The organism is Mesorhizobium sp. B2-4-18, from assembly GCF_006441385.1.
Lineage (GTDB): Bacteria > Pseudomonadota > Alphaproteobacteria > Rhizobiales > Rhizobiaceae > Mesorhizobium > Mesorhizobium australicum.
In genome coordinates, this window is the sequence record NZ_VFUW01000001.1 from 228,368 (window position 1) to 683,231 (window position 454,864).

The 454,864-nt window shown below is 63.5% G+C and carries 409 protein-coding genes, 5 tRNA genes, 1 other RNA gene, 4 pseudogenes and 1 riboswitch (2 of these 420 cut by a window edge); of the genes and pseudogenes, 208 read left to right on the forward strand and 211 right to left on the reverse strand.

Annotated elements, in window-relative coordinates; translation table 11 throughout:
* On the reverse strand, window positions 1-183 hold the 5' portion of the coding sequence (locus tag FJ527_RS01035; RefSeq protein WP_348642606.1) for a DUF429 domain-containing protein. 639 nt of this gene lie to the left of the window's left edge; only the first 183 of its 822 coding nucleotides appear in the window; it begins with the start codon at window positions 181-183; the stop codon falls past the left edge of the window.
* A 676-nt stretch (window positions 184-859) separates the two neighbouring features.
* Here FJ527_RS01035 and FJ527_RS01040 point away from each other — a divergent pair.
* From FJ527_RS01040 to FJ527_RS01055, 4 genes and pseudogenes are all read left to right on the forward strand, one after another.
* Window positions 860-1,159, forward strand: a complete 300-nt coding sequence (locus FJ527_RS01040; RefSeq protein ID WP_140821264.1) for a hypothetical protein — start codon at window positions 860-862, stop codon at window positions 1,157-1,159.
* Window positions 1,156-1,812: a hypothetical protein gene (locus FJ527_RS01045; protein ID WP_140821266.1), complete on the forward strand. Its 657-nt coding sequence runs from the start codon at window positions 1,156-1,158 to the stop codon at window positions 1,810-1,812. Before FJ527_RS01040 ends, FJ527_RS01045 begins: the two co-directional genes overlap by 4 nt.
* 20 nt (window positions 1,813-1,832) lie before the next feature.
* Window positions 1,833-2,687 (forward strand): hypothetical protein, encoded by an 855-nt coding sequence (locus FJ527_RS01050; RefSeq protein WP_140821268.1) that lies wholly within the window; start codon window positions 1,833-1,835, stop codon window positions 2,685-2,687.
* A 70-nt stretch (window positions 2,688-2,757) separates the two neighbouring features.
* Window positions 2,758-3,227 (forward strand): annotated as a pseudogene (locus FJ527_RS01055) (ribonuclease H).
* Between the two features lie 56 nt (window positions 3,228-3,283).
* Here the strand turns inward: FJ527_RS01055 and FJ527_RS01060 are convergent.
* The 3 genes from FJ527_RS01060 to FJ527_RS01070 form a co-directional block, all read right to left on the reverse strand.
* Entirely contained in the window at window positions 3,284-4,399 is a 1,116-nt protein-coding gene (locus FJ527_RS01060; RefSeq protein ID WP_140821269.1) for a hypothetical protein, read from the reverse strand.
* A 26-nt stretch (window positions 4,400-4,425) separates the two neighbouring features.
* Entirely contained in the window at window positions 4,426-4,866 is a 441-nt protein-coding gene (locus FJ527_RS01065) for a DUF6538 domain-containing protein (RefSeq protein WP_140821271.1), read from the reverse strand.
* Between the two features lie 80 nt (window positions 4,867-4,946).
* Window positions 4,947-5,021 (reverse strand) — tRNA-Thr (locus FJ527_RS01070).
* A gap of 160 nt (window positions 5,022-5,181) precedes the next feature.
* On the opposite strand from FJ527_RS01070, the gene FJ527_RS01075 reads away from it, so the two are divergent.
* From FJ527_RS01075 to yacG, 9 genes are all read left to right on the forward strand, one after another.
* Entirely contained in the window at window positions 5,182-5,358 is a 177-nt protein-coding gene (locus FJ527_RS01075) for a hypothetical protein (protein ID WP_015316270.1), read from the forward strand.
* Window positions 5,359-5,488: 130 nt separating this feature from the next.
* Window positions 5,489-6,781, forward strand: coding sequence for a UDP-N-acetylglucosamine 1-carboxyvinyltransferase (murA, locus tag FJ527_RS01080; RefSeq protein ID WP_023772782.1), 1,293 nt, complete (start codon window positions 5,489-5,491; stop codon window positions 6,779-6,781).
* Between the two features lie 168 nt (window positions 6,782-6,949).
* Window positions 6,950-7,384 (forward strand): DUF2948 family protein, encoded by a 435-nt coding sequence (locus FJ527_RS01085; protein WP_015316268.1) that lies wholly within the window; start codon window positions 6,950-6,952, stop codon window positions 7,382-7,384.
* Window positions 7,385-7,391: 7 nt separating this feature from the next.
* The gene (gene hisD / locus FJ527_RS01090; protein WP_015316267.1) at window positions 7,392-8,684 is read left to right on the forward strand and encodes a histidinol dehydrogenase; all 1,293 of its coding nucleotides are present in this window, start codon (window positions 7,392-7,394) and stop codon (window positions 8,682-8,684) included.
* Between the two features lie 6 nt (window positions 8,685-8,690).
* The gene (locus FJ527_RS01095) at window positions 8,691-9,176 is read left to right on the forward strand and encodes a UPF0262 family protein (protein ID WP_015316266.1); all 486 of its coding nucleotides are present in this window, start codon (window positions 8,691-8,693) and stop codon (window positions 9,174-9,176) included.
* Window positions 9,164-9,625, forward strand: coding sequence for a low molecular weight phosphatase family protein (locus tag FJ527_RS01100; RefSeq protein ID WP_140614683.1), 462 nt, complete (start codon window positions 9,164-9,166; stop codon window positions 9,623-9,625). Before FJ527_RS01095 ends, FJ527_RS01100 begins: the two co-directional genes overlap by 13 nt.
* Window positions 9,626-9,712: 87 nt before the next feature.
* Window positions 9,713-9,931, forward strand: a complete 219-nt coding sequence (gene infA / locus FJ527_RS01105) for a translation initiation factor IF-1 (protein ID WP_006329283.1) — start codon at window positions 9,713-9,715, stop codon at window positions 9,929-9,931.
* A 24-nt stretch (window positions 9,932-9,955) separates the two neighbouring features.
* Window positions 9,956-10,582 (forward strand): Maf-like protein, encoded by a 627-nt coding sequence (locus FJ527_RS01110; RefSeq protein ID WP_015316264.1) that lies wholly within the window; start codon window positions 9,956-9,958, stop codon window positions 10,580-10,582.
* Window positions 10,579-10,776, forward strand: a complete 198-nt coding sequence (gene yacG, locus FJ527_RS01115) for a DNA gyrase inhibitor YacG (RefSeq protein ID WP_023772777.1) — start codon at window positions 10,579-10,581, stop codon at window positions 10,774-10,776. Before FJ527_RS01110 ends, yacG begins: the two co-directional genes overlap by 4 nt.
* Before the next feature lie 11 nt (window positions 10,777-10,787).
* On the opposite strand, the gene FJ527_RS01120 is transcribed toward yacG, so the two are convergent.
* The 6 genes from FJ527_RS01120 to FJ527_RS01145 all read right to left on the reverse strand — a co-directional run bounded on the left by FJ527_RS01120 (window position 10,788) and on the right by FJ527_RS01145 (window position 19,786).
* A complete protein-coding gene (locus tag FJ527_RS01120; RefSeq protein ID WP_140821273.1) occupies window positions 10,788-12,158 on the reverse strand; it encodes an alpha-glucosidase/alpha-galactosidase in 1,371 nt (456 codons plus the stop codon).
* A gap of 19 nt (window positions 12,159-12,177) precedes the next feature.
* Window positions 12,178-13,845 carry an ABC transporter ATP-binding protein gene (locus tag FJ527_RS01125; protein ID WP_140821274.1) on the reverse strand — a complete coding sequence of 556 codons (1,668 nt, stop codon included), beginning with the start codon at window positions 13,843-13,845 and terminating at the stop codon, window positions 12,178-12,180.
* 10 nt (window positions 13,846-13,855) lie between these two features.
* On the reverse strand, window positions 13,856-14,992 hold the full coding sequence (locus FJ527_RS01130) for an ABC transporter permease (protein WP_140821276.1): 1,137 nt from the start codon (window positions 14,990-14,992) through the stop codon (window positions 13,856-13,858).
* Entirely contained in the window at window positions 14,993-16,000 is a 1,008-nt protein-coding gene (locus FJ527_RS01135) for an ABC transporter permease (RefSeq protein ID WP_140821278.1), read from the reverse strand.
* Window positions 16,001-16,134: 134 nt separating this feature from the next.
* Window positions 16,135-18,216 (reverse strand): ABC transporter substrate-binding protein, encoded by a 2,082-nt coding sequence (locus FJ527_RS01140; protein WP_140821279.1) that lies wholly within the window; start codon window positions 18,214-18,216, stop codon window positions 16,135-16,137.
* Window positions 18,217-18,319: 103 nt separating this feature from the next.
* Window positions 18,320-19,786 carry an alpha-glucosidase/alpha-galactosidase gene (locus FJ527_RS01145; RefSeq protein ID WP_140821281.1) on the reverse strand — a complete coding sequence of 489 codons (1,467 nt, stop codon included), beginning with the start codon at window positions 19,784-19,786 and terminating at the stop codon, window positions 18,320-18,322.
* Window positions 19,787-20,035: 249 nt separating this feature from the next.
* Between FJ527_RS01145 and FJ527_RS01150 the strand changes: the two genes are divergently transcribed.
* Window positions 20,036-20,911 (forward strand): AraC family transcriptional regulator, encoded by an 876-nt coding sequence (locus tag FJ527_RS01150; RefSeq protein WP_140821283.1) that lies wholly within the window; start codon window positions 20,036-20,038, stop codon window positions 20,909-20,911.
* A gap of 17 nt (window positions 20,912-20,928) precedes the next feature.
* On the opposite strand, the gene FJ527_RS01155 is transcribed toward FJ527_RS01150, so the two are convergent.
* The 5 genes from FJ527_RS01155 to FJ527_RS01175 form a co-directional block, all read right to left on the reverse strand.
* Window positions 20,929-22,956 (reverse strand): aldo/keto reductase, encoded by a 2,028-nt coding sequence (locus FJ527_RS01155; RefSeq protein ID WP_140790426.1) that lies wholly within the window; start codon window positions 22,954-22,956, stop codon window positions 20,929-20,931.
* A 36-nt stretch (window positions 22,957-22,992) separates the two neighbouring features.
* Entirely contained in the window at window positions 22,993-24,072 is a 1,080-nt protein-coding gene (ugpC, locus tag FJ527_RS01160) for a sn-glycerol-3-phosphate ABC transporter ATP-binding protein UgpC (protein ID WP_140614691.1), read from the reverse strand.
* 8 nt (window positions 24,073-24,080) lie between these two features.
* Window positions 24,081-24,917, reverse strand: a complete 837-nt coding sequence (locus FJ527_RS01165) for a carbohydrate ABC transporter permease (RefSeq protein WP_015316253.1) — start codon at window positions 24,915-24,917, stop codon at window positions 24,081-24,083.
* On the reverse strand, window positions 24,914-25,774 hold the full coding sequence (locus FJ527_RS01170; RefSeq protein WP_140614692.1) for a sugar ABC transporter permease: 861 nt from the start codon (window positions 25,772-25,774) through the stop codon (window positions 24,914-24,916). Before FJ527_RS01170 ends, FJ527_RS01165 begins: the two co-directional genes overlap by 4 nt.
* Window positions 25,775-25,868: 94 nt before the next feature.
* The gene (locus FJ527_RS01175; RefSeq protein WP_140660714.1) at window positions 25,869-27,140 is read right to left on the reverse strand and encodes an ABC transporter substrate-binding protein; all 1,272 of its coding nucleotides are present in this window, start codon (window positions 27,138-27,140) and stop codon (window positions 25,869-25,871) included.
* 104 nt (window positions 27,141-27,244) lie between these two features.
* Here FJ527_RS01175 and FJ527_RS01180 point away from each other — a divergent pair, with 104 nt between their 5' ends.
* The 3 genes from FJ527_RS01180 (at window position 27,245) to FJ527_RS01190 (ending at window position 29,261) form a co-directional block, all read left to right on the forward strand.
* Complete coding sequence (locus tag FJ527_RS01180) at window positions 27,245-28,117, forward strand: helix-turn-helix domain-containing protein (protein WP_140821285.1); 873 nt, start codon at window positions 27,245-27,247, stop codon at window positions 28,115-28,117.
* Between the two features lie 172 nt (window positions 28,118-28,289).
* Window positions 28,290-28,365 (forward strand) — tRNA-Phe (locus FJ527_RS01185).
* Window positions 28,366-28,826: 461 nt separating this feature from the next.
* Window positions 28,827-29,261 (forward strand): hypothetical protein, encoded by a 435-nt coding sequence (locus FJ527_RS01190; protein WP_015319225.1) that lies wholly within the window; start codon window positions 28,827-28,829, stop codon window positions 29,259-29,261.
* Between the two features lie 9 nt (window positions 29,262-29,270).
* Here FJ527_RS01190 and FJ527_RS01195 read toward each other — a convergent pair whose 3' ends face one another.
* From FJ527_RS01195 to FJ527_RS01205, 3 genes are read right to left on the reverse strand one after another with little or no spacing between them, the layout of a single operon-like run.
* Window positions 29,271-30,131, reverse strand: a complete 861-nt coding sequence (locus FJ527_RS01195; RefSeq protein WP_140821287.1) for an alpha/beta hydrolase-fold protein — start codon at window positions 30,129-30,131, stop codon at window positions 29,271-29,273.
* Between the two features lie 28 nt (window positions 30,132-30,159).
* Entirely contained in the window at window positions 30,160-32,208 is a 2,049-nt protein-coding gene (gene fhuB / locus FJ527_RS01200; RefSeq protein ID WP_140821288.1) for a Fe(3+)-hydroxamate ABC transporter permease FhuB, read from the reverse strand.
* Window positions 32,201-33,127 carry an ABC transporter substrate-binding protein gene (locus FJ527_RS01205; RefSeq protein ID WP_015319228.1) on the reverse strand — a complete coding sequence of 309 codons (927 nt, stop codon included), beginning with the start codon at window positions 33,125-33,127 and terminating at the stop codon, window positions 32,201-32,203. The genes fhuB and FJ527_RS01205 overlap by 8 nt, the downstream gene beginning before the upstream one ends.
* 271 nt (window positions 33,128-33,398) lie before the next feature.
* Here FJ527_RS01205 and FJ527_RS01210 point away from each other — a divergent pair, with 271 nt between their 5' ends.
* Window positions 33,399-33,740 (forward strand): hypothetical protein, encoded by a 342-nt coding sequence (locus FJ527_RS01210; RefSeq protein WP_015319229.1) that lies wholly within the window; start codon window positions 33,399-33,401, stop codon window positions 33,738-33,740.
* Between the two features lie 81 nt (window positions 33,741-33,821).
* Here the strand turns inward: FJ527_RS01210 and ggt are convergent, their stop codons facing one another.
* The 3 genes from ggt to FJ527_RS01225 form a co-directional block, all read right to left on the reverse strand.
* Window positions 33,822-35,555, reverse strand: coding sequence for a gamma-glutamyltransferase (ggt, locus tag FJ527_RS01215; RefSeq protein ID WP_140821290.1), 1,734 nt, complete (start codon window positions 35,553-35,555; stop codon window positions 33,822-33,824).
* 215 nt (window positions 35,556-35,770) lie between these two features.
* Entirely contained in the window at window positions 35,771-37,063 is a 1,293-nt protein-coding gene (gene rhaI, locus FJ527_RS01220) for an L-rhamnose catabolism isomerase (protein ID WP_140821292.1), read from the reverse strand.
* A gap of 112 nt (window positions 37,064-37,175) precedes the next feature.
* A complete protein-coding gene (locus FJ527_RS01225; protein ID WP_140821294.1) occupies window positions 37,176-39,278 on the reverse strand; it encodes a bifunctional rhamnulose-1-phosphate aldolase/short-chain dehydrogenase in 2,103 nt (700 codons plus the stop codon).
* 187 nt (window positions 39,279-39,465) lie between these two features.
* On the opposite strand from FJ527_RS01225, the gene FJ527_RS01230 reads away from it, so the two are divergent.
* The 7 genes from FJ527_RS01230 (at window position 39,466) to FJ527_RS01260 (ending at window position 46,609) form a co-directional block, all read left to right on the forward strand.
* Window positions 39,466-40,269, forward strand: a complete 804-nt coding sequence (locus FJ527_RS01230; protein WP_140821296.1) for a DeoR/GlpR family DNA-binding transcription regulator — start codon at window positions 39,466-39,468, stop codon at window positions 40,267-40,269.
* A 54-nt stretch (window positions 40,270-40,323) separates the two neighbouring features.
* On the forward strand, window positions 40,324-41,319 hold the full coding sequence (rhaS, locus tag FJ527_RS01235) for a rhamnose ABC transporter substrate-binding protein (RefSeq protein ID WP_015319234.1): 996 nt from the start codon (window positions 40,324-40,326) through the stop codon (window positions 41,317-41,319).
* A gap of 83 nt (window positions 41,320-41,402) precedes the next feature.
* The gene (locus tag FJ527_RS01240) at window positions 41,403-42,944 is read left to right on the forward strand and encodes a sugar ABC transporter ATP-binding protein (RefSeq protein ID WP_140821298.1); all 1,542 of its coding nucleotides are present in this window, start codon (window positions 41,403-41,405) and stop codon (window positions 42,942-42,944) included.
* Window positions 42,941-43,921, forward strand: a complete 981-nt coding sequence (locus FJ527_RS01245) for an ABC transporter permease (RefSeq protein ID WP_015319236.1) — start codon at window positions 42,941-42,943, stop codon at window positions 43,919-43,921. Before FJ527_RS01240 ends, FJ527_RS01245 begins: the two co-directional genes overlap by 4 nt.
* The gene (locus tag FJ527_RS01250; protein WP_140821300.1) at window positions 43,918-44,919 is read left to right on the forward strand and encodes an ABC transporter permease; all 1,002 of its coding nucleotides are present in this window, start codon (window positions 43,918-43,920) and stop codon (window positions 44,917-44,919) included. Before FJ527_RS01245 ends, FJ527_RS01250 begins: the two co-directional genes overlap by 4 nt.
* On the forward strand, window positions 44,919-45,236 hold the full coding sequence (rhaM, locus tag FJ527_RS01255; RefSeq protein WP_140660704.1) for an L-rhamnose mutarotase: 318 nt from the start codon (window positions 44,919-44,921) through the stop codon (window positions 45,234-45,236). The genes FJ527_RS01250 and rhaM overlap by 1 nt, the downstream gene beginning before the upstream one ends.
* Window positions 45,233-46,609 carry an FGGY-family carbohydrate kinase gene (locus tag FJ527_RS01260; protein ID WP_140660703.1) on the forward strand — a complete coding sequence of 459 codons (1,377 nt, stop codon included), beginning with the start codon at window positions 45,233-45,235 and terminating at the stop codon, window positions 46,607-46,609. Before rhaM ends, FJ527_RS01260 begins: the two co-directional genes overlap by 4 nt.
* On the opposite strand, the gene FJ527_RS01265 is transcribed toward FJ527_RS01260, so the two are convergent.
* The gene (locus FJ527_RS01265) at window positions 46,610-48,436 is read right to left on the reverse strand and encodes an alanine racemase (protein WP_140660702.1); all 1,827 of its coding nucleotides are present in this window, start codon (window positions 48,434-48,436) and stop codon (window positions 46,610-46,612) included. It abuts the gene before it with no gap.
* Window positions 48,437-48,580: 144 nt separating this feature from the next.
* Between FJ527_RS01265 and FJ527_RS01270 the strand changes: the two genes are divergently transcribed.
* Complete coding sequence (locus FJ527_RS01270; protein ID WP_140821302.1) at window positions 48,581-48,790, forward strand: hypothetical protein; 210 nt, start codon at window positions 48,581-48,583, stop codon at window positions 48,788-48,790.
* 7 nt (window positions 48,791-48,797) lie between these two features.
* On the opposite strand, the gene FJ527_RS01275 is transcribed toward FJ527_RS01270, so the two are convergent.
* Complete coding sequence (locus FJ527_RS01275) at window positions 48,798-50,048, reverse strand: D-amino acid dehydrogenase (protein WP_140821304.1); 1,251 nt, start codon at window positions 50,046-50,048, stop codon at window positions 48,798-48,800.
* Between the two features lie 118 nt (window positions 50,049-50,166).
* Window positions 50,167-51,162: a UDP-glucose 4-epimerase GalE gene (gene galE / locus FJ527_RS01280; RefSeq protein WP_140614724.1), complete on the reverse strand. Its 996-nt coding sequence runs from the start codon at window positions 51,160-51,162 to the stop codon at window positions 50,167-50,169.
* A gap of 279 nt (window positions 51,163-51,441) precedes the next feature.
* On the opposite strand from galE, the gene hemA reads away from it, so the two are divergent.
* Window positions 51,442-52,719 carry a 5-aminolevulinate synthase gene (gene hemA / locus FJ527_RS01285; RefSeq protein ID WP_140787201.1) on the forward strand — a complete coding sequence of 426 codons (1,278 nt, stop codon included), beginning with the start codon at window positions 51,442-51,444 and terminating at the stop codon, window positions 52,717-52,719.
* A gap of 65 nt (window positions 52,720-52,784) precedes the next feature.
* Here the strand turns inward: hemA and FJ527_RS01290 are convergent, their stop codons facing one another.
* Both FJ527_RS01290 and mscL read right to left on the reverse strand, forming a co-directional pair.
* On the reverse strand, window positions 52,785-53,951 hold the full coding sequence (locus tag FJ527_RS01290) for a pyridoxal phosphate-dependent aminotransferase (protein ID WP_140821306.1): 1,167 nt from the start codon (window positions 53,949-53,951) through the stop codon (window positions 52,785-52,787).
* A 109-nt stretch (window positions 53,952-54,060) separates the two neighbouring features.
* Window positions 54,061-54,483, reverse strand: a complete 423-nt coding sequence (gene mscL / locus FJ527_RS01295; RefSeq protein ID WP_015319245.1) for a large conductance mechanosensitive channel protein MscL — start codon at window positions 54,481-54,483, stop codon at window positions 54,061-54,063.
* A 241-nt stretch (window positions 54,484-54,724) separates the two neighbouring features.
* Between mscL and FJ527_RS01300 the strand changes: the two genes are divergently transcribed.
* A complete protein-coding gene (locus FJ527_RS01300) occupies window positions 54,725-58,234 on the forward strand; it encodes a PAS domain-containing hybrid sensor histidine kinase/response regulator (RefSeq protein ID WP_140821308.1) in 3,510 nt (1,169 codons plus the stop codon).
* Window positions 58,235-58,366: 132 nt separating this feature from the next.
* Here FJ527_RS01300 and FJ527_RS01305 read toward each other — a convergent pair whose 3' ends face one another.
* Both FJ527_RS01305 and FJ527_RS01310 read right to left on the reverse strand, forming a co-directional pair.
* The gene (locus FJ527_RS01305) at window positions 58,367-59,026 is read right to left on the reverse strand and encodes a response regulator transcription factor (protein WP_015319247.1); all 660 of its coding nucleotides are present in this window, start codon (window positions 59,024-59,026) and stop codon (window positions 58,367-58,369) included.
* Window positions 59,027-59,148: 122 nt separating this feature from the next.
* Window positions 59,149-59,583 (reverse strand): hypothetical protein, encoded by a 435-nt coding sequence (locus FJ527_RS01310; RefSeq protein ID WP_015319249.1) that lies wholly within the window; start codon window positions 59,581-59,583, stop codon window positions 59,149-59,151.
* 107 nt (window positions 59,584-59,690) lie between these two features.
* Here FJ527_RS01310 and FJ527_RS01315 point away from each other — a divergent pair, with 107 nt between their 5' ends.
* Together FJ527_RS01315 and FJ527_RS01320 are read left to right on the forward strand one after the other, a co-directional pair.
* Window positions 59,691-60,041, forward strand: coding sequence for a DUF952 domain-containing protein (locus FJ527_RS01315; RefSeq protein WP_140614728.1), 351 nt, complete (start codon window positions 59,691-59,693; stop codon window positions 60,039-60,041).
* Window positions 60,038-61,117 carry a quinone-dependent dihydroorotate dehydrogenase gene (locus FJ527_RS01320; protein ID WP_140821310.1) on the forward strand — a complete coding sequence of 360 codons (1,080 nt, stop codon included), beginning with the start codon at window positions 60,038-60,040 and terminating at the stop codon, window positions 61,115-61,117. Before FJ527_RS01315 ends, FJ527_RS01320 begins: the two co-directional genes overlap by 4 nt.
* On the opposite strand, the gene FJ527_RS01325 is transcribed toward FJ527_RS01320, so the two are convergent.
* The gene (locus FJ527_RS01325; protein WP_140821312.1) at window positions 61,110-62,450 is read right to left on the reverse strand and encodes an MATE family efflux transporter; all 1,341 of its coding nucleotides are present in this window, start codon (window positions 62,448-62,450) and stop codon (window positions 61,110-61,112) included. The genes FJ527_RS01320 and FJ527_RS01325 overlap by 8 nt on opposite strands.
* Window positions 62,451-62,582: 132 nt before the next feature.
* Between FJ527_RS01325 and FJ527_RS01330 the strand changes: the two genes are divergently transcribed.
* Entirely contained in the window at window positions 62,583-63,485 is a 903-nt protein-coding gene (locus FJ527_RS01330) for a histone deacetylase (protein ID WP_140821314.1), read from the forward strand.
* A 3-nt stretch (window positions 63,486-63,488) separates the two neighbouring features.
* Here FJ527_RS01330 and FJ527_RS01335 read toward each other — a convergent pair whose 3' ends face one another.
* On the reverse strand, window positions 63,489-63,752 hold the full coding sequence (locus FJ527_RS01335) for a DUF6460 domain-containing protein (RefSeq protein WP_140614732.1): 264 nt from the start codon (window positions 63,750-63,752) through the stop codon (window positions 63,489-63,491).
* Window positions 63,753-64,094: 342 nt separating this feature from the next.
* On the opposite strand from FJ527_RS01335, the gene FJ527_RS01340 reads away from it, so the two are divergent.
* The 5 genes from FJ527_RS01340 to FJ527_RS01360 all read left to right on the forward strand — a co-directional run bounded on the left by FJ527_RS01340 (window position 64,095) and on the right by FJ527_RS01360 (window position 69,365).
* Entirely contained in the window at window positions 64,095-65,123 is a 1,029-nt protein-coding gene (locus FJ527_RS01340; RefSeq protein WP_210241244.1) for a glycosyltransferase family 2 protein, read from the forward strand.
* Window positions 65,124-65,155: 32 nt separating this feature from the next.
* Window positions 65,156-65,614, forward strand: coding sequence for a GtrA family protein (locus FJ527_RS01345; RefSeq protein WP_015319256.1), 459 nt, complete (start codon window positions 65,156-65,158; stop codon window positions 65,612-65,614).
* Entirely contained in the window at window positions 65,611-67,101 is a 1,491-nt protein-coding gene (locus tag FJ527_RS01350) for a hypothetical protein (protein ID WP_140821316.1), read from the forward strand. Before FJ527_RS01345 ends, FJ527_RS01350 begins: the two co-directional genes overlap by 4 nt.
* Window positions 67,102-67,307: 206 nt before the next feature.
* Window positions 67,308-69,239, forward strand: coding sequence for an acyltransferase family protein (locus FJ527_RS01355; RefSeq protein ID WP_140821318.1), 1,932 nt, complete (start codon window positions 67,308-67,310; stop codon window positions 69,237-69,239).
* 52 nt (window positions 69,240-69,291) lie between these two features.
* Window positions 69,292-69,365, forward strand: a tRNA-Gly gene (locus FJ527_RS01360).
* 66 nt (window positions 69,366-69,431) lie between these two features.
* Here FJ527_RS01360 and FJ527_RS01365 read toward each other — a convergent pair.
* Entirely contained in the window at window positions 69,432-70,193 is a 762-nt protein-coding gene (locus FJ527_RS01365; RefSeq protein WP_140614736.1) for a Stf0 family sulfotransferase, read from the reverse strand.
* 364 nt (window positions 70,194-70,557) lie between these two features.
* On the opposite strand from FJ527_RS01365, the gene FJ527_RS29230 reads away from it, so the two are divergent.
* Window positions 70,558-70,824 (forward strand): hypothetical protein, encoded by a 267-nt coding sequence (locus tag FJ527_RS29230; RefSeq protein ID WP_181166261.1) that lies wholly within the window; start codon window positions 70,558-70,560, stop codon window positions 70,822-70,824.
* 85 nt (window positions 70,825-70,909) lie between these two features.
* On the opposite strand, the gene FJ527_RS01375 is transcribed toward FJ527_RS29230, so the two are convergent.
* A complete protein-coding gene (locus FJ527_RS01375) occupies window positions 70,910-71,899 on the reverse strand; it encodes a LysR family transcriptional regulator (protein WP_140722844.1) in 990 nt (329 codons plus the stop codon).
* Between the two features lie 291 nt (window positions 71,900-72,190).
* Here FJ527_RS01375 and chvE point away from each other — a divergent pair, with 291 nt between their 5' ends.
* From chvE to araD1, 4 genes are all read left to right on the forward strand, one after another.
* On the forward strand, window positions 72,191-73,261 hold the full coding sequence (gene chvE, locus FJ527_RS01380; protein ID WP_015319282.1) for a multiple monosaccharide ABC transporter substrate-binding protein: 1,071 nt from the start codon (window positions 72,191-72,193) through the stop codon (window positions 73,259-73,261).
* Window positions 73,262-73,423: 162 nt separating this feature from the next.
* Window positions 73,424-74,956 (forward strand): multiple monosaccharide ABC transporter ATP-binding protein, encoded by a 1,533-nt coding sequence (gene mmsA / locus FJ527_RS01385; protein ID WP_140660687.1) that lies wholly within the window; start codon window positions 73,424-73,426, stop codon window positions 74,954-74,956.
* Window positions 74,953-76,245, forward strand: a complete 1,293-nt coding sequence (mmsB, locus tag FJ527_RS01390; protein WP_140713981.1) for a multiple monosaccharide ABC transporter permease — start codon at window positions 74,953-74,955, stop codon at window positions 76,243-76,245. Before mmsA ends, mmsB begins: the two co-directional genes overlap by 4 nt.
* Before the next feature lie 203 nt (window positions 76,246-76,448).
* Window positions 76,449-77,441 carry an AraD1 family protein gene (gene araD1 / locus FJ527_RS01395; RefSeq protein ID WP_015319285.1) on the forward strand — a complete coding sequence of 331 codons (993 nt, stop codon included), beginning with the start codon at window positions 76,449-76,451 and terminating at the stop codon, window positions 77,439-77,441.
* Between the two features lie 141 nt (window positions 77,442-77,582).
* Here the strand turns inward: araD1 and FJ527_RS01400 are convergent, their stop codons facing one another.
* Window positions 77,583-78,677: a 2'-deoxycytidine 5'-triphosphate deaminase gene (locus FJ527_RS01400; protein WP_140821320.1), complete on the reverse strand. Its 1,095-nt coding sequence runs from the start codon at window positions 78,675-78,677 to the stop codon at window positions 77,583-77,585.
* A 158-nt stretch (window positions 78,678-78,835) separates the two neighbouring features.
* Window positions 78,836-78,913: riboswitch (SAM riboswitch) on the forward strand.
* 56 nt (window positions 78,914-78,969) lie between these two features.
* Between FJ527_RS01400 and FJ527_RS01405 the strand changes: the two genes are divergently transcribed.
* Window positions 78,970-80,160: an O-succinylhomoserine sulfhydrylase gene (locus tag FJ527_RS01405; protein WP_140821322.1), complete on the forward strand. Its 1,191-nt coding sequence runs from the start codon at window positions 78,970-78,972 to the stop codon at window positions 80,158-80,160.
* 30 nt (window positions 80,161-80,190) lie between these two features.
* Here the strand turns inward: FJ527_RS01405 and FJ527_RS01410 are convergent, their stop codons facing one another.
* On the reverse strand, window positions 80,191-81,342 hold the full coding sequence (locus FJ527_RS01410) for a ceramide glucosyltransferase (RefSeq protein WP_140821324.1): 1,152 nt from the start codon (window positions 81,340-81,342) through the stop codon (window positions 80,191-80,193).
* Window positions 81,343-81,561: 219 nt separating this feature from the next.
* Between FJ527_RS01410 and apaG the strand changes: the two genes are divergently transcribed.
* Window positions 81,562-81,954, forward strand: coding sequence for a Co2+/Mg2+ efflux protein ApaG (gene apaG / locus FJ527_RS01415; RefSeq protein WP_023772981.1), 393 nt, complete (start codon window positions 81,562-81,564; stop codon window positions 81,952-81,954).
* Window positions 81,955-82,028: 74 nt separating this feature from the next.
* Here apaG and FJ527_RS01420 read toward each other — a convergent pair whose 3' ends face one another.
* The 3 genes from FJ527_RS01420 to FJ527_RS01430 all read right to left on the reverse strand — a co-directional run bounded on the left by FJ527_RS01420 (window position 82,029) and on the right by FJ527_RS01430 (window position 85,335).
* The gene (locus tag FJ527_RS01420) at window positions 82,029-83,060 is read right to left on the reverse strand and encodes an Hsp33 family molecular chaperone (RefSeq protein ID WP_140821326.1); all 1,032 of its coding nucleotides are present in this window, start codon (window positions 83,058-83,060) and stop codon (window positions 82,029-82,031) included.
* Window positions 83,061-83,207: 147 nt separating this feature from the next.
* A complete protein-coding gene (gene argF, locus FJ527_RS01425; RefSeq protein WP_140660683.1) occupies window positions 83,208-84,119 on the reverse strand; it encodes an ornithine carbamoyltransferase in 912 nt (303 codons plus the stop codon).
* Between the two features lie 16 nt (window positions 84,120-84,135).
* Window positions 84,136-85,335 carry an aspartate aminotransferase family protein gene (locus tag FJ527_RS01430; protein WP_140821327.1) on the reverse strand — a complete coding sequence of 400 codons (1,200 nt, stop codon included), beginning with the start codon at window positions 85,333-85,335 and terminating at the stop codon, window positions 84,136-84,138.
* A gap of 356 nt (window positions 85,336-85,691) precedes the next feature.
* Here FJ527_RS01430 and FJ527_RS01435 point away from each other — a divergent pair, with 356 nt between their 5' ends.
* The gene (locus FJ527_RS01435) at window positions 85,692-86,210 is read left to right on the forward strand and encodes a GcrA family cell cycle regulator (protein WP_140821329.1); all 519 of its coding nucleotides are present in this window, start codon (window positions 85,692-85,694) and stop codon (window positions 86,208-86,210) included.
* Between the two features lie 85 nt (window positions 86,211-86,295).
* Here the strand turns inward: FJ527_RS01435 and FJ527_RS01440 are convergent, their stop codons facing one another.
* The 3 genes from FJ527_RS01440 to FJ527_RS01450 all read right to left on the reverse strand — a co-directional run bounded on the left by FJ527_RS01440 (window position 86,296) and on the right by FJ527_RS01450 (window position 89,506).
* Window positions 86,296-87,303: a magnesium and cobalt transport protein CorA gene (locus FJ527_RS01440; RefSeq protein ID WP_015319294.1), complete on the reverse strand. Its 1,008-nt coding sequence runs from the start codon at window positions 87,301-87,303 to the stop codon at window positions 86,296-86,298.
* A 97-nt stretch (window positions 87,304-87,400) separates the two neighbouring features.
* The gene (phoU, locus tag FJ527_RS01445) at window positions 87,401-88,126 is read right to left on the reverse strand and encodes a phosphate signaling complex protein PhoU (protein ID WP_015319295.1); all 726 of its coding nucleotides are present in this window, start codon (window positions 88,124-88,126) and stop codon (window positions 87,401-87,403) included.
* 114 nt (window positions 88,127-88,240) lie between these two features.
* Window positions 88,241-89,506 carry an ATP-binding protein gene (locus tag FJ527_RS01450; protein WP_140821331.1) on the reverse strand — a complete coding sequence of 422 codons (1,266 nt, stop codon included), beginning with the start codon at window positions 89,504-89,506 and terminating at the stop codon, window positions 88,241-88,243.
* 156 nt (window positions 89,507-89,662) lie between these two features.
* Here FJ527_RS01450 and ppk2 point away from each other — a divergent pair, with 156 nt between their 5' ends.
* On the forward strand, window positions 89,663-90,571 hold the full coding sequence (ppk2, locus tag FJ527_RS01455) for a polyphosphate kinase 2 (protein WP_140821333.1): 909 nt from the start codon (window positions 89,663-89,665) through the stop codon (window positions 90,569-90,571).
* A gap of 52 nt (window positions 90,572-90,623) precedes the next feature.
* Here the strand turns inward: ppk2 and FJ527_RS01460 are convergent, their stop codons facing one another.
* The 3 genes from FJ527_RS01460 to FJ527_RS01470 all read right to left on the reverse strand — a co-directional run bounded on the left by FJ527_RS01460 (window position 90,624) and on the right by FJ527_RS01470 (window position 92,838).
* The gene (locus FJ527_RS01460; protein WP_140821335.1) at window positions 90,624-91,373 is read right to left on the reverse strand and encodes an enoyl-CoA hydratase-related protein; all 750 of its coding nucleotides are present in this window, start codon (window positions 91,371-91,373) and stop codon (window positions 90,624-90,626) included.
* Window positions 91,370-92,008 carry an acyl-homoserine-lactone synthase gene (locus tag FJ527_RS01465; RefSeq protein ID WP_015319299.1) on the reverse strand — a complete coding sequence of 213 codons (639 nt, stop codon included), beginning with the start codon at window positions 92,006-92,008 and terminating at the stop codon, window positions 91,370-91,372. Before FJ527_RS01465 ends, FJ527_RS01460 begins: the two co-directional genes overlap by 4 nt.
* Before the next feature lie 98 nt (window positions 92,009-92,106).
* Window positions 92,107-92,838: a LuxR family transcriptional regulator gene (locus FJ527_RS01470; protein ID WP_041163567.1), complete on the reverse strand. Its 732-nt coding sequence runs from the start codon at window positions 92,836-92,838 to the stop codon at window positions 92,107-92,109.
* Between the two features lie 257 nt (window positions 92,839-93,095).
* On the opposite strand from FJ527_RS01470, the gene FJ527_RS01475 reads away from it, so the two are divergent.
* Complete coding sequence (locus tag FJ527_RS01475) at window positions 93,096-93,947, forward strand: transporter substrate-binding domain-containing protein (RefSeq protein WP_015319301.1); 852 nt, start codon at window positions 93,096-93,098, stop codon at window positions 93,945-93,947.
* Between the two features lie 39 nt (window positions 93,948-93,986).
* Here FJ527_RS01475 and FJ527_RS01480 read toward each other — a convergent pair whose 3' ends face one another.
* Window positions 93,987-94,400 (reverse strand): tellurite resistance TerB family protein, encoded by a 414-nt coding sequence (locus FJ527_RS01480; RefSeq protein WP_015319302.1) that lies wholly within the window; start codon window positions 94,398-94,400, stop codon window positions 93,987-93,989.
* A 156-nt stretch (window positions 94,401-94,556) separates the two neighbouring features.
* Between FJ527_RS01480 and FJ527_RS01485 the strand changes: the two genes are divergently transcribed.
* Window positions 94,557-96,203 carry a lysine--tRNA ligase gene (locus tag FJ527_RS01485; RefSeq protein WP_140821337.1) on the forward strand — a complete coding sequence of 549 codons (1,647 nt, stop codon included), beginning with the start codon at window positions 94,557-94,559 and terminating at the stop codon, window positions 96,201-96,203.
* Here FJ527_RS01485 and FJ527_RS01490 read toward each other — a convergent pair.
* From FJ527_RS01490 to FJ527_RS01530, 9 genes are all read right to left on the reverse strand, one after another.
* Window positions 96,169-97,041 carry a thermonuclease family protein gene (locus tag FJ527_RS01490; protein WP_348642576.1) on the reverse strand — a complete coding sequence of 291 codons (873 nt, stop codon included), beginning with the start codon at window positions 97,039-97,041 and terminating at the stop codon, window positions 96,169-96,171. The two genes, FJ527_RS01485 and FJ527_RS01490, sit on opposite strands and share 35 nt — an antisense overlap.
* Window positions 97,042-97,050: 9 nt before the next feature.
* Window positions 97,051-97,686, reverse strand: a complete 636-nt coding sequence (locus FJ527_RS01495) for a helix-turn-helix transcriptional regulator (protein ID WP_015319305.1) — start codon at window positions 97,684-97,686, stop codon at window positions 97,051-97,053.
* Between the two features lie 137 nt (window positions 97,687-97,823).
* The gene (locus tag FJ527_RS01500; RefSeq protein WP_015319306.1) at window positions 97,824-98,129 is read right to left on the reverse strand and encodes a hypothetical protein; all 306 of its coding nucleotides are present in this window, start codon (window positions 98,127-98,129) and stop codon (window positions 97,824-97,826) included.
* A 143-nt stretch (window positions 98,130-98,272) separates the two neighbouring features.
* Window positions 98,273-98,476, reverse strand: coding sequence for a hypothetical protein (locus FJ527_RS01505; protein WP_224593633.1), 204 nt, complete (start codon window positions 98,474-98,476; stop codon window positions 98,273-98,275).
* A gap of 9 nt (window positions 98,477-98,485) precedes the next feature.
* The gene (locus tag FJ527_RS01510) at window positions 98,486-100,705 is read right to left on the reverse strand and encodes a 3-hydroxyacyl-CoA dehydrogenase NAD-binding domain-containing protein (RefSeq protein WP_140821338.1); all 2,220 of its coding nucleotides are present in this window, start codon (window positions 100,703-100,705) and stop codon (window positions 98,486-98,488) included.
* A gap of 13 nt (window positions 100,706-100,718) precedes the next feature.
* Window positions 100,719-101,927 carry an acetyl-CoA C-acetyltransferase gene (locus FJ527_RS01515; RefSeq protein WP_140821340.1) on the reverse strand — a complete coding sequence of 403 codons (1,209 nt, stop codon included), beginning with the start codon at window positions 101,925-101,927 and terminating at the stop codon, window positions 100,719-100,721.
* 34 nt (window positions 101,928-101,961) lie between these two features.
* Entirely contained in the window at window positions 101,962-103,134 is a 1,173-nt protein-coding gene (locus FJ527_RS01520) for an acyl-CoA dehydrogenase family protein (protein ID WP_140821342.1), read from the reverse strand.
* Window positions 103,135-103,180: 46 nt separating this feature from the next.
* Window positions 103,181-104,971: an acyl-CoA dehydrogenase gene (locus tag FJ527_RS01525; RefSeq protein WP_140821344.1), complete on the reverse strand. Its 1,791-nt coding sequence runs from the start codon at window positions 104,969-104,971 to the stop codon at window positions 103,181-103,183.
* A gap of 266 nt (window positions 104,972-105,237) precedes the next feature.
* On the reverse strand, window positions 105,238-105,699 hold the full coding sequence (locus FJ527_RS01530; RefSeq protein ID WP_140821727.1) for a MerR family DNA-binding transcriptional regulator: 462 nt from the start codon (window positions 105,697-105,699) through the stop codon (window positions 105,238-105,240).
* Between the two features lie 452 nt (window positions 105,700-106,151).
* Here FJ527_RS01530 and FJ527_RS01535 point away from each other — a divergent pair, with 452 nt between their 5' ends.
* The 4 genes from FJ527_RS01535 to FJ527_RS01550 all read left to right on the forward strand — a co-directional run bounded on the left by FJ527_RS01535 (window position 106,152) and on the right by FJ527_RS01550 (window position 113,547).
* On the forward strand, window positions 106,152-110,216 hold the full coding sequence (locus FJ527_RS01535) for a peptidoglycan-binding protein (protein WP_140821345.1): 4,065 nt from the start codon (window positions 106,152-106,154) through the stop codon (window positions 110,214-110,216).
* 192 nt (window positions 110,217-110,408) lie between these two features.
* A complete protein-coding gene (locus FJ527_RS01540) occupies window positions 110,409-111,332 on the forward strand; it encodes a sulfite exporter TauE/SafE family protein (RefSeq protein ID WP_140821347.1) in 924 nt (307 codons plus the stop codon).
* On the forward strand, window positions 111,332-112,120 hold the full coding sequence (locus tag FJ527_RS01545) for a TIGR02186 family protein (protein WP_015319314.1): 789 nt from the start codon (window positions 111,332-111,334) through the stop codon (window positions 112,118-112,120). The genes FJ527_RS01540 and FJ527_RS01545 overlap by 1 nt, the downstream gene beginning before the upstream one ends.
* A 170-nt stretch (window positions 112,121-112,290) precedes the next feature.
* Complete coding sequence (locus FJ527_RS01550) at window positions 112,291-113,547, forward strand: Hsp70 family protein (protein ID WP_140821349.1); 1,257 nt, start codon at window positions 112,291-112,293, stop codon at window positions 113,545-113,547.
* 8 nt (window positions 113,548-113,555) lie between these two features.
* Here FJ527_RS01550 and FJ527_RS01555 read toward each other — a convergent pair whose 3' ends face one another.
* The gene (locus FJ527_RS01555) at window positions 113,556-114,452 is read right to left on the reverse strand and encodes a LysR family transcriptional regulator (protein ID WP_140821351.1); all 897 of its coding nucleotides are present in this window, start codon (window positions 114,450-114,452) and stop codon (window positions 113,556-113,558) included.
* A 278-nt stretch (window positions 114,453-114,730) separates the two neighbouring features.
* Between FJ527_RS01555 and FJ527_RS01560 the strand changes: the two genes are divergently transcribed.
* The 3 genes from FJ527_RS01560 to FJ527_RS01570 are packed head-to-tail and all read left to right on the forward strand — an operon-like array spanning window position 114,731 to window position 119,334.
* A complete protein-coding gene (locus FJ527_RS01560; protein ID WP_181166262.1) occupies window positions 114,731-117,661 on the forward strand; it encodes a molybdopterin oxidoreductase family protein in 2,931 nt (976 codons plus the stop codon).
* Window positions 117,658-118,392 carry a 4Fe-4S dicluster domain-containing protein gene (locus FJ527_RS01565; protein ID WP_140821353.1) on the forward strand — a complete coding sequence of 245 codons (735 nt, stop codon included), beginning with the start codon at window positions 117,658-117,660 and terminating at the stop codon, window positions 118,390-118,392. Before FJ527_RS01560 ends, FJ527_RS01565 begins: the two co-directional genes overlap by 4 nt.
* 6 nt (window positions 118,393-118,398) lie before the next feature.
* Complete coding sequence (locus tag FJ527_RS01570; protein ID WP_140821355.1) at window positions 118,399-119,334, forward strand: DmsC/YnfH family molybdoenzyme membrane anchor subunit; 936 nt, start codon at window positions 118,399-118,401, stop codon at window positions 119,332-119,334.
* 3 nt (window positions 119,335-119,337) lie between these two features.
* Here FJ527_RS01570 and pdeM read toward each other — a convergent pair whose 3' ends face one another.
* The 5 genes from pdeM to FJ527_RS01595 form a co-directional block, all read right to left on the reverse strand.
* Window positions 119,338-120,054, reverse strand: coding sequence for a ligase-associated DNA damage response endonuclease PdeM (gene pdeM / locus FJ527_RS01575; protein ID WP_140821357.1), 717 nt, complete (start codon window positions 120,052-120,054; stop codon window positions 119,338-119,340).
* Window positions 120,051-122,585 (reverse strand): ligase-associated DNA damage response DEXH box helicase, encoded by a 2,535-nt coding sequence (locus FJ527_RS01580; protein ID WP_140821359.1) that lies wholly within the window; start codon window positions 122,583-122,585, stop codon window positions 120,051-120,053. The genes pdeM and FJ527_RS01580 overlap by 4 nt, the downstream gene beginning before the upstream one ends.
* A 68-nt stretch (window positions 122,586-122,653) precedes the next feature.
* The gene (locus tag FJ527_RS01585) at window positions 122,654-123,514 is read right to left on the reverse strand and encodes an NlpC/P60 family protein (RefSeq protein WP_140821361.1); all 861 of its coding nucleotides are present in this window, start codon (window positions 123,512-123,514) and stop codon (window positions 122,654-122,656) included.
* A 29-nt stretch (window positions 123,515-123,543) separates the two neighbouring features.
* Entirely contained in the window at window positions 123,544-123,894 is a 351-nt protein-coding gene (locus tag FJ527_RS01590) for a MarR family winged helix-turn-helix transcriptional regulator (protein WP_023773016.1), read from the reverse strand.
* A gap of 71 nt (window positions 123,895-123,965) precedes the next feature.
* Window positions 123,966-125,330 (reverse strand): leucyl aminopeptidase family protein, encoded by a 1,365-nt coding sequence (locus FJ527_RS01595; RefSeq protein ID WP_140821362.1) that lies wholly within the window; start codon window positions 125,328-125,330, stop codon window positions 123,966-123,968.
* A gap of 126 nt (window positions 125,331-125,456) precedes the next feature.
* Here FJ527_RS01595 and FJ527_RS01600 point away from each other — a divergent pair, with 126 nt between their 5' ends.
* Window positions 125,457-126,287, forward strand: coding sequence for a tetratricopeptide repeat protein (locus FJ527_RS01600; RefSeq protein WP_140821731.1), 831 nt, complete (start codon window positions 125,457-125,459; stop codon window positions 126,285-126,287).
* Window positions 126,288-126,376: 89 nt separating this feature from the next.
* Here FJ527_RS01600 and FJ527_RS01605 read toward each other — a convergent pair whose 3' ends face one another.
* The 9 genes from FJ527_RS01605 to FJ527_RS01645 all read right to left on the reverse strand — a co-directional run bounded on the left by FJ527_RS01605 (window position 126,377) and on the right by FJ527_RS01645 (window position 135,478).
* Window positions 126,377-127,393 carry a type II secretion system F family protein gene (locus tag FJ527_RS01605; protein WP_015319327.1) on the reverse strand — a complete coding sequence of 339 codons (1,017 nt, stop codon included), beginning with the start codon at window positions 127,391-127,393 and terminating at the stop codon, window positions 126,377-126,379.
* A gap of 9 nt (window positions 127,394-127,402) precedes the next feature.
* Window positions 127,403-128,416: a type II secretion system F family protein gene (locus FJ527_RS01610; RefSeq protein ID WP_015319328.1), complete on the reverse strand. Its 1,014-nt coding sequence runs from the start codon at window positions 128,414-128,416 to the stop codon at window positions 127,403-127,405.
* A gap of 29 nt (window positions 128,417-128,445) precedes the next feature.
* Window positions 128,446-129,957, reverse strand: a complete 1,512-nt coding sequence (locus FJ527_RS01615) for a CpaF family protein (RefSeq protein WP_140660662.1) — start codon at window positions 129,955-129,957, stop codon at window positions 128,446-128,448.
* Window positions 129,958-129,980: 23 nt separating this feature from the next.
* Window positions 129,981-131,270, reverse strand: a complete 1,290-nt coding sequence (locus tag FJ527_RS01620; RefSeq protein WP_140787154.1) for a CpaE family protein — start codon at window positions 131,268-131,270, stop codon at window positions 129,981-129,983.
* Window positions 131,271-131,317: 47 nt separating this feature from the next.
* A complete protein-coding gene (locus FJ527_RS01625) occupies window positions 131,318-132,049 on the reverse strand; it encodes a CpaD family pilus assembly protein (RefSeq protein WP_140714022.1) in 732 nt (243 codons plus the stop codon).
* Window positions 132,050-132,063: 14 nt separating this feature from the next.
* A complete protein-coding gene (locus tag FJ527_RS01630; RefSeq protein ID WP_140614761.1) occupies window positions 132,064-133,578 on the reverse strand; it encodes a type II and III secretion system protein family protein in 1,515 nt (504 codons plus the stop codon).
* Entirely contained in the window at window positions 133,575-134,384 is an 810-nt protein-coding gene (gene cpaB, locus FJ527_RS01635; RefSeq protein WP_140614762.1) for a Flp pilus assembly protein CpaB, read from the reverse strand. The genes FJ527_RS01630 and cpaB overlap by 4 nt, the downstream gene beginning before the upstream one ends.
* 210 nt (window positions 134,385-134,594) lie before the next feature.
* Entirely contained in the window at window positions 134,595-135,113 is a 519-nt protein-coding gene (locus FJ527_RS01640) for a prepilin peptidase (RefSeq protein WP_015319334.1), read from the reverse strand.
* 188 nt (window positions 135,114-135,301) lie between these two features.
* Window positions 135,302-135,478 carry a Flp family type IVb pilin gene (locus tag FJ527_RS01645; protein WP_140614764.1) on the reverse strand — a complete coding sequence of 59 codons (177 nt, stop codon included), beginning with the start codon at window positions 135,476-135,478 and terminating at the stop codon, window positions 135,302-135,304.
* Between the two features lie 358 nt (window positions 135,479-135,836).
* Between FJ527_RS01645 and FJ527_RS01650 the strand changes: the two genes are divergently transcribed.
* The 3 genes from FJ527_RS01650 (at window position 135,837) to FJ527_RS01660 (ending at window position 137,658) form a co-directional block, all read left to right on the forward strand.
* Window positions 135,837-136,256: a pilus assembly protein N-terminal domain-containing protein gene (locus FJ527_RS01650; protein ID WP_140660658.1), complete on the forward strand. Its 420-nt coding sequence runs from the start codon at window positions 135,837-135,839 to the stop codon at window positions 136,254-136,256.
* 138 nt (window positions 136,257-136,394) lie between these two features.
* Window positions 136,395-136,976, forward strand: coding sequence for a TadE/TadG family type IV pilus assembly protein (locus FJ527_RS01655; RefSeq protein WP_140821364.1), 582 nt, complete (start codon window positions 136,395-136,397; stop codon window positions 136,974-136,976).
* A 40-nt stretch (window positions 136,977-137,016) separates the two neighbouring features.
* Window positions 137,017-137,658, forward strand: coding sequence for a TadE/TadG family type IV pilus assembly protein (locus FJ527_RS01660; RefSeq protein WP_140660893.1), 642 nt, complete (start codon window positions 137,017-137,019; stop codon window positions 137,656-137,658).
* A gap of 5 nt (window positions 137,659-137,663) precedes the next feature.
* On the opposite strand, the gene FJ527_RS01665 is transcribed toward FJ527_RS01660, so the two are convergent.
* Complete coding sequence (locus FJ527_RS01665) at window positions 137,664-138,584, reverse strand: phosphate/phosphite/phosphonate ABC transporter substrate-binding protein (protein ID WP_140821366.1); 921 nt, start codon at window positions 138,582-138,584, stop codon at window positions 137,664-137,666.
* Between the two features lie 135 nt (window positions 138,585-138,719).
* On the opposite strand from FJ527_RS01665, the gene FJ527_RS01670 reads away from it, so the two are divergent.
* The 9 genes from FJ527_RS01670 (at window position 138,720) to FJ527_RS01710 (ending at window position 148,294) form a co-directional block, all read left to right on the forward strand.
* A complete protein-coding gene (locus tag FJ527_RS01670; protein WP_140821368.1) occupies window positions 138,720-139,961 on the forward strand; it encodes a phosphopentomutase in 1,242 nt (413 codons plus the stop codon).
* Complete coding sequence (gene mutM, locus FJ527_RS01675; RefSeq protein WP_140821369.1) at window positions 139,954-140,844, forward strand: bifunctional DNA-formamidopyrimidine glycosylase/DNA-(apurinic or apyrimidinic site) lyase; 891 nt, start codon at window positions 139,954-139,956, stop codon at window positions 140,842-140,844. The genes FJ527_RS01670 and mutM overlap by 8 nt, the downstream gene beginning before the upstream one ends.
* Window positions 140,845-140,877: 33 nt before the next feature.
* Window positions 140,878-141,651, forward strand: coding sequence for an enoyl-CoA hydratase (locus FJ527_RS01680; protein WP_015319342.1), 774 nt, complete (start codon window positions 140,878-140,880; stop codon window positions 141,649-141,651).
* Window positions 141,652-141,830: 179 nt separating this feature from the next.
* On the forward strand, window positions 141,831-142,097 hold the full coding sequence (rpsT, locus tag FJ527_RS01685) for a 30S ribosomal protein S20 (RefSeq protein ID WP_015319343.1): 267 nt from the start codon (window positions 141,831-141,833) through the stop codon (window positions 142,095-142,097).
* A gap of 855 nt (window positions 142,098-142,952) precedes the next feature.
* Window positions 142,953-144,497: a chromosomal replication initiator protein DnaA gene (dnaA, locus tag FJ527_RS01690; protein WP_031241021.1), complete on the forward strand. Its 1,545-nt coding sequence runs from the start codon at window positions 142,953-142,955 to the stop codon at window positions 144,495-144,497.
* A 200-nt stretch (window positions 144,498-144,697) separates the two neighbouring features.
* Window positions 144,698-145,816: a DNA polymerase III subunit beta gene (gene dnaN / locus FJ527_RS01695; protein ID WP_015313988.1), complete on the forward strand. Its 1,119-nt coding sequence runs from the start codon at window positions 144,698-144,700 to the stop codon at window positions 145,814-145,816.
* Window positions 145,817-145,882: 66 nt separating this feature from the next.
* Window positions 145,883-147,022, forward strand: a complete 1,140-nt coding sequence (gene recF, locus FJ527_RS01700; RefSeq protein WP_015313989.1) for a DNA replication/repair protein RecF — start codon at window positions 145,883-145,885, stop codon at window positions 147,020-147,022.
* Between the two features lie 31 nt (window positions 147,023-147,053).
* A complete protein-coding gene (locus FJ527_RS01705) occupies window positions 147,054-147,806 on the forward strand; it encodes a molybdopterin-synthase adenylyltransferase MoeB (protein WP_015313990.1) in 753 nt (250 codons plus the stop codon).
* Between the two features lie 2 nt (window positions 147,807-147,808).
* Window positions 147,809-148,294 (forward strand): GNAT family N-acetyltransferase, encoded by a 486-nt coding sequence (locus FJ527_RS01710; protein ID WP_181166263.1) that lies wholly within the window; start codon window positions 147,809-147,811, stop codon window positions 148,292-148,294.
* A 35-nt stretch (window positions 148,295-148,329) separates the two neighbouring features.
* On the opposite strand, the gene FJ527_RS01715 is transcribed toward FJ527_RS01710, so the two are convergent.
* The gene (locus FJ527_RS01715; protein ID WP_140660652.1) at window positions 148,330-149,331 is read right to left on the reverse strand and encodes a D-glycerate dehydrogenase; all 1,002 of its coding nucleotides are present in this window, start codon (window positions 149,329-149,331) and stop codon (window positions 148,330-148,332) included.
* Between the two features lie 148 nt (window positions 149,332-149,479).
* On the opposite strand from FJ527_RS01715, the gene FJ527_RS01720 reads away from it, so the two are divergent.
* Window positions 149,480-150,040, forward strand: a complete 561-nt coding sequence (locus FJ527_RS01720) for an SH3 domain-containing protein (RefSeq protein WP_140821371.1) — start codon at window positions 149,480-149,482, stop codon at window positions 150,038-150,040.
* Here the strand turns inward: FJ527_RS01720 and FJ527_RS01725 are convergent.
* Together FJ527_RS01725 and irrA are read right to left on the reverse strand one after the other, a co-directional pair.
* Complete coding sequence (locus FJ527_RS01725; protein ID WP_140821373.1) at window positions 150,030-150,410, reverse strand: DUF4260 domain-containing protein; 381 nt, start codon at window positions 150,408-150,410, stop codon at window positions 150,030-150,032. The two genes, FJ527_RS01720 and FJ527_RS01725, sit on opposite strands and share 11 nt — an antisense overlap.
* Before the next feature lie 28 nt (window positions 150,411-150,438).
* Window positions 150,439-150,870 (reverse strand): iron response transcriptional regulator IrrA, encoded by a 432-nt coding sequence (gene irrA, locus FJ527_RS01730; protein ID WP_015313995.1) that lies wholly within the window; start codon window positions 150,868-150,870, stop codon window positions 150,439-150,441.
* Between the two features lie 242 nt (window positions 150,871-151,112).
* On the opposite strand from irrA, the gene fabA reads away from it, so the two are divergent.
* From fabA to FJ527_RS01750, 4 genes are all read left to right on the forward strand, one after another.
* A complete protein-coding gene (gene fabA / locus FJ527_RS01735) occupies window positions 151,113-151,631 on the forward strand; it encodes a 3-hydroxyacyl-[acyl-carrier-protein] dehydratase FabA (RefSeq protein ID WP_127276870.1) in 519 nt (172 codons plus the stop codon).
* Window positions 151,632-151,680: 49 nt separating this feature from the next.
* Entirely contained in the window at window positions 151,681-152,901 is a 1,221-nt protein-coding gene (gene fabB, locus FJ527_RS01740; protein ID WP_140821374.1) for a beta-ketoacyl-ACP synthase I, read from the forward strand.
* A gap of 31 nt (window positions 152,902-152,932) precedes the next feature.
* The gene (gene fabI / locus FJ527_RS01745; RefSeq protein ID WP_140660650.1) at window positions 152,933-153,745 is read left to right on the forward strand and encodes an enoyl-ACP reductase FabI; all 813 of its coding nucleotides are present in this window, start codon (window positions 152,933-152,935) and stop codon (window positions 153,743-153,745) included.
* A 131-nt stretch (window positions 153,746-153,876) separates the two neighbouring features.
* Complete coding sequence (locus FJ527_RS01750) at window positions 153,877-155,421, forward strand: bifunctional diguanylate cyclase/phosphodiesterase (protein ID WP_140614773.1); 1,545 nt, start codon at window positions 153,877-153,879, stop codon at window positions 155,419-155,421.
* A gap of 116 nt (window positions 155,422-155,537) precedes the next feature.
* Here FJ527_RS01750 and FJ527_RS01755 read toward each other — a convergent pair whose 3' ends face one another.
* The 10 genes from FJ527_RS01755 to rimP form a co-directional block, all read right to left on the reverse strand.
* A complete protein-coding gene (locus FJ527_RS01755) occupies window positions 155,538-156,548 on the reverse strand; it encodes a class I SAM-dependent methyltransferase (RefSeq protein ID WP_140821376.1) in 1,011 nt (336 codons plus the stop codon).
* Window positions 156,549-156,617: 69 nt separating this feature from the next.
* A complete protein-coding gene (pnp, locus tag FJ527_RS01760) occupies window positions 156,618-158,765 on the reverse strand; it encodes a polyribonucleotide nucleotidyltransferase (protein ID WP_015314001.1) in 2,148 nt (715 codons plus the stop codon).
* 279 nt (window positions 158,766-159,044) lie between these two features.
* Window positions 159,045-159,314 (reverse strand): 30S ribosomal protein S15, encoded by a 270-nt coding sequence (gene rpsO, locus FJ527_RS01765; protein WP_015314002.1) that lies wholly within the window; start codon window positions 159,312-159,314, stop codon window positions 159,045-159,047.
* Between the two features lie 181 nt (window positions 159,315-159,495).
* Window positions 159,496-160,590, reverse strand: coding sequence for a magnesium/cobalt transporter CorA (gene corA, locus FJ527_RS01770; protein ID WP_140787140.1), 1,095 nt, complete (start codon window positions 160,588-160,590; stop codon window positions 159,496-159,498).
* A 52-nt stretch (window positions 160,591-160,642) separates the two neighbouring features.
* Window positions 160,643-161,623, reverse strand: a complete 981-nt coding sequence (gene truB / locus FJ527_RS01775) for a tRNA pseudouridine(55) synthase TruB (RefSeq protein WP_015314004.1) — start codon at window positions 161,621-161,623, stop codon at window positions 160,643-160,645.
* Window positions 161,623-162,033 carry a 30S ribosome-binding factor RbfA gene (rbfA, locus tag FJ527_RS01780; protein ID WP_015314005.1) on the reverse strand — a complete coding sequence of 137 codons (411 nt, stop codon included), beginning with the start codon at window positions 162,031-162,033 and terminating at the stop codon, window positions 161,623-161,625. The genes truB and rbfA overlap by 1 nt, the downstream gene beginning before the upstream one ends.
* 140 nt (window positions 162,034-162,173) lie before the next feature.
* A complete protein-coding gene (gene infB / locus FJ527_RS01785; RefSeq protein ID WP_015314006.1) occupies window positions 162,174-164,750 on the reverse strand; it encodes a translation initiation factor IF-2 in 2,577 nt (858 codons plus the stop codon).
* Window positions 164,747-165,397 (reverse strand): RNA-binding protein, encoded by a 651-nt coding sequence (locus FJ527_RS01790; protein WP_140614777.1) that lies wholly within the window; start codon window positions 165,395-165,397, stop codon window positions 164,747-164,749. The genes infB and FJ527_RS01790 overlap by 4 nt, the downstream gene beginning before the upstream one ends.
* 38 nt (window positions 165,398-165,435) lie before the next feature.
* Window positions 165,436-167,031 carry a transcription termination factor NusA gene (nusA, locus tag FJ527_RS01795; protein WP_015314008.1) on the reverse strand — a complete coding sequence of 532 codons (1,596 nt, stop codon included), beginning with the start codon at window positions 167,029-167,031 and terminating at the stop codon, window positions 165,436-165,438.
* Between the two features lie 49 nt (window positions 167,032-167,080).
* Window positions 167,081-167,728 (reverse strand): ribosome maturation factor RimP, encoded by a 648-nt coding sequence (gene rimP / locus FJ527_RS01800; RefSeq protein ID WP_140614778.1) that lies wholly within the window; start codon window positions 167,726-167,728, stop codon window positions 167,081-167,083.
* A gap of 285 nt (window positions 167,729-168,013) precedes the next feature.
* Between rimP and FJ527_RS01805 the strand changes: the two genes are divergently transcribed.
* Window positions 168,014-168,178, forward strand: coding sequence for a hypothetical protein (locus FJ527_RS01805; RefSeq protein ID WP_015314010.1), 165 nt, complete (start codon window positions 168,014-168,016; stop codon window positions 168,176-168,178).
* A gap of 52 nt (window positions 168,179-168,230) precedes the next feature.
* Here the strand turns inward: FJ527_RS01805 and FJ527_RS01810 are convergent, their stop codons facing one another.
* From FJ527_RS01810 to FJ527_RS01895, 18 genes are all read right to left on the reverse strand, one after another.
* Window positions 168,231-168,932, reverse strand: coding sequence for a tRNA (guanosine(46)-N(7))-methyltransferase TrmB (locus FJ527_RS01810; protein ID WP_140714044.1), 702 nt, complete (start codon window positions 168,930-168,932; stop codon window positions 168,231-168,233).
* 27 nt (window positions 168,933-168,959) lie between these two features.
* Window positions 168,960-170,225 carry a methionine adenosyltransferase gene (gene metK / locus FJ527_RS01815; protein WP_140660644.1) on the reverse strand — a complete coding sequence of 422 codons (1,266 nt, stop codon included), beginning with the start codon at window positions 170,223-170,225 and terminating at the stop codon, window positions 168,960-168,962.
* 168 nt (window positions 170,226-170,393) lie between these two features.
* Window positions 170,394-170,813 carry a helix-turn-helix transcriptional regulator gene (locus tag FJ527_RS01820; protein WP_127279029.1) on the reverse strand — a complete coding sequence of 140 codons (420 nt, stop codon included), beginning with the start codon at window positions 170,811-170,813 and terminating at the stop codon, window positions 170,394-170,396.
* 138 nt (window positions 170,814-170,951) lie between these two features.
* On the reverse strand, window positions 170,952-172,544 hold the full coding sequence (gene lnt / locus FJ527_RS01825) for an apolipoprotein N-acyltransferase (protein ID WP_140821386.1): 1,593 nt from the start codon (window positions 172,542-172,544) through the stop codon (window positions 170,952-170,954).
* A gap of 87 nt (window positions 172,545-172,631) precedes the next feature.
* Window positions 172,632-173,102 (reverse strand): VOC family protein, encoded by a 471-nt coding sequence (locus tag FJ527_RS01830; RefSeq protein WP_140821388.1) that lies wholly within the window; start codon window positions 173,100-173,102, stop codon window positions 172,632-172,634.
* Between the two features lie 14 nt (window positions 173,103-173,116).
* Window positions 173,117-174,211 carry a hemolysin family protein gene (locus tag FJ527_RS01835; RefSeq protein WP_015314016.1) on the reverse strand — a complete coding sequence of 365 codons (1,095 nt, stop codon included), beginning with the start codon at window positions 174,209-174,211 and terminating at the stop codon, window positions 173,117-173,119.
* A 28-nt stretch (window positions 174,212-174,239) separates the two neighbouring features.
* Window positions 174,240-174,746, reverse strand: coding sequence for an rRNA maturation RNase YbeY (gene ybeY, locus FJ527_RS01840; protein WP_140821390.1), 507 nt, complete (start codon window positions 174,744-174,746; stop codon window positions 174,240-174,242).
* Window positions 174,747-174,764: 18 nt separating this feature from the next.
* Window positions 174,765-175,757: a PhoH family protein gene (locus tag FJ527_RS01845; protein ID WP_031241013.1), complete on the reverse strand. Its 993-nt coding sequence runs from the start codon at window positions 175,755-175,757 to the stop codon at window positions 174,765-174,767.
* An 83-nt stretch (window positions 175,758-175,840) separates the two neighbouring features.
* A complete protein-coding gene (gene miaB, locus FJ527_RS01850) occupies window positions 175,841-177,262 on the reverse strand; it encodes a tRNA (N6-isopentenyl adenosine(37)-C2)-methylthiotransferase MiaB (RefSeq protein ID WP_140821392.1) in 1,422 nt (473 codons plus the stop codon).
* Between the two features lie 62 nt (window positions 177,263-177,324).
* Window positions 177,325-178,125, reverse strand: a complete 801-nt coding sequence (locus FJ527_RS01855; protein ID WP_140722964.1) for a 1-acyl-sn-glycerol-3-phosphate acyltransferase — start codon at window positions 178,123-178,125, stop codon at window positions 177,325-177,327.
* A gap of 121 nt (window positions 178,126-178,246) precedes the next feature.
* Window positions 178,247-178,741: a ribosomal protein S18-alanine N-acetyltransferase gene (gene rimI, locus FJ527_RS01860; RefSeq protein ID WP_015314021.1), complete on the reverse strand. Its 495-nt coding sequence runs from the start codon at window positions 178,739-178,741 to the stop codon at window positions 178,247-178,249.
* Between the two features lie 82 nt (window positions 178,742-178,823).
* Window positions 178,824-179,501 carry a tRNA (adenosine(37)-N6)-threonylcarbamoyltransferase complex dimerization subunit type 1 TsaB gene (gene tsaB, locus FJ527_RS01865; protein WP_140821394.1) on the reverse strand — a complete coding sequence of 226 codons (678 nt, stop codon included), beginning with the start codon at window positions 179,499-179,501 and terminating at the stop codon, window positions 178,824-178,826.
* 107 nt (window positions 179,502-179,608) lie between these two features.
* Window positions 179,609-180,715, reverse strand: a complete 1,107-nt coding sequence (locus FJ527_RS01870) for a DUF1513 domain-containing protein (RefSeq protein WP_140821396.1) — start codon at window positions 180,713-180,715, stop codon at window positions 179,609-179,611.
* 352 nt (window positions 180,716-181,067) lie between these two features.
* Complete coding sequence (locus tag FJ527_RS01875) at window positions 181,068-182,147, reverse strand: imelysin family protein (protein WP_015314024.1); 1,080 nt, start codon at window positions 182,145-182,147, stop codon at window positions 181,068-181,070.
* The gene (locus FJ527_RS01880; RefSeq protein WP_015314025.1) at window positions 182,147-183,748 is read right to left on the reverse strand and encodes a di-heme oxidoredictase family protein; all 1,602 of its coding nucleotides are present in this window, start codon (window positions 183,746-183,748) and stop codon (window positions 182,147-182,149) included. Before FJ527_RS01880 ends, FJ527_RS01875 begins: the two co-directional genes overlap by 1 nt.
* 12 nt (window positions 183,749-183,760) lie before the next feature.
* Window positions 183,761-184,246, reverse strand: coding sequence for a bacterioferritin (gene bfr, locus FJ527_RS01885; RefSeq protein WP_015314026.1), 486 nt, complete (start codon window positions 184,244-184,246; stop codon window positions 183,761-183,763).
* Window positions 184,212-184,523, reverse strand: a complete 312-nt coding sequence (locus tag FJ527_RS01890; protein WP_140821398.1) for a (2Fe-2S)-binding protein — start codon at window positions 184,521-184,523, stop codon at window positions 184,212-184,214. Before FJ527_RS01890 ends, bfr begins: the two co-directional genes overlap by 35 nt.
* A gap of 48 nt (window positions 184,524-184,571) precedes the next feature.
* Window positions 184,572-185,861, reverse strand: coding sequence for an imelysin family protein (locus FJ527_RS01895; protein WP_140821400.1), 1,290 nt, complete (start codon window positions 185,859-185,861; stop codon window positions 184,572-184,574).
* Window positions 185,862-186,293: 432 nt separating this feature from the next.
* Between FJ527_RS01895 and FJ527_RS01900 the strand changes: the two genes are divergently transcribed.
* Complete coding sequence (locus tag FJ527_RS01900) at window positions 186,294-187,547, forward strand: FAD-dependent oxidoreductase (protein ID WP_140821402.1); 1,254 nt, start codon at window positions 186,294-186,296, stop codon at window positions 187,545-187,547.
* 112 nt (window positions 187,548-187,659) lie between these two features.
* Here FJ527_RS01900 and FJ527_RS01905 read toward each other — a convergent pair whose 3' ends face one another.
* Both FJ527_RS01905 and FJ527_RS29535 read right to left on the reverse strand, forming a co-directional pair.
* A complete protein-coding gene (locus FJ527_RS01905; protein WP_015314032.1) occupies window positions 187,660-188,937 on the reverse strand; it encodes a 4-aminobutyrate--2-oxoglutarate transaminase in 1,278 nt (425 codons plus the stop codon).
* Window positions 188,938-188,996: 59 nt separating this feature from the next.
* A complete protein-coding gene (locus FJ527_RS29535) occupies window positions 188,997-189,320 on the reverse strand; it encodes a hypothetical protein (protein ID WP_224585246.1) in 324 nt (107 codons plus the stop codon).
* On the opposite strand from FJ527_RS29535, the gene FJ527_RS01910 reads away from it, so the two are divergent.
* Genes FJ527_RS01910 through FJ527_RS01920 form a run of 3 tightly spaced genes read left to right on the forward strand, consistent with a single transcriptional unit; the run spans window position 189,319 to window position 194,455 of the window.
* Entirely contained in the window at window positions 189,319-190,302 is a 984-nt protein-coding gene (locus FJ527_RS01910; RefSeq protein ID WP_246677669.1) for an efflux RND transporter periplasmic adaptor subunit, read from the forward strand. The two genes, FJ527_RS29535 and FJ527_RS01910, sit on opposite strands and share 2 nt — an antisense overlap.
* Window positions 190,299-191,369, forward strand: coding sequence for an efflux RND transporter periplasmic adaptor subunit (locus tag FJ527_RS01915; RefSeq protein ID WP_140821406.1), 1,071 nt, complete (start codon window positions 190,299-190,301; stop codon window positions 191,367-191,369). Before FJ527_RS01910 ends, FJ527_RS01915 begins: the two co-directional genes overlap by 4 nt.
* Complete coding sequence (locus FJ527_RS01920; protein WP_140821408.1) at window positions 191,366-194,455, forward strand: efflux RND transporter permease subunit; 3,090 nt, start codon at window positions 191,366-191,368, stop codon at window positions 194,453-194,455. The genes FJ527_RS01915 and FJ527_RS01920 overlap by 4 nt, the downstream gene beginning before the upstream one ends.
* Before the next feature lie 40 nt (window positions 194,456-194,495).
* Here the strand turns inward: FJ527_RS01920 and FJ527_RS01925 are convergent, their stop codons facing one another.
* The 12 genes from FJ527_RS01925 to ffs form a co-directional block, all read right to left on the reverse strand.
* Window positions 194,496-195,257 (reverse strand): ABC transporter ATP-binding protein, encoded by a 762-nt coding sequence (locus tag FJ527_RS01925; RefSeq protein ID WP_140821410.1) that lies wholly within the window; start codon window positions 195,255-195,257, stop codon window positions 194,496-194,498.
* Window positions 195,254-196,117, reverse strand: a complete 864-nt coding sequence (locus FJ527_RS01930; protein ID WP_140821412.1) for an ABC transporter ATP-binding protein — start codon at window positions 196,115-196,117, stop codon at window positions 195,254-195,256. The genes FJ527_RS01925 and FJ527_RS01930 overlap by 4 nt, the downstream gene beginning before the upstream one ends.
* Entirely contained in the window at window positions 196,114-197,040 is a 927-nt protein-coding gene (gene nikC, locus FJ527_RS01935; protein WP_015314038.1) for a nickel transporter permease, read from the reverse strand. The genes FJ527_RS01930 and nikC overlap by 4 nt, the downstream gene beginning before the upstream one ends.
* Before the next feature lie 196 nt (window positions 197,041-197,236).
* Window positions 197,237-198,298: an ABC transporter permease gene (locus FJ527_RS01940; protein WP_140821414.1), complete on the reverse strand. Its 1,062-nt coding sequence runs from the start codon at window positions 198,296-198,298 to the stop codon at window positions 197,237-197,239.
* Window positions 198,299-198,317: 19 nt separating this feature from the next.
* On the reverse strand, window positions 198,318-199,961 hold the full coding sequence (locus FJ527_RS01945; RefSeq protein ID WP_140614797.1) for an ABC transporter substrate-binding protein: 1,644 nt from the start codon (window positions 199,959-199,961) through the stop codon (window positions 198,318-198,320).
* A 260-nt stretch (window positions 199,962-200,221) separates the two neighbouring features.
* The gene (locus tag FJ527_RS01950) at window positions 200,222-201,499 is read right to left on the reverse strand and encodes a lytic murein transglycosylase (protein WP_140821416.1); all 1,278 of its coding nucleotides are present in this window, start codon (window positions 201,497-201,499) and stop codon (window positions 200,222-200,224) included.
* A gap of 188 nt (window positions 201,500-201,687) precedes the next feature.
* Window positions 201,688-202,293: a recombination mediator RecR gene (recR, locus tag FJ527_RS01960; protein WP_015314042.1), complete on the reverse strand. Its 606-nt coding sequence runs from the start codon at window positions 202,291-202,293 to the stop codon at window positions 201,688-201,690.
* A 78-nt stretch (window positions 202,294-202,371) separates the two neighbouring features.
* Window positions 202,372-203,379: a cell wall hydrolase gene (locus FJ527_RS01965; RefSeq protein WP_140821418.1), complete on the reverse strand. Its 1,008-nt coding sequence runs from the start codon at window positions 203,377-203,379 to the stop codon at window positions 202,372-202,374.
* 250 nt (window positions 203,380-203,629) lie between these two features.
* Entirely contained in the window at window positions 203,630-204,037 is a 408-nt protein-coding gene (locus FJ527_RS01970; protein ID WP_140821420.1) for a hypothetical protein, read from the reverse strand.
* A gap of 82 nt (window positions 204,038-204,119) precedes the next feature.
* A complete protein-coding gene (locus FJ527_RS01975; protein ID WP_015314045.1) occupies window positions 204,120-204,443 on the reverse strand; it encodes a YbaB/EbfC family nucleoid-associated protein in 324 nt (107 codons plus the stop codon).
* A 31-nt stretch (window positions 204,444-204,474) separates the two neighbouring features.
* Window positions 204,475-206,310 carry a DNA polymerase III subunit gamma/tau gene (locus tag FJ527_RS01980; protein ID WP_140821422.1) on the reverse strand — a complete coding sequence of 612 codons (1,836 nt, stop codon included), beginning with the start codon at window positions 206,308-206,310 and terminating at the stop codon, window positions 204,475-204,477.
* Window positions 206,311-206,414: 104 nt separating this feature from the next.
* Window positions 206,415-206,511, reverse strand: an RNA gene (ffs, locus tag FJ527_RS01985) — signal recognition particle sRNA small type.
* A 144-nt stretch (window positions 206,512-206,655) separates the two neighbouring features.
* Here ffs and FJ527_RS01990 point away from each other — a divergent pair.
* From FJ527_RS01990 to FJ527_RS02000, 3 genes are read left to right on the forward strand one after another with little or no spacing between them, the layout of a single operon-like run.
* Window positions 206,656-207,075 carry an HIT family protein gene (locus FJ527_RS01990; RefSeq protein WP_015314047.1) on the forward strand — a complete coding sequence of 140 codons (420 nt, stop codon included), beginning with the start codon at window positions 206,656-206,658 and terminating at the stop codon, window positions 207,073-207,075.
* 50 nt (window positions 207,076-207,125) lie between these two features.
* Window positions 207,126-208,070 (forward strand): NAD(+) diphosphatase, encoded by a 945-nt coding sequence (gene nudC, locus FJ527_RS01995; protein WP_140714078.1) that lies wholly within the window; start codon window positions 207,126-207,128, stop codon window positions 208,068-208,070.
* 30 nt (window positions 208,071-208,100) lie between these two features.
* Window positions 208,101-208,400, forward strand: coding sequence for a Dabb family protein (locus FJ527_RS02000; RefSeq protein WP_140723014.1), 300 nt, complete (start codon window positions 208,101-208,103; stop codon window positions 208,398-208,400).
* Between the two features lies 1 nt (window position 208,401).
* Here FJ527_RS02000 and FJ527_RS02005 read toward each other — a convergent pair whose 3' ends face one another.
* Both FJ527_RS02005 and FJ527_RS02010 read right to left on the reverse strand, forming a co-directional pair.
* On the reverse strand, window positions 208,402-209,265 hold the full coding sequence (locus FJ527_RS02005) for a prephenate dehydratase (protein ID WP_140714083.1): 864 nt from the start codon (window positions 209,263-209,265) through the stop codon (window positions 208,402-208,404).
* A gap of 9 nt (window positions 209,266-209,274) precedes the next feature.
* Entirely contained in the window at window positions 209,275-210,003 is a 729-nt protein-coding gene (locus FJ527_RS02010) for a 3-deoxy-manno-octulosonate cytidylyltransferase (protein ID WP_140660621.1), read from the reverse strand.
* Window positions 210,004-210,196: 193 nt separating this feature from the next.
* Here FJ527_RS02010 and FJ527_RS02015 point away from each other — a divergent pair, with 193 nt between their 5' ends.
* The 7 genes from FJ527_RS02015 to FJ527_RS02045 all read left to right on the forward strand — a co-directional run bounded on the left by FJ527_RS02015 (window position 210,197) and on the right by FJ527_RS02045 (window position 219,694).
* Window positions 210,197-210,898, forward strand: coding sequence for a cytochrome c family protein (locus FJ527_RS02015; RefSeq protein WP_140660620.1), 702 nt, complete (start codon window positions 210,197-210,199; stop codon window positions 210,896-210,898).
* Window positions 210,899-211,063: 165 nt separating this feature from the next.
* A complete protein-coding gene (locus FJ527_RS02020) occupies window positions 211,064-212,941 on the forward strand; it encodes an extracellular solute-binding protein (RefSeq protein WP_140614807.1) in 1,878 nt (625 codons plus the stop codon).
* A gap of 14 nt (window positions 212,942-212,955) precedes the next feature.
* On the forward strand, window positions 212,956-214,824 hold the full coding sequence (locus FJ527_RS02025) for an extracellular solute-binding protein (protein ID WP_140821424.1): 1,869 nt from the start codon (window positions 212,956-212,958) through the stop codon (window positions 214,822-214,824).
* 30 nt (window positions 214,825-214,854) lie between these two features.
* A complete protein-coding gene (locus FJ527_RS02030; RefSeq protein ID WP_015314055.1) occupies window positions 214,855-215,949 on the forward strand; it encodes a microcin C ABC transporter permease YejB in 1,095 nt (364 codons plus the stop codon).
* The gene (locus FJ527_RS02035) at window positions 215,949-217,094 is read left to right on the forward strand and encodes an ABC transporter permease (RefSeq protein ID WP_015314056.1); all 1,146 of its coding nucleotides are present in this window, start codon (window positions 215,949-215,951) and stop codon (window positions 217,092-217,094) included. Before FJ527_RS02030 ends, FJ527_RS02035 begins: the two co-directional genes overlap by 1 nt.
* Window positions 217,091-218,722: an ABC transporter ATP-binding protein gene (locus FJ527_RS02040; protein WP_015314057.1), complete on the forward strand. Its 1,632-nt coding sequence runs from the start codon at window positions 217,091-217,093 to the stop codon at window positions 218,720-218,722. The genes FJ527_RS02035 and FJ527_RS02040 overlap by 4 nt, the downstream gene beginning before the upstream one ends.
* Before the next feature lie 30 nt (window positions 218,723-218,752).
* Window positions 218,753-219,694 carry a glyoxylate/hydroxypyruvate reductase A gene (locus FJ527_RS02045; protein WP_140787079.1) on the forward strand — a complete coding sequence of 314 codons (942 nt, stop codon included), beginning with the start codon at window positions 218,753-218,755 and terminating at the stop codon, window positions 219,692-219,694.
* 13 nt (window positions 219,695-219,707) lie between these two features.
* Here the strand turns inward: FJ527_RS02045 and FJ527_RS02050 are convergent, their stop codons facing one another.
* The 3 genes from FJ527_RS02050 to FJ527_RS02060 form a co-directional block, all read right to left on the reverse strand.
* Window positions 219,708-220,235: an AAA family ATPase gene (locus tag FJ527_RS02050; protein WP_140821426.1), complete on the reverse strand. Its 528-nt coding sequence runs from the start codon at window positions 220,233-220,235 to the stop codon at window positions 219,708-219,710.
* 14 nt (window positions 220,236-220,249) lie between these two features.
* On the reverse strand, window positions 220,250-220,609 hold the full coding sequence (locus FJ527_RS02055) for a hypothetical protein (protein WP_140821428.1): 360 nt from the start codon (window positions 220,607-220,609) through the stop codon (window positions 220,250-220,252).
* 100 nt (window positions 220,610-220,709) lie between these two features.
* The gene (locus FJ527_RS02060; RefSeq protein ID WP_140821430.1) at window positions 220,710-221,630 is read right to left on the reverse strand and encodes a methyltransferase domain-containing protein; all 921 of its coding nucleotides are present in this window, start codon (window positions 221,628-221,630) and stop codon (window positions 220,710-220,712) included.
* Window positions 221,631-221,780: 150 nt separating this feature from the next.
* On the opposite strand from FJ527_RS02060, the gene FJ527_RS02065 reads away from it, so the two are divergent.
* Together FJ527_RS02065 and FJ527_RS02070 are read left to right on the forward strand one after the other, a co-directional pair.
* Window positions 221,781-222,791, forward strand: a complete 1,011-nt coding sequence (locus tag FJ527_RS02065) for a ligase-associated DNA damage response exonuclease (RefSeq protein WP_140821432.1) — start codon at window positions 221,781-221,783, stop codon at window positions 222,789-222,791.
* Between the two features lie 4 nt (window positions 222,792-222,795).
* Entirely contained in the window at window positions 222,796-224,397 is a 1,602-nt protein-coding gene (locus FJ527_RS02070; RefSeq protein WP_140821733.1) for a cisplatin damage response ATP-dependent DNA ligase, read from the forward strand.
* Window positions 224,398-224,431: 34 nt separating this feature from the next.
* On the opposite strand, the gene FJ527_RS02075 is transcribed toward FJ527_RS02070, so the two are convergent.
* Window positions 224,432-225,577 (reverse strand): hypothetical protein, encoded by a 1,146-nt coding sequence (locus FJ527_RS02075; protein ID WP_140821434.1) that lies wholly within the window; start codon window positions 225,575-225,577, stop codon window positions 224,432-224,434.
* 290 nt (window positions 225,578-225,867) lie between these two features.
* Here FJ527_RS02075 and FJ527_RS02080 point away from each other — a divergent pair.
* The 10 genes from FJ527_RS02080 (at window position 225,868) to FJ527_RS02125 (ending at window position 232,337) form a co-directional block, all read left to right on the forward strand.
* Window positions 225,868-225,943 (forward strand) — tRNA-Thr (locus tag FJ527_RS02080).
* A gap of 287 nt (window positions 225,944-226,230) precedes the next feature.
* Complete coding sequence (locus FJ527_RS02085; RefSeq protein WP_181166264.1) at window positions 226,231-226,458, forward strand: hypothetical protein; 228 nt, start codon at window positions 226,231-226,233, stop codon at window positions 226,456-226,458.
* A 146-nt stretch (window positions 226,459-226,604) separates the two neighbouring features.
* Complete coding sequence (locus FJ527_RS02090; protein ID WP_015314066.1) at window positions 226,605-226,793, forward strand: DUF2158 domain-containing protein; 189 nt, start codon at window positions 226,605-226,607, stop codon at window positions 226,791-226,793.
* Between the two features lie 209 nt (window positions 226,794-227,002).
* Window positions 227,003-227,425 (forward strand): acid-shock protein, encoded by a 423-nt coding sequence (locus tag FJ527_RS02095; protein WP_140614816.1) that lies wholly within the window; start codon window positions 227,003-227,005, stop codon window positions 227,423-227,425.
* Window positions 227,426-227,470: 45 nt separating this feature from the next.
* Window positions 227,471-228,013, forward strand: coding sequence for an RNA polymerase sigma factor (locus FJ527_RS02100; RefSeq protein ID WP_140821438.1), 543 nt, complete (start codon window positions 227,471-227,473; stop codon window positions 228,011-228,013).
* A gap of 110 nt (window positions 228,014-228,123) precedes the next feature.
* Window positions 228,124-228,576, forward strand: coding sequence for a hypothetical protein (locus FJ527_RS02105; RefSeq protein ID WP_140821440.1), 453 nt, complete (start codon window positions 228,124-228,126; stop codon window positions 228,574-228,576).
* Window positions 228,573-229,028, forward strand: coding sequence for a periplasmic heavy metal sensor (locus FJ527_RS02110; RefSeq protein WP_140821442.1), 456 nt, complete (start codon window positions 228,573-228,575; stop codon window positions 229,026-229,028). Before FJ527_RS02105 ends, FJ527_RS02110 begins: the two co-directional genes overlap by 4 nt.
* Before the next feature lie 109 nt (window positions 229,029-229,137).
* Entirely contained in the window at window positions 229,138-229,419 is a 282-nt protein-coding gene (locus FJ527_RS02115; RefSeq protein ID WP_140821444.1) for a hypothetical protein, read from the forward strand.
* Between the two features lie 118 nt (window positions 229,420-229,537).
* On the forward strand, window positions 229,538-231,052 hold the full coding sequence (locus FJ527_RS02120) for a DUF1800 family protein (protein ID WP_140821445.1): 1,515 nt from the start codon (window positions 229,538-229,540) through the stop codon (window positions 231,050-231,052).
* 46 nt (window positions 231,053-231,098) lie between these two features.
* Window positions 231,099-232,337, forward strand: a complete 1,239-nt coding sequence (locus FJ527_RS02125) for a DUF1501 domain-containing protein (RefSeq protein ID WP_140821447.1) — start codon at window positions 231,099-231,101, stop codon at window positions 232,335-232,337.
* A gap of 53 nt (window positions 232,338-232,390) precedes the next feature.
* Here the strand turns inward: FJ527_RS02125 and FJ527_RS02130 are convergent, their stop codons facing one another.
* Window positions 232,391-235,801: an acyl-[ACP]--phospholipid O-acyltransferase gene (locus tag FJ527_RS02130; protein WP_140821449.1), complete on the reverse strand. Its 3,411-nt coding sequence runs from the start codon at window positions 235,799-235,801 to the stop codon at window positions 232,391-232,393.
* 512 nt (window positions 235,802-236,313) lie between these two features.
* Here FJ527_RS02130 and FJ527_RS02135 point away from each other — a divergent pair.
* Window positions 236,314-238,068 (forward strand): sulfatase-like hydrolase/transferase, encoded by a 1,755-nt coding sequence (locus tag FJ527_RS02135; protein ID WP_140821451.1) that lies wholly within the window; start codon window positions 236,314-236,316, stop codon window positions 238,066-238,068.
* 4 nt (window positions 238,069-238,072) lie between these two features.
* On the opposite strand, the gene FJ527_RS02140 is transcribed toward FJ527_RS02135, so the two are convergent.
* The 5 genes from FJ527_RS02140 to FJ527_RS02160 form a co-directional block, all read right to left on the reverse strand.
* On the reverse strand, window positions 238,073-239,650 hold the full coding sequence (locus FJ527_RS02140; protein ID WP_140821453.1) for an indolepyruvate oxidoreductase subunit beta family protein: 1,578 nt from the start codon (window positions 239,648-239,650) through the stop codon (window positions 238,073-238,075).
* Window positions 239,643-241,796 carry an indolepyruvate ferredoxin oxidoreductase subunit alpha gene (locus tag FJ527_RS02145; RefSeq protein WP_140821455.1) on the reverse strand — a complete coding sequence of 718 codons (2,154 nt, stop codon included), beginning with the start codon at window positions 241,794-241,796 and terminating at the stop codon, window positions 239,643-239,645. The genes FJ527_RS02140 and FJ527_RS02145 overlap by 8 nt, the downstream gene beginning before the upstream one ends.
* A gap of 44 nt (window positions 241,797-241,840) precedes the next feature.
* Window positions 241,841-242,323 carry a MarR family transcriptional regulator gene (locus FJ527_RS02150; RefSeq protein ID WP_023772620.1) on the reverse strand — a complete coding sequence of 161 codons (483 nt, stop codon included), beginning with the start codon at window positions 242,321-242,323 and terminating at the stop codon, window positions 241,841-241,843.
* Window positions 242,323-243,894, reverse strand: a complete 1,572-nt coding sequence (locus FJ527_RS02155) for an NAD(P)/FAD-dependent oxidoreductase (RefSeq protein ID WP_140821456.1) — start codon at window positions 243,892-243,894, stop codon at window positions 242,323-242,325. Before FJ527_RS02155 ends, FJ527_RS02150 begins: the two co-directional genes overlap by 1 nt.
* A 152-nt stretch (window positions 243,895-244,046) precedes the next feature.
* The gene (locus FJ527_RS02160) at window positions 244,047-244,838 is read right to left on the reverse strand and encodes a cyclase family protein (RefSeq protein ID WP_140723067.1); all 792 of its coding nucleotides are present in this window, start codon (window positions 244,836-244,838) and stop codon (window positions 244,047-244,049) included.
* A gap of 118 nt (window positions 244,839-244,956) precedes the next feature.
* Here FJ527_RS02160 and FJ527_RS02165 point away from each other — a divergent pair, with 118 nt between their 5' ends.
* The 13 genes from FJ527_RS02165 (at window position 244,957) to FJ527_RS02230 (ending at window position 259,183) form a co-directional block, all read left to right on the forward strand.
* On the forward strand, window positions 244,957-246,531 hold the full coding sequence (locus tag FJ527_RS02165; RefSeq protein WP_140821458.1) for an NAD(P)/FAD-dependent oxidoreductase: 1,575 nt from the start codon (window positions 244,957-244,959) through the stop codon (window positions 246,529-246,531).
* Window positions 246,532-246,643: 112 nt separating this feature from the next.
* Complete coding sequence (locus FJ527_RS02170) at window positions 246,644-248,173, forward strand: ABC transporter substrate-binding protein (protein ID WP_140821460.1); 1,530 nt, start codon at window positions 246,644-246,646, stop codon at window positions 248,171-248,173.
* A gap of 89 nt (window positions 248,174-248,262) precedes the next feature.
* Window positions 248,263-249,270, forward strand: a complete 1,008-nt coding sequence (locus FJ527_RS02175) for an ABC transporter permease (RefSeq protein ID WP_140821462.1) — start codon at window positions 248,263-248,265, stop codon at window positions 249,268-249,270.
* Window positions 249,263-250,111 carry an ABC transporter permease gene (locus tag FJ527_RS02180; protein ID WP_140821464.1) on the forward strand — a complete coding sequence of 283 codons (849 nt, stop codon included), beginning with the start codon at window positions 249,263-249,265 and terminating at the stop codon, window positions 250,109-250,111. The genes FJ527_RS02175 and FJ527_RS02180 overlap by 8 nt, the downstream gene beginning before the upstream one ends.
* Window positions 250,108-250,986, forward strand: coding sequence for an ABC transporter ATP-binding protein (locus FJ527_RS02185; protein WP_140821466.1), 879 nt, complete (start codon window positions 250,108-250,110; stop codon window positions 250,984-250,986). The genes FJ527_RS02180 and FJ527_RS02185 overlap by 4 nt, the downstream gene beginning before the upstream one ends.
* The gene (locus tag FJ527_RS02190; RefSeq protein WP_140821468.1) at window positions 250,979-251,812 is read left to right on the forward strand and encodes an ATP-binding cassette domain-containing protein; all 834 of its coding nucleotides are present in this window, start codon (window positions 250,979-250,981) and stop codon (window positions 251,810-251,812) included. Before FJ527_RS02185 ends, FJ527_RS02190 begins: the two co-directional genes overlap by 8 nt.
* An 80-nt stretch (window positions 251,813-251,892) precedes the next feature.
* Window positions 251,893-252,492, forward strand: coding sequence for a VOC family protein (locus FJ527_RS02195; RefSeq protein ID WP_140821470.1), 600 nt, complete (start codon window positions 251,893-251,895; stop codon window positions 252,490-252,492).
* Between the two features lie 142 nt (window positions 252,493-252,634).
* Window positions 252,635-254,929, forward strand: a complete 2,295-nt coding sequence (locus tag FJ527_RS02200) for a bifunctional salicylyl-CoA 5-hydroxylase/oxidoreductase (RefSeq protein ID WP_140821472.1) — start codon at window positions 252,635-252,637, stop codon at window positions 254,927-254,929.
* Window positions 254,930-255,299: 370 nt separating this feature from the next.
* Window positions 255,300-256,055, forward strand: a complete 756-nt coding sequence (locus FJ527_RS02205) for an SDR family NAD(P)-dependent oxidoreductase (RefSeq protein WP_140821474.1) — start codon at window positions 255,300-255,302, stop codon at window positions 256,053-256,055.
* The gene (locus FJ527_RS02210; RefSeq protein WP_140821476.1) at window positions 256,052-256,522 is read left to right on the forward strand and encodes a MarR family transcriptional regulator; all 471 of its coding nucleotides are present in this window, start codon (window positions 256,052-256,054) and stop codon (window positions 256,520-256,522) included. The genes FJ527_RS02205 and FJ527_RS02210 overlap by 4 nt, the downstream gene beginning before the upstream one ends.
* Window positions 256,519-257,331: an enoyl-CoA hydratase family protein gene (locus tag FJ527_RS02215; RefSeq protein WP_140821478.1), complete on the forward strand. Its 813-nt coding sequence runs from the start codon at window positions 256,519-256,521 to the stop codon at window positions 257,329-257,331. Before FJ527_RS02210 ends, FJ527_RS02215 begins: the two co-directional genes overlap by 4 nt.
* A 231-nt stretch (window positions 257,332-257,562) precedes the next feature.
* On the forward strand, window positions 257,563-258,711 hold the full coding sequence (locus FJ527_RS02225; RefSeq protein WP_140821480.1) for an acyl-CoA dehydrogenase family protein: 1,149 nt from the start codon (window positions 257,563-257,565) through the stop codon (window positions 258,709-258,711).
* 76 nt (window positions 258,712-258,787) lie between these two features.
* Window positions 258,788-259,183 (forward strand): RidA family protein, encoded by a 396-nt coding sequence (locus tag FJ527_RS02230; protein ID WP_135916832.1) that lies wholly within the window; start codon window positions 258,788-258,790, stop codon window positions 259,181-259,183.
* 242 nt (window positions 259,184-259,425) lie between these two features.
* Here the strand turns inward: FJ527_RS02230 and FJ527_RS02240 are convergent, their stop codons facing one another.
* Entirely contained in the window at window positions 259,426-260,517 is a 1,092-nt protein-coding gene (locus FJ527_RS02240; RefSeq protein ID WP_140723096.1) for an LLM class flavin-dependent oxidoreductase, read from the reverse strand.
* Window positions 260,518-260,638: 121 nt separating this feature from the next.
* On the opposite strand from FJ527_RS02240, the gene FJ527_RS02245 reads away from it, so the two are divergent.
* From FJ527_RS02245 to FJ527_RS02260, 4 genes are all read left to right on the forward strand, one after another.
* Window positions 260,639-261,415 carry an HpcH/HpaI aldolase/citrate lyase family protein gene (locus FJ527_RS02245; protein ID WP_140821482.1) on the forward strand — a complete coding sequence of 259 codons (777 nt, stop codon included), beginning with the start codon at window positions 260,639-260,641 and terminating at the stop codon, window positions 261,413-261,415.
* A gap of 428 nt (window positions 261,416-261,843) precedes the next feature.
* Complete coding sequence (locus FJ527_RS02250) at window positions 261,844-262,641, forward strand: ABC transporter substrate-binding protein (RefSeq protein ID WP_015314095.1); 798 nt, start codon at window positions 261,844-261,846, stop codon at window positions 262,639-262,641.
* Between the two features lie 161 nt (window positions 262,642-262,802).
* A complete protein-coding gene (locus FJ527_RS02255; protein WP_140614842.1) occupies window positions 262,803-263,477 on the forward strand; it encodes an amino acid ABC transporter permease in 675 nt (224 codons plus the stop codon).
* Between the two features lie 38 nt (window positions 263,478-263,515).
* Window positions 263,516-264,778: a cysteine desulfurase-like protein gene (locus FJ527_RS02260; protein WP_181166265.1), complete on the forward strand. Its 1,263-nt coding sequence runs from the start codon at window positions 263,516-263,518 to the stop codon at window positions 264,776-264,778.
* Between the two features lie 252 nt (window positions 264,779-265,030).
* Here the strand turns inward: FJ527_RS02260 and FJ527_RS02265 are convergent, their stop codons facing one another.
* The 5 genes from FJ527_RS02265 to FJ527_RS02285 all read right to left on the reverse strand — a co-directional run bounded on the left by FJ527_RS02265 (window position 265,031) and on the right by FJ527_RS02285 (window position 270,293).
* Window positions 265,031-265,861, reverse strand: coding sequence for a dipeptide ABC transporter ATP-binding protein (locus FJ527_RS02265; protein WP_140714153.1), 831 nt, complete (start codon window positions 265,859-265,861; stop codon window positions 265,031-265,033).
* Window positions 265,858-266,715 carry an ABC transporter ATP-binding protein gene (locus FJ527_RS02270; protein ID WP_015314099.1) on the reverse strand — a complete coding sequence of 286 codons (858 nt, stop codon included), beginning with the start codon at window positions 266,713-266,715 and terminating at the stop codon, window positions 265,858-265,860. The genes FJ527_RS02265 and FJ527_RS02270 overlap by 4 nt, the downstream gene beginning before the upstream one ends.
* Window positions 266,716-266,717: 2 nt before the next feature.
* Window positions 266,718-267,572, reverse strand: a complete 855-nt coding sequence (locus FJ527_RS02275) for an ABC transporter permease subunit (protein ID WP_174361976.1) — start codon at window positions 267,570-267,572, stop codon at window positions 266,718-266,720.
* 70 nt (window positions 267,573-267,642) lie between these two features.
* Window positions 267,643-268,650 carry an ABC transporter permease subunit gene (locus FJ527_RS02280; RefSeq protein WP_015314101.1) on the reverse strand — a complete coding sequence of 336 codons (1,008 nt, stop codon included), beginning with the start codon at window positions 268,648-268,650 and terminating at the stop codon, window positions 267,643-267,645.
* Window positions 268,651-268,700: 50 nt separating this feature from the next.
* Complete coding sequence (locus tag FJ527_RS02285) at window positions 268,701-270,293, reverse strand: ABC transporter substrate-binding protein (RefSeq protein ID WP_015314102.1); 1,593 nt, start codon at window positions 270,291-270,293, stop codon at window positions 268,701-268,703.
* A 466-nt stretch (window positions 270,294-270,759) separates the two neighbouring features.
* On the opposite strand from FJ527_RS02285, the gene FJ527_RS02290 reads away from it, so the two are divergent.
* Both FJ527_RS02290 and FJ527_RS02295 read left to right on the forward strand, forming a co-directional pair.
* Window positions 270,760-272,784 (forward strand): long-chain fatty acid--CoA ligase, encoded by a 2,025-nt coding sequence (locus FJ527_RS02290; RefSeq protein ID WP_140821486.1) that lies wholly within the window; start codon window positions 270,760-270,762, stop codon window positions 272,782-272,784.
* A 71-nt stretch (window positions 272,785-272,855) separates the two neighbouring features.
* On the forward strand, window positions 272,856-273,509 hold the full coding sequence (locus tag FJ527_RS02295) for a 50S ribosomal protein L11 methyltransferase (protein ID WP_246677677.1): 654 nt from the start codon (window positions 272,856-272,858) through the stop codon (window positions 273,507-273,509).
* Here FJ527_RS02295 and FJ527_RS02300 read toward each other — a convergent pair.
* Window positions 273,493-274,215 (reverse strand): HAD family hydrolase, encoded by a 723-nt coding sequence (locus FJ527_RS02300; RefSeq protein ID WP_015314105.1) that lies wholly within the window; start codon window positions 274,213-274,215, stop codon window positions 273,493-273,495. The genes FJ527_RS02295 and FJ527_RS02300 overlap by 17 nt on opposite strands.
* A 5-nt stretch (window positions 274,216-274,220) precedes the next feature.
* A complete protein-coding gene (gene pgi / locus FJ527_RS02305; protein ID WP_181166266.1) occupies window positions 274,221-275,897 on the reverse strand; it encodes a glucose-6-phosphate isomerase in 1,677 nt (558 codons plus the stop codon).
* A 304-nt stretch (window positions 275,898-276,201) separates the two neighbouring features.
* Between pgi and FJ527_RS02310 the strand changes: the two genes are divergently transcribed.
* The 3 genes from FJ527_RS02310 (at window position 276,202) to FJ527_RS02320 (ending at window position 280,758) form a co-directional block, all read left to right on the forward strand.
* On the forward strand, window positions 276,202-277,695 hold the full coding sequence (locus FJ527_RS02310) for a PLP-dependent aminotransferase family protein (RefSeq protein ID WP_015314107.1): 1,494 nt from the start codon (window positions 276,202-276,204) through the stop codon (window positions 277,693-277,695).
* Between the two features lie 191 nt (window positions 277,696-277,886).
* Window positions 277,887-279,470 carry a trimethylamine methyltransferase family protein gene (locus FJ527_RS02315; RefSeq protein WP_140714163.1) on the forward strand — a complete coding sequence of 528 codons (1,584 nt, stop codon included), beginning with the start codon at window positions 277,887-277,889 and terminating at the stop codon, window positions 279,468-279,470.
* A 58-nt stretch (window positions 279,471-279,528) separates the two neighbouring features.
* Window positions 279,529-280,758, forward strand: a complete 1,230-nt coding sequence (locus FJ527_RS02320) for an aromatic ring-hydroxylating dioxygenase subunit alpha (protein ID WP_015314109.1) — start codon at window positions 279,529-279,531, stop codon at window positions 280,756-280,758.
* A gap of 38 nt (window positions 280,759-280,796) precedes the next feature.
* Here the strand turns inward: FJ527_RS02320 and FJ527_RS02325 are convergent, their stop codons facing one another.
* The 4 genes from FJ527_RS02325 to FJ527_RS02340 all read right to left on the reverse strand — a co-directional run bounded on the left by FJ527_RS02325 (window position 280,797) and on the right by FJ527_RS02340 (window position 285,605).
* Window positions 280,797-281,195 carry a hypothetical protein gene (locus tag FJ527_RS02325; RefSeq protein WP_140614852.1) on the reverse strand — a complete coding sequence of 133 codons (399 nt, stop codon included), beginning with the start codon at window positions 281,193-281,195 and terminating at the stop codon, window positions 280,797-280,799.
* A gap of 168 nt (window positions 281,196-281,363) precedes the next feature.
* A complete protein-coding gene (gene chrA / locus FJ527_RS02330) occupies window positions 281,364-282,755 on the reverse strand; it encodes a chromate efflux transporter (protein ID WP_140821492.1) in 1,392 nt (463 codons plus the stop codon).
* Window positions 282,752-283,570: a chromate resistance protein ChrB domain-containing protein gene (locus FJ527_RS02335; RefSeq protein ID WP_140714428.1), complete on the reverse strand. Its 819-nt coding sequence runs from the start codon at window positions 283,568-283,570 to the stop codon at window positions 282,752-282,754. Before FJ527_RS02335 ends, chrA begins: the two co-directional genes overlap by 4 nt.
* Before the next feature lie 229 nt (window positions 283,571-283,799).
* A complete protein-coding gene (locus tag FJ527_RS02340) occupies window positions 283,800-285,605 on the reverse strand; it encodes an IlvD/Edd family dehydratase (RefSeq protein ID WP_015314113.1) in 1,806 nt (601 codons plus the stop codon).
* Window positions 285,606-285,756: 151 nt separating this feature from the next.
* Between FJ527_RS02340 and FJ527_RS02345 the strand changes: the two genes are divergently transcribed.
* The gene (locus FJ527_RS02345; RefSeq protein WP_140614856.1) at window positions 285,757-286,206 is read left to right on the forward strand and encodes a carbon monoxide dehydrogenase subunit G; all 450 of its coding nucleotides are present in this window, start codon (window positions 285,757-285,759) and stop codon (window positions 286,204-286,206) included.
* Window positions 286,207-286,224: 18 nt separating this feature from the next.
* Here the strand turns inward: FJ527_RS02345 and FJ527_RS02350 are convergent, their stop codons facing one another.
* Entirely contained in the window at window positions 286,225-287,403 is a 1,179-nt protein-coding gene (locus FJ527_RS02350; protein ID WP_140714167.1) for an Mrp/NBP35 family ATP-binding protein, read from the reverse strand.
* A gap of 146 nt (window positions 287,404-287,549) precedes the next feature.
* Here FJ527_RS02350 and FJ527_RS02355 point away from each other — a divergent pair, with 146 nt between their 5' ends.
* The 11 genes from FJ527_RS02355 (at window position 287,550) to FJ527_RS02405 (ending at window position 298,253) form a co-directional block, all read left to right on the forward strand.
* A complete protein-coding gene (locus FJ527_RS02355; protein WP_140821494.1) occupies window positions 287,550-287,927 on the forward strand; it encodes a VOC family protein in 378 nt (125 codons plus the stop codon).
* A 146-nt stretch (window positions 287,928-288,073) separates the two neighbouring features.
* Window positions 288,074-288,973 (forward strand): LysR family transcriptional regulator, encoded by a 900-nt coding sequence (locus FJ527_RS02360; RefSeq protein WP_015314117.1) that lies wholly within the window; start codon window positions 288,074-288,076, stop codon window positions 288,971-288,973.
* A 134-nt stretch (window positions 288,974-289,107) separates the two neighbouring features.
* Window positions 289,108-289,587 carry a formate dehydrogenase subunit gamma gene (locus FJ527_RS02365; protein WP_023783362.1) on the forward strand — a complete coding sequence of 160 codons (480 nt, stop codon included), beginning with the start codon at window positions 289,108-289,110 and terminating at the stop codon, window positions 289,585-289,587.
* Entirely contained in the window at window positions 289,584-291,140 is a 1,557-nt protein-coding gene (locus FJ527_RS02370; RefSeq protein ID WP_140786990.1) for an NADH-quinone oxidoreductase subunit NuoF, read from the forward strand. Before FJ527_RS02365 ends, FJ527_RS02370 begins: the two co-directional genes overlap by 4 nt.
* Before the next feature lie 10 nt (window positions 291,141-291,150).
* Window positions 291,151-294,063, forward strand: coding sequence for a formate dehydrogenase subunit alpha (gene fdhF, locus FJ527_RS02375; protein ID WP_140614861.1), 2,913 nt, complete (start codon window positions 291,151-291,153; stop codon window positions 294,061-294,063).
* Window positions 294,064-294,065: 2 nt separating this feature from the next.
* A complete protein-coding gene (gene fdhD, locus FJ527_RS02380) occupies window positions 294,066-294,896 on the forward strand; it encodes a formate dehydrogenase accessory sulfurtransferase FdhD (protein ID WP_140821496.1) in 831 nt (276 codons plus the stop codon).
* Window positions 294,886-295,197: a formate dehydrogenase subunit delta gene (locus FJ527_RS02385; RefSeq protein WP_015314122.1), complete on the forward strand. Its 312-nt coding sequence runs from the start codon at window positions 294,886-294,888 to the stop codon at window positions 295,195-295,197. The genes fdhD and FJ527_RS02385 overlap by 11 nt, the downstream gene beginning before the upstream one ends.
* A 110-nt stretch (window positions 295,198-295,307) precedes the next feature.
* A complete protein-coding gene (locus tag FJ527_RS02390; protein ID WP_140821498.1) occupies window positions 295,308-296,861 on the forward strand; it encodes an alpha/beta fold hydrolase in 1,554 nt (517 codons plus the stop codon).
* Between the two features lie 108 nt (window positions 296,862-296,969).
* Complete coding sequence (locus tag FJ527_RS02395) at window positions 296,970-297,449, forward strand: carboxymuconolactone decarboxylase family protein (protein ID WP_015314124.1); 480 nt, start codon at window positions 296,970-296,972, stop codon at window positions 297,447-297,449.
* Window positions 297,450-297,532: 83 nt separating this feature from the next.
* The gene (locus FJ527_RS02400) at window positions 297,533-297,895 is read left to right on the forward strand and encodes a nuclear transport factor 2 family protein (RefSeq protein ID WP_140821500.1); all 363 of its coding nucleotides are present in this window, start codon (window positions 297,533-297,535) and stop codon (window positions 297,893-297,895) included.
* 43 nt (window positions 297,896-297,938) lie between these two features.
* On the forward strand, window positions 297,939-298,253 hold the full coding sequence (locus FJ527_RS02405) for a hypothetical protein (RefSeq protein WP_140821502.1): 315 nt from the start codon (window positions 297,939-297,941) through the stop codon (window positions 298,251-298,253).
* 153 nt (window positions 298,254-298,406) lie between these two features.
* Here FJ527_RS02405 and FJ527_RS02410 read toward each other — a convergent pair whose 3' ends face one another.
* From FJ527_RS02410 to FJ527_RS02440, 6 genes are all read right to left on the reverse strand, one after another.
* Window positions 298,407-299,834: a gamma-aminobutyraldehyde dehydrogenase gene (locus FJ527_RS02410; protein ID WP_140821504.1), complete on the reverse strand. Its 1,428-nt coding sequence runs from the start codon at window positions 299,832-299,834 to the stop codon at window positions 298,407-298,409.
* A gap of 124 nt (window positions 299,835-299,958) precedes the next feature.
* A complete protein-coding gene (locus tag FJ527_RS02415) occupies window positions 299,959-300,774 on the reverse strand; it encodes an ABC transporter permease (RefSeq protein ID WP_140723137.1) in 816 nt (271 codons plus the stop codon).
* Window positions 300,764-301,714: an ABC transporter permease gene (locus FJ527_RS02420; RefSeq protein WP_210241247.1), complete on the reverse strand. Its 951-nt coding sequence runs from the start codon at window positions 301,712-301,714 to the stop codon at window positions 300,764-300,766. The genes FJ527_RS02415 and FJ527_RS02420 overlap by 11 nt, the downstream gene beginning before the upstream one ends.
* Window positions 301,715-301,728: 14 nt before the next feature.
* The gene (locus tag FJ527_RS02425) at window positions 301,729-302,727 is read right to left on the reverse strand and encodes an ABC transporter ATP-binding protein (protein WP_140821508.1); all 999 of its coding nucleotides are present in this window, start codon (window positions 302,725-302,727) and stop codon (window positions 301,729-301,731) included.
* Window positions 302,728-302,971: 244 nt separating this feature from the next.
* Window positions 302,972-304,126, reverse strand: coding sequence for an ABC transporter substrate-binding protein (locus FJ527_RS02435; RefSeq protein ID WP_140821510.1), 1,155 nt, complete (start codon window positions 304,124-304,126; stop codon window positions 302,972-302,974).
* 207 nt (window positions 304,127-304,333) lie between these two features.
* Window positions 304,334-305,179, reverse strand: coding sequence for a class I SAM-dependent methyltransferase (locus FJ527_RS02440; protein ID WP_140821512.1), 846 nt, complete (start codon window positions 305,177-305,179; stop codon window positions 304,334-304,336).
* Between the two features lie 76 nt (window positions 305,180-305,255).
* On the opposite strand from FJ527_RS02440, the gene FJ527_RS02445 reads away from it, so the two are divergent.
* Window positions 305,256-305,747 carry a helix-turn-helix domain-containing protein gene (locus FJ527_RS02445; protein ID WP_140821514.1) on the forward strand — a complete coding sequence of 164 codons (492 nt, stop codon included), beginning with the start codon at window positions 305,256-305,258 and terminating at the stop codon, window positions 305,745-305,747.
* On the opposite strand, the gene FJ527_RS02450 is transcribed toward FJ527_RS02445, so the two are convergent.
* From FJ527_RS02450 to FJ527_RS02460, 3 genes are all read right to left on the reverse strand, one after another.
* A complete protein-coding gene (locus FJ527_RS02450; RefSeq protein ID WP_015314134.1) occupies window positions 305,744-306,649 on the reverse strand; it encodes a LysR substrate-binding domain-containing protein in 906 nt (301 codons plus the stop codon). The two genes, FJ527_RS02445 and FJ527_RS02450, sit on opposite strands and share 4 nt — an antisense overlap.
* Before the next feature lie 79 nt (window positions 306,650-306,728).
* Window positions 306,729-307,346, reverse strand: coding sequence for a DedA family protein (locus tag FJ527_RS02455; RefSeq protein ID WP_140821516.1), 618 nt, complete (start codon window positions 307,344-307,346; stop codon window positions 306,729-306,731).
* Window positions 307,343-307,942: a phospholipid methyltransferase gene (locus FJ527_RS02460; RefSeq protein ID WP_140821518.1), complete on the reverse strand. Its 600-nt coding sequence runs from the start codon at window positions 307,940-307,942 to the stop codon at window positions 307,343-307,345. The genes FJ527_RS02455 and FJ527_RS02460 overlap by 4 nt, the downstream gene beginning before the upstream one ends.
* Window positions 307,943-308,241: 299 nt before the next feature.
* Here FJ527_RS02460 and FJ527_RS02465 point away from each other — a divergent pair, with 299 nt between their 5' ends.
* The 4 genes from FJ527_RS02465 to FJ527_RS02480 all read left to right on the forward strand — a co-directional run bounded on the left by FJ527_RS02465 (window position 308,242) and on the right by FJ527_RS02480 (window position 311,696).
* Window positions 308,242-308,916: a response regulator transcription factor gene (locus FJ527_RS02465; RefSeq protein ID WP_140723151.1), complete on the forward strand. Its 675-nt coding sequence runs from the start codon at window positions 308,242-308,244 to the stop codon at window positions 308,914-308,916.
* Between the two features lie 10 nt (window positions 308,917-308,926).
* Window positions 308,927-310,288, forward strand: coding sequence for a HAMP domain-containing sensor histidine kinase (locus FJ527_RS02470; protein WP_140821520.1), 1,362 nt, complete (start codon window positions 308,927-308,929; stop codon window positions 310,286-310,288).
* Between the two features lie 69 nt (window positions 310,289-310,357).
* Window positions 310,358-310,807: an Rrf2 family transcriptional regulator gene (locus FJ527_RS02475; RefSeq protein WP_140786980.1), complete on the forward strand. Its 450-nt coding sequence runs from the start codon at window positions 310,358-310,360 to the stop codon at window positions 310,805-310,807.
* Window positions 310,797-311,696: an NAD(P)/FAD-dependent oxidoreductase gene (locus FJ527_RS02480; protein WP_140821522.1), complete on the forward strand. Its 900-nt coding sequence runs from the start codon at window positions 310,797-310,799 to the stop codon at window positions 311,694-311,696. Before FJ527_RS02475 ends, FJ527_RS02480 begins: the two co-directional genes overlap by 11 nt.
* Here the strand turns inward: FJ527_RS02480 and FJ527_RS02485 are convergent.
* Entirely contained in the window at window positions 311,693-312,460 is a 768-nt protein-coding gene (locus tag FJ527_RS02485) for a DeoR/GlpR family DNA-binding transcription regulator (RefSeq protein ID WP_140821524.1), read from the reverse strand. The genes FJ527_RS02480 and FJ527_RS02485 overlap by 4 nt on opposite strands.
* A gap of 416 nt (window positions 312,461-312,876) precedes the next feature.
* Here FJ527_RS02485 and FJ527_RS02490 point away from each other — a divergent pair, with 416 nt between their 5' ends.
* A complete protein-coding gene (locus tag FJ527_RS02490; RefSeq protein ID WP_015314142.1) occupies window positions 312,877-313,764 on the forward strand; it encodes a phosphotransferase family protein in 888 nt (295 codons plus the stop codon).
* Window positions 313,761-316,214 carry an FAD-dependent oxidoreductase gene (locus FJ527_RS02495; protein ID WP_140821526.1) on the forward strand — a complete coding sequence of 818 codons (2,454 nt, stop codon included), beginning with the start codon at window positions 313,761-313,763 and terminating at the stop codon, window positions 316,212-316,214. The genes FJ527_RS02490 and FJ527_RS02495 overlap by 4 nt, the downstream gene beginning before the upstream one ends.
* Here the strand turns inward: FJ527_RS02495 and FJ527_RS02500 are convergent.
* Window positions 316,211-316,843: a class I SAM-dependent methyltransferase gene (locus tag FJ527_RS02500; protein ID WP_140614880.1), complete on the reverse strand. Its 633-nt coding sequence runs from the start codon at window positions 316,841-316,843 to the stop codon at window positions 316,211-316,213. The genes FJ527_RS02495 and FJ527_RS02500 overlap by 4 nt on opposite strands.
* Before the next feature lie 91 nt (window positions 316,844-316,934).
* Here FJ527_RS02500 and FJ527_RS02505 point away from each other — a divergent pair, with 91 nt between their 5' ends.
* Complete coding sequence (locus FJ527_RS02505) at window positions 316,935-317,837, forward strand: phosphotransferase family protein (RefSeq protein ID WP_140821528.1); 903 nt, start codon at window positions 316,935-316,937, stop codon at window positions 317,835-317,837.
* Window positions 317,838-317,855: 18 nt separating this feature from the next.
* On the opposite strand, the gene FJ527_RS02510 is transcribed toward FJ527_RS02505, so the two are convergent.
* Window positions 317,856-318,779 carry a DMT family transporter gene (locus FJ527_RS02510; RefSeq protein ID WP_140614882.1) on the reverse strand — a complete coding sequence of 308 codons (924 nt, stop codon included), beginning with the start codon at window positions 318,777-318,779 and terminating at the stop codon, window positions 317,856-317,858.
* 108 nt (window positions 318,780-318,887) lie between these two features.
* Entirely contained in the window at window positions 318,888-320,168 is a 1,281-nt protein-coding gene (locus tag FJ527_RS02515; protein ID WP_140821530.1) for an amidohydrolase family protein, read from the reverse strand.
* Window positions 320,169-320,319: 151 nt separating this feature from the next.
* Between FJ527_RS02515 and FJ527_RS02520 the strand changes: the two genes are divergently transcribed.
* On the forward strand, window positions 320,320-322,074 hold the full coding sequence (locus FJ527_RS02520; protein WP_140714208.1) for an ABC transporter ATP-binding protein: 1,755 nt from the start codon (window positions 320,320-320,322) through the stop codon (window positions 322,072-322,074).
* Between the two features lie 76 nt (window positions 322,075-322,150).
* Here the strand turns inward: FJ527_RS02520 and ilvD are convergent, their stop codons facing one another.
* The gene (gene ilvD, locus FJ527_RS02525; RefSeq protein WP_140723177.1) at window positions 322,151-323,995 is read right to left on the reverse strand and encodes a dihydroxy-acid dehydratase; all 1,845 of its coding nucleotides are present in this window, start codon (window positions 323,993-323,995) and stop codon (window positions 322,151-322,153) included.
* 257 nt (window positions 323,996-324,252) lie between these two features.
* Between ilvD and FJ527_RS02530 the strand changes: the two genes are divergently transcribed.
* On the forward strand, window positions 324,253-324,723 hold the full coding sequence (locus FJ527_RS02530; protein ID WP_015314150.1) for a VOC family protein: 471 nt from the start codon (window positions 324,253-324,255) through the stop codon (window positions 324,721-324,723).
* 88 nt (window positions 324,724-324,811) lie between these two features.
* On the opposite strand, the gene FJ527_RS02535 is transcribed toward FJ527_RS02530, so the two are convergent.
* Together FJ527_RS02535 and FJ527_RS02540 are read right to left on the reverse strand one after the other, a co-directional pair.
* Entirely contained in the window at window positions 324,812-326,404 is a 1,593-nt protein-coding gene (locus tag FJ527_RS02535; protein WP_140614886.1) for a peptide chain release factor 3, read from the reverse strand.
* Between the two features lie 160 nt (window positions 326,405-326,564).
* A pseudogene (locus FJ527_RS02540) lies at window positions 326,565-326,687 on the reverse strand (alpha/beta fold hydrolase); the annotation flags it as partial.
* A 99-nt stretch (window positions 326,688-326,786) separates the two neighbouring features.
* On the opposite strand from FJ527_RS02540, the gene FJ527_RS02545 reads away from it, so the two are divergent.
* Window positions 326,787-327,860 carry an FAD-binding oxidoreductase gene (locus FJ527_RS02545; RefSeq protein WP_140821531.1) on the forward strand — a complete coding sequence of 358 codons (1,074 nt, stop codon included), beginning with the start codon at window positions 326,787-326,789 and terminating at the stop codon, window positions 327,858-327,860.
* Here the strand turns inward: FJ527_RS02545 and FJ527_RS29235 are convergent.
* The 3 genes from FJ527_RS29235 to FJ527_RS02560 all read right to left on the reverse strand — a co-directional run bounded on the left by FJ527_RS29235 (window position 327,854) and on the right by FJ527_RS02560 (window position 329,256).
* Window positions 327,854-327,994, reverse strand: coding sequence for a hypothetical protein (locus tag FJ527_RS29235; protein WP_157163613.1), 141 nt, complete (start codon window positions 327,992-327,994; stop codon window positions 327,854-327,856). The two genes, FJ527_RS02545 and FJ527_RS29235, sit on opposite strands and share 7 nt — an antisense overlap.
* Window positions 327,995-328,191: 197 nt before the next feature.
* Window positions 328,192-328,992, reverse strand: a complete 801-nt coding sequence (locus FJ527_RS02555) for a class II glutamine amidotransferase (protein ID WP_140821533.1) — start codon at window positions 328,990-328,992, stop codon at window positions 328,192-328,194.
* 15 nt (window positions 328,993-329,007) lie between these two features.
* On the reverse strand, window positions 329,008-329,256 hold the full coding sequence (locus FJ527_RS02560; protein WP_015314154.1) for a DUF6356 family protein: 249 nt from the start codon (window positions 329,254-329,256) through the stop codon (window positions 329,008-329,010).
* A 115-nt stretch (window positions 329,257-329,371) separates the two neighbouring features.
* Between FJ527_RS02560 and FJ527_RS02565 the strand changes: the two genes are divergently transcribed.
* The 6 genes from FJ527_RS02565 (at window position 329,372) to FJ527_RS02585 (ending at window position 333,226) form a co-directional block, all read left to right on the forward strand.
* Window positions 329,372-329,842, forward strand: coding sequence for an Lrp/AsnC family transcriptional regulator (locus tag FJ527_RS02565; protein ID WP_023772539.1), 471 nt, complete (start codon window positions 329,372-329,374; stop codon window positions 329,840-329,842).
* Window positions 329,843-329,927: 85 nt separating this feature from the next.
* Complete coding sequence (gene dut / locus FJ527_RS02570) at window positions 329,928-330,413, forward strand: dUTP diphosphatase (protein WP_140821535.1); 486 nt, start codon at window positions 329,928-329,930, stop codon at window positions 330,411-330,413.
* 54 nt (window positions 330,414-330,467) lie between these two features.
* The gene (locus tag FJ527_RS02575; RefSeq protein WP_140821537.1) at window positions 330,468-331,139 is read left to right on the forward strand and encodes an HAD family phosphatase; all 672 of its coding nucleotides are present in this window, start codon (window positions 330,468-330,470) and stop codon (window positions 331,137-331,139) included.
* 65 nt (window positions 331,140-331,204) lie between these two features.
* Complete coding sequence (locus FJ527_RS29785; RefSeq protein ID WP_281406491.1) at window positions 331,205-331,333, forward strand: hypothetical protein; 129 nt, start codon at window positions 331,205-331,207, stop codon at window positions 331,331-331,333.
* A 75-nt stretch (window positions 331,334-331,408) separates the two neighbouring features.
* A complete protein-coding gene (locus tag FJ527_RS02580) occupies window positions 331,409-332,212 on the forward strand; it encodes an oxaloacetate decarboxylase (RefSeq protein ID WP_140821539.1) in 804 nt (267 codons plus the stop codon).
* Between the two features lie 15 nt (window positions 332,213-332,227).
* Entirely contained in the window at window positions 332,228-333,226 is a 999-nt protein-coding gene (locus tag FJ527_RS02585) for a proline racemase family protein (protein WP_140821540.1), read from the forward strand.
* Between the two features lie 6 nt (window positions 333,227-333,232).
* Here FJ527_RS02585 and FJ527_RS02590 read toward each other — a convergent pair whose 3' ends face one another.
* Together FJ527_RS02590 and FJ527_RS02595 are read right to left on the reverse strand one after the other, a co-directional pair.
* Complete coding sequence (locus tag FJ527_RS02590; RefSeq protein WP_140614893.1) at window positions 333,233-333,943, reverse strand: sulfate transporter family protein; 711 nt, start codon at window positions 333,941-333,943, stop codon at window positions 333,233-333,235.
* 119 nt (window positions 333,944-334,062) lie between these two features.
* A complete protein-coding gene (locus FJ527_RS02595) occupies window positions 334,063-334,965 on the reverse strand; it encodes an EamA family transporter (RefSeq protein WP_140821542.1) in 903 nt (300 codons plus the stop codon).
* A gap of 198 nt (window positions 334,966-335,163) precedes the next feature.
* On the opposite strand from FJ527_RS02595, the gene FJ527_RS02600 reads away from it, so the two are divergent.
* Both FJ527_RS02600 and FJ527_RS02605 read left to right on the forward strand, forming a co-directional pair.
* A complete protein-coding gene (locus tag FJ527_RS02600; protein WP_140821544.1) occupies window positions 335,164-336,156 on the forward strand; it encodes an adenosine kinase in 993 nt (330 codons plus the stop codon).
* A gap of 272 nt (window positions 336,157-336,428) precedes the next feature.
* Window positions 336,429-337,145, forward strand: coding sequence for an antitoxin Xre/MbcA/ParS toxin-binding domain-containing protein (locus tag FJ527_RS02605; protein ID WP_140821546.1), 717 nt, complete (start codon window positions 336,429-336,431; stop codon window positions 337,143-337,145).
* Between the two features lie 13 nt (window positions 337,146-337,158).
* Here the strand turns inward: FJ527_RS02605 and FJ527_RS02610 are convergent.
* Window positions 337,159-337,338 (reverse strand): annotated as a pseudogene (locus tag FJ527_RS02610) (arginase family protein); the annotation flags it as partial.
* A gap of 41 nt (window positions 337,339-337,379) precedes the next feature.
* On the opposite strand from FJ527_RS02610, the gene FJ527_RS02615 reads away from it, so the two are divergent.
* A complete protein-coding gene (locus tag FJ527_RS02615; protein WP_181166267.1) occupies window positions 337,380-337,598 on the forward strand; it encodes a hypothetical protein in 219 nt (72 codons plus the stop codon).
* Window positions 337,599-337,622: 24 nt separating this feature from the next.
* Here the strand turns inward: FJ527_RS02615 and FJ527_RS02620 are convergent, their stop codons facing one another.
* Window positions 337,623-339,902 (reverse strand): NADP-dependent malic enzyme, encoded by a 2,280-nt coding sequence (locus tag FJ527_RS02620; protein WP_015314164.1) that lies wholly within the window; start codon window positions 339,900-339,902, stop codon window positions 337,623-337,625.
* Between the two features lie 132 nt (window positions 339,903-340,034).
* Window positions 340,035-341,252 (reverse strand): glycosyltransferase, encoded by a 1,218-nt coding sequence (locus FJ527_RS02625; protein WP_246677670.1) that lies wholly within the window; start codon window positions 341,250-341,252, stop codon window positions 340,035-340,037.
* Between the two features lie 136 nt (window positions 341,253-341,388).
* On the opposite strand from FJ527_RS02625, the gene mutS reads away from it, so the two are divergent.
* On the forward strand, window positions 341,389-344,121 hold the full coding sequence (gene mutS, locus FJ527_RS02630; protein WP_140821548.1) for a DNA mismatch repair protein MutS: 2,733 nt from the start codon (window positions 341,389-341,391) through the stop codon (window positions 344,119-344,121).
* On the opposite strand, the gene FJ527_RS02635 is transcribed toward mutS, so the two are convergent.
* The 3 genes from FJ527_RS02635 to FJ527_RS02645 form a co-directional block, all read right to left on the reverse strand.
* Window positions 344,122-344,967: an aldo/keto reductase gene (locus FJ527_RS02635; protein ID WP_140821550.1), complete on the reverse strand. Its 846-nt coding sequence runs from the start codon at window positions 344,965-344,967 to the stop codon at window positions 344,122-344,124.
* A 97-nt stretch (window positions 344,968-345,064) separates the two neighbouring features.
* Entirely contained in the window at window positions 345,065-345,457 is a 393-nt protein-coding gene (locus FJ527_RS02640; protein ID WP_140714231.1) for a DUF305 domain-containing protein, read from the reverse strand.
* Window positions 345,458-345,500: 43 nt separating this feature from the next.
* A complete protein-coding gene (locus FJ527_RS02645) occupies window positions 345,501-348,014 on the reverse strand; it encodes a heavy metal translocating P-type ATPase (RefSeq protein ID WP_140821552.1) in 2,514 nt (837 codons plus the stop codon).
* A 239-nt stretch (window positions 348,015-348,253) separates the two neighbouring features.
* Between FJ527_RS02645 and FJ527_RS02650 the strand changes: the two genes are divergently transcribed.
* The 6 genes from FJ527_RS02650 to FJ527_RS02675 all read left to right on the forward strand — a co-directional run bounded on the left by FJ527_RS02650 (window position 348,254) and on the right by FJ527_RS02675 (window position 356,254).
* Window positions 348,254-349,093: a glycosyltransferase family 25 protein gene (locus FJ527_RS02650; RefSeq protein ID WP_140821554.1), complete on the forward strand. Its 840-nt coding sequence runs from the start codon at window positions 348,254-348,256 to the stop codon at window positions 349,091-349,093.
* Window positions 349,094-349,126: 33 nt separating this feature from the next.
* Complete coding sequence (locus FJ527_RS02655) at window positions 349,127-351,928, forward strand: [protein-PII] uridylyltransferase (protein WP_140821556.1); 2,802 nt, start codon at window positions 349,127-349,129, stop codon at window positions 351,926-351,928.
* Between the two features lie 46 nt (window positions 351,929-351,974).
* Window positions 351,975-353,582 carry a murein biosynthesis integral membrane protein MurJ gene (gene murJ, locus FJ527_RS02660; protein ID WP_140821558.1) on the forward strand — a complete coding sequence of 536 codons (1,608 nt, stop codon included), beginning with the start codon at window positions 351,975-351,977 and terminating at the stop codon, window positions 353,580-353,582.
* A 172-nt stretch (window positions 353,583-353,754) separates the two neighbouring features.
* Window positions 353,755-354,822 carry a tryptophan--tRNA ligase gene (gene trpS / locus FJ527_RS02665; RefSeq protein ID WP_140821560.1) on the forward strand — a complete coding sequence of 356 codons (1,068 nt, stop codon included), beginning with the start codon at window positions 353,755-353,757 and terminating at the stop codon, window positions 354,820-354,822.
* Between the two features lie 92 nt (window positions 354,823-354,914).
* Window positions 354,915-355,406: a universal stress protein gene (locus FJ527_RS02670; protein ID WP_010913128.1), complete on the forward strand. Its 492-nt coding sequence runs from the start codon at window positions 354,915-354,917 to the stop codon at window positions 355,404-355,406.
* 278 nt (window positions 355,407-355,684) lie between these two features.
* On the forward strand, window positions 355,685-356,254 hold the full coding sequence (locus FJ527_RS02675; RefSeq protein WP_015314175.1) for a NifU family protein: 570 nt from the start codon (window positions 355,685-355,687) through the stop codon (window positions 356,252-356,254).
* A gap of 159 nt (window positions 356,255-356,413) precedes the next feature.
* Here FJ527_RS02675 and FJ527_RS02680 read toward each other — a convergent pair whose 3' ends face one another.
* The gene (locus tag FJ527_RS02680) at window positions 356,414-357,031 is read right to left on the reverse strand and encodes a L,D-transpeptidase (protein WP_140821562.1); all 618 of its coding nucleotides are present in this window, start codon (window positions 357,029-357,031) and stop codon (window positions 356,414-356,416) included.
* Between the two features lie 225 nt (window positions 357,032-357,256).
* On the opposite strand from FJ527_RS02680, the gene cueR reads away from it, so the two are divergent.
* From cueR to rhuM, 3 genes are all read left to right on the forward strand, one after another.
* Window positions 357,257-357,742 carry a Cu(I)-responsive transcriptional regulator gene (gene cueR, locus FJ527_RS02685; RefSeq protein WP_140821564.1) on the forward strand — a complete coding sequence of 162 codons (486 nt, stop codon included), beginning with the start codon at window positions 357,257-357,259 and terminating at the stop codon, window positions 357,740-357,742.
* Between the two features lie 108 nt (window positions 357,743-357,850).
* Window positions 357,851-358,321: a nucleoside deaminase gene (locus tag FJ527_RS02690; protein WP_140723228.1), complete on the forward strand. Its 471-nt coding sequence runs from the start codon at window positions 357,851-357,853 to the stop codon at window positions 358,319-358,321.
* 688 nt (window positions 358,322-359,009) lie between these two features.
* On the forward strand, window positions 359,010-360,020 hold the full coding sequence (gene rhuM, locus FJ527_RS02695; RefSeq protein ID WP_140821566.1) for a RhuM family protein: 1,011 nt from the start codon (window positions 359,010-359,012) through the stop codon (window positions 360,018-360,020).
* Here rhuM and FJ527_RS02700 read toward each other — a convergent pair.
* Complete coding sequence (locus tag FJ527_RS02700) at window positions 360,017-360,196, reverse strand: hypothetical protein (protein ID WP_140821568.1); 180 nt, start codon at window positions 360,194-360,196, stop codon at window positions 360,017-360,019. The genes rhuM and FJ527_RS02700 overlap by 4 nt on opposite strands.
* Window positions 360,197-360,201: 5 nt before the next feature.
* Between FJ527_RS02700 and FJ527_RS02705 the strand changes: the two genes are divergently transcribed.
* The gene (locus FJ527_RS02705) at window positions 360,202-361,020 is read left to right on the forward strand and encodes a DUF3800 domain-containing protein (RefSeq protein ID WP_246677678.1); all 819 of its coding nucleotides are present in this window, start codon (window positions 360,202-360,204) and stop codon (window positions 361,018-361,020) included.
* 255 nt (window positions 361,021-361,275) lie between these two features.
* Here the strand turns inward: FJ527_RS02705 and FJ527_RS02710 are convergent, their stop codons facing one another.
* Window positions 361,276-362,226 carry an IS1595 family transposase gene (locus FJ527_RS02710; RefSeq protein WP_140821572.1) on the reverse strand — a complete coding sequence of 317 codons (951 nt, stop codon included), beginning with the start codon at window positions 362,224-362,226 and terminating at the stop codon, window positions 361,276-361,278.
* Between the two features lie 110 nt (window positions 362,227-362,336).
* Here FJ527_RS02710 and FJ527_RS02715 point away from each other — a divergent pair, with 110 nt between their 5' ends.
* On the forward strand, window positions 362,337-362,837 hold the full coding sequence (locus FJ527_RS02715) for an MmcB family DNA repair protein (RefSeq protein ID WP_015314183.1): 501 nt from the start codon (window positions 362,337-362,339) through the stop codon (window positions 362,835-362,837).
* A 47-nt stretch (window positions 362,838-362,884) separates the two neighbouring features.
* Here the strand turns inward: FJ527_RS02715 and nhaA are convergent, their stop codons facing one another.
* From nhaA to FJ527_RS02740, 5 genes are all read right to left on the reverse strand, one after another.
* Window positions 362,885-364,078, reverse strand: coding sequence for a Na+/H+ antiporter NhaA (nhaA, locus tag FJ527_RS02720; RefSeq protein ID WP_140821574.1), 1,194 nt, complete (start codon window positions 364,076-364,078; stop codon window positions 362,885-362,887).
* 230 nt (window positions 364,079-364,308) lie between these two features.
* The gene (locus FJ527_RS02725) at window positions 364,309-364,872 is read right to left on the reverse strand and encodes an ActR/PrrA/RegA family redox response regulator transcription factor (protein WP_015314185.1); all 564 of its coding nucleotides are present in this window, start codon (window positions 364,870-364,872) and stop codon (window positions 364,309-364,311) included.
* A gap of 64 nt (window positions 364,873-364,936) precedes the next feature.
* On the reverse strand, window positions 364,937-366,268 hold the full coding sequence (locus FJ527_RS02730) for an ActS/PrrB/RegB family redox-sensitive histidine kinase (protein WP_140614913.1): 1,332 nt from the start codon (window positions 366,266-366,268) through the stop codon (window positions 364,937-364,939).
* A 26-nt stretch (window positions 366,269-366,294) separates the two neighbouring features.
* Window positions 366,295-368,757 (reverse strand): ATP-dependent helicase HrpB, encoded by a 2,463-nt coding sequence (gene hrpB, locus FJ527_RS02735; RefSeq protein ID WP_140821576.1) that lies wholly within the window; start codon window positions 368,755-368,757, stop codon window positions 366,295-366,297.
* 57 nt (window positions 368,758-368,814) lie between these two features.
* Window positions 368,815-369,705 (reverse strand): DMT family transporter, encoded by an 891-nt coding sequence (locus FJ527_RS02740; RefSeq protein WP_140660529.1) that lies wholly within the window; start codon window positions 369,703-369,705, stop codon window positions 368,815-368,817.
* 25 nt (window positions 369,706-369,730) lie between these two features.
* Between FJ527_RS02740 and FJ527_RS02745 the strand changes: the two genes are divergently transcribed.
* The 15 genes from FJ527_RS02745 (at window position 369,731) to FJ527_RS02815 (ending at window position 383,843) form a co-directional block, all read left to right on the forward strand.
* Window positions 369,731-370,420: a PIG-L deacetylase family protein gene (locus FJ527_RS02745; RefSeq protein ID WP_140821578.1), complete on the forward strand. Its 690-nt coding sequence runs from the start codon at window positions 369,731-369,733 to the stop codon at window positions 370,418-370,420.
* 264 nt (window positions 370,421-370,684) lie between these two features.
* Window positions 370,685-372,016 (forward strand): extracellular solute-binding protein, encoded by a 1,332-nt coding sequence (locus FJ527_RS02750; RefSeq protein WP_015314190.1) that lies wholly within the window; start codon window positions 370,685-370,687, stop codon window positions 372,014-372,016.
* Window positions 372,017-372,139: 123 nt separating this feature from the next.
* Window positions 372,140-373,087, forward strand: a complete 948-nt coding sequence (locus FJ527_RS02755) for a sugar ABC transporter permease (RefSeq protein ID WP_041163577.1) — start codon at window positions 372,140-372,142, stop codon at window positions 373,085-373,087.
* Complete coding sequence (locus FJ527_RS02760) at window positions 373,084-374,034, forward strand: carbohydrate ABC transporter permease (RefSeq protein WP_015314192.1); 951 nt, start codon at window positions 373,084-373,086, stop codon at window positions 374,032-374,034. The genes FJ527_RS02755 and FJ527_RS02760 overlap by 4 nt, the downstream gene beginning before the upstream one ends.
* A 217-nt stretch (window positions 374,035-374,251) precedes the next feature.
* Window positions 374,252-374,455 carry a hypothetical protein gene (locus tag FJ527_RS02765; RefSeq protein WP_140821580.1) on the forward strand — a complete coding sequence of 68 codons (204 nt, stop codon included), beginning with the start codon at window positions 374,252-374,254 and terminating at the stop codon, window positions 374,453-374,455.
* Between the two features lie 2 nt (window positions 374,456-374,457).
* Window positions 374,458-375,570, forward strand: coding sequence for an ABC transporter ATP-binding protein (locus FJ527_RS02770; RefSeq protein ID WP_140714262.1), 1,113 nt, complete (start codon window positions 374,458-374,460; stop codon window positions 375,568-375,570).
* Window positions 375,563-376,576 (forward strand): ABC transporter ATP-binding protein, encoded by a 1,014-nt coding sequence (locus FJ527_RS02775; protein ID WP_140723247.1) that lies wholly within the window; start codon window positions 375,563-375,565, stop codon window positions 376,574-376,576. The genes FJ527_RS02770 and FJ527_RS02775 overlap by 8 nt, the downstream gene beginning before the upstream one ends.
* Before the next feature lie 70 nt (window positions 376,577-376,646).
* Entirely contained in the window at window positions 376,647-378,290 is a 1,644-nt protein-coding gene (locus tag FJ527_RS02780) for a dihydroxyacetone kinase subunit DhaK (protein WP_140821582.1), read from the forward strand.
* A gap of 72 nt (window positions 378,291-378,362) precedes the next feature.
* Window positions 378,363-378,965, forward strand: a complete 603-nt coding sequence (gene dhaL, locus FJ527_RS02785; RefSeq protein WP_140821584.1) for a dihydroxyacetone kinase subunit DhaL — start codon at window positions 378,363-378,365, stop codon at window positions 378,963-378,965.
* The gene (gene dhaM / locus FJ527_RS02790; RefSeq protein WP_015314198.1) at window positions 378,962-379,351 is read left to right on the forward strand and encodes a dihydroxyacetone kinase phosphoryl donor subunit DhaM; all 390 of its coding nucleotides are present in this window, start codon (window positions 378,962-378,964) and stop codon (window positions 379,349-379,351) included. Before dhaL ends, dhaM begins: the two co-directional genes overlap by 4 nt.
* A 21-nt stretch (window positions 379,352-379,372) precedes the next feature.
* Window positions 379,373-379,675, forward strand: a complete 303-nt coding sequence (locus FJ527_RS02795; protein WP_140660521.1) for an HPr family phosphocarrier protein — start codon at window positions 379,373-379,375, stop codon at window positions 379,673-379,675.
* Between the two features lie 41 nt (window positions 379,676-379,716).
* The gene (gene ptsP / locus FJ527_RS02800; protein WP_140821586.1) at window positions 379,717-381,291 is read left to right on the forward strand and encodes a phosphoenolpyruvate--protein phosphotransferase; all 1,575 of its coding nucleotides are present in this window, start codon (window positions 379,717-379,719) and stop codon (window positions 381,289-381,291) included.
* Between the two features lie 11 nt (window positions 381,292-381,302).
* Window positions 381,303-381,725 (forward strand): hypothetical protein, encoded by a 423-nt coding sequence (locus FJ527_RS02805; protein WP_015314201.1) that lies wholly within the window; start codon window positions 381,303-381,305, stop codon window positions 381,723-381,725.
* Between the two features lie 38 nt (window positions 381,726-381,763).
* On the forward strand, window positions 381,764-382,750 hold the full coding sequence (gene dhaK, locus FJ527_RS02810) for a dihydroxyacetone kinase subunit DhaK (RefSeq protein WP_140821588.1): 987 nt from the start codon (window positions 381,764-381,766) through the stop codon (window positions 382,748-382,750).
* 52 nt (window positions 382,751-382,802) lie between these two features.
* Complete coding sequence (locus FJ527_RS02815) at window positions 382,803-383,843, forward strand: nucleotidyltransferase family protein (protein WP_246677671.1); 1,041 nt, start codon at window positions 382,803-382,805, stop codon at window positions 383,841-383,843.
* Window positions 383,844-383,851: 8 nt separating this feature from the next.
* Here the strand turns inward: FJ527_RS02815 and FJ527_RS02820 are convergent, their stop codons facing one another.
* Genes FJ527_RS02820 through FJ527_RS02830 form a run of 3 tightly spaced genes read right to left on the reverse strand, consistent with a single transcriptional unit; the run spans window position 383,852 to window position 385,574 of the window.
* Window positions 383,852-384,838 carry a serine kinase gene (locus tag FJ527_RS02820; RefSeq protein WP_140821590.1) on the reverse strand — a complete coding sequence of 329 codons (987 nt, stop codon included), beginning with the start codon at window positions 384,836-384,838 and terminating at the stop codon, window positions 383,852-383,854.
* A complete protein-coding gene (locus FJ527_RS02825; protein WP_140614927.1) occupies window positions 384,835-385,272 on the reverse strand; it encodes a lasso peptide biosynthesis B2 protein in 438 nt (145 codons plus the stop codon). Before FJ527_RS02825 ends, FJ527_RS02820 begins: the two co-directional genes overlap by 4 nt.
* Window positions 385,272-385,574, reverse strand: coding sequence for a PqqD family protein (locus FJ527_RS02830; RefSeq protein WP_015314206.1), 303 nt, complete (start codon window positions 385,572-385,574; stop codon window positions 385,272-385,274). The genes FJ527_RS02825 and FJ527_RS02830 overlap by 1 nt, the downstream gene beginning before the upstream one ends.
* A gap of 764 nt (window positions 385,575-386,338) precedes the next feature.
* Here FJ527_RS02830 and FJ527_RS02835 point away from each other — a divergent pair.
* Window positions 386,339-388,246: a propionyl-CoA synthetase gene (locus tag FJ527_RS02835; RefSeq protein ID WP_140821592.1), complete on the forward strand. Its 1,908-nt coding sequence runs from the start codon at window positions 386,339-386,341 to the stop codon at window positions 388,244-388,246.
* 147 nt (window positions 388,247-388,393) lie between these two features.
* The gene (locus FJ527_RS02840; protein WP_015314208.1) at window positions 388,394-389,476 is read left to right on the forward strand and encodes an acyltransferase; all 1,083 of its coding nucleotides are present in this window, start codon (window positions 388,394-388,396) and stop codon (window positions 389,474-389,476) included.
* A gap of 128 nt (window positions 389,477-389,604) precedes the next feature.
* Here the strand turns inward: FJ527_RS02840 and FJ527_RS02845 are convergent, their stop codons facing one another.
* The 6 genes from FJ527_RS02845 to FJ527_RS02870 form a co-directional block, all read right to left on the reverse strand.
* Entirely contained in the window at window positions 389,605-391,989 is a 2,385-nt protein-coding gene (locus FJ527_RS02845; protein WP_015314209.1) for a polysaccharide biosynthesis tyrosine autokinase, read from the reverse strand.
* 148 nt (window positions 391,990-392,137) lie between these two features.
* Window positions 392,138-393,034, reverse strand: a complete 897-nt coding sequence (locus FJ527_RS02850) for a UTP--glucose-1-phosphate uridylyltransferase (protein WP_140821594.1) — start codon at window positions 393,032-393,034, stop codon at window positions 392,138-392,140.
* Window positions 393,035-393,108: 74 nt separating this feature from the next.
* A complete protein-coding gene (locus FJ527_RS02855) occupies window positions 393,109-394,077 on the reverse strand; it encodes a glycosyltransferase family 2 protein (protein ID WP_140821596.1) in 969 nt (322 codons plus the stop codon).
* Complete coding sequence (locus FJ527_RS02860) at window positions 394,067-395,017, reverse strand: glycosyltransferase family 2 protein (RefSeq protein ID WP_140821740.1); 951 nt, start codon at window positions 395,015-395,017, stop codon at window positions 394,067-394,069. Before FJ527_RS02860 ends, FJ527_RS02855 begins: the two co-directional genes overlap by 11 nt.
* Window positions 395,017-396,006, reverse strand: a complete 990-nt coding sequence (locus tag FJ527_RS02865; protein WP_140714284.1) for a glycosyltransferase family 2 protein — start codon at window positions 396,004-396,006, stop codon at window positions 395,017-395,019. Before FJ527_RS02865 ends, FJ527_RS02860 begins: the two co-directional genes overlap by 1 nt.
* Before the next feature lie 15 nt (window positions 396,007-396,021).
* Window positions 396,022-397,194 (reverse strand): glycosyltransferase family 4 protein, encoded by a 1,173-nt coding sequence (locus FJ527_RS02870; protein WP_140791611.1) that lies wholly within the window; start codon window positions 397,192-397,194, stop codon window positions 396,022-396,024.
* 185 nt (window positions 397,195-397,379) lie between these two features.
* On the opposite strand from FJ527_RS02870, the gene FJ527_RS02875 reads away from it, so the two are divergent.
* Both FJ527_RS02875 and FJ527_RS02880 read left to right on the forward strand, forming a co-directional pair.
* Window positions 397,380-398,876, forward strand: a complete 1,497-nt coding sequence (locus FJ527_RS02875) for a lipopolysaccharide biosynthesis protein (RefSeq protein WP_140660022.1) — start codon at window positions 397,380-397,382, stop codon at window positions 398,874-398,876.
* Window positions 398,877-398,930: 54 nt separating this feature from the next.
* The gene (locus tag FJ527_RS02880; protein ID WP_140821598.1) at window positions 398,931-399,953 is read left to right on the forward strand and encodes a phosphoribosyltransferase family protein; all 1,023 of its coding nucleotides are present in this window, start codon (window positions 398,931-398,933) and stop codon (window positions 399,951-399,953) included.
* 27 nt (window positions 399,954-399,980) lie between these two features.
* Here FJ527_RS02880 and FJ527_RS02885 read toward each other — a convergent pair whose 3' ends face one another.
* The 8 genes from FJ527_RS02885 to FJ527_RS02920 form a co-directional block, all read right to left on the reverse strand.
* Window positions 399,981-401,060: a glycosyltransferase gene (locus FJ527_RS02885; protein WP_140821600.1), complete on the reverse strand. Its 1,080-nt coding sequence runs from the start codon at window positions 401,058-401,060 to the stop codon at window positions 399,981-399,983.
* Between the two features lie 67 nt (window positions 401,061-401,127).
* Complete coding sequence (locus FJ527_RS02890) at window positions 401,128-401,577, reverse strand: hypothetical protein (protein WP_015314218.1); 450 nt, start codon at window positions 401,575-401,577, stop codon at window positions 401,128-401,130.
* Between the two features lie 18 nt (window positions 401,578-401,595).
* Entirely contained in the window at window positions 401,596-403,038 is a 1,443-nt protein-coding gene (locus FJ527_RS02895) for a GMC family oxidoreductase (protein WP_140821602.1), read from the reverse strand.
* 65 nt (window positions 403,039-403,103) lie between these two features.
* Entirely contained in the window at window positions 403,104-404,435 is a 1,332-nt protein-coding gene (locus FJ527_RS02900; RefSeq protein ID WP_015314220.1) for a UDP-glucose/GDP-mannose dehydrogenase family protein, read from the reverse strand.
* A gap of 50 nt (window positions 404,436-404,485) precedes the next feature.
* Window positions 404,486-405,352, reverse strand: a complete 867-nt coding sequence (locus FJ527_RS02905; protein ID WP_083882941.1) for a family 16 glycosylhydrolase — start codon at window positions 405,350-405,352, stop codon at window positions 404,486-404,488.
* A gap of 143 nt (window positions 405,353-405,495) precedes the next feature.
* Entirely contained in the window at window positions 405,496-405,894 is a 399-nt protein-coding gene (locus FJ527_RS02910; RefSeq protein WP_140723285.1) for a hypothetical protein, read from the reverse strand.
* 291 nt (window positions 405,895-406,185) lie between these two features.
* Window positions 406,186-407,208: a glycosyltransferase family 2 protein gene (locus FJ527_RS02915; RefSeq protein ID WP_015314223.1), complete on the reverse strand. Its 1,023-nt coding sequence runs from the start codon at window positions 407,206-407,208 to the stop codon at window positions 406,186-406,188.
* A gap of 64 nt (window positions 407,209-407,272) precedes the next feature.
* Entirely contained in the window at window positions 407,273-408,403 is a 1,131-nt protein-coding gene (locus FJ527_RS02920; protein WP_140614938.1) for a nucleotidyltransferase family protein, read from the reverse strand.
* Window positions 408,404-408,909: 506 nt separating this feature from the next.
* Here FJ527_RS02920 and FJ527_RS02925 point away from each other — a divergent pair.
* From FJ527_RS02925 to FJ527_RS02950, 6 genes are all read left to right on the forward strand, one after another.
* On the forward strand, window positions 408,910-409,062 hold the full coding sequence (locus tag FJ527_RS02925; protein WP_140821604.1) for a lasso peptide: 153 nt from the start codon (window positions 408,910-408,912) through the stop codon (window positions 409,060-409,062).
* Between the two features lie 135 nt (window positions 409,063-409,197).
* The gene (locus FJ527_RS02930) at window positions 409,198-409,497 is read left to right on the forward strand and encodes a PqqD family protein (protein ID WP_015314226.1); all 300 of its coding nucleotides are present in this window, start codon (window positions 409,198-409,200) and stop codon (window positions 409,495-409,497) included.
* 109 nt (window positions 409,498-409,606) lie between these two features.
* Window positions 409,607-409,999 carry a lasso peptide biosynthesis B2 protein gene (locus tag FJ527_RS02935; protein ID WP_224584338.1) on the forward strand — a complete coding sequence of 131 codons (393 nt, stop codon included), beginning with the start codon at window positions 409,607-409,609 and terminating at the stop codon, window positions 409,997-409,999.
* Complete coding sequence (locus FJ527_RS02940; RefSeq protein WP_140821608.1) at window positions 409,996-411,918, forward strand: lasso peptide isopeptide bond-forming cyclase; 1,923 nt, start codon at window positions 409,996-409,998, stop codon at window positions 411,916-411,918. Before FJ527_RS02935 ends, FJ527_RS02940 begins: the two co-directional genes overlap by 4 nt.
* A complete protein-coding gene (locus tag FJ527_RS02945; RefSeq protein ID WP_140723297.1) occupies window positions 411,915-412,892 on the forward strand; it encodes a serine kinase in 978 nt (325 codons plus the stop codon). Before FJ527_RS02940 ends, FJ527_RS02945 begins: the two co-directional genes overlap by 4 nt.
* The gene (locus FJ527_RS02950) at window positions 412,885-414,729 is read left to right on the forward strand and encodes an ABC transporter ATP-binding protein (RefSeq protein ID WP_140821610.1); all 1,845 of its coding nucleotides are present in this window, start codon (window positions 412,885-412,887) and stop codon (window positions 414,727-414,729) included. Before FJ527_RS02945 ends, FJ527_RS02950 begins: the two co-directional genes overlap by 8 nt.
* A 22-nt stretch (window positions 414,730-414,751) precedes the next feature.
* Here FJ527_RS02950 and FJ527_RS02955 read toward each other — a convergent pair whose 3' ends face one another.
* Entirely contained in the window at window positions 414,752-415,027 is a 276-nt protein-coding gene (locus FJ527_RS02955) for a hypothetical protein (RefSeq protein WP_015314231.1), read from the reverse strand.
* A gap of 599 nt (window positions 415,028-415,626) precedes the next feature.
* Between FJ527_RS02955 and FJ527_RS02960 the strand changes: the two genes are divergently transcribed.
* Window positions 415,627-416,304: a sugar transferase gene (locus FJ527_RS02960; RefSeq protein ID WP_015314232.1), complete on the forward strand. Its 678-nt coding sequence runs from the start codon at window positions 415,627-415,629 to the stop codon at window positions 416,302-416,304.
* An 85-nt stretch (window positions 416,305-416,389) separates the two neighbouring features.
* Window positions 416,390-417,646, forward strand: coding sequence for a polysaccharide biosynthesis/export family protein (locus tag FJ527_RS02965; RefSeq protein WP_041163581.1), 1,257 nt, complete (start codon window positions 416,390-416,392; stop codon window positions 417,644-417,646).
* Window positions 417,647-417,836: 190 nt separating this feature from the next.
* Here the strand turns inward: FJ527_RS02965 and FJ527_RS02970 are convergent, their stop codons facing one another.
* On the reverse strand, window positions 417,837-419,135 hold the full coding sequence (locus tag FJ527_RS02970) for an O-antigen ligase (RefSeq protein WP_015314234.1): 1,299 nt from the start codon (window positions 419,133-419,135) through the stop codon (window positions 417,837-417,839).
* Window positions 419,136-419,598: 463 nt separating this feature from the next.
* Here FJ527_RS02970 and FJ527_RS02975 point away from each other — a divergent pair, with 463 nt between their 5' ends.
* The 5 genes from FJ527_RS02975 to FJ527_RS02995 all read left to right on the forward strand — a co-directional run bounded on the left by FJ527_RS02975 (window position 419,599) and on the right by FJ527_RS02995 (window position 426,211).
* On the forward strand, window positions 419,599-420,351 hold the full coding sequence (locus FJ527_RS02975; RefSeq protein WP_015314235.1) for an SDR family NAD(P)-dependent oxidoreductase: 753 nt from the start codon (window positions 419,599-419,601) through the stop codon (window positions 420,349-420,351).
* A 103-nt stretch (window positions 420,352-420,454) separates the two neighbouring features.
* Window positions 420,455-421,894: a glycosyl hydrolase gene (locus tag FJ527_RS02980; protein WP_246677673.1), complete on the forward strand. Its 1,440-nt coding sequence runs from the start codon at window positions 420,455-420,457 to the stop codon at window positions 421,892-421,894.
* Complete coding sequence (locus tag FJ527_RS02985) at window positions 421,887-423,227, forward strand: glucoamylase family protein (RefSeq protein WP_140821614.1); 1,341 nt, start codon at window positions 421,887-421,889, stop codon at window positions 423,225-423,227. Before FJ527_RS02980 ends, FJ527_RS02985 begins: the two co-directional genes overlap by 8 nt.
* A complete protein-coding gene (locus tag FJ527_RS02990) occupies window positions 423,217-424,746 on the forward strand; it encodes a mercuric reductase (RefSeq protein WP_140791589.1) in 1,530 nt (509 codons plus the stop codon). Before FJ527_RS02985 ends, FJ527_RS02990 begins: the two co-directional genes overlap by 11 nt.
* A 205-nt stretch (window positions 424,747-424,951) precedes the next feature.
* Window positions 424,952-426,211 (forward strand): glycosyltransferase family 4 protein, encoded by a 1,260-nt coding sequence (locus tag FJ527_RS02995; protein ID WP_246677674.1) that lies wholly within the window; start codon window positions 424,952-424,954, stop codon window positions 426,209-426,211.
* A 149-nt stretch (window positions 426,212-426,360) separates the two neighbouring features.
* Here the strand turns inward: FJ527_RS02995 and FJ527_RS03000 are convergent, their stop codons facing one another.
* Both FJ527_RS03000 and FJ527_RS03005 read right to left on the reverse strand, forming a co-directional pair.
* A complete protein-coding gene (locus tag FJ527_RS03000) occupies window positions 426,361-426,936 on the reverse strand; it encodes a DUF1349 domain-containing protein (protein WP_015314240.1) in 576 nt (191 codons plus the stop codon).
* Between the two features lie 64 nt (window positions 426,937-427,000).
* Window positions 427,001-428,440: an aldehyde dehydrogenase family protein gene (locus FJ527_RS03005; protein ID WP_140660037.1), complete on the reverse strand. Its 1,440-nt coding sequence runs from the start codon at window positions 428,438-428,440 to the stop codon at window positions 427,001-427,003.
* A gap of 276 nt (window positions 428,441-428,716) precedes the next feature.
* Between FJ527_RS03005 and FJ527_RS03010 the strand changes: the two genes are divergently transcribed.
* The gene (locus tag FJ527_RS03010; protein ID WP_181166268.1) at window positions 428,717-429,376 is read left to right on the forward strand and encodes a TetR/AcrR family transcriptional regulator; all 660 of its coding nucleotides are present in this window, start codon (window positions 428,717-428,719) and stop codon (window positions 429,374-429,376) included.
* An 81-nt stretch (window positions 429,377-429,457) separates the two neighbouring features.
* Here FJ527_RS03010 and FJ527_RS03015 read toward each other — a convergent pair whose 3' ends face one another.
* From FJ527_RS03015 to ssuD, 10 genes and pseudogenes are all read right to left on the reverse strand, one after another.
* The gene (locus tag FJ527_RS03015; RefSeq protein ID WP_015314243.1) at window positions 429,458-429,943 is read right to left on the reverse strand and encodes a hypothetical protein; all 486 of its coding nucleotides are present in this window, start codon (window positions 429,941-429,943) and stop codon (window positions 429,458-429,460) included.
* A gap of 167 nt (window positions 429,944-430,110) precedes the next feature.
* Window positions 430,111-431,358, reverse strand: coding sequence for an SfnB family sulfur acquisition oxidoreductase (locus FJ527_RS03020; RefSeq protein WP_140821616.1), 1,248 nt, complete (start codon window positions 431,356-431,358; stop codon window positions 430,111-430,113).
* 24 nt (window positions 431,359-431,382) lie between these two features.
* A complete protein-coding gene (locus tag FJ527_RS03025; protein ID WP_140821618.1) occupies window positions 431,383-432,174 on the reverse strand; it encodes an ABC transporter ATP-binding protein in 792 nt (263 codons plus the stop codon).
* Window positions 432,175-432,241: 67 nt separating this feature from the next.
* Window positions 432,242-433,578 (reverse strand): annotated as a pseudogene (locus FJ527_RS03030) (ABC transporter substrate-binding protein).
* A gap of 78 nt (window positions 433,579-433,656) precedes the next feature.
* The gene (locus FJ527_RS03035; protein WP_140821620.1) at window positions 433,657-434,697 is read right to left on the reverse strand and encodes a branched-chain amino acid ABC transporter permease; all 1,041 of its coding nucleotides are present in this window, start codon (window positions 434,695-434,697) and stop codon (window positions 433,657-433,659) included.
* 3 nt (window positions 434,698-434,700) lie between these two features.
* Window positions 434,701-435,600 (reverse strand): branched-chain amino acid ABC transporter permease, encoded by a 900-nt coding sequence (locus FJ527_RS03040; protein WP_140821622.1) that lies wholly within the window; start codon window positions 435,598-435,600, stop codon window positions 434,701-434,703.
* The gene (locus FJ527_RS03045) at window positions 435,597-436,523 is read right to left on the reverse strand and encodes an ABC transporter ATP-binding protein (protein WP_140821624.1); all 927 of its coding nucleotides are present in this window, start codon (window positions 436,521-436,523) and stop codon (window positions 435,597-435,599) included. The genes FJ527_RS03040 and FJ527_RS03045 overlap by 4 nt, the downstream gene beginning before the upstream one ends.
* A 124-nt stretch (window positions 436,524-436,647) precedes the next feature.
* Window positions 436,648-437,751, reverse strand: a complete 1,104-nt coding sequence (gene sfnG, locus FJ527_RS03050) for a dimethylsulfone monooxygenase SfnG (protein ID WP_140714317.1) — start codon at window positions 437,749-437,751, stop codon at window positions 436,648-436,650.
* Between the two features lie 159 nt (window positions 437,752-437,910).
* Window positions 437,911-439,368 carry an FAD/NAD(P)-binding protein gene (locus FJ527_RS03055; protein ID WP_140821626.1) on the reverse strand — a complete coding sequence of 486 codons (1,458 nt, stop codon included), beginning with the start codon at window positions 439,366-439,368 and terminating at the stop codon, window positions 437,911-437,913.
* Window positions 439,365-440,537, reverse strand: coding sequence for an FMNH2-dependent alkanesulfonate monooxygenase (ssuD, locus tag FJ527_RS03060; protein WP_140821628.1), 1,173 nt, complete (start codon window positions 440,535-440,537; stop codon window positions 439,365-439,367). Before ssuD ends, FJ527_RS03055 begins: the two co-directional genes overlap by 4 nt.
* A gap of 393 nt (window positions 440,538-440,930) precedes the next feature.
* Between ssuD and FJ527_RS03065 the strand changes: the two genes are divergently transcribed.
* From FJ527_RS03065 to FJ527_RS03080, 4 genes are all read left to right on the forward strand, one after another.
* Window positions 440,931-441,605, forward strand: a complete 675-nt coding sequence (locus FJ527_RS03065; RefSeq protein ID WP_140614973.1) for a GntR family transcriptional regulator — start codon at window positions 440,931-440,933, stop codon at window positions 441,603-441,605.
* A 189-nt stretch (window positions 441,606-441,794) separates the two neighbouring features.
* Window positions 441,795-442,496, forward strand: coding sequence for a Crp/Fnr family transcriptional regulator (locus tag FJ527_RS03070; RefSeq protein WP_140821631.1), 702 nt, complete (start codon window positions 441,795-441,797; stop codon window positions 442,494-442,496).
* Window positions 442,497-442,579: 83 nt separating this feature from the next.
* On the forward strand, window positions 442,580-442,825 hold the full coding sequence (locus tag FJ527_RS03075; RefSeq protein WP_015314254.1) for a hypothetical protein: 246 nt from the start codon (window positions 442,580-442,582) through the stop codon (window positions 442,823-442,825).
* Between the two features lie 9 nt (window positions 442,826-442,834).
* A complete protein-coding gene (locus FJ527_RS03080; RefSeq protein WP_015314255.1) occupies window positions 442,835-443,062 on the forward strand; it encodes a hypothetical protein in 228 nt (75 codons plus the stop codon).
* Window positions 443,063-443,146: 84 nt separating this feature from the next.
* On the opposite strand, the gene FJ527_RS03085 is transcribed toward FJ527_RS03080, so the two are convergent.
* Window positions 443,147-443,222 (reverse strand) — tRNA-Ala (locus tag FJ527_RS03085).
* Between the two features lie 173 nt (window positions 443,223-443,395).
* Window positions 443,396-443,785 carry a TIGR02300 family protein gene (locus FJ527_RS03090; RefSeq protein ID WP_015314256.1) on the reverse strand — a complete coding sequence of 130 codons (390 nt, stop codon included), beginning with the start codon at window positions 443,783-443,785 and terminating at the stop codon, window positions 443,396-443,398.
* 206 nt (window positions 443,786-443,991) lie between these two features.
* Between FJ527_RS03090 and aroA the strand changes: the two genes are divergently transcribed.
* The 4 genes from aroA (at window position 443,992) to FJ527_RS03110 (ending at window position 450,053) form a co-directional block, all read left to right on the forward strand.
* Window positions 443,992-445,353, forward strand: a complete 1,362-nt coding sequence (gene aroA, locus FJ527_RS03095) for a 3-phosphoshikimate 1-carboxyvinyltransferase (protein ID WP_140821633.1) — start codon at window positions 443,992-443,994, stop codon at window positions 445,351-445,353.
* A 146-nt stretch (window positions 445,354-445,499) separates the two neighbouring features.
* Window positions 445,500-446,150, forward strand: a complete 651-nt coding sequence (gene cmk, locus FJ527_RS03100) for a (d)CMP kinase (protein WP_140614979.1) — start codon at window positions 445,500-445,502, stop codon at window positions 446,148-446,150.
* A 206-nt stretch (window positions 446,151-446,356) separates the two neighbouring features.
* Window positions 446,357-448,054, forward strand: a complete 1,698-nt coding sequence (gene rpsA, locus FJ527_RS03105; protein ID WP_015314259.1) for a 30S ribosomal protein S1 — start codon at window positions 446,357-446,359, stop codon at window positions 448,052-448,054.
* A gap of 130 nt (window positions 448,055-448,184) precedes the next feature.
* Window positions 448,185-450,053, forward strand: a complete 1,869-nt coding sequence (locus tag FJ527_RS03110; protein ID WP_140821635.1) for a hypothetical protein — start codon at window positions 448,185-448,187, stop codon at window positions 450,051-450,053.
* Here FJ527_RS03110 and FJ527_RS03115 read toward each other — a convergent pair.
* From FJ527_RS03115 to FJ527_RS03130, 4 genes are all read right to left on the reverse strand, one after another.
* Entirely contained in the window at window positions 450,038-450,745 is a 708-nt protein-coding gene (locus tag FJ527_RS03115; RefSeq protein WP_140614983.1) for an SDR family NAD(P)-dependent oxidoreductase, read from the reverse strand. The genes FJ527_RS03110 and FJ527_RS03115 overlap by 16 nt on opposite strands.
* Window positions 450,746-450,994: 249 nt before the next feature.
* Window positions 450,995-452,575, reverse strand: coding sequence for a 5-guanidino-2-oxopentanoate decarboxylase (locus tag FJ527_RS03120; RefSeq protein WP_140821637.1), 1,581 nt, complete (start codon window positions 452,573-452,575; stop codon window positions 450,995-450,997).
* An 80-nt stretch (window positions 452,576-452,655) separates the two neighbouring features.
* Window positions 452,656-453,327: a TetR family transcriptional regulator C-terminal domain-containing protein gene (locus FJ527_RS03125; RefSeq protein WP_015314263.1), complete on the reverse strand. Its 672-nt coding sequence runs from the start codon at window positions 453,325-453,327 to the stop codon at window positions 452,656-452,658.
* Complete coding sequence (locus tag FJ527_RS03130) at window positions 453,297-454,169, reverse strand: dimethylarginine dimethylaminohydrolase family protein (protein WP_140614989.1); 873 nt, start codon at window positions 454,167-454,169, stop codon at window positions 453,297-453,299. The genes FJ527_RS03125 and FJ527_RS03130 overlap by 31 nt, the downstream gene beginning before the upstream one ends.
* Before the next feature lie 213 nt (window positions 454,170-454,382).
* Here FJ527_RS03130 and FJ527_RS03135 point away from each other — a divergent pair, with 213 nt between their 5' ends.
* A protein-coding gene (locus FJ527_RS03135) for an ABC transporter ATP-binding protein (protein ID WP_015314265.1) crosses the window boundary here: on the forward strand, window positions 454,383-454,864 show its 5' portion. 334 nt of this gene lie beyond the right edge of the window; 482 of the gene's 816 nt are visible here — the first part of the coding sequence; the start codon lies at window positions 454,383-454,385; its stop codon lies beyond the right edge, outside the window.

The following is a 454,864-nucleotide window of genomic DNA, read 5'->3' on the forward strand; positions in this document are numbered from 1 at the left end:
CAATGCTTCGGAAGCTTCGCCAATCAAGCCGGACCGCCTAGTATTCCCTGAAAGAGCACAGAAGGCACTGTAGGAGGATGCTGTCGCTCGCAATTGCCAACCGCCGGGCACCTCAACTGCGAGTGCAACGCCGCTCGGCTGGGCCGCCGTCCAGGCCGCATCTATTCCCAAGACTGCTCGCAAATCGTCCCCTCTCCGAAGGAGACTATGGCCAACAGGGTCGCCGTCAGCAACTTTTTTCGGGCACAATTTCGGGCACAACCCGGGCACAGTGTCTGCCCGAACCGTTGCAAATGCTGGGCCGGCACTGGATTAGGTTCCAAAGTGTCCACAAATTCCGCCTAAGCTATTGTATTATATTATTTTTTTCATTGACGGACAGGCGTCGGCAATCCATATTGCATCAGTGGCTGCATCGGGGTCCGGAGGGGACGCCAAGCCAGCCACAATCGCTCGTCCATCGAAGCGAAACAATTCAAAACAGGTGGCTGCGGCCCGGTCGATTGCATCTATGCCAAGCGGTTCTCGCAAGGGAGCCGTAAGCGAGACCGTGATGGGGGAAGACGATGTCCCCCAATCGAACCATAAAATGGAGCGGGTCCGGATACGGGACCGGTTGCAGGCAGCAAGGGTGACCTCGCTAACTACACCGGGCATCCGGACTGCGCATAGCCGCCAAGCCGGGTAGTTCCCGGCAAGGGCAGCGGAGAGTGGGCAGTATTGCGCACAGGGACCGCGAACCGGTTTCGGTCAGCACGACCGACCGGCGGCACATCAAAAGAATAGGCCGGCACCCCCGGTCTCTTTTCATATCAACCATTCCCGTCCCTCTGGGGGCGGGTACAAAAAAGGACAATCAATGAACCACATAAACGACAACTACTACCCCAACGAGCTTTATGAGGACGTGTTCATCGAAGCGATAGCGGAGATGGAGCAGTCCCTTGAGGAAATGCAAGCGGGCCGTGCCCCACCACTGACTGCGATGGAAAGGTCGGTGCTGCTCGCGTCCGCGAACGCCGCAAGGAGCCTTTACGACGCCGCGTTCGCAATCGCCGCCGGCAAGCCGGTGACGGACGCCGAAGTCTCGAGTTGCCTCGATAGCGCAGCCCAAGAGATGCGATCCGCATATTGCTTGGCAAAGACGGGCAACCGATGAGCGCGGTCTGCCGTGTCCCGCACTGTGGCTTGCCAACGGCTTCGCGCTATTCTGGGCACTGCCGCCGCCATAAAAGCATCATCCGGCGACAAGGACATCATGAGCAGCAGGCAATAAGACGATCGGAACTTCGCCCGTATTGCGACCGAGCGCACGGGCGCATCGCCAAGAATGCTGGAAGTCCGATCTGGGCTCAACTGGAAAGCCGTTGGCAGGACCTCGTCGCCTCGGCTCGAACCGACGCCGGGCGGCGCATCGGTAATAGATACCAAAGGGCCGCCGCAAACGAACTGGTGAATATCGCGGGTGACGTTCCCTTCCTGTCGATCACTGTCACTGTCTGCGCAATGTTCATGTTGCGGCACGATTTGCCTCACCGGTTCGCTTCAGACGCCGCGTTCCGCATCCAACTCGCGAGGCGCGTACGAAGTCTATCGAGCCAGCACAGAGGCACCTGCTACGACGACAAGAGCGGTAAGCAGCACTGGGTCTATCGAGAGCTGCGCCCGAAGGTAGGGGCAATTCTGGGTCAGAACCTATCGGTCGTGTTCGGTGCCGTTGGTCTTCACCTGGGAGCCTTGGAGGAACGCGACCGCCAACAAAAACAGGCCGAGAAACGGAGGTTTTATGAAGCAATGAGAGGCTTGAAGTAGTGCAAGGAGAACCAGCCAAGTTGGCGTCAGATCACGGCGGACTGACGGAGGGGTTGCCTACGCCGCACGAACGGACCCTGGACGTCGTTGAGCGCCTTCAGCGTCTTATGAAACAATCCGCCGGGGAGCAGCCGCAGCGACCCGATACGCTCCCGCTGGCCGCCATCAGGACCGCTCCTGGGTTGTTTCAGGCCCGCGAGGGAAATGCCAAAGAAGGCGATGTGGACGCTGGCCACGTCCAGGCGCTAGTCCGCGCCCTTGAGGCCAAACCGTCCAGCGCACGGACGCTTGACCCGGTGACCGTGTTCGCCGTCGGAGGCGACGCGTATTGCATCGACGGGCACCACCGTTTGGGAGCATATCGGGCCTTCAAGGTGACCCCTTCAATTCCCGTAGAGTGGTTTCAAGGGAGCCTGGAGGAAGCGATTACGGAGGCTATCGAGCGGAACCAGAAGGCGAAGCTGCCGATGAAGCCAATGGAGAGGATGGAGGGCGCTTGGACGCTCGTGCTCATGGGGGCGCATTCCAAAGCCAGGATAGCCACCACGGCGGGCGTCAGCGAGCGCACCGTTGCCAATATGCGCAGCCTTCTGCGGTCCTATCGGGAGAAATTCCCGGCCGAACGTCCTGGCAAGTTCCAAGAGGTACGAAACGAAATGGCCGACCGGATGCCGACTGGATTTTCGGACGAAATGAAGGAAGCGATGATCGAGCGCTTTCGGTCCACCATCGCAGAGAAATTCGGCAGGCAGGCCGCCAAACACAATGGCCTCTTTGCCGAGGCGCTGCTCCGGTATGGCGGCCAGAGCTTTGTGACCATGCTTGCTGATTACTGGGGCTTCATCCCGGAGGACGACCCAGAATGCGACTTTTGAGCATTTCACTTGTGCACCGCTTGGGAGGTGCACCGTGCACACCCGACCACCAACTTACAGAAAGGAAGCCATGAAAACAGGCACTCGAATTCGACCCACCCGCCGCCATATTCTTGTTCACACAGACGGCGGATGCAGCCCAAATCCTGGAAAGGGCGGCTGGGCTGCGGTGCTTCGCAGGATGGATGGTTCAGCGGAGATTAAAGCAAAACGCCTCAAGGGCAGCGAGCCAGACACGACCAATTGACGGCCGCCATTCGTGCCCTTGAGTTTCTAAAGGCCGACGAGCCGGACCCCATAGTGCTCGTGAGCGACAGCCGCTATCTGATCGACGGGATGACAATGTACCTTGCCAGTTGGAAAGCGCGGGCTTGGCGCAAGAGTGACAAGAAACCGGTCGAGAACCCTGATCTCTGGCAGGCACTCGACGCGCTAGCGAAGGGACGCGACATTGTATGGGAGTGGGTGCGGGGCCACAGCGGCGATCCCTACAATGATGAGGTAGACCGGCTCGCGACTATGGCGCCGACCCCGGCCTGATGTTCGGGCGTTGCGAGAGCGGGGAAATCAACCCCCGCTTTCGCCCGTCGGCGACTTCACAAAAGCCGCTTCAGCTTCTTTATCTCGCGTGCCAGTCCCGGCAACATCGCGTCACTGCGACCGTACCGGTCCCGCGAGGTGCCCGTTCCCCGTCCAGTGATGTAGGCCCGGGCGTCGTCCGAAACGCCTGCGGCAGTGCAAATGTCCTCAAAAAGATGGCGCCACCCGTGACTGGGCGGAACATTTCGCTCTATCTTGACGGTGCTCCGCACGAAACGCGAAATGTCTTGGGACGGCGACCTGGTAAAAAGCCGCACGCCTGACTTCGCCTTTTCGAGAAAATCGATGAGCCCTTCATCGACAAGAGCTGGGTGGACAGGGACACGGCGCTCGCTGTTGCTGTTCTTGATCGATCGGCTGGGTTTAGCCCTTATGTGATAGAACCAGTTCCTTCCGGATTTGAAGAAATCCTCCCGGCGCAGTCCGGCAATCTCCTCCACCCTTGCCCCGGAGTAAGCGCACAACCAGGGCAGCCAACGAGTGTTGTGATTGGTGGATCTACGTGCAGCCGTGAGCACTCGTTTCGCTTCTTCAAGAGTGTAGGTGAGTTCACTGCTAGGCCGCGAATGGGCCTCGGGCGGGGTCACACCGGAGACGGGGTTGGCCAAGGGGTGAAATACCTCAGGATGCTGTTGCCTGCCCCACTGAACGACCGTCCGAAGGCTCGACAGCATGTCCTTGACCGTGCGGTTGCTCACCTGCGCCTTAACAAGCAGGTCTTCCATCCAATCGCGGACGAGCTTGGTTGTGATTGTAGATGCGTCGTCTGTTTTCGCGAATACGGTGAAGCTGGCCGAGTGCCGTCGAAATTTCTGCTCCGTCTTGGCATTGAGCCCAATCGCATCTTTTCCCAATGATCGGCGTCGCTTCTGCTCGTCAATGATGGACGACAGTGAAATCTTGGACGTAGCACCGCCCAGGCCCGGCCTTGCGTCGGACTTTTCAAACGCCGGGTAGACAGCTGTGACCCCGGTTCCAGAGTAGTCTCCACCGGCTTTTGCGAGATTGGTGGACGCCGCGCGGTCAAGCGCGTCCGACACTGTGATCAGGACGTTGCGGCGGCTCTGGTCATCAATAACAAGGCCCTTGGTGGCAATCAGACCAGAGACCAATCCACCAAATCGCGCTTCGACGTCTTTTAGTCGTTGTCGTTGGTCGGGAATGGCGAGCGGATTGAGTTTGCCCGCCCTCGCTCGCTATTGGCCCGCAACATCCTTTCCCAGCGTTCGGTGGAGCCCGGGTTATCGTCAAATGCGGCAACAAAAGCGGCATAGGCCTCGCCGGCGAGGGCGAAGGTCTGCTTCTGCGAAAGAGCAGACGGACCATTCCGGAGCGCGGCCCAGAAAGCGGTCAGTGCCGCATAGGCGGCCGCGTATCTTTCCTTGGCCTCATTGGGGTCCCGGGTTCCGAGCGATACTTTTACCGCGTCCCCAATCGTCACCTGCTTTATGCTGCCGCCGACAGGCAGTCCGACGACTTTCCCACGAGCAATTGCTACAAGGTCGGCGGGAACCCGGACACGAAGTTGAAAAATGAAGGTCTTGGGGTTTCGTACTGGGGTCGGCATCAATAGGCCCATGAGTATCGCTCCTGTGTACCACTGGAGACGGCCGATACCATAGCGAATTCAGTTAGTTGTTCCCAATCAATGGGATAGACTGGTGCTGCGAGAGAGGATTGAACTCTCGACCTCTCCCTTACCAAGGGAGTGCTCTACCACTGAGCTACCGCAGCCGCTGATGGCGGGGCTTCTGCCATATCGAACCGGCAAGCGCAAGGCCAAGAACAACGCTTCTGTGAATGGCTTTGCCGGATAGCTTTTATTGACATGGCGGCGCCACAATGTTGGCTATCCCTGAAAGCGGGTTGGCCGGGCGCCAGCCGTGGCGGGACAATGAACGACAAGACAAATCCACCGAAGAACAGCGGAACAACCCGCAAGAACCGGCTCGCCGAGCAGTTGCGGGCCAACCTGCAGAAGCGCAAGGCGCAGTCGCGCTCGCGCCGGACAGGCGAGGCCGACCAGCGGCCCGACGGGCTCGGCGCGGCCAAGGAAATGAAGAAAGATTAACTCAAATCGGCCACTCTCAGGCCGGGGTGGGCGAAATCCTATTTCTTGAACCAAATTGGTCAATGGTCTAGACGGGCCGATACTCAAACGATTGAACCGGCCCTTTTCTGGCCGAGAGGGACAGTCTCCAATGGATCGCATCAGAATTGTCGGCGGCAACAAGCTTGCCGGAAGCATTCCGATCTCGGGCGCGAAAAACGCCGCCCTGCCGCTGATGATCGCCTCGCTTCTGACCGACGACACGCTGACACTGGAAAACGTGCCGCATCTGGCCGATGTCGAGCAGTTGATCCGCATCCTCGGCAATCATGGCGTCGACTATTCGGTCAATGGCCGCCGTGAGAAGCAGAATGAGGGCTATTCGCGCACCATCAACTTCTCCGCCCGCAACATCGTCGACACGACGGCGCCTTACGAACTGGTGTCGAAAATGCGCGCCTCGTTCTGGGTGATCGGCCCGCTGCTGGCCCGCATGGGCGAGGCCAAGGTGTCGCTGCCCGGCGGCTGCGCCATCGGCACGCGCCCGGTTGATCTGTTCCTCGAAGGCCTGCAGGCGCTGGGCGCCGACATTGATGTCGATACCGGCTACGTCATCGCCAAGACCCGGAACGGCCGCCTTGTCGGCAACCGCTATGTCTTCCCGAAAGTCTCGGTCGGCGCCACCCATGTGCTGATGATGGCGGCGTCGCTGGCCAAGGGCGAGACGGTGCTTGAAAACGCCGCCTGCGAGCCGGAGATCGTCAATCTCGCCGAATGCCTGAACGCGATGGGCGCCAGGATTTCCGGCGCCGGCACGCCGACCGTCACCATCGACGGCGTCGAAGCGCTGTCGGGCGCGCGCGTGCGTGTCATCCCCGACCGCATCGAGACCGGCACCTATGCCATGGCGGTGGCAATGACCGGCGGCGACGTCGTGCTGGAAGGCGCACGGCCGGAGCTGCTGCAGACGGCGCTCGACGTGATTTCCCAGACGGGCGCGGAGATCACCCAGACCAATTCCGGCATCCGCGTGAAGCGCAATGGCGCCGGCATTTCACCCGTCGACGTGACGACGGCCCCCTTCCCGGCCTTCCCGACCGATCTGCAGGCGCAGTTCATGGGCCTGATGACCATGGCCAAGGGCAAATCGCGCATCACCGAGACGATCTTCGAAAACCGCTTCATGCACGTCCAGGAACTGGCTCGGCTCGGCGCCCACATCACGCTCTCGGGGCAGACGGCGATCGTCGACGGCGTGGCGAAGCTGAAGGGCGCGCCAGTCATGGCGACCGATCTTCGCGCTTCCGTGTCGCTGGTCATCGCCGGCCTGGCGGCCGAAGGCGAAACCACGGTCAACCGTGTCTACCATCTCGACCGCGGTTTTGAGCGGCTGGAGGAAAAGCTATCCAATTGCGGCGCGGTGATCGAACGTATTTCCGCCTGACGGTCGGACGGCAGCAGCTTCCAGCAAAGGGCGGCTCATAGCGCCGCCGCCCGTCTGCCCGCAGCGCAAACCCGAGGCAATGCCTCGGGCGGACGTCGTGGGGTGGTTGCACCGGCCGGAAAGACCGCCTAACAGAGGCTGAAACCAACCTGTAGGTCGAAAATCCGGATGACCGCCCTCAAGCTTATCGCGCTCGACGACCAGGATCTGAGCATCGTCTCGGCCCATCTCCAGGACGCCGTGATGAAGGTCTCGGACCTCGAATTCCTGCCCAAGGCCAAACGCTTCGTCCTGACCATGAACCGTTTCGTGTGGGAGGCCAAATCCGGCCTGTTTCGCCAGCACAATGAACGACGGCAGGCCGTGCTGCATTTCGACCGGGTGCTGGGCGCCAAGACCAACGGTATCGCCCGCGACAAGCCCGCCGAAATTCTCTCCTTGCTGGCGATCAGCTTTATCGAGATCAGCAAGCCCGCGGGCATCGTCGAACTGATCTTTTCGGGCGGCGGCACGATCATGCTCGATGTCGAATGCATCGAGGCCCGCCTTGCCGATATTGGCGGCGCGTGGGAAGCCACGTCGCGCCCCATCCACAGGGCTTGAGCATACGATGGCCATCACGCTTGCCCAGTCCGACACCGATTTCGAGCAGCGTTTCGCCGCGTTTCTCACGACCAAGCGCGAGGTGTCGGCCGACGTCGACGCCGTGGTGCGAGACATCATCGCGCGCGTGCGTGCCGAGGGCGATGCGGCACTGATCGACTACACGCGGAAATTCGGCGGAGGCGACCTCGCCAAACTCGGCATTGCCGTCTCGGCGGAAGACATCGCCGGCGCCTATGCCGAGGCCGATCCGGCCACGGTCGAGGCGCTGAAATTCGCACGCGACCGCATCCGGTCCCATCACGAGCGGCAAAAGCCTCAGGACGAACGCTACACGGATCCCGCCGGCGTCGAGCTCGGCTCGCGCTGGACGGCGATCGAGGCGGTCGGGCTCTATGTGCCGGGCGGCACGGCAAGCTATCCGAGCTCGGTGCTGATGAACGCCGTGCCAGCCAAGGTAGCCGGCGTCGAGCGCATCGTCATGGTCGTGCCGGCACCGCACGGCGTCGTCAACCCGCTGGTGCTGGTGGCGGCGGATATATCGGGCGTCTCCGAAATCTACCGCGTCGGCGGCGCGCAGGCGATCGCGGCACTCGCCTATGGTACGCAGACGATAAAGCCCGTCGCCAAGATCGTCGGTCCAGGCAATGCCTATGTCGCCGCAGCCAAGCGGCAGGTGTTCGGCACGGTCGGCATCGACATGATCGCCGGCCCTTCCGAAGTGCTCGTCGTGGCGGACGGCGACAACGATCCGGACTGGATCGCCGCCGATCTGCTCGCCCAGGCCGAACATGACGTGTCGGCGCAGTCGATCCTGATCACCGACGACCCGGCATTCGGCAAGGCGGTCGAACGGGCGGTCGAACGCCAGCTGCGGAGCCTGCCGCGCGCGGAAACGGCGGCCCAGAGCTGGCGCGATTTCGGCGCCGTCATCCTGGTTGCGACGGTCGAGGCCGCGCCGCCGCTGGTCGACCGCATCGCCGCCGAACATGTCGAGCTGGCCATCGAGGATGCCGAAGGCTTCCTGGCGAAGATGCGCAACGCGGGCGCGGTTTTTCTCGGTCGCCACACGCCCGAGGTCATTGGCGACTATGTCGGCGGCTCCAATCACGTGCTGCCGACGGCGCGCTCGGCGCGCTTCTCGTCGGGCCTGTCCGTGCTCGACTTTGTCAAGCGCACCTCGGTCCTCAAACTCGGACCGGAGCAGTTGCGCGTGCTGGCACCCGCGGCGATCGCACTCGCGCAGGCGGAAGGGCTTGACGCGCATGGCCGCTCTGTCGCCATACGGCTGAACATGTAGGCGGGTATGACGGGCTCCGGTCAAACCCGCGCAAAACTGATCGATGTCGAACTCGATGAGTCGATCGGCCGTTCGACGCCCGATGTCGAGCATGAGCGGGCGGTGGCGATCTTCGACCTGATCGAGGAGAATAGTTTTCAGCCTGTCAACGACAGCGGTGCGGGTCCCTACCGGCTGAAGCTGTCGCTGGCCGAGTCCCGCCTGGTCTTTGCCGTGGCGCGCGAGGACGGCACCGCCGTCGTCACCCACATCCTGTCGCTGACGCCGCTCAGGCGCATCGTCAAGGATTACTACATGATCTGCGAGAGCTATTACGACGCCATCCGCTCCTCGACGCCGAGCCATATCGAGGCGATCGACATGGGCCGCCGTGGCCTGCACAATGAGGGCTCGCAGACGCTGATGGATCGGCTCTCCGGCAAGATCGACATCGACTTCGACACGGCGCGACGGCTGTTCACGCTGGTCTGCGTGCTGCACTGGCGGGGCTGATCCTGGCCCCCGGCGCCCTGCCCCGCTCGGTTCTGTTCCTGTGCGGCATGAATGCCGTCCGCTCGCCGATGGCCGAGCAGCTGGCGCGCCGCATGCTGCCCGCCACCGTCTTCGTCGCCTCGGCCGGCGTGCGCGCCGGCGAGCGCGACCCGTTCGTCGATGCCGTGCTTGCCGAGGACGGGCTGTCGTTGGGTGAGCGTCATCCAAGGACGCTGAACGATCTCGAGGACGACTATTTCGACCTGATCGTGACACTGGCGCCGGAGGCCCACCATGCCGCGCTCGAACTCACGCGCTCGCTTGCCGTCGAGGTGGAATACTGGCCGACGCCGGATCCGACCGATGCCGGCGGCACGCGCGAACACATCATGGCCAGCTATCGCGACGTGCGCGAGCGGCTGAAAGCCCGGATCTACAGCCGGTTCACCGTTCCGAGGCCTGGCGATTAAGCGTGTTCACAAGCGACAGATTATCATATAGGTTCCGCCGAAATTCCAGCCGGGGCGCTGGAACTGCCATCCATGCAAAGGTATCGAATGCCGAAGGAAGAAGTCCTCGAGTTTCCGGGTATCGTCACGGAATTGTTGCCCAACGCGATGTTCAGGGTGAAGCTCGAAAACGAACACGAGATCATCGCCCATACCGCCGGCCGCATGCGCAAGAACCGCATCCGCGTGCTGACCGGCGACAAGGTTCTGGTCGAGATGACGCCATACGACCTGACCAAGGGCCGCATCACCTACCGCTTCAAGTAAGATCAAGACCCGGCCGGTAAAGCGATGAGCATTTTGCAAAAGCTGGTGCTTGCCTCGGGTTCGCCGCGCCGCATCGAACTCCTGCAGCAGGCCGGCATCGAGCCGGACCGCATCCTGCCAGCCGATATCGACGAAACGCCGCTGCGTGCCGAGCATCCGCGCTCGCTGGCCAAACGGCTGTCGAAGGAAAAGGCCGAGAAGGCGTTCGCGTCGCTGAAGTCCGAGACGGACCATGCGCCGAGCTTCGTGCTGGCGGCCGACACGGTGGTCGCCGTCGGGCGGCGCATCCTGCCCAAGGCCGAGACGCTGGATGACGCCGCCAACTGCCTCGGGCTGTTGTCCGGACGTTCGCACCGAGTCTATTCCGGCATCTGCCTGATCACGCCGGGCGGCAAACTGCGCCAGCGACTGGTCGAGACGCGGGTGCGTTTCAAGCGGCTGCCGCGCGAGGAGATCGACGCCTATGTCGCGTCCGGCGAATGGCGCGGAAAGGCCGGCGGCTATGCCGTGCAAGGATTGGCCGGCGCCTTCGTCGTCAAGCTCGTCGGCTCCTACACCAACATTGTCGGCCTGCCGCTCTACGAGACGGTGGCGCTGCTGTCGGGCGAAGGTTTCAAGACGCATCAAAACTGGTTGTCCGCGCGACCATGAGCCTCGACGACAAGGTCACGCCCCTGCGGCCCAAGCGCCCGTGCCCGGAATGCGGCAAGCCATCGGCGCGCGAGACCTATCCATTCTGCTCGACGCGCTGCAAGGACATCGACCTCAACCGCTGGCTGAAGGGTGCCTATGTCATCTCGGCCCGCGACGACGAGGAAGAACCGGACGCCGACGAGCCGAAGTAGACGAGCGCCGGTCAGGCGGCTTCGTTCTTGCGTTTGACGCGCGCCCAGGCCGGCAGCCAGTCGCCATGTGCGGCCAGGAGATCATCGACCAGTGACCAGATCTGGTCGAGATCGAGTTCGGCCGCGGTGTGCGGATCCATCATCGCCGCGTGATAGATGTGGTCGCGGTTTTCGCTCATCAGCGCCCGCACCGTCAGTTCCTGTACGTTGATGTTGGTGCGGATCAGCGCCGTCAATTGCGGCGGCAGGTCGCCTATATAGGTCGGCTGGATGCCGGACGCATCGACCAGGCACGGCACTTCGGCGGCGCAATCACGCGGCAGCGAGGTGATGCAGCCATTGTTGCGCACATTGCCGTAGATGACCGACGGTTCGCCGGTCCAGACCGAATTCATGATCGAGGAGGCATATTCCTTCGACTCTTCGACCTCGATGCGCTGGGCCGAGCGGTAGGCCTGCGCCTGGTCCTTCCAACGCTCGATCTGCTCGACGCAGCGCTTGGGGTATTCATCGAGCGGAATGCCGTATTTCTCGATCAAATCGGGGCGGCCGTCCTTGATGAAATAGGGCGTGTACTCGGCGAAATGCTCCGAGCTCTCGGTGACGAAATAGCCCAGCCGCGTCAGCATCTCATAGCGCACCTTGTTCGGACAGCGCGGATTCCAGCTGGGTTTCGGCGCGCGGCCTTCGCGATAGGCCCGCACGAGATCGGGATAGAGGTCGCGATAGGATCCGTCCGGCTGGCGATGCTCGAACTGCAGGTAGAAGGCCATGTGGTTGATGCCGGCCGAGCGGTAGCGGATCTCGTCATAGGGAAGGTCGAGATCGTGTGCCAGCTCCATCGCCGTCCCTTGCACCGAATGGCACAGCCCGACCTGCCTGATCTCGGGATATTTCTCCGAGATCGCCCAGGTGTTGATCGCCATCGGGTTGACATATTGCAGCATGATGGCCCGCGGGCAGACGGCAAGCATGTCCTCGCAGATCTTCCACAGATGCGGCACGGTCCTGAGGCCGCGCATGATGCCGCCGACGCCGAGCGTGTCGGCGATGGTCTGGCGCAGGCCATATGTCTTCGGCACCTCGAAATCCATGACGGTGCAGGGCTCATAGCCGCCGATCTGGAAGGCGACGACGACGAAATCGGCGTCCGCCAGCGCCTTGCGCTGGTCCGTGTAGGTCTCGGCCATCGCCTTGACGCCGAGTGTGGCGATCAGTTTGTTGACGACGACGGCGCTTTCTTCCAGCCGCTGCGGATTGATGTCCATCAGCGCGATCGTGGCGCCCGAAAGTGCCGGGCGCTGCAGCACGTCGCCGACGATGTTCTTCATGAACACCGTCGAGCCGGCGCCGATGAAAGTGATCCTGGGATGTCTTGCCACGTTAACCTCCGGCATCTGTTCAGGCCACGTCGAAAGCGGCCCTGACGAGCCGTTCGGTGTAGGCGGTCTTGGGATTGGTGAGGACCTGGTCGACGGGTCCCTGCTCGACGATCTTGCCGTGCTGCATGACGATGACGCGGTGGCAGAGCGCCCGCACCACCTTGAGGTCGTGCGAGATGAAGAGATAGCTCAGACCACGCTCGTCCTGCAGCTTGCGCAGCAGGTCGATGATCTGCGCCTGGACGGAGAGATCCAGCGCCGATGTCGGCTCGTCGAGCAGGATGAATTCGGGTTCGAGCGCGATGGCCCGGGCGATGGCGATGCGCTGCCGCTGGCCACCGGAAAATTCATGCGGAAACCGCGACAGGATATCGCCCGGCATGCCCGCGCTGACCAACGCCTCGCGCACCCGTTCGACCCGCTCGCGGCGCGTTGCGCCGATGCCGTTGACGACCAGCCCTTCCTCGATGATCTGGCCGATCGTCATGCGTGGGTTAAGCGAGGAGAACGGGTCCTGGAAGACGATCTGCATGCGCGACCGCAGCGGCCGCATCTGCGTTCGCGACAGGCCATGGATCGGCTGGCCATCGAAGCGGATCTCACCGCGTTTCGCTTCGGTCAGCCGGAGCAGCGCCTGGCCGAACGTGGTCTTGCCGGAGCCGGATTCGCCGACCAGCCCAAGCGTCTCATGGCGGCAAAGCTTGAGGTCGAGGTCGTCGACCGCGACCAGTTCACGCCAGTCCGGCTTCAAGAACGTGCCGTGGCGCAGCATGAAGCAGACGCGCACGCCATTCGCTTCGAGGATGGTGCCAGAGCCCGCGGGCAACGGTTGCGGCCGTCCTCTTGGTTCGGAAGCAAGCAATCGCTGCGTGTAGGGATGCCGCGGATCGGCGAACAAGCGTTCAGTGACGTTGTGCTCGCACATTTCGCCATGCTGCATCACATAGACGTAGTCGGAAAACTTGCGCACCACGGTGAGGTCGTGGGTGATCAGGATCACCGCCATCCGCAGCTCTTTCTGCAGATTCCGGATCAGGTTGAGGATCTGCGCCTGCACCGTGACGTCGAGCGCGGTCGTCGGCTCATCGGCGATCAGCACGTCCGGATCGTTGGAGAGCGCCATGGCGATCATCACGCGCTGCCGTTGCCCACCCGAGAGCTGGTGCGGATATTGCTTGAGCCGCGCCTCGGGCTCGGGAATCTGCACATGCCGCAGCAGTTCCAGCGCCCGCGCCCAGGCTTGCTTGCGGCTCACCTTGCGATGCACCCGTATTGCTTCGACGATCTGGCTGCCGACCGTGTAAATCGGGTTGAGCGAGCTCATCGGCTCCTGGAAGATCATCGAGATGCGATTGCCGCGCAACTTGCGCCGGGCGCTCTCGGGGAATTTCAGAATGTCCTGTCCGTCATAGCAGACGCTCGATTTCGGTGACACGGTTGCGCGGCGCGACAGCAGGCCCATGACGGTGCGCGCCGTCACCGACTTGCCGGAACCGGATTCGCCGACGATCGCGATCGTCTCGCCGCGATAGAGCTGGAACGATATGTCCTTGACCGCCTCGACGGTACCGTGCTCGACCTTGAAGGCGACCTCGATGTTGCGGGCGTCGATGACGGGCTCTCCCTGGCGCCCATCATGGTCGAGGCGAAAGGCTGGTGCGAAGGGCTCGGCGAGTACGACGGTCATTCCTGTCCCCTCAATACGGATCGACGGCATCGCGCAGGCCGTCGCCGAGCGCGTTGAAGGCGAAGACGGTGACCAGCACGAAACCGACCGGCGACAGTATCCAGGGATAGGTACCGATGACGGAATAGGTCGCGGTGTCCTGAAGCATCAGCCCCCAGGAGATCAGCGGCGGCTTGACGGCAAAACCGAGGAAACCGAGGAAGGATTCGAGCAGCACCACCGTCGGGATCGCCAGCGTCACGGCGACGATCACGTGGCTCATCACATTGGGGAAGATGTGCTGCAGGATGATACGCCGGTCTGTCGCGCCGACCGCCATGGCGGCGCGCACATATTCGATGCGCGCCAGCGCCAGTGTCTTGCCGCGCACCTCGCGCGACATCTGCGCCCAGCCCAACACCGACATGACGATGATGACAAAGCCGAGGAACACATTGGTCGGGGCGGTGACAGGGATCAGCGTCGTCAACGCCAGATAGAGCGGCAGTTGCGGGAAGGCGAGCACCAGTTCGACGAAGCGCTGCATCCAGACGTCGAACCGGCCGCCGAAATAGCCCGACACCATGCCGACAGTGGTGCCGATGACCGTGATGATGAAGACCACCGTCAGCGCGATCATGAGCGAGACGCGCGAGCCATGGATGGCGCGCGACAGCACATCCCGGCCGAATTTGTCGGTGCCGAGGAAATGCACCGGCTGGCCGTCCGTCGAGGCGAACAAGTGCCGGTTCGCCGGGATCAGCCCGAAGAGCTTGTAAGGCGCGCCCTCGACGAAGAAGCCGAGCAGTCGCGGGTGATCGTAGTCGGGGCCGACGATGGGCTGGAAGGTCACCGGATCGAGATCGGCCGAATCGGCCAGCGCGTAGACCCTCGGCCGCGCGACGAAATTGCCGTCCTTGTCGTGGAAGGACGGCAGCTGCGGCGGGGCGAAGCCGACATCGGTCGCCTTCGGATCCATCGGCGCCAGGAATTCGGCGAACACGGCCATCACCAGCAGCAGCACGACCAGCCAAAGCCCAGCCATCCCGGTCCAGGAGCGCTTCAGCCGGCGCCAGACAAGCGCCATGTAGCTCTCATTGCCGCGTGCGGGCGCTACTGTGGCTCGCTCGGCCGGCAGTGGCGGTGGTGAAGGCTCTCGCGCCAGCATCTAGCCCTCCCCGAACTGGCGCACGCGCGGATCGAGCAGGACGAGCAGCATGTCGGCGATGATGTTGCCGACGATCAGCGTCGCCGACAGCACCATCATGAAGGTGGCTGTGACATAGACGTCGCCGACCGCCATCGAACCGACGATCGCCGGACCGACGGTCGGCAGCGCGAAGATGATCGCCGTCTCGATCTCGCCGGTCAGCATGTATGGCAGCACCACGCCCTGATACATGACGAGCGGATGCAAGGCATTGGGCACGGCGTGGCGCATGACGACGGCGCTGCCCGTCAGGCCCTTGGCCTTGGCTGTCTCGACATATTGCGCGTTGAGCGTGTCGAGCAGATTGCCGCGCATGACGCGCATATTGTAGGCAAGGCCGCCGAAGGTGGCGATCGCCACCACCGGCCAGACATGCTTGACCAGGTCGACGAATTTGGCCCACGACCATGGCGCGCCGCCATATTGCGGTGAGAAGAATGAGCCGATCTCCGACACGTTGAACTGGAAGACCAGGAGATAGACGATGATCAGCGCCATCAGGAAGCGCGGCACCGTCATGCCGAGGAAGGCGATGGCCGACAGCGTGGAATCGATCCAGGTGTATTGCCGGGTCGCGGCCCATATGCCGAAAGTGATGCCGAGCACCGAGGCGAGCAGATGGCAGACCAGCGCGAGCAGCAGCGTGCGCGGCAGGCGCTCGCCGACGACCTCGGCCACCGGCTTGTTGTAATAGAGGCTGTAGCCGAAATCGCCGCGGGTGACGACGCCGCCGATCCAGTTGAGATACTGGACGGGCAGCGGCTTATCGAGGCCGTGTTCGACGCGATAGGCCTGGGCCTGTGCGTCGGCCTCCGCGAAGGAGGCTCCGCCCTGGTTGATCAGCTGCGAGCGGATGTAATCGGCATAATCGCCAGGCGGCGCCTGGATGATGGCAAAGGTGACGAGACTCAAAATAGCGAGAACCGGGATTGCCGACGCTATGCGCATGAGCAGGAATCGCAGCATGGACGGTCCGCTTCCTCATCTCGCCGGACGCTCCCCTGGAGGGGCGTTCGGAGGGTTGGTTTGTCCCGGCCGCGCCATCGACGCGGCCGGGTGTCTCTCTGTCAGGGGAGGTAAACTTGCATCGGCCCTTAAACTTACATCGGGCCCTTGTCTCCAGGCTTGCCGGGAAGCTCTTCGGGGAACAATTCGTATTTCGCCTGTTTGTCGGCCGCGACGAAGACCCGTTCGCGGATGATCGAATCCTCCGCCCAGTTAAACATGAAGATCGGCGTGCCCTGCGGGATGTTGGAGAAGCGCTTGTTGACGATCAAGGCGCCGGGATATTCCGTCAGGCCGACATTGTAGACGTGCTCGGTCGAGATCTTCTGGAAGTCCCGCATCAGACTGGCGCGCTGGTTGTTATCCGCCGACGAGACGAACTTGTTGACGATGTCGACGAGGTCCTTCTCGAAAGGCATCAGGTCGACCTCGCCGCTTTCCGGCGCGCGGTGATCCCAGCTGGTCTTGGGACCGACCGGAGCGAGTTGCACGGTGTTCTGCACCACGGAGGTCAGCTCCTGCTCATTGCGCCGGATCAGCCAGTCGAAGCGGCCTGAATATTGCGTGGCATCGCGCTGGGTGCCGTTAAGCCCGTTGAGCACGATCCGGAGGCCAAGCTTCTCCATCTGCGCGACCACGCCTTCGGCGAGGCTCTTGTCGGTCGTGTAGTCGTTGTTGACCAGCATTACGATTTCGACGTTCTTGCCGCCGGCGGTACCGGCCGGAAAGTTGACGATGCCGTCGCCGTCTGTGTCCTTCAGACCGGCCTTGGCGAGTTCGGCCTTGGCGCCCTCGAGGTCGAAAGGATAGTAGACGGTGGATTTACGGTCATAAAAGCTGGTGCCCGAGGAAAGGCCGCCTGGATAGATGGCGGTGAACGGCCCCTTGACGAGGGAATCGCCCAGCGCCTTGCGATCAAGCGCCATGGTGACGGCCTTGCGGAAATCCTCGTTGCGGTTCAGTTCGCGGATCGCCTGGCCGCGCTCGTCCGGGTTGCCCCAGCCATTGGCGGAGAAGTTCAGGCGCAGATTGTAGCCGATCAGCCGCGGGCCGAAGGCCAGGCGCGCCGGCGCGTTCGCCTCCGCCGCGCGCTTCAGCGAGGCGACGAAGTTTTCCGGCTGCTCGAGGTTGGAGAAGTCGCCGGCGCCGGCGACCGCCTGAACGTCGCGGTCGGCCCAGGTCGACAGTTTGTAATGCAGCTCGTTGAGATAGGGCAGCTGGTTGCCCTTCTCGTCCACCTTCCAATAGTAGGGATTGCGGCGCATGACGATGATGTCGTCGGCCCGATATTCGACCGGCACCCAGGCGCCCATGACAGGCATGTTCATATATTCGGGCGGGAAAGCGTTCTTGAACTGGTCGTAGGTGTTCTTCGAATATTTCGGGTGCTGCGGCTTCAAAATGTGTGCGGGACCGGGACAGAAGGTGCCATAGGCCATTGCGTAGAGGTGCTGTTTCGGGAAGGCGTCCTTGAAGGTCCATTCGACCGTGTAGTCGTCGATCTTCTTCAGCGTCGTGCCGACGCCGAAGGTTTCCTGGGTGGCGCCATTGAGCGGCGAGACGTTGGGATCCATGACCTCGTCGTCCCAGTAGAACATGACGTCGTCGGCGTTGAACGGCACGCCGTCCGACCATTTGGCACCTTCGACGAGATGCATGGTCAGCTTGTGGCCATCGGCTGACCAATCCCAGCTTTTGGCGAGATTGGGCAGCGGCTCGGTGTCCTTCGCCTCGACCTGGAACAGCGGCGCGGTGCGCGTCAGGCACTCGGAAAGGCCGATGTCGATGCCGCCCCACCCTTGGGTCTGGCCGGCGCCGTAGTTCCAGCCTTCGGGCCGGCCGCCGATGACATGGCGCATCGTATCGCCGTAGACGCCGACGCCGTCCGGCATGTTGGCGGTCTTGAAGACAAGCGGCTCTTTCGGCAGCCGACCTTTCACCGGCGGCAGCTTGCCGGCCTTGACGTATTTTTCCGTGACCCAATCGGGCTCGTGATAGTCGGGCAGCGCCTTGAACTCCAGGATGGAGTCGCGCGGCACGTACTTGATCTTGCCCTCGGCCGGAAACGTCGCCGGAACCGGTGGGACGGTCGGCTCGGAAGCGAAAGCGTTGAGCGCCGGAACGGAGACGCTCAGCGCCAGTCCGGCGGCAATGCCAATGCTGCGTAGGTTGCTCATTGTCTCTTCCCTCGTATTCAGACGTTTGCTGCTGCTCGTATTTGGCCTGGACGGCAGGCTGCGGTGGATCCGCCTCCCGTGGATCCGCCGCCGCGCCCGGTTCTCAGACGGCCTGTTTCAGCGCGGCCTTTTCGGCGCGCAGTTCCTCGATCGAGCGCACGCTTCGCCGCGCGGCTCCGGCCCATTCCCGCGTCTTGACCGTGGATTTCGACAGCCTCTCCTTGGCTGCCGGAACCGCATGGGCATATTGCGGCAGCCATTGCGCCTGGGCGACGACCATTTCGTCGACCATCTGCCAGACCTCCTCCGGCGTCGACACCGCGCCGACCAGCGGGTCATGCAGCACGGCAAGCTTCAGAAGATTGATGTCGCCAGATATCGCCGCGTGGACCGACATGCGCTGGACGTTGATCGAGGCCATGCAAGTAGCGGCACAGGCTTCCGGCAACGTGATGCCGGCGGCCATGTTGATGCCGAAACGATCGACGAAACCGGGTGACTCGATGATGGCGTCCCGTGGCAGATTGGTGATGACGCCGTCATTCCTGACGTTGAAGTGGCCACGATAGACGCGGTTGGTTTCCAGCGCCTCCAATATGTGGCTCGCATGCTCGTTCGAGCGCCTTGACGCGTCGATCGGTTTCGATGCCGCTTCGAGGAATTGCGGATATTCGGTCTCGAACCAGTTGCGGGTTTCCGTGGAATAGCGGAGGTAGCCGCCGGTCTCGCCATGGATCCAGTCGGACATGTCGATCCAGCGCGTGATCTCGTCGGGGCGCTTGCGGTACCAAGGCAGATATTCGGAGAGATGGCCGTTGCTTTCGGTCGAATAGACGCCGAAGCGCTTCAGCACATCGATGCGCAGCTTTTCCTGCTGGGAATAGACCGGATGTGCCTCGAAGGCGGCAATTAGCTCATCCCTGTCGATCTTGCGGCCGTTCAGCCGCAAATCGATGAACCAGGTCTGGTGGTTGATGCCGGAACAGACATAGTCGAGTTCCCGTGGCGATTTCGCGCCCAGCACCTCGGCGATCTGCTCGGCGCCGTGCTGGACGCCATGGCAGAGACCGACCGTGTCGACCTTGCCGTATTCGATCGCCGCCCAGGTGTTCATCGCCATCGGGTTGGCATAGTTGAGGAATTTGGCGTTGGTATCGGCGACTTCGCGGATGTCCTTGCAGAAATCCAGGATCACCGGAATGTTGCGCTGACCGTAGAGAATACCGCCGGCGCAGATCGTGTCGCCGACGCATTGGTCGATGCCGTATCTCAAGGGAATGCGGATATCATCGGCATAGGCTTCGAGGCCGCCGACCCGCACGCAGCTGATGATGTAGCGCGCGCCCTCGAGCGCCTTGCGGCGGTCGGTCGTCGCGGTCACCCTCGTTGGCAGATTGTTTGCCTCGACAATTCTGTCGAGGATCGCCTTGATCATCGCGAGATTGTGCTCGCTGACGTCGGTCAGCGCGAATTCAATGTCCTTGAATTCCGGCACGCACAATATGTCGGTGAACAGCTTCTTCGTGAAACCGACGCTGCCGGCGCCGATAATAGCGATTTTGAAACTCATCACCTTCACCTCGGTCCAATCGAATGCTAGGCAAGGAGCAGCAAGGGAAGAAAGATGGCCACACGCCTTTTGGGCGCATGCCATTCAAGCCGGAATCCGGCTTTTCTCTCCTCCCGCCCGCTCCTCGTTCGCGGGCTATTCGCGTTCGTCGAGGCGCGATTATGCGCTTATTCGCGGGCGCGACCAGAGAAGGATTATGCTTTCAGGGGTAATTTTGTGCTGCGGGATTTGATCGCCAACGGAGAGTCGATGCGGACCGTCTCGCTGCCGCGCGGCCGCCAGCGCCTGCATGCCATGCCGACGAGCACGGGCTATGAGGTGCGCGAGGACGTGACCTATGACTGGGACGGGCGAAAGCGCGGTCAGACACCGTTCACCGTCCTGCAGCATACGATCGGCGGTACCGGCCGGTTGCGCTACGAAAACCGCGATTACCGCCTGCAGACGAACGACACGCTGCTGGTGCTGGTGCCGCACAACCACCGCTACTGGCTGGCCAGGGGCGAGCGCTGGGAATATTTCTGGATCTCGATGAACGGCGAGGAGGCGTTGCGCGTCCACAAGTCGATCCTCGACGTGTCGGGACCGGTCTTTCGGCTGCAGCCGGCGACGATCGATCATCTTGCCGATTGCAGTCTGCGTCTTATCAAAGGGGCCGCTTCTCCAGGCGCTGCTTCGGCGATCGCCTACGAGGCGGCGATGGCGCTCTACGACGATGTGTTCGGCTCGCACGCCTTTGCCGAAAAACAGAGTGCCATGCAGCCGGTCATCGATCATATCAACGCCAATCTCGACAAAGCCCTGCCGGTGGCGGACCTTGTCCAGATCAGCGGACTGAGCCGGGCTCATTTCTCACGCTGCTTCGCCGAGAGCGAAGGCCTGCCGCCCGCCGAGTTCGTGCTGCAGCAGCGGCTGCAGCGGGCGGCGAAATTGCTGACCAAGGCCGATTTCCTGCCGGTGAAGGAAGTGGCCATCCTGTGCGGGTTCGAGGATGCGAATTATTTTTCGAAGGTTTTTCGCCGCCTCTACGGCACGACGCCCAGCCAGTTCCGCACCACCGGCATGTATGCCAGCTTGCGAACGCCGGCCAGGCGCGGCGCCAGGGTGTCGGACGACGAGACCTGATGCCGCTTGAGACCTAATCAGGCCGCGTGCAGGCTGCCCCCGTCCAGCCACTCGAGTTCGGCTGGCGAAAGCGCGATGTCCAGCGCCCGCAGGCTGTCGTCCAGTTCGCCCAGCGTGCGCGGCCCGATCAACGGGACCGATGGGAAAGGCTGGTTGAGGACATAGGCCAGCGCAATATGGATCGGGCTCTTGCGCAGCCTGGCGGCGAGTTCGATCGCCCGGTCGCGGCGGCCGAAATTGCGCTCTGAGTACCAGACCCGCACCAGTTCCTCGCTGTCCAGCCTGTCGCGCCCGGCGCGGTCGGTGAAGAAGCCGCGTCCCTGGCTCGACCAGGCGAAATTCGGCATCTGCCTGGATGTCAGCCAGGCTTTCCAGTCGTCGGTGGAGGAGGTGATGCAGCCGGCCCAGATCGGCTCCAGCATTTCGGCCAGCGAAAAATTGTTGGAGAGCGCGCCGGGCTTCTGCTTGCCAGTGCGCTCGGCATAGGCAATGGCCTCGTCCATGCGCTGCATCGTCCAGTTGGAGCCGCCGAAGGGACCGCGAATACGCCCGGCCTTGACCTCCGCGTCCATGGCGTCGACGAACTCGCCGACCGGCACGTCCGGATTGTCGCGATGCATGAAATAGATGTCGACATGGTCGGTCTGCAGACGGTCGAGCGACTGGGCAAGCTGCTTTGCGATCACGTCGGGATAGCAGAGCGGCGAGTGCGCGCCTTTGGCGATGATCACCGACTGCTCGCGCACGCCACGGTTTCTCAGCCATTGGCCGAGCAGCGTCTCGGTGTAGCCGCCGCCATAGACGTAGCCGGTGTCGAACAGATTGCCGCCAGCCTCGAAAAAGGCATCGAGCAGGATCGACCCGGAGGAGAAGGTGCGGAAATCCTCGAAGCCGAGCGCCACCACGGAGGTCGGTTTCGGCAGGCCCGGAATGGTGCGCTTGCCTATCGCGGTGCCGCCGGGCCGCAGAGGTCGGCCGGAGATGGTGTTGGTGCGCAGCGAGGCCTTCTCGATCTCGTACTCCAGCCCCACCGCCGCGCGCCATCTGTCTAGCACGCGCAAGGTGCCGAGGCTGTCGGCCCAGCCCATCCCCGGCCAGGCGAATTCCTGTCGCCCGGCGCGGATCGCCTCGCCGGCGGCATCGACCTCGAAGGAATAGACATGGCGCTTCTCGTTGACGCTGATGGTCTCTTGCGCGCCGTCGGCGCCGATCACGTCGATCCGGCCGAGGCCGACATCGCGGTCGCCGCCGGCGAACCAGAAGTCCGGCACCTCGATGCGGCCCTTGGTGCCGAAGATGCGCAGGACGTTGTCCTGGTTCAGCGAGATACTGCAGGAAACCTCGGCGACGATGCCACCGGGGAAATGCAGGACAGCGGAGGCCCATTCGTCGACGCCGGACTGGCCAAGGTGGGCGCCGCCCACCACCTTGTCGGGTTCGGCGAATGGCTTTCCCGCGGCAGCGCCGGCAATGAGGCGCACCATCGACACGGGATAGCCGCCGACGTCGAGGATGCCGCCGCCGGCGAGGTCGTTGGCATAGAGCCGGTGCTCCGGCATGAAATCAGGCATGGCGAAGCCGAAGCTCGACTTGATCATCCTGATCTCGCCGATGACGCCGGACTTGACCAGGCCCACCAGTTGCTGCGTCTGCGGGTGCAGACGGTACATGAAGGCCTCGCCGAGAAAAGTGCCGGCCTTCCGCGCCGCATGCATCATGGCGTCGGCCTCGAACGCGGTCAGCCCCAGCGGCTTTTCGCAAAGCACATGTTTTCCGGCTTCCGCCGCCCGGATCGCCCATTGCGCGTGGCCGGGATGCGGGACCGCGATATAGACCGCGTCGATTTCCGGATCGGCGAGAAGAGCGTCATAACCGTCGAGGATGCGGGCGCCGGGGAAGCTCTCGGCCAGACCCGGCTTGCCGGGGTTGCGCGCGCCGATGGCGACCAGTTTCCCGGTGCGGGAACCGGCGACGCCGCCGGCAAAGGCCTTGGCGATGCCGCCCGGCCCAAGAATCCCCCAGCGAATGGGCGTTGATGCAGTCATGTAATTCTCCTTGCGGGCTTGGAAAGGGGCGGCCGGTCAGCGCAGCCGCAGCCCCTTTTCGTCGAACAGGTAGGATTTGCGGATGGAAACGGTGACCTCCGAGGTGTCGGGAACCTTTGCCGCGTCGCGCTGGATCACCACATCCTCGCCATGGGTCGTTCGGGCATAGAGGAAGCTCGTGCCGCCGAGGTGCTCGACCACGTCGATGGCGGCGGTGAGGTCGGCGTCGCCTTCACCGGCGCTGCCAAAATGTTCCGGCCGCACGCCGACGATGACTTTGCTACCCAGTTCAGGCCCTGCGCATTTCAACGGTTGCGTGATGCGGGTTTTCTCCTCGCCGGCCAGCTCGACCACGACCCCTTTTTCATCACGCCCGACAATATGGGCCTTGATGAAATTCATCTTCGGCGAACCGACAAAGCCGGCCACGAACATATTGTCGGGATTGTCATAGAGCTCCAGCGGCCTGCCGATCTGCTCGATATGGCCGGCGCGCAGCACGACGATTCGGTCGGCCAGCGTCATCGCCTCGGTCTGGTCGTGGGTGACATAGACCATGGTGGCGCCGAGTTCCTTGTGGAGCCTTGAAATCTCGACCCGCATCTGGACACGCAGTTCGGCATCGAGATTGGAGAGCGGCTCATCGAACAGGAACACTTGCGGCTCGCGCACGATGGCGCGGCCGATGGCGACACGCTGGCGCTGGCCACCAGAAAGTTTTTTCGGACGACGATCCATCAATTCGCTGATGCGCAGGATCTCGGCCGCGCGCTTCACCCGCCGCTCGGTGTCGGCCTTGGGGTTGCCGGTCATGCGCAGCCCGAAGGAGAGATTCTGCTCGACGCTCATATGCGGATAGAGCGCGTAGGACTGGAACACCATGGCGATGCCGCGGTCGGCCGGCTCGACATCGTTGACCACCTTGCCGCCGATGGCGATCTCGCCGCCGCTGATGTCCTCCAGCCCGGCGATCATCCTGAGCAGCGTGGACTTGCCGCAGCCCGACGGGCCGACGAAGACGACGAACTCGCCGTCGGCGATGTCGATGTTGGCGCCGTGGACGACTTCGAACGCGCCGAAGCGCTTGGCGACATTGGTGAGGATAACGGTTGCCATTCTGCCCCTTACTTGACCGCGCCGGCGGCGATGCCGGCGATGAAATGACGCTGCAGGAGCACGAAGACGACGAGCATCGGCACGGTCAGCATGACCGCGCCCGCCATGATGCCGCCCCACGACACTTTGGTCAGGCCGATCAGCGTGCCGAGCGCCACGGGTGCTGTCATCGAACCCGGCTGGCTGTTGATCAGAAGTGGCCACAGATAGTTGTTCCAGGAGGCGAGGAACAGGATGATGCAGAGCGCCGCCAGCATCGGCCGCGCCAGCGGCAGGGCGATGAAGACGAATATCCGCCACTCCTTGACGCCCTCGACGCGGGCGGCATCGAACAGATCGTCCGGCATCATCGAAAAACTCTGGCGCATGAACAGCACGCCCAGCGAATTGAACAGCGGCGGCACGATCAGCGCCACCCAGGTGTTGGCAAGCTTGAAGTCGCGCGCCACCATGATGAATTGCGGGATCAGCACCACCGCATAGGGCAGCGTGATGGTGCCCAGGATGATGGCCACGACCACGCTTTTACCGAAGAACTGGTAGCGGGCCAGCGCCCAGCCGGCCATCGAGGTCAACAGCACCGACAAGACGGTGTAGGTCACCGCCACGCAAACGGAAATGACGATGGCGCCGACGAAGTCTGTGTCGCGCTGCAGATTGTTGAAATTGTCGACGAAATTGCCGCGCGGCAGCAGTTCGATGCCCGGGCTGAATATGCCATTGTCGGGCATGGTCGAGAACACCACCATCATCCACAGCGGAAACAACCAGATCAGCGCCAGCGGCGTCAGGAAGAGGTGCAGTGCGATGCTTCGTTTCAGTCTTGCCGATGAGAGCGAGCTCATTTCGGTTCCCTCGTCAGCCATAGCTGCACCAGTGTGATGGCGATCGCCAGCCCGGCCATGGTGTAGGCGACGGCAGAGGCATAGCCGAAATTGAGCGAGCGGAAGCCCTGGCGGTAAAGCAGCAGACCGAGCGTCTCGGTGCCGCCGCCCGGCCCGCCGCGCTCGGTGATCAGGAACGGCTCGGTGAACAATTGCATGGTGCCGATGATCGACAGCACCGCGCAGAAGACGATGACCGGCTTCAACAGCGGCAGGGTGATGTAGAAGAATTGCTTGAGCTTGCTCACCCGGTCGAGCGTCGCTGCCTCGTAGACATCCTCGGGAATGGACTGCATGCCGGCCAGCAGGATGATGGCGTTGTAGCCGGCCCAGCGCCAGGTGACCGCGATCATGATCAGCGCCATGGCCGGCGTGACATTGGAAAACCAGTCGACCTTGGGCAGGCCGATGCTGTTCAGCAGCTTGTTGACGATCCCGAAATCGAGGCTGAACATCAGCCGGAACACCGCCGAATAAGCGACCTCGCCGACCACCACGGGGGCGAAGAAGGCGAAGCGGTAGAGGCCGCGCGCCTTGAGCAGCGGCGAATTCAGAAGCACCGCCATCACCATGGCCAGCGCGATCATCACCGGAACCTGGATGACGAGGATGAGCAGCGTGTTCTTCAGCGCGTTGAAGAAGGCGGGGTCGCCGATCAGCCGGCCCCAGTTGAAACCGGGCGCGAAGCGCCACGGCACGGTGCGCGTCGCCTGGAACGAGATCAGGAACGAGGAGATGATCGGCCACACCCAGAAGATGGCGAAGATCAGGAGATAGGGCGTAAGGAAGCGATAGGCCGTGGCATTGCGTGCGCGCATCTTTTGTCCTCCTTCATCCCTGGTGTTGAAAGCAAGCGTGCAAGCGGCGGGTCCAGGACGACATAGCTGCCGTCCCGGACCCCGTCCTGGGAGTTCAGGACTTGACAGGCAGCCCAGTCGCCGAGGCGATCTGGCTGGCGGCATCGTCGAGTGCCGCCTTGGCGTCGGGATATCCGCCGGCGAGATATTTGGTCTGCACGGCGCGCACGATGATCTCGGCATCGCTCTGGAACTGCGTGCCGCGGCTCGGAACGACCTTGGGCAAGGTGCCCAGAATATCCTTCCACACCGCCTGGCCGCCCCAGTAGGGCTGGCCCTGGCTGACATAAGGGTCGTTCAGGGCCGAGACCAGCGATGGGACGAGGCCGAACTCCTTCAGCATGGTGATCTGGCCTTCATTGGTGCCGAGCGTGTATTTCAAATACTCGTAGGCCGCTTCCTTGTTCTTAGACGCCGAGGTGATGGCGAGCGACGAACCGCCGAGATTGGCGGCGTGCGGCCCGTCCGCGGTCAGGCTCGGCATCAGGTAGACGCCCCATTTGCCGTTTTCGCCGGCCGATTCGGTGCGGATGGTGCCTTCGTACCAGCCGCCATAGACCTGGGTTGCGACGGTTCCGGCGGTGTTGTTGGTGATCTTGGTGCCCCAGTCGGCCGACGAGACGATGCCCGCGTCCTTCATCTCCTTGACCTTGGTCATGGCGTCGACGCATTTGGGCTGGTTGACCGTGATCGACTGGCCGTCCTCGGCGAAATAGGCGCAGCCCTGTTCGTTGGAGATCATGCGGAAGAATTCACTGTCGCCGTTGAAATCGGCATTGGTCATCGAGACCCCTGGATTGGCGGCCTGGATCTTCTTGCCGGCGGCGATGAAATCGTCCCAGGTCTTGATCGATGCCGGATCGACGCCGGCCTTTTCATAGAAGTCGCGGCGATAGAAGGCGGCGACCGGGCCGGAATCCCACGGCATGGCATAGGCCTTGTCGCCGACTTCGAGTTCGGTACGCTTGAAATCGGGGAATTTCTTCTGGTCTTCCGCCGTGTAGCCCAACGTGTGCAGGTCGACGAAACAGTCGGGGAACTGGCTCCAGTAATTCTCGGCCTCGCCGTTCTCGATGGTCACGATATCGGGCAGGCCGACGCCGCCGGCCGCGCATCCGGCGATCGACTTGTCATAGGTCGGCTGGTTGCCGAGATCCTGGACCGTGACCTTGATGTCGGGATGGACCTTGTTGAAACCGGCAACCGTTGCCTTCAGCGACGAGGCGGCGATGTTCCAGCTCCAGATGGTGATTTCGCCGGATTGCGCGAAGGCCGGGGCTGAGCCCAAGGCAAGCGCTAGCGCGGCGCAGGACAGTGTGATGCGCATTGAAATCCTCCCATTTCATTTGCTCTCTCTGCGAGCTTGACTAGACTAGGCACCGGCAAAGGCCTGTCCCCGACAAAGGGAATACGAAATTGGCGGAAAGTAAGATGCCCGAACGGCCGTTTTACCAGCCTGGTGCCAGCAGTGTGGAAGGCCTGCCGCTGCTGTTGCAGATGTTCCACACCAATCCGCTGGTGATGCTGAAGCCGCATTGGCATGCCCAGGTCGAGGTGAATTTCATCGTCCGCGGCTCCGTCCACTACCGCATGAACGAGCACGAAATCTCGCTCTCGGCCGGCGAGATGTGCCTGTTCTGGGGCGGCCTGCCGCACCAGATGGACGATTTGAGCGACGACGCCGTCTATGCCGGCGCGCACCTGCCGCTGGTGCATTTCTTCCGGCTGCACCTGCCGGCGGATATACGCCACCGGCTGATGACGGGTGCGACGCTGGTGACAAGCGCCACCGATCAATCCGACAATGACAATTTCGCCCGCTGGAACCGCTACGCCCGTTCGGGCGACCCGGCCAAGACCGAGCATGCCGTCAACGAACTCCTGCTGCGGCTGGAGCGGGTGCGGTTCGAGCCCTATCGGCTGGTGCCGGAAAACGCCGCCGGGCAGGAGGCGGGCAGCCCCTTCGACCAGCAGTCCTCACGCAATGTCGGGCGCATGTGCGATTTCATCGCCGAAAATTTCCTCTACGACATCGATTGCATGAACATAGCGGCCGCCGCCGATATCCACCCCAAATACGCCATGAGCCTGTTCAAGAAATCAACCGGCATGACGCTCAACGAATACGTCAACCTGTTGCGGCTGAGCTACGCGCAGGCGCTTCTGATGCATCAGGACGCCAATGTGCTGCGGGTCGCCATGGACTCGGGCTTCGGCTCGCTCAGCGCCTTCAACAAATCCTTCCGCAAGCTGGCTGGCATGACCCCATCCGACTTCCGCAAGGGGCTGCCAAGCACCAGATAGGCGGGCGCACGGCATGGAAACCAGCCCATCGGGCGACATTCCTTTTCCTGCGGGAAATCCACATCTGGGCGCTGGACAGGCCGGATTCCCATGCTATAACCCACGCGCTTTCAAGGGGCGCCCATGGTGCCTTCATGAAATCCGGAGCGCGAGTTTTCGTTAGCCGGAACAGGCCCAGATAGCTCAGTTGGTAGAGCAGCGGACTGAAAATCCGCGTGTCGGTGGTTCGAATCCGCCTCTGGGCACCATCATTTTAAAAATCCAAGCGCTTATGGCGTGACCACCTGATCGCTATCATCGCATGCGCCTATTGCACGGCGTTCGCGTGTCGTCGCTTAGGTTTTCTTGTCGCCATCGGGATTTGGTGCCGGTGCCTCTCGCACGTCTCGTGGTGGCGGATCGACATGCTCAGGCTCTGACGGTGCTTCCTTGTCCGGCCGACGGACGGGTGGCTGCGGGCCGGGCTTCGGCTGTGGTTCTTGGATCTTGGCTGGCATATCCAGTTAACCGCAACCACAGGCTCTTGTTCCCTTGTGTCTTAAAGAACCGGGAGGCCGAAGCCTTCTGTCGGCTTGGTGCGGGTGCCCGCCCTGTCACAAAGATCGATGGACGGAACGACTTTGCCTTCGCCGGGCTTGTGGAGGATTCAATTTGCTTGGTGATCCCACAACCCTAGGGCAAACTCCCTGCCGGGGCTGCAGGAGGTGAAATGAGAGCACGCGCAGCAACGCTTGGGGATCTCGAGGATGTCTTCCATGGCCTGTCCAAGCGGATGTCGGACGAGTACGCGGCGGCCGGCAAGGACAGCAAGATCGCCTACGACAATCTGATGATGAATTTGAAGGAAGGCCGCGCGCACGCGCTTGTCGAGGGCGAGAAGGCCGTGGCGATCATCGCCTGGCATGAAAACAGCGACGCCGCCGATACGCTGTTCGCCGCGCGGGAGGATTTCTTCCGCGGCTCGACCGTCCGTTTCTGCAAGCGGCATATCAGGCATATCCAGGCGCTTGCCGGCAACCTTCCAATCCACTCGCGCAGTTGGCTCCAAGGGCCCGACGTCGCCAGGTGGTTCGGCATTATCGGCTATGTCGAGCGCGGCCAGGAAAACGGCGCAAAGCTGTTCGAACTGCCGCCTGCGCGCTGAATAGAAATTCTACCGCACCGCGAACGCCGCCTGCACCGCCCGGTTGACCGTCACCGGCAGGATCGACATGTGGTTTTCGCCGGCATGGAGTTCGAAGCTTGCCCGCAGGCCCGGGAGCGCGTCGAGGCGTTCTGCCATCGCCCTGGCGAATTCGTCGGTAAGGATGAGCTTTTTCTGCGCCAGGCGCTTTTCCTCGTCTTCCGCGCCGACCTGGAACGGCGCCAGCTTTTCGGTCTCATACTCTCCGGCCGACAGGATTACGTCGGCCTTCAGGCCGTCGGGAACAGCGGCTTCGAACCTTTCGAGAAAGCGGTCGATAACGCGATCTTCCCAATAGATGGCAGGGCTGGCCGCAATGAAGGTGTTGAATGAGAGCGGGCGGGTAAACAGGGCGTAGAGCGCGAACAGGCCACCGAAAGAGTGGCCGTAAAGTGCCTGGCGGCTCTCGTCGATCCTGGTCCGGGTGGCGACCCACGGCTTCAGCTCGGCTTCGATGAAGGCCAGAAAATCCCCCGCCCCGCCGGTCCTGACTTCCGGCGTGCCCTCGTGGAAGGGCGGATAGGTCCTGCCCGGCGGTGGCCCCAGATCCCATGAGCGGCGCAGCGGGTCATAGGCGCCCTCGACGGGGTAGCCGATGGCGATGATGACGCCCCAGCCGACATTGGTGCCGGCGGGATAGAAGGCCTGCGCGCGCATCGCGTCGACCGCAGTGCCGATAACGGCGTTGCCGTCGGTCATGTAGAGCACCGGCCAGCCGGCCTCGGGCATTGGCCCCGACGGCACATGGATGAAGACCCGCCAGGGATCGCCTCCGCTTTTGCCAACGAAGTCGTGGACGGTGGTGTCGGCAATCAAGGCTGGCGTCGCCATCGGCTTGGATATCTCCACGGGACAAGGCTCAGCGGCGGCGCAAGAGCCACATCAGGACGGGGCCGCCGATCAGCGTCGCGACGAGGCCGGCCGGAATCTGGCGCGGGAAGATGGCGGTGCGGCCGATCCAGTCGGCGCAGACCATGATCAGCGCGCCGGCAAGCATCGCGCCGATCGCTTGCGGCAGCGCACGCGACAGGCCAAGGCGCCACGCCAGGTGCGGCGCCATAAGGCCGATGAAGGTCAGCGGCCCGACGACCAGGGTCGAGGCGGCGGTGAGCGCTGCCACCATCAAAAGCACCAGCAGCCGTGTTGCCTTGAGGTTGACCCCGAGGCTTTGCACCGCGGCGGAGCCGAGCGGCAGCATGTCCAACCAGCGCAGGAAGAACGGTGCGAGCAGGAACAGGCAAAAGGCAAACGTCGAGGTCAGAAGCGCCGAGCCGGCGTCGACGCCGTAGGTCGAGCCGGTGAGCCAATTGAGCAAAAGCATGGCGCGCGGATCGCCCGTGGCGGTGAGCACCAGGATCAGCGCGTCGAACAGGGCCGTCAAGGCGACACCGGCAAGCAGCAGCCGCTCTGGCGCATAGGCGGTACGGCGACCGATCGCCAGCGTCACCAGAAGGGCGGCGAAGGCGCCGATCGTGGCGGCCAGGGTCTGTACCGGGCGGCTGGCATCGGCGAGCGCGAACAGCGCCACCATCATGCCGAGCGCAGCGCCGGCGCTGATGCCGAGCACCTCGGGGCTGGCCATCGGATTGCCGGTCAGCCGCTGCATCATCAGCCCGGCCAGCGCCAGCATGGCGCCGGCGGCAAGTGCCGCGGACACTCGAGGCAGCCGCCAGGCCAGCAAGGGCCGCAGCTGATCGCCGGACGCGAATGTCCAACCATCGGTGCCCGGCCCGTAGAGCAGCGCCAGCACGAGCAGCAAAAGCAGGAGGCCGCCGATCGCCGCCAGCACAAGGCCGGGCCTTTTCGTTCTGGGCAAGCGCTCGGCGGCGAGTGCCGGTGCTTCCGCGCCAAGCGCGAGGCGCGGCAGAAGCCAAAGAAGCAGAGGCGCGCCGAGAAGCGCCGTCATCGCGCCGGTCGGCAGCAGGTCGCCCTGTGGCCCGGTCGCGACCTGCACTCCCTGGTCCGCGGCCCACAGCAGTGCCGCGCCGATCAGCGGCGCCATCACCAGTTGCTGGCCTAGCCGGTGGGCGCCGCCGATGCGCGCGAGCGTGGCGGCGGCAAGGCCGACGAAGCCGATGACGCCGATGGCGGCAACGACGAAAGCGATCAGGGCGACCGCCGCCGCCAGTCCGGCGAAGCGATAGGCACCGAGCGGGACGCCGAGGCTGCGCGCGCCTTCGTCGTCGAGGCCAAGCAGGGTCAGCGGCCGCACCATGAGGCCGATCGCCAGCGCGGCACCGCCAAGGCGCGGCAAGAGCCACCGCGTCACCGACCAGTCCTGCTGGCCGAGCGAACCGGCGCCCCAGAGGAACAGGCTGGCCAGCCATTCATGCCGAAGCACCACAAGCGCAGCACCGATGGCGCCGGCATAAAGGCTGACGACCAGCCCGGCCAACACGACCGAAAGCGGCGACAGGCCCTTGTGCCAGGAGAGCGCCAGGACCGCCGCAAGGGCAGTGAAGGCGCCGGCAAGCGCCACCCATTCGCGGCCGAAGGCAAGCAGCGACGGCGCCAGAAGCGTCGCCAGCGCCAGCGCCAGATAGGCGCCGGCCGAGACGCCGACGGTTTCGGGCGAGGCGAGCGGATTGCGCAAAACCTGCTGCAGCACCGTCCCGGCCAGTCCGAGGGCCGCACCGCAGAGAAGGCTGACGGCGAGCCGGGGCAGGAAAGCGTAGTGGACGAGCACCTGCCTGATATCCTCGACATCGGGGCTTGCGAGCGCCCCCAGCCAGAGTGCCGGCGGCAATTGCACGCTCATGTTGGAGAGGGTCGCGGCGCCGGCCGCGCAGAGAAGCACGACGCAAAGCAGGATCGCGCCCAGGGGATATCCGCCTGGTATGCGAGGCGACGGGGTGCGACCGCGGACGAGGACGGCATTGTCGGGCAAGATCGCTTCCTGCTCAACCACGGGCGGTCTCCGCCGTCAGCGCCGCGGCCAGCAGGCGGGCAAAACGGCTCGCCGAGGGCAGCGTGCCGAACATCAGCACCGCAGGCAGGCGCATGATCGAGCGCTTGCGCACGAACGGCATGGCATTCCAGACCGGGCTCTCGGTCAGCGTTCCGCCCGCCCCTTCGGGCAAGGGTTCGAGATAGGCAAGGCGCGCATCATCAGACGTTGCCAGCCCGTCGATACCGACGGTTGCAAATCCCCAGTAATTAGTCTCTCCGGCCCAGGCGTTGCGGATGCCGATGCGGTCGAACACCGCCTGAAACAGGCTTTTTTCGCCATAGACGCGCACATTGCGCGGATCGAGGAAGCTGACGACATAGATCGGCCGCGCCGAAAGCGGTTCCAGCTGCTGCTTGATGGTCGAAAAATGCGCCTCCGTCGCCGCTATCAGCGCCTCGCCCTCCCTTTCCTTGCCGACAAGCCTGGCCAATTGCCGGGTCGCCTCGATGGCGCGCTGATAGGGCTGACCGCCCGGCGTATAGATGCCGATCGTCGTCACCGGTGCCACGCGCTCGAGCAGCGGCTTGATGCCGTCGAGATAAGGGATGGAGAGGATGATGTCGGGACGAAGCTGTTGCAGGAATTCGAGATTGGGCTCCAGGATCGTGCCGATGTCGGCGACTTGGGGCGGCAGCGGCGGCTCCACAACCCACCTTTCCCAGACCTCACGGTCGGCGATAGCGACCGGCGTGATGCCGAGCATGAGCAAGGTCTCCGCCAAGCCGTCATCGAGGCAGACGATGCGCGGCGGGCTGGCCGCGGCTGGCGTCACGACGCCGGTGAACGGCAGAGTGAACAGCGCGAGCGCGTGGCGACGCGTGATCCGGACGCGCGGACGATTGACCTCTCCTGGCCGGGGTTGATGATCTGTATTCAACTTGGCTTGCCTGTTGCCCGGGGCCCTGGTCTCCGGCGACCAATCCGAGTTGACTATTAAACAGGATATTCTTAGTCAAGTTTTAAGACGAGGCCGGCGGCGACAAACCCCAAGAAGGCAGGTGACGCGATCCGGCAACAGCTCCTAAAATCCGTCAGCAAACTATCCCCGAAAAGGGGCCGGAGGCGGTGCCGGGCGCATCCGCCACAGCGTGATCGGGTTGCGCTCGGCAGGCGTTGATGGTTTGTTGCCGGTCAGCGGAGATCAAGTGATGCGAGAATCCATGGGTCAAGACGAATACGGGTCGGCGAACCCCTTCGATCCGGACGACCTGCCGAATTTGAACGCGATCGGACCAGGGATCGGCAATAACGACTTCGAGAAGTACGCGGTCGCCGTGATCATCGTGTTCGGCGCCCTGATCATCGGCGGCTTGATGGCCGCGTCGATGACTTTCGGCCACCGCAACGGGTTCCTGTTCGCGCTGGGCGGTGCCACGTCGGCCTGGATATCGGGAAACGCGCTGCTGCTCGACCGGCCACGCATCTATGCGCTGTTCGTCGGCATCGCCGCCTTGATGCTGATCGCGTCGACCATCACGCTAGTGACCTGACGGCTCCCGGGCCATGAGGCGGAGGCCGGTCCCGAAAGGCGGAATCCGGCCTCATCCGGAAAGCAACGGTCTTGCGGCCTATCAATATCCGAGCGCTTCGCCGGCTGCCGCGCGGCTGTCGATGGCGCCATTGTAGCGCGCGCCGCCGCCCTTCTCGATTTCCGCCAGGCTCTTGCCGCCGACGAGAATGCCCGCCGCCTGGCCCCAGCTCTGGTCACTGAGATCAAGGCGATAGCCCATCCCGGCCAGCAGTCTTTCTGTATCCGGCGAAAGGCCGAACGGCTCGACATAGACGGTATCGGGCAGCCATTGGTGATGAATGCGCGGCGCGTCGATCGCCTCCTGGATGTTCATGCCGTGGTCGATCACGTTGACGATGGCTTCCAGCGTGATGGTGATGATGCGCGAGCCGCCTGGGCTGCCGATGACCATGAACGGCTTGCCATCCTTGGCCACCACGGTCGGGCTCATCGAGGACAGCGGCGTCTTCTTCGGCTGGATGGCATTGGCCTCGCCCTGGACGAGGCCATAGAGGTTGGGCACGCCGGGTTTCTGGGTGAAGTCGTCCATCTCGTTGTTGAGCAGGATGCCGGTGCCGTCGGCGACCACGCCGGCACCGAACGAACCGTTGAGCGTGTAGGTGACCGCGACCGCGTTGCCGTCCTTGTCGATGATCGAATAATGCGTCGTCTCCTTCGACTCGCCGAAGCCCTTCGGCATTAGATCCTGCGACACGCCGGCGCGGAACGGATCGATCTTGTCGCGGATGTCCTTGGCATAGGCTTTGTCCAGCAGCCTGGAGACGGGGTTGTCGACGAAATCGGGATCGCCGAGCGCGGAGTTGCGGTCGACATAGGCGTGGCGCATCGCCTCGACCATGACGTGGACGGTCTCGGCCGAGCCGGCGCCGAGATAGGACAGCGGATAGCCTTCCAGCACGTTGAGGATTTCGCAGATGATGACGCCGCCTGAGCTCGGCGGCGGCGAAGAGATGATCTCGTAGCCGCGATAGGAGCAGGTGACGGGCTTCAACTCGCGCACCGCGTATTGTTCGAAATCACCCTTGGCCAGGATACCGCCCTTGGCGCCGCTCGCCTTGACGATGGCGTCGGCGATGGCGCCCTTGTAAAAGGCATCGGGACCTCTCTCGGAAATGGCCGAGAGCGACGCGGCAAGGTCGGGCTGAACCAGCTTCTCGCCGACGCCATAGGGCTTGCCATCGGTTTTGAGGAAGGCCGCCGCCGCCGCTGGGTCCTTCGCCAACCTTTCGGCGCTGCCGGCGAACGAAGCCGCATCGCCCTGGTTGAGGACGAACCCATCTCTGGCATAGGCGATCGCCGGCGCCATCAGGTCCTGCCTGGACAAGGTGCCATATTTCTGGCGCGCCATCTCGAAACCAGCCACCGAGCCTGGTACGCCGACCGCGAGATAGCCGTCCAGGCTAGCGCCCTTCACCGGGTTGCCGTCCTTGTCGAGATACATGGTCTTGGTCGCGGCAAGCGGCGCCCGCTCGCGGAAATCGAGGAAGGTCGATTTGCCGTCCTTGAAGCGGATGGTCATGAAGCCACCGCCACCGATATTACCGGCATTGGGATAGACGACGGCCAAGGCATAGCCGACGGCGACCGCCGCATCGACGGCATTGCCGCCCTTTTTCAACACCTCGACGCCGACTTCGGAAGCCAGATGCTGGGCCGTGACGACCATGCCGTTCTCGCCCTTGGCCGGTGCCGGCGACGCGGCGAAAGCCGATGGCGAAAAGGCGAAGGCGATGGAAAGACCGAGGGCGATCAATGTCCTACGGGTGAGATGCATGGCGGGTTCTCCAAGTGGTGCTTGCCTAGAAGAGCTACTTGGAGCGATCGAGTCCATCTTCAATAAAGACATTCACGGGTTGGTGACTGCTCGCTTGTGGTGGAGATGCAGGGCAGAGGAGGCGTGAAGGATCGCCAACTTTCGGAGGTCGGCGTGACAGCGTCCCCTCTGTCCTGCCGGACATCTCCCCCGCAAAGGGGAAGATCGGCTCTACCTCAAACGATCCCGCCGGAACCACCTGCGACGGCTGGCCGCTCCGCCGCGATCTTGGCGCGATAGCCCGCCGCCCGGTATGCGGCGACCGGATCGATGGCGCCACCTGTCTTCAGCCGTGCCATGGCAAGGATCGGCTCGACATCGGTTCGGTAGGCCGCCTTCAGCGTCTGCGTCGCCATCAGCGCGTCATTGCCGTCCTGGAACCCTTCAAGCGCCTTTCGGTCGACCAGCAGCGCCTGCGCATAGGCGCGCTGCACCTCGACCGCCGACAGCATCAGGCTTTCGATCGGATCGGTGACATTGTGGCTCTGGTCGAGCATATGGGCGGGGTCGAACCCCTCGGGGCCTGACAGCTCGGCATCGACCAATTCGTTGAAAACCAGGAACAGCCGATAGGGGTCGATCGACCCGGCATCGAGGTCGTCGTCGCCATATTTCGAATCGTTGAAGTGGAAGCCGCCGAGTTTTTTGAACTGAATCAGCCGTGAGACGATCATCTCGATGTTGACGTTGGGCGCATGATGGCCGAGGTCGACCAGGCAGAAGGCCTTGTCGCCGAGCTCCCTTGATATGATGTAGTTGGTGCCCCAGTCCTGCACGACGGTGGAGTAAAAGGCAGGTTCATACATCTTGTGTTCGGTGAACAGCTTCCAGTCGTCCGGCAGCCCGGCATAGATCTCCTTCATCGCGTCGAGATAGCGCTCGAACGCCTTGGCGAAATTGACCTGGCCGGGGAAGTTGGAGCCGTCGCCGATCCACACCGTCAGCGCCTTCGACCCAAGCGTCTTGCCGATCTCGATGCATTCGAGATTGTGCTCGACCGCCTGACGACGCGTGTCGGCGTCGGCATGCGACAGCGAACCGAATTTGTAGGAAAGCGTCTGGTCCTTCGCGTCCGAAAAGGTGTTGGAGTTCATCGCATCGAAGCCAAGCCCGAAGCGGGAGGCCGCCTGCTTCAGCCGGTTCGGATCGGCCTTGTCCCAAGGAATGTGCAGCGACACGGTCGGCGTCGCCTGCGTCAACTGCTGGATGACGGCGCAATCCTCGATCTTGTCGAAGATGTCGCGCGGCTCACCGGCGCCGGGAAAGCGGGCGAAGCGGGTGCCGCCGGTGCCGACGCCCCAGGACGGGATCGCGACCGCGAAGTTTTCCACCTTGTCGCGGATAGAGTCGATGGCGATGCCGCGTCGGTCGAGGCGCTCGCCGAGCGAGGCATAGTCACGCTCGAGGTCAATCTTGCGCGCGGCGTTACTGCTGGCGACGATGTCGGCGGAGATGATGGATTCGGACACTGCTGTTCCTCCCAGAATGCATTCGGTCGGCGGCGCCCCTCATCCGCCTGCCGGAAACTTCTCCCCGTATAGCGACGGGAGAGAAGGGGCCAGCGTGAGCGCCGGCGAGCGGCTACCGCGTAAAGCTCTGTGCGTTGCCGGCGTCGACGTTGATGATGTTGCCTGTCGACTTGGCCGACATGTCGGAGGCGAGGAAATAGATCGCCTCGGCGATGTCTTCCGGGAAGACGGAGCGCTTCAGCATCGAACGCGAGCGGTAGTGCTCTTCCAGATCGTCGGTCGACATCTTGTAGGCGGCGGCACGCTGTTCCTTCCACTCGCCGGTCCAGATCTTCGAGCCGCGCAGCACCGCATCCGGGTTGACGACATTGACCCTGATCTGGGCTTCCGCGCCCTCCAGCGCCAGGCAGCGGGCGAGATGAATTTCGGCGGCCTTGGCGGTGCAGTAGGCGGCGGCGTTGGGCGATGCCGCCAGGCCATTCTTGGAGGCGACAAAGACGACGTTGCCGCCGATCTTCTGTACCCGGAACAGCCGGAATGCTTCCCTGGAGACCAGGAAATAGCCTGTGGACAGGATGTCCATGTTCTTGTTCCACAGCGCCAGGGTCGTCTCCTCGATCGGCGCCGACGATGCCAAGCCGGCATTCGAGACCAGAATGTCGATGCCGCCGAACTCGACGGCCGTCTCGGCGAAGCCGGCGACGACCTGGTCCTCCGAGGTGACGTTGATGAGAACTGGGCGGACGAAATCCCTGCCATAGGCTTTTGCCAGTTCCTCGTTGGCGCCGGCGAGTGCCGCCTCGTCGATATCGGCCAGCACGACGCAGGCGCCTTCGCGCAGCAGGCGGTTGGCCGTGGCGCGGCCGATGCCGCCGGCGCCGCCGGTGACCAGCGCGACCTGGCCGGCGAGAGACTTCGGCTTCGGCATGCGCTGCAGCTTCAAATCCTCGAGCAGCCAATACTCGATATCGAAGGCTTCCTGCGCCGGCAGGCCGACATAGGACGAGACGGTCGACGCACCGCGCATGACGTTGATGGCGTTGACGTAGAATTCGCCCGAGATGCGCGCTGTCGCCTTGTCGCCGGCGAAGGTGAACATGCCGACGCCGGGCATCAGATAGACCACCGCGTTGGGGTCACGGATAGCAGGCGAGTCCGCATGCTTGCAGCTGTCGTAGTAGGCTTGGTAGCCGACACGATATTCGGCAATGTCGTCGGCGAGTCGCGCGATGACGGCATCGACGTCGGGCTTTGCGGGATCGAATTCGATCACCAGCGGGCGGATCTTGGTGCGCAGGAAGTGGTCCGGGCACGAGGTGCCGAGGGCTGCCAGCGGGCGCAAATCCCTGGAGTTCACGAATTCGAGCACGGCGGGCGAGTCATCGAAGTGGCCAAGCTTGTGGCTCTTTTCCGAGACCAGGCCGCGAATCCTGGGCATCAGCTTGGCGGCAATCGCTCGGCGGGCAGCCGCATCGAGCGACTTCACCACCTCCCCACCGAAGATCGCCACGCTTTCGGAGCGGCGCTCGAACCACTCTATCGCTTGGTTGATCACCGAAATCGTCGTTTCGTAGCACTCCTTCGGCGTATCGCCCCAGGTGAACAGGCCGTGGCTTTCGAGGATGACGCCCCTGGCGGTGGGGTGTTCGACGCAGAATTTCTCCAGCCACAGGCCGAGTTCGAAGCCCGGCCGCTTCCACGGCAGCCAGCCAATGGCATCGCCGAATATCTCGTTCGTCAGCACCCTGGAATCCTTGGCGGCGGCGATGGCGATGATGGCATCGGGATGCATGTGGTCGACAAAAGGCTTCGGCACATAGGCGTGCAGCGGCGTGTCGATCGAGGCCGCGCGCGGATTGAGGTTGAAGGTGCAGTGGGGAAGATAGCCCACCATCTCGTCCTCGTGCTCGACGCCGCGATAAAGCCCCTTCAGCGCCCGCAGCTTGTCCATGTAGAGCGTTGCGAAGCCATCAAGCTTGATCGAGGCGCTGTCGCCGCCCGACCCCTTCACCCACAGCACTTCCACATCCTGGCCGGTGAGCGGATCCTTCTGCAATATCTTCGAGGATGTGTTGCCGCCGCCATAATTGGTGACGCGCTTGTCGGAGCCGAGCGTGTTCGAGCGATAGACCAGCAGCTCGGGCTCGCTCATCCCCTTCGCCTTCGCATCGTCCCACAGATTGGCGAGGCGCGAGCCGGAGCGCTTGTCGAGCATAGGTAATCCTCCCTTTGGAGCGCTCACCATGCGCTCCTTTTTCGCTCGGGAATGTCTACGCAACAGGCGCGCTTGTCAATCACAAACGATCAATATCAATCATATGCACTGCACAATGAAATTATATGATCGGAAATGATTGACACTGCTCGATTTGGGTGCCTAGATGCTCAGGCAGGGAGGAACCATGCACGAAAAAGAGCGCCACAGGATCATTCTGTCCGCCGTCCAGGAAAAACCTGTGGTGACGGTGCAGGAAATGGTCGACCTGACGGAATCGTCCGAGGCGACGATCCGGCGCGACATCGCGGCTCTCCATGTCCAAAAGCGCCTGCGCCGTGTGCGCGGCGGTGCTGAAGCAATATCGCCGCCGCAGTTCATCGGGCTGGCTGGCCGGCCCTTCTCCGTCAACGAAACGCTCAACGCGGCGCAGAAGCGGGCGATCGCTCGTGAAGCGGTCGAACTGTGCAAGGACGGCGAGCCGATCATCATCAATGGCGGTACCACCACCTTCCAGATGGTGTATTTCCTGACCGGCCTCCGCATGCCGATCTTCACCAATTCGTTCCCGATCGCCGAGCACCTGCTCAAGCACTCCAAGAACACGGTCATGCTGTCGGGTGGCACCATCTACCGCGAGCAGAACATCATCCTGTCGCCCTTCGACAATGACGTGACGCGCAATTTCTACGCACGCCGCATGTTCATGGGCGCTCAGGGACTGGGGCCTCTCGGCCTGATGGAAGGCGATCCACTGCTGATCCAGGCGGAGCAGAAGCTGATCGACCAGGCCGACGAGTTGGTGGTGCTGGTCGATTCCTCGAAATTCCGCAAACGCTCCAGCCTGATCCTGTGCGGTCTTTCGCGCATTGCCACCGTCATCACCGACGACGGCATCGAGGACCGCGAGGCAAAGATGCTGGAAGCCGCGGGGGTGACGTTGATCGTCGCCCGCAAGTCGACAAAAGAAGAATCTTCACTGCAGGCCTGAGACACCTCACGCCCGCAGCGGCGATGGAATGCAACGCTCAAGGGAGGAAATTCGATGAGCTTCTTGAAGAAATTGATGGTGACGGCGGCCTTCTCGGCCGCCATGTTCGTGAATGCCGCCTACGCGGAAAACGTCAAGATCGCGCTGGTGGTGAAGTCCCTCGGCAACGGCTTCTTCGATGCCGCCAACAAGGGCGCGCAAGAGGCGGCCAAGGAACTCGGCGACGTCGACATCATCTACACCGGCCCGACCAAGGCGACCGCCGAGGCGCAGATCGAAGTGGTCAATTCGCTGATCGCGCAGAAGGTCAACGCCATCGCGATTTCCGCCAATGACGCCGACGCTCTGGTGCCGGTGCTGAAGAAGGCGATGGAGCGCGGCATCACCGTCATCTCCTGGGATTCGGGCGTCGCCAAGGAAGGCCGCCAGCTTCACCTCAATCCGTCCGACACCGGCCTGATCGGCGAGACCATCATCAAGCTCGCCGCCGACTATCTGCCGGAAGGCGGCGATGTCGCCATCCTGTCGGCTTCCTCGACCGCGACCAACCAGAATTCCTGGATCGAAGCTGCCAAGAAGGTGCTGCCGGAGAAGTTCCCCAAGATCAAGCTGGTCGCCACCGTCTATGGCGATGACGATTCGGCCAAGAGCACGGACGAGGCCAAGGGCCTGTTGAAGTCCTATCCGAACCTCAAGGCGATCATCGCGCCGACCACCGTCGGCGTCGTCGCCGCCGCCCAGGTCGTCACCGACGAGAACCTGATCGGCAAGGTCAATGTCACCGGCCTTGCGCTGCCGTCGGAGTTCAAGAAGTTCATCGACAACGGCGCCAGCCAGGCGGTTGCGCTGTGGAACCCGATCGACCTCGGCTACTCCGCCGTTTACCTCGCCCACGACCTGGCGGTGAAGAAGGAAGAGGCCAAGCCGGGTGCGACGCTGTCGATCGGCCGCGTCGGCAAGGTGACGCTCGACGACACCAACTCGGCCGCGATGGCTCCGCCCTTCCAGTTCGACAAGAGCAACATCGAGAAGTTCTCCAAGATCTATTGATCTCGGAGCTTTCAAGCTGGCGCGGCGGGACTCACATCCCGCCGCGACTTCAAACGGACCTAGTTTCAGGGCTTGATACGGATATGGACACGACGGCCCGACACAGCGAGACTGACGAGCGGCTTCCGGCCTCCGCTCCGCGCCTGGCACTGTCCGGCATCTCCAAGAGCTTCCCCGGTGTCCGTGCCCTGCACAATGTCAGCCTGTCGCTCTATCCCGGCCAGGTGACCGCGCTGATCGGCGAGAATGGCGCCGGCAAGTCGACGCTGGTCAAGATCATGACCGGCATCTACCAGCCCGATGCGGGCACGATCAGCATCGACGGCCAGGCCGTCGCGCTGCCCAGCGCGCACGCCGCCTTCGGCCACGGCGTCACCGCCATCCATCAGGAAACCGTGCTGTTCGACGATCTCAGCGTCGCCGAAAACATCTTCCTCGGCCATGCGCCGCGCACGCGCTTCGGCACCATCGACTGGCGCACGATGCGCAAGAATGCGCGCGAAGTGCTCGACACCATGCATGCCGGCCATATCGATGCCGATGCGCGGCTCAGGGATCTCGGCATCGCCAACAAGCATCTCGTCGCCGTCGCGCGCGCCATGTCGATCGACTCCCAGATCGTCATCATGGACGAGCCGACCGCAGCCCTTTCGATGAAGGAGATCGAGGAGCTTTTCCTTTTGATCGAATTCCTCAAGGAGCAGGGCAAGGCGATCCTGTTCATCAGCCACAAGTTCGACGAGATCTATCGCATTGCCGATCGCTACACGGTGTTCCGCGACGGCGAGATGGTCGGCGAAGGCCTGATCAGGGATGCCGGCCAGAGCCAGATCGTGCGCATGATGGTCGGCCGTTCGGTCGACCACATCTTTCCGCAGCGCAAGGCCGAGATCGGCGCACCGGTGCTTTCCGTTTCCGGCCTGTCGCATCCGACCGAGTTCAGGGATATCGGGTTCGAACTGCACAAGGGCGAGATTCTCGGCTTCTATGGCCTGGTCGGCGCCGGGCGCAGCGAGGTGATGCAGGCGATTTCAGGCATTACCCGCATAAGCGCCGGCACGATCACGCTGGATGGCAAGGCGATCGCGCCGAAATCGGCCGCGGATTCGATCGAGGCCGGCATCGTCTACGTGCCGGAAGAACGCGGCAAGCAGGGCGTGGTTATCGGCCTGCCGATCTTCCAGAATGTTTCGCTGCCATCGCTCGACCGCACCTCCAAATCAGGCATGCTGCGGCTGGCGGAGGAGTTTTCGCTGGCCCGTTCCTACACGGAACGGCTCGACCTCAGGGCCTCCTCGCTCAGCCAGGATGTCGGCACGCTATCGGGCGGCAACCAGCAGAAGGTGGTCATCGCCAAATGGCTGGCGACCGCGCCCAAGGTAATCATCCTGGACGAGCCGACCAAGGGCATCGATATCGGCTCCAAGGCCGCCGTGCACGGCTTCATGGCCGAACTGGTGGCGCAGGGCTTGTCGGTAATCATGGTGTCGTCCGAACTGCCTGAAATTCTCGGCATGTCCGATCGCGTCGTCGTCATGCGCGAGGGCCTTGTCGCGGCGGTCTACGACAACAAGGGACTGGATGCCGAGACGCTGGTCAGGACAGCAGCAGGGATCGCGGCATGAAAGCTTTCCTCAAATACCGCGAAATCTGGCTGCTCGCGGCCATCGTCGCCTTGATCGGGCTGATCTCGACGCGCTTCCCCGCCTTTGCCGACCCCGGCAATCTGCGCCAGGTGTTCAACGACACCTCGATCCTGATGATCCTGGCGCTCGGCCAGATGGTCGTCATCCTGACGCGCTCGATCGACCTGTCGATGGCGTCGAACCTCTGTTTCACCGGAATGGTGGTGGCGATGCTGAACGCCGCGCACCCGGCGATCCCGATCCCGCTGCTGATCGTCATCGCGCTCGCAGTCGGGCTGGTGCTCGGCGCCATCAACGGCCTTTTGGTGTGGCGTCTGAACATCCCCTCGATCGTGGTGACGCTGGGCACGCTCACCATCTATCGCGGCGCCACTTTCGTCCTGTCCGGCGGCGCCTGGGTCAATGCCGACAGGATGAGTCCGGATTTCATCGGCTTCCAGCGCGCTGCTTTCCTCGGCATTCCGGTTCTGTCCTGGATCGCCATCCTGGTGATCGCGCTGTTCTTCGTGCTGATGACGCGCACCGCGCTCGGCCGCTCGATCTATGCCATCGGCGTCAATCCGACGGCGTCCGTCTATACCGGCATCGATGTCGGGCGGACCAAATTCATCGTCTTCTGCATCTCCGGCATGATCGGTGGCCTCTGCGGTTATCTCTGGATCTCGCGCTATGTGATCGCCTCGGTCGAGGTCGCCAACGGCTATGAGTTGAACATCATCGCCGCCTGCGTCATCGGGGGCATATCGATCGCCGGCGGCATCGGCTCGGTCGGCGGCGCCGTGCTCGGCGCGCTGTTCCTCGGCATCATCTCCAACGCTTTGCCGGTCATCAACATCTCGCCCTTCTGGCAGATGGCGATTTCGGGGAGCGCCATCATCCTGGCGGTCGTGCTCAACGCGCGCGGCGAACGCCAGCAGGGCCGCATCATCCTCAAGAAAGTGGAAGCGGTGACATGACCGACGTCCCTGCCCCTCGCCACATCCCCGACCGGCTCGACAAGCCGCTCTCTTCGGCGATCTTTTCCTGGGAAGCGCTGCTGGTCGTGGTGGCCATCGCCATCTTTGCCATCAACAGTTTCGCCTCACCCTATTTCCTCGATCCGTATTCGCTGTCCGATCTGACGTTCAATTTCACAGAGAAGGGCCTGATCGCGTTCGCCATGGCGCTACTGATCATTTCGGGCGAGATCGACCTGTCGGTGGCCGCCATCATCGCGCTCGCCTCGACCATGATGGGCATGGCGGTGCAGGCCGGCGCCGGCACGCCAGTGCTTGTCCTGATCGGCATCGTCGTTGGGCTCGGCTGCGGCGCCTTCAACGGACTGCTGGTCACGCGCCTCGGCTTGCCTTCCATCGTCGTCACCATCGGCACGATGAGCCTGTTTCGCGGCATCGCCTTCATCACTCTCGGCGACCAGGCCTACAAGGGCTATCCCGAAAGCTTCGCCTTCTTCGGCCAGGGTTATGTCTGGTGGGTGGTGTCGTTCGAACTGGTGCTCTTCCTCATCGCCGCGGTGGTCTACTGGGTCCTGCTGCACCGCACGAGTTTCGGCCGCCGGGTCTTCGCGATCGGCAACAATCCGGTCGCGGCGCAGTTTTCCGGCGTGCGCGTCGGCCGCATAAAATTCATCCTGTTTTGCCTGACCGGCCTGATGTCGGGCATCGCCTCGGTGCTGATCACGTCGCGGCTCGGCTCGACGCGCCCGTCGATCGCACAGGGCTATGAGCTGGAGGTCATCACCATGGTGGTGCTCGGCGGCGTCAGCATCCTCGGCGGCGCCGGCAGCATCGTCGGCGTGGTGCTTGCCGCCCTGATCATGGGGCTGGTGACCTTCGGCCTCGGCCTGCTCAACGTGCCCGGCATCGTCATGTCGATCTTCATCGGCCTGCTGTTGATCATCGTCATTGCGCTGCCGATCGTCTGGCGGCGGCTGCGCGGGGGATGCTTGGCCTGATGCCCGAGAAATACGCATTCAAGATGATGCTCAAACCCGGCATGAAGGCCGAGTACAAAAAGCGCCACGATGAAATCTGGCCGTCGCTGGTCGCGTTGCTGAAGCAGGCCGGCATCTCCGACTACTCCATCCATCTCGACGAAGAGACGAACATCCTGTTCGGCGTGCTGTGGCGGCGCGATGATCACGGCATGGACGATCTGCCTAAGCATCCGGTGATGCAGCGCTGGTGGGCTGAAATGGCCGACATCATGGAGGCGAAACCGGATAACGAGCCGGTGGCGGTGCCGCTGGAAATGATGTTCCATATGGAATGAGCGCGGTCCGCCACATCGCCGTCATCGACATCGGCAAGACCAATGCCAAGGTGGCGCTGGTCGATCTCGCCACATTGAGGGAGGTGACGCTGCGCCGGGTGGCGAACGCGCCGGTGCGACAAGCGCCCTACCCGCATCACGATGTCGACGCGCTGTGGGCGTTCATCCTCGACAGCCTTGCCGACCTCAATCGCGAACAGCGCATCGACGCAGTTTCGATCACCACGCATGGCGCGACCGGCGTGCTGGTCGATGCCACGGGCGAGCTGGTGCTGCCTGTCCTCGATTATGAATACGATGGGCCCGATGAGCTGGCGTCCGACTATGACGCGATCCGCCCGCCCTTCTCCGAGACCGGCACGCCGCGCCTGCCGCTCGGCCTCAATCTCGGCGCGCAATTCTTCTGGCAGCAGCAAAGTTTCCCGACGGAGTTCGCCAGGGCAGCCGCGATGCTGATGTACCCGCAATACTGGGCGCTGCGCCTGACCGGCGTGGCCGCCAACGAGGTCACCTCGCTCGGCTGCCACACCGATTTGTGGAACCCCTGGACGGGGGATTTTTCGGCGCTGGTCGATCGCCTGGGCTGGCGCGAGCTGATGGCGCCGGTGCGGCCGGCCAGGGACCGGCTTGGCTCGATCCTGCCCGCGCTTGCGGAGCGGACCGGGCTCGATCCACAAACCCCGGTCTTTTGCGGCCTGCACGATTCCAACGCCTCGCTGCTGCCCCACCTCCTGTCAGATGCGCCGCCCTTCTGCGTGGTCTCGACCGGCACCTGGGTGGTGTCGATGGCGGTCGGCGTCAAGACGGTGGCGCTCGATCCGGCAAGGGATACGCTGGTCAATGTCAATGCGCTCGGCGACCCCGTGCCCTCGGCGCGGTTCATGGGTGGCCGCGAATTCTCGCTGCTGACCGAGGGCTCGGCGCAGAGCTGGAGCGACAGCGATGTCACCGCGGTGCTGGCGCGCAAGACATTGCTTTTGCCTTCGATCCAGCAAGGCTCGGGGCCGTTTCCGCATCACACCGCCGCATGGCGCAAGGGCGAGGCGATCCCTCCCGGCCAACGCTTTGCCGCCATCTCCTTCTACCTGGCGCTGATGACGGCGACCTGCCTCGACCTCGTCGGCGGCGATGGCCCGACGACCGTCGAGGGGCCTTTCGCGCGCAATCAATTGTTCACGCGGATGCTCGCCGCGAGCACTGGCCGCGCCGTCATCGCATCGGAAGCCGCTACCGGCACCAGCATCGGGGCCGCCCTGCTTGCATCGGACCAGCGCGCGGCGCATGGCAAAGGTCAAACACTGGAGCCGCCGGCCGATCCGGCCTGGGCGGAGTATATCAGCGCATGGCGGGCGGCCGTCGAGGCTATTGGCTGATCAGAGAATCCGCTTGCCGAAGGCCGACATGACGAAGTTGACCGCGTCGCTACCGATCCTGGGCTCCAGATCGGCACCCAGGCCGGAGACATCCATCGAAAGCAGCCCGCCGGAAAGCGCGATCGCCTCCATCGCCTGATGCGTCTCGCGCACGGTGAGGCCGCCGGAGCCAGCCGCCCAGCCGGCGAATTCGGTCGCCGTGGGCGAATAGCTGACATGAAACCCTTGCGTGCCCGAGGTGGCGATGCGGATTGCCTCGTGCATCAGGTCGCGCATGCCCATCGCGTCGATATCGGTCATCGTGAAGGCCGAGACGCGCGAATCCTTCAGGACCCGCACTTCCGCCGGATCGGCTTGGCGCAGTCCGATGATGACGACGTTTTCCGGCGACAGCTGCGGCTGCAGCGCGCCGGCCTTGTGGTCGAGGCCAAGCGAGCGCGCCAGTACCGACGCCTCCGGCAGGTCGATGCCATCTTCGTCCTCCGGCATCAGCGCGGCGATGGAATCGATCCAGATCAGGCCGAAGGAATGGGTCGCGCGGGCCGTTGCGGTCAGCGCCTTGTGCGCGATGCGACGATCGGCGCCGGCGGCGAACCGGATCAGGCCCGAGGGCGGCCGATCGATATCGGCCAGTTCGACGACGTCGAAATTCATCGACTCCAGCCGGGCGCCGGTTGCTTCGCGCGCGAGGATGCGAGCCGCTTCCGCTTCGGCCGAGATCGACACCATCTTGCGGCCGGAGAAATCCGCGACATCGTGCATCGGTGCTTTTTCGACATATTCCGAGGTCATGGCCAGAAGCATGGCGCCGTAGCTCATGCGGAAGGCGACGCGGTCACCAACGGCGAGCGGCGGGTCGGCATCCTGCACATCGAGCAGCAGATGGTCACTGGAGGCGCCGAGCACCCTTATCCCCTTGGCGATCGGGATCAGCCCTTCGACCAGCACATCCTCGCGGCCGATATTGGCGATGGCGCGCAGCCTGTCGCCTTCGTCGGGAAAGACCGGCTGGTTGCCGAAGGCGTCGTAGCCGGAGGTGCCGATCGGCCGCGACGGCTTGAGCTTGACCTCGATGACGTCGCTGGTCAGCCGGCAGGCATCGGGTTCGAGTTCCGCCCATGGGACATCGCGGAAGGTCTCGACACCGCCCTGCAGGATCGCCTCGCCGATGCGCAAATTGTTGATGCCGGCCGGCAATTTGCCTTCGAGCAGCAGCGGCAGCGACGACGACGCGCCGCCGGAGATGAAGTCCAGGCTTTTCCCGGACAGGCGTTCGGTCTTGTAGGCATGAGCGACGAGCTGGCCGAGATTTTCCTCCGTCGGCATGATGGCGCCGAAGCAACCGAGATTGGTGCCGATGCCGGCGATGCGCACGCCCTTCATGTCGAGAATCCGCTCGACCGTGTGGATGAGGTCGTTCGGCCAGATGCCTTCGCGGAGGTCGCCGAGATCGATCATCAGCATGATGTCGTGGACGCGGCCCATACGCTCGGCGGTGCGCGAGATCTCGCGGATGATCGTCAGCTCCGACTGCAGGCTGACGTCGACGGTGCGCACCACCTCCTCGACGCGCGCCATCGGCGGGCTGCGCAACAGCATGATCGGCGCGCTGATACCGCTGTCGCGCAGCCGGCGGATGTTTTCGAAACGCGACTCGGCGATCCCGGAGACGCCGCCGCGCAGCATGGCGCGTGCCACCTGCGGCATGCCGCAAGTGCCCTTGGTGACGCCGAAAACCTTGATGCCGGACAATGCGCAGCGGTCAACAATGGTGCGTGCGTTGCGCTCGATACGGCCGAGGTCGATGGCGACTTGCGGTCCCGACATTTTTCCTCTCAGGGTTTGTATAATCTATCGGCCAGGTGCATCTTCAAGATCATCTTCTGATAACTGTCAAAGCTAGAAGTGACGGTCTCAATGTTGGAAACCAGAGCAATTGTATGTGGGCACGTCTTTCGATTGGAAAGACCGGTGGCACTGGTCGTCCGTCATTCCGATGGCGAGTGGCAACTGACGTGCGGCGAACACGATCATCCCGCGGACTGTGGAGATTTTGAAGTCGTAGGTCTCAAGCATCTAATTGACCGGCAAGAAAATCTGGCGGGGATTGCCAAACTTGAGCCTGGCTGGCTTGCAGAATGGATGCCCGGCAAATGGACTCGGTGTCGCCACGACGATTAGTTCTTGCTCAGCTCCTGTAGACCAGGCCTTGCGGGTCGATCTCCGGCTTGCGGCCGGCGACGAGGTCGGCGAGAAATTTTCCCGAGCCGCACGCCATGGTCCAGCCGACATGGCCGTGGCCGGTGTCGAGGTAAAGGTTGCGGTATTTCGCCTGGCCGATGACCGGCACCGAGTTCGGCATCATCGGCCGCAAACCCGCCCATAGCTCGGCCTTCTTCTCGTCGAAAGCACCGGGGAACAGGTCCTTGCCGGTTCTGAACATGGTGGCGAAGTCGCTGGGTTTGTGGGTGCGGTCGAAGCCGGTGAACTCGGCGGTCGAAGCCAACCGTAATCGATTGCCGAGGCGCGAATAAGCCATCAGCTGATCCTCGTCGGCGCCGCCCATGGTCGGGCCCTTGCTCTCATCCTCCAACGGAATCGTCGCGGTATAGCCCTTCACCGGATAGACCGGCAGGTCGAGGCCGTAGCGCCGGCCGAGCAGGCCGCTCTCCGGCCCCATCGATATGACCACTGCATCGCCGGCGATCGGCCCGGCCGAGGTCATCACGGCCCGCACCCGGTCGCCCTCGATATCGAGGCCTTCGACCGTCGTCCCATAAAGGAATCTCACGCCGAGCTTTTCGGCGGCATAGGCAGCGAGGTTTTCCACGAACTGCCGGGAATCGCCGGTCTGGTCGATCGGCGAGTAGACACCGCCGGCGATCTTTTCCTTTACCCCGGCAAGACCTGGTTCAAGCTCGACCAGCCGGTCGCGGCCGACGATCTCGATCGGCAGGCCATGCTCGGCCAGATAGCGGTAATTGTCGGTGCCGGTGTCGAGACTGTGCTGCGAGCGGAAGAAGTAGAGGATGCCCTTCTTGCGCTCGTCGTAGTGGATGCCGGTATCGGCGGATATGGCGTTGATGCAGTCGCGCGAATAGAGCGCCAGCCGCAGCTTGACCTGGCTGTTTGCCCGCAGGCGGGCCACCGTGCACTGGCGAAGGAAGCGCAGGCTCCAGGCGAGGAAATAGGGATCGAAGCGCAGCCGCACCTTGATGCCGAGATCATGATTGTAGAGCCCGCGCAGGAACGTCTTGAGTGCCGCGGGCGAGGCCCAGGCGGTGGCGTCACCTGGAGACACCAGCCCGGCATTCGACTGGCTGGTGCCTCGCGCCGGCGCGGCATGACGCTCGATGACGGTGACCTCGTGGCCGTCGGCGGCCAGATAGTAGGCTGCCGCCGTACCGACGACGCCGGCTCCAAGCACCGTTATCTTCATGCCATCCCCCAAAGCTCATTGCGGCACCGCGCCTCCACGCTGTGTCGCGAATACTTGCATAGCGCGTCGCCGCGCGCCTTGCGAGCCCTGGGCTTGTGAGCCCCTGGGGAAAGCGCGCTCAGCCCCGCGCGGAGTTCTTGCTGGTCAGGATGCGTTCCCAGGACAGCGCGTCGTTGACGATCTGGTCGAGATCGTCGCGTTGCGGGGTCCAGCCCAGTTCGGACCGGGCGAGATCGGAATTCGCAACCACCGCCGCGGCATCCCCGGGACGCCGGTCGCCCATCCTGACCTCGAAATCATGGCCGAAGGCACGCCGCACGCTTTCGATCACCTCGAGCACCGAATAACCGTGGCTGTAGCCGCAATTGGCGACGAGGCTGGCGCCCCCGGCGCGCAGCCGCTGCAAAGCCAGGCGATGCGCGGCGGCCAGATCGCTGACGTGGATATAGTCGCGCATGCAGGTGCCGTCCGGCGTCGGATAGTCGGTACCGAAGACCTGCATGAAGGGTCGCTTGCCGAGCGCGGTCTCGCAGGCGACCTTGATCAGATGGGTGGCGCCCGGAGTGGACTGGCCGGTGCGGCCCTTCGGGTCGGCGCCGGCGACGTTGAAATAGCGCAGCGCCGTGTAGCGGATGTCGTGCGCAAGGGCCGCGTCGCGCAGCATCCACTCGCTCATCAGCTTGGACAGGCCATAGGGCGATTCCGGCGCCAGGCGGGCATCCTCGCGCACCGGCTCCAGCCCGGCGCCGCCATAGACGGCGGCTGTCGAGGAGAAGATGAAATTCGGCACGCCTTCGCGGACCGCTGTTTCGATCAGCGTGCGGGTCTTCGAGGTGTTGTTCTCGTAGTAGGCGAGCGGATCGGCTACCGATTCCGGCACCACGATGGAGCCGGCGAAATGGATGATGGCGTCGACATGATTGTCCCGGATGATCCCGCCGACCAATTCCTTGTCGGAGACATCGCCGACAATCAGCTTTGCCTCCGGCGCCACTGCCCATTCGAAGCCGGTGGAAAGGCGGTCGAGAACGACCACGCTTTCGCCTGCATCCAGCAATTCCCAGACCATATGGCTGCCGATATAGCCGGCGCCGCCTGTCACCAAAACCGTCATCCCAAGTCCTCGCTTACCCAAGATTTATCGGAAACTGTCTCAACAACCGCCTTACTGGAAAGCCCCGCGCATGACCATTAGAACGAGAGGTAACCGGCGTTCACTTGATGTGGCATCATGCGGAAACAAAAGTGATCCACTGAGCGTGTCGTGAAGCGGAATAGGCCACGATCCGCCAACGTTAGGAACAGGTGCGGGGCGTGGCATTTTGACCAAAATGGCCCGGTGGACGGCCAAAAGGCCAATGATTATGATGCCGCGCAAAATTGGGAAGTCGACATGAACTATCAGCGGTTTTTCGAGGAAGCGATCGATCAGCTCCATGCCGAGCGTCGCTACCGCGTCTTCGCCGACCTGGAGCGTATCGCGGGCAAGTTTCCGCGCGCCGTCTGGCGTTCCAACGGCCGCGCCGAGGAAATCACCGTCTGGTGTTCCAACGACTATCTCGGCATGGGCCAGCATCCTGACGTGATCGCCGCATTCCAGAACGCGGCCGGCAAGATGGGATCGGGCGCCGGCGGCACCCGCAACATTTCCGGCACGTCCAACCCGCTGGTCGAGCTCGAGCATGAGCTGGCCGACCTGCACGGCAAGGAAGCCGCCTTGGTCTTCACCTCCGGCTTCGTCTCCAACGAGGCCTCGATCTCGACCATAGCGCGGCTTTTGCCCAATTGCCTGATCATCTCGGACGAACTGAACCATGCCTCGATGATCGAAGGCGTGCGGCGCTCGGGCGCCGAGAAAAAGATCTTCCGCCACAATGACGTCGCGCATCTGGAAAGCCTGCTGCAGACCGCGGGGCGCGAACGCGCCAAGCTGATCGTCTTCGAAAGCGTCTATTCGATGGATGGCGACATCGCGCCGATCAAGGAGATCGTCGAACTTGCCGAACGCTACAACGCCATGACCTATATCGACGAGGTCCATGCCGTCGGCATGTACGGACCGCGCGGCGGCGGCATCACCGAGCGCGAAGGCCTGGCCGACCGCATCGACATCATCGAAGGCACGCTGGCCAAGGCGTTCGGCACGCTGGGCGGTTACATTACCGGCACCAGCGCCGTCATCGACGCGGTGCGCTCCTACGCGCCGGGCTTCATCTTCACCACGGCGCTGCCGCCGGCGATCGCCGCGGCGGCCACCACCTCGATCCGTCACCTGAAGCGCTCGCAGGCCGAGCGCGACGCCCAGCAGCAGCAGGCGAGCCGAACCAAGCAGATCCTGTCGGCGGCCGGTCTGCCGGTGATGGAGTCGCCGACACATATCGTGCCGGTGCTGGTTGGCGATCCTGAACTCTGCAAGATGGCGAGCGACCGCCTGCTCGGCGTCCACGGCATCTACATCCAGCCGATCAACTACCCGACGGTGCCACGCGGTACCGAACGGCTGCGTATCACGCCGACGCCGTTCCATTCCGATGCGCTAATCGCCGAACTGCAGGACGCGCTGGTCGAAACCTGGGACGCGCTCGGCATCCCCTACGGTTCGGCGGGACGGCCCTCAGTGACCAAGAGCGACCGCATCATTCCACTGCTGGTGCCCAAGTCGGGCGGCTGAAGTCCGTTTGAAACTCTACTCCGACGGCCAGCTGACGCGGCTTTCAATTCGGGCTTCGTCAGAGTTCAGACAGTCTTCATCCACCTTGCCAGCCGGTTTGCCGCATCCTCGAGCTGGTCGAGGCGGCGGTGGAAGCACAGCCGCAGGAACGCTTCGCCACCGGGCCCGAAGGCGGTGCCGGGCGCCAGGCCGACATTGGCCTTGTCGACGATTTCGAAAGCGGCTGCCCGCGAGTCCGTGACGCCGTCGACGGTGAAGAACAGGTAGAAGGCGCCCTGCGGGACGGTGAAGCGCGCCTTGCCGGTTTCGCCCAGAATGCCGCAGACCAGGTCGCGCGCTTGCCTCGCCCGCTCCACCTGTTCGGCGACGAAGGCATCGCCCTCGTCGAGCGCCGCGACCGCGCCGCGCTGCATGAACTGGGCGACGCCCGAGTTCGAATACTGGATCAGGTTCTCGAACACCTGCTGCAGGCCTGGATGCGTCTTGATCCAGCCGACGCGCCAGCCGGTCATCGCCCAGTTCTTGGAGAAACTGTTGACGAACAGGATGCGGTCTTCCGCCTCCGCGATGTCGAGGAAGGACGGCGCGCGGCCGTGCCCATAGTGGAACAGCGAATAGATCTCGTCGGCGATGATCCACAGGCCTTTGGCGCGGGCGAGATCGAGGATCGCCCGCAAGGTCTCGTGATCGGCGGTCCAGCCGGTCGGATTGGACGGCGTGTTGATGAACAACGCCTTCGTGCGCGGTGTGACCGCCGCCGCTATTTTCTCGACGTCGCATGACCAGCCATTTCCGGAATGGTCGAGTGTGACCGGCACCGGAACGGCACCCGCGATGGCGGCGGCGGCGTCGAAATTCGGCCAGGCGGGCGACAGGTAGATCACCTCGTCGCCGGCTCCCGCAAGCGCATCGAGCGCCAACTGGATGGCATGCATGCCGGAGCCGGTGACGATGAATTGCTCCTCGGCGAAGGTCTTGGCGAAGTGCCTTTCGTAGTAGCGTGCCAGCGCCTGCCTGAGATCGGGAATGCCCCTCTGCCAAGTGTAGAACGTCTCGCCGCCGGCCAGCGCCTTCGACGCCGCATCGGTGATGAAGGACGGCGTCGGCAGGTCGCCCTCGCCGGCCCAAAGCGGGATCAGGCCTTCGCGCAATCTACCATAGTTGACGACGGCGACGATACCGCTTTCGGGCGCGGCCAGGGCCTCGGGGCGCAGGGTCTGGATCAAGGTCATGGGCAGGTCCATTGTCTCGGGGCGTTCGCAGGTGCTGTTTACCAGATGCGAAAACAGAAAACCCCGGCCGCGAACGACCGGGGTTTTGGTCCAGAAGAACCCTATCCGTCTATCGCCTGGCCAGCAGATCGCGGATTTCGGTCAAAAGCTGCACATCGGCCGGCGGTGGCGCGGCCGCTGGAGCCGGCTTTTCCCTTTCCAGGCGCCTGCGCATGTTGTTCACGGCCTTGACCATGAGGAAGATGATGAAGGCTAGGATGATGAAATTCAGCACCACGGTGATGAAGCTGCCATAGGCAAAAACAGCACCTTGCTTTTTGGCTTCCGCCAGCGAGGTGGCGTTGACGGCCGAGGAAAGCCCAAAGAAGTAGTTGTTGAAGTCCAAGCCGCCGAAGATCGCTCCGACAATCGGCATGATGATGTCGTTGACCAGGGAATCGACGATCTTGCCGAAGGCAGCGCCGATGATGACGCCGACGGCCAAGTCCATCACATTGCCCTTGGAAATGAATTCCTGGAATTCTTTCAGCATTCGACCCTCCTTATCATGGCGGGCCGCGCAGCCGTCCCATCCCGGAAGCACCGCCCCGGCGACACCATAACAAAAACCTCAAGTTGCAACATGGGCAAAAAGGAGAAAACAACCGGTTTCGCCTTACCCTGCGTTACCTCTTTGAAATCAGGTGCCCAAAGCCGTGATGGACTTGACGCCCAAGCTGTGATTGCGTCTGACCCGGCCAGGTGAAAATCGGCACAGGGAGGATCTTGCCGGCGTGCAGGGCTTGTTCATCGTCATCATCGCGATCGCCTATGTGACGCTGCTGTTCGCCATCGCCAGCCTGGGCGACCGCCGCTCGGCCTTGTCAGGGCCCAGCAGGGCGCGACCTTTCATCTATGCGCTCAGCCTTGCCATTTACTGCACGTCCTGGACCTTCTTCGGCTCGGTCGGCCTTTCCTCCGAACGCGGCCTCGAGTTCCTCGGCATCTATACCGGCCCGGTGCTGGTGTTCGTGTTCGGCTTTCCCTTGCTCAACCGCATCGTGCGGCTGGCCAAGACCGAGAAGATCACTTCGGTCGCCGACTTCCTCGGCGCCCGCTACGGCAAGAGCTTCACCGTGGCAGCCATCGCCACGCTGATCGCCACGATCGGCGCCGTGCCCTATATCGCGCTGCAATTGAAGGCGATCTCCGGCTCGGTCAGCCTGATGGTCGAGCATTATACGGGCTCGCCGCCGTCCTTCGATCCGTTCGTCAGCGACATCTCGCTGGTCGTCGCCATGCTGCTTGCGCTGTTCGCGGTCCTGTTCGGCACGCGCCACGCCGATGCCACCGAACACCAGGATGGGCTGGTGCTGGCGGTGGCGGTGGAGACCGTGGTCAAGCTCGCCGCCTTCCTGGCCATCGGCCTGATGGTCACCTTCCTGATCTTCGGCGGCCCCGGCGACATGTTCGACCGGCTGGCCGAGAATGGCCAGGTGCGGCAGGCAATGGGCTATTCGACATCGCTGGCCACCTGGCTGGTGCTGACGTGCCTGAGCGGCTTTGCCATCATCCTTTTGCCGCGGCAGTTCTACGTCACCATCGTCGAGAACCGCAGCGAGGCCGAACTGCGCACCGCGACTTGGGTGTTCCCGCTGTATCTCGTGGCGATCAACCTGTTCGTGCTGCCGATCGCCTTTGCCGGCCTGACGCTGGTCGGCGCGAGGACGAGCAGCGACCTTTACGTGCTGTCGCTGCCGCTGTTCAGCGGCCACGATTTCCTGGCCATGGCCGCCTTCATCGGCGGCTTGTCGGCGGCAACCGCCATGGTCATCGTGGAGAGCGTGGCGCTGTCGATCATGATCTCCAACGACCTGATCATCCCGCTGTTCGTGCGCCGGCTGTTGCGGACGACCACCTCGGAGAACGAGGATTGGTCGACGCTCATCCTCAATGTGCGGCGGGCGTCGATCTTCATCCTTTTGTTCATCGCCTTTCTCTATTATCGCGAGAGCACCAACAGCGCCCGGCTGTCCTCGATCGGCCTGATGTCCTTCGCCGCGATCGCGCAGTTCGCCCCTGCCCTGGTTGGTGGGCTGATCTGGCGCGGCGCCAATGGCCGGGGTGCGGCACTCGGCATGGTCGCCGGCATCCTGGTCTGGGGCTATACGCTGCTGGTCCCGTCGCTCGTCGCGCCCGATACAGGCATCATCGTCCACGGACTGTTCGGCTTCGAGGCACTGCGGCCGCAGGCACTGTTCGGCACCGTCGCCGAGCCGCTGAACCACGGCGTGCTGTGGAGCCTTTCGATCAACGCGCTGTTTTTCGTCTTCGGGTCACTGTCGCGCGCGTCGGTACCGCTGGAGCGCATCCAGGCATCGATCTTCGTGCCGCGCGAAGCCGGACCGATGCCGAGCCTGCGCCGCTTCCGCACCGCCATCACCGTCAACGACCTCAAGGATACGATCGCACGCTATCTCGGCGTCGAACGAACCGAGCGGTCGTTTCAATCCTTCGAGAAGAGCAATGGTACCTCGCTGCATGGCAACGAGCAGGCCAGCATGGACGTCATCCGCTTTTCCGAGCAGCTTTTGGCCAGCGCCGTCGGCTCCTCCTCGGCACGGTTGATCCTGTCGCTGCTGTTCCGGCGCCACGACCGCGAATCCCGCGACGCCTTCCGCCTGCTCGACGACGCCACGGAAGCGCTGCAGCACAACCGCGACCTGCTGCAGATCGCGCTGGACCAGATGGAGCAAGGCATTACCGTCTTCGACCGCGATTTCCGGCTGATCTGCTGGAACCGCCAATACCGGGCGCTGTTCGACCTGCCCGACGAGATGGGCCAGGTCGGCGTTTCGCTCGACCAGATCCTTCGCCATCTGGCCGAACGCGGCGACATTCCCGCCGACCAGCGCGTGACGATGCTCAACCGGCTGACCAGCTTCGTCAGCCCCTGGCAGATGGAGCTGAAGACCAGCGGCCGCATCCTCGAACTGCGCTCCAACCCGATGCCTGACGGCGGCATCGTCGCCACCTATGCCGACATTTCCGGCCGCGTCGAACAGGATCTCGCGCTGAAAAGCGCCAATGAATCACTGGAGCAGCGCGTCAAGACCCGCACCATCGAACTGACTGGGGTCAACGAGGAATTGACCCGGGTCAACGAGGAACTGGCGCAGGCCCAGATGCTCGCCGAGGAGGCCAATCTCGGCAAGACGCGCTTCCTTGCCGCCGCCGGTCACGACATCCTGCAGCCCTTGAACGCCGCCCGGCTCTATTGCTCCTCGCTGATCGAGAAGGCCGGCAAGGGTCCGGCCGGCAAGGCGGCCATCAACATCGAATCCTCGCTGGAATCGGTCGAGACCATTCTCGGCGCCGTGCTCGACATTTCGCGCCTCGATGCCGGCGCCATGAAGCCGGACGATACCGCCTTCAACCTCGACGGCCTGCTCAGCCAGATCGGCAATGATTTTCGACCGATGGCCGCAGCAAAGAAGCTCGAGCTGACCATCATTGCGTCCTCACTGACCGTGATGACGGACCGCAACCTTTTGCGCCGCCTGATCCAGAACCTAGTTTCCAATGCCATCAAGTACACCCGCCAGGGCCGCATCCTGGTCGGCGTGCGGCGGCGCGGCGAACTGGCGGAAATCCAGATCATCGACACCGGCATTGGCATCGCCGGTGACAAGCTGAACACCGTCTTCCATGAGTTTACCCGACTGGACGAAGGCGCACGCGAAGCAGAAGGTCTTGGTCTTGGCCTGTCCATCGTCGACCGCATCGCCAGGGTGTTGCGGCTTGAGATCCGTATCTTCTCCAACCCGGGCAAGGGCACGCGCTTTTCCGTCATCCTGCCCGTGGCGGCCGCGCAGGTGCCGCGACGCGAGGTCGAGACCAGGGCGCCGGCCCGCGCGGCGGCTTCGCTCTCCGGCCTGCATGTGCTGTGCATCGACAATGACATCCGTATCCTCGAGGGCATGCGGCTGCTGCTCGAGGGCTGGGGCTGCAATGTCGCCACGGTGACCGGCTCGGAGGATCTGGAGAGGGCCGCGATCGACCGTCCGGACATCGTGCTTGCCGACTACCATCTCGACCGCGAAACCGGTCTCGATATCATTATCAGGCTGCGAGCCACCCACGGCGACGACCTGCCGGCCGTGCTGGTCACGGCCGACCGTTCCAACGAGGTACGAGCAGCCGCGGCAGGCCTCGACATCCCGATGATCAACAAGCCGTTGAAGCCGGCGGTGCTGCGTTCGATGATGGCCAGGTTCAGGCCGATGGTGCGGGCGGCGGAGTGACGTCGAAGCGCCTGAATCAGGCCTGGTGCTCCAGGGTTTCGAGATAGGCGCAGAACATGTCGGCGAGCGCATCGGAACAGGTCGATGCGGCGAGCCGAAGTTAAAAGTTCCGACTGAGCCAGCAGCCGGCACTCAGCCCGCCGGCTGCAGCGGGTCGCTGCCTATCTTGGACAGCAGGATCACCGCCTGGGTGCGACTGTCGACGCCGAGCTTTTGCAATATGGCCGAGACATGCGCCTTGATCGTCGCCTCGGAGACGCCGAGTTCATAAGCGATCTGCTTGTTGAGCAGGCCCTCGGCCAGCATGCCGAGCACGCGGGTCTGCTGCGGGGTCAACGTCTGCAATCGTTTGATCAGGTCCGATATTTCGGGATCGCGTTCGACGCCGAGATCGACGCCGACAGGTGCCGCGATATCGCCGGCAAGCACCGACTGCACGGCGCCGCGGATTTCCTCCATGCTGGCCGACTTGGAGATGAAACCGGAGGCGCCGAGATCGAGCGCACGCCGTATGGTCGCCGGGTCGTCATGCGCCGACACCACGACCAGCGGCACCGCAGGATGGATACCGCGCAACGAGATCAGGCCGGAGAGGCCGCTGGCGCCGGGCATCGACAGGTCGAGCAGCACCAGATCGACATCTTCATTGGCCACGACCAGCGCCTTGGCGCTTTCGAAATCACCGGCCTCATGGATGGCGGCGACATTGCCGATGCCGGCAAGCGCCTCGCGCAGCGCGCCGCGAAACAGCGGATGATCGTCGGCGATCACGAAAGAATAGCCTGACGGCAAATGTCCCTCCCCGAATCCCCGATTTACTGCTTTTTGCGGGATCAGTTGGACGATTATGAGGGGCTGCGCACTGTTTTCAAGCGGCAAAGCCAGCGCGCCGCGTTTTCCCTCGTCTATGGCGCTCAGGTCTTCTGCGAGTTGGGCCGGGCGCCGTCGCCGCTGTCCTTGTCCATATCCTTGACGATGCCCATGAAGCTCTTCAGGAAGCGCTCCATGTAGCTCATCGTCGTGTTGAAATCCTCCTCGCTCGGCAGTTTCGATTCGAGACGGGCGGAGAGCGAATTCTCCAGCTTGGTGACGCGCTCGTCCATCGCCTTCATCGAGGCCTGCAAGCGATCGACCTCGTCCTGGTAGGCGGCGCGTTCGTCGGCCGCCATCTTGCAGACGAGCTGGCCCGAACGCTCCTCGCAGATCGACATCGCGCCGGTCTGCGTATCCATGCGGATATAGCCGGTGGCCGACTTTTCCAGCCGGTAGCGGTCCGTTTCTTCCGAATAAGCTGAAGCCGCGACCAGCGAAACGAGCGCGGCGGGGATCAAAATGTGCTGCAGACGCATGTTGTCCTCCATGGCCAAGGCCTCAAATATCGCATGTTTGCGCCGGAAATGGGGAAGACCCTTGGCGTGGCCTTCCCCGCGCGACTGGTTCGGATTATAGCGCAACCATGTCACAGATTATCTACAAGATAACTCCGCAAGCGCCTTGGCGCGAGGCCGAAGCCAAAGGCCGCTTCGCCGGAGCGCCGATCGACACCGCCGACGGCTTCATCCATTTTTCGACGGCGGCGCAGGCCAGGGAAACCGCGGCAAAGCATTTCCAGGGCCAGACCGACCTTCTGCTGGTCGCCGTCGACGAGGCCGTTCTGGGTGATGCGCTGAAATACGAAATCTCGCGCGGCGGCGCGCTGTTTCCGCACCTCTACGGCGTGCTCGACCTGAAAGCGGTGCTCTGGGTCAAGCCGCTGCCGCTTGGGGCCGACGGTACCCACCAGTTCCCGGCCCTGGAGGGGCAATGAGCGTGCTCGACCGGATCGGCCAGAAACTGCTGTTCACCTTCGATCCGGAAACCGCGCATGGCTTGTCGATCGCGGCACTGCGCTGCGGCCTGCCGGGCGGTGCGCGGACGGTACGCGATACGAGGCTGAAGGTCAGCCTTTGCGGTCTCAATTTCCCGAACCCACTTGGCATGGCGGCTGGCTACGACAAGAACGCCGAAGTACCCGACGCGCTGCTTGGCCTCGGCTTTGGCTTTGCCGAAGTCGGCACGGTGACGCCGCTGCCGCAGGCCGGCAACCCGAAGCCGCGCATCTTCCGGCTGACATCGGATGAAGCTGTCATCAACCGGCTGGGCTTCAACAATGAGGGCCATGCGGCCGCCGAAAAAAGGCTTGTGGCGCGCTTGGGGCGCGGCGGCATCGTCGGCGTCAACATTGGTGCCAACAAGGACAGCACCGACCGCGTCGGCGACTATGAGAGCGGCGTTTCCCGCTTTGCTCCTTATGCCAGCTATCTCACCGTCAACATTTCCTCGCCCAATACACCAGGCCTGCGCACCATGCAGGCGCGCGAGCAGCTCGGCGAATTATTGTCCCGAGTCAGGGCCGCGCGCACTGCAGCGTCCGCGCAGCCGCCGATCTTCCTCAAGATCGCGCCTGATCTGGTGGAGGCCGAACTGGAGGATATCGCCGCCGAGGTCATCGAAAAGCAGATCGACGGCATCATCGTTTCCAACACAACCATTTCCCGCCCGGCGCTACGCAGCAACGATGCCGCGCGGGAGACAGGCGGGCTTTCGGGAAAGCCGCTATTCGAGCGCTCGACCATCGTGCTGGCCAGGATGCGCAAGCTGCTCGGGCCCGAAATGGCCATCATCGGTGTCGGCGGTGTCAACTCAATGGAGACGGCTCTGGAAAAGATCCGCGCCGGCGCCGATCTCGTCCAGCTCTACACCGGCATGATCTATGGCGGACCGGCGCTGCCGGGCCGGATCGTCGCCGGGATGGCACGTTTTGCCGAAACGGAAAAACTCAAGTCGATGCGCGAGTTGCGCGACAGCCATCTCGACCGATGGGTGTCGAAGCCGCTCAGCTGAACGCGGTTTGCATCCGCAGCCGCAGAATTGTCAGCAGGCTCAATCCCCGCACCAGCAGAAAGACGTGCAGCGCCGCCCACAGGCCGTGATTGCCGAAGGTGGGCGCCAGCGTGATCAGCGCGGCGGCAAAGGCGAGGAATGACAAGAGCATCATGTTGCGCATGTCGCGCGACCAGGTGGCGCCGATGAAGACACCATCCATCTGGAAGGCGAGCACGCCGCTCAGCGCGGTGAACGCGGCCCAAGGCAGGTATGTGTCGGCCGCGGCGCGGACCTGCTGCGACGTCGTTACGACGGCAATCAGGTTGGTGCCGGCCATGAGCAGCACCAGCGTCGCGGCACCGGCCAGACCAAGGCCCCAGAACAGGGTCAGCCGCACCGCCTGCCGGAAAGGCTGTTCGGAGCGCGCGCCGACGGCGCGGCCGGCGAGTTGTTCGGCGGCGGTGGCGAAACCGTCGAGGAAATAGCCGGCGACGAGAAAGAAGTTCATCAGCACCGCATTGGCGGCCAGCGTCACCGTGCCGAACTGCGCGCCCTGGCGGGTGAACAGTGCGAAGGCGGCGAGCAGCGAGAACGAGCGGATCATGATGTCGCGGTTGAGCGACAGCATGCGCAGGAAGGCGCCCATATCGAGCAGGCGCTGCCGAGGCAAGGGCGGGGTGGATCGGAACCGGCGAACCACGATCGCGAGACCAAGCAGCATGGCGAGGAATTCGCCGGTGACGGTTGCCCAGGCGACGCCGGAAACACCCCAGCCGAGCTCAAGGCCGAGCAGGAAGCACAGCGCGATATTGGTGCCGTTCAGCACCAGTTGGAGGATCAAGCCGAGCCCGCCCTCGCCGCGCCCCAGCACGTAGCCGAGGATGGCGTAGTTGATCAGCGAGAACGGGGCGGCAAGCAGCCTGATCCTTATATAGACACCCATCGCGTCGCTGACGCGTGGCCCGGCGCCCATGAACCACTGGCCGCCAACGGCGATGAGTGGTGAAAGCGCTGCCAGCACGACGCCGGCAACGACCGCGATCAGCACGGCACGCCAGAACACCGCTTGTTCCTCCAGCGCGTCGCCACGCCCGAAGGCCTGGGCGACGAGACCGGTGGTGCCCGAACGCAGAAAATTGAAGGTGGTGAAGACGACGTCGAAAGCCAGCGCGCCGGCGGCCAGGCCGCCAAGCAAGGCGGCGTCACCGAACTGGCCGACAACAGCCGTGTCGACGAGGCCGAGCAGCGGCGTCGTGAGATAGGCGAGCGTCATCGGCACGGCGATGGCAAGCACCGACCGGTTGGTGACGGAAAATACTTTGGTGTCGGCTGGGATGGCGCCCTTGTCCAAAGGATTGCTGCCTTGCTGATTTGCGGCTTGATCGGGGAACCGATGTGCCCCATTTTCCGGCCACCGCGCAATCGCCCTTCCGCGGCGGCCAACCGAAATCCCGCTCTGGCGCGAAACCGTCCGACCCAGTTCATGCCCCTGCAGATCGTCCACCATCCCGACTACGACGCCGGCTTCGCGACCAGCCATCGCTTTCCGATGAGCAAATATCCGCTGCTGATGGAGGCCCTGCGAGCACGCGGCCTGGCCGGAGCCGGGGCGCTCAACACAGCCGAACCCGCGCCTGCGTCGTGGCTTAAGCTCGCCCATGCGGCAGATTATGTCGAGCAGGTCGTCGGTTGTTCGGTCCCTGAAAAAATCGAGCGAGAGATCGGCTTTCCGGTCGGCCCGCGCGTCTCGTTGCGCGCGCAGCTTGCCACCGGTGGCACGGTGGCGGCGGCGCGGCTGGCCTTGCGTCACGGCATTGCCTGCAATACCGCCGGCGGCAGCCATCATGCGCGGCGCGCGCAAGGCGCCGGCTTCTGCACTTTCAACGACGTCGCCGTCGCCTCGCTGGTGCTGCTTGAGGAGGGCGCGGCACACAATATCCTGGTGGTCGATCTCGACGTGCACCAGGGCGACGGCACGGCGGATATTCTGGGCGACGAGCCGCGCGCCTTTACCTTCTCCATGCATGGCGAGCGCAACTACCCCGCGCGCAAGATCGCCTCCGACCTCGACGTCGCCCTGCCCGACGGCACGGGCGACGCCGCCTATGTCGAAAGGCTCGATACCATCCTGCTGGAGCTGTCGGCCCAGGCGCGTTGGGACATCGTCTTCTACAATGCCGGCGTCGACGTCCATGCCGAGGACCGGCTCGGCAGGCTGTCGCTTTCCGACAAAGGCCTGCGCGCCCGCGACAAGATGGTCATCGGCCATTTCCGGGCGCTCGGCATTCCCGTCTGCGGTGTCATCGGCGGCGGCTATTCCACCGATGTGCCGGCACTTGCCGCGCGCCACGCCATCCTGTTCGAGGTCGCATCGGACTATGCCTGAAGGTCACTTCCGGTAGTTGGCGATCCTGAGCAGGATGAAGGCTGGCACGACGATCGCGGCACCGAGCAGGATGTAGCCGAGGAAACGGTCGATGGCGTGGAAGCCGAGATTCCATAGATCAATGAAGAACTTCTGGATGCCGTAGAACACGTCCATCGGCGACCAACCGAAAGCGTTCATGACCAGGCCGACGAGAAAGGATACCACCAGCAGCTTCAGAACAATCCTGAGCGGCGAGTCGCCGAGAAAGCGCGTCAGTGCGGACAAGGCCGTCTCCCGATTGAGATGCCCCGATTCATGGGCACGGCGCAGAGATACGTGCTTGGCGGCCATCCATCAAGCCGCCAGGGGCCGGTGCGGGGGAATTGATAAGCCGCGGCAGATGTTGGGCGCCATCGGGAGGCCGCTCTGCCCTGCTACAGCTGGTGAAAGCCGGATTCTGGCGGGCTTATGGCGCGGTGCCCGCATCCGCATGGAACTGCCGGTTCGTTCGTGACACGTGCCATCGGCGCCGCCAAAAGCGTGGCGGCCGCGCGACCCCGGCTTACCTGTTTTCTGTTTTCTAACCAATTGCCGCTATTGCCATTCCAAAGCGGGAGCCAGGCTTTGGTGGGAACGGGAAAAATCGGCGCGCACCGCGCACCCATGTTGTCGGTCGTCGTGCCTTGCTACAATGAGCGCGACGGCGTGGCGGAGCTTCATCGACGCGTCAGCGCGGCATGCCTCGAGCAAGGCCTCTCCTACGAGGTCGTGCTCGTCATCGATGGAGCGACCGACGGAACCCGTGAGGCCGTTTTCGAACTGGCCGAAAAAGACAACCATGTGGTCGCCATCGACCTTGCCCGCAACTACGGCCATCAGATCGCCTTGAGCGCCGGGCTGGAATTCTGCCGCGGCCAACGCATCCTCATTCTCGACGCCGACCTTCAGGATCCGCCCGAACTGCTTGGCGCGATGATGGCGAAGATGGATGAAGGCTTCGACGTGGTCTACGGCCAAAGGGTAAAACGGGAGGGCGAAAGCTGGTTCAAGCTGGCCTCCGCCTCGATGTTCTACCGCCTGCTCGGCCGGATGGTCGATGTCGAGATCGCGCCGGACTCCGGAGATTTCCGGCTGATGAGCCGGCGCGCGCTGGACCATCTGATCGCGATGCCCGAACGCTACAGGTTCATTCGCGGCATGGTGAGCTGGATCGGGTTGAGGCAGGTCGCCTTTCCCTATGAACGGCAGCGGCGCTTTGCCGGCGCAACGCACTACCCGCTGAAGAAGATGGTTCTTCTGGCGGTCGACGCTATGACCAGCTTTTCGATCGTGCCTTTGCGCTTCGCTTCGCTGCTGGGCATGATGTTCGGCCTGCTCGGCCTGGTCGTGCTTGGCTATACGCTGTTCGAATGGTCTATCGGCAATGTTCTGCCGGGCTGGACGAGCCTTGCCGCGATCATGCTTATCCTGGGCAGCGTCCAGCTTCTGGTGCTGGGCATTTTCGGCGAGTATCTCGGCCGCATGTACATGGAGACGAAGCGGCGACCGCTTTACTTCGTCAACGAGATCGTTTCACGAAGCCAGGCGGCGGCCGAGGACCAGGACCTGCCGGTCCACCGCCTCCAGGAAATAGTGAAACGGGCGGCGCGTCGTTGAGGTAAGGGTCGACCGTGGGTAACGGGAACGCCATGGGCAGGATATGGTCGACTGTTCCGGCCGGCTTTTCGCGGATGCTGCGGTTTGGCGCGGTCGGGCTGCTCAACACAGCACTGGGCTATTGTCTTATCCTGGCTGGGCTGAAGCTGGGCCTTGGCGACATCGCCGCCAACATGACCGGCTATGCCGGCGGCCTTGTCCTTGGCTTCTTCCTCAACCGCCGCTGGACCTTCGGCCGTGCGGGTGGTTTTCGCTCCGGCACGGCCGTGCGGTATGCGCTTGCCTTCGTTGTGGCTTATACCGCAAACCTGACGATAGTGGTCGCCGCCATGTCCGCCGGCGTCGTCGAAAATCCGTTTGTCCACCTGGCGGGAAACTGCCTCTACTCGGTCCTCTTCTATCTCGGCTCGGTCCGTTTCGTCTTCGTCGGCGCGGCAAAAGACGCTGTCTTGGTCGCGATCGACATGAAGTCCCCTGGAGCGGCGACATGAACAAGGTCGAGGCAATCGTTCCAGTGTTCTCGCCGCTCGAGGACGCACAGCGCGCCAGGCTGATATTCTGCCTGATCGGCGCGGGTGTCATGGCGACGGTTCTGGCAACCTTTGCCAGCGCAACCCTGCAGGACCCCGACAGCTGGTGGCATGTCAAAGTGGGGCTGGATTTCCTGGCAAACGGAACGCTTCCGACCGTCGACACCTATTCCTACACCTTCGCCGGCCAACCGTGGATTGCCAAGGAATGGCTGGGGCAGGTTCTGCTGGCCCTTGCCTACAGCGCGGGTGGCTGGAACGGCGTCGTCACGCTGATCATCGGCACGATCTGTCTCGCGGTCTTCCTGTCGGGATGGTTCCTCAGCGCGCACCTGAAACCGGTCCTGGCCGTAGCGCTGGCATTCGTCGCGGCCTTCCTGATCAGCCCGATCTATACGGCGCGCCCGCACGTCTTCACCTTACCGATTATCGTCGTCTGGACGACGATGCTGTTTCGTGCCGCGCAGGACGAGAAGGCCCCGCCGCTCTGGCTGCTCGGTCTGGTCGTATTGTGGGCGAACCTGCATGCCACGTTCACTCTGAGCTTCATCATCGCCGCCTTCGCCGGCCTCGATCTGCTGGCGCGCACCGGCCTGTCGAAACCCGCACTTTTGGCGAAGTGGGTGGCGTTTGGCCTGCTCTGTCCGTTGGTCAGCCTGATACACCCTTATGGCGTGCAGGCCATCCTGGCCACGCTCACCGTCGCCTATGGCAATGAGGCGGTGCCGCTGATCCTGGAGTGGCGGCCGTTCAATGCCCAGGAACAGGTCCTCCAGGAAGCCGCGATACTGCTGGCCTTTTTCGGGCTTCTGACATCGAGGCTACGGATCGGCTGGGCGAAGGCGTTGTTCATCGTCTTCACCTCGCACGTCTACCTTTCGCATCTGCGGTTCGTCTATCTGTTCTTCCTGCTTGTTCCCCTGGTGGTCGCGATCGAGGTCGCGCGCCAATATCCCGCCCTGTCCGCAGGCGCCTGGCTGAAAGAAGAGCGCGACGGACTGGAAAAATTCTTCGCCAGCCGGTTCCATCTGCTCCGCGGCGCGACGGCGGTGTCGCTGGTCGTTGCGATGCTTGCGCTCAACAACGCCTACCAGGTCGCGCCGAGCCCGAAGACATCAGCCAGCGGCGCCCTTGCGTTCGCCAGGGATCACCACCTCGCAGGCAATGTGCTGAATTCCTACAATTTCGGCGGCACACTGATTTTCCACGACATCAAGACCTATGTCGACGGCAGGACGGACCAACTGTTCCTGGGCGGGTTCACGAAAGCGGATGAGGCGACGGGGCAGACGGGCGGAAAACCACTGCTCGAGGCGCAGTTGAAGAAATACGCCATCGGCTGGGCACTGCTTACAGCCGCGGATACCCGCATCCCCTTCTTCGCCGAGTTGGGCTGGAAGCGGGCCTATGCCGATGACTATGCCGTGATCTACCTGCCGGCAACCTAATCGGCCGCTTCCAAACCGGCTGCGCCGGCGTCCAAAGCATGGCGTTCCGGCTTGACACTCATGTTGCAGTGCAGCAAAATCGTTTCGCAGAGGAGAGCCTGTGAACCCCACGCGTCACGATTTTTCGCACAACCAAGGCATCGTCGCATGAGCGGCGTGGCATGCTTCGCACGAGATCGGCGGGCCGCGAGCCGCGGACTGTCCGAATGAACTACAGGCGCGACATCGACGGCCTGCGGGCCGTTGCCGTGCTGCCCGTGGTGCTCTTTCATTTTGGCGTGTCCGCCATCCCAGGGGGATTCACCGGCGTCGATATTTTCTTTGTCATATCCGGCTATCTGATCAGCGGCAGCTTGCTGGATGATCTCGAGCGCGGCCAGTTTTCGATAGGCCGCTTCTACTGGCGCCGCGCACGGCGCATCCTGCCGGCGCTGACCTTCGTCATCCTGCTTGCAAGCATCGCGGCATGGTTCATCCTCCTGCCGTCGGACCTGCACGAATTCAGCCTCAGCGTGATCGCTGCCTCGACCTTCTGGTCGAACATCTATTTCTGGAAGACGACGAACTATTTTTCGATCGACGCCGAACTGCGGCCGCTGCTGCACACATGGTCGCTTTCCGTCGAGGAACAGTACTACATCTTCGCGCCGATCCTGGTTTATCTGATCTACCACTATGCCTCGAAGCGCTGGCTGACGATACTTCTGCCCATCACCATCGGCAGTTTTGCCCTGGCGGTGATGGCGACCACGCTGGCGCCGACCGCCGGCTTCTACCTGCTGCCGACACGCATCTGGGAACTGGCGCTGGGCGCCATGCTGATGCTGAAAAGGCCGCCGCCACTTGCCAGCCGGCCGGCGACGGAACTGATCGGCCTGGCCGGCTTTGCACTGCTCGGCTTCGGCTTCCTGACGATCTCGGAGAGCGACCCGTTTCCGGGCTATAACGCCCTGTTTCCCTGCGTCGGAACGGCCCTGCTGATCTATGCGGGCCAGAACCATGCGAACCGACCCGTGCCCCTCGCCACGCGTGTGCTTCAGTTCGCCCCGATGGTCTGGATCGGCCTCATCTCCTATTCGCTCTACCTTGTTCACTGGCCGATCAACTCCTTCGTCCACTACCTCTCGCTGAAGGCCATCTCGGTGCCGATGATCGTCGCGATGACGGTGGCCAGCGTCGCCCTGGCGACCTTCTCGTGGAAATATGTCGAGCAGCCTTTCCGGCGGAAGCGGGCCTTCACCGCCCCGCTGCCGATCTTCGCCTTTTCGGCGACGGCGATCGCCCTGCTGTGCGTCGGCGGTCTGGCCGGTGTGCTGGGCAAGGGCTTTCCGCAGCGGTTCCCGGATTTCTCGACGCAACGGATCCTGGTGGGCGACTGGCGCAATGGTGTCTGCTTCAATGAGGGTGCGAGCCGGATCGAGGATTGGAACCTTGCCGGCTGCACGCGCACGCACGGCTTTGCCACCAATGTGCTGCTGTGGGGCGATTCCTTCGCGGCTCACTACGTATCGGGCCTGGAAGCCAACGCGCAGAAAATCCAGGCCAACGTCGTCCAATATACCTATGCCGGCTGCCCACCCAACCTGAGCTATTTTTCCTATGCCCGGCCGGCCTGCACCCGCTTCAACGAACGGGCGCTGTCGATCATCCGTGATGCCAATATCCAGGCGGTGATCCTGAGCGGTCGATGGACCGACTACCAGGCCAGGGGCTTCGATGGCCTGCAGACGACGATCGACCGGCTACGCGACATGGGTGTCAAGGTCTATGTCATCGGCCAGTCTCCGGAGTTCATCGCCGACGTCCAGAAGATCGCTTTCTTTGCAAAACACGAGGGCGCCGCAAATACATCCTGGCCGATGGCCATGGATCCCGACATCAACAAGCAGGTGCAACTCTTCGCCAACGGCGCGACCTTCATCGACCCGCTCACCTATCTATGCGACGCAACCGGTTGCTCCTATGCGGATGCCGGCAGCAAGCAGTTTCTCTATTTCGACTATGGCCATTTCTCTTCCGCCGGCGCGACGCTGGCCATCTCGAAATACTGGCCGAGCTTCGCCGCCGGCGGCGAAGTCGCAAAGGCCAGGGAACCAACGCCGACCGTCACCGGTGAGCTGGCGAAGCCCGCCTTGTGAGACCGGTTTGCGATTGCCCGAGGCCATGCCGTCATGATAACGAGGCTGCAGCGCGGGTATGATGTAATGGTAGCCTGTCAGCTTCCCAAGCTGAACGCGCGGGTTCGATTCCCGCTACCCGCTCCAGCTTGATGCGAAAAGCCGATTGCCTAGCCCGGCCCCTGTCCGATTGGCAGCACTATCGGGATTCGCCTAGGCCTGTCCGGTTAGCATCTGCTTCTTGAGGAGGAACCGGGCGAGATTGTTGATGTTCCGCGGCGCCACCTTCCTGGGCAGATGCGCCAGCAAGTCTTCCGATTTGACGTCGTTGCGGAACCGCTCCGCCCAATCTTCGGTGAGATCGTCCCGCTGCAGGCGTAAATTCGTTTCGAACTCTCCGTCCGGCATTTCAACCGACAACTGCCGGGCCACCGACGCAACGTACGGCCGAGGATCGTCCAACAAATCCTCATAAAAAAAGTGATCGTATGCCAGGTCGGCCAGCCGCAGGTAAGCTTCCCAGAAGGCATAGCTCTGCTCGATTAGGAAATAGGCCTGGCAGATGCCGGCGAAGTCGTATCGCGGAACCAGATCGGCGCCGTCCATCGTACTTTTCCAGTGCCCCGACGCCTTTGCCCGGCAATAGGAAATCGCCTGGCGAAGGCGGTCCCGCCGCTCCAACAGGACCAAGCCCATGGCATGGCGCCGGCTGCATTCAGCGAGGAAGTCAACTCCATATCTGGCCTGCGACCAGTGAAGATGCCGCGGAAACAGTTTCACGGCGAACGTGCCGTTTGCGGTTCCGCCGCGATCGATCACGGCGGACATCAGGTCATCGAAGGATTTCGGCTTGCACCCCAGATTGGCCGTATCGAGCCACTCGGCCGACTTGCCCAACAATCCCGTGCTGTTCGTGAGACTGCCAAGCCATTCGGAGCCGCTGCGGGCTTCGGTCAGTATGGCGACGCCCTTCATGCGTGCCGCTTCTCCGCGGCACGCATGATCTTGATTGCAGAATGCCGTTCTTCTTGGTGGTCCCTCGGCATGGTCAAAGCTCCGCTTTAAACAGGCTTCAACGGACAAAGGCTCATATGGTTCCGCCGATTCGGCGGCAGCTAGGCAAAAGTGCGAGTCCCAAACACGTTACAGTTGGGTAATCAACGCCGGACTTGAAGAGCCTGAACACAGGTGCCGGCCACCTGCGGTGGCCGGCTTATGCGTCAGCAAGAAGAGATTACAGCCATACGCGGAGCCAGACGCGCTCGCGCCAGCAGCGGGTACGGCGGCGGCCATGGCGCCAGTAGCTGCGGCAAACTCGTCTCCAGCCGCGGCGACGCCCGTGGCGACGACGCCAGTAGCCATCGTGGCCATGATGGCGGCGAAAATGCCAGTCGCGATGCGAGACCTGCTCTACCTCGACCGCTTCATCCCCTTCGAAGACAGCCGGATCCGGCTTGTCCAGTTCATCGAGAATTCCGTTTCCCTGGGGAACACCGGCTACCGCGCGGCCTGGTCCGGCCACGCTCGCAAACGCCGCTGCCCCCGCGAGGCCAAGCATTCCAGTAAGAAACAACCGACGTTCCATAAAAACCTCCCGAGTTGTTAATCGTCGACACCTCGTTTCCTCGCCCGCAACGGGCTCCAGCGCGCATGCCGAACGGTTTGAACGCGCGGCAGCGGTTCTCGTTCCATTACCCCACTTCGCGCAGGATGAAATCATGCAGCATTTTGGCAGCCGGCGACAGTACGCGATTCCTGACGGTGATCAGGCTGTAAGGCCTGACCTCGATGTCGAATTCGGTTTGGACGACATCGATGGCGCCGGCAAGCCCGTCCGGGTTCTGGATGAACTTCGCCACCTGCACCGAGACCGGCGCGATGGCATCGGATTGCGCGACCATGACCAGCGTGAGCAACAGCGAACTGGTGTTCAAGATCCGGTCCGGCAGCGCGATGTTGCGGTTCAGGAAGTTGCTCTCCATCGCCTGACGCAAGGGCGAACCGCCCGACTGGAACACCCAGTCATAGGCAGCGGTGTCTTCCAGCCGCACCACATTGCCTCCGGCGAGCGGGTGGCCGCGGCGCACGATCAGGCAGGCCTTCTCGACGCCGATCACACGGGATTCGAACAGTCGTGGATTGAGGTCGTCGGGAATGCGGGCGATGATGAAGTCGTGGCGCGAGCCGATCAGCTCGCGGGCGAGCACGTTCGACGTCTCGACCTGCATGGTGATCTCGATGCGCGGATAGATGCGGCGGATTTCACGGATCGCCGGCACTGCCAATTCGATCGCCGGCGCGGTCACGGCGCCGAGGAACACCGAACCGCCCTTGCCGGCCTTGAGCTCGGCAATCTCGCGGTCGGCTTCGCGCATCTCGAGCAGGATCGAGCGGGCCCGCCTGGCAAGCGCCTGGCCATAGGGAGTGAGGGTCACTCCGCGCGGCAGCCGTTCGCACAGCTTCACGTCGAGCACCGCCTCCATCTCGGCGATCATGCGCGAAGCGGCCGGCTGGGAGATGTTCATGACCTGGGCTGCGGCGCTCACCCGTCCGTGATCGTCGAGGGCGGCGATCATGCGCATGTGGCGCAAGCTCAAACCACTGCGCAGGAGTGTCTCACCGTCTCCCGGGAGCTTCTCGTAACTTACTGGAATCGCATCGGGATCGCGCAATGCCGCCATGATCTCCAGCTTTCTCGCCGATTGCTTTCCGGATGCTAGATCATACCGGTTTCGGTATAGCAACCACCAAAGATCGCATTTGACAGTTATGGCAAAGGGACCCACCCTTCGCGCGTTCCGGGACGCAAGGGTCGGTAGCGATCAAAATCGTATCGATTGAAACTGCGTCGCGGAGCCGATTGGGAGGATACCGGAGATCGATAATGCCGACAGCGGCGCGTTTGCGCTCCTGTCTGGCTGCGCGGCCCGCGAAGCCCCGAGGTGTCGCGTCCATCAACCAGGGAGAGTAATGTGAAGATTATCAAGACGCTGGCCGCCGTGGCGGCCCTTGGCATCGCTGCCATGACCTATCAGGCGCACGCGGCCGACAAGGGTCTTGTCGGCGTGCTGATGCCGACCAAGACCTCGCAACGCTGGATCAATGACGGCGACGCCGTCAAATCCCAGCTCGAGGCGCTCGGCTACACTGTCGACCTGCAATACGCGCAGGACGACATCCCCAACCAGCTCAGCCAGCTGGAAAACGAAATCACCAAGGGTCCGAAGGCGCTGATCATCGCCTCGATCGACGGCACCACGCTGTCGGATGCGCTGCAGAAGGCCAACGACGCGGGCGTCGTCGTCGTCGCTTATGACCGCCTGATCAAGAAGACCAAGAATGTCGACTATTACACCACCTTCGACAATTTCGGCGTCGGCGTGATCCAGGCAAATTCCCTGGTCAAGGGCCTCAAGGAGCGTTTCCCGAACACCAAGCCGTGGAACGTCGAACTGTTCGGCGGCTCGCCCGACGACAACAACGCCTTCTTCTTCTACAATGGCGCGATCTCCGTCCTGCAGCCGCTGATCGACGACGGCTCGATCAAGATCAAGTCCGGCCAGACCGGCATGGACAAGGTCGGCACGCTGCGCTGGCTCGCCGCTACCGCCCAGGCGCGCATGGACAACCTTCTGTCGGCCAACTACTCGGACGGCAGCCGCGTCGATGGCGTTCTGTCGCCCTATGACGGCCTGTCGCGCGGCATCACCGCCTCGCTGCGCGCTGTCGGTTACGGCACCGACGCACAGCCCTGGCCGATCGTGACCGGTCAGGACGCCGAGACCGCCTCGGTCAAGCTGATCATCTCGGGCGAGCAGTACTCGACCGTGTTCAAGGACACCCGCGAACTGGCCAAGGCCACGGTGCAGCTGGTCGACAAGGTGCTCTCCGGCGGCAAGCCGGAAGGCCTCGACGAAAAGACCTACAACAACGACGTCAAGGTGGTTCCCTCGATCCTGCTGACGCCGCATGAGGTCGACAAGTCGAACTACCAGGCCCTGGTCGTCGACTCAGGCTACATCAAGGCCGAAGACCTGAAGTAATCCCGGTTACAAAGACAGGGGTCCTGCGCGACGCAGGGCCCCTTTTCGTTCACAAGCGGCCCCGGTATTGTCTCTGCCGGCCTAGAGCCATTCTCGGAAAATTGCGCAGCGGTTTTCCGTCAGGTATCGCCTAAAAAAGAAAGTCTAGGAGGAGCTTGCCTGATGACCTCGACGATTTTGGAGATGCGCGACATCACCAAGACGTTCCCCGGCGTGAAGGCGCTGTCGAACGTCAACCTCCACGTCGAGGAAGGCGAAATCCATGCCGTGGTCGGCGAGAACGGCGCCGGAAAATCGACACTGATGAAGGTGCTTTCGGGCGTCTATCCCTCCGGCACCTATGATGGCCAGATCATCTTTCAGGGCCAAGAATGCCAGTTCAAAGGCATTCATGACAGCGAACACAAGGGCATCGTCATCATCCACCAGGAGCTTGCGCTGGTGCCGATGCTGTCGATCGCCGAGAACATTTTCCTCGGCAACGAGCAAGCCAGATACGGCGTCATCGACTGGGACGCCAACGAGGCGCGCACGGCCGAGCTTTTGAAGAAAGTCGGGCTCAAGGAAGACCCCAAGACGCTGATCACCCATATCGGCGTCGGCAAGCAGCAGCTGGTCGAGATCGCCAAGGCGCTCAGCAAGGAAGTGAAGCTGCTGATCCTCGACGAGCCGACAGCATCGCTCAGCGAGAAGGACAGCCAGGCGCTGCTCGATCTATTGCTCGAGTTCAAGCGGCAGGGCATGACCTCGATCCTGATCTCCCACAAGCTCAACGAGGTGAACCGCGTCGCCGACAAGGTGACGGTGATCCGCGACGGGCGCACGATCGAGACATTGCCGAGGAAGGACATCAGCGAGGACCGCATCATCACCTCGATGGTCGGCCGATCCCTCGACGATCGCTACCCGCCGCGCGAACCTAGCATCGGCGACGTCATTTTCGAGGTCAAGGACTGGTCCGTCTACCACCCGATCCATGCCGAACGGCAGGTGATCAAGAGCATCGACCTCAAGGTGCGCAAGGGCGAAGTTGTCGGCATTGCGGGACTGATGGGCGCCGGCCGCACCGAATTCGCCATGAGCCTGTTCGGCCGCTCCTATGGCCGGCGCATCAGCGGCGAGGTGCTGCTCAACGGCAAGCCCGTGGACCTTTCCACAGTGGGCAAGGCCGTGCAGAACGGCATCGCCTATGTCACCGAGGACCGCAAGACCTATGGACTGAACCTCATCGACCATATCAAGCACAATGTGACGCTGGCCAACCTCGGCGGCGTTTCCAGTGGCGGCGTGATCGACGATATGCGCGAAATGAGCGTCGCCAACGACTATCGCAAGAAGACCAATATCCGCGCCTCCAGCGTCTATCAGCTGACCGGCAATCTCTCTGGCGGCAACCAGCAGAAGGTGGTGCTGTCGAAATGGCTGTTCGCCGACCCGGAAGTCCTGATCCTCGATGAGCCGACGCGCGGCATCGACGTCGGCGCCAAGTACGAAATCTATACAATCATCGCTCGCCTTGCCGCCGAGGGCAAAGCGATCATCGTCATCTCGTCTGAAATGCCGGAATTGCTCGGCATCACCGACAGAATCTATGTCATGAACGAAGGACGCATCGTCGGCGAGATGGCGGCAAGCGACGCCAGCCAGGAAAAAATCATGCGCGCCATTGTTCGCGGAGAAGGAAAAGCATCATGAGCACAGACAGCGCTCCCGCACCGCAAAGCGGCACCGCCGAGGACGTCAAGCAGGGTCCTCGCGTCGCCGTCTCGGCGCTGACGACGAACCTGCGCGAATACGGCCTGATCATCGCGCTGATCGTCATCATGCTGTTCTTCCAGTACACGACGTCGGGAACGCTGTTCAAACCGGTCAACCTCAGCAACCTGGTGCAGCAGAACTCGTTCATCATCGTGATGGCGCTCGGCATGCTGCTGGTCATCGTCGCCGGCTATATCGATCTCAGCGTAGGATCGGTCGCCGGCTTCATCGGCGCGCTTGCCGCCATGATGATGGTCATCTGGCCGCTCGGCATATTCAGCAATCCGCTCGTTGTCTCGATCGTCTGCCTCATCGTCGGAGGGTTGATCGGCGGCGCGCAAGGGTACTGGATCGCTTATCACCGCATACCAAGCTTCATCGTGACGCTCGCCGGCATGCTGATCTTCCGCGGCATCTGCCAGGCGCTGCTTGGCGGCGGCTCCTCGGTCGGCCCGCTCCCCGACAGTTTCAAGGCGCTGAGCTCCGGCTTCATTCCAGACGTGATCGGCCCGCTGACGCTGATCCCGCCGACGGTGAACGCGGCCGGCAAGACCATCTTGGGCAGCGGCCTGACGCTTCACATGACGACAGTCGTGCTGGGCCTGATCGCGGTGCTCGCCTACGCGTATTTCGGCTTCAGGACGCGACGCAAGCGCGAACTCCACGGTTACGAGGCCGAGCCTTTCACCCTGTTCGTCATCAAAACCCTGGTCGGCAGCGCGCTGGCGCTCTTCCTGATCTTCCAGTTCGCGACCTATCGGGGCCTGCCGATCGTGCTCCTGGTGATGGGCGTGCTGATCTCGCTGTTCGTCTTCGTCACCAAGCGCATGACCATCGGCCGCCGCATCTACGCCATGGGAGGCAACGCCAAGGCGGCGCAACTGTCGGGCATCAACACCGAAAGGCTGACGCTCTGGGTGTTCGTCAATATGGGCGTTCTGTCGGCGCTCGGCGGGCTGATCATCGCCGCACGTCTCGGCCAGGCCGTGCCGGCGGCCGGCCTCGGCAGCGAGCTCGACGTGATCGCGGCCGTCTTCATCGGCGGCGCCTCGGCGATGGGCGGCGTCGGCCAGGTCATCGGCGCGGTGGTCGGCGGCTTCATCATGGGCGTGATGAACAACGGCATGTCGATCATGGGCGTCAATGTCGATTGGCAGCAGGTGGTCAAGGGTCTGGTGCTGCTCGGGGCCGTCATCTTCGACGTCTACAACAAGAACAAGGCTTGAGGGCTGGGGGCGAGGACTAGGAGGCATACGGGTTCTAGATCGCGAAGCTGCCGGCAGCCCGTCGGCACCAAGAAGTCCGGGGAAGGACCAGGCTCGCGAACGCAATCCGGACGAAGCGTTTCAACCGTGGTGCGTTTCCGCGCCGCGCCGGTCAGGATTTGCCCATTGGCAGCCGGATACAGATAAATGAGAGAGGACTGATCATGCTGATCTCGCAGATTCTCGACGACGCCGAGACGATCCGTGTCGTTGCCCGCAGCGGCGGGAAGACCCGGATCATCAACGGGGCGCGCAGCGTCTATTCGCTGGCGATGGAGGCCGCCCGCACCGGCGTCGGCCTGGCCGCCCTGATCGAACGCAAGGGGCTTGGCGAGACGATCGATCTCGACGCCGCCTACAAGCGGGGGCGCCTGCTGTCGCCGATCAATCACCCCGACCCGGCGCATCTGCACCTGACCGGCACCGGGCTGACGCATCTGGGGTCGGCCGCGACGCGCGATTCCATGCACAAGAAGCTCAGCACCGACGGCGAGGAGCAACTCACCGATTCCATGAAGATGTTCCGCATGGGACTGGAAGGCGGCAAGCCCGCGAAAGGCCAGGTCGGCGTGCAGCCGGAATGGTTCTACAAGGGCAACGGGACCATGGCAGTCGCGCCTGGCGCGGCGCTCATGTCACCGGCCTTTGCCAAGGATGCCGGCGAGGAACCAGAGGTCGCCGGGATCTATGTCATCGGCGATGACGGGGCGCCATTCCGCGTCGGCTTCACCTTGTCGAACGAATTCTCGGACCATGTGACCGAGCGCGTCAACTATCTCTTCCTCGCCCACTCCAAGCTGCGCAATGCGTCCTTCGGTCCGGAGATCCTGATCGGAGACCTGCCTTCGGACATCCGCGGCACGTCGCGCATCCTGCGCGACGGCAAGGCATTGTGGGAAAAGCCCTTCCTGTCGGGTGAAACGAACATGTCCCACACCATCGCCAATCTCGAACACCACCACTTCAAATATTCGGCCTTCCGCCAGCCTGGCGACGTGCATGTGCATATGTTCGGCACAGCGACGCTATCCTTCGCCGACGGCATCAAGACGGAAGCCGGCGACGTGTTCGAGATCGAGGCCGGGGATTTCGGACTGCCGCTGCGCAACCCGCTCGAGATCGAAAAGCCGGTGAAGGTGTCGGTGAAGGCGCTTTGAAGCCATGAGCGCGTGATTCCCCTCTCGTGGGGAATGGCTGGCAAGCCAGAGCGGGGCGCTGTCCCGCCGATCTAGCAATAGGTTTCCGTCACGTCCCTGCCGGGCATCTCTCCCACAAGAGCGAGGTCGGCAGCTTCAACCTTAGCGCACGGCGCGGAAATGCTTCGACAGCTTCAGGCCCTGCGCCTGGTAGTTCGAGCCGAGATCGGTGCCGTAGAGCGCCTGCGGTCGCTTCAGCATATGCTCGTAGACCAGCCGGCCGACGATCTGGCCGTGGTCGAGAATGAACGGCACTTCGTGGCTGCGTACTTCGAGCACCGCCCGGCTGCCGGTGCCGCCGGCCGCCGAATGGCCGAAACCCGGATCGAAAAAGCCGGCATAGTGGACGCGAAACTCGCCGACCAGCGGATCGAACGGCGTCATCTCGGCGGCGTAGAGCGGCGGCACATGCACCGCCTCCTGGCTGACGAGGATGTAGAACTCGTCGGGATCGAGCACCAGTTCGCCGGCGCGGCTCTTGTGGATCGGCTCCCAGAAGTCGAGGACATCCTGCGCGGCGCGCTTGTCGACATCGACGAGGCCGGTGTGGTGCTTGCCGCGATAGCCGACCAACCCATCCTTGTCGCCATTGAGGTCGATCGACAGCGCGATGCCGCCGCCGGAAATGTTCGGCGGCTCCGTGGCGACCAGCATCTCGGCACGATGCAGCTCATGCAACTCGGCTTCCGAAAGCAGCGCGTTGCCGGTGCGAAAGCGGATTTGAGACAGGCGCGAACCCGTGCGCGCGATGATCGGAAAGGTGCGCGGGCTGACCTCGAGATAGAGCGGACCGTTGTAGCCGGCGGCGATCTTATCGAACTCATGGCCCCGATCGGTCATGACGCGGGTGAAGATGTCGAGCCGCCCGGTCGAGCTCTTCGGATTGGCCGAGGCCGAAATGTCAGTCGGCAGGGCCAGACTTTCGAGCAGCGGCACAATATAGACGCAGCCGGTTTCGAGGACCGCGCCTTCGGTCAGACTGATCTCGTGCAGTTGCAGCCGATCGAGCTTTTCCGACACCTTGTGGTTGGGACCGGGCAGGAACGAGGCGCGAACCCGCCAGGCCTTTTCGCCCAATCTGAGATCAAGGCTTGCCGGCTGGATCTGGTCGGCATCGAGCGCGCGCGGCGACTTCAGCGCGCCGGACCGGAACAGCGCCGAAATGTCCTGATCGGGAAGAATGCCTGTCTGCCGCAAAGTCTGGCTCCGCCCCAAGACTGGTCTCTTTCGTTGCAGGTTCTTGTTTGTTGCAGGTTCTTGCCGCAAAACCGCCGGGCACTTTTGCGGAACCTGCCTTGGTACAAACGTCTTAATGAAGCCGGCAATTGACGCAAGCGTGGCGCGGGTCTAAAGGGTCGTTATCCCGTGGTGATTTGGCCGGTCGGCTTGCAGCCACGTTAAACAAGTCGCTAAAGGACCGTCGGGCCGCAAGGCCGTATGGACCGGTTGCGACTTTCGCGGCCGGTTTTTTTGTGTCTGGAACAAAGCGATGAGCACCAAGAAGCGCAACTGGAAACCTCAGACGGCACTCGTGCATGGCGGAACCCTGCGTTCCGGCTTCGGCGAAACCTCCGAGGCGATGTACCTGACCCAGGGTTATGTCTATCAGACGGCGCAGGCCGCCGAGGCCCGCTTCAAGGGCGAAGAGCCTGGTTTCATCTATTCGCGCTACGCCAACCCGACCGTCGACATGTTCGAAAAGCGCATGTGCGCGCTTGAAGGCGCCGAAGACGCGCGCGCCACGGCGTCGGGCATGGCGGCGGTGACGGCTGCCCTTCTGTGCAGCGTCAAGGCCGGCGACCACATCGTGGCCGCGCGCGCGCTATTCGGCTCCTGCCGCTGGGTGGTCGAGACGCTGGCGCCGCGCTATGGCATCGAGGCGACCTTGGTCGACGGCACCGAGATCGCCAATTGGGAAAAGACGGTCAGGCCGAACACCAAGCTGTTCTTCCTGGAAAGCCCGACCAACCCGACGCTCGAGGTCGTCGACATCGCCGCCGTCGCCTCGCTTGCCAATTCGATCGGCGCGCGGCTGGTCGTCGACAATGTTTTTGCCACGCCGCTGCAACAGAAGCCGTTGCAGCTTGGTGCGCACATCGTCGTCTACTCGGCCACCAAGCACATTGACGGCCAGGGCCGCTGCCTGGGCGGCGTCATCCTGTCGGACAAGAAGTGGATTGACGAGAACCTGCACGACTATTTCCGCCACACCGGTCCCAGCCTGTCGCCGTTCAACGCCTGGACGCTGCTGAAGGGCCTGGAAACCTTGCCGCTGCGCGTGCGCCAGCAGACCGAGAGCGCCGGCAGGATCGCCGACTTCCTGGCCGGGCAGCCGCAGATCGCCCGCGTCATCTATCCCGGCCGCGCCGACCACCCGCAGGCCGATATCGTCAAGAAGCAGATGTCGGGTGGCTCGACGCTTATCTGCCTCGACCTCAAGGGCGGCAAGCCGGCGGCCTTCGCCCTGCAGAACGCCCTCGACATCGTGCTGATCTCGAACAATCTGGGCGATGCCAAGAGCCTGATCACCCATCCGGCCACGACCACCCACAAGAACCTCAGCGACGAGGCCCGTGCCGAACTCGGCATCGGGCCGGGTACGCTCAGGCTGTCGGTCGGCCTGGAGGATACGGACGATCTGCTGGAAGATATCGCCCAAGCCTTGAAAGCCGCCAAATAGGTTTCGTCAAGGCAGCGTCGTCAGCAGCGATCAGGCGCTCGACGGCGTCTCCTCCAGTTCCGCCGTCTTGGTCCGGATGGTCATGGCGTTGCCGCGCCAGTCGACGGCGCCGCCGAGCCAGCCGCGCGCCCAGATGGCCGGGAGCATGACGTCCCGCGCGACCGTCGCCGCGATCATGCGCGTCGAAACGTGCCAACCCTTGGCCAAGGCCAGAGCGCATTCCGGAAGATAGAATGCCGCCAGCACGGCAATCGCGGTTGCCCAGAGGCTGACGCCGGCGCTCGCCGCGGCAATCAGCGCAAGAACCAGCGGGACCGCCGCACCAGTCAGGATCTCGGGCGCGAAGAACAGCGGGAAAGTGACGCGGCGCAGGCGCGCCCAGCGGGCCTGACGCGACCAGATTTCGCCAAACGTGCGCTGGCCGAGGGGCTGCTCGAAGGGCGCCGCAACGAGGTTGACACGCAGGCCGAGGCCGTTCACCAGCTTGGTTGCGGCGGCGTCCTCGGCGATCTCGGCGGCCAGCGCGCGGATGCCGCCGTTGGCGTCGAGCATCGGCTTGTTCCACAGCATGCTCTTGCCCTGCGCGAAGCCGAGGCCGAGCGCCTCGCCGGCATACTGCCAGCGGGCCTGCAATGTGTTGAGGAAGGCGCATTCGACGTCGGCCCAGAAACCATCTGGCCTGGAGCCGATCGGCGTCGAGCAGACAAGGCCGGTACCGTGCTGCCACGCCGCCATCATGTGCTCGACATAGTCCCTCGGCATCAGAACGTTGGAATCGGCAAGAATGACCCAGTCGTGGCGCGCCGCTTCCCAGCCTTTGACGCAATTGTTGAGCTTTGGATTGGCACTGACACGGTCGTCGCCGATCAACAGCCGAGCCGGCACTTGCGGAAACCGGGCAATCGCCCTGTTTATCAATTTGACCACCGGGTCGTCGGCATGGGCGACGCAGAAGATCAGTTCGTAGCGTGGCCAGTCGAGCGCGAAGGCGCGTTCCAGCGTCTCATGTGTGAATGGCTCGACGCCGCGCGACGGGACGACAATCGACACCGCCGGCGATCTGCCCGCCGGCGGGGCGATCGTGGTGCGCCGTTTCAGCTGTGAAGCGGCAAGCAGGATGCTGGCAGCGTTCGAGAGGATGAGTGCGGTCGAAAGCGAGGCGGATATGAGAGTGAGTTCCATCGAGATCTGGTCACTCCGGAAGTCGGCTCGCGTCGCGGCCGTTTTCAACAGTTCGACAGAGGGCCGAGTCGCCCGGTTCGCGCACACCACCATTGTCGTGTGTCACTTAAATGACATTCTTTGCCGGCACCTGCGTTTCAATCCCAGGCGCGACAAGACGCGCACGTTGACCTGCTCACCGCGAGCGTCGAAAGTCGTCGGATTGTTTTGGAGCCGCTCATGTACCGCGCCGTGACGCGCAACATCGAAGTGCAGGTCAGGCCGTTCTATCTGGAGGATCGTTCAGATCCCCAGGAGAACCGCTACGTCTGGGGCTATCAGATAACGATCGACAACCAGTCTGACGAGTTCGTGCAGCTTCTGTCGCGCTATTGGCACATCACCGATGGTGCCGGCCGGGTCGAGGAGGTGCGCGGGCCGGGCGTTGTCGGCGACCAGCCGGAACTCAATCCCGGCGACAGCTATCAGTACACGTCCGGCTGCCCGCTCTCGACACCCTCCGGGATCATGGTCGGACGCTATACGATGCGCAACAAGCGCGGCGAGACGTTCGACATCGCCATCCCAGCCTTCTCGCTCGATCTGCCGGGGACAAGGCGCACAGTGAACTGAGGGCCGACGGTCGCGCCGCCCCTCATCCGCCCTTCGGGCACCTTCTCCCCGCGGAACGGAGAGAAGGAAACGCTTTACTGAGCCGCAAACTCGGCTGGATCGAAGTCGTACTGCGTCGAGCAGAATTCGCAGGCGACATGAATGCCGCCATCCTCGGTGCTGTCCTTGATCTCCTGCGCGGAGAAGCCTTCGAGGATGCCACGGATCTTGTCGCGGGAGCATGAGCACTGGTCGGCCACGGGAACGCCGCCGAAGACGCGCACGCCATGCTCGTGGAACAGACGATACAGCAGCCGCTCGGCGCCTATGGTCGGGTCGATCAATTCGGTCGGCTCGATGGTGCCGAGCAAGGCCAGGAGTTCCTGCCAGGAATTATCGGCCGGATCGTGGACTTCCTCGCGCGGATCGCCGTCCCCACCCGGCAGGTCCGGAATGCGCATGCGCTCGGGCGATTGCGGCAGGAACTGCGCCAGGATGCCGCCGGCGCGCCATTGCTCGCGCGCGCCGCCGATCCCGGGCGTCAGCAGCTTGGCGACCGAGAGCCTGATATCGGTCGGGATCTGTTCCGACTGACGGAAATAGGTGCGCGCCGCGTCTTCCAGCGTTTCGCCGTCGAGCTGGACGATGCCTTGGTAGCGCTGGGTATGGGCGCCCTGGTCGATGGTCAGCGCCAGCACGCCGCTGCCAAGCAGCGTCTGCTGGGACATCTCGCCTGCCGCGACCAGTGCTTCGAGCCGATCCGCATCGAAGCGTGCATAGGCGCGCAGTGCCGAGGGCGTGGAGAAGTCCGCGACCAGCATGTCTACAGGCCCGTCGGTACGGGTCTGCAGGATGAACTTGCCTTCGAATTTGAGCGAGGTGCCGAGCAGAACGGTCAGCACGCAGGCTTCCGCCAGCAGGCGGGCGACCGGCTCGGGATAATCGTGGCGGCCAAGGATGGCGTCGAGCATCGGCCCAAGCTGGACCGTGCGGCCGCGCACGTCGAGCGGACCGACCTCGAAGGGAACGACGTGATCGTCGCCGGCGTAGCCGAACTCGCCGAGTTTGGGGTGATGTTCAGTCACTTGATGGCTTTCCAACATGACAAAGCTCCAGGGCGCGGCCATGCGGCCCTGGTGGGCACATGCGTCCAAACGCGCTTGATTTGCGTGATGCGGCGCAGATAGGCATCGCGCCGCCGCAGATCAAGCGCCTGGGCATTTCAGGCGCCTGGGCATTTCGGGCGCCCAAGACACTTCAAGCACCAAGACACTTCAAGCACCGAGGCACCAGGCAAGCACTGCCTTCTGGGCATGGAGCCGGTTCTCGGCCTCGTCGAAGACCACCGAATGCGGCCCGTCGATGACCTCGTCGGTCACTTCCTCGCCGCGATGGGCCGGCAGGCAGTGCATGAACAATGCATCCGGCTTGGCCTTGGCCATCAGCGCCGCGTTGACCTGATAGGGCGAGAAGACATTGTGCCCGCGAGCACGGTGTTCCTGTCCCATCGACACCCAGCAATCGGTGACGATGCAGTCGGCCTGGTCGACGGCTTCCTCGGGCGAGCGGGTGAAATGCAGCTTGCCGCCATGCGCCTTGGACCAGTCGACATGCTTCTGCGCCGGTTCGCTGCCTTCGGGCACGGCGACGTTGAGATTGAAGCGGAACCGTGCCGAGGCTTCGAGCAGCGAGTGCAGCACATTGTTGCCGTCGCCGGTCCAGGCAATCGTCTTGCCGGCCACCGGACCGCGATGCTCCTCGAAGGTCATGATGTCGGCCATCAGCTGGCAGGGATGGGTGTCGTCGGTCAGCCCGTTGATCACCGGAACGGTGGCATTCTCGGTCAGCTCCAGCAGCCGCTCATGCGAAGTGGTGCGGATCATGATCGCATCGACGTAGCGCGACAGCACCTTGGCGGTGTCGGCGATTGTCTCGGAGCGGCCGAGCTGCATCTCGGTGCCGGTCAGCATGATGGTCTCGCCGCCGAGCTGGCGCATGCCGACGTCGAAAGAAACGCGCGTGCGCGTCGACGGCTTGTCGAAGATCATGGCCAGCACCTTGCCTTCGAGCGGCTTGCTCCGCTCGCCGGCCTTGAGACGCGCCTTTCGCGTCACCGCATCATCCAGCATGAAGCGCAAATCGCCTTCGGAAACGGTGGAAAGATCGGTGAAATGGCGAACTGACATCAGGAATGGTTCCGGATTACTTCGCGGCGGCAGAGGCGATCGCCTCCGACAGGCCCTTGGCGCCGGCGCGGATGCGGTTGAGCGCTTCGTGAATCTCGGCGTCGGTGACGGTGAGCGGTGGCAGCAGGCGAATGACGTTGTCACCGGCCGGAACGGCCAGCAAATGCTGGTCGCGCAGCGCCATGTTCACCTTGCCGTTGGGCATCGCGCATTTGAGGCCGAGCATCAGCCCGGTGCCCCTGATATCCTCGATGATTTCGGGGAATTCGTCGGCTATCGAGGCTAGCCCCTGCTTCATCAGCAGCGCCTTGCGCTGGACATCCTCCAGGAAGCCGTCTTCCAGAACGACGTCGAGCACGGCGTTGCCGACCGCCATTGCCAGCGGATTGCCGCCGAATGTGGTGCCGTGCACGCCGGCGGTCATGCCGACGGCCGCCTCGTCGGTGGCAAGGCAGGCGCCCATCGGGAAGCCGCCGCCAATGCCCTTGGCGATTGCCATGATGTCGGGCGTCACCGCGGACCACTCATGCGCGAACAGCTTGCCGGTACGGCCAATGCCGCACTGGACCTCGTCGTATATCAACAACAGGCCGTGCTGTTCGCAGAGCTGCCGCAGCCGCTTGAGCGACTGTGTCGGTACTGGGCGGATACCGCCCTCGCCTTGCACCGGCTCGATCAGGATCGCGGCGGTCTCGGGCGTGATCGCCTTCTCGGCGGCGTCGATGTCGTCGAAGCCAACCTGGTCGAAGCCTTCGACCTTGGGTCCGAAGCCTTCGAGATATTTGTACTGGCCGCCTGCCGCGATGGTCGCCAGCGTGCGGCCATGGAAGGCGCCCTCGAAGGTGATGATGCGGAAGCGCTCGGGATGTCCCTTGACGAAGTGGTAGCGCCGCGCCGTCTTGATCGCGCATTCCAGCGCCTCGGCGCCGGAATTGGTGAAGAATACCTTGTCGGCGAAGGTGGCATCAGCCAGCCGCTCGCCAAGCCTGCTCTGCCCCGGAATCTCATAGAGATTGGAGACGTGCCAGAGTTTCGCCGCCTGTTCGGTGAGGGCCGCGACAAGATGCGGATGGCCGTGGCCAAGCGAGTTGACCGCGATGCCGCCGGCGAAATCGAGATATCGCTCGCCCTTGTCGGTAACCAGCCAAGTGCCTTCCCCATGGTCGAAGGCCAAGGGTGCGCGAGCAAAGGTCTCGTAAAGCGCCGAACCGCTCATTATATGCGTCTCCGGTACCGGAAAATCAAAAAAGCCGCCAAAGCGGCGGCCTTCTGCGGCTTATCGTGTTTTTCGGCCATGAAGTCAACGAAAACGTCGCGTAGTGGCGCGCGGCAAGCTCCCCGACGCAACGCCGGCTCATGAGCGACCGGGCAAGTTGGGGAAAACCGAAAAAACCGATTCGTGTTGCACTTGGGACTCTTGTCACCGAGTCAGCGCATAGAGTAGTTGTAGTCGAGAAATAACTAGATTTCGTGCGGCGGACCTAATCACCAGATATATGTGGTGTCTGCCCCAGCAGTGGTGCTGGGTCGGGAATGGATTCTGATTGCCGCACGCTTATGAGGAGCGCGGTCATGAACTGGACTGACGAGCGGGTAGAACTCTTGAGAAAACTGTGGTCGGAGGGTCTGAGCGCAAGCCAGATTGCTGCGCAGCTTGGAGGGGTCAGCCGCAATGCCGTCATCGGCAAGGTGCACCGGCTGAAGCTGTCGGGTCGCGGTCGCGCAACAGCGACGCCGGCGCGCCAGAAGAAGGCTACGCAGGGATCGACCGTCCAGAAATCGGTGGCGCGCGCCGCAAGCACGGCACGCCACGTCACGACTTCGATCGGCGCGACGGCTCTTCAGACGCAATTCGAGGCCGAACCGGTGGCGCGGCACTACATCCGTCCGGTCGAGAACGTCGTAGTGCCGATCTCACGGCATCTGCAGCTCGTGGAACTGACCGAGCGCACCTGCAAATGGCCGAACGGCGATCCACTTTCGGAGGACTTCAATTTCTGCGGCAACGAAGCCGCTGAAACCGGTCCCTACTGTAAATACCATGCCCGCGTGGCGTTCCAGCCGGCGGCGGAGCGGCGGCGGAATAGATAAGCAGTGAGTAGTGAGTAGTGAGTAGTGAGGAAACAAGCGCTCCCACCAACCACTACCGACTACTCACTACCGACTACCGACTTCCTCACAGCCAGCCGTTCTTCCTGAAGCGCCAATACAGGAAGCAGCAGATCAGCGCGATGGTGGCCAGCACCATCGGATAGCCATATGCCATCTTCAGCTCCGGCATGTCGGTAAAGTTCATGCCGTAGATGCCGGCGAATGCGGTTGGCACCGCCAGGATGGCCGCCCATGAAGCGAGTTTCTTGGAGATCGCCGTTTCCTGGCTTTGGCCGACCAGAAGACTGGCCTCGAAGGCAAAGGCCAGCACCTCGCGCAGACTGTCGATCTTCTCCTGGACGGTACGGATATGATCCGTAACGTCGCGGAACAGCGGGTGCATGGCCGAATGGATCTGCGGCAGGTCGGCGCTGGTCAGCCGGCGACAGACTTCCACCAGGGGCAATGCCGCGTTGCGCAGGCGCAGGAGGTCGCGGCGCAGCATGTAAAGGCGTTCGATGTCGGGGCCGGTCATTGGCTTCAGCAGGACCTTGTCCTCGATCGCCTCGACCTCGTCCTCGATCTGCTCGAGCACGGGCATGTAATTGTCGACGATGAAGTCGAGAATGGCATAGAGGACGAAATCCTCTCCCTTGGCCAGCGAGTGCGGGCAGCTTTCCCAGTGCTGCCGCACGGCGGCATAGGATGTCGAAGGACCGTGCCTGACGCTGACGATATAGCCTGAGCCGACAAACAGATGTGTCTCGCCGAAGGTGACGCGCCCGTCGATCAGCTGCGCCGTGCGGGCGACGATGAACAGCGCATCGCCATATTGCTCGATCTTTGGCCGCTGGTGCGGATGCTCGGCATCCTCGATCGCCAGTTCATGCAGATGAAACTGCGCCTTGACGCGCAGCAGAAGTTCGCGGTCAGGCTCAAGCAGCCCGATCCAGACGACATGTCCCGACTTCTTGGCCCATTCGCCCGCTTCCTCGATCGGAATATCGGCGATACGGCGCCCGGCGGTATAGACACCGCAGGCGATGATGCCCGATGTCGGCGGCGAGGCCTTGAACTCCCGGACATATTCCATGGCAGCCTCCCGAAAGCGTTGCCTTCCCTGGGGAACCGGCAAGCTTATCTTGGGATAGTCTAGCGCAATATGATCAAGCGTTCGAGAGGACGTGCGTTCACTTCACCGGCAGCGCCTCGGGGAGGCCGATCTTGTCGGTCTTGTCGCCTTTCGGCCGGTCGGCGGGCATCTGGTCGCCGGTGACGATATAGTAGATGGTCTCGGCGATGTTGGTGGCGTGATCGCCGATCCGCTCGATATTCTTGGCGCAGAACAGCAGATGCGTACAGGGCGTGATGTTGCGCGGATCTTCCATCATGTAGGTCAGCAATTCGCGAAACAGCGACGTGTACATGGCATCGATCTGGTCGTCACGGTCGCGCACGAAGCCGATCTTGTCGACTGAGCGCGATGCATAGACGTCGAGGACTTCCTTCAGCTGGGTCAGCGCCAAATTGGCCAGAGCCTCCAGGCCGCGAAACAGGCTGGTCGGCTGCCGGCCGTCGGTAACGGCAACCACCCGCTTGGCGACGTTCTTGCCGAGGTCGCCGACGCGCTCGAGGTCGGCCGAAATGCGGATGGCGCCGACGATCTCGCGCAGGTCAGTCGCCATAGGCTGACGCCTGGCGATAATGATGATCGCCTTGTCGTCGATCTCACGCTGTCCCTCGTCCAGGACGGCGTCGTCTCGGATGACCTTCTGAGCCAGCCCCGGATCGGCATTGACCAGGGCGGCGACCGCCTGCTCGACCATGCGCTCGGCGTGCCCACCCATCGCGGCGATGCGCTTCGAAAGATATTTCAGTTCCTCGTCATAGGCGCTGACAATGTGAACGGACTGCATGGATGAAATGCCTTCCCACGGGATCTTGTCTTTGAGTCGTTTCCTCGAATCCCCGCTGATACGCTAACGGGATGACAGAAAAAAGAAACGGCCCCGTGGAAAACTAGGGCAGTATCAGTGCGCCGGCAAATGGACCGAGAAGGCGGCGCCCTTGCCGACCTCGGACCTGATCGTCAGCCTGGCGTTGTGACGCGTCAGGATGTGCTTGACGATCGACAGGCCAAGCCCCGTGCCCTTCTGGGTCCGGCTGGTCTCGACATCGATACGATAGAAGCGCTCGGTGATGCGCGGTATGTGCTCCTCGGGGATGCCGGGACCAAAATCCCTGATCGTGACGTCGATGCCAGGTTCGGAACCATCATCGCCGCGCGCGATCGACACCACGACACGGCCGCCCGACTGGCCGTATTTGCAGGCATTTTCCAAAAGGTTCTCGAACACCTGGAACAGTTCATCGCGATCGCCCGGCACATTGAGAGGACCGGCTGCGAATTCGCGCTCGATGGCGACACTGGTTTCGCGGGCGAGCGGGCCGAGCGAATCGATGACACTGTCGACGGTCTGGCGCAGATCGACTTCGGTTCCCGGCTTCAGATAGGGCTTCATCTCCAATCGCGACAGCGACAGGAGGTCGTCGATCAGGCGGGCCATGCGGCCGGTCTGGTTCTGCATGATCTGGAGGAACTGCTCGCGCGCCGCCGGATCGTTGCGGGCCGGTCCGCGCAGCGTTTCGATGAAGCCCGCGATCGAAGCCAGCGGGGTGCGCAATTCGTGACTGGCATTGGCGATGAAGTCGGCGCGCATGCGGTCGATACGCCGCGCCTCGCTCTGGTCCTTGAAAACCAGCACATAAAGATCGGTGCCATGCCCGACCGAGGATGCGCTGACCCGGTAGGCCCGTTCGACAGGCAGTTTCTCCGTGTAGTCGACGACATCCGAGGCGACAGTGCCCGACAGCACACTGTCCAGCAGCGCCTGCATTTCCGGCGCCCGGAATTTCAGCGGCAGCGATATGCCGGGCGCGATGCCGCCAAAGGCGGCAAAGGCGGCGGCGTTGGCGTGGACGATGGTGGCGGCGTGGTCGAAGATGATCAGCGGGTCGGCCACGGCGGCCGCCAGATATTCACCGGACAGGCGCTGCAAGCCAATCGCCTCGATCGCCGCGGCGTTCCCCGCGGAATGGCGGGCGCCGGTGACCGGCAATATTGCCGCGGCCGGCAGCAGGAGCAGCGCCGGCACCAGCACGTAGGCGGAAAAGCCCGCGAAGCCAAAGGCGATCAGAACCGCCACGACACCGGCCGCAAGCAGCCAGCGGCTGTGCCACAGCCGAGCGGCCACAGCTTGCCCCGTGCTCTTCTGCTCTGCGCCCAGCTCGGTCATTCGCGCGCCCAGCCTCCACCGGTCAGACGGCGGCGAAAACTTCCGCTGGACCGCAAATTAAAAGTGCTACAGCCTCCTTTGCGCGTCCAAACGGAGGCGCGGCGCTGTAGTGGCTCCCAATAGCATGAGTCCAGACACTTAAAAGGGTTCGTCTGCATGAAAAAAGCCAACGACAATTCGGTCACTCCAACCTCAGGCCCGCTGAAAATCAGGATCGGCGGCAAGGAACGGGAGTTCGATATCGAGAATCCCGAGCTTCCGGACTGGGTCGAGGAGAACAAGCTGACCGCGGGCGGATATCCTTACGACAAGAAGATGAAGAGCGAGGAGTATGACGAGACGCTCGAGAAATTGCAGATAGAGCTCGTCAAGGCGCAGGCATGGCTGCAGGCGACCGGCAAGCGGATGATGGCGCTGTTCGAGGGTCGTGACGCGGCCGGCAAGGGCGGCACGATATTCGTGCTGCGCCAGTATCTTAACCCACGCACGGCGCGCAACGTCGCGCTGACCAAGCCAACCCCGACGGAACTGGGGCAATGGTACTACCAGCGCTACGCCGACCATTTCCCGACAGCGGGCGAATTCGTCACCTTCGACCGCTCCTGGTACAATCGTGCCGGCGTCGAGCCGGTGATGGGTTTTTGCACCCCCGAACAGCACGAGAAGTTTCTCGACGAGACGCCGCATTTCGAGCGCATGATCGTCAATGACGGCATCTATTTCTTCAAATTCTGGCTGAACATCGGCCGGGAGACGCAGCTCGAGCGCTTTCACGATCGCCGCTACAGCCCCCTGAAGAGCTGGAAGTTCTCGCCGATCGACATTGCGGGCATCACCAAGTGGGACGATTACACCAAGGCGCGCGACACCATGTTCGAGCGCACCCACAAGGAGTTCGCGCCATGGATCATCGTGCGGGCCAACGACAAGCGCCGCGCGCGGCTGGCGGTGATGCGCCGCATCCTCCTGTCGCTGCCCTATGAGGGGCGCGATCTCGACGCTATCGGCAAGGAAGACAAGAAGATCATCGGCGAAGGGCCGTCATTCCTGGGCAAGGAAAGTTGATACCTGCTATGCCGCATGACGGTCCACGCGGCATAGCATTCCGGGCGGTGGCTCAGGCAGCCAGCCTGGCGATCCGCTGCAACCGTCGCAACGTGGCGTCGTCCTGCAGCGCCTGCTGGAACAGCGATATCTCCTCATCGATGCGCTCGCAAAGCGCGGCGGTGTTCCCCTTGAGCAGGCCGCGTGTCTGCAGCAAAGCGGCAACCGGCTTTTTGGCGAGCTGCCTGGCTCGGCCAAGCGCCGCTTCCTCGACGCTGCCTTCCGCGACGATCTCGGCAACGAGGCCGAGCGCTCTGGCGTCTTCGGCACCAAGCGTGTCGCCGAGACAGAAGAAGCGGAAAGCACCGGCATAGCCGAGTTTCTGCGGCGCCAGGATGCTGGTTGCCGCGTCCGGCACCAGGCCGAAATCGACGAACGGCACCCGGAAGGTGCTTTTTTCAGATGCGATCACCATGTCGCAATGGAACAGGATGGTGCAGCCGACGCCGACGGCATCGCCGTCGACACAGGCCAGGATCGGCTTTGGAAACGTCGCCAGCATGCGGAACATGTCGGTGACGGCGGCGATCAGCTTCTGGTGCTTGGCGGCATCCAGGAATTCGGAAAAGTCACCACCAAGGCAGAAGCAGCCGGCCAGGCCGCGCAGCACGACAACCCGCACCTCGTCATTCTCGGCGGCTTCATGGAACGTCCTGGCAAGGCTCTCATAGGCCCTCCGGTCGAGCACCGGCCGGCCGTCGTTCGACGACACGGTGACGATCAGTGTGTGGTTGCGCAGTTCGGGTTGCGGGTGCGCGTTCATGACGCCCTCCTTTGACCGAACATGTCGGGATATCCCCTGGCCAGGACGGGTGCATGATGATTGCGGCGCGAACGCACCACGTCCAGCGTGTGCTCGTTGAAGGTGAGCAGCGTCGCCACGACCTGCTGGTTGCCATAGGTGCGCTGATAACCGAGCGGCGTCGCCAGAAAGTGCAGTTGCAATGCGCGCAGCACCCACATCGGCTCGAACTCGATGATCACCTTGTCGACGCCGCGCTTCAGACCCCACTCGACGAAGCCGGCTATCAATTCCGTGCCGACGGTCGAGACGCCGCGCCGGCCATCGCGAAAACCCGGAGCCACCGCGTAGCGGGTCAACTCCCAGATGTTGGGACCCGCCGGCGGCGTTCCTTCGGAGAGATCGGTCAACACCTCGGTCAGCAAATGCGGCCGTGTGGTCGGCAACATCCTCTGATAGCCCGCGACTTCATTGCCCCTGATGACGATCTGATGCACCGCCTCGTCATGATCGAACTGGTCGACTTCAAATCCGTCGGGGCGCCGAAGGTCCTCCCATCCCATCTCCTCGACGAATATCCGGTAGCGCAGCCGATGGACGGCCTCCCAAAGGTCGGGACGTTCCATCAATTCCTTGGTCGTAAGACAAAAAAGCATTCCGTAGTCTCCTGTGGTTCAGGGGAAGATACGGCCGTGCTTCGATGCGAAAATTGCGTGATCACGTAGGCAAGAAGTTCTAGGCCTGCACGGCCGACCTAGCTAATGTAGCCGCGCCTTATCGCCTCGGCGACTGCCTGGACCCGGTTGACGGCACCGAGTTTGCTTTTGGCGTTAAGAAGATGTTTCTCCGAGGTGTGCTCGGAGATGCCGAGGATTTGGGAAATCTCCCATTCGGACTTGCCGACGGCAGCCCATTGCAGGCATTCGCGTTCGCGCGGCGTCAGCTCGATGTGATCGATCGTCGTGGTCGCCATGGTGTGGAGTTGCATGGCGCGGCCGACGGCATAGGTCGAGACCAGGGAGACCAGGCCGAACTCGGCCGCCGACAGTTCCACGGCCTCGCCCCCCAGCGACACCATGACGATTTCGCCGTCGAGCGTGATCAACGGAAAGGCCAGCCCGTCGCGCAACTTGAAGGCGCCGGCGTCGCCCATCACTTCGCCGCTGCTCTTGTCGATGCGGATGCCCTGCGCGGCTTCCCGCCACTGGAACGGCGCTTGCAGCTGTTTCATGTGACTGACGACGGGATCGTGATCGACATAGTTGCGCGTCACGTAGCGCTCGAGCCATTCGACCGGCCAGTCGCAGAGCAGCACATGCTGCTTCTGCTGGCCCGTCGGTGTGCCCGGCTGCGGAACGGTTCCGGCCATCAGCGCGGTCAGACCGAACTCCGACGTTACGCCCAACAGTTTCTCGCAGACCGCGGCCGCCGTTGCGGCGTGCTGCAGTTGATCTATGTATTCCAGCGTTCGATCGAACTGACTCATCGCAACATCAACCCCATGTTGCCTCATGCATTAAGTCCATGGTCCGCGCCTTCCCGGCACTTCGCCACCGACCACGGATTGCAAAGCGCCCGCTTCCGGTTGTGGTTCTCGACCCTGGTATTCCCACCAGGGCAGCCACCGCTGTTTGCAAACCGACCGAACCATATCCTGAAATCGAAGCGTTGAAATCAAAAAGCATTGTGCCTGTATCGTTTTCGTACCAAAACCGGCACGAGCACGGGTGCGGGAGTTTTATCGTGGCGTTCCAATGGAGGTCCCATGTCCTGGCAGCGGCGCTCATCGCCGCATTGTCATGGGTTTCCGGCGCGGGCGCGGCCGAGCCGCAGGTGCCGGTGTTGTGGGATGCCAAGGAGCGGCTTCCGAAGCCCGACCTTGCGGCGCTGCCGCGGCTGCGGTTCCTGACGACCACGGATTTTCCGCCCTTCAATTTCCTCGACGGCGCGGGGAAGCTGTCCGGTTTCCACATCGACTTGGCGCGCGCCATCTGCGCGGAACTCGGCATCGTCGACAAATGCCAGATCCAGGCCTTGCCTTGGGCGGAGCTTCAAGGCGCGCTTGAGAGGGGCGAAGGTGAAGCTGTTATCGCCGGCATTGCCCCGACGTCACAGTCGCGCCAGACATACGCCTTCTCGCGCGCCTACCTGCAGTTCCCGGCGCGCTTCATCACCGCGAGGAACAAGGCGCTGGCGGAACCGCTCTTCGACAAATTGCACGGCAAGCGAGTCGGCGTGATATCGGGCTCGGCCCATGAACGCATGCTGCGCGATTATTTCGGCACGGTCCAGGTCGTCCCCTTCGACAAGCCGGAAGCCCTCTATGGCGACCTCAAGGCCGGCAAGATCGACGCGGCTTTCGGCGATGGCATGCGCTTCGCCTTCTGGCTCGGCGGCTCCGATGCCGCCGGCTGCTGCCGCTTTGCCGGCGGCCCCTACCTGGCGCCCGAATATCTGGGCACCGGCATGGCCATCGCCACGCGAGCGGACAATCCGGCGCTGGCCGCGGCCCTCGACTACGCTTTGCAAGAGATTTCGATGAAAGGCACCTTTGCCGAATTCTACCTGCGCTATTTCCCGGTCAGTTTCTTCTGATCAGGTCCGGTCAGCTTTTCTGATCCGGCCGTAACCTCGTCAGGTCAGAGTTCGCAGCCGCGCCTTGGCCGCACGACCGATGGCCGCCACGGTCAGCGTGTCGAGATCGAGCTGACGACGGATCAACTGCAGCACCCGCACTTCCTCCAGCCGCATCTCCAGATCGACGGCGGCCACTTCGAAGGCCGCGGCATAGGCGGTGTCGCGCAACCGCTCCGGCAGCGCCTCCGAGACCTGGGTCAGGACACCTTCGAGCCCACCCTTCTCATGCAGCATCTTCTGGCAGGCTTGGGCCACGGCAACCAACCGGTCCTGCTTGAAATCCTCGAACACCGGCCACGAGCGAACAACCTCGCCGATCCTGGCCAGTTCGACATCGGTCATGTCCCGGTCGGAGGCCGAAGTGATGACCATCAGATAGATCAGGGCTTCGTGCGGGGTGGGCGACAGCATTCTTTACTCCTTGAACGGGCTTCGAAGGTAGGAAGGGGAGCCTGAGGCCGCAAGGAAAAAGCGCGCCACGCGTTGACGCTCCGGCCATGCGCGCCTAGAGACCGGTTGAAAATGCACTTGCGGCTATTGCCGGGATACAATCTGGAAAACTGTGACATGGCGGGATCAAACATCATCGATCTCAATCCCGAACTGCTGACGGCCGCGGCCGAGAGCAAGGCATGGCCGTTCGAGGAAGCCAAAAAGATCATCGAACGCTACAAGGGCGCCGATTTCCCCGAAACGATCCTGTTCGAGACCGGCTATGGACCGTCGGGCCTGCCGCATATCGGCACGTTCGGCGAAGTGGCGCGCACCTCGATGGTGCGCCATGCGTTCCGCGTGCTGACGCAGGACAAGGTCGCGACCAAGCTGCTGTGCTTTTCCGACGACATGGACGGCATGCGCAAGATACCCGACAGCGTGCCGGACCGCGCTGCGCTCGAGCCATATCTGCACAAGCCGCTGTCATCGGTGCCCAACCCCTTCGGCGGCGACTATGCGAGCTTCGCCGACCATAATAATGCGATGCTCTGCCGCTTCCTCGACACGTTCGGCTTCGATTACGAATTCGCCAGCGCGACGCAGTACTACAAGTCAGGCCGTTTCGACGCGATGCTGTTGCGCGCCGCCGAACGCTACGACCAGATCATGGCGGTCATGCTGCCGACGCTCGGACCCGAGCGGCAGGCGACCTACAGCCCCTTCCTGCCGATCTCGCCAAAGAGTGGGCGCGTGCTTTACGTTCCCATGAAGCATGTCGACGCTAAGGCCGGCACCATCACCTTCGACGATGATGGCACCGAAACCACGCTGCCGATCACCGGCGGCCGCGTGAAGCTGCAGTGGAAGCCGGATTTCGGCATGCGCTGGGCGGCACTCGGCGTCGATTTCGAGATGTTCGGCAAGGACCATCAGACCAATGCAGTGGTCTATGACCGCATCTGCAACATACTGGGCGGGCGGGCGCCGGAGCATTTCGTCTACGAACTGTTCCTCGATGAGAATGGCCAGAAGATCTCCAAGTCGAAAGGCAACGGCCTGACCATCGACGAATGGCTGACCTATGCGCCGACCGAGAGCCTGGGGCTCTACATGTACCAGCGGCCGCGGCAGGCCAAGAAACTCTATTTCGACGTCATCCCGCGGGCCGTGGACGAATATTACACCTTCCTCGCCGCCTATACCCGCCAAGAGTGGAAGGAGCGGCTGGGCAACCCGGTCTGGCATATGCATGACGGCAATCCGCCCGCCATCGACATGCCAGTGCCGTTCTCGTTGCTGCTCAACCTTGTCAGCGCCTCCAATGCGCAGAACAAGGACGTTCTGTGGGGCTTCATCTCGCGTCACGTCGCGGGTGTGACTCCGGCGACCCATCCCGAGCTCGACCGGCTGACGGGCTACGCGATCCGCTACTTCGACGATTTCGTGAAGCCGACGAAAACCTTTCGCCCGGCCGACGAGGTCGAGCGGGAAGCGCTGGTGGCTCTCGAAAAGGCACTTGGCGACTTGCCGGCGGGCGCCAGCGGCGAAGCGATCCAGAACGCTTCGCTCAACGTGGCGCGCAAGATCGAACGCTATCAGGATCATTCCAAGCAAAGTCCGGAAGGTGGCCCGGGTGTTTCAGGCGCCTTCTTCCAGATGATCTACCAGGTGCTGATCGGCCAGGAGCGTGGCCCACGCTTCGGGTCGTTCGCCGCCCTCTACGGCGTCGCCGAGACCCGCTCGCTCATTCAGAAGGCGCTGGCTGGTCAGCTGGCTTGAGGACGCCGCCCTCCTCTTGCAGGATCGAGTCCTCCTCCAGGATCGAGCCCGGCGCCTGAGGCGCTGGGGTGGGTGCGGCCGGCATCGCCGAGATGCCGGCAAGGTTCGGCGCCGACCCGAAAATGCCTTTCTTCGCGCCTTGTGCCTTGTCACCGGCCTCGACATAGGGTCCGCCCTTGGCGGCACGCGCCCAGCCGTTTTCGACCAGCCATTGACCGACGTCCTGCTTGCCGATCCGGCATTCCGCCGCAATCCGGTCGCGTCCGCCTTCCGGCGGCACCGTGCAAACCACGGCGCGGCCGCGCAGAAAGGCGCGGAATGCCGTGCGCGCGCGGATGCCGCACGGCCAGGGTTTCCCGTCGGTGGTGCAGGTCTCGTCCTGCCTGACGACATCGATGCCGGAAATCGCGACCGAATACCCCTTCGCCTCGATCAGGCCGGCGGCCGGAGCGACCGGCTGGAACAGCTTCGTGCCGTTCCAGTCGTCGGGCATTTTAGGCTTGGGCGGCACGGCGAGCGCCAGCTTGCTCAACGGCGCACGCGGCTCGACCCGCTCGAGTTCGCCGGTGGGCAGTTCCGGCGGCGCGACCACGTCCGGGTCGATCGCCCGCGAATGCACCGCCGGATTTGGTGGCTGCGCCGGTGCACGAATCGCTGAGGTGGACGGTTCCTCGGGCGTCGCATCCCTATCTGCCTCAGCGGTAGTGTCGGCGCCGGGATCGATCTGATCCACCGCAACAGTGCTTTCGCTGCCTTTCAGCGTGCGTCCGCCGGCAACGACCAGCGCCGCCATCGCCGGGATCATCAGAACCGCTAGGACAAGATGAGGAAGTCGCACCCGTTGCACCTATTGGCTTGCCCAGACGATCCGCGCCACCCACTCGACCTCGAGCATGGGGATATCGCGGTCCGGATGCTCCGGATTGAGCGAGACCAGCGCGATCGACTTGACTGTCTGGCGCTCGAGCACCTTGGCCATCACCTCGCCCGAAGTGGTCTTGACGACGACGCGGTCGCCCTTACGGGTGGCCGCACCCGGCTCGACGATGAGGACGTCGCCATTGCGGTAGAGCGGCAGCATAGAATCGCCCTGCACCTGCAGCGCATAGGAACTTTCGGTCGATTGCGCCGGCAATTCGACGAGATCCCAGCCCTGCCCCGCCGGAAAGCCGGCATCGTCGAAGAAGCCGCCGGCGCCGGCCTGGGCGAAGCCGAGCAACGGCACCGCGCGCCGGCTGGCGGGCGATGCGCCACGGCCTTCGATCAGCCCGGTGAATTCGTCCAGCGAAGCGCCCGTCGCCTCGATGATCTTGGCCAGCGATTCGGTCGAGGGCCAGCGCGGCCGACCGTCCGAGGACAAGCGTTTGGATTTGTTGAAGGCGGTTGAATCAAGTCCCGCGCGCCTTGCCAGACCCGAAGCCGAAAGCGAATAGCGCTCGGCAAGAGCATCGATGGCAGCCCAGACTCGGTCGTGCGAGAGCATGACGTGCTCTCCTTCGAAACAGGAAAAAATGCCTCTTCCTGTCTAACGCGCAACGGCTGCGTTGTCCACCAGCGGGCCGGCGGATCACGAACAAAGCTGTGTGCCGCAACGACGGCACAGTGTCATGGCCGAAGCCGCTATCCGGCCAATGCCGCCATCGCCCTCGGCAGGCCTTTCTGGAGCTCGTCGACGTTCATCACCGGGATGAGCTCGACAGTGGCATTGAAGGCGAAGAAGAACCGCTCGGCGACATAGGGCATGTCCGAACTGTCCTTTACCTCCAGGAAAAGGTAGGCCGTCCGCCAACCACCGTCCGCGGTAAAATAGGCAGCCTCCGGCTTGAGATCGGACAGGGTTTGCTCGATGATCTTGCCCATGCTGCCGTCCTTGATCGCCTTATTGCCTTCCTCGGCCGGGATGGAAACTCTCAGCATCATACGCATGATGATTACTCCTCCGCCAACATCATGTTAGCGATACCTAATATATCATCCGCGCCTGGTTTGGGAAAGTCGATCGAATCCTGCTTGCCAACGGGTTGATCAGCCGGACGATTTGGCCAGGCCGCGCAGTCCCTGGTGCGATGTCATGAAAATGCGTTCTGCCTCGGTCGGTGGCCGCGGTTCACCGCACGGCCAAGTGCGGCGACAACCGCGTCAATGTCGAGGAAGCGGCGCGCCTTGCGGTCATAGTCGGTCGGCAGGCAGCGAAAAGCCGGCCGGCCCTCACCGCCCATCATGTAAGGGCCACGGCTTCGCGCCGTGGCCAGCATGCGCGCCCAGACATACATGACGCTCTGTCAGGCCGCCTGCTTCACATCGCCCTTCGCATAGGGATCGAAGCGTTCGTAAAAGGTCTCACCTTTCTCGGCCATGTCGAGGAGCAGCTTGGGCGCCTTGAACTCGGCGCCATACTTCTTCTGCAGCGCCTTGGCGATCTTGACGAATTGTTTGGCGCCGATGCCGTCGATGTAGGACAGCGCGCCGCCGGTGTAGGGCGCAAAGCCGAAGGCCAGGATCGAGCCGACATCGGCCTCGCGTGGATCGGTGACGATGCCCTCTTCCATCACGCGCGCCGCTTCGAGCGCGATGGTGACCAGCAGGCGCTGCTGCAGCTCCTCATAGTCGACCTTCTCGGCCGCGAGCTGCGGATAAAGGTCCTTGAGGCCGGGCCACAGCTTCTTCTTGGCCGGCTTGGCCGGATAGTCGTAAAAACCCTTGCCGTTCTTGCGGCCGAAACGGCCGTGATCGTCGACCATGGTGTTGATCAGCGCCATCTGCCTGGGGTCGACGGCCTTTTCGCCGAGATCCCTGATGGTCTGCTTCATGATCTTTTGGGCAAGGTCGATGGCCGTCTCATCGGTCAGCGCCAAGGGACCGACCGGCATGCCGGCGGCCTTGGCCGCATTCTCGATCATCGGCGCGGGCACGCCTTCGATCAGCATCTTGTAGGCTTCCGACATGTAACGCAGCACGCAGCGGTTGACGTAGAAGCCGCGCGTGTCGTTGACGACGATCGGCGTCTTCTTGATGGCCCGCACGAAGTCGATCGCGGTGGCCAAGGCCTTGTCGCCGGTTTTCTTGCCAAGGATGATCTCGACCAGCATCATCTTGTCGACCGGCGAGAAGAAGTGGATGCCGATGAAATTCTTCGGCCGCGCCGAATTCCTGGCGAGGCCGGTGATCGGAATGGTCGAGGTGTTCGAGGCGAAGATCGCCGACGATTTCAACACGGCTTCCGCCTGTTCGGTGGCGGCCTTCTTGACGGCGGAATCCTCGAACACGGCTTCAACGACGAGATCGCAGCCGGCGAGGTCGGCATAGTCTGCCGTCGGCGTGATCAGAGACAAGAGCTTGTCCTTGTCCTCGGGCTTGGCACGGCCCTTCTTGACCTGATCCGAGATCAGGCCGTCGGAATGCGCCTTGCCCTTTGCGGCCGCCTCCATGTCCCGGTCGAGCAGCACCACCGGAATGCCGGCCTTGGCCGTGACATAGGCGATGCCCGCGCCCATGAAACCGGCGCCGAGAATGCCGATCTTCTTGAACTTGGTGTCCGGCACGCCGGCCGGGCGGCGTGCGCCCTTGTTCAATTCCTGCAGCGACACGAACAGCGAGCGGATCATCGCTGCCGCTTCCTTGGTCTGCATGATCTCGGTGAAATAGCGCTGCTCGATCCTGAGCGCCGTGTCGAAGGGCACCAGGAGGCCCTCATAGACGCATTTCAGGATCGCCGCGGCGGCCGGGTAATTGCCATGGGTCTCGCGGCGCAGGATGGCGATGGCCGGCGGCCACAGATTGGCACCGGCCGCCGAATAGACCGGCCCGCCGGGCAGCTTGAAACCCTTCTCGTCCCACGGCGCCACCGGCTTGAGGCCGTTCCTGATCATTGCCTTGCCGGTCTCGACCAGCTTGGCCGGTTCGGCGATCTCATGGATCAGGCCCATCGCCTTCGCCTTCTGCGGCGACAGGGTCTGGCCGGAGGTCAGCATTTGCAGCGCCTGCTGCTGGTCGGTCAGCCGCGGCACACGCTGGGTGCCGCCGGCACCGGGGAAGATGCCGATCTTCACCTCGGGGAGTGCCATCCTGACCTTGTCGGAATCGGCCACGACGCGGCCATGGCAAGCGAGCGACATTTCGAAGGCGCCGCCCATGCAGGTGCCGTTGATCGCCGAGACCCATGGCTTGCCGCAAGTTTCCAGCTTGCGGAACAGGCCGGTCATGATGCCGGCATTGTCGAACAGCGCCTTGGTCGCCTTTTCGACATCCTTGACCTTGTCGGTGGCGAAGGTGGTCAGCATCCTCTGCAACAGGGTGATGTCGGCACCGCCGGAGAAGGTGTCCTTGCCAGAGGTGATCACCGCGCCCTTGATGGCGGCGTCACCGGCCACCTTGTCCACGATATCGTTCAGCTCGCGCATCACCTCTTCGGTGAAGACGTTCATCGAGCGGTCCGGGCTGTTCCAGGTGACCAAGGCGATGCCATCGGCGTCGATGTCGAGGGTGAAATTGGTGTAGCTCATCGTTCTCTCCCCGTCAGACGCGTTCGATGATGGTTGCAGTGCCCATGCCGGCGCCGATACAGAGCGTCACCAGCGCGGTGTTGAGGTCGCGCCGCTCGAGTTCGTCCAATACGGTGCCGAAGATCATCGCGCCGGTGGCGCCGAGCGGGTGACCCATGGCGATGGCGCCGCCATTCACGTTGATCTTGTCGTGCGGAATTTCGAAAGCCTGCATGTAGCGCAGCACCACCGAGGCGAAGGCCTCGTTGAGCTCGAATAGGTCGATGTCCGACAGCTTCATCTTGGCGCGCTTCAACAGCTTCTCGGTGACGTCGACCGGGCCGGTCAGCATCAGCACCGGTTCGGAGCCGATGTTCGCGAAGGTGCGGATGCGCGCGCGCGGCTTCAGGCCCATCGCCTTGCCGGCCTTCTTCGAGCCGAGCAGCACGGCCGCCGCGCCATCGACGATGCCGGACGAGTTGCCGGCGTGGTGGACGTGGTTGACCTCCTCGACCTCCGGATGCTTCTGCACCGCCACCGCGTCGAAGCCGCCCATTTCACCGGGCATGACGAAGGACGGGTTGAGCGAGGCGAGCGACTGCATGTCGGTCGACGGCCGCATATGCTCGTCATGGTCGAGAATGGTGAGACCATTCTGGTCCTTGATCGGGATGACCGAGTTCTTGAAGCGGCCATCGGCCCACGACTTCGCGGCGCGCTTCTGGCTCTCGACCGCGTAAGCGTCGACGTCGTCGCGCGAGAAGCCGTATTTGGTGGCGATCAGGTCGGCCGAAATGCCTTGCGGCACGAACCAGCCGGGCAGGCCGACCGAAGGATCCATGAACCAGGCGCCACCCGACATGCCCATGCCGACGCGCGACATGGATTCGACGCCGCCGGCGATGACGATTTCATCGGCGCCTTGCGCGATCTTGGCGGCACCGAAATTGATGGCGTCCAAGCCGGAGGCGCAGAAGCGCGAGATCTGCATGCCGGGTGCCTTGGTGTCGTAGCCGGCCTCGAAGGCGGCGGCGCGTGGAATGACGGAACCCGCCTCCCCGACCGGGTCGACGCAGCCGAAGATGATGTCGTCGACGTTTGCGGTGTCCAGCCCGCTGCGGTCGCGCAGGGCCTCGAGCGTCCTGGCGGCGAGCCGTACCGCCGGCACTTCGTGCAGCGATCCGTCCTTCTTGCCCTTGCCGCGCGGCGTGCGCACGGCGTCATAGACATAAGCTTCGGTCATTTTTCATGCTCCCTGGGGTTCGCTGAAAAGCTGCTCAGAGCGAGCGTCCGATCAGCAATTTCATGATCTCGTTGGTGCCGCCATAGATGCGCTGGACGCGAGCGTCGCGGAACATGCGGGCGATCGGATATTCATTCATGTAGCCATAGCCGCCATGCAATTGAAGGCATTCGTCGACGACTTTGCCCTGGAGGTCGGAGAGCCAGTACTTGGCCATCGAAGCGGTCACCGGATCGAGGCCGCCATTGATGTGGCGGGTGACGCAGTCATTGTAGAAGACGCGGCCGATGGTGGCCTCGGTCTTCAGCTCCGCCAGTTTGAATTGTGTGTTCTGGAAATCGATGATCGCCTTGCCGAAGGCCTTGCGCCCCTTGACGTAGTCGATGGTCAGCGCCAGCGCCCGTTCGATCATGGCGATCGCCCCGGTGCCGATCTGCAGCCGCTCCTGAGGCAATTGCTGCATCAGCTGGACGAAGCCCTGTCCCTCTTCATGGCCGAGCAGATTGGAGGTCGGTACACGCACGTCGTTGAAGAACAGCTCCGACGTGTCGTTGGCCTTCAGCCCGATCTTGTCGAGGTTGCGGCCGCGTTCGAACCCCTCGACCTCGTCGGTCTCGATGACCATCAGCGAGGTGCCCTTGGCGCCCTTCTCCGGATCGGTCTTGGTGACGACGATGATGAAGTTCGCCAGCTGGCCGTTGGTGATGAAGGTTTTGGAGCCGTTGATCTTGTACTGGTTGCCGTCCTTCTCGGCACGGGTCTTGACACCCTGCAGGTCGGAACCGGCGCCGGGCTCGGTCATGGCAATGGCGCCGATCAGTTCGCCGGTGGCGAGCCTGGGCAACCATTTCTTCTTCTGCTCTTCCGAACCGTAATGGAGGATGTAGGGGGCGACGATCGAATTGTGCAGGCCGATGCCGAAACCGTCGACGCCGACATGGCCGATCGCCTCGATGATGGCGCTCTCATGCGCGAAGGTGCCGCCGGAGCCGCCATATGCCTCCGGCATGGACGCGCAGAGCAGGCCGGCGGAACCAGCCTTCAACCAGCTTTCGCGGTCGACCATCTCGTTCTTCTCGAACTCGTCGTAGCGCGGTGCGATCTCCTCCGACATGAAGCGGCTAGCCATGTCGTAGAGCATGCCGACCTCGTCGGCCGCCCAGGCTGGTTTCGGCAAAGAGAGCACTTCGGCGGGATTTGTCGCCACGATTTCCTCCGCGTATCGACAGACAGAAAGGCTAGCGAGACGGAGTTTAGAACGCTTCCGCCGGCAGGGCCATCAGCGTATCGGCACCACTCGAAATACGGGCGAGGTGCGCCGAGGTCTCCGGCATGATCCGCTCCATGAAGAAGCGCGCGGTCACGACCTTGTTGTCGTAGAAAGACTGGGAGCCGTTGGCATCAGTCTTGCCCTGTGCCGCCTTGGCCATCTGCGCCCACATGTAGCCCAGCGCGACGAGGCCGAAGAGATGCATGTAGTCGGTCGAGGCAGCACCGGCATTATCGGGCTTGGCCATGCCGTTCTGCAGCAGCCACATGGTCGCCGCCTGCAAATCGTTGAGGCCCTTCTTCAAACCCTTGGTGAACGGCGCCATCTTTTCGTCCGCGCGGTTTTCCTCGCAGAACTCGCCGACCTCCTTGAAGAAGGCCTGGATGGCTCGGCCGCCGTTCAAGCCGAGCTTGCGGCCGACGAGGTCGAGCGCCTGAATGCCGTTGGCACCTTCATAGATCATGGCGATGCGGGCATCGCGCACGAACTGGCTCATGCCATGTTCTTCGATGTAGCCGTGACCGCCGAACACCTGCTGCGCCATGACGGCGTGATCAAAACCCTTGTCGGTCAGCACGCCCTTGACTACCGGCGTCATCAGGCCGGTGTAATCGTCGGCCGCCTGGCGATCCTTGTCGTCGACGGAGCGGTGCGCGATATCGGACTTGATCGCGGTCCACAGCGCCAGCGCGCGGCCGGCCTCGTTGAAAGCCTTCATGGTCATCAACGAGCGGCGGATGTCGGGATGGACGATGATCGGGTCCGCCTTCTTGTCCGGCGCCTTCGGACCCGACAGCGAGCGACCCTGCAACCGGTCCTTGGCATAGGCGGCGGCATTCTGGTAGGCGATCTCCGACAGCGACAGGCCCTGCAGGCCGACGCCGAGGCGGGCCTCGTTCATCATCGTGAACATCGCCTTGAGGCCGCCATTGGCCTCGCCCAGCAGCGTGCCTTCGGCCTCGTCATAATTCATGACGCAGGTCGAGTTGCCGTGGATGCCCATCTTCTCCTCGATCGAGCCGCAGGAGACGGTGTTTCTCGTCCCCGGATTGCCCGAGGCGTCGAGCTTCAGCTTGGGCACGATGAACAGCGAAATGCCCTTGACGCCCTCCGGCGCGCCTTCGATGCGGGCCAGCACCAGATGGACGATGTTGTCCGACATGTCGTGCTCGCCGGCCGAGATGAAGATTTTCTGGCCTGAAATCTTGTAGGTGCCATCGCCGTTCGGCACCGCCTTGGTGCGCAGCAGGCCAAGATCGGTGCCGCAATGCGGCTCGGTCAGGTTCATGGTGCCGGTCCAGCTGCCCTCGACCATCCTGGGCAGCCAGGTCGCCTTCTGCTCGTCGGTGCCGTGGGTGATGATGGCGGCGATCGCGCCCTGGGTCAGGCCCGGATACATCATCAGCGACATGTTGGCCGACACCATGTATTCAGCCACCGCCGTGTGCACGGCATAGGGCAGGCCCTGGCCGCCGAACTCGACGGGCGCCGCCAGGCCCATCCAGCCGCCTTCGCGATACTGGTCGAAGGCTTCCTTGAAGCCCCTGGGCGTGGTCACCGAGCCGTCGTCATGGCGCACGCAGCCCTCCATGTCGCCGACACGGTTGAGCGGATGCATGACGTTCTCGGCGAGCTTGGCCCCTTCGGCGAGAATTGCCTCCAGCACGTCAGGCGTTGCGTCGGCGAATCCCGGAAGGTTCGAATAGCGCTGATAGCCGAGCACCTCGTTGAGCACGAACAGCGTGTCCTGGACCGGGGCCCTGTAGATCGGCATGCTTTTCCTCCACCATGCGGATTGACCCCGAAATCAAGCCGTGCGCGACAAGCGGGCCAATGTCGAAGCCGCAATAGCAAATATTGACGTTTGCGTAAACGTCAATATTTGCGCTGCGGCAAGATTTCCGCCACCACGGGCGCAATCGGCCAAGCGTCACGGCAATGCGCAAGCCAGCGCGAAGCACGCAGGCCAGACAGCGAAAAAGCCGCGCGGCATGGCCACGCGGCTTTGTGGTGAAGGGTCCGACAGTATCGGAGGGCGGCTTAGCTCGCGACGCTCGCTTGCGGCGCCGAACGCTCGGCCAGCATCTGACGCACCGCCGACATCGAGCCGCCGAGCTCATTGATGGCGTCGTCGATCAGCGCCCGCTGCTTCTGCAGGCGAGCGAGCTGCTTTTCCGACTTGTCCAGCGCCAGCCGCAACTGCTTGGTGTTGGAACCGGTCGGATCGTAGAGGTCCATCATCTGCTTGACGTCGCGCAACGAGAACCCAACCTTGCGGCCGAGCAGGATCAGCTTCAGCCTCGCCCTGTCGCGGCGCGTATAGAGACGGGTCGAACCGTCGCGCTGGGGGTTGAGCAGGCCCTTGTCTTCATAGAAACGCAGCGTGCGCAGCGTCACGCCGTACTTCTTGGCCATCTCGCCGATGCGGGAGAGATCCTCGCCGGCTTCAACGGTTGCATTATTGGTATTGGCCGCGGTCTCGCCGGCCGAGATAAGCTTCATGGTCACTGGCTTCCCCGTCTGGTGGCGTCGCGGTCCCGGACCATGCGTCGCCTGACTGGAAGCGGGGGCGTGCTTCCGGCCGTGGTTTCGACAAACAAATCGCAAACAGCGCAGTTGATACGCCATTTACGTTTACGTCAATTCTATACCGGTAGCCGCCTCATGACGCAAGGGCGTTCTGAGAACGGTGCTTTATGCCGCACCGGAAGTCACGTCAGCCAACTTCCTTGCAACTTCTTAAGCTTGGTTAACGCGTTGTTTACCACGTTGGGCGAAATGTGCGCGTGTCGGCTACCCGTGGTTATCCTGTATCGAATTTTCACGGTTTTTCGGAGCGCGGGGAAACCCGGGAAGCTTGTCTTCCACCGTGGCATCGAAGCGCGGTCGCCTCGTTCCGGCAGGGACTTGGGGAGCTGGCGGCAAGCCGGCCAATCTGAAAGACGGACGCACCGATGAACAGCAAGCGGTCCTACCTCGATACACTCAATGCTGGCAGGCAGCGCAAGCCGCAGACCACGCTAGAGCAGTTGAACCGCTCCCTGGAGACGCTGGAACAGCGCCTGGGGCAGACGCGCGAGGACGCGACGGCACGACCCGCTCCTCGCCAATATGGCGCCGAACCGCGTTACCCCGCCTCCGACCCGCGCTATCCCGCTGCGCAGCCGACGGCCCAGCAGCGCTGGTATGAGGATCCGCAGCCGGCACCGCGTGCGCACAACCCGGCGCCCTCCCCTGCACCCTTCGACCAGAATTATCAGGCGATCGCGCGTGACATCGACCGCGTGCGCGGCCAAGAAGACAGCGTCGCCATGGTCGGCAAGATCGCCGGCGAACTGCGCGGCATGCGCGAGGAACTGCGCCACCAGGTGACTTCAGGGCTGCAGCGCGAATTCGACGCGCTGCGCAAGGACATCGACCGCGCCTTCCAGTCGAACGCCAAGTCCGGGACATCGGGCAAGGGCAGCGCCGAACTCGGCGTGGAATTCGAGCGGCTCTCCGGCGCCATCAAATCGCTGTCGGAGAAGAGCGACGACAGGAGCGTCAACCTGCTGCGACTGGAACTCGAACAGGTCAAGGCCGCGCTCGACACGCTGGCGCGCGAGGAGAGCGTGCAGAAGGTCGACCGCCGCTGGGACGAGTTCGACCGCCGCTGGACGGCCTTCGAGGACCGCGTCGACGCCGACCAGCGCAAACGCTCCGACGACCCCGCCCTTGCCGCCTTGACCGACCGGCTGGAGCAGATCAGCAACGCCGTCAACAACCTGCCGGAATCGCTGTCCCTGCGCTCGCTGGAGGAGAAGGTCCGCACGCTGGCCGGGGCGGTCGACCATTTCGCCAGCCAGCAGGACAATCGCGGCGGCGGCACGCTGGCCATGATCGACGAGCGGCTGGACGAGATTTCCCGCGCTATCGTCGCCTCGACAGTCGCCGCACAGGCGAATTCAGTCGACCACGAAGCCTTCGAGCGCATCGAGAAGCGGATCGACTCGCTCGCCCAGCAGATCGAGGAAGTGGCGCAGGACCGTCCCGCAAATGTCGTGATCGACCGGCTGAACACGCTGTCGAGCCGGGTCGACGACCTCGCCGGCCGCGCCAACCTGCCCGAGCAGGCGATGGAACGGCTCGCCAAGCAGATCGCGCTGATCGCCGACAAGATCGATCAGGCGCCGGCCATGCCCGACGCCGACTACATCTTCCACGGGCTGGAGCAGCGCTTCGACGTGCTGTCGGGCATGATGGAGCGGCGCCAGGGCGACGCCATCGAGCAGGGCAACATGCTGTTTCGCGATCTCGAGCGCCGGCTGGACGAGGTTGCCGACCGGCTGGACCAGCGCAGCATGCCGCAGGTCGACAGTGCCGGCATCATGGACGCCATCGACGCTCGCTTCACCGCACTGGCCAAGCGCATGGAGACACGCGCTCCCGATCCCGCCGGCGAGGCGGCGATCCGGGGCCTGGAAAGCCGGCTCGAAGATATTTCAAGCCGGCTGGACGCTTCGGCGGCCCAGGTGGCCGGCATCGATCCGGCGCTGATCCGCAGCCTGGAGGCGCAGGTCGCCGGCCTGTCGGCGCATCTTTCCAAGCCCAGCACGCCGCTGCCAGACTTCGAGGACATCAGCCCACGCCTCGACGAAATCGAAAAAGCGCTGGCCGGGACCCGCGATTCCATCCTCGGCGCGGCACGTGAGGCGGCCGAGAACGCGGTGCGCTCGCTGGCCGGAACGAGCACCAATACGGCCGCGGTATCCGGCCTCGCCCAGGATCTGAAGACCCTGGAGACGCTGACGCGGCGTTCCGACGAGCGCAATTCGCGGACCTTCGAGGCCATTCACGACACACTGCTCAAGATCGTCGACAGGCTGGGCTCGCTGGAAACCAGCGAGCAGTCCGAGGCGGCAAGCGAGCTCCTGGACGCGGCCTCGATCGAACCCAGTGGCTGGCGTGGCTTGCAGCGGCCCAAGATGGCCGTGAACGCACCATCCATGACCATGGACCAGCTGCCGCTGACTGGCGACATGGCCGATCTGGACGCGCGTGCCGCGGCCATAGTGCGCACCGAGCCCGGCGAGCCCGCACTGCACGTTGGAACGGGCTTGTCTCCCCGGCCGGGCACGCGCTCGCCGGCGGAAGCCGCCGCCGCCGCCGCGATGGCCGCACTCGGTTCCGACACCACCGCCGGAAAGGACCAGCCGGCAGGCCGCAAGTCGATGTTCGGCGGACTGGCGCGGGCCTTCAAGGGCAAGAAAGCGGCGGATGTTCCGCCGCTGGCCGGCTCGGCGCCGAGCGCCGACATCCCGAGTGTCGATCTCGACGAGCCGCTCGACCCGAAGGTCGCCAACCGCCCGCTGGAGCCGGGCTCCGGCGCGCCTGACCTCAATGCCATCATGAAGCGCGTGCGCGACGAGCGCGGACAACCGGCCAAGCTCGGCGACAGCGACGCGGCGAAATCGGATTTCATCGCCGCCGCCCGGCGCGCGGCGCAGGCGGCCGCGGCCGAGGCCGACGCCCTGAAGCGCCAGTCGACGATGAAAGGCCCGGTCAAGGCGCTCAGGATAGGCGACCTGCTCAAGGCGCGGCGCAAGCCGATCCTGATGGCGGCGGCAGCGATCATGCTGGCGCTTGCCGGCCTGCAGCTCGGCAAGGCGTTCCTTTCGGATCCCGCCCAGGTGGCAAGCAACGACGCATCCCCGATCGTCGCCCCGCAGCCGGTTCGGACGGCATCTCTCGATACCGCCAGCCAGCCGAAGACCGAAGTTCAGCCGACGGCGATGAACAGCGCGCCGGCCCGTCCGGCCAGGCAGGCCGAACAATCCGCGCCCGCCAGCAAGGACGATATGGCGGCGCGGACCGTCGTGGCCATGCCGTCTGATACGGACGCGATGCCGGACACAGCGCCCACGGCCGAGCCCGCTTCGCCGGTCACGTCGGCCATGGCTTCCGGCCCGAGCGCCCCCGACGCGATGGCTTCGGCCGCGCCGGTTGCTCCGATGACCGCTGCCCCAGCCATGACGGATCCGGCACCAGCCGCCGGCGCTACGCAGGCGACGGATGCCGATCTCCAAGCGGCCCCTGCCGCGCCAGTGGCGACCGAGGCGACGACCAACGACACGACTGGCGCCGTTGCGCCCATGGACAAGCCGGCGGCGACAGCCGCGATCAAGTTCGACATTCCGGCCGATGCCGGCCCGGTCGCCTTGCGTGACGCCGCCGCCGGTGGCGACGCCAAGGCGCTGTTCGAGGTCGGCTCGCGCTACGCCGAGTCGCGCGGCGTCAAGGAAGACATGCCGGCTGCCGCCAAATGGTACGAGAAATCGGCGGAACTCGGCTTCGCGCCGGCTGAATACCGCATCGGCAATTTCTACGAGAAGGGCATCGGCGTCGCGCGCGACATCAAGAAGTCGAAGACCTGGTACCAGCTCGCCGCCGCGCAGGGCAACGCCAGCGCCATGCACAATCTGGCGGTGCTGTTCGCCATGGCCGCCGACGGCGCAACCGACAATGAATCGGCCGCGCATTGGTTCCAGGCGGCCGCCGACCTCGGCGTCAAGGACAGCCAGTTCAATCTTGGCATCCTCGCCGCCAAGGGCGTCGGCATGAAGCAGAACCTGGAGGAATCCTACAAATGGTTCGCGCTCGTCGCCAGGACCGGCGACAAGGATGCCGCGGCCAAGCGCGACGAGATCGCCAACGCGCTGCGGCCCGAGCAGCTCGAGCGGGCGCGCGCGGCGACCGAATTGTGGAAGGCCAAGCCGCTCAACGCGGCGGCCAATTCGGTGGACATTCCCGAATCCTGGCAGGAAGGCACGCCGCAGACGACGGCCGGCATCGACATGAAGAAGGCGGTCAAGAACATCCAGCTCATCCTCAACAAGAACGGCTATGACGCCGGCGGCGCCGACGGCGTGATGGGCGGGAAGACCAAGAACGCGATCATCGCTTTCCAGACCGACAACAAGCTGCCAGCGACGGGCGCGGTCGACGAGAAGCTGGTCAAGGCATTGCTGGCGCGCAAATAACGGCAGAAGCGTCGTTTCCACGACGCCCTTGCCTTACATTTGCCTGTTAACTGATTGAGTTGTTTTTTGTTTCGGCGCGGTGACGGGGTTTGGTCCCGCTGCCGCGTCGGCGCAAGAGAAAATTGGCTTTTCGATGCGATAGTGCCCGCAGCGGCTTTATTCGCCGACAGGCAAACTGATCGAGACAGACGGGTGGGCATCTATCTCCCGATCGCGGAAATTTCCGTCAACGTCTTCGTGCTGCTGGCCATGGGCGCCGCGGTGGGCTTCCTGTCGGGCATGTTCGGGGTGGGCGGCGGCTTCCTGATCACGCCGCTCTTGATCTTCTACAACATCCCGCCGGCGATCGCGGTCGCCACCGGCGCCAACCAGGTCATTGCTTCTTCCGTCTCCGGCGTGTTGTCGCACATGAAGCGAGGGACGCTCGACTTCAAGCTCGGCAGCGTGCTTCTGGCCGGCGGCGTCGTCGGCTCAACCGGCGGCATCTATGTGTTCGGCTTCCTGCGCAGGCTCGGCCAGCTCGACCTGTTCATCTCGCTGCTCTACGTCGTGCTGCTCGGCACCGTCGGCGGGCTGATGCTGGTCGAGAGCATCAAGGCCCTGCGCGCCACGCGCAGCGGCGCGGCGCCGGTGCTGAAGAAATCCGGCCAGCACAACTGGATCCACCGCCTGCCGCTGAAGATGCGCTTCCGCGCGTCGAAGCTGTTCGTCAGCGTCATTCCGGTGCTCGGGCTTGGCGCCGGCATCGGCTTCCTGTCGTCGATCATGGGTGTCGGCGGCGGCTTCATCATGGTGCCGGCGCTGATCTATCTCTTGAAAGTGCCGACCAATGTCGTCATCGGCACCTCGCTGTTCCAGATCATCTTCACCTCCGCCTATACGACGCTGGTCCACGCCACCACAAACCAGACCGTCGATGTGATGCTGGCCTTCCTGTTGATGGCCGGCGGCGTGGCCGGGGCGCAATATGGCGCCAAGGCCGGCCAGCGGCTGCGCGGCGAGCAATTGAGGGCGCTGCTGGCGCTGCTGGTGCTGGCGGTGGCGATCCGGCTTGCCACCGATCTGTTCGTCACGCCGCCCAACCTTTATTCGCTGTCCGGCCTGGGCCTCAACTGATGAATGGCCTGAAAGCGCTCGCAGCCGTCGCTCTCCTGTCCCTGACCGCCGCCGCGCCGGCGAAGGCGCAGACGCCGCTGACGGAAGGCATCCAGATCGGCCTTTCCACCGACGCGGTGTCGATCACCGCCGGTTTTTCCGGGGCCGACCTGACCATCTTCGGTTCGCTGGAAAATCCCGACCCGCTGGTCGCACGCCAGGGCCGTTACGACGTCATCGTCGTGCTCGAAGGGCCGCCGAAACCGGTGGTCGTGCGCCGCAAGGACCGGGTGCTGGGCGTCTGGGTCAATTTGGATTCCGAGACCTTCGAGAACGTGCCGGTGTCCTATTCGGTCGCGACGACGCGGCCGCTGCAGGACATCACCGAACCCAACAGCTACAAGCAGCTGTCGCTCGGCGCCTCCAACCTCTACATGCAGCCCGCCGAAGCCGGTGACAGCCCGGCGACGATCGAGGAATTCACGGCCGCGTTGCGCGAACGCAAGGCCGCCGCCGGCCTCTACAGCGAGAATGTCGGCGGCGTGCAATTCCTGTCGCAGAACCTGTTTCGCGCTACCGTCAGGCTGGCGCCTGATGTCTCGGTCGGCACGCACAAGGCGCGCGCATTCCTGTTCAAGAGCGGCCTATTCGTCAAGGAGAGTTCGGCGCAGCTCGAAATCCGCAAATCGGGCTTCGAACAATCGATCTTCCGCGTCGCCCACGACTATTCGTTCCTCTACGGCGTGTTCGCCGTATCGTTGGCCATGGTGACTGGCTGGCTCGGCCGGCTGGTGTTCCGCAAGGATTGATGCCGCGGGAAAAGAGGGGTTCCCCTTTTCGCCGCCATGCGATAAACCGCCGCCTCCCAACCCAGGGGCAAACAAGCACATACCGTTCGCCAGGAGCGGTCCCGCCATCCCGATGACAGCGCGACGCGTCGCCGCTGTTTTGCCGCCACGAACAATGACAGGAGGCTGCGATGCATCAGGCATTCGGCGGCATCGACTTCGGCACGTCCAATTCCACGGTAGGCGTCATCCGGAACGGCAAGGCGGGGCTGGTCCCGCTGGAGGGCGGGCAGCCCACTTTGCCAAGTGCCGTGTTCTTCAATTTCGAGGATGGCCATACCTATTTTGGCCGCCGCGCTATCGGGGACTATACCGACAGCATCGAAGGCCGCCTGATGCGCTCGTTGAAGAGCGTGCTCGGCAGTTCGCTCGCCCACGAGAAGACGCGGATCAAGGCACGCCAGATCGGCTTCATCGACATTATCGGCCTGTTCATCGGTCATCTGAGGACGCGGCTGGAAGAGGACGCCGGCGGCGTGGTGGAGAGCGTGGTGCTCGGCCGCCCGGTGCAGTTCGTCGATGACGACGCGCAAGCCGACGCGGAGGCGCAAGGCGAACTCGAGAAGGCTGCCCGTGCCCAAGGCTTCAGGCACATCGCTTTCCAGTTCGAACCGATCGCGGCGGCGCTCGATTACGAGCAGAAGGTGACACGCGAGGAACTGGCGCTGATCATCGACATGGGCGGCGGCACGTCCGACTTCTCGATCGTGCGGGTCTCGCCGGAGCGCGCGCGATCGACCGATCGCAAGGACGACATCCTGGCCAGCCGCGGCATCCATATCGGCGGCACCGATTTCGACCGGCTGCTGAGCATCGCCCATGTCATGCCACAGCTCGGCTACCTCTCCGCGACCAAGGACGGCAAGCGCAATCTGCCGGCCAGCTACTTCATCGATCTCGCCACATGGCAGCGCATCAATCTGGTCTACACCGCCAAGGCGATGACGCATCTGCGCCAGATCCGCTACGAGGCCGCGCGCGCCGACCTGGTCGACCGCTTCATCCATATCGTTGAGCTCCGCTACGGGCACGCGCTGGCGGCGCTGGTCGAGAAAGCCAAGATAGAGCTGACCGACATGTCATCGGCGGACGTGGCGGTGAAGCTGCCGGGCGCGGCGTTCGCCGCCGGGATCACGCGCGACGGGCTGGAGGCGACGATCGCTCGGGACATTGAGCGGGTTACCGAAACGGTGGCGCAGACCATCCGCGACGCCGGGGTCAAGCCCTCCGACATCACCGCGGTGTTCCTGACCGGCGGATCGACGGCGATCCCGCTGGCAAGGCGGGAAATCCTGTCGCTGGTGCCGCGGGCTTCCGTCATGGAAGGCGATATGTTCGGATCGGTCGGACTCGGCCTGGCGCTCGATGCGCAGCGGAAGTTCGGCTGAACCTACCCCTACGTAGTCCCGTTCGCCTCCGCGGCCAGATGCGCCTTCAGCGCCATCTGGGCCAGGCTTGCCTGACGGTCGCGGTGGGTGATCATGGCGAAGTCGCGCTTCGGCAATTCAATCGGCACGGCTCTCAGGCTCCCCTCGGCGACCGCGCGCCCGACCACCAGCTCCGAAATGATGGTCGCGCCGGCACCCGCCTCGACAGCTTGGCGAACCGCCTCGTTGCTGGGCAGCACCAGGAATATCCTGAGGTCGGCAAGCGAAATCCCCTCGCGGCGCGCCAGATCCTCCAGCACCTCGCGCGTGCCGGAGCCGCCCTCGCGGATTATCCAGCGCAGGCCGGTGATGTCGGGGCGGCCCGGCGCGATTTCGGCGATCTCTGGATGGGAGCTGGCAACGACCAGCATCAACCGGTCGGTATCGACCTTGACGCGGCGCAACAAGTCGGACTCGGTGCGCCCTTCGACCAGGCCGAGATCGGCGGTTCCATCCAGCACGCTGGCCTCGACCTGCCTTGTGTTGCCGATGGTGACGCTCAGCCTGACGGCCGGATAGGCCTCGTGGAAAGAGGCCAGCCGGCGCGGCAGCCAGTAACTGGCGATGGTCAGGCTGGCGGCGATGGAGAGGCTGCCGGCGACCGTCTGCGAAACATGTTCCAGGACATTGCGCGCGGCTGCGGCCCGCTCCAGCACGGCCTTGGCCTCCGGGAGGAACCGATGGCCGGTCTGGGCCAGCTCGATGTTGCGGCCGACGCGGTTGAACAGATGGACACCATGCTGCTCTTCCAGAGCGCGAATGGCCGCCGACGCGGCCGACTGGGAAATGCCCAGGAGCTCCGCCGCCTTTGTCATGTGGCCGCGCTCTGCGACGGCGACGAAAATGCGCAACTGATCCAGGGTCATGCCTGTATTAAGAACCAATATCGATCGAATTTACAAGAACAACTGATTAGACGGATCGATAGCTTTATTCTACTTTTTCGTCGGAAGTTAGAAAAAATTAGCCTGCAGGTCGCAAAGAGCAAAATGATCGGGCGGTTCAGGTCCCTGCTTGCGCATTGGAGCCGCGGTATAAGGCGACGGCTGGCCGGTGATCGCCACCATCCCGAAGAACATTATATGCGCGGCCCCGGGCCGAAGACGCGGGCCAAATCCGCTGGCCGCGCGAGCACCACGGGATCATGATGCAAGGACCGCCGCGCGGCGCCAATTCAGCCCCCTCGCAACGCCCGCTTGCCGACACGCGGGCGCCCGATGAAGGCGACGGTGTCGACACCTCGCCTGATGTTTCCGACAGCATCGCCAAGACGACCTGCTACATGTGCGCCTGCCGCTGCGGCATCGACGTGCACATCAAGGACGGCAAGGTCCGCTACATCAACGGCAACAAGGATCATCCGGTCAATCGCGGCGTGATCTGCGGCAAGGGCAGCTCCGGCATCATGCAGCACTACAGCCCGGCCAGGCTGAGGAAGCCATTGCTGCGCACCGGGCCGCGCGGCTCGGGTGAGTTCCGCGAGATCGAGTGGGAGGAAGCCTTCTCGATCGCTACCGAGCGGCTCTCGAATATCCGCCGGACCGATCCTAAGAAACTCGCTTTCTTCACAGGCCGTGACCAATCACAATCTCTTACAGGGTGGTGGGCGAGCCAGTTCGGCACGCCGAACTTCGCCGCCCATGGCGGCTTCTGTTCGGTGAACATGGCGGCGGGCGGGCTCTACACGATCGGCGGCTCGTTCTGGGAGTTCGGCGAGCCCGATTGGGACAACACGAAATACTTCATGCTGTTCGGCGTTGCCGAGGACCATGATTCCAATCCGATCAAGATCGGACTGGGCAAGCTCAAGGCGCGCGGCGCCAAGGTGGTGTCGATCAATCCGTGCCGGACCGGCTACAATGCGATCGCCGACGACTGGATCGGCATCCGGCCCGGCACGGACGGCCTGTTCGTGTTCGCGCTGATCCACGAACTCTTGAAAGCCGGCCGCGTCGATCTCGATTATCTGCTCCGCTACACCAACGCGCATGTCCTGGTTATCCAGGAGCCGGGCGCGGCCGATGACGGGCTGTTCATGCGCGACAGCGACGGCAATCCGCTGGCATGGGACAGAGTGGCGACGACCTCCGTCAACGCAGTCGATTCAAATGCCAAACCGGCACTGACCGGCAGCTTCACAGTCGACGGGCGCAGGTGCCTTCCCGTGTTCCAGCTGATCGCGGACCGCTACATGGACGTCAGCTATTCGCCCGATGCGGTCGCGGAGCGTTGCGGCATCCCGGCCGGAACGATCCGCCGGATCGCCGCCGAACTGGCCCACGTCGCGTTCGAGCAGGCGATCGAACTGCCGGTGGCATGGACCGATTGGGCCGGGCGCCGGCATCAGACGATAAAGGGACGGCCGGTTTCGATGCATGCCATGCGCGGCATCTCGGCCCATTCCAACGGCTTTCACACCTGTCGCGCCATCCACCTGCTGCAGGTTCTGCTGGGCACGGTGGATGTGCCGGGCGGCTTCCGCTTCAAGCCGCCCTATCCCAGGTCGGCGCCGCCCGGCCCGAAGCCCTGCGGCAAGGATGTCAGGCCGATGACGCCGCTCGACGGCATGCCGCTCGGTTTCGTCTGTGGACCCGACGATCTGCTGGTCGACGAAGCGGGTACGCCGCTGCGCATCGACAAGGCCTATTCCTGGGATTCGCCGCTTGCGGCGCATGGGCTGATGCACACAGTAGTCCGCAACGCCTGGGCCGGCGATCCCTACCCGATCGACACGCTGATGATGTACATGTCGAACATGGCCTGGAATTCCTCGATGAACACCGTCGAGACCATGGCCATGCTCACCGACCATGACGAAGCGGGCAACTACAAGATCCCTTTCATCATCTATTCCGATGCCTACTACTCCGAGACCGTGCCGTTCGCGGACCTGGTCCTGCCCGACACCACCTATCTAGAGCGTCATGACTGCATCAGCCTGCTCGACCGGCCGATCAGCCATGCCGACGGGCCGGGCGACGCCATTCGCCATCCGGTCGTCGAGCCCGACCGCGACGTCAGGCCCTTCCAGTCGGTGCTGATCGACCTCGGCGCGCGGCTTGGCCTGCCCGGCTTCGTCGATGACGAAAGCTCGCCGAAGTACCGCGACTATGCCGACTACATCGTCAATCATGAACGCACGCCCGGCATCGGCCCGCTCGCAGGCTGGCGCGGCAAGGACGAAAACTCGATCGGCAAGGGCGACGTCAATCCCAACCAGTTGCAACGCTACATCGACAATGGCGGGTTCTGGCACCACGATTTCACCGAGGACCAGCGCTACTACAAGATGGCCAACCGCTCCTATCTCGACTTCGCGGTGCAACTGGGCTTCATCCCAAAGGCCGAGCCGATCGTCTTCCAGCTCTATTCCGAACCGATGCAGCGTTTTCGGCTGGCCGCGCGTGGTCATGGCCGGGTGGTGCCGCCTGCAAGCGAACGCAGGCGCGTCGAGACCTACATGGACCCGCTGCCGTTCTGGTACATGCCGTTCGAGGAAGCGTCCGTCGACCAGGAAGAATACCCGCTGCACGCGCTGACGCAGCGGCCCATGCACATGTACCATTCCTGGGGTTCGCAAAATGCGTGGTTGCGGCAGATCACCAGCCAGAACCGGCTGTTCGTGCATCAGCAAACCGCCGCCGGGCTCGGCCTTGGCGACGACGACTGGGTGTGGATCGAGAGCATCAACGGCAGGGTCAAGGGGCAGATCAAGCTGGTCGAAGGGATCAACGAAAGCACGGTGTGGACCTGGAACGCGATCGGCAAGCGACGCGGCAGTTGGGGGCTCAAAGACGATGCCGCCGAAAGCAATCGCGGCTTCCTGCTCAACCACATCATTGGAGACCAGACCTTGGCCGACGCGCAGGGCAAGCGTTATTCGAATTCCGATCCGGTCACGGGCCAGGCGGCGTGGTTCGATCTGCGCGTGCGCATCGTCAAATGCGCGGCGGAGGAGGCCGGCTTCACCGAGCCGCAATTCGAGCGTTTTCAACAGCCGCCGCATTTCGAACCCTCGCCCGACAAGCTCACTTTCGGCGCCGGGTTTCGGCAGGCAAGAGAGGCAACCGAATGACCTGTCTTCCAAGTCCAGGCGGCAAGAAGCTCGGCCTCGTCATCGACCTCGACACCTGTGTCGGCTGCCAGGCCTGCGTTACCGCCTGCAAGGAATGGAACACCGGCGGCCACATGGCGCCGCTGACCGACATCGACCCCTATGGCGGCCATGTCGACGGGGTCTGGTTCAACCGCGTGCACAGTTACGAGCACATCACCGAGATGGGTGGGCGCACGGTCAACTTCCCGCGCTCCTGCCTGCATTGCGAGACGCCGGCCTGCGTCACCGTCTGCCCGACCGGCGCCTCCTACAAGCGCGCGTCGGACGGCATCGTGCTGATCGACGAGGACAAGTGCATCGGCTGCAAATTGTGCAGCTGGGCCTGCCCTTACGGCGCGCGCGAATTCGATGGCGATGTCGGGGTGATGAAGAAATGCACGCTCTGCGTCGACCGCATCTATAACGACAACCTGGCCGAGGGGGACCGCGTGCCGGCCTGCGTCGCCGCCTGCCCGACCAGTGCCCGGCATTTCGGCGACCTCGGCGATCCCCAATCCCCCGTTTCGCAACTGGTGGCGGAGCGCGGCGGTGTCGACCTGATGTCCGAACTCGGCTATCGCCCGACCAACAAATACCTGCCGCCGCGCGCTCACACGCAACGCGCCGCATCGGTGACCGCTCCCGCGCTGGAGCCGCTACGGGCCGAGGGCGGTTTCCTTGGCTGGGTCGACCGCATGCTTTCGAGCTGACCATCCATGCATCCGGCTTTTTCGGTCGTCTTCTTCACCACCGCCACGGGTGCCGGCTATGGGCTGCTCGCGCTGCTCGGCGTGCTCGGCCCGCTCGGCTTCGTCGCGCCCGATTTCTGGCCGGGCTTCGTCGGCATGGGGCTGGCGCTCGGCCTGATCGCCGCCGGCCTGTTGTCATCGACCGGCCATCTCGGCAGGCCCGAACGTGCCTGGCGGGCGTTCTCGCAATGGCGCAGTTCATGGCTGTCGCGCGAAGGCGTTGCCTCGGTCGCCACCTTCATTCCCGCAGGCGTGTTCGGCGTAGGCTGGGTCTTCCTTAGCCGCCTCGATGGCTGGGTGGCGGCCGCCGGCGTTCTGGCCGCCGTTGGCGCCATAGCCACGGTCTGCATGACAGGCATGATCTATGCCTCGCTGAAACCCATCGCCCACTGGCACAGCCCCTACACCTTGCCCGGCTATCTCATCTACTCGGCGATGAGCGGCAGCGTGCTTCTGAACGCTGTGCTGCAAGCACTTTCTCTCGGCTCGAAAATGCTTCTGGCGACTTCCGCGCTGCTCATTTTGCTCGGCTGGGGCTGGAAGCTGGCGACGTGGCGCTACAACGACCGGCTGGAAATCCCGACGACCGCCAACACCGCGACCGGGCTCTCCGGCGGCATAGTGCAATCCCTGGAATGGCCGCATACCGAGGAGAACTACCTGCTCAAGGAAATGGGTTTTCGCATCGCGCGCAAGCACAGCGCCAAGCTGCGCCGGATCACGCAGGCGCTGGCTTTCGGTTTGCCGATCCTGTTGCTGCTTGCCGCCTTCGCCTTGCCGTGGCCGCTCGCGGCGGCGCTATCGGCGCTGGCCGCGATCGCCCAGTTCGCCGGCATGCTGGTCGAACGCTGGCTGTTCTTCGCGGAAGCGAAGCACACGGTCATGCTCTACTATGGGCGATAGATCTCAGCCTGGCCGCAGCATCGAATGCGAGATGGCGAAGATGCGCTCGGTGCCGAGCATGTAAGCCATCAGCGACTCCAGGCGAAACAGCCCGGCATAGGCGCGGTCGAGCACGTTGAGCGAACCGGTATAGGCGCCGAAGGCCGGCATGATCATGCGGCCGCCATCGCCGGCAAAGCAGCGCCTGCGCACCGAGCGGCCTTGTTGCACGATGCGGGCGCAGGGGTGCAGATGACCCGATATTTCCCCCTCTACCCTCACCTTCGATGGCTCATGCCGGAACAGCAGCGAGCCTATGGCCAGTTCCCGCACGGTCTCGCCAGGCAGATCCGCCGGCGCGTCGGGGTCGTGATTGCCGGCGACCCAGAACCAGTCACGGCCTGCCATCTGCGCTTCCAGCCGTTCGCGAAAGCTCGAATGCATGCGCGCGGCGCCGCCGCCATCGTGGAAGGAGTCACCCAGGCTGATGACGATCGACGGCTGGTAGTCCGATATGACCGCCTGCAGCCTGAGCAGGGTCGCGCCAGTATCGTAGGGCGGGATGAGCGTGCCGCGCCTTGCCAGGGACGACCCCTTCTCCAGATGCAGGTCCGATACCGTCAGCAGCTTGAGCTCGGGGAAATACAGCACGCCGCGCGGATCGCAGACCGCGCGCTCGCCCGCGATGCCGACGAGATCGGCCTCGGCGATCAGCGATGCGCGCGCCAGCGAGAAATTCATTCATCAACCATCCCGGGCCCCATGGCCTCTTCGACCAGTGTCGCCGCATCCATAAGCAGCGTTTCATCGGCCTCGCCGTTCACCGGCATCTTGCCGATCTCGAGCATGATCGGCACGGCAAGCGGCGATATCTGTTCGAGCGCCTTATGCATGATTCGACCCTGGATGCGCGAGAGCATATCCGCAAGTCTGCTGACATCGAGCAGGCCGGTCGCCGCATCGGCACGCGTCGCCTGAAGCAGGATGTGGTCCGGCTCATGGCTGCGCAGCACGTCGTAGATCAGGTCGGTCGACACGGTGACCTGCCGGCCGCTCTTCTCCTGGCCGGGGTGGCGTTTTTCGATCAGGCCCGAGATCAGCGCGCAATTGCGGAAAGTGCGCTTGAGAAGCCAGCTGTCGGCCAGCCAGGCTTCGAGATCGTCGCCCAGCATGTCCTGGTCGAACAGCGCGCTCAGTGAAGGTTTCCTGGCCTTGAACATCGCGCCCATGTCGCCCAGCGACCATATGGCCAAGGCATAATCAGTGGCGACAAAGCCGAGCGGCCTGACGCCCGCCCTGTCGAGGCGACGGGTGAGCAACATGCCAAGCGTCTGGTGCGCCAGCCTGCCCTCAAAGGGATAGGCGACCAGATAATGGCGATTGCCACGCGGAAAGGTCTCGATCAGCAAATCGTCGCGCTTGGGCAGCATGGATTTGTCCGACTGGAACCGCAGCCAGTCGGCCACCTGCTCCGGCAGCTTCTTCCAGCGCTGCGGATCGTCCAGCATGATGCGGACCTGCTCTGCGAGGTAGGTCGAGAGCGGGAACTTGCCGCCGCCATAATAGGGTACCTTGGCGTCGCTGCCGGGCGCGTTCGACACGAAGCACTCATTCTCGCGGATGCCCTCGAAACGCAGCACCTTGCCGGCGAACATGAAAGTATCGCCATGCGTCAACGTTTCGAGGAAGGCCTCCTCGATCTTGCCGAGCACGCGGCCACCGTGCGACGCCGCGCCTTTGCTGCCGGCCTTGACGTAACGCACGTTGAGGGCGGGCACCTCGATGATGGTGCCGACATTGAGCCTGTATTGCTGGGCGACGCGCAGATTGGAGACGCGCCACAGCCCGTCCTTGTTAAGGCGGATGCGGGCATAGCGCTCATAGTTCTTCAGTGCATAGCCACCGGTGGCTACGAAATCGATGACACGGTCGAAGGTCGGCCGATCGAGGCCGGCATAGGGTGCCGCCGTTCGTACCTCCTCATATAGGTCATCGGCGCGGAACGGTGCGCCGCAGGCGCAGCCGAGCACATGCTGGGCCAGCACGTCGAGCCCGCCATTGACCAGTGGCGGCGTATCCTGCGCGCCGAGATAATTGGCGTCGAGTGCGGCCCGGCACTCCAGCACCTCGAAACGGTTGGCGGGGATCAAAATCGCCTTGGACGGCTCATCCATGCGGTGATTGGCACGGCCGATGCGTTGTGCCAACCGGCTGGCGCCCTTCGGAGCACCGACATGCACGACCAGATCGACATCGCCCCAGTCGATGCCGAGATCGAGCGTCGATGTGGCGACGATGGCGCGCAGCGCGTTCTCGCCCATTGCCTTCTCGACGCGCCGGCGCTGGGCGACGTCGAGCGAGCCATGATGCAGGGCGATCGGCAAGGTGTCCTCGTTGACGCGCCACAACTCCTGGAACAGCAGCTCCGCCTGGCTGCGGGTGTTGACGAAAAGCAAGGTCGTCTTGTGGCGCTTGATCTCGCGGTAGATTTCTGGCGTGGCGTAGCGCGCCGAGTGCCCTGCCCACGGCACGCGCTCCTCGGAATCGAGGATCGAGATTTCGGGCTTCGCACCACCCGTCACAGTGATCAATTCCGCCATGTCACCCGACGGGTTCTGGCTGACCAGCCAGCGCCGCAATTCGTCCGGCTCGGCCACCGTCGCCGACAGGCCGATCGTCTGCAGGCTTGGGACAAAGCTGCGCAGCCGCGCCAGTCCAAGCGCCAAAAGATGGCCGCGTTTCGACGTCACCAGCGAATGCAATTCGTCGAGCACGACATAGCGCAGATCCTCGAAGAAGCGTCTCGCGTCGCCTGCCGCGATCAGCAGCGCCAGTTGCTCCGGCGTGGTGAGCAGAATGTCGGGCGGCGCAAGCTTCTGGCGCTGGCGCTTGTGGGCGGGGGTGTCGCCGGTGCGCGTTTCGATGGTGACGGGCAGGCCGATCTCCTCGACCGGCTTGGCGAGATTGCGCTCGATGTCGACGGCCAGTGCCTTAAGCGGCGAGATGTATAGCGTGTGAATCCCGCGCCGCGCCTGGCCTGGTTTTCGCCTTGGCCTGACGGCCAGTTCGGTCAGCGACGGCAGGAAGCCGGCCAGCGTCTTGCCGGCGCCGGTCGGCGCGATCAGCAGTACCGATTGCCCGGCCTGGGCCTTCGCCAGGAGCTCCATCTGATGCGCGCGTGGCGACCAGCCTTTCTCGCCGAACCATTTCAGGAATGGCTCGGGCAGGACGACTGCGGCATTCTGGTCGGCGAGGCGGGGCTCAACTGTCACGCGCCAGAGGTAGCGCGGCGACAGGCAATCGCCAAGCAGATTCGGAACAAAAGGGGATCGAAAAAGCCTTACGGGCGCCGGAACCCTGTCGGCCCGCCATAGAGATAGCCGATGCGGGCTATCGCCTCCTTCAGGCCCTCTCGCGACACAAGCATGGTGTGACCGTTGGCGTGGATCATGGTTTCGGCGTCGGTCATGATGGCGACATGCCCTTTCCAGAACACCAGGTCACCACGTCGCAGCCCCGAAAAATCAGGACCCGGTTCGAGCGGCTCGCCGATCGAGGCGGCCTGCATGTCGGAATCGCGCAGCACATCCTTGCCGGCCATGCGCATGGCCAGTTGCACCAGGCCGGAGCAATCGATGCCGAAGCCGGAAACACCGCCCCATAGATAGGGCGTGCCGAGAAATGTCTCGGCCACGGACACATAGTCGCCGGCCACTTCGCCGATCGGCTGCAAATGGCCAGCGATCACGGCTTTACCGGAGGGCAGCAACGCATAGTGCGTGCCCCGTGTTTCAGCGGCACCCGTAACGGTTACGGTCGATCCCATGGACAATTGCCCGGCAATCGGAAAGCGCAGGTCCGGACCGGGATAGAGAAACGTGCGTGGCACCGAAACGATATGAGTGGACGCATGGTCACGCCCGCCCAGCATGGCATCGGCGACATAGCCGACATAGCCATCGCGTTCGCCCTGGACCCAGGCCCAGCCTTCTCTCTCCTCGAAGACGAGGAGATCGTCGCCGAAGAGGAACTGCGTGGTGATGCCGGCGTCGGGCCGCGGCCCCTTGCGCAGATCGGCCACCGAGGCGGCAATCCGCCCCGGCCGGCCGGCGACGAAACGGTCGGCCGTCACCTCGCCCTTCAGCCGCGCATCGGCAAGATCGGAGCGGAAGGCGTGGAGGCGGGCGTCCCTGGCAGTCAAATCGTCAAATCCGGTCAAATGGAAATCGGTTACATCGGCAGTTCGTGGGCCTTGGCGATGATACCATCTCCGAAGCGCTCGACAAAGAGCGCGCCTTCGACGGTGCGCTTGATCAGGACATTGCGCTTGTCGAGCTCGTCGCGATGGCGCGACACCAGTTTCAGCGCGCCCATCGTGTCGAGCGCGCGGGTGATAACCGGCTTGGTGACGTTGAGGCGGGCGGCGAGCCCGCGCACGGTGTGCGGCGGCGGATCGAGGTAGATGGTGAACAGGATCGCCGTCTGGCGCATGGTGAGATCAGGCGCGTCCTCGCGCACCTGCGACAGCATCACTTGCTGCCACAGTCGCAGGGCCTGGCTCGGGCGCATCGCAATCGACATCGCGCCAGCATGACGGCAAATTGTTTCGGTTCCGTTTCAGTTCTCGAAATCGCCGACTCTGCTTGCGGCAATCAGCCATAGCGCGTCGAGATGATCCGCTCCAGCGCCCGGATGCCCTGCGCCTCACCGCCGGCCGGGCCATGCGGGCGATCGGCGGGGTTCCAGGCGAAGATGTCGAAATGCGCCCAGCTTGCCGTCTTCTCGACGAAGCGCCTGAGGAACAGCGCCGCGGTGATCGAACCGGCGAAACCATCTGATGTGACGTTGTTGATGTCGGCTATCTTCGACGACAGTTTCGCGTCGTAAGGCCGCCATAGCGGCATGCGCCACAGCGGATCCTCGACCGCCAGCGCCGCCGCCGCCAGCTCCGAGGCAAGCGCCTCGTCATCGGTGTAGAAGGGCGGCAGGTCGGGGCCAAGCGCGACGCGGGCGGCGCCGGTCAGCGTCGCCATGTCGATGAGAAGCTGCGGCTCCTCGTCGTCGGCCAGCGCCAGCGCGTCCCCCAGCACCAGCCTACCTTCGGCGTCCGTGTTGCCGATCTCGACCGTGATGCCCTTGCGGCTCGCCAGCACGTCGCCCGGGCGGAAAGCGTTGCTGGCGATCGAATTCTCGACCGCGGGGATCAGCACGCGCAGCCGCACATTGAGCCCGGCGGCCATGATCATCGAGGCCAGGCCCAGCACATTGGCGGCGCCACCCATGTCCTTCTTCATCAACAGCATGCCCGATGACGGCTTGATGTCGAGCCCGCCCGTGTCGAAGCAGACGCCCTTGCCGACCAGCGTCACCTTCGGCGCGCCCTGCCGCCCCCAGGTCATGTCGATCAGACGCGGGGCATCGGACGAAGCGCGGCCGACGGCATGGATCATCGGGAAGTTCTGTGCGAGCAGGTCGTCGCCCTTGATGACCGAGACTTCGGCCTTGTGAGCCCCCGCCAGGATCCGCACCGCCTTCTCCAGATCGTCCGGCCCCATATCGTTGGTCGGCGTGTTGACCAGGTCGCGCGTCAGGAAAACACCATCGACGACGCGGCGAACGCGCTGCGCATCGACGCCGGCCGGCAGCTCGAAGCGCAGCGCCTTGCCCGGTTTCCTGCCGTAGCGGGCAAAGACATAACCGCCGAGCACGATTGCAAGAGCCGCCAGTTCCGGCTCCGCAGGCCTGGAGGCAAAATGCCAATCGCCCTCCGGCAAGGTTTTCGCCAGCGCACCGACGGCAAGCGCGCCCTCGCCCTCACCGAGGCCGAACATGGCGCCGCCAAGCGCTCCGTTCTCGCCTGGCAGGACCAGCGTCCTGCCGGCCTCGCCGGAAAAGCCGTTTGCCTTGGCCCATGCGACAATAGACGGCGACAGACCGGCTGCCTCCAGCCCGTCCCTGGCGACCAGATGGATTGGCAGCGGGTTCTTCGGCTTGCTCTCGACCAGTTCAACGGACATCAGATGTTTCTCCTGCCGAGTTTGCGAGTCGGCGCGTCTTAACCCTCCGTTAGGGTTAACAGAATATTTCTGCTGGAGGGAAGATGGCCACGCAATGGCCACGCATGAATGGAGGCCCAGGTGCCGATGCCGACCAACCGCACGATAGACATCCGGGGAAAACGGCTCATTACCACGGCATTCATGCTAGCGCTCGCGGCGGGCGTTGCCGGTTGCGCGACCGACAAACTCACCACAGGCTCGATCGGACGCACCAGCGGCAAGCCGCTGGAAACGATGTCGGCGGGAGAATTGCACAACGCCACGGCCGCACTTGGCCAATCCTACGCGAGGAACCCCAACGACAAGCGGATAGCGACCAACTTCGCGGCGGCGCTGCAGATGGACGGCGATGCCGACCAGTCGCTTGCCGTGATGCGCAAGCTGGCGATCGCCTACCCCAAGGACCGCGAAGTTCTCGCCGCCTATGGCAAGGCATTGGCCGCCAATGGCCAGCTCGAGGCAGCGCTCGACGCCGTGCGCCGCGCACAAACGCCGGAATACCCCGACTGGAGGCTGGTGTCGGCGGAGGCGGCCATCCTCGATCAGGTCGGCCAGAAGGACGAAGCGCGCCAACTCTACCGCAAGGCGCTTGAACTCAAGCCGAACGAGCCATCGATCCTTTCCAATCTCGGCATGTCCTATGTGCTGGAAGGGGATCTGCGCACCGCCGAGACCTATATGCGCTCTGCCGCCCAGCAGCCGAATGCCGATAGCCGGGTGCGTCAGAACCTGGCGCTCGTTGTCGGGCTGCAGGGTCGCTTCGATGAAGCCGAGAAGATCGCCTCGCAAGAACTTTCCCCCGAACAGGCGCAGGCCAACGTCGCCTATCTCCGGCAGATGCTGGCCCAGCAGAACGCCTGGAGCCAGCTCAAGGATCAGGACAAGGCGAAAACGGCGAAAACCGCCACCAACTGATCGTCGCGCGCGGCGCCCGATCGCGCCAAACGAAAGAGCCGCGTGGCATTTTCCGCGCGGCTCTTTCGCTTTGGATTGTGCGGATTCGCCTACTGGGTGCCGTTGCTTTGCGACTGGCCGAAGATGCCGCGCTGGCTGACCTGGATGCCGGCAGGACCCAGGATGATGGCGAACAGCACCGGCAGGAAGAACAGGATCATCGGCACGGTGAGCTTGGGCGGCAGCGCGGCGGCCTTCTTCTCGGCCGCGTTCATGCGCATGTCGCGGCTTTCCGCGGCAAGCACACGCAGTGCGAGCGCCACTGGCGTGCCGTAGCGCTCGGCCTGGACGAGCGCCTGTGACACGGACCTGACCGATTCCAAGCCGGTACGGCTCGCAAGATTCTCGTAAGCCTGCTTACGTTCCTGCAGGTATGAGAGCTCGGCGTTGGTCAGGATGAATTCTTCCGCCAGGGCCACGGATTGCGCGCCGATCTCGTCGGCGACTTTGCGCAGGCCGGCTTCCACCGACATGCCGGATTCCACGCAGATCAGCATCAGGTCGAGCGCATCCGGCCACGCCAGCTGGATCGACTGCTTGCGCTTGGTCGCGCGGTTGTTGACGTAGAGGACCGGCGCATAGAAGCCGCCATAGGCAACGAGGATGCAGACGAAAAGCCGGATCACCAATGGCTTGTCGGGCAACCCTCCCAGCACGAAAATATAGAACAGACCCAGCGCGAAACCGACAAAAGGAAGCACCAGACGGAAGAACAGAAATCGCGTTAGCGGATTTTGCCCGCGAAAGCCGGCGACCTTCAGCTTTTGCAAGGTGGACTCGTCGGCCAACGCACGGCGCAGATCGAGCCGGTCGACAATGTTGCGCATACCGACCGACTGCTGCTCGCGCAGGCCCTTGCGGCGGCGATCGGCCTCGTTCGCAAGCCGCGCGCGCTGCTTGGCGCGAAGCTCGTCACGCTCCAGCGCGACCGACTTCATGCGCGCCTTGAGCTGGTTTCCGCCAAGGGCCGGCAGCAGCGTAAAAACGGTTGCGAACACGGCGACAGCGACCAGCATCGCAATCAGGAGGCTGGGATCCGTCAGTGATTTGATGACTTGTTCGGTCATGCCACGGCCCTAGACTTCAAAATTCATCATCTTGCGCATCACGAAGATGCCGATCGACATCCAGATGCCGGAAACACCGAGGATCAGATGGCCGACGCTGGTCGTGAACAGCGGCATCAGGTAGTTGGGACTGGAGAGATAGACGAGAAAGGCAACGATGAAAGGCAAGGCGCCGATGATGGCGGCGGATGCTTTCGCCTCCATCGACAGGGCCGCGACCTTGGCCTTCATCTTCTTGCGGTCGCGCAAGACGCGCGAAAGATTGCCTAGCGCTTCGGAGAGATTGCCACCGGCTTGCGACTGGATCTGGATGACGATGCCGAAGAAGCTCGCCTCGGTGCATGGCATGGTTTCGGGCATGCGCAAGGTGGCGTCGGGGATCGACAGGCCCATCTGCTGCGAATCGACGATGCGGCGAAACTCGGTCTTGACCGGTTCAGGGGATTCGTTGGCGATCAGGCGTATGGCATCGTTCAGCGGCAGGCCGGACTTGACCGCCCGCACGATGACGTCGAGCGCGTTTGGAAATTCGTTGAGGAATGACTTGACGCGCCGGCTACGACGAAAAGAAACGAACCAACGCGGCAGGCCAAGCGCTCCGGCGAGCAGCACACCGGGCAAGACAATCATCGGCGCACCGGCCACGAACGCGACCACCGTCAGCGCGAGACCGCAGATGGCCGAATAGATATAGAAACGTTCGATCGACACCTTCATCCCAGCCTGGCGAAGCTGCGCTTTCAGCGGCGGCTTCTTGACGGCGATGTCCTTGGATTTCTGCTTTTCGTCGAGATCCTTCAGTGAATCCTGCACCGATTTGCGGCGCTTGGCGGCGTCGGCCGCCCGGTCGCGGGTGGCCTTGACGACGGAACGGTCCGTCTCGGCGGCCTTGATCGTTTCCAGCCGCCTGCCGGCCTGTTTCTCGTTGCTGATCTGGTTGAACAGAAATACATAGGCGACCGCGCCGGCGCTGAAGCCGGCGAGTACGACAAACGCCAGTACGGTGCCGTCAATTCCAAACATCGACCAGAACCTTCACGCCTGTGAGTGCGTCAGTCAGCACGTTTCTCCATGGCCTCGAGCGCTATTGCGAGGCGCTGCTCTTCGCCGTAGTAGCGCGCGCGTTCCCAGAAATGCGGGCGGCCGATGCCGGTCGAGACGTGTTCTCCCAGCAGCCTGCCGTTGGCGTCCTCGCCCTTGATGTTGTAGAGGACGATATCCTGGGTGATGACGACGTCGCCCTCCATCCCGATCACTTCGGTGATATGGGTGATGCGGCGCGATCCATCGCGCAGGCGTGCCGCCTGGATGATGACGTCGATGGAGCCGACGACGATTTCGCGCACGGTTTTCTGCGGCAGCGAATAGCCGCCCATGGCGATCATGGATTCGATACGGTTCAGGCATTCGCGCGGGCTGTTGGAGTGGATCGTGCCCATCGAGCCGTCATGGCCCGTGTTCATCGCCTGAAGAAGGTCGAAGACCTCGGGTCCGCGCACTTCGCCGACGATGATGCGTTCAGGCCGCATGCGCAGGCAATTCTTGACCAGGTCGCGCATCGTCACCTCGCCCTCACCCTCGAGATTGGGCGGACGCGTTTCCAGGCGCACGACATGCGGCTGCTGCAGCTGCAGTTCGGCCGAGTCCTCACAGGTGATGACGCGCTCGTCGCGGTCGATGTAGTTGGTCAGGCAGTTGAGCAATGTCGTCTTGCCGGAGCCGGTGCCGCCCGAGATGACGATGTTGCAGCGGACACGGCCGATGATCTTGAGAACTTCTGCCCCTTGCGGAGAGATGGCGCCGAACTTGACCAGCTGATCGAGCGTCAGCTTGTCCTTCTTGAATTTGCGGATGGTGAGCGCGGTGCCATCGATAGCCAGCGGCGGCGCAATGACGTTGACGCGCGACCCGTCGGGAAGACGAGCGTCGCAGATCGGGCTGGATTCGTCGACGCGGCGGCCGACCTGGCTGACGATGCGCTGGCAGATGTTGAGAAGCTGCTGGTTATCGCGAAACCGAATGCCGGTCTGCTCGACCTTACCGTTCACTTCGATGTAGACGTTCTTGGACCCGTTGACCATGATGTCGGCGATGTCGTCGCGCGCCAGCAACGGCTCGAGCGGCCCATAGCCAAGCACGTCATTGCAGATGTCCTCGAGCAGTTCTTCCTGCTCGGCGATCGACATCGCGAAGTTCTTGATCGCGATGATGTCGTTGACGATGTCGCGGATTTCCTCGCGCGCGCTTTCGGGATCGAGCTTGGCGAGCTGCGACAGGTCGATCGTATCGATGAGAGCCGAGAACACCTGGCTCTTGGTGTCATAGTAGGTTTCGCTCTTTTCGCGGCCCCTCCTCGGTTCCGGCGCCATGGGTGGCGCTTCGACCGCGCGCCTGGCCGGCGGCGCGACAGGTGCGCTCGGCTGAGGCGTGGCCGCGGGCCGGGCAAGCACCGCGGTGTCGGCCGGACCCGCGGCGGCCGGCGCAATCGTAGCCGGTGCCGGTGCCGGCTGGCGGAATTCCGGCGTGAACCGGTTGCCGTCGTCGTTGCCTCTTTTACCGAACATGACCGACTACCGACCCCATTGCGTCACTTCTTGTTGCGCGAGAGCTTGCCGAGCAGACTGCCCAGGCCAGCTTTCTTCTTCGCCCGGATTTCGCTGCGGCCCGTCAGCACATGGGCAATCTCGTTGATCGTGGCCACAACCGGATTCTTGGCATCCATCTCGCCCAGCATGCGCCCGTTGTTTGCGGCATTGCCGAACAGCAGGGGATCAAAGCCGATGACCGACATTGGTGTCAGGCCGAGCGGTTCGGCGAAATCGGATGCCGAGATCTCGGGCCGCTTGGGCACGCCGGCCTGGTTGATGATCAATTTCGGCGGCGGGTCGTTCGGACGAAGCCGCTTCAACATGTCGACCAGGTTCTTGGTGTTGCGCAGATTGGCCAGTTCCGGAGTCGCCGTGATGACGATCTCGTCAGCCTTGACCAGCGTGTTCTTGGCCCATCCCGTCCAGACATGAGGAACATCGAGCACAAGCAGCGGCACGCTGCGCTGCGCGGTATCGACAAGTTGCGCGAAGGCATCGGGATCGAAGTCGTAGACGCGTTCCAGCGTCGAGGGCGCCGCAAGCAGCGACAGGTGCTCGGCGCATTGGGTCAACAGCCGGTCGAGATAGACTTCGTCTATGCGCTCGGGCGAGAACACCGCCTCGGCAATGCCCTGGGCCGGATCCTGGTCGAAATTGATGTTGGCGGTGCCGAAGGCGAGATCGAGGTCGGCGACAACGACCTCGGATTTGAACAGCGAGGACATTGCCCAGGCGACGTTGTGGGCGATCGTGGAAGAGCCGACGCCACCCTTGGCGCCGACGAAGGCGACGGTGCGGCCGAGCGGTTCGGCATCCGGATCGACGAAGATCGACGACACGACGCTGACAACGTCGGCCATCGACACCGGCGCGATGACATATTCGGAGATGCCGGAACGGATGAGTTCGCGATAAAGGCCGACATCATTGTAGTGACCGATCACCACCACTTTCGAGGATGGATCGCAGTATTCCGAAAGCTGGGCGAGTTGCTCCAGCAATTGCTTGGGTTCGCTGCGCGATTCCAGCAGGATCAGGTTCGGTGTCGGCGCCGACTGGTAGAATTCGATTGCGGTGGCGACGCCGCCCATATGGACCTTGAGATGCGCCTTGGTCATGCGACGGTCCTCCCCGGCGCGCTGGACCGGATTGGCAACGCCCTCGGTCTCGCAGAATGCTTGGATCGAAATGCGCGGAACCGGCCGCAACGCCTGCATCGCGGCGACGTCCTGCGGCGAGGTATCGCCGCCCTCGACGGTGGCGTCATAGGCAAGGCTGCTCATGGTCATGCTCTTTCCGTGGCCTGTTCCTGGCGTCGCTTCTTTCCGAAGGCGGCTTAGTAAGTCACTTCCGAGTTGCCGAGGAATTCATCCGAAATGCCCCTGTCTTGGTAGACACCGATGGCTTTGCTGCGATTTGCCGCATCAATGGTGGTAGACTTGCGCGGCCCGAGAAGGTCGGCCGGATTGGCCATCTGGGCGGCCAGATTGTTCTGATAGGAGCAGCCGAAATCGGCGTAGTGCTTGTTTTCCGACGTTTCCACCAGGTCATCGGGCCAACGTCCGCATTTGTCGGTCTGTGCCCTCACCGCGATATAGGAGACGCGCACCGGGGCTGATGCCTCGCTCGATCCAGCCTGATAGGAGACCACGACGATCCGGTTGCGCTTGATACCGGCGGCGGCCGCGAGCCGGGCGAAATCACGGCCGGCCGCCGTCGCGGCAAGCTCGTTGGCGGATCCGCTTGGAACCTGGATCGTCAATGTCGGAGCGGCAGACTTGTCGTAGCCGTCGAGGAACCCCAGAAGCGTGTCGCGCTGCGCGCCGGTCATGCCACGGTCGCCGGCGCCAACGGGAAGATCGATCTTCTGGTTCTTCTCCGCGATGACGATCGGATGATTGGTGCGATAGTCGTCGGGGATGGCGCCGACGGTAACGCTGTCGCGGTGGGCGCAACCGGCCAGGAGAGCCGTCAACGCTGCCGCGAGGATCGGAAGGACCCGCAGGCCTGTCCGAGAACGGCCGGAGCGCATCGCCATGGTCTTTGCCTTCAATACTGACTGAGACATGTCCGCTTTCCCGTTCACTTGTAGATGAAGCCGACAACGCCATGATAGCGGCCGTTGGGCCTGTCGGTCTGCATGGTGCCGTAGACGCGATTGACACGCCCAAGGAACATGCCGGCCCCGTCGCTTGGAGGGTTGAAATTGTCGTCCGGCTTGGCGAGTTCATTGCGCGCCACCGGCTTCACCAGATAGGGCGTAATGATGATGACGAGCTCGGTCTCGTTGCGCACGAAATCCCTGCTGCGGAAGAGCGCGCCGAGCACCGGGATCTTTGTCAGTCCAGGCAAGCCGTTGACGGCTTGCCTGACATCGTCGCGAACAAGGCCGGCGATCATCATGGAGCCGCCGGAGGGCAGTTCCACCGTCGTATCGGCAAGACGCTTGCGCAGAGACAGGACATTCGTGCCGGGACTTGTCACACCCGAGGACAGCGAAACGGACCCTTCGGTGGTCGGCTCGGAAACCGACGTTCTGACTTTCAGGCTGATGCGACCGGGAGACAGCACCACCGGCTGGAACTCCAGGCCGATGCCATATTCGATCTTGTCGATGGTATAGTTCTTCAGGCCAGTCTGGTTGTCGGTCGACACGTTCGCCGTGACGCCGCTCACCATGTTGTATTCACCGCCGACCTTGAAGGTTGCCTTCTCGCCGGATACGGCAGTCAAGGTGGGCTCGGCCAAGGTCTTCATGACCCCGGACTGCTCCATGGCATTGACATAGGCTTGCAGCCCCGAGGCGCCTATATTGAACCCCGAATTCGACAGCTGCTTACCGAGTCCGGTGAAATTGTCGCTAATCGCTCCATAGCTGATGCCGTTGCTGCCGCCACTGCCGACCATATTGACGCCGAGCTGCTTCATCACGGAACGGCTGACTTCGGCCACCGTTACCTTCAGCGTGACCTGATCATCTCCGATGATCTGCAGCAGATTGACGATCTGGCTGACGCGGCGCTCCTGGTCCGGATTGTTGATGTCGACACCGCTCTGGGCCGAGCCGCCAGCGGCGGTCTGCGAATATTGTCCCGTCGTCGCTTCACCGCCGGACACAAACATATTTGCCAGCTGTTCGGCACGCTTGGCATCCAAGGGGGTATCCACGGTGCCGGTCAGAACCACGTTGTCGTTGAGCAGTTCCACTTTGACGGCCGAGGTCGGAAGGAAGCGCTTGATATAGTCTTCCAGGCCGGCGACGTCGCGCTCGATGGCCAGGTCCAGGCTGGCGATCTGTTCGCCGTTCGGTCCAAAGACGAAGATGTTGGTTTCGCCGACCGACTTGCCAAAGAGATAGATACGCCTTGCGGTACGGGTCACGGCGTCGGCAACGGAGGGATTGGCGACAAGAATGTCATAGGCATCGCTCGGCAGGTCGATGACCACCGACTTGTTGAGGCCAAGCTTGACGCGCTGGGTGGCTGTCGTGGCCGACACCTGCGTGCTCTTCGCCTCGACGCCCTGCACATTCGCTCCGACGAGCAGCAGGCCGAATGCCATGGCTACGATTGCCGGCAGTTTAGCGCTTAGCCTCATTTCCTTGCCCCTACCTCGGAGACTTCGCCCGACTTGATCAGCCTCACCGTTCCCCTGCGACCATTGCCGGAAACGAGATAGTCGGCCTCGTCCACATTCTTTTCCTGGGTGTCCGTGATCGCCCGCAGCGCCAGCGTCAGGCGATCCGCCATCTGCTGGGCAACGGTGATGATCTCCGCCTGTTTGGGTGTCAGCTCCAGCGTGGCGGTCTGGCCTACCCTGGTCTTCTTGCCTTCCTCGTCTTCCTGGATGGTCTGATCGATTGCCAGAACGCGGATATTCTTCAGGATGGTCTCGGTGCTGAAGCCGGCCCCGGTGTTGGCATCGGCCCTGCGGGTCATGATGACGTCGACGAAATCGTTTGGAAGAATGAAGCCGCCGGCCGACGTGTCGGCCGATATGGTCGTGGCGACGGCCCGCATGCCGGAAGGCAGGATGGACGACATGAAGCTTTGCCCCTCGCCGATCAGCTTGGAGCGCCGCACGGGCTCGCCCGCATACATCGGCACACGGGCAATCGACCCTTTCAGCTTCTCCAGGGCATCGGGAGCGGTGGCCTTGGTGATGAAATTCGCGTTGATGCCGTCAGCGGGCCAGGATTGCCAGGCGATGCTGTTCTGGAGCGCGTTGCCCATCGCGACATCACCCGAAAGCACGAGCACATCCTGCAGGGATACCGCCGGAGCCTGGGGGCCAGAATCGACGACGATCTGAGGCGGCGGAGCGACCATGTTTTTTGCGACATAGCCAGCACCGCCCGCCGCGGCCACCGCCACGCTCAGAATAATCAATCGGGATGCTGGCATCTGTCCGAACCCTCGCCCTTGGCAAACCACCTAGCCAAGCCGGACTTTGCAGCGGCAATCGTCAAAACAAGGTTAATGCAATGCTTACGATCGTGATTAATTTAAGGTTTACATAAATTGGATGGATCGCGCCGAGATGCGCGGAAATGCTGGGCCGCCGCTCCGCAAGACGGCTTGCAAGGCATGCCAGCCGACGAAAAATTGATGAATTCAGTTCGCCAGCCTTGCCAGCGCCCATACCATCATGGGGGAATCGGGGAAGGTCAGCAGTCCGCCCAGGCCGAGCGCGATCCCGTAGGGAACACCGGCCGACTCTTCGGCGAAATGACGCAGGAATGGATTGCGGCCGGTGAAAACCGCCAGCGTCGATTTCCGGTAAAGCAGGATCGCGATTGTCAGAAGGCCGCCGATGAATGTCGAGACGACCAGATATTCGACGAGATGCACGTTGAGCCCCATCCACACGGCCGTGGCGGCCAGCAGTTTGGCGTCGCCGCCGCCCATGCCACCCAAGGCGAACAGGCCGAACGTCACGGCAAGGACGATGGCGCCGGCGGCGAAATGTCCGCCATAGGCTGCCCAGTCCATGCCCGTCAGCGGCGCCACCAGCGCGAAGACGACGACAAGCAGCACCGGCACGCGATTGGCGATCGTCATCGACAGCATGTCGGAGATCGCGGCAAACAGCATGCAGAACGGGAAGACGACGAAGATCAGGGCTTCAAGCATCGGCGCTTATGCCTATTGTGCGGATTTCCAGGATACTCAATCTAGGTCGGTTCGATTAACGATTGATGAGGTCCGCATGAAAAGACGGTCGTTGTCAGCAGCACTCTGGACCGGTCACAGAGAAACAGGGGCCGCAATGTGGCGGCCCCTGTCCAGAATGCAATCCAGGTGATCAGCAAATAAGCAGATCAGCTGCCGCTGCTGTTCAGCGTTGTACCGATGGTCGTGAACTTGGCGTTGATGGCATTGCCGAGCGCGCCTGCGCCGGTGATGATGGCGAGCGCGATGAGAGCGGCGATCAGACCATATTCGATGGCGGTCGCGCCGGATTCGTCCTTCACGAAACGTGCGATGAGATTAGACATTCGAGAGCTCCTACTCCACGTGTTACAGCACTTCCGTCAACTTCTGTGGTGGTTGATCGGATGCTGCAAATCTAGGGAGAAGCTCTTTCGATCGGCTTAATAAACAGCCTTACTGATTCCTTTCCCGGCTAGAACACATTGCGTGGTTAACTCCACACTAAGCGCTGGCTAATGTTCTGTTTTGCGCCTCGACGCCGCAAACGGCAAGGGCTTGGGCAGGCTTGCGACGCCTGCACGAGTCCGATGATGCGCTCGGCCATGCCGATCGCCACATCCGGGCGCAACAAGTCAACTTAACCGTTGGTTCACCAATCTCGTTCATGTTCCGTTGAACAGTCCGCTTGCGTGGAGCGCCGTGATGGCCGTGCCGAGATCCTCAATTCTGATTGCCGTGCTTCTTGCCGCCAGCTTGACCGCGCCCGCCAGGGCCGGCGCCGGGATCGAGGTCACCATGAACCAGGCCAAGATCGTGAAATTGTCGCGCCCCGCCGATACGATCGTCGTGGGCAACCCGGCAATCGCCGACGCCTCCGTCCAGGATGCCTCGACGATCGTGCTCACCGGCAAGGGTTTCGGTGTCACCAATCTCGTCGTTCTCGACCCAGAGGGCAGCCCGATCGTCGACGCACAGGTTACCGTGGTCCGCCAGGCGGCCTCGTCGGTTCGCATTTACCGGCGCGCGGAGGTCCAGACCATGTCGTGCACGCCCTATTGCGAAAGCTCCTACAAGAGTGACGCGGAGAAATCGTCCGAAGCCGAGATGAGCGTCAGCAAATAAGCCATGCGGGCAGTGCCAGCGCCCAGGTTACTGCCTGGTTAAAGCGCCTGCGCCGAGTTTAACGATCATTCAAACCGGACCTCAATTGGTTTGCACTAATACACCTGTCAGCACCGTCCAGGATGGCAGGAACATCGCATGAGCAAGGAATTCGGCTCGACAGATCAACGCAAGATCGAGCGCGCCAGGCCTTTCCAGCGCTTCGTGCGCGACCGGCGCGGCGCCACGGCGCTGGAGTTCGCGCTGCTTGCGATGCCGTTCGCGCTTCTTGTCTTCGCCATCCTTGAAAGCTGCATCTCGTTTGCCAGCCAGGAGGTGATGGCCAACATTACCGACGATGTCGCGCGCCGGCTGCGCACCGGCCAGTTGAGGGCCGCCGATGTTGCCGGAGATAATTTGAAGAACATGATCTGCGGCAAGCTGGAAATCATCGTTTCGCAGGATTGCCCCAATCAGCTGAGCGTCGATCTTCGCCAGTACACGGCATTCGCCGATGCGGCCCAGGCCGGCTTCAGGATTCAGGGCGGTAACATCCAGCTGACGAATAGCGGCGCCGATGTGCCCTTTACCGTCACGGCGGGTGCGGCGGAGTCAAGGAACATGCTGCGGGTTTTCTACAAATGGCCCATCATGACCAACCTGATGGCGCAGTCGATGGGCGGCAACAAAACGCTGCATTTCGCTTCGGTGACCTGGCAGAACGAGCCGTTCGACAACTGAGACAATCACCGAAGCAACAACAAGAAAAAAGGCAGTGAATATGATGCGTGCGGGGGCACATCAGGGAATTGCTGGGCTCTGGGGCAAATCAATGCTCTGGGGCAAATCAATCCGGTTCTGGTCCAATCGTCGTGGCGTCGCGGCGGTCGAGTTCGCGCTTATCGCGCCTATCCTGCTGGTCATGTATTTCATGACCATGGAGGCTTCGCAGGCCATCGAGACGAGCAAGAAGGTCAGCCGTGTCGGCAGCATGGTCGCCGATCTCGTCACACAACAGCCGACCATCGCCAAAGTGGACCTCGATGCCATCATGAAGATCGGCACCTTGACCCTTCAACCCTATAACCGCTCCGTGCCGGACATCACCATCACGGCCATACAGGTCACCACCGATGCCACGCCGCAGGTCCTGGTGGTGTGGTCGCGCAAGGTGGTCAACGGTGTGAACGGCGTCGGAGCCACCGCCGGCACCGCCACCACGGTTCCGGCAAGCCTCAGGGTCCCCGGAACCTTCCTCGTCCGCGTCGACAGCACCCTGGCCTATAAGCCGATCATCAGCTGGACGACCGACAGCCAACAGAAGCTCGGGTTTGTCGAGACGCTCGCCAAAGGCATGACGATGGGCGAAACCTATTATCTGCGTCCCCGCAGAAGCGTCACGATCCCTTGCAGCGATTGCTGAAAGACTTATTGCCGCCCATCGACCGATACCATCCGCACGATGGCCTCCGCCGCCGCATAGTCCTTGGGAGCCACGGGCATGAAGCCGCCAGCATGCTTCGGCTCCAGAAGGTCGTAGACATCCGGCGTCGTCGATTTGAGGTTGGTGAGGAACACGGTCAGCCGACGCTTGGCTTCCGGATCGAGGTCGCCGCGCACCGCATGGGGACCGTATCTCAGCAGACCCGACGTCCACACGACCTGAAGGGCCGAGGCCGAAAGGCCCGACGATTCGAGCCTTGCCTGCGTGCCCCCAGGCAGTCGCGGCTGACCGTCGGCCGCTGCCTTCACCCAGCCGAACATGGCGTCGGCCTCGCCGTCGACGAGCATGGTTTCAGCCGCCGACGCCGACGGGGCATGGACAAGGAATGGTGCGTCTTCGGCGATCCTGACATGTTCGGCGGCCAAGCCCGCCAGCGGCAAAAGCGAACCGCCGACGCTGTCCGGCGGCGGCATGGCGATCCGGCGGGTCTCCATGTCAGCCAGGCCGGGCAATTCGCCGTCCCTGGTCAGCAGTACCGAGCGGATGCCGGCCGCACCGTCTGAATCGACCGGAACCACGAGCGGCTCGATGCATTCGCAGCGTTGCAGCGCCGTGGCGTAGGCGGTCGCCGAATAGATGGCGTATTCGATCCGCGCATTGGCCTGTGCCTCGATCAGTGCCGCGTAATCGCGGGCAACGACGAATTCCACCTTCATGCCGAGCGCATCGGTAAAAGCTTGCGTCAGCACGGCCAGCCCCGGAACGGTATTGCCGGCGCCGGGTTCGGCGAGGATACCGATGCGAAATGTGCCGATATCGTCGCGCCAGTCTGCCCACGCCGGTCCACAACAGAACGCACCGTTCACAGCCATGAGGGCAGTCCATGTCTTGAGCGCAGCCTTCATGACGGGACCGCCTTGCCTCTTGTTTCGTCCATGGGCGCCCAACTGGTCGCGACACCTGATCTTTGCGCCTTCCGAATTGCCAAGGCCGCCATGGAACCCTATGTCTTGAGGTCCACACTGGCAACAAATGACCCGATGGCGCGTGCATTCCTCTTTGTCCTGGATTCCTTCGGCATCGGCGGCGCGGCCGACGCAGAACGTTATGGCGACGCCGGTGCAAACACGCTGGCGCACATCGCCGAAGCTTGCGCGGAAGGGCGCGCCGATCGCGACGGGCTTCGTCAGGGACCATTGTTCGTCCCCCATCTGGCATCGCTGGGACTTGGCAAGGCGGCCGAGACGGCGACAGGACTGGGTTTTACCCATTTCGGGACGGACCTGCTCGCCAATGCCTTCCATGGCGCGGCGCAGGAGATTTCGAGCGGCAAGGACACGCCTTCCGGCCACTGGGAGATCGCAGGCCTGCCAGTACGCTTCGACTGGGGTTATTTCCCGGATACGGTTCCCGCCTTTCCGGCCGACCTGACCGAGGCGATCATCCGCGAGGGCAAGGTTTCAGGCATCCTCGGCAATTGCCATGCGCCAGGCACCGAGATCATCGAGCGGTTCGGCGAGGAACACATCCGCACGGGCAAGCCGATCTGCTACACGTCGGTCGATTCCGTCCTGCAGATCGCCGCGCATGAGATCCATTTCGGCCTGGAGCGGCTCTATGAATTGTGCCAGGTGGTGCGCCGGCTGGTTGACCCGCTGAGGATCGGACGGGTGATCGCGCGCCCCTTCGTCGGCGAGACGTCAGCCACCTTCGAACGAACCTACAACCGCCACGACTACGCCGTGCCGCCACCCGAAGCGACATTGCTCGACCGGCTGACGGCGCGCGGCAGCCGCGTCATCGCCGTTGGCAAGATCGGCGACATCTTCGCCCATCGCGGGATTTCGCAGGTGCGCAAGGCGGCGGGCAACATGGCCATGTTCGACCAGGCGCTGGGCGCCATGGACGAGGCCGGCGACGGTGACCTCGTGTTCGCCAATTTCGTCGATTTCGACACCGAATTCGGCCATCGCCGCGACGTCGCCGGTTATGCCGCCGCACTCGAGGCCTTCGACCGGCGTCTGCCGGAGGCGTTTGCGAAGCTGAAGCAGGGCGACCTTCTCATCCTGACCGCCGACCACGGCAACGATCCGACCTGGCGCGGCACCGATCATACGCGCGAACGCATTCCGGTCATCGGCACTGGACCCGGCCTCAAAGGCGGCGACATAGGGCTGAGGGCGACATTCGCCGATATCGGCGAGACGGTTGCTGAACATCTGCGACTGGCGCGCGGCCGTAACGGCACGTCCTTCCACGCCACGATTGGCGGTCATGCCTGAATTGCCCGAAGTCGAGACAGTCCGGCGCGGCCTGCAGCCGGTCATGGAAGGTGCTCATCTGACCAAGGTCGAGATGAGACGACCCGATCTGCGCTTCCCCTTTCCCGAACGGTTCTCGGAGCGGCTGACGGGCAGGACGGTCACGGCGCTTGGCCGGCGCGCCAAATATCTGACCATGCATATGCAGGGCGGTCCGGTTCTGATCTGCCACCTCGGCATGTCGGGCTCCTTTCGCATCGAGACCGGCGACGACGACGAGACACCGGGCGTGTTCCATCATGAGCGTTCGAAGAGCGCGGCGCACGATCATGTCGTGTTCCATGTCGTTTCCGCGGCCGGCGCGCGCTCCCGGGTGATCTTCAACGACCCGCGCCGCTTCGGTTTCATGCTGTTTGCGGAAGAGCCGCCGGAGACGCATCCGATGCTGGGCGGACTGGGTGTCGAGCCCACCGGCAATGCGCTGGACGGCGTTCTGCTTGCCTCGCTGCTGAAAGGCCGCAGAGCGCCGCTCAAGGCAGCGCTTCTCGACCAGAGGCTGATCGCCGGCTTAGGCAATATATACGTCTCGGAGGCGCTCTGGCGCGCAGGGCTGTCACCCCTGCGCGAGGCAGGCACCATCGCCAAGCCAGGCAAGAAGGCCAGGGAACAAAGCGAAGGCCTCGCCGAGGCAATCCGTTCGGTCGTCGCGGACGCCATCGCGGCCGGCGGGTCTTCACTGCGCGACTATGTGCGCACCGATGGGTCGCTGGGTTATTTCCAGCATTCCTTCGCCGTGTACGACCGCGAGGGTGAGCCTTGCCCCAAGCCCGGCTGCAGCGGCCATGTCCAACGTATCGTGCAGAGCGGACGCTCGACCTTCTATTGCCGAACCTGTCAGAGGTAAGCTAGACCGCCGTCGAGCAAGGAGAAGCAGCCCATGGACTATGAGACGATCATCACCGAGACGCGTGGCAAGGTCGGGCTGATCACGCTGAACCGGCCAAAAGCGCTCAATGCGTTGAATTCCCGGATCCTTGCTGAACTCGTCTCGGCCGTGAACGGTTTCTGCGCCGATCCTGGCATCGGCGCCGTGGTTGTTACCGGTTCCGACAAGGCCTTCGCCGCCGGTGCCGACATCAAGGAAATGCAGGCGATCTCCTACGCGGATGCCTACAGCCAGGACTTCTTCGTTGGCTGGGAAGAGTTCACGCGGGCACGAAAGCCGATCATCGCGGCGGTGGCCGGCTATGCCCTGGGAGGCGGCTGCGAACTCGCCATGATGTGCGACTTCATCATTGCCGCCGATACGGCCAAATTCGGCCAGCCCGAGATCACGCTCGGTGTCATTCCCGGCATGGGCGGGTCGCAACGCCTGACCCGGTTCGTCGGCAAATCGAAAGCAATGGACATGTGCCTGACGGGACGAATGATGGATGCCGCCGAGGCCGAACGTTCGGGCCTGGTGTCGCGGGTCGTTCCGGCCGCCGAGCTGGTCGAAGAGGCCGTCAAGGCGGCGGCCAAAATCGCGGATTTCTCGCTGCCATCGGTGATGATGGCCAAGGAAGCGGTGAACCGGGCCTATGAGACGACGCTTGCCGAGGGATTGCGCTTCGAACGCCGCCTGTTCCACTCGCTTTTCGCGCTCGAAGACCAGAAGGAAGGGATGGCGGCGTTCGCCGAAAAGCGGAAGCCGAATTTCACCAACCGGTAGGGCGTGGCGGGCCAGCGTCCGAAACCCGTGGCATCGGCAAAAAGAACGCCCGTCGGCGTTGACGCGCCGGAAAAGCTGAACTATAAGCCGCACCAACCGAGGCGGCCCCGTGGCTGCCCGTTTGTTTTTTGCGCCCTGCGGCACGCCGCGTGCGCCGACCAGATCAGAAGAGAGGCATCATGGCCAACACATCCTCGGCCAAAAAGGCAACGCGCAAGATCGCCCGCCGCGCAGCGATCAACAAGAACCGCCGCTCGCGCGTCCGCACCTACGTGCGCCAGGTCGAAGAGGCACTCGCCTCCGGCGACAAGGCCGCCGCACAGGCCGCCTTCAAGGCAGCCGAGCCGGAATTGATGCGCGCCGCAACCAAGGGCGTGATGCACAAGAACACAGCGTCCCGCAAGGTGTCGCGCCTCGCCCAGCGCCTCAAGGTGCTGTCGGCCTGACATCGCCTTTTCAGGACGATCTTCTTCGAACCCGGCCGATCGCGCCGGGTTTTTTCGTTTGCCGGCAAGTACTTAAAAAGAATAGCCGCAGACAGCCCCAAGTGCAGGCTCCCGAGTTCGAAATGGTTTGCCGGCACATACATGCCCGCTGATGATCGGCGCGCTTGAAAAGCGCCGACTGAAAAAACTCCGCCCCGCACAAATAGGCATTTGTTTTCAAATTGTTAGCGACAGTCATCCACAGCTTGTCCACAACGCGCCGAAGGGACGGGAGGACAACTGGCTGTCAAGTGAATTATTTCAGAAAATTTCGCGCTGGCCCGGCTTTTTCATATTCGTCGGAAAAGGGTTTGAATCCCAATGGCTTTGTCAAAATATGCCGCCGCGGCATGGCGCTCCAACCCGCCCGAGGTAACCAGATTCCTTAAAAATCCGTTAGACGTGGCCTTGCCCTATCCACAGCGATTTCGGTAATGTCGATCTATCGAACGGGGCGGGCCTCTGGCCCTTAACCCAGCCTTACGCGGCCAGCTTAAATTGGCGGGATTTGCGACGTGGATCAAGTCCGCGAACGGGTATGGTTTGCTCTTTTTCGATACGGTAGGGGACTGGCGTAACTAGACATGGCAGGTAGGACGGCGCGCCGGCGCTCTTTCGCCGGACGGTGTTGTATTGCCCTGACATACCCAACGCGGACTGGCTTCCATGGGCCGGCACCGGTTCCCGCCGGATAGTGGGCGACGTTCATTGCCGGCGGCGGCAATGGGCATCGTAGCGAGGACACGGTCGCCGGAAAAGGATGCAGGAGGCGCATCCCCAGCGAAAAACAGGTACAGAAAGGCAAGGAACTCGATCATGCAGAGCGGCATCGAAAGGGAGCTTACGGGCGACCTCCCATTTCCTGGAACTTTGATCGGAGCAAACGAGATGGCGGTCTCCAGCGACGCGGAACAGAAGTTCGACCGGGTCAAGGCCCAGTTGAAGGCGCGCCTGGGAACCGAAGTTTATTCCAGCTGGTTTGGACGCATGAAGGTCGCGGAAGCGTCCAAGGGCATTGTCCGCATCTCCGTGCCCACCGCGTTCCTGCGCTCGTGGATCAACGGCCACTATCATGATCTCATTTCAGAGCTGTGGAAGCACGAGGATCCCGAGCTTCTCAAGATCGAAATCGTCGTGCGCACCGCAACCCGTCAGGGGCGCGGCCAGCCCGAACCGGAATTGGCGCCGGCTCGCAAGATGACGCGGCAGACGCAGACGGCGCTGGCCGCCGGCACCGTCAGTCCAGGTAGGGTGGAGCGGTCTCCGATGCCGCGTCCGGGCGTGCCGGTCGAGAGCGAGTTCCGCCACAATGTCCTGGGATCACCGCTTGATCCGCGTTACACGTTCGGCTCCTTCATCGAGGGACCGTCGAACCGCGTTGCCTTCGCCGCCGCCAAGGCCGTGGCGGAATCGCAGTCGAGCGCGGTACGCTTCAATCCGCTTTTCCTGCATGCCACCGTCGGGCTCGGCAAGACGCACCTGCTGCAGGCCATCGCGGCGGAATCGCTGAAGCAGAACCCGAAGTCACGCGTCGTCTACCTCACCGCGGAATATTTCATGTGGCGCTTCGCCACGGCGATCCGCGACAACAACGCACTGACGCTCAAGGAGCAGTTGCGCGACATCGATCTCTTGATCATCGACGACATGCAATTCCTGCAGGGCAAATCGATCCAGCATGAATTCTGTCATCTGATCAACATGCTGCTCGACAGCGCCAAGCAGGTCGTCGTTGCCGCCGACCGGCCACCGTCGGAGCTGGAATCGCTCGAACCGCGGGTCCGTTCGCGTCTCAACGGCGGCGTCGCGCTCGAAATGTCGGCGCCCGATTTCGCCATGCGGCTCGGCATGCTCAAACTGCGTCTGGCCACGGCCAGGATCGACGATGCATCGCTGGGCATTTCCGAAGAGATCCTCAACCACGTTGCCCGCACCGTGACCGGCAGCGGACGTGAACTGGAGGGCGCCTTCAACCAGCTCCTGTTTCGCCAGTCGTTCGAGCCGCAGATCACCATCGACCGCATCGACGAGATTCTCGGCCACATCTATCGCACGGGCGAGCCGAAGCGGGTCCGCATCGAGGACATTCAGCGTATCGTGGCGCGTCACTACAACGTCTCGAAGACGGAATTGCTGTCCAATCGGCGCACGCGCACCATCGTCAAGCCGCGACAGGTCGCCATGTATCTTTCGAAGGTGATGACGCCGCGCTCACTGCCGGAAATCGGACGGCGCTTCGGTGGCCGCGATCACACGACGGTGCTGCACGCCGTGCGCAAGATCGAGGACCTTTCCGGCAATGACAACACGCTGGCGCAGGAACTGGAATTGCTGAGAAGGCTGATCAACGACCAGGCCTGACCGGCTGGAAAGCGCCCGCTTGCGGGGTTGGCCAGCTTTATCCCCAGAAAGCCCGCGCAACCGGCCCGAACCGGTGGCGCGGGCTTGCGTTCACTGGTTTTTTCCTGTCAGTTTGCGTAGATTCTGAAGCCTGTTCAGAGCTTTCGCGGGGCGCCGGCAGCCGGAGACCCGTTCATTCATTCAAGCGAGCCTGTTTCGTCATGCGTGTTATCCTGGAACGGTCAAATCTCCTGAAGTCGCTCAACCACGTGCACCGCGTGGTCGAACGGCGCAACACCATACCGATCCTGTCGAACGTGCTTCTCAGCGCGGACGGCGCCAGCCTCGAAATGAAGGCCACCGACCTCGACCTGGAGGTGACGGAAGCGACGCCCGCCAAGGTCGAGCGCGGCGGCGCGACGACGGTCCCCGCGCACCTGCTCTATGACATCGTGCGCAAGCTCTCCGACGGCGCCGAGGTAATGCTGAAGACGGATGAGGACGGCAACGCCATGACGGTGACGTCGGGCCGCTCGAGCTTCCGCCTGCAGTGCCTGCCGCAATCCGATTTTCCCGAGCTTTCGGCCGGATCCTTCTCGCACATCTTCCGCCTCGATGCGGTGGCGCTGAAGGGCCTGATCGAGAAGACGCAGTTCGCCATCTCCACCGAGGAGACACGCTACTATCTCAACGGCATCTACCTGCACACGCATGAAGTCGGCGGCAAGCTGAAGCTGCGCTCGGTGGCAACCGACGGCCATCGGCTGGCGCGCGCCGAGATTGACGCGCCGGCCGGCTCCGAGGGCATGCCGGGCATCATCATTCCGCGCAAAACAGTGAGCGAGTTGCAGAAACTGGTCGACGATCCGGATGTCGCCGTGACCACCGAACTGTCCGACACCAAAATCCGCTTCACCATCGGCAGCGTCGTCCTCACCTCGAAGCTGATCGACGGCACCTTCCCGGACTATCAGCGGGTCATTCCGACCGGCAACGACAAGAAGCTGATCCTCGACCGCCAAAGCTTCGCCGCCGCGGTCGACCGGGTCTCGACCATCTCTTCCGAACGCGGCCGCGCGGTGAAGCTCTCGATCAGCGAAGGCCAGGTGACGCTTGCGGTCAACAATCCGGATTCAGGCAGCGCCACGGAAGAACTGGCGGCCGACTATTCGGCCGACCCGATCGAGATCGGCTTCAACGCCAAATACCTGCTCGATGTCGCCGCGCAATTGACCGGCACGGAGGCCAAATTCATGTTGGCCGATGCCGGTTCGCCGACGCTGATCCACGACATGGCCGATGAGACCGCGCTTTACGTGCTGATGCCGATGCGGGTATAGCCGGCGCGGCGTCGCTGGCGATACGACTAGGCCTTGGTTGCGGCGACTTCTACAGGCGGATAGCGGTTGCCGGCACAAACCCACATAAGTAAGCTCACGCTTACCAATTTTCGCAACTATGCGACCCTTGCGATAGATGTCGCGCCGGGCGCCGTGGTCTTTTCCGGCGACAATGGTGCGGGTAAGACCAATCTCCTCGAAGCGATCTCCTTTTTGACACCGGGACGCGGCTTGCGCCGCGCAGCCTACGGGGATGTGGCCCGTGAGGGTGGCGATGGCGGTTTTGCCCTGCATGCACGGCTCGACGGACCTGAAGGCGAGGTCGAGATCGGTACAGGCATTTCCGGGGGCGACACCGCGGAGAGCGGCAGGCGGGTGCGTATAAATGGAGCCGCGGCGCGGGCCGAGGACATGCTGGAATGGCTGCGGGTCGTGTGGCTGACGCCGGCGATGGATTCGCTGTTCACCGGGCCGGCCGCGGATCGCCGGCGCTTTCTCGACCGGCTGGTGCTAGCGATCGATCCCGGCCATGGCCAGCGCGCACTCGACTACGAGAAGGCGATGCGAGGCCGTAACCGCTTGCTGACGGAAGGCTCGCGGGATGCCAGCTGGTTCGAGGCGATAGAGACGCAGATGGCCGAGACCGGCGTGGCGATAGCGGCCGCGCGCGCCGAGTTGGTGCGCCTGCTGGTGGCCATGATCGACCGGCTGCCCGACACCGGACCGTTTCCGCGGGCCGATATCGGCCTTTCGGGTGAATTGGAGGCCGAGATTGCCGGTGCGCCGGCGGTCGATGTCGAGGAGCGGTTCCGACGGGCGCTTGCCGATGGCCGCGACCGCGACCGCGCCGCCGGACGTACCCTCGAGGGCCCGCACCGCTCGGACCTCATGGTCCGGCACCGGCCCAAGGCAATGCCGGCCGAACTCTGCTCGACCGGCGAACAGAAGGCGTTGCTGGTCGGCATCGTGCTGTCGCATGCCCGGCTGACCGGCGAAATGTCCGGCCTGACGCCGATCCTGCTGCTCGACGAGATCGCGGCGCACCTCGATGGCGGCCGGCGCGCGGCACTGTTCTCGATCCTGGAAGACCTGAACTGCCAGGCTTTCATGACGGGTACCGATGCGGCGCTGTTTTCCAGCCTGCATGGCCGCGCTCAGTTCCTGACGGTCGACCATGGCACGGTTGGGCCAACCGAAGACCCCTGACAAGATTTTTCGGCCGCTATATGGTCCTGACATGACTACCGCCCTCACCGCCGACGAGATCGAACGCTATGCCCGCCACATCGTGCTGCCCGAGGTCGGCGGCGCTGGCCAGCAGAAGCTCAAGCAGGCGCGGGTGCTGGTGATCGGCGCTGGCGGGCTCGGGGCGCCGGTGCTTGAATATCTCGCCGCGGCCGGTGTCGGCACGCTCGGCATTGTCGACGACGACACTGTTTCGCTCTCCAACCTACAACGGCAGGTCATTCACGGCACCGATACGGTCGGCATGCTGAAAACCCAGAGCGCCGGCGCTGCGATCGCCCGCATCAATCCCAACATATCGGTCGAAACGCACACATTCCGGCTCACCGCGGAAAACGCCCCTGCCCTCGTCGCCAAGTACGATATCGTCGTCGACGGGTCCGACAATTTCGAGACGCGTTATGTGGTTGCCGATGCCTGCGCCAGCGAAGGGAAGCCGCTGGTGCATGCGGCCGTCGGACGTTTCGATGGCTCGGTCACCGTGTTGAAGCCTTTCGAGGACGGCAGGGACGGCAAGCCGAACCCGAGCTATCGGGATCTGTTTCCCGAAGCCCCGCCGCCGGGCCTGGTGCCGTCCTGTGCGGAGGCCGGAGTGCTCGGCGCGCTGACCGGCGTCGTCGGCACCCTGCAGGCAATGGAGGCGATCAAACTGGTCACCGGCATAGGCGAGCCGCTGATCGGCCGGCTGCTGCTTTACGATGCGCTCGCCGCCCGCTTCGAGACCATCCGCTACAAAAGACGCTGATCTTGGAACAAACCCGTGTTTCGATCACGCAAATCCCCGCCGATTTCGGCCGCTGGGGTGATGTGCTTGCCCTGATCATGCATGCCTTCGCCTTCATGGACGGCATCATCGACCCGCCGTCGTCGGCTCACCTGCTCACAGTCGAAGCACTGCGCGCCAAAGCCTTGCGGGAGACAGGCTTTCTGGCGCTCGACGGCGACAGGATCGTGGGCTGCGTTTTTGCTCTCGAAAAGGCCGAGGGTCTTTATGTCGGCAAGCTCGCCGTCGCCCCGGACCGGCAGGGGCAAGGCATTGGCCGGCGGCTGATGCAAGCGGCCGAAGATCTGGCCCGCAGCCGCGGCAAGGCCGACATCGAACTGGAGACGAGGATCGAACTGGCCGCAAATCATGCCGCCTTTGCCCGGCTCGGCTTTCGCGAAACCGAACGGACGGCGCATGAGGGCTATGACAGGCCGACGTCCATCACCATGCGCAAGACCATTTCGTAAGCTTCGGTTTATGAGAGCCGGCGCCTGGAAGGTTTTCAGGTCCTGAGCGGCAGCACGCGGTCCGGCGGGCGATGGCCATCGACGAAGGCGCGGATATTGATGATGACCTTCTCGCCCATGTCGATGCGGCCCTCGAGCGTGGCCGAGCCCATATGCGGCAGAAGCACGACCTTGTTCCTGGCGGCCAGCTTCAAGAGCTTGCCGTTCAGGGCCGGTTCGTGCTCGTAAACGTCCAGGCCGGCGCCGGCGATCTTGCCGTCCTGGATCAGCTTGACCAGCGCTTCTTCGTCGATGATGTCGCCGCGGGCAGTGTTGACGATATAGGCGGTGGGCTGCAGCAACGCGAGCCGCCGCGCCGACAGAAGATGAAAGGTAGCGGGTGTCGAGGGACAATTCACCGAGATGATGTCCATGCGGGCCAGCATCTGGTCGAGACTTTCCCAATAGGTCGCCTCCAGCCCATCCTCGACCGCCGGCAGCACACGATGCCGGTTGTGATAGTGAATGGACAGGCCGAAAGCCTTGGCTCGCCTGGCAACGGCGGTGCCGATGCGGCCCATGCCGACAATGCCGAGCCGCTTGCCCCAGATGCGCCGGCCAAGCATCCAGGTCGGCGACCAGCCGGCCCATTTCTTGTCGCCCGTGAGCACACTGGCGCCTTCCGCCAGCCGGCGCGGCACCGCCAGCATCAACGCCATGGTCATGTCGGCGGTATCTTCGGTGAGCACGTTGGGCGTGTTGGTGACGGTGATGCCCCTCTTGGCCGCCGCCGCCACGTCGATCTTGTCGACGCCGTTGCCGAAATTGGCGATCAGCTTGAGATTGTCGCCGGCCTGGGCAATCAGTGCGGCGTCGATCTGGTCGGTCACGGTCGGCACCAGCACGTCGGCTTCCTTGACCGCGGCGACCAGTTCCGGCTGCGTCATCGGCCTGTCCTCGACGTTCAGCCTTGCGTCGAACAGCTCGCGCATGCGGGTCTCGACCGGGTCGGGCAGCTTTCGCGTGATGACCACGAGAGGCTTCTTTTTGCCTACCATTGTTTCCCTCGTTGAGACCTCTTTAACCAAGACAGGCGAAACTGAAAGCCGGTCGCGGTAGCCGATTTACCCATGTAACAAGCGGTGCCGCCGAAGACAAAGAAAAAGGGGTGCCGCAGCCATCGGGCCGGTGCCGAAAGGAACGAAAGTGTCTGGTTTCGCGTCGCTTCGCCTGGCCCTCAGCGCAGCATTTCTCGGCGCTCTTCTCTATTCTCCGCTTGCCGGCGCGCAAAGCGCGGCCGCTCCCGCCCAGAGCGCCATCACGCTCGGACCGAGCGGCCTGCCGCTGCCGCGATTCGTCAGCCTGAAATCCGGCCGCGTCAACTCGCGTGTCGGCCCCGGCGCCAACTATTCGGTCGACTGGATGTATATGAAGGCTGGCCTGCCCATGGAAATCATCCAGGAATTCGATACGTGGCGGCGCGTGCGCGACGCCGACGGCTCGGAAGGATGGATCAACCAGTCGCTGCTTTCGGGCCGGCGTACCGCAATCGTCGCTCCCTGGCAGCGCGGCAAGGGCGGCCAGATCAATCTTCTCAAGAGCCCTGAAAAGGATGCCAGAGTGGTGGCGATCGTAGAACCCGGCGTCATGGGCACGATCAAAGCCTGCGACGGCCAGTGGTGCGAGATGGCGTTCGACGGCCACACCGGCTGGCTTGCCCAGTCGGTCGTCTGGGGCGCTTATCCGGGCGAGCGGGTCAAGGACTGAACGTTTCGCTTTCGCGCCCGATACGGCCGAGATGGGTATCCTGAAATCCTGTTGACAGCTTCAAGCCGTAGCCCAGCGCGCGGTCGATCGCGATATGCGCGATCCAGATCAGTGCGACGGCGTTGCCGACCGCACTGCCGGCGAGGTGCCCGGCAAGCAACACAAGCACCGGTACGATCAGAATGTGCAAGGCGTTGTAGGCAATGGCGCCGACGCGTGGGCCGCCGAGATAACCCAGCATCGACAGGTCCGGCGCCAGGATGAGCAACGCGAAGAGCCACCAGGAAACGCCTGTCGCGCCATAGAAGACGATCGCGGTAGCCGCCGCGACGGCCCATTCGAGCCGCACTGTCCAATCGAGAAATTTCATCCCAGACCGATTATTCGGGCCAGACCGATCATTCCGGACGCTTGGGACGCAGCCTCACCACGATATCGACATTGGCGATCTCCATGCCTTCGGGCGGCTCCGGCAGATTGGTGACGGTTACCGGGCCGTTGGCGATGTCGAAAATCCTGTTTTCGCCTTCGATGTAGAAATGGTGGTGGTCGGAGGTGTTGGTGTCGAAGTAGGTCTTGGAACCTTCGACGGCGAGAATGCGCAGCAGCCCCGCTTGGGTAAACTGGTGAAGCGCGTTGTAGACGGTGGCCAGCGATACCGGCACGCCAGCGGCCTGCGCCTCCTCATGCAGTTCCTCAGCCGACAAATGGCGGTCGCCCTTGGCGAAAAGCAGGTCGGCTAGCGCAATGCGCTGACGGGTCGGCCTCAGGCCGGCTTCACGTACCCGCTTGTCCACAGCGACATTTTCCTTCCGGCAGCCCCGGTCCATCTGGTCTTCCAAGCTCGCAGTCCCGCTTCAAGACACGCCCAGAATGGCAAAAAAATGAATGTCTGCCGGAACCGGACCCCTGTTGACATATATTCTGTCGCCCGAATGCGATCAATAGCGCGCATTGACCCGGGCAGACTGGCGGGTTAAGCGCAAACGCCGGTTTCCGGCCTGAAACAGATTGTGTTAGGACACCAACGACAAGGGCGCGCTACCGCCCGGACGATATGGGGACGAAATTGATGGCGGGTTCGAAATCCAGCTACGACTACGAAGAATTGCTGGCCTGCGCTCGTGGCGAGCTGTTCGGAGAGGGCAATGCCCAGTTGCCCTACCCGCCGATGCTGATGTTCGACCGTATCACCGAGGTCAGCGAAACCGGCGGCGCCTTCGACAAGGGTTTCATTCGCGCGGAATTCGATATCAAGCCCGACCTGTGGTTCTTTGCCTGCCATTTCATCGGCAATCCGATCATGCCGGGCTGTCTCGGCCTTGACGCCCTGTGGCAATTGACCGGCTTCTATCTCGGCTGGCTTGGCGAACCCGGCAAGGGAATGGCGCTGTCGACCGGAGAGGTCAAGTTCAAGGGCATGGTCACGCCATCGGTCAAGAAGGTCGAGTACGGCGTTGATTTCAAGCGTGTGATGCGCGGCCGGCTGGTGCTCGGCATCGCCGATGGCTGGATGAAGGCGGATGGCGAGCCCATATATGCGGCGACGGACCTGAAGGTCGGTCTGTCCAAGCAGTCGGCGGTCGCTTGACCGCAGCCCTGGCCCGCGCATTGGCCAGCATCCCTGGAAGGAGTTGCGAATGAGACGTGTCGTAGTCACAGGCCTCGGCATCGTGTCGTCGATCGGCAACAATGCCAACGAGGTGCAGACCTCGCTGCATGACGCCAGATCCGGCATCAGCTTTTCCGATTCCTTTGCCGAACATGGCTTCCGGTGCCAGGTCTGGGGCGCGCCGACGCTCGATCCTTCGGCGATGATCGACCGCCGCGCGATGCGATTCCTAAGCCAGGGCGCGGCGTGGAATCACGTCGCCATGGACCAGGCGATCGCGGATGCCGGCCTCGACGAGAGCGACATCACCAACGAGCGCACCGGCATCGTCATGGGTTCGGGCGGTCCCTCGACACGCACCATCGTCGAGGCGGCCGAAACCACGCTCAAGAACGGCAGCCCCAAGCGCATCGGTCCCTTCGCGGTGCCGAAGGCGATGTCGTCGACGGCCTCGGCAACCTTGGCAACATGGTTCAAGATCCATGGCGTCAACTATTCGATCTCCTCGGCCTGCTCGACCTCGGCGCATTGCATCGGCAATGGCTACGAGCTGATCCAGTGGGGCAAGCAGGACATGGTCTTTGCCGGCGGCCACGAGGATCTCGACTGGACGATGTCGGACCTGTTCGACGCCATGGGCGCCATGTCGTCGAAGTTCAACGACAGGGCCCCGACCGCATCGCGCGCCTACGACGCCAATCGCGACGGCTTCGTCATAGCCGGCGGCGCCGGCGTACTGGTGCTGGAAGAGCTGGAGCACGCCAAGGCGCGCGGCGCCAAGATCTACGCGGAGATCGTCGGCTACGGCGCCACTTCGGACGGTTTCGACATGGTTGCGCCCTCGGGCCAAGGCGCGGTCCGCTGCATGCGCCAGGCGCTGGCGACGGTTTCCACGCCGGTCGACTACATCAACACGCACGGCACCTCAACGCCGGTCGGCGATTCGAAGGAAATGGGCGCCATCCGTGAAGTGTTCGGCGAGAAGATGCCGTTCATCACGTCGACGAAGTCGCTGACCGGCCATTCTCTGGGCGCGGCGGGCGTGCAGGAATCCATCTATTCGATCCTGATGATGCAAGGCGGCTTCATCGGCGAAAGCGCCCATATCGAGACGCTCGATCCGGAATTCGAGGGCATGCCGATCGTACGCAAGCGCATCGACAACGCAGGGATCGACACCGTTCTGTCGAACTCCTTCGGTTTCGGCGGCACCAACGCGACGCTCGTTTTCCAGCGCTACTCCGCATAAGGCCAAGTTTTTCATATAAGGATTGCCGGCCATGGACGGATTGATGAAGGGCAAGCGCGGGCTTGTCATGGGTGTCGCCAACGATCATTCGATCGCCTGGGGCATTGCCCGGAAATTGTCCGAACAGGGGGCGGAACTGGCCTTCACCTACCAGGGCGAGGCTTTTGGCCGCCGGGTCAAGCCACTCGCCGACAAGCTCGGCGCTTCGCTGGTCGTTCCCTGCGACGTCGAGGACAGCGCTTCGGTCGCCGCCACGTTCGAGACGCTTGGCAAGGCGTGGGGCGGACTGGACTTCGTCGTCCATGCCATCGGCTTTTCCGACAAGAACGAGTTGAAAGGCCTCTATGCCGATACCAGCCGGGACAATTTCGTCCGCACCATGGTGATCTCCTGCTATTCCTTCACCGAGGTGGCGCGCAATGCCGCGCCCCTGATGACCGCCGGCGGCTCGATGATCACGCTGACCTATGCCGGCTCGGTCCGCGTCATGCCGAACTATAATGTCATGGGCGTCGCCAAGGCTGGCCTGGAGGCCAGCGTGCGCTACCTCGCCAACGACTACGGCCCGCGCGGCATCCGGGTCAACGGCATCTCGGCCGGTCCGGTGCGTACACTGGCCGGCGCCGGCATTTCGGACGCCCGCCACATGTTCTCCTACCAGCAGCGGAACTCGCCGCTACGCCGGACGGTGACGATCGACGAGGTCGGCGGCTCCGCGCTGTATCTCCTGTCCGACCTTGCTTCCGGCGTCACTGGCGAAATCCACTATGTCGATTCCGGCTACCATATCGTGTCGATGCCGACCCTCGACGAGTTGAAGCAGACGGATGGCGGTCGCGACTGACGAGCGGCCCCGGTCACGCGGGTTTTTTGCCAGTAAAGAAAATAATCCTCTCCGGTAAAATTGGATTCATTCGCGGAAACCCATTTTAAGAAGGTTTCCGCTATAAAGCTTCCCATCTGGGGACCTTTTTCATGCCAGCCGCCATCAACCCGAAGCGAACACCCGTGTTCCGACTGCTCACGATAGCAAGTTCGGGCATTGGCAGTTTCGTCCTCGGAATCTGGGGGCTGAAGCACGGTCTCGGCGACGGATTTGCCGGCATTTCGGCTGATATGATGGTGTCGATCATGGCCGCGCTTTGTGCGCTGGCCGCATCGGTGGCGGCGATGTCCTTCTTTGCTGGTGTCGATGAATCGGCGGATTTCGTCTTCAACGAAACCCATTTCGACAAGCTGACCGGACTGCTGGCCCGCCCGGCGATGGTCGGCAAGATCGCCGAGGCGGCATGCGCGACAAGCCGCACCGGGGAACCGATGTTCCTGATCGACATCGACATCGACCGGTTCAAGCAGATCAACGATGCAATCGGCTACACTCACGGTGACGAACTGATCCGCGCCTTCACCAAGCGGCTGCGCGACTGCGTGCCGGCGCGCGCACTGATCGGGCGGATCGGGGCCGGCGAGTTCGCGGTGCTGCTTCCCGATCACCAGATCCAGGGGACCCTGGAAAGCATGGTCGAGAGGCTCATCGACGAGATGATGGAGCCGTATGAACTCAGCACCCACCAGCAATCGGTGAGCCTGTCGGTGGGCATCGTGGCGATGCCCAAGGATGGGATCGATCCGGTCCTCATCCTGCGCCGTTCCAACCTGGCGCTGCAGAATGCGCGCGCCAGCGGGGTTGGCAACTGGTCGGTCTTCAACAGCGATATGGGGCGGGTGGCCGACCATCGCCAATGGGTCGAGTCCGAACTGCACAATGCGTTCGAGCGCGGCGATTTCGACCTGCATTATCAGCCGCAGCTCGACCTTCCGACAGGCCGCATCGTCGGCTACGAGGCGTTGATCCGGTGGCAGCATCCCGAACGCGGCATGATCCCTCCGATGGAGTTTATCCAGATCGCCGAGGAGACCGGCATGATCAATCCGATCGGCGAATGGGTGCTGCGCAAGGCCTGCAGCGATGCCCGCCATCTGCCGGACGACTGTTTCGTCGCCGTCAACATCTCGCCGGTCCAGTTCATGACCAAGGATTTCGTCGGGCTTGTGCGCGACACGATGCGGAGCACCGGCATCAAGCCGTCACGGCTGGAACTGGAAGTCACCGAGACGGCGATGATGCAGGACCGCGACCGCGCGGCCGCCATCCTGAAAGAACTCGCCGAGATGGGGATCTCGGTCGCCGTCGATGATTTCGGCACCGGCTATTCCAACCTCAGCTATCTGATCGACTTCTCATTCGGCAAGCTGAAGATCGACCGCTCCTTCGTCAGCCGTATCGATACCGATGCGAGCTCCGGCGCGGTCGTGTCGACCATTGTCGGGCTTTCCCGGGCGCTTGGCGTCAGCATCATTGCCGAGGGCGTTGAGACCGAGAACCAGGCGACACTGCTGCGGGCAGCTGGTTGCGAAGTGGTGCAGGGCTATCTGTTCGGCCGGCCGGCGCCGCTCAAATTCAGCGCTGGTGACAGGCACGCCACCGACGAAGTCCGGCGCGTCGCCAATCTACACTGACCTACAACATGTCGCGGCAATAGGATTCGCCCGACCTGCTGTAAGCTTCCGATTTATGGATGGCGTTGTCCCCGAACCGATGACACTTCCGGGCGACACGCATTAAATGCATCGCGTCAGCGCCGTGCGACAAACACCTTGAACATGCCGTCGCGGGCAAGCTCGGCGTGGCTGGCAAAGGCGGCCGACAGCACCGGCTCGTAGGGAAGCTGGCGGTTGGCGACCATGAACAGGCGCCCACCGGGCTTCAAGGCCTTGGCCGCGGCGCGGATCATGCCGACGCCGATCTCGGGCTCGGCCGCACGGCTGCGGTGGAAGGGTGGGTTCATTGCGATGACGTCGTAGCGGCGCTCGACAGGCTCGGCCAGCAGATCCGTCCAGAAGAAGCCCTGCGCCACGGTGTTGGCAAGGTTGCCCCTGGCGGCCTCCAGCGCATCGAAATCGGCTTCGTAAAGATCGAGGGCCGACAAGCCCGGACAGCGGGCAGCCATCTCGGCCGCCACATAGCCCCAGCCGGCGCAGAAATCGGCCGCGGTGCCACGCAAATCACCGGGCAGATTGTCGACCAGCAGTTTCGAACCGGCATCGACGCGGTCGAAGGAGAACATGCCGGGTGCGGTGCGGAACCGGTCCTCAACAAGCAAGTCGGGATTGGCGGCGCGAAGCGCGGCGGCGGCTTGCACATCAACCGGACGACGCAGCCAGAAGGCAATGCCGTGATATTTTGGCATGTGGCTATCAAGGAGAACAAGATCGCCGACGCGCTTACGCAGGCTTGCGATGCCATCCTCCTTGCCACCGGCAATGACGATCAATCCACCCTCCGCCACCCGCTCGAGAGCCTCGGCGATGCGCAGTTCGTTTTCGCCGCGATGGCGGCCGGCGAGCACAAGCACTGCATCGAAATCCTCACCGGCCGATCGCGGCGTGACCGTGAAGCCAACCGCCTGCAAAGCGCGGAAATACGGGCGAAAGCCCTGTACGAGATGCAGCGTAGCCTCGAAGCCTTGTGGCAAGCGCAGGCCGGGTTCGGCGCCAAGGAAGAGAATGCGCTCGTCCCTGCCCGGCGGGGAAAGAGCCCCGGCCTCGAATGGATGAAAAAGCGTCTTCAACGCTTCAGCGGACATGGCCGTGCTCCATAAACAAAAGCGGGCGCGACATAAGCCGCGCCCGCTTCGATTTTTCCGTCAGAGGCCTCAGGCGGCGTTTTCTTCGCCTTCGGTCTTCTTGTCGCGGGCGATTTCCTTGCCGGTGGCCTGGTCGACGACCTTCATCGACAGGCGGACCTTGCCGCGCTCGTCGAAGCCCATCAGCTTGACCCAGACCTTGTCGCCTTCCTTGACGACGTCCGAGGTCTTGGCGACCCGGTCGTTGGCAAGCTGCGAGATGTGGACGAGGCCGTCACGCGGACCGAAGAAGTTGACGAAGGCGCCGAAGTCGGCGGTCTTGACGACCGTGCCTTCGTAGATCTCGCCGACTTCCGGCTCGGCGACGATGGTGTGGATCCACTTCTTCGCCGCCTCGATCTCCTTGGCGTTCGACGAAGCGATCTTGACCGTGCCGTCGTCCTCGATGTTGATCTTGGCGCCGGTCTTCTCGACGATCTCGCGGATGACCTTGCCGCCCGAACCGATGACGTCGCGGATCTTGTCGGTCGGGATGTGCATGACCTCGATGCGCGGCGCGAACTCGCCGAGTTCAGGGCGGGCGCCGGTCAGGGCATGGGACATCTCGCCGAGGATATGCAGGCGACCGTCCTTGGCCTGGCCAAGGGCGATCTTCATGATCTCCTCGGTGATGCCGTCGATCTTGATGTCCATCTGCAGCGAGGTGATGCCGCCTTCGGTGCCGGCAACCTTGAAGTCCATGTCGCCGAGGTGATCCTCGTCGCCCAAGATGTCGGAGAGCACGGCGAAGCGCTCGCCTTCCTTGATCAGGCCCATGGCGATACCGGCCACCGGCTTGGCCAGCGGCACGCCGGCATCCATCAGCGCCAGCGAGGTGCCGCAGACGGTAGCCATCGAGGACGAGCCGTTGGACTCGGTGATCTCCGAGACGACGCGCAGCGTGTAGGGGAACTGGTCGGCGGAGGGCAGCATCGGACGGATGGCGCGCCAGGCGAGCTTGCCATGGCCGATTTCGCGGCGGCCCGGCGAACCCATGCGGCCGGTCTCACCGACGGAGTAGGGAGGGAAGTTGTAGTGAAGGAGGAATTTCTCCTTGTACATGCCGGTCAGGGAATCGACGTACTGCTCATCCTCGCCGGTGCCGAGCGTGGCAACCACGAGCGCCTGGGTCTCGCCGCGGGTGAACAGCGCCGAACCATGGGTGCGCGGCAGGACGCCGACTTCGGAGACGATCTTGCGAACCGTGCTCAAGTCGCGGCCATCGATGCGCGCGCCGGTGTCGAGGATGTTCCAGCGAACGACCTTCGCCTGCAATTCCTTGAATACCGAGCCGATCTGTTCGGAGGTGTACTTTGCGTCCTCGCCTTCAGCCGGGGCAAACGCGGCCTTGACCTTCGCCTTGACAGCGTCGACGGCGGCGTAGCGCTTCTGCTTGTCGACGTTCTTGTAGGCATTGCTGAGCTCGTCGCCGACGATCTTCAGCATCTCGGCCTCAAGCGCGGAATAATCCGGCGCGGTGAAGTCGCGCGGCTCCTTGGCGGCAACTTCCGCCAGCTTGATGATGGCGTCGATGACCGGCTGGAAGCCCTTGTGGCCGAACATGACAGCGCCGAGCATCAGCTCTTCGCCGAGTTCCTTGGCTTCCGACTCGACCATCAGCACGGCATCAGTGGTGCCGGCAACGATGAGGTCGAGCTTGGATTCCTGCATCTCGTCGACATGCGGGTTCAGCACATATTCGCCATTGATGTAGCCGACGCGCGCGCCGCCGATCGGGCCCATGAAGGGAACGCCCGACAGGGTCAGGGCCGCCGAGGTGGCGACGATCGACAGGATGTCCGGGTCATTTTCGAGATCGTGCTGGACGACGGTGACGACGATCTGCGTGTCGTTCTTGTAGCCGGCGGCGAAGAGCGGGCGGATCGGGCGGTCGATGAGGCGGGAAACCAGCGTTTCCTTCTCGCTCGGACGGCCTTCGCGCTTGAAATAGCCGCCCGGGATCTTGCCGGCGGCATACGTCTTTTCCTGGTAATTGACGGTCAGCGGAAAGAAGTCGAGACCGGGCTTGGGCTCCTTCATCGAAACGACGGTGGCGAGAACCTTGGTCTCGCCGTAGGTGGCGAGCACCGCGCCGTCGGCCTGGCGCGCGATCTTGCCGGTCTCCAGGATGAGCGGACGACCGCCCCATTCGATTTCCACTTTGTGGTGATTGAACATGTCTTGTCCTTAATAAGCGGAAAGGGCCGCGCCGTTTCACGGTGCGCGGATGCCCTTTGCCTGGCTTCCTTTCTCGGGCAGCCACGGGCAAGACAACGGGAAGCTCGGGTGACTTAGGCGCGACAAGCGCGCGCGAGCGTCCTGCAATCCTGCCCCATGACCGTCCATGGGCGGTTTCGAACGGCCCTTTGCACGCTCGAAACCGGGTCTGGCCAGCCTATGCGACTGGCAGAATGCGCGACCGGCGGGCTCTCCGAAGAAAGCCCGCCGGTCAATTCGTCAACGGCGCAGACCGAGCTTCTCGATCAGTGTCTGATAGCGCGAGTCGTCCTTGCGCTTGAGATAATCAAGCAGGCTGCGGCGCTGGGACACGAGAGCGAGCAGACCACGGCGGGAATGGTTATCCTTCTTGTGGTCCTTGAAATGGTCGGTCAGGTTCTTGATGCGCTCGGAAAGGATGGCCACCTGGACTTCCGGAGACCCGGTATCGCCCTTGGCGGTTGCGAATTCACCCATCAATTCCTGTTTGCGCTCGGCAGTAATCGACATCGTGTTTTTCCTTATCTGTTTGAGGAAACGGGTCGCCCACAGCCGGGATGTCGTCCAGCAGGGGCCGTGCATGCAAAGCGTCAAGGCGCTATGCTGCGGCGCATATAGTGCAATTCCCTGAAAAACACCAGCCCAATTCACAAGCCGGCTTTTGAGGCTCAAATGACAGATTTAAACCCGATCAAAGCCATTTCTTCCATTTGAAGAATGCAATCAGCCCGACAGCGACGGCAGCCATGAACAGCAGAGACAGGGGATAGCCGTAGTACGCCTTCAGCTCCGGCATATTCCAAGGCGAGCTGGCAGGGTCGAAGTTCATGCCCCAGATGCCGACCAGGAAGGTGAGCGGCATGAAGATGACCGAAACGATGGTGAGATAGGAGATGACGTCGTTGGTGCGGGCCTGGCTCAGCGACAGATGCATTTCGATCAGGCCGGTCAGCATGTCGCGCTGGGTCTCGACCAGCTCGATCAGCCTGAGCGAATGGTCGAGCGTGTCGTTGAGGAAGACCTTGGTCTCGGCTGTGACATAGGCCACGTCGTTGCGGATCAGCGTTGCCAGGGCATCGCGCATGGGCCACAGCACGCCTTTCAGGACATTGGCATCGCGCCGCAATTCGTGCAGCTGCCGCATCTGGTGCTTGTGCGTCGAATGCAGCATCTGGTCCTCAATGCTGTCGACCAGGTCGCCGGCAGCCTCGATCGGCGGAAAATAGCTGTCGACGATGGCGTCGATCAGCGCATAGGCGAGATAGTCGGCGCCGCGCGTGCGCAACCGGTTGGGGGCCGAACTCTCGATGCGCTTGCGCACCGGATCGAACGGATCGCCCTCGCGCTCCTGAAAGGTGACGACGAAGTTCTCGCCGAGGAAGAGAGCGATCTGCTCATAGCGATGCGACGTGACATCGTCGATCATGCGCATGACGACGAAGGCGTGATCCTCGAAGAAGTCGACTTTCGGCCGCTGGCCGGTGTTGACGACATCCTCCAGCGCCAGCGGATGCAGGCTGAAGATGCGGCCGATCTCCTCGATCAATTGGATGTTGGCAAGGCCGGTGCAGTCGAGCCAGATGACGGGCCATTTCCGGCAACTGGCCTCGACGTCGTCGATGCTGGCGTTCTCGATGGTCTTGAACTTCTGCGGCGAGATCAAGGTCAGCCGCAGTTCGGAGCGCCGCGCCGCCGGATCGGCGATCAGCGTGCCGGGCGAGGCGCCAACCGGAGGCCGTCTCGTCTTCACCGGCGCCCTTTTTTTCACCACCTCGGCCTTTGCCATGCCACCACCCGTCGAACCTGCTTGTCCTATACCGCCATGGCGATCAGACCGATCACCCGGCAAAGACCCGCTTGGGCTTGAACATGCCTTGCTCGATAGCGCCGATGGCGACGAGCTTGCCGCGCGCCGTCGCACAGGCTTCTTCCGCCTCCACCGGCGCGTCACGGCCACGAATGATGACCGGATTGCCGAGGCGGATCTTGGTCGCGGCATCGTCGCTGATCGCGATCTGCGGCAGGCAGTCGAGCGCCGCCGAGGTGTCGACGAGAAGCCCGTCGATGGCGCCGAAATCGATAGGCATCTCCACTGCGTCCGCGGCATCTGCCTCCGGATCCGGTTTATCGTCACCTTGCGCGCCGAAGCGCGCGGCCTCGAGTTCGGCGATGGTGACGAAGTCCTCTGGCGTAAACGGCTCGACCTCGACCCGGCGCAGTTCGCTGATATGGCCGAAGCAGCCGAGGTCGCGGCCCATGTCGCGGGCCAGCGAACGCACATAAGTGCCCTTGCCGCATTCGACCTCGAAAATCGTCTGGTCCGGCTTGTGCTCGACAATGTCGAGCCGGCCGATCTCGATCTCGCGCGGCGGTATGTCGACCGTCTCGCCTTCGCGGGCGAGGTCGTAGGCGCGTTCACCCGCAATCTTGATCGCGGAAAATTGCGGTGGCGTCTGCATAATGACGCCGGTGTATTTCGGCAGCAACACCCGGATATCGGCTTCCGATGGACGCTGATCGGCCTCTTTCGTCACCGGACCTTCGAGGTCATCGGTCGACCGCTCCTGTCCCCAGGCAACGGTGAAACGGTAAATCTTGGCGCCGTCCTGCACGTAGGGCACGGTCTTGGTGGCCTCGCCGAGCGCGATCGGCAGCATGCCGGAGGCAAGAGGGTCGAGCGTGCCGGCATGGCCGGCCTTTTCGGCCTGGAACAGCCATTTGATCTTGGAGACGGCCTCGGTCGAGCCCATACCGACCGGCTTGTCCAGCACCACCCAGCCGGAGACCGGCCGGCCCTTCTTCTTGCCGCGACGCCCCATTATTCTTCTTCCTTGTTGTCGTCGCTATCCAGGTCGCGTGCCACTTCGGGTGACTTCAGCAGGTCGTTGATCCTGGCGAAATTGTCGAAGGACGTATCCAGCCGGAAACGGAACTCCGGCATGTACTTCATCTGCCGGAGCGCGCCGGAGACGCGGCCGCGCACGAACTTGGCATGCTTGTTCAGCGCTTCGATCACGGCGTCGGTATCCTTTGCGCCGAGCGGAGAAACGAAGGCTGTGGCGATCTTGAGATCCGGCGACATCCGCACTTCCGACACCGAAACGACGGTATTTTCAATCAACGGGTCGATGATGTCCCCGCGCTGCAGGGTTTCCGAGAGCGCATGGCGCACCTGTTCACCGACGCGCAACATGCGCTGGGATGGGCTTGATGTGGTGGAACGGGGCATTTTTCTCGATCCTGAAAGCGTGAGGCGCGGGATGGGACCGTGCCGCATGTCTCAAATGATTATTCTCAACAGGCTTGTGGTCAACAGGCTTGGGGCGGCGGTCTTTCGACCACCGCCCGACATCGACAAGTCACTCGACCTCAGAGTGTGCGGGTCACCATCTCGACGCGGAAGCACTCGATGACGTCGCCGACGCGCATGTCCTCGTAGTTCTGGAAGGCCATGCCGCATTCCTGGCCGCCCGGGACTTCCGAAACTTCGTCCTTGAAGCGCTTCAGGGTCTTCAGCGTGCCTTCGTGGATGACGACGTTATCGCGGATCAGGCGTACGCCCGCACCACGCTCGACCTTGCCTTCGGTGACACGGCAGCCGGCGATCTTGCCGACCTTGGTGATGTCGAAGATCTCGAGGATCTCGGCATTGCCGATGAAGGTCTCGCGACGCTCCGGCGAGAGCAGGCCCGACAGAGCCGCCTTCACGTCATCCACGAGGTTGTAGATGATCGAATAATAGCGGATCTCGATGCCCGCGGCCGCGGCCGCGGCACGCGCCTGCACATTGGCGCGAACGTTGAAGCCGATGATCGCCGCGCCCGACGTTTCCGCCAGCGAGACGTCGCTTTCGGTGATGGCGCCGGCGCCGGAATGAACGATGCGCGCACGAACCTCGTCGGTCCCAAGCTTGTCGAGCGCGGCATTGATCGCCTCGATCGAACCCTGCACGTCGCCCTTGATGACCAGCGGGAATTCCTTCAGCCCGCTCGTCTGCAACTGCGACATCATCTGTTCGAGCGAGCCGCGCTGGCCGGCATGCCTGGCCACCGCCTTCTCGCGCGCCAGACGCTGGCGATATTCGGTGATCTCGCGGGCACGGGCCTCGTTGTTGACCACGGCGAAGCGGTCGCCGGCCTGCGGCGTTCCCTGAAGGCCGAGCACCTCGACCGGCATCGCCGGCGGTGCTTCCTTGATCTGCTCGCCGCGATCGTTGACCAGAGCGCGCACGCGGCCCCATTCATTGCCGGCGACGAGGATGTCGCCCGGCATCAGGGTGCCGGTCTGCACCAGAACGGTGGCGACGGGACCACGGCCCTTGTCGAGCTGCGCCTCGATGACGACGCCCTCGGCGGTACGGTCGGGGTTGGCCTTGAGGTCGAGGATTTCGGCCTGCAGCAGGATCGCCTCGAGCAACTTGTCGAGATTGGTGCCCTTGGTCGCCGAAACTTCGACGTCCAGCACTTCACCGCCCATGGATTCGACGAAGACCTCATGGCGCAACAGCTCGGAACGCACCTTCTGCGGATCGGCGTCGTGCTTGTCGATCTTGTTGATCGCCACGATGATCGGGACGCCCGCCGCCTTGGCATGGCTGATCGATTCGATGGTCTGCGGCATGACGCTGTCGTCGGCCGCGACCACCAGGATGGCGATGTCGGTCGCCTGGGCGCCACGGGCGCGCATCGCCGTGAAGGCGGCGTGGCCGGGCGTGTCGATGAAGGTGATCTTCTGACCGTTCTTCTCGACCTGATAGGCGCCGATATGCTGGGTGATGCCGCCGGCCTCGCCGGAAACGACATTGGCATTGCGGATCGCATCGAGCAGCGAGGTCTTGCCGTGGTCGACGTGGCCCATGATGGTCACGACCGGCGGACGCGACACCAGGTCCTCGGCATTGTCGGCGATGTTGAACAGGCCTTCCTCGATGTCGGACTCGGCAACGCGGCGGACCGTATGACCGAATTCGGTGGCGACCAGTTCGGCCGTGTCGGCGTCGATGACGTCGCCCGGCTTCAGGATCTGGCCCTGCTTCATGAAATACTTGACCAGGTCGACAGCACGCTCCGACATGCGCTGCGCCAGTTCCTGGATGGTGATGGTCTCGGGCAGGATCACTTCGCGCATGACCTTCTCGCGCGGCTCGTTGTGCATCGCGCGCTTGAATTTTTCCTGGCGGCGACGCATCGACGACAGCGAACGAGCCCGGGCATCCTCGTCGGACAGCGCGGAGTTCAGTGTCAGCTTGCCACGGCGGCGGTCTTCCTCGCTCTTGGTGGGCTTTGCCGGGCGCGCCACTTCGGGCGTGACCAGGCGGCGCACCGGTGCGCCGGCGGTCGCCCGCTTCGGCTTGACCTCTTCCTCCTCGTCGGCGGTCGCCAACTCGGCGGCTTGCGGTGCGCGGCGGCGCGCCTCTTCCTCGGCGCGGCGGCGCGATTCGGCCTCGGTCTGCAACCGTGCCTCTTCCTCGGCCTGGCGGCGCGCCGAATCCTCACGTTCGCGCTTGCGGCGCTCTTCGTCCTCGGCGCGGCGCTTGGCATCCTCGGCGGCCCGCTGACGGTCTTCGACCTCGCGGACCTTCGAGCCCTCGAGCGCCCTGCGGCGCGCTTCCATCTCGCTGCGCGACAATTCGTTCAGCACCATGCCGCTGCGCTCGACCGGAGCCGGCGGCGGGGGTGGCGCCTTGGGCGCTTCCTGGACGACAGGTGCCGCCACGACCGCCGGCTTCGGCGTGAAGACGGGCGCAGGCGGAGCCGCGGCCGGCTCCGGCTTGTCGCCGGGCAGCGAGAACTTGCGCTTCTTGGTCTCGACCACGACCGACTTGGTACGGCCGTGCGAGAAGTTCTGGCGCACGGTGCCCTGTTCCATGCCGGGGCGCTTCAGCGTCAAGGTCTTCTTCGGTGTAACACTCAACGTCTTGTCGTCGCCCGATTTCGTATCGCTCATTCCATATCCTCTGCGGCATCATCTTCGTCAGCAACGGCCGCAAGCATTGCAAGATCGTCCGGGGTACCGCCCCGATATCGGTCGAGCGCAACCATGCGCTTCTGGACCGCCTTACCCGCGTCTCCCGCGAGGACGGCAGCATGTATCACATTTGTACCCCCCAATGCCAAGCTCAACTCGGCCTCGGAGAAAAGTTTGTAGGCAAGGATGGAGGGGCCGCCGATATGGACGGTCGCCCGCCGCGCCTGGCTGATCTTGCGCACGCCATCCTCGGACGCTTCGGTCGCGTGGAGCACGAAAAGCGCCAGTCCGCCGCGCACCGCGCTCTCGACCTTGGTAGCGCCTAGCGAAATCGAGCCTGCCTTGCGGGCAAGACCCAGCATACCGAGGGCGTATCTGGAAAGCAGCCCGTCGACCATGCCGCCGAGATCGGGCGGCACGACCACCTGTGCCTTGAAGGCGCGGGCAAAAAGGTTCTTGGCCGCCGCCTTCTCGATATGTAGGCGGTCCGCACTCACCCAGCAACCACGGCCGGGCAGATTTCTCTTGAGATCCGGAACGACGGCCGAATCCGGGCCGACGACGAACCGGATCAGTTCATCCGGTTCGGCCTGTTTGCGGGTGACGATGCAGGTGCGATCGTTCATCTCGTCCAAGGGCGGGTTGTGTGCGATGCGGTTTCACCTCACGCACCAACGGCTTCGTCGGCCGTTTCTTCTTCGGCCGCAAGCTCGTCTTCGGTGATCCAGCCGGCCTTGAGGCGAGCGGCCAGAACCATCTGCTCGGCATCGGCGCGCGAAACGCCGTGATTGGCCAGCACGCCGGGATAGACCTTGGTCTCGCCGTCCTTGCGTTCCTTCCAGCCGGTGAGGTCGTCGGCGGCATAGCCGGCGAAATCCTCGATCGTCTTCACGCCATCCTCGCCGAGCGTCACCATCATGGCGGTGGTGACGCCGGGGAGTTCGCGCAGATCATCCGAAACGCCCAGCGCCTTGCGCTTCTCGTCGTGCTCGGCCTCGATCTTCTCTAGATATTCGCGGGCGCGGGTCTGGATTTCCGAGGCTGTATCCTCATCGAAGCCGTCGATCGAGGCGATCTCGCCGGCATCGACATAGGCGACTTCCTCGACGCTGGTGAAGCCTTCCGAGGCCAGCACCTGGCCGACCATCTCGTCGACATCGAGGGCTTCCATGAACAGCGCCGAGCGCTCGACGAATTCCTTCTGGCGGCGCTCGGATTCCTCGGCCTCGGTCAGGATGTCGATGTCCCAGCCGGTGAGCTGCGAGGCGAGGCGCACATTCTGGCCGCGGCGGCCGATGGCCAGCGACAGCTGATCGTCGGGAACCACCACTTCGATACGCTCCGCATCCTCGTCGAGCACGACCTTGGCGACTTCCGCCGGCTGCAGCGCATTGACGATGAAGGAGGCCGCCGAAGGCGACCACGGAATGATGTCGATCTTCTCGCCCTGCAATTCGCCGACGACGGCCTGGACGCGGCTGCCGCGCATACCGACGCAGGCGCCGACCGGATCGATCGAGCTGTCACGCGAAATGACGGCGATCTTGGCGCGCGAGCCCGGGTCGCGGGCGACCGACTTGATCTCGATGATGCCGTCATAGATCTCCGGCACTTCCATGGTGAAGAGTTTGGCCATGAACTGCGGATGGGTGCGCGACAGGAATATCTGCGGGCCGCGCTGCTCGCGCCGCACGTCGTAGACATAGGCACGCACGCGATCGCCATATTTGTAGTTTTCGCGCGGGATCAGCTCGTCGCGGCGGATGATCGCCTCGCCACGGCCGAGATCGACGATGACGTTCCCATATTCGACGCGCTTGACCGTGCCGTTGACGATCTCGCCGATGCGGTCTTTGTATTCGTCATACTGGCGGTCACGCTCGGCCTCGCGCACCTTCTGCACGATGACCTGCTTGGCAGACTGGGCGGCGATGCGGCCGAAATCCATCGGCGGCAGCAGTTCGGCGATGAAATCGCCAAGCTGGGCGTCAGGATTGCGCTCACGCGCCGAGGAAATGGCGATCTGGGTGGCGTAATCGTCGACCTTCTCGACCACTTCCATCAGCCGCTGCAGCTTCATCTCACCGGTGTTCGGGTTGATGTCGGCGCGAATGTTGGTCTCCTGGCCATAACGCGAACGCGCCGCCTTCTGGATCGCATCGGCCATGGCGGCGATGACGATCGACTTGTCGATCGACTTCTCACGCGCGACCGCATCGGCGATCTGCAGCAGTTCAAGTCTGTTGGCGCTTACAACCATGTTCTTTCTCCCGAGCCTGTTCGCCGGACCTTTGCGCCCGGCAGCTCAATCAAATTTCCTGTTCGTGTTCTTCCGTGGCGTCCGGTTCCGTACCCTCGGACACATCGTCGTCCGGTTCACCGCGGCGTCTCTTGGCTTCCTTGCGCTCCCTGTTGTCCTTGGACAACGCTTCGCGAATGAGGTCGTCGGTCAGGATCAGCCTGACATCGGCAATGGCATCGTAGGGCACGCGCACTGTCGGCTCCTCGCCATAGGCCGCCTTGTCGCGCTCGATCAGCACGTCGTTCTCACCGGCTTCGGCGATCTTGCCCTTGAAGCGCTTGCGGTCGGCGACGACGACCGATGTTTCCATCTTCACCAGATGACCGGTCCAGGTCACGAAATCCGATTTACGCACCAGAGGCCGATCGATGCCGGGCGAAGAGACTTCGAGGTGATAGGCCTTTTCGATCGGATCGTCGACGTCGAGCGCCGGCGACACCGCGCGGCTGACCTCTTCGCAATCCTCGACGGTCATGGTGCCGTCCTCACGCTCGGCCATGATCTGCAGCGTCAGCCCGTTCTGGCCGGACAGATGCACGCGCACGAGGCGAAAGCCGATGCCGCGCAGCACCGGCTGGACGATCAGCGCAATGCGCGCATCGATGCCGCTTTCGCGGATGATGCGATCGTCACCTTCGTTTGCCGTTCCAGTCATCGTTGCCTATCGTTGGTCTCGAACCTATCGGCAGGTAATAAAAAAGAGCGGGACCGGGTGGACCCACTCTTCGTCATACCGACCAAGAATTTGAGGCTGATATAAACGAACACGGTTCGTGTTTCAAGTCCGCAGTCCCGGCCGGACGAAAGCCTGTGGGTTCAGGGTTGTTCCAGGCGCATGGCCGCCATGCGGCAATCCGCCTGTGAGAGCCGGCGGCGCGCTCTTATTTATTAGCCATCAAACGAATTGAATTGGCGCGCTGGCGCGCGAAAGGACAAGACCATGAGCAACCGCAGGATATTCTCCGCCTTGGGCGATCTGTTCACCACATTCGGCAGCGCCGTTGCCGCGTCTCGCGCCGTGGAAGCCGGGCGCAAGCCCAGAGCCGACGACCTGCGCAATCTCGGCATGGATCCGGCCGTATTCAACAGGATCGGTCGTTTCTGACTCCAACAGGCATTCGACCCCGTCCTCCCGGCAGGTTGCCGGTTGGGCGGACCTAGGTCCTGACGAAAGTCAGATAGGCCGGCCGGCGCCCCTCGCGAATGGCCTTTGCCTCATAGCGCGTGCCGGGCCAGCCCTCATAGGAGCGATGCCAGTCCGCCGCTTCCGCAGCCTGCCATGCGAAAGCGCCATGCGCCCGGCAATGCAGCAAGGTCCAGTTCACATAAGTGTCGATGTCGGACGCAAAGCGGAATTTCGAGCCGGGTTTCAGGACGCGTGCGAAACGATCGAGATTGACCGGACTGACGAAACGCCGCTTCCAGTGTTTTTTCTTTGGCCAGGGATCGGGATAGAGAAGATCGATGCCGTCGAGCGAGGCCGGCGGCAACCAGTCAAGCAACTGGGTGGCGTCGTCGTCGTAGACCCTGAGATTGGCCAGCGGCGCTGCCCGCACGGCCATCATCATCTTGGCCATGCCGTTGACGAAGGGCTCGACGCCTATGAAGCCTGTCGCGGGCGCCTCGATGGCGCGATGCAGGAGATGTTCACCGCCGCCAAAGCCGATCTCGAGCCGAACCGCCGAAACCTCTGCTTCAAACAGGACGCGCAGGTCTGGCGGTGCCTCGGCCGTCAGATCGAGCCGGTATTTGCCAAGCCCGCTTTCCAGCGCCGCGGCCTGCTGCGGGCGCACGGGCTTGCCGCGCCGGCGACCGAAGAAGGCTTCGGTCATGCGGCTTGGCCTGTCCGCGTCACTCATCGACTGGCGCCAGTCCTGCCGCCGCCCTCAGGCCGCGACAGCATCCTTGAGCGCCTTGGCCAGATCGGTCCTTTCCCAGGAGAAAGACCCGTCACGGCCAGCCTTGCGGCCGAAATGGCCGTAAGACGACGTCTTGGCGTAGATCGGCTTGTTGAGGTCGAGATGACGGCGGATGCCTGACGGCGACAGGTCCATCACGCTGCGCAGCGCGTCCTCGAGCTTTGCCTCGTCGACCTTGCCGGTGCCGTGCAGGTCGACATAGACCGATAGCGGCTGGGCGACACCGATGGCGTAGGAAAGCTGGATGGTGCAGCGCTCGGCGAGCTTCGCCGCCACGACATTCTTGGCCAGGTAGCGCGCCGCATAGGCAGCCGACCGGTCGACCTTGGTGGTATCCTTGCCGGAAAAGGCGCCGCCGCCATGGGGGGCTGCGCCGCCATAGGTGTCGACGATGATCTTGCGGCCGGTCAGGCCTGCATCGCCATCCGGACCGCCGATGACGAACTTGCCGGTCGGGTTGATGTACCACATGCAATCGTCAGCGATCTTGAGGTCGCCCAATGCCTCGCGGATATAAGGTTCCACGACCTTGCGGACCTTCTTGGAATCCCAGCTTGAATCCAGATGCTGGGTCGACAGGACGATCTGCGTCGCCTCGGCGGCCTTGCCGTCGACATAGCGGACGGTGACCTGGCTTTTCGCGTCCGGCCCGAGCTTGCCGGCCTCACCGTTGTTTTCGTGGCGGGCCGCTGCCAGCAGTTCGAGAATCTTGTGGCTGTAGTAGATCGGCGCCGGCATCAGGTCCGGCGTCTCGCGGCAGGCATAGCCGAACATGATGCCCTGGTCGCCGGCACCTTCCTCGCCCTGACGGTCGGCGGCATTGTCGACGCCCTGGCCGATATCAGGCGACTGGCCATGCAGCAGGACCTCGATCTTGGCCGTCTTCCAGTGAAAGCCGGCCTGCTCGTAGCCGATCTCACGGATCGCCTTGCGGGCGACGGATTTGAACTTCGCCGGGTTGACGACGGGGTGGCCCGCGGCATCCTTGAGGATGTTGCCGGCCTTGTCCTTCTTCAACAACGTCTCGGGAACGCGCACTTCACCGGCGATGACGACCCGGTTGGTGGTCGCGAGCGTCTCGCAGGCGACACGGACTTTCCATGGGTCCATGCCGGTCTTCTTGGCTTCACGATAGACCAGATCGACGATTTCGTCGGAGATGCGGTCACAGACTTTGTCGGGATGGCCCTCGGCTACGGATTCCGAGGTAAAGAAGTAGTTCTGCCGCGTCACGGGTGTCCCCTCTTGAAAAACGATCGGCAGGCTGCCGATTTTGGCGCGCCACGTGTTAGCGGGGCAAAGCGCTGCTCGTCAAGCGCTGCCGCGGCTCTGGCCTGAATGTCGGAGGCGATATCTTGTGCCACCGGCGGCGCATGCCGCCGGTGCAAAGCGCATTGCGGATCAGTCGAGATCGTCCTCGGCGAGCGATTTCACCAGGTCAATGATCCTGCGGCGCACCTTGACGTCGGCGATCTTGACAAAGGCCCGGTTGAGCTGAAGTCCTTCGGGACTGCCGCAGAACTCAACAGCGAAAGCCATCGAACTATCCTCGGCAAAGCCGCGGTTGGCGGTCAATTCCTGGCCTGGCGCATCCTCGAAAAAGAAGGCGACGGGGACGCCGAGTATGGAGGCAATCGCCTGCAGGCGGCTGGCACCGACGCGATTGGTGCCCTTTTCATATTTCTGGATTTGTTGGAACGTGATGCCGAGATTCTCGCCCAGCTTTTCCTGGCTCATTCCGAGCATATTGCGGCGAAGCCGGACCCGGCTTCCCACGTGAATATCGATGGGATTGGGTTTCTTCTTGTTTTCTTCTGTCATTTTTTCCTCGCCGAATTTTTTCGGCTTTGTGATTTTTTCCTGCCCAAAGAAAGCCGGAGGCGACTGCCCCAACAGAACGATCCACCAGCTTCGAGAAATTTTCAGGCGGTACAGTATGAGTTTCTAATGTGCCAGCTGTCAATTCACCCGTAGCTTTTGCCTTACGTTCAACAGCCCCCCTACAAGCGCAAACAGCAACATGATCAGCATTCCGTTAATGCGCCGCTGGCTGGACGAAATGACCGTCTGTGCGGAAACAGGCACCTTCACATCGATGGCTCCGCGCGCGTCGATCGCAAGGGCGTCGACGACGCGGCCACGGGCGTCGACCACGGCCGAGATGCCGTTGTTGGCAGCACGCAACAAGGGCAATCCATTCTCCACCGCGCGAACCTGGGCCTGCCTGAAATGCTGATACGGTCCCGGCGTGTCGCCGAACCATGCATCGTTGGTAACGTTCACAATAAGCTGCGATGACGTAGCGTCAACTGCCACCAGATCGGGAAAGATCACCTCATAACAGATAAATGGCAGGGCACGAATGCCGCCCGGCAACGTGATGGCATGACGCTCGTTGCCGGCCGTGAACGTCAGCGGCCCGGCGACCAGCTGTTCGATGCCGAAACGAGCGAGCAGGTCGGCGAAAGGCAGATACTCGCCGAACGGCACCAGATGAACCTTGTCCACGGCGTCGGCGATCTCGCCCTTGTCGTCGATCGCCACCACGGAGTTGTAGTAGCGGCTGTCGGCGCTGGCCGCCGAGCCGCCCTCCTCACGCACGACGCCGGCGATCAGCATCTGGCCGTCGCCCAGCATGTCGCCCAGCGCCGTCAAGGCGTCAGGGCGCTCCGTGAAAAGGAACGGTACCGAGGTTTCCGGCCAGAGAATCAATTGCGGTCTTTCGTGACCTGGGTCCGGTGCCTTTGCGGAGAGGCCCAGCAAGGTGGCGAAGATGCGGTCGCGCACCGAGGCATCCCATTTTTCCGACAGATCCACGGCCGGCTGGACGATGCGGACATCGAGACTGCGCGTCGCCGGCTTTTCGGGGGCGTTGAGCCTGACATAGCCAAAGCCGACATGGGCGGCGGCGAGCACGACAAACAGCGCGGCGCCCAGCCGAAGATGCCGGCGCGCCGCCAGCAGCGCCGGCAGTGCGAAAAGGAAAACCGCGAGCGCGTTCATGCCGATCATGCCGGTCACCGAGACGCTTTGCATCAAAAGCGGCACCGGCATCGCCGCGTAGCCGATGGCGTTCCAGGGGAAACCGGTGAACAGGAACCCGCGCAGCCACTCCGCCAGCGCAAAACCGAAGGCAAGGGCAGCGATACGGCCGATATCGCTGCTCCACAGGAGCCGCGCGACCACCGTTGCGAAGCCGTAGAAAAATGCGAGCGCGAAGGGAATGCCTACCACCGCGAACGGCAGCGCCCAGGCAAAGTCGTCGGCCTCGACCAGCAGCGCCGAGCCGATCCACCAAAGGCCGGCGAGGAAATAACCGAAGCCGAACCACCAGCCGACGGCGAAAGCCGGCCGCAGGCGCCGCAACAGGCTGCCGGAGGCTTCGCCGGTCGCGCCATCGAGCAGCCAGACCAGCAGCGGAAACGAAATGAAACAGGCGGCGAAGAAATCGTAAGGCGCCTGGCCCAGAACCGTCAGCGCCCCAGCGAAAAACGCCACGAGCGAACGCCGCCAACCCCAAAGCAGAATTATCCGGCCGGCAAGGCGCTCCATGCGTATTTCCGTCGCGCGAATCAGGAGCTAAGATTTATCAGGCCGCGCCGCGCGCTCCAAACGCCGGCGTGATGACCCGGCCGCTCTCTACCGGTGCCAGCCTTCGATGCGCAGGCCACCCAACCGCTCGGCCTCTTCACGAGAAACAGAACGCACCGGTTGCGTGAACGTCCAGACATGGCCCTCGGGATCGCGCGCCCGATACTGGCGTTCGCCGTAGAACTGGTCGGCCGGCTCCTGGATTATTGCAGCACCGGCCGCGCGGGCCTGCTCGCAATGCGCATCCAGGCCGTCTTTCAGCCTGACATAGACCGATTGCGTGTTCTTGCCCTGGACCGACGCGGGGCTCGCGACATGATCGGCCCATTCAGAATCGACAATGAGGTAGCAATCGCCGAACCGCATTTCGGCGTGGACCAGCTTTCCCTCGGCATTGCTGACCACCATGCTGCGCTCGAAGCCAAAGGCTGCTTCAAGCCAATCCAGGGCAGAGCGTGGATCTTTGTAAAACACGCCGGAGCCGAGGACCGAGTGCTTGAACGGATCCTCGATCGTCATGCGACAGCAGGCTTTCAGGCCTGTTCGGTGCGCGCCGTGACCCGCCGGCGGCGTTCGCCCTTCTGGCTCTGCACGATGCGAACGCGCTTGACGCGGCGCGGATCGGCGTCCAGCACATGGAATTCGAAGCCGGGAATGGCCTGCACCACCTCGCCGCGCGCCGGCACGCGGCCGAGCGTGTTGAAGATCATGCCGCCAATGGTGTCGACATACTCGCCATGTTCACCGGCGGCGAAATCCTCGCCGATCATCTTGGCGACCTCGTCGATCTCGGCCTTGCCGTCGACGATAAACACGCCGTCGCCGGTCTGGGTGATCATCGGCTCGTCGTCGTCGTGCTCGTCCTCGATGTCGCCAACTACCATCTCGACGATGTCCTCGAGCGAGACGAGGCCGTCCGTGCCGCCATATTCATCGATGACCAGGGCCATCTGCGTGCGCGTCGTCTGCATGCGGCCCATCAGGTCGGACGCAAGCATCGACGGCGGCACGAACAGGACCTGCCGGATCAGGTTGAGCTCTCCGATGGTGCGCGCGAGGTCGACCTGGGCGAGATCGAGAACCGTGGCGACAGGCGTTTTGCGGGTTGCACGGCCCTTCCTGACGCGCGCCAGCTTGGTGATATGGGCCAGCACGTCGCGGATATGGACCATGCCGCGCGGGTCGTCGAGCGTCTCGGAATAGACCGGCATGCGGGAATGGCCGGATTGTTCGAACATGCCAAGCAAGTCACCGAGGGACGTGGCGATCTCGACCGCCTCGATATCGGCGCGCGGCACCATGACGTCCTCGACGCGCACCTCGCGCAGGCGCAGGATGTTGTTGAGCATGGCGCGCTCGCCAGGCGAGAAGGATTCGACATCGCTCGTCGTCTCGGCGAGCGCGCCGGCGATCTCTTCTCGCAGGCTGGTGCCGTTGCGTTGCCGGAACAGGCCCAGCACGCGGTTGAACAGGGAGGGGCCGGCAGGCGACGGCTCGATGGCCGCGCTGCCAGTGTTGGCAACACCAGGGGTGACGGTACTCGGACCTGATCCCTCTTCCGACGTATCGGAAGCCTTGATCGCACTGCCGACATCGGGGCGGGCGGCAGTCTCTGGTTTGTCGTTCATCGTCGTCCGGTCAATTGGTCGTTTTTAGTTACGCGTAGGGATCGGGAATGGCAAGCCTTGCCAGCGCGGCGCGCTCGATGGCTTCCATCTCCTCGGCCTCCGCGTCGGTCTCGTGATCATGGCCGATGAGATGCAGCAGGCCATGGATGACGAGATGGCAGATATGGTTCTCCAGCGGCTTGTCTTCCAGTGCCGCCTCGCGCGCCACCGTCTCGGCGGCAAGCACGATGTCGCCGAGCATCGGCGGCAGCGGGCCGCCTTTTGCCGGCGGAAAAGCCGGGAAAGACAACACGTTGGTGGGCTTGTCCTTGCCGCGCCAGCCGGCATTCAACGTACGGACATGGGCGTCGTCGGAAAAAACAATGCTGAGTTCGGAATGACCCGCCGCACCGGTCTCGGCAAAGGCGGCGTCAACCGCGCGATCGACCAGCCGCGTCAGGCTTGCTTCATCGGGCCAGTCGCCCGCTTCAACCGATATATCGATCTCGACGGGAACCGGAAGGCTCCCGCCGCCGGATGTGTTGTCCTCAGCCATGAGGCCGCATCGTCAAGATCAATTCTCGGCACCGAGGCCACGAGCCAGCTTGGCGTCCCGATCATAGGCCCTGACGATTTCCGCCACCAGCGGATGGCGGACGACGTCGACATCGTTGAAGCGTACGGTTACCGCGCCTGCCACACCGTCGAGGACACGCAAGGCTTCGACCAGGCCCGACTTGGTGCTCGGAGGAAGGTCGATCTGTGTCGGATCGCCAGTGACGATCATGCGCGAGTTCTCGCCGAGACGGGTGAGAAACATCTTCATCTGCATCGGCGTGGTGTTCTGCGCTTCGTCGAGAATGACGGCGGCGTGCGCCAGCGTGCGGCCGCGCATGAAGGCGAGCGGCGCGATTTCGATTACTTCGGCTGCAATGGCGCGCTCGACCTTGTCGGCCGGCATCATGTCGTAGAGCGCGTCATAGAGCGGCCGCAGATAGGGATCGACCTTCTCCTTCATGTCGCCCGGCAGGAAGCCCAGCCGTTCGCCCGCCTCGACAGCCGGTCGCGATAAAATGATGCGCTCGACCATGCCGCGTTCCAGCAGCATCGCCGCATGCGCCACTGCCAGATAGGTCTTGCCGGTGCCGGCTGGACCGATGCCGAACACCAGTTCCGACCGCTCCAGCGCCCGCATGTAAGCGTCCTGATTCAGGGAGCGGGCATAGATGGTCTTCTTGCGGGTGGCGATCTGGGCGGCGGAGACCTTGCCCTTGCGCTCCAATGTCGGCAGCGTGAGCTGGTCGTCGGCGGCGATAGCCATGCGCACGGCCCCGTCGACATCGGACTGGCTGATATCGACGCCCTTCTGCAGGATGCCGTAGAGATTGTCCAAGGCGCGGCGCGCCTGTTCGGCGGCCGAAGCGGATCCCTTGATGGTCAGCTGGTTGCCGCGCGAGCGTATGTCGACGCCGAGCTTCTGCTCAAGCCGGGCCAGGTTTTCGTCGAACTGGCCGTAAAGGGCGCTGGCAAGCTTGTTGTTGTCGAAAGTCAAAACGATGTGCGCCATGTCAGAAGCCCCGGATGCCGGTACCGGGGGCAGATTCTTCAGCTCCGCTGCGCTCAACCGTCTCTCCTCATCTGCCGAGACCATCAGGCCAATTCGGCGAACAGGCTGTTGTAGCCCGTCTTCGTGATTCGCACCTTGATAATGTCACCGATTTCGCCGGCGTTTTCATCAACAATAACTGGCTGCAGCCAAGGCGAGCGGCCGACCTTCTGGCCGGCCTGACGACCGGGCTTCTCGATCAGCGTATCTATGGTGCTGCCGATCAAACTCAAGCCGAAATCCTGCTGTTGCTTCAAGAGCAATGCCTGCAGGCGCTGCAAGCGGTCGTCCTTGACCGCTTCCGGCACGTGGTCGGACATCTCGGCGCCGGGCGTACCGGGACGCGGCGAATATTTGAACGTGAAGGCCGAGGCATAATTTACCTGGCGCACCAGATCCATGGTCGCCTCGAAATCGGCCTCCGTCTCGCCGGGGAAACCAACGATGAAATCGCCCGACAGCGCGATATCGGGGCGGGCGGCGCGGATGCGGTCGAGCAGCGCCAGATAGTCCTTGGCCGTATGCCTGCGGTTCATCGCCTTCAAAATGCGATCCGACCCGGATTGCACCGGCAGGTGCAGATAGGGCATCAGTGCGGCCAAGTCGCGGTGCGCGGCGATCAATTCGTCGTCCATGTCGCGCGGATGGCTGGTGGTGTAGCGCAGCCGCGCCAGGCCGGGGATTTCGGCCAGCCGGAACAGCAGCCGCCCGAGACCCCATTCCGCGGTCTTGCCCCCTTTGGCCTCGCCCTGGCCATGCCAGGCGTTGACGTTCTGGCCGAGCAGCGTCACCTCGCGCACCCCGGCCTCGGCCAGCCGCTCGGCCTCGGCGACGATCTGCGCCACCGGCCGCGACACTTCCGAGCCTCTCGTATAGGGCACGACGCAGAAGGTGCAGAACTTGTCGCAGCCTTCCTGGACGGTGAGGAAGGCGGTGACGCCACGCTTGATCACCTCGGCACGCTTGGGCTGCGGCAGATGTTCGAACTTATCCTCGATGGCGTATTCGGTTTCGACGATCTTTTCGCCGCCGCGAACACGCGCCAGCACGTCGGGCAGACGGTGATAAGTCTGCGGACCGATGACCAGGTCGACGGCCGGCGAACGCCGGATGATCTCGGCGCCCTCGGCTTGCGCCACGCAGCCGGCAACACCGATCAGCATCTCGCGGCCAGCGCTGGCCCGCTCGGCCTTCATGTCGCGGATGCGGCCAAGTTCGGAATAGACCTTTTCGGCGGCTTTTTCCCTGATATGGCAGGTGTTGAGCAGCACCAGATCGGCCTCGCCGATGACATCGGTCGCCGTATAGCCGTCAGCGACCAACGCATCGGTCATGCGCTGTGAATCATAAACGTTCATCTGGCAGCCATAGGTCTTGACGAAGACCTTCTTGGCTGCCGTGGCGTTCGCCGCCGGCTGTCCGGCCACAGTGCCGATGTCGTCGCTTTCAATCGTGTTCAAGTCCATCCGGCGGCTTCTAACGCCTTTCCGTGACAAAAAACAGACGATTCTGCCTTGGGGCGTTGGGTTCAGCGGCTCGGGAGCGGATCGGCAAGGGCCGCCTGCATCATCTCGCGCACCCGGCCTTCCATCAGCTTGGCCGTTTCCTTGCGGTTGGAACCCTTGGCAAAGGCGATCGGCTCGCCGAAATGCACCTCGACGTCGAGCGCGCCCTCGGCCATCAGCACCTTGAGATGCGGCATCAGGTCCTCGTCGCCGATCCAGGCTGCGATCGGACGGTGGCGGCGGCCGAGCGGCACGCCGTGCAGGCGCGTATAGGCGATCGCAACGGGCTGGATAAAGACCTGCTCGGCCGCGCCTTCGGAGATGGCCATCGAGGCGGCGCCGAACAGGGTGCTTTTGAAGGGCAGGACGACATTGCCGTCACCGGTCGAACCCTCGGCGAACAGCACCATGGCATCGCCCTTGGCCATGCGTCTGGCGATCTCGCTGGCCTGATCGCCAGACGAACGCTTGCGTTCGCGCTCGATGAAAACAGTGCGCTGCAGTTTCGACAGCATGCCGATCAGCGGCCAGCCTTCCATATCGGCTCGGGCGATGAATTTCACATCGGCAAAGGAGCCCAGCACCATGATGTCGGTCCAGGAGATGTGGTTCGAGGCAACCAGCAAGGGGCGTTTGTCGGACAGCGCCCCCCTGACATGGATACGCATGCCGAGCGCCCGGATGATCAGCCGGTGCCAGATCTTGAGGATGAAGGTTTCCGGCCACCAACCGGTCTTCATCGACAGGATCTGCAGCGGCACGAAAACCAGCGACCCAGCGACGACGAGGCCCAGCGCCAGGAAAATCCTGATTTTCTTGATCATCGCCCTACCATTACAGCGCCGCGCGTCCTCTTGGACGCGCAAAGGACGCTGTAACACCTTAATTCTGGCGCATGATCCTCTCCGAAATCGGATTCGATTTTCGGGATCATGCGGTCCCTGGCTAGCGAAGATCGCGGCGCATGACAAGCGCCCCAGTCGGCCCGCGATCGGGCGACTTGTAGTAATCCGGACGCTTGCCGACTTCCCGAAAACCCAACCGACGATAGAGGGCGATCGCCGCGGCATTGGTCTCATCGACCTCGAGGAACAAGGCTTCGGCGCGCTGCGAATGCAATTCGCGCAGCACTGCGTCCATCAACTGCCAGCCCAGGCCCTGGCGACGATGCGACCGTGCCACCGCGACGGTCAGGATTTCACCCTCGCCCGCGGCCAGCCGGGCGAGGACGAAGCCGACAGGCGGCTTGGCGCCCTGCCCGGTTTCGCGCGCGGCATAACCGAACACGGTGTCCTGTTCGAGCAAGGCGGCGAACTCGCCATCGGTCCAGGGGCGGACAAAATCCTCGCGGTGCAGCAGCGAGACCGCGGCGCTGTCGGTGATCCTGAGCGGCTCGAGCGCGTAGTCGCGGCGACGTGGTTGAAGAAAAGGTATGCGCATCAATTCTCGTTTTCTCGTCTGACCATGAGCTCTGGACAAACGGAACCGTTTGTCCGCGAAAACCGGCTCCCACTTTTCGGGATCATGGTCTTTGCCTCGAAAGTATGAACCCGGCCTGCGGCTTGGCATCGGCATCGCGCAGATAAAGCGGCTTCGGCCGTTCGCCCTGCCCCTTTGCGGCAGCCAGCCGGGCGTAGGTGAGAATGTCGGCGGTGGCCGCCCGAGGACCGATGTCGAAGGTGCGGCCGGCCGCGTCAGCGATCAGCGTCGCTGCCGTGCCGGCGAGCACCGCGGAACGTTCCGACGCCATCGTCACCGCATCCGCAAGCGTGGCCACGGCCGGACCGTAAGTCAACACTGACATTTCATCGTACAGTGCGGCATGGATTTCCTCGCGGCCGGCATCAAGCGCCGCCAGCACGGCGCGGCCAGGAAAGGCACTGGCCGCCTCGGCGGCCAGTGCCTCGAGGGTCGTCACCCCGATTGCCGGCAGCTTGAGCGCCAGCGCCAGGCCACGCGCCGTCGACACGCCGACGCGCAGGCCGGTGAAGGAACCCGGACCGACAGAGACGGCAATGGCGCCAAGTCCGGCGTAGTCGGTCGCGCCGGTCTTCAACGCGTCAGCGATGACGGCCATCAGGTGCTCGGCATGCCCCTTGCCCAGATCAAGCACCGAGCGGCCAAGCTCCAGCCCAGCCGCCGCGTCGTAGACGCAGGCGGCGCAGAGGCTGGCGGCACAGTCGATGGCGAGAACTTTCATGAAACGACCGGTTCGAGAAACAATTCCCTGTGCCCGCCATGGCGCGCAACCGCAAGTGTGTAGTGCATAATTTGTTAAGCGGCTTCGGTTTGGCCCGGCAGAAGAGCTTATGCCGCCGGCCCTATGCGCAGCATGTGATTGTCCCAGACATAGTCCGGTTCCGTCCGCGTGGCACCACCGCCCTCGATGATCTCGCCGGCGCCCGTGGTGGCCATGAAACCTGCCCCGTCGGGCGCCACGCCGCAGACCTCGACCAGCGCGCTGGAGGAGACGATCCGGCCGCTGCTCGCATCGATCACGACAAGCGAATTGCCTTCCGGCGAGGAGACGGCGACGGTGCCGGCACCAGGATTGGCGGCGACCGAGCCGATATAGTTGCGGAAACCGGACAGCACATCCCGCGGCATGTCGAGCAATGCCAACTCCTTACCCCGCGCGGCGCGACCGACCAGAAGCGGACGATCGGTGCCGGAGCCCCTGTATTGGCAGCCGAACCAGACGGTGCCGGTCTGGTCGATATCCATGTGGCGGATCGACAATTGGTGGAGAGCGGCCGGCAGTTCATGCTTTTCGATCAGGTCGCCGGTGACGCGGTCGACCAGCACATAGGAAGGCTTCATGGTGGCAATGTTGAGCTCGGCGCGTCCATAGTCTGGATGGGTCTCGATGCCGCCATTGGCGACCGCGATCGTCTTGCCGTCGCCCAGCAGAAGAAGTTCGTGCGGGCCCATGCCGTAGGTCGGGAATTCGCCGATGCGATTGAATTTCGCCCGCGCGTCATAGACGCCGACCACGCCAGCGGCGTTGTCGAAGTCGTTCTCGGTGGCGTAGAGCAGAGCGCCGTCGGGCGAGAAGACACCATGACCGAAGAAGTGCCGGCCCGCGATGCTGGCGATGGTCCGCGGGGCGTCGCGCCCCGCGTGATCGAAAACCACGGCGAAGGTGCCGGGCTGGCGGGCGAAAACCACCGAACGCTTCGATATCGGATCGAAGGTGACGTCATGACCGCGATCGGGCAGGTCGATCGCATGCAGCACCTTGCCGGCCTCGGACAGAACGGCGGCACCAAAACTGCCGTCGCGCTTGACGAAGGCGGTGGCGAACACGGCATCCGCCGCGAGCGTATTTGCCCAGGCCGAGGGCGTCACGGCGGCGGCAAAGCCAATGCCGGCGGCCCTCAAGAAATCGCGGCGGTCGATGAGAGGCGTTTTCAAGACATGGCCCTCCCCTGCACTGGCCGGCTCCAAGACATGGTAATTTTTAGTGATCGGAGCTGACGCTTGGCACCTGCCGATTCTTCGAATGACTCATCGCAGACGTTGGAAGTTGGCCGAAGCCTCCGGAACTTCGTCATCCTTGGGCGGAGCAGGAGCGTAGCTCCGTCGCGGAGACCCAAGGATCCATGCCGTGACTTTCGCCGAGGAATGCAGCAGAGCAGAATTCTGAACCGTTGCAAGGCCTTGCGGTCACGGCATGGATCCTGGGGTCTACGCCGCGTCGCTTCGCTCCTTGCTTCGCCCCAGGATGACGAAGCTATGGGCGTTTCGGCCAATCTCAAGGTCACGCTCAGTCTCCATCCAGCGACGAGAAGCCGGCGGTCAGGCCGAATTCGGCGGTCAGCCTGGCGCCGATCAGGGTCGACAGGCTGGAGGTGATCAGGGCGAGATGCTCGAGTTTTTCGCGCAGCGCCGGATCGGCGAGCGCCTTGTCGATCGGACCCTGGACGGCCTTGGCGGTCGCAACGCCGTTGAGCAGCTGGATGTGGATCGACTCTGCCATCCAGCGCGCATCCGGCGGCAGCGCGTTGCCGAGCTTCGACACCTGGAACAGCGCATCGATGCCGGCCAGATTTCCGGCCAGCGCGTTGGCGGTGTTCTGCGAACGCCAGTAGATCGCCTGTTTTGGCTTGTCGGCCTCGGGCTTGGCGCCCAGAAAACCCTTCAGGCGCACATCGCGGACCATTTCCAGTTCGTTGATCAAGACGCCGACCAGTTCGGTCACCGCCTCGTTACCATCGCGATAGAGCGTGTTTTGCGGCCCCGGATTGGCCCACAGTGCCGCGAATCCATCTGGTTTGTCCCAGGCCGCGCTGACGTCCGCGGCGATGGTTTCGATGTTGCCGGCGACAGCCGCCCCGTAAGCGCAGCGATAGGATTCAGCCTTGCCCGTCAAGGCGTCGGCGCCGTCGCCGTAGAGCACGAATTCCAGCGCCCCGAGCCCCTGCATGGCAACGCTCTTGCCGGCAAGCTGGACAGGATCGGTGGCAGCGGGATCCTTGTCCGACAACGCCGCCTGCACCTGTTTCAGGCCGATGCTCTTGCGATCCGGCCAGAACAGCATGCGCTCCAGCCTGTTGTTCTCCTTGATCGGCCCGAAACCGATGATCTCGGCCGATGACCAGGCGTAGACGGTAGCCGAGAACGCGGCTCGCGCCGCTTCAAGGTCCGCTTGCGAGGGCGCCTCGCAAAGCTTGTGCATGGCTTTGGTCAGGGCTTCCGCATGCTGGTGCAGGTCCTCATATGCCGGGCGGACAAAGCCGTCGATCGCGCGCTGGATGACATCAGAGGCTTTCACCGCGGCCGATGCGGGCAAGGCGCCCAGCAGAACCAGCGGAAGAACGAGAACCAGCGCGAAACGCTTCGCCATCAAAGTGACCCCAGGAATTTGACCAATGCATCGCGCTCGGTGGCGCTGGTGGCGGCAAAGCGGTCGCGCGCCTTCTGCGCCTCGCCGCCATGCCACAGGATGGCCTCGACCAAAGTGCGCGCACGACCATCGTGCAGATAGAAGGAATTGCCGTTGACCATTTCGGTGAGGCCGATGCCCCATAGCGGCGGCGTGCGCCACTCATTGCCGGTCGCATCGCCCACAGCCTGGCCGTCGGCAAGATCCGGCCCCATGTCGTGCAGCAGGAAATCGGAATAAGGCCAGATCAACTGGAACGCCTGCGGCTTGTCAGGTGCATCGCGACGGGTAACGAATTTCGGCGTGTGACAGGCAACGCAGCCGATTTCATAAAAGACCTTCTTGCCGGCGAGCACCTCAGGCGAGGCGAGGTCGCGTCGCGCCGGCACCGCCAGGTTGCGCGAATAGAAGGTGACGAGATCCATCACCGGCGCCGGCGCCTCGACCGGGCCGAGGCGCGCCTGCACGCCGTTGGGCATGGCGAGGCACTTTTCCTGCGCGGCGGTGCAATCGCCCCAGTGTTTCGGCGCCTCCGGCGTCGAGATGCCGATATCGCCGGCAAAGGCATCGGCGGCCTGCTGGCGGATCGACGCGGTCTGCGCCTTCCAGCCGAAACGGCCAAGCGTCAGCTCGCCGCTCAGGCCATCACGCACGATGTTGGGCTTGCCGGAAATACCATCGCCATCCCTGTCGTCAGGGTCGGCACGGGCCAGAATGTCGGCCGGCGCGATCTGTTCGATGAGGCCGAGGCCGATCATCGGCGGCGTCAGGCGCGGCGACAGCGTGGTGTGCGGATCGAGCGGCCCGTAGCCGAGATCATCGATCGTATAGGCGGGTTTGCGCAGTAAAACCGCGGTGCCGTCCGGCAGTTCCACCTTCCGTTCCCGATAGTCGACACGCATCCTGCCCTCACCCCTGAGACCAGGCACGGCCAGTTGCTGCAATTGCGTGCCATAGACCGGGTCTGGAAGGTTGAGCAGCCTATAGTCGGCGAGCGCCGCCTTTTCTTCCGCGCTGCTGGCATCGCGCGCCAGCCGCAGGAACATCGAGGTGGTGCCAACATCGGCTTGCGGCGGCCGTCCGCGTCCATCCTTCAGATGGCAGTTCTGGCAGGCCCGTTCGTTGAACAAGGGTCCGAGCCCATCCGATGCCTGCGTCGAGGACGGCGATGAGACCCAGTTCTTGCGGAAAAGCGCATTGCCGAGCTTGAAGGTGCCTTCTTCCTCGAAGCTGATGTTGGCCGAAGATTGCGAGAAGGAATCACGGCTGATGTCTTTCCGCGAGGTGCCGGCGCCACCTTGCATCAGTTCGAAAGGCTCGGGCTTGGAAAAATCCGTGGTCGGCCTGGTAATGGCTGTGACGCGCACCTGATCCTTGGCATTAAGGTCGGTGCGCGTGGTGGCGAGACCGGCGGGTAGAAGGTCGCCGGCGATGGCAGAAGTGGTCAGCGCCAGCATCAGAATAATGCCGTGCCGACCAGCCGATATGGCTGGCATTTTCCGGAGGCGCGGCGGGCCCTTGGCCCGCCGCAAGCGGCGCAGGACGTCTAAGAGGCGCCGCATTCCCGCATATCCTTAGTCCGCCTCGTCCGCCGGTGCGGCGTTGAGCTGGCCGTACTTTTCCTCACCGATCGAGGCCAGCAGGTCGAGCTGCGTCTCGAGGAAGTCGATATGGCTTTCCTCGTCGGCGAGCAGTTCCTCGAACAGTTTCATCGTCACGTAGTCGCCCGCTTCCTCGCAGATTTCGCGCGAGCGCTTATAGGCAGTGCGCGCGTCATATTCACCGGCCAGGTCGGATTCGAGCACTTCCTTGACGTTCTGGCCGATGCGCAGCGGCGCCACGGACTGCAGGTTGGGATGGCCTTCAAGGAAGATGATGCGGGCGACGAGCTTGTCGGCGTGGTGCATCTCCTCGATCGATTCCGCCCGCTCCTTCTTGGCCAGCTTGGCGTATCCCCAATCCTCGAGCAGGCGGAAATGCACCCAATACTGGTTGACGGCGCCGAGCTCCAGAAAGAGAGCCTCGTTAAGCCGCTCGATGATCTGTGGTTCGCCTTTCATGGGTCCTGCTCCCGTATTGGATGCGCAGGCCTCTGACGCGATCCAGATGTGAAACGATGTCCACGCCGCTTGCCTGCGAGCGGGCGTGGTAGTTCTCGGTGACCCGAATGATCGTTTCGACCACATTTGGGAAGCAGCCGCAACAGCGACCCCGTTTGTGCATGGCGTGATAGACCTTTGCCGGCACGATGAGCTGCCAGGGATCCTCATCCAGCAGGCCGATGATCGTCTGCTCGATCTCCTTCTCGGTGATGATGTTGCAATGGCAGATCAGCATTTCGTCGCTCTGGCTGACGGCGCTCCGATGCGCCGTTTGGCTGGGGGCTTACTTGAACACCTTGTCGGGCGCGTCGAGACTGTCGGAGCCTTCGAAGGCGATGTTGTTCAGCTTCAAGGCGCCGACGGCGCGTTCGATCGACTTGGTCTGGTCGATCAATGCGTCGATTGCCGCCTGCACGGTGGCATTGCCCGCCGTATTGCCCTCGGCGATCTGCTGGTCGTAGGCCTCGCCGGCCAATGCCCGTGCCTTGATGGCTTCCATCTTGGCGACCGAAACATCGAGCTTGTCGGACAGTTCCTTGTCGATTGCCGGATCCGCTGCCTTGACCATGTCGTGCACCGAGGGACCCGAAACGACGGTACCATCCAGCCTTGTGTAGCTGGCGTGATAGGCGGCGCGAATGCCGACTGCATCATAGAGATGAGAATTGTAGGTGTTGTCGGAGAAGCAGTCATGCTCCTCTTCGGGATCGTGCAGCAGCAGGCCGAGCTTCATGCGCTCGCCGGCCAGTTCGCCGTAGGAGAGCGAGCCCATGCCGGTGAAGATGATCGAGATCGCGGTGTTCGGCTCGCCATCGACGAGGTTCTTGCGCGCGGCGCCGTCTTCCTTCCAGTCGTTGACCATCTTCTGCAGGTCGGAGACCAGAAGGTCAGTTGCCGATTTCAGGTACTGTGCGCGGCGGTCGCAATTGCCGCCGGTGCAGTTCTTGAGGTCGTAATCCGTATAGGGACGCTCGCCGGCGCCTGGACCGGTGCCATGCAGATCCTGGCCCCAGAGCAGGAACTCGATGGCGTGATAGCCGGTAGCGACGTTGGCCTCGATACCGCCGGCTTGCTGCAAGGTCCCGGAGAGGAATTCCGGCGAAAGCGTCGAGGCGTCGATCTTCTTGCCGTTGATTTCGATCTCCTTGTTGGCGATCACATTGGCGGTGTAGAGAGAATTCGCGTCCGATTCCGTGCCGTAGCTCTTGGCGACATAGTCGATCAGGCCTTCGTCCAGCGGCCAGGAATTCACCTCGCCCTCCCAGTCGTCGACGACCTTGTTGCCGAAGCGATAGACCTCGGTCTGCTGGTAGGGCACGCGCGCCGCCTTCCAGGCGTCGCGGGCGGCATTGAGCGTTTCCGCCGACGGGTTGGCCAGCAGCACGTCGACCGCCTTGTCCAGCGTCCGCGCCGTGGTTAGCGAATCCTCGTACTTGGCAAGCGCGATGTCGGAATAGGTCTTGATCACCGCCTTCGCATCGGTTTGCGCCTTTGCAGGCAGCACGAACACCGCCGCCGTCAGCAGCGCCGTGGCGCCGATCGCCACAAGCCTGCCGCCATATCGTGCCGTCATTATCGCTCTCCAGTTTCTCGGGAATTCCGCAAACGGCGCGCGCGGCAACCGGCACCAGGCCGTGTGCATGCCACCGGCCGCAAGATATGCCGCGCTGCCGCGCGGCTCAGGGAAGAAAGACACCAAAATGCCTCCAATCGAACGGGTTCAAGGCCCAGACATCAAAGGGATGCGCCAATGCGCAAGCTTCCTTAAAACTTCGAGTTCGATGGAGTCAACGGAAATTGCTGAAAAACCTAATCGAAACAACAGTTTAGAATTATTCTAAACTACAACTGTCAACTTTACGCGTTCCCCTGCACCGGCTTTGCGGCCGAACTGTACGATTGACAGTCGCCATCCCGGGTGCGACCCGCAGACATTCTCTTGCGGCGGTGCCAGGCAATTGCCACTTGGCGAGGCGTCCTAGGATCGAATCGGGATCGGAATGCGATGAAGAACGGCGTGGTCATTGTCGGTGCGGGTCATGCGGGCGTGCAGGCGGCCGCCAGTCTGCGCGAGGATGGCTATGATGGGCCGGTGATCCTGGTGGGCGACGAGAACGAACTGCCCTATCACAGGCCGCCGCTGTCGAAGACTTTCATCAAGGATGCCACGGCCAAGCCGCAGCCCTTGCGCGGCGAAGCCTTCTACACCGGCAGCGCCATCGACTACCGGCCGGGCATCCGGATCGAGCGCATCGATACCGGCCGCGGCAGTCTCGACATCGCTGGCGGTGGCGCACTTGCCTTCGACCATCTGATCCTGGCGACCGGATCGCGCCCGCGTGCCTTGCCATTACCCGGCGCGGAGCTGTTCGGCGTGGTGTCGCTGCGCTCGCTGGCGGATGCCCGGCTGATCCGGGACTTGAGCGCGCACAGCGAAGATGTCGTTATTCTCGGCGGCGGCTTCATCGGACTGGAAATCGCCGCGACGCTTCGGGCGGCGGGCCGCACCGTCACCGTTGTCGAGGCGGTCGACCGGCTGCTTGGCCGCGCCGTGGCGCCGGTGGTGGCCAGCCATGTCCGGCAAAGGCTGGAAGCGACAGGCGTGCGCATCCTCACCGGCACCTCGATTGCAAGGCTCGAAGGCGAAGACGGCCATGTCACCGCCGCGATCACCACCTCAGGCGAAAGGCTGCCGGCGCGCATGGTCGTGGTGGGCATCGGTGCCGTGCCGAATGTCGAACTGGCGCAGGAAGCCGGCCTCACCATCGCCAACGGCATCCGCGTCGATCACCAGATGCGCAGCTCGGTACCGGATATCCTCGCCATCGGCGACGCCGCCTCGTACCGGCACTGGTTCACCGGCGGCGACGTGCGGCTGGAATCGGTGCAAAACGCCACCGACCAGGCGCGGCTCGCCGCGCGCACCATATCAGGCCACGCCGACGCTTATTCGGCGGTGCCATGGTTCTGGTCCGACATTGGCGACATGAAATTGCAGATGGTCGGGCTGACATCAGGCGGCGACAGCCATGTCGTGCTCGGTGACCTGCCCGACAACAAGTTCTCGATCTACCACTACGCGGGAGATCGGTTGCTCGGCATCGAATCCGTCAACCGCCCCGGCGATCACATGCTTGGCCGCAAGATGCTCGGCGCCGGCTTCTCGCCGACACCGCAGACGGTGGCCACGGGTCCCGAAGGGCTGAAGGCGGCTCTGGCTGCCTTTCAGCAGGATGAGCTGGCAAGAGCTGCGGGATAGCCGCCCTCCCCTTGTGGGAGGGTCGCTGCGAAGCAGCGGCGGGGTGGGTCGGCGCCAAGCCCCCCACCCGGACCTGCGGTCCGACCTCCCCACGAGGGGGAGGTAACGTGGTTCAGGCTGCGCAGACTTCGCGGATCGAGCTTTCCAGAATGTCGAGCGCTTCGTTCATGACCTCGTCCTGGATGGTGATCGGCGCCAGGAAGCGGATGACGTTGCCGTAGACGCCGCAGGTCAACAGGATCAGACCCTTGTCGAGAGCCTTCAGGCGGATCGCGTTGGCGATCTCGGCCGACGGCAGGCCTTTCTTGACGTCGTTGAACTCGACCGCGTTCATGAAGCCCAGACCCCTGATGTCGACGATCTCGGGCACGTCGTCACGGATCGACTGCAGACGCTGCTTGAGCCGCGCACCCAGCGTGTTGGCGCGGTCGCAGAGCTTTTCGTCCTCGATGACATCCAGGACGGCGTGTGCCGCGGCGACGCCGATCGGGCTGCCGCCATAGGTGCCGCCGAGCCCGCCGGGGCTGGGCGCATCCATGATCTCGGCGCGGCCGGTGACCGCCGCAAGCGGGAAGCCGCCGGCCAGGCTCTTGGCCATGGTGGTGATGTCGGCCGCCACCTCGTGATGGTCCATGGCGAACATCCTGCCGGTGCGGGCAAAGCCGGTCTGCACTTCGTCGGCGATGAGCAGCATGCCGTGCTGATCGCAGAGCTTGCGTAGCGCCGTCAGGAGTTCACGCGGCGCGTCGTAGAAGCCGCCCTCGCCCTGAACGGGCTCGATGATGATTGCGGCGACGCGGGCCGGATCGACATCCGCCTTGAACAGCTTGTCGAGTGCCGCCAGCGAATCGGCGACCGAGACGCCATGCAGTTGCACGGGGAACGGCACGTGGTAGACGTCGCCCGGCATGGCGCCGAAGCCAACCTTGTAGGGCACGACCTTGCCGGTCAGCGCCATGCCCATGAAGGTGCGGCCGTGGAAGCCGCCGCCGAAGGCGATGACGGCCTGGCGGCCGGTGGCGTTGCGAGCGATCTTGATGGCATTCTCCACCGCCTCGGCGCCGGTGGTGACGAAGATCGTCTTCTTCTCGAACTTGCCGGGCAGCATGGCGTTCAGCCGTTCGGCCAGCCGCACATAGCTCTCGTAAGGCACGACCTGGTGGCAGGTGTGGGTGAAGCGGTCGAGTTGCGCCTTGACCGCCTCGATCACCCTGGGATGACGATGGCCGGTGTTGACGACGGCGATGCCCGAGGAGAAGTCGATATAGCGGCGGCCCTCGACATCCCAGATCTCCGAATTCTCGGCCCGGTCGGCGTAGATTTGCGTGGTCATGCCGACGCCGCGCGAGATCGACTGGTTCTTGCGTTCGGAAATGGCGGAGTTCTTCATCATATCCCTCACCGGGCCGGCGCCCGTTCTGTTTGATGCCGTTGAGTTCCCTTCTGGCCTTATTTCAGGTTTTCCTCAAGCCGGCACCATCGCAGGGTCGATTGGGCCTGACTTAACCAGTCCGGCGATACGTCTACGAGACCGGTTTCCTTTTTTCCGGGATCGACTATCCTCCTGACTATCCGCGAGGGACCGCGATCAGCGACCGGCGCGCGGCCGAGGGGAGCCATGAGCAGGAACGTGACATCGTCCGTCTCGCCGCCATCCGCCAAAACTCCTAGCCTTTTGTCTTTTCCAGCCGCTTCAATTCTCGCCTGCACGGCCCTGGCGCTGCTCGCCGGTTGCCAAAAGCAGGCGGCGGCGGAAAAGAAGCTGCCGGTCATGGTACGCACCGAAACGGTGGCGATGGCCGACTATGCGCCGAGAACCTCCCTGACCGGGGTGATCGCGGCGCGCACGCTGAACAATCTTTCGTTCCGGGTTGGCGGACGCGTCGCCGAGCGGCTTGTCGATGTCGGCCAGCATGTCGATCAGGGGACAGTGCTTGCCCGCATCGATCCGCAGGAGCAGGAATCCGATCTGCGATCGGCGCAGGCCGATCTCGATGCCGCGCAGGCGCAACTGACCCAGGCCGCGGCCACTTTCGAGCGGCAAAAGACGCTGCTTGCCCAGGGCTTCACCACCAGGCGCGATTATGACGCGGCCGATCAGGCACTGAAGGTGGCGCAAGGCAGCGTCGATGCCACGCAGAGCGCGCTCGCCAACGCCCGGCAGAACCTGTCTTTCACCGAACTCAAGGCCGGTGCCGCCGGCGTGATCACCGCCCGCCAGGTCGAAGCCGGCCAGGTGGTGCAGGCGGCGCAGACCGTCTTCACCGTTGCCGAGGACGGTGACCGCGACGCCGTGTTCAACGTGCAGGAGACGCTGGTCGCCAGGACGCCGGCCTCGCCGGCGGTGACGATCACGCTGTTATCCGATCCGCAGGTCAGAGCAACGGGCAAGGTGCGCGAGATCTCGCCGGCGGTCGACCCGGCTTCGGGCTCGATAAGGGTCAAGGTCGCCATTCCCGAGACGCCCGCCGGCATGCCGCTTGGGGCGGCCGTCATCGGCTCAGTCGGCGCCAAACCGGCGAAGGCGATCCTGTTGCCCTGGCAGGCCCTGACATCCAGCGCCGGCAAGCCGGCGGTCTGGATCGTCGATCCCGCGACCAAGGCAGTCGCGACGACGCCGGTCGAGGTGCTGGCGTTCGATTCGGGTACCGTCGTCATTGCCAAGGGACTGAGCGAGGGCCAGAGCGTCGTTACGTCAGGCGGGCAACTGCTCAACCCCGGCCAGACAGTCGAAATATCGGGAGCGGCGCAATGAAGCGGCTCCTGCTTGGCCTTGCCGCGCTTGGCACGCTTGCAGCCTGTTCGAAATCGGAGGAAAAACCGCCGGAGATCGTCCGGCCGGTGCTGTCGGTCGTGGTCGAGCCGCGCACCACCCAGATCTTCGGTTTCGCCGGCTCGGTTGAACCGCAGGTCAGTGCCGATCTTGCCTTCCGACTGCTCGGTCGCGTCGTCTCGCGCGACGTCAAGGTCGGCGACACCGTCAGCAAGGGCACGACCATCGCGGCTCTCGATCCGACCGCGCTGGAGCTGGCCGTCCAGGCGGCCAGGGCCGAACTCTCCAATGCGCAGGCGCAGTTCGCCAATGCCGCCGCCAGCGAGGAGCGCCAGCGCCAGTTGCTCACCTCGGCCAATACGTCGCAGTCTGTCTTCGATGCCGCGCAGCAGGCACGCAAGGCTGCGGAAGCCAGCGTCGAGCGGGCCAAGGCTTCGCTGGCCAAGTCCCAGGAGCAGCTCGGCTACGCCAGGCTGTTCTCGGATTTCGACGGCGTCGTCACCGCCGTCGGAGCGGAGGTCGGCCAAACCGTCTCGCCGGGCCAGACGGTCGTCACCGTGGCACGCTCGGACCCGCGTGAAGCGGTCGTCGATATTCCCGACCAGTTGACCAGCGATCTCTCGGCCGGCACGCCCTTCCAGGTCATCTTGCAGTCGCTGCCGACAATCCAGACAGAGGCCAAGCTGCGCGAGATCGCGCCCCAGTCCGAGGGCTCGACCCGCACCCGGCGCGTCAAGCTGACGCTCACCAATCCGCCGCAAGCCTTCAGGCTCGGTTCGACGGTAACCGCGACCCGGATGACCAAGGTCGTACCAACGATCGAACTGCCCATCTCGGCGCTGCTCGAAAAAAACGGTTCTGAAAAAGTGTGGATCGTCGATCCAAAGACATCGAGCGTGAGCGCGCGCGATATCAAGGTCGCTTCGAAGTCTGGAGGCACCTTCACCGTGGCGGACGGGCTCGAGGCCGGCATGCGCGTCGTCACCGCCGGCGTTCACAGCCTCGTCGACGGCCAGAAGGTCAAAGTGCCCGCGGGAGGGGCCTCATGAAGGGCTTCAACCTCTCCGACTGGGCGCTCAACCACCGCTCGCTGGTCTGGTATTTCATGCTGGTCTTCGTGGTGGCCGGCGTATTTTCCTATCTCAATCTCGGCCGCGAGGAAGATCCCAACTTCACCATCAAGACCATGATCATCCAGGCTAACTGGCCGGGTGCCTCGGTCAAGGAGACGGTGCAGCAGGTGACCGATCGTATCGAGAAAAAGCTCGAGGAACTCGACAGCCTCGACTTCACCAGATCCGTCACCACCGCCGGCCAGACCGTCATCTTCGTCAACCTGAAGGACACCACCAAGGCACGCGACGTCGTGCCGAACTGGCTTCAGGTGCGCAACATGGTCAACGACATCAAGGCGCAGTTTCCGCAAGGCGTGCAGGGACCGTTCTTCAACGACCGCTTCGGCGATGTCTACGGCAACATCTATGCCTTCACATCAGACGGGCTGACGCCACGCCAGTTGCGCGACTATGTGGAGGATGTCAGGACCAAGATCCTGACCGTGCCCAATGCCGGCAAGGTCGATCTGGTCGGTGCGCAGGACGAGGCCATCTATCTCGAATTCTCGACCCGCCAGATAGCGGCGCTTGGCCTCAACCAGCAGCAAATCGTCGCCAGCCTGCAGGCCCAGAATGCGATCACCCCGTCCGGCGTCATCCAGTCCGGGCCGGAGCGCATCAGCGTGCGCGTCGGCGGCCAGTTCACCTCCGAGGAGAGCCTGCGCGCCATCAACCTGCGCGTCAACGATCGGTTCTTCCGGCTGAGCGACGTGGCGACGATCACGCGCGGTTATGCCGACCCGCCGACGGCCTTGTTCCGCTTCAACGGCCAGAACGCGATCGGGCTTGCCATCGGCATGAAGCCCAACGCCAATCTGCTCAAATTCGGCGAGGCGCTGCATGAGGAGATGAACAAGGTGCTGGCCGACCTGCCGGTCGGCGTCGGCGTGCATCTGGTAGCCGACCAGCCCGTCATCGTCGAGGAGGCGGTCTCAGGGTTCACGCGTGCGCTGTTCGAGGCGGTGGCGATCGTGCTTGCCGTCTCGTTCATCAGCCTTGGCATGCGCGCCGGCTTCGTGGTGGCGCTGTCGATCCCGCTGGTGCTGGCCATCACCTTCACGGTCATGGAGTATCTGGGGATATCGCTGCAGCGCATTTCGCTCGGCGCTCTGATCATCGCGCTCGGGCTGCTGGTCGACGACGCGATGATCGCGGTCGAAATGATGGTGGCGCGGCTGGAGGTCGGCGACAGCCTGCGCAAGGCGGCGACCCATGTCTACACCTCGACCGCCTTCCCGATGCTGACCGGCACGCTGGTGACGGTCGCGGGCTTCATCCCGATCGGGCTCAACTCGAGTGCTGCCGGCGAATATACCTTCACCTTGTTCGTCGTCATCGCGGTGTCGCTGCTGGTGTCATGGATCGTGGCGGTGCTGTTCGCGCCGCTGCTCGGCGTGACCATCCTGCCGGCGACGATGAAGACCAAGCATCATGACCAGCCAGGGCGCTTCACGTCGCTGTTCCGGCGCGTCCTTGTCGGCTCGGTGCGCCATCACTGGCTGACGATCATCGTGACCGTGCTTCTGTTCGCCGCCTCGATCGCCGGCTTCGGCCTGGTGCAGCAGCAGTTCTTCCCACCTTCCGACCGGCCGGAGCTGATCGTCGATTGGAACCTGCCACAGAACTCCTCGATTACCGAGACGCGCGACCAGATGGAGCGCTTCGAACAGCGGGCGCTGGTTGGCAATCCCGACATCGATCATTTTTCGTCCTATATCGGTCAGGGCGCCGTGCGCTTCGTGCTGGCCTATGACGTGCAGCCGGCCAATCCCTATTTCGGCCAGACGGTGATCGTCACCAAGAGCATCGAGGCGCGCAACCGGGTGAAGCCGGCGCTGGAGAAGCTGCTGCGCGCGGAGTTTGTCGGCACCGACGCTTTCGTCAAGCCGCTTGAACTCGGACCGCCGGTCGGGCGGCCTGTGCAGTACCGCGTCGGCGGCCCCGACATCCAGACGGTGCGAGAACTGGCGCAGCAATTCGCCGGCGTGATCTCGGTCAATCCGAAACTCGCGGCGCCGACTTTCGACTGGAACGAACCGCAGCGTGTGCTGAGGGTCGACGTGCTGCAGGACAAGGCGCGCCAACTCGGCATCACCTCGTCCGACATCGCCAGCACACTGAACAGCACGGTGGGCGGCGCGACGATCACGCAGGTGCGTGACGCGACGTACCTGATCAACGTCGTGGCTCGCTCGCGCGAGGCCGAACGCGGCTCGATCGAGACGCTGCAAAACATCCAATTGCCGACCGGAAATGGCGAGGCGATCCCACTCGCCGCGGTGGCCAATTTTCGCTACGATCTGGAGCAGCCCACCGTGTGGCGACGCGACCGCATCCCGACCATCACCGTGCGCGCCGGCTTGGTCGGCGACGTGCTGCCGGCGACCGTCGTCAACGAGTTGAAACCGTCGGTCGACGCCTTTATCGCCAAGCTGCCGGCCGGCTATTCGGTCGAGACCGCCGGCTCCGTCGAGGAAAGCGCCAAGAGCCAGGGGCCGATCGCGGCCGTGGTGCCGCTGATGCTGTTCGTCATGGCGACCATCCTGATGGTGCAGTTGCAGAGCTTCCAGCGCCTGTTCCTGGTGGTGGCGGTGGCGCCACTCGGGCTGATCGGCGTGGTCGCGGCCCTGGTGCCGAGCGGAGCGCCGCTCGGCTTCGTCGCCATTCTCGGCGTCTTGGCGCTGATCGGCATCCTGATCCGCAACTCGGTCATCCTGATCGTGCAGATCGAGGACCTTGTCGCCGAGGGCAGGGATCGCTGGGCCGCGGTCATCGAGGCAACGGAGCACCGCATGCGGCCGATCGCGCTGACGGCGGCCGCGGCCAGCCTGGCGCTGATCCCGATCGCGCGCGAAGTGTTCTGGGGGCCGATGGCGTATGCGATGATGGGCGGCATCATAGCGGGTACCGCGATCACGCTCTTGTTCCTGCCGGCGCTTTATGTGACGTGGTTCAGGATCAAGGAGCCGAAGCGGGAACAGGGCGGCGAAGTAGACCTCGCCGCTGTTGCGGAAACTTAAGGCGAGGTCGAGCTCCCTGGCGTGACGCGGAGAACTATCGTCAGATCTGCTTCGGAGCCGTCCTCACAAACCCGTCGCTGGCCCGCAACAGGTTGCGCGTATAATCCTTCGTCACACGGCGCTCGACGAGATCGTTGGCCACCAGATTCTCCACCGCCTCGCCGCCCTGCATCACCATCAGCCGCTCGCACATATGGGTGATGATTGCGAGGTCGTGGCTGACCATCAGGAAGGTCAGCTTGCGCCGCCGGCGGACTTCCTCCAGCAGGTTGAGGACTTCCGCCTGCACCGAGGCGTCGAGGGCCGAGGTCGGCTCGTCGAGCAGCAGGATCGAGGGCTCGAGGATAAGCGCGCGCGCGATCGCCACGCGCTGGCGCTGACCGCCGGAAAGCTGGTGCGCGTAACGGAAACGAAAGCCGTTGCCGAGGCCGACCTCGTCGAGCGCGCGTTCGATCCGCTTTTCGCCATCGGCAAAACCATGGATGGCGAGCGGCTCCTGCAGCAGGCGGTCGACGGTCTGGCGCGGGTGCAGCGAGCCGTAAGGATCCTGAAAGACCATCTGCACTTCGCGGTAAAAGGCCTTGTCGCGGCGCGCGCCGAGCGCCTTGCCATTGACTGTGATGCTGCCCGAGGCGACCGGCGCGAGGCCGGCTATGGCCCGCAGCAATGTCGATTTGCCCGAGCCGGATTCGCCGACCAGGCCGAAGGATTCGCCCTGCTGCACGTCGAGGCTGACGCCCTTCAGCGCGCGGAAGCGGTCGAAGATCACCTCCAGCCTGTCGACGGCAATCGCAGAAGTCATGCCGCCCACTCCGGCTTGCGGTCGAGCACCGGCAGCGGGTGACGGTCGGCGCCGATTTTTGGCATGCAGTTGAGCAGCCCCCGCGTGTAGGGATGCTGGGCCTGACTCAATTCCGACGCCTTGAGCTGCTCGACGACCTTGCCGGCATACATGACGATGACGCGGTCGCAGAAGGACGAGACCAGGCGCAGATCGTGCGAAATGAAGATCAGCCCCATGCCGCGCTCCGCGACCAGCCTGTCGAGGATGCCGAGCACGTCGAGTTGCACCGTGACGTCGAGCGCCGAGGTCGGCTCGTCGGCGATCATCATTTCCGGTCCGGCGATCAGCATCATGGCGATCATGGCGCGCTGGCCCATGCCGCCCGACACTTCGTGCGGATGCAGGTCGAAGACGCGTTTGGGATCGCGGATCTGCACCGCCTCGAGCATGGCCAGCGCGCGCTCGCGCGCCTCGGCCTTGCCGACCTTTTCGTGGGTGCGCAGCGTCTCGACGATCTGGCGGCCGATGCTCATCACCGGATCGAGCGAATATTTCGGGTCCTGCAGGATCATGGCGATGCGGTTGCCCCGCAGCGCCCGGCGTTGGCGTGGCGAGATGCCGAGCAGGTCGATGCCGTCGAAAGTCAATTTATTGGCCGATATCCGGGCCTGCGGCGGTGTCAGGCCCATGATGGCGCGGCCCGTCTGCGACTTGCCGGAACCGGACTCGCCGACGATGCCTAGGCGTTCGCGGCCAAGCGAAAAGGAAACGCCGCGCACCGCCTCGATCATGCCGGTGCGGGTCGGAAAGGTGACGCGCAGACCCTCGACGTCGAGGAGCGTGCTCTTGGATCGCTGCTGGTCAGGGGGGCCACTCATTGGTCACCGCTGCGGGGATCGAGTGCGTCGCGCAGGCCGTCGCCAAGCAGGTTGAAGCCGAGGCTGACGATAAGGATGGCGAAGCCCGGCGCACCAGCCACCCACCATTGGTCGAGGATGAAGCGGCGACCCGAAGCGATCATGGTGCCCCATTCCGGCAGCGGCGGCTGCGCGCCAAGGCCGAGGAAGCCGAGGCCCGCGGCCGTCAGGATGATGCCAGCCATGTCGAGCGTCACACGGACGATCAGCGAGGAGATGCACAATGGCATGATGTGGCGCAGCACGATGCGGAAAGGCGAGGCGCCCATCAATTGCACGGCCTTGATGTAGTCCGAGTTGCGCACGGTGAGCGTCTCGGCGCGGGCGATGCGCGCATAGGGCGGCCAGGAGGTGATGGCGATCGCCAGCACGGCGTTCTCGATGCCGGGGCCAAGGGCGGCGACGAAGGCCAGCGCCAGCACCAGCTTGGGGAAGGCAAGGAAGATGTCGGTGATGCGCATCAGTATGGCATCGGTCCAGCCGCCGGCATAGCCGGCGACGGTGCCGACCAGGAGACCGATGGGAGCGGCGATGATGGCGACCAGGACGACGACATAAAGCGTCCAGCGGGAGCCGTAGAGGATGCGCGAATAGATGTCGCGGCCGAGGTCGTCGGTGCCGAACCAGTGCTGCGCACTCGGCGCCAGCAGCCGCGCGTTCTTCAGGTCACCGAACGTCGGCGAATACGGCGCCAGCATACCGGCAAGGACGGCGACGAGCAGCAGCGCGATGATGATCAGCAGGCCGACAAAGGCCAGCCGGTTGGCGGAAAAGCGCCGCCACGCGACATAGGCGCGGCCGAGCCTTGCCTGCAAGCGCGATGCCGGCCGCTCCGACAGCAACCATTCGCGACGGGAGAAGGTGCGGGCGTCGGAGGCGGTCATGACGATGCCTCTTTAAGCTGTCGACCCCCACTCCGGTCTGCTTCGCAGACCACCTCTCCCCCGTTCGACGGGGGAGAGGAAAGGCGCCAAGCCTGCGACCGCGTTTTCCTCTCCCCCGGGCAGGGGGAGAGGTGGCCCGAAGGGCCGGAGTGGGGGTGATTAGCGGCAGCCAAGCCGGAAAGTGCAATACCTCTACTCATCCTGTCTTCGTCCTCGGGTCGAGCACACGGTAGAGCAGGTCGGACAGAAGATTGATGGCGATGAACACCGAGCCGATGACGATGGTACCGCCGAGAACGGCGTTCATGTCGGCGTTCTGCAGCGAGTTGGTGATGTAGAGGCCGATGCCCGGCCAGGAGAAGACGGTCTCGGTCAGCACCGAGCCCTCGAGCAGCCCGGCATAGGACAACGCGATCACGGTCACCATCGGCACGGCGGCATTGCGCAGCGCGTGGCCCCAGATGATGCGGGTTTCCGACAGGCCCTTGGCGCGCGCGGCGACGACATATTCCTGGGCGAGTTCGTTGAGCATGAACGAGCGCGTCATGCGGCTGATATAGGCCAGCGAGAAATAGCCGAGCAGCGAGGCCGGCAGGATGATGTGACGGAAGGCGTCGTAAAAGACGTCCCACTGTCCCTGCATCGCGGAGTCGAGCAGGTAGAAACCGGTGATCGGCGTGAACGTGTATTCGTAGACGACGTCGAGCCGTGCAGGGAAGGCCACCCATTGCAGCTTCGCGTAGAACAGCACCAGGGCCAGCAGACCCAGCCAGAAGATAGGTACGGAATAGCCGATCAGGCCGATGATGCGCACGACCTGGTCGACGAAGCTGCCGCGTTTGACCGCGGCCAGCACCCCGAGCGGCACACCGAACAACGCGCCGATCAGTGTCCCCAATGTCGCCAGTTCCGTGGTTGCCGGAAGGGCGCGGCGGATATCGGTCATGACAGGGTTGGTGGTCAGCACCGAGGTGCCGAAATCGCCGCTCAGCGCATGTTTCACATAGATGTAGAACTGCTCGATCAGCGGCAGGTCGAGACCCATCTCGCGGCGCGTGCGCTCCACGACATTGGCGGGTGCCCGGTCGCCGAGAACGGCCAGCACCGGGTCGATCGGGATGACACGGCCAATGAAGAAGGTGACCGCGAGAAGACCAAGATAGGTCGTCACCGCAATGACCAGGAATCGGCCAAGCGAAGATGCAAGGGCTACGGCGCGGGCGCTGCCGCGCCCGCCCTCGTTTTCAATCGCGCTCATGCGGGCGTGTCCGCGAACGCTATTCCTTGGAGACCGGCCCGACGAAGTTGGTGTCGAAGCTCGGACCAAGCGCGAAGCCCTTGAGGTTCTTGCGCAGACCGGCGACTTCCAGCTGCTGGTGGATGACGACGAAGGGGCTGGTGTCGAGGATCTTCTTTTCGAGATCCTTGTACATGTCGGCGCGCTTGCCAGAATCCTTCTCGAGCAGGGCTGCTTCCGTCTGCTTGGTCAGGTCCGGAATGTCCCAGGCATTGCGCCATGCCAGCGTCTTCGACTTGCCAGCATCCGAATTGTCCGGGTTCGAGGCAAAGGTCTGGGCATTGGAGTTCGGATCGAAATAGTCCTGGCCCCACTGGCCGATATAGATGTCGTGGTTGCGGGCACGGTATTTGGTCAGCGTCTGCTTGCCGTCGCCGGGGATGATCTCCAGCTTGATGCCGGCCTGGCCGAGCGTCTGCTGGATGGATTCCGCCATGCCGGTGGTCGGCTGGCCGGTGCGCACGTCCATGGTGACGCTGAAGCCGTCGGGCAGGCCGGCCTTGGCCAGCAGCTCCTTGGCCTTGGCGACATCGAGCTTGAACGGGTTCTCGTCCAGTTCGCCCAGAACGCCCTTGGGCAGGAAGGTCTGGTGGATCTCGCCGATGCCCTTGAGGATGGTCGTGCTCAAGGCATCATAGTCGACCAGGTATTTGAAGGCCTGGCGGACCTCGGGCTTGGCGAGGTTCGGGTTCTTCTGGTTGAGGCTGATGTAGTAGACGGTGCCTTTCGGCGCGCTAGTGGTGGTGAGGTCGGCATTCTTGGCGATGGCGTCGAGGTCGTTCGGCTCGAGGTTGCGGGCAACGTCGATGTCGCCGGCTTCGAGCGCCAGGCGCTGCGCCGAGCTTTCCTTCATGTTGCGGTAGATGACGCGGGCGAGCTTGGCCTTTTCGCCGTAATAATTGTCGTTGCGCTCCATGACGACCGCCTCGTTGGCACGCCATTCACGTAGCTTGTAGACGCCCGAGCCGGCGTAGCCCGTCTTCAGCCAGGCGTTGCCGAAGTCGTTGTCCCATTTGTAGTCGGCGCTCGGCGTCACCGCCGCGACATGTTCCTTGACCAGCTTGGCGTCGACGATGGAAGCGACGGTGGCCGACAGGCAGTTCAGCACGAAACTTGGCGCATAGGCCTTGTCGACGGTGAACTGGAAGGTTGTGTCGTCGACCGCCTTGGCCTTCTCGGTGACGTTGTCGCCGCTGATGCCGAACTGATCGATGATGAAGGCCGGGCTCTTGTCCAGCTTGACGGCGCGCTCGAACGACCAGGCGACATCGGCGGCGGTGATCGGGTTGCCGGAGGCGAATTTCAGGCCCGGCTTGAGCTTGAACGTATAGGTCAGACCATCGTCGGAGACGGTCCAGCTTTCGGCGAGATCGGGCTTGACCTTGGAAGTGTCGCTGAGGTCGAGGCGGACAAGAAGATCATAGGTGTTGCCGGTGACTTCGGCGGTCGACAGCTCGAACGCCTCGCCCGGATCCATCGAGATGATGTCGTCGATGGCAAAACCTTCGACAAGCGTATCGGCGGGGGTGACCGCGCCAGCCGGCGCTCCGGCCAGAAGCAGCGCCGACATGGCGGCGCCCGCAAGCAGGATACGGGATCGTAGAGCAAGCTTTTCCATCATCATGATGATTGTTCCCTGTTTTGTTGTTGGTTGACCTGAGTTCCCGGCTCAGGGTTACGGTGTTCTTTCAAGGCTCGACGAGAGCCTCTGCCCCACTAACGTCGTGGTTTTTGTCCAGTTGGTCAACAGCATATCCGGCGGCCCAGCGGTGGGCAACGAGCATTTATGCGACGGTTCATTGGACCAGAATGGCGGGCGGGCGTGTCGACGCATACATCAGCCAATCGAGGCACCGATCGAGAAAAAATCTGCTAAATTCGGAGCTATTTCAGCGCCGCGACGAGGCCGGCATCGGGAAAACAGGTGGCGGCCTGGCCATTCTTTTCCTGCCATCTACCGATCGAGCGGCGGGTCTTGAAGCCAGGCAGGCCGTCGGCGCTGCCGACATCGTAGCCCTTGGCTTCCAAGGCACGCTGCAGGGCGGCGATATCGGAGCGGTGGAGATCGCCGACCGGACCCCAGCCACCGGTAAAATTCTGATCGCCATGGGCGATGCGGTCGGCGCCATGGCCGATGAACAGCGCATAGAGGTCGCTGGTGTTGTATTCCTTCAGCACGTAGAAATTGGGGGTCGCGATGAAGGCCGGACCGCTGCGCCCGGCCGGCATCAGCAGGAAACCTTCCGCCTTCAGCTCGCTTGCCGGGAACGCCTTGCCGCCGACGCGCTCGACGCCCATGGCAGCCCATTGTGCAATCTTTTTCCCTTGGTCCGGGCCCTCCAGCGAACAGGAGACGCTCTGGGGCACCATCACCTCGAAACCCCAGCTGCGTCCCCTCACCCAGCCGTAGTGGACAAGATAATTCGCGATCGAGGCCAGCACATCGGGCGTCGAATTCCAGATGTCGACGCGGCCGTCGCCGTCGAAATCGACGGCATGCTTGAGCAACGAGGTTGGCATGAATTGCGGCTGGCCGAGCGCGCCGGCCCAGGACGATTTCATCGCGCCGACCGGCGCCAGCCCACGCTCGACGATTTCCAGCGCCGCCAGCAGTTCTGTGCGGAAGAAATCCTTTTTCGTCGACATGAATGCCTTGGTGCCCAGCACCTCGAAGGCGTCGTAGGGCATCTTCGCCGCGCCGAAGCCGGTTTCGCGGCCCCAGATCGCCAGAAGGATTTCGCCCGGCACGCCATAGCGCTTCTCGATCGCCGCGAGCGTCCTTGCATTGGCCGCCTCGCGCGTCCGCCCGCCCGATGTGACGGCGCGGATGGTCTTCTCGGCGAAATAGGCCCCCGGCAAGCCGAACTCGGCCTGGTGCTGCTTCTGCGGGGTTTTGGGTTTCTCGCCGGGCATGACAAGGTCCGGCAGCTTGAGATTGGGCTTCACGCCGTCGAAGGCGGCGTCGAAGGTGTTTTTGGAAATGCCTTTGGTTTTGGCTTCCGGCCAGAGGTCGTTTTGCAGCCAGGCGCGGAACTGGTCGTCAATGGGGGCGGCGTGGGTGGGGACGGTGAGGACCATCCCCACTAGAGCAGCCAGAAAAAATGCAAGGCTGAATTTGCGAAAGTCGCGTTCCGTCGCACCCCCCTCTGTCCTGCCGGACATCTCCCCCGCAAGGGGGGAGATCGGCTGTCGGCTCGGCTTTCGCCAATCACCAACGTTGAAAGGAGTTCGCCGACGCCGAAGCTGCCAATCTCCCCCCTTGCGGGGGAGATGTCCGGCAGGACAGAGGGGGGTGCCTGGCACAGACAGGTGAATGACGGCCATAGAATGCACCTTCCCCACCAATAACGTTAAAACGCCGTCCTGGACCGCAGTGCCGCGGCCAGCGTGCCTTCGTCGAGATAGTCGAGCTCACCGCCGACCGGCACGCCGTGCGCCAGCCGCGTTATCTTGACCTCGAAACCCGAGAGCTGATCGGTGAGGTAGTGCGCGGTGGTCTGGCCCTCGACCGTCGCGTTGACGGCGAGGATGATTTCCTTGATTTCGCCGCCGGCGACGCGATCGATCAGCGAGCGGATGTTGAGCTGGTCCGGGCCGATGCCGTCGAGCGGCGACAGCGTGCCGCCGAGCACATGGTAGCGCACGTTCATCGCCGCCGCCCGCTCCAGCGCCCAGAGATCAGAGACGTCCTCGACGATGATCAGGGTGGCGGCATCGCGGCGTGGGTCCGTGCAGATCATGCAGGGGTCCGAGGTGTCGACATTGCCGCAGGTCGAGCAGATGCGCACCTTGTCGGCGGCCTCGCCCATGGCGGCGGCCAGCGGCGAAAGCAGCTGTTCCTTCTTCTTGATCAGGTGCAGCGCGGCGCGCCTGGCCGAACGGGGGCCAAGCCCCGGCACCTTGGCCAGGAGCTGGATCAGGCGTTCGATCTCGGGACCGGCGATTCGCTTGGACATCGCTCTGATCTAGGATTTTTCAGAGCGCTTTGAAACATCCCCCGTCGACGCACGGTTCGCCATGCTGCCATGCGAGAATTAGTTTGTTTCGAGCGGGCGGCCCTGGCTGACAATCATCGCGCCGATGGCATCGGTGTTTTCAGGCGTGGACTGGAATCCCATCGAGGCTTCCTGTGGAGCGTCCTGGATCGAGGAGATGACCCGTTTGTTCGAGGTTCCGCTGTTCAGGGTTCCGCCAAAACGGGCGGCATCCGGCTCTTCCATCGGCTCCTGCATGGCAACTTCCACCGGCTTCGCCGAGACCCGCGCGGATTTTGCCGTCGGCGCCGCGGCCGCGGTCAGATAGGTCTGCTGCGCGGGGGCGGTACGGACGGGCTCCGGCTTGGCCGCCGGTTCCGCCGCGGCGGTCATGTAGACTTGCTGGGCTGGAGCGTTGCGAACTGATGCCTTGGCCGGGCGCACCGTCTCGATGGATGCGACCCGTGTCGCGGGTACCCCCGGCAACGCCGCCGGCTGCTCGGCCGAGGCAATCATCGGCTCATCCGGCAGCGGCTGCCAGTTGCGGCCGCGCTTCTCGTAGAAGGCGTTGCCGCCGGCTACCATGGTGTAGTGCATGTTCTTGTAGGGGAAGCGCAGGCCGGCGGTGTGGAAATACATCGTGTTCTTGAGCTTGGTCTTGCGCTCGCCCTTGAGCACGGCGTCGGCGGCCTCTTCGACATCGGGCATTGCGCGCGAATTCATCGATCTGGTCATGACGCCCGGCGCGAACTGCCCGGGCTCACCGACCACTTGGCAGATGGTGTTGCCATGGTTGCCCGAGCGCAGCCGGTTCATCACCACCGTGCCGACCGCGATCATGCCGTCGCGGCTCGACCGGTTGGATTCGAAGAACATCGCCCGTTCCAGGCATTCCCTGTCCTTCGGCGTGTGACTGTAGGCGCGCGAACTCAGAAAGCTCGGCGTGATGGCGTCGGTCAGGCTGGCGACGGACATGCCGTGCGAGGTTGTCTGGCTGCAAGCGGCCAAGAAAAGGGGAGACGTAATGACGCCGAGCAACAGCGGCGTCTTCCATCGCATCGCGATCAACAGGTAACCCTCTCACTTCAACGCCCGCCCCAGGCTGCGGCAAGAATGAGACACTTTCGGGCAAAATGATGGCCAAAACGTTATTAACGGCATACTGTTGCCGAATTGACACAAAATCGAGGCTTTCCAGATAGATCGAGCCATCGTTTCACACGGGTGGTGACCGTTCTCTCTTCGTTTTGCCGCAATTCCCTTGGGGAAACGCCAAGTGCTTTTCCCGGCAAGACCGCGCCATGCGTTCCAAAACGGCCTATTGCCCGGCGGCGATTGCTGCCGGCCGGCCGGGCTCGATCTCTTCGATCTTCTCTGAAAACAGGCCGCGCCTGAGAAACAGCGACCGCGCCTCCCTGGCCGTCGGCGCGATCTTGCCCGGCCAGTCGCTGTCGATGAACTCGGCCTTGGTGAAATCAGTATTTGTTTCGGAGGCCGCCTCCAGGAATTCGGCGATTTCCAGCACGATCGCGCGTTCATCCCTTGAAAGCGCCGACGTGCCGGCCTCGATCGACGGCCGATGCACGAAATCCTCGAACAGGTTGAAGTAGCCCTTGATGCCGACGAGATCGACACCGGCGTCGCAATCGGCGAGGATTTCCAGAATCTCGTAGATCCTGTTGCGGATACGCTGCTCGATCAGTCTTTCGGACGGCTCGTCGATCATGGGCGCCGGTCTCTGCTTTCATGCATATCGTTGCCTGCGCACCCTCGGGTCGAGCCCGTGGGCATGCTTTGGGCGACGTGCATCAGAAAGGCAGTTTCATTCCCGGGGGAATGGGCAGGCCGGCGGTCAGCGCCTTGGTCTTTTCCTGCATGATCTGCTCGACCTTGGCCTTGGCGTCATTGTGCGCGGCAAGAATCAAATCCTCGAGGATTTCGACGTCGTCCTCCTTGAACAAGGACGGGTCGATCTTCAGCGACTTGATATCGAATTTTCCGCTCAGCGTGACGCTGACCAGGCCGCCGCCGGCCTGGCCGAGGGCTTCGACCGTCGCAATCTCATCCTGCATGGCCTGGAACTTGGCCTGCATTTCCTTCGCCTTGCCCATCAGGCCGAGAAGATCTTTCATGGTCCGATCCTTTGCGGATTAGTGCTGGATATCAGGGTTCGTCGTCATCGGCCGGCGGCTCGACCGGCATTTCGGCCTCGCTCGCGTCGGCGTCGGGCGTGTCGGGAATGCGCACATCGATGATCTTGGCGCCGGGAAAGCGGGCCAGGATGGAGGCCACGGTCGGGTCGTTCCTGGCATCGAGGAAAGCGTTTTCACGCTTCGTCGATTCCATCTCGGCCAGCGTCTGGCCGCCCTCCTCCTTCGACAGCGACACCAGCCAGTTGCGGCCGGTCCAGGCGCGTAGCTTCGTCGTCAGGTCGTTGAGCAGCATCTTGGGCGCATCGTCGGTCAGGCTTACGTCGATGCGGCCCGGTTCGATGCGCACGAGGCGGATGCAGCTCTTGATCAGCACCTTGAAGGCGATGTCGCGTTTCGCGTCGGCAAGGGCAACGATGTCGGCCAGCGATTTCAGCGGTACGGCTTGCGTCTCCGGCGCCGGTTGCGGGGGCGCGACGAAGGCAGTCGGAGTAGGCGTGGCCTCGACCAGCCGCATGGTCTGGGCGCCGCCCGAGCCGCCAGGCATGCGCGCCTGCGCCGGGGCGCTGGCGCCATTGCCGCCATTGCCGGGATTCACGGGGCCGGGGCTCATCGGCGCGCCGTTCGGGCGCGGCGCGGCGCCAGTTGCCGAGGCGCCGCTCTCCAGCGATCTCAGCGCCTCGTCCAATGTCGGGAGGTCGGCGGCATGCGCCAGCCGGATCAACACCATTTCGGCGGCACTGACCGGCCTGTTGGAGGACTGCACCTCGGGAATGCCCTTGAGCAGCATCTGCCAGGTCCGCGACAGCACCCTGACCGACAACGCCCGGGCGAAATCGGCACCGCGCTGACGCTCGTCCTGCGACAGCGAGGCATCGTCCATCGCGGTCGGCACGAAGCGCAGTCTGGTGACGAGATGGTTGAACTCGGCAAGATCGGTGAGCACGGCGGCCGGATCGGCGCCGGTATCGTATTGCGCGCGAAACTCCCCAAGCGCTGCCGCCACATCGCCCTTCATCACATGTTCGAACAGATCGACGACACGGGCGCGGTCGGCCAGCCCCAGCATGGCGCGCACGGCCTCGGCGCTGACCGAGCCGGCGCCATGGGCGATCGCCTGGTCGAGAATGGAGAGCGAATCGCGGGCGGAACCTTCCGCCGCGCGCGCGATCATCGCCAGCGCGTCGTCGTCGACCGAAATGCCTTCCTTGCCGGCGATCGAGGAGAGATGCGAGACGAGCGCGCCGGCGTCGATGCGCCTCAGGTCGAATCGCTGGCAGCGCGACAGGACGGTGATCGGAACCTTGCGGATCTCGGTGGTGGCGAAGATGAACTTGACGTGCGGCGGCGGCTCTTCCAGCGTCTTCAGCAGGCCATTGAAGGCCTGTGTCGACAGCATGTGCACTTCGTCGATGATGTAGACCTTGTAGCGGGCCGAGACCGGCGCATAGCGCACGCGCTCGATGATGTCCCTGATGTCGTCGATGCCGGTGTGCGAGGCGGCGTCCATCTCGATGACGTCGACATGGCGGCCTTCCATGATGGCCTGGCAGTGCTCGCCAAGCACGGCGAGGTCGACCGAGGGCTGATCCGTGGTGGCGGTTTTATAGTTCAGGGCACGCGCCAAAATGCGCGCGGTGGTGGTCTTGCCGACGCCGCGCACGCCGGTCAGCATCCAGGCCTGGGCAATGCGGCCGGTGGCAAAAGCGTTGGTGAGGGTGCGCACCATCGGCTCCTGGCCGACGAGTTCGGAAAAATTCGACGGACGGTATTTGCGCGCCAGCACGCGGTAGGCGGCGGCCTTGCCCGTCGCCAGACTATCGGGCCCCGAATTTCCGGCTTCGCTCATTCGCCCGTTAAGCTCCAAAATGCCGCGCCCACAGGCGCCGATTCCTGCGCATAGTCTCGCCCGCGCTGCAATGCGTCGTCAATGTCGCGAGGAGGGCCGATGAGGTGGGAGGCTGGAACAATGACCCGTTCCGGGCTCGTTAGGGCTGCTTCCTTCCGGACCTGACCCGGTTGGCGAGTGGATCGTCCACCACCAACCTCCCGCTGTCCATATCGGCAATTGCGCGACGAAATGCAAGTGCGCAGGCAAATCGGCACCGCGAACCACCAGATTCGCTTGCAGCACCGGTGCAGCCGCTCTAGCGTTCATGGTTTGAGGAAACCAAGAAAAGCAAGGGAAACGCCGATGCTGCCGGGCCTGAAGGCCGGATTCACGCTGGATGCCCGGCTGGAGGCCGACAGCGAGCAATTGATGTGGCTGGGGCTGTGCGAATTGCGGGTGATGAACGACCGCCGTTGGCCATGGCTGCTCCTGGTGCCGCAGCGGCCGGGCGCGGAGGAGATCCACGACATGACGCCGCTCGACCAGGCGATGCTGACCTTCGAGACCAATATGGTGGCGCAGGCGCTGAAGAAGGTGAGCGGCTGCACCAAGATCAACACCGGTGCGCTCGGCAACATCGTGCGCCAACTGCATGTCCACATCATCGCACGGTCCGAGGGCGATCCCGGCTGGCCCGGTCCGGTCTGGGGGCACGGGCTGCGCGAGCCCTATCAGCGTTCCGACCTGCGCCGGTTTGCCGAAACGATAAGGGCAGCGCTATAAGCCTTGCCGTGTCCATCCCAAGCATGTCCATCCCCAACACCAGAGTCCACATGACCTTCCGCCTGTTTGACGCGCCCGTGCGCGAGCCGAGCCAGTTCGTCGGCTTTGCCGGCAACACGATCGACCGGCAATCCGAGAACCGCGCCGACGATTCGGTCGACAAGGCGCTGGCCGACCCGACGACGCGGCTGCTGTTGATGAATGGCGGCAGGCTCCTGCTGAAGCCCGGCGAGGGCGGCCGCCTCGACCCATGGTTCGGCATCGCCGAAAGCGAGCCCTTCAGCCCTTCGGTCGACCAGGGCGTGCTGCTCGGCTTTTCCGAACAGGGGCCGGTGCTGGCGGTGCTGGCGGGCGTCGATGCCGAACAGCTGCCTGAAACCATTAAGGCGATCGATTACCGCTCGGTCTATATGCAAGGGCTGATCGACGAGGCCGCCGCCGGCGCGATGGCGCAGGGCGCCGCCCTGCTTGCCTGGCACGCCAGTCACCGCTTCTGCAGCAAATGCGGCACGCAATCGCAGATGCGGGCCGGCGGCTACAAACGGCATTGCCCCAATTGTGGCACCGAGCATTTTCCGCGCACCGACCCGGTAGCGATCATGCTGACCACGACGCGGGAGAAATGCCTGCTCGGGCGCGGCCGGCATTTCGCGCCGGGCATGTATTCGGCGCTTGCCGGCTTCATCGAGCCGGGCGAGACGATCGAGGCGGCGGTGCGCCGCGAAACGCTGGAGGAGGCGGGCATCCGGCTCGGCCGCGTCGTCTACCACGCCAGCCAGCCCTGGCCGTTCCCCTATTCGCTGATGATCGGATGCTTCGGCGAGCCGCTCAACGAGGACATCCAGGCCGATCTCAACGAACTGGAGGACTGCCGCTGGTTTTTGCGCGACGAGGTGCGCCTGATGCTGGACCGAACGCATCCCGACAATCTGGTCACGCCGCCGAAAGGCGCCATTGCGCACCACCTCATCCGCGCCTGGGTCGACAGCGAATAACGAATATCGAAGTCATTGCAGGAGAGACAAATGATCCGTCACACCGTCGTCTTCACGCTGAAGCACCCACCGCATTCGCTGGAGGAAAAGCGGTTCCTCGTCGACGCCAGGAAAATCCTCTCGGCGATCCGGGGCGTCACGCATTTCGAGCAATTGCGGCAGGTCAGCCCGAAGAACGACTATCAGTTCGGCTTCTCGATGGAGTTCGCCGACCAGGCCGCCTACACTAGGTACAACGACCATCCCGACCATGTCGCCTTCGTGCGCGACCGCTGGGTGCCGGAGGTCGAGGCCTTCATGGAGATCGATTACGTGCCGTTGGGCTGGTAGCTCAATCCGCCACCTTCCACTGCTCGCGTGACTCGCTCGCTGGATAGACGCCGAGGATCCGCACTTCGCGCGAAAAGAACCGCAGTTCGTCGAGCGCCAGCTTGACCAGCGGATCGTCGGGGTGGCCCTCGATGTCGGCGTAGAACAGCGTCGCCGTGAAGGCGCCAAGCTGGTAGCTTTCCAGCTTGGTCATGTTGATGCCGTTGGTGGCGAAGCCGCCCATGGCCTTGTAGAGCGCGGCCGGCACGTTGCGGACGCGAAAGATGAAGGTCGTCATCATCTTGACGTCGGGTGACGGACGCTCGGCCCATTGCTTGCTCTTGGTCAGGACGACGAAGCGAGTGACGTTGCTGTCGGTGTCCTCGACATTTTCCTCGATGATGTCGAGCCCGTAGAGCGCTGCTGCCAACGCCGGCGACAGCGCGGCCATGGTGCGGTCCTTGACCTCGGAGACCATCTTGGCGGCGCCCGCCGTGTCGCCGGCGACCACTCCCTTCCACCCGTTCTTGCGGATGTATTTGCGGCATTGGCCGAGGGCGTGGATGTGGGTGTGCACGGTCTTGATCTCGTCGCGCCTGACGCCCGGCAGCACCATCAGCTGGAAATGGATCGGCAGGAAATATTCGCCGACGATGTGCAGCTTCGATTCCGGCAGAAGGTGGTGGATGTCGGCGACGCGCCCGGCGATGGTGTTCTCGATCGGGATCATGGCAAGATCGGCCTTGCCGGTCTCCACGGCATTGAACGCGTCCTCGAAGGTCGGGCACGGCAACGGCTCCATAGAGGGATAGACGTTGCGGCTGGCGGTGTCGGAATTGGCGCCGGGCTCGCCCTGGAAGGATATTCTATTGGTCTTTTCAGGCATGCTGATATCTCAGTTGGAAAGGATTTGCCTGGCACGGTCCAGGTCTTCAGGGGTGTCGACACCAAGCGGCAGCGACTGCACGATCTCGGCGTCGATGCGCATGCCGGCTTCCAGGGCCCGCAGCTGCTCCAGCCGCTCGCGGCGCTCAAGCGGCGACGGCTTCAGCGCGACGAAACGCTCGAGTGCCGCGCGTCGATAGGCGTATAGGCCGACGTGGTGATAGAGCGGCCCCTCGCCCCAGGGTGCCGTGGCGCGGGTGAAGTAAAGCGCCCGCAACCGCGTGCCGGTGAGCGGCGACCCGACGATCTTGACGACGTTAGGATTGGTCTTTTCCCCCTCGCGGACGATCTCGACACCGAGCGTGGCGATATCCACCAAGGGGTCGTCGAACGGCCTGAGCGAAGCGGCGATGATGCCGGGATCGATGGTCGGCAGGTCGCCCTGCACATTGACGATCGTTTCGACTTCGCCCCGGGGATCGAGTGCCAACAGTGCCTCGTGGATGCGATCCGAACCCGACTCATGATCCAAGCGCGTCATCACCGCCTCGAAACCATGCGCCCGCACCGCTTCGGCCACGCTTTGCGTGTCGGTCGCCACCACCACCCGGCCAAGCCCGGCCTCGGCCGCGCGGCGCGCCACATGAACGATCATCGGCGCGCCCGATATGTCGGCCAGCGGCTTGCCCGGCAGGCGTGTCGAGGCCATGCGGGCCGGGATCAGGATCAAGGTGGACATCGGTCTGGCAAAGCGTTCGAAAAGAGGAGGGGAAAAGTGGCAAAAGGTCTCACTGGAAGCGCCCTTATAGGTGTTGCAACGCCGGAGCAAAAGACCTAGTTTCCGCCCGATTTGACCGGCTCTGGAGGGCAGGTCTCGATACCGACGGACGGAGTGGACGGATCGGTCCGCCGGAAAAGGGAGCAAGGGGCGTATGGATTCCAACGAAGTCAACAAGCTGCTCGCCGGATTGCTCGGAACCATTTTCGTGGTCTTCTCGGTCGGCATCGTGTCGGACGCGCTGTTTGCCTCGCCCGCTCCGGAAAAGCCCGGCTTCGCCATCGAGGCCGCCGAGCCCGCCGAGGGCGGCCCCGCCGGGCCGGCAGCAGCCGAAAAGCCGATCGCAGATCTTCTGGCCAGCGCAAGTGTCGAACAGGGCGCCGCCATCTTCAAGAAATGCCAGGCCTGCCACTCCGGCGAGAAGGGCGGCCCCAACAAGGTCGGCCCGGATTTGTGGGATCTCATCGACCGCCCCGTCGCCGCGCATGAGGGCTTCGCCTATTCGGCCGGCATGAAGGAGTTTTCCAAGGGCGGCGCCGAGAAGTGGACCTACGACAACATCAACCACTTCATCACCTCGCCGAAGAAATTCGTGAAAGGCACGGCGATGGGCTTCGCCGGCCTGCCCAAGGAAGAGGACCGCGCCAACGTCATCGCCTATCTGCGCACGCTGTCGGACAATCCCAAGCCGCTGCCCGCGCCGGGCGCTGCCGCCGACGCGACGGCGCCGGCCAAGCCGGCTGAAGGTGCCGCACCGGCCAAGCCGGCCGAAGGGGCTGCTCCCGCCAAGCCGGCGGCACCTGCGGCTCCCGCCGCACCAGCTCCGGCCGCCCCAGCACCGGCGCCTGCTCAATAACCCAAATATCGTCTCGACGACCTTGAAAAAGCCGGGTTCAGCCCGGCTTTTTCGTTAGGAAAATCGCATATGCGGCGACAAAGCCGCGCATGGCGGTTTTCACGCGCGACAAATCATCTAGATTGCCTTTCTGGATGATGGCACGCATCGCGAAGAGGACAGTGGATGACGCTTGGCCGGGTGCTTCTCAAATCATTGCTGGCGGCGGCCCTGCTGGCCGCGGGGTTGCAGGCGGCCCTGGCCGACGAGTGGCGCACGACATCATCGCTGATCGGCGAATCCAAATATGGCGACAACTTCCAGCACTATGATTACGTCAATCCGAACGCGCCCAAAGGCGGCACGCTGAATTCGGTGGTGCTGGGCACTTTCGACAGCTTCAATCCCTATATCGTGCAGGGTTCGCCGGCCGCCGGCCTGGTCGGCTTCGGCGGCGGCCTGCTCTATGACACGCTGATGGAGCAGGCGACCGATGAGGGCAGCGTCAGCCATCCTCTGATCGCCGACGCCTACAAATTCCCGGCCGACTATTCCTCGGCGACTTACCGGCTCGACCCCCGCGCCAAATGGCATGACGATCAGCCGATCACCGTCGACGACGTGATCTGGTCGTTCCAGATGCTGAAGGCGAACAGCCCGCAATACAGCCGTTATTTCGAGAACGTCACCGATGCGGTGGCGATCTCCGACCGCGAGGTCGAGTTCCATTTCAACCAGAAGGGCAACCGCGAACTGCCGAAGATCCTTGGGGATCTCGCCGTGCTGCCGAAGCATTGGTGGGAAGGCACGGACGCCAATGGCAAGAAGCGCGACGTCACCAGGCCGACGCTGGAAATTCCGCTCGGTTCGGCTGCCTACAAGATCGCCAGCTTCAAGCCGGGCTCGGAGATCGTCTGGCAGCGCGTGCCCGACTACTGGGCGGCCAAGCTGCCGGTGAAGATCGGCCGCGAGAATTTCAACACGCGCCGATACACCTACATTCTCGACGACAATGCCGCCTGGCTTGCCTTCACCAAGGGTGGGCTGGAAGACATCAACCGCGAATACAGCTCCCGCAAATGGGCTACAGCCTATAATTTCCCGGCCATTCAGGCTGGCGACGTCATCAAGAAGGACTTCCAGACCCGGTCGCCGCAGCCGATGCAGGGCTTTGTGCTAAATCAGAGGCGGCCGCTGTTCCAGGACCGACTGGTCCGCGAGGCATTGACCATACCCTTCGATTTCGAGAGCATGAATCGCACCTTGTTCTTCGGCTTCAACACACGCACATCGAGCTATTTCCAAGGTACCGAACTGGCGTCCAGCGGATTGCCGCAGGGCAAGGAACTGGAAATCCTGGAAAAGTATCGCGACAAGCTGCCGCCAGAACTCTTCTCTCAGGAGTTCAAGCTGCCCGTCTACGACTCGCCGCAAGCGGAACGAAAGTATCTGAAGCAGGCCGTCGATCTCTTCGCCAAGGCCGGATGGATCATCAAGGGCGGCAAGATGCTCAACGCCAAGACAGGCGCACCGTTCAAGTTCGAGATCCTCGGCTGGAACGACACAGACCAGGTGATCGCCAGCCCCTACATCGCCAACCTGCGCAAGATCGGCGTCGACGCTACCCTGCGTATCATCGACCAGACGCAGTATATCAACCGCGTCAACAATTTCGATTTCGATGTCGTGACGGGTCTGTTCGGCCAGTCGGAGTCGCCCGGCAACGAGCAGCGCGATTTCTGGAGTTCCAAGGCCGCCGATGCGCCTGGTTCGCGCAACCTGATGGGTATCAAGGATCCAGTCGTCGACGCGCTTGTCGATCGCATCATCTTCGCCACCGATCGCGATGATCTCGTCGCCGCCACCCACGCACTCGACCGCATCCTTCTGTGGAACTTCTACGTCGTGCCGCAATATTACCGTTCAGCGGTATGGCTGGCCTATTGGAACAAGTTCAAGTTCCCCGACAAACAGCCTGCCTATGTCGGCGCCGACATCGATTCATGGTGGATCGACCCGGACAAGGAAAAAACGCTGGCGGCCAAATACAAGGGCGGCAATTGATGGGGCGGCAATTGATGGCGGCCCTGCCCCGCCGCGATTTCCTGGCTTTGGGTGGCGCTGCCGCTGCAGCAGCGCTGATGCCGGGCAAAGCCTTTGCAAACGTTGCGACCGGCACCAAGCTGCACGGCCTTTCCGCCTTCGGCGACCTCAAATACAAGCCTGATTTCCCGCATTTCGACTATGTCAAAGTCGATGCGCCCAAGGGCGGCATCTTCAATTTCTCGCCGCCGAATTGGGGTTACAACCAGGATACGCAGACTTTCAACACGCTGAACTCCTTCGCCAACAAGGGCGATGCGCCGCCACGCATGGAGATGTGTTTCGACGCGCTGATGGTGCGGGCGCTCGATGAACCCGACGCGGTATATGGCCAGATCGCGGATGGCGTGACGCTCTCCGACGACCGCAATGGCTTCACCTTCTCGCTTCGACCCGAGGCGCGTTTCCATGACGGCACGCCGCTGACGGCGCAGGATGCTGCCTTCACCTTCAAGCTCTACAAGGAGAAGGGCCATCCCGACCTATCGCTGTCGCTGACGCACATGATCGATGCCGTTGCCGTCGATGACCGCACACTGCGGCTTACTTTTTCCGGCAAGCAATCCGCCCGGACCGTGCTCAACGTGGTGGAATTCCCGATCGTGTCCAAGGCCTTCTACACGGCAAATCCCTTCGATTCCTCGCAATTGAACCCGCCGCTCGGGTCCGGCGCCTACAAGGTCGGGCGTTTCTCGGCCGGCGCATGGATCGAGTACGATCGGGTGGCGGACTATTGGGGTCGCGACCTCGCGTTCAATCGCGGCCAGAACAATTTCGATCGTATCCGCATCGAGTTCTACCAGAACCGCAACGCCGGATTCGAAGCCTTCAAGAAGGGTGAGATCGCTTATCGCGAGGAATTCGTGTCTCGCGTTTGGGCCACCGCCTATGACTTCCCTGCAATGACCGCGGGCAAAGTGGCCAAGCATGAATTCCCGGCCGAAAAGCGACCCTCGATGCAGGCCACCGCGGTCAATCAGCGGCGAGAGCAGTTTCGCGACCCTAGGGTGAGGCGGGCGCTCGCGCTATGTTTCGATTTCGAGTGGACGCGCCGCAACTTCTTCTACGGCTCGTACGAGCGTTCGCAATCCTGCTTCGAGAAATCGGACTTTCGCGCCGAAGGGACACCGTCGCCGCAAGAACTGGCTCTGCTGGAGCCGCTGCGAAGCCAGTTGCCGGCAGAGGTCTTCGGCGAGGCAGTGACCCAGCCCGCATCCGACGGCTCCGGTCGCGACCGCAAGCTGCTTGGCCAAGCGGCAAAGCTTCTGTCCGCCGCTGGGTGGAAGCGATCAGGCGACTTTGTCGTTAACGACAAGGGGGGCCGGCTTTCAGCCGAGTTCATGGTCGATGACGACACCTTCGTCCAGGTCTATTCGCCTTGGGTCGCCAACATGAAGGCGATCGGCATCGACGCCACGATACGGTTGGTGGATTCGGCGCAATACCAGTCCAGGCAGGCGAGTTTCGACTTCGACCTCTTGTCTGCTGCCTTTTCGTTCAGCGCGACGCCGACTCGGGATGATCTCGAAGTCTTCTTCCATTCGAGCACCGCCGGCGTCTCCGGCTCCCGCAACTTGCCGGGTATCTCCGATCCCGCTGTCGACACGCTGATCAATGCCGTGGGCGCGGCAAAGGACCGTGAAAACCTGACCGTGGCGATGCGGGCGCTCGACCGGGTCTTGCGTGCGCGATGCGATTGGATTCCTAGTTGGTTCCTGGCGAATCATCGCGTTGCCTATTGGGACATGTTCGGCTTTCCCGAACAAAAGCCCGATTTCGGCTTTCCGGTCGAGGCGCTGTGGTGGTTCGATAAAGGCAAGGCGGCAAAAATTGGCAAAGGCTGAGATGTCAGTCCCACGAGGGCAGAAGGCCTGATGGGCGCCTATATACTGCGCCGCATCCTTTTGATGATCCCGACCCTGTTCGGCATCATGGCGATATCGTTCGCCGTCATCCAGTTCGCGCCTGGCGGGCCGGTCGAGCAGGTCATCGCCAAGCTGACCAACCAGGGCGGCAGCGACCGCCTCGGCGGTGGCGGCGGCGATGCAGGCGGCTCCAATTTCGACGTCGCCGGCGATGTCAGCTCGAAATATCGCGGCGCCCAGGGCCTCGATCCGGAATTCATCAAGAAGCTGGAGAAGCAGTTCGGTTTCGACAAGCCGCCGCTCGAGCGCTTCGGAATGATGCTGTGGAATTATGCCAGGTTCGATTTCGGCAACAGCTATTTCCGCGACATCTCGGTGCTCGACCTGATCCTGGAAAAGATGCCCGTATCGATTTCGATCGGGCTCTGGATCACCTTGTTGTCCTATCTGATCTCGATCCCGCTCGGCATTCGCAAGGCGGTGAAGGACGGCACGCCCTTCGACGTCTGGACCAGTGGGGTCGTCATCGTCGGCTATGCCATTCCAGGCTTCCTGTTCGGCATCCTTTTGATGGTGCTGTTCGCCGGAGGCTCGTTCTGGGACTGGTTCCCGTTGCGCGGCATCGTCTCGGACAATTGGGACCAATTGTCGTGGCCGGCCAAGATCGTCGATTATTTCTGGCACATGACGCTGCCGCTGACGGCGCTGGTGTTGTCGGCCTTCGCAACGACCACGCTTTTGACCAAGAACTCCTTCCTGGAGGAAATCCGCAAGCAGTATGTGGTGACGGCGCGCGCCAAGGGCCTGTCGGAACGGCAGGTGCTTTATGGCCACGTTTTCCGCAACGCCATGCTGATCGTCATCGCCGGCTTCCCGGGTGCCTTCATCTCGGCCTTCTTCACGGGATCGCTGCTGATCGAGAACATCTTTTCGCTCGACGGGCTCGGCCTGCTCGGCTTCCGGTCCGTGGTCGAGCGCGACTATCCGGTGGTGTTCGCCAACCTTTATATCTTCTCGCTGCTTGGCCTGTTCGTCGGGCTCCTGTCCGACCTGATGTACACCTGGGTCGATCCGCGCATCGATTTCGAGCGGAGAGACATCTGATGTCGGAGGCAAGCGTAACCGCCGGTGTCTTGCCGGAGCGGCTCCCACGGCCGTTCCTGTCGCCGCTCAACAAGCGCCGCCTGCAGAATTTCAAAGCCAACCGGCGCGGCTACTGGTCGCTGTGGATTTTCCTCGTCCTGTTCGTGCTGTCGCTGTTTGCCGAATTCATCGCCAACGACAAGCCGATCATCGCTTCCTACAAGGGCGAGATCCTTTTCCCGGTGATGGTCGCTTACCCCGAGGAAAAATTCGGCGGCTTCTATGCCGTCACCGATTACCGCGACCCGGTTATCCAGGACGAGATCAACGCCCATGGCTGGATGATCTGGCCGCCGATCCGCTATTCCTACCAGACCGTCAATAACGCCATTCCGGAAGCAGCGCCGGCCAAGCCATCATGGGAATATGACGCCAAGACGCGCTGCAACCAATATCCACGAGGAGCCGATGACCCGGCCTGCAATGTCGGCAACTGGAACTGGTTCGGCACCGACGACCAGGCGCGCGACGTGCTGGCGCGCGTCATTTACGGCTTCCGCATTTCGGTGCTGTTCGGCCTGATCCTGACCGCGGGTTCGGCGCTGATCGGCGTCGGCGCCGGTGCCTTGCAGGGCTATTTCGGCGGCTGGACCGATCTCCTGTTCCAGCGCTTCATCGAGATCTGGTCGGCCATTCCCGTGCTCTATCTGCTGCTCATCGTCGCCGCCATCCTGCCGCCGGGCTTCTTCATCCTGCTCGGCCTGATGCTGCTGTTTTCCTGGGTGGCGCTGGTCGGGGTGGTGCGGGCGGAGTTCCTGCGCGCCCGCAACTTCGAATATGTCAACGCGGCGCGCGCGCTCGGCGTGCCCAACCGCACCATCATGTTCCGGCATCTGCTGCCCAACGCCATGGTGGCGACATTGACCTTCCTGCCCTTTTTGCTGAGCGGCTCGATCTCGACGCTGACCTCGCTAGACTATCTCGGCTTCGGCCTGCCGCCCGGCTCCGCCTCGCTCGGTGAACTGCTCAAGCAGGCGCAGCGCAATCTCAACGCGCCTTGGCTCGGCATTTCCGGCTTCGTCGTCATCTCGCTGATGCTGTCGCTGCTGGTATTTGTCGGCGAGGCGACGCGCGACGCCTTCGATCCGCGCAAGACGTTCAAATGAGCGATGCTCCCTTGCTCAGCGTGCAGGACCTCAGCGTCGCCTTCAGCCAGGGCGGCGGCCAGTCAGTCGCCGTCGACCACATTTCGTTCGACATCGCCAGGGGCGAGACGGTGGCGCTGGTCGGCGAATCCGGCTCCGGCAAATCGGTCTCGGCGCTGTCGGTGCTGAAGCTGCTGCCCTATCCCAGCGCCAGCCACCCCTCAGGCAAGATCCTGTTTCAGGGTGCCGACCTGCTCGCCATGAGCGAGAAGCAATTGCGCCAGGTGCGCGGCAACAAGATCACCATGATCTTCCAGGAGCCGATGACCTCGCTCAATCCGTTGCACACGATCGAGCACCAGATCGTCGAAATCCTGAAGCTGCATCAAGGCATGGGCGACCGTCCGGCCAAGGCGCGCACGTTGGCCCTGCTCAACGAGGTCGGCATCCGCGATCCGCAGAAGCGTCTGGACGCCTATCCGCATCAGCTGTCCGGCGGCCAGCGCCAGCGCGTCATGATCGCCATGGCGCTCGCCAACGAGCCGGAACTGTTAATCGCGGACGAGCCGACGACCGCGCTCGACGTCACGGTGCAGGCACAGATCCTCGAACTGCTCGCGGGCCTCAAAAGCCGCAAGGGCATGTCGATGCTGTTCATCACCCATGACCTCGGCATCGTGCGCAAGATCGCCGACCGGGTCTGCGTGATGACCAAGGGCAAGATCGTCGAGACCGGACCGACCAAGGACATCTTCGCCAACCCTCAGCACCCCTATACGCGCCATCTTCTGGCCGCCGAGCCGAAAGGCAAGCCGCCGGCCGCCAATGCCGACGCCAAGCCTGTCATGACCGGCAAGGACATCAAGGTCTGGTTTCCGATCAAGCAGGGGTTCTTCCGGCGCACGATCGATCATGTGAAGGCGGTCGACGGCATCGACGTCACCGTGCGCGCCGGCCAGACGCTGGGCGTGGTCGGCGAATCCGGTTCGGGCAAGACGACGCTCGGCCTGGCACTGGCGCGCATGATCTCGTCGACCGGGACGATCCAGTTCAACGGCCGAGACATCAACCAGCTCACCTTCAACGCCATGCGACCGCTCAGGCGCGAATTGCAGATCGTCTTCCAGGATCCGTTCGGCTCGCTCAGCCCGCGCATGTCGATCGCCGAGATCATCGAGGAAGGGCTTAAGATCCACGAGCCAAAGCTGTCGCCCGACGAGCGCGACGACAAGGTGGCCGCCGTGCTGAAGGAAGTCGGGCTCGATCCGGCGACACGCAACCGCTATCCGCACGAGTTTTCCGGCGGCCAGCGCCAACGTGTTGCCATCGCCCGCGCCATGGTGCTCAACCCGCGCTTCGTCATGCTGGACGAGCCGACATCGGCGCTCGACATGAGCGTGCAGGCCCAGGTCGTCGATCTGCTGCGCAATTTGCAGGCCAAGCACGACCTCGCCTATCTTTTCATCAGCCACGACCTCAAGGTCATCCGGGCGCTGGCCAACGACGTCATCGTCATGCGCAATGGCCAGATCGTCGAAGCCGGCCCTTCCGAACAAATTTTTGGAAATCCGCAAACCGACTATACTCGGGCGCTGATCTCGGCCGCCTTCAAGATCGAGACGGCGCCGACTGGCGTGGTCAGCGAGTGATCCGCACAAGGAAGGACTGAACGAACCGCGATGGAAAAAGGCCGCATCCTGCTTGCCGTCACCGGCTTTCATCCGCAGCGCTGGCGCGACCTGCTGTCGGCCGAGCGCGAGGTGGTGCTGGAACCGGACGGCCCCAAGGATCCCTCGATCACCTATGCGGTGGTGTGGAAGCAGAAGCCCAATTTGATGTCGTCGCTGCCCAATTTGCGCGCCATCTTCTCGATCGGCGCCGGCGTCGACCATATCTTCGCCGATCCCGGCCTGCCCGACGTGCCGATCGTCAAGGTCGTCGCCGACAACCTCACCCAGTACATGACCGAGTACGTCGTCTGGCGGGTGCTCGATCACCATCGCCAGGGCCTGCTCTACCGGTCGCAGCAGCCAAAGAAGATCTGGCACGAGCCACAGCAGAGGCCGGCCGGTGACATTTCCGTCGGCATCATGGGACTTGGCAGTCTCGGCCGCGCGGCAGCCTCGGCGCTGCTGTCGCTGGGCTTTGCGGTCAATGGCTGGTCGCGCACGGACCGGCCAATGGAAGGGGTGGCGACGTATGGCGGCGAAGCCGGGCTGATCCCATTCCTCAACGCCACCGACATTCTGGTCGTGCTTCTGCCGCTGACGCCGGACACGCAAGGCATCATCAACTACGGCGTGCTGAAGGAATTGAGGAAACGCAACGGCCTCGGCGGCTCGGTGCTGATCAATGCCGGACGCGGCCGCCTGCAGAAGGACGCCGACATCGTGCGCGCGCTGGATGACGGCACGCTGAAGGAGGCGAGCCTCGACGTGTTCGAGGTGGAACCACTGCCGAAGACCAGCCCGTTGTGGAACCACCCGAAGGTGTTCGTGACGCCGCATGCCGCGGCGACTTCCGATCCAGCCCATCTGGCGCCGCTCATGCTGCGCCAGATGGACGCTTTCGAACGCGGCGAAAGGCTCGACAATCTGGTGGACCGCAAGGCAGGATACTAGCCAGACGTCCTCGTCACCTGGCCAAATCCCAGTCCTGAAAACATTTCTTGATCGCCCGGACGGACGACAGTTGCAGCTTCGGCAGGTTGACTTGGTCGAACGTCACCCGGTATCTTGAGCGGTTTTTCGGCGTGGTTACGGCAATGTGGTGGATCATGTCCCATTTGATGCTGTCGCGCCCACCCTCCAAGGCTCCGCGTCTCTCCTTCTCGAACAAGGTACGCCTGAAATAGCGCAGCAGACTTGCCGGGGTGGAAATGTCCAGCAGGATCAATCCGGTCGCGCGCTGGAAGCGTTGCGGCATGCAAACCGAGTAATTTCCGTCCATCACCCACCGTTCGCCGGCGATCGCTGCGTCATGCAAGGCAATGAATTCGTCCCTCGGACGCTGCAGCCAATCCGTGTTGGGCAGGTGAAAGAGCAGATCAAGATGAATGGGTGTCAGGCCACGCTTGCGCGCGATCGCGTCGGCAAGCGTCGACTTGCCGCTGCTCGACGGGCCCAGGATACAGATGCGGTCGCCGAGGTCCGAGAGCTTCATTTGGGCAACACGCATCAGCCAGGCAGCGCGAACTTCTTCTGCTTGTCCGGTTTGCCGCAGTCGCGGCGATCGATCGACCGGTTCATGGCATCGATTTCGCCTGACGCCTTGTCGCTGTCGCGCTGAGCCTTGGAACGCATGTCGGGCGTGAACGGGCCAAAACCCATGGCGGGATTGGAAAAGGTCGGCTTGGCGGTCGTGGGGAGATTATATTGCTGCGCCAATCCGTTGCGCCGCGCCAGCAACTGATCGCATGGCACGCTGTCATATTGCAGCGAGGACTCGACGTTGGCGTCCTGCCGCTCGGACGCTGAATTGCCCACGCAGCCGGTGGTTACGAGGCAAGACGCCAAAATCATCACGTTCCAGCGCATCGAAGTGCTCCTCCTGATATCCCGCCCTGATGCGACCAGATCGCAAATATCAGTCGCGCACGCAAATCGGACTTTTTCGCAGCAGCGCAAAGAGTTGCCCTCACAGGGGACCGGCTTTCCATGCCACGACGGCCAGGCCTTTGACAGGCTCGCGGCGATCCCAGCGGATGGTTGTCGGCTCCAGGGCGAGGACCGAGAGGCAGTTGGCCTCGAGGGTCCGTACGACATAGCCATCCGAATGGGCGTAGCGCCGGGAGGGCTGCAGCGCGAACTCGCCACCGCCTTCCGCCAGGCTCTCGACTGAAAAGACAAACAGGCCACCCTCGGCGAGCAGGCCGGCGACCGTTCCCACGAGACCTTCGAGGCCGCCGATGTAGATCAGCACGTCGGCTGACGTCACTAGATCGGCCTTGTCGCCTGAATAGGAAAAATCCTGCAAATCCGCTTTCGTCAGCGCGTCGTAGATGCCTTTTGCCCGCGCCTTCTTCAGCATCCTTGCCGAGATGTCGAACCCCTCCAGCCGGTCGACGATCGGCCTCAGCTTCTCGCCCATCAGCCCAGTGCCGCAACCCAGGTCGAGCGCCAGGCGGAAGCGGCCCGGCCTTACCTTGCGGATGGCCGCGTCGAGCACCTCGGGCAGCCGGTAGTCGAGTTTGCCGACCAGCATCGCCTCGAAGGTCTCTGCATAGTGGTCGAACAGCGTTTCGACAAAGGCGCTGGGCGGCGCCATAAAGACCGGACCTTTGCCGATCAGCTGCAATTTGAGAGCCGCGCCCTGGCGATCGGCCGGATCCAATTTCAACGCCGTCCTCCAGGCCTGCGCCGCCAGGTCGAGCCTGCCTGATGCCTCCTGCATCTCGCCCAGGCGAAACCAGCCCATTGCCCATTGCGGCGCCAGTTCCAGGCCGCCGAGCAGCAACTCGGCGGCAGCGGCATGATCGCCGGAGGCAACGAGCAGTTCGGCATAGTCCGCACGGCGATCGGCGTTCGGGTCGCCCGACGAGGTCTGAAGCGGTTTCATGATGATGGTTTCCACCTGCAGGGAGCCGGCCGCCCATCTCTGTAGAGCAAGGAATGCCGAAGCTGAACCGAATTGGACAGGCTTTGTCCGGGAGTCAGCAGTCTCGGGCAACAGGCTTTCCGCGGCGGAATTATATCCTATCTTGGCATCATGCGCGCCAGCGACCTGCTTCATCCCCGGCCCGAAGGCCTCTACTGCCCGCCGGGCGATTTCTTCATCGACCCGGTGCGGCCGGTGAACCGGGCGCTGATCACGCACGGCCATTCCGACCATGCGCGTTCCGGCCACGGCTCGGTGCTTGCGACACAGCAGACGCTCGACATCATGGGACTTCGCTACGGCGAGGATTTCGCGGGGACGACGCAGACAGCCAGGCTCGGCGAGACGATTGCCCTCAACGGCGTCGATGTCAGCTTTCATCCGGCCGGCCATGTGCTGGGTTCGGCGCAGATATTGGTCGAGCACAAGGGCAGGCGCATCGTCGCCTCCGGCGACTACAAGCGGCAGAAGGATGCGACCTGCGCGCCCTTCGAGCCGATCCGCTGCGACATCTTCATCACCGAGGCGACTTTCGGCCTGCCGGTGTTTCGCCATCCGCCAGACACGGAAGAGATCGCCCGGCTGCTGAAATCGGCGGCGCAATTCCCAGAGCGCTCGCACCTGGTCGGGGCTTACGCGCTGGGCAAGGCGCAACGCGTGATGCGGCTGTTGCGCGACGCCGGTTACGACAAGCCGCTCTACATCCATGGCGCGCTGGCCAAGCTCAGCGCGTATTACCAGAGCCAGGGCATCGATCTCGGCGATCTCGAGCCGGCGACGGTGGAGAGCGGGGCCAAGCAAGATTTCGCCGGCGCCATCGTGGTCGGCCCGCCATCGGCCTTCGCCGACCGCTGGGCGCGGCGCTTTCCCGATCCGATCTCGTGCTTCGCGTCGGGCTGGATGCGCATCCGCCAGCGCGCCAAGCAAGGCGGCGTCGAACTGCCGCTGATCATCTCGGATCATGCCGACTGGGACGAACTCACCGCCACCATCAAGGAGACCGGAGCCGCCGAAATCTGGGTCACGCACGGCCGCGAGGAAGCGCTGGTGCGCTGGTGCGAACTGGAAGGCATCGCCGCCCGCCCGCTGCATCTGGTGGGCTATGAGGATGAGGGCGATTGACGGCATGAACCGCTTCGCCGAGCTTCTCGACCGCCTGGTGCTGACGCCGTCGCGCAACGGCAAGCTAACCCTTTTGATCGACTATTTCCGCAGCGTCGAGGATCCCGATCGCGGCCTGGCGCTGGCGGCCATCACCGGCGATCTCAGGATTGCCGCGGTCAAGCCGGCCATGCTGCGCACGCTGGTCACCGAACGCATGGACCCGGTGCTGTTCGGCTATTCCTACGATTATGTCGGCGACCTCGCCGAGACGGTGTCGCTGGTCTGGCCGCAAACGCCTGGCAGGATCGCCAACCGCGAGCCGACGCTTGGCGAGGTGGTGGCCAAGCTGCAGGCGGCAAGCCGCTCCGATGGACCGAAGGTGCTGACGGGGCTGCTCGACAGCGCCGGCATCTCGGCACGCTTTGCCATCATCAAGCTGGTCACCGGCGGCCTGCGTATCGGCGTCTCGGCGCGGCTGGCCAAACAGGCGCTGGCCGATTTCGGCAAGGTCGACGTCGCCGAGATCGAGGAACTCTGGCATGGGCTATCGCCGCCCTACACGGCGCTTTTCGCCTGGCTGGAAGGCAAGGCCGAAAAACCGCGCAACACGGCGATGGCGCTGTTTCGCCCAGTCATGCTGTCGAACCCGGTCGGTGACGGCGACCTCGAAAAGCTCGATCCCGCCGACTACGCGGCGGAGTGGAAATGGGACGGGATCCGCGTCCAGGCGGTAGCCGAAGGCGGCATCCGCCGGCTCTATTCGCGCACCGGCGACGACGTCTCAGGGGCCTTTCCAGACCTCGCCGACGCCATGCGTTTTTCCGCTGCGCTCGATGGCGAATTGCTTGTCGGCGATCCGCGAGAAGCGACGGGAACCTTCTCGGACCTGCAGCAGCGGCTGAATCGCAAGACGGTAACGCCGAAGATGCAGCAGCAATATCCAGCCTTCATGCGCTGTTACGACGTGCTGCAGATCGGCACGGAGGATCTGCGCGGACTGTCCTTCCGCGAGCGACGCGGCCGGCTCGAAGCCTTCATCGGGACGCTCGACCCGAGCCGCTTCGATCTCTCCCCCTTCGTCGCGTTCACGGATTGGCGGTCGCTCGAGGACCTGCGCCGCGCGCCGCCGCATCCGATCATCGAAGGCGTGATGCTGAAGCGCTGGGATTCGCCCTATGTCGCCGGCCGGCCGAAGGGTCCATGGTTCAAATGGAAGCGCGATCCGCACACGGTGGACGCGGTGCTGATGTATGCCCAGCGCGGCCACGGCAAGCGCTCGAGCTTCTATTCCGACTACACGTTCGGCGTCTGGTCCGGAGCCGAGGGCGAGGAGGAACTCGTGCCGGTCGGCAAGGCCTATTTCGGATTCACCGATGAAGAGCTGAAGCAGATCGACAAATATGTCCGTGACAACACCGTCGAGCGTTTTGGACCGGTGCGCTCGGTGCGCGCCGACCGCGACAATGGCCTGGTGCTGGAAGTCGCCTTCGAGGGACTCAATCGTTCGACCCGGCACAAATCGGGTGTGGCCATGCGTTTCCCCAGGATTTCACGATTGCGCTGGGACAAGCCGGCCAACGAGGCCGATCGCATAGAAACCCTGCAGGCGCTGCTCGACCGCTAGGGACCGTCGATGTGTCAGTCGCAACGAATTCAGTTCAGGGTTCGACCGAGACACGGATCTCGTAGACGTCGACCGCCTTGCCCTGCTTGTCGAAATCGGAATTGATGGCGATGGTTCCGGCCGAGCCCGGATGCTTGTCGGGAAACTTCACGTCGAACAGATATTCGTTCTTCTGCTGGCCGACCGCGTAACGCTTGCGGCCGCAATCGCCGAGTTCGCCAAAATTGCAGTCGACGGATATCTGCGTGTCCTTGCCGTCCTCGGCCCGGGCGATGATGTCGAACACGGCGTGCTTGCCGGCGAGTTTTTCCAGCACGCCCTGTCCGACATCGAAGGCGATCGCCGAGCCGGAGGCGCCGGACTGGATGCGCAGGAACGGCCCACTGTCGTCCTTCATCACCTCGGCCTTGGCGTCGGACGGAGCGGCGACATGCGTCGGGTCGGTCGGTGAAAACACATTGATCCAGTCGCGCGACTGGTCCGCGGCACCGGGCTTTGCCGGCGCGTTGGCGCCATCGGTCGGGGTGAAATCGTCGTCCTCTACGGTCGGCGGCGCTTCCGGCGGCGCGGTATTGAGCTGCGCGGCGGTCTTGAACACACCGGTCTGCATGGCGAAGTACAGTCCGATGCCAATCGCCGCAAGCAGCGTCACCGTGAAGAAAATGGCGGTCAGCGGCAGCCGCCGGCCTCTAATGCGCCGCTCATCGCGATCGGGCGCGACTTCCGTGGCGGCACCGGAAGAGGCTGGAACCGACATGTCGATGGCTGGCGCACCGGGCAGGGTCGCATCCGGCATGATGTCGGGAACCACCGGCAGCACGCGCGAGCGCGGTGCGTCGGAAGCGGGCTGCCCGGGACCGTCGACGGTCACAGCGGGCGATGACGCCCTTGGGCCCGCCTCGACCGCGGGCGCCGCGCCGGCCGCGGCCTCGACCGCCGGCGCGTCGATCTGCGGGGCAACACCGGGCACCGCCGGCAGGTACTCGGATTCGATCTCGGTGATTTTCGCCTGGATCGCCTTGCGGCGCTTGATGGCGACTTCCACTGTGACGCCGGGATTGGCCTGGAGCGCGCGGTCGAGCGCGGCGAAGGCCGAACGATAGACCCTCTCGCGGAACGCACGGTCCTCGGCATTGCCCTTTTCCAGGGCGTTCCGGATCGCTTTTTCGATCGCGTCCAAGCGAGATCCCTCTGCAAAATTGTCCCAAGCTTTCATGATGGTTAGCCGCAGGCGACCAATCAATCAACGGGCGGGTAGCCGCATTCTGCCTCGACAGACCGTCCAAAGTCTATTTTCACGATGTTCCGGCAAACAAAATCGGAACATGTCGGCGATTCCGGGCATGCAGGGACGCCAGAACGCCGGTTTCGATCGGGGCGCGGCTCTTGCATGATTTGCCAAGTCGCATCTTGAATTCGCGGCCGGTTGAGTCTATCACCCTGCCCATCTTGGAGGCCTTGGCCTCCCGGGCCGCTTTAGCTCAGTTGGTAGAGCACATCATTCGTAATGATGGGGTCAGGTGTTCGAGTCACCTAAGCGGCACCAGTTTTTCAAACCGATGGTCGAAGCTGCCTGGACGCGCGGAAGAGGCCCGAACCCGGCCGTTTGCGTTTGCCATGGATGCAAGGATCTGCCCGTCGATCGACAACAACTCGGGAGCGGTGCAGATCTGGCCGAAGACCCGCGAGGCAAGTCGCGACTTGCTCCGGGCCTGGAAAACTCGCGAACGCACGCAATCCGGGATTTTCAAATCTCAATAACAAATGATGGGCCTCTCATTTCTATTTTTTTGGAACAGACACTTGGGTTGCACATTTCCTGCCGACAGTTCCATGACAGGAGGTTTTGAATTGCCAAGGCGTGTCGACAAGGAAAAGCTGGCAAGAGCGGACCGCGAGGCGAGGCTGGTGCTGGATGCCGAGCGTCACGCAAGGGACGCCAAGACAACCCGCCTGAGGGAGCAGAGACTGCAGCAGGAGGCATTGGCGGACAAGGCTCCGCCTGCGCGCCGACGGGAGCCGATCGGGAAACCGGCCAGGCGTGTGATCGAGGTGGACTGACCTGCGGGGGTCGCCCGGTTCGCCCCGATGGCGCGTCAGCGATGTCTCCGCGTTGCCGCATAAGACAGTAGCCCAGAAGACCCATATGCCATTGTCGGGACCCCCGTTTTGGTATGAAATGTCGGGTGTCAGCATGGGAGGTCCAAATGCCCAACACTTTCAAGACCGGAGACGTCGTCAAGCTGAGGTCGGGAGGCCCGAAAATGACGGTCAGCGACGGCGCCGCTTCCGGCATGTATCTGTGCCACTGGTTCAACAAAGACGGCGACGTGTGGACCCCCCAGCATGCCGGCTTCAAATCGGATCAGTTGATAGCCGCCGACCAATCGACGTAATTCCCGCCTTCGCCAACGAGCCGGCCCGGCGCAATTCAGATGCGCCGGACGAGGTGTTCTGCCGTACCCTGGGCCGCCAAGGTCCATCATCGCCGGCAAGCGGCGTGATAGGCATGGCGACCGACGGATTTCTGCGATCACGACGTTTAACGGTTGAAGCATGACCATGGCATCGGGCCATGGCAATGCGCCAACCGGAGACGTGAAGCATGATACGCCGTTCGATCCTTGCCGCTGCCCTGAGCCTGCTGACCACCGCGGCTCTGGCCCAGACAGGGACACAGCCACCGGCCGCCACACCGCCCGCCGCGACTTCGTCGGCCGCCAAGTCCGACATCACGCTGGCCAAGTTCCAGAAACGGCGAGAGAAGGCGATCATGGCCGCCGACACGGACGGCGACGGCAAGATCAGCCTGCTGGAATGGGAGGCCTTTCAGGCCAAGCGCAACGTCAAGGGCGATCCCGCCAAATCCTTCGCGCGCATTGATTCCAACCATGACGGCTTCATCGACCGGGCCGAGCTCGATGCGTTCTTCGCCAAGCGCTTTGCCAGGCTGGACAAGAATGGCGACGGCATTCTGACGGGCGACGAGATGCCGGGCCACAAATCCGCTCCCAAGCCGGAGCAATGACCAAGAGGCTATGACGCATGATGGACATTGGGTGTGCGCCAACCCATGAGCCCCGACCCGGACGAGGAGCTGGTTCGCCGGGTCGGCACCGGCGACCCCGCGGCGGTGCGGACGCTCGTCGCGCGCAAGCTGCCGCGCATCCTTTCGCTGGCCGCGCGCATGCTCGGCGATGCGGCGGAGGCCGAGGACGTCGCGCAGGAAACCTTTATGCGCATCTGGCGTCACGCATCGGGCTGGCGGCGCGGCAATGCACGCTTCGACAGCTGGATCCACCGGGTGACGCTCAACCTTTGTTACGACCGGCTGCGCCGGCGCCGCGAGCAGGTGACCGACCAGGTGCCGGACATTGTCGATCCCGCCCCGCTTCCCGATGCCCATCCCGGCGAGGAGGCGCATCGGGTCGAGCAGGCCTTGCAGGCAATCGCGCCGCGCCAGCGCGAGGCGATCCTCCTGGTCTACTATCAGGAGATGTCCAACATAGAGGCGGCCGCGATCCTGGAGATCAGCGTCGATGCCCTGGAAAGCCTGCTTTCGCGCGGCCGGCGGGCGCTGCAGGTGATCCTGGCCAAGGATAGTGTCGATGAATGAGAAAGCCGCGATCATGTATGCAAGGCGTTCACCGTACATCGGGGGCGCCCGGCGGCCACTTCCCGGAAATCCAACCGGACACGCGGCGCCAACCGGCAAAGGATAGACCGATGTCTGATGGGTCCAGGAACCAACCGGCAATGGATGCCGAGCGCTTTGCGGCTCTGGCGGCGGCCTATGGCGGCGACTTGCGGCGGTGGCCGCAGGCCGACCGCACGGCCGGCGCGATGTTCGCAAGGACCGAGATGGGCGCGGCCATATTGGGGCAGGCAGGCAAACTCGACGCCTTGCTCGACAGCTATGGCGTCATGGCGCCCGGCGCGGCACTGCACGGCGGCATCCTGCGAATGGCCGACCGGCTGCTCGTCCAGCGCCGGCGCCGGCGGGCCTGGTGGCTGGGTCTCGGACTCGCCGGCATCGGCCTGGCCGGCGCCATCGCCGGCTTGGCCCTGGTGAGCGTCGTCACGCCAGAGTTTCAGCCCGACCGTTATGTGCTCGATGCCAATGCGACGGCGTTCGGCGATGCCGGGTCCGATGGCGAGACGATCGAGGAGGACCTATGAGCACGCGCCGCAACCTCGTCATCGCATCCGTGGCGCTGAATGTCTTCCTGGCCGGCGCGCTTGCCGGCGGAGCCGTCTGGATAAGAAGCGGCAAGCCCGGCCAGGGTTATTCGCTGGAAGCCGCCGGGAGCCGGCTTCCCGACCAGGAGCGCGTGCTGTTTCGAAAGGCGCTGCGCGACGTGCGGCGCGAATCCCGCCAGGTCATCCTCGATGGCCAGCAGGCCAGGCGCGAGGCAGCCGACCTGCTGCGCCAGCCGGTCCTCGACACGACGGCCCTGTCGGCCGCGCTGGAAAGGGCGCGCAATGCCGACATCGCCGTGCGCACACGGCTTGAGCAGCGCATCGTCGAGTTCGCGACGGCGGGTTCGGCCGCGGATCGCGCCGTGCTCGCGGACGGGCTGGCCAGGCGGGCCGGGTCGCAAGCGACGGCAGAGCCAAAAAAATCGCCGTGACCGCCGACGGAAAACGACCGCGAGGCCGTTTAACAAGAGGAAGGGCAAGCCTGCCGGACCAATCGGTACGCACAGGTTTTCATTCTCGGAGAACATTCGGAGTAACGTCATGAACCGTCTGACACAGTATGCGGCGGCAGCCGTCCTCGCCTTCACCGGAACCGCCGCGACCGTCGCGACCTCTGCCGCCATGCCGCTGGTGGCGCAGCCGGCCGCCCCGGCGCTGATCGAGCACGTGGCCTGGGGTTGCGGGCCTGGATGGCATCCCAATCGCTGGGGGCGCTGCGTTCCCAACCGTGTCGTGGTGTATCCGCGCTACCGCTATTGGCACGGCCCGGCCTACTACGGCTGGCATCCGCACCGCCACTGGCACCGCTGGCACCGCTGGTAAGCGCGCGGGGGGCCGGGCGGCATCCGCCTGCCCGGCCGCCTGTCCCCGTTTTGAGCTGGGGAAACAGCCCGATCGGGCGTCGCGCGCCTCGCGTGAGATCCAACGATGGAGCGTTGACATGGCTGTCGCGACCAAAGTGCCCATGGCGCTGGATCCCGCCCTGCCAGATCCCGCTTTGATAGTCTTCAATCGCTTCGGCCTTGGAGCCCGGCCGGGTGATCGCGAAAGACTGGCCGGCGACCCTCGCGGTTATCTCAAGGCGGAGCTGCGGCGGCCCGACGTCGCCATGATATCGCTCGACGATCCCGCCCATGCCGACCTCAAGGGGAGCACGCCGGCCATCCAGGCCAGCATGGCGGCACATCTCCAGCGCAAGCGGGACCGGCAGCGGATGGCGACGGAGCAGCCGCCAGCGGCCACGTCGGCCGCGGCTTCGGTCATGCCTCCACCCGCCGCACCGGTCATGTCGCCGCCCGTCGCCCCGGCCGCGGCCGCGGCCAAACCCGCCGCTGTGCCGCCTGTCGAGGTTATCTTGTTCCGGGCCGAGGCACAGGCGCGCTTCGACAAGGCAATGCAGGTAGAGGCCGGCTTCGTCGAGCGCCTGGTCTATTTCTGGTCGAACCATTTCTGCGTCTCCGTCGCCAAGGACAACATCGTGCGCGCCAGCGCCGGGGCGTTCGAACGGGAGGCCATCCGGCCCTTCGTGCTCGGGCGCTTCGCCGACATGCTCATGGCGGTCGAGCGGCATCCGGCGATGCTGTTCTATCTCGACAACCAGCAGTCGATCGGCCCGGACTCCCGCGCCGGCAAGAACCGCCAGCACGGCCTCAACGAGAACCTCGCCCGCGAAATCCTGGAACTGCACACGCTCGGTGTCGGCAGCGGCTACAGCCAAGCCGACGTGACCAGCTTCGCGCGCATCCTGACCGGCTGGATGATGGCCGGACGGGAAGGACGGCTGGGCGAACCCGGCAGTTCCGTCTTCAACGCCAATGCGCATGAGCCGGGTGACGCGGTGCTGCTCGGCAAGACCTATCCCGCTGGCGGCATGGGCCAGGCCGAGGCCGCGCTCAATGACATCGCCCGTCATCCGGCGACCGCGCAACACATCGCCACGCAACTTGCCCGCCATTTCATAGCCGACGAGCCGCCGGCGGCGGCGGTCGCCCGCCTCGCCAAGGTGTTCACCAGGAGCGACGGCAATCTCAGGACACTGGCGGCGGCGCTCGTCGACATGCCGGAAGCGTGGTCGACGCCATTGGCCAAGATGCGCTCCCCTTTCGACTATATCGCGGCCATCCGCCGGGCAGCCGGTCCTGGCCCGACGAACGACCCTGGCCAGTCGCTCAACTGGCTCAACGCGCTGGGCGAGCCGCTCTGGCGGCCGCCGGGACCGAACGGCTTTTCCGACCAGGCGGACAGCTGGGCATCGGCGGAAGGCATGAAGACCCGCCTCGACATCGCATGGCAGGCCGCCCGGCAAGTGAAGGACATCGGCAACCCCAACGAGATGCTCGACGCGGTCATCGGTCCCTCCGCCTCGCCCGAAACACGCCAGGCGGTCGCCCGCGCGGAGTCCAAGCAGCAAGGCCTGGCGCTTCTGCTGATGGCGCCCGAATTCCAGCGACGATAGATCGAACGATAGGTCCGGCGCCGACAACTCCCATGGAGACGAAGTCATGAGCCTGCTGTGCGAAACCCCTCACCCTTCCCGCCGCGCCGTGCTGACGACCGGCGGCGCGCTGTTTGCCTGGGCCTATCTGCCGCGCTTCGCCCGTGCCGCCGACAACCGCGACCCGCGCCTGATCGTCATCGTGCTGCGCGGTGCGCTGGACGGCCTGTCGACCGTCGGTCCGGTCGGCGATCCCGACTATGCCGGCCTACATGGCGACATCGCCCTGTCGCTCACCGGCCCGCACGCGGCACTGCCGCTCGATGCTTTCTTCGCGGTCAATCCGGCGATGCCGGTGTTTGCGCGGCTGTTCAAGAACAAGCAGGCGGCTGTCGTGCACGCCGCCGCGACCGGCTATCGCGAGCGCTCGCATTTCGATGGCCAGGATGTGCTGGAAAGCGGCTTTGCCGGTCCCGGCCATGTCGCCACCGGCTGGCTCAATCGGACGCTGGAGAACCTGCCGGCGGGCGACCGCGTGGCGACACTCGGCGGCCTGGCCGTCGGACCATCGACGCCGCTGGTGATCCGTGGCGCGGCTCCCGTGCTCGGCTGGGCGCCGCAATCGCTGCCGCCACCGGCCGGCGACCTCGCGGCGCGCGTTCTCGACCTCTACCAGCATCGCGATCCGGTTCTGGCTGTCGCGCTGCAAAAAGGTCTCGACGCCGATCGCATGGCGCTTGACGACCAGATGGGCGCCAAGACGATGAAGCCGAAAGGCGGCCTCGACAGCGCCGCCGGCATGCGGCAGGCCGCGCAAGGCGCCGCCAGGCTGATCGCCGCCGATGACGGGCCGCGTGTCGCGGCGCTCGCCTTCGACGGCTGGGACACGCATGTCAACGAAGGCGGCGCGACCGGCCGCCTCGCCAGCCTGCTCGGCGGCCTCGACGGTGCCTTCGAGGAATTCAAAAAAGGTCTCGGCGAGCGCTGGAAGGATACGGCAATCGTCACCATCACCGAATTCGGCCGCACCGCGCGGATCAACGGCACGGTCGGCACCGACCACGGCACCGGCACCGTGGTGCTGCTCGCCGGCGGCGCCATCAAGGGCGGCCGCGTCATCGCCGACTGGCCGGGGCTGAAGCCCGCGCAACTTTACCAGCAGCGCGACCTTGCGCCGACCAGCGACGTGAGGGCGGTGCTGAAAGGCCTGCTCGCCGACCAGTTCGGACTTTCGGCCTCGGTGCTCGGCGAGAAAGTGTTTCCGGACTCAGGTGCGGTGAAGCCGATGATGAACCTGATCGCCTGAAGGCTGGCGGCGCCGCGTCTCCTACCGTGGCGCCGTCACGCTGTCGCCGGCGATCAGGCGGCCTCGACCTTGGCTGCCTGCAAGGCTTCGCCGCGTACCAGCCTGGTTACGCCGACGAAGTCGATCTTGCCCGAGCCAAGCACCGGCACATGCGCCACGACGCGCACTTCAGCCGGCACCATCAGGTCCATGGCGCCGTTTGCCTTGGCGAACGCCAGAAACTCGGCGCGCGTCGCTTTCTCGGCCTCGGTGATGAGAACGAGTTTTTCACCCTTGCGCGGGTCCGGGACGGTCGCGACCGCCGAGAGCGAACCTTTCCACAGCTCGCCCGCCAGAGCTTCCACCGCAGCCAGCGAAATCATCTCGCCGCCGATCTTCGCGAAACGCTTGGCGCGGCCGCGAATGCTGATGAAACCGGCATCGTCGATGCTGACGATGTCGCCAGTGTCGTGCCAGCCATCTTGCAGCGGTTCGAGCACGCCCGGCTTTTCGGCCCTGAGATAGCCCGCCATGACGTTGGGGCCGCGCACGAACAGCCGTCCACCGCCCTCGACGCCGATCACCGGTTCCAGACGATATTCCATGCCGGGCATGATTTTTCCGACCGTGCCCGATTTGTTGTACATCGGCGTGTTGATGGAGATCACCGGCGCCGTCTCGGTAACGCCGTAGCCTTCGAGAATGCGCAGGCCGAACTTCTCCATGTAGGTTTCGCGGGTCGAGGCCTTGACCGGCTCCGCACCAGAAAAACAATAGCGCACCGAGCGGAAATCATAGGGATGCGCCGTACGCGCATAGCCGCTGAGGAAGGTGTCGGTGCCGAAGATGATCGTCGCATTCGAGGCATAGACCAGTTCCGGCACGATGCGGTAGTGCAGCGGCGACGGGTAGAAATAGACCGGGACGCCGGACACCAGCGGCAGCACCGTGCCCGCCGTCAGGCCGAAGGAATGGAAGATCGGCAGAACGTTGAACACCTTGTCGCCCGAATGGAAATCGATGCGCGAGGCGGCTTGCGCGGCGTTGGCCAGGATGTTGCGGTGGGTGAGCACGACGCCCTTCGGCGTCCCTTCGGAGCCCGAGGTGAACAGGACCACGACCGGGTCGGTGGCCTTGCGGGCAACCCTGGGCGTACTTTTGCGCAGCAGGCCGAGCAGCTTGTCCTTGAGGCCGATGGTCGCGCGCAAATCATCGAGCCAGACAATGTCGAGCGAGCGGCCGATCTCCTCGACGATCGCGCCAAGCTTGGCCTGCTCGACAAAGGCCCGCGAGGTCAGAATGGTGGTTACCTGCGCCGCCTTGCAAGCGGACAGGATGTTGGCGGCACCGGCGGTGAAGTTGATCATCGCGGGGACCTTGCCGGCGGAGATGACGCCGAGCAGCGCGGCACAGGCGCCATTGGCGTTGGGCAGCATGATGCCGAGCGTGTCCTGTCCGGCATAGAGCGTCTCAAACTTCTCGCCAAGCACGGCGACAGCCGTGAGCAGCTTGCCGTAGCTCAGCGAACCGGCGACCGGATCCTGCACGGCAAGTTGCTTCATGCCGCGCTCGGTCGCCGTCTCGATGATCCTTTCGAGCACGGTCTTGTTGATATGCTGCGTGCGGAAGACGAGGTCGGACATCACCTGGTAGAGCGCGGCGCCGGCGGCGGCGCGCCGCTTGCGTCCCTTCAGCTCGTCGTCGACCTTGAGCCTGACCGGCGGCAGTATGGTCACCTTGACCTTCGGGAACAGGCGGCGGCGCACGTGCTGCGCCGTCAGCCGCGAGAAGGGGCTTTTCTCCAGCCCCTCGATGCGGATCGGCACCACCATCGAGCCGGTCTTGTCGGCCACCATGGCGGCACCGTCATAGACCTTCATCAAGCCGCCCGTGACGGTGATGCGGCCCTCGGGGAAGATGACCAGCGGATCGCCGTTCTGCACGATCTTGATCAGCGTGCGTGTCGACATCGGCTTGGACGGATTGAGCGGCAGCGCACGGGTCAGTTTCAGGAACGGCTTCATCCACCAGGCCTGCGCAATGGTGTAGTCGATGGCGAAGACCGGCTCCTCATTGGTCAGCGTCAGAGCCAGCGGTCCATCGAGGAAGCTGACATGGTTCAGCGCCAGGATGGGTGCCGGGCCCGCGGCCTTGAGATTGTCCAGGCCTTCGACTTCCAGCCGATGGAAGGCGCGGAAAAGAATGGAGACAAAATCGCGGAAGGCATTGGTCGGCAGGTATTTCAGCATCAGCCAGGCGGCGATGGCATTGGCCAGGGCGAGGCCAAACAGGATGCCTCCCGTCGAGACGCCGGCTGCCTGGATGATGGCGACGAGCAAGCCACCGACGGTCATGAAGCCGGCGTTGACGATACTGACCGCGGCGACGACCCGGGCGCGGCGCGCCTCCGGCGACCAGGCCTGCACGGCGGCAAAGGTCGGCACCACAAGGAAGGCGCTGGAAATGGCCATGCCGGCGAGGTCGATCGCAACACGGATCGTGTTTGGCCCGGCGAAGAAGAGGCCAAGGGTTTCGGATCTGGGCGAAGGCTGCATGCTCCAGATGGTCCATGCGAGGTCGAGGCCGAACAGCGCCAGCAGCGCCGTGCCGACCGGTGCGGGCAAGAGCACGATGCGTCCCTGCGACATCCACGCGGCGATTGCCGAGCCAATGGCGATCGAGATAGCGAACACCGCGAGATAGGCGGTGACCGCGATCTCGCCACCGCCGAGCTGATCCTTGACCAGCGTCGGCAGGATCGAAAGCACAATGGCGCCGATCAGCCAGAACCAGGACGTCATCAGGCCGGCGCGCCAGATCCGTGAGTCCGTGCGCAATTCGCTGACCTGGCGCCAGGTCGAGCGAAAGACATTCCTGTCGATGACGAGGTCGGGCGCCGCGGACCCGGTTGAAGGGATGTGGCGGCTGACGGCCCAGCAGCCGACGGCGAGGATCATCATGATCGGCCCGAAGACCGAGACGCCGATGCCATCGGCCGAGACGACGCCCCCGGCGATGGTGCCGCCGAGGATGGCGGCGAAAGTCGCCGACTCGATCCAGGCGTTGGCGCCCGGCAATTCCTTGCGTTCGAGGTGATCGGGCAGGATGCCGTATTTGATCGGCCCGAACAGCGCCGAGATGATGCCGAACATCAACAGCGCGGTCATCAGCACGGGGATGGAGGACAGCGCGATGCCGACGACCGCCACGGCAGCGGCGCCGATCTCGGCGAATTTCAGCCGGCGGGCGATGAGCGCCTTGTCGAAGCGATCGGCGATCTCGCCGCCCAGCGCCGACAGGAGCAGGAATGGAGCCATGAACACGGCGCCGGCCAAAGTGACCAGCGAGGCCGCCTGATCGGCGGCCAGTGTGAAGAGGATCAGGAACACCAGCGTGTTCTTTAGGAAATTGTCGTTGAAGGCGGACAGGAACTGCGTCCAGAAAAGTGGCGCGAAGCGCCGCGAAAGCATGAGATGCGTGTTCATGGCGATTTCCATCTGGCGAGACCTATCCGGCACTGTGCCGACGACCCCGCGGGTTGCGTGCGCTGTTTCAATCGCAGAGATATCAATGAGCTGGTTAACTTCCTTACTACCTGTGACCTTCTCCAGTGCTCAGGAGTTGGCCCGTCCAACCCCACCGCGATGGGGGCGAGTGTCGTCCTCCGAACTTAGGTGAACGCTGTTCATTTCCATAAGCTATCACCTTTTGAACAATGTTCAATCGGAAAAATGAACGATGTTCACAAATACGTGAATCGTCATCAAGATGGGAACTGTCTTGCCCCTTGTCATAGACGCCCCGTTGTGGCCGCTTAGAAAGACGCGCCGACCAAGCAGTAACATTGGGCTGATGACGCGTTCGGTGTTCGACATGTTTACAGATGCAGCATGCTGAAGGGGACCGGTGCATCCGCATTAACGTTAAATTCACTATGGATTTGTTCTGACTGCGCAATTAACCGAAGAATTTCCCACAATTGTGCTGGGGCATATCCATGGGAAAATTCGCGGCTCAGCTTCAGAATTTCTTGCGGCTGCTCTGCCATCCGCTGGTGCTGGTTGCGGTCAGCCTTGCCGGCGTTTTCGGCGCCGGCAGGGTCGAGCATGAATGGCTGTCGGTACCGTTCTCGCTGGCGCTGGTGGCGGTCGTCGCGGGGATCCTGTTCCTGGTAACCGCACGCTTCGCCTTCTCCGTCTATCTCGCCTGGACGATCGTTGGCGTGCTGACGCTGATTTCAGCGATCAAGTTTCGCATGAAAGGCTTTTCGCTGCACTTCTACGACACGGTTTTCGTCGCCAGGGATCCGGAAGTGTATCGGTTCCTCGTCGGCTCCTACCTCCATCTCATCGTGCCTGTGGCGGCAGCGCTGACGCTTGGCGTCGCCGCGGCGATCCTGATCTTCCGCGTCGACCGGAAGCGTGGTTGGCCGTTATCGCTACGCGCCGTGATGCTGGCCGTGCTCGTCGCCCTGGTGCCGCTGACCTTTCCGGCCGAGGCGTCGAAGGACCGCTATTTCTATTACATGCAGGGCCGGCACATGTCGGCCTTCTTTGTCTCGCTCCTGGATCTGCGTAACCTGGTCGTCGAACCAGCTTTCGAACAGCGGCTGCAGGTCGTCATCGCGCAGCCGCCCTTCGCCGATACGATCGATTGCGGCGACAGGGCAGCGCTTCCCGATATCTTCTTCGTGCTCAGCGAAAGCCAATCCGATCCGGCCAATTTCCCCCAAGTCGGCAGGGGCGCGGGATTTCTACAGCGCTTCGCACCCAAGGCCGGCGCGCCGCACCCGATGCAGGTCGAGACGTTCGGCGGCGGTACCTGGATCACCAATCTGTCGCTGATGACCGGTCTTTCGGCGACCGATTTCGGCTGGCGCAGCCCCTATCTGACGATCACGCTGCAGGACAAGGTCGCCGGCGCCCTGCCGGAGGTTTTGGCGCGATGCGGCTACCGCACCGCCGTCATGACGCCGATGGATTTTACCTTCGTCAATGAAGGGCCGTTCCTGAAATCGATCGGCTTCGAGACAGTGCTCGACATCAAGGAAATCGCAGCGCCCTTCTACCACCTGCGCGACAGCTTCTACTATCACGCGGCCGAGGCATTCATCGCAAAGCACCGCAGGGAAGATGGCCGGCCCCTGTTCCTCGAGATCCAGACCATGTTCCCGCACTCTCCTTACGAAGGGCGAATGGAACCGGACCTGAAGGTGGAAGGCGAGCCTTTCTCCGATGATGACCAGGCTGGCGAATATCTGCGCCGGATGGCAATCGCGCGCGGCGATTTCGGGCAGTTCCTCGAGCGCCGGGAAGCGGAGGCCGGGAAACGCGGCGCCGTGGTGCTCGAATTCGGCGATCATCAATCGTCGGCGACAAAGCCGTTCGTAGATGCCATTGCCGGCGACGACGCACTGGCAAGACCGCAGTCACTTGCCTACCGCACCTTCTATACGCTCTCGATCTTCAACCACCCGCTGCGCCATTCGATGCCCGATACGATGCCGCTCGATGTCGGGTTCCTCGGCGCCAGCCTGCTCGACGCGGCCGGTCTGCCAATGTCGCCCATGATGGTCGACCTCGTGCGCCTGCGCGACCATTGCGGCGGCAGGTTCCATGGCTGCCAGGACCGGGCGGAGGTCGATGCACATCTGCGGCGGCGCGTTGATTCTGGGTTGCTGCATCTCTTCCCGCAGGCGGCGCCGCTTCACAGCCTCGCCGCACCACTCCAGTCGGCGGAGGCCAACCGCTGAAGTCTCAGGTGATGGGTCTTGACCCCAGCGTCGCCACGGTCTTCAGCGCGCCGTCGAGCATGTCGCCCTTCTCGTCCTTCAGCGCCGCCTCGCGCAGGCGGCGGATCCAGTCGGCGGCGTCGTCCCTGCCCTCGAGCAGATCAAGCGCCGACAGCACGCGGTCGAATTTCGACTGGGCGCGCACATGCGTGTCGCTGTAGCCCTTGATCAGCCGGCGGCAATTGAGGATTTCGACGGCAAGCGCGTAATCCGCCGGCACGTAGCCAAGCGCCAGCGCATACCAGCGGTCGAGATGCGCGACCTCGACCTTGTGGCGCAGCAGGCCGCGGCGCCAGCGGCGCAGGCCGCCGATGAACCACAAAGCGGCGAAGCCGGCAAAGCTGTCGGTGCGGATGCGGCGACCCCGGTTGATGCGGCGGTCGAGGAAGGCTGCCAATTTCGGCCGCTCCTCGATGTAGCTGCCCAGCCTCGCCGGCAGCGTGCCGCAGAACTCCTCGATGCGCGGATGGAAGTACTCGGTCACTTGCAGGACCGAACCATCCTTGACGCCGACCTCCTTGCGCACCCGCCTGTCGCGGGTCGAGCGCGTCTTCAAATCGGCGACGCGGATCATGTCGTCATAACACATGGCGTTGGCCAGATGCTTGGCGGCCGCGATTGACAGCGCATGGGTTGGATCCACGCTGTCAATCACGACGGCCTTGTCCAGCCGGTCGAGATATTCGCGCCCATAGGCGATGTCCTGATAGTCGACGACCTTTCTCAGGCCCCTGAGCGCCATCTCGCGCACCGCCACCGGCAGCAGGTCGATGCGAGCGGCAAGCGCCTGCCATCCCTGCAGCAGGTTTCGCGGGCCACTCACATGTCCCGCACCCAAGGCAGATTCGACAATCGCCGTCTCCGCCCGGTTCGCCGTCGGCGCCGCCGTGCCGCGCGCACGATCATACGCGGCCGCGAAAGCGGCGAGGCTGGCCTTGACGCCACGGCCGCCGGTGCCAATCGCCTGCTCGTAGCTTTCACGGGTAAACGGCAGCGCGTCGGAGCCGGCCAGCGCGCCAAGCAGGCTGGCCGAGATCATCGAGCCGTTGTCGGCGGCGATCTTTTCCATGTCGAAAGCGATGAAGCGCTTCGATGCGGCCTCGGCCGTGGCGTGGACTTTGGACGACGAAGCGCGGCCATCACCCGGTTCGATCTTTTCCGACACGGCGGCGATGCGGTGTGAGGAAGCAATCAGCGTCGTGCGATTGGGAGTGACGAAGCCCCTGATGATGGCTCGGCCGGCTTCCATCAATTCGGCAGCGATCAGGATATCGACATCGCCCTGCGAGGGCGACAGCGCGAAGACCGGCAGGCGGCCGGTGTCGCGGGCCATTTCGATATAGTAGATGGTGGCGCCGGTGCGCTGCGCGACGCCGGCGACCGAGGTCGATTGCGCGACAAAGCCATTGCGCTCGGCGACGTCGGTGATCCAGTCGGCGAGCACGCCGCCGCCCTGGCCGCCGACGGCCAGAACGGCGAGCTTGATCACCGGCTCATCGGCAGCACCGGACCGGGGGCGCGAGGAAGGAATGGGATCAAGCATCGGCGAATATCAGGCGCCGGCCTTCGCGCCGCCTCTGCAGGAAACCGATCGTCGCGCGGCGCGCCGTCTCCAGGAAACGGTCCCAGCGGCTTGGATTGTGCACGACGTCGGCGCGGTAGAAGGACGGGCACAGCACCGCCGCATCGGCGACCTCGCCGCAATTGCCGCAGCCGACGCAGTTCTGGTCGATCGACGCGACAGGATCGTCGCGCAGCGGATCGTCGAGCGACTTGACCGACAGCGATGGGCAGCCGGAGAGCCGCATGCAAGCATGATCGCCGGTGCAGATATCCTCGTCGACGCCAAATTTCGGCTTCACCACTCGTTCCCCGCCCTTGATCGCCTTGTCGACCAGGGGCTTTTCGCGACGCTGGCGATTGAGCATGCATTCCGACGAAGCGACGATGACTTTTGGCCCCTTCTCGTCCGTCGTCAGCGCCTCGCGCAGCGTGTCCTGCATCTTGCCGACATCGTAGGTGCGGTCGACATGGCGCAGCCATTTTACGCCCATGCCTTTCACCGCTTCGGTGATCGGATGCTTGGTCGACTTGGTCTTGTTGCCGGCGCGCGACGACAGGATATCCTGCCCGCCAGTGGCGGCCGAGTAAAAATTATCGACGATGACGATGACGCCATCATTCTTGTTGAACACCGCATTGCCGATCGATGAGGTCAGGCCGTTGTGCCAGAAGCCGCCGTCGCCGACGAAGGAGATAGAGCGGCGCTTGGCATCGGGCGCGTTGAACGCCGAGGCCGAGGCTGGTCCGAGCCCGTAGCCCATGGTGGTGGCGCCGAGTTCGAAGGGCGGCATGATCGAGAACAGATGGCAGCCGATATCGGAAGCGATGTGGTGCTTGCCGAGCTCCTGCTCGACCAGCTTGGTCGCGGCGAAGATCGGCCGCTCCGGGCAGCCGATGCAGAAACCGGGCGGTCGTCCTGGAACGACATTGATCAGGTCCGCCGTGTCGACGCCGTCGCCGACCTTGTTGGGTGCGCGCACTTCGCCCGGCAGCAGATGCGGGGCCTCGGCGCGCAGGAAGGCGCCGATACCGTCGAGCATGATCTGGCCGGTATATTCCCCAGCCATCGGCAGGTGCTCCTTGCCGACCAGCCTGGTGCCGCGCCCGGCCTTGTGCAGCATCGCGGCAAAAGCCTGCTCGATATAATTGGGCTGGCCCTCCTCGACGACGAGCACCGCCTGCTTGCCTTCGCAGAAGACGAGGAATTCGTCGTCGATCAGGGGATAGACGGCGTTGAGCACATAGAGCGGCACGTCGGTCTCGCCATAGGTGTCGGCAAGGCCGAGCCGCTGCAGCGCACGAATGACTGAATTGTACATGCCGCCCTGCATGACGATGCCGACGGAGCCATGGTCCGAGCCGAAGAACTCGTTGATCTTGTTCCTGGCGATGAAATCCACCGCCGCCGGCCAGCGCTTTTGCACTTTCTCCTTTTCGTGCAGGAAGGAGGCGGGCGGCAGCACGATACGGCCGGTGTCGCGGCGCGGTGCTTCGAGCGCATCGGCGACCGTCATCGGCGGACGCTTGTTGTCCTTGGCGATGAAATGGCCATGCACGTGGCAGCAGCGGATGCGCACCTGCAGCATGACCGGTGTGTTGGAGATTTCCGACAGTTCGAAGCCATCCTCCACCGCCTTGGCGATGGACGGCAGGTTGGGACGCGGATCGAGCAGCCAGACCTGGCTCTTCATGGCGAAGGCATGGCTGCGCTCCTGCATGATCGAGGAGCCCTCGCCATAATCCTCGCCGACGATAATCAGCGCTCCGCCGGTGACGCCGCCGGACGCGAGGTTGGCCAGCGCGTCTGAAGCCACATTGGTGCCGACGGTCGACTTGAACGTCGCCGCGCCCCGGATCGGGTAATGCACCGAAGCGGCGAGCATGGCGGTGGCGGTGGCTTCCGAGGCGCTCGCCTCGAAATGCACGCCGAGTTCGCCCAGAATGTCCTGCGCGTCGGCCAAAACGTCCATCAGATGGCTGATCGGCGCGCCCTGGTAGCCGCCGACATAGCCGACGCCGCACTGCAGCAGCGCCTTGGTGATGGCGAGGATGCCCTCGCCGGCGAATTCCTCGCCGGCGCCGAGCCTGAGTTTTTCGACTTCCTTGGCAAAAGACCGTTCGGCCATCTCTGCCTCCTTCCGTTGCCGCCGAGAACTGGCGGCGCCTATATCTAGATGTCGTGCTTGCGAATGTTTTTGAGCATCTTCAAAAGCGTTGCGATGAGTGCTGCATATTCGGCGTCGTCGATATCGTCGAACATCGCCTCGAAGGCGTCATGCATGGCCGGCCAGGCGCGGGTGAACTCGGCGCGGCCCTCGTCGGTCAGGAACACGTGGCGGATGCGGCTGTCCGTGACGCCCTGCTCGCGCCGCACGAAGCCCTGGCCCTCCAGCGTGTCGAGCGTGCGGCTCAGGGTCGACTGCTCGATGACCGTATAGACCGAGAGGTCGTTGACGGTGACGCCGTCGGTGACCGACAGCACCGCCAGCGTGCGCACCTGCGAAATGGTCAGGCCCTGCTTGCGGAAGTCGTCGCGCAAGGTAGCGTTGTAGCGGCCCATGATGCGGTTCATCAGATAGGGAGCGAATTGCTGCAGGCCGATCTGGCCGAGGGTGGAAATGCGCTGGCGTTTTTCGGCGACCTTCTGTTCCATCACAGCCTCCCTGCCAGCAGGAAGCCGGAGCCACCGCCGAGGCCCGCACCGGGATGGGTCGAGGCGCCGATATGATAGAGGCCCTTGACGCCGGTCTGGTGGTTGCGGCTGGTCTTGAACGGCCGCCACAGGAACGACTGGTCGACAACAGAGGAGCCGCCATAAGGGTCGCCGCCGACCAGGTTGATGTTCATCGCTTCGAGATCGGCCGGCGAATAGGCGCGGCGCGCGATCACGCTGTCCTTGAAGCCGTCGATATGGCCGGCGAGTATCGCTTCAACGCGATCGGCATAGGCCTCGCGCAGCGCCTCGGTCCATTGTCCGTCGGCAGGCGCATCGAGCTTGCCGGCGGCATCGCCCTTGATGTGGCGGGGCGCCTCGGGGAGTTGCAGCCACAAGATCGCCTGGCCTTCCGGACAGCGTGATGGGTCGAGCGCGTGCGGCTGGCCGACGCAGATGGTCGGCACCTCCGGCAGCATGCCGCGCGCCGCCTCGTTGCAGGCTTTCGAAACGCCGTCCAGTCCGGGCGTCAGATGCAGCAGCGCCACCTTGTCGAGGCCCTCGCCGCGCCAGGACGGCGGCTTGGTCAGCGCGTAATGGATCTGGAAATTGCCCTTGCCATAGCGGTATTTCCGCGTCGCTTCGACGTCGTCCTTCGAAGCGTCCTTGCCGAGCAGGCGGCCGTAAAGCTGCGTCGGCGTGACCGAGCAGATGACACTCTTGTTCGCCGTGATCGTTTCGCCCGACGCCAGCCGCACACCGGCTGCGCGGCCACCCGCCTGGACGACCGAAGCGACGTCGGCGCCGGTGCGGATGTCGCCGCCGCGTTCCCTGATCAGTGCTTCGAAGGCGGCAAGCAGGTTCTTCGCCCCGCCCTTGACGATCGGCGCACCGGCAGCCTCCAGCGCGAAGGCGATCACCTTGGCGATCTGGCCGGAAAACGCATCTTCCGGGCCAAGCCCGGCATGCAGCACCCAGGGCGCCCAGAGCGCCCGAATGGTTTCGGACTGGTAGCTGCTTTCCAGCCAGCCGCGCGCCGGCACCAGCGCTTCGCCAAGAAAGGCGGCTAGGCCGCGCGGACCACGCCTCCAGGTATCGCAGGCCAGCAGCTTCGCCGTCGGGTAGGACCAAAGCGCGCCGCCGAGCAGACCGAACAGCAGGCCGGCATTGCGCTCGATGCCGCCGACATCTTCCGCGTGCCGGTCACCGTCGCCGGCCGCGATCGCGTTGAGGGCGGCGACATTGGCGGCGCGGCCGGTGCGTAGCACGGCATGGCTGCCGTCGGGCATGAGCACGCCGGTCGGCGTGCCGGTGTGGCAGAATTCCAGCCCGTGGCGAGCGAGGTCGGCGCCGAGTGCGGCAAAGGCCGGCGAGGTGATGAACAGCACGAAGGTGGTCGCCATCACGTCATGGACGAAGCCCGGCGCGGTGATCTCCTCGGTGCGCATGCAACCGCCGATACGGTCGTTGCGTTCGAGAACGAGCACTTTCGCGCCCTTGCCGCCGAGCATCGCCGCGCAGACCAGCGCGTTGATGCCGCTGCCGACGATGACGTGATCGGGGGCGGTCATCGAGGGGTGCTCCCCCGCTTTGGTGGATGATGTTCAATTGCGCGAGGTAGCGTTCCTTGGCGTAGAGCGGCAACCTCACGAGGTTGCCGCGCCCACTTCGTCATCGCGGTACCATTTGCAGCCATGATCTTCTCCCGAAGACCGCCCTCGCTTTATTTCCCCGCCACCAGCGCCAGCGCGCGGATCGGGCTGCCGGTGCCGTGCTCGATCTTGAGCGGGGCCGCGATCAGGATCGCGCCTTTCGGCGGCAGCTGGTCGAGATTGCAGAGGCTGGCGAGGCCATAGCGGTTGGCCTTGTGCATCAGCGTGTGCGCGGGGAAGGGCGGCTCCATGCCGCCGGCCTTGCCGGCATCGGTGCCGATCGTCTCCGAGCCCCAGCCCTTGATGTCCTTGCCGATCAGGAACTGGATGGCTTCCGCCGTCGGGCCGGGCGTGTGCGGGCCGGTCTCGTTGGCGTTGAGGAACTCGGCTTCCGAGCCGTTGCGCTTGTACCAGTCGGTGCGCATCACCACCCACTCGCCGGCATTGATCGCGCCATGCTTGGCTTCCCAGGCCTTGATGTGGTCGACGGTAAGCAGGAAATCGTGATCGGCGGCCGCCTCTTTCGAACAGTCGATGACATTGACCGGCCCGATGAAATTCTGCGCCGGAATGGTGTCGGTGGCGCCGTCCGGATAATCCTTGCCGCTGATCCAATGCTGCGGCGCGTCGAAATGCGTGCCGGAATGCTCGCCGAGCTTCAGCCAGTTCCACGCCCACCATGGACCGTTCTTGTCATAGCGGGAGATCGAGTGGATCTCGACCTTCGGCGTGTCGACGGCAAGCTCCGGCGGCAGCTTGATCAGCGGTGTGTCGGGCCCGAGCGGCGCCGTCAGGTCGACCACCTTGATGGCGCCGGAAAGAAGCTGGCCGGCAACTTCGCCGAGGAGTTTCTGGGTATCCATGGTCTCTGTTCCCTCTTGTCTGACATGATCAAGGCTCGTCTCGGCCCTTAATATCCTACTAGACGAAAACATATGCATCTGCAATTATCTTTAAGCATAAAGGAAATGGGAACGGTGCGTGAGCGAGTTTGACGCCATCTTTGTCGGGGCGGGCCACAACACTCTGGCATGCGCCGCGCATCTGGCGCTCAAGGGCTGGAAAACCGGGGTTTTCGAGCGTAGCGCAACAATCGGCGGAGCCGTCCAGACCCGCGAATTCACGCTTCCGGGCTTCCGTCACGATTTCGGCGCGATGAATCTGAGCCTGTTCGCCGGCTCCGCCTTCCACCGAAAATATGCAAATGAATTGAAAGCGCAGGGGCTGGAATTCGCGCCGGTCGCCGACTGTTTCGCCAGCGCGTTCCCGGATGGACGCTGGTTCGGCGTCAGCAACGATCTGGAAAAGACCGCCGGCCGCATGGCGGCCTTTTCAGCCGCCGATGCCGCGGCATGGCGCAGGTTGGTGGCCGCCTTCCCGGCCGAGGCGGAGCATTTGTTCAAGCTGCTGGGCTCGCCGATGAGCGCCCGGGCGCTTGCAAGCACCGCCTGGAATCTGTGGCGCAAAAAAGGTGTTTCCGGCGCGCTCGACACCGGCCGGCTGTTGCTGTCGTCGCCGCGTGCCTGGCTGGAGGAAAATTTCGAGTCTCCACACATCAGGACGACGCTCGCCACCTGGGGCATGCATCTCGACTTCGCGCCCGACATCGCCGGCGGCGCGGTGTTCCCCTATCTGGAATCGATGGCCAACCAGAGTTTTGGCATGGTGCTGGGCAAGGGTGGCGCCGACACGATCATCCGGGCGCTGGCCGGCATTGTCACATCGGCCGGCGGCAGGATCGTCACCGGCGCCGATGTCGCCGAGATAACCGTCTCCGGTGGCAAGGCGACCGGTGTGCGGCTTGCTTCCGGCGCGACGCATACGGCCACCAAGGCGGTGATTGCCGGCGTCGCGCCCAAGGCGCTGGCCGGCAAGTTGCTGCCGGTCGGTTCGGGCGACGCCGGCTTCGACATGGCGATGCAAAAATTCCGCCATGCGCCGGGCACGATGATGATCCACCTGGCGCTGGACGACCTGCCGGACTGGCGCGCCGGGGCAGAGCTTCGACAGTTCGCCTATGTGCATCTGGCGCCATCGCTCGAGCAGATGTCGCGCACCTATCAGCAGGCGATGGCGGGCATGTTGCCGGACGAACCGGTGCTGGTCGTCGGCCAGCCGACGGCGGTCGATCCTTCCCGGGCACCTGAAGGCAAACATGTTCTGTGGGTGCAGGTGCGCATGCTGCCCGCCGAAATCGTGGGCGACGCCTCGGGCAAGATCGCAGCAGCGCATTGGGACCAGGTCAAGGAGGCCTATGCCGACCGCGTGCTCGACATCATCGAGACCTACGCACCTGGGCTGCGTGCGAAGATCCTCGGCCGCGCCGTGTTTTCGCCGATCGACCTCGAGCGCGAGAACCCGAACCTCGTCGGCGGCGACCAGGTCTGCGGCAGCCATCATCTGGCGCAGAACTTCTTGTTCCGTCCGGCGCGCGGCTATGCCGGCTGGGACACGCCGATCAGCAATCTGCATCTCACCGGCGCCGCGACATGGCCCGGTGCCGGCACGGGTGCCGCCTCGGGCTTCATGCTCGCGCAACAGCTTGGCGGGAGGTAGGCCAGACGATTTCATGAAGGCAACGAGAGGCAAGCGCTGCTGCCGACGAAGCCCGAACCAATGACCGGACGAAGCCGCGCAAAAGACAAATAAACCAACAAGGGGAACGACCATGACAATCAACAGACGCGAATTACTGGGATACAGTGCCGCGGCACTTGGTGTGGCCGCTGTCGGCCTGCCCAAGATGGCCAATGCCGCCGCCGGCGAGTTGACCATCGCCTATAATGTCAACCTGCCGTCCTGGGACCCGACCACCGGACCGTCGGCTGTCAACCCGACCATCCAGGGCCTCTACCAGTCGGTGTTCGACCAGTTCATCCCGCAGAAGCCGGACCTGTCCTTCGCGCCGGGCCTGCTCACCGAATGGGGCTGGAACGAGGACCGCACCAAGATCATGATGACGGTGCGCGAGGGTGTAACCTGGCATGACGGCTCGCCGTTCACGCCCGAGGACGTGGTCTGGTCGTTGCAGCGGGCGGGCGATGAAAAGACCGGCAACCCGATCCAGTTCGTGTGGAAGAACGTCAACAATTTCAAGATCGACGGCAACAAGATCACGGGCGATGTCGTGCAGTTCGACCCGGTCTATTTCAAATGGATGTCGTTCCTCACCGGCTACATCATGCCGAAGGCCTATTACGAGAAGGTCGGTGCCGAAGGTTTCGAGAAGGCTCCGATCGGAACCGGCCCCTACATGGTCGAGAAGTTCGAACGCAACGCCTTCCTGCGGCTCAAGGCCAATCCGAAATACTGGGGCGGCAAGCCGGCATTCGAGAACGTGACGATCAAATTCGTCACCGACGCGGCGAGCCGTGTCGCCGAGATCGAATCCGGTTCCTCGCAGGTGACGCTCGAAATCCCCTATGAAGAGTACGACCGGCTGATCGCCAAGGACGGGCTTGCCGGGTCGATCAAGAATGTTTCCGATATCGGCATGATCTTCTTCAACGACATCGAAGCGATGCTGGACAAGAACGTGCGCCAGGCAGCCGTCATGGCGGTCGACAAGGAGCTTCTGGTCAAGCGGCTGCTGCGCGGCTACGGCCAGCCGCTCGCCACGCTGGAAACGCCGGAATACGCGGCCTACGATGCCTCGATCAAGGTCGAGCACAATCCGGAAAAGGCCAAGGAGCTGCTGGCGGCTTCAGGCTATTCGCCGGAAAAGCCGGTCAAGTTCACCATCCAGACGACCAAGGGCTTCAAGCCCAAGGACTATGAGATGATCCAGGCGATCGTCGGCATGTGGCGCAAGGTCGGCATCGAGGCGACGATCGAGGTCTACGAGATCGCCAAGCACTACGAACTGCGCGCCGCCGACAAGCTCGCGCCGGCGGCCTTCTACAATTGGGGCAACGCCATTGGCGACCCGACCACGTCGACCGGCTTTGCCATGTATGGGCCGAGCCCGCATTCGGTCTGGGACAGCCAGGACCTGATCGACATGATCAACCCGCTGTGGGGAGAGAAGGACGAGACCAAGCGCATCGCCGGCTGGAAGGCGGTGGACAAATACATCGCCGAGCAGGCCTATGTGCTGCCGCTGATGCAGTATGCGCAGCCGATCGTGCACGCGAAGGGCGTCAACGTCGTCCAGCACGTGTCCGGCGCGCTGCTGCCGGCCCTGATGACCCCGGCCTGATACCCGCCTGGGCTTGCCGCGCGCCGTCCATGGCGACGGCGCGCATCTTCTATCGGCATATGAGCCTGCGGGCTCCTGCAAAGATTTACATGCTCCTGCAACGATTCCTGATCCGTCTGCTGACGATGCTGATCACGCTGTTCGGCGTGGCCGTCGTCGTATTCGTGGTCATCCGCGTCGCGCCCGGCGATCCGATCGCCATGATGCTGCCGCCCGGTGCCACCAATGATGACATCGCCCGTCTGCGTGCGCTCTATGGGCTCGACAAGACGATCGTGCAGCAGTTCTTCATCTGGCTGTCCGGTGTCGCCAGGGGCGATTTCGGCACCTCGATCTCGCTGCGGCAGGACGTGCTTGGCCTCGTCTTCAGCCGGCTGCCGGCTACGCTGGAGCTTGCCATCGTCGCGCTCATCATGGCAGTGGCGATCGGCGGCACGACGGCGATCCTGGGCGCGAGCGAGCGCGGCACGGCGGTCGAGGCCGGCATCGACATCGCCAGCGGTGCCGCGCTTTCCATCCCCGATTTTCTCTGGGGCCTGGTGCTGATCCTGCTGTTCGGCGTGCTGGTGCCGATCTTCGACATTTCCGGCCGCGTGTCGCCGCAGCTAGACCTGCCCTTCGTCAGCCAGTTCTATCTGTTCGAAAGCTTGCTTCGGCTGCGCCTCGATCTCACCTGGGACCTCTTGAAGCACATGCTGATGCCAGCCGTGGCGCTGGCGCTGCCGCTCGCGGCCATCATCGCGCAGCTACTGAAGCAGTCGCTGAAGGAAGTGCTCGACCTCGACTATGTCGTGCTGGCGCGGGTCAAGGGGTTTTCGGAAACGCAGGTCATCTTGCGCGAGGCGCTGAAGAACGCCGCCTTGCCGACACTGACGCTCATCGGCGTGCAGTTCACCTTCCTCATCGGCGGCACCGTCATCGTCGAGCGGCTGTTCTCCTATGAGGGCCTCGGCAACATGGCGATCGACGCCGTCATCAACCGCGACCTGCCGCTGATCCAGGGCATCGTGCTGGTCTTCGCGCTGCTGTTCGTGCTGATCAATCTCGCGGTGGACATGATGTACGCGCTGCTCAATCCGAGGCTGCGCCATGGATGAGGCACGCATCATCAGGCACGGATCGAGCCCGAGGCTGTGGCTCGCCGGCGGTTGGCTGCTGCTGGCGCTGCTGGCCGCGATCTTGGCGCCGCTGGTGGCGCCGCAGGATCCGCTGGCGCAGGATTTGATGCTGGAGCGTCTGCCGCCGTTCTGGCTCGATGGCGCCGAGCCCGGCTATTGGCTGGGCACCGACAGTCTCGGCCGCGACCTGCTCTCCCGGCTGATTTTCGGCGGCCGCATCGCCTTCATCGTTGCTTTCGCGGCGGCCATCGCCGCCTGCGTGGTCGGCTCCACATTAGGGCTGGTCGCGGGCTATTTCGGCGGCTGGGCGGACCGCATCATCTCGCGCATCGTCGACATCTGGATGGCCTTCCCGCCGGTGCTGTTCGCCATCCTCCTGATCGCCGTGCTCGGCACCGGCTTGAGCTCCGTCATCCTCGCCATCGCCATCATCGACTGGACGCGTTTTTGCCGGGTCATTCGCGCCGAGGCAATGGGCCAGTCACGCATGGACTATGTCGAGAATGCCCGTATCGCCGGCTATGGCCGCTTCGGCATCATGCTGCGCGAAGTGCTGCCCAATGTGGTGCCGTCGATCGTGGCGCTGCTGTCGCTGGAGATGGGCATCGCCGTCATCGTCGAGGCGATCCTGTCCTTCGTCAATCTGTCGATCTCGACCGACGATCCGACCTGGGGCGGCATCATCGCCGAGGGCCGGCTGTCGATCCATCAGGCCTGGTGGGTGCTGGTCTTCCCGCTGATCACGCTGATCCTCACCGTGCTCTCTTTCAGCCAGTTCGGCGAAGCGCTGAAGACGCGTTTCGACCCGGTGCTGCGATGAGCGCCTGTCTAGACATCGCCAACCTCAGCGCCGTGCTGGCCAACGGCCAGCGCGTGCTGCGCTCGGTATCGCTCTCGGTACAACCCGGTGAAGTGCGCGCGCTTGTCGGCGAAAGCGGCGCCGGCAAGACGATGATCGGCAAGGCGGTGCTTGGCGTGTTGCCATCGAGCGTGCGCATCGTCGAAGGCGATATGAGACTCGAGGGCGAAGACCTCGGCAAACTCCCGCCAAAAGCGCGGCGCACGCTGATCGGCGCGCGCACGGCGCTGATCCCGCAGGATCCGCTGACCGCGCTCAACCCCTCGCGGCGCATCGGCCCCCAGATGACCGACCGTCTGGTGCGCATCCTCGGCTGGAGCGGAGACAAGGCCGATCAACGTATCCGCCAGTTGCTTGATGAGGTGCAGATCCGCGACCCGGACCGTGTGCTGAAAAGCTATCCGCACGAATTGTCCGGCGGCATGCGCCAGCGCGTGCTGATTGCCGCCGCCTTTGCCGCCGAGCCACGGCTGATCGTCGCCGACGAGCCGACCACGGCCCTCGACGTCACCGTGCAAAAGCAGATCCTGCGGCTGATCGCGGCGTTGCAGCGCGAGCACGGCACGGCGATCCTTTTCGTGACTCACGATCTCGGCGTCGTCGCCAAGATCAGCCAGAAAGTGTCGGTGCTCTATGCGGGTATGGTGGTGGAAGAGGCCGAAACCGCGGCGCTGTTCGCGACACCTCGGCATCCCTACACCCGAGCACTGATGGCTGCGACGCCGCGCTATACCGATCCCTTCGCGTCGCTGAAACCGGTGGACGAGACGGTACTCGCCGGGCTCGCCGCCGAGATTGCTTCCGCCGACCAGGCCTGGGGGCGTCCGCATGGCTGAGCCGCTGTTCTCCGTGCGCGGGCTGAAGGTCGCGCTGCCCGACATGACGCGCAAGCCGCTCATCGGCCGTGCACCGCTGGCCGAGATCCTGACAGGCCTGGATTTCGACCTGCCCAAGGGGTCGGTGACAGGGATCGTCGGCGAATCCGGATCGGGCAAGTCGACGCTCGGCCGCGCTTTAGTGCGCCTTCTGGAGCCCAGCGTCGGCAGCGTCCGTTTCGAGGGCCGCGACATCACCCATCTGCCGGAAGCGGAACTGCGGCCACTGCGCCGCGACCTGCAGATGATCTTCCAGGATCCGATGTCGTCGCTCAACCCGCGCCGCACCATTGCCAGCATCATCGCCGCGCCGCTGAAGCAGAACGGGCTTGGCGACAATCTGAAATCCCGCGTCGCCGAGGCACTGCAACGCGTCGGCCTGCCGCAAAGCTTCGCCAGCCGCTATCGCCACGAATTGTCGGGTGGCCAGCGCCAGCGCGTCGGCATCGCCCGCGCGCTGGCGCTGTCGCCGAAATTCGTGCTGGCCGACGAGATCGTCTCCGGCCTCGACGTCTCGACGCAGGCGCAGATCCTGACCCTGCTGGAGAAGCTTGCCGCGGAGATGGGCCTGACGGTCGCCTTCATCAGCCACGATCTGTCGGTCATCCGGCGGCTGTGCCAGCAGGTGATCGTCATGCGCGAAGGCAGCATCGTGGAAGCGAGCGCCACGGACGCGCTGTTCGACATGCCGCGGCAGAGCTACACGCGCGACCTGCTCGCCGCCATTCCGCTGCCGGAAATCGATCCGGACTGGCTGAACATCCCAACGGCAAGGGTCCCGACATGAAAACAACCGCACGCCGAAAAACGGGCTTCGGACGTGCGATCGAAGGCTAACCAAGTCCCGCCAAACGGAGGAGAACAAACATGAAGACAACAATACGATTTGCGGTGCTCGCCGCCACTGTTCTGGGCAGCGCCGGCATGGCCTCGGCGAGCTCGATCCCCGGCATGCGCGGGCACGACCATACCGGCATCACGGTTCCCGACATGAAGCAGGCGGTCGACTTCTTCACCGAGGTCGTCGGCTGCAAGAAGGCGATGTCGTTCGGCCCGTTCGCCGACGACAAGGGCACCTTCATGCAGGACCTGCTCGGCGTCGATCCGAAGGCTGTCATCGAGCAGGTCACCATGGTGCGTTGCGGCTATGGATCGAACATCGAGCTGTTCAAATATACCGCGCCCGACCAGAAGGATCTGACACCGAAAAACAGCGACATTGGCGGCTTTCACATCGCCTTCTATGTCGACGATGTCGCCGCGGCCAAGGCCTATCTCGATGGCAAGGGTGTCAAGACCAGGATGGGGCCGCTGCCGGTCAAGGAAGGACCCGCCGCCGGCCAGACCATCCTCTATTTCCAGGCGCCGTGGGGGCTGCAACTCGAGGCGATCAGCTATCCCTCGGGCATGGCTTATGAGAAGGGTGCCGAGACCGTGCTGTGGAGCCCGAAGAATCCGGAGAAATGATCTCTCGCGGCGCGCTTGCAGGATGTCCCGGCAAGCGCGCCACCCACGCTCGCATAATCATTTCGATATAAAACTTTAAGCTTGAAATATCCTACCTCCGGCGCGATACTGAGGCATAGCAAGCGAAGAGGAGATCGCACAGATGAAGGTTGCGGTTCTCGGCGGCGGACCAGCCGGCCTCTACTTTGCCATTTCGATGAAGCTGAGGGACGCCGCGCACGACGTGACGGTTTTCGAGCGCAACCGCGCCGACGACACGTTCGGCTGGGGCGTGGTCCTGTCGGCCGAGACGCTCGACAATCTTGCTGAGAATGATCCGGTCAGCGCCGTCTGGATCAAGAAGCATTTTGCCTATTGGGACGACATCGCCGTCATCCATGACGGCGTGCGCACGGTCTCGTCGGGGCACGGCTTCTGCGGCATCGGCCGCAAGCGGCTGCTGGTCCTCTTGCAGCGCCGCGCGCGCGAACTCGGCGTCAAGCTGATGTTCGAAACCGACATCGCCGATCCCCGCCCTTATATGGAGACGCATGACCTGGTCGTCGCCGCCGACGGACTGAACTCAAGGGCGCGCAACACGTTCGTCGATATCTTCAAGCCCGACATCGACACCCGCAAATGCAAATTCGTCTGGCTCGGTACCAACCAGAAATTCGACGACGCCTTCACCTTCATCTTCGAGAAGACCGAGCATGGCTGGGTGTGGGCGCACGCCTACCAGTTCGACAGCGAGACCGCGACCTTCATCGTCGAATGCAGCGAACAGACCTGGGCCGCCTTCGGCTTCGGCGCGATGTCGCAGCAGGAGTCCATCGCGGTGTGCGAGCGCATCTTTGCCAAGCATCTTGGCGGCCACGCGCTGATGACCAACGCCAACCATATCCGTGGCTCGGCCTGGATCAACTTCCCGCGCGTGCTGTGCGAGCGCTGGTCCTACAAGAATCTGGCGCTGATGGGCGACGCGGCGGCCTCGGCGCATTTCTCGATCGGCTCCGGCACCAAACTGGCGCTGGAAAGCGCGGTGGCGCTGGCCGATTATGTCGAGACCGAACCGGACCTCGAGGCCGCCTTCCGTAAATATGAGGACGCCCGCCGCACCGAGGTGCTGAAGCTGCAGTCGGCGGCGCGCAATTCGCTGGAATGGTTCGAGGAGGTCGAGCGCTATCTCGGCCTCGATCCGGTGCAGTTCAACTATTCGCTTTTGACCCGCTCGCAACGCATCAGCCACGAGAATCTGCGGCTGCGCGATGCCGAATGGCTGGGCGGCGCCGAAGAATGGTTCCAGCGCCAGGCGGGTGCCGGTGGCAACAGGCTGCGCCGGGCGCCGATGTTCGCGCCGTTCAAGCTGCGCGACATGCGGCTGCAAAACCGCGTCGTCGTCTCGCCGATGGCGCAGTACAAGGCTGTCGACGGCTGCCCGACTGACTGGCATTTCACGCATTATGCCGAGCGCGCCAAGGGCGGCGCCGGGCTCGTCTATATCGAGATGACCTGCGTCAGCCCGGAAGGGCGCATCACGCCCGGCTGCCCCGGTTTCTACGCGCCCGAGCATGAGGTGGCGTGGAGGCGACTGGTCGACTTCGTCCATACCGAGACCGAAGCGAAGATCTGCGCGCAGATCGGCCATTCCGGCGCCAAGGGTTCGACCCGGCTCGGCTGGGAAGGAACAGACGTGCCGCTGGCATCAGGCAACTGGCCAGTCATGGCGGCATCCGCCGTGGCGTGGTCGCCGCAGAATCAAGTGCCGAAGGCGATGGACCGCCCCGACATGGACAGAGTGCGCGACGAGTTCGTGGCTTCGGCGCAGATGGCCGATCGCTGCGGCTTCGACATGTTGGAGATCCACGCCGCCCATGGCTATCTCCTGTCGTCCTTCATCACGCCGGTCACCAACCGCCGCACGGACGCCTATGGCGGTTCGCTGGAAAACCGTATGCGCTATCCCCTCGAGGTTTTCCACGCGGTGCGCGCCGCCTGGCCGGCGCACAAGCCGATCTCGATGCGTATTTCTGCCAATGACTGGGTCGGCATCGAAGGCGTGACACCCGCCGACGCGGTCGAGATCGCGCGGCTGTTGCATGAGGCCGGCGTCGACATTTGCGACGTCTCGGCAGGACAAACTTCGGTGCTGGCAAAGCCGGTCTATGGCCGCATGTTCCAGACGCCGTTTTCCGACCGCATCCGCAACGAAGTCGGCATGGCGACGATGGCGGTCGGCAACATCTACGAGCCGGACCATGTCAATTCGATCCTGATGGCCGGCCGCGCCGATCTGGTGGCGCTGGCACGGCCGCATCTCGCCGATCCCTACTGGACGCTGCATGCGGCGGTGTCGCTCGGCGACCGCAGCGTCAAATGGCCTGATCCCTATCTGCCCGGGCGCGACCAGATCTACCGGCTGGCCGAGCGCGATGCGGCGGCGGGGCTGAAAGTATGAGTATTTTTCGTTCGCCACGCTGCCCCTCATCCGCCTGCCGGCACCTTCCCGCAGCATGCAGGGGGGCGTCGCGCATGCATGGTCTTGCACTGCGCTGGTCGACCCCCACTCCGTCTCGGCTTCGCCGATCCACCTCTCCCCCGATCGACGGGGGAGAGGAACGGTGCGACCCCTCTGCCGCCGATGCTCGTCTCATGAGGCTCCCTTCCTTTCCCTCCGGAGGAGGGAAAGGTGGCGTTGCGAAGCAACGACGGATTGGGGGAACCACCTGGCAACCAAGCATCGGGCCAATCGCCAGTCCCAGAATGTCTGTGCATGTCATGGCTTCGATCTGGCGCAAGAGGCAGCGCCGACCTTCGAGGATTGCCACATGATCGCGGGCAAGCACGCACTGGTCACCGGCGGCGGCTCCGGCGTCGGCCGGGCAATCGCGCTGGCACTGGCCGGCGCCGGCGTTGACGTGACCATCTGCGGCCGGCGGGAAACGGAGCTCGCAAAGGTCGCGGGCCAAAGCGGCCGCATCTTCGGCATTACCGCCGATGTCACGAGCGAGACCGAAACGGCGGCGCTCTACGCGCAGGCTGAAGCCGCGCGCGGGCCGTTCGATATCGTCATTGCCAATGCCGGCATGGCCGGCAGCACGCCAGCGCACAAGATCCCGCTGGCCGACTGGCAGCGGACGCTCGACGTCAATCTGACCGGCGCCTTCCTGACGGTGAAACCGGCGCTGGCCGGCATGGCCGCGCGCAAGGCAGGCCGCATCGTGTTCATCGCCTCCACGGCAGGTCTGAAGGGCTACGCCTATGTCGCGCCCTACGTCGCGGCCAAGCATGGCGTCGTCGGCCTGATGCGGGCGCTGGCCGCCGAGACGGCGAAATCCGGTGTCACCGTCAACGCCGTGTGCCCAGGCTTCGTCGAGACCGACATGCTGGAGGAGTCCATCCAGCGCATCGTCGAAAAGACCGGCCGCTCGGCAGAACAGGCGCGGGCCAGTCTTGCCTCGACCAATCCGCAAGGCCGTTTCATCCAGCCCCGGGAAATTGCCGAAGCCGTGCTTTGGCTGTGTGGCGATGCGGCAGCGTCGATCACCGGACAGGCGATTTCGATCTCGGGAGGTGAAACATGATAGCCGGCCCCCTGCCCCTGCCATCGGGACCCGGCAAGGACCGGCTGCGCCTGTGGATCAGGCTGCTGCGCGCGTCGCGCACGATCGAGGCCGAACTGCGCGAGCGCCTGAAGAAGGAATTCGACACGACGTTGCCGCGTTTCGACGTCATGGCAGCACTTTACCGCGCGCCGGAGGGCATGCTGATGAGCGACCTGTCGCGCTTCCTGCTGGTGTCCAACGGCAATGTCACCGGTATTGTCGACCGGCTGGTTTCGGAAGGGCTGGTGGCGCGCGCGCGCCGCAATGGCGACCGCCGCACCTCGATGGTTCGGCTGACCGAGGACGGTACGAAGTCCTTTGCCATCATCGCCGCCGCGCATGAGGGCTGGATCGGCGAATTGCTGGGCAAGGTCAGCGAGGAGGATGCGCGCCGGCTGACCGGCATGCTGACCTCGTTCCGCAGCAACTGGGAGGGACGCGAATGACCGCAATGGCCGGCCTCAAGCCGACGCATTTCCTGTGGGAGGTCGAGGGCAGGATCGCCAAGGTCCGGCTTGACCGGCCGGAGCGCAAGAACCCGCTGACCTTCGACAGCTATGCCGAGCTGCGCGACACGTTCCGAGATCTCGTCTATGCCAACGACGTCGACGCCGTGGTGTTCCTCTCCAATGGCGGCAATTTCTGCTCCGGCGGCGATGTCCACGACATTATCGGTCCGCTGGTCAAGATGGACATGAAGCAGCTCTTGGCCTTCACCCGCATGACCGGCGATTTCGTCAAGGCGATGCTGAATTGCGGCAAGCCGATCATCGCCGCGGTCGACGGCGTGGCGGTCGGCGCCGGCGCCATCATCGCCATGAGTTCGGATATCCGCATCGCCACGCCGGAAGCCAAGACAGCGTTCCTGTTCACCCGCGTCGGTCTCGCCGGCTGTGACATGGGCGCCTGCGCGATCCTGCCGCGCATCATCGGCCAGGGCCGCGCCGCCGAACTGCTCTACACCGGCCGAACCATGACAGCGACGGAAGGCGAGCGCTGGGGGTTCTATAACAGGCTGGTAGCGGCAGACGTACTTGAGACCGACGCGCTCGACATGGCCGCCCGCATCGTCTCCGGCCCGACCTTCGCCCACGGCATCACCAAGACGCAGCTCAACCAGGAATGGTCGATGGGCCTCGATCAGGCGATCGAGGCGGAAGCACAGGCGCAGGCGATCTGCATGCAGACGCGCGATTTCGAACGGGCGTATCGGGCTTTCGTGGCCAAGGAAAAGCCGGTGTTCGAGGGGAATTGAGGATGAGCGGACTATCGGAGACGTTGGCGGGACAGCGCCCCCCTCTGTCCTGCCGGACATCTCCCCCTCTAGGGGGGAGATCGGCTGTCGCGTACGCTTTCGCAAATCGCCAACGTCGCGGGAAGGGCACCGGCGCCGGCACTGCCAATCTCCCCACTAGAGGGGGAGATGTCCGGCAGGACAGAGGGGGGCGCCGTAGAGCGCAAGGCTCGAAGTACTGCGGAGGCACAAATGCCTGACCGCTCCTTCCTCAACTGGCCCTTCTTCGAAAGCCGCCATCGCGAACTCGCCGGGCATCTGGACGCCTGGTGCGCGAAAAACCTGCCGGTTGACCACCACGACGTCGACGCCGCCTGCCGCGAGCTGGTCGCGAAACTGGGCAGGGACGGCTGGCTGAAGCCGACGGCGCTCGATACGGACAACCCCGCACCACTCGACGTGCGCGCCCTGTGCATCACGCGCGAGACGCTGGCCCGCCACGATGGCCTCGCCGATTTCGCTTTCGCCATGCAAGGTCTCGGCACCGGCGCGCTCAGCCTGTTCGGGACGCCGGGCCAGCAGCAATGGCTTTCAAAGACACGGGACGGCAAGGCGATCTCAGCCTTCGCCCTATCGGAACCGCGTTCGGGATCTGATGTCGCCAACATGGAGATGACGGCGACCCGTGACGGCCATAGCTACGTTCTCACGGGCGAAAAAACCTGGATTTCGAATGGCGGCATTGCCGATCTCTATGTCGTCTTCGCCCGCACCGGAGAGGCGCCGGGTGCCAAGGGGCTATCCGCTTTTCTCGTGCCTGGCGACGCCGAGGGGCTTGGCATTGCCGAGCGCCTTGAAGTGATCGCGCCGCATCCGCTGGCGCGGCTTTCGTTCGATCATGTCCGGTTGCCGGCCTCGGCGCTGATCGGCAAGCCGGGCGACGGTTTTCGCATCGCCATGTCGGTGCTCGACGTGTTCCGCTCGACCGTCGGCGCGGCGGCACTCGGCTTTGCCCGCCGCGCGCTCGATGAAAGCATCAAGCGGGTGGCCGAACGCAAATTGTTCGGCGCGCCGATGGCCGAGTTGCAGATGGTGCAGGGCCATGTCGCCGACATGGCGCTCGACGTCGATGCCGCGGCGCTTCTGGTCTATCGCGCCGCCTGGACCAAGGACATGGGCGCTGCGCGGGTGACGCGCGAGGCGGCGATGGCCAAACTGTTCGCCACCGACAAGGCGCAGGAGGTGATCGACGAAGCGGTGCAGCTGCATGGCGGCGATGGTGTCCGCAAGGGCCATATCGTCGAGAGCCTGTATCGCGAGATCCGCGCGCTGCGAATCTACGAGGGCGCATCGGACGTGCAGAAGGTTGTGATCGCACGGCAAGTAATGGGCGCGGCCTGAACAGGTCGTGACCACGGACTGAAATGTTTTCGAGACGGATATTGCGGACCCGATATTGGACAGGCGGAGAGACGACATGCACGAGATCCTGCAGCCGGAAGGCTGGGCAAAACCGGTCGGCTACGCCAATGGCGTGGCCGCGCGCGGCAGGCTCGTCTTCGTCGGCGGACAGGTCGGCTGGAACGGGCAATGCCAGTTCGAGACCGACGATTTCGCCGGCCAGGTGCGGCAGACGCTTCAGAACATCGTCGCGGTGCTGGCCGAGGCCGGCGCGGAGCCACGGCACATCACCTCGATGACCTGGTATTTTACCGACAAGGCCGAATATCTCGGCAACCTCAAGGGGATCGGCGAGGCCTATCGCGAGGTGATCGGCCGGCATTTTCCAGCGATGGCCGCCATGCAGGTGGTGGCGCTGGTCGAGGACCGCGCCAAGGTAGAGATCCAGGCGACCGCCGTTATTCCGGAATAAACGCCCATCGCTTCGTCATCCTGGGGCGAAGCAAGGAGCGCAGCGACGCGGCGCAGACCCCAGGATCCATGCCGTGAAATCAAAGCGTTGCAGCGGTCCGGAATTCTGCTCCGCCGCACTCCGTCGCTAAGATCGCGGCATGGATCCCAGGGTCTCCGCGACGGAGCTTCGCTCCTGCTCCGCCCAGGGATGACGACGTTGAAATCCTGGCTAGGCCACCGATCATCCCCTTGGCATCGCTGCTACCCGCGAAGCCCGGCCTGCCTGAGCAACGGCAGTACGTGGTCGCAGAAATAGGGCAATTCCCTGGTGTAGTTGACGAAGGACAGGGCGATGCCTTGATAGCCGTGCTCCGCAATGGCGGCCATTTCGGCGACGATCGTCTGCGGCGTTCCAACCAGCGGATAGGTGCCGGCGCCGCCGGCGAAACGCTGCCGGTAGCGGTCATAGGCATGCGGGTCGTGCGACTGCGAGAATTCCTTCTTGCCGGCCATATGCGCATCGACCGCCTCGTGATCGGCCAGATCGACGGCATATCTGTTGTAATAGGCCTGCGCCTCTTCCATGGTCGGACGGCAGACGACATGGGCCACGGTGTAGACGCCGACCTGCCGACCAACCTTGTCGGCTCGCTCGCTGATGTCGGCGACATGCTTGCCGGCATCGGCCATCTCGGAAAAGGTCGTGAACAGGTAGTCGCAATGGGCCGCGGCGAAATCGCGGCCGGGGCCGCCGAAAGCGGCGTTCATGGTCACGGGGCGCGGAACCTGCAGGCTGGCCGGCCGGCTAACCGCCTCCTTGAGGTGATAATAGGTGCCTTCGTAGTCCAGCGGCTCCGCCGATGCATAGAGCTTCTCGAGGATCTCGATCCATTCGGCCGCCTGGTCGTAGCCCTTCTCGACCAGCGGCGTGCCGAACATGCCGAATTCCTTCGGGTTCCAGCCGCAGACGATGTTCAGGCCGGCCCGGCCCTGGCTGATGTGATCGACCGTCGCCAGCGCCTTGGCGGCATAGAGCGGATGCATCAGCGGCACGTGCACGGTCATGAACAGGCCGATCCGGTCGGTGGCCATGCTGAGTGCCGCCGCCCAGGTGAAGGTCTCGAAGGACCGCTCGCGCACCTTGTTGCGGCCGCCAAAGCCACGCCAGCGCGCGATCGGCAACATGAACTCCAGCCCGGCGCGATCGGCGATCCGGGCGGCCGTTAGATTGTCCTGCCAGCTCGCCGTCCAGCGTTCCGGCACATCCGATATGGCAAGGCCGCCATCGGCGTTGGTCGAGAAAACGCCAAGCTTCAGTTTGTTGGAGCCGTGCAGCGGATGTGCTTTGTTCATGTCGCGACCTCCCGGCGAAGATCGCACGCTACGGCTCCGCGAAAATATTTCAAGCATGAAATAGCTTAGCCCTGCCCCGGTTTGCCGATATGAATTTGGCGAGATGAGAAAAGGAATAGGCATGAGCGAGTTCCGCCAGAATTGCATCGGCAAGGCCAACCTCATCGGCTCCTTCGCTGCCATTCCTCACCCGGTCGCGGTCGAAGTGATGGCGCTGTCCGGCCTCGACTTCCTCTGCATCGACTGGGAGCATGCCCAGATCTCACGCGACATCATCGAGACCATGGTGCGCGCCGCCGATGTCCACCGCGTGCCGGCGATGGTGCGCGTTCCCGGCCACGCGCCCGAAGCCATCCAGGCGGCGCTGGACAGCGGCGCGCAAGGCGTGCTGGTGCCACGCGTCTCGACACCGGCACAGGCGGCAATGGCCGTGAAAGCATCCCGCTATCCGCCACGGGGCGAGCGCGGCGTCGGACCCGGCCGCGCGGCCGGTTATGGCTATCGCATTCCCGAATATCTGGCCGGCGCCAATGACAGGATCGTCGTGGCGGTCCAGGTCGAGACTTCAGAGGGATTGGCCAACATCGAGGCGATCGCTGATGTCGACGGCGTCGACGTGATCTTCGTCGGCCCCGGCGATCTCTCCGTGTCGATCGATGCGATCGGACCGAAGGGCGCCGACAAGCTCACGGACGCGATCCGCAGGATCGTCGGCGTGACGATCGCGCACGACAAGACCTCCGGCATATTCTGCGCCAGCCCGCAGGCCATCGGCCAATGGGCGGCAATCGGCGCCAGCTTCTTCGTCCTGGCCAGCGACACGATGTACCTGGGTGCGGGCGCCGCGGCCAATTATGCCGCCGCCCGGGCCGAACTGGCGCGGGAGGACCCGCGCTAGCGCCCGGTTGCGCAAGCGATCAAGCCAGGAAACTTTTTAAGCTTAAAACTTTTGCCTTGAAAAGCGCCGCGCTTTGGATAAGCATTCAGGATGGATGGCGACTGTCGGCCTGGAGGGCTTTACGGGCAGTCATCATGGTGCTCCGGGTGGGAGGGGTTTCAGTCCTTGTCGTTTGTGCAGCCCCAATCATCGACCAGCGCGCGCTACGCTTTCGATGGTGCGCGCGCTCAGCTCCACGACCTGCGTACCGAGACCATCGCCAACCTTTCGCGCGTGAATGCGTATGCGACCGCGACAAAATCGCGGCTGCGCTCGAGCGCATGGCCGCCATCATGAACTGACGCCCCGCTGGGAGGCGGGACGGCAAGAACCGTGCGGGCCAGCCCGCCCGATCAACAACCAGAGGGAACACCCCAGAGGGACCACCAATGAAGCTCAACCGTCGCAATCTCATCCTTGTCGCCGCGGCAATCGGCATCGCGGCCGGACCGGCAACCGCCTATGCCGCCGATGTGCTCAATGTCGGCGCCTACCCGACCAATCCGCCCTTTGAATACAAGAACGAGAGCGGCACGTTCGAGGGTTTCGAAGTCGACATCGTCAACGAGGCGGCCAAGCGCGCCGGCATGACCACCGACATCGCCGATCTCGGCTTTCAGGCGCTGTTCGCCGCGACCACTTCGAAGCGCATCGACGTCGCCATCTCCTCGATCACCATCACGCCGGAGCGGCTGAAGTCGCAGTCGTTCACCCAGCCCTATTATGATTCCGACATGGGTATCGCGACCAAGACCGACAGCGCGGTCAACGCCGAGGCGGACCTCAAGGGCAAGATCGTCGGCGTGCTCTCGGGCTCGACCGGCGAGACCTGGGTCAAGGCGCATCAGGAAGCCGACGGCTTCAGCGATGTAAAGGGCTATGACACGCAGCAGAACCTTTTGCTCGACCTCAGCGCCGGCCGTGTCGACGCCGCCGTCAGCGACATTCCCGGCATGGAATATTCCTTCACCAAGATGAAGGACCTGAAGGTCAAGCAGCGCATCAAGACCGGCGAGCAGTACGGCCTGATGATGACCAAGGATCATCCGCTGCTCGGCAAACTCAACGACGCGCTGACGGCGATGAAGAAGGACGGCACGTTGGCCGCGATCCACAAAAAGTGGTTCGGCAGCGACGCCCCTGCCGATTCCTCGACCGTCAAGGAAATGCCTATGCCCAAGGCCTGAGCGGCGGCCAGACGGAATGCGTGCCGGGCCCAAAGGGGTCGGCACGTCCCGTTTTTCACGCATGACTTTCCCGGGACCAGCATCCGTTCGGCACAGCCGATCTTGATGTTCCGGGTCGGGCTCTGGCGTCAGATGACGCAACACCGTTCGGGAATGCCCTGATGTCGCTGATCGACACTTTCTTCAACGCCGACGTCATCGCGTCGAGCCTGCCGGCGTTGCTGCGCGGCTTCCTGAACACGCTGCTGCTCGGTCTGCTCAGCATCGGCATCGGCATTCCCATCGGCCTGGTGATCAGCCTGTTGCGGCTCTATGCGCCGAAGCCGCTGCGCTGGCTGGCGGTCGGTTACACCGACATTTTCCGCGCCTTGCCGGTCCTCGTCGTGCTGATCCTGATCTATTACGCGCTGCCTTTCCTCGGCATACGCCTGTCGTCCTGGGCGTCGGCGGTGACCGCGTTCGCCATCATCATGTCGGCCTATTCGGCCGAAGTGTTCCGCTCCGGCATAGAGAGCATTCCGCGCGGCCAGTTCGAGGCGGCGCAGGCGCTTGGCCTGCCGTTCCTTTTGACCTTGCGCAAGGTGGTGCTGCCGCAGGCGGTGCGCGTCGTCATCCCGCCGATGACCAGCAACTGCGTCTCGATGTTCAAGGACACGTCGCTGGCCTCCACCGTGGCGCTGCCGGAACTGCTCAAGGAAGCGACCAATGCACAGTCGCTCTACGCCAATCCCTCGCCGCTGATCGGCGCGGCGCTGGTCTATCTCATCTTCCTTTGGCCGATGGTTCGTCTCGTCAGCCTCCTTGAAGCCCGCTTCAAGGACGAGAAGGCCCGCTGACCATTCACCACCCCGCAAGCACTTCGCAGGAGATATCCTTGAGCAACTCCCAGGTCACCGGCGGCTTTCCCGTCGACACCATCCGCGCCATGTTTCCCGCCCTGCAGCGGGCTGGCGATTTCATCTTCATGGACAACGCCGCCGGGGCGCAGATTCCGCAAAGCGTGCTCGACGCGGTGACCAACCACCTGGTCTCGCACAATGTGCAGCGCGGCGGCCGCTATGGCCGCAGCGTCACCGTCGACCAGTCGGTCGCCGATGCGCGGACAAGCGTCGCACTGTTGATCAATGCTTACAGCCCGGCGGAAATCTGCTTCGGCATGAACGCCACCTCCTTCATCCGCCTGGTCAGCCTCGGCATCGGCCAGATGCTTGGAGAACGCGACGAGATCGTCATCACCGACATGGACCACGACGCCAACATCGCCACCTGGCTGGCGCTGGAATCGGCCGGCGCCAAATTCAAGTGGTGGCGCATGCGTGAGGATGGCAATCTGCATGTCGACGATCTCAAGCCGCTGGTTTCGGACCGCACTCGGCTGGTCGCCTGCACGGTGACGGCGCACTCGATCGGTTCGATCGTCGATGTCGCGTCGGTGGCGCAAATCGCCCACGCCGCCGGCGCCGAAGTGTTCCTCGACTGCGTGCATTACGGGCCGCATGGGCTGATCGACGTGCAGGCCTGGGGCTGCGACTATCTCGTCTGCTCCGGATACAAGAATTTCTCGCCGCATATGGGCTTCCTGTGGGGCCGCTTCGAGACGCTGAAGCGGCTGCCGACCTTCCGCGAGGATTTCATTCCGGACGAGCCGCCATACAAGGTCGAGGCGGGCACCTTCATCTACGAGAACGTGTCGGGCATGGATGCCGCCGTGCAGTATCTGGAACTGATCGGCCGCAATCTGGCGCCCTCCAACAACCGCTCGCGACGCGAAAACATCGTCGCCGGCATGGGCGCTATCCGCGATTATGAGCTGGTGCTGGCGCGCGAGATGATGGGCGTACTGAAGGATTGCGGCGCGACCATCTACGGGGTCGCCGACGAGGCGCGCATCAACGAGCGCGTGCCGACCTTCTGCTTCAATATCGGCAAGCTGTCGCCGCAGCGGATCGTCGAGGAAATGGCCGAGATGCAGATCGGCATCCGCGACGGCCACATGTACGCGCCGCGGCTGATGAAGCGCCTCAACCTGTCGATGGACAGCGGCGCCATCCGCGCCTCGCTGGTGCACTACAATACGATCGAGGAGGTGCAAAAATTCGGCGAGGCTTTGCGCGCCATCATCGCCAAGCTGTCGTAATGAGTCAGGCTCGCGGCAATCGCACCGATCGATCCGGGCCGTCGCGCTGCCCCTCATCCGCCTGCCGGCACCTTCTCCCCGTATAGTGACGGGGAGAAGAGGCTGGCCGCACCCTCGGCACCCTGCTCGCAATCTTGGTGGTGGCGAAACCGGCCGTGAGAGCGTTTTTCTCCCGGTCACTATACGGGGAGAAATGTCCGGCAGGACAATGAGGGGCGGCGCTGACGTCGGCCATTTGCATGGCTTGCGACCTTAGGCGGCCTTCTTCTTCGCCAGCCTCGCCTTGATGCTCGCCACGTCGGCGCGCGGTGTCGCGGCGAACAGCGTCCTGGTGTAGCTGTGCTTGGGGTCGGCGAAGACCTCGTCGCGCGGGCCGTATTCGACCGCCTCGCCGAAATACATCACCATCACGTCGTCGGCGATGTAGCGCACCACCGACAAATCGTGGCTGATGAAGACATAGGTCAGCTGGAATTCGTCCTGCAGGTCGGCGAGCAGGTTGAGCACCTGCGCCTGCACCGAGAGATCGAGCGCCGAAACCGGCTCGTCGAGCACCAGCAGGCTTGGGTTGAGCATCAGCGCACGGGCAATGGCGATGCGCTGGCGCTGGCCGCCCGAGAACATGTGCGGGTAGCGGTTATAGTGCTCGTGACCGAGGCCGACCTTCTTCAGCATCTTCATGGCGAGGTCACGCCGTTCGGCGGCTGGCTTGTCGGTGTTGATGAGCAGCGGCTCGCCCAGCACATCGCCGATCTTCTGGCGCGGATTGAGCGATCCGTAAGGGTTCTGGAAGACGATCTGCACCTTGCGGCGCATCTCCTTCGTCAATCCGCCTTTGGCGATATCAACCTTGTTGCCGTCGATGAAGAGCTCGCCCGACGTCGCGGGATCGATCAAGGTGATGATGCGGGCGAGCGTGGACTTGCCGCAGCCGCTTTCGCCGACGATGGCCAGCGTCTTGCCCTTGTCCACCGTGAAGGAGACGCCCTTGACGGCATGCACGGTGCGCGGCCCGGAGAACAGGCCGCCGCCGATATGGTAGTCGCGAACGATGTTCTTGCCTTCAAGGACGGTGGTGCTCATGCCGAGGCTCCCGCTGCCGAAGGGGCAGGCTCGAACAGCATGTCGGACACAGTCGGCAGCCGGTCGCCGACGGCGTTTTCCGGCAGCGCCGACAGAAGCGCGCGCGTGTAATTGCTTTTCGGCGATTCAAACAGCGACAGCACGTCGGCCTCTTCCATCTTGCGGCCCTTGTACTGGACGATGACGCGATCGGCGGTCTCGGCCACCACGCCCATATTGTGGGTGATCATGATCAGGCCCATGCCGTATTTGGCCTGCAGCGAGACCAGGAGATCGAGGATCTGCTTCTGGATGGTGACGTCGAGCGCGGTCGTCGGCTCGTCGGCGATCAAGAGCTTCGGATTGCAGGCGATGGCAATCGCGATCATGACGCGCTGGCACTGGCCGCCCGACATCTGGTGCGGAAAAGAGCTCAGCCGTTCTTCCGGATCGGCAATGCCGACCAGCTTCATCAGCTCGATGGCGCGCGCCCGGCGCTGGGCGCGATCCATGCCCATGTGAAAGCGCAACACTTCCTCGATCTGGAAGCCGACGGTGAAGCATGGATTGAGGCTGGCGATCGGCTCCTGGAAGATCATCGAGATGTCCTTGCCGACGATCTTGCGGCGTTCGGACGGGCTGAGCTTCAACAGGTCGACACCATCGAAAGCCATACGGTCGGCCTTGACCGTCGCGGTGTTGGGCAACAGCCCCATCACCGCCAGCATCGAAACCGACTTGCCGGAGCCGGACTCGCCGACGATCGCCAGCACCTCGCGCGGCTCGACCGAAAGGTCGATGCCTTGCACGGCCATGAACGGTCCGGCGGCGGTGTCGAAGGAAACGGTGAGGTTCTTGATCTCGAGCAGGGACATGCTCACGACCTCTTCAACTTGGGGTCGAGCGCGTCGCGCAGGCCGTCGCCGATCAGGTTGATGGCAAAGACGGTGATGAGGATGGCAAGGCCCGGGAAGGTCACCACCCACCAGGCGCGCAGGATGAACTCGCGCGCTTCGGCAAGCATGGTGCCCCATTCCGGCGTCGGCGGCTGCGCCCCCATGCCGAGAAAGCCGAGGGCGGCCGCCTCGAGGATGGCGTTGGAGAAGGACAGCGTCGCCTGCACGATCAGCGGGGCGATGCAGTTGGGCAGGATGGTGACCAGCATCAGCCTGAGATGGCTGGCCCCGGCGACCTTGGCCGAGACTACATATTCGCGGGTCTTCTCCGCCATCACGGCGGCGCGGGTGAGCCGGGCGAAGTGCGGCTGCAGCACGAAGGCGATGGCGATCATGGCATTGACGAGGCCTGGGCCGAGCACCGCGACCAGCACCAGGGCCAGCAGCAGCGACGGGAAAGCCAGGATGATGTCCATGATGCGCATGATCAGCGTGTCGACCCAGCCACGGCAGTAGCCGGCGAGCAGGCCGAGGATGACGCCGGAGATCAGTGCCGTGGTGACGACGACGAAGCCGATGGCGAGCGAGAATCGCGAGCCGTAAATCAGGCGCGAAAGCATATCGCGGCCGACGGCGTCGGTGCCGAGCAGGAACTGTGCGTTGCCGCCCGCCTGCCAGGCCGGCGGCGTCAGGAAGAAGTCACGGAACTGGTCATCAGGCGAATGCGGGGCGAGCAACGGCGCGAAGATGGCGATCAGGATCAGCAGGGCGAAGACGAAGAGGCCGATCACCGCGCCCTTGTTGATCGAGAAATAGTGCCAGAATTCGGCGAACATCTGCAGCCGCGCATCCTGCGGCTTGACGACGGTTGCGGCTTCGATGGTGGCTGGGCCTTCATTGGTCATTTCAATTCGCCCGGATGCGCGGGTTGATGACGGCATAGAGCACGTCGACGATAAGGTTCACCGACATGACGATCAGCGCGATCAAAAGCAACCCGCCCTGCACGGTGAAATAGTCGCGCTTGGAAATGGCATCAATCATCCACTTGCCGATGCCCGGCCACGAAAAGATGCTCTCGGTCAGGATGGCGCCGGTCAACAGCGTGCCGACCTGCAGGCCGATCGTGGTGACGACCGGGATCAGCGCGTTGCGGAAGGCATGCAGGCCGATGACGCGCCGCGGCGCCAGGCCCTTGGCGCGCGCGGTGCGCACATAATCCTCTCCCAGCACTTCGAGCATGGCCGAGCGGGTCTGCCTGGCGATGACCGCCAGCGGAATGGTGCCGAGCACGATGGTGGGCAAGATGAGGTGCGACACCGCCGAGCGGAAGGCGCCCTTCTGGCCCGAGATGAGGGAATCGATGGTCATGAAGCCGGTCACCGGCTTGAAGAAATAGAGAAGGTCGATGCGGCCCGAGACCGGCGTCCAGTGCAGCGTGCCGGAAAACACGATGATCAGCAGCAGCCCCCACCAGAAGATTGGCATGGAATAGCCGGCGAGCGCGGTGCCCATGGTCAGCTGGTCGAACCAGGAGCCGCGGCGGATGGCGGCGAAAATGCCGAAGGCGACACCGAAGATGACGGCGAAGATCATGGCGAAGATGGCGAGTTCGACCGTGGCCGGGAACCGCACCAGGAAATCCTTGAGCACCGGCGTCTTGGTTGAAAACGAGGTGCCGAAATCGCCGCCGAGGATATTGGTCAGATAGGTCAGATACTGTTGCCAGATCGGCAGGTCGAACCCGAACTGGTGCATCAGCGCCGTATGGCGTTCGGGCGACAGGCCACGTTCGCCCGCAAGCACCAGCACCGGATCGCCGGGCAGGATGCGCACGAAGCCGAAAGCGAGGATGGTTATCCCGATGAAGGTCGGGATGATGAGGGCGAGCTTGCCGAGGATATAACGCAGCATGGCGGGCGAGGTGGGGCGGCGCCTTGTGGCGCCGCCCCGTTTCGCGAACCTTATTCGGCGATATCGACGCCGTCAAAGCGATGGATACCGAGCGGATCCATCGCAAAGCCGGAGACGGTCTTCTGCATCGGCATGAACACCTTGGAGTGGGCGAGCGTTGCCCACGGTGCCTGCTCCTTGAAGATGACCTGGGCCTGTTCGTAGAGCTTGGTGCGCTCGGCCTGGTCGGAAACCGTCTTGGCCTTGTTGATGAGCGCATCGAAGTCCTTGTTGCACCATTCCGCGCGGTTGTTCGAACCGACGGAAGCGCAGCTCAGGAGCACGCCGAGGAAGTTGTCCGGATCGCCATTGTCGCCGGTCCAGCCGACGATGACGGCACCGTCGTGATCGACCGCGGAAGCGCGCTTGAGGTATTCACCCCAATCGTAGCTGACGATGTTGACGGTGACGCCGACCTTTGCGAAGTCCGCCTGGATCAGCTCGGCGGTGCGGCGCGCGTTCGGCATGTACGGGCGCGAGACGGGCATCGCCCAGACGTTCATCTTGAGGTCCTTCACGCCGGCCTCTTCAAGCATCTTCTTGGCGGCATCCGGATCGTACGGGTCGTCCTTCACGTCCTTGTTGTAGGACCACATGGTCGGCGGGATCGGGTTGATCGCCACCTGGCCGGCGCCCTGGAACACCGCGTCGATGATGGCCTTCTTGTTGATGGCCATGTTGAGCGCCTTGCGGACACGCACGTCGTCGAACGGTTTCTGCTGGGTGTTGTACATCAGCGCGCCGACGTTGAGGCCTTCCTGCTCCGCGACCGTCAGGTTCGCATCAGCCTGCAGGCCGGCAATGTCGGCCGGTGCCGGGTAGGACATGATGTTGCATTCGCCGGCCTTCAGCTTCTGCGCGCGCACCGCCGGATCGGTGGTGATGGCGAAGACCAGATCGTCGATCTTCTGCTTGCCGCCCCAATAGTCCGGGTTGGCCTTGTAGCGGATGGCGGCGTCAGTCTGGTAGTCGACGAAGATGAACGGCCCAGTGCCGACCGGCTTCTGGTTGAACAGTTCAGGCGTCTTGTCGGCCTGCAGCTTGTCGGCATATTCCTTCGAGACGATCGAGGCGAAATCCATGCCCAGGGTCGGAATGAAGGTGATTGCCGGTTCCTTGAGGGTGAACTTCACCGTCAGGTCGTCGACCTTCTCGACCTTGGTGATGTTGTCGCCGAACTGGTCATTGTAATACTGGTAGGCGATGCCCGGTATGTACTGGAACCAGGGGCCATTCTTGTCGACCTGGCGCTCGAAAGAGAACACCACGTCGTCGGCGTTCAGGTCGCGGGTCGGGGTGAAGTAGTCGGTGGGCGCGAACTTGACGCCCTTGCGCAGCTTGAAGGTATATTCCTTTCCGTCGTCGGAAATGGTCCAGCTGTCCGCCAGGCCGGGCGAGACCGAGGTCTTGCCGTGATCGAATTCGACAAGGCGATTGAACACGGTGCGCGAGGACGCGTCGAATGTCTGGCCCGCGGTATACGGCGCCGGGTCGAAACCCTCCGGCGACGCTTCAGCGCAATAGACCAGAGTTTTCGCGTTGGCCACGCCGCCCAGGACGCTTGCAGCCAGCAACGCGGCTGCAAAAGTCAATTTCTTCTTCATTGAGCACTCCCTGATGTTCTTCCAAGCCCCTCTATCAGGCTCGCGAAGCGCGCATATAAGCACCGTTTTTCCGGGTTTGGAACACCCCGTTTGCTTACCCCGCGGGAAGCAGGAAAAAAATCCGCAATTTTGCTAAATGGCAGAAAAAATTAGCACTTTTTTCTATTCACGATATTATTAACGACCGCATTTTTTTATTGATCAGACGTCCGGCGACAAGGGTGCCGCGCCCTGTATTCATCCGCCGCCGGTGCGGAAAGATGCCGTTCCAGCCGTGGCCGGCGGGAAAGGTTTTCGGCGGCAAATCTTTCGGCATCCTGCCGCTAGGGCAAGACTTGCACCGCCGCCGATAGAGGCAATACATAGATAGACAGCTGGCGGCAGCGGAGGGACGTCTCCATCAATCTGGAGGCGGCGCGGTAGGGCCCAGCGAGAACAGGCGACCAGGGTTGTCGAGGAGGAACGGGTGGCAAAAGCATCGAAGGCCCCGGTGAAAGCGTCCGTTAAGGCGAGGCCTAGACCAGCCGCAGGCGACGACGGGCAAGGCAAGGCCGCGGGCAAGGCCGCGACCGCGAAGACGGCGGCCGGCAAGAAAGCACCCGCGGCAAAAACCGTGGCCACCGCCAGGACCGCCGCGAAGCCGGCGTCGAAGGCCGCGCCGACAAAGGCACCCGCGACCAAGCCCGGATCGGGCAAGGCCGGAACGGGCAAAACCGCGACGACGAAGAGTTCGCCACCGGCGAAGACTGCACCGGTCTCCAAGCCAGCGACAGCGGCCAGCCAACGGCTGCCGAAGGCGCTCACCGAACTCGCCGCCGGCCTGCCGCAAAAGCCATGGCTCAACAGCTATCCCAAGAACATGCCGGCCGAGATCGGCGCCCTTCCCTACGGTTCCATCGGCGACTTCCTCGTTGGCGCCTGCAAGCAGTTCGCCGGCCAGCCGGCTTTCACGTGCATGGGCAAGTCCATCACCTACGCGCAGCTCGAACAGTCTTCGGCGGCCTTCGGAGCCTACCTGCAGTCCACAGGATTGCAGAAGGGCGCGCGTGTCGCCCTGATGATGCCGAACGTGCTGCAGTATCCCATAGCGATGATGGCGGTCGCCCGCGCCGGCTTTACGGTGGTGAACGTCAATCCGCTCTACACGCCGCGCGAACTGGAGCATCAGCTCAAGGATTCCGGGGCGCAGGCCATCGTCATCCTCGAGAACTTCGCCAACACCCTGCAGGCGGTCGTCGCCAGGACCTCGGTCAAGCACATCGTCGTCGCGGCCATGGGCGACCTGCTCGGCGGCCTGAAGGGCTCGATCGTCAATCTGGTCGTGCGCCGCGTCAAGAAGATGGTGCCGGCCTGGTCATTGCCTGGCCATGTCAAGTTCAACGCGGCCCTCAAGGCTGGCCGCGGCATGGCTTTCAAGCCGGCCACGGTGGCCGCCAGCGATGTCGCCTTTCTGCAATATACCGGCGGCACCACCGGAATCTCGAAAGGCGCGACCCTCTCGCACAGCAATGTGCTGGCCAATGTCGCGCAGAATGCGCTGTGGCTGCAGGACGCCTACACCGTCAAGCCAAAGCCGGCGCATCTCAACCTCGTCTGCGCACTGCCGCTCTACCATATCTTCGCGCTGACGGTGAATGCGCTGATGGGCATGCAGATGGGCGGCCAGAACATACTGATCCCCAATCCGCGCGACATTCCCGGCTTCGTCAAGGAAATGGGCAAGTATCCGATCCATATCTTTCCGGGCCTCAACACGCTGTTCAACGCGCTGCTCAACAATGAGGACTTTCGCAAGCTCGACTTCAAGCCGCTGCTCTTGACGCTTGGCGGCGGCATGGCGGTACAGAAGGGTGTCGCCGAGCGCTGGAAGGCGCTGACCGGTTGCCCCATCAGCGAAGGCTACGGTCTTTCGGAGACCTCGCCGGTGGCGACGGCCAACAAGTTCAGCTCCGGCGAGTTCACCGGCACTATCGGCCTGCCGCTGCCCTCGACCGAAATCGCCATTCGCGACGACGACGGCAACAACGTACCGCTGGGCGAAGTCGGTGAGATCTGCATCAGGGGACCGCAGGTGATGGCCGGTTACTGGAACCGGCCGGACGAGACCGCCAGGGTGATGACCAAGGACGGCTTCTTCAAGTCTGGCGACATGGGCTTCATGGACGATCGCGGCTTCACCAAGATCGTCGACCGCAAGAAGGACATGATCCTCGTCTCCGGCTTCAACGTCTATCCGACCGAACTCGAGGAAGTCGTGGCGGCGCATCCCGGCGTGCTCGAAGTGGCGGCGATCGGCGTGCCGGACGAGCATTCGGGCGAAGTGCCGAAACTGTTCATCGTCAAGAAAGACCCGGCCCTGACCGCCGAGGCCATCACCGCCTTTTGCCGCGAGAACCTGACCGGCTACAAGCGGCCCAGATACATCGAGTTCAGGACCGAATTGCCGAAGACGCCGGTCGGCAAGATCCTGCGGCGGGCGCTGCGCGAATAGTGGGTCTCGCCAACGACGATACGCCGGTCCGGCGCCCGCGCCTCGACCCGGCGGAATTCATCAAGGCGAACATGCGCCTGACATCGGTGCCGGCGCTTCCCGAAATCTGGCTTTATACCGCCCACCCGAGCAGCGGGCTGAGGCGCCTTGTCGAAGGCCATGACGCCGATTCGCAGGAGCCGCAGCCGCCCTATTGGGCCTATGCTTGGGCAGGCGGCGCCGTGCTGGCGCGCTATGTGCTGGACCATCCGGAGATCGTGGCGGGCCGCCGCGTGCTCGACCTTGGAGCAGGCTCCGGCATTGTCGGCATTGCCGCGGGAAAGGCCGGCGCGTGTGAGGTGATAGCCGCCGAGGTCGATCGGAACGGTGTTGCCTCGCTGGCGCTGAATGCAGCGGCCAATGGCGTCACGATCACGATAATGGGGAACGACATCACCACCGGGCCACCGCCCGCCGTGGACCTGGTGCTCGCCGGCGACGTGTTCTACGGACAAGGTGTCGCCTTGGGGATGATGCCTTTCCTCGACCGCTGCCTCGCCGTCGGCATCGAGGTGCTGGTCGGCGATCCGGGCCGGGCCTATCTGCCGCGCTCGCGGCTGCGGCTGCTTGCCGAATACAAGGTGCCGGATTTCGGCGAGGCGAAAGACGCCGCGCTGAAGCCGAGCGCTGTCTTTCGCCTCCAGCCCGAACAGTACGCCGCCCTGCCGATCAGACCGTCTCCTTGACCCGCGTCGAAAGGAAATCCGGCAGATCGGCAACCGAATCCAGGATGACATCGGCGATCTCGGCCAGCGATTCGCGCGTGCCGGTGCCGGAGAGCACGCCCACCGCCAGGCCGCAGCCGCCGGCACGCGCCATTTCGAGATCGTGCCTGTTGTCCCCGACCATGGCGATCTCAGACGGCTTGAGCCCCGTAAGATCGCAAAAGGCCTGGATGGTGTCGGGAGCGGGCTTGGGGTTGGCCACCGCGTCATAGCCATAGGCGGCTTCGAACAGTTGCGCGACACCCAGCGTGACAAGCGTCTTTTCCGCGCCGCTGGTCGAATCGTTGGTGGCGACGCCAAGCCGGTAGGATCGCCTGTGCAGCAGAGCCAGCGTGTCGGCGATGCCCGGCAGCGCCACCGCCATCGTCGAGCCCTGCACCGAGGTGATCTCGTTGAAACGGGCGACGGCCAGCATCTGGTCTTCGTTGGACAGGCGCGGGAACCACAGTTCGACAACGTCGAGATTGGTGCCGGAGGCAAAGATGGAATCGGGCTTGAAGCGCCGGTTGGCGAAATCGAAGCCCGCGGCCGCGAGCAGCCTGTCGGCTTTCCAGCGGTCGCCGTCGGCCGCGTCCATGGCCATGAAGTCGGCGACGCCGAGCCAGGTCGCGTTGAAGTCGACAAGCGTTCCGTCCTTGTCGAACAATATCCCCTTGATGTCAGCCAAGCGCTTCACTCCGAACCACGCAATTGGTGGATGCGTTCCACAAGGCCCCTGGTCGAGGCGTCCCGGTTTGCGGCGCTTTCCTTGCCTTCCACGACAGGCAGGAGGCCGGTGGCCAATTCCTTGCCGAGTTCGACGCCCCACTGGTCGAAGGAGTTGATGTTGAACAGCGTGCCCTCGACGAAGACGCGGTGCTCGTAAAGCGCGATCAGCCGGCCGAAGGTGCGCGGGTCGAGCTTGCGGTAGAGAATGGTCACCGAGGGCCGGTTGCCGGAGAAGACACGATGCGGCGCGATACGGTCGACATCGGCCGGCTTCATGCCCTTGGCCAGCATCTGCGCGCGCGCCTCTTCCAGCGTACGGCCCTTCATCAGCGCTTCCGACTGCGCCAGGCAGTTGGCGAGCAGCAGGTCATGCTGATGCTTGAGATCAGGCTCGTGGCCGACGGCGGCGGCCAGGAACTCGACGGGGATCAAATCGGTGCCCTGGTGCAGCAGCTGGAAGAAGGCGTGCTGGCCGTTGGTGCCTGGCTCGCCCCAGACCAGCGGCCCGGTCGGCGTCGTCACCGGCGTCCCGTCAAGGGTAACGCTCTTGCCGTTCGATTCCATGTCGAGCTGCTGCAGATAGGCCGGCAGTCTGGACAGGCGCTGATCGTAGGGGATGACCGCGCGGGCCGGATAGCCGCAGATCACGCGGTGCCACCAGCCGACCAGCCCGAGGAGCGCCGGCAGGTTTTTCTGGAGCGGCGCGGTGCGGAAGTGTTCGTCCATTTCGTGCGCGCCGTCGAGGAAAGCGCGAAAATTCCTTGGGCCGACGGCGATCATGACCGGCAGGCCGATCGCGCCCCACAGCGAATAGCGGCCGCCGACCCAGTCCCAGAAGCCGAAGACGCGATCCGGCTCGATGCCGAACTTGGCCACCAGGTCGAGCGCGGTAGAGACGGCGGCGAAATGCTTGCCCACGGCCTCCTTGCCGAGCGCCTTCTGCACCCAGTCGCGCGCCGTCTGCGCATTGGTCATCGTCTCGACCGTGGTGAAGGTCTTGGAGGCGATGATGAACAGCGTGGTTTCGGCGGACAGCCCCTTCAGCGTGTCGTGGATGTGAGCGCCGTCGATGTTGGAGACATAGTGGGCGCGCGGGCCGTCATCATAGGGGGCGAGCGCCAGTGTCGCCATGGCCGGACCAAGGTCGGAGCCGCCAATGCCGATGTTGACGATATCGGTGATCTTCTTGCCGGTGGCGCCTGTTGCCTTGCCGGAGCGTATGGCATCGGCGAAGGCGCCCATGGCATCGAGCACGGATATGACATCCGCCTTGACGTCCTGGCCGTCAACCGTGACGCCCTTGCCGCTCAGGTTGCGCAGCGCCGTGTGCAGAACGGCGCGGTCTTCGGTGATGTTGATCTTCTTGCCGGCGAACATGGCGGCGCGACGGCCTTCCAGATCGGCTGCGGCGGCGAGCTTCTCAAGGAAGTCCATGGTCGTCGCATCGACGGCGCATTTCGACCAGTCGAGCAGGAGGTCGCCGTCAGCGGCGGAGAATGTCTTGAAGCGCTGCGGATCGGCGGCAAAGGCCTGGCGCATGTCGCCCGGGGCCGCGGCGCGATGGTCGCGCAGGGCGGCAAGCTGTTTCTGGAAGGCTGACTGATCCACTGGCGGGGACTCCTGGCTTTTTCGACGCACCATATCAGACCGGATGTTTCCGGCGCGTGTCGTCGCGCCCCAACTATTGAGCCGAAATCCATCCGGTCAATACGCGGCGATGACGCAGCACATCACGATGCGATGACACAATGTATCGAGCAAGGAGGTGGGTATCGAGGAGCGAGGTGGTGTCGAGAGCGAGGGGCCGCGCCTTATTTCGAGCTTGAAGGATCACTGGCATAAATCCCAAAGATCAGAAAAATTGATTGGCGCAACCCCTTGTGCCACGGTTACGTTCGGCTGGTCCAGCCAAGCGAAAAAAGCTGGCCATCGAGGAACATCTTCCATGCCACAGAGAAACGACACGGCGATATGGTCCGGCCTGTTCCGGATTTCGGCCGAATCCGGCCAGACCCTGCAGGCGCAGATCCGCCAAGCCATCGTGGCCGCGATTCTCGACCGCCAGATCGCCGCTTCGATGCCGCTGCCTTCCTGCCGTATCCTGGCCGAAAAACTCGGCGTCGCACGCGGAACGGTGGTGCTGGCATTCCAGCAGCTCGTCGACCAGGGTTTCCTGGTGGCGCGCGAGCGGCGCGGCCATTTCGTCAATCCGGACGTGCTGGCGACACCCGCCAAGCCGCACCAGAAAGCACCCGACCAGGCCAACGAGATCGACTGGAAGGCGCGCCGGCAGATCGCGGCAAGCGACATGCCGCCGCCCGCCAAGCACGAGAACTGGATCAAGTCCTCCTACCCCTTCGTGTACGGCCAGTTCGACCCGGCGCTGTTCCCGACCGCCGAGTGGCGCGAGTGCAACCGCATGGCGCTGGCCGTGCTGGAGATCCGCAACTGGGCGTCCGACATGGTCGACCGCGACGATCCGCTGCTGATCGAGCAAATCCAGGCACGGCTGCTGCCCCGGCGCGGCATCTTCGCCAATCCCGACGAGATCATCGTCACGCTGGGCGCCCAGAACGCGCTCTATATGCTGGCCTCGCTGCTGATGACCAAGGGCTCGAAAGTGGCGATGGAGGATCCAGGCTATCCCGACGCACGCTCGATCTTCCGGCTCGCGGGCGCCGACATCGAGCCGGTGCCAGTGGACCAGTCCGGTATCGTAACCTCTTCTATTCCCAATGATTCCGGCTTCGTGTTCGTCACCCCCAGTCATCATTGCCCGACCATGGTGCCGTTGTCGGCGGAGCGGCGGCAGGATCTTCTGGCGCGCGCCAACCGGCACAACCAGATCATCATCGAAGACGGCTATGACAGCCAGCTTCTCGACGAGGCGCCGCAGCAGGCATTGAAGAGCCTCGACCGTTCCGGCCGCGTCGTCTATGTCGGCTCGATGTCGAAGACGCTGGCCCCGGGGCTGCGGCTTGGCTACATCGTGGCTTCCGCTGGACTGATCGCCGAACTCAGGGCGCTGCGCCGCTTCATGCTGCGCCATCCGCCGGCCAACAATCAGCGCGCCGTGGCGCTCTTCCTGTCGCTCGGCCATCACGAAGCGCTGGTGCGGCGGCTGTCGAGCGCCTTCGACGAGCGGCGCAAGCGGCTGGTCCATGCGATTTCGGCCTTCCTGCCGGAATGGCGCTCGACCGACTCGGCCGGCGGCACGTCGCTGTGGCTGGAAGGGCCCCGCGGCACCGATTCCCGCGGTTTGGCCGAAGCCGCGGCCTCGCGCAGCGTCATCATCGAGCCCGGCGACCGCTTCTTCGACCGCACCGAGAAGCCTTCGCGTTTCATGCGGTTGGGCATTTCCTCTATCGCTCTGCAGCACATCGAGCCCGGCATCCGGGAACTCGCCACCGCAGCCGGACGCAGGCCGGCCGCCGCCTGATCCATCAAGCCGATTTCGTGACCGGAGCCGCTTCTCAGCGGCTCCGGTTTGTTTTAGGTCTGGCACATGTAGCTGGGCCAGCTGGCTCATAGGATGGGCCAGTGCCGGCGGCATAGTCGGCGTCAGAGAAGAAGCAGGTTGATGGTGGACCAACCGCCACGAGCTCCTGCCGGTAGAGGTGGAGTGCTTCCATGCCAGTGGCTGTCGAAAAGCAGGACATGCCGGCGAACCGTCGTCCACAACGCTCCGGCGACCGCGAAACGGGACGTGCGGTGAAATCAGCCATTCCACCAAACGGGCCACTACACCAAGCCATGGAAGGCGGCAGTTACGGGCCATTGCGCGGAAACGACTGCGAGCGCATTCATGAGGGCGTGCTGACGCTTCTGGAAACGGTCGGCTTCGCCAACGCCATCCCGTCCTGCATAAAAGTCCTGACCAAGGCTGGCGCCATCCATGGCGACGATGGCCGCATCCGTTTCCCCCGTGCGCTCGTACTCGACACCATCAAGCGAGCCGCGCGGCATTTCACGCTGCATGGCCAGGACCCCAGGCACGACATGGTGATCCAGGGCAAGCGCGTCCATTACGGCACGGCGGGTATCGCCGTGCATCTGGTGGATCTCGAAAAACGCGAGTATCGCGAATCGAAGCTGCAGGACATCTATGACGCCGCCCGCATCGTCGATGGACTGAGCAACATCCATTTTTTCCAGCGGCCGATGGTGGCGCGCGACATCGCCGACCCGCTCGATATGGATTTCAACACGCTCTACGCCTGCGTGATGGGGACGTCGAAGCATGTCGGCACGTCCTTCACCGTGCGCGAGAATGTGAAGCCGGCGCTCGAAATGCTCTATGCCATCGCCGGTGGCGAGGAGAATTTCCGCGCCCGGCCATTCGTTTCCAACTCCAACTCCTTCGTCGTGCCACCGATGAAGTTCGCCGAGGATGCCTGCGGCGTGCTCGAGGCCTGTGTCGAAGGCGGCATCCCCATCCTGCTCCTCTCCACCGGCCAGTCCGGAACAACCGCTCCGGCGGCGATGGCCGGCGCGGTCGCGCAGGCAGTGGCCGAAGTGCTGGCTGGCCTGGTATATGTCAACGCACTCAAGCCGGGACATCCGGCGATCTTCGGCGCCTGGCCGTTCATGTCGGACCTGCGCACCAACACCATGGCCGGGGGCTCGGCCGAACAGGCGGTGGTAACGGCGGCCTGCGCGCAGATGGCGCAATTCTACGACCTGCCCGGCGGCTCGGCCGCCGGCATGACAGACTCGAAACTGCCCGATATCCAGTCCGGCTACGAGAAGGGCATCACCAATGTGATGGCCGGCCTCTCGGGCCTCAACCTCGTCTACGAATCGGCCGGCATGCATGCCTCGCTGCTCGGCTTCTGCCTGGAAAGCCTGATCATCGACAATGACATGCTTGGCCATTGCTTGCGCTGCGCACGCGGCATCGAAGTGACGGACGAAGCGCTGTCGATCGACACCATCGCCGATGTCTGCCTCAAGGGTCCGGGCCATTATCTTGACAACGAGCAAACGCTCAAGTCGGCCCGGGCAGAGCGTTTTTATCCCGCCTTCGGCGACCGTTCCTCACCGAAGGAATGGAACGAAAAAGGCCGCCCTGATATATTGGCCCGGGCGATCGACGAAAAGAAGCGCATCCTTGCGGAACGATTTCCGCGGCACGTGCCCAAGCTGGTCGACGACAGATTGCGCGCCCGCTTCGGCAACCTGATCCACCTGCCGCGAGCGAGCATGGGCGGCTAGCCAGAAGACCGACATACAGATAGCCACCGACAGAACCAACCATTGGGCAGAACGACAAATGAGCGTCTATCCTATCCAGCAAGCCGCAAATACCGAAGATGCCATCGATCGGCTGGTGGCCTCGCACCGGCCAGGCTACGGCCTGACGCGCCCATTCTACCACGACCAGGATATTTTCGAGCGGGACATGGAACGTCTGTTCCGCCGCCATTGGCACTGCCTGGCGCATGCCAGCGTCATTCCCAACCCCGGCGACTTCGAACTGTTCAAGCTCGGTGACGAGGCGGTCATCCTGTCGCGTGGCATGGATGGCACCGTGCATGCCATGCTCAATGTCTGCCGCCATCGCGGCGCCGAGGTCTGCACCAAAGAGAAGGGCAACGCGAAAGTGTTCGTCTGCCCGTACCATGCATGGACCTATTCCAATGACGGCTCGCTGCGCGCCGCCAGGCTGATGCCGAAGGATTTCGACCGCACCGCGCACGGGCTGAAGAAGCTCCATGTCCGCGTCGCGACCGGCCTTGTCTTCATCTCCTTCGCCGAGACGCCACTCGATTTCGATCCGATCGAGCAATCTTTGCGCACGAGTTGCGGACAATATGGGTGGGGCGATGCCAAGGTGGCGTATCGCCAAAGCTACCCGCTCGAGGCGAACTGGAAGCTCGCCGTCGAAAATTATGTCGAATGCTACCATTGCGGACCGGCGCATCCCGAATATTCGCAGACGCACGCGCTGGAAAAGCCCGCGGAGATGATCGAGCAGCTCAATGCCGCGATGGAACAGCGGACCTGCGCTCTCGGCATCGAGATCGGCAGCGGCGATCGCTGGCAGAATTCGGCCGCCGGCCAGGAGGCGATCCACACCTTCCGCTATGCGCTCTATGACGGCGTTTCGAGCGGCAGCCGGGACGGCTCCCCCGTCGCGCCACTGATGGGCCGCTTCACCGACTATGACGGCGGCGTCACCTCCATCCATCTTGGCGGCACGACTTTCCTCGTCTGCTACCCCGACCATGGGATGATCTACCGATTCATCCCGAAAACGGCTCAGACCTGCGAGATGGAACTGATCTGGCTGGTGCGCGGCGACGCTGTCGAAGGCCAGGACTACGATCTGGAGAAACTGACCTGGCTGTGGAAGGTCACCACGGACGAGGACAAGAAGATCATCGAGCATACGGCGCGCGGCGTACGCTCGCACTATTTCGTGCCCGGACCGATCGCGCCGATGGAGTACAACGAGCTGCGTTATATCGGCTGGTATCTCCAGGAGATAAGCCGGGCTTAGAGCGGTTTCAGCGTTTCACGAAAGCACTCAGCCAGCGCTCAGTCGGCGCCCAGCCCGAAGCGCTCAACCACCTCGGCGTTGATCAGCTTGGCGTGCAGTGCCATCAGCACGATCTGCGCATCGAGATCGTCGCCGGTTTCGAGGGCGGCCCCGATCCGGCGCTCCGCGTCGAGCCGCTGCTGTGGACCTTGCGCACGCTCGAAGGTTTCCGGTCCGGCGATGCAGTAGCTGAACAGGTTCGCTACCCGCGGATAGGCCTGCGGCGGCGGCTCCTCGGGCCAGTGGTCCTTCATCAGATTGACGATGGTTAGTTTCACCCCTTCGGGCACGAGGGCGGGATGCAGGTCGGCGCCACGCAAGGCGGCATCGAGCTGCCGCAAATCACCCGAGCGGCCGAACATGCCGAGAAAGCCGAGGGAAGAGCGTCGTCCCGCCATTGCTGGTCCAATCCGTTTTCCACCAGTTAGGGGGTTCGGAAGCGGAATACAAAGGCGCCGGATAATCTAAAGCGCGTCGCGTCGAAACGGATTCATGCGACGCGCCTTAGATCTTGTTTCGATGCAGGGCGTTGTCCCGGAACCGAAGACACTTTCGGGCGACATGCATTAGCCGCCCGCGGCGAGCAGCAACACGCCGGCAACAGCGCATCCCGCAAGCGTCGGCAGCACACCGGTTTTCAACTTCAGGATGGCGACCATGGCGGCCACTGAAAGCAGCGCGGCTCGCCAGTCGATCGACGAAAGCACCGGCACATTCATGCCAAGGCCCGTCATGCGCACTTCGCGGAAGACGACGTGCAAGGCGAACCACAGAGCAAGGTTCATGACGACGCCGACCACGGCGGCGGTGATCGCGCCCAGCGCGGCCGACAGGGCCTTGTTGCCGCGCAGGGCCTCGATGTAGGGCGCGCCGAGGAATATCCAGAAGAAGCAGGGTGTGAACGTAACCCACAGCGTCAGCAGCGCTCCAAGCGATCCGCCAAGCAGTGCGTCCAGCGAGCCGGAGTGGCGAAACGCGGCGATGAAGCCGACGAATTGCAACACCAGGATGAGTGGACCCGGCGTGGTCTCGGCAAGGCCAAGGCCATCGACCATTTCACCAGGGGCGAGCCAGCCGAAGGACTGCACGGCTGCCTGCGCGACATAGGCAAGAACCGCGTAGGCGCCGCCGAAGGTGACCACCGCCATGAGGCTGAAGAAGCCGCCAATCTGCGTCCACACGCTGCTCCTTCCGGTGAGCGCCCACAGCAACAGAACTGGCCCGAGCCAGATCGGCAGCCAGATCGCGATGGTGCGCGGCGCATGCCATCGTGTCGGCCTGGTATGGGCCAGTTCGCCGCGTTCGAACATCAGGTCGACCGCGCCCCTGATATCGGGAGCGTCGTTCTTGCCGTGCGCCGCGCCGGAAAACAGGGCTGGCGCGACACGGTTTCCCACCCATCCCACCGATCCCGCAATCAGGACGATGAGCGGGAACGGGATGGCGAGCACATAGATGCCGAGAAAAGCGCAAAGCGCGATCGCCACCATCAACCGGTTCTTCAAGGCGCGGCGGCCGATGCGGATCACCGCCTCGACCACGACCGCGAGCACGGCGGCCTTGACCCCGAAGAACAGCGCCGCGACCAGCGGGACATCACCATAGAGCGCATAGAGAATGCTCAGGGTGAGCATGACGAGTGCGCCGGGCACCACGAACAGAACACCGGCGACAAGGCCGCCGATCGTCCTGTGCAGCAGCCAGCCGATATAGATGGCAAGTTGCTGGGCCTCGGGACCGGGCAGCAGCATGCAGTAGTTCAGCGCATGCAGGAAACGCTGTTCGCCGATCCAGCGCCGGTCCTCGACCAATTCCTTGTGCATGAGCGCGATCTGCCCGGCCGGCCCGCCGAAGCTCAGCAATCCGATCTTCGCCCAGAGTTTCGTGGCTTCGCGGAAGCTCGGGACCGCCGGCGCCTCGACGAGGTCGGCATCATTGCCCGAAATGAGGCTGCTCATGACGGCTTTGCCCCGCCCGGCCAGTTGTGCGTCTCGTCAGTGGCGTCGCGACACCAGCGGAAGAACGCGTCATAGAGCATCGTGCCGGCCTCCAGCTGCTCCAGATCGTCGCGGAACATGCGTGACAGGCCAAGGGAGGCGGCCAGAAATCCGGCTGCCTGGGGAACGAGATCCAGGCGTGCGGTGTCGGCCGCGCGCACGATCGTGGCAAGCCGATCGAGTGCCTGGGATTCCAGCCCGAACTCCTCGATCATCGTGTCGAAGGTGCAGCGCTCGCCGCGATGACTCCAGAACACATTGTCGATGTCGAAAGGCACGGCCTGAAAGCGGTCTGCGACAGCCGGAACCTCAGCGGGTTCGACGAAGAGAAACACCGCGTCGGGATCGATGAAGCGCCGGATCAGCCATGGGCAAGCGATGCGATCGACCTTGGGGCGAGCCCGCGTTACCCAGACGGTGCGGCCCTTTTCATCGCGGGAAGGTATCATGTCGGCGCGGACCAGAAGCCCGCCGGCATCGCGCCAGGCTTCGAAGCCGCCTTCGAGGGATTCGGCGGCAATGCCTTCATGCCGCAGCCACGCGGCAACCCCTTGCGAAAGCTTTTGCCCCTTCTGGCAAACGACGGCCACTTGGCTGCCGGCAAGGTCGTTTGCCCAAGCCGAGACCGTTTTGAAATTGCGCCGGTGAGAGGCCGGCAGCAGGCGCGGGTCGGCGTCGTAGTCTTCATCGATACGGACATCGACGATCACAGGCGCGCCCGGCAGACCAATCAGACGGGATAGTTGCTGTACGGTGATAGCGGTTGTTGACGGCATGGCGTCCACCTCCTGAAGAAGCCTGGACGCGAACATTGGGCTGACGCCTCACGGGGTCGTCGCGATACACCCCTTGCGATGATGGTGGAATTGTTGGGCTGGCTTGTCAAGGACGGAACGTCTCCCGGCCCGTGGCCGTGAGAACGGCGGCCTGATCGAAGGCCGCCGGTCGTCGTCATCCATCATCAGTGGCCAGCCAGGAATAATCGATGACTATTCCCGGGAGTAATCAATGATTGTCGCGAGGCACTCCCATGGTGTGGGCGACATCCTGATATTTCACCGCCGGCTTCAGCACCATGCCGGTCGAGAACTGGTCGACCATGCCGCGCTGGATCTCCTGCCATGGCGTCTGGTGCTGGGGATAATGATAGCCGCCATCCTTCTGCAGCTCGGCGCGTCGCCGTGTGATCTCGTCATCGCTGACGAGGATGTTCGCCGTGCCCTTCCGCAGGTCGATGCGGACGCGGTCGCCGGTCTTGAGCAGCGCCAGGCCGCCGCCGACCGCGGCTTCCGGCGAGGCGTTCAGGATCGACGGTGAGCCCGACGTACCGGACTGGCGGCCATCGCCGATGCAGGCCAGCGCGTGGATACCCTTCTTGATCAGGTAGGCCGGCGGCTGCATGTTGACGACCTCGGCGCCGCCGGGATAGCCGACGGGACCGGCGCCGCGCATAAACAGGATGGTATGCTCGTCTATGCCTTGCGCCGGATCGTCAATGCGGGCGTGGTAATCCTCGGGCCCGTCGAAGACCATGGCGTTGCCTTCGAAGGCTTCCGGGTCGTTCGGGTTCGACAGATAGCGCTCGCGGAATTCCGGCGAAATGCCGCTCATCTTCATGATCGCCGAATCGAACAGATTGCCCTTGAAATTGATAAAGCCGGCATTGGCCTTCAGCGGCTCGGCCACCGTGCGGATGACGTCGGTATTCTCGTTGGCGACGCCCTCGCAGTTGGCGCCGATCGACTTGCCATTGACGGTCAAGGCATCGGGATGCGGCAGCATTCCGGCCTTCATCAGTTCGGCGACCACGGCAGGCACGCCACCGGCGTGGTGATAGTCCTCGCCCAGATATTCACCTGACGGCTGCAGATTGACGATGAGCGGCACTTTGAGGCCGATGGTCTGCCAGTCGTCATTGTCGAGCGGCACGCCGAGATGGCGGGCGATGGCGTTGAGATGGATCGGCGCGTTGGTCGAGCCGCCGATCGCCGAATTGACGACGATGGCGTTTTCGAAAGCCGCGCGGGTCATGATATCGGACGGTTTCAGGTCTTCGTGCACCATGTCGACGATGCGCTTGCCGGTTTCGTAGGCGATCTGGCCGCGCTCGCGGTAGGGCGCCGGAATGGCGGCCGAACCGGGCAGTTGCATGCCGAGCGCCTCGGCCAGCGAATTCATCGTGGTGGCCGTGCCCATCGTGTTGCAGTAGCCGGTGGACGGCGCCGAGGACGCGACGATGTCCATGAACTCGTCATAGCCGATCTCGCCGGCCGACAGGCGCTGGCGCGATTCCCAGACGATGGTGCCCGAGCCGGTACGCTTGCCCTTATGCCAGCCATTGAGCATCGGGCCGACCGACAGCGCGATGGCCGGGATGTTGACGGTCGCCGCCGCCATCAGCAAGGCAGGCGTGGTCTTGTCGCAGCCGATGGTGAGCACGACGCCGTCGAGCGGATAGCCGTAGAGCACCTCGACAAGGCTGAGATAGGCGAGGTTGCGGTCGAGGGCGGCGGTCGGCCGCTTGCCGGTCTCCTGGATCGGGTGACAGGGGAATTCGAAAGGAATGCCGCCCATCGAGACGATGCCTTCGCGCACGCGCTTGGCAAGTTCGATATGGTGCCGGTTGCAAGGCGAAAGGTCAGAGCCCGTCTGCGCGATGCCGATCAGCGGTTTGCCAGACATCAGCTCGGCGCGTGTCAGCCCGTAATTCAGGTAGCGCTCGAGATAAAGCGCCGTCATTCCCGGATTGTCGGGATTGTCGAACCACTCCTGCGAGCGGAACTTTTTCTTTTTCGTGGGGGCGCCGGCCATCATGGTCTCCGTATTTGTATGACAAATCGATATGACAACGCGCGGATGCAGGCAAGGGGCACGCGTGATCTGAATCCGGACTTTGGTGCGATAGACAGCTATCGAGCCGCACGCTACGACCAATCCGACATCGGCGATGCGGGAGGTTTAGATGGCTTTGGTGATCGAGGGCGAGGAACGTATCGCCGCACCCGTGCAGAAAGTGTGGGAAGCGCTGAACGACCCAGCCGTCCTGAGGGGCGCCATCCCAGGCTGCCAGAGCCTGGAAATGAAATCGGCGACCGAGATGGCGGCAACGGTGGTGCTGAAGATCGGGCCGATCAAGGCCACCTTCAACGGCGAAGTGACGCTCAGGAATCTCAAGCCGCCGCATGCCTACACCATCCAGGGCGAAGGCAAGGGCGGCATCGCCGGCTTCGCCAAGGGCGGCGCCGACGTCACGCTCACCGCCGACGGGCCGGACGCGACGGTCCTCAAATATGCGGCCAAGGCAGAAGTCGGCGGCAAGATCGCGCAGCTTGGCAGCCGGCTGATCGAATCGACGTCGAAGAAACTGGCCGGACAGTTCTTTTCGGCTTTCGGCGAGAAAGTGGGCGGCTGACGCACTCCCCGTGAGGGTTCACTCAAAGACGATACTCGGCACGGCCGCTTCGGCCGCGCCGCGTTCCTCGTTGACCCTGTCCCAGACCTTGGAGGCGATATCGCGGTAGATTTTCGCCTCGGCGCCATCCGGCTTCGAGACGACCACCGGCGTGCCGGCGTCAGAGCTCTCGCGGATGCCCATTTCAAGCGGCACCTCGCCAAGGAAGGTGACGCCGAGCCTCTCCGCCTCGCGGCGCGCGCCGCCATGGCCGAAGATGTCGTATCGCTTGCCGGTATCCGGGGCGATGAAGTAGCTCATGTTCTCGACGATGCCGAGCAGCGGCACATCGACTTTCCGAAACATATTGAGGCCCTTGCGGGCGTCGATCAGTGCCAGGTCCTGCGGCGTCGAGACGATGACGGCACCGGCCAACGGCACCTGCTGGGCCATGGTCAGTTGCGCATCGCCCGTGCCGGGCGGCATATCGACGACGAGCACGTCGAGCCGCCCCCATTCTACCTCGCGCAGCATCTGCGTCAGCGCCGACATCACCATCGGCCCGCGCCAGATCATCGGCGTCTCCTCATCGACGAGGAAACCCATCGACATCACCTTGAGGCCGTAGTTCTCCATCGGTTTCAGGATCTTGCCGTCGATTGTCTGCGGCCGGCCATGGATGTTAAGCAGTCTGGGCATCGACGGGCCATAGATGTCGGCATCCAGCACACCGACCCGCAAGCCATTGGCGGCCAGGCCAAGCGCCAGGTTGACGGCCGTGGTCGACTTTCCGACGCCACCCTTGCCGGAAGCAACCGCTATGATCGCCTCGATGCCGGGCACGCCGCGCTTGCCCTGGCTCTGCGAAGAAGGACCATGCGGAGCCGCCCGCGGTGCCGCAGCGACCGGAGCCGTCGGCGCCGGCCTGGGTGCGGGACGCGATGGAACCGACGCCTCCATGCCGCCGCCTTTCTTTTCAGCCGTCAGCGCGACGACCGCACCGGCGACGCCGGGAATGGCCTTCACCACCCGCTCGGCGGCGGCGCGCAACGGCTCCATCTCCTGAGCGCGCGCGGCGGGAACGGTGATCGAGAAGAACACTTTCGAATCGGCGATGAAAATCTCCGAAACCATGCCGAGGTCGACGATGTTGCCGGTAAAGTCCGGCCCGTTCACCGTCTTCAGGCGCTCGGTGACGATTTCCTTGGTGATGGACATGGCTGTTGTTCCCTGGCGTTCGGCTGCAGCTCACATAGTGCAGATCGCGGACCGCTCCAAGCGCCAGGCATGATGGCGGTCGTCAAGCGGCCTGGGCGACCTATTTCCATGACCAGAGGGAATGACAACCAGGGAAGGAGACGATCATGCTTGCAAACAGCAACGCATCGGCAAACCTCGCCGTGAAGGATCTGGCAAGGGCCAAGGCCTTCTATGAGAGAACACTCGGCCTGGAACAGGTGCACGATGAGGGCGGCGAATTGATCGTCTACAAAAGCGGCGATACCACGATCAATGTCTATCGCTCCGAATTCGCAGGGACCAACAAGGCGACGGCGGTAACCTGGATGGTCGGCGACACCATCGCCGATGTCGTCAACGCCCTCAAGTCGAAGGGTGTCGCCTTCGAGCATTACGAGATGCCCGGCCTAACGATGGAGGGTGACCTGCATGTCGGCGGCGGCATGAAAGTCGCATGGTTCAAGAATCCGGACGGCAACATCCTCAATCTCGTGGATCGGTAGATCCCGGCGATCGAGGCAGCGCTGCGCGATCGCTTTTTTATGCATGTCGTTGTCCCAAAACCGAAGTCACTTTCGGGCGACATGCATTGGAGGATTGAGCGCGACACCATCTGGCGCGACGCCACCGCGCCGGATAGCTTCCCCCAATGATCGACAAGCTGGAATTCTTCATCGCGCTGGCCAAGGAAGAGCACTTCGGCCGGGCGGCCGAGGCGTGCGGGGTCACGCAGCCGACCTTGTCGGCCGGCATCAAGCAGCTCGAGGGCCAGCTCGGCGTCATGTTGGTCAATCGCGGGTCGCGGTTCCAGGGGCTGACCCCGGAGGGCAAGCAAGTGTTGGTCTGGGCGCGCCGCATCGTCGGCGACTCCAGGACCATGCGCGAGGAGATGCGCGCCGCCCGGTATGGCCTTTCCGGCCGCATCCGGATTGCAGCAATCCCGACGGCATTGGCGATGGTCGCGAGATTGACGACGCCCTTTCGAGACAAGCACCCAGGCGTCACCTTTTCGGTGCTGTCGCGGACCTCGATCGAAGTGCTGTCGCTGCTTGGCAATTTCGATGTCGATGCGGGCATCACCTATCTCGACAACGAACCGCTGGGACGGGTGACCAGCGTGCCCCTCTATGACGAGCGCTACCAATTGATCACCGCAATCGGCAATCCCTATTCCGACCGCGACAAAGTGACATGGTCCGAGATCAGCCAGTTGCCGCTGTGCCTTCTGACGCCGGACATGCAGAACCGCCGCATCATCGACCAGCACCTGGCGGAAGCCGGCGTGCAGGTGCGGCCGACGCTGGAATCGAATTCGATGATCGTGCTGTTCTCGCACATCCGGACCGGCAAATGGTCATCGATCATGCCACTCAACCTTGCGGAAACATTCGGTTTTTCCGAACCGATCCGGGCCATTCCGATCGTCGAGCCCGATGCCAGCCACACAGTCGGGCTGGTCGCCGCGCCGCGCGAGCCGCACACGCCGCTGGTGCAGGCGCTGCTGGACGAGGCGATGGCGCTGGCAGACGATTTCCGCGCCCACCGCTAGGCTAGACAATGCTGAGCGCAGCTCGTCGATAGAAGATTTCTATCGAGCAACGAAACAGCTTTATTGATTTCGCGGGTTTCCTCTGATTTTGTAAAGACTTAGCGATAAAAGCTATCGACCAGGGAGGGCGCTGCATGACGATGCAGCCTGCAAGTACCGAGATCGCATCGCGCACGGCGGCGATTATCCAGGAGTTGAAGGACCTCGAAGGTCCGCTGCTGCCGATCCTCCACGGCATCCAGGAAGAATTCGGCCACGTCCCGCAGGATGCCGTCCCCGTCATTGCCGACGGCCTGAACCTGTCCAGGGCCGAGGTGCATGGTGTCGTGACTTTCTATCATGATTTCCGCGCGCGCCCGGCCGGGCGGCACGTGCTCAAGCTCTGCCAGGCGGAAGCCTGCCAGTCGATGGGTTCGGACGCGGTCGCCGCCAAGGTCAAGCAGTTGCTCGGCATCGACTTCCATGAGACCACGCGTGACGGATCGGTTACGCTGGAACCGGTCTATTGCCTCGGGCTGTGCGCCTGCTCGCCATCTGCGATGCTGGATGGCGAGGTGATCGGTCGGTTGGATGACGACAAGATCGACGAGATCGTCGCCGAGGTGCGCTCATGACCCCCCGTATCTATATTCCCGGCGATTCCGGCGCACTGGCGCTGGGCGCGGAAAAGGTCGCGAAGGCCGTCGCCAAGGAACTCGCGGAGCGCGGCATCGAGGCCAAGATTGTGCGCAACGGCTCGCGCGGCGCCTATTTCCTCGAACCGATGGTCGAAGTGGCGACGGCCAATGGCCGTGTCGCCTACGGGCCGGTGAAACCGTCGGACGTGAAGAGCCTGTTCGACAGCGGTTTTCTCACCGGCGGCCATCACAAGCGCTGGCTCGGCGCACCGGACAAGATTCCGTTCCTGGCCAAACAAACTCGCTTGACGTTTGCACGTTGTGGCATCAACGACCCGCTGTCGCTCGATGCCTACAAGTCGCTCGGCGGACTGAGCGGCCTGCGGAACGCGGTGGCCATGACGCCCGCCGACGTCGTCAAGCAGGTCACCGACTCCGGCCTGCGCGGCCGCGGCGGCGCAGGCTTCCCGACCGGCATCAAATGGAAGACGGTGCTCGATACGACATCGGAGCGCAAATACATCGTCTGCAACGCCGATGAAGGCGACAGCGCCACCTTCGCCGATCGCATGATCATGGAGGGCGACCCCTTCGTGCTCATCGAAGGCATGACCATCGCCGGCATCGCCACCGGCGCGACCAAGGGTTTCGTCTATATCCGCTCGGAATATCCGCACGCGGTGGCTGTCATGAACAAGGCCGTCGAGATCGCCCGCAAGGCCGGTGTGCTCGGCGTCAATGTGCTGGGTTCGCCTAACGCCTTCGACATGGAAATCCGCGTCGGTGCCGGCGCCTATGTCTGCGGCGAGGAAACCTCGCTCTTGAACAGCCTGGAAGGCAAGCGCGGCGTGGTGCGCGCCAAGCCGCCGCTGCCCGCGATACAGGGTTTGTTCGGCAAGCCGACGGTGATCAACAACGTCATTTCGCTGGCTTCCGTACCCATCATCATGGACAAGGGCGCCGCCTTCTACAAGGATTTCGGCATGGGCCGCTCGCGCGGCACGATCCCGATCCAGATCGCCGGCAACGTCAAGCAAGGCGGCCTGTTCGAAACCGCTTTCGGCCTGACGCTGGGCGAGATCGTCGACGAGATCGGTGGCGGCACGTCCACCGGGCGTCCGGTGAAGGCAGTGCAGGTCGGCGGCCCGCTCGGCGCCTACTTCCCGCGCGCACTGTTCGACACGCCGTTCGACTACGAGGAATTCGCCAAGCGCGATGGACTGATCGGCCACGCCGGCATCACGGTTTTCGACGATACCGCCGACATGCTGAAGCAGGCACGCTTCGCCATGGAATTCTGCGCCATCGAAAGCTGCGGCAAGTGCACGCCTTGCCGCATCGGCTCGACGCGGGGCGTGGAAACCATCGACAGGCTCGCCGCCGGAATCGAGCCGGAAAAGAACCTCGCTTTGGTCACCGACCTCTGCAACACGATGAAGTTCGGTTCGCTCTGCGCGCTGGGCGGCTTCACGCCCTACCCGGTGATGAGCTCGATCACGCATTTCCCCGAGGATTTCAAGCCCGCGCCAGCGCGCGTGGCTGCTGAATAGGAGCTGGCAGATGAACATCAAGGCCGACTTCCCAACGCTGATCGAAGAGATTGACTACGGAACTCCGGAGTCGAAGGCGCAAAAACAGGTCACGCTGACCGTCGATGGCCGCAGCATCAGCGTGCCTGAAGGCACGTCGATCATGCGTGCGGCGATGGAAGGCGGGGTGGAGATCCCCAAGCTCTGCGCCACAGACATGCTGGACTCCTTCGGTTCCTGCCGCGTCTGCCTCGTCGAAATCGACGGGCGCGGCGGTACGCCGGCTTCCTGCACGACGCCTGTCGGCGAAGGCATGGTGGTGCGCACGCAGTCGGACAGGCTCGACGCCATCCGCCGGGGCGTCATGGAACTCTACGTCTCCGACCATCCGACCGGCTGGCACGAGAAGGCCGGAACTGGCGCCAGCGAGTTCGATGTGGTGGCGAAGTCCGTCGGCCTGACCGAAAATCGCTACGGCGTTGAGGGCCGCAACCACGTCAAGGAAGAAAATGGCGTCGCGCCGGGCCATGGCTCGCTCGCGGTCGACTACATCGCCCGTGATGAGTCCAACCCCTATTTCACCTATGATCCGGCGCAGTGCATCGTCTGCTCGCGCTGCGTGCGCGCCTGCGAGGAGGTGCAAGGCACTTTCGCGCTGACCATCGAGGGCCGCGGCTTCGAATCGCGCATGGTCGCCGGCATGCACGAGGACTTCATTGCCTCCGAATGCGTGTCCTGCGGCGCCTGCGTGCAGGCCTGCCCGACCGATGCGCTGCGCGAGAAGACCGTGCTCGAAAAGGGCCTGCCGGAGCGCTCGGCCGTCACCACCTGCGCCTATTGCGGCGTCGGCTGCTCGTTCAAGGCCGAAGTGAAGGGCGACGAGGTCATCCGCATGATGCCCTACAAGGAGGGCATGGCCAACCACGGCCATTCCTGCGTGAAGGGCCGCTTCGCTTACGGTTATGCCACCCACAAGGACCGCATCCTGTCGCCGATGATCCGCGAAAAGGTCAGTGATCCCTGGCGCGAAGTGAGCTGGGAAGAGGCGATCGCCCATACGGCCAAGGAATTCCGCCGCATCCAGTACCAGTACGGACGCACCGCGATCGGCGGCATCACCTCCTCGCGCTGCACGAATGAGGAGACCTATCTCGTCCAGAAGTTGGTTCGGCAGGGCTTCCGCAACAATAATGTCGACACCTGCGCACGTGTCTGCCATTCGCCGACCGGCTATGGGCTCGGCCAGACCTACGGCACCTCGGCCGGCACGCAGGACTTCGATTCCGTCGAATTCACCGACGTCGCGGTTATCATCGGCGCCAATCCGGCTTCCGCGCACCCGGTGTTCGCCTCGCGGCTGAAGAAGCGGCTGCGCCAGGGCGCCAAGCTGATCGTGCTCGATCCGCGCCGCACCGAAATGGTCAAGTCGGCCCACGTCGAAGCCGACTACCATTTGCCGCTGAAGCCCGGCACCAATGTCGCCGTGCTGACCTCGCTGGCGCATGTCATCGTCACCGAGGGCCTTTTCGACGAAGCCTTCATCCGCGAGCGCTGCGACTGGGCGGAATTCCAGGACTGGGCGTCCTTCGTCGCCCTGCCGGAAAACAGCCCCGAAATCGTCGGCAAGCTGTCCGGCGTCGATCCGGAGTTGATCCGCGGAGCCGCCCGTCTCTACGCCAAGGGCGGCAATGGCGCGATCTATTACGGCCTCGGCGTCACCGAGCACAGCCAGGGCTCGACCACGGTGATGGCGATCGCCAACCTCGCCATGGCCACCGGCAATATCGGCCGGCCTGGCGTCGGCGTGAATCCGCTGCGCGGCCAGAACAATGTGCAGGGCTCCTGCGACATGGGCTCGTTCCCGCATGAGTTGCCGGGCTACCGGCACATTTCGGGTGACGCGGTGCGCGACATCTACGAAAGCCTCTGGGGCGTGAAGCTCGACGACGAACCCGGCCTGCGCATTCCCAACATGCTGGATGCCGCCGTCGACGGCTCGTTCAAGGGCATCTACATCCAGGGCGAGGACATCCTGCAGTCCGATCCCGACACCAAGCATGTCGCCGCCGGCTTGGCCGCGATGGAATGTGTGGTGGTGCACGACCTCTTCCTCAACGAGACGGCGAACTACGCGCATGTCTTCCTGCCGGGCTCGACCTTCCTCGAGAAGGACGGCACCTTCACCAATGCCGAACGCCGCATCAATATGGTGCGCAAGGTGCTGGAACCGAAGGCGCGCTACGCCGATTGGGAGGCGACGCAGGAACTCGCCCGTGCGATCGGCCTCGACTGGAACTATACCCATCCGTCCGAAATCATGGACGAGATCGCCAAGACGACGCCAAGCTTCGCCAACGTCTCCTTCGACCTGCTCGACCGGGTCGGCTCCGTGCAATGGCCCTGCAACGACAAGGCGCCGCTTGGCACGCCGATCATGCATGTCGACGGCTTCGTGCGCGGCAAGGGCAAGTTCATCCGCACCGAATATGTGGCGACCGACGAAAGAACCGGACCGCGCTTCCCGCTGCTGCTGACCACCGGCCGTATCCTGTCGCAGTACAATGTCGGCGCGCAGACGCGACGCACCGAAAATGTCATGTGGCACTCCGAGGACCGGCTGGAAATCCATCCGCACGACGCAGAAAATCGCGGCCTGCGCGATGGCGACTGGGTGCGGCTGACCAGCCGTTCGGGCGAGACGACGCTGCGCGCGCTGATCACCGACCGGGTGTCGCCGGGCGTGGTCTACACCACCTTCCACCATCCCGACACGCAGGCCAACGTCATCACCACCGATTTCTCCGACTGGGCGACCAATTGTCCGGAATACAAGGTGACTGCGGTGCAGGTCGGCGCTTCCAACGGCCCGTCGGAATGGCAGCGCGACTATGACGAGCAGGCCAAGCAGAGCCGTCGCATCGCTCCGCTGCAGGCGGCGGAGTAGTCTTGGCCGCGCGCCGCAAAGCGACGACGCAGATATCGCGACTGGCGCACCGCGCCAGCGGCACGGCTGCGGCCAACCGCATGGTGCCGGAAGAGACGCCGGTGGCGTTCTCCTTCGCCGGCACCACGCATGCGGTGATGATGGCGAGCCCCGCCGATTTCGAGGACTTCGCGCTCGGCTTCTCGCTCACCGAAGGCATCATCGATGCGCCTGATGAGATCGAAGCCATCGAGGTCGAGGATCATGGCGCCGGCATCGACATCCAGATCCGGCTGAAGGACCAGGCCAATACGCGCTTCGAGGCGCGGCGGCGGCGGCTTGCCGGACCGGTGGGCTGCGGGCTGTGCGGCATCGAATCGATCGAGGAAGCGATGCGCTCGGTCGATCCGGTGGGTGCGTCGAAACTTACGCTTGAGGCCGACGATATCACCCGCTCGGTCAAGCTGCTGTCGAAGGTGCAGCCGCTGCATACCGAGACAGGCGCCGTGCATGCAGCCGGCTTCTACGTCCATGGCAAGGGCGTCGTCATGGCGCGCGAGGATGTCGGCCGCCACAATGCGCTGGACAAGCTGGCCGGCGCGCTGGCCAAGGCCAATATCGATGGCGCATCGGGCGCCGTCGTGGTGACCAGCCGTGTTTCGGTCGAGATGGTGCAAAAGACGGCGGCGATCGGTTCAGCCTTCATCATCGCCGTCTCGGCGCCGACGGCCCTTGCCATCCGCACCGCGGAAGAGGCCGGCATGACGTTGGTGGCGCTGGTGCGCGGCGACGATTTCGATGTTTTTACCCACCCCGACCGGGTGATTTCGGGAGTTGCCCAGCATGTCGCATGACGAAGAGCACATCATGAGCACGGGGGAAAAGCTGGTGCGCATGGCCAACCAGATCGCCGCCTTTTTCCACTCCAGGCCACGCGAGGAAGGCGTTGCCGGCGTCGCCGAGCATATCAACAAGTTCTGGGAGCCGAGAATGCGGCGCCAGTTCTTCGAGATGCTGGACAGCGGCGGTGAAGGCTTCGACGAACTGGTCGTGGTCGCTTCGGCCAGGATCAAACGGCCGATCACGCCGGCGGAGGCCGATCTCAAGCTCGGCCTCGCGGCCTCGCCTGGCGACGTCGCCGCGTCGCAAAAGTAACCGCGTCGGCCGCCGGCTACATTCATTTCCGCTAAAATATAAGCTGCCGCAACCGGCGCGGCTCTGCTATGGTTGGCGATCAGAAATCGTCAGGCCGGGCGGACACCCTCGTGAGGCCGATCGAGACCCGATACGCCCTTAGCGGCGAGGTGCGGATCGCCTATCAGGTGGTCGGCCAGGGGTCGTTCGACCTCGTCTTCGTCCCCGGCTTCATCTCCAACCTCGACCTGCACTGGGAAGACGAGGGCTATACCAGGCTCCTGAGGCGGCTTTCGGCCTTCTCACGGCTGATCCTGTTCGACAAGCGCGGCACGGGTCTTTCCGACCGCGTCGATGTCCATCACCTGCCCAGCCTCGAGACCCGCATGGATGATGTGCGCGCGGTGATGGATGCGGTCGGCAGCGGCCGCGCGTCGATCCTTGGCGCTTCGGAAGGCGCGCCGCTGGCGATGCTGTTCGCCGCCACCTATCCAGAGCGGACGCGGGCACTGGCGCTCTATGGCGGCTACGCGCATTTCCACAAATGGGTGATGCCGCCGGAGCGTCTGGAAGCCTTCATCGCGACGGCCGAGACGGCCTGGGGCACAGGCGCCACCTTGCCCAATTTCGCACCGGGCAGGGTCGACGATACCCGCTTTTCAACCTGGTGGGCGCGCTTCGAGCGGCTGTCGGCAAGCCCTACCGCGGCGGCGACGCTGGCGCGGATGCACGCGGGGATCGATGTGCGCGGCATCCTGGCGGCAATCGGCGCGCCGACGCTGCTGATCCATCGCCGCAACGATGTGCGGGTCGACCCCGACGCCAGCCGCTTTCTGGCCAGGAAAATCCCCAACGCGCGGCTGGTCGAAATCCCTGGACGCGACCACCCGATCTGGACCGGTGATGTCGACCGGGTCGCCGACCTGATCGAGGAGTTCCTGACCGGCGAGCGCGCCGTGGTGGAAGCCGAACGCGTTCTGGCTGCGCTTCTCGTGACTCGGATCTACGACACGGCCCGCCTCGGAGACCGGATGTGGAGCGAACGCAGCCAGCATTTCCATGAGACATGGCGGACCCTTGTGACGCGCCATGGCGGGCGCTGCGCGGACATGCACTCCGAGATGATGATTTCGCGCTTCGACGGCCCTGGGCGTGCCTTGCGTTGCGCGGCGGCGTTGCGGGACGCGGCGCAGCAAATCGGGGTGGCAAGCGCGCAAGGGGCGCATGTCGGCGAGATCGAGTCGCGCGGCCCTCCTGCAGGATTGACGGGCCGCGTGACGATGCAACTCGCCGCTCACGCCGGGCGCGGCGAGATATTGGCGTCGAGGCTGGTCGCCGATCTGGCCGTCGGCTCGGGTCTTCATTTCGTCGATCGCGGGCGTGTGGGCATCGACGAGCTGGACGAGCCGCTGGCGTTTGTGCTTGCGATGTCCGAACAGCACCTGGAGCCGGCCTGCCGGCCCAAGACCAAAGCGGCCGAACCGGCTTGCCTGACCGCGCGCGAGAGCGAAGTCGTGAATTTGATCGCCGACGGCAAGAGCAATGCGGCAATCGCCGCCGAACTCAGGCTGAGCGAGCACACGGTCAAGCGCCACGTCGCCAACATACTGCTGAAGCTCGACCTGCCGTCGCGAGCGGCCGCGGCGGCATTTTCCGCCAGGCAGACTGGCCCGGACGGGCCATGAGAGCCATGGCGCTTTCGGGCGAAGCAGGCACACTGCCATAGGCGCTATCAATCCCCCATGCAGGCCAAGGCGGATATCGCCGGAAAGGCGCTGCGAACGGAGGATGAAATGCCCAAGTCAAAACTGAATGTCAGGTCACTCGTGATCGCGGCGGGCATTGGCGCGCTGTTCACGATCACCCCGGCGAAAGCCGAGGATGCGTCGGCGGCGGCAGCCTACAAGGACATCGAGGCGACGCTCGGCTCGGTGCCGGATATGTTCAAGACACTGCCTGACGTCGCCATCGCCGGCGCCTGGGCCGAGATCAAGGGCGTCCAGCTCAATCCCAAGACCGCGCTCGACGGCAAGACCAAGGAGCTGATGGGGCTGGCGGTCGCGTCGCAGATCCCGTGCCAGTATTGCATCTATTTCCACACCGAGGCCGCCAAGCTCAACGGCGCATCGGACGAAGAGATCAAGGAGACGATCGCGATGGCCGCGATCGTGCGCCACTGGTCGACGATCCTCAACGGCAGCCAGGTCGATCTGGCCACCTTCAAGAAGCAGACCGACGGCGTGTTCGCGGCAGTCAAGGCCAAGTCGCAGTGAAAGACACCGCCCGTCGGCGAGCGCCGGGCGACACCTCAAAGCATAAAACGCCCGATCGTGAAGACGGGCATAGGGAGGATAAAATGCTGACCAAGACCCAAGCCGTGGATGGCGCGACGATCAAGAAAGCGATCGAAGGCCGTGACGGCAAGATGCTGTCGAGCTTCTATGCCGATGATGCGCTGGTGCGGGTGATCGACCGCAACAATCCGCCGAGCAAGCCGCGCGAAATCCGCGGGCGCGCGGCAATCACGACGTTCTGGGACGACATCTGCAGCCGGGCGATGACCCACAAGGTAGACACCACCATCGCCGACGGCGACAGCCTGGCGTTCACCCAGGCATGCGCCTATCCGGACGGCACCAAGGTGTTCTGCGCGGCGATGCTGGAGCTGAAGAACGGCCTGATCGCGCGCCAGACCGTCGTGCAGGCCTGGGACGAGTAGATCAACCCGCGGCCTGAGCCGCAAGTGATGGAGGAGAACCAACATGTTCAGCGCCAGATGGCAGATCGACGCCAAGTTCGGGCACAAGCAGACGGTGCTCGAGCTGATGCGGAAATGGGAACGCGAGATCGGTTCGCAGGTCGGCCTCACCGAGCTCAAATTCCAGATCATGACCGGATCGATCGGCGCCCGTGAAGCGACGGTCGAGTCGCATCACCAGGTCGAAAGCCTGGCCCAGTTGGAGGCGATGTTCGCCAAGATCGGGAAGATCGACGCGCACGCCAAATGGGGCAAGGAGATGGAGCCCTATGTCGTGTCGGGCACCAGCCTGTGGGACATCTATCGCATCGTGGAGTAGCGGCTGGAGTTCTTCTCCCCTTCACGCGGAGAAGATACCGCAGGCAGATGAGGGGCAGCGCCGGCATCGCAGAAGCTTGCGCTGCCCCTGGTCCGGCGTTCGTCGCTTCGATCGACAAATCGTTGTCGATTGATCGCCAGCGGCGACCGCTCCTCACCCATGCGCAACCATCACATGGCGCACGGCGGTATAATCCTCCAGCGCATAGAGCGACATGTCCTTGCCGTAGCCGGATTGTTTCAGGCCGCCATGCGGCATCTCGTTGGTCAGCATGAAATGGGTGTTGATCCAGGTGCAGCCATATTGCAGCCGCGCGGCGGTCGCCATGGCGCGCGAAACATCCTTGGTCCACACGGATGACGCCAGGCCGTAATCGCTGTCGTTGGCCCAGGTCACCGCCTCGTCCACTTCCGTGAAGCGGGTTATCGAGACGACGGGGCCGAACACTTCGCGGCGCACGATCTCATCCTCCTGCAGCGCGCCGGCGACGACGGTCGGCTGGTAGTAGAAGCCGGTGCCCTCGCCCGGCTTGCCGCCGGTGGTGATCTCGATGTGCTTCAGCTCCGAAGCACGTTCCACGAAGCTGGAGACACGGTCGCGCTGGCGCCGCGAGATCAGCGGCCCGATTTCGTTCTCGGCGTCGTCTGATAGATTGTATTTGATGGTCGAGACGGCGGTGGAGAGATCGGCGACAAGCTTGTCGTAGATCTTCTTGCCGGCATAGATGCGGCAGGCGGCGGTGCAGTCCTGGCCGGCATTGTAGTAGCCGAAGGCGCGCAGGCCTTTGACGACGGCGCCAAGGTCGGCGTCGTCGAAAACGATGACCGGCGCTTTGCCGCCGAGTTCCAGATGCGTGCGCTTGACCGATTTGGCGGCGGCCTGCAGCACCTTCCTGCCTGTGGCGACGTCGCCGGTGATCGAGATCATGTTGACCTTGGGGTGGTTGATCAGCGTGTTGCCGACGCTGTCGCCGCGGCCAAGCACGACATTAACGACGCCCTCGGGCAGGACATCGGCCAGGATCCCCGCCAGCTTCAGCGCCGTCAACGGCGTCTGCTCCGACGGCTTGAAAACCACCGTGTTGCCGCCGGCGATCGCCGGCGCCAGCTTCCAGGCCATCATCATCAGCGGATAGTTCCAGGGCGCGATCGAGGCGACGATGCCGATCGGGTCGCGCCGCACCATCGAGGTGTGGCCAGGCAGATATTCGCCCGCGACCACACCTGGCATAGAGCGCACCGCCCCGGCGAAGAAGCGGTAGCAGTCGACGATGGCCGGGATTTCGTCATTGAGCACCGCATTGATCGGCTTGCCGCAATTCAACGCCTCCAGCGTCGCGAACTCCTGCGCCTCGGTCTCGATGCGGTCGGCGATCTTCAGGAGGTAGCCGGAGCGCTGTGCCGGCGTGGTGCGCGACCACAAGGCGAACGCCTTTTCGGCGGCGCTCACCGCCGCCTCGATCTGTGCCTGGCTGGCCTCGGGCAGGTTGAGGATGGTCGCCCCGGTCTTCGGATTGAGGATCGGCTCCTCGGTCTCGGTGCCCTTCTCGAATTTCGAGCCGATCAGCATCTGGGTGTCCATTGGTGTCTCCTTGGGCAGAAGCGAATGGGGTAATTAGTGAGTAGTGAGTAGTGAGTAGTGAGTAGTTAAAGAGCGGACCAAATCTACTCACTACTCACTACTCACTACTCACTACTCGCTACTTTCATTTGCCCGAACCGGCGATCTGGTCGCCGTCGCGGGTCAAGTAATAGGCAACCAGGATCGGCAGCAGCGTCACCAGCACGACGACCATGGCCACGACATTGGTGACCGGGCGCTGGCGCGGGCGGATCAGTTCCTCCAGCATCCAGATCGGCACGGTCTGCTGCTGGCCGGCGGTGAAGGTGGTGACGATGACCTCATCGAACGAGAGGGCGAAGGCCAGCATGCCGCCTGCGAGCAGTGCGGTGGCGATGTTGGGCAGCACGACATGGCGAAAGGTCTGGAAGCCATCGGCGCCGAGATCCATCGAGGCCTCGATCATCGAACCGGAGGTGCGGCGGAAACGAGCGACCGCGTTGTTGTAGACGACGACCACGCAGAAAGTGGCGTGGCCGAGCACGATCGTCCAGAACGAGAAAGGGATTTCGGCCAGCGAAAAGGCCGAGCGCAGCGCGATGCCGGTGATGATCCCGGGCAGCGCGATGGGCAGGATGACCAGCAGCGAGATGGTCTCGCGGCCGAAGAATTTCGTCCGCGACACAGCTGCGGCGCAGAGCGTGCCGAGCAGCAGCGCGATCGCGGTCGAGATGGCGGCGACGCGCACCGACAGCGACAGCGCTTCCCAGACATCTGGCCGGTTCCAGGTGACGGCGAACCATTGCGTGGTCAGCCCGGGCGGCGGCCAGACGAAGCTCTTCTCCTCGGTGGTGAAGGCATAGACGAAGATCAGCAGGATCGGCAGATGCAGGAAGAGCAGGCCGCTGGCGGCGGCGATCTTCAGGCCGAGGGGAGCGGATTGACCACGGTCAGAGCGCATCGAAAGCCCCCATGCGCTTGGCGCCCCAGAGGTAGAAACCCATAATGACGATGGGCACCACGGTGAAGGCGGCGGCGAGCGGTATGTTGCCGGCGGTGCCTTGCTGCGAATAGACGGCCTGGCCGATGAAGAGGCGCGAGGTGCCGATGATCTGCGGGATGATGTAGTCGCCCAATGTCAGCGAGAAGGTGAAGATCGAACCGGCGACGATGCCGGGCAGCGCCAGCGGGAATAAGACGTTGCGGAATGTCTGCCCCGGCGAAGCACCGAGATCGGACGAGGCCTCGACCAGATTGCCAGGCACCCGCTCCAGGGCTGCCTGAACGGGGAGGATCATGAACGGCAGCCAGACATAGACGAACACGATGAAAGTGCCGGTGAACGACACCGACAGCGAATTGCCGCCGACGACCGGCAGTGACAGCCAGGCGTCGAGCAGCCACAACAAATGCAGCTTGGCGAGCAGCCAGGTTAAAATACCTTCCTTGGCCAGGATCAGCTTCCAGGCATAGATCTTGACCAGGTAGCTCGACCACAGCGGCAGCATGACGCCGAGATAGAACAGCGCCTTCCAGCGGCCGCGCGCATAGCGCGCCGCATAGTAGGCGATCGGGAAAGCGACGATGGCGGAGGCAAGCGTGACCAATGCGGCCATCGTCACCGTGCGCAAGATGATGTCGAGATTGGCCGCCTGGAGCAGGTCGCCATAGGTCTTCAGCGTGAATTGGCGATTGATGAGGCCCGAGAATTCGTCGATCGAGAAAAAACTCTGGGCCAGCAGCGCGAACAGCGAGCCGATATAGACGATGCCGAGCCACAGCACCGGCGGCAGGAGCATCAACAGCAGCAACAGTTGGGGTCGGCGCCAGAAGAGATCGGACAGCGCCCCGCGCATTCCGCCGCTGCCGGGCAGGATGGCGGGCGCCGTGGCACGCGGCATGGTAGCGTCGAGGCTCATACCGGCTCGTCCATCAGGTGCAGATGCTCGCGGTTGAAGGTGAGCATGACCGCCTCACCTTCCGCCGGCAGGGGCGTTCCCGCAGGCACCACGGCGTGCAGTTTCAACCCGTCGGCATCGAGCGCCAGCCTTGTCGTGGCGCCGAGATAGTTGGTCGAGACGAGGCGCGCGGCGACGCCTTCGCCGCTCGCCGCGCGGCCGACACGAATGGATTCAGGGCGCAGGCTGCCCCAGCGGTGCTGGCCGGAATAACGCTGGACGAAATCCGGCGGCAGCACGTTGGAGGAGCCGACGAAATCGGCGACGAAACGCGTGCTCGGCCGCTGATAAATATCCTCGGGCGTGCCGATCTGCATGATCCTGCCATCGTTGAAGACGGCGACGCGATCGGCCATCGACAGCGCCTCGCCCTGGTCGTGAGTGACGAAGACGAAGGTGATGCCGAGCGCCTTCTGCAGCGATTTCAGCTCTTCCTGCATGTTTTCGCGCAGCTTGAGGTCGAGCGCGCCGAGCGGCTCGTCGAGCAGCAGCACCTTGGGCTGGTTGACCAGGGCACGGGCGAGCGCGACACGCTGGCGCTGACCCCCGGAAAGCTGGCCGGGCCGGCGCGCGCCATAGCCGGGCAGCCGCACCAGCGACAGCGCTTCTTCCGCCGCCTTGTGCCGCTCGGCCTTGCCGACACGCTTGACCATCAGCCCGTAGGCGACGTTGTCGAGCACGTTGAGATGCGGGAACAGCGCGTAGTCCTGGAACACGGTGTTGACGTTGCGGCGGTAGGGCGGCACGCCCTCGGCCCGCTCGCCGAAGATCGAGATCGAACCCGCCGTCGGCTGCTCGAAGCCGGCGATAAGACGCAGGCACGTGGTCTTGCCCGAACCGGACGGCCCGAGCATGGCGAAGAATTCGCCTGGCGCGATGTCGAGATCGACAGCGTCGACAGCGCGAACGCTGCCGAAATGGCGCGAGGCTTTTTGAAAGGAAACGGCTGATATCATGGGGTGTCCTGCAATGTCCCAGGCTCTTCAATTGAAGCGTCTGCGCTGCCCCTCATCCGCCTGCCGGCACCTTCTCCCCGTATAGTGACGGGGAGAAGGAAGCTGGTCGCGATATTGGCGCTTATTCTGCAACGTTGGTAGTTGGCGAAACCATTGATAACAGCGTCTTTCTCCCCGTCTCTATACGGGGAGAAATGTCCGGCAGGACAATGAGGGGCAGCGCCAAGCTCTCAGCAAAGCGCGATTACCGTCCGCCGATGACGCCGATATAGTCCGATACCCAGCGATAATAGGGCACGCACTGGTCGTTCTGCGTGGCGCATTTGGAAACCGGCGTCTTCCAGAACTTGATCTTGTCGAAATTGTCGTAGCCGTTGGTCTTGCAGCCTTCCTCGCCGAGCAGCTCGTTGCCCTTGCAGGCGGCCGGCACGACCGGCAGCGAGCCGAACCAGGCGGAGACATCGCCCTGCACCTTCGGCGCCAGCGAATGCTCGAGCCACATATAGGCGCAGTTCGGGTGAGCGGCGTCGGCTTCCATCATGGTGGTGTCGGCCCAGCCGGTGACGCCTTCTTCCGGCACGGTCGAGGCGACCGGCTTCTTGGCGGCGACCAGCGTGTTGACCTGGTACGGCCACGAGCCTGATGCAACGACGCCTTCGTTCTGGAAATCGTCGACCTGGATGGCGGCGTCGTGCCAGTAGCGGCCAACCAGCGTGCGCTGGACGCGCAGCAATTCGAGCGCCGCCTTGTACTGGTCCTCGTTCAATTCGTAGGGATCCTTGATGCCGAGTTCCGGCTTGTGGAACATCAAATAATTGGCGGCATCCGCTATATGGATCGGTCCGTCATAGGCCTGGACGCGGCCTTTGTTGGACTTGCCATCCGGCAGCTTCATCTCCTCGAAGACGACGTTCCAGCTCTTCGGTGCTTCCTTGAAGACCTCGGTGTTGTACATCAGGATGTTGGGACCCCACTGATAGGGGACGCCGTAATGCACCTTGTCGACGGTGAACCAGGGCGCGTCCTTCAGCCGGTCGTCGACCGTCTTCCAACTCGGGATGAGATCGGTGTTGATCGGCTGCACGCGCTTGCCGGCGACGAGCCGCAGCGAGGCATCGCCCGAAGCTGTGACGAGGTCGAAGCCGCCCTCGTTCATCAGCGAGACCATTTCATCCGAGGTGTTGGCGGTCTTGACGTTGACCTTGCAACCGCTCTCCTTCTCGAAGGCGCTCACCCAGTCATAGCCCTTGTCGGTCTCGCCGCGCTCGATGTAGCCCGGCCAGGCGACGATGTTGACCTGACCTTCGCCCCTGCCGAGTTCCTTCACCTGGGCGATGGCCTGGCCGGAGAAGGTCAGCGCGACCGTCAAGGCAGTGCACGACTTCAGGAATGAATGCATATCGATCTCCCATTTTGGCGCGTGATCCTGAAACCGCTCCGGTTGTCGCCAGATCACGCGCGGACTGAAAAACTTGTCAGCTCGTCCGTTGGACTTGACGCCACTCTGATGGCAGCTTTGGTCCTTCCAACGGAAGGTGCTTTGAAAATCCCGGTTTCGCAAATTCATTTATCAGAAGGCCGATATCGGTTTTTCCGATATACTCCCTCAGGCCAGCGCCGTCACCAGCCAGCAGGCGGCGTTGAAACGAGCCTGACCATCCTTTACGAAAGGGGCGAAGGCAGCAGGCAACACCGTGATAATTTTTTCGGCCGTCGCCTGGTCGACCTCGCGCAGCGCGGCGGCGAGCGGCCCTAGCCGGGTGGCATACATCATCAGATCCCCTTCGGCGATCTTACATGGTAAGTTCGCCTGTCTGACGTCGATTGACGACCAGCCGCTCGCTTCAAGTATCCGCTTCACCTTGGCGCCGTCGGCAAAGGCAAACTGCCCCGGCGCATCGGGGTCTGGCGCGGGTGCGGTCGGCAGGAAAGGCGCAGCCGCTCGCCCGGCGGTCGTCATGAAATCGTTCTCCGCTGGACTGCGCCAGGCAACAAAGGCGAGTTTGCCACCGCGCCTCGCTGCCTGTCTTATGTTGGAGAACGCGGCCACGGGATCATCGAAGAACATGATACCAAAGCGCGAGACAACAGCGTCGAAGCGACCTGATTCGAACGCATACGTCTGGGCATCGCCCACTTCAAAACTTGCGTTTGCCACCTCTTCCGCCTGCGTGCGTTCTGTCGCCAGAGCGACAAGCGGCTGCGAAATGTCCAGCCCAACACAACGTCCGTTGTTGCCGACGCGGCGCGCCATCGCCAGAGTTGTCGCGCCGGCGCCGCAGCCGATGTCCAGGACGTTGCCCCCTTCCCCAGGATAGCCGGCATCGACTACCAGCCGCTCGAACGGCGCCAGAAACTCGTCAAGGATCGGCTGCATTTCGACCCAGGCCTTTCCGCTGGCGTCGTTCCAGAGCGCGGCTTGCCGTGTGTTTGGCTGTGCGGATCGCGACATAACGGACCTCACTTTTCTGTTGCTCTCACCAACCGTCGCCATCACTTTACGAGTTCAAGCCGACTTGAGGTCAAGCATGAAAGATATGGACATTGCCGAAGTGTCGCGCCGCACCGGCGTACCCGCATCGACACTTCGTTACTACGAGGAGAAGGGCCTAATTGCTTCGATCGGCCGTCGCGGCCTGCGCCGCTTGTTCGATCCGGCTGTCCTGGAACGGCTCGCCTTGATTGGGCTTGGACGCGCCGGCGGATTCGCACTGGACGAGATTTCCGCGATGCTGACGCCCGACGGCCTGCCGAAAATGGATCGGGCGCGCCTGGATGCGAAGGCCAACGAACTGGACCACACCATCCAGCGCCTGACCGCGATCCGGGAGGCTTTGCGTCACGCCGCCCGATGCCCCGCCGCTCGGTCGATGGAGTGTCCGACGTTTCGCCGCGCCGTCAGGCTTGCCGGCGCCGGCCGCTTCGAGGTTGCTCCGCTCGGGCCTTTCAAAGCGGAGCCGGTTCCCGCCACAAAGCGCAAGCGCAAGACTGGCGGCGTCGCCGGGAGCAGACCACACTAGCGGCGCACCGTCCGCTGCGACTGGGCAAGACCCACAAAATCGCGCGCCGCGGCGGCCAAGCCAGATCCCCGCCGCCAGACCATGCCAACCTGCACCACCGGCAAGGAACCGGAAATGTCGCGCGATTCGATGCGGTCGCCCTCCAGCGACCAGGGTCGGTAGACGAGGTCAGGCAGCAGCGCCACGCCGGCCCCGGTGGCGACGAGGCTGCGAACGGCCTCCACGGAACGGGTGCGGAAGGCGACATGCGGCCTGGCGCCGATCGCCGTCAGCAGCTTGCCGGTGTTTTCCTCGATCTCGTCAACGGTCAGCATGATCAGCGGTTCGGAGGCGATATCGCCGATGCCGATAATGTCGGCGCCAGCCAGGGGATGGCCGAGCGGCAGCCACAGCCGGTAGGCCGAGACTTCGAGGATTTCCGATTGCAGTGCAGTGCGGTCGCGCAAATTGGAGGTGACCATGACGGCAATGTCCAGCTTGCCGCCGATCAGGAGATGTTCGAGGTAGTCGCCATTGTCCTCGATGGCCGAGACCTCGACGCCGGGATAGGCGCGGCGGTAGCGTGAAAGCAGGTCCGACAGCACATAGCCGGCGACCAGCGAGGTGACGCCCAGTTGCAGCCGCCCGCCCGCCACGGCCTGCTCGCCGGAAAAAGAGCGGCGGGCGTCGGACACGTCGGCGAGAATCTTTGTCGCGTGACGCAGGAACTGGTGACCCTTGTGGGTGATGTTGAGGCCGCGCGGATGGCGCTCGAACAGTTCGACGCCAAGATCGCTTTCAAGTTCCTTGATCGCCTCGGTGACCGACGATTGCGAGATGGAGAGGTTTTGCGCCGCGCGCGATACCGTGCCTTGCTCGGCGACGGCGATGAAGAACTGCAACTGCCGGATGGTGAAGGCCATGGCCGGACTAAACACCGCCGCAACCGCGAAGAAAAGCCGATGGCGACGCTTATCCCATGGCTGGATGCGTGGCCCTGGCTCAGCCCGGCATCGGTCGGATGCGCCGCCAGCATGCCGGGCCGTAGCGCAAGGCAAGCATGAATGCCGTTTCCAGCGCCACGACAATAGCGATGATGCGAAAGCCGACGGCGAGCGGGCTCTGGCCGCTGCCATGCAGCGCATAGCCTGTAAGCAGAAAGCCGGCATTCCAGAGCGTGGCTCCGGCTACCGTCGCGACCACGAAAGGTAAGGCTGGCAGGCAGAGCGCGCCGGCCGCGATCGGCAAATAGTTGCGCACCGTCGGAATGAACTGCGCCAGCAGGGAAACCCTGACATGGTTGCGGCGATAGGCCTGGCCAAGCTTGCGGTAGGTCTCGGGGCGCAAGAAGACATATCTGCCGAACCGCTCGACCAGCCTGTCGGCGCGATCGATTCCGATCCGGCGGCCGACAGTGTACCAGACGAGACAGCCTGTCGTTGAGGCCAGCGTGGTCAGGCCAAGCAGAATTGCCAGCGTCGCATCGTCAGGCGCCGCCGTCATGCCGAGGAACAGCAGCAGCACATGCGAGGGCGGGATCGGCAGAATCTTCTCGGTAAAGGCGAGGCAGAAGACGCCGAACAGGCCGAAGCCAAGAATGGCCGACAATGGTCCCGTCATGCGAAGCGCCAGTCGTAGGTTCCTGACGTCTTGAGCCTGGCGATGCGATAGACCGTCGCCGGCGGGAAGTTGCGAGAGGTGTGGCCAACCCGCATAACCCCGAGATCGAGCCTGTCGAGCAGCGACTGGTCGAATGGGCAGTTCCGTCCGAGCGTGAACTGGTAGAGCGCTCCGCCGGGGCGAAGGTTGGCGAAAACACCTTCGAGAATCGCAAATGTCCTGCGCGGCGAAATCAGCCGGAAAGGCAAGCCGCTGACGGCGGCGCCAATCGCAGGCCGGTGGAAGAGCGAGAGATGGCGCAGACCGACGGCGTCCATTTCGAAAATCCGGGCAGCAGGAAAACGACGCATGAGCAGTGCGGCGAAATCCGGATCGGATTCGATCAGCGTCAAATCTTCCTCCTTCACCCCGCACGACAGCAGCGCCCTCGTGAACGGCCCGGTTCCTGGGCCGAGTTCCAGCACGGGTCCGGTCTCGGGTCCAATGTCACGGGTCATCAATGCCGCCAGGCTGGAACTGGACGGCGTGACGGAGCCGACCCTGAACGGCGCGACGGTCCACGCCATGAGAAAAGACAGAGCATCATTTGCGGGCATGGTAACCTCAATCCCGGACAACATCACGCCAACCAGTTTGGTGTGGCCACGTGGTTTCGTTTCAGCGTCATTGGTTTCGAGCGTCAGGCCCGACCTGTTGCATATTCGGGCCTGACGCCTTCACGTCGGCGCGAGCGATTCGTGCCGACCCGGCGTTGTTTGCCGCGACTGGGTTGCATAGACATTGCGCAATCTCGCTGAGGCTAAGAAAGTGCCTGTCGACCGCAGTCCTTCGGCTTTGCCATGTTCACGCAATGTTGGCGCGGTAGCGCCCGGCGCAATGTTCTGAGGGATTGTCGATGCGTATCTTGCTGGTCGAAGACGAACCCGAGATGGTTTCGGCCCTGCGTGCCGCGCTGAAGCGCCACGATATGGTGGTCGATCACGCCGGCACATTGCTGGAGGCGGAGGGGTTCGTTGCCGTCGACAGCTATGACGCCATCCTGCTCGACCGCCAGTTGCCGGATGGCGACGGGCTGTCGCTGGTGCCGAGACTGCGTTCGGCCAGGAATACCACGCCCGTGCTGGTGCTGACGGCGAGAGGCGACACGTCGGACAAGGTCGATGGGCTGGACATGGGCGCGGACGATTATCTGGCAAAGCCATTCGCGTTCGAGGAACTGCTTGCCCGGTTGCGCGCGCTGCTCAGGCGCCCGGCGCCGCTGCAGTCGCAGTTCATCCGCGCCGGCGATCTGGTGCTCGACGTCGGACATCGCGAAGCGTCGATCCGTGCCGAACCGCTCAGCCTGCCGCGCCGCGAGCTCCTTGTGCTGGAGGGTCTGATGCGCCGCACCGGCCGCATGGTGCAGCGCGAGGCGCTGATGGAGGCGGTGTTCGGTCTCGACGACGAGATCCAGTCCAACGCGCTCGACACGCATGTCTCGCGCCTGCGCCGCAAGCTCGCCGATGCCAATGCCGGGGTGACGATCAACGGCATTCGCGGCGTCGGCTATCTCCTGCGCGAGACGACATGAGCGCCAAGCGATGAGCCTCAAGCGCCCGCATTCGCTGAAATGGAGCTTGGTGCTGCGCATCGCCTTGCTGCAATGCGCCATGCTGACCCTGATCATCGTCGGCATTCTCGGCGCCATGCTGGCCACCGGCCTTATCCCGCACGATTACGAGGACGGCACGATGGACGTGCTGGCGGATGCGGTGACACGCGATGCCGGCGGCAAGTTGGTTCTGCGCGAGACCTCGGACCTGACGAAGCTGCGGTCAGGTGTTCCCGACCTCTGGTTCATCATTCGAGACAAGCAGGGGCAAAGGCTGCAGGAGGGGACCGTGCCGCCCATCTTCCAGCCTTTCAGCGGACTGCTGGACACGATCAGCGACGCCCGTATCAGCCATGCAATCGGACAAGCCGCGCCGCCGGAGGGAAAGATCCGCTGGACCGACACGATGGCCGGCAACGTCCAGATTTTCAGCGGCACCAAGGGTGGGCTTTCGCTGCTGCGTCTGCTCGGCCAGGCGCCGCAATTCTTCCTGCAGGGCATATTGCCGCTCGCCGGGCTGATGGCGCTGGCCACGCTGTTCGCGACGCCATGGGTGGTGCGTGGCGCTTTGTCGGGCCTTGGCCATGCGGCGGCCGAGGCTGAGCGCATCGACATCGACCAGCGCGGCGTGCAGTTGCCGCTCAAGGACGTGCCGACGGAAGTGACGCCGCTGGTCAAGGCCGTGAATGCCGCCCTTGCGCGCCTGGACAAGGGCTATGAGCGCCACAAGCGCTTCCTCACCGACGCCGCCCATGAGCTCAGGACACCGGTCGCCATCCTCAACACGCGCCTCGCCTCGCTGCCGGCGACACCGGAGCGGGCACGGCTGCTGCAGGACGCGGCCAGGCTTTCGACGCTGACCGACCAGTTGCTCGACCTGCAGCGCCTCGACCGGCAGACGTCGCCGTTCGAAGCGGTCGATCTCGTGGCGACCGCGCGCGGCGTTATCGTGGACCTCGCGCCGATGGCGTTTTCTGCCGGTTACGAAATGTCGTTCGAGCCGGAACGGGACACGATGTTCGCCACCGGAGACCGCACCGCCATCGAGCGCGCGGTGACCAACATCGTCCAGAACGCCATCGAGCATGGCGGCCGCGCTGGCAAGATCACCGTCACCGTCACAACGCCCGCCATCATCGAGGTCCGGGACGAAGGCGACGGCATCCCGCCGGGCGAGCGGGAGCGCATCTTCGAGCCCTTCTATCGGCTGCGCCCGCAGGATCATGGCGCCGGCCTCGGCCTCAATCTCGTGCAGGAAATCATGTATCTCCATGGCGGCCGCATCGATATCCTCGATGGCAAGCCCAGCGGCGCCTGCTTCAGGATGAGTTTTCGCGCTTTACCCGTTTAGCCTTGCCGCCAACCTCGCAAGGCCGCTGGCGCGTTTGACATTGCGATAAATCGTAACTAACTAAGTTACATGAAACGCAATAGCCGACTGTCCTCCACTCTGCACATCCTCGTTCACATGGCCGAGAAGCCCGAGCAGGCTCTGACCTCCGAGCAGCTTGCCACCTTCATCCATACCAATCCGGTGGTGGTGCGCCGGACCATCGCAGGCTTGCGCGACGCCGGCATCGTCACCTCGTCACGCGGACATGGCGGCGGCTGGCTGCTCGGGCGCGCGCCCGAGAACATTTCACTTTCCGAGATCAGCCTTGCCCTTGGCGAGACGCTGCTGCCGTTCAGCACCGAACCGGAAAGCCCGGGCTGTCTCGTCGAGCAAGCGGTGATCGCCGTGCTCGACGATTTTCGCATCGCGGCCGAGAAGCTGCTGGCGGAGAAGCTCAGCCGCATCACGCTGGCCGACCTGACAGCCGATTTTCGCCGTCGTTTCGACCTCGTTGGAGTTTCCAGCCATGCAGTATGATCTTGCCGTTATCGGCGGCAGCTTCGCCGGCCTGTCCGCCGCCATGCAGGCGGCGCGGGCGCGGCGCACCGTGCTGGTGATCGACGCCGGCCAGCCGCGCAACCGCTTTGCCGCGCATTCGCACTGCTTTCTCGGCCAGGACGGACGCACGCCTGGAGCGATCCTGGACGATGCAAGGCGGCAATTGCTTGCCTACCCGACGGCCAGGCTTGCGACCGCACGGGCGGACAAAGCCATTGCCAACAGCAGCAGCGATTTCGAAATCACCACCGATGGCGGCGAGACATTCGGCGCAGCACGACTGGTGCTGGCAACCGGCGTGCGCGACATCCTGCCGGAGGTTCCCGGGCTTGCCGAGCAATGGGGCAGAACCGTGCTGCATTGCCCCTATTGCCACGGCTACGAGGTTTCCACCGGGCCGCTCGGCGTGCTCGCGACCGGCCCGATGTCCATGCATCAGGCGCAACTGATTTCCGATTGGGGCGACGTCACGCTGTTCGGCAACGGACTGATCAAGCCCGATGCCGACGAGATGCATGCGCTTGAGAGCAGGAATGTAAGGTTCGAGCCCGCGACGGTCAACGAACTGAGCGATGATGGCTCCGGCGGCTTGGTTGTCCATCTCGTCGATGGCCGGCAGGCTGGCGTCAAGGCGATATTCACCGCGCCACGCAACACGATGGCGAGCCCGCTGGCCGAACAACTCGGCTGCGGCCTCAAGGACGGCCTGCTCGGCCCGATGATATCAGTCGATGACCGGCAGCAAACGACGGTTCCCGGCGTCTATGCCGCCGGTGACGCGGCACGTGCGATGCACAACATCGCCTTCGCCGTGTCGGGCGGCACCTTCGCGGGCGTGTGCGCCCACCAGTCGCTGGTCTTCGGCTAAATTCCGCCGGCCACGCTGAGGCGCGCCCCGGCTTGCGCCAGTGCCGCGGCAATGTCGTGCGGCGGCGCGCGGTCGGTGGCGAGTTCGGAAAAGCCGTCGAAGCCGCAGACCTGGACCAGGCCATGGCGGCCGAACTTCGTGTGGTCAGTGACGACCAGCGAGCGCTGGCCCCGCGACAGCACCATGCGGGCGAATTCCGCCTCGTCCAGATCAAAGTCCATGACACCCGTCACCGCATCCACGGCGCCGGTGGAGATGATGGCGTGGCTGACCGAGAAGCGGCTGACGAACTCGATGGCCGACGTCCCGAACGCGGCGCCTGAATCGCTGCGCAGCTCGCCGCCGGCCATATAGACCTTGTTGCCGTTAATGGTGGCCAGGGTGCGGGCGATGTCGGACGAATTGGTGACGACCGTCAGGCGCCGGTGGCCGAGCAGTTCGCGCGCCAGGAACGAGGTCGTGGTGCCGGTGTCGAGCATGATCGATTCGCCGTCGCGGATGGTGGCCGCGACCGCGCGGGCAATGCTTCGCTTGGCGTCGGCATGCTCGCGCATGCGCCGTTCGAACGGCGCTTCGCCGACCATCGACGGCAGGCCGACGGCGCCATGCATCTTCAGAACCGAGCCGTCGCCGGTGAGCGGCTTGACGTCGCGGCGCACGGTCTCGAGCGAAACGCCCAACCGGTCGGCCAGGCTGGCGATAGTGACGGTTCCCTCTTCCTGCAGCAGCCGCAGGATCTCGCCATGCCGTTTCGAGTGGTTCATATGGGCATCCCAAAAATGACCGATTCTAAGGCATTCCTAGCGCTTTTAAGGAAATTGCGCATGCTTTCGGACAAAACACCCAAAAAAAGTCACATCTTTTTATTGACAGAAGAGCAACCCCGGCGTGAAATCCATCTTCAACAGGGTTCGGAACTGCAGCGGGATGTAATTGGCAGAGCTGCAATTCACTGACCCCAGGCAGCCTGTAACGTGTCTGGCGCAAGGAATTTTCAGATCCGCGGGGGCGGATGCCGGGCTCATAAACCTGGCCAAGGGGCTCGTCGGTGCGGTGCGGGATACCGATCCTGGCATCCCGCACCGACGAGATTGTTTGCGTTTCACCCCGCCGTCGTTGCGCCGCCCATGGCGCCATATCGAAGCCCAGCAAACCAGGCCTGCGAACCAGGGATGAACCCGTGATTGCCGAAGACCGCATCCACGCCCTGCCGTGCTGGACGGGCGCCATCGAGATCGCGCCGCTGCCCGGCGGCCTGAGCAACGCCAATTATGTGGTCACCGATGCGGCCGGCAAACATGTGGTGCGTTTCGGCCAGGATTATCCGTTCCACCATGTCTTCCGCGAACGGGAGGTGATGACCGCGCGGGCGGCTCACGCGGCGGGCTTCGCACCGGCGGTCCGTTACGCCGAACCGGGGATCATGGTGACGGCGTTTCTTGGCGCCAGAACCTATCTGGCCGAGGACGTGCGCGCCAATCTCGGCCGCGTCGCGACGCTGATGCGCGGCTTTCACCGCGAGATGCCCAACCATATCTCCGGCGCCGGCTTCATGTTCTGGGTGTTCCACGTCATCCGCGACTATGCACGCACGCTGGACGAGGGCAACAGCCGCAAGCGCGGTGACCTGCCGCGCTTTCTGGTGTTGGCCGACGAACTGGAGCGCGCCCAGAAATTGCTGCCGATCGTCTTTGGCCACAATGATCTTTTGCCGGCTAATATTCTCGACGACGGCGGCAGGCTTTGGCTGATCGATTTCGAATATGCCGGCTTCAATACGGCGATGTTCGACCTTGCCGGCGTCGCCTCGAACGCGGGCATGAGCGACGAGGAATCCTTCGCCTTCCTGACCGCCTATTTCATGAAGGAACCGGACGAGGCGATCCGCCGCTCGCACGCCGCCATGCAATGTGCCTCGCTGCTGCGCGAGGCGATGTGGAGCATGGTGTCGGAGCTCTATCTCGACGCCCCGGGCATCGACTACGTCGCCTACACCGAGGAAAACCTGGCGCGGCTCGACGCGGCGCTGGAAAACTACCGGATAAAATACGGGATCCTGAAATCATGACCTTGCCTAGCCAGGCCGAGATCGTCGTCATCGGCGGCGGCATCATCGGCTGTTCGACGGCCTATCATCTGGCGCGTGACCACAAGGCCGACGTGGTACTGCTCGAACAGGGCAAGCTGACCTCGGGCTCGACCTGGCATGCCGCCGGCCTGGTCGGCCAGTTGCGCTCGTCGGCCTCGATCACGCGGGTACTGAAATACTCGGTCGACCTCTACAAGGGGCTGGAAGCCGAAACCGGTCTTGCCACCGGCTGGAAGATGACGGGGTGCCTCAGGCTCGCCACCAATGCCGACCGCTGGACCGAATACAAACGGCTGGCGACCACGGCGAAAAGCTTCGGCATGGACATGCAGCTGCTGTCTCCGGCGGAGGTCAAGGCGATGTGGCCCTTGATGGAGACCGGCGATCTCGTCGGCGCCTCCTGGCTGCCGACCGACGGCCAGGCGAGCCCTTCCGACATCACGCAGTCGCTGGCCAAGGGCGCGCGCATGCACGGCGCCAATCTCTACGAGGACGTGCGCGTCACGGGTTTCGAGATGAAGGGCGACCGCATCACGGCGGTGAAGACCAATCAAGGCGACATCGCTTGCGACAAGGTGGTGAACTGCGCCGGGCAATGGGCGCGGCAGGTCGGCGCGATGGCCGGCATCAACGTGCCGCTGCAGCCGGTCAAGCACCAGTATATCATCACCGAGAAAATCGCGGGGCTGGCAACCGACGCGCCGACGCTGCGCGACCCCGATCGGCGCACCTATTTCAAGGAGGAGGTCGGCGGGCTGGTGATGGGCGGCTATGAGCCGAACCCGCAAGCCTGGACGACCAATCTTCCCGGGGGCGACGTGCCCAATGATTGGGAGTTCCGGCTGTTCGACGACGACTACGATCATTTCGAGCAGCACATGGCGCAGGCGATCGCGCGGGTGCCGGCGCTGGAGACGGTCGGTGTCAAGCAGATGATCAACGGATCGGAAAGCTTCACGCCGGACGGCAATTTCATCCTCGGTGTGGCGCCCGAATGCGCCAACATGTTCGTCGGCGCCGGCTTCAACGCCTTCGGCATCGCCTCGGGCGGCGGCGCCGGCTGGGTGCTGGCGCAATGGGTGGTCGACGGCGAGGCGCCGCTCGACCTTTGGGTGGTCGACATCAGGCGTTTTTCCAACCTGCACCGCGACCGGCAATGGGTGAGCGAACGTACGCTGGAAGCCTATGGCAAACATTACGCGATCGGCTTCCCGCATGAGGAATACACCAGCGGCCGGCCGCGCATCGTCTCCCCGCTCTACGACAGACTGAAAGACCATCGCGCCGTGTTCGGCTCCAAGCTCGGCTGGGAACGGCCGAACTGGTTCGCGCCGGAGGGCGTCGAGCCGAAGGACATCTATTCGATGGGCCGGCAGAACTGGTTCGCCGCCGTCGGCGACGAACATCGGCACGTGCGCGAGCATGTCGGTATCTTCGACCAGTCGTCCTTCGCCAAGTACGAGCTGAGCGGGCCCGACGCGGCGAGGGCCCTGGACTGGATCTGCGCCAACGATGTCGGCAAGCCGGTCGGCCGGCTGACCTACACGCAACTCCTCAACACGCGCGGCGGCATCGAGGCCGACCTAACCGTGTCGCGGCTGGCCGAGGAAAAATTCTATATCGTCACCGGCACCGGTTTCCGCACCCATGATGCCTCGTGGATCAGCGACCATATTGGCCACGGCCTCGATGCACAGCTCGCCGATGTCACCGAGGACTTCGGCACGCTGTCGCTGATGGGACCGCGCGCCCGCGACGTACTTTCGGCGGTGACCGATGCGGATGTGTCGAATGCCGGCTTCCCGTTCGGCCATGTGCGCGAGATCACAATAGCCGGTCACACGGTCCGGGCGCTGCGCGTCACCTATGTCGGCGAACTCGGCTGGGAACTGCATGTGCCGATCGCCGCCACCGGCGAAGTCTTCGACGTGCTGATGGCGGCCGGCGGGAAGCACGACATCCGGCCGGTCGGTTACCGCGCGCTGGAATCGCTGCGGCTGGAAAAGGGTTATCGCGCCTGGGGCTCCGACATCACGCCCAACGACACACCGCTGGAGGCTGGGCTCGGCTGGGCGGTCAAGCTGCGCAAGAACACCGACTTCGTCGGACGGCGCGCACTCGAGAAGGTTGGCGGCGAGTCCCTGAAGAAGTGCTTTGCCGGTTTCACGGTCTATGATCCGGAGATCGTGCTCGTCGGACGCGAGACCATCCTGCGCGATGGCCAGCCGGTCGGCTATCTCACCAGCGGCGGCTATGGCTACACGGTGGGAAAGAACATCGGCTACGGTTATGTGCGCAACGCCGACGGAGTAAGCGACCATTTTCTCGCCTCGGGCAGCTATGAACTTGTGGTGGCGATGGAGCGGACGCCGGCTCAAATCCATCTTGAGCCGCTATACGACCCGGCAATGGAGCGCGTGAAGGCTTAACTCACGCGCAAGGCGAGGCCACGGCTGGGGACGGTATCGGCCTCGCCTGGCATTGAGACATATGGTCGTGTTTCCTCGACCCGCGTGACCAGGCCTTGTGCCTCGAGTTCGGCGATGCGCGCGGCAAAACCGTGATCCCACAACGTGTTCTTGACCGTCAGCACGATCACCCCACCCGGCCGGCAGATGCGGATCAGTTCGTCCAGTCCCTCGGCGCCGACATGGCCGGAGGTAAAGACGCCGGCCGAGATGATGCCGGCATAGGTGCTGTCGGCAAATGGCAAGGCGCCGCCGAGCGCCAGGCAATGCAGCGCCGAATAGACGCCCTTGCGCGCGGCCTGATCCAGCATGCCTTGCGAGATATCCAGCGCCTCGACCTGGGGATAGCCGGCAATATCGAGCCACTCGCCGATCAGCCCGGTACCGGCCCCGGCGTCGAGCAGCGGGGCTGACCCGCGCGGCAGGTGGCGCGCGAGCAAAGCAAGGCAGATGGTCGGGTGGCGGTAGCCGGCTGCCGACATGTCGGCGTCGTAGGTTTGCGACCAGCGGTCGTACAGTGCGGCCACCTCTTCCGGGCGCTTGGCCGCGTAGACCTCGCCGAGCGCACCTTGATGTTTGCTGTCCGCCACTGTCCACCATCCCTCGTCTCGCCGCGATGATAGCCAAACGGCGAAAATTGTGGAACCGTGCAGCCGAGAAATAACGCGTGGGGACGCAGGCATGGGGACAGACGAGGCGCGGGCAAAACTTGCCGCCATTCCGGTACTGGCCGGCTATACTGGGCCGCTGGAACGGCTCGGCGGCTTGACCAACCTCGTCTTCAAGGCCGGCGATTACTGCCTGCGTATTCCAGGCAAAGGCACCGAGGAATACATCAACCGCGCCAACGAGGCGATTGCCGCGCGTGAGGCGGCAATCGCGGGGGTAAGTCCTGAAGTGCTGCATGCCGACGCCGCCAGCGGCCTGATGGTGACGCGCTACATTGCCGGCGCCGAGACGATGTCGCCGGAGAAATTCAGGGAGCGGCAGGGCAGCCCGGCCCGAGCGGCCGAGGCCTTCCGCAAGCTGCACGCGTCCGGCGCGGTGTTCCCCTTCCGCTTCGAACTGTTTTCGATGATCGACGACTATCTCAAGGTGCTGTCGACCAGGGATGTCGCCCTGCCCGCCGGCTATCATGACGTGGTGCGCGAGGCCGAGAGCGTACGCTCGGCCTTGGCCGTCCGCCCCTTGCCTCTCGTCGCCTGCCATTGCGACCCGCTGTGCGAGAATTTCCTCGACACGGGCGAGCGGATGTGGATCGTCGACTGGGAATATTCGGGGATGAACGACCCGCTCTGGGACCTCGGCGACCTCAGCGTGGAAGGCAAGTTCGACGCCGCCCAGGACGAGGAGCTGATGCGCGCCTATTTCGGCGGCGAGGCGAGGCCGGCGGAGCGCGGCCGCATCGTCATCTACAAGGCGATGTGCGATCTGCTCTGGACGCTGTGGGGGCTGATCCAGCTTGCCAACGAAAATCCCGTCGACGATTTCCGCGCCTATGCCGACGGCCGCTTCGCCCGCTGCAAGGCGCTGATGGAGACAGAGGAGTTTTCGCGGCACCTGGCGGCGGTACGCAAGGGCTAGGCACCAGAAATCTGGCCCCTAGTTCACGCCTTTCGGCACGTTCTCCGGCGGCACCGTGGTGTCGACCACCTTCTGGCGGTGGAAGATGAACATGCCGGCCACGACGATGATGCCCGAGCCGATCAGGATGCGCGGACCGGGAACGTCGCCGAAGAACACCAGCCCGAACACCACCGCCCACAAGAGCAGCGTGTAGTGCAGCGGCGCCAGCGTCGAGGCCGGCGCCAGTTTCAGCGCCCTGGTGATCATCAGATGCGCCCCGCAGGAAACGATGCCGAGCAGCAGCATGGCGCCGAAATCAAGCGCAGACGGCGTCTTCCAGGCCCCGATGGTGAGGGCGCCGCCAACCGCCAGCGTGCCGATCGTCTGCCATGTCACCAGATTGGTGTCGCTGGTGCCGCGCAGGCGTCGGTTGAGGATGATGGCGAAGGCGAAGGCAAGGCTGCCGACAAGTGCGAAACTCGATGACAGCGAAAACGCGGCAGAGGACGGTTTCAGCATGATGACCACACCGCAGAAGCCGAGCAGGATCGCCACCCAGCGGCGCCAGCCGACCTTTTCGCCAAGCAGGAAATGTGACAGCGCCGCCACATAGATCGGCCCGGCCATGTAGAAGCTCATCACATCGGCAAGCGGCAGGTAGACGACGGCGGCGTAGAACAAGGCGGTGTCCAGTGTCGTCGCCACCACGCGCAGGATCTGCAACCCTGGCCGCTCCAGCTGGAACAGTCTGCCGGCGCCCTGGTTGGCGATCATCGGACCCAGCACGAAGAAAGCGCCGATCGAGCGGATCAGCACCACCTGGCCGACGGAGAAACTGGCGACCAGCCACTTGCCCATCGCATCATTGAGCGCAAACAGGAAGTCGCCGGCCAGCATCAGCAGGATGCCGGCCAGGAGGACATTCTTGATTGTGGAATTCCGCGCCACGGGTTGCGTCATGCCTGCCCCGATTCCTCCCTCGCCCGAGCCGCGTCGTAGACGGAAGCGCCGGCTTTGACGAGGAGAAATCGGGAAATAGGTAAGACCAGCGTCGGGAATCGGCTGTATCTAGGTGGATATGTGCCTGCGATTCACCTGCGACGGCCTGCCGGAGATCGAAAGCCTGGTATCCTGCCTCGTCCGCTCCGCCACCACCTTGCCCCTGGCAATGACGCAGATGCGCTCGGCGCGCAGGCGCAGAGCCTCGATCGGATTGCCGGCATCGAGGATCACCAGGCTGGCGCGCTTGCCGACGCCGAGGCCGAGATGGTCGAGGCCCATGATCGCGGCATTGACGTTGGTGACCATGTCGAAGCAGCGCGCCATGTCGGCGGGGCTCGACATCTGGGCGACATGCAGGCCCATGAAGGCGACGTCGAGCATGTCGGCGGTGCCCAGCGAATACCAGGGATCGAGCACGCAATCCTGACCCCAGCCGACACGGATGCCCAGCGCCAGCATCTCCTTGACCCGCGTCATGCCACGCCGCTTCGGGAATGTGTCGTGGCGGCCCTGCAGCATGATGTTGATCAGCGGATTGGGGATCGCGGAAACGCCGGCTTCGGCGATCAGCGGCAGAAGCTTTGAGACGTAGTAATTGTCCATCGAATGCATCGAGGTGAGGTGCGAACCGGCCACCCTGCCCTGCAGGCCGAGGCGCTGCGCTTCATAGGCGAGCTGTTCGATGTGGCGCGACAGCGGGTCGTCGGTCTCGTCGCAATGCAGGTCGACCATGAGCCCGCGTTTTGCCGCGATCTCACACAGTTCGGTAACCGAGCGTGTGCCGTCGGCCATGGTGCGCTCGAAATGCGGAATGCCGCCGACGATGTCGACGCCAATGTCCAGCGCGCGAATGGTGTTTTTTCGTGCCGTCGGCGAGCGATAGAAGCCGTCCTGCGGGAAGGCCACCAATTGCAGATCGATATAGGGTGCGACGATTTTCTTGACCTCCAGCAGCGCCTCGACGGCCAGCAGCCGGTCGTCGCAGACGTCGACATGGGTTCGGATGGCGAGCAGCCCCATCGACACCGCCCAGTCACAATAGGCGAGCGCCCGGTCACGCACGGCCTCGTGCGTCAGGAGCGGCTTCAGTTCGCCCCATAGCGCTATGCCTTCGAGCAGCGTGCCCGACGCGTTGATACGCGGAAGGCCGTAGGAGAGCGTCGCGTCCATGTGGAAATGCGGATCGACGAAGGGCGGTGACACCAGATTGCCATGGGCGTCGACCTCGGTCCGCGCGGAACCGTCGAGCTTCGGCTCGATCGCGGCGATCGTCTCGCCGCTGATGCCGATGTCGGCGATGCCGCCATCCGGAAGCGTGCCGCCGCGCACAATAAGATCGAAATCCATCTGTCATCATCCTGCTTGAAGAATCACTGCCGCATCGTGTCTCAAAAGACACCCCGCCGCAGCGGTTTCTTTCCATGGCGGCGAAAGGTTCCCTCCGGCGGCATCTCCCTCTATAAGCCGCCTTCGTCATCCCGGCATCAAGGATCAGCCGTTGTTTCGCTTCTTCCGCTCGACGGAGAACCAGCGCCTCGTCGCAAGGCTGCTCCGGGAATCGTTCCGGCAACACAGGGCCGGCTACGCCGCCGCCATCCTGTCGATGCTCGTGGTGGCCGGCATGACGGCCGCCAGTGCCTGGATCCTGCGTGAAATCACCAATGAATTCGTCATCGATAAACGGGTCGACCGCGTCAATATGATCGCCGTGGCGGTCGCCGGGATCTTCATCGTCAAGGGCATCGCCAATTTCGTCCAGGCCTATTTCATGAGCCGCGTCGGCAACGCCATCATCGCCGAACGGCAGCGCAAGATCTATGACCGCATCCTGGCGCAAGGCATCGAATTCTACCATTCGACCTCGTCGTCCGACCTGATCACCCGCATGACCAACAATGCCCAGGCGGCGCGCAACGTGCTCGACCTCATCGTCACTTCCTACGTGCGCGATCTGGTGACGCTGGCTGCCCTGATTGGGGTCATGGTCTGGCAGCAGCCGGCGCTGTCGCTGATCTGCTTCGTCGTCGGTCCGTTGGCCATCTATGGCGTCAACCGCATCCTGAAGCGCGTGCGCAAGTTCGCCGCCATGGAGTTCCGGTCGGTCGGCCAGATCGTGCAGGTGATGCAGGAAACCGCGATCGGCGTGCGCGTGGTCAAATCCTTCAACCTCGAAGGCCTGATGCGCAAACGCATGTACAGGGCGGTGGCGGACGTCGAGGATCGGGCCAACAACATCGCCGCGCTGGAAGCGGTGACCAATCCGGTGATGGAAACGCTGGCCGGCCTGGCGATCGCCGGCGCCGTCATGGTCAGCGGCTTGCTGGTCCTGCAGGGCGGCCAGATGCCTGGCAACATCATGGCCTTCATCGCCGCGCTGCTGCTTGCCTATGAGCCGGCAAAGCGCCTCGCGCGGGTGCGCATATCGCTGGAAAGCGGCATTGTCGGCGTGCGCATGATGTTCGAGCTCGCCGACCAGCCGCTGACATTAGCCGAGAAGCCGGATGCGAAGCCGCTTCGGGCCGGACCGGGCGAGATCCGGTTCGATGCCGTCAGCTTCGCCTATCAGAACGGTCCGCCGGTGTTGGACCGGTTCGACCTGACCCTGGCGCCCGGCAAGATGACGGCGCTGGTCGGCCCCTCCGGCGGCGGCAAGTCGACGATCCTGAACCTCATCATGCGCATGTATGACCCGAAGAGCGGCAGGGTGCTGCTTGACGGCCAGGATATTTCCCATGCCACGCTCGCCTCGCTCAGGGAAAAGATCGCCTATGTCAGCCAGGATACGTTCCTGTTTGCCGGCACGATCATGCACAACATCCGGCTTGGGCGCGAGGACGCGACCGACGACGAGGTGATCGCCGCGGCCAGGGCTGCCAACGCCCATGACTTCATCGTCGCGCAGGCGAAAGGCTACGAGACGGATGTCGGTGAGAATGGCGGCCTTTTGTCGGGCGGCCAGCGCCAGCGCATCTCGATCGCGCGCGCCATGCTGCGCAATGCCGAAATCCTGCTGCTGGACGAGGCAACCAGTGCGCTCGACGCCGAGTCGGAAGCGCTGTTCCGCGACGCGCTGCAACAGCTGACGGAAGGGCGCACCACAATCGTCATCGCACACCGCCTCTCGACCGTGCACCAGGCCGACACGATCGTGGTGCTGGAAGCCGGCAAGGTGGTGGAAAGCGGGCCGCACAAGATGCTGCTCGGGCAAGGCGGGCTTTACCAGAAGCTGTATGAATATCAGCTGATGCCTTAATGTGGAGCGGCGCAAGTCGAGGACAGGTAGTCCTGCGGAGTTTGTGCCGCAGCGCCTGCCTGACGAGATTCGAACTTTACTCCGGCACGTGCCTCACCGCCCCCTTGTCGGCGCTGGTGGCGAAGGCGGCGTAGGCGCGCAGCGCCGTCGTCACCTTGCGCTTGCGCTTTTCCTGCGGCTTCCAGGCGTCCGCGCCCCTGGCCTCCATCGCCGCCCGGCGCGCATCGAGTTCCGCGTCATCGACGGCAAGGCGAATGGTGCGGTTCGGGATATCGATCTCGATCGTATCGCCCTCCTGCACCAGTCCGATCAGCCCGCCTTCCGCTGCTTCCGGCGAAGCATGGCCGATGGACAGGCCCGAGGTGCCGCCGGAGAAGCGCCCATCGGTGACCAGCGCGCAGGCCTTGCCGAGGCCTTTCGACTTCAGATAACTGGTGGGATAGAGCATCTCCTGCATCCCGGGGCCGCCGCGCGGACCCTCATAGCGGATGACGACGACGTCACCAGCCTTGATCTCATTGGCAAGGATCGCCTTGACCGAAGCGTCCTGGCTTTCGAAGACGCGAGCCGGTCCGGTGAATTTCAGGATCGATTCGTCGACGCCGGCTGTCTTCACGATACAGCCATCGAGCGCCAGATTGCCTTTCAGGACGGCAAGGCCGCCGTCTTTCGAGAAAGGCGTATTGGCCGAGCGGATGACGCCTGTCTCGCGGTTCATGTCGAGCTCGTCCCAGCGGCGGTCCTGGCTGAAGGCGACCTGCGTCGGCACGCCGCCGGGCGCGGCGAGGAAGAAGTCGCGCACATTCTGGCTCGAGGTGCGCGAAATATCCCAATGGTCGAGCGCTTCGCCGAGGCTCGCCGTATGCACGGTCGGCAGGTCGCGGTTGAGCAACCCGGCATTGTCGAGCTGGCCAAGGATCGCCATGATGCCGCCGGCGCGGTGAACGTCTTCCATGTGGACGTCGGACTTGGCCGGCGCCACCTTGCATAGCACCGGCACCCGCCGTGACAGCCGGTCGATGTCTTCCATGGTGAAATCGACCTCGCCCTCGTGCGCGGCGGCCAGAATGTGCAGCACGGTGTTGGTGGAGCCGCCCATGGCGATATCGAGCGTCATGGCATTCTCGAAGGCGCCCTTCGAGGCAATGCTGCGCGGCAATGCACTCTCGTCATCCTGCTCGTAATAGCGCTGGGCGAGATCGACGATGAGATGGCCGGCCTCGACGAACAGGCGCTTGCGGTCCGCATGCGTGGCCAGCGTCGAGCCGTTCCCGGGCAGCGACAGGCCCAGCGCCTCGGTCAGGCAGTTCATGGAATTGGCGGTGAACATGCCCGAACAGGAACCGCAGGTCGGGCAGGCCGAGCGCTCGATGACCTTGACGTCCTCGTCGGAGATCTTGTCGTCGGCGGCCGCAACCATGGCATCGACGAGGTCGAGCGCCTGCGTCTTGCCGGCCAGCACAACCTTGCCGGCTTCCATCGGGCCGCCGGAGACGAAGACGGTCGGGATGTTGAGGCGCAATGAGGCCATCAGCATGCCGGGCGTGATCTTGTCGCAATTGGAGATGCAGACCATGGCGTCGGCACAGTGCGCATTGACCATGTATTCGACGGAATCGGCGATCAGCTCGCGCGACGGCAGCGAATAGAGCATGCCGTCATGGCCCATGGCGATGCCGTCGTCGACGGCGATGGTGTTGAATTCCTTGGCGACACCGCCGGCCTTCTCGATCTCGCGCGCAACGAGCTGGCCAAGGTCCTTCAGATGGACATGGCCCGGCACGAACTGGGTGAAGGAGTTGACCACCGCAATGATCGGCTTGCCAAAATCGCTGTCCTTCATGCCAGTGGCGCGCCACAGGCCGCGGGCGCCGGCCATGTTACGGCCATGGGTGGTGGTGCGGGAGCGATAGGCGGGCATGAATTTTCCTTGGCTGTCTGGCTGCACTCGATGCGGCGCTGAATTTTGATCGCAGGGTTTATAGACCGCCAAGTATGGTCTGGCCACATTTTTGCAATGCGCCAGGTTCTCCTGAAAAAACGAGCGTCTCAGAAAAATTCGATGTCTATGTCGGGTCGGGCGTATCAGGGCCGTCCTTGGGCAGACGGCAAGAAATGGCACCATTCTCGGAGTCAGCCGTTTCATTGTAACAGCAGGAAGCAACCTAGGAGCACGACATGCAAAAGATCACCACCTGCCTGTGGTTCGACGGCCGGGCAGAAGAGGCGATGAATTTCTACGTCTCCATCTTCAAGAATTCGAAGGTTACGAGCGTTCTGCGTTGGCCCGAGGGTCACGCCGATGCGGGCAAAGTGCTGATGACCACGTTCGAGCTCGACGGCGTGCCGTTCCAGGCGCTCAATGGCGGACCGCAATTCAAGTTTAACGAGGCGATGTCACAGTCGATCGACTGCAAGACGCAGGAAGAGGTCGATTACTTCTGGGAGAAGCTTATCGAAGGTGGCGGCGAACCTTCGCAATGCAGCTGGCTGAAGGACAAATTCGGTGTGTCTTGGCAGGTCGTGCCGGAGCAGCTGCCGCGCCTGCTTCTGGATCCGGACAGGGCCAAGGCCGGCCGGGTGATGTCGGCAATGATGCAGATGAGCAAGATCGATATCGCTGAGATCGAAGCGGCGGCCAAGGGGTGATCATAAGAGTAGAGTAGTGAGTAGTTGCTAGTGAGTAGTGCGATGGGAGAACGAGGCGTACCTACTCACTACTCACTACTCACTAGAATCACGCCGCCTTGTCTCGCACCTGATAATCCTTGATCGTGGCGAAGCGGATCGCCTTCCAGCGTTCGGCTTCGTAGTTCAGCGAGAAGGCATGCTGGGCGAGGAAGACCGGGTCGTTGTCGAGGTCGCGGGCGATGTCGCCGCGATGCGCCTCGATGAAGCGAAGCACCTCGCCCTTGTCGTCGGCCGATATCCAGCGGCAGATGGAAAAGCGCGACATCTCGAATTCGACCGGCAGCGTATATTCGAAGTTCAGCCGCTCTTTGAGCACATCGAGCTGGAGGGCGCCGACGACACCGACGATGGCCGGCGAGCCGTCTTCCGGCGAGAACAGCTGGACGACGCCCTCCTCTGCCATCTGGTGCAGCGCTTCCTTGAGCTTTTTCGCCTTCATCGCGTCGCCGAGACGGACGCGACGCAGGATTTCCGGGGCGAAGTTGGGCACGCCGCGAAACAGGATTTCCTCGCCTTCGGTCAACGTGTCGCCGATGCGCAGCGTGCCGTGGTTCGGAATGCCGACGACATCGCCGGCAAACGCCTCGTCGGCGGTGACGCGGGTGCGGGCAAAGAAGAATTGCGGCGCCGAGAGTGACATCGGCTTGCCGGTGCGCACCAGCTTGGCCTTCATGCCGCGCTCGAGCTTGCCCGAGCAGACGCGCACGAAGGCGATGCGGTCGCGGTGATTGGGATCCATGTTGGCCTGGATCTTGAAGACGAAGGAAGTCATTTTCTCCTCCGTCGCCTCGATAGTGCGGGTATCGGCCTCCTGCGCGCGCGGCGGCGGGCCAAAGGCGCCAAGCGCCTCGATCAGGTCGCGCACGCCATAATTGCGCAGCGCCGAGCCGAAATAGACCGGCGTCAGATGGCCCTCGCGAAAGGCCTCGATGTCGAGCGGACGGCAGGCTTCTCGCGCGAGCTCGAGTTCCTCGATGAAGGCCTCGCGCTCGTTTTCCGGCAGAAGGCCGGCAACGCGGTTGGAATCGGGACCGTTGACGGGGGTGCGTTCCTTCTCGTCATCGCCCTTGCGCACGGCGTTCAGCGCCAGGTGATAGGTACCGGAGAAGGTCTTGCCACGGCCGATCGGCCAGGTGATGGGCGCGGTGTCCAGCGCCAGCTTCTGCTCGATTTCGTCCAAAATCTCGAACGGATCGCGGCTTTCACGGTCCATCTTGTTGACGAAGGTGATGATGGGGATGTCGCGCAGCCGGCAGACCTCGAACAATTTCAGCGTGCGCGGCTCGATGCCCTTGGCGGCGTCGATGACCATGACGGCCGAGTCGACCGCCGACAGCGTGCGATAGGTATCGTCGGCGAAATCCTCGTGGCCCGGCGTGTCGAGCAGGTTGAAGACGTTGTCCTCATATTCGAAGGTCATCACCGAGGTGACGACCGAAATGCCGCGCTCGCGCTCGATCTTCATCCAGTCGGACCGGGTCTGGATACGGTCCTTCTTGGCCTTCACCTCGCCGGCAAGCTGGATGGCTCCGCCGAACAAAAGCAGCTTTTCGGTCAGCGTCGTCTTGCCGGCGTCGGGGTGGGCGATGATCGCGAAAGTGCGGCGGCGCGCCACTTCCTCTGGGATAGTTTCGGGCATTCTCTTGGGATTTCCGTGTGACAGGCCGGGCTTCTAGCAGCGCAGCGCCGGGCTGTCGACCGGTCCGGCGGCGTGAACACCGCCGGTTGCGGGGCTTGCTTCAGGCTGGCTCGTTCAAGCGGCCTGCCTGAACGACCCCCGGAAGCCATCCGGCATGGCACTGCCGCGCCGCGAGATGAAAGGCAAGGGCCGTGCCCCAATCCTGGGCGACCAGCACCATGTCCTGGATGCCGAGCGCGTCGAGGAAGGCCTCGAGATAGCGCACATGGTCGAAGAAGCGATGATGTCAAGATGCATAATTTTGCGCTGCCAATGTTGGCAACGGGCCCCCGGAATGGCACTGGGATGAACCGTCCCCCGATCACGAGGCAAAGGAGCGACCATGACCGAGGCGAAACAAGTGATCGTCATCGGCGCCGGCATCATCGGTGCCTCCATCGCATGGCATCTGACCAAGGCCGGGGCGCGGGTGACGGTGATTGCCGACAGCAAAATCGGTGGTGTCGCAACGCCGAACTCGTTTGCCTGGATCAATGCAAGCTGGGGTAACCCGGAGCCGTATTTCCGGCTGCGCACCCGCGCCATGGCTGAGTGGGCTCGCCTAGCGCGGGACCTGCCCGGCCTGCCGCTCAATTGGTGCGGCGGCCTGTGCTGGGATCTGCCGGCGGCCGACATGGAGACCTATGCAGCGGAGCATTCTGAGTGGGGCTACGGAATCGAGCGCGTCGACCGCGGCGAGGTGGCGCTCATCGAGCCCAATCTCACCGAGCTTCCCGATTTCGCCCTGCATGTCGCAGAAGAGGGTGTCGCCGAGCCTGTCGCGGCCACCAAGGCACTGCTGGCCGATGCCGAACGGCGCGGCGCGCGAATCCTCTTCAGCACGGTGACGGCCCTTGTCCAAAGCGTCGGCAAGGTCACCGGCGTGGACACATCGCATGGACTGTTTGCCGCCGACGAGGTGGTGATCGCGGCCGGCGTGGGTTCGCCAGACATTGCCGCGACCGCCGGCATCAACCTGCCGATCGAGACACCGCCCGGGTTGATCGTCCACTCGCGGCCTTACAAGAAACTGCTCAACGGGCTGGTGCTGGCCGAGCGCCTGCACATGCGTCAGACCGCCGAGGGTCGAATCATCGCCGGCTCGGATTTCGGCGGCGCCGATCCCGGCATGGACGCCGAAGCCACGGCGCGTGAATTGTTCGCGGCCATGAAGGCCATGCTGCGCGACAGCGACGGGCTGGAGCTGGATTTCCACACCGTTGGCTGCCGGCCGACACCGATCGACGGCTTTCCGATCATCGGCCGCGCCAAAGGCAAGGAGGGTGTCTATATCGCGGTCATGCATTCCGGCATCACTCTGGCGCCAGCCATCGGCCTGTTCGCCACGCGCGAAATTCTTGATGGCAAGCGCGACACGCTGCTGGCGCCCTACGGATTGGATCGCTTCGCTCAATAGCCGGGCGGACGGCGAAAGCCGCTGGTCAAGGGCATCATCGCCCTGGCGATGCCGAGCAGCCGCGCCTCCGACCAGCGTTTGCCGACCAATTGCAAGCCGATCATCACGCTGCACGCCATGATTGAGGTCGTCACTCTACGGCGCCCCCTTTGTCCTGCCGGACATCTCCCCCACGGGTGGGGAGATTGGCAGTTTCGGCGCTTCGCTCTGTCCTGCAACGCTGGGGATTGGCGAAAGCCATTGAGGCATCCGATCTCCCCCCTTGTGGGGGAGATGTCCGGCAGGACAGAGGGGGGCGCTGTCCCGCGACGTTATTCAATGCGGCGAAAGCCTATCCAACCAGCGCCAGTTTTGCCGCGACCGGAGCGAATGGATGTATGTCGATGCCATCCCTGGTCATGGTGACGAAGCTCGATGGCGGAATCGCCTGCCAGTCGCCGCCCTCGCGATCGAAGGGTTCGGAGACGATGCAGCGGCCGGCCCCTTTGCGGAAAATGGACGTGTAAAGCGTCGGAGCCTGGCCATCGGTGGCATAGCGCACCGCATACAATGCCTGTCCGTCGGAGAAGGCGGCGGTCAGTTTCAGCGCCGGCTCGAGACCGGCACGACGCGAGGCTTCCAGCACCCGGCTGGTGGCGCGCGAGACGGCGCCTTGCGGGTCGGCCGAAAGACCCTCGTCGATCATGAGCAGAAAAAAGAGTTCGGAATCGGTGGTGCCTTCGCGCTGGTCGAAAACGGCGTCGGACAGCGAGTTCTCCAGCGCGCGGCGGATTTTTTCGAAACCGCCGATCTGGCCGTTGTGCATGAACGACCAGCGTTCTGAGATGAACGGATGGCAGTTCATGCGGCTGGTGGCGCTGCCGGTCGAGGCCCTGACATGGGCGAGGAACAGGCTGGACTTGATCTGCCGGCACAGGCTTTTCAGATTGGGATCGGACCAGGCCGGCAGGATATCGCGGTAGAGGCCGGGTTCTGGCCTCTCGCCATACCAGGCAAGGCCGAAGCCGTCGCCATTGGTGGGCGACTTCGCTTCCTGGGCGCAATGGCTCTGGGCGATCAGCGAGTGACAGGGCGCCGTGAGGATGTCTTCGAGAAAGACCGCTTCACCGAGATAGGCCGCCCACCGGCACATCGCTTCTGTCTTCCTCTAGGCGCGATCCGGAAGAGCAGCGGGCTCGTTGATCGCGTGCGTGCCTCTGTTGTGCGTCCGCTCGTAGAGCTCGCGAATGATTCGGCTGGCGGTAGTCTCGAAGAGAAATGGCAAGAAAGCGTGAACAAAAGCTGCTCCCGCCGCCATCAGCAGGCGCGAGGAAAACCAGGCGGCGAAGGCCATATGGCTGAAATAGGTTTCGCCGACCTTGGCCGGATGAGAGGTGAAAATCCTTGCGACCGACATGCTGTTTCCCCTTCAGCGCTTTTCGTTTCGATATGAGTATCCTGACACGCCTCACCGGTTCATTGGTCCCAAAATATCCTTGTATTTTGCTATTCCTTGGGACAAATATCCCAATATGAGCTTTGACATCGACGAAATTGATCGAAAACTGCTCGCCGAATTGCAACGTGACGGCACGCTGTCCGTCGACCAGCTGTCGGAGCGCGTGGCCTTGTCGCGCAATGCCTGCTGGCGTCGCGTCAAGCGGCTGGAGGAAGATGGCGTCATCACCGGCCGCGTGGCGCTGGTCGATGCCGAGAAGCTCGGGCTGGGCCTTTCGGTGTTCATCCTGATCCGCACATCCAATCACGACCCCGACTGGCTGCAGAAATTCCGGGCGGCGGTGACCGGTCTTTCCGAGATCATCGGGGTCTACCGGATGTCCGGTGATCTCGACTATGTGCTGCGCGCCCGCGTCGCCGACGTGAAAGCCTATGACCGGCTCTACCAGCGGCTCATCGCCAAGGTGGCTTTATCCGATGTCTCCGCCTCCTTCGTCATGGAGGAGATCAAGGAGACGACGGTGGTTCCTATGGAACTCCGCTAGGCCACAGTGATGCCTGAAAGAAAGCCGTTGATAGCGCCGCGGTCGAGTTGACCGAATCGACATTCGCGCCGATAGGATCGATTTTATGCGCGCAGCCCTTCAAACACCGTCCGTCATCGGTCCCACCGTCGGCTTCGTCAGGCTGCCGCATGGCGAGGGGCTTCCGCTTCCCGCCTATGAAAGCGCCGGCGCCGCCGGCATGGATTTGCGTGCGGCGGTGCCTGAAGACCGGCCGCTTCTGATCCTGCCGGGCAAGCGCGCCTTGGTAGCGACGGGGCTGATCCTGGAAATCCCCGAAGGCATGGAAGGCCAGGTGCGGCCCCGCTCGGGCCTTGCCTTCAAACACGGCCTTACCGTCCTCAATTCACCGGGCACGGTCGACAGCGATTATCGCGGCGAGGTGAAGGTGCTGCTGGTCAATCTCGGCGACGAGGATTTCGCGGTGACGCGCGGGATGCGCATTGCCCAGATCGTTTTCGCCGCGGTGACGCAGGTGGCGGTTGAAGAGCGTTCGCTGGCCGGCGGGACGGCGCGTGGCACAGGCGGATTCGGATCGACCGGCACCGCCTGATGCCTGGCTGTGTTTCGGCACAGTGAACCGTTTTGCCGGGCAGACTGATCCAACATGACTGAAACACGCCCCCTGCCGAAGCTCGTCATCTTCGACTGCGACGGGATCCTGGTCGATACCGAGAACCTCGCCAACCGGCGCCTGGCCGAATGGCTGAGCGACGCCGGTTTTCCAACGACCTTCGAATATTGCCGCAAGAACTTCTCCGGCCGCAGCATGGTCTCGGTGCAGAAGGAGATCGAAGAGACGACCAGCGTCAGGCTCGGCGCCGATTTCGTCGAGCGCTGGAATGCCGGCCTGCCGGATCTGTTCGCTCACGGTGTCGAGGCGATCCCTTATGTCCGGGAGTTCATCGAGGCGGTCCGCGCGGCCGGCATCGCTTATTGCGTCGCCACCTCGGCCAGGATCTCCAAGATGCACATAACGCTTGGCCAGACCGGTCTGTTGCCGCTGTTCGAACATGCCATGTTCAGCGCCACCATGGTGTCGCGCGGCAAGCCGTTCCCCGACCTGTTCCTGCATGCGGCCAAAACGATGGGCTTCCCACCCGCCGACTGCATCGTCATCGAGGACAGCGTCGCCGGCACGCAGGCCGGCATCGCCGCCGGCATGCGCGTGTTCTCCTATCATGGCGACCCCTATTCGGACCGCGATGGCTTGATCCAGGCCGGCGGCATCCTGTTCTACGACATGCGCGAACTCGCCGGGCTGGTGCCGATCCATTGATCCGCTGCACTGGACGCCACAAAGCGCTGTGCTACCTTCCCCGCGCCCGACAATGAGGCGCCGCCATGCCAACGTACCTGCTCATTCCCGATCTGGCGGAGAAGGACGGTTTCCATGTCGGCTCCGTGCCTGTCGACATGCGCCACATCGACACTTTCGAGAAATTGGCAGCAGAGAACGAGAAACGCTTCTGAACCAACCGCATTCGTTTGCCCGGCCGCAAACAGCGCGGTAGCATCCGCCCCAATACTCGTTATGGGGGAGCATTCATGGACAAGGGCAAGATTTTTCGCGACCTGCATGCCTCGACCTTCGTCATGCCCAATCCCTGGGATCCGGGCACGACGAAGCTGCTCGGATCCTTCGGCTTCAAGGCACTGGCCACCACCAGCGCCGGCTTTGCCTTTTCGCGCGGCCTGCCGGATGGGGCCATGACCTTCGACCAGATGATCCATCATTGCCGCGAGGTGACGGGCGCGACCGACCTGCCGGTCTCGGCCGATCTCGAGAAGGGCAAGGGGGACAGCGCCGAGCAGGCCGCCGAAACCATTTTCGCGGCGGAAGCGGCCGGGCTTGCCGGCTGCTCGATCGAGGATCACACCGGCGATCCTGAAAAGCCCATCTACGAGTTTTCGCACGCGGTCGAGCGCGTCGCCGCAGCGGTGGAGGCGGCGCGGGCGCTGAAGCGCGACTTTGTCTTCACGGCGCGGGCCGAGAATTTCCTCTGGGGCAAGTCCGATCTCGACGACACGATCAAGCGGCTGCAGGCGTTCGAAAAAGCCGGCGCCGACGTGCTCTATGCACCTGGTATCGGCGATGTCGAGATGGTGCGGACCTTGTGTTCGTCGGTCGGCAAGCCGGTCAATGTCATGGCGAGGCCCGGCTTCACCATCGCCGACCTCGCCATGGCCGGTGCCAAGCGGATTTCGCTTGGGCCATGGCTGACCAATTTCGCCTACGGCATGCTGGAGACGGCGGCGCGCGAGATCCAGCAGGACGGCACGTTCGGCTTCACCCGCGCCGCCATGCCGTTCGGCAAGCTGCAGGCGCTGTTCGGCAAATCCCAGGGCTAGAATGAGTTCGGCCGCATGAACCTTACCGTTGTCGACATGCATACGGGTGGCGAGCCGCTACGGATCGTCACGGGCGGTTATCCCGCTATCCCCAAGGGCACCATCCTGGAGAAGCGCGCCTATGTGCGGGACCATCTCGACCATTTGCGCAAGTTGCTGATCTTCGAGCCGCGCGGCCACTATGACATGTATGGCGCTTTGCTGGTCGAGCCCGATTTGCCCGGCGCCGACCTCGCGGTGCTGTTCATGCACAATGAGGGCTATTCGACCATGTGCGGCCACGCCATCGTCGCGCTCGGCCGCTACGCCGTCGATCAGGGGCTGGTGGCGAAGCAGGAGCCGTTCACAACCGTGAACATCGAGGCGCCGTGCGGCCTGGTCGTCGCCTCGGTCGCAGTCAGCGATGGCAAGGCCGGCGCGGTGTCGTTCGAGAGCGTGCCGGCGTTCCTGTTCGCCGGCGATCGACAGATCGAGTTGACAGGCTATGGCAAGATCGGTTTCGACATCGCCTATGGCGGCGCCTTTTACGCGCTGGCCGACTGTCATCAATTCGGGCTGGAGTTCGGCCACGACCGCGTGCGCGATTTCGTCGACGCGGCAACCACGCTGACGAACCGGCTGAAGGCCGAGTTTCCGCTGTCGCATCCCGATCATGATGACCTCGCCTTCCTCTATGGCACCATCCTGACCGATGGAAAGGACGCCTTTTCCGGAGAGGCCACCAGGAACGTCTGCGTCTTCGCCGAGGCGGAGGTCGACCGCTCGCCGACCGGTTCCGGCGTCACCGCCCGGCTGGCGGCCATGCATGCCAAGGGCGAGATCGCCGTCGGGCAGACGCGAACGTTCGAGAGCATCGCCGGCTCGCGCTTTTCCGGGGCGGTGGCGCGAGCAGCGCGAGCCGGCCCGCATGAAGCGATCGTCGCCCGCGTCGGCGGCCGTGCCTATTATTCCGGACGAGCCGAATTCATTGTCGAGCCGGACGACGAGTTGGGGCCGGGATTTCTGCTACGCTGAAGAGATTTAGCGCCGCGACGCGCGTGCGACTTCCCGCGCCGAGATCGCCTTGTGCAGATGCACCATCATGGCGGCGGCGAAGAGCGGCGTCAGCAGGTTGAGCAGCGGCACGGCGAGGAAGGCCGCGACAACCAGCCCGGAGAGAAACACCGTACCGGCATACCGCCTGCGCAGGGCCCGGGCCTCTTCTTCCCCGCGAAAGCGCATGGCGGCGAATTCGAAGAATTCGCGTCCGAGCAAATAGCCGTTGACGATGAAGAAGGCGGCGATGTTGATGCCCGGCACCAGCAGGAGCATCAGCGCCACGACGTTGCCCAGGATGACGATGCCGAAGAATTTTATCGCCAGCACCAGCGAGCGCAATACCGGCATGGCGCGTCCGGCCGGGTCGCCGGGATAATCGGTGCGCTCGACCACTTCGGCCACATCGTCGAGGAACAGGCCGGCGATCACCGCCGTGACCGGTGCGATCAGAAGCGCCATGCCGAACGCCAGCGCGATGGCCGCGACGATGCCGCCCAACCAGCCGGCCCAGGACGGCATGCCGGGCAACAATGTTTGCAGCCACGGCAGGGCAAGCCATTCGACAAGGCTGGTCAAGCCGAACCACAGGGCGACCAACGCCAGCAGGGTCAGGCCGAGCGTCTTGATGAACACGGCGCGAAACGGAGGCGAGAGCAGCTCAAGGGCCGCGGTGCGGGCAGCGTCGAAAATCACCGTGCTTCACCCCCAGGTCAGCGGACACAGCCACAAGGCAGGACGCCTCCGAGATAGGCGGGCGGCCCGCGAGCACAAGCGCGGGCCGTTGCTTGCCTTCGTATGTTCCCCAGATCTGCCTATCGGGCTAAGCCCGGCTTACGAACCGGTATGGTCATGGCCGCCACGCCGGCGACGACAAACCCCATGCCGAGCCAGGCCGTGGGCCCCAGGCTTTCGCCGAGGAAGACGGCGCCGATGCCGACGCCGATCGGCACCCGCAGATAGGCCTGAGACGTGGTGCCGACCGAACCCAGCGTGTGGATCAGGCGGAAATAGATGACGAAAGCCAGTGCCGTCGAAAACACGGACAGGCCGAGCAGGGCAAGGATGGAAGCCGTCGAAGGCGCCAGCGTCCATGGCTGGTCGACCGCCAGGCTGAGCGGTCCCAGCATGACAGCGCCGCACAGCATCGAACCGGCGGCGGGAAGCATCGGATCGAGGCCCTTGAAGCCTCGGCCGAAAATGGCGGCGCCCGCATAGCACACGGTTGCCGCGACGATGGCGATCTGTGCCCAGAGCTGGTGGCCGATGCCGCCAAGCGCCTGCGTGCCGACGATGAGGCAGATGCCGGCGATGCCGGCGCCAACGCCGACCAGCTTGCGCACGGTCACCGGCTCATGACGGGTGATGAGCGCCGTCAGCAGGAAGGTGAAGATCGGCGAGGTGGCGTTGAGGATGGTGGCAAGGCCGGCGTCGACCGAACGCTCGGCCGCGGCGATCAGCGTGAACGGGACGACGCTGTTGAGGCAGGCCTGGAAGGCGAAGCGGCGCCAGCTTGCCGCATCGCCCGGCATGGCAAGCCCGCGCCTGCGGATGATGGCGAACAGGATGGCGCCGGCGATCAGGGTGCGGGCCGCGATGAAGGTGATGGGCGGGATGGTCTCTACGCCGATCTTGATGAAGGTGTAGGAGGCTCCCCAAAGCACCGCCAGCACGCCGAGCAATGCCAGGTCGATGGTCGTGTTGTTTTTGGCAGGCATGGGCTCGCGCCTTGGGACCGTGATTGAACAGGCGCAGATGTAGGCGACATCGCGACGAAATGTTTCGGCCACGGTCGAATTGTCGTAGCGCCTGGCTGGCGCGGCAAGGACAGAAAATCGGTTGCCAGTTTTCAGGGTCATGCTGTAGACCCGCGCGGGCATGGCAAGAAGCCGGCCCGGGTTTTGGCGGAGACATTGATGCCGGATTATGACGTGCTTTGCATCGGCAATGCGATTGTCGACATCATCGCCCAGTGCGAGGAGGAATTCCTCGAGACCAACGGCATCATCAAGGGCGCGATGAATCTCATCGACACGCAGCGCGCCGAATTGCTCTACAGCCGCATGGGCCCGGCGATCGAGGCCTCCGGCGGCAGCGCCGGCAACACGGCGGCCGGTGTTGCCTCGTTTGGCGGACGCGCCGCCTTCTTCGGCAAGGTCTCCAGCGATGCGCTGGGCGAAATCTACGCGCACGACATCCACGCGCAGGGTGTCGCCTTCGACACCAAGCCGCTCCAGGGCGAGCCGCCGACGGCGCGTTCGATGATCTTCGTCACGCCCGATGGCGAGCGCTCGATGAACACCTATCTCGGCGCCTGCGTCGAACTCGGCCCGGAAGATGTCGAAGCCGACAAGGCGTCCGGCGCCAAGGTAACCTATTTCGAGGGTTATCTGTGGGACCCGCCGCGCGCCAAGGAAGCGATCCGGCAGACGGCGAAACTGGCGCACGCTGCCGGTCGCGAAGTATCTATGACCTTATCGGATTCGTTCTGCGTCGACCGTTACCGCGACGAGTTCCTCGACCTGATGCGTTCGGGCACGGTCGATATCGTTTTTGCCAACAGCCACGAGATCAAGTCGCTTTATCAGACGTCGTCGTTCGACGAAGCGCTGGCGCGGATCCGCAAGGATTGCAAGATCGCGGCGGTTACCCGCTCCGAAAAGGGCTCGGTTATCGTGCGTGGCGACGAGACCGTGATCATCCAGGCGACCGCCATCAAGGAACTGGTCGACACGACGGGCGCCGGCGATCTCTACGCCGCCGGTTTCCTGCATGGCTACACACAAGGACGCGACCTCCAGACCTGCGGCGATCTTGGCTCACTGGCGGCCGGATTGGTGATCCAGCAGATCGGCCCCAGGCCAAGGCAGAACCTGCGCAAAGAGGCCGAGCAGGCGGGGTTGCTGTAACAACGCCCTTTCTCTTCGCTCGCTGTTGGGGAAAGGAGGCAAGCGCGGACAGCTTCTCATCGTCGCGCAGTTGTCACATACCGCTCCTACACGCAAATGCGAGCGTGCCGTGACTGACATTTCGACATGCTAATCGGGGTGTGAAGCAATGCAGGACAGCAACCTGTCGGGTCGCTGCATCCGTTGCCGTCGCACTTTCCACTTTCCGCCGTAACCGTTCAACAACCGGCCGCGGCCAAGGGAGGAGAGCGCGCGGCCCAGAAAACAGATGCATGACAAGATTTCAGACCAAGACGACATTTCAGACCAAGACAACCGGCATCACGCAGGACGATTTCGCCGACATGGTGGCGGAAAGGGTCGAGCGTGCGCTTGCCCACTATGACGAAGCCATCAACGGCCCCACAATGGTCTCGGTCGGCAAGATCGCCGGCTCTATAGCGTCCGCCGTCACCTTGCTGTCGCCCAAGCACCAGCGCGCCATCGACGCCATCCATGCCGACCTTCCGGGCCTGGCCCAGAAATTCGTGCGGGCGCTGGCGGCGGAAGCCGCACGCCGCGGCGAAGCCGGCGCCATGACCGCCACGACGCTGTCGGCAGAGGCTGAAACAGTTGCCGCGCTCCCCCAGTCCGACGACCTCGAATCGATGCTGATCGAGGACTGGGCCGGCCGCGTCGCCGGCTCGACCTATCTGGAAGAGAACCTGCGCATCGCCCGCTCCACCCTGCACCGCTGGCAAAGGCGCGGCGACGTCATCGCTCTGCGCAAGGGTGGCCGCAAGCACGTCTTCCCGCTGGCGCAGTTCGTCGATGGCAGGCCGGTCGCGGGCATAAGCGACGTGCTGGAGCTGATCGGCAATCCGAGACTCGCATGGCTGTGGCTGACCCGTCCAGCGGCGCACCTTGATGGGCGTATTCCCATCGACCTGCTGCGGCGGGACCAGGCGGAGGAAGTCGTGGAGGCGGCGCGGGCGTTCGCGCCGGGGTGAAGTCGGCGCGCTGTCAGCCCTTTCGTTCCGCGAGCAGGCCGAGATAGTGCTGCAGCACCGCCGCCCCGGCAAGCGACGTGACATCGGCGTGGTCATAGGCGGGCGCCACCTCCACAACGTCGGCGCCGACAATGAGTGCCCGTGCCGGGAGATAGGCCGGGTCGAGGCAATCGATGTCGAAGGTCAGACGCGAGCCCGATCTTCCACGACCCGGCGCTTGCCGTCCGTGAGGCCGTGAATGGCGGCGGCGTGGCGCTGGCCGACAACATCATGGTCGAGGACCTGCTGGCCAGCGGCCAGCTGGTCGCGCCCTTCACGATCCGCCACGCAATTCCACAGAGCTACTGCCTGTGGCAGAAGCCGGGCAACCGCATTTCAATCAGCGTCAGGCTGTTCCGGGATTGGCTGCTGTCGGAGATCGCCAGCCACAAGCAGGTGATGCGGCTGGCGTGAGGCGTCCAACACGGGGGAAGCCCCTCAAGCCCCCGCCGTATAGGCGGCGATCGCCGCCATGTTGACGATATCGCTGTCCTTGGCATTCAGCGACACGATCTGCACCGGCTTGTTCAGGCCGACCAGCAGCGGGCCGATGACGGTCGAGCCGCCCAGTTCCTGCAGCATCTTGGTCGAGATGGAGGCCGAGTGGAAAGCCGGCATGATCAGGACGTTGGCCGGACCGGTCAGCCTTATGAACGGGTATTGCGCCATGGCGCGGGCGTTGAGCGCGACGTCGGCGGCCATTTCGCCGTCATATTCGAAATCGACGCGGCGCTTGTCGAGGATGCGCACGGCTTCCTGGACGCGCTCGGAACGTTCGCCCTGTGGATGGCCGAAAGTGGAATAGGCAAGCATGGCGAGCCTTGGCTCGTAGCCCATGCGGCGCGCGAAGCCCGCCGCTTCCTCGGCGATGTCGGCGATCTGCTCGGCGTTGGGCATGTCGTGCACGGCGGTGTCGGCGACGAGCACCGTCTTGCCGCGCGCGAGCACGATCGAGACGCCGATGACGCGGTGACCGGGCTTGGCGTCGATGACGCGCCTGATGTCGTCGAGCGCGGTCGAATAGTTGCGGGTCACGCCGGTGACGATGCCGTCGGCGTCGCCCAGCGCCACCATGCAGGCGGCGAAATGGTTGCGGTCATTGTTGATCAGCCGCTGGCAGTCGCGGAACAGGAAGCCTTTGCGCTGCATGCGCTCGTAGAGATAGTCGGTGTAGATCGAATTGCGGCGCGACAGGCGCGCATTGATGATCTCGATGCCTTGCTTGTTCAGGTCGATGCCAGCGTGCCTGGCGTTCTCCTTGATGACGTCGTCGCGACCGAGCAGGATGGCGGTGCCGAGCCGCTGGTTCACGTAGGAGACGGCGGCGCGCATCACCTGCTCCTCCTCGCCCTCGGCGAAGACGATGCGCTTGGGCTGGCGGCGCACGCGGTCGTAGATGCGCTGCAGCGTCGAGGCGATCGGGTCGCGGCGGGCGGAAAGCTCCTGCGCGTAACGGTCGAGATCGAGGATCGGCTTGCGGGCGACGCCCGAATCCATTGCCGCCTTGGCCACGGCGATCGGGATGGCCGAGATCAGGCGCGGGTCGAACGGCACCGGAATGATGTAGTTGGGGCCGAATTTCGGCCGGTTGCCCTGATAGGCCGCGGCGACGTCGTCGGGCACGTCCTGGCGCGCCAGTTCGGCCAGCGCGCGGGCGGCGGCGATCTTCATGTCGTCATTGATGGTGGTGGCCCTGACATCCAGCGCACCGCGGAAGATGTAGGGAAAGCCGAGCACGTTGTTGACCTGGTTGGCGTAATCCGACCGCCCGGTGGCCATGATGGCGTCGGTGCGGATCTCGGCCACTTCCTCCGGGGTGATCTCGGGATCGGGGTTAGCCATGGCGAAGATGATCGGGTTCTTGGCCATCGACTGCACCATGGCGGTGGTCAGCGCCCCCTTGGCCGAAAGGCCGAGGAAGACGTCGGCGCCGTCCAGCGCTTCGGCCAGGGAACGCGCCTCCGTCTTGACCGCATGCGCCGATTTCCACTGGTTCATGCCCTCGGTGCGGCCCTGGAAGACAACCCCCTTGGTGTCGCATAGGATGATGTTTTCTGGCGAAAAACCCATCGCTTTCATCAGCTCGATACAGGCGATGCCGGCCGCGCCCGCACCGTTGCAGACCAGCTTCGTGGTCTTCATGTCGCGGCCGGTTATTTCCAGCGCGTTGATCAGACCGGCGGCCGAGATGATGGCGGTGCCGTGCTGGTCGTCATGGAAGACCGGAATGTCCATCAGTTCGCGCAGGCGCTGTTCGATGATGAAGCACTCCGGCGCCTTGATGTCCTCCAGGTTGATGCCGCCGAAGGACGGACCGAGGAAGCGCACGCAGTTGATGAACTCGTCGGCATCCTCGGTGTCGACCTCGAGGTCGATGGAATCGACATCGGCGAAGCGCTTGAACAGCACCGCCTTGCCTTCCATCACCGGCTTGGAGGCCAGCGCGCCGAGATTGCCGAGGCCAAGAATGGCGGTGCCGTTTGAGATGACGGCGACCATGTTGCCGCGCGTCGTGTAATCGAAGGCCCTGGATGGGTCCTCGGCGATGGCGCGCACGGGCACTGCCACGCCTGGCGAATAGGCGAGGCTGAGATCGCGCTGCGTCGTCATCGGCTTGGTGGCGACGATCTCCAGCTTGCCGGGCCGGCCCATGGCGTGGAATTCGAGCGCTTCCTGCGCGCTGACGGACGGACCGTTGTTCTCGGTTTTCCTGGCCATGGTGCTTTTGATTTCCTCGCCGGTGCGGCACCTCCTTGAAGCGGGTACCTGTGTGCTTGCGAATTAAGACCACGGGCCGCCGCGTGTAAACCACGAAGCTGGGCAAAGCTGCTTCAAAGCGGATACGGCCGGTCAGAAGCCTTTCCGCGCCGTTCCCAATGTCGTGATTTCATCCGCATGCTGGCGGGCCGTTGCCCAGCGCCGCAGCGTCCTGGTTCCGGGAAACGGCCATTGCGTCAGCGGCGGTTGGCTGCTTCCCATCCTCTTCAACAGGTCGGACAGGAACACTGTGAGTTCCTCCCGTTGAGCCCGCACCTTGGCCAGCGTGCGGTTGCGAATCTCATCGCGGGGAATGGCGCGGTCGCGCAACGTCTCGACCGCGCGCCGGATCGCCGCCGGATCGGGCTCGGCGATGATGCAATAGTCCGGATCGAAAAAGACGTCCCGGCCGCCAAGACTGGGCGTGCTCACCACCGGCAACCCCGCCATCAGATATTCCATGCTGGAGCACATCGCCCCTTCCGCCGCCGACAGACAGAGCCCAACCGCGGCCTGGTTGTAGACGCGGTTGACCTCCTGCGGCGGCAGCCAGCCAGTCAGGCCATTGACGATCGGGTTGGCGATACGATGCAGCGGCGATTGCACCTGCAAGCGACGGATGAAGGCACGGTCGCCGGCCCGCGGCAGCTCGCCGATCGAAAAGGTAATGTGGGCGAGCCTTTCGATATCGAAGGCGAGGTGGTGGCGCTTGGTGTGCGAAATGCGGCCGTTATAGACCGCATCAAACTCGACAGAAATGTCCGGCAGTGGTCGAAATATGTCCTCGCTGACCATCAGATTGTGGTTGGAGAAGATCGCGGTTCCTCCGGCAGCAGTGACCAGACGACGCTCCTCTTGCGTGTTGCAAAGAAAGATCAGTTCGTGAAGCGAGAAGCTCTCACGGTACCAGGCGAGATCCCTGCCAAGCTTCGCGACGACATGGGGCCGCTCAAGCGTCCAACTCGGCATCAGCAGGAACACGGCGCGGCGCGAGGCCAGGCGACGGCCGATTGCCACCACTGAGTTGAGGGGGCGCTCGCCGCCGATCGGCGTGTAGATCAGCAGCGGATCGTGGCTGAGCACGTAAGCTGCAAGCCGAATGCCGCTATCCAGGTGGGACAACGGACCGCTGAGCGGCAGCGCGAAAGGAAGGCGCTTGGCTGCTACAAACTTAAGCCTGCCCAACCGTTGGCTGGCGTGCCGAGCTGTCATGAGCCAGAAGCGCTCGAGCGCCGAGTCGATCGGTCCCACCATCTCCTCGAACGTTTCGTGCCCGTCTTTGTCCATGACGTCCCCGCCATTATTGCCCAAGATGACAGATATTCGCGATCGCCGCGTCGGGCAATGCAGCTGAACAGCCGTTCCATGAAGACGGCTCGCGGTCTTCCCCTGCTTTTCGATGGCCTGGCATTAAACCCCGCCATCACATCTGCTAGCGTGCCGCGCCATGAACATGCACAGCCCGAACGAGCCCGACGCCGCCCCCGAGGCGATGACGCCGCCGCAGCCCGGCGTTGCCGCCGTCACACCGATGATGGAGCAGTTCATCGAGATCAAGGCGGCTAACCCGGATTCGTTGCTGTTCTACCGCATGGGCGATTTCTACGAGCTGTTCTTCGACGATGCCGAGAAGGCGAGCCGGGCGCTGGGCATCGTGCTCACCAAACGCGGCAAGCATCAGGGCCACGACATTCCAATGTGCGGCGTGCCGGTGCATGCGGCCGACGACTATTTGCAGAAGCTGATCAGCCAGGGCTTCCGCGTTGCCGTCTGCGAGCAGATCGAGGATCCGGCCGAGGCCAAGAAGCGCGGCTCCAAATCGGTCGTGCGCCGCGACGTGGTGCGGCTGGTGACGCCGGGAACCATCACCGAGGACAAACTGCTGGCGCCGTCGGAATCGAGTTATCTGATGGCGTTGGGTCGGGTGAAGGGCGGCAGCGAGCACAGCTTTGCAATTGCCTGGATCGACATCTCGACTGGTGCTTTCCGCGTCGCCGAGACCACCGCCGACCGGCTGCTGGCCGACATCTTCCGTGTCGATCCGCGCGAACTCATCGTCGCCGAGCCGGTGTTCCATGATCCCGACCTGAAGCCGGTGTTCGACGTGCTCGGCCGTGTCGCCAGCCCACAGCCGCCGAGCCTGTTCGATTCGGCCTCGGCCACGGGGCGGATTGCGCGTTTCTTCGAGGTGGCGACACCGGACAGTTTCGGCACGTTTTCGCGCGCCGAATTATCGGCGATCTCGGGCGCCATCGCCTACGTCGAGAAAACGCAAAAGGCCGAGCGGCCGCCGCTGTCGCGGCCCGAGCGCGAGGAGCAGGGCTCGACCCTGTTCATCGATCCGGCGACGCGCGGCAATCTCGAACTGCTGCGTACGCTGTCCGGCAGCCGCGAGGGTTCGCTGTTCAAGGCGATCGACCGCACGGTGACCGGCGGCGGCGCAAGGTTGCTCGCCGACCGGCTGATGGCGCCGCTGACCGACCCGGCGGCCATCGGCGCGCGGCTGGACTCCGTCTCGTTCTTCCGCTCCGAGGTCAGGCTTTGCCAGGCGGTGCGGATGAGCCTGAAGAGCGTCGCCGACATGCCGCGCGCCCTGTCCAGGCTGGCGCTCAACCGGGGCGGGCCACGCGATCTCGGCGCGCTTCGCGCTGGTTTCGAGGCGGCCGGTGCCATCGCCGAAACCTTTGCCGCGATCGCCCTGCCCCAGGAGTTGGCCGGCGCGATGGCCGCGATCAAGGCGCTGCCCAAGGCGCTTGCCCAACATCTCACCCAGGCGCTCGGCGACGAGCTGCCGCTGCTCAAACGCGACGGCGGCTTCGTTCGCGGCGGCTACCACCCGGACCTCGACGAGATGCGGGCGTTGCGCGACGAGTCGCGAAAAGTGATTGCCGGACTGGAGCGCTCGCTGATCGAGGAAACCGGCATCCGCTCCCTGAAGATCCGGCACAACAATGTGCTGGGTTACTACATCGAGGTGACGGCCAATCATCACGCCGTCATGACTGGCAGCGATGGCGCCAAGGCGCGCTTCATCCACCGCCAGACCATGGCCAACGCCATGCGTTTCACCACGACCGAACTCGCCGAACTCGAGACCAAGATCGCCAATGCCGCCGACCGGGCACTGAGCATCGAACTGGCCGCCTTCGATGCGCTGACGGGGGAGGCGGTCGGCGCGGCCGAGGCGATCCGCGCCGGCGCCGACGCGCTCGCCGTGCTCGACGTGTCGGCAGCGCTTGCGCTTCTGTCGGAAAGCGAGGCCTGGTGCCGGCCGGTGGTGGATTCCAGCCTCGCCTTCGAGATTTCAGGCGGGCGGCATCCGGTGGTCGAACAGGCGCTGCGCCGTTCGGGCGAAGGCCCATTCGTCGCCAACGATTGCGACCTCTCGCCGGAGGGCAATGCCAAGAACGGCGCGATCTGGCTGCTGACCGGCCCCAACATGGGTGGCAAATCGACGTTCCTGCGGCAGAACGCGCTGATCGCCATCCTGGCCCAGACCGGCTCCTTCGTGCCGGCGACATCGGCCCATATCGGCGTCGTCGACCGGCTGTTCTCACGCGTCGGCGCCTCGGACGACCTGGCGCGCGGCCGCTCGACCTTCATGGTCGAGATGGTGGAGACGGCGGCGATCCTCAACCAGGCCGGCGAACGGGCGCTGGTGATCCTCGACGAGATCGGCCGCGGCACCGCCACCTTCGACGGGCTGTCGATTGCCTGGGCGGCGGTGGAGTATCTGCACGAGAAGAACCGCTGCCGGGCGATCTTCGCCACCCACTTCCACGAAATGACGTCGCTCGCCGGCAAGCTGGCGCGGCTTTCCAATGTCACCATGCGGGTCAAGGAGTGGGAAGGCGACGTCGTTTTCCTGCACGAGGTCGGCAAGGGTGCCGCCGACCGCTCCTACGGCGTCCAGGTAGCCCGCCTTGCGGGCCTGCCGGAAGCGGTGGTCGACCGCGCCAAGGCGGTGCTGCACCAATTGGAGCAAGGCGAGGTCTCCGGCAAGACCAACCGGCTGGTCGATGACCTGCCGCTGTTTTCGGTGGCGATGAAGCGGGAAGCGCCAAAGCTGGTGAAGAGCGACGCTGTGGGCGCGGCACTCGGTGAGATCAATCCCGACGAGATGACCCCCAAGGAAGCGCTGGAGGCGCTTTACCGGCTGAAGGGGCTGGCGGAGAAATAGTCAGATCATTTCCAGTCCGCGCTTGCGCGTCGGTGGGGGGAATGCACGGCCGAGATCGGCGAGGTCATCGGCCGTAAGCTTTATGTCCAGCGCGGCAAAATTCTGGCGGACGTGCTCCTGGCTGCTGGCCTTGGGAATGGCGATAACGCCGTCCTGATGCATCACCCAGGCCAAGGCGATTTGCGCAGGGGTCGCATTGTGACGGGCGGCGATGGCGTCAAGCCTGCTGTTGCGCGCCAAAGCACCCTGCTCCACCGGCGAATAGGCCATCAGCGGAATGCCGCGCTGGCGGCTCCATGGTGCAAGGTCGAATTCGGGGCCGCGCCGGATCAGATTGTAGAGCACCTGATTGGTCTGGACATTGCCGCCCGAGCGCAAACCGGTGAGCTCTTCCATTTCATCGGTATCGAAATTGCTGACGCCCCAGTGGCGGATCTTGCCGGCCTTCTTCAGAGCCTCGAAAGCGTCGACGGTCTCGGCCAAAGGCACGCTGCCCGGCCAGTGCAGGAGATAAAGATCGATGCGGTCGGTGCGCAAGCGCTTCAGGCTTTTCTCGCAAGCCGCCGGCACGCCGGTGCGCGAAGCATTGGACGGCAGCACCTTGGAGACGAGAAAGAGTTCTTCGCGCCGGCCGGCGATGGCTTCGGCCACCACCTCCTCGGCGCCGCCGCTGGCATACATTTCGGCGGTGTCGATCAGCGTCATGCCGAGGTCCAGCCCAAGCTTCAAGGCATTGACCTCCCCGGCTCGACGGCGGGCATCCTCGCCCATTTTCCAGGTGCCCTGTCCCAGCACCTGGACGGCTTCGCCCGAAGGCAGCTTGGTGGTTCTTGTCGTCGTGGGCATGGGGGCTCCTGGGTAAGCGATCGAGGCGCATGGCATCACAAGCATACGGAGAAATCCAGGATGGAGCTCGGGTTCTCCGGTCGCCGCCGTTGATGCCTTACTTCACCGGATGGGCGGCGAGCCAGTCCTGCATCTGCTTGATTTCGGCTTCCTGCGCGGCGATGACGCGTTCGGCGAGTTTGCGGATTTCCGGATCCTTGCCGTTGGCCAGTTCGACCTTGGCCATGTCGATCGCCCCCTGATGATGCGGGATCATGCCGCGGACAAAATCGACATCGGCGTTGCCGGTATATTGGGAGGCCATCATGTCGGTATGCATCTTGTCCATCGCCGCCTTGTAGCCCGCCGTGGAAGGGCTTTCCGCCCCCATGGCCATGGCACCCATGTCGTGCTTCATCTCCTCGCTCTGCGCCGGCACGCTTTCGAGGAAGACGGCAAGCAGCATTCCGGCGCCCATCAGCAGCAGCACGAGTTTTTTAGCCAAGGTCATTCATGGTCTCCTGTCGGTTGGATTTCGTATCTGGGGGTTAATCTCACAGTTTCAACGTTCTCAGGCGCAATGCGTTTGCGATCACCGAGACCGAGGACAGGCTCATCGCCGCCGCCGCCAGCATCGGCGACAGTAGCGTGCCGGTGAGCGGATAAAGCACGCCGGCCGCGACCGGCACACCAAGCACATTGTAGAGGAAGGCGAAGAACAGGTTCTGCCGGATATTACCGATGGTCGCCTGGGCCAGCGTTCGGGCGCGGACGATGCCGTTGAGGTCGCCCTTGACCAAGGTGATGCCGGCGCTTTCGACCGCGACATCGGCGCCCGTTCCCATGGCGATGCCGACATCGGCGGCGGCAAGCGCGGGCGCATCGTTGACGCCGTCGCCGGCCATGGCGACGGCGGCCCCCTTGCCGCGCAGTTCCTCGACCAGCGCTGCCTTCTGTTCCGGCAACAGACCTGCCCGAACCTCGTCTATGCCGAGATGTCCAGCGATCGCCCTGGCCGTGCGCTCATTGTCGCCGGTCGCCATGATGATCCGCAGCCCGCTGCCATGCAGTGCCTTGATCGCCTCGGCCGTGGTCGCCTTGACCGGATCGGCGACGGCGACGATGCCGGCCAGCTTGCCGTCGACAGCGACGAACATCACCGTCTTGCCATCGCCCTGCAAGGCTTCCACGCTGGCCAGGACCCCGGAAACGTCGATGGCGAGATCGGCCATCATCGCGGCATTGCCGAGCGCGACCTTCTTGTCCGACACCGTGCCGGAAACGCCTTTGCCGGTAACCGCCTCGAAGCTGCCGGCCTCGGCGATCTTCACGCCGCGCTGGCCGGCTCCGTCGACGATGGCCTCGGCCAGCGGATGCTCCGACCCTTTTTCCAGGGTCGCGGCGCATCTCAGCAATTCGTCCTCGGAAAAGCCGCTGGCAGCAACGACATCGGTCAATTTCGGCCGGCCCTCGGTCAGCGTGCCGGTCTTGTCGACGATCAGCGTGTCGACGGAGGCGAAGCGCTCGAGCGCGGCGGCTTCCTTGATCAGCACACCGGCATGCGCGCCGCGCCCGGTGGCGGTCATGATGGACATCGGTGTGGCGAGACCCAGCGCACAGGGACAGGCGATGATCAGCACCGAAACCGCCGAGACGATGGCGAAGATCAGGCTGGGCTCGGGGCCGAAGATCGCCCAGGCGACGAATGCGGCGATCGCGACCAGGACGACGGTCGGGACAAAGTAGAAGGAAACGCGGTCGGCCAGGCCTTGGATCGGGGCGCGCGAGCGCTGTGCCTTGGCGACGAGTTCGACGATGCGCGACAGCGTCGTCTCGGCGCCGATCCGTTCGGCGCGCATGATCAGCGAGCCGTTCTTATTGAGCGTGCCGCCGGTCAAGGCGTTGCCTTCGGCCTTCTCGACCGGCAAGGGCTCGCCCGTGATCATCGATTCGTCGATGGAGGAGCGGCCTTCGAGCACCGTGCCGTCGACCGGGACGGCATCGCCGGGACGGATGCGCAGGCGATCGCCGGTCTTGACCTCGTCCAGCCCGACATCGATCTCGGCGCCGTCCTCGGCGACCCGCCGCGCGGTCTTCGGCGCGAGGTCGAGCAAAGCTCGGATCGCCGATCCGGTCTTCTCGCGGGCGCGCAGTTCCAGCACCTGGCCGAGGAAGACCAGCGCGACGATGACGGCGGCCGCCTCGAAATAGACCGGCACCGCACCGCCATGGCCGCGAAACTGATGCGGAAAGATGTCCGGGAAGAGCGTGGCCACGACGCTGTAGAGATAGGCGGCGCCGACACCCAGCGAAATCAGCGTCCACATGTTGGGGCTGCGGTTGAGCATCGAGTCCCAGCCGCGATGGAAAAACGGGAAAGCGGCCCACAGCACCACCGGGCTCGCCAGCACCAGTTCGATCCAGACCTTCGCGCGATCCTCGACCAGGCCCTCAAGCGGCAGGCCTACCATCGGCGCCATGGCGACGATCAGCAGCGGGACCGACAGCACCGCGCTCACCCAGAGGCGTGTGGTGAAGTCGACCAGTTCGGGATTTGGCCCTTCATCGCCCGTCGGCACGCCCATGGGCTCGAGCGCCATGCCGCAGATCGGGCAGGAGCCGGGCTTGTCGCGGATGATCTGCGGATGCATGGGGCAAGTGTATTGCGTGCCCTTGGGCATCGGCGCCGGCGCCGGCCTGTCGCCGAGATAAGTTTGCGGCGCCGCCTCGAACTTCGCCTTGCAGCCGGCCGAACAGAAATAGAAGCCCTGGCCTTCATGGCGGGCGAAATACCTGGCGTCGGCGCGGTCGATGATCATGCCGCAGACAGGGTCAACGGCGGTCAGGTAGCTTTCCGGCTCGGCCTGGAACCTCGAACGGCATCGCTCGCTGCAGAAATGATAGAGGCGGCCGCCATGCTCGGATGTCGGCTTGCCGGCGGCCGGCTCCACCGTCATGCCGCAGACCGGATCGCGCAGAACCGCATCCGAATCTCCGCCCGTGCCCTTTGCCGCGCAGCAGCCGCCATGAGCGCCATGCGTGTGATGATCGTGATCTGAATGCGTCATTTTCTAATGCCTCGATGCACTGCTTCGAAGCAGAGGTAGTGCTTCCAGTAACTGGAAGGTCAAGGGCTGTTTTTTGACCTTTCACATTCAGAATTGCGGAGCCGCCGGATCAGAAGAATTCCCTATACAATCGCCCTATCGATGCTAAACGTTGCTCGCTAGAATTGCCGTGTCAAAATTATTCTCACTAAAATTGTTGCGCTCTGGCAGCTTGGTGCCGCCCTGGATTCGTTCAACAAATGAAATGTCTGGTCATCAACCTCGATCGGTCCGTGGACAGGCTTGCCCATATGACGGCGGAGTTCGCTCGTATTGGCATAGAATTCGAACGAGTCGCGGCCGTGGACGCGCGGTACCGTCCCGATCTGGATCTGCAGCCGCATTATGCTTCGTATGCGCCGCAGCATGTGACGAGCAGCGAGGTCGCTTGCCTGCACAGCCATCGCGCCTGCTGGATGATCATTGCGCAAGGCGAAGCATGCTATGGCGCCGTCTTCGAGGACGACATTATTTTTTCCGCAAACGCCGGTATACTGCTTGCCTGTGCCGGATGGATCCCGGCCGATGCTGACATTGTCAAGATCGAGACGTTCTTCAAGAGGACTTCGATCCATCGCAAAAGGATTTCCGTCGGCCACGGCTTTTCCATGTTCCGACTCTGCAACATACACCTGGGAACCGGGGGCTACATCATATCGAGACAAGCCGCGCGCGATCTCCTTGCCGCGACCGAGATGATTAAGGTGGCTGTCGACCACGTCATGTTCAATCCGGCATTTCCGACCTCGTCCAGCAAGGCAATCTACCAACTTTTCCCTGCGTTATGCGCGCAGGACCAGTTCCTGGGCGACATAGCGGTGGGACTACCAAGCCTACTCAGTCGGGAGCGCAATGCCAAAACCCGTCGGCGCCCGGCGGGAGAGAAGATCAGAATCGAGATCGGGCGAATCGTCGATTGGATCATCGATTTCTGCAAGCTGCGGCGACAGATGACCATTCCCATGGCTTCGCCCAGGCCGCAGAGCCTAGGCGACCTCACCCAGAGAGCCCATACCCAGCGCCGCGAAAACACGCTATAGACGCCGCCCAAAAGGCAAGGCCAACCGATATCTATGGCGAAAATCTCCCTGAAGCTCGATGAACTGATCGACGGCGAAGCCTTGCGTCGCGAGATGACCGCGCTGACCACGGCCAGCGCCGGCGACGGTTCCAGCAAGGCCATCCGCACGGCCGTCCTTCAGCTTCTCAAGGGGCGTCTCGCGGAGGGCCGCAAGACAGCCGAGGCCATGCTGAGACAAGATGGCGGCGGCAATGCCTGCGCCGAACGGCTGTCGCACCTGATGGACGAGCTGATCCGCTCGCTCTACGATTTTGCCGCAACCCATGTCTACCGGGTGAAGAACCGATCCTCGGCCGAACGCATGGCGGTCGTTGCCGTCGGCGGCTATGGCCGCGGCACGCTGGCGCCGGGATCCGACATCGACCTTCTGTTCCTGCTGCCTTACAAGCAGACGCCATGGGGCGAACAGACGGTCGAATATATGCTCTACATGCTGTGGGACATGGGGCTGAAGGTCGGCCATGCCACCCGCAACATCGATGAGTGCCTCAGGCTGTCGCGCACCGACATCACCATCCGCACCTCGATCCTGGAAGCCCGTTTCCTGTGGGGCGAACGCAAGCTCTATGACGAGTTGATGCTGCGCTTCGACCATGAGGTGGTGCGCACGACCGGCCCGGAATATGTGCAGGCCAAGCTTGCCGAACGCGACGAGCGCCATGCCAAGGCCGGCGAAAGCCGCTATCTGGTCGAGCCCAACGTCAAGGACGGCAAGGGCGGCCTGCGCGACCTGCAGACGCTGTTCTGGATCGGCAAGTATTTTTACCGGGTGCGCACCGGCGAGGAACTGGTCGAAAAAGGCGTCTTCACCGAAGCCGAGTACCGCGAGTTCCAGAAGGCCGAGGATTTCCTGTGGGCGGTGCGCTGCCACATGCACTTCCTCACCGGCAAGGCCGAGGAGCGGCTGCATTTCGACATTCAGCGCGAGATCGCCGAACGGCTCGGCTATACGACCCATCCCGGCCTGTCGGCGGTCGAACGCTTCATGAAGCACTATTTCCTCGTCGCCAAGGATGTCGGCGACCTGACCCGCATCTTCTGCGCCGCGCTGGAGGAGGAGCAGGCCAAGCATGTTCCCGGCTTCAACCGCATCTTCCTCACCTTCCAGCGCCGCAAGCGCAAGCTTGCCGGCACGTCGGACTTCATAGTCGACAACCATCGCATCAACATCGCCGACGACGGCGTCTTCGAGCGCGACCCGGTCAATCTTCTCAGGCTGTTCTGGTTTGCCGACAAGCACGGGCTGGAATTCCATCCCGATGCGCTGAAACTGCTCACCCGTTCGCTCGGCCTGGTCAACAAGTCGCTCAGGCGCGACGAGGAAGCCAACCGGCTGTTCCTCGACATATTGACCTCGGACCGCAACGCCGAGCTCAACCTGCGGCGGATGAACGAGGCGGGATTGCTGGGCCGGCTGATCCCGGATTTCGGCAAGATCGTCGCCATGATGCAGTTCTCGATGTACCACCACTACACGGTCGACGAGCACCTGATCCGCTGCATCGGCGTGCTGGCCGAGATCGAGCGCGGCGACGGCGAGAAGGTGCATCCGCTGTCGCATGCGCTGATGCCCGGGCTGAAGAAAAGCCGCGAGGCGCTCTATGTCGCCGTCCTGCTGCACGACATCGCCAAGGGCAGACCAGAGGACCATTCCGAGGCTGGCGCCAGAATCGCAAGGCGGATCTGCCCGCATATGGGGCTTTCGCCGGCCGATACGGAAACCGTCGCCTGGCTGGTCGAGAACCACCTCGTCATGTCGATGACGGCGCAGACCCGGGACCTCAACGATCGCAAGACGATCGAGGACTTCGCCTCGATCGTGCAATCGGTCGAGCGGCTGAAGATGCTGTTGATCCTCACCGTCTGCGACATCAGGGGCGTCGGACCGGGCGTGTGGAACGGCTGGAAGGGCCAGTTGCTGCGTACGCTCTACTACGAAACCGAACTGCTGCTGACCGGCGGCTTTTCGGAAGTCTCGCGCGCCCAACGCACGGCGGCGGCGCGCGAACGCCTGGCCGAGGCGCTCGCCGACTGGCCCGACAAGGCGCGCAAGCGCTATGTCGGGCTGCATTATGAAAACTACCTGCTGACCGTGGACCTGCCGGACCAGCTTCGCCACGCCGAATTCATCCGCGAGGCGGACGCGGCGGGCAACAAGCTCGCCACCATGGTCAAGACCCACCAGTTCGAGGCGGTGACCGAAATCACCGTGCTGGCGCAGGACCATCCCCGTCTTCTCTCGGTCATCGCCGGGGCATGCGCCGGCGCCGGCGGCAACATCGTCGACGCGCAGATCTTCACCACGTCGGACGGCCGCGCGCTGGACACGATCCTGATCTCGAGGGAATTCGACCGCGACGAGGACGAACGCCGGCGCGCCGAGCGTGTCGGCCGGCTGATCGAGGACGTGCTGTCGGGCAAGAGCTGGCTGCCGGAGATGATCGAGAAACGCACCAAGCCAAGGCGCGGATCCAAGGTTTTCAAGATCCCTCCACGCGCTGAAATCCGCAACGCGCTATCGAACCGGTTTTCGGTGATCGAGGTCGAGGGGCTCGACCGCCCCGGCCTGCTGTCGGAAATCACCGGAACACTGTCCGACCTGTCGCTCGACATCGCATCGGCGCATATCACCACCTTCGGCGAGAAGGTCATCGACACCTTCTATGTCACCGACCTGACCGGCCAGAAGATCGACAACCCGGCCCGCATCGCCACCATCCGCAACCGGCTGATAGCGACGCTCGAAGGTGTAGCGCTCGAACGCGGCGGCAAGGCCAAGGCAGCCGCCGAGTGACGGCCATCATCCCCTTCTTCCAATCCCACAGGCAGTTTGCGAACGCATGAGTCTCGTCAAGAAATTCGCTACCGTCGCGTCCGGCACGCTGATGAGCCGTGCGCTCGGTTTCGGTCGCGAGATGCTGATGGCGGCCGCACTCGGCACCGGACCGGTCGCGGACGCCTTCAATGCCGCCTTCCAGTTCCCCAACACCTTTCGCCGGCTGTTCGCCGAGGGCGCGTTCAATGCCGCCTTCGTGCCGCTGTTCGCCAAGGAGATCGAGACACACGGCACCGATGGCGCCAAGCGTTTTTCCGAAGAGGTGTTCGGGGTGCTGTTCACCGCGCTCCTGGCGCTGACCATCGCCATGGAACTGGCGATGCCGCTGATCGTGCGCTACCTGGTGGCGCCGGGCTTTGCCGACACGCCGGGCAAGTTCGAGACGACCGTCACGCTTGCGACGATCATGTTCCCTTATCTGATCTGCATGTCGCTCGCCGCCATGATGGCGGGCATGCTGAACTCCTTGCGGCGCTATTTCGCCGCGGCAATCGCGCCGGCCTTCCTCAACATCATCCTCATCAGCGTGCTTGGCTATGCCTGGTACCACGGACTGGATGCACACGCTGTCGGCTTCGGCCTGTCCTGGGGCGTGCTGGCGGCCGGCGTCGTGCAGCTCGCCATCGTCTGGGTGGCGGTGCGCAATGCGGGCATCTCGATCGGCTTCCGCCGGCCTAGGATGACGCCGAACGTGAAGCGGCTCCTGATCCTGGCGCTGCCGGCGGCGATCACCGGTGGCATCACCCAGATCAACCAGCTGATCGGAACGGCCATCGCCTCGGCGCAGGACAGTGCCGTGTCCTCGCTGGCTTATGCCGACCGCGTCTACCAGTTGCCGCTCGGTGTCGTCGGCGTCGCGGTGGCGATCGTGCTGTTGCCCGAACTGTCGCGGGCGCTGAAGTCAGGCAATCTGATCGAGGCAGCCAATCTGCAGAACCGCTCCGTCGAATTCACCCTGTTCATGACCTTGCCGGCGGCGGCGGCGCTCTGGGTAATGGCGGAGCCGATCGTGCGGCTGGTCTATGAGCGCGGCGCGTTCGCCGCCAACCATTCGACACCTGTCGTGGCGGCGATCCTGGCGATCTTCGGTCTCGGCCTGCCGGCCTTCGTGCTGATCAAGGCCTTCACCCCAGGCTATTTCGCCCGCGAGGATACGCGCACGCCGATGATCTTCGCCGCAATCTCCGTGGCGGTGAACGTCGCCACCGCGCTGACGCTGTTCCCGAGGATGGGTGCACCCGGCATCGCCGTGGCCTCCGCCGTCGCCGGCTGGGTCAACGCGCTGATGCTGCTTGCCGTGCTGATCCGGCGCGGCCATTGGGGCCGCGACGTGCCGCTGTTGAGGCGCATCCCACGGCTGGTGCTGTCGGCGGTGGTCATGGGTGTCGCACTCTATTTCGCCGAACATTGGTTGGCCACAAGGATCGGCCCCGGCTCGCCGCTGGTCGTCAAGGCGACGACGGTGCTGGCGCTGGTGGCCGGCGGGGCGCTGCTCTATTTCGCCACCGCTTTCGCCACCGGCGGCGCCGATTTCAGCATGATCCGGCGCAATGTGGGGCGCCGGAGGACAGAAGCCGGCCCGTCCGTGGCAAAATCAGAACTCGACGAATAGATCGGCCGAGCATCCCGCCTGGCCGGTCTTGATCCCGCCCGCGCTCTCGTCCATAAGCGCGCCGTCGCAGACTTTCGCCTCGCGCGGTTTCCAGCCGCACGATTGGCTCCGAAAAGTCCGCAACTTTTCGGAATCACGCTTATACGGCCCTCCACAAGCCATGAGGAAAACCATGTCCGCCTTCAAGCCACTCGTCTTCTCCGGTGTTCAGCCGACCGGCAATCTGCATCTCGGCAACTATCTCGGCGCTATCAAGAAATTCGTCGCCCTGCAGGATACGTCCGACTGCATCTATTGCGTTGTCGACCTGCATTCGCTGACCGCCCAGCTTGTCCATGACGACCTTGCCGACCAGACGCGGTCGATCACCGCGGCGTTCCTCGCCTCCGGCATCGACCCGAAGAAGCACATCGTCTTCAACCAGTCGCGGGTGATGCAGCACGCGGAGCTCGCCTGGATCTTCAATTGCGTGGCGCGCATAGGCTGGATGAACAAGATGACGCAGTTCAAGGACAAGGCCGGCAAGGACCGCGAGAACGCCTCGCTGGGCCTGCTTGCCTATCCCTCGCTGATGGCGGCCGACATCCTGCTTTATCGCGCCACCCATGTGCCGGTGGGCGAGGACCAGAAGCAGCACCTGGAACTGACACGCGACATCGCGCAGAAATTCAACAACGATTTCTCCGACCGCATCGCCGGTCTTGGCGTCGGCGTCGAGATGAGGATAGGCGAGGAGACGGTGAACGGCTATTTCCCGCTGACCGAGCCGGTCATCGGCGGGCCGGCAGCGCGCATCATGTCGCTGCGTGACGGCTCCAAGAAGATGTCGAAGTCGGACCCGTCGGACCTGTCGCGCATCAACCTGACCGACGATGCCGCCGCCATCTCGAAGAAGATCCGCAAGGCCAAGACCGACCCGGAGGCCTTGCCGAGCGAGGTCGACGGGCTGGAAAGCCGGCCCGAGGCGGAGAACCTGGTCGGCATCTATGCCGGTCTCGCCGAGATGTCGAAGGCCGATGTGCTTAAGGAATTCGGCGGCCAGCAGTTCTCTGTGTTCAAGCCGGCGCTGGCCGATCTCGCGGTGGAGAGGCTGGCGCCGATCGCCACCGAGATGCGCCGTATCCAGGGCGACCGCGCCTATGTCGACGCCGTGCTGCGGGATGGCGGCGAACGCGCCGGCGTGCTCGCCGAAACGACGATGAAGACGGTGCGCGACATTATCGGGCTGCTGCAGGGCTGAACGCGGCGCACAACACTGGCACAAGGCCGGCGGCTTGCCGCCGGTTAGCGGCGGTGGCAGATTGCGGCCGAAAAGACACCGAGTAGATAGACATGGTCTCCAAACGCCTCAGCCGCGAAGCCGGTCACCGCAGGAAATTCCTGACGATCATCGACGACACGCCGGAATGCGAGCGCGCCGTCGCCTACGCCTCGAAGCGGGCGCAGAGCACCAGCGGCACGCTGGTGCTGCTCTATGTCATCGTACCGGACGACTTCCAGCACTGGCTGGGGGTCGAGAAGATCATGCGCGAGGAGGCGAACGCCACGGCGCGCGCGGCGCTGGACGGCTACGCCAACAAGGTGCGGCAGAAGCTCGGCATCGAACCGGAGATGGTGGTGCGTGAGGGCAAACCGACGGAAGAGATCCACAAGCTGATCGAGGAAGACCAGGACATCGCCATCCTCGTGCTGGCAGCCGGCGCCGGCAAGGAAGGTCCGGGACCGCTGGTCGGTGCCGTGGCAGGCAAAGGTGCTGCCTTTCCGATCCCGGTGACCGTGGTGCCGCAGAATTTGTCGGATGAGGAGATCGACAGCCTCGCCTGAAGTGTATCGACATTCGGGTGATGCCGGCCTGCAAATGGCGGCTTCCTGCGCTTCCGGTGCTCACGTGCTTCAAGTACGCTCCGCTCCGGTTCTCGGAAACCATCATTTTCGACTCGGCCTGACCCGAATCTCGACGCACTTCACAGTGCTTGGCATGAGTCGCAAAAACATTCCGCCAGCCAGCCGTTCCGGCGATGCGTTTCGCTTGAATGTCCCGCCGATAGAGCCTATTTAGAACTATTCCAAACTAGTTGCCCAAAACGGGCATGGAGACGGCCATGTTCATCCAGACCGAGTCGACGCCCAATCCGGCGACGCTGAAATTCCTGCCCGGCAAGGAAGTGCTCCTAGAAGGCACCGCCGATTTCCGCGATGCCGACAGTGCGGCCATTGCCTCGCCGCTGGCTGGGCGGCTGTTCGAAATTCCCGGCGTCACCGGCGTGTTCTTCGGCTACGATTTCATCACCGTGTCCAAGGACGGCCCGGACTGGCAGCATCTGAAGCCGGCGATCCTCGGTGCGATCATGGAGCATTTCATGTCCGGTGCGCCTGTTATGGCCAAGGCCGGCCCCGCCGCCGAGACCAGCCAGACCGGCGAATTCTACGACAAGGCCGACGAGGAACTCGTCATCACCATCAAGGAGCTGCTCGACACGCGGGTGCGCCCGGCGGTGGCGCAGGACGGCGGCGACATCACCTTCCGCGGCTTCGAGAACGGCACCGTGTTCCTGCACATGAAAGGCGCCTGCGCCGGTTGCCCGTCTTCGACGGCGACGCTGAAGCACGGCATCCAGAACCTGCTTCGCCATTTCGTGCCGGAAGTGCAGCAGGTCGAGCAGGTCTCTTAGACGGCAATTTCCCACCCACGGACAACAAAAAACCGGGCCGAATTGCCCGGTTTTCTGTTTGGGACGTCCGTTGTTGCCTAGACGGTCCGCGTATGAAAGGCGACTTCCAGTTTAACCACGATATGCCGGAAAAGCGGACAGGCTTTCCGGGATCATGGTCTAAAGAACGATGACCTTGGCGCCGACCTCGGCGCGATTGTAGAGGTCGATAACGTCCTGGTTCATCAGCCGGATGCAGCCCGACGACATGGCCTTGCCGATCGAGTTCCATTCCGGGCTGCCGTGCAGGCGGTAGCCCATGTCACCGCCCTTGTTGAACAGGTACATGGCGCGCGCGCCGAGCGGGTTCTTCAGGCCCGGATCCATGCCGCCGGCGAACTTGGCGAGTTCGGGCTGGCGCTTGATCATCTGCGAAGGCGGCGTCCAGGTCGGCCATTCGCGCTTGATGGCGATATGGGCCGTGCCGTGCCATTCGAAGCCCTCACGGCCGACGCCGATCCCGTAGCGGATTGCCCGGCCATCGCCTTCGACGAAGTACAGGAACTTGTTCTGCGTATCGACGATGATGGTGCCGGGCTTTTCCTTGGAGTCGTAACTCACTTCCTGGCGATGGTACTTCGAGGGGACCTTCTCGATCGGAATACGCGGCAGCTGGTAACCGGCATCGGTCACCGCGCCATAGTCGTTGGAGAACATCTGCCCGCCGATGGTGCTGCAACCGGCAATAGCAGTGGACAGCGCCAATGCGGCGATTGTTGCAAGCGACTTCATGCGCATGTGGTGATCCGGTGCCCCGCCCAAACTAGAGCGGCACGAGTCGGCCGCTTTCTCGCCATCATTCATGCTGGCATTTGCTTTGCTTGCCAAGCACACGATGCCTATATGCGGGGACTTACGTGCTGGTATGCGTATCACTATGGCATTTCGGCAACATACTTCACCGGATTGTGAAGGAAATTCAATGGGCCTGAATCGCAGGCCCGCGAAACTCGAGGATCCGTCATGAATGTCGGCGACGCCGCTCACCGCTCAGGCCTGCCGGCCAAGACCATCCGCTACTATGAGGAGATCGGCCTGATCGCGCCCGCGCGCGCCGCCAATGGCTATCGCGATTATTCGGGCGACGATATCCACCGGCTGGCCTTCCTGCGCCGCGCGCGCAATCTCGGCTTTTCGATAGACGATTGTCGCCAGCTGATGGCGCTCTACAAGGATCGCGGCCGCGCCAGCCACGACGTGCGCGCAATCGCCGCCGCCCACGTCACCGCCATCGAGGAGAAGGTGCGCGAGCTGCAATCGATGCGCTCGACGCTGCAGAAGCTCGTTCACGCCTGCCATGGCGACGAGCGGCCGGACTGCCCGATTTTGGATGACATGGCGGGGGCGGCGTTGGCCGGCGGCAAACCCAACCGCGGAAGCGATAGACCACCTGTTGAAGACGGTGGCCTGGGCGGAGGCGGCGTTAGCCGCCTTGCCACGCGCTCGTGAAGCCGCCAGCATGGGTTCGTGTGGTATATTGCGCGCTCTGATATCAGCGTAGGGTAAAAGTACTGCCGCTGGTCGCCGGCCGGTGACCCCAATGACCGGAGAGAGCGCATGACCCGCGACCAGATGCTCGCCCACCTTCGCGCCGCCGATGCGGTCGCCCGCGAGGCTGCCGCGCACGGCCACCATCCGTTCGGCGCGGTGCTGGTCGGCCCCGACGACGCAATCCTCATGCGCCAAGGCAATATCGACACCCTGCATCACGCCGAGACCGAACTTGCGCGGCGCGCGGCGGCAGCCTATCCGCCGGAGTTTCTCTGGACATGCACGCTGGTCTCGACGGGCGAGCCCTGCGCGATGTGCACCGGAACGCTCTACTGGGCGAATATCGGCCAGCTGGTCTATGGCTTCGAGGAGACCGAGCTTCTCGCGCTGACAGGCGACCATCCCGAAAATCCGACGATGAGTCTGTCCGCGCGAATTGTGCTCGGCTCTGGGCAGAAGAAGATCGAGGTCCACGGCCCCTTCCCCGAAATTGAGGATGAACTTGTATCGGTGCACCGTGGCTTCTGGCAGCGGTAGTGGCTCCCCACCTCCCGCGAAAGGTCAGAAAGAGCGGACCGAACATAGGCGCAATGTGGACCGCTGCTACATGGACTCGAGCGGAAACGCCGCCCTTCGTTCGAATGACGCCAACCGGTCAACCCTGCGATATCCTGGTCAAAGCTGACGGCGAACTCCCAAATCCCCAAATTTGCCGCCGCCAGTCAGGCTCGGCGGTTTTGCCCGTATTGATGTCCCCCCAAACCGCCGAGCCGCCCCGGTCAGCCGGCAAACTCCCTCCAGGTCTGTCAAATACATAATCGCCGTTAAAAAGGTGATTATCCGGTTGACAAACCCAATCAAATCATAGGACTCTGACTATGACAGTGCTACAAGTTAGCCATCATGCTAGTGCCCTTCAGCAGTTTCATAGGAACCATGATCCTCTGCTTGATCGGGGTTTTGGCTTACAGGTGGTTTGGCCCAATCGCGCTGGTTGTTGTCGGCGGCATCGGGTTGCCAGCGTTGCTGGCGATTAACTTTTATAGGGCTGATTTGAAAAACCGGAAGCGGCTCAATTCAACAGATAGGGGCTTCTAGCCGCTCGCCACCCCGCTACCCAGCCGTAGGGGAATGGGTGGCGCCAGCTTGGGGACAGCTTCGCGGATCATAACAAGAACGCTTCGACCTGTGTTACGTTGCGTAAACAGAATCGGAGATTCGATCCATGGCAACCCCGCCGAAGAAGACCATTGCGCAGAAAACCCAAGAAGCCGCAAAGCAGTTGGAGCTTGAATTAGTGCAGTTCAAGCTCGGCAAGATTGCGATTAGCTTCAACCTGGATGTTGACCACGAAACCGTTTGGGCGACGGCCAATCAGATCGCCGACCTGTTTGAGCGTGACGCTGATACAGTCGGGCACCACATCAAATCCATCTATGCTGAAGGGGAATTAAGCGAAGCGGCAACTACCGCAAAATTTGCGGTAGTTCAAAAGGAGGGCACTCGGGAGGTCACGCGCGAAATCACGCACTACGATCTGGATGTGATTTTGGGCGTTGGCTTCCGAGTCAAATCCCCGCGAGCTTCTGAATTCCGCAAATGGGCAATGTCCACCCTAAAAGCCTACGTAGTTGATGGCTATGCCATCAACGAAGCTGGCCTTCGAGACAACCCGAATGCGCTACGAAAATTGGCAGCTCGAATTCGCGAGCTGCGCGCCGACGAAAAGAATGTTTATGAATCCGTCCGGCTGGTTTTCAAGGAAGCATCCAGCGACTACGAAGCGAACTCGGACCCCTGCAAGCGCTTCTATTCCATGCTTCAGGATAAGTTCCACTACGCGGTTCATCAGAACACCGCCGCAGGATTGATCCTCACCCGAGCTAGCCACAAGAAGCCCAACATGGGCGTTGTCAGTTTCGGCGGGAACATGCCAACCGTGCAGGAGGCACAAGTCGGCAAAAACTACTTGGACCACGACGAGCTATATGTGCTCCATATTCTTTGCGAGCAATTTCTGCTTTACGCCGAATCGAGCGCGATCAGGGGTCGGACGCTCACTATGCAGGAACTCGGCAGCAAGTTGGACAGTCTGCTTGCGGTCAATGAGTACCCCGTCTTCAAGGGTTATAAGGCCGCGCTTCACAAGAAGGCCGTGGAACATGCGCAAGCGGAGTACGCTATGTGGCAACGCCGCCTTGTGAAGGAAGAAACCGGCAAGCTAACGAAAGCCTAGCGTCCCATACGCTGGCGGCGTAGCAGTTCCTTAATCTGCTCATTGGTGAGCTTCGGCGCATGGGCGATCTTGTCCACAATGGCCTCGAAAGCCTTGTCTGAATTGTCCGTTTTTAGATCCCGCGCAGCGTCTTTAAACTTGTCGAGTTGACTCTTGGATTTTTCCGAGATTCCCATGCGTGATGCCTTGTTCTTTTTCGGCCTACGTTGATGAAGCGGGAGACGAGGGTTTCGGGAAACTTCGTCTCCCCGGAACCACCGGCCAATCCCGTTGGCTTGGTGTCGGGGCCGTGCTTGTTTCGGATAGCAACGACCGCTTCATGCCATTATGGCGTGATGAGATCGTATCATTGTTTCCCAAGAAACAGAACCAAAGGGATATCCATTTCCGGTACCTCAATCACCACCAGCGCGTTGCCGCTTGCAATGTTCTTCGTGAGAAACCTCTCGGCATTTGCGTCATAGCCTCGAACAAGGAGACGATCCTCGACAGTGAGGAGTTGGAAGTCTTCAAGCGAAAGCAGCACCTCTACAACTACCTGGTCCGCTGGCTTTTGGAGCGCCTTACAGCGGCTTGCCGAGAAAAGGCTCGCCTTGATGGCAACGGCCCGGCGAACCTCTTCGTCACCTTCTCTCGCCGTGCTGGCACCGACTACCAAGTGATGCGAAATTATTTTGAATTTATGAGGGACGGGCGCGAGCTGATGAAGCCGGTCCGCTCAATAGATTGGAATGTGTTTGATCCTGCAAACATACGGGTCGAAAACCACGCGGTGCGCGCCGGTCTACAGATTGCCGATGTCGTTACCAGTGCAACATGTGCTGGTCTAGAACCTGACGAGTACGGGAACGTTGAACCCCGCTACGCACTCTCGCTCAAGGCTCGCTACCTCAAAGAACACAAGCGCATATTGAACTGCGGCCTTACCCTGATCCCGCCAATAGGGCGCTCCCCACTCAGCAAAGAGCAGGGAGCGTTTATCGCCGAACTGAATAAGTGACAGGCCCCCGGACCCCTGATCCACATTGCTAGAATGCTGCTGCCCGAAGGCAACTCGGGGTGGCTCCGGCGCTTGCCTGCCACCCCAAATATGACATTTTTCCTATCCGCTTTCAATATGCTTTTCAGGAATATCCTGTCAAATCAATCGGTTAACTAGTAACCCATTGAAAATGATTCATTTTTCTTTCGGTGCGAGTATCGCCAGAGCGGCAATTCCAACTGCACCGGCCTGCGGAAGTGCGCTCGCTTCGCGTCAAGCAGGTCTGCGATAGGTGAGGCGCTTACCGGCAGCACCCTTCAAGGCGATGAAAGCGCGGGTGCCGTCATCAACGCCTATGGCGATACGGTTCGAATAGCGGAAATCGAATTCGGCAAGGTAGCGGTGCAAGTGCTGTTCGCCGCAATGCTGGTAAACGCCCTTCATGCCGCGCTTGACGATCGAATAGAAGCCTTCCACGGTGTTTGTATGGACGGTCTTGGCGCTTTCGTAGCGGACGTATTCGTCCTTGGAATGCGTGACGACATCGTGCGAAGCGAATTCCTGGCCCACGCGGCGATACATGCCAGCCTCGTCCGTCATCAACGCGCTTTCCTTGGCGATATTGGCGCGAACGATTGGCATGACGGTTCCAATGCGGGCGGTATCGACGTGGAAGGAACGGGCGCGGCCACCACGTTCGACAAGCGTAACGACAGTGTTCTTGTGAGAAGTGCCGGCCTTTACCGGGGTATCCTTCAAGCGACCGATATACGTCTCGTCAACTTCGACGGTCTTGCCATTGCCGCCCATCGGGGAAAGCTCGCCAGACGCCATTGCAAGGCGAATGCGATGGCACAGGAACCAAGCGGCCTCATAGGTGCATTCGAGTATGCGGTGCATCTGGTGGGCGCTGATGCCCTTCTTTGAGGCGCACATAAGGTGGATAGCCTGTAGCCACTTGGTCAGCGGCAAATGGCTCTCCTCGAAGATCGAACCCATGCGGACGGTGAACTGCGAGCGGCAAGCGCTGCACTTGTACAGGCCGTGCCGCTCTATGCCGTGCGGGTTCTTTTTGGAGGGCTTGGTGCGAACGCCCTTCAAGGCGTAGTGGCGATCAACGCTACCGCACTTGGGGCAAACGGGACCGTTGGGCCACAGTATCGATTCCACATGCTCGAAAGCCTTGGCTTCGTCATGGAACTCGGGGCGGGACAGAACGGACATGGAAATCTCCTATGTCCTTACCCTACGTAATCATGTTGGGTTTGTCAACCAGATAATCGCCGTTAAAAACCGGGTTCAAACCGTGAACAAAGTCTGGCATGGTACCTGCCATGCCAATCATCTCCCCGATTCTCCTGAACCCTCTGATCGACGGTCGCCAGTCCGAGCGCGCCATGCTGGTGCGGCGGGGCGTGCAGCGGTTGCTGATGCAGATGGGCGCGCATGTGCTGCCCGAGTTGTCGTTGGCCACCGGCCGGCGCGCCGATCTCGTGGCGCTGACGCGGCAGGGCGATATCTGGATTATCGAGATCAAATCCTCGATCGAGGATTTTCGCGTCGACCGCAAATGGCCCGATTACCGGCTGCATTCCGACCGCTTTTTTTTCGCCACACATCCCGGCGTGCCGGCCGAAATCTTTCCCGAGGAATGCGGCTTCATTCTCTCCGACGGCTATGGCGCCGAGATCTTGCGTGATGCGCCCGAGCACCGCATGGCGGCGGCGACGCGCAAGGCGCTGATGCTGCGCATCGCGCGCGCCGGCGCGGCGCGGCTGCTGGCGGCGGAACTGGCGGGTGTCGCGGTGCCGGTGCTGGAGGGGGAGAGCGAGTAATCGCAGCCCTGAAATTGACGCCCGCCAGATGCTCCAGCCCGGAACGGCTACTCCGTCTCTTCCTCGCCACCCACAGCCGGGGCCATCAGCAGCACCGCGGCACCAAGCAGCGCGGCGATGAAGGAACCGGCAAGGATGCCGACCTTGACCGCGTCCTGCAGCGCCACGTCGTTGGCGAAGGCGAGCAGGCCGATGAACAGGCTCATGGTGAAGCCGATGCCGCACAGGAGCGAAATGCCGATCATGTGCGGCCAGCCGGCGTTGGCCGGCAGGTCGGCGAGGCCGAAGCGGATGGCGAGCGCGGAGGAGCCGAAGACGCCGACCAGCTTGCCGACGACGAGACCGGCTGCGACGCCCAGCGTGAGCGGCTCGATCAGGGCGCTAAAACTCAGGCCGGTGAGCGAAACGCCGGCATTGGCAAAGCCGAAGATAGGGATGACGATAAACGCCACCAGCTTGTGCAGGCCGTGCTCGAGCCGGTGCAGCGGCGAATGGTCAAGGTCGTGGCCGATGCCGGCCGAGCGTTCGAGCGGAATGGTCAGCGCAAGTGCCACGCCGGCCAGCGTGGCATGGACGCCGGACTTCAGCACCAGTACCCACAGGATGGCGCCAAGCACGAGATAGGGCACAAGGTTCATCACCCGCATACGGTTGAGCAGGACGAGCACGGCAATCACGGCGAAGGCCGCGCCGAGATAGGCTAGCGACAGGCCGCTGGTGTAGAATATGGCGATGATGATGACGGCGCCGAGGTCGTCGATGATGGCAAGCGCGGTCAGGAAGACCTTCAGCGAGGCCGGCACGCGGCTGCCGAGCAGCGACAGGACGCCGAGCGCGAAGGCGATGTCGGTGGCGGTCGGGATCGCCCAGCCGGACAGTGCGGCCGAATTGTTGCTGTTGACGGCGACATAGACCAGCGCCGGCACCACCATGCCGCCGGCCGCCGCGATGCCGGGCAGCACCCGGCGTGGCCAGGTCGAGAGCTGGCCGTCCAGCATCTCGCGCTTGATCTCCAGCCCGACGAGCAGGAAGAACACCGCCATCAGCCCGTCATTGACCCAGTGCGAGACGCTGAGCGGGCCGAGATAGGCGTGGAGAACCGAGAAGTAGGTCCCGGCGAGCGGCGAATTGGCGACGATCAGGGCAAGGGCGGCGGCCACCATCAGGATGATGCCGCCGGCCGCCTCGCTGTCGAGGAACTCGCGGAAGACGGAAACCGGCCGTCGCTTCAAATCCTGCATGTCGCCTCCGTCATGCCGCCTGCCGGCGTGCGTCATTTGCAATGATGCGCAAAGTCCGGCCGCCGGGCAAGCATGGGACCCTTTTCAGCGCCTCGGAGACTGTTTCGAATTCGCTCTGACTGGTCATATGGTGGTTGAGAACCGCAGCGCAGCGGACATTCGTCCGTGAGCAAGGGAAGCGCAGAAAACGCCGCCAGATGGCCGCCAGAGCAGAATTTCCAAACAGTCTCTCAGCGCGGCGCGCGCTTGGCCAGGATCCGCTGCAGCGTGCGGCGATGCATGTTGAGCCGGCGTGCGGTCTCTGAAACGTTGCGCTCGCACATTTCGTAGACGCGCTGGATATGCTCCCAGCGCACGCGGTCGGCCGACATCGGGTTTTCCGGCGGCGCGGCGCGCTCGCCGGTGGTGCGGGTCAATGCCGCAAAGACATCGTCGGCGTCGGCGGGTTTCGACAGATAGTCGACGGCGCCGAGCTTCACCGCCGTCACCGCGGTGGCTATGTTGCCGTAACCGGTCAGGATGATGGTGCGGGAGTCCTCACGCTTCTCGCGGATGGCGGCGACGACATCGAGGCCGTTGCCGTCGCCCAGCCGCATGTCGACCACCGCATAGGCGGGCGGATTGGCGCGCGCCTTGCCCACGGCCTCCTCGACGCTCTCCGCCGTCTCGACCACGAAACCCCTGGTTTCCATGGCACGGGCCAGACGGGTCAGGAACGGCTTGTCGTCATCGACGATCAGAAGCGAGGTGTCCTCGCCTTCAACCATAGGCCCACTGTTCTCATCGCCTGTCATCGTCTCGAAAATTCCTGCTGCCTTATTTTTACGCAGATATAGTTTTGCGGGGCCATTGTCCAATTTACGCAGTGTCAAACATGGTGGCTGGGGCCGATTCCGGGTTCAGGAAGACGCTTCTCGGCCACGAAATCCGCACCACGGCCCCTTCGCCGAGGCCGCTCGAATTGCGAAAGTCGAGCGTGGCGCCCGAACGTTCGAGCAATGTCTTTGCGATAAACAGGCCGAGCCCGAGGCCGCCTCCGGCTTCCGTGCCCTGGCGTGTCGACATGTAGGGTTCACCGATGCGGTCGATGATCTCGGGCGGGAAACCCGGGCCGTCATCGGTGATCGAGAAGGAGACCGTCGCCTCGTCCCAGCTCCAGCGCACGGTGACGCTCTTGCGGGCGAAATCGACCGCGTTCTCGACCAGATTGCCGAGACCATAGATGACGCCGGGATTGCGGCGCCCGACCGGCTCCGGCCCGGTCCGCTCGCCAGGGCGAAGCTTGATCGAGATGCCGAAGTCGCGATGTGGCGCGGTCACCTCCTCGACCAGCGAGGTCAGCGGCAGGCGGGACAGGTGTGCCTCGCCCTCCGACGACAGGCTGGTCAGGCGCTTGAGGATTTCACGGCAACGCTCGCTCTGAGAGCGCAGCAGCTTCACGTCTTCCCCGTATTTCGGATCGCTGCCGAGCGCCTTTTCCATCTCCTTGGCGACGAGCGTGATGGTGGCGAGCGGGGTGCCGAGTTCGTGCGCCGCCGCCGCCGCCAGCCCGTCGAGTGCGGAAAGGTGCTGCTCGCGCTGCAGCACCAGTTCCGTGGCGGCGAGCGCGTTGGCCAGTAGCCGGGCTTCGGCGGCCACCCGGAAGGCGTACATGGCGGTGAAAGCAATGGAGGACAGCACCGCCATCCACATGCCGGCGACATAGATGAAGGGCATCACCAGGGGCGCGCCTTCGTACCAGGGCAGCGGCAGATGGCGAAAGACCAGCAAGGTCGCCGCGATCATCACCAGCCCGCCGAGGATGGCGGTGAGGCGAAGGGGCAGCGATGTCGCCGAAATGACGACGGGTACGGTCATCAGCAGGGAGAACGGATTGGTCAGGCCGCCGGTCATGTAGAGCAGGCCGGCAAGCTGCAGGCTATCGAAGACCAGGATGCCGAAGGCGGCGAACGGGGTGAGCCGGTGCGCGGCCGGAAAGCGAAAGGCCAGAAACAGGTTCATCCAGGCCGAACAGGCGATGAGGGCAAAACACAGACTGACCGGCAGCGGGAATTTCAGGCCGTAGGCGACGACGAGCACGGTCACGCTCTGGCCGACAATGGCCAGCCAGCGCAGCCGGATCAGCGTGTTGAGGCGCAGTCGCTGGCTTTGCTGAAAGTCGGGCGTGTTCAGGATGTTGATCATGGCCATGGATTACAGCCGCAAACCAGCAAAGGCTAGGTCCCGCGCGGCTTGGCGCGGGCGGTGGCGGCGGCGAGCAATGGGTTTTCCGGCCAGACATGCTTGGGATAGCGGCCGCGCATGTCGGCGCGCACATCGGTCCAGGAGCCGCGCCAGAAGCCAGGCAGGTCTCGCGTCGTCTGGATCGGCCGGTGCGCCGGCGACAACAGTTCAAGCGTCAAGGGGACGGTGCCGTTGGCGATCGACGGATGGCGGTCGAGGCCGAACAATTCTTGCACGCGCACCGCCAGAACCGGCCATTCGCCGTCATAGCGGATCGGCACATGGCTGCCCGACGGGGCGTCGAAATGAGTCGGCGCCAGCGCTTCGACCTTGTGCTGAAGGTCTTGCGGCACGAGCGACGCCAGCCCGGCCAGGACAGTTCCGGGATCGATGGCGGCCAGGGAGGCCGCACCGGACAGGAAAGGCAGCAGCCAGTCGTCGAGGCGCGCGATGAGCGCTTCATCCGACATGTCGGGCCAGGGCGCGCCCAAGCCCTTGTGCAGCCAGGACAGCCGGTGGCGCAGCGTCTGCGCCTCCTTGCTCCAGGTCAGGAGGGAAAGTCCGTGCTCGCGCAAGGCCTCGATGATGGCGCGGTCGGCCTCGGCGCCGGCCGGCGGCGGCAACATGCGTTCGGCGAGCGTGATGGCCCCAAGGCGCACGGTTTCGCGCACCCGCACGGCGCGCCTGTCGCGATCGAAACTCGTCTGCCGGCGCGTTTCGATCCTGCCGCCAAGTGCTGCCCGGATGTCCTCCTCACTGCTTGCCGCAGCCGCCGTAATGCGGGCATTCTGCGCCTTGCCCTGCAGGTCCGCGACGACCAGAAACGGCTCGCCCGCCAGCGGGTCGCCGGCGTCGAGCATGGCGCCGGAACCGTTGGCCAGCACGAAACGGCCGCGCTCGCCGCGCGCCTTGGCGACGCGATCCGGCCAGGCGTGGATGAGCAGGGTTCCGGCTGGAACAGCTCCGCTGGTCTTCGCACCGCCTACATGCCTGGCCAGGCGCTCGGCAAGCTGGCGCGCCGACGTGGCACGCGGCGATCTTTCCGTGCGAAAGCGCATCAGTCGCCGTTCGAGGTCGGCACCGTCACCGCCAAGGCCACGCTCGGTCAGCAGCACGGCAAGCATGGCCGCCTCACCACCATGACCGCTGCTGGCCGCCTCGGCGACCATATGCGCCAGCCGGACCGGCAGAGCGAGCTTGCGCATCGCAGCGCCGGCGTCCGTCAGCCGCCCTGCTTCATCGACGGCCCCAAGCGCCCGCAACAGCGCCCGTGCTTCATTGAGCGCGGGAGCCGGCGGCGGATCGAGGAAAGCAAGACTGACTGGATCAGCGACACCGAAGGCGGCGCAGTCGAGCAGCAGACCCGACAGGTCCGCCTCGAGGATTTCCGGGGGTGTGAAGGCGGGAAGTGCCGCCGTCTGCTCGGCACGCCACAGCCGGATAGCGACGCCCGCCTGCGTGCGGCCGGCGCGGCCGGCGCGCTGATCGGCGGAGGCCTTGCTGACGCGCACGGTTTCCAATCTGGTCAGTCCGCTGGCCGGCTCATAGCGCGGCAGCCGCGACAGGCCGGAATCGATGACGACGCGCACGCCGTCGATGGTGATGGAGGTCTCGGCGATGGAGGTCGCCAGCACCACCTTGCGGCGGCCTGGCGGCGCCGGCTTGATCGCCGCGTCCTGCGCCTTGCCGTCGAGCTGGCCATAGAGCGGCACGATATCGGTGTCGGCGCCGACCTTGCCGGCCAGCCGCTCGGCCGTGCGCTCGATCTCGCGCTGGCCGGGCAGGAAGGCAAGCACGCTGCCGCTCTCGTCGGCAAGGGCGGCGCGGATCGCCTTGGCCATGGCGTCCTCGATCGGCACACCGGCCGGCCGCTCGTCGTATCTGACATCGACGGGGAAGGCGCGGCCCTCGCTTTCGATCACCGGCGCGCCCGACAGGAGTTTCGCGACCCGTGCGCCGTCGAGCGTTGCCGACATCACCAGCAGACGCAGATCCGGCCGCAGCGCGCCTTGCACATCGAGGGCGAGAGCCAGACCGAAATCGCCGTCGAGCGAGCGCTCGTGGAATTCGTCGAAAATGACCGCCAAAACGCCGGGCAGTTCCGGGTCGTCGAGGATCATGCGCGCCAGCACGCCCTCGGTGACGACCAGGATTTTCGTCCGCGCCGAGGTGCGGTTTTCCATGCGCATGGCGTAGCCGACGGTGGCGCCGGGCTCTTCCCTCAGCAACTCGGCCATGCGGCGCGCGGCGGCGCGGGCGGCGAGCCGGCGCGGTTCGAGCAAGACGATCTTGCCCGTGCCCAGCCAGGGCGCGTCGAGCAGCGCCAGCGGCACCAGCGTGGTCTTGCCGGCACCGGGCGGCGCGACCAGCACGGCGCTGTTGCCAGAGCCGAGCGCCTCGCTCAGCGCCGGCAGCACGGCGGATACCGGAAGTTCCGGCAAGGGTTTGGTCGTCATTACGCCCGCATATCAGCGGTCGCGGGCGCCGTGCAACTTTATCGCACCAGGGCCCGGTTAGAGCCGTGTGCGGGAAAACGGATTCCAGCGCACCGTGCCCAGCCGCACTTCCTCGCGCACCATGGTCAGCAGGCCCGATCCGCCGACGACGGCGAGGCCGACAAGCGACAGCCAGTCCGGATATTCCCGGAAGAACAGCGCGCCGAGGATGACCGCCCAGACGATCTGCGAATAATGCGTCGGCGCAATCCGGTTGGCCGGAGCGTATTTGGCGGCCAGCAACTGCAGCAATTGTCCACACGCGGTGAAGGCGCCCGCCATCACCAGCCATGCCAGCTGTTTTCCATCCGGGACGGTGAAGGAGGTCGCGGCGGCACCGATGCCGTTGAACAGCAGCCCATAGCCGATCAGCACGCCGAGCATGGTCGTGCGTTTTTCCTGCTGCGCCAGCGACCGCATCAGGATGACGTTGGTGGCGGCGAGGAAAGCGATGGTGAAAGCGGCAAGGTGACCAAGGTGCAGCTCGCGAAAGCCCGGCCTGACAACCAGCATGACGCCGGCAAAGCCGGCGACCACCGCCAGCCAGCGCCAGGGCCCGACCTTTTCCTTGAGGATCACCGTGGATAGAATGGTGACGCAGAGCGGCGCCAGAAAGATGAGCGCATAGGTCTCGGCCAGCGGAATGGTGGTGAAAGCATAGACGCTGAGCACGCCCGACGCGATGCCGGCCCAGGCCCGCGCCTGCACCGCCCAGGGACGTTTGGCACGCCAGAAATCACGCCAGCGCTCGTTGGCCGGCCGGCTGAAGAAGAGGAAGCAGCCAGCAAACAAAGTCGAGAAGAAGCCGATCTCGAACACCGTGAATTGGCCGCCCAGGCTCTTGATAACGGCATCGCTGCCCGAATAGCTTGCATAGGCGATCAGGGCGAGCAGGATTCCGTTCGGCACGTTTTTCATTTCCGGGGAGAGAGAGTTGAAAATACTGGCACTCGGTGCCCATTCAGACGACATCGAGATCTTCATGTTCGGTACGATGGCCGCCTATGCCGCGCAAGGCGCAGAACTCACTTTTGCCGTTGCCACCGATGGTGCCAGGGGCGGCAAGAGCGATCCCGCTGTTCTGGCTCGTGTCCGGCGCGAGGAGGCAATGGCCGCGGCCGCGCTGCTCGGGGCGGCAGCCCGCTTCCTCGACTTTCCCGATGGCGGGCTTGTGGCCGACGCCGCACTGATCGATGCGCTGAAAACGCTGATCAGCGAGATCGAGCCGGATCTTGTGATCACGCACGCGCCCAACGACTATCATGCCGACCACCGCGCGCTGTCGGACGGCGTGCGCATCGCTGCTTCGTTCGGGGTTCCGGTGCTGCATGCCGATACGATGGGCGGCACCGGATTCTCGCCGACGCACTATGTCGATATTTCCGCCCATGCCGACATCAAGACCGAAGCGATCCGCATGCACCAGTCGCAGGACCCGGACCGCTTCGTCGACATTGCACTGACGCAGAACCTTTTTCGCTCGGGCCAGTGCAACGGCGCGCAAGGTTCGCTGGCCGAAGCCTTCCGCTTCGAGCCGACATTTCCCTTCGGCGACATCCGCGCGCTGCTGCCGCCGGCGCCACCGATCCGGACGGTGATGGTGAGCACCAAACGGGTCGACTGAACCCGCGGACTATCGGCCAGGGGTATCGCATTCCGCGCTCGTCCGCCTGATGCCCGGCGCTTTTCCCAACATTTTCAGAGACCGGCTTCAGCATGTTGCGGCGCAGCAACGAATTCGCTTGCCTTGTTTAGTAAAAATTGCATCACTAAACAAATTACTAAACATCCGCGACGCGACGACGCCGCCATGTTTGGGCCTCTGAGGAGAGAGGTTGAGGGATCTTGAGACCGTCATCCGGACGTGTTTCGCAAATGGGAGGAAGGCATGAAATCGAGCTTGAAACTGGCGTTGGGACTGACCTCGGCGATCGCAGCGTCGACAGCCGTCTCGAGCGCCGCGCACGCTGAAGACCTGACGCTATGCTGGGCCGCCTGGGACCCGGCCAACGCGCTGGTCGAACTGTCCAAGGATTTCACCAAGGAAACCGGCATCGGCATGAAATTCGAGTTCGTGCCGTGGACCAACTACGCCGATCGTTTCCTCAATGAGTTGAACTCGCATGGCAAGCTCTGCGACCTGATCATCGGCGACAGCCAATGGATCGGCGGCGCGGCCGAGAACGGCCATTACGTCAAGCTGAACGACTTCTTCGACAAGGAGAAGATCAGCATGGACGACTTCGTGCCGGCGACCGTCGTCGGCTATTCGGAATGGCCGAAGAACACGCCCAACTACTGGGCGCTGCCGGCCATGGGCGACGTCGTCGGCTGGACCTACCGCAAGGACTGGTTCTCCAAGCCCGAACTGCAGAAGGAATTCAAGGAGAAGTATGGCTGGGACCTCGGCCCGCCGGCCACTTTCGACCAGTTGAAGCAGATCGCCGAATTCTTCCAGAAGCGGCAGGTCGACGGCAAGACGGTCTATGGCGCCTCGATCTACACCGAGCGCGGCTCGGAAGGCATCACCATGGGCGCCATGGACGTGCTCTACAGCTATGGCTTCCAATACGAGAACCCGAAGAAGCCCTACGAGATGGAAGGTTTCGTCAATTCGCCAGACGCCGTCAAAGGCCTGGAATTCTACAAGGCGCTCTACGATTGCTGCACCCCTCCGGGCGCCTCGAACAGCTACATGGGCGAAGGCGTCGATGCCTTCAAATCCGGCCAGGTGGCGATGCACATGAACTTCGCCTTCACATGGCCGGGCCTGCAGAAGGACGAGAATGTCGGCGGCGATAAGATCGGCTATTTCGTCAATCCCAAGGGTCCCGGCGGCGCCCAGTTCGCCCAGCTCGGCGGCCAGGGTATTTCGGTGGTCTCCTATTCCGACAAGCAGGAATCGGCGCTGAAATACATCAAGTGGTTCGCCAACAAGGACGTCCAGGCCAAATGGTGGTCGCTCGGCGGTTATTCCTGCCTCAACGCGGTGGTCAAGGACCCGAAATTCCCGGCCAGCCAGCCCTATGCGCAAACCTTCCTCGACTCGATGGCGATCGTGAAGGACTTCTGGGCCGAGCCGAGCTACGCACCACTGCTGCAAGCCTCGCAGAAGCGCTTCCATGACTATGTCGTCGCCGGCCAGGGTTCGGCCAAGGATGCTCTCGACGGCCTGGTCAAGGACTGGACGCAGGTCTTCCAGGACGACGGCAAGATGTAGCCGCGACAACCGCAAGGCTCCTCCCGAGCCATGACCCCGCGTCCCGTGCCGCCCTTGGCACGGGACGCGGTTCAGATAAATTCCATGACAGAGACGAACGAAGTGACCGAAGCAGGACTGACCATGCTCAATCGGACCGCGGAGACCGTTGCCCGGGCGACCCCGGAACCGTTGGCCCGCAAGGTCCGGGGCATCAGCGACAAGGGCCTCGCCTGGCTGTTCATCTCGCCGACGATCCTGTTGCTGCTCGCCATCAACATCTTCCCGCTGTTCTGGGCGATCTACCTGTCGTTCACCAATTTTCGCGCGAACCGGCCAAACGAGGTGGTGAAGAACCTCGGCTTCGCCAATTACCAGCGCATCCTTGGCGACCAGGACATCTGGATCGCCATGCAGACGACGGCGCATTTCGTGTTCTGGACCATCCTCTTGCAGACGCTGATCGGCTTCACGCTGGCCTGGCTGATCGACCGCAAGTTTCGCGGCCACGCTTTCTGGACGACGCTGATCCTGGTGCCGATGATGCTGTCGCCGGCGGTGGTCGGTAATTTCTGGCGCTTCCTCTACGAGCCGCAGATCGGCCTGTTTTCCTATGTCATCTCGTTCGTGTCGGGCATTCCGCCGACAAGCATCCAGATGCTTTCCAACGTCTCGCTGGCGCCGTGGTCGATCATCATCGTCGATACCTGGATGTGGACGCCCTACGTGATGCTGATCTGCCTCGCGGGCCTGCGCTCGATCCCCGAATATATTTATGAAGCGGCCGAGGTCGACCGCGCCTCCAACTGGCGGCAGTTCTGGTCGATCACGCTGCCGATGGCGCTGCCCTTCATCATGCTGGCGGTGCTGTTTCGCGGCATCGAGAACTTCAAGATGTTCGACATGGTCAACCTGCTCACCGGCGGCGGGCCGGGCTCGACCACCGAAGTCGCCTCGATCACGCTGAAACGGCAGGCCTTCGAGAGCTGGCGTACCGGCTATTCCTCTGCCTTCGCCATCATCCTGTTCGTCGCGGTGTTCGGTCTCGCCAACATCTACGTCAAGGCGCTCAACAAGGTGAAGCAGAGATGAGCCTGACCACAGCCCATTCGGTCGTCGCGCCCTCGTCGAATTCGAAGCGCATCGCCGGCGCCATCATCATCGCCTACGCGCTGATCTCGATCGTGCCGCTCCTGTGGATCTTCGCCACCAGCTTCAAGACGCCGCCGGATTCGATCGCCTATCCGCCCAAGATCGTGTTCCAGCCGAGCATCGAGGGCTACTGCAACCTGTTCACGACGCGCACCAGGCAGACGCCTGAATATATCAACTCGCTCGGACCGGCGACGGGCTTCTGCGACGAGACCGTGCGCAAGCGCAACATGGTGATCGCCGGACCATCCAACTTCCTGCCGCGCTTCATCAATTCGCTGATCATCGCCTTCGGCTCGACCTTCTGCGCCGTCTTTCTCGGCACATTGTCGGCCTACGGCTTCTCGCGCTTCAAGGTGCCGCTCGCCGACGACCTTCTGTTCTTCATCCTGTCGACACGCTTCATGCCGCCGATCGCGGTCGCCATTCCCATCTACCTGATGTACCGCGAGCTTGGCCTGTCGGACACCGCCCTCGGCATGATCCTGCTCTACACGGCGGTCAACGTGTCGCTCGCGGTGTGGCTGCTCAAGGGCTTCATCGACGAGATTCCGCGCGAATATGAGGAGGCGGCGATGATCGACGGCTACACGCGGCTGCAGGCCTTCTGGCGCACCGTGCTGCCGCAGGCGACCACCGGCATTGCCGCCACGGCGATCTTCTGCCTGATCTTCGCCTGGAACGAATACGCGTTCGCAGCCCTGCTGACTTCCGGCACGGCACAAACAGCGCCGCCCTTCATCCCGACCATCATAGGCGAAGGCGGCCAGGACTGGCCGGCCGTGGCGGCCGGCACGACGATCTTCCTGGTGCCGATCCTGGTCTTCACCATCCTGCTCCGCAAGCAATTGCTGCGCGGCATCACCTTCGGTGCGGTGCGCAAATGATTAGTGTGGGAATAAGTCGCCCCCCACTCCGTCGAGCTTCGCTCGACACCTCTCCCCCGATCGACGGGGTAGAGGAAGGGCGCGAACTTGATTCAGCCAGGCTCCCTTCCTCTCCCTCCGGAGGGGCGAGAGGTGGCGCTGCGGAGCAGCGACGGAGTGGGGGAACCACCTGGCAACCATCTCTCCCTTTGAACGGGGAAAAGGGAGGAAGCTACGCATGAGGCGCTCCGCCATCTCCAGGAAATCGCGCTGGCCCCGCTGGGCCAGGCGCGGGTTGATGGAAAACATTGCCACGGCGCTGATCGCCATCGGCTTCCTGATGCTGTTCCAGCCCTTCGCGCTGTCGCTCTATACCTATTCCTTCATCACCATGCTCGCCGGCACGGTGATGTTCATCATCGTCTCGAAGTTCCCGGAATAATCATGGCCGAAATTCGCGTCCAACATCTGAGAAAGGCCTTCGGCGATTTCGTCGCCGTCCAGGATTCCAACTTCGTCGTCGAGGACGGCGAGTTCTTCGTCATGCTGGGGCCATCGGGCTGCGGCAAGACGACGACACTGAGAATGATCGCCGGGCTCGAACTGCCGACCGGCGGCCAGATCCTGCTCGGCGGCGACGACGTCACCATGCTCAGGGCCCGCGAGCGCGACATCGCATTCGTCTTCCAGCTGTTCGCGCTCTATCCGCACATGAATGTGCGCAAGAACATCGGTTTTCCGCTCTTGGCGCAAGGCATGCCCTCGGCCGAGATCCGCACCCGCGTCGAGGAGACGGCGAAGCTTCTGCGCATCGACCATCTGCTCAACAAATCCGTATCCGGTCTTGCCGGCGGCGACCGCCAGCGCGTCGCGCTCGGCCGCGCCATCGTGAGGCGGCCGAAATGCTTCCTGATGGACGAGCCACTCGGCACGCTCGACACTGAATTCCGTGACCTAATGGTCCATGAGCTGCGCGAACTGCACAACCGCATCCACGCGACGACCGTGTACGTCACGCATGACCAAATGGAAGCCATGTCGATGGCCGACAAGATCGCAGTGATGAACCATGGCGTCATCGAGCAGTTCGGCAGCCCCCGCGAAATCTACGACCGCCCCGCTACCATGTTCGTGGCCGACTTCATCGGCTCGCCGCCGATGAATTTTTTGAAGTTTGGCGGCGGACTCACAAAAGGCGCGAAGGAGGTGGTCGTCCAGGGGGCGACAGTGGCAGTGCCAGAGGTGCGCGAGGACGTAGCGCCTGCCGACATGGCTCTCGGCATTCGCCCCGAACATATCCGCTTCGACGATGCATCCAAGCTGCGCGGCGCCATATACGGCACCGAATATCTCGGCACCACCCAGATCGTCGCGGTGGAAACGGCGGACGGCATCATCAAGGCTCGGGTGCCGGCCGAAATCCGGCTCAATGCTGGCGACCATGTCGGCCTCACACTGAACGGCGCGCGGCTGTCGCTGTTCGAAAAAGGCTCCGGGCGCGCGGTGAGAACGGCAATCCACGACACAGCGTCGTTGGGGAGAGCGCAGCATGGCTGACGTGCACATCAAAGGCGTGACCAAAAGCTTCGGCGACCATGTCGCCGTCAGCGGGCTCGACCTGCATATATCGGACGGCGAATTCGTCGTGCTGCTGGGGCCGACCGGCGCCGGCAAGACGACCACACTGCGGCTGATCGCAGGGCTGGAACGGCCGGATGCAGGCACGATCGAGATCGGCGGCCACAATGCCACGACCCTGTCACCGGCCGAGCGCGACACAGCCTTCGTCTTCCAGCAATATTCGCTCTATCCGCATCTGTCGGTGTTCGACAATCTCGCCTTCCCACTGCGCTCGCCGGCGCGGAAAATACCGGAAGACCAAATCCGCCGCCGGGTCGAGGAGGTCGCGAAGATGGTGCGCATCCATCACAAGCTTGCCAACCGTTCGACCAAATTGTCGGGCGGCGAAATGCAGCGCGTCGCCATCGGCCGCGCGCTGGTGCGCAAGCCTTCCATCTACCTGATGGACGAGCCGCTGTCGTCGCTCGACGCCAAGCTGCGCGCGGATCTCAGGCTCGAATTGAAGCGCATCCAGTCCGAGCTCGGTGCCACCATGCTCTACGTCACGCACGACCAGATCGAGGCGATGACCATGGCCGATCGGATCGGCATCCTCGCCGACGGCGTGCTGGTGCAGATCGGTTCACCACGAACCATTTATTCGGAACCGGCAAATCTGCATGTCGCTGCAAGGCTCGGCCAGCCGGCGATCAATCTTTTGCCGACTGGGCTGCTTCCCGATGGCGGCGCGCCGGCCGGCACCAGGACAATCGGCGCGCGCACCGAGCACCTGGCGATCGAGAAGGCCGTGAATGGCCATGCTGATGGCGTCGTCGACTGGGTCGAGCATCTCGGCGACCAGAACCATCTGCACGTGACGGTGGGGCCGAAGAAGCTGGTGACGCTGACCGATCCCGACACCGATCTGGCGCAAGGCGACAAGGTGGTGATCCGCTACCGCTCGCCGCTCTATTTCGGCGCCGACGGACAACGACTGATGTGAGCGGTTTCGGCGCCCCCCGCCAAGGCGACGCCGGCTTCTGATTGAAGATTGCGAATACGGGACGAATTCGATGAAGAACTTTTTCAACCGCAGGGAAACGATCGTCACCGAGGCCCTGGACGGCCTGTTGCGCACCATTGGCTCAGGCGACCTCGCGCGCCTCGACGGGTATCCCGAGATCAAGGTCGTGCTGCGCGCCGATTGGGACAAGTCCAAGGTTGCCGTCGTCTCCGGCGGCGGGGCCGGGCACGAGCCGTCGCATGCCGGCTTCGTCGGCAAGGGCATGCTGACGGCGGCGGTTTCGGGCGAGATCTTCGCCTCGCCGAGCGTCGAAGCGGTGCTGGCGGCCATTCGCGCGGTCGCCGGACCGGCCGGTTGCCTGCTGATCGTCAAGAACTACACCGGCGACCGGCTCAATTTCGGCCTCGCTGCCGAGAAGGCGCGCGCCGAAGGTTTTGCCGTCGAGATGGTGATCGTCGCCGACGACATCGCGCTGCCCTACATCACCCAGCCGCGCGGCGTTGCCGGCACATTATTCGTGCACAAGATATCAGGCCATCTGTCGGAAGCCGGCAAGGACCTGGTATCCGTCGCGGCGGCCGCGCGTGCGGCGGCAAAGGATATCATCTCGCTCGGAATGTCGTTGTCGTCCTGCTCCATTCCCGGCCAGCCGCACGAGGACAGGTTTGGCGAAAACGATGGCGAGCTCGGCCTCGGCATCCACGGTGAGCCGGGCGTCGAGCGCATCGCGGTGCAGAGTGCCGACAAGCTGGTGGCTGTCATGGCGGAGCGCCTCGCGGGGCGGCTCGACGCGAAGGCCGGCCATGCCTTGCTGATCAACAATCTCGGCTCCGTGCCGCCGCTCGAAATGTCGCTGGTTGCCAATGCGGTGCTTGCCTCACCGCTGGCAAAGACAGTGAAGTTCACAATCGGCCCCGGACCGTTGATGACGGCACTCAACATGAACGGGTTCTCGCTGTCGCTGATCCGGCTCGATGCGGCACGCGAGGCCGCCTTGCTGGCGCCAGTCGGCCCGCACGCCTGGATGCCGGCCAAGCCGCTCGTTGCGCCCGCTGTCGTACCGATAGCGAAAGCAGCCGGACAATGCGCGGCACACAGGGCCAGCCAGGATGCCGGCACCAGGCGCTTGATCGTCACGGTCTGCGAGAAGCTGATTTCGCTCGAAGCGGCATTGAACGGACTGGACGCCAAGGCGGGCGACGGCGACACCGGCTCGACGGTGGCGACCGGCGCACGAAGCATTCTTGATCGGCTCGACACGCTGCCGCTTGCCGACCCCGCGGCGACCCTAGGTGCAGTGGGCGACATATTGAGCGCATCGATGGGCGGCTCCAGCGGAGTGCTGCTGTCGATCTTTTTCACGGCGGCGGGACGGGCCTTGGACGGTGGCGCCGGTGTGCCCAAGGCCCTGCTCGCCGGGCTTGAACGCATGACCTTCTACGGTGGCGCCAAACCCGGCGATCGCACCATGATCGATGCGCTGGAACCGGCCTTGAAGGCCCTCGACGGCAAGGGCCTTGGCGACGCGGCGGCGGCAGCCCGGCGCGGTGCGGAAGCCACCGCGGCCATGGAGAAGGCAAAAGCCGGGCGATCCGCCTATGTCGGTGCCGGATTGCAGGGCGTGGTCGATCCCGGTGCTCATGCCGTGTCAGAGGTGTTCGCGGCCGCCGCCACACTGCTTGTCACGGCCTGAAGCATGCACCAGTTGTCGAACGACCGTTCTTTCGCTACTGCCGGCAAGGTGCAAACCGGGAATTCGGGCGACATGACGGCGCTGGACCTTTCGAGGCTAATCGCGGCCGCCGCGGATGCGATTGCCGCGCACGCCGAGGAATTGACGGCGCTCGACCAGGCGATCGGCGACGGCGACCACGGGCTGAACATGAAGCGCGGCTTCGACGCCGTACGGGCCGAGGCGGACGTGTTCGCCGCGAAGCCGCTGCCGGACGCCCTGAAGGCAATTGGCACCAAGCTGGTGATGACGGTGGGCGGCGCTTCCGGCCCGCTGTTCGGCACGCTGTTCATGGCGCTCGGCAAGGAGATTTCGGCGGAACCCGACCGCGCCAATCTGACGGCTGCCTTCCGCAAGGCGATCGAAGCGGTGGCCGCGCGCGGCAAGTCGCAGGTAGGGCAAAAAACCATGCTCGATGTGCTGCGGCCGGTGCATGACGCCTTGGCCGGGGAAAGGACGGCGGCTGAAATAGCCGACGTCGCCGACGCTGCCGCCGACGCGACGGTGCCTATGAAGGCACTGCGCGGCCGCGCCTCGTTCCTCGGAGACCGCTCGATCGGCCATATGGATGCCGGCGCGCGCTCGACCGCGCTGCTGGTGCGCACGCTGGCGCAAATCATTGGGGGCAAGGCATGAGCAATGTCGGGATCGTGATCGTCTCGCATTCGCCGCTGGTCGCGGAGGGCACGGCCGACATGGTACGCCAAATGGTCGGCGACGAGGTGCCGCTTGCGTGGTGCGGCGGAAACGGCCATGGCGGGCTCGGCACCAATGTCGAGGCGATCATGGGCGCCATTGACAAGGCCTGGTCGGACGCCGGCGTCGCCATTCTTGTCGATCTCGGCGGCGCCGAGACCAATTCGGAAATGGCGGTGGAATTGATCGGCGAACCGCGTGCGCACAAAATCATCGTCTGCAACGCGCCGATCGTCGAGGGCGCGGTGATGGCGGCGACCGAGGCATCCGGCGGCGCCTCGCTCCGGGAAGTGGTGGCGACGGCGCACGAATTGTCGCCGTCGTGAGCGAACGGGATTTTTGAACACATGTCCGCAACCGCCGAAGCGACCATCCTGATCACGCACGATGTGGGCCTGCATGCGCGTCCTTCGGTGAAGTTCACCAAGCTGGCCAAGAGCTTTGCCGCCGAGGTGGAGATTGCACTCGCCGCCAACGGCCCATGGTTCGATGCAAAAAGCATCGTCAAGGTGATGGCGGCCAAGGCGCCGAAGGGCACGGTGCTGCACATCAGGGCCAACGGCGATGGTGCCGATGATGCTATCCGCGCGCTGGTCGAACTGGTGCAGCGCGATTTCGACGAGGACGCCGGCCATGTCCGCTCGGCTTGAGGCCGATCCGCGCCTGCGCTCACCCGCTGGGAACGCGTGCCATGCGCATTGAGGGTGTTCCTGCCTCGGTCGGCTATGCCGAGGGACCTCTGTTCGACCTCGGCCGGCCCGCAGGCGTTTACGTTAGCAAGGCAAGCTCCGTCGAGGAGAGGACGTCGCTGCAAGCCGCGATCGGCAAGGCGGTGAACCGGCTCGTGGCCATGGTCGGGACCGCCGAGAAAGATGCCGCCGACATACTCGAATTCCACATCGCCATGCTGGAAGACGACGCGCTGAGCGGGCCGGCCTTCTCATCGATCGCTTCCGGAACACCCGCCGACACGGCCTGGCGGCAGGCGCTCGATGCCGAGATCGCCGGCTACGAGGCTTCGGACCAGGATTATTTCCGCGCCCGCGCCACGGACCTTCGGGATATCAGGGACCAGGTGCTGCGTGCCCTGACCGAGGACAGTGACCAAGCCGCGCCGTCCGGCGCCATCCTCTATGGCGAGGACATCGCGCCGACGCGCTTTCTCGAAACCGACTGGAGCCATGGCGGCGGCATCGCGCTGAAGGCAGGCAGCACCGCCAGCCATGTCGCCATGCTGGCACGCTCGCGTGGCGTGCCGATGGTCGTGGGCCTGCGCGAGCCGCTTGCCGCTGTTGCCGACATGGCACTGCTCGACGCGGAGCACGGCAATATCGTCCTGGCGCCCTCGCCCGCCGAGATCGGCTCGTTCCGGCAGTCATCCTCCTCCTTCACCGCCGGCCAGGGTAAGGCACGGACTTTTCTGGCGCGGCCGGCCGTGACAAAAACCGGCACGACGGTGCGCGTACAGGTCAACATCGCCGACCCTAGGGATGTCGATGCCATCGACATCGCGACCTGCGACGGTGTCGGCCTGATGCGCACCGAATTCCTGTTCGGCAAGACGCTACCGGATGAGGAGACGCAGTATCGTGCCTATCGCAAGGTGCTGGAATGGGCCGGCGAAAAACCGGTGACGATCCGTACCGTCGATGCCGGCGGCGACAAGCCGGTGCCAGGCTTCACCGTCGAGGAAGGCAATCCATTCCTTGGCCTGCGCGGCATCAGGCTGTCGCTGGCCAGGCCCGATATATTCCGGATTCAAATCAGGGCATTGCTGCGCGCCGCGCCACACGGCAATCTCAAAATCATGTTTCCGATGATCGCCACATCAGCAGAGTATGAAAGCGCCGCCGCCCTGTTCGCCGAGGAGCGGGTAGCCCTTGCCGCGCGCGGCATCGCGCAAAAAATGCCGCCGCTCGGCATCATGGTCGAAGTGCCCTCGGTGGCCATCGCGCCGGAGGCGTTTACCGGCGTCGCCTTCCTGTCGATCGGTTCCAACGATCTGACGCAATATGTGATGGCGGCCGCGCGCGACAATGCCGCTGTGGCACACCTGAATTCAGTCCGCCATCCTGCGGTGTTGAGGCTGATCGCCTCGGTCGCGGCCTTTGGACGGGAGACCGGGATTGCCGTCAGCCTGTGCGGCGATGCCGGCGGCGACCCGGCCTCTATTCCCTCGCTGCTGGAAGCCGGTCTGCGCGATCTTTCCGTGGCGCCGGCGCAACTCGCCATGGCCAAGGCGGCCATAGCCGACGTTCCGGTCTAGGCACGGCAGGCATGGCCGACATCAAACCCGAACCCGGTTCCGAAGAAGCGATCCGCGCCTACAAGACGATCCTGTCGCAAGTCATCGACCAGCGGCCGTCCGGCATGCGCCAGCGGCTCGCCGATGCGCTTGGCAAGCACCGCAGCTTCGTCACGCAGATTTCGAGCCCGAGCTACTCGATTCCCATTCCGTCGAAACATCTGCCGGCCATCTTTTCCGTCTGCCATTTCAGCCAGGCCGAGCGGGACCAGTTTCTTGCCGCCTATCACCAGGCACATCCCGGGAAGATCTCGGTCGCCGCGGGCGCGCGCAAGACAAGGCACGTTTCGCTCATCGTGCCGGATTTCGGCGACGACAAGCAGAATGCGGCGCTCGACCGAGCGATCAACGAATTCATCCAGAAGGTCACCAGCATCACCGGCAAGAGCGGCTGAACGACCCTTGATGCTGGCTATTTCGGGAGGAGACGGCCGTGAAGAAATTCATGAACTCGGTGGACACGGTACTGACCGAGAGCCTTGACGGTTTCGCGGCCGCCCATGCCGACATCCTTGTGCTTGGCGAGGAGCACAAATTCATCCGCCGCAAGATGCTCAAGCCGGGCAAGGTGGCGCTGATCTCCGGCGGCGGCTCCGGCCACGAGCCGCTGCATGGCGGCTTTGTCGGCCGTGGCATGCTGGACGCCGCCTGTCCCGGCCAGGTGTTCACCTCGCCGACACCGGATCAGATGCTGGCGGCCGCGCAAGCCGTCGACACCGGCGCCGGCTGCCTGTTCATCGTCAAGAACTACGAAGGCGACGTGATGAACTTCGAGATGGCGGCGGAGATGTCCGATGGCGTGCTGCAGGTCGTCACCAATGACGACGTCGCCGTCGAGAATTCGTCCTACACAACCGGGCGGCGCGGCGTGGCGGGCACGCTGGTGGTGGAAAAGATCGTTGGCGCCGCCGCCGAGCACGGGGTGGCGTTGCCGGCGTTGAAGGCGCTGGGTGACCGCGTCAACGACGCCACCCGCTCGATGGGCGTGGCATTGACCAGCGGCACCGTGCCGGCTGCCGGCAAACCGACCTTCGACATCGGCGAAGGCGAGATGGAATTCGGCGTCGGCATCCATGGCGAGCCCGGCCGCCGGCGCGACAGGCTGAAAAGCGCCGATGCGATTGTCGAAGAAATCTGCGCTGCGATCCTGGGCGATCTCGACGACAGGGCGAAAGGACCCGCGCTGCTGTTCGTCAACGGCTTCGGCGGCACGCCGCTGATGGAGCTCTATCTGATGTACAACAGCGCCCGCCGGATTTTCGAGCAACATGGCGTGACGGTTACCCGGTCGCTGGTCGGCACCTATGTCACCTCGCTCGACATGGCCGGCTGCTCGATCACGCTGACCCTGCTCGACGACGAACTGACGGAATGGTGGGACGCACCTGTCCACACCGCCGCGCTGCGCTGGGGCGTGTAAGGCTGGCTTCAGCCGCCCTTTTCTGCAACCATTCCGGACAATCCACTTAACGATGGATTTGTCCGCATCGATGCTGCCGTCTCTTACTCCAGCTGAAGAAAAACTGCTGCTGCGCTTCGCCGATCCGGAGGCTGCGGCGGGCGGGGACAATTTATCGGCGAAGGCCCTATCTGCCCTGCTCGACAATGCCGAATTCCACGGCGTCCTCCCGATCATGCTGCGCAAGCTCGGGGAGGGTGGCGATGCGCACCTGCCGTCGGATACTGGTTTGCGAGACAAACTCGACGACCTGCGCCAGAGGGCGACGATCGCCACCGGCCAGTCGATGCTGCTTCAGTACCATGGCGACCGCATCATGAAGGGAATGGCGGCGGAGGGTATTCCGGCGCGGATCGTCAAGGGGCCGGTCTTCGCGCGAAAACTCTATCGCAATGTATCCGACCGGCCTTTCACCGACATCGACATCATGGTCGAGCCCGCCAACCTTGCGCGGGCAAACCGGGTGATTGCGGCATGCGGCTTCGAGCTTGCCAGCAACGAGGCCGAATCCTACCGGCTGCAGGAATTCAAATGGCTGGAAAAGGAGAATTCCAGCCTGCTGGTCGAGTTGCATGGCGACCTTGTGCACGACATCGGCATGCGGCGGCGCCTGTCGCTGGGTTTTCGCGAGCTTGGCATCATCGATGGCGACGCGACGGATACGCCGGCCGCCCTTCTGACAATCGCCATCGTGCATGCCGCCGGCGGCCACAAATTCCACCGTCTGCAGCTTTGCGTCGACGTGCTGCAAGGTGTGAGGGCGCTGCAATCCCCGGTTTCGGAAACCCGCCTGCTCGACGCCGCGCGCATGACCGGCATCGAACTCGAACTTGCGATCGTGCTCAACGTAACCGGGCGGCTGTTCGACGAACCGCATGCGCTGGCACTCGCCGGGCGAATAAAGCCCGACCTGTCGATCCGACTGGCCAAGAAGCTGATCACGACCAACACGCTGCTCAGGGTCAATTCCCGGGAGAAGATCGGCTCGCGGCTACGCCGCGATGCCTTTCGCTGGATCCAGCGGCTGGCCAAGGCCAGGCCATACGCCGCTTGAGCGGATCGTCAGTCCAGTGATGCCAACCTAGCGCTTATCAGCGCCGCCGCATCGGCCGGACGCACGCCTACTTCCAGGGTAAAGGTCGGCACCGACGACACCAGTCCGCGGATCGCCGCCAACCTGCGCTTCTGCAGCGGCAGCAGACCGGTCGCGCCGGTGCGGACATTGTCCATCGCCAGCGCCACCATCGCGTCGGTCCGGGCCATGGGCGCGAGCCGGGTCTCTTCGTCGCCGGATCGCGCAAGATGCAGGAGCGCTGCGACCGGACGGGCGGTCGGACTTTCGATTTTTATGATCCCACTCAGCTTTTCCAGCGAAACAGCCTGTTCGCCATTGCGGTCCCATGACAGACCGAGGCATGGCGCCACAAGCGGGATCATCCGCGCGGTCTTCTCATGGATCTTGACATGGCGCGGCAAACCCCAGGCGGCAGGCGTGGGGGAAGCGAGATTCAGGATCATGGCGTCGTCGGAGCACAGGCCGAATCCTTGCGTTGCCAAGGCCAGCGATGTGGTGGTCTTGCCGGTGCCGCTCGGGGCATGGACCAGCACGACGGCGTCGCGGCCCGGCAGCGTCAGCCCGGCCGTGTGCAGCATATGCTGGCCGCCTGCGTCGAGTGCTGCGTCCAACACCAGCATCGATGGCGTCCAGGCGGCCTTCGCACCGGGGCGAACCCGGAGTTCGGCCCAACCCTCCTCGTCATTGACGACAACGGCTTGGCGTTCGGGAAAGACGAGATGGACCGTGCCGCCATCCGCGATCATCCGGCAGTAGCCGTCCTCCGATATCTCGCCCTCGAAGACGAGCGATCCGCTGGGCGCTTCGTCCAGAACGTCCGCCTCTGTGATCTCGAGACGAAAATCCGGCTCGACGGGACCTGTGACACGCAAGGTGCCCAGCATCCCGTCGAAATCCTGCCACAGGCCGGGGCGCTCGGCCGATATGCCGAGGATCTGGCCATTGAGGTCATAGAATACTGAAGGTCTGGTCAAGCGGAACGCACCTTCGTGGCGGCGGTGGCGGGGTGACGGTAGATCTCGACCATGCCGGGAAGGCTGTCACTGACCACCGGCTTGCCGTCCAGGCACACCCAGCAATGCGCCGCCAGCCGCGACGCTTGCAGCGACTTCGGATCGACGCCGAAACGCAGCTGCGGATCGAAACCGGCAAGGCGCAGGAAGCGATGGCCGAGCAAGCCCTCCCGCAAGCATCTGCGGTCACGCATCAGCCAGGGATGACGCACGGCACGGTTGACGCGGGCGACAATGTAGGGGGCAGGCAGGCCGCGATAGGGCGCCGGCGAGGCGAGCGGCGCCCATTTCAGCACGTCCTCGAAGCTGCGATTGGCAATGAGAATTGGCATCAGCCGCGCGCTTGCCCAGAGATGACAGCGGAACAAGGCGCGCAGGAGAGGACCGTCCACCATCAAGCGGTGCCTTCAGCCATCAAGCCTGGAGCAGCGAGAATGCCTTCCGAGACCAGATCGCTGGCCAGCGCCGCCATGTCCTCGTCAAGCGTGCCCTTGTCGATTTCGAACTCCTCGCAAAGCAGGCCGACGATCTGGCCGAGGCTGCGCGCGCCATCCACCTTGTCGAGAAAGGCTTCGGTCGTCCCGTTGCAGGTATAAAGCTGGCCGCTGCGCGCCAAAAGCACCACCGCGCCGTCGCCGACATGCTGAACCGAGGCATCGTCCGCCAGTCGCAGAACCGTTCCAGAGGCAATTTCCATAACGAACCCCAAAAGCCATGCAAAACCCGGAAATGAGATAGCGCGGTGGTGGGGCGCTGTCTATTGGTCGGCCGGGATGGCTCGCGTGGCTTTATTTTGCGGACATACTCTCGTGAGGCCGCAACATCCATCCAGAGTCGAAAATCGTCCCAGAAATAGTCGCCGGAAAGGCGCGCCAGGCAAGCATGCTGACCGGCGGCACCGTTGCTTTTCTTCCCTGAGATAAGGTAAGAACTCCTCGGGTCTTGGGGAGATAGCGTATGCGTTACAATTGGGAGCGAGCTCCGACGACTTTCGAACGTCATCGAAAAGCTCTGGCGACAGCCATTTTGATCTTCGGCGGCGTCGGTCTCATGCTGGTGGCCTTGCCGATCTAGCGCCGTCGACATTCGCCCAACGAATCCGGCTTGTTAGACGGCAATCGACGAATTGTTCAGCGGGTTGTTCGGTCACCGCTATGAAGCGGCGATCGCACCCTTAAAAAAGCCCTGGCTGAAGCGCTGCACCAGCACGACGATCACCGCCGGCTTGCCGGCCGGTGTTCACAGGATCCGACAGGCTGTAGGAGGTCGGACGGTTCCTCGAGCCTGGCCTCGATCGACCATTGATGGCGCATGCGCTCACATCCTCTCGCTCGATATCGTCGGACAGCGGGCATCCCGGTCAGGACAAGACCGGTTCAAACGAAAATCAGGGAAGACAGCGCCGGAAAAAACAGCATAGGCTGTTTGCAAAGACGGCAAATGGTTTCCGGGAGGGTACGGATGGCTTCACGCTATCACGAGATCTATGACGGCTGGAAACGCGACCCGGAAAAATTCTGGGCCGACGCGGCCGGCGCCATCGACTGGTATTCGCCCTGGAACAGGGTGTTCGATGCCACCGCCGGCGTCTACGGCCGCTGGTTCACCGGCGCGACCTGCAACACCTGCTACAATGCCCTTGACCGGCATGTCGCCGGCGGGCGGGCCGACCAGATCGCGCTGATATACGACAGCGCCATCACCGGCACGGTGAAAAAGTTCACCTATGCCGAACTGAAGCGCGAGGTGGTGGCGCTGACCTCGGTGTTAAAGAACCGCGGCGTCGGCAAGGGTGACCGCGTCATCATCTACATGCCGATGGTGGCGGAAGCGGCCATCGCCATGCTCGCCTGCGCCCGCATCGGCGCCGTGCATTCGGTCGTCTTCGGTGGTTTTGCCTCGCATGAGCTCGCCACCCGCATCGACGACGCCAGGCCGAAGCTGATCATCTCGGCGTCCTGCGGCCTGGAACCCGGCCGCGTCGTCGCCTACAAGCCGCTGCTCGACAAGGCGATAGAGATATCCCGCCACAAGCCGGACGCCTGCCTGATCCTGCAGCGCGACCAGTTGCGCTGCGATTTGAAGGACCATTTCGACATCGACTATGCCGACGCCGTCGCTCGTGAGCGCGCAGCCGGCGCCAATGTCGACTGCGTGCCGGTGCTGGCCACCGACCCACTCTACATCATCTACACGTCAGGCACGACGGGCCAGCCCAAGGGCATCGTGCGGGACAATGGCGGCCACATGGTCGCGCTGAAATGGACGATGGAAAACGAGTTCGGCGTGAAGCCCGGGGAAGTGTTCTGGGCGGCGTCCGATGTCGGTTGGGTGGTCGGCCATTCCTACATCGTCTACGGCCCGCTGCTGCATGGCTGCACCAGCATCATGTTCGAAGGCAAGCCGATCGGCACGCCCGACGCCGGCACCTACTGGCGCGTTATCGCGGAACATGGCGTGGTTGCGTTGTTCACCGCGCCGACTGCCTTCCGCGCCATCAAGGGGCAGGATCCCAAAGGCGAGTTCGTGCCGAAATACGATCTGTCGAAATTCCGCACCCTGTTCCTGGCCGGCGAACGCGCCGACCCCGAAACCATCAAATGGGCGGAGCAGAAGCTGAACGTGCCGGTTGTCGATCATTGGTGGCAGACCGAGACCGGATCGCCGATGACGATCAACCCCGCCGGGCTCGGCCTGTTGCCGGTGAAGTACGGCTCGCCCGGGGTACCGATGCCCGGCTACGATATCCGCGTGCTCGACGATGCCGGCCATGAGGTGCCGCGCGGCACGCTCGGCAATGTCGTGGTAAAGCTGCCGCTGCCCCCGGGCTGCCTGCCGACCCTGTGGAACGCCGATGCCCGCTTCCGCCAGGCCTATCTCGATGAGTTCCCCGGCTTCTACAAGACGGCGGATGCCGGCATGATCGACGAGGACGGGTATCTCTACGTGATGGCCCGCACCGACGATATCATCAACGTTGCCGGCCACCGATTGTCGACGGGCGCCATGGAAGAGGTGCTGGCCGCCCATCCCGATGTCGCCGAATGCGCCGTCGTCGGCATCGCCGATGCGATGAAGGGCCAGATTCCGCTCGGCTTCGTGGTGCTGAACGCCGGTGTCGCGCGCGACGGCGCCGCCATCGAGAAGGAGGTCGTCGCGCTGGTGCGCGAGCGCATCGGCCCGGTGGCCGCCTTCAAGACCGTGGTGACGATCAAGCGCCTGCCCAAGACGCGCTCGGGCAAGATCCTGCGCGGCACCATGCAGAAGATCGCCGACAAGGAAGCGTGGATGATGCCTGCAACCATCGACGACCCCGCCATCCTCGATGAGATCACCGCTGCCCTGACGGAGCGCGGAATCGGCGTGTAAGGAGCACTGCCGGGAACCTGACTGGAGCTACCGTTGCGCGATGTTGCGACGCGGCGAACTTTGTGATGACCGCTGGGCGCAATCGTAGATTGTGCGATGCAACATTCCGCCCTACAGTTTCCGCGGGGGGCCATTCGATTGGATCGCATGGCTCAGAAAAAAATAACCTTTGGCGGTATCGACATCCTGCGGTTTCTCGCCGCCGTGCTGGTCATGGTCTATCACTACGGCTTCTGGGTGTGGGCCTATCCCGACGGCATCTCGGCGCAAGCGACTGGTGGCGTTCCGGCGCAGCCTGGGATCGGCGCCTGGGTCGGGTCCGGCTGGGTAGGCGTCGAGATCTTCTTCGTCATCAGCGGTTTCGTCATTGCCTTCAGCGCCGAGAATTCGACGCCGCTGCGGTTTTTCGAGGCAAGGGTCAAAAGGCTGGCGCCGGCGGTCTGGATTTGTGCCCCGATCACCACGGCGCTGTTGCTGCTGATCGGCTTGAGCTGGCCGACCGATGCGGTGGTTCGGCTCGTGCGCACCGGCCTGTTCGCGCCTTATGGTCCCTGGGTGGACAGCGTCTACTGGACGCTCGGCATCGAAATCGCCTTCTACGCCATCGTCTGGATCCTGCTGCGGCTCGGCCGTTTCCATCTGATGGAAAGGGTTGCGATCGTCATCGGCATGATCAGCACGCTGTTCTGGTGCCTTTATTATCCGCTCGGCTGGTCCGCCTTCGCCGAGACGCGGTGGCTGCAGCTCGTGCTGGTGCATCATGGCTCATTCTTCGCGGTCGGCGTGCTCATCTGGCTGATGCGGTTCAAGGCGGTGACGGCGTCTCGCCTTGGCTTCTGCCTGCTGTTCCTCGGCGGTGGGGTGCTGCAGATCGCCAGCTCCGTCGACGTCCATAGCATCAAAGTCGGAGCCGTGATGCCGTACGGGCCGCCAATCTTGATCTTCCTCGCGGCCATCGCGCTGATGGCGTGGTCGCTCACGCTTGATCTCAGATGGAGCGGCTGGCGCCGGATCGGCCTGATGACCTATCCGCTCTATCTGATCCACGACGTCATCGGCGCGGCGATGCTCGGCGCCATGGTGCGCTCCGGGCTGCCTTATCTCCTGTCGATGGCAATGGTCGGCGCGACCATGATCGCGGCAAGCTGGCTGGTGGCAACCGAGGCCGAACCGCGCATCCGGCTGCTGCTCGACCACACGCTTTTCCGTTACCGGCTGAAGGCGGCATAGCCTCGAGCTATACGCCGCTCCGCCTCATGTCCGGCCGCATGAACGGCGGCCGGACGGTGCCGAAACTTTGCGCGATTCGGAATGAGAACCGCTGCGCGGGTTCAAGACATGATGGCAACGGCCTTATCTCAGACCGCCGCCTTCGAACGCACTTCCGACTTGTCGAGATAATAGCTCGAGTACTTGTCGAAGAATTTCTCCGACGCGCCGAACGACCCGTATTTGGCGAGCTTCTTCAGGTCGACCTTGTTCAGCACCGCGCCGACGATCTTGTTGGCGACATAGGGCTCGGATTCCAGCATCGAGCGCACCATGGCGCGCGGCGTGCGGCCCCATTCGGTGACGAGCACGAAGCCGTCGACCAGCGGCGCGAAGGCCTTGGCGTCGACCACCGGGCCAAGCGGCGGCAGATCGACGACGATGTATTCGAAGGTCTCCTTGGCGTTTTCGATGAAACGACGCATGCCGGCCGAGGAGAGAAGCTCGCTGGTGTGCGAGAAATGGCCGCGCAGCACAGCCGGGATGATCGCCAGCTTGGTCTGCCTGTCGATCTTGCCGACGGACTGCCAGGTCTGGCCGCTCACCACCGCTTCCATCAAGCCTTGCTCGGCTTCCATGCCGAGGCTGCGGCTAAGGCCCGGATTGCGCAGATCGCCATCGATGAGCAGCGTCCTGGAGCCATTGGCGGCGAGCAGCCCGGCGAGATTGGCCGCGACCGTCGACTTGCCTTCGCCGGGCAGGACCGAGATCACGCCGATGACGCGGCTCCCTTGCCCTTCCATCACCACATCGAAGGCGATCTTGGCGCTGCGCAGCGTTTCGGAGAACATCGATGCCGGAGCGTCGATGCTCACCCGCATCCGTGCGCGCCTTTCGATGGCGGCCGGCGACCTGGCGACCTTGAGATCGGGTTCGGCTGGCTTGTCTTCCTTGCTCGGTTTGCTGCCGATGGTCGGCAGGTACCCGAGGAATTTGAGGCCGACGCGGTCGCGGACCTCCTCGCCGGTCCTGAAGAACCGCTCGTTGAACTCGTTGAGGCCGCCGAAGCCGGCGCCCATCAGAACCCCGAGCACCAACGAAAGGCCGAGCACGATGACGGTGCGCGGGCTCGAGGCGGCAAGCGGCGTCGACGCATCCGAGATGATGCGGATCTTGCCGACCGGGAAGGATTGCTGCTGCGCGGCTTCCTCGTAGCGTCCGAGGAACGTCTGGTAGAGCGTGGAGAGTGCCGTCGCCTTCTGATCGAGATCACGCAATTGGACCTGCGACTGGTTGTCGATCGAACTCTTGCCCTGCGCGGCGGCGACATTGGCCCTGAGCGCGGTCTCGCGCGCCAACGCCACCTCATACTCGTTGCGGTAGCTTTCGGTGAGCTGCTTCAGTTCGCCGAAGATCTGCGTCGAGATGTCGGCCTTCTCCTTGGCGAGCGCCACCGCCTGCGGATGCTGCGGGCCGAAATTCGCCTCGACATCCTGCTGCCGTTTGGCGACCGTGAGGTAGCGGGTCTTCAGCGCCGCAATGACCGAGCTGGCTGGCTGGTCGCTGGATATGGCGGCATCCTTGAAAGCGTTGTCCGAGCCGCTGTCGACGATCGACTTGTATTGCTGGTAACGGGCGCTGGCACGCGCCGTGTCGGCCTGCGCCACGATGAGCTGGGCGTTCAGGTCGGCGAGCTGCTTGTCGCTCATCAGCTGGCCGTCGCTGTTGGCGGACAGGCCGTGTTCGGCCCTGAATTTCTCGACCGCCAGCGATGCCTGCTGCGAGCTCTCGCGCAGCTCCGTCAATCGGCCCTGCAGCCAGACCGCCGCGCGCTCGGTGGCGTCGAAGCTGGCGTCGAGCTGGTCGGCGAGATAGGCGTCGGCATAGGCCTTGGTGATGGCCTTCGCCAATGCCGGATCCGTCGCCTGGTAGCCAAGCGCGATAACGTAGCTTCGCCCGACGCGATCCGCCCGGATCTCGTTCTGCAGTTTGAGGATGGCGTAGTCGCGGCGCGACGTGGCGATCAGCGCATCGCGCGCGGCGGGGTCGAGCTTGGTGATATCGCCGACGCCCGGCATGACCGGGCTGCTCGGACGAACATACTGGATCAGACCACGGACCAGGCCGACGCCCTGGGCAAGGGCCGACTGGGGCGGGTTCATGAACGTGTCGTTCTGGTCGAGCTTGAGCTTGTCGACGACCACGGCGGCAAGCCGCGTCGAGGTCAGGATCTCGATCTGGCTCAGAATCGCGGAATCGGTCTGCATCGTCGTCGATGCCGCCGAGATGTCGTCGACGATCTTGTTCAGACCTTCATCGATCAACACGCTGGAAACCGACACGAATTTTGGTGGCGTGGTCTGCAGATAGAGCATGCCCAGGAAAAGGCCGATGATGGCGCACACGCCAACCACCTTGGCCTGCCGTGCGGCCATGCCAAGCAGCCGCTCGATGTCGATGAAGTCGTCGCCGTCTCCTGCTTCCGAATTCGGCAATGGCATCCTCTTGTCGAGAGGAAAATTGGCATAATTCATCTTCGGTCCAATTCTGGCTTGTCTCGCTCGCAGGCCCCCGAGAGATCGGGAGCATTGGCAGGCGCGACACACGCTTGGTGCCGGACAGCGCGGAGCCGGCCGGCGCCTCCGCCGTCAGCCACCCGACAATACTCCCGAAAGATGGGCATTATGCGGCTTCTTCCTGGCGTTCATGCGTCCGGACGAACTCCCGGAGCATCTCGAAAACCGGACCCTTCATATCGTCGCGCGCCAGCGCGAAGGCGATATTGGCCTGGATGAACCCTTCCTTGGACCCGCAGTCGAACATGCGCCCCTTGAAAGGCTGGGCAAAGAATGGCTGCTCCTGCGACAGGCGAACCATGGCGTCGGTCAGCTGGATCTCGTTGCCGGCGCCGCGCTGCTGGTTGCCCAGAAGCTGGAATATCTCGGGCTGCAGGATATAACGGCCATTGATGTAGAAATTCGACGGTGCGTTGGCCGGCGCCGGCTTTTCGATCATGGCCGTCACCTCGAAACCGCCGCCAATGTCGGCGCCACGGCCGACAATGCCATATTTGTTGGTCTCGGTGGGATCGCAACGCTCGACGGCGATGACGTTGCCGCCGGTCTGTGCATAGAGGTCGGTGATCTCGGCCAGGCATCCGCGCCCGCCGAAGGAGACCATGTCAGGCAAAAGCAGGGCAAAGGGCTCGTTGCCGATGACCTCGCGGGCGCACCAGACGGCATGGCCGAGGCCTTGCGGCGACTGCTGGCGGATGAAGGAGGTGGCGCCGGCCACCGGCAGCATGCTTTCGAGCGTCTCCAGCTGAGTCTTCTTGCCAGTTTGCTCCAGGGTTCCGATCAATTCCGGATGCAGGTCGAAATAGTCCTCTATGACCGCCTTGTTGCGGCCGGTGACGAAGACGATGTGCTCGATGCCGGCCTCGAAGGCCTCGTCCACCGCATATTGCACGACGGGCCTGTCGACGACGGGAAGCATTTCCTTCGGCATCGACTTGGTCGCCGGCAGGAACCGCGTTCCAAGCCCCGCCACCGGTATCACGGCCTTCCTGATTTTCTTCATCGCAAATTCCTTCTGAGGAGATCGACTACAGTCCATTCACAGGCCACGAAAAATCCCTCCATGTGCCTGCATCTTCACCTCCCCGCCCCCACGGCAAACTGTGCCGCTACTCTTCGCAACCGCGCGGCGATCGGCATGCCCATATGCCTGACCGCCGCCGGGTCGCTGAGCGCCGTCCGGATCGCCTTGAGCGGGGACCGCGCCTTGATGTGCTGGACCATCGCCAGGAACGAGGCCGCCTTGCGCAGGCTGCGGCCGCGCCGGGCGAATGCCGCCTGCGCGGCCGCGTCCATCGAATGGGTTTGAGCGAAAATCTCGTCGGCCTTGCGCATCGCCTCGACGTGATGAGGCTCGAGCACGCGCGAGATGGAGCCGCTGCGGATATGATAGGCATAGCCGATTTCAGGCTCCACCACGCATCTGCCGCCCATGGCCAGGGCTTCGGCAAACAGGATGTAGTCCTCGCCGATCCTCAGCTTCTCGTCATAGCGAAGCCGGTTTTCGTCAAGGAACCGGCGCAGGAAGATCGGCTTGAGATAGCCGAGATTGAACTTCGATCCGAAGACGACGTTGCCGGCGATGTAGGTCGCCAGCGAAATCTCGCGCAGGCCTTCCAGATACCGGCGCGGGAACATCGCGTCCTCGACCACGCCGTCCTCACGGACGACCTGGAGATTGTCTACGGCGATCTCGGCGCCCGCTTTTTCGGCGCGGCCGATCATGGCGGCGACGCGTCCGGGAAAGACGGCGTCGTCGGCATCGAGAACCGCTATCCACCTGCCGCGGGCGGCGTCGAGCCCGGCATTCCTGGCCCCTCCGGGGCCCCTGTTCTTTTCCAGCGCCACGACACGCACGACATGCTCGGGATAGGCCCTCGCCACATCAAGCGTGGCATCACGCGACTTGTCGTCGACGACGATGATCTCGAGGCTGACGCCCTTCTGGGCGATGGCGCTGGCGACCGCCCTATCAAGGGTTGCCTCGGCATTGTAGGCGGCGATCACAAAGGAAACATCGGGCACGGACGAAATGTCAGGCTGCACGCTTGCCTCCTTCCCCTGGTGAAGGCTGGCCATAGAGGCGCAGTTCGCGGATACCGACAAGACCGCTGACAACGCCGACATGCATGATGCCGCGCAAGACACTGCGGTTCCTGCGGACCGGACTGGCTGCAACCGGAAGTGCCGCGGCGAAGCAAAAAGCGGCCTTTGCCGCGGCAAGGCCGGCCTGCTTTACTCGCGCGATGCCGCTGGCGCCGCGGCCCAGGAGATGGCCGTGCGTCTGGCCAACCCGGAAGCGGCGGCGGCTGAGCCAGTCGAATGCGGCCCTGGCCCTCGGCACCGCCTCGTCGACCCATGCCTCCGGCGCAAAGGCGATCCGGCCGCCTGCCTTGTGCATCTGGTCGAAGAATTCGGTGTCCTCGCCGCCGGTCTGGCCGCGCGCCAGGCTGAAGCGGCGGCCGCGCAAGCTGTCGGATGCCCTGCGCAGCAGGACGTTGCAGGTGTAGCCGGTGCGGATTTCGCCGTGCACGCGGACCGGCAAGGTGGAATGGAAATCGCCGCGGCGCATCCATTCCGGCGCATCCGGACGATAGAGCGCGCGCACCGGGCCGAGAACCGCGGCGGCGCCGCTTTTTTCGGCCGTTGCCACCAGTTCGGCGAGCCAGTGGGCCGTAGCGGTCTCATCGTCGTCGATGAAGGCCAGGAAATCAGCCTCGCTGGCCTCGAGACAAGCGTTGCGAGCGATCGAGATGTTGCGGGCCGGGCAATGCCGGTAGCGGACCGGCAACTTCAATTCCTGCGACAGCACCGTCACCAGGTCCCTGGCGCTCGGCGTGTCGTCATTGTCGGCGACGATGACGCCGACCTCGAAGCCGTCAGGCATGGCCAGGGCGGCGAGCGAGCGCAGCGTGTCGGCCAGTTCCGGCCGCCGGAATGTGCACACGCCGATGTCGATGCTGCGATGCTTGACCTCAACCGCCATCACGCCGCCCTCCGCCGCGTGCCGAGGCCGAGAAGCTGCAGCCAGAAGCCGACGGACCAGCCGAAATGCATGACCATCGCCGAGACGCCGGCAAGCGCGATATCGGCATTGCGCTGGCTGATCGCCGCCACCAGGCCGTAGCCCAGGCACACCGCCACCCACAGCAATAGCGGCAGCGCCGCGATCCAGTGCACGAAGGAGAAGGCCGCCAGCAGAACCACCGGGAAGACCGCCAGCGGCACCATCTGCCTGACCTTCGGGATCACACGATGTTTCAGCACGTTCTTGGCGCGGCCGCGGCCATAGCCGAGATACTGGACATAAAGGCCGCGCAGCGAGGTCCGCGGATAATAGACCATCTGCGTCCTGCCGCTCATCCAGATCCTGTAGCCGGCCCGCCTCAGCCGATAGTCCAGTTCCGCATCCTCATTGTGGCTGAACGTCTCGTCATAGCCGCCGACGGCCTGGAAGGCCGATATCCGCATCAGTGCGTGATGGCCGTGGTCGACCCACTCCCCGGCGGAGAGATGGCGATGCTTGGAGCCGCCGGTGCCGAGCTTGGAGTTCTGCGCCGCCGCCGCCGCTTTCTGCACCGTGCCGCTGCCGCTGGTCAGCATCGACACCACGACCGAATCCGCCCCGGTCGCCAACGCCTCCTCGACCAGTCGGTCGCAATAGTCGTCGGGATAGCCGCCGTGGGCGTCGATGCGGATCAGATAGTGCGCACCCTCGCCGAATTTGGCCACCGCCAGGTTGATCGCGGCGCTCTGGATGCGCTTTTCGTTGTGAAGCAGGATGATGCGAGGGTCGTTCCTCTGGCGCTCGCCGACAATGGCCAGCGTGCCGTCGGTGCTGCCACCATCAGCAACGACGATCCGCGCGCCAAGCCGTTCCGCCGCCGGGCAAAGCTGGTCGAGCAGCGCACCGATATGAGTCGCCTCGTCGAGACACGGGATCACGATCAGGGTGGAGGCAAGCGCTTGCGTCATCGGGCGATGTCCATCCTATGCCAGGGCCTCGGTCGCGAGCGGCCCGCGCACAGTGGTCAGGCCGCGCAGTTTTTCGACTAGCGCGCCGCAGTCGCTGCGATCGTAGCTCCACATCCTCGGATTGTGGGCCAGCACGCGCGCCTTCAGCCTGCCGAAGCGGTGCTGTTCCATCCCGCCAAGCGCGGTTTCGAGCGCTTCGGGCGTGGCCTGCGGCAGCAAAACGCCGATCTCGCGCTGCCGCAGGAACCGTCCGGTCTCGGTGTTGTCCATCGAGATCGGCACCGCGCCGAAGCGGCAGCCTTCATAAAGGCGGTTGGGCAGCAGCCATTCGGAGTTCTGTCCCTCCTCGAAGAAATCGATCGCCCAGGAGAAATGGACGTCGTGATAGATCGCCGCCATGTCCTCCGGGTTGCGGTACGGCCCGCGAAACGACATGTAAGGTTCGGCATCGACGAAGGCATGGAAATCCGGGAACTCGGAAAGTGCCGGGCGGCCGCGCAGCACGATTTCGAACCGGCCTTCCATGTGACGCGTGAAACCGGCCAGCAGTTCGAGCGAGCGGCGGCACCGGAGCGCCCCGAACCAGCCGATCCGCCACGGCGGAGCGAGAGGTCCTTCCACCGCCTCGCGCTCGGCGGGCAGAATCGCCGCCGCCTCGAAATATTTGTTCTCGACCAGTTCCACCGGCGCCGCGACCTGGCGGAAAGGCTTGAAATAGTTGGCGATGAAGGCGGGCGAACTGGTCACCAGCAGCCGCACATCCCGCGCCAGATGACGCTCGGTGGCGCGCAGCGCCTTGCCCAGGACATCGTCGCGAAGCACCAGGCGGTGAATGTCGAGACATTCGTAGACGATCGGGACAGCGGCGCCGAAAGCCGACCGGGCGCGGCGGGCCAGCGCCAGCATCTCCAGGTTACGCGCGATGATGATGTCGGGCTTCGGCACGTCCCTGAGCTTCGAACCTATCGAAACCGCTGTTTTTGCCACCGCCGCCAGGCGCTGGGCGAATCGCCCGTCGCGCGTCGCGCCAAGGTCGATTGGCCGCAAGCCTTCGATGTCGGCAATCGGAGTGGCGGCGCGGCGGAAGCCCGCCAGGGTAACCCGGGCGCCACCTGTCCTGAGCATCGTGATCCGCCGGCGAACCGCCGGGTCGGAAACATCATGTACCAGGTACAAGACATGCAGCATGAAAACTCGACCGCTGTTTGACCCACCCAGGGGAAGCCTAGTACAGCTCTTGCTGCATCGCAACATTTTTGGCGCACCGTTCCACGTTTTCTGTTGCACTGCAAAATTATTGCCGTAGTTTGTGGTCGGCGGCGGTTGTGGATTTCGGGGCTCCGAAATCCGCGCAAAGATCAGGAATCCTGAATTTGGAAGCCAATCCATTCGATCCGCCGGAAGGCTCACTGCGCAAATCGGTCGGCCGCGGTGCCGTCGTGACCGCAATGGCGCAATCGGTGCGGGTCGCTACGCAGATCATTTCCGTCATCGTGCTGTCGCGACTCCTGTCGCCGCAGGATTTCGGCGTCGTGGCCATGTGCGCTCCTGTGCTCGCCTTCATCGCCCTGTTCCAGGATTTCGGCCTGACCCAGGCGACCATCCAGAAATCGGGCATCCGGCATGAGGAGGTGAACTACCTCTTCTGGATCAATGTCGCCGTCAGCGCGGTCCTCGCCTGCGTGCTCGCGGGCGCGGCACCCCTGGTCGCCGCGTTCTATGGCGAGCCGCGCGTCGCCGGTCTGGTGGCGGCACTGGGATTGCAGATCCTGGCTTATGGCCTAGGCGCCCAGCATCTGGCTCTGCTGACGCGTCGCATGCAGTTCGGTCGCCTGGCGATCATCGACGTCGCCGGGGCCGTCGCGGGGCTGGCCGTCTCGATCGCCTGGACTTTCATCGACCGTTCCTACTGGGCGCTGTTTGCCGGCACGCTGACCGGCGCGGTGCTGCCGACGCTGTGCTACTGGGCCAGCTCGCGCTGGCGCCCAGGCATGCCGCGCAAGGTCGTCGGGATCAGCGAGCTGATCAATTTCGGTGCCGGGATCACCGGTTTCAATTTCGCCAATTTCTTCGCCCGCAATCTCGACAACGTGTTGATCGGCAAATACTGGGGCGAGGCCCAGCTCGGACTCTACGACCGCGCCTACAAGCTGCTCCTGTTCCCGCTCAGCCAGATCACCAATCCGCTGTCGAAGGTGATGGTGCCGGCGCTGTCGCGACTGAAGGACGAGCCGGACCGCTATCGCAGCGCCTATTTGCGCGTGATGCCGCTGATCCTTCTGGTGGCGCTGCCCGGCGTCGCTTTCGCCACCGCGATGTCGGATGTGCTGATCCCCTTCGTGCTCGGCGAGCAGTGGCGCGCCAGCGCCTCGATCTTCCTGGCGCTCGGCTTTGCCGGCCTGCTGCAGCCGCTCAACAATCCGGCTGGTTGGCTTTTCGTCAGCCAGGGCCGGTCCGGCGACTTCATGCGCTGGGGCATCATCACGGCGGTGACCTCGGTGCTTGCCTTCGCGCTCGGCCTGCCCTACGGCGCGCTCGGCGTGGCGGTCGCCTATGCGGTCAGCGAGTATCTGCGCACGCCCTTCCTATGGCTCTATGTCGGCAAGAGCGGACCGCTGCGAGCCAGCCATGTGCTGCGCACGGCAGCGCCGTTCGTGATTGGCGCGCATCTGGCGCTTGGGGCGGTCTGGCTGGTCAAGCCGATGCTGCCGCAGCAGCATGTCGTCGCCTTGGCAAGCGGCGTCATCCTGGCCTACGCGATCACCATCGTCGTCGCGCTGACCTTCGCCGCCGGGCGCGAAGCCTTGCGGGAGGCCTTGAAAATGCTGCCGGCAAGGGCGCCGGCGGCGACGCCGCGCGAGGCGCAATAATTTCGGCGCCTTTGTCGTCTATCCCATATCCCACCCGAGCATCAGGCCTGATCCATGCACTACCGATCGATCTCCGACATGAACGACGCCATCGTGAGCAACCTTCATCGGCTGCCACGCGACATCGACCTGGTGGTCGGCGTTCCCAGAAGCGGCGTGCTGGCGGCGACGCTGGTCAGCCTTGCGGCCAACATTCCGATGACTGACCTGGACTCCTTCCTCGAAGGCAGGGTCTACACGTCAGGCATCACCAAGCGCCGCGCGGCCCTGGACCGCAAGGTTTCGGACATGCGCAAGGTGCTGGTGATCGACGACAGCATCGCCGGCGGTAATGCGATGCGCGACGCCCGTGCCCGCATCAAGAGCGGCGGTATCGAGGCTGACTACACCTTTGCCGCCGTCTTCGGCCTGGAGCCGGAGCATCAGGAGACCGATCTGGTGTTCGAGATCGTGCCGCATCCGCGCATGTTCCAGTGGAACTTCATGCATCATAAATTCCTGGCGCAATGCTGTGTCGATATAGACGGGGTGCTGTGTCTCGATCCGACCGAGGCCGAGAACGACGACGGGCCGGCCTATGAAAAATTCCTCAGCGAAGCGCGGCCGCTTCATGCCGTGACCCACAAGATCGGCTGGCTGGTCACCAGCCGGCTCGAGAAATACCGTGCATTGACGGAGGCGTGGCTCGCCAAGCACGAGATCAAGTATGACAAGCTGATCATGCTCGATCTGCCGAGCAAGGCGGAGCGCCAGCGGCTTGGCGCGCATGGCAGTTTCAAGGCCGATTTCTATCGCAAATCCGACGCCATCCTGTTCATCGAAAGCGAACATGCCCAAGCGCTGAGGATTGCCAAACTGTCGGGGAAACCGGTCCTGTGCGTCGAGACGCACATGGTCAGTTTTCCCGATGCGCTGTCGCTCCCAGCACTTGGGCAGGCCGCGCGAAACCTGCCGGCGAGGCTGCGCCAGGTCAACTCGCAGGAGGGCCGCAAGAGCGCCGCCAAGACCATTGCCCGCGCCCTGCTCGGTGCACGCGGCTATGAAACGCTGAAGAACAGGGTCAAGCGCCCAGCCTGATGCAGAACCGATCGGGTCGCTGCTTGGCTACGCGGCCTGGCGTGCGCGCTGCTGCACCGCTCTGTCCAGTATCGAGAAGAAGGTGACGAACTGACGGTCGGGGTCGAGTTCCGGCCGGCCGGCGAAGCCGCGCGCGAGGGCCGAGACCCGCTGATATTCCTTGTTGTCGTTCCACAAGAGCCTGACGGCCGCGACCCATTCGGCGAGCGGGGCATCATAGTCGAGCACCGTGCCGCCAGGGCCGACCGCTTCCGGCAAGCCACCGCGGCGCGAACCGACGACCGGAATGCCGCTGCAATGGGCTTCCGAGGCAACCCGCCCCCAGGCCTCCTCCCATTTGCTGGGCGCCAGCAGGATCCGGGTGCGGCCATAGACCGTCTTCATGTCACTGGTGCGGTTCTCCAGCGTGACATTGCCGAGCGGCGTGATCGTCTGTTCGATGCGTGCCCGGTGATCGTCCGCCAGCTTCCAGCTTTCGACGAACAGGAACGGGATTTCGGGGCACGCGGCGGCGATCCGCACCGCAAGCTCGAAGCCCTTTTCCTCATAAGGGTTGATCAGGGTGACGAACTGGCCTGAAGTCGGCGTGCTGTAGTGGGCCGGATTGATGGTCGGAGGGATCACCGCCGCCTCGATGCCGAACTCCCTGGCGTAGGTACGCGCGGTGAATTCGGAATTGGCGATATAAAGCGCCGAATGCAGGTCGCGCAGGTCGCCCCCAAGCTCGTGAAACTCGACGTTGCGGAGGTAGACGACCAGCGGCACGCCCTTGGCCTGCAACGCCTTGCCGAGTGGAACCGACTTGTGACACTGAACCACCGCCACATCCGGCTTGACCCTGTTGACGGCGAAGGCCGCCGCCTCCCACGGAAACCACGCCCGAATCACTGGGTAGCCGGGAAAACTGTCGACGACCGCCGGCTGGCGCAAAAGCTTCATCTTGGCACGCGCCTTGAAGCCGAAGACACCATCGCCAAACAGCGCGGCGAGCACCGCGGCCTCATGCCCATGCTCGATCAACTGCTCGGCCAGATGATGAGTGCTCGACTGGACGCCGCCGCTGAACTCCGGTGGGTAGCCATTGCCGCCTGCAAAGAGAACTTTCATGGTCCTGGCTCCTCGTCTATCGCGTTTCAATGCCCACGGCCGATGAACGGCAGCGTCAAGTGCAGCCTCACGCAGTCTTTGGCGGATCAAGCGTCGCGAACGGATTTGTGCATGGCTGCCATCCGGTGAACCGGATGGGATCACTAGGCGAACTGCGCGAGGCGTAGTCCGTCAACATGTGAAATTCGGCCACGACCCAGCGGTCGAAATGCCGGAGGTCGCGCTGCTTCCGCTTGGGCAACAACTTGCGTGCCTGGCCGAGCTTCGCCGTCTCGAGCAAAGTGACGGCGTCGCCCAGTTTTTCGCTGGGAAACAGCCACGGATTGCGGTTGCGGAACTCCAGCACGAACTGCTGCAGGTGCTCGATGCGCATGTTCAACCCGCCGAGGTATTTTTCGAGCGTGACGCGAACCAGGTCCTCGTCCGAAAACGAAGACACCGCCGCGAAGGCCACGCCAGTCGATGCAACTCCACCAGCCATGATGGCCAAGACCGAGCGCCGTGAGATTTCCATCATCGGTTACCTCCTTCCCCCTCACGCCATCCGGCTCGCCGCGCGCAGGGACAAAGCTGCCGCGGTCAGGCTCGGGTTGGCGCAGGAGCAGCTTGGATAGGTGCTGGTGCCGACGACGACTAGGTTTCTCAGCCGGTGATGGATCATGTTGCTGTCGATCACCGAATCGGCCGGGCCGGTGCCCATCCGCAACGTGCCCTGGACATGCGATTCCGTTGGGCGGATGCCGCGGTCGAAGAGCCGTTCGACAGGCAACGGGGCAAGCAGTCCGGGCAATTTGTCCAGCGCCCGGGCCATGCCTTTGACGGCATAGTCCGACGGCGCCTTGAAGGAGACGAAGGCGTTGTCAGCCTCGTCGAGGGTGACGAAATTCTCGTGATCGAGCAGGTTCTCGGTGACCACGACCAGCGGCAGCGCCTGGCGCAGCCGGCCCTTCTCTGCGCGCATCCCGTGCTGCCAGCGGTTCTCGAAATAAACGAGGGCCGCCGCGTGCTCGGACCGGTGCGGACCGTCATAGAGGCCGAAATTCAGGCCGGTGGTGATGGTGCTGCCGTCGAAATTGTCGACGCCGTCGAGATAGACCTCGAAATTCCAGCCATAGGATTCATGCAGGCCGCGCCCGACGAATTCATCGCCCAGGCCCGAGCGCAGCATGATCGCCGCGCTCTGGATGGCATTGGCGCCGAGAACGAAGAGGTCGCCGCTTACCTGATATTCCCTGCCCTCATGCACGAAGGCGACCGAACGGACCGTGCCGCCGACATGGTCGAGCCGCCGCACTTCGGAGCCGAGGCAGACCGAAACGTCGGGATGCTCGAAGACATGCATCAGGCCGTTATTGGCGGTGAACTTGGCATCGACCGGGCACAGCCAGCAGCGCAGATTGGCGCAGCAGGAGCTGCGTTGCGCGGTCGGCACGCGCGCCCGTGCGGTCGGCATGACGAAATGCTGGTCGGGCTGGGCCGCCTTCATCATCCTGTCCGGCGTCGACATGCGATGCGGTGGCTGCGGAAAGGGCTTCGAGCGCGGCAGCATCGCCGCCATGTCGGGATCGCCGGAGATCGACATGATGTCTTCGGCGTCGCAATAGAACGGCTCGACATCGTCGTAGCTGATCGGCCAGTCATTGCCGACGCCGTAGGTGCTTTTCAGCCTGAAATCATTGGGGTGGAATCTTGGCGTCTGCGCGAACCAGCAATTGGTCCCGCCACCCAGCCCGATCGTGTAATTCCACGGCTTGTCGGAATTGGTGCTGTAGGTCGTCTCGTCGTCTATGTCGGTGTTGACGTTCTGGTCAAGCTGCCATTCATGCGTGTTGTGGCGACCCCACTCCAGAACCAGGATGCGCGCCTTACGCCGCCTGGCGAATTCATGCAGGAAGAAAGCCGAACCGAAGCCGGAACCGATCGCGACAACATCGAAATGATCTTTGGTGACTTGCTCGGGCTTTACGTCCAGCACCATCAGCTACAATTCCTTCTACGCCGGGCGTTTGGCCCGATCCTGCTTTCGGCTCTCCGCGCCCGATCTCATGCCGCCATTCTGCCGATCGAGTGATATTCGATGCCGTGGCGCGCCACGACCTTGGGATCGTAAAGGTTGCGGCCATCGAAGATGACCGGCGTGGTCAGCGCATCCTTCAGCGCATCGAAGGACGGTGCGCGAAAACTCTTCCATTCGGTGGCGATCAGCAGCGCATCGGCGCCGCGCAGAGCCGCCTCCTTGGTGCCGCACAACAGCAGGTCGTCGCGCAGCCCGTAGATGGCCTGGCATTCCTGCATGGCCTCGGGATCATAGGCCTGCACGGCCGCGCCGGCGTTCCAGAGCGCCTCCATCAGCACGCGCGCGGGCGCCTCGCGCATGTCGTCGGTGTTGGGCTTGAAGGCCAGGCCCCACAGCGCGAAGGTCTTGCCCTTGAGGTTACCCTTGAAATAGCGGTGCACCTTGTCGAACAGAACGGATTTCTGGTCATTGTTGCGCTCCTCGACGGCGCGCAGCAGCTTGGCGTCGTACTTGACGCCCTCGGCGGTCTTGATCAGGGCACGGACGTCCTTGGGAAAGCACGAGCCGCCATAGCCGAGACCCGGATAGATGAAGTGATAGCCGATGCGCGGGTCGCTGCCGATGCCCTGGCGCACTTCCTCGATGTCGGCGCCGAGTTGCTCGGCGAGGTTGGCCATCTCGTTCATGAAGCTGATCTTGGTCGCCAGCATGCAATTGGCGGCGTATTTCGTGAATTCGGCGCTGCGCACGTCCATCACGATCATCTTCTCGTGGTTGCGGTTGAAGGGCGCGTAGAGTTCGCGCATCACCGCCTCGGTTTCCTCGCTCGACGTGCCGACGATGATGCGGTCGGGCTTCATGCAGTCGGCGACCGCGGAGCCCTCCTTGAGGAATTCGGGATTGGAGGCGACGTCGAAGCTCAGATCCTCGCGGCCCCGCTTCTTCAGCGTCTCGGCGATCCTGGCCTTCACCTTTTCGCAGGTGCCGACCGGCACGGTCGACTTGCCGACGACGATCTTGGCGGTATCCATCTCGCGGCCGATGGTCTCGGCGACCGCCAGCACATATTTGAGGTCGGCCGAACCATCTTCGCCCGGCGGCGTGCCGACCGCGATCATCTGGATTTCGCCGTGCCTGACGGCTGCCGCCGCATCGGTGGTGAACTTGATGCGGCCGGCGGCGTGATTCTCCCTGACGATGGTTTCAAGACCCGGCTCGAAGATCGGAACGAGGCCCTGATTGAGCCGCTCCACCTTGTTTGCGTCGATATCGACGCAAACAACCTGGTGGCCAACCTCGGCAAGCACCGCCGCCTGCACCAAGCCGACATAGCCAATTCCAAACACCGTCAAGTTCATTCGGTTTCATTCCCATCCAGGGCAGCGGACCGCTTCTCGGCCCTGCCGGTTCAATTCGTCTTTCCCAGCTCTTTTACACTACACACAAGCGATTCCGGAAATTGGCAGGGCTGACCCAGCGCGGTGAACGCGACCCGCTCGACCTGCAGCGAAAGCTTGCGGCCCGGGTCCGCAAACGCTCCCATCCAGCCCTTCATGGTGTCGCTACCCCAAAGGCTGAAGAAGATCTTCTGCGCATGGCTGGGCAGCTTCGCGGGATCGGTGATGGTGTTCACCAGCTGGCCGTTGAGATACCAGCGCAGGCTATCTTTCTCCCAGACGAAGGCATAGTCGTTGAAGGCACTGTCGGTGCCGCCCGGCACGTCGACCAGCTTCTCGTTCTTGCCCTTGCCGGCGATATAGGCGTTGACCTGCACCTTGGAGGTGTCCTTGGTCAGGATCTCGAAGTCGATCTCGTCCCAGGGCTGTTTGTCGGATGGGCCGATATAGGAGAAGAAAGCCGCGTTGAGGCCGGGGCCGGTGTCGGTCTTCATCCGCGCCTCATAGGTACCATAGCCGAAACGCTGCTTGGTCTGGATCTCGCCGCAGGCGAACTCGCGATCCTTGGTCTTCTGCTTCGCGAATCCGAGCGAAAGAACGCCATCGGAAAGCTTGACCAAGCCTTTCGACCAGGTGCAATTCTGATGGCTGCCGTTCGTCCAGCCGTCTGAAACGTACCAGCGCTCGCGGTCGAAATTCTTGAAATCGTCGACGAAAGAGGGCGCGGACTGGATATCCTGCGCATGAGACGGGGTTGCCGGCAGGCTGCCAAGAGCGACCAGCAGCAAAGCGACCGCCAGACCAGACCGCCGCCAGAAATGCAGGGCTGAAGGGGCGTCTATTGCTGTCGTGGACATGGTCTTTGGATCCGAATTCATGAGTGACTCACCTTTGCGCTGTGTCCCCAACCCAAAGTCGACGTTCGAACCGCTTCCAAACGGGCCAACCTTGACCTTTTCAATCACCCTCCCGACGTCCAGCCTTGCATCACCTTCGCCGTAACGGTCCCGCGCCGCCGCCTTCAATTTCGGCCGGCTCCCGCCTGCCTGGCGGGGTCGACCGCCGCCGGATCGGTGCTCGTATTCTCGTCGAAGACCACGTCCAGCGAATGACGGAGCTCGTGCATCCTGCCGCCCTGGCGCGACAGCGCAGCGATGCGGCGCTCGCTGTTCAGGATCGACTGCGTCAACGCGCTGACTTCGGACGAGCGGCGATCGGAGGCGGAGCCGTTTTCCATGGCTTCGACCAGAAAGGCCGCGTTGGTCGCCTCCTTGCGGTAGCGGCTCTCCAAGCCGGTTTTCTCCGCCTCGATCTCGGCGGCGATCTGCTCGAACAGCTTCGCCAGCCGGTCCAGGCGCGCAACGTCGGTCTGCCTGTCGCGGGCCGGATCCCTTGATCTGAAGCCGAATATCGAGGCCATGAACTTAAATTCCCGTCATCGCCGGCTTCCTGGACCGGCTTTCAGGCCAGGCCACTGGCCGATCCCCGCAACCGGGGCTGAAAACTCGTAACCGCGTCGCCCAACTCCTCTGACGAAGAGAGACTTCGCACCAGTCCGATCGGGGGCCAGTTCGGCTGGTCGTTTAATTTGTTGCACCGCAACATAGACTGCCATCCCCAGAGCCGCGAGGCAACCACCCAATTCGTAAACTCATAAATCCGATGGAAATGGTTGCGTGGCGGCCTCGCGGTCGGCAGGTAACACCACGCTTTACCGTCCTTTGCCGGTACTGGTTCCAGCCATCAGGAAACGGAGCGGCGGCACGTGCTTGTTCCTGGAGACCAGGCCAACACTGCGAAACAGCGCCTCGATCTTGTCGGACGCCACGCCCTGGACGATGGGGACGAGGTTGGATTGGCTTGCGAAGGCGTAGGCCGCGGCAGAAGCCAGGCCCCGCTCGGCCTTCACGTCGAGGAAATTGCGCAGCCGGTATTTGTCGCGCACATGCCGCTCGTGCCGCCGTAGCACTGCTTTCGACCCTTCCGGCAGGCTGTCGATCGCCAGCAGCGCCAGATCGGCATCGGCCAGCCGCTTCAGATCCTGCGTCTTGTGGCGGCCGCTGAGTGAATCGGCGCGGACGATGGCGCCGTAGCCGCAGGAACGGATGACCTTGAACCGTGCCCCGTGGGCGACCGCTCGCGCGTAAAGCTCGTAGTCCTCGCCTAGCCGCAGGCTCTCGTCGTAGCGCAACCCGTGGCGGTCGAGAAAGGCACGGCTGATCACCGGCTTCAAGAAGCCGAGTTCGCCTCTTTGGACGCGGCGCCTGGAGATGTTGCCTTCCACGAATCCTTCGAAATCGAGGAATTCCGGATCGGCGGCAAAATCCGGGGCGACGATTTTGGTTGCATCGCCAGCCGCGTCATCCCTGATGAGCATGATGTTGTCGGCGGCGAAATCCCAATCGGCGCCGACAAACAGGTTGCGAAACCGGCCCTCGAGGAAGAAATCGTCGGCGTCCAGAATGCTGATGAACGGGGCTCGTGAACCGGCGATCGCCGCATTGCGGGCAAAAGAAGGGCCGCGATTGACGTCGAGGCGCATCACCGCAAGCCGGCCGCTGCCATCGTCGGCGGAGCGTGCGACCTCGGCCGTATTGTCCGTGGAGCCATCGTCGACGACGACGACCTCCCCGACTTCCGGTTCGCGCAACGCGGACGCGATGGCGACGGCGATCGTTCGCGCCGCGTTTTTGGCCGCGATGATCACGCAGACTTGGGATTTCGTCATCGACATGGAATTGCCTCTTGCACAGGTTCCGATCTGCCCTCGCCCTGTACGCGTTCGATATTCGCCGCCTTCACGGGCCGGCCGGCCGTTCGAAGATGCGGCGGCTGATGTCCGCCGACGCCGCCCAACCGGCCTCGGAAAGGTAACGGACCGGAGCCCGGCCGCATAATTCCCACAACACCGTGCGTCGCTGCGGCCAGCGCAACGACGACAGCCATGGCGCGATGACCATGTTGAGCAGGTCTTCATTGCCGATGCGCGACAGGATCGGCTTGGCCCGCTCCGACAGAAGCGTGCCGGTGCCGCCGAGCAGCACATCGGCGGAACGCAGGCCGAGCAGCAGCGTGTCCTCCAGCCCCTGGCTCACCGCCGCATCGAGCACACGCTGCTGATCGGCGTGGCCGAGACGGCTGGCGCTGGCCCTGATATCGCAGACGTAGCCGGCGCAAGGCTCCCGGTTGAACAGTGCCTTGGCGACGCTGATGCAGGCCAGCATCAGCGTGTCGGCAGCCGACGTGAACGGGACTTCGGCGCCGGTGATCTCGACCAGCCGCTTTCGCCGCAGGAACCCGTCGGCATCGCGCGGACTGGGCGAGCCGGGCTGCTGAAGCCGGTAATGAAGGTCGACAGTGGATGATTTCGACCCATTGCCACGGATCATGTGCTGTTCGCCGAGGAAGCGGACCCACCAGACCGAACGCGACTTGCCCGATACTTCGTAGCCAATCGAGCGTAACGCTTCGCGTGCCTTCAAGAACCCGGCAGGCGAAACCAGAATATCGATATCGCCCGAGGGTTTCATGAAATGATCGTCGTAAAGCAGATGCTGCTGGAACGGCCCTTTCAGGAACACGAAATCAATCCGCCTGTCGAGCAGCGCCTCGTGAATGGCGATCGAATCCATCAGGCAGGCGGCGTTCATCGACACCGTCCTCCTGCGATAGGTTTCGAGCCACTGGAACAGTTCGGCCGGCCTCTCATGCGCCGGCGTACGCGACAGCGCCTTCAAGACGAAGGTACCGACCTTGTTCAACCTGGCGATATCAGTGACGACAGCGTCGGAAAGGCCCGGCGTCCACGTTTCACCGGCCGAGGCGGCCGGCCCCGCGAAATATAACCGTAAGCATGCCCGCACATAAGCGATCTCGTCGGCGCAGTCGGTGGCGCGCAGTCTTTCATAGGAGCTTTCCGGCAAGGCCATTGAGCGCACAGTCTCCAAAAAGCGGTTTGCGCGAAGCGTATGCTGCAGCTGCTAAGCAAAGCATCGTCAAAAACGGCGGCGCCGTAAAGCCTTTCCTTTCGCAGTGCGAAATTTTACAACCATAGCGTTTGCTGGCTTCGCGGAAGGGGATGAGATGTATGGACGAATTCCTACCCTAGCGCAGCGCTTCGGCCGGGCCATCGATGGGATCAGCTGAAAGTTGAGTATCTTTCGGCGTTGTCCAATGGCAATGGCCAAGCATTGGCTTCGTCTTGTTATGCAAAATCAATGGTTTACGGAATCTCCTGTGACGAGGGGCAATCACACCCGGCTTCATCTCGAAAGAGGTGGATTTCTTACACGCGGGGTGACGTCCGCAACCCATAATTGATTAACGACCGGTAAATCAGGCTTGACTCATAAATGTTGCTGTGCAGCTATTGCGATGCAGCATGAAAGTGCTGACGGCAATCGACAGGCCGTTTCCAGTCCTTATGGAGAGTAAAATGGAACAGAATGTTGAAAAGCATGAGTACGAAACGCCAAACCTGATAGTACATGGTTCAATCGAAACCATTACCCAAGGCGGTGGTGGCAGCACGGCAATCGACGCGTCGTTTCCCGCGCACACCCCGATTGGCGACCTGACGTTCTCCTGAGACCAGCCTGATTCTGGAGGAATGACGTTGGGCCTCCGGGATCGAAGACAATGAAATGGAGCCGGGGATGAAAATCCCCGACTTTCCATTGAACTTGATGACACGTAGACCGTGTGTTGCAAACGAGGTTTTAGGATGAACTGGAACCCATCCGAGCACGATTGCGTAAAGGCCACCAAGGATGCCGTTGCTTGCGAATTCGGCGATGGCCTCGCGCTTCTCAACCTGAAGTCCAATATCTATTACAGCCTCAACGGTGTCGGCGCCTTCATCTGGGAATTGATCCAGGAACCCAAGCCGATCGCGGACATCCGCAGCGCCGTCCTCGCTCGCTACAATGTCGACGCCGAACGCTGCAAAGCCGACGTCGACGCATTGCTGAAAGGCCTGGCGGAAAACGGGCTTGCGAGGCTTGAGCATGAGGCACTCGTCTAGGCAGGCGTCGCAGAAGGCCATGGTTGCGCGGCAAAGAGCTGTGACGCAGAGAAATCCCCGGCCGATGAAGCAGCGGCCTGGCAGGCGCGGCCTGGCCAGGATCTTGTCCTTGAGCGGCTCGGAAGCGCTTTTCCTGTGCCGGTGCCTGCTGGTGGTCACGACCGTCCGGCTCGGGCTGACATTGTTCTCCTACAACCGCGTCCGCGGGATGGTGACGCGGCTCAACGCGCACCAGTGTGCCAGCATGGGCGAGTTGCGGCTTGTCGCCTGGGGGGTTGCGGCCGCCGCACGGTTCGTTCCGGGCGCCACCTGCCTGACCCAGGCGCTGTCGGGCCAATACCTCCTCGCGCGCCAGGGCAATGCGTCGAACATCCGCATCGGCATCGAGCGCGGCACGGGCGAGCAATTGAAGGCGCATGCCTGGCTGGTCAGCGATGACCACATCGTGCTTGGCGGATCCGTCGATGGTTTCGCCCACCTGATCGACCACGGCAGCCGATGAGCGGCGTAGCCGGAATCCTGCTGCGACAAGGCCCCGCGCCGGCTGAAGCGGCGAGCGACATCCAGCAGATGCTGGCGCGCATGCGCCATCGTGGTCCCGACGGAACCGCGTGGTGGCAGGACAGCGGCGTCGCGCTTGGCCATGCCTGGCTCAACACCACCGACGAAGCCGGCCCCGGCCCGCTGACCATGGCCGGCGGCAAGCTGGCCATCACCGCCGATTGCCGGCTCGATAACCGCGACGAGCTGCTCGCAAGGCTCGGCATCAGGGACAACTCAGTCGCCGATGCGGCGTTGCTGATGCGGGCCTATCTGCGCTGGGGTGAAACGTGCCCCGTGCATCTGCAAGGCGACTTCGCCTTTGCCATCTGGGATGCCGAGCGGCAGCTTTTGTTTTGCGCGCGAGACCATTTCGGGGTCAAGCCTTTCTATTACCACGCAGCGGAACGCCGCTTTGCCTTTGCCTCCGAGATCGGGCCAATGCTCGGCCTCGACGGGGTCGGTGCGCGCCTCAGCGAGCACCGGATTTCGGGCTTCCTGGCCGGGCTGCCCGATGACCCGCAGTCCACGCCCTACAGCGACATCTTCGCCCTGCCGGCGCGTCACAGCCTCACCGTCGCCGCGCAACGTCTGGTGCTGCGCCGGTACTGGCAGATCGAACCATCGCAGCGAGCACGGCGGCCTGATGCCGCGGAGGAATTCTCCCATCTGTTCGCGCAATCGGTCCGCAACCGCATGCGAGGAAGTCCGTCGATCGGCGCGATGCTGAGCGGCGGCCTCGATTCATCCTCGATCACCTGCGTGGCGGGAGTGCAAAATGCGGCCGAGCGCAAGCCGAGGCTACCGACCTTCTCGCTCGTGTTCGAAAAGGGTTCGTCGATGGACGAGCGCCCGTTCATCGATGCCGTGCTCGATCAGCAGAAGGCCGATCCCACGTTCATCCCAGTCGGCAATTATGCACCCTTCGCTGAATTCGAACGGGTGCTGGAGGAACAGGAAGGCACGTTCCTGGCGCCGGGCCTGACGCTGACCCGCGGTATCTATCGGACGGCTGGCGCCAAGGGCATCAAAGTGCTCCTCGACGGCCATGGCGGCGACGAGGTCGTTTCACAGGGACATGGCCATCTGCACGAGCTTGCCAATGGCGGCAGGTGGCTGGACCTTTGGCGCGAGGTCCGAAGCGCCTCCAACACCTATGGCGACAGCACGCTCGGCCTGTATTTCCAGTTCCTGACCATTTACGGGCCGGCCTGGCGGATCGCCAGGCTGAGACAGCTGGGGAACCGAGCCCTGAACAGGATGCGCAGGCCTGCCCGATCGAAGCGTGGCCGCAGCTGGCGCGACCTGATCAATCCGGACCTTGCCAGGCGAACCGAGCTCATCGACCGGTTCCATCGGGCTGGCTACATGCCGCCCGGCGTCCAAGCCAGCGACGCGCTCAGCCACCGCTGGATCCTGTCCAACGGCTATGTTCCGCACTCTTTCGAAGTTTTGGACAAGGCCGCCGCCAATTTCGGCATCGAGCCGCGGTATCCCTTCTGGGACAAGCCGCTGGTGGAATTCTGCCTGGGGCTGCCGGGCGAGGAGAAGCTCCGTCATGGGTTTGGCCGCTACGTGCTGCGCCGGGCCATGGAAGGCATCCTGCCGGCGGCGGTACAGTGGCGGCGCGACAAGATCGATTTCACCGCCAATCTGGTCAACGGCATGGTGCGCAACCATCGCGACCTGCTGGAGCAGTTGCTGGTCGGCGATGCGGGTCGCATCGCACCCTATGTCAACCTGCCGGAAGTAAACGCCGCCTATGCGCGGCTGCTGCGCCAGCCGGACCAGGCGGCACCGCTCGATGTCCAGTATGTCTGGCGCTCGGCGTCGCTGTCGCTGTGGCTGCGGCAGGTCCAGCATGGCGGGAGCCCCGCATGATGTCTCGCCATGAGCCGTTCGCCGGCGATCTCGACCGTCTTCCCAACCGCGACAGGACAGCGGGAGAACGAAGTTACTACCGCGCCTACGGCCTGCTCATCGCGTCCGACGTGTGGCTGCCCGAACTGGAGCCGGCGGACCCGGCAACGGCCGACATCGAGATCGTCATCGGCCCGATCGATATGCCCGAGCCTTCGGCGGAGGCAGCGACCGTCTTCCGTTTCGAGCCCGGCCGGCAGTATCTGGCCTGGGAGGCCGTCGGCGCATTCCTGATCAGCGACGCCCGCCGCATCGATGTCCAGCCGGCGCCCGGCGTCGACGACGCCTTGCTTGCCTTCCCGTTGCTGGGGCCGGTGCTGGCGCTGCTGCTGCACCAGCGCGGCCTGCTGGTGCTGCATGCCAGCGCGATCGCGGTGGCCGGCAGGGGCGCCATCTTCATGGGCGACAAGGGCGCCGGCAAGTCGACGACGGCAAGCGCCCTGATCCGGGCCGGACACGACCTGCTCACCGACGACGTCGTGGCGCTCGATCTCACCAACCCGGACGAACCGATGATCGTTCCGGGATTTCCGCAGATCAAGCTTGCCGCCGACGCCGCGGCGGCGATCTCGCTTGGGCAAGCGCAAGTGCGACCGCAAGTGCATCCGGCAATCGAGAAGATGCAGCATCGCCTGCACGGCGCCTTCTCCGGCAACAAGGTGCCGGCGGCCAGGATTTACATCCTCGAGCGCGGCGCAAGGGCCGGGATCACCCTCCTGCCTCAAATCGCCGCCTTGCCAGCCATCATCAAATTCTCCTACGTGACGCGGTTTGGCCGCGCGGCGCTCTCCGGCGATTTCGCGGCGATGCATCTTCGCCACTGTTCAGCGATCGCTAACCATGTCGGCGTGTGCCGGCTGGACGTTCCGACGGGCATCGACAGGATCGGCGAGGCTGTGGCGCTGATCGAAAAGGAATTGGCTGGCGATGCCTAGGTCATCGGTCTTCAGCCTGTCGCTGTTTCGCGATGTCGCGGCATTCGGCGCGGTCATTGCCCGGATCGGTGGACGACGAACCTGGACGGCGCTGCTGTTCCTGATCCTCGGCAGCCTGACGGAAGGCGTTTCCATCCTGCTGCTGGTGCCGCTGCTGCACCTGGTCGGCCGTGCCGACCAGGATTTCGCGGTAAGGCTGCCCAATATCGAGTTTGTGCACTGGCTGGTGCCCGGCGGAACGCTGCAGCTGACGACGGTGCTTTGCGCGCTGGTCGGGCTTGTTGCCGTGCAGGCAGCCTTCAACCGCTTCAAGTCGGTGTACATGGCAAGGCTGCTCTTCGATTTCATCAACCGCTTGCGCATGAACCTGTTCGAGAGCATCGGCAAGGCGCGCTGGGGCGTGTTCACGCGCATGCGCGGCTCCGATCTCGACCATGCCCTGACCGGCGACATAGACCGTGTCCAAGGGGCGGCTTTTGCCCTGCTGATGCTGGTGCAGATCGCGGTGCTGCTGGCGGGCTATCTGGTGATTTCCATGTTCATCTCGCCGGTCATGACGGCGTTTGCCGTCGTCATCGGCATCGTCATGTTCATAGCGCTGCAGCCATTTCGCTCGCGAGCCACCGCCTTCGGCCGGATCCTGACGACCAATCGCCAGGACCAGTACCGCACGGTCTCGGAATTTCTCGGCGGCATCAAGGTGGCCAAGAGCCTGAACGTCGAGGCCAGCTATTTCGCGCAGCTGCAGGTCACGCTCGAAAAGATGAAGGCCGACAATATCGCCTATGTCCGCAACTCTTCGATCGGCACCGCCGTGTTCCAGGTGGCGAGCGTCGTGGGCTTGAGCGTCTTCATCTATGTGGCGTTGGTCCGCTTCCACCTGTCGCTGGCCGAGATCGTCGTGCTGCTCCTGGTCTTCATGCGCATCGCGCCGCGCTTCATGGACATGCAGACGCAGGCCCAGCAGGTGCTGATCAACCTGCCCGCCTATACGGCAATGCGCAACCTGCAGGCGCGTTTCGACGCCGAACGGGAGCCTGGCCACGTCGAATCCACGGATGCCCGCAAGCTGACCCTCGATACGGGGCTGAACATTCGCGACGTCTCCTTTGTCTATGACGACGGCGCCGGCAAGGCAGTGGTGAGCGACATCACCTTCGGCCTTCCGGCCGGCAAGGTCACGGCGCTCATCGGCCCGTCCGGGTCAGGCAAGAGCACGATCGCCGACATGCTGCTCGGGCTGCTCGAGCCGACCACCGGCAAGATCCTCGTCGACGGCGTCGAGCTCGATGCCGGCAATCGCCGCCGCTGGCGCGATCAGGTGGCCTATGTGCCGCAGGACGTGTTCCTGCTGCATGACACGATCGCGGCGAACCTGCGCCTTGCCGCGCCCCAGGCCAGCGAGGACGACTTGTGGAAGGCACTGCGCGCCGCTCACGCCGGCGATTTCGTGGACCGACTGGACCTGAGGCTGAATACCGTGGTCGGCGACCGCGGCGTGCGCCTCTCGGGTGGCGAGCGCCAGCGCATCGCGCTGGCACGCGCGTTGCTGCGCAAGCCGTCACTGCTCATCCTGGACGAGGCGACAAGCGCGCTCGACTGGCAGAACCAGTCGCTTATCGCCCGGTCGATCGACGGCCTGCGCGGCGCAATGACGATCCTGACCATCGCGCACCGGCCGTCGATGATCGCCTTCGCCGACTGGGTGGTGGCGATGGAGGATGGTCGTGTGGTGGAGGTCGGGCAATATCAGCGGTTGAAGGCGAAGCCGGGGAGCCGGCTATCCCGGATGCTGTCGGGAGAACAGTCGGAGACCGAACCCGCTGATGTGGCCTGAGGACGATGATGTCCCCGTGGATCTAATGCAGCCCCCGCCGGACGCTGCCCAGCTTCTCGCCCTCGGGCACTTCGGTGGAGTTTTGCTTTCTCTCGGCTTCGCGCAGCCTGTCGGCCGGCGTTGGCGCGCTCCTGGCGATCATGGCATAGACGACCGCGAAATAACCGGCCTGGATGACCACCGCGCAGATGATGACACGCAGCAGTGTCGTGCCAAGCGAAGCTCCACCCAGCCAGGACCAGGCGACGACGATCGCGAGCGCGAACAGCATCCCAACGATGAATTTTGGAAGCGACATACCCAACAGCCCATAAACCGGCTCGGGTATATCCAACGATAGCCCCACCCGAGCGCCGTCCCTTGTGATGCGGGCTTGTTAAACCACCCGCTCTCGACCGGTTGCTTCCGGCCTTTCAACCTGTCGCCACCGTGACAGGTATAATTTGCAATTCTATTAAGGCGAGCAGAAGGCGGCAAGGGCAACCGCACATATTTTTGATTGAGCTTACGCGTTCGACTCTGCCATGCTGCAACGCACCCGGCCGCATTTCACTCAACCTGCAGCCATTGTAAATCTGGAGTACAACCCGTAATATTAGATGGTATTTTAGGTGAATAGTCCAGAATATAGCATCGTCATTAAGGACTCGTATGCTCCGGATCCCGACAATGGGAACGCGCCGCCCACAAAACGCCCCAAAAACGTCTGAATTTTTTTATGCTTGCCCATTTATTGTCACAAATGTGCTAAACATTTCGAAATTTGTGCAGCGCGAGCTTATTATTTAGTCAATTCATGACGCGACTATTTCAGCGGCGTGGGAAATTGTGTGTTGCGCTGCAGCATTTTTTTGGTATCGTGCGGTAAACCATTCGTTCAACGCATGGAGTTTCCGTATGAGGGATATTGCCAAGTCGGCCACGGCGGGGTTTTCGCAGGCCGACACCGACTTTCCGCCGCCGATCGGCGGCCTCATCAAGCGGAGTTTCGACATCGTCGGTTCGCTGGCTGGACTGATCGCGCTCAGCCCGCTGTTCATCATGATAGCGCTGCTCGTCAAATTCTCCGATGGCGGATCGGTTTTCTATGGTCACCGCCGAATCGGGCGCGGCGGACGGCTCTTCTCCTGCCTCAAGTTCCGCACCATGGTTCCGGACGGCGACAAGGTGCTGGCAGCCTATCTCGCCACCAATCCAGAGGCCAATGCGGAATGGATAGCGACCCGCAAGCTGAAGAACGATCCACGCGTCACCCGCGTCGGAACGGTGCTGCGCAAGCTGAGCCTCGATGAATTGCCGCAGATCATCAACATCCTCCAGGGCGACATGAGCCTTGTCGGGCCTCGCCCGGTGGTCCGGGACGAACTGGAAATCTATGGCAGCGCGGCTGTCTATTATCTGAAGTCCCGGCCCGGCCTGACCGGCCTATGGCAGGTCAGCGGCCGCAACGACGTTTCCTATGACAGCCGCGTCGCGTTCGACCGCCACTATGTCGAGAACTGGTCGCTGTTCGAGGACGTTCGCATCATCATCAGAACAGTGCCGGCCGTCTGGATGTCGCGCGGCTCTTACTGATCGGCCGGCAGGATCAAGGCATCCGGCGGCAAGCTCATCGGGCGATGGGGCTAAAACGGATCGGAACGCTCAGTTGAAGATAGACATTTTCGAAGCCTTTGGCAGCGGCCCGTTTTCCGGCCGCTCGCGGCTCGTGGCGACCTGCCTTGCGATGTCGCTTGCTTTTCCCCAGATGGCCGCCGCCGACGATTACCGTCTGGGCTCCCAGGACAAGCTCACCATCCGCATCGCGGAATGGCAGACCGTCGAAAGCACGTTCCGCGACTGGTCGTCGGTCAATGGCCAATATACGATCGGCCCGGCAGGCACGCTGTCGGTGCCTTTCGTCGGCGAGTTGCCGGCGGCCGGCAAGACTACGGCGGAGGTCGCCGCGGCGATCGGCGAGGCGCTGCAGCACAAGCTCGCTTTATCGGACAAGCCTGAAGCCTCGGTCGAAATGGCACAGTTCCGCCCCTTCTACATTTCGGGCGAGGTGCAGAATCCCGGGCAATTTCCCTTTGTGCCCGATCTTACGGTGCTGAAAGCGATCAGCGTCGCCGGAGGCATCAGGCGCAACGCCGACTACGGTCCCCAGCTCGGCAAGGACCTGGTCACCGCCAAGGGCAATTTCGATATCTCCGACGACCAGCGCGTTCGGCTGATCGTCAAGCGCGCCCGCATCGACGCCGATATGGCCGGCAAGACGAGTTTTGAGGCACCCAAGGAGGTCGAAGGCGATCCGCGGCTGCCGACCATCGTCGCCGACGAGATGACAATCCTTACCGCCGACCAGAAGGCGCTGAAGCTCAAGCTCGAGGCGCTCGACGATCTCAAGGGTGTGCTGCAGGCCGAAATCGAATCGCTGCAGAAGAAGATCGTCAACCAGCAGAAGCAGGTCGACCTGGCCCAGCAACAGCTGGCCAGCATCGGTCCGCTGGCCCAGAAGGGACTGGTGGCCAATGCCAGGCTTCTGGATTCGCAGCAGTCCGTTACCGACCTGCAGGGCAAGATCCTGGACTACGAGACAGCCATCCTGACCGCCAAGCAGGCGATCAGCAAGGCCACGCAGGACGCCATCGACGCCCAGAACACCTTGAGTTCGAGCCTCGCCGCCGATCGCCAGCAGACCGAAGCCGACCTGAACGAGGCCGCGCTGAAGGTGAATATGCAAAAAGGCCTGATAGCCCAGGCCACGGATCCGGCAACGACGGCCGCCATCACCAACGACCAGCAACCTACCTTGCTCTATTCGCTGGTGCGCAATGTCGACGGCAAGACCAGCGAAATCGCCGCCAAGGAAGACACACCGGTACTGCCTGGCGATGTGATCAAGATCAAGCTGGCGCCGCTAGCCAGCCAGTAGAGACGCGGAAGGTCGCGCGGCCCGCCGCGTTCGATCCATAGCGCAAGGGCCTTGAGCCTCCGCCAAGCCTGCTTGGCGGAGGTTTTTGCTGATATATTTTCAGCACCGGAAAACCAGAATGGCTGTTGACGCAATCCCGAACGGAACCGCTACGCGGTTTTCCCGCGATGGCTTTAGCGGACTCTCATCATTACTCGGCTGCCGCGGGACGGTGAGGCCAGGCTGCCTGTCCGGCCTTGGCATCCCCCGGCTCGAAAGCCGGCGACCATCGCGTGCGGGTGACCGGCAGCCTCGCCAGCTTGAAGAAGCTGAAATACATCAGGAATGAACCCATGATGTAGGGGTTGAGTATCTCGACCTCGACGAAGGAGCGGATGAGCAGCAGCACCATCACGCCGATCAGAACCACCGATTCGGCCTGCCATGTCTTGAAGACCACCGCCGCGATGTGGCCGAGGAGCGTGCGCAGCATGATCAGCGATATCAGCACCGCCCCGGTGAAGCCGAGTTCGACAAGGGCTTCGACATAGGTGTTGTGGAAATGGAAGCCGGTGCGGGTGCTGATGTAGAATTCGTTCCACAGCCGCTCCGCCTCGGCAAAGCCCTGCACCCAATAGGCTGCATAGCCGACGCCAAGGATCGGCGATCGCATCGCGGCGTTCCAGCCCTGCTCCCACAGATAAGTCCGCCCGGTGAGCGTCGAATCCTTGCCGAAGATGCCAAGCACGAAGTCCATGAGCCCGAGATTGAGGGCGACGATGGCCACCACGACGATCATGCCGGCGCCGACCAGGAAGATCACCCGGCGGTAGCGTCGCGACAAAAGCTTGCTCATCGCAAGAAGCGCCACCAGCGCCAGAACCGCCGGTATCGAGGCCATCGAGGTGGCGGAATGCGAGACGACCAGCACATAGGCCGACAACAGCACGACCGGCACGGTCAGCATGAAACTCAGCCGGCCACGCCGAAGGAAAGCAAGGAACACGACCGAGAAATAGATGCCGAGCGAGCCGACGAAGCCGATCTGGTTCTTGGAGGCGAAGGCGCCGACGAAATTATAGGTGCCGTCGAGGACGTCCTCGGAATAGGCGCCGACTTTCAGCGAATAGAGCAGGACGAAGAATATGCCGACCAGGGCGCCTATTGTCAGGGTGCGCACGCTGACGGTGCGTGCGGCGACATAGGCGCAGGCGATATGGGACAAGTACTGGACCGCCGTTCTGGCGGTGACGCCGGGCGCCTGCGACCAGAATATGGAAAAGCAGACATAGGCCGCAAAGAGCAGCGGCAGCCAGGCGCTGGACAGTTGCCGCAGGAAACGCCGGTAGTCGACCAGGATAAGCGGAAGCCAGACGGCATAATAGGCCAGGATCAGCACCTGGCCGAAAATGACGGAATAGGAGAACGCCCAGATCGAAACGGCAACGGCAAAGCTGCCATAGACCGAATTCTTCTCGGGATCGACGAGCAGGGATTTGGGAATTTTCATCTCACGGTCCCGTCGACACGACCCAGGACCGGCAGGCCGCAAACCAGCCGGCATATCCGCAAACAGGGTCGTACAAGAAACGGCGCCTCCATTGTGCAGTGCAATATAACCTATCGCACCCCGTGCTCAATGGCAAATCCGGTCACCTTGTCTTACAGCGCGGCGATCGCCGAGAGATCTCGGCCGTGGACGGGCCAATCGGTCATGTGCTCCGACTGCCCATCAGGAACGAGGCGCGTCCCTTGAGGTTTCCTTAGTCCATGCGCATGCCTAGATCGGCCTCGCCGTGGTGGGTATGGTGGAAGCGCTGCGCGACCAACTCGAATGAACGGCGCCATAATCCGGCCGATTGGCCCAGACGATCCGGCCGCATGCCGGCTTGAACTCGGTCGGCGGTCACCTCACAGTCCCAGGACCGGCCAGCACGCGGGGCGCCTTCAGCCAACATGAACAGGGGGAACACATGCCAATGAATTTCGCGGGGCGCTTCTCAGGCCGGTCGGCGGTCATCACCGGGGGCGCCTCGGGCATCGGACTGGCGGTCGCGCAGAGGATCGTCGACGAAGGCGGGCGCGTCTGCGTCTGGGATCGCGATCCCGCACAGATCGAACAGGCGAAAGCCATTGTTCCCGGCCTGCGTGGAGTGACGTTGGACGTTGCGGATGCGGCAAGTGTGGAGGTCGCCGCACGATCGACGATCGACGCCTTCGGCGCGGTCGACATACTGGTCACCAGTGCGGCCATCACCGGCCCCAACATGACCACCTGGTCCTATTCGGTCGAGGACTGGCGTGGGGTCATCGACATCAACATCAACGGCGTCTTCTACTGCAACAAGGCGCTGGTGCCACACATGCTCGAGCGCAACTATGGCCGCATCGTCAACATTGCCTCGATCGCCGGCAAGGAAGGCAATCCCAACGCTTCCGCCTACAGCACCTCGAAGGCGGCGGTGATCGGCCTGACCAAGTCGCTGGGCAAGGAACTCGCCAAAACCAAGGTGACGGTCAACTGCGTGACGCCAGCCGCCGTGCGCACCGCGATCTTCAAGCAGATGAAGCAGGAGCACATCGATTTCATGCTCTCCAAGATACCGATGGCGCGGTTCGGCGAGGTCGAAGAAGTGGCGGCGCTGATCTCATGGATCGCCTCGGAGGAATGCTCGTTCACCACGGCCGCTGTGTTCGACGTCTCGGGCGGCCGCGCCACCTACTGATGCACTACAAATCCGCGTGAGCAGGCAACGATATGCCATCGCCGACGTATAGTCGGGGATGGAAGGTGTAGAAACGGCAAAGATTTCAGACAGTTCCACGGGTGTGACCTTTCGCTGCGATCTCGGCGTCCAAGGCGAGGAATTCCCCCACTTCTGGGAACATACGGTCGGCAGCGGCCACGCGACGCTCGCTCTGCGCGCGGACTGGCAGGCGCAGATGCGCCGGGCGCATGACGAACTCGGCTTTCGCCATGTCCGTTTTCACGGGCTGCTCGATGACGACATGGGCACGCTCATCGACCAGGACGACAAGCCGCTCTATTCGTTCTTCAATGCCGATCAGATCTTCGATTTCCTGCTGTCGATCGGCATGCGCCCCTTCGTCGAGCTGAGTTTCACGCCGACGATGCTGTCGTCGTCCGGAAAGATCGTCTTCCGTTATCGCGCCAATGTCAGCGCGCCGAAGGACTACGACCAGTGGTCGACGCTGATTTCGAAGCTCGTCGCTCACTGGGTTGATCGCTACGGCCTCGACGAGGTGCGGCAATGGTTCTTCGAGGTCTGGAATGAACCCAATCTCGAGGCGTTCGGCAGCGGCAAACAGGAGGATTATTTCAAGCTGTATGCCTACACGGCAAGAGCAATCAAATCTGTTGACACGCATTTGAAGGTCGGCGGACCAGCCACAGCCGACAATGCCTGGATCGATGAGTTCATCGCTTACTGTGGCCAGAACGGCCTTCCCGCGGACTTCGTCAGCACGCACCATTATCCGACCGATGCCTTCGGCCAGCCTGGCGACGACACCGAAGCCCAGCTCTCGAAAAGCACGCGAAGCGTCCTGCGCGAGGAAGCGCGCACCGCACGACGGCAGGCAGGCGACCGTCCGCTCTACTACACCGAATGGTGCACATCGTCGAACCCGCGCGATCCCATGCACGACGAGCCCTATGCCGCCGCCTTCATCGTCAAGACGGTCATGGAGGCGAGAGGGCTGGTTCAGGGCTACAGCTACTGGACCTTTTCGGATATTTTCGAAGAGAATTATTTTCCATCCCTACCCTTTCATGGTGGTTTCGGCCTGATGAACCTTCACGGCGTCGCCAAACCGGCTTACCGTGCCTTCGAAATGCTACATGGCCTTGGAACCGAAATCCTGTCGACTCAAGGCAATCATCCCACCGTCGACAGTTGGTCCGTGCGCGACGGAAATTCGTTGACCGTGCTGATTTCCAACTTCGCCTTGCCGCGGCATCCGGTCGCGAACGAGATCGTGCATATTCAACTTGAGAATGCACGGCGGCCCGACACGGCAACCATCCGACGCGTCGATGCGGCAAATGCCAACCCCAAGGCGCTATGGGTGACAATGGGAAGTCCGGATTACCTGAGCCGAGCAATGGCAGAGCATTTGCATGCGGCCTCGGCGATGCCGGAACAGGCGCAAGCGATCGCCTTCAACGGTCATACCCTTCTGTTCGATGTCACAGTACCTGCGCAAGGCGTTGCTGCCATCAGGCTGGAGTTTTTATCGATTGCTTAGAGCAGATCCCGCCGCGCTGGCCGATGACGAACTGCTGGACCGCTGTCAACGCGCCGCCTTCGGCTATTTCCTGGAGAACGTGAACCCCGACAATGGGCTGGTCGCCGACACGTCGCGGCCCAGTTCGCCGTGCAGCATCGCCGTCGTCGGTTTTGCCCTGTCCTGCTATCCGATCGGCGTCGAACGTGGCTGGATAACGCGCGACGCGGCTGCCCGCCTGACCCTTGCGGCGCTACGCTTTTTCCAGACCAGCACGCAAGGCAGCGGTCACGACGTCACCGGCCACAAGGGTTTTTACTACCACTTTCTCGACATGAGGAGCGGCTTGCGCGTTTGGCGCTGCGAACTGTCGATGGTGGATACCGCCCTGCTGATAGCCGGCATGCTGGTGGCGAGCGCGTATTTTTCCGACGACAACGACGACGAAGCCGAAATCCGCCTCCTGGCCGAGGCGCTCTACAGGCGCGTCGACTGGCGATGGGCGCAAGGCAGCAGCCCGACGCTCCGCCAGGGCTGGAAGCCGAGGAGCGGCTTTCTGCATTATGGCTGGGAAGGCTATAACGAGGCGACGATCCTCTATGTGCTGTCGATGGCTTCTCCGGACCGCCCGACCTCGGACGACAGCTACGAGGCCTGGACGGCGACCTATCAATGGGAAAACATCTACGGCCACGACGTGCTCTATGGCGGGCCGCTGTTCATGCACCAGTTCTCGCATGCCTGGATCGATTTCGCCGGCATCCGCGACGCTTTCATGCGGGAGAAGAATTCGGACTATTTCGAAAACAGCCGCCGCTCGACATACCTTCACCGCGACTACGCCCGGCACAACCCTTACGGCTTTGACGGCTATGGCGAGAATTTGTGGGGTCTTTCGGCCGGAGACGGACCGGGCGGCTTCCGCGCCAGCGTGGAGCGGCGGACCCACCGGTTTTCCGGCTATGCCGCGCGCGGCGCGCCTTTCGGACCGGATGACGGGACAATCGCGCCATGGTCCTATCCGGCGTCGCTGCCTTTCGCGCCGGACATTTGCCTGGCGGCGCTGCGTCACCTCGTCGATCGTTATCCGGAGGTTCTCGACGATTTCCGCCTGCCGAGCGGTTTCAACCCGACATTGGCCAACCGCCGCAAATTCGGCCGCAACGGCTGGGTCTCGGAAGGCCATTACGGGCTCGACCAGGGCATCGCGGTGATGATGATCGAAAACCACCGTTCCGGACTGATCTGGGGGCTGATGCGTTCCAATCCCCATATCCGTCGCGGCCTGGGCAAGGCGGGTTTCACCGGCGGATGGCTGTCGCGGCCGGTACCCGGAGGGCGCGATGTCGCGTGAACCGACGAGAGCCGCCGTCTTCCCTGTCGACAGCAATGATGTCGAACTGATCAGGGGCGCGCATCCCGCGCACTGGAAGAACCCGACCCCGAACGGCCCCTACAATCTCGTCGTCATCGGCGCCGGGCCGGCCGGGCTGACCGCCGCGCGTGACGCCGCGAGCCTTGGCGCGAAAGTCGCGCTGATCGAACGCGGGCTGATCGGTGGTGCCTGTGTCAATGTCGGCGGCATCCCGTCGAAGTCGATCATCCGCACGGCCAGGCTCTATGCCGATATGCGCGATGCCGAGAGCTTTGGCGGCGACCCGCCAGACCACCTTCGTGTCGACTTTCAACGGGCGATGACACGGATGCGGCAGATACGGCAGCGGATCAGCCGTGCCAATGCGGCCGTTTCCGTCGCAGCCGAGGGCATCGACCTCTATTTCGGCGAAGCGCGCTTCGCCGGACCGGACACCGTCGTGGTCGCGGACAGGACCCTGCATTTCAAGAAGGCATTGGTCGCGACGGGCGCGCATGCGAGCGGGCCCGCGATTCCGGGGCTTGCCGAGGCCGGTTATCTCGACAACGAGACCATGTACGACCTTACGCAATGCCCGCCGCGGCTCCTCGTCATCGGCGGCGGGCCGCTCGGCTGCGAGACGGCGCAGGCTTTCTGCCTGCTCGGCGCCAAGGTCATCCTGGCGCAGAGCGATCCGATGTTCCTGCCCGGCGAGGAGCGCGACGCCGCGCAGATCCTTTCGGATGCGCTGGCGCGCGAGGGGATCGAGGTGCGGCTGAACACCGAAGTGGTGGCGGTGCGGATGGAGGGCGAGAAGAAGGCCGCCGACCTGATGCGGGATGGCGACACGACGACGATTACGGTCGATGAGATCATCACTGGCGTCGGCCGTTCACCTAACGTCGATGGCCTGGGCCTCGATGAAGCCGGCGTGGCCTATGACGCCAGCGGCATCAAGGTCGACGATTATCTGCGATCCACCAACCCAAATGTCTACGCGGCGGGCGACGTCTGCCTCGAATACAAGTTCACCCACACCGCCGAGGCAACAGCGCGCATCGTCGTGCGCAATGCCCTGTTTCGCGGCCGCGAAAGGCTCAGCGAACTCGTTATCCCCTGGTGCACCTATACCGATCCGGAGATCGCCCATGTCGGTCTCTATCCCCTGGAGGCGCGGCGCAACGGCATTCCGGTCAAGACCTATACGGTCCTGATGCACGATGTCGCCCGCGCCGTGATGGACGGCGAAGAGGAAGGGTTCGTCAAGATCCACGTCAGGGAGGGATCCGACCGCATCTTGGGGGCGACGGTCGTCGCCAGCCATGCCGGCGAGATGATCAATGCCGTGACCCTCGCTATCCGTTCGGGCATGGGATTGCATGCGTTGGCCGATGTCATCCATCCCTTCCCGACACAGGCGCAAGGCATCAAGATGGCGGGCGACGCTTACCGACGGACACGGTTCACTTCATTGCGCAGGCGCCTGGCGGCCCGCTGGCTGGCCTGGTCCAGGCGATAAGCCTTTGCGCTCGGTCCCAGCCGGATCCGCATTGCGACCGATCCGCAAGGCAAGCGCGCCGGGCATCAGACTGTGATCCAGCGCTTGACGAAAGCACGGTTCGGCTAAACAAGTCGAAGCTGATTTCTGTGGCTGCGGGGGCCTCGTTAATGTCGTCCGAGAAAGAGCTTGCGCAACTCCTGGCGCGAAGCGTCGGGCGTCCGTCTTGAGCGCGCGGCCCGATGCCGACATGCCGGCGCGCGGCAGCGGGCGACGCGTGCTGATCGTATGCCATGAGCCGGCGTTTCCGCCGACTTCCGGCGCGGATCTGCGCAACTATCGCAATGCCGTGGCGGCGGCCGCGTTCGGACCGGTCTGCCTGGCCTCGGTGCGGCCCAGGGCCATCGCCATGACCGCGCCCAATCCGCTGATCCGCACCGAGGCGCTGTCGATCGAGGGAGAGCCCCGGACGGCTTCCATCGGATGGTGGCGTATAAGGGAGGAGCATCGCATTTCGCGCGCGGCCCTGGCGCGGCTGGAAGCACTGATCCTCGAATTCCGCCCTGACACCGTGGTGGTCGAGAGCATCGGCCTGTTCAAGCTGCTGCGGCCTTTGCGATCGCTGGCAAAGCAGCTCATCCTCGACATGCACAATGTCGAGTCCGACTTGTCCGCGCAGATGAAACGCGCCGAAGCGACCGCATCGCGCCTTTCCGTCGCCGCATCGGTGCCTGGCATCAGGCATCTCGAAAGAAAGGCGCTCGCCCTTGTCGACAGGGTCTGGGTCTGCTCGAACGAGGATCGCGAGAAGCTGATGCGCTTTGGCGGGCGCGCGATGCCCATCGATGTCGTTCCCAATGGGATTCCCAACATCGAGGCGATTCCCGATGTACTGCCCCCGGAACCGTCGGCCAATAGCGGCTTTCCGGTGATCCTTTTCATCGGTCATCTCGGCTATCCTCCAAACGTCGACGCCGCCGTGCGATTGGCCCGGACCATATTGCCCCGCATCCGCCAGGCCTTGCCCGACGCGAAGCTGGTTCTCGCCGGACGCGGCCCGGAACCGGCCGTGCTGGCCCTGCGCGGGTTGCCCGATGTCGAGCTCGTTGAAGATCCCGAAAGCGTGGGGCCGCTCCTGTCCAGCGCGCATCTCAGCATCATCCCGCTCAGGGCGGGCGGGGGCACGCGCATCAAGATCCTGGAGGCGATGGCCTGGGGGGTGCCGGTGATCGCGACACCGCTCGCGGCCGAGGGCCTGGGCCTGGTCGAGAACGACGAGGTGCTGCTGTCGGCCAGCGACGAAGGCCTGGCCGCCATGGCCGTCCAACTTTCACGCGACGCCGGGCGCCGGGCAAGGCAGCGCGTGCGCGCCAACCAGGCCGTATGGGCAAGGTTTGGCCCGCAGGCGATCCGCGATGCCGTCCGTGCCGGGCTTGTCCTGGACAATGACGGCGATGACGACCAACCATCTCCGATCACCCCATGAGCCGCCGATTATCCCACCGATCCACCAGACGTGGAAGACGGACAGCGTTCCCGAACGCTTCCAGCCTATGCCGAGAGCCGGAAGGGCCTTGGGGCCGCAATGTCCTACCGGTCCGTTCGCACACGCCACGCGGAGCCCGGTTGCCAGGGTCAGTCGTGCAGATCCCGCGCAATCGGCGGACCGACCGAAAATCCGGAGAACGTGACTTCGAAACCTTCACGCTGCGGCGAACAGCACATCAACCCGACATCGACGATCTTCGAGGTCGGGAAATAGGCGAGCCGCACCGGCTTCCAATGGCCGTCGGAAGCATCCAAATACTGGACGCGGACCGCCTCGCCGTGGCGGGTCAGGCGGATCCTGACGCCGTCAGGGCCGGCGGCAATGGCCACCAGCGACCAGTCCGAGGTGTCGTTGGTGACGACGACGGAGAAATAGGCAAGGCCATCGGTGTATTCGATGCCGGCCTTGATCCAGTGCGTTTCGCTCAGCCGGACCATCAGGCCGGCCTGATCGTAAAGCACCTCGTAGTCGCCCTTGACGGTCACTTCGGCGGTGAAATCGCCCTCGACCCGCCGATACAGGAAGTGGCCGTTGTCGCGCCAGAAGCCATAGAAGGTCTCACGCCAGAAATCGGTCTCCTTGCCGGTGCGCACGCGCACGCCATCACCTTCGATGGCATGGTGCGGCGGCGGGTTGAGCCAGGTCAGGTCCTGCAATGTCATCCCTTTGCACCGGTCCGTTTCCAGAGGAAGTGACGGTCCGCCGGCGGTCGGCCGGCGCGCCAGGTTATCCCGCGAACGTATAGGCGGTCTTTACCGTGGTGTAGAACTCCATGGCATAGCGGCCCTGTTCGCGCGGACCGAAGCTCGAGCCCTTGCGACCACCGAAAGGAACGTGGAAATCAACGCCCGCCGTCGGCAGGTTGACCATCACCATGCCGGCTTCGGAGTTGCGCTTGAAATGCGTGGCGTGCTTGAGGCTCGTGGTGCAGATGCCCGAGGTCAGGCCGAACGGCGTGTCGTTGGCGACGGCAAGCGCCTCGTCATAATCCTGGACGCGGATGACACTGGCGACGGGGCCGAAAATCTCCTCGCGCGAACTGCGCATGGCGTTGGTGGCCTCGGTCAGCAGCGCCGGCTTGAGATAGAAGCCCGGCGTCTTGCGGTCGAGCCGTTCGCCGCCGAAAGCGAGCGTGGCGCCTTCACGGACGCCGATGGCGATATAGTCCTCGTCCTGCTTGAGCTGGGTGGCGTCGACGACCGGGCCGATCTGTGTCTGCGCGTCGAGCGCGTCGCCGATCACCAGCTTCTCCATGCGCTCCTTGAGCGCGTCGACGAAACGGTCGTGGATGCCTTTGGTGACGATCAAACGCGACGAGGCCGTGCAGCGCTGGCCGGTCGAGAAGAAGGCGCCGTTCAGCGCGCAATCGACAGCCACCGCGAGATCGGCATCGTCGAGCACGACCAGCGGATTCTTGCCGCCCATTTCAAGCTGGAACTTGCGCATGTGCTCGACGCTTGCCGCCGCGACGCGCTTGCCGGTTCCCACCGAGCCTGTGAAGGAGATGGCGTTGACGTCGGGGCTGTCGAGCATCGCCTGGCCGACCACCGAGCCCTTGCCCATGACGAGGTTGAGCACGCCCTTGGGCAGGCCGGCGCGATGCAGGATGTCGACGATGGACCAGGCGCTTTCGGGAACGAGCTCGGCCGGTTTGAAGACGATGGTGTTGCCGTGGGCCAGCGCCGGAGCGATCTTCCAGGCGGGAATGGCAATAGGGAAATTCCACGGTGTGATGATGCCGACCACGCCGACCGCTTCGCGCGTGATCTCGACGCCGACGCCCGGCCGCACGCTTGGCACCACCTCTCCCGACAGGCGCAATGTTTCGCCGGCAAAGAAATCGAATATCTGGGCGGCGCGGATCGTCTCGCCAATGCCCTCGGCCAGCGTCTTGCCTTCCTCACGCGCCAGATTGCGGCCGAGTTCGTCCTTGCGCGCCATGATCTCGTCGGCCGCCTTTTTCAGCACCGCATGGCGCGCCAGCGGACCGGAGCGGGACCACGCTGGAAACGCCGCCTTGGCCGCCGCTATCGCCTGGCCCGCCTGTTCGACCCCCGCCGAAGCATACTCGCCGACGACGTCGCCGGTATCCGAGGGGTTGATGTTGCGGGAGCCGGCATCGCCGACCCATTCACCATCGATGAGGTTTTTTCGAAACGCTGTCATGTCCTTGCCTTCCTGGCTGTTGGCCGCGCGGCGGCATCTGTCTGAAGTGGTATTTGCCAGACAATTGGCTTGCGGGAAAGCACGCACTGGGCCTGGAGACCGCGACAAAAGTCCCCGGGCCTGCACTCACGTCCTCGCGGCAGCGGCGACAGAGCCGCGTCGCCGAGCAATCCGGCTAACATGGGCGGGCAGCGTTCCGGGTCAAGGCCGGATTGCCCTGTACAGATATGCCCACAATCTTGATTTGCCTGGTGTGGCGTGTCATGCGTCGTCAAGATGGCAGCACTCGAAACGACGATCCAGCGCGCCGGCGCCACCGGCAACGTCAAGGCTACTCGCGAAGACTGGCTGAAGCTGGCGCTTGAAACCCTGATCTCGGACGGCGTCGAACGCGTCCGCGTGCTGACGCTTGGCGAGCAACTCGATGTCTCGCGCTCGAGCTTCTACTGGTATTTCAAGAGCCGGCAGGATCTGCTCGACCAGTTGCTGGACCATTGGCGGCAGACCAATACCCGATTCATCGTCGAGCGTGCCGCACGCCCTTCCGCGACTGTCATTCGTGGGGTGATGAGCATTTTCGAATGCTGGGTGGACGAAAAGCTGTTCGACCCCCGGCTGGATTTCGCCATCCGGGCATGGGCTCGACGCTCCCCCACCATCCGGCGTGCGCTCGACGAGGCCGACGAAGAACGCGTCACTGCCATCCGCGGCATGTTCTTGCGTCATGGCTATGAGGAGGAAGACGCGTTCGTTCGCGCTCGCGTGCTCTATTTCATGCAGATCGGCTACTATTCGCTCGAACTCAACGAACCGATGAGCAGTCGCCTGCCGCATGTTGCCGCGTATCTGCGCAGCTTCACCGGCCAGGAGCCTTCGGCTGCGGATGTCGAGGATTTTTCGCGCTACGTCGCGAAAGCGGTCTCCGGCGGCCGGTAGCCCGAAGACTCCGAACTCGTGATCCCGATAGCGCTTCGCCATGGAACGAAGAACAGGCGGCGATAGGATGGTAGGTTCCGGCTAAAGCGTAAACGACCAGAACAGGCAGGCCAGCGTGGCGGCGGCAAAGATCACGAAGAACAGGCTGCGCAGCAGCACGTTGCGGCGCAACTCGTTCATGACGAAGTGGCAACCGACGACCGCCACGGCAAACAGGAACCGCCAGTTCAACAACGCCAGAAGAGCGCTGCCCTGACCGAAGGCCCATCGGGCGAGCAGGCCGCCGACGATGGTGGCGAACAGCACGATGACAGTCCAGAAGATCGCATCGGCGGCATGGAGGAGGACGATACTGGCCGCGCGGATCGGCAGGATCATCATCAACAGCGCGCTGAAGAAAAAAATTGCCGCAAGCGGAATGAACGTTCCGGCGTCGGCGATGCCGTCGAGACGCTTGACGCCGATCGCCCCATAGGGATAGCCGTGACGGGCCACCGCAAGGCTCAGCGCCATGAGCAAGGCGGTCAAGACGGAGACGAGTGCGAAGGTCGTGAGGGCTTTGCTCATGGGGTTCCTGTCCCGAACGAATCAGACAGGAACCGGTGTAACCGATGGTCGTAAATTGGGCGTAAGCTTTCACCCGCCGCCGGCATCCGGAAGGGGATAACCGTCAGGGCAAAGCCACTCGGCGACGACCAGGTCGACCGCAGCCCGCGCCGCCCGCCTCCGGCAGATCAGCTCCAGGCGTGCAGCGGCGGATTCTCGCCGTTGAGGAAATATTTGCCGAGGATCGAATATTTCCAGCGCACCGGATCGTGCAGCGTGTGCGTGCGGGCGTTGCGCCAATGGCGATCGAGATTGTGCTCGGCCAGCGTCGAGCGCGTGCCGGCCAGTTCGAACAGCTTGTTCGTTGCCGCGATGGCGATTTCGGTCGACAGGATTTTTGCTTCCGCGGTGACGATCTGAGCATGCGCGACCGTTTCGGCTGTCGGCTCGGCCACCGCCTTGTCGATGGCATGGCCGGCCTTTTCGAGCAGCGCCTGCGCCGCGTGCAGGCGCAGCGTGAGGTCGCCGACAGCCTGGATGGTATAGGGATCGTCCCAGGCATTGTCGAAGCCGCTGTCGATCCAGGCGCGGCTCCTGGTCCTGACAAAGTGAACCGTCTCGTCGATCGCCGCCTGGGCGATCCCGGTGTCCACCGCCACCTGGATTATCTGGAAGATGGCGCCGTCGGCGGTCGGCTTGTCGTAGCCCTTGTAGCCCGGCACCAGATACGTCTTCGGCACCTTGACGTTGTCGATGATGACGGTGCCGGAGAGCGTCGTGCGCTGGCCGAAGCTCGACCAGTCGTCGATAATGGTCAGGCCGGGCGCGCCACGGTCGGCGATGGCATACCAGGCGCGACCTTCGTCATCGAGCGCCACGATCGGCACCAGATGGGCAAGCAGCGCGCCGGACGAATAGAATTTGCGGCCGTTGACGACGACATGGTCGCCGGCGTCGGTGAAGCGGGTCTCGAAATCGGCGGCGCGCTTCGAACCGAACTCGGAAAAGGCGTTGCCGAACCGGGTGCCCTTCAGCGCCTCGGTGAACAGCAGCTTCTGCTGTCCCACATCCGACACGGTGCGGATGGCCGCGATGACGCCGAGATGGTTCTGCGCGACCTGGCCGATTGAGGAATCGGCCGCCGAGATGATCTCGATCACCTTGACCAGCGTCGCATAGGACAGTTCCGGCCCGCCGAATTCCTTCGGCACATTGATCGACCACAGGCCGCTTTGGGAGAAGGCGTCGAGCTCGGCAACCGGCCAGATACGCTCGCGGTCGCGCCTGGACGCCCCCTTGACGAATTCGGCGGCGAGCGCATGGGCGATGGCGATCGCCTCCGCATCGTCCCTGATGATGTGTGCTGGTGCCGAGGGCCTTGCGACCGGCGGTACGGCGGCGGAAGCATGGTCTGTCTTGACGGTCGAGACGGTCATTTCATTGCTCCTTCAAATTTCGGTTCAGGCAACGGCGTGGAGACGGGATGGCTTGGCGGCGGGCGACGGCTGCTGGCCGAGATAGAGCGCCCTGATATCCTCGCGCTGGCGAAGATCGGCGGCCGCGCCGGACAGGACCGAGACGCCGTTTTCGAGCACAGTGGCGTGGTCGGCATAGCGAAGCGCGACCGCCGAGTTCTGCTCGGCGACCAGGATCGACAGACCGGTCTCGCGGTTGAGTTTTTTCAGCGTCTGAAAGATGTCTTGCACGATGAGCGGGGCAAGCCCCATCGAGGGCTCGTCGAGAACCAGCAGGCGCGGCCGCGACATCAGCGCGCGGCCGATGGCAGTCATCTGCTGTTCGCCACCGGAGGTGAGGCCGGACAATGTCCGGCGCTTTTCCCTGAGACGCGGAAAATAGGAATAAACCCGTTCGAGATCCGCGTTGATTTCGGCTCGGCGGCCGCTGCGGCCGATGCCGCCGGCGACCAGGTTTTCCTCGACGGTGAGGCTCTTGAAACAGTGACGGCCTTCCAGCACCTGGACCAGCCCGGCGCGTACGAGATCGCCCGGCTTGCGGCGCGAGACATCCGAGCCATCATAGCGGATGGAGCCGGCGTTGACCTGGCCGCGCTCTGCCGGCAGCAGGTTGGAGACGGCCTTCAACGTCGTGGTCTTGCCGGCGCCGTTGGCACCGAGCAGCGCCAGAATCCCACCCCGCCTGATCTCGAAGCTGACGCCATGCAGCGCCGTGATGGCGTTGATATAGGTGGCGTGGACCGCGTCCACGGCCAGGATGATGTCGTCGTTCGGCATGGCTGTTTCCGTGCTTTGCGGATGGGCCGGGCGCCGCGGATGGTGTCCACGGCACCCGGCCCGGAGATCAGTTGGTGGTCACGGCGTTGGCATCGTCGGCGGTGCGCAGCTTGATGCCCTTCTCGGCGGCATAGGCCTCGGCCGACTTCTCGATGATCGGCCGCAGCAGCGCCCAATCCGGCGCGATCCAGTCGGAAACGACGTTCCACTTCTTGCCGTCCCACTGCTGGAAGGTCACGTAGCCCTCGCCCTCGTGGTTATCCCAGCTGACATTGATCGAGTGGAACAGGGCCTTGGCGCCGAGCGTCTCGACCTTGGCCGGGTCGAGCTTGAGGTGTTCGAAGCCCCAGCGGACTTCGTCGCCGGTCAGCGTGCGATGGCCGAACTTCTCCTGCGCGACGCGGATCGCCTCGACATTCAGGATGCCGTTGACGATGCCGAGATTGTGGTAGACAGAGCCGATGCGCGACTTGTCTTCGAGATTGCCCTTGCCGGCGCCGTAGACGGTCTTCACGATCTCCTGCACCACCGGATAGGTGTTGCCCGAGGCCTGGGTGGTGATGGCGGTGTAGCCCTTGGCGGCATCGCCGGCGGGGATGACGTCCTCTTCCGAATTCGACCAGACATTGCCGACGATGTGGTCGACGGGATAGCCGACCTTGACCGCCGTCTTCAGCGCCACCGGGTTCATCACGCCCCAGCCGCGCAGGACGACGAAATCAGGCTTGGCGCGGCGGATGGTCAGCCATTGCGACTGCTGTTCGTTGCCGGGATGCGGCACCTCGATCTGCTGCACGGTGAAGCCATATTTCTGCGCCAGCAAATCATATATCGGGATGGTCTCCTTGCCGTAGGGCGAGCCGTGATAGAGCACGACGATCTTCTTGCCCTTGAGCTTGTCGATGCCGCCTTCCTTGGCGGCGATATAGTTCACGATGCCTGACGTCTCGCTGTAGGGGTTGAGCAGCAGCGGGAAGACGTAAGGGAAGACGCGCCCGTCGGTGGAGTCGGTGCGGCCATGGTTGACCGTGATCAGCGGCACCTTGTCGGCGGTGATAGGTCGATCATCGCATAGGCGATGCCCACTGAGAGCGGGTTCCAGGCAGCGGCACCCGCATGGCTCTTCTGCCGCTCGTAGCATTCGACGCCGCGCTCGACCTCATACTGGGTCTCACACTCGTCCCAGGTCAGCTTGACGCCGTTGACGCCGCCGTCGCGGATGTTGATGAGGTTGAGATAATCGATGAAGCCGCCGAAGAAGCCGGTGCCGCCGGCCGCGTAGGGTCCGACGCGATAGCTCTGCAGCGGGAAATATTGTTCGTCGGCATGAGCTGATGGCAAGGCCACCGACACGATCATCGCCGCGGACAAAACCGCCGCCTTGATGGTGCTGAGGAAGGTCATGGCTAGGTACTCCCGGTATGGGCCGTCTTTGGTCCGGCCTCTGGTTCATCTTCGAATAGGATTCTGGACTGCGAGGGCTCAGGTCGATTGCCAAGCGAACAGGAGCCGTCTTCGGATCCTGTCCCACAGGGCCACCAGCCCGTCGGGTTCGAGGATCAGAAACAGGATGATGAGGAGGCCGAGCACGATGCGCTGGCTCATGTCGAGCACGCCCGAATCGAAGATATCGCCAAGCAGGAAGCCGCCGAGGCGCGACAGTGCGAGCGGAAAGACCACGATCAGGGCGGCGCCGAAGAATGCGCCGCGGATCGAGGCGAGGCCGCCGATGATGATGATGAACATTATCTGGAACGAGCGGTCGAGATCGAAGCCATCCGGCTCTACGGTCCTGAGATAAGCGAACGCCCAGATGACACCGGCGACGCCTATGACGAAGGACGAGATGGCAAAGGCCAGAAGCTTGGTCTTCAAGACCGGGATGCCGATGATGCGGGCGGCGGTCTCGTTGTCGCGGATGGCGATGAAGTTTCGTCCCGTCTGCGACGACACCAGCCGATAGGCGAAGAAGGTCAGGATGACGACGATGGTCAGCGCAAAGAAATAGCGGCCGACGGGGCCATCGAGTGTGAAGCCTGAAAACGACAGCCTGGGCGCGTCGATGACGCCGGATGCAGAGTTGTTGGAAAACCAGCTGAACTTGGTCAGCGCCCATTGAACGAAGAACTGCGCGGCAAGCGTCGAAACCGCCAGGTAAAAACCTTTCAGCCGCAGGCTCGGCAAGCCGAAGACGATGCCGATCGCGGCGGCCACGATGCCGGCGAGGAAAATGCTGCCGATCAGTGGCAGGCCTTCGACGCGCAGGTTGAAATTATAGGCGGCAAAGACGCCTGCCGCCATGAAAGCGGCGCTACCCAGCGAAACCTGGCCGGCATAGCCGGTCAGGATGTTGAGGCCGACACCGGCGAGGCTGAGCGCCAGGAACGGCAGCAGGATGGCCTCGAACAGGTAGCTCGAGCCGATCAGCGGCACGACGCCATAGGCGAAGGCGAGCAGGAGTACGGGGGCCACCCATTTCGGCAGCACCGTCACGGCGGAAAAGTCGCTTGCAGTCGCGGCCATGGCTCAGACCCTTTCGACGAGCTTTTGGCCGAACAGGCCGGAAGGACGGATCAGGAGGAAGACAAGCGCGACGACATAGGCGAACCAGCTCTCGATGCCGCCGCCGAAATAATCGCCGATATAGACCTCAGCGAGCTTCTCGCTGGCGCCGATTAGGAGCCCGCCGACAATGGCGCCAAGAATGGAATCGAAGCCGCCAAGCACCAGCACCGGCAGCGCCTTGAGCACCACCAGCGACAGCGAGAACTGCACCCCTAGGCGGGCGCCCCAGAGCAGCCCGGCGACCAGCGCGACTAGGCCAGCCGCCGCCCAGACGGTGGCCCAGATCAGTGGCAGACGCAGGCCAACCGCGAGTGCGGCGAACTGGTCGTCGGCGACGGCGCGGAAGGCGAGGCCGATGCGGGTGTAGCGGAAGAACAGCGACAGCAGGAGAACCATGCCGGCCGCGACCACCGCCGCAAAAATATCGAACTGGCTGATCAGCACGCCGCCGACTTCCAGCGGCACATCCTCGATGCCGAGGTCAAGACCATGGACCTGCGTGCCCCAGATCAGTTGGGCGGCGCCCTCGATGATGTAGGACAGTCCAAGCGTCGCCATGAACAGGGTGATCGGCGGCTTGTTGGTTAGCGGCCCCAGCACCGTGCGCTCGATGGCGATGCCGATCGCCACCATGATGGCGAACGTTGCCACCAACGCCAGTGCAAACGGAACACCGCGTTCGACAAGGCTGACGAAGGTAAGGGCGGCGAACAGCAGCATCGCGCCTTGGGCGAAGTTGAGCACGCCCGAGGTCTTGTAGATCAGCACGAAGCCGATCGCGACCAGCGAATACATGACGCCGGAGAGCAGCCCGCCGACGAGCACCTCGATGAAGAACTGATAGTCGAAGTCGGCGATCATATGCCCGCCCCGTCCTCATTGTCTGAGGCGACGCCCAGATAGGCATCGATGACGCGCTGGTCGTTGCGGACCTCGTCGGGTGTGCCGTCGGCAATCTTGCGGCCATGGTCGAGAACGGCGACACGGTCGGACAGGCCCATGACGACGCCGACATCGTGTTCGATCAGGACGACGGTCGTGGCAAAGCGGTCACGCGCGGCGCGCACGAAAGCAGCCATTTCGCTTTTCTCACCTGATGTCATGCCGGCCATCGGTTCGTCGAGCAGCAGCAGGCGCGGCTCCGCGACCAGCGCCCGGGCGAGTTCGACCCGCTTCCGCAGCCCGTAGGGCAGCGTGCCGGCAAGACGATCGCGCACGGCGGTGAGGTCGAGAAATTCGAGAATCTGATCGGCGCGGCTGCGTGTCTCACGTCGCTCGCCGCGCGATCGTCCGATGCCGAGCACCTGGCCGGCGAAGTTGGAACGGACCTTGTAGGCAAGGCCGGTGGCGACATTGTCGAGGACGCTCAGTCCCTTGAACAAAGCAAGGTTCTGGAAAGTCCGGGCGACGCCGAGATGCGCCAGCCGCTGCGTCGGCACCTGCGCATAGTCGATTCCGGCAAGCTGGACCTGGCCGCGATCCGGCCGGTAGACACCGCTGATGACATTGATCAGCGAGCTCTTGCCGGCGCCGTTCGGGCCGATAATGGCGCGGATTTCACCTGATCGAACAGACAGATCGATATCGGCCAGCGCGACGACGCCGCCGAACGACAGGCCGATGGCCTGGAGTGAAAGCATCGGAGATGTGGCCACCGCAGCGCCTGTTACCGGTGCGGTATGACCTTCGGACGGCTGCAGCGCCGAGGGCAGGCCGCGCGCGAAAACTTCCGGCGCATAGACCGAGGCTTCCATCACGCCTATGGCATAGCTGGGCAACGGCATTCCAATCGTCCTCGATTTCGCCCGCAGGCGCACGAATTCTCGATGCCGCCCGAAAAGATCGAGCGCGCTTGAAAACCTTCATTCGGGTGCTGGCCGGATTACCCGGCCAGCCTTGGAGAGATGACTATTCCGCTGCCAGCGAAGCCGCCTGCCCGGCATCCTCCAGCTCGCGAACGAGCGGGATGACATGCTTGCCGAAATACTCGACCTCTTCCTGGAAATGCAGGAAGCCGAGCAGGATGAGATCAGCGCCGGCGCTCTTCAAATCGACGATGCGCTCGGCAACCTGTCTCGGCGTGCCGATCAGGTTGGAGCGAAAACCGTCATTGTACTGGACGAGGTCGTCGAAGGAGGACTTCGCCCAATTGCCCTCGCCTTCCGGCGAGGCCTTGCCGGCGTTCTTGACCTCGTGGCCGAAGGCGTTGACCGCTTCCGGATTGGCCCTGGCGATGATCTCTGCAAGCACCGCCTTGGCCTCGTGCTCGGTCTCGCGGACAATGGCGAAGGCGTTGACGCCGACCTTGACGGAATGATTGCTGGCCTTTGCCTTGGTCTTGAGATCATCGACCTGTTTGGCGATTTCGGCCGGCGTGTTGCCGTTGGTGAAATACCAGTCGGAGACGCGTGATGCCATGTCGCGTGCCGCGCGCGACGAGCCGCCCTGGAAGATCTCGGGCAGCGGCCGCGGCGGCTTCGGTTTCAGCGAGTATTCGTTGAAGCGGTAGAAGTCGCCTCGGAAGGTGAAGCTGTCTTCAGTCCATATGCCGCGCAGCGCACGGATGAATTCCTCGGAGCGACGGTAGCGCTCATCATGGTCGAGCCAATGCTCACCGATGGCGTGGAACTCGCCACGGAACCAGCCGGAGACGAGATTGATGGCGACACGGCCGTTGGTCAGGTAGCTGATGGTGGCAATCTGCTTGGCCGCCAGCGCGGGATTCCAAGGGCCGGGCAGGATCGCGGCGATCACCTTCAGCGTCGTGGTGGCGGCCAGCAGGTCATGGCTGAATGCCACCGATTCATGCTGCTCGTCGGCGCCGTAGCCGGCGGTGAAACGGATCTGGCTCAGCGCGTAGTCGAAACCGGCCTTTTCGGCGATCTGTGCCAGCTTGCGGTTGTACTCGGCTGAATGGCTGGTGCGCTGCTCGATGTCGGAGATCACCAGGCCGCCCGAAACATTGGGCACCCAGTAGGCGAATTTGACCGCGTCGGTTCCTGCATGTGCCATGAATTGTCTCCCAGTCAGGCTGTTGATCGGTCCAGCCGCAGCCGGTGTCGCTATATTTATTATGTTTATGGAATTTATATACAAAGGAGGATTTTCCGTTTTTGGCGCACTTGCGGGACGGAAATACCAATTTTGCCCGGCCATGCCGGCTTGCGGTTGTCAGCCCGCGACCGCAACGCCCCCGGCATTGGGGCCAACCGCTCCGCCTGAAGAAGATGTGTCGAGCAGCCCCGCGATCTCGACCGAGACCCTTTGGGCATGGCGAGCAACCTCCGGCAGGCCCATGAGTTCGCCAAAGGTGCCTCGCGCCAGCGGACCGGCGACGAAAAGCCCGACAACCGCCTTGTCATCGCCACCGACGGCGCGACTATCGAAGCTCGTCTCGATACCGAGCCCGTATGCGTCCGCCCTGATCAGACTGGCCTCAGTCAGGGAACGCAGCGCCGGATTTGACTGGAGCGCCTGCCCGTGGGCCGGCCCCGTCGTGTTGATGACGGCATCAAAGCTTGCCGTCTCGATTCGCGTCTGTCCGCGCCGTTGGAAGCTGACCGCGAGGCTGTCGCCCTCGTCGTTCGACGCGACAAGCCGGGCGGCAATGGTGTCGAATGTGCCGGCGGTCTGGCGGCGGTCGAGCACGGAAGCCACCTGCGGTGCGATCCTGAAGCGATGCACGTCCCAGAACACGCGCAGCTGGCGGACCAGCCTTGCCCGCTCTTGCGGAGCGAGGGCGGACCACAGCACCGGCCCTTGCATGCGCAATTGGTCAAAGACCGACTGCCAGTTGACGTTGGCGGCTCGCGCCGCGGCCAGCGTGGCGCGAATGTTCTTCAGCAGGCCAAGTGCGGATGTGGCCGGCACCGACGCAAAGTCGCCGAAGGGCTCATGTCTGATATCCGGGTGGCCGCGCGAACGCAGTCCGCGGCGCGACAGCGCCAGGATGCGGCCGCGATGACCCCGGCGGTCAAGCTCGGCCACCATGTCGGCCGAGGTCAGTCCGGAGCCGACGATCAGGACCGACGCCTCCGGCCCGATCCCAGCGAGTGCCGACGGCGCGTAGGGATCGGCGATGAAGCCAGGTGCTTCAGCCAACAGGGCAAGTGCTGCCGGGATGGCCGGCAGAGGATGAGTCGCGGCGAGCACGACGATGTCGGCCGCGACAGGTCCGGCTAAGGTCTGTACGGTCCAGCCCGCGCCGTTGGCTCGAATTACCCGGGTGGCCTGAGCTTCGACATGACGGATAGCGCCCGATTCGAGCCAAGGTGCGAGCTGCTCGGCGACATAGCGACCGAACACCCGCCGGCGCGGAAATACGTCGCCGTTCTTCCACAGCGCATCCGGGTCCCGCTCGATTTCGCCACTGCCCTCCAGCCAGCGCGCAAAATGCTGCTGGTCTTCGGGAACCATGCTCATCCGGACGGCCGGGACGTTGACGCGGTGCGACGGCTCATCGCTGGAATAGGCAAGACCGCCGCCGAGCGCGGAACGCGGTTCGATCACCGAGATCGACAGGCGCTCCGGCCCATGCGCCCGCGCAAGGTGCCAAGCGACCGCCGCGCCGGAAAAACCACCGCCGATTATGGCGACGCGCGATCGGCGGACCGGAGGCAGCGCGTTCACGAGGCGCTGGCGAGCGACTTCGGCCGATGGTCACCGGCAATGGTCTCGCCGAACGGCCCGGTATTGACCGACGACCCGGCCGACTTGACCGGATGATCGGTCGGCAGTTTCGGCAGCACCAGTTCGCCGAAGCGATAGGCTTCCTCCAGATGCGGGTAGCCGGACAGAATGAAGGTGTCGATGCCGAGGCGACGGTATTCATCGATGCGCTCGGCGATCGTATCCGGGTCGCCGACCAGTGCCGTTCCCGCACCGCCGCGCACCAGGCCGACGCCGGCCCATAGATTGGGCGCGATCTCGAGCTTGTCACGGTTGCCGCCATGCAGCGCGCTCATGCGCGCTTGGCCGACCGAATCCATGCGGCCGAACACTTTCTGCGCCGAAGCGATCGTCGCGTCGTCGAGCCGACTGATCAGGCTGGCGGCGGCGGCCCAGGCCCGTTCAGTGGTTTCACGGGCGATGACATGCAGACGAATGCCGAAGGAGAGTTTGCGGCCGGCCTTGTCGGCCAGTCCGCGCACGGCATCGAGCTTGCGTCCGACGTCGGCCGGGGGTTCGCCCCAGGTCAGATATTTGTCGATTTCCTGCGCCGCGACTGCCGATCCAGCATCCGATGAGCCACCGAAATAGAGCGGCGGATAGGGCGCCTGCACCGGCGGGAACAGCAACCTTCCGTCCTCGATGCGGAAATGCTTGCCCTGGTGCTCGACCGTCTCACCGCTCAGCACCCGTTTGTAGATCTGGAGGAACTCCTGCGTCACCTCATAGCGCTCGGCATGCGAGAGAAAGATCCCATCGCCCTTGTTTTCCAGCGGATCGCCGCCGGTGACGACATTGATCAACAGGCGGCCGTTGGAGATGCGGTCGAGCGTGGCTGTCATGCGCGCGGCAAGCGTCGGCGACTGCAAGCCGGGCCGTACGGCGACGAGGAAACGCAGCCGCTCTGTCAGTGGCGCCAGCGCCGAGGCAATCACCCAGGAATCCTCGCAGGCCCGGCCGGTCGGCAACAGCACGCCGTAATAGCCAAGCGTGTCGGCCGCTTTCGCCACTTGCGACAGATAGGGCAGATCGACGGCCCTGCCGCCCTCGGTCGTGCCGAGATAACGGCTGTCGCCATGCGTCGGCAGGAACCAGAGAACCTTGATGCGGTCGGGGACATCTTGGGTCATGCCTTGCCTCCTGTGGTTCGGTGGCAGCGGCCCGGCTCCGGCACGGTTGAGAGTAAACGCGGAAATGCTGGCATGGCGTGGTCCTGTGCAGGAAACAGATCGCCCATGCAGATTGCTTATTCTATAAATTCTGTAGAGTTAGTTTATTCTAAATCCGCGCACGCAATTGGAAATTCTTCCTCATGCCCGCCGCCTGGGAGCGGAGAGGACCGGCTCGACCGCGTTGACGTTGTCCTTGCGCCGCCTTGGAAAGGGTCGGCGGCCTCCTTCCAGGCGTCGAGTGAATTGGCCACCCCCCCATTGTCGACAGGGACGCCTCCGCATTGGGTGCATTCCAATTTACGTTCCAATATACTCCGATCATTTCTGGTGAACGAACGCTGCGGATTTGCCATGGACCTTGACCCTTCGACCCTCAATCGGGCTTTGCCGCTGCGCGATCAGATCTATCAGAAGATCCGCAACCTGATCGTCGTCGGACAGATGAAGCCGGGGGAAGTGATCAACGAGGTGGCCATCGCCGAAGCGCTCGGCGTTTCGCGCACCCCGGTGCGGGAAGCGGTGAAGCGCATCAGCGACGAAGGCCTGGTCAATATCCTGGCGCAGACCGGCACCTATGTCGCGCCGATCAGCCGCGCCGACCTCGAGGAGGCCTACGTCATCCGGCGGGCGCTGGAAATGGAGAGCGCCAGGCGCGCGGCCATCAAGCTCACGCCGGCATCCGCCGAATTGCTGGAGGACAATATGGCGGCGCACAAGCTCGCCATCGCGCGCGGCCGATATGCCACCGCGATCCAACTCGACGATGTCTTTCATCGCACCATCGCCGAAATCTGCGGCCTGCCGATGATCTGGCGAGCGGTCGACATCTCCAAGGCGCAGATGGACCGCGGCCGCTATCTCGCCATTCCAAAGCCCGGCTATGGCGAACAGACGATCGAGCAGCACGAAACCATTCTCGATGCCCTGAAGCGGCACGATGCCGAGGGCGCCGCACAAGCGATGGAACACCACCTCGAAACCTCTTTCCGCAACACGCTCGAAGTCGCCGCGGACCTTCTCGGCTGAAGCCTTCTCGGCGTCTGGCAGCGCTGCGGCCCCCGGGACGCTTGACGTCAACGCTTAGTTAGCTTTCCAAGCGGGCGAGTCGTTTGCCAAGCCCGCGCATGAAGCGTAAGATCAGCCATCGGCCGCCGTTTGTCCGGATGCAGCCGACAGTAAGAGGGTACATGCTCTTGCCCGATAGGGAGAAGAGCCATGCCTCAATCCACCTTTCGCAACCATATTCTGAAAACCCTCACGCCTGAGGATTTCGGGCTTTTACGGCCGTCGATGCATCACGTCGAACTGGCCATCAAAGCCCGGCTGGAGATCGCGCATCAGCCGATCGAGCATGTCTATTTTCCCGAAACCGGTATCGCGTCGGTGGTCGCCGCCATGACCGGAGGGCGGCAAAGCGAAGTCGGCATCATCGGCCGCGACGGCATGACCGGGGTAGCGGTCGTTCTCGGCCAGGACCGATCTCCCAATGAAACCTATATTCAAGTCGCCAGCAACGGCTGGTGTCTGCCGGTTGAACGTCTGCGCATTGCGATTGCCGAGAGCCAGACCCTTCGCCCGTCGCTGCTTCGCTACGCCCACGCATTCCTGGTCCAGTCGTCGCGAACGGCGCTGGTCAATGGCCATTCGAAAATCGAGGAACGGCTCGCCCGCTGGTTGCTGATGGTCAACGATCGCGCTGAAGGAGATATCATCTACCTGACGCATGAATTTCTGGCGACCATGCTTGGCTCCAGGCGCCCGGGCGTTACCACCGCCCTCCAAATGCTCGAATATCGGGGGCTGGTTCATGCCAAGCGCGGCGAGATCACGATCGTCGACCGTACCGGAATGATAAAACTCACGGATGGTGCCTATGGCGAGGAGGAGCAACATCACTTCAGCGCAGGGGCTGGCTGATTGTCTGGAACCGGACATAGGCTTGAAGACCACCGAAGTCCTGCCGTAAACCATGTTGGTCAGGGTTCAGGGAGGAATTCTCGATGACCAACTCTTTTCACTCCATCACGGTTGAAAGAGCCGCCGAAGCCTATGTTCTTTCCAGGGGCAAGGCACGCTTTCTCTCCATTGCGCAGGCAATACGCGCCATCCGAACACTCATACCCGCATGCAGGGCTACCGACGGCGAGTTGGAGGAGTTGCTGGCGACCGCATCCCTCGTTCACGGCGTACCCGTGGCGTTCGACACAAACTCGGCCGATGGCGTAGCGCCGCAACTCCATTCGTAGGGGGCGGAGATGCCTGCGCTCGCGCAGACGCCTACCCTGTCGGACGTTCGCCAAGCGATTGTCCGCTGCCTGATCGACACCGTCGACAGGCCTTGCATTTCGATATCCGAGGTGAGCCACGAGGTGAGGAGAATGTTCCCGCTTTGCGAACTCACGGATTGGGAACTTGGCGATCTCATTGCGCGAAGCGCGATCGACGCGGGATTTGCCGTCGAGTTCGGCGCTGACGTTCCGTGATCGCGCAAATCAGGCATCGCCAATGGTTGAACAGGTCGGAGATGTCCCGCCGAAACAAAGCGTTTCCTTGCCCTGGAAGGTAACTGGTGGAGCCAATCGGGATCGAACCGACGACCTCTTGAATGCCATTCAAGCGCTCTCCCAACTGAGCTATGGCCCCACTCCCGGCAGTCAGCCGGCGCCGTTTCCGGCGAGAGATCGGCGCGGGTTGGAAGACCGCGCCGTTAGTGCAGGCGGCTTCTAACCCCGCCATTCCCAGATATCAAGCCTTCATCGGCGGCTTTTTCTTCACAGGGCGTGAAAGCCGGCAAACGCTTACGTTCGAAGCCTTTGTCAGACTTCGTCGTCGTCGTCGCCGACGCCGATCATGTCGGAAACGTCGTCGTCTTCTTCCTCTTCGTCGGCAAGGAAGGTGTCATCCTCGTCGTCGCCGAGGTCGACGTCATCCTCGTCGTCACCGAGATCGGGAAGATCGTCGCTCTTGGCGTCGTCTTCCGCCTCTTCGAGCGAGACGACCTCGACACCCTCTTCCTCCTCGGCGTCCACTTCCTTCTCGGCCACTTCCTCTTCCTCCTCGACGGCGGCGATCTTGCCTTCCTCGAAATAGGAGCGCGGATAGGTCTTGCCCGTATAGGGCGAGACGATCGGGTCCTTGTTCAGGTCGTAGAATTTCCGGCCCGTTTCCGGGTCGATGCGTTTTGTGCCAAGTTCGGTTTTTGCCACGGCAAGCCTCGTCGATAAAAGAGTGGTCCCCTTAACCACAGTTTGCAGCGCTGTCAAAGCGAAAAGCCGGCGTCACAAAACCAAGCACTGAAAGGCCTCGCGCCAAGTGACAAGCATGGGGATGACCATTTCGCCCCGCCGTGATACGAGACCGCCGCAACAAATGAAAAGCGCCGGCACGCCGGCAATCCGTCCAGGGAAATTCCATGTCTCACGCCGCCGCTGCCAAGCCGGCCACTGCCCGCAAGTCACCAGCCCTTTCCGGCACGGCCCGCGTGCCGGGCGACAAGTCGATCTCGCACCGCTCGTTCATGTTCGGCGGGCTCGCCTCCGGCGAAACCCGCATCACCGGCCTGCTCGAGGGCGAGGATGTGATGCGCACGGGCGCGGCCATGAAGGCGATGGGCGCGCATATCGAGAAACGCGGCGCCGAGTGGGTGATCCGCGGCACCGGCAACGGCGCGCTGCTGCAGCCGGAAGGTCCGCTCGATTTCGGCAATGCCGGCACCGGCTCGCGGCTGACCATGGGGCTCGTCGGCACCTACGACATGGAGACGACTTTTATCGGCGATGCTTCGCTGTCGGGCCGGCCGATGGGTCGCGTGCTCGAACCGCTGCGCCAGATGGGCGTGCAGGTGCTCAAAGCCACGCCCGGCGACCGCATGCCGATCACGTTGCATGGGCCGAAGCACGCGGCCCCGATCACCTACCGCGTGCCGATGGCCTCGGCGCAGGTGAAGTCGGCGGTGCTGCTGGCCGGGTTGAACACGCCCGGCATCACCACCGTCATCGAACCTGTCATGACGCGCGACCACACGGAAAAGATGCTCAAGGGCTTTGGCGCCAACCTGTCGGTCGAGACCGACGAACGCGGCGTGCGCCACATCTTCATCGAAGGCCAGGGCAAGCTGACCGGCCAGACCATCGCCGTGCCGGGTGACCCGTCCTCGGCCGGCTTCCCGCTGGTGGCGGCGCTGATCGTGCCGGGTTCCGACATTGTCATCGAAAACGTGCTGATGAACCCGACCCGCACCGGGTTGCTTCTCACGCTGCAGGAAATGGGCGGCCAGATCGACATCTTGAACCCGCGCAATGCCGGCGGCGAGGATGTCGCGGACCTGCGCGTTCGTTACTCCGAGCTGAAAGGCGTCGCCGTGCCGCCCGAGCGGGCGCCGTCGATGATCGACGAATACCCGGTGCTGGCCGTTGCCGCCAGCTTCGCCGAGGGCGAGACGCTGATGCAGGGGCTGGAGGAACTTCGGGTGAAGGAATCCGACCGGCTGTCGGCGGTCGCCAACGGGCTGAAGCTCAACGGCGTCGACTGCACCGAGGGCGAAGCTTCGCTTGCCGTGCGCGGCAAACCAGGCGGCAGGGGATTGGGCGGCCACCCCAACGACCGGGATACGACGGTGCAGACCCATCTCGACCACCGCATCGCCATGAGCTTTCTGGTGATGGGCCTGGCGACTGAAAAGCCTGTAACCATTGACGACGCGGCCATGATCGCGACGAGCTTTCCGGAGTTCATGGACTTGATGAAGGGGCTGGGCGCGGAGATCGAGCGATAGTGGCAATCGCAAACCTTGGGGATTGGCTGGCGACATCCCGTGCTTCGTCATTCTGGGGCGAAGCAAGGAGCGCAGCGACGCGGCGCAGATCCCAGGATGACGAAGTCGCGGGGGCCTATTTCCATGCGTAAGGCGTCTGCCCGCCAATGACCCACCCCTTCACCATCGCCATCGACGGACCGGCCGGCGCGGGCAAAGGCACGCTCGCCCGCCGTCTCGCCGATCACTACCGCCTCAACCTGCTCGACACCGGCCTGACCTATCGCGCCGTCGCCCATGCGCTGCTGCGGCTGGGCCTACCGCTCGACAATGTCTCGGCGGCAGAAACCGCCGCCCGCCAGGTCGATCTGGCAAAGCTCGACCGCGCGGTGCTGTCGGCGCATGCGGTTGGCGAGGCCGCCTCGAAGGTCGCGGTTTTCCCTACGGTGCGGCGCATCCTGGTCGAAAAGCAGCGCGACTTCGCAAGGACGCCGCCGGGCGCGGTGCTGGACGGGCGCGACATCGGCACGGTCGTGTGCCCCGACGCCGACATAAAACTCTATGTGACGGCAAGTGCCGAGGTGCGCGCCAAGCGCCGGCTGGCTGAGATCGAAAGCATCGGCGGCACCGCCGATTTCGCCGAAATCCTTGCCGATATCCAGCGTCGCGACGAGCGCGACATGGGCCGGGCGGACTCGCCGCTGAAGCCGGCGGCCGACGCGCACTTGCTTGATACCAGCGAAATGGCTATAGAAGCCGCGTTTCTCGCGGCCATGTCCGTCATCGACGACGTGCTGGCCAAGAGAAACAAGGCCTGATCCGGGTTTCATGCTGCTTCCGGTTGCCGGAGGCGAAGAAAATACCCATATCGGGCACGAACCAGCCTGCCTGCATTCTTCATGCGCCGGAATTGCCGCTTGAAAAGCGGCCCAGGGCTTTTGCAGCCCGGAACGCCGGCAGGCCAACGCAACGCTAACCCACGGCGCCCGCCCCGCGAAAAATGCGGGGTACTCCAGGAGAAACAATGTCTGCTGCAAATCCCACTCGCGATGATTTCGCGAGCCTGCTCGAAGAATCATTTACCACCGGTCATTCCGGCGAAGGCCAAGTCGTCAAGGGCACGATTCTGGCGATCGAAAAAGACATGGCCATCATCGATGTCGGCCTCAAGGTCGAAGGCCGTGTGCCGCTGAAGGAATTCGGCGTCAAGGGCAAGGATTCGACGCTCAAGGTCGGCGATACGGTCGAAGTCATGGTCGAGCGCATCGAAAATGCGCTGGGCGAGGCCGTGCTGTCGCGCGACAAGGCGCGCCGCGAGGAGAGCTGGGTCAAGCTCGAAGAGAAGTTCACCAAGGGCGAGCGCGTCGAAGGCGTCATCTTCAACCAGGTCAAGGGCGGCTTCACCGTCGACCTCGACGGCGCCGTGGCCTTCCTGCCGCGCAGCCAGGTCGATATTCGCCCGATCCGCGACGTCTCCCCGCTGATGCACAACCCGCAGCCCTTCGAGATCCTCAAGATGGATCGCCGCCGCGGCAACATCGTCGTGTCGCGCCGTACCGTGCTTGAGGAGAGCCGCGCCGAACAGCGTTCGGAAATCGTGCAGAACCTCGAGGAAGGCCAGGTTGTCGAAGGCGTCGTCAAGAACATCACCGATTACGGTGCGTTCGTCGACCTCGGCGGCATCGACGGCCTGCTGCATGTCACCGACATGGCATGGCGCCGCGTCAACCATCCGACCGAAATCCTCAACATCGGTCAGACGGTCAAGGTGCAGATCATCCGCATCAACCAGGAAACCCACCGCATCTCGCTCGGCATGAAGCAGCTCGAGAGCGATCCGTGGTCCGAGATCGGCACCAAGTTCCCGATCGGCAAGAAGATCAAGGGCACCGTCACCAACATCACCGACTACGGCGCGTTCGTCGAGCTGGAGCCGGGCATCGAGGGCCTTATCCACGTTTCGGAAATGTCGTGGACCAAGAAGAACGTGCATCCCGGCAAGATCCTGTCGACGACGCAGGAAGTCGACGTGGTGGTGCTCGAAGTCGATCCGGCCAAGCGCCGCATCTCGCTCGGCCTCAAGCAGACGCTCGAGAATCCGTGGCAGGCTTTCGCCTCGAGCCATCCGGTCGGCAGCCAGGTCGAGGGCGAGGTCAAGAACAAGACCGAGTTCGGCCTGTTCATCGGCCTCGAAGGCGACGTGGACGGCATGGTGCACCTGTCCGACCTCGACTGGACCCGTCCGGGCGAGCAGGTCATCGAAGAGTACAATCGCGGCGACATGGTCAAGGCGCAGGTGCTCGACGTCGACATCGACAAGGAGCGCATCTCGCTCGGCATCAAGCAGCTGGCCAAGGACACGGTCGGCGAAGCCGCGACGTCAGGCGAACTGCGCAAGAACGCCGTCGTTACCTGCGAAGTCATCGGCGTCAAGGATGGCGGTCTGGAAGTGCGGCTGGTCGACAGCGGCATCGAGACCTTCATCAAGCGCTCCGACCTCAGCCGCGATCGCGACGAGCAGCGCCCCGAGCGCTTCACCGTCGGCCAGAAGGTCGACGCCCGCGTCATCGCCTTCGACAAGAAGACCCGCAAGCTGCAGGTCTCGATCAAGGCGCTGGAAATCGCCGAAGAGAAGGAAGCCGTCGCACAGTACGGCTCGACCGACTCCGGCGCTTCGCTGGGCGACATCCTGGGTGCCGCGCTGAAGAAGCAGGGCAACTAAGGATTAACCGCTTGCCGCACGATTTTCGTGCGGCTTGAACAAAGACCCCGCCGGATCGCTCCGGCGGGGTCTTTCTTTACGGCAAGATAAACTTCCTCGCGTATTTGGCAGTCGTCCCGGGAAGCCTTCCATGTGCAATGACGACGACAGGGCCGCAGCGCAATCTTCGTGGCTGCCGCGTCTTTATATGAGCGCACCGGCCCTTTTCTGCTTCTGCGGCATGGTGACGGTGATGATCGTCCTCTGGTCCCTGGGCTTCCGGCTCAATGCCGATGCGGACGACCTTCTCAAAATACACGAGATCCGCACCTTGCTCGAGACCGGGAATATCTTCGACCGGACAATGCCCGGCATTGCCCAGCCCGAGCCCTACATCTCGCACTGGCCATGGATCGTGGACCTGCCCTATGCCGCTTTTGCGTGGCTGCTCGCGCCGTTCGCCGGCTTCGAGCCGGCGCTGATGGCAGCAAGCTTTGTCGTGCCGCTGCTCCTGTTTGTACCCGCGCTCTACTTCTACAACCGGCTGATTGTCGCGATGGGCTTTGCCTATCCGGCCATTGCATTGCCGTTGGCCTTGATCTTCGCCGCGCGCACCTTCTTCGAATACGCGCCGGGGCGGATCGACTATCACAATCTGCAGATATTGCTTCTGCTTGCCGCCCTGGTCCTGTTGCTGTCGCGGAATCGCCTTTCGCCCTTCGTCAACGGCTTGCTGACAGCCCTGGCAATCGCGATCAGCGCCGAGTTCGCACCGTTCTTCGCCCTGGTGATGGCCGTCTACGCCTTCGACTGGATCGCCGGCCGCGACGAGAGTGCGACAGGGATCACCGGCTTTGGAGTGGCCTTGGCGATCGGCGCGATCGGCCTGTTCGCCGCTACCGTCGCGCCCTCGGCCTATGCCGCGGTCAAATGCGATACCTATTCCGCGCCGCATGTGCTGGCGCTGACCGCCGCCGGGCTCTCATTCGCCGTCGTACCTCGGCTTGTCGGCACGCGTGGCGGCTGGGCAATGCGGGCCGCGCTTCTGCTGGTGTTCGCCGCCATCAGCCTGGTGGCGCTGGTGAAACTGTTTCCGCAATGCCTGGACGGCCCTTACGCGTCGATGGACGCCTATGTCCGCGACAACATGCTCAACAGAATTCTTCAGGAGCTGAGTCTATTCCGGCGTTCCGATTTCGTCCTGTCGTCAGGCTTTCCCAGCATGTTGCTGCTGTTCGTCGGCGCGCTCGCGCCGGTCGTCATCTGCACCGGGTCGCATGGCCGCAGCCGGCCTCTGGTCATACTGGCCCTGTTTTCGCTGCTCGGATTGGTGCTGGCGATCGACTATCTCCGCTACTTCCGCTATCTCCCGATTTTCTCCGGCATCGGCCTGATCTTCGTGCTGGAGAGCCTGCTGCCGCAAGGTTCGGGGCTGCGGCGCTACTTGAAATCTCCCGTGCCGGCGCCATCGCGCAAATACGCATTGATCCTGCCCGGTCTGGTTTTGTCCGGGGCCATGGCGCTGTACCATCTGGCGGTCAGACCCTCCCAAGCGGCGATACCCGCCGCCGAATTCGCCGACAGTTGCGACCTCGATCATTTCGGAGCGCAACGGGGTTGGCCGTCGGGCGCCATCGTCTTTTCGCCACCGCTCATCGGATCGCATTTCGTCGCGCTGGCCGACGGCCCCAAGGTGGTGACGATCCCAAACCACCCTTCGGCCAAGGGCATCGAACGGAGCTACCGCTTTCTCGACCCCATGACCGCCGACCCGCGTGCGATTCTCGACGCGTCGAAGGCGACACATGTCGCGATCTGTGCCTGGCGAGGCGCGCCGTCGCCAGGTCTCGAAGCCGCCTACCCTTTCGCGGCGGCCCTGATGGAAGGCAAGCCGCCGGCTTGGTTGAGGGAGTGTCCCACGGACGCTTCATCGCCGCTGCGTATCTACAGCTACCGCAACGCCGATGGATCCGACGCCGGCTGCCCGGCTTCGACGCTCTCCGCTCAGGCCCTGCCGTAGAGCGGCACCAGCGTTCCGCTCATTGCCTGATTGGCCGGCGAGGCGAGATAGGCGATTGCCTCGGCCGCTGCTTCGAGGCTGACCCATTTGGTGAAATCGGCATCCGGCATGTCGGCGCGGTTGGCCGGCGTGTCGAGCGTCGATGGGGCCACCGCGTTGACCAGGATGCCCTGGGCCTTCAATTCTTCCGCCATCGCGACCGTCATGGCCGCGACCGCCGCCTTGCTGGCCGTATAGGCGACCATGCCGGCGCCGCGGCGCGGGTCGAGCCCGGCGCGTGCCGTGACATTGACGATGCGACCGGCAGTATCCGACGCCAGCATCGAGCGGATGGCGGCGCGGCTGCACAGGAAGGCGGTGCGGGCGTTGGTGTCCATCATCTCGGCAAACGACGCCGATTCGATCTTCTCCACCGGCGCCATGGCAAAGCCGCCGGCCAGATGGATCGATCCCCACAAGGCAGGAACCTGGCTGTAGAACGCCTCGACCTTGGCGGGGTCCGAGAGATCGACATTGTGCGCCAGTTTGACATTGTCGTGCGTGGTGAAGGGGAAGTGCTGAGGTGCCGCGGCATGCGCGTTCGGCACGTGGCAGATCGCGCCCTGTTCCAGCAGTCTGCCGACCACCGCCCCACCGAGCGCGCCGGTTCCACCGGTCACAACGATGTGCCTGCCTTCAAGTGTTTCCGTCATCCTGGACCGCTCCTGTCATTTTTATGACTTTTGTCGTTGGTTTGCCGCTGTCGTTGGTTTGCCGCGCCGACGCGAAGCGTCGCCCCTTTCAGTCGATCACTCAACCGATATCTCGACATGGCAGCCGTCACGTCTTTGCATGCGTCAGGGCATCGCCGAATAACGAAGCCGCCCGGAAGCGGATCAGGTCTTGCAAAAACCAAGCCGGCAAATGGTCCGCTTCCTGTCGGCAAGGACGGCCCGGATGTTTCAGACGACCGTGACTTCGATGACGCGCGGCAGCCCCGTTGCCCGGGCGTGCCTGAGCGCCTGTGGCAAGGCGTCGATATCGGCCAGCCTTTCGGCACCAATGCCATAGGCTTCGGCAAGCTTGCAGAAATCCGGCGGCGCCGGCGACACGCCGACAGGTTCCACGCCGACATCGAGCATTGAGGTCTCGATCTCGCGATAGCCTCTGTTGTTCCAGACCACGAAGATGACGGGCGCTCCAGAATCGAGCGCCACCGCTATCTCCGGCAAGGTGAACTGGAAGCCCCCGTCGCCGGTCAGGCAGACAACCGGCGCATCGGGCACGGCAAGTGCCGCACCGATCGCCGCCGGCGGACCGTAGCCAAGCGCGCCAAAGCCGGTCGCGGCATTGAACCAGCCGCCGGGCCGGTCGTGGTCGTAATAGAGGTTGGCGGCGTAAATCGGCTGGGTCGAGTCGCCAACGATGATGGCACCGGGCAAAGCGTCGCGAATCATTTCCACGGCACGCACTTGCGCCGCATAGGCCGGACTCAACTCGGCAAAAGCGGCCTTTCGCGCCGCCGCGGCGCGGCCATGGCCATCTTCGCCAGCGCTGTGGGCGGGATCGATCGCCGCAAGCAGCGCCTCGATCGCCTCGGCGCAATCGGCCTGGACGGCGACCGTCACCGGACGCCGCGCAAGCTGGTCGGCGCCGATGTCGATACGGATCAGGTTCGAAGGCAGTACGAAGCCACCGTCGCCATAGCCGTCATAGTCGGTCGGGCCGAATTCGGTACCGGCGGCGATCACCAGATCGGCCCCGGCCATGAGCGCGCGAACCGCCTTGAGGCTTGGGCTTGCCGGCACGCAAAGCGGATGGCCATGCATGAGACCGCGCGCGTTGGTGGTCTCGACAACCGGCGCGCCCAGCCTTTCGGCAAGGCGCCGCAGCGCCGCATCGGCTTTCTTGGCGCCGCCGCCTGCAAGGATGAGCGGGCGGCGTGCGGTGGCGACGAGTTCGGCAGCCCTGGCAATGGCGGCACGCTCTGGCGCCGGCGGCCCGGCATTGCTCAAGGCTGCCGACAATCCGTCCGCCGGCTTGACCATGATATCGGTCGGGATCTCTATATGCACAGGGCCGGGCCGAGACGAGGAAAACAGGGCGAAAGCCCGCGCCAGCGCACCGGGCAATTCGCTGGCCCCGGTCACGTGTAGCGACAACAGCGCTACCTTCTCCATCATGCCGCGCTGATCGGGCAATTCGTGCAGGAAGCCAAGCCCCTTGCCGAGCGTGTCGGTGGCGTTGACGCCGGAGATCACCAGCATCGGCACCGAATCGGCGCGCGCCTGGCCCATGGCGGTGATGGTGTTGGTCAGCCCCGGCCCGGTGATGACGAAGGCGACGCCCGGCCTGCCGCCGGCGCGCGCATAGCCGTCGGCCATGAAGCCGGCGCCCTGTTCGTGGCGCGGCGTGATGTGGCGAATCTTCGAGCGCGCAAGACCGCGATAGAGTTCGACCGTGTGGACGCCGGGAATGCCGAACACGGTGTCGACGCCATGCGCCTCGAGCAGCGAAATGAGCGCTTCGCCCACAGTGGTCATTGGTTTTCTCCCCTATCTCTTTGTTTCTACGCAATTCCCAAGGGGGAAGCGCTGCGCGCTTTTCCCGGGAAAACCGCTTCTCATTTTTCCAGGAATTGCTCCAGCGGCGCGAGGCCGAGTTCGGACTCGACAGCCTTGATGCCAATCGCCGCCAATTCGCCGGGCGAGAACATCTCGCCGGCCAGGCAGCCTTCGATCCAGAGCCCGTCGATGATCGCATTGATCGCGATGGCATGGTGGCGCAACTGGGTTGCGTCCGGCTTGTGCTGTTCGGCGGCCAGCACGTCGGCCACAACTGCTTCCACCTCGTTGCGAAAGCCAAGGTAGCCTTCGCGGTGGGCACGGGCCAGGGCGGGATCCGCACTGGCGCGGCCGATGAAGGTTGCCCAGAGCGAAAACACCCGCGCGTCGATGATCGGCGCATTGAGATTGGCGGTGATGAAAGCCGCAAGACGCTGGCGCGGCGAGGCATCATCCATGACCAATGCCGCCTTCGCCTGCTCGGTCATGCGGTCGACCAGCGCCGTATAGGCTTCCTGCAGCAATTCTTCCTTGCCCGGGAAATAATGCCGGATCAGCCCGGCGGTGACGCCGGCACGCAATGCGATGGTGCGCAGGCTGGCGCCTTGAAGGCCATATTCCGCCACGCTGTCCAGAGTCGCCTCGATCAGATCCTGCCGCCGCCGCTCCTCGCCCTCGCGACGGAACTTACGGCGCCCATTCATTGGCGCAGGATCGGTCGCGTCAGGCATGTCGGCCCGCCTTCGCAGGCGATGCAGAGCGCGTCCGCCTCGAAGATTTCAACCGTGCATCCGGCGGCTTCCATGGCGGCCTTGGTCCTGGGAAAGCCCGCAACCGCAATGACCTTGAGCGGGCTGGTCGGCAGCACGTTGAGGCTGAGGCCGTTGGAAGCCGCGAACTCCTCGGCGTCGCCTTCGACCAGCCGGATGCCGCGTGCCTTCAGCGTCTGATAGAAAGGGGCCGGTAAAAGCGGTGAATAGACCAGCGCTAGGTCGTCGGCCAGCGGGCTGATAACCGACATCAGATGCAGGCACGCCTCTTCGCCCTGCCACAGCGGCAGATCAAAGCCGTATACGGAAATCCCCAGCGGCGACAGCAGGTTGGAAACCTGCTGGATGCCTTCCTGGTTGGAACGGACACCGCGCCCGATCGCCAGCGTGCGGGCATCCACCCATACACAGTCGCCACCTTCGACCTGGCCAGGAGCCTCGACGCGGCCAAGGATCGGAATGCCCAGCCTTCTGTAGGTTTCTTCATGCAGCGAAGGCTCCCTGGCGCGCAGCGGCTTGCCCATGGACAGGATCAGCGCACCGCGGTCGGTCATCAGCGAAGGGTCGTGCGTGAACACCGAATCCGAAAGTCCGTCGGCCTTGTCCTCGATCCATTCGATCTCGGCGCCGGACGCCGCCACCAGTTCAGCAAGGACTGCGTGCTGCGAGGCCGCTTTCGCCGGGTTGAATCCCGGACCATAGTGCCAGGCAGCCCGGTCGGCGTCGCGCATGGCGTTGGCCGCCGACCGCATCAGCACGCGCCGTAGCGGCGCCGCCATGGACTGAGATCCGAAAGCGCTCATCGATGCCCTTTTTAAGCTGAAAAAAACCGAGAAAATTTCATGAGAGGTTATTTATACACTTGCACAACAAGGCCGCAAGTGCCGTAATGAGCGGGATTGACGGGCTCGCTCTGTTGGGTCCATGCTTGAGGTCTGGAGCGAGGCAGTACAGCGTATGTTGATTAGCCGGATAGACGTTCGACGAACCGCCGGCGGCGATATGGAGGTCATTTGGTGAGCGCTGTGGCAGCTGCCAAAGTCCCATCCGGCGAGGCGCAGGACGGCGCCGCAGAAGCCATCCATGTCGAGAACCTGCACAAGAAATTCGGTCAACTGCATGTGCTGAAGGGCGTATCGCTGTCGGCGCGCGACGGCGAGGTCATCGCCATCATCGGCGGCTCGGGCTCAGGCAAATCGACGCTGCTGCGCTGCATCAACTGCCTGGAAAACCCGACCAGCGGCATCATCCGGGTCAATGGCGAGGAGATCAAGCTCAAGGCGGACAGCCATGGCCATACGATTCCGGCCGACCGCAGGCAGATCGAACGCATCCGCTCCAAGCTCGGCATGGTGTTCCAGAACTTCAACCTGTGGAGCCATATGACGCTGATCGAAAACGTCATCGAGGTTCCCGTTCATGTGCTGGGCGTCAAGCGCGACCAGGCTGTCGCCCAGGCCGAAAAGCTGCTGGTGCGCGTCGGTCTGGCCGAGAAGCG

Excerpts from the sequence above, each read along its gene's own strand:
- FJ527_RS01040 (WP_140821264.1), top strand. The coding sequence starts at position 860 with ATGAACCACATAAACGACAACTACTACCCCAACGAGCTTTATGAGGAC.
- FJ527_RS01045 (WP_140821266.1), top strand. The coding sequence starts at position 1,156 with ATGAGCGCGGTCTGCCGTGTCCCGCACTGTGGCTTGCCAACGGCTTCG.
- FJ527_RS01065 (WP_140821271.1), bottom strand. The coding sequence starts at position 4,866 with ATGGGCCTATTGATGCCGACCCCAGTACGAAACCCCAAGACCTTCATT.
- FJ527_RS01075 (WP_015316270.1), top strand. The coding sequence starts at position 5,182 with ATGAACGACAAGACAAATCCACCGAAGAACAGCGGAACAACCCGCAAG.
- murA (WP_023772782.1), top strand. The coding sequence starts at position 5,489 with ATGGATCGCATCAGAATTGTCGGCGGCAACAAGCTTGCCGGAAGCATT.
- FJ527_RS01085 (WP_015316268.1), top strand. The coding sequence starts at position 6,950 with ATGACCGCCCTCAAGCTTATCGCGCTCGACGACCAGGATCTGAGCATC.
- hisD (WP_015316267.1), top strand. The coding sequence starts at position 7,392 with ATGGCCATCACGCTTGCCCAGTCCGACACCGATTTCGAGCAGCGTTTC.
- FJ527_RS01095 (WP_015316266.1), top strand. The coding sequence starts at position 8,691 with ATGACGGGCTCCGGTCAAACCCGCGCAAAACTGATCGATGTCGAACTC.
- infA (WP_006329283.1), top strand. The coding sequence starts at position 9,713 with ATGCCGAAGGAAGAAGTCCTCGAGTTTCCGGGTATCGTCACGGAATTG.
- FJ527_RS01110 (WP_015316264.1), top strand. The coding sequence starts at position 9,956 with ATGAGCATTTTGCAAAAGCTGGTGCTTGCCTCGGGTTCGCCGCGCCGC.
- yacG (WP_023772777.1), top strand. The coding sequence starts at position 10,579 with ATGAGCCTCGACGACAAGGTCACGCCCCTGCGGCCCAAGCGCCCGTGC.
- FJ527_RS01125 (WP_140821274.1), bottom strand. The coding sequence starts at position 13,845 with ATGACCGTCGTACTCGCCGAGCCCTTCGCACCAGCCTTTCGCCTCGAC.
- FJ527_RS01130 (WP_140821276.1), bottom strand. The coding sequence starts at position 14,992 with ATGCTGGCGCGAGAGCCTTCACCACCGCCACTGCCGGCCGAGCGAGCC.
- FJ527_RS01135 (WP_140821278.1), bottom strand. The coding sequence starts at position 16,000 with ATGCTGCGATTCCTGCTCATGCGCATAGCGTCGGCAATCCCGGTTCTC.
- FJ527_RS01140 (WP_140821279.1), bottom strand. The coding sequence starts at position 18,216 with ATGAGCAACCTACGCAGCATTGGCATTGCCGCCGGACTGGCGCTGAGC.
- FJ527_RS01145 (WP_140821281.1), bottom strand. The coding sequence starts at position 19,786 with ATGAGTTTCAAAATCGCTATTATCGGCGCCGGCAGCGTCGGTTTCACG.
- FJ527_RS01150 (WP_140821283.1), top strand. The coding sequence starts at position 20,036 with ATGCGGACCGTCTCGCTGCCGCGCGGCCGCCAGCGCCTGCATGCCATG.
- FJ527_RS01155 (WP_140790426.1), bottom strand. The coding sequence starts at position 22,956 with ATGACTGCATCAACGCCCATTCGCTGGGGGATTCTTGGGCCGGGCGGC.
- ugpC (WP_140614691.1), bottom strand. The coding sequence starts at position 24,072 with ATGGCAACCGTTATCCTCACCAATGTCGCCAAGCGCTTCGGCGCGTTC.
- FJ527_RS01165 (WP_015316253.1), bottom strand. The coding sequence starts at position 24,917 with ATGAGCTCGCTCTCATCGGCAAGACTGAAACGAAGCATCGCACTGCAC.
- FJ527_RS01170 (WP_140614692.1), bottom strand. The coding sequence starts at position 25,774 with ATGCGCGCACGCAATGCCACGGCCTATCGCTTCCTTACGCCCTATCTC.
- FJ527_RS01175 (WP_140660714.1), bottom strand. The coding sequence starts at position 27,140 with ATGCGCATCACACTGTCCTGCGCCGCGCTAGCGCTTGCCTTGGGCTCA.
- FJ527_RS01180 (WP_140821285.1), top strand. The coding sequence starts at position 27,245 with ATGCCCGAACGGCCGTTTTACCAGCCTGGTGCCAGCAGTGTGGAAGGC.
- FJ527_RS01190 (WP_015319225.1), top strand. The coding sequence starts at position 28,827 with ATGAGAGCACGCGCAGCAACGCTTGGGGATCTCGAGGATGTCTTCCAT.
- FJ527_RS01195 (WP_140821287.1), bottom strand. The coding sequence starts at position 30,131 with ATGGCGACGCCAGCCTTGATTGCCGACACCACCGTCCACGACTTCGTT.
- FJ527_RS01210 (WP_015319229.1), top strand. The coding sequence starts at position 33,399 with ATGCGAGAATCCATGGGTCAAGACGAATACGGGTCGGCGAACCCCTTC.
- ggt (WP_140821290.1), bottom strand. The coding sequence starts at position 35,555 with ATGCATCTCACCCGTAGGACATTGATCGCCCTCGGTCTTTCCATCGCC.
- FJ527_RS01225 (WP_140821294.1), bottom strand. The coding sequence starts at position 39,278 with ATGCTCGACAAGCGCTCCGGCTCGCGCCTCGCCAATCTGTGGGACGAT.
- FJ527_RS01230 (WP_140821296.1), top strand. The coding sequence starts at position 39,466 with ATGCACGAAAAAGAGCGCCACAGGATCATTCTGTCCGCCGTCCAGGAA.
- rhaS (WP_015319234.1), top strand. The coding sequence starts at position 40,324 with ATGAGCTTCTTGAAGAAATTGATGGTGACGGCGGCCTTCTCGGCCGCC.
- FJ527_RS01240 (WP_140821298.1), top strand. The coding sequence starts at position 41,403 with ATGGACACGACGGCCCGACACAGCGAGACTGACGAGCGGCTTCCGGCC.
- FJ527_RS01245 (WP_015319236.1), top strand. The coding sequence starts at position 42,941 with ATGAAAGCTTTCCTCAAATACCGCGAAATCTGGCTGCTCGCGGCCATC.
- FJ527_RS01250 (WP_140821300.1), top strand. The coding sequence starts at position 43,918 with ATGACCGACGTCCCTGCCCCTCGCCACATCCCCGACCGGCTCGACAAG.
- rhaM (WP_140660704.1), top strand. The coding sequence starts at position 44,919 with ATGCCCGAGAAATACGCATTCAAGATGATGCTCAAACCCGGCATGAAG.
- FJ527_RS01260 (WP_140660703.1), top strand. The coding sequence starts at position 45,233 with ATGAGCGCGGTCCGCCACATCGCCGTCATCGACATCGGCAAGACCAAT.
- FJ527_RS01265 (WP_140660702.1), bottom strand. The coding sequence starts at position 48,436 with ATGTCGGGACCGCAAGTCGCCATCGACCTCGGCCGTATCGAGCGCAAC.
- FJ527_RS01275 (WP_140821304.1), bottom strand. The coding sequence starts at position 50,048 with ATGAAGATAACGGTGCTTGGAGCCGGCGTCGTCGGTACGGCGGCAGCC.
- galE (WP_140614724.1), bottom strand. The coding sequence starts at position 51,162 with ATGACGGTTTTGGTGACAGGCGGCGCCGGCTATATCGGCAGCCATATG.
- hemA (WP_140787201.1), top strand. The coding sequence starts at position 51,442 with ATGAACTATCAGCGGTTTTTCGAGGAAGCGATCGATCAGCTCCATGCC.
- FJ527_RS01290 (WP_140821306.1), bottom strand. The coding sequence starts at position 53,951 with ATGACCTTGATCCAGACCCTGCGCCCCGAGGCCCTGGCCGCGCCCGAA.
- mscL (WP_015319245.1), bottom strand. The coding sequence starts at position 54,483 with ATGCTGAAAGAATTCCAGGAATTCATTTCCAAGGGCAATGTGATGGAC.
- FJ527_RS01310 (WP_015319249.1), bottom strand. The coding sequence starts at position 59,583 with ATGCGTCTGCAGCACATTTTGATCCCCGCCGCGCTCGTTTCGCTGGTC.
- FJ527_RS01315 (WP_140614728.1), top strand. The coding sequence starts at position 59,691 with ATGTCACAGATTATCTACAAGATAACTCCGCAAGCGCCTTGGCGCGAG.
- FJ527_RS01320 (WP_140821310.1), top strand. The coding sequence starts at position 60,038 with ATGAGCGTGCTCGACCGGATCGGCCAGAAACTGCTGTTCACCTTCGAT.
- FJ527_RS01330 (WP_140821314.1), top strand. The coding sequence starts at position 62,583 with ATGCCCCTGCAGATCGTCCACCATCCCGACTACGACGCCGGCTTCGCG.
- FJ527_RS01345 (WP_015319256.1), top strand. The coding sequence starts at position 65,156 with ATGGGCAGGATATGGTCGACTGTTCCGGCCGGCTTTTCGCGGATGCTG.
- FJ527_RS01350 (WP_140821316.1), top strand. The coding sequence starts at position 65,611 with ATGAACAAGGTCGAGGCAATCGTTCCAGTGTTCTCGCCGCTCGAGGAC.
- FJ527_RS01355 (WP_140821318.1), top strand. The coding sequence starts at position 67,308 with ATGAACTACAGGCGCGACATCGACGGCCTGCGGGCCGTTGCCGTGCTG.
- FJ527_RS01365 (WP_140614736.1), bottom strand. The coding sequence starts at position 70,193 with ATGAAGGGCGTCGCCATACTGACCGAAGCCCGCAGCGGCTCCGAATGG.
- FJ527_RS01375 (WP_140722844.1), bottom strand. The coding sequence starts at position 71,899 with ATGGCGGCATTGCGCGATCCCGATGCGATTCCAGTAAGTTACGAGAAG.
- mmsA (WP_140660687.1), top strand. The coding sequence starts at position 73,424 with ATGACCTCGACGATTTTGGAGATGCGCGACATCACCAAGACGTTCCCC.
- mmsB (WP_140713981.1), top strand. The coding sequence starts at position 74,953 with ATGAGCACAGACAGCGCTCCCGCACCGCAAAGCGGCACCGCCGAGGAC.
- araD1 (WP_015319285.1), top strand. The coding sequence starts at position 76,449 with ATGCTGATCTCGCAGATTCTCGACGACGCCGAGACGATCCGTGTCGTT.
- FJ527_RS01405 (WP_140821322.1), top strand. The coding sequence starts at position 78,970 with ATGAGCACCAAGAAGCGCAACTGGAAACCTCAGACGGCACTCGTGCAT.
- FJ527_RS01410 (WP_140821324.1), bottom strand. The coding sequence starts at position 81,342 with ATGGAACTCACTCTCATATCCGCCTCGCTTTCGACCGCACTCATCCTC.
- apaG (WP_023772981.1), top strand. The coding sequence starts at position 81,562 with ATGTACCGCGCCGTGACGCGCAACATCGAAGTGCAGGTCAGGCCGTTC.
- FJ527_RS01420 (WP_140821326.1), bottom strand. The coding sequence starts at position 83,060 with ATGGCCGCGCCCTGGAGCTTTGTCATGTTGGAAAGCCATCAAGTGACT.
- argF (WP_140660683.1), bottom strand. The coding sequence starts at position 84,119 with ATGTCAGTTCGCCATTTCACCGATCTTTCCACCGTTTCCGAAGGCGAT.
- FJ527_RS01430 (WP_140821327.1), bottom strand. The coding sequence starts at position 85,335 with ATGAGCGGTTCGGCGCTTTACGAGACCTTTGCTCGCGCACCCTTGGCC.
- FJ527_RS01435 (WP_140821329.1), top strand. The coding sequence starts at position 85,692 with ATGAACTGGACTGACGAGCGGGTAGAACTCTTGAGAAAACTGTGGTCG.
- FJ527_RS01440 (WP_015319294.1), bottom strand. The coding sequence starts at position 87,303 with ATGGAATATGTCCGGGAGTTCAAGGCCTCGCCGCCGACATCGGGCATC.
- phoU (WP_015319295.1), bottom strand. The coding sequence starts at position 88,126 with ATGCAGTCCGTTCACATTGTCAGCGCCTATGACGAGGAACTGAAATAT.
- FJ527_RS01450 (WP_140821331.1), bottom strand. The coding sequence starts at position 89,506 with ATGACCGAGCTGGGCGCAGAGCAGAAGAGCACGGGGCAAGCTGTGGCC.
- ppk2 (WP_140821333.1), top strand. The coding sequence starts at position 89,663 with ATGAAAAAAGCCAACGACAATTCGGTCACTCCAACCTCAGGCCCGCTG.
- FJ527_RS01460 (WP_140821335.1), bottom strand. The coding sequence starts at position 91,373 with ATGAACGCGCACCCGCAACCCGAACTGCGCAACCACACACTGATCGTC.
- FJ527_RS01465 (WP_015319299.1), bottom strand. The coding sequence starts at position 92,008 with ATGCTTTTTTGTCTTACGACCAAGGAATTGATGGAACGTCCCGACCTT.
- FJ527_RS01470 (WP_041163567.1), bottom strand. The coding sequence starts at position 92,838 with ATGAGTCAGTTCGATCGAACGCTGGAATACATAGATCAACTGCAGCAC.
- FJ527_RS01480 (WP_015319302.1), bottom strand. The coding sequence starts at position 94,400 with ATGCTGTCGCCCACCCCGCACGAAGCCCTGATCTATCTGATGGTCATC.
- FJ527_RS01485 (WP_140821337.1), top strand. The coding sequence starts at position 94,557 with ATGGCGGGATCAAACATCATCGATCTCAATCCCGAACTGCTGACGGCC.
- FJ527_RS01495 (WP_015319305.1), bottom strand. The coding sequence starts at position 97,686 with ATGCTCTCGCACGACCGAGTCTGGGCTGCCATCGATGCTCTTGCCGAG.
- FJ527_RS01500 (WP_015319306.1), bottom strand. The coding sequence starts at position 98,129 with ATGCGTATGATGCTGAGAGTTTCCATCCCGGCCGAGGAAGGCAATAAG.
- FJ527_RS01505 (WP_224593633.1), bottom strand. The coding sequence starts at position 98,476 with ATGTATGTCTGGGCGCGCATGCTGGCCACGGCGCGAAGCCGTGGCCCT.
- FJ527_RS01510 (WP_140821338.1), bottom strand. The coding sequence starts at position 100,705 with ATGAGCTACACCAATTTCACCCTCGACATCGACGCCGATGGCATCGCC.
- FJ527_RS01515 (WP_140821340.1), bottom strand. The coding sequence starts at position 101,927 with ATGACCGAAGCTTATGTCTATGACGCCGTGCGCACGCCGCGCGGCAAG.
- FJ527_RS01525 (WP_140821344.1), bottom strand. The coding sequence starts at position 104,971 with ATGCCGATCTACAGGGCCCCGGTCCAGGACACGCTGTTCGTGCTCAAC.
- FJ527_RS01530 (WP_140821727.1), bottom strand. The coding sequence starts at position 105,699 with ATGAAGCTTATCTCGGCCGGCGAGACCGCGGCCAATACCAATAATGCA.
- FJ527_RS01535 (WP_140821345.1), top strand. The coding sequence starts at position 106,152 with ATGAACAGCAAGCGGTCCTACCTCGATACACTCAATGCTGGCAGGCAG.
- FJ527_RS01545 (WP_015319314.1), top strand. The coding sequence starts at position 111,332 with ATGAATGGCCTGAAAGCGCTCGCAGCCGTCGCTCTCCTGTCCCTGACC.
- FJ527_RS01550 (WP_140821349.1), top strand. The coding sequence starts at position 112,291 with ATGCATCAGGCATTCGGCGGCATCGACTTCGGCACGTCCAATTCCACG.
- FJ527_RS01555 (WP_140821351.1), bottom strand. The coding sequence starts at position 114,452 with ATGACCCTGGATCAGTTGCGCATTTTCGTCGCCGTCGCAGAGCGCGGC.
- FJ527_RS01560 (WP_181166262.1), top strand. The coding sequence starts at position 114,731 with ATGATGCAAGGACCGCCGCGCGGCGCCAATTCAGCCCCCTCGCAACGC.
- FJ527_RS01565 (WP_140821353.1), top strand. The coding sequence starts at position 117,658 with ATGACCTGTCTTCCAAGTCCAGGCGGCAAGAAGCTCGGCCTCGTCATC.
- FJ527_RS01570 (WP_140821355.1), top strand. The coding sequence starts at position 118,399 with ATGCATCCGGCTTTTTCGGTCGTCTTCTTCACCACCGCCACGGGTGCC.
- pdeM (WP_140821357.1), bottom strand. The coding sequence starts at position 120,054 with ATGAATTTCTCGCTGGCGCGCGCATCGCTGATCGCCGAGGCCGATCTC.
- FJ527_RS01590 (WP_023773016.1), bottom strand. The coding sequence starts at position 123,894 with ATGTCGATTGCGATGCGCCCGAGCCAGGCCCTGCGACTGTGGCAGCAA.
- FJ527_RS01595 (WP_140821362.1), bottom strand. The coding sequence starts at position 125,330 with ATGTCCGTTGAACTGGTCGAGAGCAAGCCGAAGAACCCGCTGCCAATC.
- FJ527_RS01600 (WP_140821731.1), top strand. The coding sequence starts at position 125,457 with ATGCCGACCAACCGCACGATAGACATCCGGGGAAAACGGCTCATTACC.
- FJ527_RS01605 (WP_015319327.1), bottom strand. The coding sequence starts at position 127,393 with ATGACCGAACAAGTCATCAAATCACTGACGGATCCCAGCCTCCTGATT.
- FJ527_RS01610 (WP_015319328.1), bottom strand. The coding sequence starts at position 128,416 with ATGTTTGGAATTGACGGCACCGTACTGGCGTTTGTCGTACTCGCCGGC.
- FJ527_RS01615 (WP_140660662.1), bottom strand. The coding sequence starts at position 129,957 with ATGTTCGGTAAAAGAGGCAACGACGACGGCAACCGGTTCACGCCGGAA.
- FJ527_RS01620 (WP_140787154.1), bottom strand. The coding sequence starts at position 131,270 with ATGACCATGAGCAGCCTTGCCTATGACGCCACCGTCGAGGGCGGCGAT.
- FJ527_RS01625 (WP_140714022.1), bottom strand. The coding sequence starts at position 132,049 with ATGTCTCAGTCAGTATTGAAGGCAAAGACCATGGCGATGCGCTCCGGC.
- FJ527_RS01630 (WP_140614761.1), bottom strand. The coding sequence starts at position 133,578 with ATGAGGCTAAGCGCTAAACTGCCGGCAATCGTAGCCATGGCATTCGGC.
- cpaB (WP_140614762.1), bottom strand. The coding sequence starts at position 134,384 with ATGCCAGCATCCCGATTGATTATTCTGAGCGTGGCGGTGGCCGCGGCG.
- FJ527_RS01640 (WP_015319334.1), bottom strand. The coding sequence starts at position 135,113 with ATGCTTGAAGCCCTGATCTTCGTCGTCTTCCCGTTCTGCATGCTGTTT.
- FJ527_RS01645 (WP_140614764.1), bottom strand. The coding sequence starts at position 135,478 with ATGTCTAATCTCATCGCACGTTTCGTGAAGGACGAATCCGGCGCGACC.
- FJ527_RS01650 (WP_140660658.1), top strand. The coding sequence starts at position 135,837 with ATGGCCGTGCCGAGATCCTCAATTCTGATTGCCGTGCTTCTTGCCGCC.
- FJ527_RS01655 (WP_140821364.1), top strand. The coding sequence starts at position 136,395 with ATGAGCAAGGAATTCGGCTCGACAGATCAACGCAAGATCGAGCGCGCC.
- FJ527_RS01660 (WP_140660893.1), top strand. The coding sequence starts at position 137,017 with ATGATGCGTGCGGGGGCACATCAGGGAATTGCTGGGCTCTGGGGCAAA.
- FJ527_RS01665 (WP_140821366.1), bottom strand. The coding sequence starts at position 138,584 with ATGAAGGCTGCGCTCAAGACATGGACTGCCCTCATGGCTGTGAACGGT.
- FJ527_RS01670 (WP_140821368.1), top strand. The coding sequence starts at position 138,720 with ATGGCGCGTGCATTCCTCTTTGTCCTGGATTCCTTCGGCATCGGCGGC.
- mutM (WP_140821369.1), top strand. The coding sequence starts at position 139,954 with ATGCCTGAATTGCCCGAAGTCGAGACAGTCCGGCGCGGCCTGCAGCCG.
- FJ527_RS01680 (WP_015319342.1), top strand. The coding sequence starts at position 140,878 with ATGGACTATGAGACGATCATCACCGAGACGCGTGGCAAGGTCGGGCTG.
- rpsT (WP_015319343.1), top strand. The coding sequence starts at position 141,831 with ATGGCCAACACATCCTCGGCCAAAAAGGCAACGCGCAAGATCGCCCGC.
- dnaA (WP_031241021.1), top strand. The coding sequence starts at position 142,953 with ATGCAGAGCGGCATCGAAAGGGAGCTTACGGGCGACCTCCCATTTCCT.
- dnaN (WP_015313988.1), top strand. The coding sequence starts at position 144,698 with ATGCGTGTTATCCTGGAACGGTCAAATCTCCTGAAGTCGCTCAACCAC.
- FJ527_RS01705 (WP_015313990.1), top strand. The coding sequence starts at position 147,054 with ATGACTACCGCCCTCACCGCCGACGAGATCGAACGCTATGCCCGCCAC.
- FJ527_RS01715 (WP_140660652.1), bottom strand. The coding sequence starts at position 149,331 with ATGGTAGGCAAAAAGAAGCCTCTCGTGGTCATCACGCGAAAGCTGCCC.
- FJ527_RS01725 (WP_140821373.1), bottom strand. The coding sequence starts at position 150,410 with ATGAAATTTCTCGATTGGACAGTGCGGCTCGAATGGGCCGTCGCGGCG.
- irrA (WP_015313995.1), bottom strand. The coding sequence starts at position 150,870 with ATGGACCGGGGCTGCCGGAAGGAAAATGTCGCTGTGGACAAGCGGGTA.
- fabA (WP_127276870.1), top strand. The coding sequence starts at position 151,113 with ATGGCGGGTTCGAAATCCAGCTACGACTACGAAGAATTGCTGGCCTGC.
- fabB (WP_140821374.1), top strand. The coding sequence starts at position 151,681 with ATGAGACGTGTCGTAGTCACAGGCCTCGGCATCGTGTCGTCGATCGGC.
- fabI (WP_140660650.1), top strand. The coding sequence starts at position 152,933 with ATGGACGGATTGATGAAGGGCAAGCGCGGGCTTGTCATGGGTGTCGCC.
- FJ527_RS01750 (WP_140614773.1), top strand. The coding sequence starts at position 153,877 with ATGCCAGCCGCCATCAACCCGAAGCGAACACCCGTGTTCCGACTGCTC.
- FJ527_RS01755 (WP_140821376.1), bottom strand. The coding sequence starts at position 156,548 with ATGTCCGCTGAAGCGTTGAAGACGCTTTTTCATCCATTCGAGGCCGGG.
- pnp (WP_015314001.1), bottom strand. The coding sequence starts at position 158,765 with ATGTTCAATCACCACAAAGTGGAAATCGAATGGGGCGGTCGTCCGCTC.
- rpsO (WP_015314002.1), bottom strand. The coding sequence starts at position 159,314 with ATGTCGATTACTGCCGAGCGCAAACAGGAATTGATGGGTGAATTCGCA.
- corA (WP_140787140.1), bottom strand. The coding sequence starts at position 160,590 with ATGGCAAAGGCCGAGGTGGTGAAAAAAAGGGCGCCGGTGAAGACGAGA.
- truB (WP_015314004.1), bottom strand. The coding sequence starts at position 161,623 with ATGGGGCGTCGCGGCAAGAAGAAGGGCCGGCCGGTCTCCGGCTGGGTG.
- rbfA (WP_015314005.1), bottom strand. The coding sequence starts at position 162,033 with ATGCCCCGTTCCACCACATCAAGCCCATCCCAGCGCATGTTGCGCGTC.
- infB (WP_015314006.1), bottom strand. The coding sequence starts at position 164,750 with ATGAGCGATACGAAATCGGGCGACGACAAGACGTTGAGTGTTACACCG.
- FJ527_RS01790 (WP_140614777.1), bottom strand. The coding sequence starts at position 165,397 with ATGAACGATCGCACCTGCATCGTCACCCGCAAACAGGCCGAACCGGAT.
- nusA (WP_015314008.1), bottom strand. The coding sequence starts at position 167,031 with ATGGTTGTAAGCGCCAACAGACTTGAACTGCTGCAGATCGCCGATGCG.
- rimP (WP_140614778.1), bottom strand. The coding sequence starts at position 167,728 with ATGACTGGAACGGCAAACGAAGGTGACGATCGCATCATCCGCGAAAGC.
- FJ527_RS01805 (WP_015314010.1), top strand. The coding sequence starts at position 168,014 with ATGAGCAACCGCAGGATATTCTCCGCCTTGGGCGATCTGTTCACCACA.
- FJ527_RS01810 (WP_140714044.1), bottom strand. The coding sequence starts at position 168,932 with ATGAGTGACGCGGACAGGCCAAGCCGCATGACCGAAGCCTTCTTCGGT.
- FJ527_RS01820 (WP_127279029.1), bottom strand. The coding sequence starts at position 170,813 with ATGACAGAAGAAAACAAGAAGAAACCCAATCCCATCGATATTCACGTG.
- lnt (WP_140821386.1), bottom strand. The coding sequence starts at position 172,544 with ATGGAGCGCCTTGCCGGCCGGATAATTCTGCTTTGGGGTTGGCGGCGT.
- FJ527_RS01830 (WP_140821388.1), bottom strand. The coding sequence starts at position 173,102 with ATGACGATCGAGGATCCGTTCAAGCACTCGGTCCTCGGCTCCGGCGTG.
- FJ527_RS01835 (WP_015314016.1), bottom strand. The coding sequence starts at position 174,211 with ATGAACGACAAACCAGAGACTGCCGCCCGCCCCGATGTCGGCAGTGCG.
- ybeY (WP_140821390.1), bottom strand. The coding sequence starts at position 174,746 with ATGGCTGAGGACAACACATCCGGCGGCGGGAGCCTTCCGGTTCCCGTC.
- FJ527_RS01845 (WP_031241013.1), bottom strand. The coding sequence starts at position 175,757 with ATGGCGCACATCGTTTTGACTTTCGACAACAACAAGCTTGCCAGCGCC.
- miaB (WP_140821392.1), bottom strand. The coding sequence starts at position 177,262 with ATGGACTTGAACACGATTGAAAGCGACGACATCGGCACTGTGGCCGGA.
- FJ527_RS01855 (WP_140722964.1), bottom strand. The coding sequence starts at position 178,125 with ATGATCAAGAAAATCAGGATTTTCCTGGCGCTGGGCCTCGTCGTCGCT.
- rimI (WP_015314021.1), bottom strand. The coding sequence starts at position 178,741 with ATGCGCATACCTTTTCTTCAACCACGTCGCCGCGACTACGCGCTCGAG.
- tsaB (WP_140821394.1), bottom strand. The coding sequence starts at position 179,501 with ATGAAAGTTCTCGCCATCGACTGTGCCGCCAGCCTCTGCGCCGCCTGC.
- FJ527_RS01875 (WP_015314024.1), bottom strand. The coding sequence starts at position 182,147 with ATGGCGAAGCGTTTCGCGCTGGTTCTCGTTCTTCCGCTGGTTCTGCTG.
- FJ527_RS01880 (WP_015314025.1), bottom strand. The coding sequence starts at position 183,748 with ATGCGGCGCCTCTTAGACGTCCTGCGCCGCTTGCGGCGGGCCAAGGGC.
- bfr (WP_015314026.1), bottom strand. The coding sequence starts at position 184,246 with ATGAAAGGCGAACCACAGATCATCGAGCGGCTTAACGAGGCTCTCTTT.
- FJ527_RS01890 (WP_140821398.1), bottom strand. The coding sequence starts at position 184,523 with ATGCTGATCTGCCATTGCAACATCATCACCGAGAAGGAGATCGAGCAG.
- FJ527_RS01895 (WP_140821400.1), bottom strand. The coding sequence starts at position 185,861 with ATGACGGCACGATATGGCGGCAGGCTTGTGGCGATCGGCGCCACGGCG.
- FJ527_RS01900 (WP_140821402.1), top strand. The coding sequence starts at position 186,294 with ATGAAGAACGGCGTGGTCATTGTCGGTGCGGGTCATGCGGGCGTGCAG.
- FJ527_RS01905 (WP_015314032.1), bottom strand. The coding sequence starts at position 188,937 with ATGAAGAACTCCGCCATTTCCGAACGCAAGAACCAGTCGATCTCGCGC.
- FJ527_RS01910 (WP_246677669.1), top strand. The coding sequence starts at position 189,319 with ATGGTACGCACCGAAACGGTGGCGATGGCCGACTATGCGCCGAGAACC.
- FJ527_RS29535 (WP_224585246.1), bottom strand. The coding sequence starts at position 189,320 with ATGACCGGCAGCTTCTTTTCCGCCGCCGCCTGCTTTTGGCAACCGGCG.
- FJ527_RS01915 (WP_140821406.1), top strand. The coding sequence starts at position 190,299 with ATGAAGCGGCTCCTGCTTGGCCTTGCCGCGCTTGGCACGCTTGCAGCC.
- FJ527_RS01920 (WP_140821408.1), top strand. The coding sequence starts at position 191,366 with ATGAAGGGCTTCAACCTCTCCGACTGGGCGCTCAACCACCGCTCGCTG.
- FJ527_RS01925 (WP_140821410.1), bottom strand. The coding sequence starts at position 195,257 with ATGACTTCTGCGATTGCCGTCGACAGGCTGGAGGTGATCTTCGACCGC.
- FJ527_RS01930 (WP_140821412.1), bottom strand. The coding sequence starts at position 196,117 with ATGAGTGGCCCCCCTGACCAGCAGCGATCCAAGAGCACGCTCCTCGAC.
- nikC (WP_015314038.1), bottom strand. The coding sequence starts at position 197,040 with ATGACCGCCTCCGACGCCCGCACCTTCTCCCGTCGCGAATGGTTGCTG.
- FJ527_RS01940 (WP_140821414.1), bottom strand. The coding sequence starts at position 198,298 with ATGAGCGCGATTGAAAACGAGGGCGGGCGCGGCAGCGCCCGCGCCGTA.
- FJ527_RS01945 (WP_140614797.1), bottom strand. The coding sequence starts at position 199,961 with ATGATGATGGAAAAGCTTGCTCTACGATCCCGTATCCTGCTTGCGGGC.
- FJ527_RS01950 (WP_140821416.1), bottom strand. The coding sequence starts at position 201,499 with ATGTCCGGCAGGACAGAGGGGGGTGCGACGGAACGCGACTTTCGCAAA.
- recR (WP_015314042.1), bottom strand. The coding sequence starts at position 202,293 with ATGTCCAAGCGAATCGCCGGTCCCGAGATCGAACGCCTGATCCAGCTC.
- FJ527_RS01970 (WP_140821420.1), bottom strand. The coding sequence starts at position 204,037 with ATGATCGACGAGCCGTCCGAAAGACTGATCGAGCAGCGTATCCGCAAC.
- FJ527_RS01975 (WP_015314045.1), bottom strand. The coding sequence starts at position 204,443 with ATGAAAGATCTTCTCGGCCTGATGGGCAAGGCGAAGGAAATGCAGGCC.
- FJ527_RS01980 (WP_140821422.1), bottom strand. The coding sequence starts at position 206,310 with ATGAGCGAAGCCGGAAATTCGGGGCCCGATAGTCTGGCGACGGGCAAG.
- FJ527_RS01990 (WP_015314047.1), top strand. The coding sequence starts at position 206,656 with ATGCTGCCGGGCCTGAAGGCCGGATTCACGCTGGATGCCCGGCTGGAG.
- nudC (WP_140714078.1), top strand. The coding sequence starts at position 207,126 with ATGACCTTCCGCCTGTTTGACGCGCCCGTGCGCGAGCCGAGCCAGTTC.
- FJ527_RS02000 (WP_140723014.1), top strand. The coding sequence starts at position 208,101 with ATGATCCGTCACACCGTCGTCTTCACGCTGAAGCACCCACCGCATTCG.
- FJ527_RS02005 (WP_140714083.1), bottom strand. The coding sequence starts at position 209,265 with ATGCCTGAAAAGACCAATAGAATATCCTTCCAGGGCGAGCCCGGCGCC.
- FJ527_RS02010 (WP_140660621.1), bottom strand. The coding sequence starts at position 210,003 with ATGTCCACCTTGATCCTGATCCCGGCCCGCATGGCCTCGACACGCCTG.
- FJ527_RS02015 (WP_140660620.1), top strand. The coding sequence starts at position 210,197 with ATGGATTCCAACGAAGTCAACAAGCTGCTCGCCGGATTGCTCGGAACC.
- FJ527_RS02020 (WP_140614807.1), top strand. The coding sequence starts at position 211,064 with ATGACGCTTGGCCGGGTGCTTCTCAAATCATTGCTGGCGGCGGCCCTG.
- FJ527_RS02025 (WP_140821424.1), top strand. The coding sequence starts at position 212,956 with ATGGCGGCCCTGCCCCGCCGCGATTTCCTGGCTTTGGGTGGCGCTGCC.
- FJ527_RS02030 (WP_015314055.1), top strand. The coding sequence starts at position 214,855 with ATGGGCGCCTATATACTGCGCCGCATCCTTTTGATGATCCCGACCCTG.
- FJ527_RS02035 (WP_015314056.1), top strand. The coding sequence starts at position 215,949 with ATGTCGGAGGCAAGCGTAACCGCCGGTGTCTTGCCGGAGCGGCTCCCA.
- FJ527_RS02040 (WP_015314057.1), top strand. The coding sequence starts at position 217,091 with ATGAGCGATGCTCCCTTGCTCAGCGTGCAGGACCTCAGCGTCGCCTTC.
- FJ527_RS02045 (WP_140787079.1), top strand. The coding sequence starts at position 218,753 with ATGGAAAAAGGCCGCATCCTGCTTGCCGTCACCGGCTTTCATCCGCAG.
- FJ527_RS02050 (WP_140821426.1), bottom strand. The coding sequence starts at position 220,235 with ATGAAGCTCTCGGACCTCGGCGACCGCATCTGTATCCTGGGCCCGTCG.
- FJ527_RS02055 (WP_140821428.1), bottom strand. The coding sequence starts at position 220,609 with ATGCGCTGGAACGTGATGATTTTGGCGTCTTGCCTCGTAACCACCGGC.
- FJ527_RS02060 (WP_140821430.1), bottom strand. The coding sequence starts at position 221,630 with ATGAAACCGCTTCAGACCTCGTCGGGCGACCCGAACGCCGATCGCCGT.
- FJ527_RS02065 (WP_140821432.1), top strand. The coding sequence starts at position 221,781 with ATGCGCGCCAGCGACCTGCTTCATCCCCGGCCCGAAGGCCTCTACTGC.
- FJ527_RS02070 (WP_140821733.1), top strand. The coding sequence starts at position 222,796 with ATGAACCGCTTCGCCGAGCTTCTCGACCGCCTGGTGCTGACGCCGTCG.
- FJ527_RS02085 (WP_181166264.1), top strand. The coding sequence starts at position 226,231 with ATGACAGGAGGTTTTGAATTGCCAAGGCGTGTCGACAAGGAAAAGCTG.
- FJ527_RS02090 (WP_015314066.1), top strand. The coding sequence starts at position 226,605 with ATGCCCAACACTTTCAAGACCGGAGACGTCGTCAAGCTGAGGTCGGGA.
- FJ527_RS02095 (WP_140614816.1), top strand. The coding sequence starts at position 227,003 with ATGATACGCCGTTCGATCCTTGCCGCTGCCCTGAGCCTGCTGACCACC.
- FJ527_RS02100 (WP_140821438.1), top strand. The coding sequence starts at position 227,471 with ATGAGCCCCGACCCGGACGAGGAGCTGGTTCGCCGGGTCGGCACCGGC.
- FJ527_RS02105 (WP_140821440.1), top strand. The coding sequence starts at position 228,124 with ATGTCTGATGGGTCCAGGAACCAACCGGCAATGGATGCCGAGCGCTTT.
- FJ527_RS02110 (WP_140821442.1), top strand. The coding sequence starts at position 228,573 with ATGAGCACGCGCCGCAACCTCGTCATCGCATCCGTGGCGCTGAATGTC.
- FJ527_RS02115 (WP_140821444.1), top strand. The coding sequence starts at position 229,138 with ATGAACCGTCTGACACAGTATGCGGCGGCAGCCGTCCTCGCCTTCACC.
- FJ527_RS02120 (WP_140821445.1), top strand. The coding sequence starts at position 229,538 with ATGGCTGTCGCGACCAAAGTGCCCATGGCGCTGGATCCCGCCCTGCCA.
- FJ527_RS02125 (WP_140821447.1), top strand. The coding sequence starts at position 231,099 with ATGAGCCTGCTGTGCGAAACCCCTCACCCTTCCCGCCGCGCCGTGCTG.
- FJ527_RS02130 (WP_140821449.1), bottom strand. The coding sequence starts at position 235,801 with ATGAACACGCATCTCATGCTTTCGCGGCGCTTCGCGCCACTTTTCTGG.
- FJ527_RS02135 (WP_140821451.1), top strand. The coding sequence starts at position 236,314 with ATGGGAAAATTCGCGGCTCAGCTTCAGAATTTCTTGCGGCTGCTCTGC.
- FJ527_RS02140 (WP_140821453.1), bottom strand. The coding sequence starts at position 239,650 with ATGCTTGATCCCATTCCTTCCTCGCGCCCCCGGTCCGGTGCTGCCGAT.
- FJ527_RS02145 (WP_140821455.1), bottom strand. The coding sequence starts at position 241,796 with ATGGCCGAACGGTCTTTTGCCAAGGAAGTCGAAAAACTCAGGCTCGGC.
- FJ527_RS02150 (WP_023772620.1), bottom strand. The coding sequence starts at position 242,323 with ATGGAACAGAAGGTCGCCGAAAAACGCCAGCGCATTTCCACCCTCGGC.
- FJ527_RS02155 (WP_140821456.1), bottom strand. The coding sequence starts at position 243,894 with ATGACCGCCCCCGATCACGTCATCGTCGGCAGCGGCATCAACGCGCTG.
- FJ527_RS02160 (WP_140723067.1), bottom strand. The coding sequence starts at position 244,838 with ATGGATACCCAGAAACTCCTCGGCGAAGTTGCCGGCCAGCTTCTTTCC.
- FJ527_RS02170 (WP_140821460.1), top strand. The coding sequence starts at position 246,644 with ATGACAATCAACAGACGCGAATTACTGGGATACAGTGCCGCGGCACTT.
- FJ527_RS02175 (WP_140821462.1), top strand. The coding sequence starts at position 248,263 with ATGCTCCTGCAACGATTCCTGATCCGTCTGCTGACGATGCTGATCACG.
- FJ527_RS02180 (WP_140821464.1), top strand. The coding sequence starts at position 249,263 with ATGGATGAGGCACGCATCATCAGGCACGGATCGAGCCCGAGGCTGTGG.
- FJ527_RS02185 (WP_140821466.1), top strand. The coding sequence starts at position 250,108 with ATGAGCGCCTGTCTAGACATCGCCAACCTCAGCGCCGTGCTGGCCAAC.
- FJ527_RS02190 (WP_140821468.1), top strand. The coding sequence starts at position 250,979 with ATGGCTGAGCCGCTGTTCTCCGTGCGCGGGCTGAAGGTCGCGCTGCCC.
- FJ527_RS02195 (WP_140821470.1), top strand. The coding sequence starts at position 251,893 with ATGAAGACAACAATACGATTTGCGGTGCTCGCCGCCACTGTTCTGGGC.
- FJ527_RS02200 (WP_140821472.1), top strand. The coding sequence starts at position 252,635 with ATGAAGGTTGCGGTTCTCGGCGGCGGACCAGCCGGCCTCTACTTTGCC.
- FJ527_RS02205 (WP_140821474.1), top strand. The coding sequence starts at position 255,300 with ATGATCGCGGGCAAGCACGCACTGGTCACCGGCGGCGGCTCCGGCGTC.
- FJ527_RS02210 (WP_140821476.1), top strand. The coding sequence starts at position 256,052 with ATGATAGCCGGCCCCCTGCCCCTGCCATCGGGACCCGGCAAGGACCGG.
- FJ527_RS02215 (WP_140821478.1), top strand. The coding sequence starts at position 256,519 with ATGACCGCAATGGCCGGCCTCAAGCCGACGCATTTCCTGTGGGAGGTC.
- FJ527_RS02225 (WP_140821480.1), top strand. The coding sequence starts at position 257,563 with ATGCCTGACCGCTCCTTCCTCAACTGGCCCTTCTTCGAAAGCCGCCAT.
- FJ527_RS02230 (WP_135916832.1), top strand. The coding sequence starts at position 258,788 with ATGCACGAGATCCTGCAGCCGGAAGGCTGGGCAAAACCGGTCGGCTAC.
- FJ527_RS02240 (WP_140723096.1), bottom strand. The coding sequence starts at position 260,517 with ATGAACAAAGCACATCCGCTGCACGGCTCCAACAAACTGAAGCTTGGC.
- FJ527_RS02245 (WP_140821482.1), top strand. The coding sequence starts at position 260,639 with ATGAGCGAGTTCCGCCAGAATTGCATCGGCAAGGCCAACCTCATCGGC.
- FJ527_RS02250 (WP_015314095.1), top strand. The coding sequence starts at position 261,844 with ATGAAGCTCAACCGTCGCAATCTCATCCTTGTCGCCGCGGCAATCGGC.
- FJ527_RS02255 (WP_140614842.1), top strand. The coding sequence starts at position 262,803 with ATGTCGCTGATCGACACTTTCTTCAACGCCGACGTCATCGCGTCGAGC.
- FJ527_RS02265 (WP_140714153.1), bottom strand. The coding sequence starts at position 265,861 with ATGAGCACCACCGTCCTTGAAGGCAAGAACATCGTTCGCGACTACCAT.
- FJ527_RS02270 (WP_015314099.1), bottom strand. The coding sequence starts at position 266,715 with ATGTCCCTGCTCGAGATCAAGAACCTCACCGTTTCCTTCGACACCGCC.
- FJ527_RS02275 (WP_174361976.1), bottom strand. The coding sequence starts at position 267,572 with ATGTTCGCCGAATTCTGGCACTATTTCTCGATCAACAAGGGCGCGGTG.
- FJ527_RS02280 (WP_015314101.1), bottom strand. The coding sequence starts at position 268,650 with ATGCTGCGTTATATCCTCGGCAAGCTCGCCCTCATCATCCCGACCTTC.
- FJ527_RS02285 (WP_015314102.1), bottom strand. The coding sequence starts at position 270,293 with ATGAAGAAGAAATTGACTTTTGCAGCCGCGTTGCTGGCTGCAAGCGTC.
- FJ527_RS02295 (WP_246677677.1), top strand. The coding sequence starts at position 272,856 with ATGCGCCTGACATCGGTGCCGGCGCTTCCCGAAATCTGGCTTTATACC.
- pgi (WP_181166266.1), bottom strand. The coding sequence starts at position 275,897 with ATGGTGCGTCGAAAAAGCCAGGAGTCCCCGCCAGTGGATCAGTCAGCC.
- FJ527_RS02310 (WP_015314107.1), top strand. The coding sequence starts at position 276,202 with ATGCCACAGAGAAACGACACGGCGATATGGTCCGGCCTGTTCCGGATT.
- FJ527_RS02315 (WP_140714163.1), top strand. The coding sequence starts at position 277,887 with ATGCCAGTGGCTGTCGAAAAGCAGGACATGCCGGCGAACCGTCGTCCA.
- FJ527_RS02320 (WP_015314109.1), top strand. The coding sequence starts at position 279,529 with ATGAGCGTCTATCCTATCCAGCAAGCCGCAAATACCGAAGATGCCATC.
- FJ527_RS02325 (WP_140614852.1), bottom strand. The coding sequence starts at position 281,195 with ATGGCGGGACGACGCTCTTCCCTCGGCTTTCTCGGCATGTTCGGCCGC.
- chrA (WP_140821492.1), bottom strand. The coding sequence starts at position 282,755 with ATGAGCAGCCTCATTTCGGGCAATGATGCCGACCTCGTCGAGGCGCCG.
- FJ527_RS02335 (WP_140714428.1), bottom strand. The coding sequence starts at position 283,570 with ATGCCGTCAACAACCGCTATCACCGTACAGCAACTATCCCGTCTGATT.
- FJ527_RS02340 (WP_015314113.1), bottom strand. The coding sequence starts at position 285,605 with ATGGCCGGCGCCCCCACGAAAAAGAAAAAGTTCCGCTCGCAGGAGTGG.
- FJ527_RS02345 (WP_140614856.1), top strand. The coding sequence starts at position 285,757 with ATGGCTTTGGTGATCGAGGGCGAGGAACGTATCGCCGCACCCGTGCAG.
- FJ527_RS02350 (WP_140714167.1), bottom strand. The coding sequence starts at position 287,403 with ATGTCCATCACCAAGGAAATCGTCACCGAGCGCCTGAAGACGGTGAAC.
- FJ527_RS02355 (WP_140821494.1), top strand. The coding sequence starts at position 287,550 with ATGCTTGCAAACAGCAACGCATCGGCAAACCTCGCCGTGAAGGATCTG.
- FJ527_RS02360 (WP_015314117.1), top strand. The coding sequence starts at position 288,074 with ATGATCGACAAGCTGGAATTCTTCATCGCGCTGGCCAAGGAAGAGCAC.
- FJ527_RS02365 (WP_023783362.1), top strand. The coding sequence starts at position 289,108 with ATGACGATGCAGCCTGCAAGTACCGAGATCGCATCGCGCACGGCGGCG.
- FJ527_RS02370 (WP_140786990.1), top strand. The coding sequence starts at position 289,584 with ATGACCCCCCGTATCTATATTCCCGGCGATTCCGGCGCACTGGCGCTG.
- fdhF (WP_140614861.1), top strand. The coding sequence starts at position 291,151 with ATGAACATCAAGGCCGACTTCCCAACGCTGATCGAAGAGATTGACTAC.
- FJ527_RS02385 (WP_015314122.1), top strand. The coding sequence starts at position 294,886 with ATGTCGCATGACGAAGAGCACATCATGAGCACGGGGGAAAAGCTGGTG.
- FJ527_RS02395 (WP_015314124.1), top strand. The coding sequence starts at position 296,970 with ATGCCCAAGTCAAAACTGAATGTCAGGTCACTCGTGATCGCGGCGGGC.
- FJ527_RS02400 (WP_140821500.1), top strand. The coding sequence starts at position 297,533 with ATGCTGACCAAGACCCAAGCCGTGGATGGCGCGACGATCAAGAAAGCG.
- FJ527_RS02405 (WP_140821502.1), top strand. The coding sequence starts at position 297,939 with ATGTTCAGCGCCAGATGGCAGATCGACGCCAAGTTCGGGCACAAGCAG.
- FJ527_RS02410 (WP_140821504.1), bottom strand. The coding sequence starts at position 299,834 with ATGGACACCCAGATGCTGATCGGCTCGAAATTCGAGAAGGGCACCGAG.
- FJ527_RS02415 (WP_140723137.1), bottom strand. The coding sequence starts at position 300,774 with ATGCGCTCTGACCGTGGTCAATCCGCTCCCCTCGGCCTGAAGATCGCC.
- FJ527_RS02420 (WP_210241247.1), bottom strand. The coding sequence starts at position 301,714 with ATGCCGCGTGCCACGGCGCCCGCCATCCTGCCCGGCAGCGGCGGAATG.
- FJ527_RS02425 (WP_140821508.1), bottom strand. The coding sequence starts at position 302,727 with ATGATATCAGCCGTTTCCTTTCAAAAAGCCTCGCGCCATTTCGGCAGC.
- FJ527_RS02435 (WP_140821510.1), bottom strand. The coding sequence starts at position 304,126 with ATGCATTCATTCCTGAAGTCGTGCACTGCCTTGACGGTCGCGCTGACC.
- FJ527_RS02440 (WP_140821512.1), bottom strand. The coding sequence starts at position 305,179 with ATGTCGCGATCCGCACAGCCAAACACACGGCAAGCCGCGCTCTGGAAC.
- FJ527_RS02445 (WP_140821514.1), top strand. The coding sequence starts at position 305,256 with ATGAAAGATATGGACATTGCCGAAGTGTCGCGCCGCACCGGCGTACCC.
- FJ527_RS02450 (WP_015314134.1), bottom strand. The coding sequence starts at position 306,649 with ATGGCCTTCACCATCCGGCAGTTGCAGTTCTTCATCGCCGTCGCCGAG.
- FJ527_RS02455 (WP_140821516.1), bottom strand. The coding sequence starts at position 307,346 with ATGACGGGACCATTGTCGGCCATTCTTGGCTTCGGCCTGTTCGGCGTC.
- FJ527_RS02460 (WP_140821518.1), bottom strand. The coding sequence starts at position 307,942 with ATGCCCGCAAATGATGCTCTGTCTTTTCTCATGGCGTGGACCGTCGCG.
- FJ527_RS02465 (WP_140723151.1), top strand. The coding sequence starts at position 308,242 with ATGCGTATCTTGCTGGTCGAAGACGAACCCGAGATGGTTTCGGCCCTG.
- FJ527_RS02470 (WP_140821520.1), top strand. The coding sequence starts at position 308,927 with ATGAGCCTCAAGCGCCCGCATTCGCTGAAATGGAGCTTGGTGCTGCGC.
- FJ527_RS02475 (WP_140786980.1), top strand. The coding sequence starts at position 310,358 with ATGAAACGCAATAGCCGACTGTCCTCCACTCTGCACATCCTCGTTCAC.
- FJ527_RS02480 (WP_140821522.1), top strand. The coding sequence starts at position 310,797 with ATGCAGTATGATCTTGCCGTTATCGGCGGCAGCTTCGCCGGCCTGTCC.
- FJ527_RS02485 (WP_140821524.1), bottom strand. The coding sequence starts at position 312,460 with ATGAACCACTCGAAACGGCATGGCGAGATCCTGCGGCTGCTGCAGGAA.
- FJ527_RS02495 (WP_140821526.1), top strand. The coding sequence starts at position 313,761 with ATGACCTTGCCTAGCCAGGCCGAGATCGTCGTCATCGGCGGCGGCATC.
- FJ527_RS02505 (WP_140821528.1), top strand. The coding sequence starts at position 316,935 with ATGGGGACAGACGAGGCGCGGGCAAAACTTGCCGCCATTCCGGTACTG.
- FJ527_RS02510 (WP_140614882.1), bottom strand. The coding sequence starts at position 318,779 with ATGACGCAACCCGTGGCGCGGAATTCCACAATCAAGAATGTCCTCCTG.
- FJ527_RS02515 (WP_140821530.1), bottom strand. The coding sequence starts at position 320,168 with ATGGATTTCGATCTTATTGTGCGCGGCGGCACGCTTCCGGATGGCGGC.
- ilvD (WP_140723177.1), bottom strand. The coding sequence starts at position 323,995 with ATGCCCGCCTATCGCTCCCGCACCACCACCCATGGCCGTAACATGGCC.
- FJ527_RS02530 (WP_015314150.1), top strand. The coding sequence starts at position 324,253 with ATGCAAAAGATCACCACCTGCCTGTGGTTCGACGGCCGGGCAGAAGAG.
- FJ527_RS02535 (WP_140614886.1), bottom strand. The coding sequence starts at position 326,404 with ATGCCCGAAACTATCCCAGAGGAAGTGGCGCGCCGCCGCACTTTCGCG.
- FJ527_RS02545 (WP_140821531.1), top strand. The coding sequence starts at position 326,787 with ATGACCGAGGCGAAACAAGTGATCGTCATCGGCGCCGGCATCATCGGT.
- FJ527_RS02555 (WP_140821533.1), bottom strand. The coding sequence starts at position 328,992 with ATGTGCCGGTGGGCGGCCTATCTCGGTGAAGCGGTCTTTCTCGAAGAC.
- FJ527_RS02560 (WP_015314154.1), bottom strand. The coding sequence starts at position 329,256 with ATGTCGGTCGCAAGGATTTTCACCTCTCATCCGGCCAAGGTCGGCGAA.
- FJ527_RS02565 (WP_023772539.1), top strand. The coding sequence starts at position 329,372 with ATGAGCTTTGACATCGACGAAATTGATCGAAAACTGCTCGCCGAATTG.
- dut (WP_140821535.1), top strand. The coding sequence starts at position 329,928 with ATGCGCGCAGCCCTTCAAACACCGTCCGTCATCGGTCCCACCGTCGGC.
- FJ527_RS02575 (WP_140821537.1), top strand. The coding sequence starts at position 330,468 with ATGACTGAAACACGCCCCCTGCCGAAGCTCGTCATCTTCGACTGCGAC.
- FJ527_RS29785 (WP_281406491.1), top strand. The coding sequence starts at position 331,205 with ATGCCAACGTACCTGCTCATTCCCGATCTGGCGGAGAAGGACGGTTTC.
- FJ527_RS02580 (WP_140821539.1), top strand. The coding sequence starts at position 331,409 with ATGGACAAGGGCAAGATTTTTCGCGACCTGCATGCCTCGACCTTCGTC.
- FJ527_RS02585 (WP_140821540.1), top strand. The coding sequence starts at position 332,228 with ATGAACCTTACCGTTGTCGACATGCATACGGGTGGCGAGCCGCTACGG.
- FJ527_RS02595 (WP_140821542.1), bottom strand. The coding sequence starts at position 334,965 with ATGCCTGCCAAAAACAACACGACCATCGACCTGGCATTGCTCGGCGTG.
- FJ527_RS02600 (WP_140821544.1), top strand. The coding sequence starts at position 335,164 with ATGCCGGATTATGACGTGCTTTGCATCGGCAATGCGATTGTCGACATC.
- FJ527_RS02605 (WP_140821546.1), top strand. The coding sequence starts at position 336,429 with ATGACAAGATTTCAGACCAAGACGACATTTCAGACCAAGACAACCGGC.
- FJ527_RS02620 (WP_015314164.1), bottom strand. The coding sequence starts at position 339,902 with ATGGCCAGGAAAACCGAGAACAACGGTCCGTCCGTCAGCGCGCAGGAA.
- mutS (WP_140821548.1), top strand. The coding sequence starts at position 341,389 with ATGAACATGCACAGCCCGAACGAGCCCGACGCCGCCCCCGAGGCGATG.
- FJ527_RS02635 (WP_140821550.1), bottom strand. The coding sequence starts at position 344,967 with ATGCCCACGACGACAAGAACCACCAAGCTGCCTTCGGGCGAAGCCGTC.
- FJ527_RS02640 (WP_140714231.1), bottom strand. The coding sequence starts at position 345,457 with ATGACCTTGGCTAAAAAACTCGTGCTGCTGCTGATGGGCGCCGGAATG.
- FJ527_RS02645 (WP_140821552.1), bottom strand. The coding sequence starts at position 348,014 with ATGACGCATTCAGATCACGATCATCACACGCATGGCGCTCATGGCGGC.
- FJ527_RS02650 (WP_140821554.1), top strand. The coding sequence starts at position 348,254 with ATGAAATGTCTGGTCATCAACCTCGATCGGTCCGTGGACAGGCTTGCC.
- FJ527_RS02655 (WP_140821556.1), top strand. The coding sequence starts at position 349,127 with ATGGCGAAAATCTCCCTGAAGCTCGATGAACTGATCGACGGCGAAGCC.
- murJ (WP_140821558.1), top strand. The coding sequence starts at position 351,975 with ATGAGTCTCGTCAAGAAATTCGCTACCGTCGCGTCCGGCACGCTGATG.
- trpS (WP_140821560.1), top strand. The coding sequence starts at position 353,755 with ATGTCCGCCTTCAAGCCACTCGTCTTCTCCGGTGTTCAGCCGACCGGC.
- FJ527_RS02670 (WP_010913128.1), top strand. The coding sequence starts at position 354,915 with ATGGTCTCCAAACGCCTCAGCCGCGAAGCCGGTCACCGCAGGAAATTC.
- FJ527_RS02675 (WP_015314175.1), top strand. The coding sequence starts at position 355,685 with ATGTTCATCCAGACCGAGTCGACGCCCAATCCGGCGACGCTGAAATTC.
- FJ527_RS02680 (WP_140821562.1), bottom strand. The coding sequence starts at position 357,031 with ATGCGCATGAAGTCGCTTGCAACAATCGCCGCATTGGCGCTGTCCACT.
- cueR (WP_140821564.1), top strand. The coding sequence starts at position 357,257 with ATGAATGTCGGCGACGCCGCTCACCGCTCAGGCCTGCCGGCCAAGACC.
- FJ527_RS02690 (WP_140723228.1), top strand. The coding sequence starts at position 357,851 with ATGACCCGCGACCAGATGCTCGCCCACCTTCGCGCCGCCGATGCGGTC.
- rhuM (WP_140821566.1), top strand. The coding sequence starts at position 359,010 with ATGGCAACCCCGCCGAAGAAGACCATTGCGCAGAAAACCCAAGAAGCC.
- FJ527_RS02700 (WP_140821568.1), bottom strand. The coding sequence starts at position 360,196 with ATGGGAATCTCGGAAAAATCCAAGAGTCAACTCGACAAGTTTAAAGAC.
- FJ527_RS02705 (WP_246677678.1), top strand. The coding sequence starts at position 360,202 with ATGCCTTGTTCTTTTTCGGCCTACGTTGATGAAGCGGGAGACGAGGGT.
- FJ527_RS02710 (WP_140821572.1), bottom strand. The coding sequence starts at position 362,226 with ATGTCCGTTCTGTCCCGCCCCGAGTTCCATGACGAAGCCAAGGCTTTC.
- FJ527_RS02715 (WP_015314183.1), top strand. The coding sequence starts at position 362,337 with ATGCCAATCATCTCCCCGATTCTCCTGAACCCTCTGATCGACGGTCGC.
- nhaA (WP_140821574.1), bottom strand. The coding sequence starts at position 364,078 with ATGCAGGATTTGAAGCGACGGCCGGTTTCCGTCTTCCGCGAGTTCCTC.
- FJ527_RS02725 (WP_015314185.1), bottom strand. The coding sequence starts at position 364,872 with ATGACAGGCGATGAGAACAGTGGGCCTATGGTTGAAGGCGAGGACACC.
- FJ527_RS02730 (WP_140614913.1), bottom strand. The coding sequence starts at position 366,268 with ATGGCCATGATCAACATCCTGAACACGCCCGACTTTCAGCAAAGCCAG.
- hrpB (WP_140821576.1), bottom strand. The coding sequence starts at position 368,757 with ATGACGACCAAACCCTTGCCGGAACTTCCGGTATCCGCCGTGCTGCCG.
- FJ527_RS02750 (WP_015314190.1), top strand. The coding sequence starts at position 370,685 with ATGAAATCGAGCTTGAAACTGGCGTTGGGACTGACCTCGGCGATCGCA.
- FJ527_RS02755 (WP_041163577.1), top strand. The coding sequence starts at position 372,140 with ATGCTCAATCGGACCGCGGAGACCGTTGCCCGGGCGACCCCGGAACCG.
- FJ527_RS02760 (WP_015314192.1), top strand. The coding sequence starts at position 373,084 with ATGAGCCTGACCACAGCCCATTCGGTCGTCGCGCCCTCGTCGAATTCG.
- FJ527_RS02765 (WP_140821580.1), top strand. The coding sequence starts at position 374,252 with ATGAGGCGCTCCGCCATCTCCAGGAAATCGCGCTGGCCCCGCTGGGCC.
- FJ527_RS02770 (WP_140714262.1), top strand. The coding sequence starts at position 374,458 with ATGGCCGAAATTCGCGTCCAACATCTGAGAAAGGCCTTCGGCGATTTC.
- FJ527_RS02775 (WP_140723247.1), top strand. The coding sequence starts at position 375,563 with ATGGCTGACGTGCACATCAAAGGCGTGACCAAAAGCTTCGGCGACCAT.
- FJ527_RS02780 (WP_140821582.1), top strand. The coding sequence starts at position 376,647 with ATGAAGAACTTTTTCAACCGCAGGGAAACGATCGTCACCGAGGCCCTG.
- dhaL (WP_140821584.1), top strand. The coding sequence starts at position 378,363 with ATGACGGCGCTGGACCTTTCGAGGCTAATCGCGGCCGCCGCGGATGCG.
- dhaM (WP_015314198.1), top strand. The coding sequence starts at position 378,962 with ATGAGCAATGTCGGGATCGTGATCGTCTCGCATTCGCCGCTGGTCGCG.
- FJ527_RS02795 (WP_140660521.1), top strand. The coding sequence starts at position 379,373 with ATGTCCGCAACCGCCGAAGCGACCATCCTGATCACGCACGATGTGGGC.
- ptsP (WP_140821586.1), top strand. The coding sequence starts at position 379,717 with ATGCGCATTGAGGGTGTTCCTGCCTCGGTCGGCTATGCCGAGGGACCT.
- FJ527_RS02805 (WP_015314201.1), top strand. The coding sequence starts at position 381,303 with ATGGCCGACATCAAACCCGAACCCGGTTCCGAAGAAGCGATCCGCGCC.
- FJ527_RS02815 (WP_246677671.1), top strand. The coding sequence starts at position 382,803 with ATGGATTTGTCCGCATCGATGCTGCCGTCTCTTACTCCAGCTGAAGAA.
- FJ527_RS02825 (WP_140614927.1), bottom strand. The coding sequence starts at position 385,272 with ATGGTGGACGGTCCTCTCCTGCGCGCCTTGTTCCGCTGTCATCTCTGG.
- FJ527_RS02830 (WP_015314206.1), bottom strand. The coding sequence starts at position 385,574 with ATGGAAATTGCCTCTGGAACGGTTCTGCGACTGGCGGACGATGCCTCG.
- FJ527_RS02835 (WP_140821592.1), top strand. The coding sequence starts at position 386,339 with ATGGCTTCACGCTATCACGAGATCTATGACGGCTGGAAACGCGACCCG.
- FJ527_RS02840 (WP_015314208.1), top strand. The coding sequence starts at position 388,394 with ATGGCTCAGAAAAAAATAACCTTTGGCGGTATCGACATCCTGCGGTTT.
- FJ527_RS02845 (WP_015314209.1), bottom strand. The coding sequence starts at position 391,989 with ATGAATTATGCCAATTTTCCTCTCGACAAGAGGATGCCATTGCCGAAT.
- FJ527_RS02850 (WP_140821594.1), bottom strand. The coding sequence starts at position 393,034 with ATGAAGAAAATCAGGAAGGCCGTGATACCGGTGGCGGGGCTTGGAACG.
- FJ527_RS02860 (WP_140821740.1), bottom strand. The coding sequence starts at position 395,017 with ATGGCGGTTGAGGTCAAGCATCGCAGCATCGACATCGGCGTGTGCACA.
- FJ527_RS02865 (WP_140714284.1), bottom strand. The coding sequence starts at position 396,006 with ATGACGCAAGCGCTTGCCTCCACCCTGATCGTGATCCCGTGTCTCGAC.
- FJ527_RS02870 (WP_140791611.1), bottom strand. The coding sequence starts at position 397,194 with ATGCTGCATGTCTTGTACCTGGTACATGATGTTTCCGACCCGGCGGTT.
- FJ527_RS02880 (WP_140821598.1), top strand. The coding sequence starts at position 398,931 with ATGCACTACCGATCGATCTCCGACATGAACGACGCCATCGTGAGCAAC.
- FJ527_RS02885 (WP_140821600.1), bottom strand. The coding sequence starts at position 401,060 with ATGAAAGTTCTCTTTGCAGGCGGCAATGGCTACCCACCGGAGTTCAGC.
- FJ527_RS02890 (WP_015314218.1), bottom strand. The coding sequence starts at position 401,577 with ATGATGGAAATCTCACGGCGCTCGGTCTTGGCCATCATGGCTGGTGGA.
- FJ527_RS02895 (WP_140821602.1), bottom strand. The coding sequence starts at position 403,038 with ATGGTGCTGGACGTAAAGCCCGAGCAAGTCACCAAAGATCATTTCGAT.
- FJ527_RS02900 (WP_015314220.1), bottom strand. The coding sequence starts at position 404,435 with ATGAACTTGACGGTGTTTGGAATTGGCTATGTCGGCTTGGTGCAGGCG.
- FJ527_RS02905 (WP_083882941.1), bottom strand. The coding sequence starts at position 405,352 with ATGAATTCGGATCCAAAGACCATGTCCACGACAGCAATAGACGCCCCT.
- FJ527_RS02910 (WP_140723285.1), bottom strand. The coding sequence starts at position 405,894 with ATGGCCTCGATATTCGGCTTCAGATCAAGGGATCCGGCCCGCGACAGG.
- FJ527_RS02915 (WP_015314223.1), bottom strand. The coding sequence starts at position 407,208 with ATGTCGATGACGAAATCCCAAGTCTGCGTGATCATCGCGGCCAAAAAC.
- FJ527_RS02920 (WP_140614938.1), bottom strand. The coding sequence starts at position 408,403 with ATGGCCTTGCCGGAAAGCTCCTATGAAAGACTGCGCGCCACCGACTGC.
- FJ527_RS02925 (WP_140821604.1), top strand. The coding sequence starts at position 408,910 with ATGGAACAGAATGTTGAAAAGCATGAGTACGAAACGCCAAACCTGATA.
- FJ527_RS02930 (WP_015314226.1), top strand. The coding sequence starts at position 409,198 with ATGAACTGGAACCCATCCGAGCACGATTGCGTAAAGGCCACCAAGGAT.
- FJ527_RS02940 (WP_140821608.1), top strand. The coding sequence starts at position 409,996 with ATGAGCGGCGTAGCCGGAATCCTGCTGCGACAAGGCCCCGCGCCGGCT.
- FJ527_RS02945 (WP_140723297.1), top strand. The coding sequence starts at position 411,915 with ATGATGTCTCGCCATGAGCCGTTCGCCGGCGATCTCGACCGTCTTCCC.
- FJ527_RS02950 (WP_140821610.1), top strand. The coding sequence starts at position 412,885 with ATGCCTAGGTCATCGGTCTTCAGCCTGTCGCTGTTTCGCGATGTCGCG.
- FJ527_RS02955 (WP_015314231.1), bottom strand. The coding sequence starts at position 415,027 with ATGTCGCTTCCAAAATTCATCGTTGGGATGCTGTTCGCGCTCGCGATC.
- FJ527_RS02960 (WP_015314232.1), top strand. The coding sequence starts at position 415,627 with ATGAGGGATATTGCCAAGTCGGCCACGGCGGGGTTTTCGCAGGCCGAC.
- FJ527_RS02970 (WP_015314234.1), bottom strand. The coding sequence starts at position 419,135 with ATGAAAATTCCCAAATCCCTGCTCGTCGATCCCGAGAAGAATTCGGTC.
- FJ527_RS02975 (WP_015314235.1), top strand. The coding sequence starts at position 419,599 with ATGCCAATGAATTTCGCGGGGCGCTTCTCAGGCCGGTCGGCGGTCATC.
- FJ527_RS02990 (WP_140791589.1), top strand. The coding sequence starts at position 423,217 with ATGTCGCGTGAACCGACGAGAGCCGCCGTCTTCCCTGTCGACAGCAAT.
- FJ527_RS03000 (WP_015314240.1), bottom strand. The coding sequence starts at position 426,936 with ATGACATTGCAGGACCTGACCTGGCTCAACCCGCCGCCGCACCATGCC.
- FJ527_RS03005 (WP_140660037.1), bottom strand. The coding sequence starts at position 428,440 with ATGACAGCGTTTCGAAAAAACCTCATCGATGGTGAATGGGTCGGCGAT.
- FJ527_RS03010 (WP_181166268.1), top strand. The coding sequence starts at position 428,717 with ATGGCAGCACTCGAAACGACGATCCAGCGCGCCGGCGCCACCGGCAAC.
- FJ527_RS03015 (WP_015314243.1), bottom strand. The coding sequence starts at position 429,943 with ATGAGCAAAGCCCTCACGACCTTCGCACTCGTCTCCGTCTTGACCGCC.
- FJ527_RS03020 (WP_140821616.1), bottom strand. The coding sequence starts at position 431,358 with ATGACCGTCTCGACCGTCAAGACAGACCATGCTTCCGCCGCCGTACCG.
- FJ527_RS03025 (WP_140821618.1), bottom strand. The coding sequence starts at position 432,174 with ATGCCGAACGACGACATCATCCTGGCCGTGGACGCGGTCCACGCCACC.
- FJ527_RS03035 (WP_140821620.1), bottom strand. The coding sequence starts at position 434,697 with ATGGCCGCGACTGCAAGCGACTTTTCCGCCGTGACGGTGCTGCCGAAA.
- FJ527_RS03040 (WP_140821622.1), bottom strand. The coding sequence starts at position 435,600 with ATGATCGCCGACTTCGACTATCAGTTCTTCATCGAGGTGCTCGTCGGC.
- FJ527_RS03045 (WP_140821624.1), bottom strand. The coding sequence starts at position 436,523 with ATGCCGTTGCCCAGCTATGCCATAGGCGTGATGGAAGCCTCGGTCTAT.
- sfnG (WP_140714317.1), bottom strand. The coding sequence starts at position 437,751 with ATGGCACATGCAGGAACCGACGCGGTCAAATTCGCCTACTGGGTGCCC.
- ssuD (WP_140821628.1), bottom strand. The coding sequence starts at position 440,537 with ATGACCCAAGATGTCCCCGACCGCATCAAGGTTCTCTGGTTCCTGCCG.
- FJ527_RS03065 (WP_140614973.1), top strand. The coding sequence starts at position 440,931 with ATGGACCTTGACCCTTCGACCCTCAATCGGGCTTTGCCGCTGCGCGAT.
- FJ527_RS03070 (WP_140821631.1), top strand. The coding sequence starts at position 441,795 with ATGCCTCAATCCACCTTTCGCAACCATATTCTGAAAACCCTCACGCCT.
- FJ527_RS03075 (WP_015314254.1), top strand. The coding sequence starts at position 442,580 with ATGACCAACTCTTTTCACTCCATCACGGTTGAAAGAGCCGCCGAAGCC.
- FJ527_RS03080 (WP_015314255.1), top strand. The coding sequence starts at position 442,835 with ATGCCTGCGCTCGCGCAGACGCCTACCCTGTCGGACGTTCGCCAAGCG.
- aroA (WP_140821633.1), top strand. The coding sequence starts at position 443,992 with ATGTCTCACGCCGCCGCTGCCAAGCCGGCCACTGCCCGCAAGTCACCA.
- cmk (WP_140614979.1), top strand. The coding sequence starts at position 445,500 with ATGACCCACCCCTTCACCATCGCCATCGACGGACCGGCCGGCGCGGGC.
- rpsA (WP_015314259.1), top strand. The coding sequence starts at position 446,357 with ATGTCTGCTGCAAATCCCACTCGCGATGATTTCGCGAGCCTGCTCGAA.
- FJ527_RS03110 (WP_140821635.1), top strand. The coding sequence starts at position 448,185 with ATGTGCAATGACGACGACAGGGCCGCAGCGCAATCTTCGTGGCTGCCG.
- FJ527_RS03115 (WP_140614983.1), bottom strand. The coding sequence starts at position 450,745 with ATGACGGAAACACTTGAAGGCAGGCACATCGTTGTGACCGGTGGAACC.
- FJ527_RS03120 (WP_140821637.1), bottom strand. The coding sequence starts at position 452,575 with ATGACCACTGTGGGCGAAGCGCTCATTTCGCTGCTCGAGGCGCATGGC.
- FJ527_RS03125 (WP_015314263.1), bottom strand. The coding sequence starts at position 453,327 with ATGCCTGACGCGACCGATCCTGCGCCAATGAATGGGCGCCGTAAGTTC.
- FJ527_RS03130 (WP_140614989.1), bottom strand. The coding sequence starts at position 454,169 with ATGAGCGCTTTCGGATCTCAGTCCATGGCGGCGCCGCTACGGCGCGTG.